431 protein-coding genes, 11 tRNA genes and 5 pseudogenes (2 of these 447 running past the window's edge) are annotated in these 458,546 nt (G+C 58.3%); 248 read left to right on the plus strand and 199 right to left on the minus strand.

The genetic code is table 11. The features are described from left to right. A protein-coding gene (gene purC, locus IMCC20628_RS07925; protein WP_047032371.1) for a phosphoribosylaminoimidazolesuccinocarboxamide synthase crosses the window boundary here: on the minus strand, positions 1-367 show its 5' portion. Its footprint begins 398 nt before the window's first position; 367 of the gene's 765 nt are visible here — the first part of the coding sequence; its start codon is at positions 365-367; the stop codon falls past the left edge of the window. 223 nt (positions 368-590) lie between these two features. On the opposite strand from purC, the gene IMCC20628_RS07930 reads away from it, so the two are divergent. Together IMCC20628_RS07930 and IMCC20628_RS07935 are read left to right on the plus strand one after the other, a co-directional pair. Next, a complete protein-coding gene (locus IMCC20628_RS07930) occupies positions 591-911 on the plus strand; it encodes a DUF1476 domain-containing protein (protein ID WP_047029777.1) in 321 nt (106 codons plus the stop codon). Between the two features lie 117 nt (positions 912-1,028). Further along, positions 1,029-1,790, plus strand: a complete 762-nt coding sequence (locus tag IMCC20628_RS07935) for an aldolase/citrate lyase family protein (RefSeq protein ID WP_047029778.1) — start codon at positions 1,029-1,031, stop codon at positions 1,788-1,790. Between the two features lie 16 nt (positions 1,791-1,806). On the opposite strand, the gene IMCC20628_RS07940 is transcribed toward IMCC20628_RS07935, so the two are convergent. The 6 genes from IMCC20628_RS07940 to IMCC20628_RS07965 form a co-directional block, all read right to left on the minus strand. After that, positions 1,807-2,364: an alpha/beta hydrolase gene (locus IMCC20628_RS07940; protein ID WP_047029779.1), complete on the minus strand. Its 558-nt coding sequence runs from the start codon at positions 2,362-2,364 to the stop codon at positions 1,807-1,809. A gap of 77 nt (positions 2,365-2,441) precedes the next feature. After that, entirely contained in the window at positions 2,442-2,675 is a 234-nt protein-coding gene (locus IMCC20628_RS07945; RefSeq protein ID WP_047029780.1) for a hypothetical protein, read from the minus strand. A gap of 149 nt (positions 2,676-2,824) precedes the next feature. Further along, positions 2,825-4,153: an adenylosuccinate lyase gene (gene purB, locus IMCC20628_RS07950; RefSeq protein ID WP_047029781.1), complete on the minus strand. Its 1,329-nt coding sequence runs from the start codon at positions 4,151-4,153 to the stop codon at positions 2,825-2,827. Between the two features lie 78 nt (positions 4,154-4,231). Beyond that, positions 4,232-4,816, minus strand: a complete 585-nt coding sequence (locus tag IMCC20628_RS07955; protein WP_047029782.1) for a hypothetical protein — start codon at positions 4,814-4,816, stop codon at positions 4,232-4,234. 146 nt (positions 4,817-4,962) lie between these two features. Beyond that, a complete protein-coding gene (locus IMCC20628_RS07960) occupies positions 4,963-5,973 on the minus strand; it encodes a P1 family peptidase (RefSeq protein ID WP_047029783.1) in 1,011 nt (336 codons plus the stop codon). Then, a complete protein-coding gene (locus IMCC20628_RS07965) occupies positions 5,970-7,028 on the minus strand; it encodes an ABC transporter substrate-binding protein (protein ID WP_197078414.1) in 1,059 nt (352 codons plus the stop codon). The genes IMCC20628_RS07960 and IMCC20628_RS07965 overlap by 4 nt, the downstream gene beginning before the upstream one ends. A gap of 244 nt (positions 7,029-7,272) precedes the next feature. Here IMCC20628_RS07965 and IMCC20628_RS07970 point away from each other — a divergent pair, with 244 nt between their 5' ends. From IMCC20628_RS07970 to IMCC20628_RS07980, 3 genes are read left to right on the plus strand one after another with little or no spacing between them, the layout of a single operon-like run. Continuing rightward, positions 7,273-7,767 carry a flavin reductase gene (locus IMCC20628_RS07970; RefSeq protein WP_343123254.1) on the plus strand — a complete coding sequence of 165 codons (495 nt, stop codon included), beginning with the start codon at positions 7,273-7,275 and terminating at the stop codon, positions 7,765-7,767. A gap of 44 nt (positions 7,768-7,811) precedes the next feature. Then, the gene (locus IMCC20628_RS07975) at positions 7,812-8,735 is read left to right on the plus strand and encodes a MoxR family ATPase (protein WP_047029785.1); all 924 of its coding nucleotides are present in this window, start codon (positions 7,812-7,814) and stop codon (positions 8,733-8,735) included. Further along, positions 8,735-9,961, plus strand: a complete 1,227-nt coding sequence (locus IMCC20628_RS07980; protein WP_047029786.1) for a VWA domain-containing protein — start codon at positions 8,735-8,737, stop codon at positions 9,959-9,961. The genes IMCC20628_RS07975 and IMCC20628_RS07980 overlap by 1 nt, the downstream gene beginning before the upstream one ends. Before the next feature lie 30 nt (positions 9,962-9,991). On the opposite strand, the gene IMCC20628_RS25775 is transcribed toward IMCC20628_RS07980, so the two are convergent. Next, the gene (locus IMCC20628_RS25775) at positions 9,992-10,120 is read right to left on the minus strand and encodes a hypothetical protein (protein WP_280949428.1); all 129 of its coding nucleotides are present in this window, start codon (positions 10,118-10,120) and stop codon (positions 9,992-9,994) included. Here IMCC20628_RS25775 and IMCC20628_RS07985 point away from each other — a divergent pair. Genes IMCC20628_RS07985 through IMCC20628_RS08000 form a run of 4 tightly spaced genes read left to right on the plus strand, consistent with a single transcriptional unit; the run spans position 10,119 to position 13,159 of the window. Beyond that, entirely contained in the window at positions 10,119-10,466 is a 348-nt protein-coding gene (locus tag IMCC20628_RS07985) for an XdhC family protein (protein WP_047029787.1), read from the plus strand. The genes IMCC20628_RS25775 and IMCC20628_RS07985 overlap by 2 nt on opposite strands. Next, complete coding sequence (locus IMCC20628_RS07990; RefSeq protein WP_082128059.1) at positions 10,466-11,203, plus strand: XdhC family protein; 738 nt, start codon at positions 10,466-10,468, stop codon at positions 11,201-11,203. Before IMCC20628_RS07985 ends, IMCC20628_RS07990 begins: the two co-directional genes overlap by 1 nt. Then, positions 11,200-12,849 carry a molybdopterin-binding/glycosyltransferase family 2 protein gene (locus IMCC20628_RS07995; RefSeq protein ID WP_047029788.1) on the plus strand — a complete coding sequence of 550 codons (1,650 nt, stop codon included), beginning with the start codon at positions 11,200-11,202 and terminating at the stop codon, positions 12,847-12,849. The genes IMCC20628_RS07990 and IMCC20628_RS07995 overlap by 4 nt, the downstream gene beginning before the upstream one ends. Continuing rightward, on the plus strand, positions 12,839-13,159 hold the full coding sequence (locus tag IMCC20628_RS08000) for a TfoX/Sxy family protein (protein ID WP_047029789.1): 321 nt from the start codon (positions 12,839-12,841) through the stop codon (positions 13,157-13,159). Before IMCC20628_RS07995 ends, IMCC20628_RS08000 begins: the two co-directional genes overlap by 11 nt. Positions 13,160-13,251: 92 nt before the next feature. On the opposite strand, the gene IMCC20628_RS08005 is transcribed toward IMCC20628_RS08000, so the two are convergent. Genes IMCC20628_RS08005 through IMCC20628_RS08015 form a run of 3 tightly spaced genes read right to left on the minus strand, consistent with a single transcriptional unit; the run spans position 13,252 to position 15,398 of the window. Continuing rightward, complete coding sequence (locus tag IMCC20628_RS08005; protein ID WP_047029790.1) at positions 13,252-14,262, minus strand: zinc-binding alcohol dehydrogenase family protein; 1,011 nt, start codon at positions 14,260-14,262, stop codon at positions 13,252-13,254. 10 nt (positions 14,263-14,272) lie between these two features. Beyond that, the gene (locus IMCC20628_RS08010; protein WP_047029791.1) at positions 14,273-15,085 is read right to left on the minus strand and encodes an SDR family NAD(P)-dependent oxidoreductase; all 813 of its coding nucleotides are present in this window, start codon (positions 15,083-15,085) and stop codon (positions 14,273-14,275) included. A gap of 22 nt (positions 15,086-15,107) precedes the next feature. Continuing rightward, on the minus strand, positions 15,108-15,398 hold the full coding sequence (locus IMCC20628_RS08015) for a putative quinol monooxygenase (protein ID WP_047029792.1): 291 nt from the start codon (positions 15,396-15,398) through the stop codon (positions 15,108-15,110). 98 nt (positions 15,399-15,496) lie between these two features. On the opposite strand from IMCC20628_RS08015, the gene IMCC20628_RS08020 reads away from it, so the two are divergent. Then, complete coding sequence (locus IMCC20628_RS08020) at positions 15,497-16,420, plus strand: LysR family transcriptional regulator (protein ID WP_047029793.1); 924 nt, start codon at positions 15,497-15,499, stop codon at positions 16,418-16,420. 95 nt (positions 16,421-16,515) lie between these two features. Here the strand turns inward: IMCC20628_RS08020 and IMCC20628_RS08025 are convergent, their stop codons facing one another. From IMCC20628_RS08025 to bcp, 4 genes are all read right to left on the minus strand, one after another. Next, positions 16,516-18,069, minus strand: coding sequence for a DEAD/DEAH box helicase (locus IMCC20628_RS08025; RefSeq protein ID WP_047029794.1), 1,554 nt, complete (start codon positions 18,067-18,069; stop codon positions 16,516-16,518). 308 nt (positions 18,070-18,377) lie between these two features. Next, a complete protein-coding gene (locus tag IMCC20628_RS08030) occupies positions 18,378-19,679 on the minus strand; it encodes a M23 family metallopeptidase (RefSeq protein ID WP_047029795.1) in 1,302 nt (433 codons plus the stop codon). Between the two features lie 109 nt (positions 19,680-19,788). Continuing rightward, a complete protein-coding gene (locus IMCC20628_RS08035; protein WP_047032374.1) occupies positions 19,789-20,562 on the minus strand; it encodes a ferritin-like domain-containing protein in 774 nt (257 codons plus the stop codon). Between the two features lie 91 nt (positions 20,563-20,653). Further along, a complete protein-coding gene (gene bcp / locus IMCC20628_RS08040; RefSeq protein WP_047029796.1) occupies positions 20,654-21,121 on the minus strand; it encodes a thioredoxin-dependent thiol peroxidase in 468 nt (155 codons plus the stop codon). Positions 21,122-21,386: 265 nt separating this feature from the next. Here bcp and IMCC20628_RS08045 point away from each other — a divergent pair, with 265 nt between their 5' ends. Beyond that, the gene (locus IMCC20628_RS08045) at positions 21,387-24,635 is read left to right on the plus strand and encodes a DUF3971 domain-containing protein (protein WP_197078415.1); all 3,249 of its coding nucleotides are present in this window, start codon (positions 21,387-21,389) and stop codon (positions 24,633-24,635) included. Between the two features lie 66 nt (positions 24,636-24,701). Here the strand turns inward: IMCC20628_RS08045 and tyrS are convergent, their stop codons facing one another. Further along, complete coding sequence (gene tyrS, locus IMCC20628_RS08050; RefSeq protein WP_047029798.1) at positions 24,702-25,955, minus strand: tyrosine--tRNA ligase; 1,254 nt, start codon at positions 25,953-25,955, stop codon at positions 24,702-24,704. Positions 25,956-26,169: 214 nt separating this feature from the next. On the opposite strand from tyrS, the gene IMCC20628_RS08055 reads away from it, so the two are divergent. Next, a complete protein-coding gene (locus IMCC20628_RS08055) occupies positions 26,170-27,306 on the plus strand; it encodes an anhydro-N-acetylmuramic acid kinase (protein ID WP_047029799.1) in 1,137 nt (378 codons plus the stop codon). Positions 27,307-27,318: 12 nt separating this feature from the next. Here the strand turns inward: IMCC20628_RS08055 and IMCC20628_RS08060 are convergent, their stop codons facing one another. After that, on the minus strand, positions 27,319-28,359 hold the full coding sequence (locus IMCC20628_RS08060; protein WP_047032375.1) for an AI-2E family transporter: 1,041 nt from the start codon (positions 28,357-28,359) through the stop codon (positions 27,319-27,321). Between the two features lie 273 nt (positions 28,360-28,632). Here IMCC20628_RS08060 and IMCC20628_RS08065 point away from each other — a divergent pair, with 273 nt between their 5' ends. From IMCC20628_RS08065 to IMCC20628_RS08075, 3 genes are all read left to right on the plus strand, one after another. Further along, entirely contained in the window at positions 28,633-28,908 is a 276-nt protein-coding gene (locus IMCC20628_RS08065) for a hypothetical protein (protein WP_047029800.1), read from the plus strand. A 9-nt stretch (positions 28,909-28,917) separates the two neighbouring features. Further along, on the plus strand, positions 28,918-29,391 hold the full coding sequence (locus tag IMCC20628_RS08070) for a hypothetical protein (RefSeq protein WP_047029801.1): 474 nt from the start codon (positions 28,918-28,920) through the stop codon (positions 29,389-29,391). A gap of 140 nt (positions 29,392-29,531) precedes the next feature. Beyond that, positions 29,532-29,768 (plus strand): hypothetical protein, encoded by a 237-nt coding sequence (locus IMCC20628_RS08075; protein ID WP_047029802.1) that lies wholly within the window; start codon positions 29,532-29,534, stop codon positions 29,766-29,768. A 576-nt stretch (positions 29,769-30,344) separates the two neighbouring features. On the opposite strand, the pseudogene IMCC20628_RS08080 reads toward IMCC20628_RS08075, so the two are convergent. Then, a pseudogene (locus IMCC20628_RS08080) lies at positions 30,345-31,194 on the minus strand (IS630 family transposase); the annotation flags it as partial. Further along, positions 31,167-32,210, minus strand: a complete 1,044-nt coding sequence (locus tag IMCC20628_RS08085) for an IS110 family transposase (protein ID WP_047029803.1) — start codon at positions 32,208-32,210, stop codon at positions 31,167-31,169. The gene IMCC20628_RS08085 and the pseudogene IMCC20628_RS08080, both read right to left, overlap by 28 nt. Positions 32,211-32,860: 650 nt before the next feature. On the opposite strand from IMCC20628_RS08085, the gene IMCC20628_RS24210 reads away from it, so the two are divergent. The 4 genes and pseudogenes from IMCC20628_RS24210 to IMCC20628_RS08105 all read left to right on the plus strand — a co-directional run bounded on the left by IMCC20628_RS24210 (position 32,861) and on the right by IMCC20628_RS08105 (position 38,682). Continuing rightward, on the plus strand, positions 32,861-36,976 hold the full coding sequence (locus IMCC20628_RS24210) for a S8 family serine peptidase (protein ID WP_052766350.1): 4,116 nt from the start codon (positions 32,861-32,863) through the stop codon (positions 36,974-36,976). Between the two features lie 50 nt (positions 36,977-37,026). After that, complete coding sequence (locus tag IMCC20628_RS08095) at positions 37,027-37,404, plus strand: helix-turn-helix domain-containing protein (protein WP_047029804.1); 378 nt, start codon at positions 37,027-37,029, stop codon at positions 37,402-37,404. Continuing rightward, a pseudogene (locus IMCC20628_RS25585) lies at positions 37,358-37,480 on the plus strand (IS630 family transposase); the annotation flags it as partial. The gene IMCC20628_RS08095 and the pseudogene IMCC20628_RS25585, both read left to right, overlap by 47 nt. A 69-nt stretch (positions 37,481-37,549) precedes the next feature. Further along, positions 37,550-38,682, plus strand: a protein-coding gene (locus IMCC20628_RS08105; RefSeq protein ID WP_156174440.1) for an IS3 family transposase whose coding sequence is annotated in 2 segments (ribosomal slippage) — positions 37,550-37,805 and positions 37,805-38,682 — 1,134 coding nt in all. Because the reading frame shifts where the segments join, the coding sequence is not laid out codon by codon here. Positions 38,683-38,783: 101 nt separating this feature from the next. Here the strand turns inward: IMCC20628_RS08105 and IMCC20628_RS08110 are convergent. Beyond that, a pseudogene (locus IMCC20628_RS08110) lies at positions 38,784-39,866 on the minus strand (IS5 family transposase). 444 nt (positions 39,867-40,310) lie between these two features. Then, positions 40,311-40,386, minus strand: a tRNA-Val gene (locus IMCC20628_RS08115). Between the two features lie 247 nt (positions 40,387-40,633). On the opposite strand from IMCC20628_RS08115, the gene IMCC20628_RS08120 reads away from it, so the two are divergent. The 25 genes from IMCC20628_RS08120 (at position 40,634) to IMCC20628_RS24215 (ending at position 66,114) form a co-directional block, all read left to right on the plus strand. Beyond that, positions 40,634-40,710 (plus strand) — tRNA-Asp (locus IMCC20628_RS08120). Positions 40,711-41,128: 418 nt separating this feature from the next. Continuing rightward, positions 41,129-41,494 (plus strand): NADH-quinone oxidoreductase subunit A, encoded by a 366-nt coding sequence (locus tag IMCC20628_RS08125; RefSeq protein ID WP_035520933.1) that lies wholly within the window; start codon positions 41,129-41,131, stop codon positions 41,492-41,494. Next, entirely contained in the window at positions 41,485-42,060 is a 576-nt protein-coding gene (locus IMCC20628_RS08130; RefSeq protein ID WP_047029807.1) for an NADH-quinone oxidoreductase subunit B, read from the plus strand. The genes IMCC20628_RS08125 and IMCC20628_RS08130 overlap by 10 nt, the downstream gene beginning before the upstream one ends. Positions 42,061-42,071: 11 nt before the next feature. Beyond that, the gene (locus IMCC20628_RS08135; RefSeq protein WP_047032377.1) at positions 42,072-42,674 is read left to right on the plus strand and encodes an NADH-quinone oxidoreductase subunit C; all 603 of its coding nucleotides are present in this window, start codon (positions 42,072-42,074) and stop codon (positions 42,672-42,674) included. A 10-nt stretch (positions 42,675-42,684) separates the two neighbouring features. Next, entirely contained in the window at positions 42,685-43,875 is a 1,191-nt protein-coding gene (locus IMCC20628_RS08140) for an NADH-quinone oxidoreductase subunit D (protein WP_047029808.1), read from the plus strand. Between the two features lie 100 nt (positions 43,876-43,975). Beyond that, positions 43,976-45,205, plus strand: coding sequence for an NADH-quinone oxidoreductase subunit E (locus tag IMCC20628_RS08145; RefSeq protein WP_047029809.1), 1,230 nt, complete (start codon positions 43,976-43,978; stop codon positions 45,203-45,205). Between the two features lie 9 nt (positions 45,206-45,214). Beyond that, positions 45,215-46,522, plus strand: coding sequence for an NADH-quinone oxidoreductase subunit NuoF (nuoF, locus tag IMCC20628_RS08150; protein WP_047032378.1), 1,308 nt, complete (start codon positions 45,215-45,217; stop codon positions 46,520-46,522). Positions 46,523-46,601: 79 nt separating this feature from the next. Then, on the plus strand, positions 46,602-47,486 hold the full coding sequence (locus tag IMCC20628_RS25590) for a hypothetical protein (RefSeq protein ID WP_052766351.1): 885 nt from the start codon (positions 46,602-46,604) through the stop codon (positions 47,484-47,486). A 106-nt stretch (positions 47,487-47,592) separates the two neighbouring features. Continuing rightward, positions 47,593-49,674 carry an NADH-quinone oxidoreductase subunit NuoG gene (nuoG, locus tag IMCC20628_RS08160; RefSeq protein WP_047029810.1) on the plus strand — a complete coding sequence of 694 codons (2,082 nt, stop codon included), beginning with the start codon at positions 47,593-47,595 and terminating at the stop codon, positions 49,672-49,674. Positions 49,675-49,688: 14 nt separating this feature from the next. Further along, positions 49,689-50,735, plus strand: coding sequence for an NADH-quinone oxidoreductase subunit NuoH (nuoH, locus tag IMCC20628_RS08165; protein WP_047029811.1), 1,047 nt, complete (start codon positions 49,689-49,691; stop codon positions 50,733-50,735). Positions 50,736-50,793: 58 nt separating this feature from the next. Further along, the gene (gene nuoI / locus IMCC20628_RS08170) at positions 50,794-51,279 is read left to right on the plus strand and encodes an NADH-quinone oxidoreductase subunit NuoI (RefSeq protein WP_197078416.1); all 486 of its coding nucleotides are present in this window, start codon (positions 50,794-50,796) and stop codon (positions 51,277-51,279) included. Between the two features lie 141 nt (positions 51,280-51,420). After that, positions 51,421-52,035 carry an NADH-quinone oxidoreductase subunit J gene (locus tag IMCC20628_RS08175; protein ID WP_047029813.1) on the plus strand — a complete coding sequence of 205 codons (615 nt, stop codon included), beginning with the start codon at positions 51,421-51,423 and terminating at the stop codon, positions 52,033-52,035. Between the two features lie 25 nt (positions 52,036-52,060). Then, positions 52,061-52,369, plus strand: a complete 309-nt coding sequence (gene nuoK / locus IMCC20628_RS08180) for an NADH-quinone oxidoreductase subunit NuoK (RefSeq protein WP_047029814.1) — start codon at positions 52,061-52,063, stop codon at positions 52,367-52,369. Positions 52,370-52,376: 7 nt separating this feature from the next. After that, positions 52,377-54,362, plus strand: a complete 1,986-nt coding sequence (gene nuoL, locus IMCC20628_RS08185) for an NADH-quinone oxidoreductase subunit L (protein WP_047029815.1) — start codon at positions 52,377-52,379, stop codon at positions 54,360-54,362. Beyond that, positions 54,362-55,873 (plus strand): NADH-quinone oxidoreductase subunit M, encoded by a 1,512-nt coding sequence (locus IMCC20628_RS08190; protein WP_047029816.1) that lies wholly within the window; start codon positions 54,362-54,364, stop codon positions 55,871-55,873. The genes nuoL and IMCC20628_RS08190 overlap by 1 nt, the downstream gene beginning before the upstream one ends. Positions 55,874-55,893: 20 nt before the next feature. Next, the gene (nuoN, locus tag IMCC20628_RS08195) at positions 55,894-57,336 is read left to right on the plus strand and encodes an NADH-quinone oxidoreductase subunit NuoN (protein WP_047029817.1); all 1,443 of its coding nucleotides are present in this window, start codon (positions 55,894-55,896) and stop codon (positions 57,334-57,336) included. Positions 57,337-57,354: 18 nt separating this feature from the next. Further along, on the plus strand, positions 57,355-58,095 hold the full coding sequence (locus tag IMCC20628_RS08200; protein WP_047029818.1) for a biotin--[acetyl-CoA-carboxylase] ligase: 741 nt from the start codon (positions 57,355-57,357) through the stop codon (positions 58,093-58,095). A gap of 27 nt (positions 58,096-58,122) precedes the next feature. Continuing rightward, the gene (locus IMCC20628_RS08205; protein WP_047029819.1) at positions 58,123-59,793 is read left to right on the plus strand and encodes a ribonuclease J; all 1,671 of its coding nucleotides are present in this window, start codon (positions 58,123-58,125) and stop codon (positions 59,791-59,793) included. Positions 59,794-59,803: 10 nt separating this feature from the next. Continuing rightward, positions 59,804-60,208, plus strand: a complete 405-nt coding sequence (gene mce / locus IMCC20628_RS08210; protein WP_047029820.1) for a methylmalonyl-CoA epimerase — start codon at positions 59,804-59,806, stop codon at positions 60,206-60,208. 61 nt (positions 60,209-60,269) lie between these two features. Continuing rightward, positions 60,270-60,551, plus strand: coding sequence for a DUF1467 family protein (locus IMCC20628_RS08215; RefSeq protein WP_047029821.1), 282 nt, complete (start codon positions 60,270-60,272; stop codon positions 60,549-60,551). 206 nt (positions 60,552-60,757) lie between these two features. Continuing rightward, positions 60,758-60,991, plus strand: coding sequence for a hypothetical protein (locus IMCC20628_RS08220; RefSeq protein WP_047029822.1), 234 nt, complete (start codon positions 60,758-60,760; stop codon positions 60,989-60,991). A 444-nt stretch (positions 60,992-61,435) separates the two neighbouring features. Next, positions 61,436-62,779 (plus strand): proline--tRNA ligase, encoded by a 1,344-nt coding sequence (proS, locus tag IMCC20628_RS08225; protein WP_047029823.1) that lies wholly within the window; start codon positions 61,436-61,438, stop codon positions 62,777-62,779. A 29-nt stretch (positions 62,780-62,808) separates the two neighbouring features. Next, the gene (locus IMCC20628_RS08230) at positions 62,809-64,110 is read left to right on the plus strand and encodes a lipoprotein-releasing ABC transporter permease subunit (protein WP_047029824.1); all 1,302 of its coding nucleotides are present in this window, start codon (positions 62,809-62,811) and stop codon (positions 64,108-64,110) included. A gap of 11 nt (positions 64,111-64,121) precedes the next feature. Further along, positions 64,122-64,826 carry an ABC transporter ATP-binding protein gene (locus IMCC20628_RS08235; RefSeq protein WP_047029825.1) on the plus strand — a complete coding sequence of 235 codons (705 nt, stop codon included), beginning with the start codon at positions 64,122-64,124 and terminating at the stop codon, positions 64,824-64,826. Between the two features lie 187 nt (positions 64,827-65,013). Continuing rightward, positions 65,014-66,114 carry a GGDEF domain-containing protein gene (locus IMCC20628_RS24215; RefSeq protein ID WP_197078417.1) on the plus strand — a complete coding sequence of 367 codons (1,101 nt, stop codon included), beginning with the start codon at positions 65,014-65,016 and terminating at the stop codon, positions 66,112-66,114. A 290-nt stretch (positions 66,115-66,404) separates the two neighbouring features. Here the strand turns inward: IMCC20628_RS24215 and IMCC20628_RS08245 are convergent, their stop codons facing one another. After that, complete coding sequence (locus IMCC20628_RS08245; protein ID WP_047029826.1) at positions 66,405-67,082, minus strand: alpha/beta hydrolase; 678 nt, start codon at positions 67,080-67,082, stop codon at positions 66,405-66,407. Positions 67,083-67,328: 246 nt separating this feature from the next. Between IMCC20628_RS08245 and IMCC20628_RS08250 the strand changes: the two genes are divergently transcribed. The 9 genes from IMCC20628_RS08250 (at position 67,329) to sufA (ending at position 75,008) form a co-directional block, all read left to right on the plus strand. After that, positions 67,329-68,501, plus strand: coding sequence for a cysteine desulfurase family protein (locus IMCC20628_RS08250; protein ID WP_047029827.1), 1,173 nt, complete (start codon positions 67,329-67,331; stop codon positions 68,499-68,501). A gap of 155 nt (positions 68,502-68,656) precedes the next feature. Beyond that, the gene (sufB, locus tag IMCC20628_RS08255) at positions 68,657-70,126 is read left to right on the plus strand and encodes a Fe-S cluster assembly protein SufB (RefSeq protein WP_047029828.1); all 1,470 of its coding nucleotides are present in this window, start codon (positions 68,657-68,659) and stop codon (positions 70,124-70,126) included. A gap of 117 nt (positions 70,127-70,243) precedes the next feature. Continuing rightward, positions 70,244-70,453 (plus strand): hypothetical protein, encoded by a 210-nt coding sequence (locus tag IMCC20628_RS08260; RefSeq protein ID WP_047029829.1) that lies wholly within the window; start codon positions 70,244-70,246, stop codon positions 70,451-70,453. A gap of 31 nt (positions 70,454-70,484) precedes the next feature. Next, positions 70,485-70,655 carry a hypothetical protein gene (locus tag IMCC20628_RS25055; protein ID WP_156174441.1) on the plus strand — a complete coding sequence of 57 codons (171 nt, stop codon included), beginning with the start codon at positions 70,485-70,487 and terminating at the stop codon, positions 70,653-70,655. A 68-nt stretch (positions 70,656-70,723) separates the two neighbouring features. Next, the gene (sufC, locus tag IMCC20628_RS08265; protein ID WP_047032381.1) at positions 70,724-71,479 is read left to right on the plus strand and encodes a Fe-S cluster assembly ATPase SufC; all 756 of its coding nucleotides are present in this window, start codon (positions 70,724-70,726) and stop codon (positions 71,477-71,479) included. Positions 71,480-71,522: 43 nt separating this feature from the next. Further along, positions 71,523-72,794, plus strand: a complete 1,272-nt coding sequence (gene sufD, locus IMCC20628_RS08270) for a Fe-S cluster assembly protein SufD (RefSeq protein WP_047029830.1) — start codon at positions 71,523-71,525, stop codon at positions 72,792-72,794. Beyond that, entirely contained in the window at positions 72,787-74,025 is a 1,239-nt protein-coding gene (locus IMCC20628_RS08275) for a cysteine desulfurase (protein WP_047029831.1), read from the plus strand. Before sufD ends, IMCC20628_RS08275 begins: the two co-directional genes overlap by 8 nt. Before the next feature lie 102 nt (positions 74,026-74,127). Continuing rightward, positions 74,128-74,508, plus strand: a complete 381-nt coding sequence (locus IMCC20628_RS08280; protein WP_047029832.1) for an SUF system Fe-S cluster assembly protein — start codon at positions 74,128-74,130, stop codon at positions 74,506-74,508. A gap of 110 nt (positions 74,509-74,618) precedes the next feature. Continuing rightward, the gene (gene sufA, locus IMCC20628_RS08285) at positions 74,619-75,008 is read left to right on the plus strand and encodes a Fe-S cluster assembly scaffold SufA (RefSeq protein ID WP_047029833.1); all 390 of its coding nucleotides are present in this window, start codon (positions 74,619-74,621) and stop codon (positions 75,006-75,008) included. A gap of 326 nt (positions 75,009-75,334) precedes the next feature. On the opposite strand, the gene IMCC20628_RS08290 is transcribed toward sufA, so the two are convergent. Further along, complete coding sequence (locus tag IMCC20628_RS08290; protein ID WP_047029834.1) at positions 75,335-77,890, minus strand: FAD-dependent oxidoreductase; 2,556 nt, start codon at positions 77,888-77,890, stop codon at positions 75,335-75,337. A gap of 188 nt (positions 77,891-78,078) precedes the next feature. Between IMCC20628_RS08290 and IMCC20628_RS08295 the strand changes: the two genes are divergently transcribed. From IMCC20628_RS08295 to IMCC20628_RS08330, 8 genes are all read left to right on the plus strand, one after another. After that, entirely contained in the window at positions 78,079-78,585 is a 507-nt protein-coding gene (locus IMCC20628_RS08295) for a DUF1993 domain-containing protein (protein WP_047029835.1), read from the plus strand. A gap of 120 nt (positions 78,586-78,705) precedes the next feature. Continuing rightward, positions 78,706-80,646 carry an autotransporter assembly complex family protein gene (locus tag IMCC20628_RS08300; RefSeq protein ID WP_245307939.1) on the plus strand — a complete coding sequence of 647 codons (1,941 nt, stop codon included), beginning with the start codon at positions 78,706-78,708 and terminating at the stop codon, positions 80,644-80,646. 1 nt (position 80,647) lies between these two features. Further along, positions 80,648-84,838: a translocation/assembly module TamB domain-containing protein gene (locus IMCC20628_RS08305; RefSeq protein WP_052766353.1), complete on the plus strand. Its 4,191-nt coding sequence runs from the start codon at positions 80,648-80,650 to the stop codon at positions 84,836-84,838. 140 nt (positions 84,839-84,978) lie between these two features. Beyond that, positions 84,979-85,428, plus strand: a complete 450-nt coding sequence (msrB, locus tag IMCC20628_RS08310) for a peptide-methionine (R)-S-oxide reductase MsrB (protein WP_047029836.1) — start codon at positions 84,979-84,981, stop codon at positions 85,426-85,428. After that, positions 85,429-85,935 (plus strand): peptide-methionine (S)-S-oxide reductase MsrA, encoded by a 507-nt coding sequence (gene msrA / locus IMCC20628_RS08315; protein WP_047029837.1) that lies wholly within the window; start codon positions 85,429-85,431, stop codon positions 85,933-85,935. A gap of 108 nt (positions 85,936-86,043) precedes the next feature. Then, complete coding sequence (locus tag IMCC20628_RS08320) at positions 86,044-86,541, plus strand: hypothetical protein (protein ID WP_047032384.1); 498 nt, start codon at positions 86,044-86,046, stop codon at positions 86,539-86,541. 52 nt (positions 86,542-86,593) lie between these two features. Then, complete coding sequence (locus IMCC20628_RS08325; protein WP_047029838.1) at positions 86,594-88,072, plus strand: YdiU family protein; 1,479 nt, start codon at positions 86,594-86,596, stop codon at positions 88,070-88,072. Between the two features lie 79 nt (positions 88,073-88,151). Beyond that, positions 88,152-89,360, plus strand: coding sequence for a cation:proton antiporter (locus IMCC20628_RS08330; protein ID WP_197078418.1), 1,209 nt, complete (start codon positions 88,152-88,154; stop codon positions 89,358-89,360). Positions 89,361-89,385: 25 nt separating this feature from the next. Here the strand turns inward: IMCC20628_RS08330 and IMCC20628_RS08335 are convergent, their stop codons facing one another. Next, positions 89,386-89,604, minus strand: a complete 219-nt coding sequence (locus tag IMCC20628_RS08335) for an alkylphosphonate utilization protein (protein ID WP_047029839.1) — start codon at positions 89,602-89,604, stop codon at positions 89,386-89,388. Between the two features lie 295 nt (positions 89,605-89,899). On the opposite strand from IMCC20628_RS08335, the gene IMCC20628_RS08340 reads away from it, so the two are divergent. Then, a complete protein-coding gene (locus IMCC20628_RS08340) occupies positions 89,900-90,274 on the plus strand; it encodes a DUF6481 family protein (protein WP_280949429.1) in 375 nt (124 codons plus the stop codon). A 227-nt stretch (positions 90,275-90,501) separates the two neighbouring features. Here IMCC20628_RS08340 and IMCC20628_RS08345 read toward each other — a convergent pair whose 3' ends face one another. Next, entirely contained in the window at positions 90,502-90,942 is a 441-nt protein-coding gene (locus IMCC20628_RS08345; protein ID WP_047029840.1) for a hypothetical protein, read from the minus strand. A gap of 554 nt (positions 90,943-91,496) precedes the next feature. Here IMCC20628_RS08345 and IMCC20628_RS08350 point away from each other — a divergent pair. Further along, on the plus strand, positions 91,497-91,784 hold the full coding sequence (locus IMCC20628_RS08350) for a GIY-YIG nuclease family protein (RefSeq protein ID WP_047032387.1): 288 nt from the start codon (positions 91,497-91,499) through the stop codon (positions 91,782-91,784). A 260-nt stretch (positions 91,785-92,044) separates the two neighbouring features. On the opposite strand, the gene IMCC20628_RS08355 is transcribed toward IMCC20628_RS08350, so the two are convergent. From IMCC20628_RS08355 to gpt, 8 genes are all read right to left on the minus strand, one after another. Then, entirely contained in the window at positions 92,045-92,467 is a 423-nt protein-coding gene (locus IMCC20628_RS08355; RefSeq protein WP_052766354.1) for a DUF4145 domain-containing protein, read from the minus strand. 106 nt (positions 92,468-92,573) lie between these two features. Further along, the gene (locus tag IMCC20628_RS08360) at positions 92,574-93,851 is read right to left on the minus strand and encodes an IS66 family transposase (RefSeq protein ID WP_047029489.1); all 1,278 of its coding nucleotides are present in this window, start codon (positions 93,849-93,851) and stop codon (positions 92,574-92,576) included. A 47-nt stretch (positions 93,852-93,898) separates the two neighbouring features. After that, positions 93,899-94,216 (minus strand): hypothetical protein, encoded by a 318-nt coding sequence (locus IMCC20628_RS25060; protein WP_156174443.1) that lies wholly within the window; start codon positions 94,214-94,216, stop codon positions 93,899-93,901. Positions 94,217-94,317: 101 nt separating this feature from the next. Next, positions 94,318-98,160, minus strand: a complete 3,843-nt coding sequence (locus IMCC20628_RS08365; protein ID WP_047029841.1) for a vitamin B12-dependent ribonucleotide reductase — start codon at positions 98,158-98,160, stop codon at positions 94,318-94,320. 619 nt (positions 98,161-98,779) lie between these two features. Next, positions 98,780-99,274, minus strand: a complete 495-nt coding sequence (locus IMCC20628_RS08370) for an NUDIX hydrolase (protein ID WP_052766355.1) — start codon at positions 99,272-99,274, stop codon at positions 98,780-98,782. Between the two features lie 206 nt (positions 99,275-99,480). Continuing rightward, the gene (locus IMCC20628_RS08375; RefSeq protein ID WP_047029842.1) at positions 99,481-101,196 is read right to left on the minus strand and encodes a methyl-accepting chemotaxis protein; all 1,716 of its coding nucleotides are present in this window, start codon (positions 101,194-101,196) and stop codon (positions 99,481-99,483) included. Beyond that, a complete protein-coding gene (locus IMCC20628_RS25395) occupies positions 101,193-101,540 on the minus strand; it encodes a hypothetical protein (protein WP_047029843.1) in 348 nt (115 codons plus the stop codon). Before IMCC20628_RS25395 ends, IMCC20628_RS08375 begins: the two co-directional genes overlap by 4 nt. A 267-nt stretch (positions 101,541-101,807) precedes the next feature. After that, positions 101,808-102,305 carry a xanthine phosphoribosyltransferase gene (gpt, locus tag IMCC20628_RS08385; RefSeq protein WP_047029844.1) on the minus strand — a complete coding sequence of 166 codons (498 nt, stop codon included), beginning with the start codon at positions 102,303-102,305 and terminating at the stop codon, positions 101,808-101,810. A 193-nt stretch (positions 102,306-102,498) separates the two neighbouring features. Between gpt and IMCC20628_RS08390 the strand changes: the two genes are divergently transcribed. Next, positions 102,499-103,095 (plus strand): LysE family translocator, encoded by a 597-nt coding sequence (locus IMCC20628_RS08390; protein ID WP_047029845.1) that lies wholly within the window; start codon positions 102,499-102,501, stop codon positions 103,093-103,095. A 40-nt stretch (positions 103,096-103,135) separates the two neighbouring features. On the opposite strand, the gene IMCC20628_RS08395 is transcribed toward IMCC20628_RS08390, so the two are convergent. Both IMCC20628_RS08395 and IMCC20628_RS08400 read right to left on the minus strand, forming a co-directional pair. Continuing rightward, positions 103,136-103,978: a universal stress protein gene (locus IMCC20628_RS08395; protein ID WP_047029846.1), complete on the minus strand. Its 843-nt coding sequence runs from the start codon at positions 103,976-103,978 to the stop codon at positions 103,136-103,138. Positions 103,979-104,060: 82 nt separating this feature from the next. Further along, the gene (locus IMCC20628_RS08400) at positions 104,061-104,828 is read right to left on the minus strand and encodes a competence/damage-inducible protein A (RefSeq protein WP_156174445.1); all 768 of its coding nucleotides are present in this window, start codon (positions 104,826-104,828) and stop codon (positions 104,061-104,063) included. Positions 104,829-105,021: 193 nt separating this feature from the next. Between IMCC20628_RS08400 and wrbA the strand changes: the two genes are divergently transcribed. Both wrbA and IMCC20628_RS08410 read left to right on the plus strand, forming a co-directional pair. After that, positions 105,022-105,621, plus strand: coding sequence for an NAD(P)H:quinone oxidoreductase (wrbA, locus tag IMCC20628_RS08405; protein WP_047029848.1), 600 nt, complete (start codon positions 105,022-105,024; stop codon positions 105,619-105,621). A 139-nt stretch (positions 105,622-105,760) separates the two neighbouring features. Continuing rightward, a tRNA-Leu gene (locus tag IMCC20628_RS08410) sits at positions 105,761-105,847 on the plus strand. A gap of 115 nt (positions 105,848-105,962) precedes the next feature. On the opposite strand, the gene IMCC20628_RS08415 is transcribed toward IMCC20628_RS08410, so the two are convergent. Further along, positions 105,963-106,562 (minus strand): RNA polymerase sigma factor, encoded by a 600-nt coding sequence (locus tag IMCC20628_RS08415; protein ID WP_047029849.1) that lies wholly within the window; start codon positions 106,560-106,562, stop codon positions 105,963-105,965. Further along, on the minus strand, positions 106,549-106,734 hold the full coding sequence (locus IMCC20628_RS08420; protein WP_047029850.1) for a NepR family anti-sigma factor: 186 nt from the start codon (positions 106,732-106,734) through the stop codon (positions 106,549-106,551). The genes IMCC20628_RS08415 and IMCC20628_RS08420 overlap by 14 nt, the downstream gene beginning before the upstream one ends. A gap of 139 nt (positions 106,735-106,873) precedes the next feature. On the opposite strand from IMCC20628_RS08420, the gene IMCC20628_RS08425 reads away from it, so the two are divergent. From IMCC20628_RS08425 to IMCC20628_RS08440, 4 genes are all read left to right on the plus strand, one after another. Beyond that, positions 106,874-107,686 (plus strand): response regulator, encoded by an 813-nt coding sequence (locus IMCC20628_RS08425; protein WP_047029851.1) that lies wholly within the window; start codon positions 106,874-106,876, stop codon positions 107,684-107,686. Positions 107,687-107,731: 45 nt separating this feature from the next. Further along, complete coding sequence (locus IMCC20628_RS24645; RefSeq protein ID WP_047029852.1) at positions 107,732-107,896, plus strand: DUF1328 domain-containing protein; 165 nt, start codon at positions 107,732-107,734, stop codon at positions 107,894-107,896. A gap of 100 nt (positions 107,897-107,996) precedes the next feature. Next, complete coding sequence (locus IMCC20628_RS08435) at positions 107,997-109,010, plus strand: PAS domain-containing sensor histidine kinase (RefSeq protein ID WP_047029853.1); 1,014 nt, start codon at positions 107,997-107,999, stop codon at positions 109,008-109,010. Positions 109,011-109,109: 99 nt separating this feature from the next. Next, positions 109,110-109,454 carry a hypothetical protein gene (locus IMCC20628_RS08440; protein ID WP_047029854.1) on the plus strand — a complete coding sequence of 115 codons (345 nt, stop codon included), beginning with the start codon at positions 109,110-109,112 and terminating at the stop codon, positions 109,452-109,454. Between the two features lie 48 nt (positions 109,455-109,502). On the opposite strand, the gene IMCC20628_RS08445 is transcribed toward IMCC20628_RS08440, so the two are convergent. Beyond that, on the minus strand, positions 109,503-110,753 hold the full coding sequence (locus IMCC20628_RS08445; RefSeq protein ID WP_197078419.1) for a DUF2254 domain-containing protein: 1,251 nt from the start codon (positions 110,751-110,753) through the stop codon (positions 109,503-109,505). A 238-nt stretch (positions 110,754-110,991) separates the two neighbouring features. Between IMCC20628_RS08445 and IMCC20628_RS08450 the strand changes: the two genes are divergently transcribed. The 8 genes from IMCC20628_RS08450 to IMCC20628_RS08485 all read left to right on the plus strand — a co-directional run bounded on the left by IMCC20628_RS08450 (position 110,992) and on the right by IMCC20628_RS08485 (position 117,432). After that, positions 110,992-111,189 carry a CsbD family protein gene (locus IMCC20628_RS08450; protein WP_047029856.1) on the plus strand — a complete coding sequence of 66 codons (198 nt, stop codon included), beginning with the start codon at positions 110,992-110,994 and terminating at the stop codon, positions 111,187-111,189. Positions 111,190-111,254: 65 nt separating this feature from the next. Then, positions 111,255-112,043, plus strand: a complete 789-nt coding sequence (locus IMCC20628_RS08455) for a Crp/Fnr family transcriptional regulator (RefSeq protein WP_047029857.1) — start codon at positions 111,255-111,257, stop codon at positions 112,041-112,043. 197 nt (positions 112,044-112,240) lie between these two features. Next, positions 112,241-113,929, plus strand: coding sequence for a CHASE domain-containing protein (locus IMCC20628_RS08460; protein ID WP_052766357.1), 1,689 nt, complete (start codon positions 112,241-112,243; stop codon positions 113,927-113,929). A 156-nt stretch (positions 113,930-114,085) separates the two neighbouring features. Then, complete coding sequence (locus IMCC20628_RS08465) at positions 114,086-115,198, plus strand: AI-2E family transporter (protein WP_052766358.1); 1,113 nt, start codon at positions 114,086-114,088, stop codon at positions 115,196-115,198. 122 nt (positions 115,199-115,320) lie between these two features. Then, positions 115,321-116,295 (plus strand): PRC-barrel domain-containing protein, encoded by a 975-nt coding sequence (locus IMCC20628_RS08470; protein WP_047029858.1) that lies wholly within the window; start codon positions 115,321-115,323, stop codon positions 116,293-116,295. A 136-nt stretch (positions 116,296-116,431) separates the two neighbouring features. Continuing rightward, a complete protein-coding gene (locus tag IMCC20628_RS08475) occupies positions 116,432-116,761 on the plus strand; it encodes a DUF883 family protein (protein WP_047029859.1) in 330 nt (109 codons plus the stop codon). 6 nt (positions 116,762-116,767) lie between these two features. Next, positions 116,768-117,181, plus strand: a complete 414-nt coding sequence (locus tag IMCC20628_RS08480; protein ID WP_047029860.1) for a hypothetical protein — start codon at positions 116,768-116,770, stop codon at positions 117,179-117,181. A 32-nt stretch (positions 117,182-117,213) separates the two neighbouring features. After that, complete coding sequence (locus IMCC20628_RS08485) at positions 117,214-117,432, plus strand: hypothetical protein (protein WP_047029861.1); 219 nt, start codon at positions 117,214-117,216, stop codon at positions 117,430-117,432. A gap of 48 nt (positions 117,433-117,480) precedes the next feature. Here the strand turns inward: IMCC20628_RS08485 and IMCC20628_RS08490 are convergent, their stop codons facing one another. Both IMCC20628_RS08490 and IMCC20628_RS08495 read right to left on the minus strand, forming a co-directional pair. After that, complete coding sequence (locus tag IMCC20628_RS08490) at positions 117,481-118,983, minus strand: methyl-accepting chemotaxis protein (RefSeq protein ID WP_082128068.1); 1,503 nt, start codon at positions 118,981-118,983, stop codon at positions 117,481-117,483. A gap of 87 nt (positions 118,984-119,070) precedes the next feature. Further along, entirely contained in the window at positions 119,071-120,525 is a 1,455-nt protein-coding gene (locus IMCC20628_RS08495) for a TrkH family potassium uptake protein (protein ID WP_047029862.1), read from the minus strand. A gap of 75 nt (positions 120,526-120,600) precedes the next feature. On the opposite strand from IMCC20628_RS08495, the gene ilvA reads away from it, so the two are divergent. Then, the gene (gene ilvA, locus IMCC20628_RS08500) at positions 120,601-121,875 is read left to right on the plus strand and encodes a threonine ammonia-lyase IlvA (protein ID WP_082128069.1); all 1,275 of its coding nucleotides are present in this window, start codon (positions 120,601-120,603) and stop codon (positions 121,873-121,875) included. Positions 121,876-121,899: 24 nt separating this feature from the next. On the opposite strand, the gene IMCC20628_RS25595 is transcribed toward ilvA, so the two are convergent. From IMCC20628_RS25595 to IMCC20628_RS08520, 5 genes are all read right to left on the minus strand, one after another. Continuing rightward, complete coding sequence (locus tag IMCC20628_RS25595; RefSeq protein WP_245307896.1) at positions 121,900-122,214, minus strand: hypothetical protein; 315 nt, start codon at positions 122,212-122,214, stop codon at positions 121,900-121,902. A 13-nt stretch (positions 122,215-122,227) separates the two neighbouring features. Then, a complete protein-coding gene (locus IMCC20628_RS25600; protein WP_245307897.1) occupies positions 122,228-122,857 on the minus strand; it encodes a hypothetical protein in 630 nt (209 codons plus the stop codon). Positions 122,858-123,028: 171 nt separating this feature from the next. After that, positions 123,029-123,346 carry a hypothetical protein gene (locus IMCC20628_RS08510; protein WP_047029863.1) on the minus strand — a complete coding sequence of 106 codons (318 nt, stop codon included), beginning with the start codon at positions 123,344-123,346 and terminating at the stop codon, positions 123,029-123,031. 176 nt (positions 123,347-123,522) lie between these two features. Continuing rightward, the gene (locus tag IMCC20628_RS08515; protein ID WP_047029864.1) at positions 123,523-123,828 is read right to left on the minus strand and encodes a PilZ domain-containing protein; all 306 of its coding nucleotides are present in this window, start codon (positions 123,826-123,828) and stop codon (positions 123,523-123,525) included. 212 nt (positions 123,829-124,040) lie between these two features. Further along, entirely contained in the window at positions 124,041-126,032 is a 1,992-nt protein-coding gene (locus IMCC20628_RS08520; RefSeq protein WP_082128070.1) for a bifunctional 2',3'-cyclic-nucleotide 2'-phosphodiesterase/3'-nucleotidase, read from the minus strand. Between the two features lie 240 nt (positions 126,033-126,272). On the opposite strand from IMCC20628_RS08520, the gene IMCC20628_RS08525 reads away from it, so the two are divergent. Then, a complete protein-coding gene (locus tag IMCC20628_RS08525; protein ID WP_047029865.1) occupies positions 126,273-126,569 on the plus strand; it encodes an HlyU family transcriptional regulator in 297 nt (98 codons plus the stop codon). A 122-nt stretch (positions 126,570-126,691) separates the two neighbouring features. Here the strand turns inward: IMCC20628_RS08525 and IMCC20628_RS08530 are convergent, their stop codons facing one another. After that, positions 126,692-127,060 carry a hypothetical protein gene (locus IMCC20628_RS08530; RefSeq protein WP_047029866.1) on the minus strand — a complete coding sequence of 123 codons (369 nt, stop codon included), beginning with the start codon at positions 127,058-127,060 and terminating at the stop codon, positions 126,692-126,694. A 340-nt stretch (positions 127,061-127,400) separates the two neighbouring features. On the opposite strand from IMCC20628_RS08530, the gene IMCC20628_RS08540 reads away from it, so the two are divergent. Continuing rightward, positions 127,401-127,766: a PRC-barrel domain-containing protein gene (locus tag IMCC20628_RS08540; RefSeq protein ID WP_047029868.1), complete on the plus strand. Its 366-nt coding sequence runs from the start codon at positions 127,401-127,403 to the stop codon at positions 127,764-127,766. Positions 127,767-127,877: 111 nt separating this feature from the next. Here IMCC20628_RS08540 and IMCC20628_RS08545 read toward each other — a convergent pair whose 3' ends face one another. Together IMCC20628_RS08545 and IMCC20628_RS08550 are read right to left on the minus strand one after the other, a co-directional pair. Beyond that, positions 127,878-128,621 carry a siderophore-interacting protein gene (locus IMCC20628_RS08545; protein WP_047029869.1) on the minus strand — a complete coding sequence of 248 codons (744 nt, stop codon included), beginning with the start codon at positions 128,619-128,621 and terminating at the stop codon, positions 127,878-127,880. A gap of 79 nt (positions 128,622-128,700) precedes the next feature. Continuing rightward, positions 128,701-129,165, minus strand: a complete 465-nt coding sequence (locus tag IMCC20628_RS08550; protein ID WP_047029870.1) for an Lrp/AsnC family transcriptional regulator — start codon at positions 129,163-129,165, stop codon at positions 128,701-128,703. A 166-nt stretch (positions 129,166-129,331) separates the two neighbouring features. Here IMCC20628_RS08550 and ald point away from each other — a divergent pair, with 166 nt between their 5' ends. Further along, on the plus strand, positions 129,332-130,450 hold the full coding sequence (ald, locus tag IMCC20628_RS08555) for an alanine dehydrogenase (RefSeq protein ID WP_047029871.1): 1,119 nt from the start codon (positions 129,332-129,334) through the stop codon (positions 130,448-130,450). Positions 130,451-130,533: 83 nt separating this feature from the next. Here ald and IMCC20628_RS08560 read toward each other — a convergent pair whose 3' ends face one another. The 6 genes from IMCC20628_RS08560 to IMCC20628_RS08585 form a co-directional block, all read right to left on the minus strand. After that, positions 130,534-131,022 carry a DUF1203 domain-containing protein gene (locus IMCC20628_RS08560; protein WP_047029872.1) on the minus strand — a complete coding sequence of 163 codons (489 nt, stop codon included), beginning with the start codon at positions 131,020-131,022 and terminating at the stop codon, positions 130,534-130,536. A gap of 67 nt (positions 131,023-131,089) precedes the next feature. Continuing rightward, positions 131,090-131,671, minus strand: coding sequence for a GNAT family N-acetyltransferase (locus IMCC20628_RS08565; protein WP_047029873.1), 582 nt, complete (start codon positions 131,669-131,671; stop codon positions 131,090-131,092). 1 nt (position 131,672) lies between these two features. Continuing rightward, positions 131,673-132,536: a 3-mercaptopyruvate sulfurtransferase gene (gene sseA / locus IMCC20628_RS08570; protein WP_047029874.1), complete on the minus strand. Its 864-nt coding sequence runs from the start codon at positions 132,534-132,536 to the stop codon at positions 131,673-131,675. A 215-nt stretch (positions 132,537-132,751) separates the two neighbouring features. Beyond that, positions 132,752-133,204: a hypothetical protein gene (locus tag IMCC20628_RS08575; RefSeq protein WP_047029875.1), complete on the minus strand. Its 453-nt coding sequence runs from the start codon at positions 133,202-133,204 to the stop codon at positions 132,752-132,754. A 202-nt stretch (positions 133,205-133,406) separates the two neighbouring features. After that, positions 133,407-134,132 carry an alanyl-tRNA editing protein gene (locus IMCC20628_RS08580; RefSeq protein ID WP_047029876.1) on the minus strand — a complete coding sequence of 242 codons (726 nt, stop codon included), beginning with the start codon at positions 134,130-134,132 and terminating at the stop codon, positions 133,407-133,409. 5 nt (positions 134,133-134,137) lie between these two features. Then, positions 134,138-135,175: a cysteine synthase A gene (locus tag IMCC20628_RS08585; RefSeq protein ID WP_047029877.1), complete on the minus strand. Its 1,038-nt coding sequence runs from the start codon at positions 135,173-135,175 to the stop codon at positions 134,138-134,140. Between the two features lie 265 nt (positions 135,176-135,440). Here IMCC20628_RS08585 and IMCC20628_RS08590 point away from each other — a divergent pair, with 265 nt between their 5' ends. Together IMCC20628_RS08590 and IMCC20628_RS08595 are read left to right on the plus strand one after the other, a co-directional pair. Next, positions 135,441-136,085, plus strand: a complete 645-nt coding sequence (locus tag IMCC20628_RS08590) for a ChrR family anti-sigma-E factor (RefSeq protein WP_047029878.1) — start codon at positions 135,441-135,443, stop codon at positions 136,083-136,085. Between the two features lie 82 nt (positions 136,086-136,167). Beyond that, positions 136,168-136,971, plus strand: coding sequence for an SDR family NAD(P)-dependent oxidoreductase (locus IMCC20628_RS08595; RefSeq protein WP_047029879.1), 804 nt, complete (start codon positions 136,168-136,170; stop codon positions 136,969-136,971). Between the two features lie 9 nt (positions 136,972-136,980). On the opposite strand, the gene IMCC20628_RS08600 is transcribed toward IMCC20628_RS08595, so the two are convergent. The 6 genes from IMCC20628_RS08600 to IMCC20628_RS08625 form a co-directional block, all read right to left on the minus strand. After that, the gene (locus IMCC20628_RS08600) at positions 136,981-138,324 is read right to left on the minus strand and encodes an MFS transporter (protein WP_245307898.1); all 1,344 of its coding nucleotides are present in this window, start codon (positions 138,322-138,324) and stop codon (positions 136,981-136,983) included. Positions 138,325-138,465: 141 nt separating this feature from the next. Beyond that, a complete protein-coding gene (locus IMCC20628_RS08605; RefSeq protein ID WP_047029880.1) occupies positions 138,466-139,716 on the minus strand; it encodes a cyclopropane-fatty-acyl-phospholipid synthase family protein in 1,251 nt (416 codons plus the stop codon). After that, positions 139,706-140,605, minus strand: a complete 900-nt coding sequence (locus tag IMCC20628_RS08610; RefSeq protein ID WP_047029881.1) for a DUF1365 domain-containing protein — start codon at positions 140,603-140,605, stop codon at positions 139,706-139,708. Before IMCC20628_RS08610 ends, IMCC20628_RS08605 begins: the two co-directional genes overlap by 11 nt. A 2-nt stretch (positions 140,606-140,607) precedes the next feature. Then, positions 140,608-141,948 (minus strand): FAD-dependent oxidoreductase, encoded by a 1,341-nt coding sequence (locus tag IMCC20628_RS08615; RefSeq protein ID WP_047029882.1) that lies wholly within the window; start codon positions 141,946-141,948, stop codon positions 140,608-140,610. Further along, a complete protein-coding gene (locus tag IMCC20628_RS08620) occupies positions 141,945-143,411 on the minus strand; it encodes a deoxyribodipyrimidine photo-lyase (RefSeq protein ID WP_047029883.1) in 1,467 nt (488 codons plus the stop codon). Before IMCC20628_RS08620 ends, IMCC20628_RS08615 begins: the two co-directional genes overlap by 4 nt. A gap of 179 nt (positions 143,412-143,590) precedes the next feature. Further along, a tRNA-Asn gene (locus IMCC20628_RS08625) sits at positions 143,591-143,665 on the minus strand. A gap of 159 nt (positions 143,666-143,824) precedes the next feature. Between IMCC20628_RS08625 and IMCC20628_RS08630 the strand changes: the two genes are divergently transcribed. Further along, positions 143,825-144,139, plus strand: a complete 315-nt coding sequence (locus IMCC20628_RS08630; protein WP_047029884.1) for a hypothetical protein — start codon at positions 143,825-143,827, stop codon at positions 144,137-144,139. 3 nt (positions 144,140-144,142) lie between these two features. On the opposite strand, the gene IMCC20628_RS08635 is transcribed toward IMCC20628_RS08630, so the two are convergent. Beyond that, positions 144,143-144,216 (minus strand) — tRNA-Cys (locus tag IMCC20628_RS08635). A gap of 211 nt (positions 144,217-144,427) precedes the next feature. Between IMCC20628_RS08635 and IMCC20628_RS08640 the strand changes: the two genes are divergently transcribed. The 7 genes from IMCC20628_RS08640 to IMCC20628_RS08670 all read left to right on the plus strand — a co-directional run bounded on the left by IMCC20628_RS08640 (position 144,428) and on the right by IMCC20628_RS08670 (position 155,083). Further along, positions 144,428-145,102, plus strand: a complete 675-nt coding sequence (locus IMCC20628_RS08640) for a protein-L-isoaspartate O-methyltransferase (RefSeq protein ID WP_047029885.1) — start codon at positions 144,428-144,430, stop codon at positions 145,100-145,102. Positions 145,103-145,301: 199 nt separating this feature from the next. Beyond that, entirely contained in the window at positions 145,302-146,636 is a 1,335-nt protein-coding gene (locus IMCC20628_RS08645) for a TolC family outer membrane protein (RefSeq protein WP_343123255.1), read from the plus strand. Positions 146,637-146,799: 163 nt separating this feature from the next. Beyond that, positions 146,800-147,567, plus strand: a complete 768-nt coding sequence (locus IMCC20628_RS08650; RefSeq protein WP_047029887.1) for a DUF2497 domain-containing protein — start codon at positions 146,800-146,802, stop codon at positions 147,565-147,567. A 359-nt stretch (positions 147,568-147,926) separates the two neighbouring features. After that, the gene (locus IMCC20628_RS08655) at positions 147,927-150,740 is read left to right on the plus strand and encodes a valine--tRNA ligase (protein WP_047029888.1); all 2,814 of its coding nucleotides are present in this window, start codon (positions 147,927-147,929) and stop codon (positions 150,738-150,740) included. Positions 150,741-151,057: 317 nt separating this feature from the next. Continuing rightward, the gene (locus IMCC20628_RS08660; RefSeq protein WP_047029889.1) at positions 151,058-152,278 is read left to right on the plus strand and encodes an OmpP1/FadL family transporter; all 1,221 of its coding nucleotides are present in this window, start codon (positions 151,058-151,060) and stop codon (positions 152,276-152,278) included. 296 nt (positions 152,279-152,574) lie between these two features. After that, positions 152,575-154,299 (plus strand): dihydroxy-acid dehydratase, encoded by a 1,725-nt coding sequence (gene ilvD / locus IMCC20628_RS08665; RefSeq protein ID WP_047029890.1) that lies wholly within the window; start codon positions 152,575-152,577, stop codon positions 154,297-154,299. Then, entirely contained in the window at positions 154,286-155,083 is a 798-nt protein-coding gene (locus IMCC20628_RS08670) for a tetratricopeptide repeat protein (protein ID WP_047029891.1), read from the plus strand. The genes ilvD and IMCC20628_RS08670 overlap by 14 nt, the downstream gene beginning before the upstream one ends. A gap of 412 nt (positions 155,084-155,495) precedes the next feature. Here the strand turns inward: IMCC20628_RS08670 and xth are convergent, their stop codons facing one another. Together xth and erpA are read right to left on the minus strand one after the other, a co-directional pair. Next, entirely contained in the window at positions 155,496-156,278 is a 783-nt protein-coding gene (xth, locus tag IMCC20628_RS08675) for an exodeoxyribonuclease III (protein ID WP_047029892.1), read from the minus strand. Between the two features lie 56 nt (positions 156,279-156,334). Next, a complete protein-coding gene (gene erpA, locus IMCC20628_RS08680) occupies positions 156,335-156,670 on the minus strand; it encodes an iron-sulfur cluster insertion protein ErpA (protein ID WP_047029893.1) in 336 nt (111 codons plus the stop codon). 138 nt (positions 156,671-156,808) lie between these two features. On the opposite strand from erpA, the gene IMCC20628_RS08685 reads away from it, so the two are divergent. The 14 genes from IMCC20628_RS08685 to IMCC20628_RS08750 all read left to right on the plus strand — a co-directional run bounded on the left by IMCC20628_RS08685 (position 156,809) and on the right by IMCC20628_RS08750 (position 173,705). Further along, a complete protein-coding gene (locus tag IMCC20628_RS08685; protein WP_047029894.1) occupies positions 156,809-158,014 on the plus strand; it encodes a deoxyguanosinetriphosphate triphosphohydrolase in 1,206 nt (401 codons plus the stop codon). A gap of 63 nt (positions 158,015-158,077) precedes the next feature. Beyond that, a complete protein-coding gene (argS, locus tag IMCC20628_RS08690) occupies positions 158,078-159,838 on the plus strand; it encodes an arginine--tRNA ligase (RefSeq protein WP_047029895.1) in 1,761 nt (586 codons plus the stop codon). 60 nt (positions 159,839-159,898) lie between these two features. After that, on the plus strand, positions 159,899-163,273 hold the full coding sequence (locus IMCC20628_RS24220; RefSeq protein ID WP_052766359.1) for an SPOR domain-containing protein: 3,375 nt from the start codon (positions 159,899-159,901) through the stop codon (positions 163,271-163,273). 120 nt (positions 163,274-163,393) lie between these two features. Then, positions 163,394-164,410, plus strand: coding sequence for a beta-N-acetylhexosaminidase (gene nagZ, locus IMCC20628_RS08700; protein ID WP_047029896.1), 1,017 nt, complete (start codon positions 163,394-163,396; stop codon positions 164,408-164,410). A gap of 87 nt (positions 164,411-164,497) precedes the next feature. Next, positions 164,498-165,298 (plus strand): ScpA family protein, encoded by an 801-nt coding sequence (locus IMCC20628_RS08705; protein WP_047029897.1) that lies wholly within the window; start codon positions 164,498-164,500, stop codon positions 165,296-165,298. Positions 165,299-165,366: 68 nt separating this feature from the next. After that, a complete protein-coding gene (scpB, locus tag IMCC20628_RS08710; protein ID WP_047032397.1) occupies positions 165,367-166,053 on the plus strand; it encodes an SMC-Scp complex subunit ScpB in 687 nt (228 codons plus the stop codon). 61 nt (positions 166,054-166,114) lie between these two features. Next, entirely contained in the window at positions 166,115-167,209 is a 1,095-nt protein-coding gene (locus IMCC20628_RS08715) for an ABC transporter ATP-binding protein (RefSeq protein ID WP_047029898.1), read from the plus strand. A 36-nt stretch (positions 167,210-167,245) separates the two neighbouring features. Beyond that, entirely contained in the window at positions 167,246-167,476 is a 231-nt protein-coding gene (locus tag IMCC20628_RS08720) for a twin-arginine translocase TatA/TatE family subunit (RefSeq protein WP_047029899.1), read from the plus strand. 41 nt (positions 167,477-167,517) lie between these two features. Then, entirely contained in the window at positions 167,518-168,222 is a 705-nt protein-coding gene (gene tatB, locus IMCC20628_RS25780) for a Sec-independent protein translocase protein TatB (protein WP_047029900.1), read from the plus strand. Next, a complete protein-coding gene (gene tatC, locus IMCC20628_RS08730; protein ID WP_047029901.1) occupies positions 168,219-169,061 on the plus strand; it encodes a twin-arginine translocase subunit TatC in 843 nt (280 codons plus the stop codon). Before tatB ends, tatC begins: the two co-directional genes overlap by 4 nt. 81 nt (positions 169,062-169,142) lie before the next feature. Continuing rightward, positions 169,143-170,426, plus strand: coding sequence for a serine--tRNA ligase (serS, locus tag IMCC20628_RS08735; RefSeq protein ID WP_047029902.1), 1,284 nt, complete (start codon positions 169,143-169,145; stop codon positions 170,424-170,426). A gap of 27 nt (positions 170,427-170,453) precedes the next feature. After that, the gene (surE, locus tag IMCC20628_RS08740; protein ID WP_047029903.1) at positions 170,454-171,212 is read left to right on the plus strand and encodes a 5'/3'-nucleotidase SurE; all 759 of its coding nucleotides are present in this window, start codon (positions 170,454-170,456) and stop codon (positions 171,210-171,212) included. A gap of 3 nt (positions 171,213-171,215) precedes the next feature. After that, positions 171,216-171,869 carry a protein-L-isoaspartate(D-aspartate) O-methyltransferase gene (locus tag IMCC20628_RS08745; RefSeq protein ID WP_047029904.1) on the plus strand — a complete coding sequence of 218 codons (654 nt, stop codon included), beginning with the start codon at positions 171,216-171,218 and terminating at the stop codon, positions 171,867-171,869. Between the two features lie 234 nt (positions 171,870-172,103). Next, positions 172,104-173,705 carry a peptidoglycan DD-metalloendopeptidase family protein gene (locus IMCC20628_RS08750; protein ID WP_197078421.1) on the plus strand — a complete coding sequence of 534 codons (1,602 nt, stop codon included), beginning with the start codon at positions 172,104-172,106 and terminating at the stop codon, positions 173,703-173,705. A gap of 86 nt (positions 173,706-173,791) precedes the next feature. Here IMCC20628_RS08750 and IMCC20628_RS08755 read toward each other — a convergent pair whose 3' ends face one another. Further along, positions 173,792-174,661, minus strand: a complete 870-nt coding sequence (locus IMCC20628_RS08755) for an ATP-binding protein (RefSeq protein ID WP_047029906.1) — start codon at positions 174,659-174,661, stop codon at positions 173,792-173,794. Between the two features lie 202 nt (positions 174,662-174,863). Here IMCC20628_RS08755 and yajC point away from each other — a divergent pair, with 202 nt between their 5' ends. From yajC to IMCC20628_RS08785, 6 genes are all read left to right on the plus strand, one after another. Then, on the plus strand, positions 174,864-175,193 hold the full coding sequence (gene yajC / locus IMCC20628_RS08760) for a preprotein translocase subunit YajC (RefSeq protein ID WP_047029907.1): 330 nt from the start codon (positions 174,864-174,866) through the stop codon (positions 175,191-175,193). Positions 175,194-175,288: 95 nt separating this feature from the next. Then, positions 175,289-177,859, plus strand: coding sequence for a protein translocase subunit SecDF (gene secDF / locus IMCC20628_RS08765; protein WP_047032398.1), 2,571 nt, complete (start codon positions 175,289-175,291; stop codon positions 177,857-177,859). Between the two features lie 3 nt (positions 177,860-177,862). Then, entirely contained in the window at positions 177,863-178,249 is a 387-nt protein-coding gene (locus tag IMCC20628_RS08770; protein WP_047029908.1) for an Mth938-like domain-containing protein, read from the plus strand. A 5-nt stretch (positions 178,250-178,254) separates the two neighbouring features. Then, complete coding sequence (locus tag IMCC20628_RS08775; RefSeq protein WP_047029909.1) at positions 178,255-179,130, plus strand: phytoene/squalene synthase family protein; 876 nt, start codon at positions 178,255-178,257, stop codon at positions 179,128-179,130. Positions 179,131-179,270: 140 nt separating this feature from the next. After that, positions 179,271-179,729, plus strand: coding sequence for a hypothetical protein (locus tag IMCC20628_RS08780; RefSeq protein WP_052766361.1), 459 nt, complete (start codon positions 179,271-179,273; stop codon positions 179,727-179,729). After that, positions 179,722-180,684, plus strand: coding sequence for a sterol desaturase family protein (locus IMCC20628_RS08785; protein ID WP_047029910.1), 963 nt, complete (start codon positions 179,722-179,724; stop codon positions 180,682-180,684). The genes IMCC20628_RS08780 and IMCC20628_RS08785 overlap by 8 nt, the downstream gene beginning before the upstream one ends. A gap of 93 nt (positions 180,685-180,777) precedes the next feature. On the opposite strand, the gene IMCC20628_RS08790 is transcribed toward IMCC20628_RS08785, so the two are convergent. From IMCC20628_RS08790 to IMCC20628_RS24660, 5 genes are all read right to left on the minus strand, one after another. After that, complete coding sequence (locus IMCC20628_RS08790; RefSeq protein WP_047029911.1) at positions 180,778-182,133, minus strand: pilus assembly protein TadG-related protein; 1,356 nt, start codon at positions 182,131-182,133, stop codon at positions 180,778-180,780. Positions 182,134-182,265: 132 nt separating this feature from the next. Then, positions 182,266-183,708, minus strand: coding sequence for a methylenetetrahydrofolate--tRNA-(uracil(54)-C(5))-methyltransferase (FADH(2)-oxidizing) TrmFO (trmFO, locus tag IMCC20628_RS08795; protein ID WP_047029912.1), 1,443 nt, complete (start codon positions 183,706-183,708; stop codon positions 182,266-182,268). Positions 183,709-183,817: 109 nt separating this feature from the next. Continuing rightward, positions 183,818-183,964, minus strand: a complete 147-nt coding sequence (locus tag IMCC20628_RS24650) for a DUF1127 domain-containing protein (RefSeq protein WP_082128071.1) — start codon at positions 183,962-183,964, stop codon at positions 183,818-183,820. Positions 183,965-184,261: 297 nt separating this feature from the next. Beyond that, positions 184,262-184,405 (minus strand): DUF1127 domain-containing protein, encoded by a 144-nt coding sequence (locus tag IMCC20628_RS24655; RefSeq protein WP_082128072.1) that lies wholly within the window; start codon positions 184,403-184,405, stop codon positions 184,262-184,264. Between the two features lie 406 nt (positions 184,406-184,811). Further along, the gene (locus IMCC20628_RS24660) at positions 184,812-184,952 is read right to left on the minus strand and encodes a DUF1127 domain-containing protein (RefSeq protein ID WP_082128073.1); all 141 of its coding nucleotides are present in this window, start codon (positions 184,950-184,952) and stop codon (positions 184,812-184,814) included. 285 nt (positions 184,953-185,237) lie between these two features. On the opposite strand from IMCC20628_RS24660, the gene IMCC20628_RS08800 reads away from it, so the two are divergent. From IMCC20628_RS08800 to IMCC20628_RS08810, 3 genes are all read left to right on the plus strand, one after another. Next, positions 185,238-186,350 (plus strand): DUF2157 domain-containing protein, encoded by a 1,113-nt coding sequence (locus tag IMCC20628_RS08800; protein WP_047029913.1) that lies wholly within the window; start codon positions 185,238-185,240, stop codon positions 186,348-186,350. Then, complete coding sequence (locus IMCC20628_RS08805) at positions 186,347-186,955, plus strand: GDYXXLXY domain-containing protein (RefSeq protein WP_047029914.1); 609 nt, start codon at positions 186,347-186,349, stop codon at positions 186,953-186,955. The genes IMCC20628_RS08800 and IMCC20628_RS08805 overlap by 4 nt, the downstream gene beginning before the upstream one ends. 192 nt (positions 186,956-187,147) lie before the next feature. Further along, positions 187,148-187,232: transfer RNA gene (locus tag IMCC20628_RS08810), tRNA-Leu, on the plus strand. Between the two features lie 281 nt (positions 187,233-187,513). Here IMCC20628_RS08810 and IMCC20628_RS08815 read toward each other — a convergent pair. The 6 genes and pseudogenes from IMCC20628_RS08815 to tssI (IMCC20628_RS08835) form a co-directional block, all read right to left on the minus strand. After that, a complete protein-coding gene (locus IMCC20628_RS08815; protein ID WP_047029915.1) occupies positions 187,514-188,308 on the minus strand; it encodes a hypothetical protein in 795 nt (264 codons plus the stop codon). A 72-nt stretch (positions 188,309-188,380) separates the two neighbouring features. Beyond that, entirely contained in the window at positions 188,381-189,232 is an 852-nt protein-coding gene (locus IMCC20628_RS25065; RefSeq protein WP_156174447.1) for a hypothetical protein, read from the minus strand. A gap of 1 nt (position 189,233) precedes the next feature. After that, positions 189,234-190,241, minus strand: coding sequence for a DUF4123 domain-containing protein (locus IMCC20628_RS08825; RefSeq protein ID WP_047029917.1), 1,008 nt, complete (start codon positions 190,239-190,241; stop codon positions 189,234-189,236). Then, positions 190,241-190,627 carry a PAAR domain-containing protein gene (locus IMCC20628_RS08830; RefSeq protein WP_082128074.1) on the minus strand — a complete coding sequence of 129 codons (387 nt, stop codon included), beginning with the start codon at positions 190,625-190,627 and terminating at the stop codon, positions 190,241-190,243. The genes IMCC20628_RS08825 and IMCC20628_RS08830 overlap by 1 nt, the downstream gene beginning before the upstream one ends. Positions 190,628-190,700: 73 nt before the next feature. Then, positions 190,701-191,888 (minus strand): type VI secretion system tip protein TssI/VgrG, encoded by a 1,188-nt coding sequence (gene tssI, locus IMCC20628_RS24225; protein WP_245307899.1) that lies wholly within the window; start codon positions 191,886-191,888, stop codon positions 190,701-190,703. Beyond that, a pseudogene (gene tssI / locus IMCC20628_RS08835) lies at positions 191,852-192,763 on the minus strand (type VI secretion system tip protein TssI/VgrG); the annotation flags it as partial. The pseudogene tssI (IMCC20628_RS08835) and the gene tssI (IMCC20628_RS24225), both read right to left, overlap by 37 nt. On the opposite strand from tssI (IMCC20628_RS08835), the gene IMCC20628_RS08840 reads away from it, so the two are divergent. After that, positions 192,750-193,598, plus strand: a complete 849-nt coding sequence (locus tag IMCC20628_RS08840) for an autotransporter-associated beta strand repeat-containing protein (RefSeq protein WP_245307900.1) — start codon at positions 192,750-192,752, stop codon at positions 193,596-193,598. The pseudogene tssI (IMCC20628_RS08835) and the gene IMCC20628_RS08840 overlap by 14 nt on opposite strands. Here the strand turns inward: IMCC20628_RS08840 and IMCC20628_RS08845 are convergent. After that, on the minus strand, positions 193,506-194,753 hold the full coding sequence (locus tag IMCC20628_RS08845; protein ID WP_047029227.1) for an IS256 family transposase: 1,248 nt from the start codon (positions 194,751-194,753) through the stop codon (positions 193,506-193,508). The two genes, IMCC20628_RS08840 and IMCC20628_RS08845, sit on opposite strands and share 93 nt — an antisense overlap. 136 nt (positions 194,754-194,889) lie before the next feature. Between IMCC20628_RS08845 and IMCC20628_RS08850 the strand changes: the two genes are divergently transcribed. The 3 genes from IMCC20628_RS08850 (at position 194,890) to tig (ending at position 200,195) form a co-directional block, all read left to right on the plus strand. Further along, positions 194,890-197,634, plus strand: a complete 2,745-nt coding sequence (locus IMCC20628_RS08850; RefSeq protein ID WP_047029919.1) for a hypothetical protein — start codon at positions 194,890-194,892, stop codon at positions 197,632-197,634. Between the two features lie 33 nt (positions 197,635-197,667). Further along, on the plus strand, positions 197,668-198,204 hold the full coding sequence (locus tag IMCC20628_RS08855) for an invasion associated locus B family protein (protein ID WP_047029920.1): 537 nt from the start codon (positions 197,668-197,670) through the stop codon (positions 198,202-198,204). A gap of 557 nt (positions 198,205-198,761) precedes the next feature. Continuing rightward, on the plus strand, positions 198,762-200,195 hold the full coding sequence (gene tig, locus IMCC20628_RS08860) for a trigger factor (protein ID WP_047029921.1): 1,434 nt from the start codon (positions 198,762-198,764) through the stop codon (positions 200,193-200,195). 81 nt (positions 200,196-200,276) lie between these two features. Here the strand turns inward: tig and IMCC20628_RS08865 are convergent, their stop codons facing one another. The 6 genes from IMCC20628_RS08865 to phaC all read right to left on the minus strand — a co-directional run bounded on the left by IMCC20628_RS08865 (position 200,277) and on the right by phaC (position 206,532). Beyond that, positions 200,277-201,380 (minus strand): amidoligase family protein, encoded by a 1,104-nt coding sequence (locus IMCC20628_RS08865; protein ID WP_047029922.1) that lies wholly within the window; start codon positions 201,378-201,380, stop codon positions 200,277-200,279. Between the two features lie 31 nt (positions 201,381-201,411). After that, positions 201,412-201,897 (minus strand): twin-arginine translocation signal domain-containing protein, encoded by a 486-nt coding sequence (locus tag IMCC20628_RS08870; RefSeq protein WP_156174449.1) that lies wholly within the window; start codon positions 201,895-201,897, stop codon positions 201,412-201,414. 268 nt (positions 201,898-202,165) lie between these two features. Then, complete coding sequence (gene radC, locus IMCC20628_RS08875) at positions 202,166-203,008, minus strand: DNA repair protein RadC (RefSeq protein WP_082128076.1); 843 nt, start codon at positions 203,006-203,008, stop codon at positions 202,166-202,168. Next, positions 203,005-203,832, minus strand: a complete 828-nt coding sequence (map, locus tag IMCC20628_RS08880; protein WP_047029924.1) for a type I methionyl aminopeptidase — start codon at positions 203,830-203,832, stop codon at positions 203,005-203,007. The genes radC and map overlap by 4 nt, the downstream gene beginning before the upstream one ends. 45 nt (positions 203,833-203,877) lie before the next feature. Continuing rightward, positions 203,878-204,600 (minus strand): DNA/RNA nuclease SfsA, encoded by a 723-nt coding sequence (gene sfsA / locus IMCC20628_RS08885; RefSeq protein WP_047029925.1) that lies wholly within the window; start codon positions 204,598-204,600, stop codon positions 203,878-203,880. 96 nt (positions 204,601-204,696) lie between these two features. Beyond that, the gene (phaC, locus tag IMCC20628_RS08890) at positions 204,697-206,532 is read right to left on the minus strand and encodes a class I poly(R)-hydroxyalkanoic acid synthase (RefSeq protein ID WP_047029926.1); all 1,836 of its coding nucleotides are present in this window, start codon (positions 206,530-206,532) and stop codon (positions 204,697-204,699) included. Between the two features lie 169 nt (positions 206,533-206,701). Between phaC and IMCC20628_RS08895 the strand changes: the two genes are divergently transcribed. From IMCC20628_RS08895 to recJ, 5 genes are all read left to right on the plus strand, one after another. Continuing rightward, entirely contained in the window at positions 206,702-207,226 is a 525-nt protein-coding gene (locus IMCC20628_RS08895; protein WP_047029927.1) for a hypothetical protein, read from the plus strand. Positions 207,227-207,305: 79 nt separating this feature from the next. Beyond that, on the plus strand, positions 207,306-208,526 hold the full coding sequence (locus tag IMCC20628_RS08900) for an LL-diaminopimelate aminotransferase (RefSeq protein WP_047029928.1): 1,221 nt from the start codon (positions 207,306-207,308) through the stop codon (positions 208,524-208,526). 100 nt (positions 208,527-208,626) lie between these two features. Further along, entirely contained in the window at positions 208,627-209,949 is a 1,323-nt protein-coding gene (locus IMCC20628_RS08905) for a homoserine dehydrogenase (protein ID WP_047029929.1), read from the plus strand. Between the two features lie 186 nt (positions 209,950-210,135). Beyond that, a complete protein-coding gene (gene glpX, locus IMCC20628_RS08910; RefSeq protein WP_047029930.1) occupies positions 210,136-211,122 on the plus strand; it encodes a class II fructose-bisphosphatase in 987 nt (328 codons plus the stop codon). Between the two features lie 142 nt (positions 211,123-211,264). Continuing rightward, on the plus strand, positions 211,265-213,067 hold the full coding sequence (gene recJ, locus IMCC20628_RS08915) for a single-stranded-DNA-specific exonuclease RecJ (protein WP_047029931.1): 1,803 nt from the start codon (positions 211,265-211,267) through the stop codon (positions 213,065-213,067). A gap of 116 nt (positions 213,068-213,183) precedes the next feature. Here the strand turns inward: recJ and IMCC20628_RS08920 are convergent. From IMCC20628_RS08920 to IMCC20628_RS08930, 3 genes are all read right to left on the minus strand, one after another. After that, positions 213,184-213,258, minus strand: a tRNA-Glu gene (locus tag IMCC20628_RS08920). Between the two features lie 158 nt (positions 213,259-213,416). Beyond that, positions 213,417-214,466, minus strand: coding sequence for a YcbK family protein (locus IMCC20628_RS24665; protein ID WP_245307901.1), 1,050 nt, complete (start codon positions 214,464-214,466; stop codon positions 213,417-213,419). 363 nt (positions 214,467-214,829) lie between these two features. Next, entirely contained in the window at positions 214,830-215,270 is a 441-nt protein-coding gene (locus IMCC20628_RS08930; protein WP_047029932.1) for a VOC family protein, read from the minus strand. Positions 215,271-215,458: 188 nt separating this feature from the next. Between IMCC20628_RS08930 and IMCC20628_RS08935 the strand changes: the two genes are divergently transcribed. From IMCC20628_RS08935 to IMCC20628_RS08950, 4 genes are all read left to right on the plus strand, one after another. Then, positions 215,459-216,034, plus strand: a complete 576-nt coding sequence (locus IMCC20628_RS08935) for a cold-shock protein (protein ID WP_047029933.1) — start codon at positions 215,459-215,461, stop codon at positions 216,032-216,034. Positions 216,035-216,040: 6 nt separating this feature from the next. Continuing rightward, positions 216,041-216,493 (plus strand): DUF192 domain-containing protein, encoded by a 453-nt coding sequence (locus IMCC20628_RS08940; RefSeq protein WP_047029934.1) that lies wholly within the window; start codon positions 216,041-216,043, stop codon positions 216,491-216,493. A gap of 81 nt (positions 216,494-216,574) precedes the next feature. After that, positions 216,575-216,651, plus strand: a tRNA-Pro gene (locus tag IMCC20628_RS08945). 553 nt (positions 216,652-217,204) lie between these two features. Then, positions 217,205-218,740, plus strand: a complete 1,536-nt coding sequence (locus IMCC20628_RS08950; protein WP_052766364.1) for an alkaline phosphatase family protein — start codon at positions 217,205-217,207, stop codon at positions 218,738-218,740. Here the strand turns inward: IMCC20628_RS08950 and IMCC20628_RS08955 are convergent. From IMCC20628_RS08955 to IMCC20628_RS08975, 5 genes are all read right to left on the minus strand, one after another. Beyond that, positions 218,732-219,787, minus strand: a complete 1,056-nt coding sequence (locus IMCC20628_RS08955) for an oligopeptide/dipeptide ABC transporter ATP-binding protein (RefSeq protein ID WP_280949438.1) — start codon at positions 219,785-219,787, stop codon at positions 218,732-218,734. The two genes, IMCC20628_RS08950 and IMCC20628_RS08955, sit on opposite strands and share 9 nt — an antisense overlap. After that, complete coding sequence (locus IMCC20628_RS08960) at positions 219,781-220,806, minus strand: ABC transporter ATP-binding protein (protein ID WP_047029937.1); 1,026 nt, start codon at positions 220,804-220,806, stop codon at positions 219,781-219,783. Before IMCC20628_RS08960 ends, IMCC20628_RS08955 begins: the two co-directional genes overlap by 7 nt. 10 nt (positions 220,807-220,816) lie before the next feature. Further along, positions 220,817-221,959 carry an ABC transporter permease gene (locus IMCC20628_RS08965; protein ID WP_245307902.1) on the minus strand — a complete coding sequence of 381 codons (1,143 nt, stop codon included), beginning with the start codon at positions 221,957-221,959 and terminating at the stop codon, positions 220,817-220,819. 1 nt (position 221,960) lies between these two features. Continuing rightward, a complete protein-coding gene (locus IMCC20628_RS08970) occupies positions 221,961-222,956 on the minus strand; it encodes an ABC transporter permease (RefSeq protein WP_047029938.1) in 996 nt (331 codons plus the stop codon). Between the two features lie 99 nt (positions 222,957-223,055). Continuing rightward, positions 223,056-225,071: an ABC transporter substrate-binding protein gene (locus IMCC20628_RS08975; RefSeq protein ID WP_082128078.1), complete on the minus strand. Its 2,016-nt coding sequence runs from the start codon at positions 225,069-225,071 to the stop codon at positions 223,056-223,058. Positions 225,072-225,350: 279 nt separating this feature from the next. On the opposite strand from IMCC20628_RS08975, the gene IMCC20628_RS08980 reads away from it, so the two are divergent. The 8 genes from IMCC20628_RS08980 to IMCC20628_RS25070 all read left to right on the plus strand — a co-directional run bounded on the left by IMCC20628_RS08980 (position 225,351) and on the right by IMCC20628_RS25070 (position 231,967). Next, a complete protein-coding gene (locus IMCC20628_RS08980; protein ID WP_047029939.1) occupies positions 225,351-226,142 on the plus strand; it encodes a DeoR/GlpR family DNA-binding transcription regulator in 792 nt (263 codons plus the stop codon). Between the two features lie 57 nt (positions 226,143-226,199). Continuing rightward, complete coding sequence (locus IMCC20628_RS08985; protein WP_245307903.1) at positions 226,200-227,612, plus strand: NAD(P)/FAD-dependent oxidoreductase; 1,413 nt, start codon at positions 226,200-226,202, stop codon at positions 227,610-227,612. Then, positions 227,599-228,846 (plus strand): FAD/NAD(P)-binding oxidoreductase, encoded by a 1,248-nt coding sequence (locus IMCC20628_RS08990; protein WP_245307904.1) that lies wholly within the window; start codon positions 227,599-227,601, stop codon positions 228,844-228,846. The genes IMCC20628_RS08985 and IMCC20628_RS08990 overlap by 14 nt, the downstream gene beginning before the upstream one ends. Continuing rightward, positions 228,843-230,270, plus strand: coding sequence for an FGGY family carbohydrate kinase (locus tag IMCC20628_RS08995; RefSeq protein WP_047029941.1), 1,428 nt, complete (start codon positions 228,843-228,845; stop codon positions 230,268-230,270). Before IMCC20628_RS08990 ends, IMCC20628_RS08995 begins: the two co-directional genes overlap by 4 nt. 438 nt (positions 230,271-230,708) lie before the next feature. Then, positions 230,709-231,014: an ETC complex I subunit gene (locus tag IMCC20628_RS09000; protein WP_047029942.1), complete on the plus strand. Its 306-nt coding sequence runs from the start codon at positions 230,709-230,711 to the stop codon at positions 231,012-231,014. A 34-nt stretch (positions 231,015-231,048) separates the two neighbouring features. After that, positions 231,049-231,125, plus strand: a tRNA-Arg gene (locus IMCC20628_RS09005). Between the two features lie 291 nt (positions 231,126-231,416). Beyond that, on the plus strand, positions 231,417-231,620 hold the full coding sequence (locus tag IMCC20628_RS09010) for a hypothetical protein (RefSeq protein WP_047029943.1): 204 nt from the start codon (positions 231,417-231,419) through the stop codon (positions 231,618-231,620). After that, on the plus strand, positions 231,617-231,967 hold the full coding sequence (locus tag IMCC20628_RS25070; protein ID WP_156174452.1) for a hypothetical protein: 351 nt from the start codon (positions 231,617-231,619) through the stop codon (positions 231,965-231,967). The genes IMCC20628_RS09010 and IMCC20628_RS25070 overlap by 4 nt, the downstream gene beginning before the upstream one ends. A gap of 13 nt (positions 231,968-231,980) precedes the next feature. On the opposite strand, the gene IMCC20628_RS25075 is transcribed toward IMCC20628_RS25070, so the two are convergent. Then, positions 231,981-232,181, minus strand: coding sequence for a hypothetical protein (locus IMCC20628_RS25075; RefSeq protein WP_156174453.1), 201 nt, complete (start codon positions 232,179-232,181; stop codon positions 231,981-231,983). A 1,060-nt stretch (positions 232,182-233,241) separates the two neighbouring features. Between IMCC20628_RS25075 and IMCC20628_RS09025 the strand changes: the two genes are divergently transcribed. From IMCC20628_RS09025 to IMCC20628_RS09035, 3 genes are all read left to right on the plus strand, one after another. Further along, the gene (locus IMCC20628_RS09025; RefSeq protein ID WP_047029005.1) at positions 233,242-234,519 is read left to right on the plus strand and encodes an IS66 family transposase; all 1,278 of its coding nucleotides are present in this window, start codon (positions 233,242-233,244) and stop codon (positions 234,517-234,519) included. A 47-nt stretch (positions 234,520-234,566) separates the two neighbouring features. Further along, a complete protein-coding gene (locus tag IMCC20628_RS09030; protein ID WP_047029946.1) occupies positions 234,567-236,078 on the plus strand; it encodes a restriction endonuclease in 1,512 nt (503 codons plus the stop codon). 92 nt (positions 236,079-236,170) lie between these two features. Then, positions 236,171-236,572 (plus strand): hypothetical protein, encoded by a 402-nt coding sequence (locus tag IMCC20628_RS09035; protein ID WP_047029947.1) that lies wholly within the window; start codon positions 236,171-236,173, stop codon positions 236,570-236,572. 648 nt (positions 236,573-237,220) lie between these two features. Here IMCC20628_RS09035 and IMCC20628_RS09040 read toward each other — a convergent pair. The 4 genes from IMCC20628_RS09040 to IMCC20628_RS09060 form a co-directional block, all read right to left on the minus strand. Next, positions 237,221-237,460, minus strand: a complete 240-nt coding sequence (locus IMCC20628_RS09040) for a hypothetical protein (protein WP_047029948.1) — start codon at positions 237,458-237,460, stop codon at positions 237,221-237,223. Positions 237,461-237,701: 241 nt separating this feature from the next. Beyond that, positions 237,702-238,007: a hypothetical protein gene (locus IMCC20628_RS09050; protein WP_047029950.1), complete on the minus strand. Its 306-nt coding sequence runs from the start codon at positions 238,005-238,007 to the stop codon at positions 237,702-237,704. Next, complete coding sequence (locus IMCC20628_RS09055; protein ID WP_047029951.1) at positions 238,001-239,062, minus strand: phage major capsid protein; 1,062 nt, start codon at positions 239,060-239,062, stop codon at positions 238,001-238,003. The genes IMCC20628_RS09050 and IMCC20628_RS09055 overlap by 7 nt, the downstream gene beginning before the upstream one ends. 46 nt (positions 239,063-239,108) lie before the next feature. Continuing rightward, positions 239,109-239,327, minus strand: coding sequence for a hypothetical protein (locus IMCC20628_RS09060; protein ID WP_047029952.1), 219 nt, complete (start codon positions 239,325-239,327; stop codon positions 239,109-239,111). Positions 239,328-239,446: 119 nt separating this feature from the next. Between IMCC20628_RS09060 and IMCC20628_RS09070 the strand changes: the two genes are divergently transcribed. Beyond that, positions 239,447-240,798 (plus strand): IS3 family transposase gene (locus IMCC20628_RS09070; RefSeq protein WP_156174385.1). Its coding sequence is split into 2 segments (ribosomal slippage): positions 239,447-239,783 and positions 239,783-240,798, totalling 1,353 coding nucleotides; the frame shifts between segments, so codons are not numbered across the junction. Positions 240,799-241,042: 244 nt separating this feature from the next. On the opposite strand, the gene IMCC20628_RS09075 is transcribed toward IMCC20628_RS09070, so the two are convergent. From IMCC20628_RS09075 to IMCC20628_RS09090, 3 genes are all read right to left on the minus strand, one after another. Further along, positions 241,043-241,555: a hypothetical protein gene (locus IMCC20628_RS09075; protein ID WP_047029953.1), complete on the minus strand. Its 513-nt coding sequence runs from the start codon at positions 241,553-241,555 to the stop codon at positions 241,043-241,045. Positions 241,556-241,889: 334 nt separating this feature from the next. After that, positions 241,890-242,081, minus strand: coding sequence for a hypothetical protein (locus IMCC20628_RS09085; protein ID WP_047029954.1), 192 nt, complete (start codon positions 242,079-242,081; stop codon positions 241,890-241,892). Continuing rightward, complete coding sequence (locus IMCC20628_RS09090; protein WP_245307905.1) at positions 242,081-242,302, minus strand: DNA-binding protein; 222 nt, start codon at positions 242,300-242,302, stop codon at positions 242,081-242,083. Before IMCC20628_RS09090 ends, IMCC20628_RS09085 begins: the two co-directional genes overlap by 1 nt. Positions 242,303-242,396: 94 nt before the next feature. Here IMCC20628_RS09090 and IMCC20628_RS09095 point away from each other — a divergent pair, with 94 nt between their 5' ends. Then, positions 242,397-243,674, plus strand: coding sequence for an IS66 family transposase (locus IMCC20628_RS09095; RefSeq protein ID WP_047029489.1), 1,278 nt, complete (start codon positions 242,397-242,399; stop codon positions 243,672-243,674). A gap of 91 nt (positions 243,675-243,765) precedes the next feature. Here IMCC20628_RS09095 and IMCC20628_RS09100 read toward each other — a convergent pair whose 3' ends face one another. Together IMCC20628_RS09100 and IMCC20628_RS09105 are read right to left on the minus strand one after the other, a co-directional pair. Next, positions 243,766-244,266 carry a hypothetical protein gene (locus tag IMCC20628_RS09100; protein WP_047029955.1) on the minus strand — a complete coding sequence of 167 codons (501 nt, stop codon included), beginning with the start codon at positions 244,264-244,266 and terminating at the stop codon, positions 243,766-243,768. Further along, complete coding sequence (locus tag IMCC20628_RS09105; protein ID WP_047029956.1) at positions 244,266-245,558, minus strand: site-specific integrase; 1,293 nt, start codon at positions 245,556-245,558, stop codon at positions 244,266-244,268. Before IMCC20628_RS09105 ends, IMCC20628_RS09100 begins: the two co-directional genes overlap by 1 nt. Positions 245,559-245,993: 435 nt before the next feature. Here IMCC20628_RS09105 and IMCC20628_RS09110 point away from each other — a divergent pair, with 435 nt between their 5' ends. Genes IMCC20628_RS09110 through IMCC20628_RS09120 form a run of 3 tightly spaced genes read left to right on the plus strand, consistent with a single transcriptional unit; the run spans position 245,994 to position 249,430 of the window. After that, on the plus strand, positions 245,994-246,677 hold the full coding sequence (locus tag IMCC20628_RS09110) for a LuxR C-terminal-related transcriptional regulator (RefSeq protein WP_197078423.1): 684 nt from the start codon (positions 245,994-245,996) through the stop codon (positions 246,675-246,677). 21 nt (positions 246,678-246,698) lie between these two features. Then, positions 246,699-247,130 (plus strand): response regulator, encoded by a 432-nt coding sequence (locus IMCC20628_RS09115; RefSeq protein ID WP_047029958.1) that lies wholly within the window; start codon positions 246,699-246,701, stop codon positions 247,128-247,130. Between the two features lie 38 nt (positions 247,131-247,168). Then, the gene (locus IMCC20628_RS09120) at positions 247,169-249,430 is read left to right on the plus strand and encodes a PAS domain S-box protein (protein ID WP_082128081.1); all 2,262 of its coding nucleotides are present in this window, start codon (positions 247,169-247,171) and stop codon (positions 249,428-249,430) included. Between the two features lie 50 nt (positions 249,431-249,480). Here IMCC20628_RS09120 and IMCC20628_RS09125 read toward each other — a convergent pair whose 3' ends face one another. After that, the gene (locus tag IMCC20628_RS09125) at positions 249,481-250,668 is read right to left on the minus strand and encodes a cystathionine beta-lyase (protein WP_047029960.1); all 1,188 of its coding nucleotides are present in this window, start codon (positions 250,666-250,668) and stop codon (positions 249,481-249,483) included. A 351-nt stretch (positions 250,669-251,019) separates the two neighbouring features. Between IMCC20628_RS09125 and IMCC20628_RS09130 the strand changes: the two genes are divergently transcribed. The 5 genes from IMCC20628_RS09130 (at position 251,020) to IMCC20628_RS09150 (ending at position 256,106) form a co-directional block, all read left to right on the plus strand. Beyond that, complete coding sequence (locus tag IMCC20628_RS09130; RefSeq protein WP_047032409.1) at positions 251,020-252,042, plus strand: amino acid ABC transporter substrate-binding protein; 1,023 nt, start codon at positions 251,020-251,022, stop codon at positions 252,040-252,042. Between the two features lie 143 nt (positions 252,043-252,185). Further along, a complete protein-coding gene (locus IMCC20628_RS09135; RefSeq protein ID WP_047029961.1) occupies positions 252,186-253,394 on the plus strand; it encodes an amino acid ABC transporter permease in 1,209 nt (402 codons plus the stop codon). Positions 253,395-253,397: 3 nt separating this feature from the next. Continuing rightward, entirely contained in the window at positions 253,398-254,531 is a 1,134-nt protein-coding gene (locus IMCC20628_RS09140) for an amino acid ABC transporter permease (RefSeq protein WP_047029962.1), read from the plus strand. A 15-nt stretch (positions 254,532-254,546) separates the two neighbouring features. Further along, positions 254,547-255,344 carry an amino acid ABC transporter ATP-binding protein gene (locus tag IMCC20628_RS09145; protein WP_047029963.1) on the plus strand — a complete coding sequence of 266 codons (798 nt, stop codon included), beginning with the start codon at positions 254,547-254,549 and terminating at the stop codon, positions 255,342-255,344. A 12-nt stretch (positions 255,345-255,356) separates the two neighbouring features. Then, the gene (locus tag IMCC20628_RS09150; protein ID WP_047029964.1) at positions 255,357-256,106 is read left to right on the plus strand and encodes a TIGR02117 family protein; all 750 of its coding nucleotides are present in this window, start codon (positions 255,357-255,359) and stop codon (positions 256,104-256,106) included. On the opposite strand, the gene IMCC20628_RS09155 is transcribed toward IMCC20628_RS09150, so the two are convergent. Further along, entirely contained in the window at positions 256,085-257,263 is a 1,179-nt protein-coding gene (locus IMCC20628_RS09155; RefSeq protein ID WP_047029965.1) for an FAD-dependent monooxygenase, read from the minus strand. The two genes, IMCC20628_RS09150 and IMCC20628_RS09155, sit on opposite strands and share 22 nt — an antisense overlap. A 37-nt stretch (positions 257,264-257,300) precedes the next feature. Then, on the minus strand, positions 257,301-257,546 hold the full coding sequence (locus IMCC20628_RS09160; protein WP_047029966.1) for a zinc-finger domain-containing protein: 246 nt from the start codon (positions 257,544-257,546) through the stop codon (positions 257,301-257,303). 178 nt (positions 257,547-257,724) lie between these two features. Here IMCC20628_RS09160 and IMCC20628_RS09165 point away from each other — a divergent pair, with 178 nt between their 5' ends. Together IMCC20628_RS09165 and IMCC20628_RS09170 are read left to right on the plus strand one after the other, a co-directional pair. Then, the gene (locus IMCC20628_RS09165; protein ID WP_047029967.1) at positions 257,725-258,519 is read left to right on the plus strand and encodes an alpha/beta hydrolase; all 795 of its coding nucleotides are present in this window, start codon (positions 257,725-257,727) and stop codon (positions 258,517-258,519) included. Then, on the plus strand, positions 258,516-259,406 hold the full coding sequence (locus IMCC20628_RS09170; RefSeq protein ID WP_082128082.1) for an alpha/beta hydrolase: 891 nt from the start codon (positions 258,516-258,518) through the stop codon (positions 259,404-259,406). Before IMCC20628_RS09165 ends, IMCC20628_RS09170 begins: the two co-directional genes overlap by 4 nt. A 57-nt stretch (positions 259,407-259,463) precedes the next feature. On the opposite strand, the gene IMCC20628_RS09175 is transcribed toward IMCC20628_RS09170, so the two are convergent. Next, positions 259,464-260,270, minus strand: a complete 807-nt coding sequence (locus IMCC20628_RS09175; RefSeq protein ID WP_047029968.1) for an enoyl-CoA hydratase-related protein — start codon at positions 260,268-260,270, stop codon at positions 259,464-259,466. Positions 260,271-260,442: 172 nt separating this feature from the next. Here IMCC20628_RS09175 and cysE point away from each other — a divergent pair, with 172 nt between their 5' ends. Then, entirely contained in the window at positions 260,443-261,267 is an 825-nt protein-coding gene (gene cysE, locus IMCC20628_RS09180) for a serine O-acetyltransferase (protein ID WP_047029969.1), read from the plus strand. A gap of 114 nt (positions 261,268-261,381) precedes the next feature. Next, positions 261,382-261,585 (plus strand): DUF3126 family protein, encoded by a 204-nt coding sequence (locus IMCC20628_RS09185; protein ID WP_047029970.1) that lies wholly within the window; start codon positions 261,382-261,384, stop codon positions 261,583-261,585. A 27-nt stretch (positions 261,586-261,612) separates the two neighbouring features. Here IMCC20628_RS09185 and IMCC20628_RS09190 read toward each other — a convergent pair whose 3' ends face one another. After that, on the minus strand, positions 261,613-262,284 hold the full coding sequence (locus IMCC20628_RS09190; RefSeq protein ID WP_156174456.1) for a hypothetical protein: 672 nt from the start codon (positions 262,282-262,284) through the stop codon (positions 261,613-261,615). 168 nt (positions 262,285-262,452) lie between these two features. Between IMCC20628_RS09190 and IMCC20628_RS09195 the strand changes: the two genes are divergently transcribed. Together IMCC20628_RS09195 and IMCC20628_RS09200 are read left to right on the plus strand one after the other, a co-directional pair. After that, entirely contained in the window at positions 262,453-262,788 is a 336-nt protein-coding gene (locus IMCC20628_RS09195) for a hypothetical protein (RefSeq protein WP_047029971.1), read from the plus strand. Positions 262,789-262,931: 143 nt separating this feature from the next. Further along, positions 262,932-263,459 carry a gamma carbonic anhydrase family protein gene (locus tag IMCC20628_RS09200; RefSeq protein WP_047029972.1) on the plus strand — a complete coding sequence of 176 codons (528 nt, stop codon included), beginning with the start codon at positions 262,932-262,934 and terminating at the stop codon, positions 263,457-263,459. Between the two features lie 178 nt (positions 263,460-263,637). Here the strand turns inward: IMCC20628_RS09200 and IMCC20628_RS09205 are convergent, their stop codons facing one another. From IMCC20628_RS09205 to IMCC20628_RS09215, 3 genes are all read right to left on the minus strand, one after another. Beyond that, positions 263,638-264,249, minus strand: a complete 612-nt coding sequence (locus tag IMCC20628_RS09205; protein ID WP_047029973.1) for a transglutaminase-like cysteine peptidase — start codon at positions 264,247-264,249, stop codon at positions 263,638-263,640. A gap of 442 nt (positions 264,250-264,691) precedes the next feature. Beyond that, positions 264,692-265,207 carry a PilZ domain-containing protein gene (locus IMCC20628_RS09210; RefSeq protein WP_082128084.1) on the minus strand — a complete coding sequence of 172 codons (516 nt, stop codon included), beginning with the start codon at positions 265,205-265,207 and terminating at the stop codon, positions 264,692-264,694. Between the two features lie 186 nt (positions 265,208-265,393). Beyond that, positions 265,394-266,023 (minus strand): PAS domain-containing protein, encoded by a 630-nt coding sequence (locus tag IMCC20628_RS09215; protein ID WP_047032412.1) that lies wholly within the window; start codon positions 266,021-266,023, stop codon positions 265,394-265,396. 350 nt (positions 266,024-266,373) lie between these two features. Between IMCC20628_RS09215 and IMCC20628_RS09220 the strand changes: the two genes are divergently transcribed. Both IMCC20628_RS09220 and IMCC20628_RS09225 read left to right on the plus strand, forming a co-directional pair. Then, positions 266,374-267,093, plus strand: a complete 720-nt coding sequence (locus IMCC20628_RS09220; protein ID WP_047029975.1) for a rhomboid family intramembrane serine protease — start codon at positions 266,374-266,376, stop codon at positions 267,091-267,093. Between the two features lie 195 nt (positions 267,094-267,288). Further along, a complete protein-coding gene (locus IMCC20628_RS09225) occupies positions 267,289-267,717 on the plus strand; it encodes a CBS domain-containing protein (protein ID WP_047029976.1) in 429 nt (142 codons plus the stop codon). A 33-nt stretch (positions 267,718-267,750) separates the two neighbouring features. On the opposite strand, the gene IMCC20628_RS09230 is transcribed toward IMCC20628_RS09225, so the two are convergent. From IMCC20628_RS09230 to folE, 3 genes are all read right to left on the minus strand, one after another. Beyond that, positions 267,751-268,740 carry a patatin-like phospholipase family protein gene (locus IMCC20628_RS09230; RefSeq protein WP_047029977.1) on the minus strand — a complete coding sequence of 330 codons (990 nt, stop codon included), beginning with the start codon at positions 268,738-268,740 and terminating at the stop codon, positions 267,751-267,753. Between the two features lie 113 nt (positions 268,741-268,853). Continuing rightward, entirely contained in the window at positions 268,854-269,303 is a 450-nt protein-coding gene (gene hisI, locus IMCC20628_RS09235) for a phosphoribosyl-AMP cyclohydrolase (protein WP_047029978.1), read from the minus strand. 27 nt (positions 269,304-269,330) lie between these two features. Next, complete coding sequence (gene folE / locus IMCC20628_RS09240) at positions 269,331-269,939, minus strand: GTP cyclohydrolase I FolE (protein WP_047029979.1); 609 nt, start codon at positions 269,937-269,939, stop codon at positions 269,331-269,333. Between the two features lie 327 nt (positions 269,940-270,266). On the opposite strand from folE, the gene IMCC20628_RS09245 reads away from it, so the two are divergent. The 5 genes from IMCC20628_RS09245 (at position 270,267) to thrS (ending at position 273,865) form a co-directional block, all read left to right on the plus strand. Next, complete coding sequence (locus tag IMCC20628_RS09245) at positions 270,267-270,716, plus strand: iron-sulfur cluster assembly scaffold protein (RefSeq protein WP_047029980.1); 450 nt, start codon at positions 270,267-270,269, stop codon at positions 270,714-270,716. A gap of 12 nt (positions 270,717-270,728) precedes the next feature. After that, positions 270,729-271,019 (plus strand): nucleotidyltransferase domain-containing protein, encoded by a 291-nt coding sequence (locus IMCC20628_RS09250; RefSeq protein ID WP_047029981.1) that lies wholly within the window; start codon positions 270,729-270,731, stop codon positions 271,017-271,019. Beyond that, the gene (locus tag IMCC20628_RS24230) at positions 271,016-271,381 is read left to right on the plus strand and encodes a DUF86 domain-containing protein (RefSeq protein ID WP_052766368.1); all 366 of its coding nucleotides are present in this window, start codon (positions 271,016-271,018) and stop codon (positions 271,379-271,381) included. The genes IMCC20628_RS09250 and IMCC20628_RS24230 overlap by 4 nt, the downstream gene beginning before the upstream one ends. Continuing rightward, positions 271,368-271,697, plus strand: coding sequence for a membrane protein insertion efficiency factor YidD (yidD, locus tag IMCC20628_RS09260; RefSeq protein ID WP_047029982.1), 330 nt, complete (start codon positions 271,368-271,370; stop codon positions 271,695-271,697). Before IMCC20628_RS24230 ends, yidD begins: the two co-directional genes overlap by 14 nt. Positions 271,698-271,858: 161 nt before the next feature. After that, positions 271,859-273,865 carry a threonine--tRNA ligase gene (thrS, locus tag IMCC20628_RS09265; RefSeq protein WP_047029983.1) on the plus strand — a complete coding sequence of 669 codons (2,007 nt, stop codon included), beginning with the start codon at positions 271,859-271,861 and terminating at the stop codon, positions 273,863-273,865. Between the two features lie 103 nt (positions 273,866-273,968). Here the strand turns inward: thrS and IMCC20628_RS09270 are convergent, their stop codons facing one another. Continuing rightward, a complete protein-coding gene (locus IMCC20628_RS09270) occupies positions 273,969-274,898 on the minus strand; it encodes a hypothetical protein (protein ID WP_245307906.1) in 930 nt (309 codons plus the stop codon). 91 nt (positions 274,899-274,989) lie between these two features. Between IMCC20628_RS09270 and IMCC20628_RS09275 the strand changes: the two genes are divergently transcribed. Beyond that, the gene (locus IMCC20628_RS09275; protein WP_156174457.1) at positions 274,990-275,583 is read left to right on the plus strand and encodes a nitroreductase; all 594 of its coding nucleotides are present in this window, start codon (positions 274,990-274,992) and stop codon (positions 275,581-275,583) included. Positions 275,584-275,588: 5 nt separating this feature from the next. Further along, positions 275,589-276,200 (plus strand): flavin reductase family protein, encoded by a 612-nt coding sequence (locus IMCC20628_RS09280; protein ID WP_047029984.1) that lies wholly within the window; start codon positions 275,589-275,591, stop codon positions 276,198-276,200. A 2-nt stretch (positions 276,201-276,202) separates the two neighbouring features. Here the strand turns inward: IMCC20628_RS09280 and IMCC20628_RS09285 are convergent, their stop codons facing one another. Together IMCC20628_RS09285 and IMCC20628_RS09290 are read right to left on the minus strand one after the other, a co-directional pair. Further along, positions 276,203-277,102 carry a CoA ester lyase gene (locus tag IMCC20628_RS09285; protein WP_047032416.1) on the minus strand — a complete coding sequence of 300 codons (900 nt, stop codon included), beginning with the start codon at positions 277,100-277,102 and terminating at the stop codon, positions 276,203-276,205. Continuing rightward, entirely contained in the window at positions 277,102-277,557 is a 456-nt protein-coding gene (locus IMCC20628_RS09290; RefSeq protein WP_047029985.1) for a MaoC family dehydratase, read from the minus strand. Before IMCC20628_RS09290 ends, IMCC20628_RS09285 begins: the two co-directional genes overlap by 1 nt. Positions 277,558-277,819: 262 nt before the next feature. Between IMCC20628_RS09290 and IMCC20628_RS09295 the strand changes: the two genes are divergently transcribed. Beyond that, positions 277,820-278,860, plus strand: a complete 1,041-nt coding sequence (locus IMCC20628_RS09295; protein ID WP_245307907.1) for a DUF2336 domain-containing protein — start codon at positions 277,820-277,822, stop codon at positions 278,858-278,860. 568 nt (positions 278,861-279,428) lie between these two features. Here IMCC20628_RS09295 and parE read toward each other — a convergent pair. After that, entirely contained in the window at positions 279,429-281,507 is a 2,079-nt protein-coding gene (parE, locus tag IMCC20628_RS09305; protein WP_047029988.1) for a DNA topoisomerase IV subunit B, read from the minus strand. Between the two features lie 142 nt (positions 281,508-281,649). On the opposite strand from parE, the gene IMCC20628_RS09310 reads away from it, so the two are divergent. The 6 genes from IMCC20628_RS09310 to IMCC20628_RS09335 all read left to right on the plus strand — a co-directional run bounded on the left by IMCC20628_RS09310 (position 281,650) and on the right by IMCC20628_RS09335 (position 287,943). Then, the gene (locus IMCC20628_RS09310) at positions 281,650-282,477 is read left to right on the plus strand and encodes a phospholipase (protein ID WP_052766610.1); all 828 of its coding nucleotides are present in this window, start codon (positions 281,650-281,652) and stop codon (positions 282,475-282,477) included. 134 nt (positions 282,478-282,611) lie between these two features. Beyond that, positions 282,612-283,058 carry a transporter gene (locus IMCC20628_RS09315; RefSeq protein WP_047029990.1) on the plus strand — a complete coding sequence of 149 codons (447 nt, stop codon included), beginning with the start codon at positions 282,612-282,614 and terminating at the stop codon, positions 283,056-283,058. Further along, on the plus strand, positions 283,055-284,068 hold the full coding sequence (locus IMCC20628_RS09320) for an NAD(P)-dependent oxidoreductase (protein WP_047029991.1): 1,014 nt from the start codon (positions 283,055-283,057) through the stop codon (positions 284,066-284,068). Before IMCC20628_RS09315 ends, IMCC20628_RS09320 begins: the two co-directional genes overlap by 4 nt. A 66-nt stretch (positions 284,069-284,134) precedes the next feature. Further along, entirely contained in the window at positions 284,135-285,565 is a 1,431-nt protein-coding gene (locus IMCC20628_RS09325) for an aspartate aminotransferase family protein (protein ID WP_047032417.1), read from the plus strand. A gap of 280 nt (positions 285,566-285,845) precedes the next feature. Further along, positions 285,846-286,883: a hypothetical protein gene (locus IMCC20628_RS09330; protein ID WP_047029992.1), complete on the plus strand. Its 1,038-nt coding sequence runs from the start codon at positions 285,846-285,848 to the stop codon at positions 286,881-286,883. Between the two features lie 16 nt (positions 286,884-286,899). Continuing rightward, complete coding sequence (locus tag IMCC20628_RS09335; RefSeq protein ID WP_245307908.1) at positions 286,900-287,943, plus strand: TAXI family TRAP transporter solute-binding subunit; 1,044 nt, start codon at positions 286,900-286,902, stop codon at positions 287,941-287,943. A 102-nt stretch (positions 287,944-288,045) separates the two neighbouring features. Here IMCC20628_RS09335 and glnA read toward each other — a convergent pair whose 3' ends face one another. Continuing rightward, the gene (glnA, locus tag IMCC20628_RS09340; RefSeq protein ID WP_047029993.1) at positions 288,046-289,455 is read right to left on the minus strand and encodes a type I glutamate--ammonia ligase; all 1,410 of its coding nucleotides are present in this window, start codon (positions 289,453-289,455) and stop codon (positions 288,046-288,048) included. 60 nt (positions 289,456-289,515) lie between these two features. Then, positions 289,516-289,854 carry a P-II family nitrogen regulator gene (locus IMCC20628_RS09345; RefSeq protein WP_047029994.1) on the minus strand — a complete coding sequence of 113 codons (339 nt, stop codon included), beginning with the start codon at positions 289,852-289,854 and terminating at the stop codon, positions 289,516-289,518. Between IMCC20628_RS09345 and IMCC20628_RS25085 the strand changes: the two genes are divergently transcribed. Further along, positions 289,853-290,095 carry a hypothetical protein gene (locus IMCC20628_RS25085; protein ID WP_156174460.1) on the plus strand — a complete coding sequence of 81 codons (243 nt, stop codon included), beginning with the start codon at positions 289,853-289,855 and terminating at the stop codon, positions 290,093-290,095. The two genes, IMCC20628_RS09345 and IMCC20628_RS25085, sit on opposite strands and share 2 nt — an antisense overlap. Before the next feature lie 281 nt (positions 290,096-290,376). On the opposite strand, the gene IMCC20628_RS09350 is transcribed toward IMCC20628_RS25085, so the two are convergent. Then, entirely contained in the window at positions 290,377-290,766 is a 390-nt protein-coding gene (locus IMCC20628_RS09350) for a hypothetical protein (RefSeq protein WP_156174461.1), read from the minus strand. 271 nt (positions 290,767-291,037) lie between these two features. On the opposite strand from IMCC20628_RS09350, the gene IMCC20628_RS09355 reads away from it, so the two are divergent. After that, complete coding sequence (locus tag IMCC20628_RS09355; RefSeq protein WP_047029996.1) at positions 291,038-292,504, plus strand: NAD(P)H-hydrate dehydratase; 1,467 nt, start codon at positions 291,038-291,040, stop codon at positions 292,502-292,504. Between the two features lie 15 nt (positions 292,505-292,519). Here IMCC20628_RS09355 and IMCC20628_RS09360 read toward each other — a convergent pair whose 3' ends face one another. Next, entirely contained in the window at positions 292,520-293,353 is an 834-nt protein-coding gene (locus IMCC20628_RS09360) for a helix-turn-helix transcriptional regulator (RefSeq protein ID WP_082128087.1), read from the minus strand. Between the two features lie 133 nt (positions 293,354-293,486). On the opposite strand from IMCC20628_RS09360, the gene IMCC20628_RS09365 reads away from it, so the two are divergent. Then, entirely contained in the window at positions 293,487-294,731 is a 1,245-nt protein-coding gene (locus tag IMCC20628_RS09365; protein ID WP_047032420.1) for an MFS transporter, read from the plus strand. A 48-nt stretch (positions 294,732-294,779) separates the two neighbouring features. Here IMCC20628_RS09365 and IMCC20628_RS09370 read toward each other — a convergent pair whose 3' ends face one another. The 4 genes from IMCC20628_RS09370 to uvrA all read right to left on the minus strand — a co-directional run bounded on the left by IMCC20628_RS09370 (position 294,780) and on the right by uvrA (position 300,246). Then, a complete protein-coding gene (locus IMCC20628_RS09370; RefSeq protein ID WP_047029997.1) occupies positions 294,780-295,550 on the minus strand; it encodes a glucose 1-dehydrogenase in 771 nt (256 codons plus the stop codon). 111 nt (positions 295,551-295,661) lie between these two features. Beyond that, the gene (locus tag IMCC20628_RS09375) at positions 295,662-296,462 is read right to left on the minus strand and encodes a DUF72 domain-containing protein (protein WP_047032421.1); all 801 of its coding nucleotides are present in this window, start codon (positions 296,460-296,462) and stop codon (positions 295,662-295,664) included. A 214-nt stretch (positions 296,463-296,676) separates the two neighbouring features. Then, complete coding sequence (locus IMCC20628_RS09380) at positions 296,677-297,162, minus strand: Hsp20/alpha crystallin family protein (protein ID WP_047029998.1); 486 nt, start codon at positions 297,160-297,162, stop codon at positions 296,677-296,679. Between the two features lie 165 nt (positions 297,163-297,327). Further along, positions 297,328-300,246: an excinuclease ABC subunit UvrA gene (uvrA, locus tag IMCC20628_RS09385; protein WP_047029999.1), complete on the minus strand. Its 2,919-nt coding sequence runs from the start codon at positions 300,244-300,246 to the stop codon at positions 297,328-297,330. A 403-nt stretch (positions 300,247-300,649) separates the two neighbouring features. On the opposite strand from uvrA, the gene IMCC20628_RS09390 reads away from it, so the two are divergent. The 5 genes from IMCC20628_RS09390 to IMCC20628_RS09410 all read left to right on the plus strand — a co-directional run bounded on the left by IMCC20628_RS09390 (position 300,650) and on the right by IMCC20628_RS09410 (position 302,926). After that, on the plus strand, positions 300,650-301,177 hold the full coding sequence (locus tag IMCC20628_RS09390; protein WP_047030000.1) for a single-stranded DNA-binding protein: 528 nt from the start codon (positions 300,650-300,652) through the stop codon (positions 301,175-301,177). Between the two features lie 62 nt (positions 301,178-301,239). Then, complete coding sequence (locus IMCC20628_RS09395) at positions 301,240-301,653, plus strand: cupin domain-containing protein (RefSeq protein WP_047030001.1); 414 nt, start codon at positions 301,240-301,242, stop codon at positions 301,651-301,653. A 47-nt stretch (positions 301,654-301,700) separates the two neighbouring features. Next, positions 301,701-301,964 (plus strand): hypothetical protein, encoded by a 264-nt coding sequence (locus IMCC20628_RS09400; RefSeq protein WP_047030002.1) that lies wholly within the window; start codon positions 301,701-301,703, stop codon positions 301,962-301,964. Positions 301,965-302,076: 112 nt separating this feature from the next. Continuing rightward, positions 302,077-302,436 carry a VOC family protein gene (locus IMCC20628_RS09405; protein WP_245307941.1) on the plus strand — a complete coding sequence of 120 codons (360 nt, stop codon included), beginning with the start codon at positions 302,077-302,079 and terminating at the stop codon, positions 302,434-302,436. Positions 302,437-302,530: 94 nt separating this feature from the next. After that, positions 302,531-302,926, plus strand: coding sequence for a hypothetical protein (locus IMCC20628_RS09410; RefSeq protein ID WP_197078424.1), 396 nt, complete (start codon positions 302,531-302,533; stop codon positions 302,924-302,926). Between the two features lie 163 nt (positions 302,927-303,089). Here IMCC20628_RS09410 and IMCC20628_RS09415 read toward each other — a convergent pair whose 3' ends face one another. Together IMCC20628_RS09415 and IMCC20628_RS09420 are read right to left on the minus strand one after the other, a co-directional pair. Continuing rightward, a complete protein-coding gene (locus IMCC20628_RS09415; RefSeq protein ID WP_047030003.1) occupies positions 303,090-303,392 on the minus strand; it encodes a DUF1905 domain-containing protein in 303 nt (100 codons plus the stop codon). An 11-nt stretch (positions 303,393-303,403) separates the two neighbouring features. Continuing rightward, positions 303,404-304,033, minus strand: a complete 630-nt coding sequence (locus tag IMCC20628_RS09420; RefSeq protein WP_047030004.1) for a MarC family protein — start codon at positions 304,031-304,033, stop codon at positions 303,404-303,406. A gap of 196 nt (positions 304,034-304,229) precedes the next feature. Between IMCC20628_RS09420 and gyrA the strand changes: the two genes are divergently transcribed. From gyrA to IMCC20628_RS09440, 4 genes are all read left to right on the plus strand, one after another. Beyond that, positions 304,230-307,085 (plus strand): DNA gyrase subunit A, encoded by a 2,856-nt coding sequence (gyrA, locus tag IMCC20628_RS09425; protein WP_047030005.1) that lies wholly within the window; start codon positions 304,230-304,232, stop codon positions 307,083-307,085. 201 nt (positions 307,086-307,286) lie between these two features. Then, a complete protein-coding gene (locus IMCC20628_RS09430; RefSeq protein ID WP_052766369.1) occupies positions 307,287-308,195 on the plus strand; it encodes an alpha/beta hydrolase in 909 nt (302 codons plus the stop codon). Positions 308,196-308,439: 244 nt separating this feature from the next. Further along, positions 308,440-309,144 (plus strand): YafY family protein, encoded by a 705-nt coding sequence (locus IMCC20628_RS09435; protein WP_047030006.1) that lies wholly within the window; start codon positions 308,440-308,442, stop codon positions 309,142-309,144. 92 nt (positions 309,145-309,236) lie between these two features. Next, on the plus strand, positions 309,237-309,605 hold the full coding sequence (locus IMCC20628_RS09440; protein ID WP_047030007.1) for a VOC family protein: 369 nt from the start codon (positions 309,237-309,239) through the stop codon (positions 309,603-309,605). Positions 309,606-309,691: 86 nt separating this feature from the next. On the opposite strand, the gene IMCC20628_RS25785 is transcribed toward IMCC20628_RS09440, so the two are convergent. Together IMCC20628_RS25785 and IMCC20628_RS09445 are read right to left on the minus strand one after the other, a co-directional pair. Continuing rightward, positions 309,692-309,817, minus strand: a complete 126-nt coding sequence (locus IMCC20628_RS25785) for a hypothetical protein (protein ID WP_280949430.1) — start codon at positions 309,815-309,817, stop codon at positions 309,692-309,694. Positions 309,818-309,958: 141 nt separating this feature from the next. Further along, positions 309,959-310,870 (minus strand): transglutaminase family protein, encoded by a 912-nt coding sequence (locus IMCC20628_RS09445; RefSeq protein ID WP_047030008.1) that lies wholly within the window; start codon positions 310,868-310,870, stop codon positions 309,959-309,961. 368 nt (positions 310,871-311,238) lie between these two features. Between IMCC20628_RS09445 and IMCC20628_RS09450 the strand changes: the two genes are divergently transcribed. The 8 genes from IMCC20628_RS09450 (at position 311,239) to tgt (ending at position 316,297) form a co-directional block, all read left to right on the plus strand. Further along, on the plus strand, positions 311,239-311,451 hold the full coding sequence (locus tag IMCC20628_RS09450) for a hypothetical protein (protein WP_047030009.1): 213 nt from the start codon (positions 311,239-311,241) through the stop codon (positions 311,449-311,451). Between the two features lie 125 nt (positions 311,452-311,576). Beyond that, positions 311,577-311,717, plus strand: a complete 141-nt coding sequence (locus tag IMCC20628_RS25400; protein ID WP_197078425.1) for a hypothetical protein — start codon at positions 311,577-311,579, stop codon at positions 311,715-311,717. A gap of 16 nt (positions 311,718-311,733) precedes the next feature. After that, positions 311,734-312,012 (plus strand): DUF1488 family protein, encoded by a 279-nt coding sequence (locus IMCC20628_RS09455; RefSeq protein WP_047030010.1) that lies wholly within the window; start codon positions 311,734-311,736, stop codon positions 312,010-312,012. 164 nt (positions 312,013-312,176) lie between these two features. Further along, positions 312,177-312,668, plus strand: a complete 492-nt coding sequence (gene coaD / locus IMCC20628_RS09460) for a pantetheine-phosphate adenylyltransferase (RefSeq protein ID WP_047030011.1) — start codon at positions 312,177-312,179, stop codon at positions 312,666-312,668. Between the two features lie 106 nt (positions 312,669-312,774). Beyond that, a complete protein-coding gene (locus IMCC20628_RS09465; RefSeq protein WP_245307909.1) occupies positions 312,775-313,461 on the plus strand; it encodes a peptidylprolyl isomerase in 687 nt (228 codons plus the stop codon). 38 nt (positions 313,462-313,499) lie between these two features. Further along, complete coding sequence (locus IMCC20628_RS09470; protein WP_047030012.1) at positions 313,500-314,015, plus strand: peptidylprolyl isomerase; 516 nt, start codon at positions 313,500-313,502, stop codon at positions 314,013-314,015. A gap of 72 nt (positions 314,016-314,087) precedes the next feature. After that, positions 314,088-315,164, plus strand: a complete 1,077-nt coding sequence (gene queA / locus IMCC20628_RS09475; RefSeq protein WP_047030013.1) for a tRNA preQ1(34) S-adenosylmethionine ribosyltransferase-isomerase QueA — start codon at positions 314,088-314,090, stop codon at positions 315,162-315,164. After that, positions 315,161-316,297, plus strand: a complete 1,137-nt coding sequence (tgt, locus tag IMCC20628_RS09480) for a tRNA guanosine(34) transglycosylase Tgt (RefSeq protein ID WP_047030014.1) — start codon at positions 315,161-315,163, stop codon at positions 316,295-316,297. The genes queA and tgt overlap by 4 nt, the downstream gene beginning before the upstream one ends. Before the next feature lie 275 nt (positions 316,298-316,572). Here the strand turns inward: tgt and IMCC20628_RS09485 are convergent, their stop codons facing one another. From IMCC20628_RS09485 to IMCC20628_RS09505, 4 genes are all read right to left on the minus strand, one after another. Next, a complete protein-coding gene (locus IMCC20628_RS09485) occupies positions 316,573-316,905 on the minus strand; it encodes a hypothetical protein (protein WP_047030015.1) in 333 nt (110 codons plus the stop codon). Positions 316,906-317,231: 326 nt separating this feature from the next. Then, positions 317,232-318,095 carry a hypothetical protein gene (locus IMCC20628_RS09490; RefSeq protein ID WP_156174462.1) on the minus strand — a complete coding sequence of 288 codons (864 nt, stop codon included), beginning with the start codon at positions 318,093-318,095 and terminating at the stop codon, positions 317,232-317,234. A gap of 186 nt (positions 318,096-318,281) precedes the next feature. Continuing rightward, positions 318,282-319,420, minus strand: a protein-coding gene (locus IMCC20628_RS09495; protein WP_156174386.1) for an IS3 family transposase whose coding sequence is annotated in 2 segments (ribosomal slippage) — positions 318,282-319,183 and positions 319,183-319,420 — 1,140 coding nt in all. Because the reading frame shifts where the segments join, the coding sequence is not laid out codon by codon here. A 56-nt stretch (positions 319,421-319,476) separates the two neighbouring features. Further along, positions 319,477-319,776 (minus strand): hypothetical protein, encoded by a 300-nt coding sequence (locus tag IMCC20628_RS09505; RefSeq protein ID WP_047030017.1) that lies wholly within the window; start codon positions 319,774-319,776, stop codon positions 319,477-319,479. A gap of 321 nt (positions 319,777-320,097) precedes the next feature. On the opposite strand from IMCC20628_RS09505, the gene IMCC20628_RS09510 reads away from it, so the two are divergent. Then, positions 320,098-320,340, plus strand: a complete 243-nt coding sequence (locus IMCC20628_RS09510; protein ID WP_047030018.1) for a hypothetical protein — start codon at positions 320,098-320,100, stop codon at positions 320,338-320,340. A 1,253-nt stretch (positions 320,341-321,593) separates the two neighbouring features. Here the strand turns inward: IMCC20628_RS09510 and greA are convergent. The 4 genes from greA to IMCC20628_RS09530 all read right to left on the minus strand — a co-directional run bounded on the left by greA (position 321,594) and on the right by IMCC20628_RS09530 (position 324,955). Further along, the gene (greA, locus tag IMCC20628_RS09515) at positions 321,594-322,076 is read right to left on the minus strand and encodes a transcription elongation factor GreA (protein WP_047030019.1); all 483 of its coding nucleotides are present in this window, start codon (positions 322,074-322,076) and stop codon (positions 321,594-321,596) included. A 175-nt stretch (positions 322,077-322,251) separates the two neighbouring features. Beyond that, positions 322,252-322,632, minus strand: a complete 381-nt coding sequence (locus IMCC20628_RS09520; RefSeq protein ID WP_047032425.1) for a DUF4864 domain-containing protein — start codon at positions 322,630-322,632, stop codon at positions 322,252-322,254. A 127-nt stretch (positions 322,633-322,759) separates the two neighbouring features. Further along, positions 322,760-323,725: an NADPH:quinone oxidoreductase family protein gene (locus IMCC20628_RS09525; RefSeq protein WP_047030020.1), complete on the minus strand. Its 966-nt coding sequence runs from the start codon at positions 323,723-323,725 to the stop codon at positions 322,760-322,762. A 3-nt stretch (positions 323,726-323,728) separates the two neighbouring features. Further along, complete coding sequence (locus IMCC20628_RS09530) at positions 323,729-324,955, minus strand: acyl-CoA dehydrogenase family protein (protein ID WP_047032426.1); 1,227 nt, start codon at positions 324,953-324,955, stop codon at positions 323,729-323,731. Positions 324,956-325,158: 203 nt separating this feature from the next. Between IMCC20628_RS09530 and IMCC20628_RS09535 the strand changes: the two genes are divergently transcribed. The 7 genes from IMCC20628_RS09535 to mmsB all read left to right on the plus strand — a co-directional run bounded on the left by IMCC20628_RS09535 (position 325,159) and on the right by mmsB (position 332,529). Then, a complete protein-coding gene (locus tag IMCC20628_RS09535) occupies positions 325,159-325,977 on the plus strand; it encodes an SDR family oxidoreductase (protein ID WP_047032427.1) in 819 nt (272 codons plus the stop codon). A gap of 1 nt (position 325,978) precedes the next feature. Continuing rightward, on the plus strand, positions 325,979-327,004 hold the full coding sequence (locus IMCC20628_RS09540) for a phosphotransferase family protein (RefSeq protein WP_047030021.1): 1,026 nt from the start codon (positions 325,979-325,981) through the stop codon (positions 327,002-327,004). A 2-nt stretch (positions 327,005-327,006) separates the two neighbouring features. Then, entirely contained in the window at positions 327,007-327,783 is a 777-nt protein-coding gene (locus tag IMCC20628_RS09545) for an SDR family oxidoreductase (protein WP_047030022.1), read from the plus strand. Positions 327,784-327,899: 116 nt separating this feature from the next. Further along, entirely contained in the window at positions 327,900-329,399 is a 1,500-nt protein-coding gene (locus tag IMCC20628_RS09550) for a CoA-acylating methylmalonate-semialdehyde dehydrogenase (RefSeq protein WP_047032428.1), read from the plus strand. Between the two features lie 45 nt (positions 329,400-329,444). Further along, entirely contained in the window at positions 329,445-330,593 is a 1,149-nt protein-coding gene (locus tag IMCC20628_RS09555) for an acyl-CoA dehydrogenase family protein (protein WP_047030023.1), read from the plus strand. Next, a complete protein-coding gene (locus IMCC20628_RS09560) occupies positions 330,590-331,612 on the plus strand; it encodes an enoyl-CoA hydratase/isomerase family protein (RefSeq protein ID WP_047030024.1) in 1,023 nt (340 codons plus the stop codon). The genes IMCC20628_RS09555 and IMCC20628_RS09560 overlap by 4 nt, the downstream gene beginning before the upstream one ends. 47 nt (positions 331,613-331,659) lie before the next feature. Then, complete coding sequence (gene mmsB, locus IMCC20628_RS09565) at positions 331,660-332,529, plus strand: 3-hydroxyisobutyrate dehydrogenase (RefSeq protein ID WP_047030025.1); 870 nt, start codon at positions 331,660-331,662, stop codon at positions 332,527-332,529. A gap of 158 nt (positions 332,530-332,687) precedes the next feature. On the opposite strand, the gene IMCC20628_RS09570 is transcribed toward mmsB, so the two are convergent. Further along, positions 332,688-333,263, minus strand: a complete 576-nt coding sequence (locus tag IMCC20628_RS09570) for a hypothetical protein (protein ID WP_052766371.1) — start codon at positions 333,261-333,263, stop codon at positions 332,688-332,690. Positions 333,264-333,682: 419 nt separating this feature from the next. Between IMCC20628_RS09570 and hmgA the strand changes: the two genes are divergently transcribed. The 6 genes from hmgA (at position 333,683) to maiA (ending at position 339,587) form a co-directional block, all read left to right on the plus strand. Continuing rightward, entirely contained in the window at positions 333,683-335,014 is a 1,332-nt protein-coding gene (gene hmgA, locus IMCC20628_RS09575; protein ID WP_082128089.1) for a homogentisate 1,2-dioxygenase, read from the plus strand. Between the two features lie 100 nt (positions 335,015-335,114). Next, the gene (locus tag IMCC20628_RS09580) at positions 335,115-336,125 is read left to right on the plus strand and encodes a fumarylacetoacetate hydrolase family protein (RefSeq protein ID WP_047030027.1); all 1,011 of its coding nucleotides are present in this window, start codon (positions 335,115-335,117) and stop codon (positions 336,123-336,125) included. 9 nt (positions 336,126-336,134) lie between these two features. Beyond that, entirely contained in the window at positions 336,135-337,085 is a 951-nt protein-coding gene (locus IMCC20628_RS09585) for an MBL fold metallo-hydrolase (RefSeq protein ID WP_047030028.1), read from the plus strand. Positions 337,086-337,135: 50 nt separating this feature from the next. Further along, positions 337,136-338,743 (plus strand): FAD-dependent oxidoreductase, encoded by a 1,608-nt coding sequence (locus tag IMCC20628_RS09590; RefSeq protein ID WP_047030029.1) that lies wholly within the window; start codon positions 337,136-337,138, stop codon positions 338,741-338,743. 3 nt (positions 338,744-338,746) lie between these two features. After that, a complete protein-coding gene (locus IMCC20628_RS09595; protein ID WP_047030030.1) occupies positions 338,747-338,941 on the plus strand; it encodes a DUF2783 domain-containing protein in 195 nt (64 codons plus the stop codon). A 10-nt stretch (positions 338,942-338,951) separates the two neighbouring features. After that, positions 338,952-339,587, plus strand: coding sequence for a maleylacetoacetate isomerase (gene maiA, locus IMCC20628_RS09600; protein ID WP_047030031.1), 636 nt, complete (start codon positions 338,952-338,954; stop codon positions 339,585-339,587). A gap of 6 nt (positions 339,588-339,593) precedes the next feature. Here maiA and IMCC20628_RS09605 read toward each other — a convergent pair whose 3' ends face one another. The 7 genes from IMCC20628_RS09605 to IMCC20628_RS09635 all read right to left on the minus strand — a co-directional run bounded on the left by IMCC20628_RS09605 (position 339,594) and on the right by IMCC20628_RS09635 (position 346,206). Next, positions 339,594-340,181: an NAD(P)H-dependent oxidoreductase gene (locus tag IMCC20628_RS09605; protein WP_047030032.1), complete on the minus strand. Its 588-nt coding sequence runs from the start codon at positions 340,179-340,181 to the stop codon at positions 339,594-339,596. Then, positions 340,181-340,762 (minus strand): NAD(P)H-dependent oxidoreductase, encoded by a 582-nt coding sequence (locus IMCC20628_RS09610; protein WP_047030033.1) that lies wholly within the window; start codon positions 340,760-340,762, stop codon positions 340,181-340,183. Before IMCC20628_RS09610 ends, IMCC20628_RS09605 begins: the two co-directional genes overlap by 1 nt. Positions 340,763-340,771: 9 nt before the next feature. Continuing rightward, positions 340,772-342,169, minus strand: coding sequence for an FAD-binding oxidoreductase (locus IMCC20628_RS09615; RefSeq protein WP_047030034.1), 1,398 nt, complete (start codon positions 342,167-342,169; stop codon positions 340,772-340,774). Positions 342,170-342,172: 3 nt separating this feature from the next. Next, positions 342,173-343,492: a cytosine deaminase gene (locus IMCC20628_RS09620; protein WP_047030035.1), complete on the minus strand. Its 1,320-nt coding sequence runs from the start codon at positions 343,490-343,492 to the stop codon at positions 342,173-342,175. Positions 343,493-343,495: 3 nt separating this feature from the next. Next, positions 343,496-344,350 (minus strand): ABC transporter permease, encoded by an 855-nt coding sequence (locus tag IMCC20628_RS09625; RefSeq protein ID WP_047032430.1) that lies wholly within the window; start codon positions 344,348-344,350, stop codon positions 343,496-343,498. Beyond that, positions 344,337-345,122: an ABC transporter ATP-binding protein gene (locus IMCC20628_RS09630; protein WP_047030036.1), complete on the minus strand. Its 786-nt coding sequence runs from the start codon at positions 345,120-345,122 to the stop codon at positions 344,337-344,339. The genes IMCC20628_RS09625 and IMCC20628_RS09630 overlap by 14 nt, the downstream gene beginning before the upstream one ends. A 73-nt stretch (positions 345,123-345,195) precedes the next feature. After that, complete coding sequence (locus tag IMCC20628_RS09635; RefSeq protein WP_156174657.1) at positions 345,196-346,206, minus strand: ABC transporter substrate-binding protein; 1,011 nt, start codon at positions 346,204-346,206, stop codon at positions 345,196-345,198. Positions 346,207-346,473: 267 nt separating this feature from the next. On the opposite strand from IMCC20628_RS09635, the gene IMCC20628_RS09640 reads away from it, so the two are divergent. Next, positions 346,474-346,860, plus strand: a complete 387-nt coding sequence (locus IMCC20628_RS09640) for a RidA family protein (protein WP_047030037.1) — start codon at positions 346,474-346,476, stop codon at positions 346,858-346,860. Between the two features lie 25 nt (positions 346,861-346,885). Continuing rightward, positions 346,886-347,680: a creatininase family protein gene (locus IMCC20628_RS09645; RefSeq protein ID WP_047030038.1), complete on the plus strand. Its 795-nt coding sequence runs from the start codon at positions 346,886-346,888 to the stop codon at positions 347,678-347,680. Between the two features lie 29 nt (positions 347,681-347,709). Here the strand turns inward: IMCC20628_RS09645 and IMCC20628_RS09650 are convergent, their stop codons facing one another. Further along, complete coding sequence (locus tag IMCC20628_RS09650; RefSeq protein ID WP_047030039.1) at positions 347,710-348,069, minus strand: hypothetical protein; 360 nt, start codon at positions 348,067-348,069, stop codon at positions 347,710-347,712. Positions 348,070-348,448: 379 nt separating this feature from the next. Then, positions 348,449-348,524: transfer RNA gene (locus IMCC20628_RS09655), tRNA-Lys, on the minus strand. A gap of 323 nt (positions 348,525-348,847) precedes the next feature. Here IMCC20628_RS09655 and IMCC20628_RS09660 point away from each other — a divergent pair. Continuing rightward, positions 348,848-349,591, plus strand: a complete 744-nt coding sequence (locus IMCC20628_RS09660) for a cytochrome c biogenesis protein CcdA (protein ID WP_047030040.1) — start codon at positions 348,848-348,850, stop codon at positions 349,589-349,591. Positions 349,592-349,619: 28 nt separating this feature from the next. Here the strand turns inward: IMCC20628_RS09660 and IMCC20628_RS09665 are convergent, their stop codons facing one another. Next, the gene (locus IMCC20628_RS09665) at positions 349,620-350,543 is read right to left on the minus strand and encodes a DMT family transporter (RefSeq protein WP_047030041.1); all 924 of its coding nucleotides are present in this window, start codon (positions 350,541-350,543) and stop codon (positions 349,620-349,622) included. A gap of 106 nt (positions 350,544-350,649) precedes the next feature. On the opposite strand from IMCC20628_RS09665, the gene glmU reads away from it, so the two are divergent. The 3 genes from glmU to IMCC20628_RS09680 all read left to right on the plus strand — a co-directional run bounded on the left by glmU (position 350,650) and on the right by IMCC20628_RS09680 (position 354,753). After that, positions 350,650-352,029 (plus strand): bifunctional UDP-N-acetylglucosamine diphosphorylase/glucosamine-1-phosphate N-acetyltransferase GlmU, encoded by a 1,380-nt coding sequence (gene glmU / locus IMCC20628_RS09670; protein WP_047030042.1) that lies wholly within the window; start codon positions 350,650-350,652, stop codon positions 352,027-352,029. 110 nt (positions 352,030-352,139) lie between these two features. Then, positions 352,140-353,969 carry a glutamine--fructose-6-phosphate transaminase (isomerizing) gene (glmS, locus tag IMCC20628_RS09675; protein WP_047030043.1) on the plus strand — a complete coding sequence of 610 codons (1,830 nt, stop codon included), beginning with the start codon at positions 352,140-352,142 and terminating at the stop codon, positions 353,967-353,969. A gap of 118 nt (positions 353,970-354,087) precedes the next feature. Next, a complete protein-coding gene (locus IMCC20628_RS09680) occupies positions 354,088-354,753 on the plus strand; it encodes a DUF502 domain-containing protein (RefSeq protein ID WP_047030044.1) in 666 nt (221 codons plus the stop codon). A gap of 39 nt (positions 354,754-354,792) precedes the next feature. On the opposite strand, the gene recG is transcribed toward IMCC20628_RS09680, so the two are convergent. Beyond that, entirely contained in the window at positions 354,793-356,910 is a 2,118-nt protein-coding gene (gene recG, locus IMCC20628_RS09685) for an ATP-dependent DNA helicase RecG (RefSeq protein ID WP_047030045.1), read from the minus strand. A 93-nt stretch (positions 356,911-357,003) separates the two neighbouring features. Between recG and IMCC20628_RS09690 the strand changes: the two genes are divergently transcribed. Continuing rightward, the gene (locus tag IMCC20628_RS09690; RefSeq protein WP_047030046.1) at positions 357,004-357,327 is read left to right on the plus strand and encodes a succinate dehydrogenase assembly factor 2; all 324 of its coding nucleotides are present in this window, start codon (positions 357,004-357,006) and stop codon (positions 357,325-357,327) included. Next, positions 357,324-360,830, plus strand: coding sequence for a transcription-repair coupling factor (gene mfd, locus IMCC20628_RS09695; protein ID WP_047030047.1), 3,507 nt, complete (start codon positions 357,324-357,326; stop codon positions 360,828-360,830). Before IMCC20628_RS09690 ends, mfd begins: the two co-directional genes overlap by 4 nt. A gap of 219 nt (positions 360,831-361,049) precedes the next feature. Here mfd and IMCC20628_RS09700 read toward each other — a convergent pair whose 3' ends face one another. The 3 genes from IMCC20628_RS09700 to IMCC20628_RS09710 all read right to left on the minus strand — a co-directional run bounded on the left by IMCC20628_RS09700 (position 361,050) and on the right by IMCC20628_RS09710 (position 362,250). After that, positions 361,050-361,346 (minus strand): hypothetical protein, encoded by a 297-nt coding sequence (locus IMCC20628_RS09700; protein ID WP_047030048.1) that lies wholly within the window; start codon positions 361,344-361,346, stop codon positions 361,050-361,052. A gap of 188 nt (positions 361,347-361,534) precedes the next feature. Beyond that, positions 361,535-361,834 carry a hypothetical protein gene (locus tag IMCC20628_RS09705; protein ID WP_047030049.1) on the minus strand — a complete coding sequence of 100 codons (300 nt, stop codon included), beginning with the start codon at positions 361,832-361,834 and terminating at the stop codon, positions 361,535-361,537. A gap of 95 nt (positions 361,835-361,929) precedes the next feature. Continuing rightward, on the minus strand, positions 361,930-362,250 hold the full coding sequence (locus tag IMCC20628_RS09710) for a hypothetical protein (protein WP_047030050.1): 321 nt from the start codon (positions 362,248-362,250) through the stop codon (positions 361,930-361,932). Positions 362,251-363,258: 1,008 nt separating this feature from the next. On the opposite strand from IMCC20628_RS09710, the gene hfq reads away from it, so the two are divergent. The 4 genes from hfq to IMCC20628_RS09730 all read left to right on the plus strand — a co-directional run bounded on the left by hfq (position 363,259) and on the right by IMCC20628_RS09730 (position 366,957). After that, complete coding sequence (hfq, locus tag IMCC20628_RS09715) at positions 363,259-363,507, plus strand: RNA chaperone Hfq (protein ID WP_047030051.1); 249 nt, start codon at positions 363,259-363,261, stop codon at positions 363,505-363,507. Further along, positions 363,482-364,897 (plus strand): GTPase HflX, encoded by a 1,416-nt coding sequence (gene hflX / locus IMCC20628_RS09720; RefSeq protein ID WP_082128090.1) that lies wholly within the window; start codon positions 363,482-363,484, stop codon positions 364,895-364,897. Before hfq ends, hflX begins: the two co-directional genes overlap by 26 nt. A gap of 168 nt (positions 364,898-365,065) precedes the next feature. Continuing rightward, positions 365,066-366,292 (plus strand): NnrS family protein, encoded by a 1,227-nt coding sequence (locus tag IMCC20628_RS09725; RefSeq protein ID WP_047030052.1) that lies wholly within the window; start codon positions 365,066-365,068, stop codon positions 366,290-366,292. Beyond that, complete coding sequence (locus IMCC20628_RS09730; protein WP_047030053.1) at positions 366,289-366,957, plus strand: NnrU family protein; 669 nt, start codon at positions 366,289-366,291, stop codon at positions 366,955-366,957. The genes IMCC20628_RS09725 and IMCC20628_RS09730 overlap by 4 nt, the downstream gene beginning before the upstream one ends. A gap of 39 nt (positions 366,958-366,996) precedes the next feature. On the opposite strand, the gene amyA is transcribed toward IMCC20628_RS09730, so the two are convergent. The 3 genes from amyA to IMCC20628_RS09745 all read right to left on the minus strand — a co-directional run bounded on the left by amyA (position 366,997) and on the right by IMCC20628_RS09745 (position 370,128). Then, the gene (gene amyA, locus IMCC20628_RS09735) at positions 366,997-368,484 is read right to left on the minus strand and encodes an alpha-amylase (RefSeq protein ID WP_047032433.1); all 1,488 of its coding nucleotides are present in this window, start codon (positions 368,482-368,484) and stop codon (positions 366,997-366,999) included. Positions 368,485-368,619: 135 nt separating this feature from the next. Next, positions 368,620-369,438: a nucleoside triphosphate pyrophosphohydrolase gene (mazG, locus tag IMCC20628_RS09740; protein ID WP_047030054.1), complete on the minus strand. Its 819-nt coding sequence runs from the start codon at positions 369,436-369,438 to the stop codon at positions 368,620-368,622. An 87-nt stretch (positions 369,439-369,525) separates the two neighbouring features. Further along, positions 369,526-370,128, minus strand: coding sequence for a nucleoside deaminase (locus IMCC20628_RS09745; RefSeq protein ID WP_047030055.1), 603 nt, complete (start codon positions 370,126-370,128; stop codon positions 369,526-369,528). 178 nt (positions 370,129-370,306) lie between these two features. Here IMCC20628_RS09745 and cysG point away from each other — a divergent pair, with 178 nt between their 5' ends. The 5 genes from cysG to IMCC20628_RS09770 are packed head-to-tail and all read left to right on the plus strand — an operon-like array spanning position 370,307 to position 374,628. Further along, complete coding sequence (gene cysG, locus IMCC20628_RS09750) at positions 370,307-371,752, plus strand: siroheme synthase CysG (RefSeq protein WP_047030056.1); 1,446 nt, start codon at positions 370,307-370,309, stop codon at positions 371,750-371,752. Positions 371,753-371,777: 25 nt separating this feature from the next. After that, entirely contained in the window at positions 371,778-372,086 is a 309-nt protein-coding gene (locus IMCC20628_RS09755) for a DUF2849 domain-containing protein (protein WP_156174663.1), read from the plus strand. A 10-nt stretch (positions 372,087-372,096) separates the two neighbouring features. Further along, entirely contained in the window at positions 372,097-373,767 is a 1,671-nt protein-coding gene (locus IMCC20628_RS09760; protein ID WP_047030058.1) for a nitrite/sulfite reductase, read from the plus strand. Positions 373,768-373,786: 19 nt separating this feature from the next. Further along, positions 373,787-374,278 (plus strand): DUF934 domain-containing protein, encoded by a 492-nt coding sequence (locus IMCC20628_RS09765; protein WP_047030059.1) that lies wholly within the window; start codon positions 373,787-373,789, stop codon positions 374,276-374,278. Positions 374,279-374,292: 14 nt separating this feature from the next. Continuing rightward, positions 374,293-374,628: a 2Fe-2S iron-sulfur cluster-binding protein gene (locus tag IMCC20628_RS09770; protein ID WP_047030060.1), complete on the plus strand. Its 336-nt coding sequence runs from the start codon at positions 374,293-374,295 to the stop codon at positions 374,626-374,628. A 146-nt stretch (positions 374,629-374,774) separates the two neighbouring features. Here the strand turns inward: IMCC20628_RS09770 and tmpT are convergent, their stop codons facing one another. The 9 genes from tmpT to IMCC20628_RS09810 form a co-directional block, all read right to left on the minus strand. After that, positions 374,775-375,410 carry a thiopurine S-methyltransferase gene (tmpT, locus tag IMCC20628_RS09775; protein WP_047030061.1) on the minus strand — a complete coding sequence of 212 codons (636 nt, stop codon included), beginning with the start codon at positions 375,408-375,410 and terminating at the stop codon, positions 374,775-374,777. Between the two features lie 11 nt (positions 375,411-375,421). Beyond that, positions 375,422-376,138 (minus strand): LrgB family protein, encoded by a 717-nt coding sequence (locus tag IMCC20628_RS09780; RefSeq protein WP_047030062.1) that lies wholly within the window; start codon positions 376,136-376,138, stop codon positions 375,422-375,424. Then, positions 376,131-376,499, minus strand: a complete 369-nt coding sequence (locus IMCC20628_RS09785) for a CidA/LrgA family protein (RefSeq protein ID WP_047032434.1) — start codon at positions 376,497-376,499, stop codon at positions 376,131-376,133. Before IMCC20628_RS09785 ends, IMCC20628_RS09780 begins: the two co-directional genes overlap by 8 nt. Before the next feature lie 75 nt (positions 376,500-376,574). Further along, positions 376,575-377,012, minus strand: a complete 438-nt coding sequence (locus IMCC20628_RS09790; RefSeq protein ID WP_047032435.1) for a YqaA family protein — start codon at positions 377,010-377,012, stop codon at positions 376,575-376,577. Between the two features lie 107 nt (positions 377,013-377,119). Beyond that, on the minus strand, positions 377,120-377,533 hold the full coding sequence (locus IMCC20628_RS09795; protein ID WP_047030063.1) for a GFA family protein: 414 nt from the start codon (positions 377,531-377,533) through the stop codon (positions 377,120-377,122). A gap of 81 nt (positions 377,534-377,614) precedes the next feature. Further along, positions 377,615-378,133, minus strand: coding sequence for a hypothetical protein (locus IMCC20628_RS09800; protein WP_245307910.1), 519 nt, complete (start codon positions 378,131-378,133; stop codon positions 377,615-377,617). Further along, a complete protein-coding gene (locus IMCC20628_RS25615) occupies positions 378,036-378,242 on the minus strand; it encodes an NAD(P)-binding domain-containing protein (RefSeq protein WP_245307911.1) in 207 nt (68 codons plus the stop codon). Before IMCC20628_RS25615 ends, IMCC20628_RS09800 begins: the two co-directional genes overlap by 98 nt. 4 nt (positions 378,243-378,246) lie before the next feature. Further along, entirely contained in the window at positions 378,247-378,714 is a 468-nt protein-coding gene (locus IMCC20628_RS09805; RefSeq protein ID WP_047030064.1) for an SRPBCC family protein, read from the minus strand. A 2-nt stretch (positions 378,715-378,716) separates the two neighbouring features. Further along, positions 378,717-379,079, minus strand: coding sequence for a metalloregulator ArsR/SmtB family transcription factor (locus IMCC20628_RS09810; protein ID WP_245307912.1), 363 nt, complete (start codon positions 379,077-379,079; stop codon positions 378,717-378,719). 203 nt (positions 379,080-379,282) lie between these two features. On the opposite strand from IMCC20628_RS09810, the gene IMCC20628_RS09815 reads away from it, so the two are divergent. Continuing rightward, positions 379,283-379,732: a MarR family winged helix-turn-helix transcriptional regulator gene (locus IMCC20628_RS09815; RefSeq protein WP_047030066.1), complete on the plus strand. Its 450-nt coding sequence runs from the start codon at positions 379,283-379,285 to the stop codon at positions 379,730-379,732. A 116-nt stretch (positions 379,733-379,848) separates the two neighbouring features. Then, on the plus strand, positions 379,849-380,763 hold the full coding sequence (locus IMCC20628_RS09820; RefSeq protein WP_047032436.1) for a DMT family transporter: 915 nt from the start codon (positions 379,849-379,851) through the stop codon (positions 380,761-380,763). Between the two features lie 29 nt (positions 380,764-380,792). On the opposite strand, the gene IMCC20628_RS09825 is transcribed toward IMCC20628_RS09820, so the two are convergent. Further along, positions 380,793-382,277 (minus strand): carboxypeptidase M32, encoded by a 1,485-nt coding sequence (locus IMCC20628_RS09825; RefSeq protein ID WP_047030067.1) that lies wholly within the window; start codon positions 382,275-382,277, stop codon positions 380,793-380,795. A 380-nt stretch (positions 382,278-382,657) separates the two neighbouring features. Here IMCC20628_RS09825 and IMCC20628_RS09830 point away from each other — a divergent pair, with 380 nt between their 5' ends. Further along, positions 382,658-383,746 carry a CaiB/BaiF CoA-transferase family protein gene (locus IMCC20628_RS09830; protein WP_047030068.1) on the plus strand — a complete coding sequence of 363 codons (1,089 nt, stop codon included), beginning with the start codon at positions 382,658-382,660 and terminating at the stop codon, positions 383,744-383,746. A 153-nt stretch (positions 383,747-383,899) separates the two neighbouring features. Here the strand turns inward: IMCC20628_RS09830 and IMCC20628_RS09835 are convergent, their stop codons facing one another. The 7 genes from IMCC20628_RS09835 to IMCC20628_RS09865 form a co-directional block, all read right to left on the minus strand. Beyond that, a complete protein-coding gene (locus IMCC20628_RS09835) occupies positions 383,900-385,714 on the minus strand; it encodes an EAL domain-containing protein (protein WP_047030069.1) in 1,815 nt (604 codons plus the stop codon). 193 nt (positions 385,715-385,907) lie between these two features. Then, positions 385,908-386,732, minus strand: coding sequence for an MBL fold metallo-hydrolase (locus IMCC20628_RS09840; protein WP_047030070.1), 825 nt, complete (start codon positions 386,730-386,732; stop codon positions 385,908-385,910). Beyond that, positions 386,729-387,511, minus strand: coding sequence for a TatD family hydrolase (locus IMCC20628_RS09845; protein ID WP_047030071.1), 783 nt, complete (start codon positions 387,509-387,511; stop codon positions 386,729-386,731). Before IMCC20628_RS09845 ends, IMCC20628_RS09840 begins: the two co-directional genes overlap by 4 nt. 5 nt (positions 387,512-387,516) lie before the next feature. Next, positions 387,517-389,061, minus strand: coding sequence for a methionine--tRNA ligase (gene metG, locus IMCC20628_RS09850; RefSeq protein ID WP_047032437.1), 1,545 nt, complete (start codon positions 389,059-389,061; stop codon positions 387,517-387,519). A gap of 107 nt (positions 389,062-389,168) precedes the next feature. Beyond that, the gene (locus IMCC20628_RS09855; protein ID WP_047030072.1) at positions 389,169-390,188 is read right to left on the minus strand and encodes a DNA polymerase III subunit delta'; all 1,020 of its coding nucleotides are present in this window, start codon (positions 390,186-390,188) and stop codon (positions 389,169-389,171) included. Further along, positions 390,185-390,895 (minus strand): dTMP kinase, encoded by a 711-nt coding sequence (gene tmk / locus IMCC20628_RS09860; RefSeq protein WP_047030073.1) that lies wholly within the window; start codon positions 390,893-390,895, stop codon positions 390,185-390,187. The genes IMCC20628_RS09855 and tmk overlap by 4 nt, the downstream gene beginning before the upstream one ends. A gap of 95 nt (positions 390,896-390,990) precedes the next feature. After that, positions 390,991-392,148: a D-alanyl-D-alanine carboxypeptidase family protein gene (locus IMCC20628_RS09865; RefSeq protein WP_156174465.1), complete on the minus strand. Its 1,158-nt coding sequence runs from the start codon at positions 392,146-392,148 to the stop codon at positions 390,991-390,993. On the opposite strand from IMCC20628_RS09865, the gene IMCC20628_RS25790 reads away from it, so the two are divergent. Then, complete coding sequence (locus IMCC20628_RS25790) at positions 392,142-392,270, plus strand: hypothetical protein (protein WP_280949431.1); 129 nt, start codon at positions 392,142-392,144, stop codon at positions 392,268-392,270. The genes IMCC20628_RS09865 and IMCC20628_RS25790 overlap by 7 nt on opposite strands. Before the next feature lie 38 nt (positions 392,271-392,308). On the opposite strand, the gene IMCC20628_RS09870 is transcribed toward IMCC20628_RS25790, so the two are convergent. Next, complete coding sequence (locus tag IMCC20628_RS09870; protein ID WP_052766373.1) at positions 392,309-393,313, minus strand: septal ring lytic transglycosylase RlpA family protein; 1,005 nt, start codon at positions 393,311-393,313, stop codon at positions 392,309-392,311. A 233-nt stretch (positions 393,314-393,546) separates the two neighbouring features. Continuing rightward, positions 393,547-393,942 (minus strand): hypothetical protein, encoded by a 396-nt coding sequence (locus IMCC20628_RS09875; protein ID WP_047030074.1) that lies wholly within the window; start codon positions 393,940-393,942, stop codon positions 393,547-393,549. Positions 393,943-394,349: 407 nt separating this feature from the next. Between IMCC20628_RS09875 and IMCC20628_RS09880 the strand changes: the two genes are divergently transcribed. Both IMCC20628_RS09880 and IMCC20628_RS09885 read left to right on the plus strand, forming a co-directional pair. After that, positions 394,350-394,439, plus strand: a tRNA-Ser gene (locus IMCC20628_RS09880). Positions 394,440-394,642: 203 nt separating this feature from the next. After that, on the plus strand, positions 394,643-395,713 hold the full coding sequence (locus IMCC20628_RS09885) for an IS66 family transposase (protein WP_197078426.1): 1,071 nt from the start codon (positions 394,643-394,645) through the stop codon (positions 395,711-395,713). 396 nt (positions 395,714-396,109) lie between these two features. Here the strand turns inward: IMCC20628_RS09885 and IMCC20628_RS24235 are convergent, their stop codons facing one another. From IMCC20628_RS24235 to IMCC20628_RS09930, 9 genes and pseudogenes are all read right to left on the minus strand, one after another. Then, positions 396,110-396,727 carry a calcium-binding protein gene (locus IMCC20628_RS24235; RefSeq protein ID WP_052766374.1) on the minus strand — a complete coding sequence of 206 codons (618 nt, stop codon included), beginning with the start codon at positions 396,725-396,727 and terminating at the stop codon, positions 396,110-396,112. Positions 396,728-396,848: 121 nt separating this feature from the next. Next, positions 396,849-397,055 (minus strand): annotated as a pseudogene (locus IMCC20628_RS25620) (hypothetical protein); the annotation flags it as partial. 17 nt (positions 397,056-397,072) lie between these two features. Then, entirely contained in the window at positions 397,073-397,852 is a 780-nt protein-coding gene (locus tag IMCC20628_RS09900) for a sulfite exporter TauE/SafE family protein (RefSeq protein WP_197078428.1), read from the minus strand. Between the two features lie 228 nt (positions 397,853-398,080). After that, positions 398,081-399,604, minus strand: coding sequence for a tripartite tricarboxylate transporter permease (locus IMCC20628_RS09905; protein ID WP_047030077.1), 1,524 nt, complete (start codon positions 399,602-399,604; stop codon positions 398,081-398,083). Positions 399,605-399,607: 3 nt separating this feature from the next. Further along, positions 399,608-400,129: a tripartite tricarboxylate transporter TctB family protein gene (locus IMCC20628_RS09910; RefSeq protein WP_047030078.1), complete on the minus strand. Its 522-nt coding sequence runs from the start codon at positions 400,127-400,129 to the stop codon at positions 399,608-399,610. 87 nt (positions 400,130-400,216) lie between these two features. Further along, positions 400,217-400,699 (minus strand): cupin domain-containing protein, encoded by a 483-nt coding sequence (locus IMCC20628_RS09915; protein ID WP_047030079.1) that lies wholly within the window; start codon positions 400,697-400,699, stop codon positions 400,217-400,219. 22 nt (positions 400,700-400,721) lie between these two features. Next, a complete protein-coding gene (locus tag IMCC20628_RS09920) occupies positions 400,722-401,624 on the minus strand; it encodes an alpha/beta hydrolase (RefSeq protein ID WP_047030080.1) in 903 nt (300 codons plus the stop codon). Between the two features lie 60 nt (positions 401,625-401,684). Beyond that, positions 401,685-402,581 (minus strand): glutathione S-transferase family protein, encoded by an 897-nt coding sequence (locus IMCC20628_RS09925; protein WP_082128092.1) that lies wholly within the window; start codon positions 402,579-402,581, stop codon positions 401,685-401,687. 146 nt (positions 402,582-402,727) lie between these two features. Beyond that, a complete protein-coding gene (locus IMCC20628_RS09930) occupies positions 402,728-403,729 on the minus strand; it encodes a tripartite tricarboxylate transporter substrate-binding protein (RefSeq protein WP_082128093.1) in 1,002 nt (333 codons plus the stop codon). Positions 403,730-403,824: 95 nt separating this feature from the next. Between IMCC20628_RS09930 and IMCC20628_RS09935 the strand changes: the two genes are divergently transcribed. Further along, positions 403,825-404,760 (plus strand): LysR substrate-binding domain-containing protein, encoded by a 936-nt coding sequence (locus IMCC20628_RS09935; RefSeq protein ID WP_047030082.1) that lies wholly within the window; start codon positions 403,825-403,827, stop codon positions 404,758-404,760. Between the two features lie 476 nt (positions 404,761-405,236). On the opposite strand, the gene IMCC20628_RS25410 is transcribed toward IMCC20628_RS09935, so the two are convergent. The 4 genes from IMCC20628_RS25410 to IMCC20628_RS09950 all read right to left on the minus strand — a co-directional run bounded on the left by IMCC20628_RS25410 (position 405,237) and on the right by IMCC20628_RS09950 (position 410,300). After that, the gene (locus IMCC20628_RS25410) at positions 405,237-406,799 is read right to left on the minus strand and encodes an efflux RND transporter permease subunit (protein ID WP_197078429.1); all 1,563 of its coding nucleotides are present in this window, start codon (positions 406,797-406,799) and stop codon (positions 405,237-405,239) included. After that, the gene (locus tag IMCC20628_RS25415) at positions 406,799-408,340 is read right to left on the minus strand and encodes an efflux RND transporter permease subunit (protein ID WP_197078430.1); all 1,542 of its coding nucleotides are present in this window, start codon (positions 408,338-408,340) and stop codon (positions 406,799-406,801) included. The genes IMCC20628_RS25410 and IMCC20628_RS25415 overlap by 1 nt, the downstream gene beginning before the upstream one ends. Continuing rightward, positions 408,337-409,572, minus strand: a complete 1,236-nt coding sequence (locus IMCC20628_RS09945) for an efflux RND transporter periplasmic adaptor subunit (protein ID WP_082128094.1) — start codon at positions 409,570-409,572, stop codon at positions 408,337-408,339. The genes IMCC20628_RS25415 and IMCC20628_RS09945 overlap by 4 nt, the downstream gene beginning before the upstream one ends. A 185-nt stretch (positions 409,573-409,757) precedes the next feature. After that, the gene (locus IMCC20628_RS09950) at positions 409,758-410,300 is read right to left on the minus strand and encodes a hypothetical protein (RefSeq protein WP_197078431.1); all 543 of its coding nucleotides are present in this window, start codon (positions 410,298-410,300) and stop codon (positions 409,758-409,760) included. Positions 410,301-410,542: 242 nt separating this feature from the next. Here IMCC20628_RS09950 and IMCC20628_RS09955 point away from each other — a divergent pair, with 242 nt between their 5' ends. Together IMCC20628_RS09955 and IMCC20628_RS09960 are read left to right on the plus strand one after the other, a co-directional pair. Beyond that, on the plus strand, positions 410,543-411,268 hold the full coding sequence (locus IMCC20628_RS09955; protein ID WP_047030083.1) for a response regulator transcription factor: 726 nt from the start codon (positions 410,543-410,545) through the stop codon (positions 411,266-411,268). After that, positions 411,268-412,629, plus strand: coding sequence for an ATP-binding protein (locus tag IMCC20628_RS09960; protein WP_052766377.1), 1,362 nt, complete (start codon positions 411,268-411,270; stop codon positions 412,627-412,629). Before IMCC20628_RS09955 ends, IMCC20628_RS09960 begins: the two co-directional genes overlap by 1 nt. A 298-nt stretch (positions 412,630-412,927) precedes the next feature. On the opposite strand, the gene IMCC20628_RS09965 is transcribed toward IMCC20628_RS09960, so the two are convergent. After that, on the minus strand, positions 412,928-413,710 hold the full coding sequence (locus IMCC20628_RS09965; protein ID WP_047030084.1) for a crotonase/enoyl-CoA hydratase family protein: 783 nt from the start codon (positions 413,708-413,710) through the stop codon (positions 412,928-412,930). Positions 413,711-413,856: 146 nt separating this feature from the next. Here IMCC20628_RS09965 and IMCC20628_RS09970 point away from each other — a divergent pair, with 146 nt between their 5' ends. The 8 genes from IMCC20628_RS09970 (at position 413,857) to IMCC20628_RS10005 (ending at position 424,370) form a co-directional block, all read left to right on the plus strand. Then, positions 413,857-415,065 (plus strand): thiolase family protein, encoded by a 1,209-nt coding sequence (locus IMCC20628_RS09970; RefSeq protein WP_047030085.1) that lies wholly within the window; start codon positions 413,857-413,859, stop codon positions 415,063-415,065. Beyond that, on the plus strand, positions 415,062-416,585 hold the full coding sequence (locus IMCC20628_RS09975; protein ID WP_052766379.1) for an AMP-binding protein: 1,524 nt from the start codon (positions 415,062-415,064) through the stop codon (positions 416,583-416,585). The genes IMCC20628_RS09970 and IMCC20628_RS09975 overlap by 4 nt, the downstream gene beginning before the upstream one ends. A gap of 9 nt (positions 416,586-416,594) precedes the next feature. After that, positions 416,595-417,587, plus strand: a complete 993-nt coding sequence (dctP, locus tag IMCC20628_RS09980; RefSeq protein ID WP_082128096.1) for a TRAP transporter substrate-binding protein DctP — start codon at positions 416,595-416,597, stop codon at positions 417,585-417,587. 9 nt (positions 417,588-417,596) lie between these two features. Further along, positions 417,597-418,112, plus strand: a complete 516-nt coding sequence (locus IMCC20628_RS09985; RefSeq protein ID WP_047030086.1) for a TRAP transporter small permease — start codon at positions 417,597-417,599, stop codon at positions 418,110-418,112. A gap of 5 nt (positions 418,113-418,117) precedes the next feature. Continuing rightward, complete coding sequence (locus tag IMCC20628_RS09990) at positions 418,118-419,428, plus strand: TRAP transporter large permease (RefSeq protein ID WP_047032447.1); 1,311 nt, start codon at positions 418,118-418,120, stop codon at positions 419,426-419,428. Between the two features lie 4 nt (positions 419,429-419,432). Next, positions 419,433-422,870 carry an indolepyruvate ferredoxin oxidoreductase family protein gene (locus IMCC20628_RS09995; protein ID WP_047030087.1) on the plus strand — a complete coding sequence of 1,146 codons (3,438 nt, stop codon included), beginning with the start codon at positions 419,433-419,435 and terminating at the stop codon, positions 422,868-422,870. Beyond that, positions 422,863-423,522, plus strand: a complete 660-nt coding sequence (locus tag IMCC20628_RS10000) for a TetR family transcriptional regulator (protein WP_047030088.1) — start codon at positions 422,863-422,865, stop codon at positions 423,520-423,522. The genes IMCC20628_RS09995 and IMCC20628_RS10000 overlap by 8 nt, the downstream gene beginning before the upstream one ends. An 80-nt stretch (positions 423,523-423,602) precedes the next feature. Next, positions 423,603-424,370 carry an SDR family NAD(P)-dependent oxidoreductase gene (locus IMCC20628_RS10005; protein ID WP_047030089.1) on the plus strand — a complete coding sequence of 256 codons (768 nt, stop codon included), beginning with the start codon at positions 423,603-423,605 and terminating at the stop codon, positions 424,368-424,370. 669 nt (positions 424,371-425,039) lie between these two features. Here IMCC20628_RS10005 and IMCC20628_RS10010 read toward each other — a convergent pair. Beyond that, positions 425,040-427,112, minus strand: coding sequence for a bifunctional aldolase/short-chain dehydrogenase (locus IMCC20628_RS10010; RefSeq protein ID WP_047030090.1), 2,073 nt, complete (start codon positions 427,110-427,112; stop codon positions 425,040-425,042). Positions 427,113-427,198: 86 nt separating this feature from the next. Here IMCC20628_RS10010 and IMCC20628_RS10015 point away from each other — a divergent pair, with 86 nt between their 5' ends. Continuing rightward, positions 427,199-428,170 carry a sugar-binding transcriptional regulator gene (locus IMCC20628_RS10015; protein WP_047030091.1) on the plus strand — a complete coding sequence of 324 codons (972 nt, stop codon included), beginning with the start codon at positions 427,199-427,201 and terminating at the stop codon, positions 428,168-428,170. Positions 428,171-428,303: 133 nt separating this feature from the next. On the opposite strand, the gene mtnA is transcribed toward IMCC20628_RS10015, so the two are convergent. From mtnA to ugpC, 4 genes are all read right to left on the minus strand, one after another. Next, entirely contained in the window at positions 428,304-429,407 is a 1,104-nt protein-coding gene (gene mtnA, locus IMCC20628_RS10020; RefSeq protein ID WP_047030092.1) for an S-methyl-5-thioribose-1-phosphate isomerase, read from the minus strand. Then, a complete protein-coding gene (gene mtnK, locus IMCC20628_RS10025) occupies positions 429,404-430,678 on the minus strand; it encodes an S-methyl-5-thioribose kinase (protein WP_047030093.1) in 1,275 nt (424 codons plus the stop codon). Before mtnK ends, mtnA begins: the two co-directional genes overlap by 4 nt. A gap of 246 nt (positions 430,679-430,924) precedes the next feature. After that, positions 430,925-431,860 (minus strand): nucleoside hydrolase, encoded by a 936-nt coding sequence (locus tag IMCC20628_RS10030; protein ID WP_047030094.1) that lies wholly within the window; start codon positions 431,858-431,860, stop codon positions 430,925-430,927. A 19-nt stretch (positions 431,861-431,879) separates the two neighbouring features. Further along, positions 431,880-432,971, minus strand: a complete 1,092-nt coding sequence (gene ugpC, locus IMCC20628_RS10035; RefSeq protein ID WP_047030095.1) for a sn-glycerol-3-phosphate ABC transporter ATP-binding protein UgpC — start codon at positions 432,969-432,971, stop codon at positions 431,880-431,882. 238 nt (positions 432,972-433,209) lie between these two features. Between ugpC and IMCC20628_RS10040 the strand changes: the two genes are divergently transcribed. The 3 genes from IMCC20628_RS10040 (at position 433,210) to IMCC20628_RS10050 (ending at position 436,261) form a co-directional block, all read left to right on the plus strand. Next, positions 433,210-434,490, plus strand: a complete 1,281-nt coding sequence (locus IMCC20628_RS10040) for a sugar ABC transporter substrate-binding protein (RefSeq protein WP_052766381.1) — start codon at positions 433,210-433,212, stop codon at positions 434,488-434,490. Positions 434,491-434,570: 80 nt separating this feature from the next. Continuing rightward, complete coding sequence (locus IMCC20628_RS10045; protein WP_156174468.1) at positions 434,571-435,431, plus strand: sugar ABC transporter permease; 861 nt, start codon at positions 434,571-434,573, stop codon at positions 435,429-435,431. Continuing rightward, entirely contained in the window at positions 435,428-436,261 is an 834-nt protein-coding gene (locus IMCC20628_RS10050) for a carbohydrate ABC transporter permease (RefSeq protein ID WP_047030097.1), read from the plus strand. Before IMCC20628_RS10045 ends, IMCC20628_RS10050 begins: the two co-directional genes overlap by 4 nt. Before the next feature lie 532 nt (positions 436,262-436,793). Here the strand turns inward: IMCC20628_RS10050 and IMCC20628_RS10060 are convergent. Further along, positions 436,794-437,426, minus strand: a complete 633-nt coding sequence (locus IMCC20628_RS10060) for a MarC family protein (RefSeq protein ID WP_047030099.1) — start codon at positions 437,424-437,426, stop codon at positions 436,794-436,796. A gap of 442 nt (positions 437,427-437,868) precedes the next feature. On the opposite strand from IMCC20628_RS10060, the gene IMCC20628_RS10070 reads away from it, so the two are divergent. Next, positions 437,869-439,220 (plus strand): IS3 family transposase gene (locus IMCC20628_RS10070; protein ID WP_156174385.1). Its coding sequence is split into 2 segments (ribosomal slippage): positions 437,869-438,205 and positions 438,205-439,220, totalling 1,353 coding nucleotides; the frame shifts between segments, so codons are not numbered across the junction. 73 nt (positions 439,221-439,293) lie between these two features. Continuing rightward, positions 439,294-440,757: a calcium-binding protein gene (locus tag IMCC20628_RS10075; RefSeq protein ID WP_047030100.1), complete on the plus strand. Its 1,464-nt coding sequence runs from the start codon at positions 439,294-439,296 to the stop codon at positions 440,755-440,757. Between the two features lie 466 nt (positions 440,758-441,223). On the opposite strand, the gene IMCC20628_RS10080 is transcribed toward IMCC20628_RS10075, so the two are convergent. The 4 genes from IMCC20628_RS10080 to IMCC20628_RS10095 all read right to left on the minus strand — a co-directional run bounded on the left by IMCC20628_RS10080 (position 441,224) and on the right by IMCC20628_RS10095 (position 451,753). After that, on the minus strand, positions 441,224-442,729 hold the full coding sequence (locus IMCC20628_RS10080; RefSeq protein ID WP_047030101.1) for an aldehyde dehydrogenase (NADP(+)): 1,506 nt from the start codon (positions 442,727-442,729) through the stop codon (positions 441,224-441,226). Positions 442,730-443,108: 379 nt separating this feature from the next. Next, positions 443,109-444,047 (minus strand): Gfo/Idh/MocA family oxidoreductase, encoded by a 939-nt coding sequence (locus IMCC20628_RS10085; RefSeq protein ID WP_047030102.1) that lies wholly within the window; start codon positions 444,045-444,047, stop codon positions 443,109-443,111. 147 nt (positions 444,048-444,194) lie between these two features. Beyond that, complete coding sequence (pbpC, locus tag IMCC20628_RS10090; RefSeq protein WP_047030103.1) at positions 444,195-446,303, minus strand: penicillin-binding protein 1C; 2,109 nt, start codon at positions 446,301-446,303, stop codon at positions 444,195-444,197. Continuing rightward, complete coding sequence (locus tag IMCC20628_RS10095; RefSeq protein WP_047032449.1) at positions 446,300-451,753, minus strand: alpha-2-macroglobulin family protein; 5,454 nt, start codon at positions 451,751-451,753, stop codon at positions 446,300-446,302. Before IMCC20628_RS10095 ends, pbpC begins: the two co-directional genes overlap by 4 nt. 393 nt (positions 451,754-452,146) lie before the next feature. On the opposite strand from IMCC20628_RS10095, the gene IMCC20628_RS10100 reads away from it, so the two are divergent. Continuing rightward, on the plus strand, positions 452,147-452,506 hold the full coding sequence (locus tag IMCC20628_RS10100) for a metalloregulator ArsR/SmtB family transcription factor (RefSeq protein ID WP_047030104.1): 360 nt from the start codon (positions 452,147-452,149) through the stop codon (positions 452,504-452,506). Positions 452,507-452,724: 218 nt separating this feature from the next. Here IMCC20628_RS10100 and hemA read toward each other — a convergent pair whose 3' ends face one another. Both hemA and IMCC20628_RS10110 read right to left on the minus strand, forming a co-directional pair. After that, entirely contained in the window at positions 452,725-453,942 is a 1,218-nt protein-coding gene (gene hemA, locus IMCC20628_RS10105) for a 5-aminolevulinate synthase (protein WP_047030105.1), read from the minus strand. 200 nt (positions 453,943-454,142) lie between these two features. Further along, entirely contained in the window at positions 454,143-455,519 is a 1,377-nt protein-coding gene (locus IMCC20628_RS10110) for a glutamine synthetase family protein (RefSeq protein WP_047030106.1), read from the minus strand. A 256-nt stretch (positions 455,520-455,775) separates the two neighbouring features. Here IMCC20628_RS10110 and IMCC20628_RS10115 point away from each other — a divergent pair, with 256 nt between their 5' ends. Both IMCC20628_RS10115 and IMCC20628_RS10120 read left to right on the plus strand, forming a co-directional pair. Then, positions 455,776-457,164: an aspartate aminotransferase family protein gene (locus IMCC20628_RS10115; RefSeq protein WP_047030107.1), complete on the plus strand. Its 1,389-nt coding sequence runs from the start codon at positions 455,776-455,778 to the stop codon at positions 457,162-457,164. Positions 457,165-457,271: 107 nt separating this feature from the next. Further along, on the plus strand, positions 457,272-458,387 hold the full coding sequence (locus IMCC20628_RS10120; protein WP_197078432.1) for an acyltransferase: 1,116 nt from the start codon (positions 457,272-457,274) through the stop codon (positions 458,385-458,387). 83 nt (positions 458,388-458,470) lie between these two features. Here the strand turns inward: IMCC20628_RS10120 and IMCC20628_RS10125 are convergent, their stop codons facing one another. Then, positions 458,471-458,546, minus strand: partial view of a BMP family ABC transporter substrate-binding protein gene (locus tag IMCC20628_RS10125; protein WP_047030108.1) — the end only. Its footprint extends 1,004 nt past the window's final position; only the last 76 of its 1,080 coding nucleotides appear in the window; the start codon falls outside the window, past its right edge; it ends in the stop codon at positions 458,471-458,473.

Here is a 458,546-nt window from a genome sequence, read left to right on the forward strand (position 1 = left end):
TGTAGTAGAATTCGATGATCGAGCGCGGCAGAACCGTGCCTTCCTCGATGCCGAGGCGCTTGGCCAGCGAGCCGGCGGCGATGTTGCGGACAACCACTTCAAGCGGGATGATCTCGACTTCCTTGATCAGCTGCTCGCGCATATTGATGCGCTTGATGAAGTGAGTCGGGATGCCGATGCGGTTGAGATGCGTGAATATGTACTCGGAGATGCGGTTGTTGAGCACGCCCTTGCCGTCAACCACATCGTGTTTCTTCTTGTTGAACGCCGTAGCGTCGTCCTTGAAGAACTGAATCAGTGTGCCGGGTTCAGGGCCTTCATACAAAATCTTGGCCTTGCCTTCATAGATACGGCGGCGACGGGTCATGAGCATCTCTGTCAGTTGAGCCGGCTGAAGCCGCGGCAACTCGGCATAGGGTCGATTTTGAGCCGTGCTTTAGCGGATTGTCCGGGCTTTCACAACGCCGTTGTCGGCAATGTCCCCGGAAATACACCGATGGATGCGGGTTTGCATTGCACTTTTGGCGGTCTTTTGTTTTATGGGGCAAACGCCCATAAAGGGATTATCGATTCACAGTCTGGAGCCAGCCATGAGCAACATGAAAGACCGCGAGAACGCATTCGAGAACAAGTTTGCTCACGATGCGGAACTGAAGTTCAAGGCGGAAGCCCGCCGCAACAAGCTTTTGGGGCTTTGGGCCGCAGAATTGCTGGGTAAAACCGGCGATGATACCGAGACCTATGCCAAGAGCGTGGTTATGGCCGATTTCGAAGAAGCCGGCGATGAAGACGTGTTCCGCAAGGTGCGTGGCGATTTCGACGCCGGCGGCGTCGACCAGTCCGACCATCAGCTACGCCGCAAAATGGACGAGTTGCTGGCTGTTGCTGTGGAACAGATCCAGGCCAGCTGATCCGGCCAGGCCTGATTCTCCTGAAACCGCCTGCGGCTTGCCGCGGGCGGTTTTTTGTTGGATTGAGGAGGCTGTGCGCCCGCTAGTGGCGAAGTGGTGATTCGGGAGGAGCCAACCATGCAACTGCGAAACGAAGCCGATCAGGACAAGATGCTGACCACCGCCTGGTCGACGTCAGCCTCGGCTGAAATAGCTGGGGCATTGGCCCGTTGTCCATTCGACACGGTTACCATCGACATGCAGCACGGTGCCCACAGTGAATCGACGGCATTTGATTCGGCCAAGGCCATCCTGGCCGCAGGCAAGCCTGCGATCCTGCGCATTCCGGTAGGCCGCAACGATCTGGCCAGCCGTGGGCTCGACATGGGGTTTGAGGCGGTCATTGCGCCGATGATCAACTCGGTCGCCGATGCCGACGCCTTTGCCAAGGCGATGAAGTATCCACCGATGGGAGAGCGTTCCTGGGGGCCGACAAAAGCCTTGCAACTGCACACGTCGCATACGCCGGAAAGCTATTTTGGCGCGGCCAACCGGAACACAATGGCGCTGGCGATGATCGAAACCCGGGAAGCGTTTGCAGCACTTGACGGAATTTTGGAAAACGACGGTATCGACGGCATTTTTGTCGGGCCGTCCGATCTGTCGATTTCCTGGTCCAATGGCGCCGGTGTCGACCCGCGCAATGCCGAACTCCAGGCCGTCATCGCCGAAATCGGCCGTCGCACCCGCGAAGCAGGCAAGTTTGCCGCGATCTTTGCGGTTGATCCGGCGGATGTGCCGGGATTTGCAAAAATGGGCTACCGGATGGCTGCGCTCAATACCGACCCCGGCATTTTCCATGCCGGCGCGGCGGTGATGCTCGACAAGGCGCGCGGCTGAACGCCAAGCCGGTTCGTCAGGTTGCCTGCAACCGCGAGAGGAAGTGGGCGAACACCATGATGCCCTCGGGCCAGGGGCCATGGCCTGATTTGGGATTGATGTGTCCAGCCTCACCGGCATCGATCAGCTCCGAGCCCCAGGCATTGGCCATGTCGCCGGCATGCTCATAGGATCCGAACGGGTCATTGCGGCTTGCCACCACGATCGACGGGAACGGCAACGGGTCACGGTTGTAGGGACCGAAGGTCATGAGGTGCTTCGGCCGGATGGTCGGATTGTCCACATCCGGGGGGGCAACCAGAAACGCACCGGCAATCTTGTTGGTGCATTGCGGCAGGGCCTGCAATGCCGTTGCAACGCCCAGGGAGTGGGCGATGACGACGACCGGTTTTGTGGCTTCGTTGACGGCCTCGGCAAAGCGGGCGGTCCAGTCTTCCCGGACCGGCTTTGCCCAGGAGTCCTGTTCAACGCGGCGCGCGGTTGATAGCCGCGCCTGCCAGCGCGTCTGCCAGTGGTCGGGCCCGGAATTGGTATATCCGGGAACAATCAGGATGTCGGATTCTGCAACTTTCATTGCATCGAGGTGGGTGAATGGGGCGCAAATGTCAACCGGTGGACTGGCTCATTGCTGGTGGCCAGACGCAAGACGGTTCACAGGCCCATTGCCGGGCTTGCGGTTACCTGGCTTGGCGGGGTGATCACAAAGGGCGCACCGCCATTGCTCAGCTTGCCGTCGCTGAACAGCAACAGCGCTGCAAGCGAGACGATGACGACAACGGCTGCGATCCAGAGGCTGATGCCGGTGGTGTTGGTCTCTTGCGGTTCATAGCCGTGTTCCCGGCGATCGTGGCGGTCTTGCTCGAAAACCGGCGGATATTTATGCATGGCGTCCTCCATGAGGTGGATTGAACGCCAGATTGGGCGGCAACCGCGGCGACATGGCGACGCAACCGCGGCGACACGGGGGCATTTTGATGCCCGCCGTTCACTTCAGGTGACAGATGGTAATCCGCAGGATTTCTGGAGCGCGGGTCTCAGCTCTCGCCAAACACGCGCTTGAAGATCACGTCGACATTCTTGGTGTGGTAGCCGAGATCGAAATTGTCGCGGATTTCGACTTCGGAGAGGTATTTGCGCACGTCTTCGTCGGCAAGAAGTTCGGTGAGGAAGTCGACGCTGGAATCGCCGGAGACCTGGTAGCTGTCCCAGACCTTCATGGCGTTGCGCTGGACCAGACGGTAGGCGTCCTCGCGCGACGAACCTGCCTGGGTCAGCGCCAGCAGGATGCGCTGGGAATGCACCAGGCCGCCGAGACGGTCCATGTTGCCCATCATCCGCTCCGGATAGATCATCAGCTTCTCGATGACGCCGGTGAGGCGGGCAAGCGCGAAGTCGAGCGTGACAGTGGTGTCCGGGCCGATCATGCGCTCGACGGAGGAGTGCGAGATATCGCGCTCATGCCACAGGGCGACGTTTTCCATCGCCGGTGTGACCGCCATGCGCACCAGACGCGACAGACCGGTGAGGTTTTCGGTCAGCACCGGGTTGCGCTTGTGCGGCATTGCCGACGAGCCCTTCTGGCCGGGCGAGAAATATTCTTCAGCTTCCAGCACCTCTGTGCGCTGCAAATGGCGGATCTCGGTGGCGACGCGCTCGATCGAGGAGGCGATAACGCCAAGCGTGGCGAAATACATCGCATGCCGGTCACGCGGGATCACCTGGGTCGAGACCGGTTCGGCGGTCAGGCCCATGGCCTTGGCGACATGTTCTTCAACGCGGGGATCGATATTGGCGAAGGTGCCGACGGCGCCGGAGATGGCGCAGGTGGCGATTTCGGCGCGTGCATTGATCAGGCGGGTGCGGCTGCGGTCGAATTCGGCATAGGCTTCGGCCATCTTCAGGCCGAAAGTGACCGGTTCTGCGTGGATGCCGTGGGAGCGGCCGATGCAGACAGTTTCCTTGTGCTCGAACGCCCGGCGCTTGATCGCGGCCAACAATTTGTCCATGTCGGCCAGCAGCAGGTCTGTCGCATTGACCAGTTGCACATTGAAACAGGTGTCGAGCACGTCGGACGAGGTCATGCCCTGGTGGACAAAACGCGCGTCGGGGCCGACGATTTCGGCCAGATGGGTCAGAAACGCGATCACGTCGTGTTTGGTGACAGCCTCGATCTCGTCGATACGGGCGACATCGAAGGTGGCGGCGTTGCCTTTTTCCCAAATGGTCTTGGCAGCTTCCTTGGGGATCACGCCCAGTTCGGCCAGTGCATCGCAGGCATGGGCCTCGATTTCGAACCAGATTCGGAACTTGGCTTCCGGTGACCAGATGTCGACCATATCAGGGCGGGAATAGCGCGGGATCATGGCAAGTTCCGTGGGTTTGTTGCGTTGCGCCGGGTCTAGATCATTTTGAATCGAAATCAAACGACAGATCGGCTTTGTCTAGGGGATAATGCGGCTTTTGAGCTGTTTTGATCGATCATGACGCCGTGCAAGCAAGAATGACGCTGCGAACAGGAACACCACTCCGAGCGGCAGATAGAGCCGCAGTCCCTGGACCGCGAACTGATAGAGCGCGGCACCGACGGTGAAAACCAGCTGGACCAGCCAGAGCTTTGTAAAGGGATCGCCGTGCCATTGCGCATAAAAATTTCGGTACAGGAAGGCAAACATCACCGAGGTGACGCCAATGGTGAAAACCGTCAGGCACAGGAAAGCTGCGGCGAAGGCCGCTTCCCTGGCACGGCCATAGGAAATGAAGCGGAAGCTGGCCAGACTCAGCGGCCAGGCCAGGGCGGCGCCACAAAATGCCAGCGCTGTCAGGCTCCAGTAATGATCGGTCAGGGCAGCTGTCGACAGCCAGAGCGAGGCCTGAGCCGAAAGCGCCATGGCAGCGCCCCAGCTGACCGCGCCGAGGACCGCGTCGCGCCAGGACATACGGGCTGCCTGCAGGCGGTCGCGCAGACTGGAGTTGTCGTTGGCCGGTCTCGGCGCCGGTCCCTTGTGCCGTTTGACGGGAGTTTTCATTCCAGGCGTCGGGTTTTGGTGTTCCGGCCAAGCGGTGCGGCACTCAAAAAGCGAATTATGTCGTGCGCGAATGGCATGGGAGCATCTCTGATCTGTTGGTAGAACCGGGTATCACTGCCGGACCGAACGGGCAACCTGAAGCCTGCTCAATCTTGTACCGTGGTCCATGCGGGCATCAGGTCGCGCGGATCCGGGGCGGCTGCATGGACGCCGCGGGCGATGGCCCGGCTCATGGTGGAGGCCGCCGCGGCGCAGAGATCGAGAAATGCATCCGGGGACGGTTTGCGGCCCGACGCCCCGGTGCCAAGAGCAAACACCAGGTCGCCGTCAAACGGAGTGTGGCTCGGCCATATCGCCCGGGCAAAGCCGGCATGTGCGGCGATTGCCAAGCGCTTGGCTTCGGCCTTGGTCAGTACCGCATCGGTGGCGATAACGGCGATCGTGGTGTTGGAGACGCCACGGGCGAGATTGCGGAATTTGATCCTGAGATCGGCGGCGTCAGCCGGGAAGGGCGCAGGCATGCCAAGTCCGCCGAATTCTGTCCCGGTCTCGAACGGTGCGGCCCAGAAATGGCGTGTGTCGCCAATGGTGACCGAGCCCATCGGATTGACCGCGACCAGCGCGCCGATGGAAATCCCGTCGGCGGTCAGCGCTGACGCCGAACCAAGGCCGCCCTTGAAGGTTGCCGTCAAGGCGCCAAAGCCCGCGCCTGCGGTTCCGATCTCGAAATCCTGGGCAGCCGCTGCTGCGGCCTGATAGCCAAGGTCGCGATAGGGTGGGTATTGCCCCCAATCCTTGTTGCCGCCATTGATCAGGTCGAACAGGATCGCCGCGGGAACGATCGGAATGCGGTGCGGGCCGACTTCGAAACCCATGCCCTGTTCGCGCATCCATGCCTGCGCTCCGCTGGCAGCATCAAGGCCGAAGGCTGAGCCGCCGGAGAGCACCAGACCGTTGACTGTCTCGACCGAGTTGTGCGGTTCAAGCAGATCGGTTTCACGGGTGCCGGGCGCGCCGCCAAGAACTTGCACGGCTGCGGTGGCGGGCGGATCGCAAACAATCGCGGTTACGCCGGAATTGAGATCCCGGTCGCTGGCATTGCCGACGCTGATGCCAGCCACATCGGTGATCAGGTTGCGCGGACCGATGCTGGTCATTGGTTTTCTCCGGCCAGCGCCGCCGCATCTTCGATGCTCAGTCGCCGGAAAGTACCATCATCGAGGAGGGCGAGCACGAAACCTGGCTCTCGGCGTTCGCCGTTTGGCTCGAATGTCACCGGCCCCAACGCCGTGGTAAAGGTTTTCTGGCTGAGCAGTTCGTACAGACCGGTTTCCCCGTAGGCCATGCGGTTAGCTGCTGCACCGATGATTTCAGCCGCCGCATAGGCGGGAATGCGCAATCCTTCGGCAATCATGTCCCGGCTCGCAAATGCGGCACGTGCAGCTTCATCCTCGGGGCCGGGAGTGGCTGCGGCAGCCAACACGGCAATGGTGCCATCGGGAATCGGGTATTCGGTCTCAGGCGCGTCAAGCGAATCACCGCCCATGAATTTGAGCGAAACGCTCTGATAATCGGCCTCGTAGGCGATCACTGCGAGGTCGGCGCGTTCGCCGCCGACAAAGACCCGGGTGACGCCAGCTGATTTGAGCCGGCGCATCAGGCTAGGCTGAGTTGTCTGGCCCGGCCGGTAATTGTCGACGAATGTTGGCTTGAGGCCACGGTTCTCTAGCTTTATGCGGATTGCCTCCACAAGCTCGCGACCGGAAATGGCGCCGTCTTCGATCAGGGCGAAAGGCTGGTCGGCCCAAAAACGGAAAATGGCGTCCGCAGCAATATCGGCCTCGGAGCCGGCGCGTGGGGCGAGACGAAAGAACTTCCAGCCCAATCGCGTCGCCTCTTCGGCGATGATATCGGCGCGAACGGTCAGGGTCATGACCGGAATGCCTTCCTTGGTCAGCAGCGGCAGCGCTGCGGCAAGGGTTTCGGTGCACAAGAAACCGACCACGATATCGACGCCGGCTTCGACCATTGCTGCAGCAGAATCCTTGCCGGACTGTTCGGTGCAGCCATCGTCGCCTTCGACAACATCTGCAAAAACTCCGGGATTATCAGCATTCCACACGGCGAACGCCTGACGGACATGGTCGCCGAGAAGTTTGAACTGGCCGGATTGCGGAATGACAATGCCGACATGCACTGTTTGCGCGTGCACGGGTGCTGCGGACAAAAGGAGCGTCAGGGCGAGGGCCAGACTGGAAAATGCATACCGGATCATCATGCCGGTTATTTAGACCGGCGGGAGGGGCTAGTCCAAGTGAAATCAGTCGCTGATGACCGCTGCGACGGGCCTGAACGAGAAAAAGTCGCCGGCGCGGGTTTCAAATTGCCATCCGCTCTTTATGTATGGTCTTCAGGACAGACCTATACCGGCCACGGTAGAACATTGAGGCGCATGCGTGTTGAAACGGCAAACCATAGACTCCCGGGACTATCGCAATGCGATGGCGCGGTACGCCGGGCATGTGCAAATTGCCACCACAGCGACTGATGGGGTGCGGCGGGGCGTGACGGTGACTGCGGCCTGTTCTGTTTCGGACAATCCGGGCACGCTGCTGGTCTGCCTCAATCATTCCCATCCGCACAATGAGCTGTTCATGCAATCGGGTGTGTTTGCACTCAACACGCTGATGCTGGAGCACCAGCCTTTGGCCGTGGCGTTTTCCGGTGTCGATCATCTCGATGTCGACGAGCGATTCGCCCTGGCTGAGTGGGATACGATCACCACCGGTGCGCCGGCGCTCGTTGGTGCCGCGACGGTGTTTGATTGCCGGCTGATCGAGACCAAGACGGTTGCTACACACAAGATTCTGATCGGCGAAGTCATTGGATTGCGGGTCGGCCCGCCCGGACCGGCGCTTTTGTATATGGACCGCGGGTACCATACTGTTTAGCTTTGCTCGGGCACAGTCCTGACCTTCTTGCTGACGGAGCCCTGATGTCGATTTCCAATCCGCTGCCGACCTCCATTGATGAAACACTCGCTCTGCTTTCGAGTCAGGACTATGTTGCCAGCAAGGCGCTGGCGACGGTGCTTTTCCTCAGCCTGAGGATGAAACGGCCGCTTTTTCTGGAAGGCGAGGCCGGTGTCGGGAAAACCGAAATTGCCAAAGTTCTTGCCAAGGCGCTGGACCGGCCGTTGATTCGGCTGCAATGCTATGAAGGGCTTGATGTTTCCTCGGCAGTGTATGAATGGAATTACCCAGCGCAGATGCTGGAAATCCGGCTGGCGGAAGCAACCGGTGAGGATGACCGTTCGGCAATCGAGCGCACCATTTTTTCGGAGAAACATCTGATCCGGCGCCCGGTGTTGCAGGCGCTTGACGGCACCGGTGGCCGTGCGCCGGTGTTCCTGATTGATGAGCTTGACCGGACCGATGAGGCGTTTGAGGCGTTCCTGCTGGAAATCCTGTCGGAATATCAGGTGACGATCCCGGAACTCGGCACCATCAAGGCGGAAGAGCCGCCGATCGTCATCATCACCACCAACCGTACCCGGGAAATCCATGATGCGCTGAAGCGGCGCTGCCTGTATCACTGGGTCGACTACCCGAGTGCCGATGTGGAATTGCAGATTGTCCGGCTCAAGGTGCCGGGCTGTCATGACGAACTGTCACGGCAGATTGTCACCTATGTGCAGAAACTCAGGCAGATGGATCTGTTCAAGAGCCCCGGCGTGGCGGAAACCATTGACTGGGCAACGGCGTTGACCGAGCTCGACCGGCTGGCGCTTGATCCAGAAACAGTGTCGGATACGCTCGGGACCCTGCTCAAATACCAGGACGACATCGCCCGCATCGAAGGCTCGGCAGGCCGCGAGCTGCTGGCTAAAGTGAAGGCCGAGCTGGCTCAGGGGCTCTGATGGTTCAAGCCGCACAACCGGTTGTCGCGGAAGCGGTCGATGGCCGCTTTGTCCACAATATTGTCTTTTTCGCGCGGGTGTTGCGCAAGGCGGGGCTGAAAGTCGGGCCGGCGGCGGTGCGCGATGCGGTCGAGGCGGTGCAGATCGCCGGTATCGGCGACCGCGAGGAATTTTACTGGATCCTGCATTCGGTTTTCGTCAAGCGGCGCGAGGATCATCAGGTCTTTGACCAGGCTTTCAGGCTCTACTGGCGCTCACGTGATCTGGTCGCCAAGATGATCGCCATGTTCTCGCCGGTGGCGATGGAGAACAAGGAGCGCGAAAAACTCAAGGCCGGGGAAACCCGGGTCAGCCAGGCGTTGTTTGAAGGCCATGAAAAGGACCGTCCACCCGAGGACAAGCCGATCATCGACATTGATGCGTGCGAGACCACCTCGGGCAATGAGGTGCTCCGGCAGCAAGATTTTGCCCAGATGAGCGCGGCGGAACTGGCTGAGGCGAAGCGGGCGATTGCCGGCCTGTCACTGCCGTTTGATCAAGTCGAGACACGGCGCTACAAGCCATCCTCGCAGCCGAAGCGGATTGATCCACGCGCCACCATGCGGGCTGCGATGCGAACCGGCGGCGATCTGATCCTGCCGAGATTCCGCAAACGCCGGAAGGTGCATCCGCCGCTGGTCATCATCGCCGATATTTCCGGCTCTATGAGCCAGTACACGCGGGTTTTTCTGCACTTCATGCATGTGATCAGCGAACAGCGACGCGGGGTTCACACCTTCCTGTTCGGCACGCGGCTGACCAACATCACCCGGCAGATGCGCAACAAGGACCCTGACGAGGCGGTGGATCAATGCACCGGTGCGGTCAAGGACTGGTCGGGCGGGACACGGATCGGCGAGGCGCTTCGGCTGTTCAACCGGCAATGGTCGCGCCGGGTGCTGGGGCAGGGCGCGGTGGTGATCCTGATCACCGACGGGCTGGAGCGCGATTCAATTGATGAGCTCAACACCGAGATCGACCGTCTGCACCGCTCCTGCCGGCGGCTGATCTGGCTCAATCCGTTGCTCAGGTTCGATGGTTTTGAGGCGCGGGCGCGCGGGGTGCGCACCATGCTCGCCCATGTCGATGAGTTTCGTGCGGTTCACAGCATCGAAGCCATGGCCGATCTTGTCGCAGCCCTTGGCGACAGCGATGCCACGAAAGCCGATCCGCGCCGCTATCTCTGACGCACCCCGCATTGTCCGGTTCATTCTGGTTCAGTTCGGTCCGTGTTTTTCCACATTTCTTCCCGGGGAAGCCGGGTTCTGCATTTGGTTGATGAACTGACTTGAAATCATCCCGGCGCGGTGGCCATACTGCTGATTGCAGTCGATGGAGGCAGGCATGACAACTCCGATTCCGGGACAGATTTCAGAAGTCCAACTCGATCCGCTGATGCTTGCGGAGCGCTGGATGCTGGATGGCCGCGAAGTTGCCGTGGCGACAGTGATCGAAACCTGGGGCTCGGCGCCTCGGCCGGTGGGTAGCCATTTGGTGATTGACGCCGACGGCAATTTCAGTGGCTCTGTGTCTGGCGGCTGTGTCGAGGGCGCAGTGCTTTCGGAAGCTGCCGACGTGATCGCCACTGGCGAACCCAGAATGCTCGAATTCGGTGTCGCCGACGAAACCGCCTGGCGAGTCGGGCTCTCCTGTGGCGGCAAGATCCAGGTCTATCTGGAACGGATCGGCTGATGGACCCGCATCTGCTCAGACAACTCAATGCAGCGCGGCGCGACCGGCAAGCGGCGATCATGCTGACTGACCTGGCCGACGGTCGCAATCGTCTGGTGATGAAGGGCGATGCGGTTGCGGGGGATTTGGGGGCAGCTATTGGCAAAGCCTTCCTGTCTGCCAAATCAGGCATCGTTGAAGCCGATGGCCAGCGTTTCTTCCTCAATGTGCATGTGCCATCGCCGCGGATGGTGATCATCGGCGCGGTGCATATTTCGCAAGCGCTGGCGCCGATGGCGCAGATGGCGGGTTTTGACGTGCGGGTGATTGATCCGCGCACCGCCTTTGCCACCGCTGAGCGGTTCTCGGATGTCGATATGGTTGCCGATTGGCCCGAAGATGCGCTGAAGGACCAACCCATTGATGCGTTCACGGCACTTGTGGCGGTGACCCATGATCCCAAGATCGACGACTGGCCGCTGACAAGTGCTTTGACCGCGGATTCGTTTTATGTCGGCGCGCTGGGCTCGCGCAAAACCCACGGGCGCCGGGTCGAGCGGCTCACGCAGGCTGGATTGAGCGAGCAGCAAATCGCCAGAATCGCAGCCCCTATCGGGCTTGATATCGGGGCGCAAAGCCCGGCCGAGATTGCGGTGGCGATCCTGGCGCAGGTGATTGCGGCGTTGCGCAGGCCGTCTGATTCTGCAGCCGCCCGGTCTTCGCCATCACCAACGGCCACGGGCAGTTCCGTGCGATGAAATTTGGTCCGGTCGCAATTGCGGAAGCCGAGGGCGCCGTGCTGGCGCATTCGCTGTCTGTTGGCACGTGGCGACTGAAAAAAGGTCATGTCCTCACCAATGCTGACGTGATGATGCTCAGTCAGGGTGGCGTCACCGACGTGATTGTGGCGCGGCTCAGCGATACCGATGTCGGGGAAGACGCGGCGGCGGAAATTCTGGCGCAAACTTTCTCCGGTGCGCATATCCGTGCCGCCAATGCCGCCACAGGACGGGTCAATCTGCATGCCACACGCGCCGGACTGTTCCGCGCCGAGCGGCTTTCGGTCGACCATTTCAATGCCATCGACCCGGCCATCACATTTGCCTGCCTTGCCGATCGTACATCGGTGCTGCCCGATGAAATGGTGGCGACCATCAAGATCATTCCGCTGGCGGTGCCGGGTGCTTCGCTCAGCGAAGCGAAAACCGCCATTGCGGTCCGCAAACTGGCCTATGTCGCGCCGTTCCGGGCCATGCGCGTCGGATTGATTGCCACGACATTGCCGACGCTGAAGACCACCGTCATGGACAAGACCCGGGAGTTGCTGCGCAGCCGGTTGGCATCAAGCGGCTCCAGGCTGGTCGAGGAAAGCCGGGTGGCGCACGAGACCGATGCCGTCGCCGCCGAAATTGTCCGGATGGCGGCGAATTATGAACTGGTCATCGTGTTCGGGGCCTCGGCGGTGACCGATTGTGACGACGTGATCCCGGCGGCAATCCGAAAGGCCGGCGGCGCGGTCGAACGGGTCGGCATGCCGGTCGATCCCGGCAATCTGCTGGTGCTCGGTTCCGCCGGCAATGCCCAGGTGATCGGCGCGCCCGGCTGTGCGCGCAGTCCCAAGGAAAACGGCTTTGACTGGGTGCTGGCGCGGGTTTTGGCCGAAGACACGCCATCGGCGCTTGACATCTCCCGCATGGGGGTGGGCGGATTGCTCAAGGAAATAGCCACACGGCCACAGCCACGGCAGCCGGTGGCAGGCATGGATGCAAACCATACCGGGATGTCTGTCGGCGTGGTGCTACTCGCGGCAGGCAAGGCCAGCCGCATGGGGGAGGCGGCCGGGCACAAGCTGCTGGCCGAATTTGACGGTGAACCGCTGATCCGCAGGATGGCGCGCACAGCACTGGCCTCCAATGCCAGCGCGACGGTCGTGGTCACCGGCCATCGGGGCAGCGAGATTGCCGCGAGCCTTTCGGGGCTGGCGCTGGATCTGGTGGGCAATCCTGATTTCGCATCAGGGATGGCGTCGTCGCTGAAGCTCGGGCTTGGCGCGCTTGCCGGGGACCTGTCGGGGGCGCTGGTTTTGCTGGGGGACATGCCGGCTCTGCGACCGGAGCATCTCGACCGTCTTGTCAGCGCCTTTGTCGAGAGCGACGGCACTGCGATTGTTCGTGCCTGTGACGGCGAGCGCCGCGGCAATCCGGTGATCCTGCCGCGCTCAGCCTTTAATGATGCAATGCAACTGTCCGGTGATGTCGGCGCTCGGCCGCTGATTGAAAGCGGCGCCTGGCCGGTGATCGATGTCGAGATCGGACCGGCGGCGCGGCTTGATGTCGACACGCCGGAAGCTGTGCGGCTGGCCGGCGGGGTCACCGAAAAGGAAGGGCAGCCGCATGGACAATGAGGCAATCCGCGAAATGTTTGACAGTCTCGGCGAAGTGACCATCAAGCGGATGTTTGGCGGCAAGGGGATTTATCACCAGGGCAAGATCCTGGCGCTGGAAATCAGCGCCGGCGATCTTCTGCTCAAGGCCGATGCGGAAAGCGCGCCGGAATTTGCGGAAGCCGGGGCCAGCCAGTGGGTCTATGACGGCAAGAACAAGCCGGTGGCGATGCCTTACTGGACGATCCCCGAGGCAGCGCTTGATGATCCGGACGAACTGGCCAAATGGGTGGCTCTTGCCTGGGCCGCGGCATTGCGGGCGAAAAAATAGCAATACTTATCACCAGACAGCAAAAAGCCTCCGGCACTGGAAAGTGCCGGAGGCTTTGACGCGGTCGGTTGAAGCCGATCGAATCGGCTTGATCAGAAACCTTCGACGACGACCTTGCCCTTGGCTGTGCCGGTTTCGATCAGCGCATGCGCCTTGCGCATGTTTTCTGCGTTGATCGGGCTCAGCACGGTGTCGAGCGTGGTGCGGATCCGGCCGGCGTCGATTTCGTCGGCGACATAGCTGAGCAAATTGTGCTGCTCGATCATGTCGGGTGTCTGGTGCATGGAGCGGGCGAACATGAACTCCCAATGCAGACTGGCGGCCTTCATCTTCATGCCACCCATCGGCATCGGCAGATCGGTGTCATCAATGGAGACGATGCCGCCCTGCGGACGGATCAGCTCAACCGCGGTCTCCCAATGGCGCATGTCGTTGAAGATGGCGATGTGATCGACATTGTGGATGCCGAGCGCACGGACCTGCGCCACCATGTCTTCGCGGTGATTGACCACATGATCGGCGCCAAGTTCGCGGACCCAGCTTTCGGTTTCCGGACGCGAGGCGGTGGCGATGACGACAAGTCCGGCGGCCTTGGCCAACTGGATACCGATCGAGCCAACGCCGCCGCCGGCGCCGATGATCAGAACCGACTGGCCCTTGTCGGCACCATCGCGGTTGATGTGAAGGCGGTCGAAGAAGGCTTCATAGGCGGTGATCGTGGTCAGCGGCAGGGCTGCGGCTTCGGCGAAGCTGAGGCTCTTCGGCTTGCGACCGACAATGCGTTCATCGACCAGGTGAAATTCCTGGTTGGTGCCCGAGCGGGTGATGTCGCCGGCGTAGTAGACTTCGTCGCCAGCTTTGAACAGCGCGACGTCCGGGCCGACGGATTCAACGATGCCGGAGGCGTCATAGCCTATAACGCGCGGAGTTTCCTCGACCGCATCCTTCGGGGCGCGGACCTTGGTGTCGACCGGGTTGACCGAGATGGCCTTCACGTTGACGAGGATGTCACGGTTCGAGGCAACCGGCTTGGGCAGATCGACATCGAGGAAGGATTTTGGATCATCGATCGGAAGGTAATGGGTAAGAGCGACGGCTTTCATCGGGGGCTTCCTATTCTTTTATGAGTTTGGAGAGAATCGTCTCGATCATGCGGACGACGTCTTCGGATTTGTGGGCGTCGAGCGCGTCGGGATGGGGCGAGGCAAACTTGCCTGAATCATTGTCGAAATACAGGCCGGAAGCCGCAGCGAACTCATCCGAGAGAGCGGCGCGGGAGAGAATCTGAGCACCAATGGCAAGATCGCCGCCTGCCACGCCAAAAGCTTCCTTGACCATCTTGCTGCCGAGCATGGATCCGGGATTGACCGCGACAACAATCGGGCCGCCATCCTTGAGTGACAATGCCATGGCGCGCGACCACATGGTCAGCGCCAGCTTGCTTTGCGCATAGGCGGCACCATCCGACAGCCGGGCCTTGCCGGAGAGGGCTTCGAGACTGACCGGAGACTGGGCGGCTGACGACAGGTTGATTACCCGTCCGGTTTCGCCCAGTAGCGGCAGAAGTCTTTGGGTCAGCAGGTGGGGAGCGATGGTGTTGACGGCGAAACGGACATCAAGCCCGTCTGCCGTGACGGTCTCCTGCGCCTTATAGACGCCGGCATTGTTGATCAGCACTTCGAGCCTGTCATGGTGCGCTGCCACAGCTGTTGCCAAGGCTTCGACATCGGCCAGGCGCGACAGATCAGCGACATAGGTTTCGATGCTCCCGCCCTTGCCAAGTGCCGCGAGCGCTGTTTCGGCGTGCGCCAGTTTTTCCGGGTTGCGCCCATGCAGCAGCACGGTGTGGCCGTCTGCGACCAGCAGCTTTGCTGTCTCCAGGCCGATGCCGTCGGTGGAACCGGTGATGAGGATTGTCTTCTGCATGGCGCTTCCTTGCTGTCGGCGGTCAGCCGATCTGGGTCATTTCGTTGAGCACGAATTCGGCGACGGCGCCGTCGGTAGCCTGCATATAGGCGGCCAGATGCGGGGCGTTCATGTGGGTCTGCCACAGTTCGCGCGATTCCCAGTTTTCATAGAACATGAAATGCGCCGGATTGTCGTTGTCCTGGTGCAGGACGTAATTGATGCAGCCGGCTTCAGCGCGGGTCACGGCGAGAAGCTTTTCGAGCTCCTTCTTGACCAGTTCGATCTTGTCGGGATTGGCCTTGATATTGGCGGCGATGGTCAGTTTGCTCATTGTGGTAACTCCTCAATTGGTGATGGCGGACATGTAGCTTCTTGCCTAATCCGAATAAACCGGCAATATGCGAATTGATAATCCGGATATTCCGCATAATGCTGCTCAACAACATTGCCCTGTTTCAAAAGATCGTCGAGAAGGGCAGCCTGTCTGGCGCCGGGCGCGAGCTGGGGTTGTCGCCGACCACTGTCTCCGAGCGGCTGTCCGCGCTGGAGGCGCATTACGGCATTGTGCTGCTCAATCGCACCACCCGTGCCATCAGCCTGACGGAGGAAGGCCGGACGCTGGTCGAGGGCGCCAAGCATGTGCTTGGCGAGATCGAGGATCTCGAAACCCGCATTCGCCACGGTGCGCAGACCCTGTCGGGCCTGATCCGCGTCAGCGCGCCCAGCGATCTTGGCCGCACCATCGTCTCCGACGAAATCAATCTGTTTCTTGCGCGACACCCGTCCATCTCGGTCGAGCTGCTGCTGTCAGATGGCTATATCGACATTGTCGGGCAGGGGTTTGACATGGCGGTTCGCTTTGGAGCGGTGACCGACAGTTCGCTGCGTGTGAGAAGCATGGGCGAATGGCGCCGGCTGGTGTGTGCAGCGCCCGCCTATCTACAAAAGCACGGCACGCCGCGGACGCCTGCCGACCTCAAGGATCACAATTGCCTGGTGATGCGGTTTGGCGTCAATCTCGACAATGTCTGGCGGCTCGGTCCACATGCGACGCAGCAGATTGTTACCGTCAAAGGTGACCGTGTGGCCAATGACAGTGCAATGGTGCGGCAGTGGGCTCTTGACGGTTACGGGATCATGTTCAGATCGGAACTGGATGTCGGGCCGGATATCAAGGCCGGTCGCCTGGTCGAGCTTCTGGCCGACTACGCGCCGATGCCAACGCCGATCCAGATGCTGTTTCCGCCGAGCCGGGCCCAGCCCCGACGGGTGCGTGCGCTGGCCGACCAACTGGCTGCAAGGCTACTGCGGGTGGAACCGGCCGATCGCGCTACGCCGGTGACCAAGTTTTAGTTCATCGCCCCGGCGATCCGGGGCCATAGTCATGAAAAAAGCCGCCGGCTGGGGTGCCGGCGGCCAATTCGTAAAGCGTATCCAGATGAGTTGGCTTAGCCGCCTATCATCATGAATGCGGGAATTTCATCACCAAATCCAACCGGTGTCGGCTCGCGGTCGTCATTGTCGCGACCACCTCGGCGGTTGCGATTGCGATTGCGGTCATCATTGGTATTGGCCGGTTCCTGGGCGCGCTGCGGTGCTGGACGCTCCTGGCGTTCCTGCCGTGGCTGGCGTTCTTCACGCTGCTCCTGGCGGGGCTGGCGCTCTTCGCGCGGCGCTTCCTTGGTAACGGCTTCGACGATTGCTGCGGGCTGCTGCACGGTTTCCATCACCGGCTCTGCCGCTTCAACAGGTGCAGGCTTTTCGTCCTGGTTGCGCTTTTCGCCACGACCGGAACGGCGCGCCGTTCCCTTGCTGTCGCTGCGGCGGCCGCGGCCGGGCTTTTCGTCGGCATCATCGGAAGACGACTGGATGGCGTCCTTGCCGTCAAGCCACTCGATGTCACGGTCGATCAGCTTGGTGATCGCGTCGACATATTTGGTGTCCTTGCGCGAAACCATGGTGAAGGCTGCGCCTGCGCGTCCGGCACGACCGGTGCGGCCGATGCGGTGGACATAGTCTTCGGCGTGGATCGGCACGTCGAAATTGAAGACGTGGCTCACTGCCGGAATATCAAGCCCGCGTGCGGCGACATCGGACGCAACAAGCAGCGTGATTTCGTTGTCCTTGAAGCCCTGCAACATGTTGGTGCGCGAGCGCTGATCCATATCGCCATGCAAGGCTCCGACGGAGAAACCGTGCTTTTCAAGCGACTTGTAGAGATCGGCCACATCTTTCTTGCGGTTGCAGAAGATAATGGCATTGGTCAGCTCGGTCTGAGTATTGATCAGATCGCGCAGGCGTTCGCGTTTCTCGAAGTCCTTGCTGCCGCAGGCGACAAGGCGCTGCTCGACGGTTGCCGCGGTGGAGGAGGGCGGAGCAACCTCGATGCGGGCCGGATTTTGCAGAAACTTGTCAGCCAGCTTCTGGATTTCCGGCGGCATGGTGGCCGAGAAAAACAGGGTCTGCCGGGTGAACGGAATGAATTTCACGATGCGTTCGATATCGGGAATGAACCCCATGTCGAGCATTCTGTCGGCTTCGTCGATTACCAGGATTTCCACGCCCGTCATCAGCAGCTTGCCGCGTTCGGTGTGGTCGAGCAAGCGTCCCGGTGTGGCGATCAGCACGTCGGCACCACGTTCCAGCTTGCGGTCCTGTTCGTCAAAAGAGACGCCACCGATCAGCAGAACGATATTAAGGCGATGATTCTTGCCGTATTTCTCGAAATTCTCATGTACCTGCGCAGCGAGTTCGCGCGTCGGTTCAAGGATCAGGGTGCGCGGCATGCGGGCCCTGGCGCGGCCTCGTTCCAGCATGGTCAGCATCGGCAGAACAAAGCCGGCGGTCTTGCCTGTTCCCGTCTGGGCGATGCCCAGAATGTCGCGCCTTTCGAGCGCAGGCGGTATGGCGCCTTCCTGAATAGGAGTTGGCGTCGTGTATCCAGCGTCAGTAACGGCGGACAGTACTTTTTGGCTCAAGCCAAGATCAGCAAAAGTGGTCAATTGGGGGCGTTATCCGTTTCGGAGTGTGCGGCTATGCGCGGGAGCGCGTTCAAGACGCGATCCCTGTGCGTTCCGAATAGTCGCTGCAGTGCATTAAGTCAAGAAAAAGCCCCGAGTGGGGCTGTATCGCCGCACGTGACGTTCAATGCGTGTGCTTGGAGCGTCAAGCAAGGTCGATGGGAGAGGTAAAGCAACTTCATCGCAATCAGCAATGTCGCAAGTCAGGTTGATCAACATCCCGGACTATCCGTAAGCCTGTCGATAGCGGGCTACGGTTCAGTTCATGGTTGTGGTCGCAAGCCGGTCTGTCAGCCCGATACCAGCAGCGCCTTGAGCTTCTTGGCGGTCTTGAGAAAGCGCATGGGATCGACTGCATTTCCGTTGCGGCGTACTTCATAATGCAGGTGCGGGCCGGTGGAGCGGCCTGTTGAGCCGGATTTACCGATGCGAGCGCCAAGTGCCACAACATCGCCCTCGTTGACCGTGACGCGGGAGAGGTGAGCGTAGCGGGTGGTGATGCCATTACCATGGTCGATTTCGACCATCTTGCCGTAACCGCCATTGCGACCGGCGTGAATGACCGTGCCTGACCCGGAACTGTAGACAGGGGTTCCCGATTTGACCCGGAAATCGATTCCGCCATGAAAGGCAAGCCGGCTGAGGAAGGGGTCGCGGCGATTGCCAAACTTCGATGTGATTTCAGCCCCCGGTGCGGGGATGGCGATCGGCAGCTTGCGGGCGTTGCGCCGGACGGTGTCGAGTCTGACCAGCGCCTGGTCCAGATCATCAAGTGTGGCTTCAAATGCGTTGGGATCGGTCGGCCGTACGAAAGGCCCGCCGACCGCGGTGTCTTCGAGATTAGGCATCGGCAGACCCGCTGCGGTGATGATGTCGTCGATCTCGGATGCGGTTTCAAAGGCGTCAACCGCAAGGCCTTGCATTTTCGCAATCTGCTCCTGCTCGATCGATTTGAGCGACAGGGTCACTGTCGAGAAAATCCGGTCCGCCCGCTCGCCGACCGATTCTGCATTCCTGTTGCCGTCAACAGCGGCGTAGGCGAGGGGATTGACGTGAAGTGCAGATGGCTCGGCGATGATCTGTGGTTGGCTCGCGAGCGCTGCCAGACGCTTGGTCTTGGGGGAGGTTACGGCAAGTGCGGCCTGCTTTTTGGGATTGGCGACCGGAATCGGAATCTGGTTTGGCGTGGCGCCGGCCCTGTCGAGCAGTGGTCCCAGCTTGCCATGGCGATTGTTCAGGGCATCCTGCCGGGCAATCAGTTCGGCCACTTTGTCTTCCATCAGTTGCTGATCCAGCAATTGCCGGCTGGTGACCCGGTCAACCTGGGACCGCAAGGCGGCAATCCGGTCTTCATAGGCGTGCTGCATGCGCGCCTGACGCGCCATCGAAGCACCAATCAGATCGTCCCGCAGCACCAGATAGGTTGTTGCTGCAAGGTAGCCGATGGCCATGACGCCGATGACCGACATGCAAAGTCCGACAATCCACGGGCGAATGGTCATATGCCTGATGGTATCGCCACTGGCGAAAATGATGGTGTGGGAACGTTTTGGCCGTTTGCCAAATACGCGGCTGTCCTGCCTCTGCGACACTCAGTAATCCTCGTCAGAACGGGTTGCCGTTAATGGTTGAGGAGGATTACACCCTGTTAAGGTTAATAAACGCTTGAACAATGGCCGACCGGGCGTCGATTCCTCTTGTTCAGGACATGTTTTGGCTGGTCAGCGCCCGGTAGAAGGTCGGCGTCAAGCCGGCTGCGGCGCGGGCAAGATCGTTGAATGGGGGTTTCAGGCCGCCGCGAAAATTGGCGCGCACCAGAAGCCTGAATGTCGCCGCCGCATCCTTGCCCTCACGTGCACAAATGAAACGGAACCATTTGGCGCCGATGGCAACGTGCTTCTTCTCGTCCTCGTAGATTATTTCCAGAACAGCGGCGCTTTCGTGATCGCCGACTTCGCGCATCTTGGTCAGCAAGGAGGGAGTGACATCAAGCCCCCTGGCTTCGAGAATAAGCGGCACGACCGCCAGCCGGGCTGTCAAATCATTTCGGGTGTCGTGGGCCGCCTGCCATAGCCCGTCATGGGCAGGCAGGTCGCCATAGTCGGCGCCAAGAGCTTGAAGCCGTCCGCGTACCAGATTGAAATGCTTGGCTTCTTCAAAAGCGACCTGCATCCATCCGTCGAAAAAGCTCTGCGGCATCGGGGCCGAGGCAAAGCGGGCGACAATATCGAGCGCCAGATCGACCGCATTGAGTTCGATGTGGGCGATCGCGTGCAGCAGCGCGATCCGTCCATGCGGCGTATGCAACGAGCGCCGCGCCACCTGGGTCGGAGGCACAAGATCCGGTTTGGCCGGTCGACCGGGCCGGATTGGCGCCAGCTTGTCTATTGGCGATCGCAAGGACAGCCGCCGTTCGTGCCATCGATTGGCGACATCCTGTGCGAGCGTGGTTTTGAGGTCCAGATCTTCGGCCATGATTGCCCGTGCCGCGCCATCGCGAAGCGAAAGTATGGGCTGGCTGCCGGTCACCAAATGCGAAATCCCAATGCCGGGGCGAGGGGGCCGATCAAACTGCCTTCACCGCTTCGAGCACGGCTTGTGCATGGCCTGGTACTTTGACCTTGCGCCAGATCTTTTCAATCTTGCCGTCGCGGTCAATGATGAATGTCGAGCGCTCGACGCCCATATATTTGCGGCCGTACATGCTCTTTTCCTTCCAGACGCCATAGGCTTCGAGCACCGACTTGTCTTCATCCGAGGCCAGAATGACGCCGAGTTGATGCTTGGCGACAAATTTGTCATGGGCTTTCACCGGGTCGGGAGACATGCCGACAACAACGGCGCCGGCGGCGGCAAATTCTTCAGCAAGGGCGGTGAAGTCAATGGCTTCGACGGTGCAGCCACTGGTGTCGTCCTTCGGGTAGAAATAGACAACGACAATCTTGCCCGCCAAACCGGCCAGTGACACGTTTCCGCCGCCATCGCGTGGCAGATCGAATTCAGGCGCTGTCATGCCTTCGGCAAGTTCGCTCATCTTGGAACCCTTTCATCGTTTTCGTTGGCTGTTTTTCAGGTGAACCTGTCTCAAGGGCATATATAAGCGCAAGAGCAACAGCCAGCAGAATCATCCCAATCAAAGAGATCACACCTTCACGCCCATGCCGGAACAACCGATAGACAAGGTTCAATTCAAAAAGCGCGACATTGTTTCGCTGCATGAGCTTCCGTCAGCCAACGCCGATGATTCCATTCTGGTGCGTGGCCATCACCCTCGCCGATGGGGTTGGGGATATGCGGCGATGGGTTGGGTGCTAGGCACCATTCTGGTGCTTGCGCTGATCGTGGGTGGATTGTTGGGGGCGCTCGAAGCCGGGCTTGCCGATGGTCTCATCAGAGACAGGGCGAGGGCTGCGCTGGCCCAGGCGGTCGGGCCGGAAAACCGGGCTGAGCTGACTTCCGCTGCCGTTCGCCTGACGCAGAGCGGGAAACTTGCACTTGTCGCCCGGGATGTGGTGATTGAACGCCGTGACGGTATGGCGGAAGTCAATCGTGTCGACCGGGTTGTCATAGCCCTTGATCCGCTGGCGCTTTTGACAGGCAAGATAACCGTCGCTTCCGTCGACATAACCGGTGTCGGGCTGTCCGCGCCTGAAGGCAAAGGCTTTAATCTTACCGATCTCGCCGGGTTTCGGGTCGATGGCACCGATGCGATGATTGAGCAAGTGTTCTCGATCTTGAACCGCGTCGCAGCCCAAGTCGACGCGGTGGAAGCCGGCTCTTTCCGGTTTTCCGACATCCGGATTTCCGGTGCCGGAGGACAGGTGGTGATTGAAAAGGCGGTGGTGAGCCGGATTGACGGGCGAAACTACGAGATTGAGGCCGCGATCACTCGGGAGAATCAGACCTTCACCGTTTCCGGGAAAGCAAGCGCCTCCCCCGATAAAACGCAGCTTTCCCGTATCACGGGCAGGATTGATGGGCTGGCCATCGATTTTCTGACCGAAGCCGCAAGCAACCGTCAAAATGGGGTGGCAACGCCGCTCGGAATCAGCTTCACGGCGGCCCGCGCGCTGCCGGGCAAGCAGGCGGCGCTTACCGTCAGGTTGAAGGCGTCTGACGGTACCATCACCATGGGCGGCGGAGAGGCGAGCTTGCAGGAAGCACGCGTCAATCTGGCTTACATGCCTGCGGCAAAGAAAATCGAGATCACGCCTTCCGTTATCCGGATCGGTGAAACGATTTTGCCCTTTACTGGTGGCTTGATTGATGCCGACAGGACCGACAAGATTCAAGGCAAGGGAATAGCGTTCGATTTCGTCATCAACAAAGGGCTCGCAGACCCGGGGGACTCCGACGAAGCTCCAATGGCGTTTGATGGCAAGGCGCTGGGGTGGTTTGACGCGGCAAACAGGCTTCTCGTGGCTGAGCAACTGACGGTGGCTACGCCTCAAGGCGACATGCTTGGGTCGGCCTCGTGGCGGTTTGTCGAGGGCATTTCGCCGGAAATCAACATGGTAGCGCAGGTGCCGCGTATGTCGACGGCCGCGGTCAAGCAGTTCTGGCCTTATTGGATGGGCAAAATGGCGCGCCAATGGGTGCTCAACAACCTCTATGGCGGCACTGTCAGCAATGGCCGGATTCAGCTTTCGGCACCGGCTGGTCACTACAAGCCCTTTGAAGATGTCGGGTTTGATGAAGATCAGCTGCAGATCGATTTCGACATCGCGCGGGCGCGGATGAATGTTGCAGGCGACATTCCGCCACTGCGCGACACGGCCGGACATATGCAGCTGCGCGGTTCAAAAGTCAGCTTCAACATAGAATCGGCGACGGCGTTTTTCCCCACCGGACGGACCGTTGATGTGGCCAATGCGGTGTTTTCAATTTCTGCGACGAATGAACAGCCATTGATGGCGGAATTGTCCATGTCGGTCAGCGGCAAAGCGGATGCGGTTGCCGAATTGATCACCTACCACCCGATCAACGTGCTTGATCAGATCGGGTTGAAACCTGAAGAACTCAGCGGCTCCATCTCGTCGACGGTGACTGCGCGCTTCGGGCTTGTTCCGGACCAGTCGCCTCCGCCGCCCGACTGGACCGCTGATCTGGAGATGGATGGCGTCGACATTGCCAAGCCTATCGAAGGCAGAATGCTGACGGAGTTGAACGGCCGGCTTTATGTGACGCCGGGCCGGGCGAACCTGACAGCTGACGCACTGGTGGACGGGGCGAAAATGACCCTCGATATCGTGCAGCCGGTGGGTGATTCCGTCATAGAGGCAGAGCGGAAACTGTCTGGAACGCTCACCCCCGAGGCGCGCGAACATCTGGCGCCCGGGACTGGCACATTGATATCCGGACCGGTCGGGTTTGTCATGGAAAACCAGGCCAATGGCAGTCAGAGCGTCTCGCTGGACCTCAAAACCGCAAAACTCACGGTTCCGGGGATCGGCTGGACGAAGGGAAAAGGCGTCGCCGCAACGTTGCAGTTCTCGATGCACACAGACGGCGACATCATCCGTCTTTCTGATCTGAAACTGTCGGGCAAGGGCTTTGGGGCATCCGGTGCGGTGTCACTTGATCAGGGACAAGTCGTGAGCGCGACATTTGATCATGTGGAACTTTCGTCGCGTGACAATTACCGCGTTGATATCACTGGCAAGGGCAATGGATACCAGATCAAGGTTAGCGGCAAGGCCATCGATGTTCGTCCGCTGATAGCACTGGTAAAATCCGTCGAGGCGGGCAGCCCGGTGGATCAATCTAACACCGCGCAAGTTGATCTGTCCGGCAGCGTCGACACTGTCCACGGATATTCCGATGAAGCATTCTCCAATGCAAGCTTCCGCTACAAGGGGCAGGGCAAGCGCATCGACCTGTTGGACTTCAAGGCGGTTACCAAAAGCGGACAGGCGTTGGTGATGGCGGTCATGCGCGACAAGGCCGGCGAATCGGTTGAGGTTACCAGCGGTGACGCCGGTGCGTTTGCCAGATTTGCCGGTGTTTACGCCCGCATCCGGGGTGGCCTTCTCAACGTCAGGCTCAAACGCGAAAGTGGCCCGCTGCGGCGCGGCGTTATCGACATCAGGAATTTTGAGGTGGTGGGCGAACCGCGATTGCAGTCGCTGGTGTCCACGCCGAGCAAGAAGGACGGCAAAAGCCTCAGTGATGCCGTCAAGGCCGATATCGACGTGTCGAAAGCTAGTTTTGAGGTTGCCAATGCCCGGGTCGTTTCAGGCAACGGAGAACTCAGTATCAGTGAAGGTGTCGTCCGTGGTCCGCAAATTGGCGCGTCGTTCCAGGGATTGGTCTACAACGCCAAGAGCGAAATCGATCTGACCGGCACCTTCATGCCGGCCTATGGGGTCAATCGCCTGTTTGGCGAGTTGCCGCTGATCGGCTTGCTGCTGGGCAATGGCCGGGACCGCGGTTTGATCGGCATTACCTTCAGGCTTGCTGGAAATACCGACTCTCCGCTGTTGCAGGTCAATCCGCTCTCGGTGATCGCGCCGGGGGTGTTCCGCTCGATCTTCGAGTTCAGGCCGTGATACAGAAAACCGCCGGAACAAGCTGTTCCGGCGGCGCTGTATATCGTCAATCGGTTCGGCTGCTGCCTATTGCGGACGAACGAGGACGTGTTTTTTCTTGCCCAGCGACAGCTTGATAACGCCGTCATCATTGAGATAGCCGGAATTGACCAAAGTCTTGTCGTCGCTGATAGCCACATCGTTGAGCTTGATCGCGCCGCCCTGCACGTGACGGCGGGCTTCGCCATTGGATCCGGCCAGACCAGCCTGAACGAACAGCGCCAGCAGACCGATGCCTGCGTCGAGATCGGCGGCCGCAACGGTGATGGATGGCAGATCAGTTGCGGTCTGGCCTTCCTCGAAAGTCTTGCGTGCAGTTTCGGAGGCCTGCTCGGCTGCGGCACGGCCATGCAGCATGGCGGTGATTTCGGTTGCCAGAACCTTCTTGGCTTCGTTGATCTCGGCACCACCCAATGCTTCAAGCTTGGCAATCTCGTCAAGCGGCATGGTGGTGTAGAGCTTTAGGAAGCGGCCGACATCGGCGTCTTCGCTGTTGCGCCAGTACTGCCAGAACTCGTAGGCGCCGAGCATGTCGGCGTTGAGCCAGATCGCGCCATTGGCGGACTTGCCCATCTTGGCACCCGATGAGGTGGTCAGCAGTGGTGACGTCAGCGCGTAGAGCTGCGGGCAATCCATCCGGTGACCAAGATCAATGCCATTGATGATGTTGCCCCACTGGTCGGACCCGCCCATCTGCAAGCGGCAGCCATAGCGCTTGTTGAGCTCGACGAAGTCGTAGGCCTGGAGGATCATGTAGTTGAATTCCAGGAACGACAGCGATTGCTCGCGGTCGAGCCGGGTCTTGACGGAATCAAACGCCAGCATCCGGTTGACTGAAAAATGCCGGCCGACATCGCGCAGGAATTCAACGTAATTGAGGCCCATCAGCCAGTCGGCATTGTTGGCCATCACCGCGTCCTGCGGGCCGTCGCCGAAGGTGAGGTAGTTGGAGAATACGCTCTTGATGCCGGCGATGTTTTCGTCGATCAGCTCGGGCGTCATCAGCTTGCGGGCTTCATCCTTGAACGAAGGGTCACCGATCATGCCGGTGCCGCCGCCCATCAGTGCGATCGGACGGTGGCCTGTCTTCTGCATCCAGTGCAGCATCATGATCTGAATCAGACCGCCGGCATGCAGGCTCGAGGCTGTGGGATCGAACCCGATATAGGCAGTGACGGTCTCGTTCCGGAACAAATCATCAAGGCCCGACTCGTCGGAGGCCTGGTGAATGAACCCGCGCTCGGAAAGGGTGCGCAGGAAATCGGACTTGAAGGCTGACATATCACTGTCCTTGCGGTTATCTCGGCTGTTCCGGAAACAAACGGGCGTCGACCGGTGTGTCGCGCCCGGGCGGGCCTTTAGCATTAGCGGCAGGCGCATTCAACTGAAGCCGCTTCTCCGCTGCTGACGAATACTATCGCGGCATGTAGGTTCTGACGCGAAACGAGGCTGATTCTCCCAGATCGGCCGGCTGATGCAACAAGGACGACGGGCGATGGCGACTGGCGGCGAACTCAAGCGGGCAATCGGGCTGATGAGCGGCACGTCAATGGACGGTATCGACCTGGCGATGCTCGAGACCGATGGCGACGGCAGTGTGCGGCGCGGCGCGTCTTCGTTCACGCCCTATGACGCCAAGTTTCGCAAACGGCTTGAGGCATCACTTGAGACCGCCAAGGCTATCGAGCACCGCAGCGACCGGCCGGGTGATCTGACTGAGCTGGAGGCTGACCTGACGGACCGGCATGCGGCTGCGGTTGAAGCCTTTCTGGCGCGGGAAGGCCTTGCTGCCACGGATGTAGATATCATCGGCTTTCATGGCCAGACAGTGCTGCACCGGCCGCTGAAGGCGCTGACGGTTCAACTTGGGGACGGCCAGCGCCTGGCGACACGGCTTGGCATTGATGTCGTTCATGATTTGCGCGCTCATGATATGACGCTGGGCGGGCAGGGCGCGCCACTGGTTCCGGCCTATCATCGCGCGCTGGCGGCAGGGTTGGCGAGTGAATGGGCGAACCAGACGCCGGTGGCTTTCGTCAATATCGGCGGCATATCCAACATTACCTATGTCGATCCCGAAGCGGAGTTGCTGGCCTTCGACAGCGGCCCCGGCAATACGCTGATTGACCAATGGGTGGCGCGCCATGCCGGCATTCCCTACGATTCCGGCGGTGCCATCGCATCGGAAGGCCGTGTGCTCTCGAAACTGGCCAATCGCTATCTGTCGCAGCCGTTCTTCACCGCCAAGGAACGCATTTCGCTCGATCGCAATGATTTTCAGGTGCCTAATGATGATGAAGCCGGGCTGGAAGATGGCGCGCGGACGCTTGCTTTCGTGACGGCTGCAGCAATTGCCAAGGCGCAAGCGCATTTTCCGGTCAAACCAAAACTGTGGATCCTGACCGGTGGCGGCCGGCACAACCGGATGATCGTCGAAGACCTGACGGTGGCAACCCGGCACACCGGGCGCGTGATTGTGGCGGAAGAGGCGGGGCTCAACGGTGATTCGATGGAAGCCGAGGCTTGGGCATGGCTGGCGGTAAGGTCGCTCAGGGGCTTGCCGCTGACCTATCCCGGCACCACAGGGGTCAAGGAACCCGCAACCGGCGGTGTTCTGGCCCGGGGGCGTTGATCTATGTCGCGTTCAAGTGTTTTCAGGTTCGTGGGCAAACAGCGACCATGCGGAAATGAACATGGCTGCGATCAGGGGGCCGACGATGAAACCGTTGATTCCGAACAGGGCCATGCCGCCGATTGTCGATATCAGCACCATGTAATCGGGCAATTTTGATTCCTTGCCGACCAGTGGAGGGCGCAACAGATTGTCGATCAGACCGATGATCAGCGTTCCGACAAGAATCAGGATCACACCTTTCAGCCAGGCGCCGCTGAATATCAGAACCAGGGCAGCCGGCCCCCAGATGAGAGCAGCGCCAACTGCAGGCAACATGGAAAAGAAGGTCATGACCACCCCCCACAGCAATGCCGCCTCGATCCCCAGCGCCCAGAATGTCACGCCACCGATTGTCCCCTGAATAACCGCGATAATGATGTTGCCTCTCACTGTCGCGTTGATGACTGATGTGAACTTCTCCAGAAACTGGCTGGAGTATTCATCGCTTAGCGGCATCGCTCTCTTGATTTTTGCAACCAAGCACTCTCCATCGCGGAACAGGAAGAAAAGCAAATACAGCATTATGCCGGAACCGATGAAAAAATTCAGCGTGGTCTCGCCGGCATTGACCAAGTGACCAGCCATCGACTGACTGGTCTGCAGGATTCCCTCGGAAAACTTGCCCTTCAAATCGGGAAAATTCCCCAGCTCGATGGGTGTCCATCGTTCGATGAAGCTCGGTAGAGCGCTTGTGAACTGCTCCACGCGACCACGCAGATTGAACTCCTCGCTGCTGACTTGCTGGTAGAGGCTCGTGCCTTCCTGCGCGATGGAAGCAAGGATGATCACCACAGGGACAATCACCAGACAGACGCACATGAGAACGTTCAGGAGAGCCGCAGCGCCCGGTCGGCCATTGAGACGACGAACAAGGTACTTCTGAACCGGATGGAAGATGATCGCCAGGATGATCGCCCACAAAATGGCGGTGTAAAACGGAAGAAGAAGCACGCAGAAAGCGACCGTTGTCAGCGCCAGCATCAAATAGAATCCGACGCGCTGAACTGATATATTGTGCGGTTCCATAGCGGGTCTTTCACAACGTGTAGCTGTTAATCAGGAGCAGGTTTCCTCCCTGTTGAACGGTTTTGTAGCCGAGCCAACAGGAATGTCCAAGCGACATCCTGTGCCCGCTCCAGCGGCCTGGGCCGCAACCGTCGTGCAGGCAATGGCAGGCAAACCTGTTCTTCGGTCAAATTTATTTGCGACGAAATGCGTTAGATCAATCCCGCGATGATGCGCCGGGCTATAATTCGATCTTGTGATGAGATTTAGGAATAGATCATGAAGCAGCCCAGCCTGAGGGAAGAAATTGCGGGTCTGAGGGCGGAAGTCGAGCAGCTGCGTCGCAGTTCCCCTCCGCCCGAGCCAAATCCCGACCCGGTGAATTCAGAACCTGATGACCAGATCGACGACGTCCCGAAACTGCTCGGCGAGCTTGGTGATCTGGTCCAGACCATGATTGACGAGGCCGAAGAGAGCTTCACCGAGCATCCAGTTGCCTCGGTTTCCGCCGCGCTTGCGCTCGGCATCGTCATCGGCCGTCTAACAGCAAAGTAGTGTGAAACCATGTCAGTCCATACAATCGTCCGGGTCTTGCGCCTTTATCTTCGTTCCGAATTGCTGGTCGGTGAAATCCGTCTGAAGGTGCAGGTGCGAAAACTCTCGCTCTTGTTCTTCGCGACGCTGATTGCTCTGATGGCGCTGGTTTTCCTCAATATCGCTGCCTACCAATGGTTGCTCGCCGGTTGGGGCGCGATCATGGCACCCTTAATCCTCGCCATTGCTAATATAGTTCTGGCAATCGCCCTCGTGCTCATTGCGGCCTTCACCAGACCCGGCCCGGATCTCGCCGCAGCCAGGGAACTGCGCGATCTGACATCGGCGACACTGGAAAGTGAGTTGAAGTCCAACCCGGCAACAGCAGCACTTGGCGGCATGGCGGGCATCAACGGGCTTAATGGGTGGGACAGTGCCAGATTTCTGGTGCCGATCATCTCCTCGATCATCCGCAGTCTGCGCCGGCGAAAGACGGGGTCGTGACACCTGTGCCGTTTCACAGACCTGCGCTGAGCTTTCCGGAGCCAGACTGCACAGCCTGATTCGTCACGACAACCGGCACGTAAGCAGCGCCGGTCCCAACTCCCAAGCAATCAATCACCCCTGAAACAAGGAATAATTCCATGCCTGATATCAACAAGATGACCGAAGAGCTGAAGCAAAACTATGACGAGATCAAGCTCAAGGTGCACCTGGGCTCGAAAGAGGCTCAAGACGAATGGACTGAACTCCAGGATCGCTGGAATCACTTCGAAAGCCAGGCCAACCTGAAAAAGAGCAAGGAAGATCTGGGCGATGCCTTCGAGATCCTCGGGTCGGAACTCAAGGACGCGTTCACCCGCATCCGCAAGGCACTCTGATAGAGCCAGCGCCAGGAGTGGTGCCTGTCGTCAAGGAAGGGCACCGCTGCAAACCCTGAGCTAAGCCCGATGAGCCGGGTCTCAAAACCAATGCGCGTCTTGGTGACGCGTATTCTGGTTCTACGTCCGTCATTGGATCAACCCGACACATCGAATTTCGTTGGTCAGGGTAGGGGGTGGACGAGGAAGCCCGCAAAACCGCAGTTTCTTCCACTGAAGTTCTCGCAGGTCCAAATGTCGTGGGAGCTCAAATGAATCGCGCCACGTCGATCGCATGGTCGAATTTAGCTACTGAATAATTTGAGAAAAATGGTGGGCGATGAGAGACTCGAATACTCAAAACTCTCAACTCTACTCGATCTATCCCATTGTTAAATAATGTAAAATAAAAAGTTATAATAAGCTAAATTGTGACATTGTGACGGCCGTATTTTTGTGACTTTTTATTTTCTGTATTGGCACGGCGATCGTCCCTTCTGACTGGTCACATGCGGTGATGTTACAGCAACCTCAAATCAAGTCAGCACCCTCTTTTGTGGTCGAGCCTTTGAACCTTGTCAATCAGTGGCAATTACCCTGAAGGTCGACGACGGAGTGGAAAATACCGCGTTTCAGGCGCCGCTTCGACAGCCTGGGGAAGAAGCCCTCTACCGCGTTGAGCCATGAGCATGAGGTCGGGGTGAAGTGGAAGGTGAAGCGCTCGTGGCGGCCGACCAAGGCCCTCACCTTAGGATGCTTGTGGGCGGCATAGTTGTCGAGGATGACGTGGACGGCTTTGTCGGCTGGCACCTGAGCGTTGATTGCATTTAGGAAGCGGATGAACTCCTGATGACGATGGCGCTGCATGTTGCGGCCGATGACGGTGCCGTCGAGCACGTTGAGGGCGGCAAACAGCGTGGTTGTGTCGTGCCGCTTGTAGTCGTGGGTCATGGTGCCCAGCCGGCCTTTCTTCATCGGCAGGCCGGGTTGGGTGCGGTCGAGCGCCTGGATCTGGCTCTTCTCATCGACCGACAGCACGATGGCGTGGGCTGGCGGATCGACATAGAGGCGGACGACGTCTAGCAGCTTGTCGACGAATTTCGGGTCGTTGGACGATTTGAACTGTCGCCACCGGTGAGGTGCGAGGCCATGCGCTTTCCAGATGCGCCTGACTGCACTGGCGCTGATGCCCGCGGCCTTCGCCGTCATATCGGCCGTCCAGTGCGTCGTCTCGCCTGGCGGATCGCCAAGCGTCAGCGCCACCACACGCTCGGCGACTTCGGGTTCGAGCCGCGCGATGCGCGATGCGCGACGGTCGCGTCTTGTCGCGCAAGAGGCCCTCGAGGCCCTCGACGCCCTCCATGGAGCAGCGCTCCTGCCGGCGCCACACGCAGGTCTTCGATTTGCCGGTCTGGCGCATTACCTCATCAGTCCCGACGCCATTGGCAAAGCCGCCTGATTGAATCTTTCGTTTTTCACCAGAACCGCCCATGCAATCCGGGCCATCTTGTTGGCCATCGCCACTGTGGCCACATTGCTGTTGCTCCTCTGCTTCAATCGGTCCACCCACAGCGCCAGCGGTGTTGTCCGGTCTTTGATGAGATGCAGAACCGTTCGCGCTCCATGGATAAAAAGCTTGCGAAGATAGGTGTTGCCACGTTTTGAGATACCAACCAGCTTCGCCTTGCCGCCTGTACTGATCTGACGCGGTACCAGGCCGAGCCACGCAGACAGGTCACGGCCTTTGGCAAAGGCCTGACCGTCGCCGATTGCTGCAACCAAAGCGCTGGCGGTCATCGGTCCGACACCGGGTATCTCTGTCAGCCTCTTCATCGCCGGATCAGACTGCGTCAATTCCTTGATCTCGGCATCAAAGGCGCCAATACGAACGTTCAATTTATCAAGTTCGTCTGTCATGTCCGATATCAGCGTACGCATTCGCGGGCTGATATCGATGTCGGGGTCGTCGAGCAAAGTGCGAACAGACCGCTGGAAACTGTGCCGGCCCTGCGCAATGCGAATGCCGCGTTCCATCAAGAAACCGCGCGCCTGATTGATCAAGGCGGTGCGCGCATGGATCAGTCGCTCCCGCATCCGGTGCAAAGCCTGCAGGTCCAGTTGTTCTGCCGACTTCACTGTCACAAAGCTCATCGTGGGTCGACTTGCCGTTTCGGCAATGGCCTCCGCATCCCGGTCATCTGTCTTGTGCACCTTCACATATGGCCGCACATAAAGCGGTGACATCAACCGCGGCTGATGACCAACCTCAAGGCAAAATCTGCCTACGTGGTGCGCGCCGCCGCATGCTTCCATTGCGACTATGCACGGCGGTATGGAAGCAAGGACTTCATGGAGCCGGTGGCGCTGCACCCGCTTGCGGTAGATTACCGCTCCACGTTCATCCAGCCCCGCAAGGCTGCAGCTGTTTTTGCCCAAATCAATGCCCAAAATCGAGATGTCCATGTCGTCCTCCTCATCAATCAAACACCGCACAATATCAGCGGCACGGGTCGAGGGGCAGTTCATCCCATTAGGTCAAGCAAAAAGTACCCATTTCGCTACTTCTAAAAGAAAATCGAACCGCCTCTCTGGACGAGTAGCGCCAGCTTTTTGCGGCATAAAATTCGATATAATTGGCAAGCAGAGAATAAATTACGTTAGTTTGCTAGTGCCCTACCATCAACTTTAAATTTGAATATGATATTTCTTTTTTGAAACACTTGTGTAGTGTCTGTGCATAATTACGCGAGCGGCAGGGGAGAAGCTTGTATTGTTTTTACGCGCTGTGATGTTTACACTCTCATTATGTTTGTCGTTGACAGCCTGTCAGGCGAGTGAGAATAGTATGGACTCAAAAAATGACTCAGAAACTTTGGCGGAAGTAATAGGAACGACGTCCGGACGTGGTGTCGTCTGTTTGACGCTGAGACTTCAGGATGGCGAGCTCATTACATTGCAAGGCAATACCACCTCGCTACGTGAACCGGGCGTGCGCGTGAGGCTAAGCGGTTCGTGGCAGGAAATTTCAAACTGCCAGCAGGGGCGCACCTTGTTCGTTGAAAGTGTTTCGAGAATTTAATATTATTGACGATACATGAAAAGGTTGGGACACGATGATGGTAAATGATCCGCTATATGGCGTTCAGTGGCATTTCTCGCTCCTCGGTAACATTGAGGCGATTTGGGAAGACTATAACGGGGCTGGAGTGAATGTTGGCGAATATGACGATGGGGTTGACTACAACCACGCCGATCTAGCCGGCAATTATGACGCAAGCCTTCATGTGGTTGATGACAACGGCAACGTCGTTGATCCTTTTCCTGCTCAGTCCGGTGACGCCCACGGCACGGCCTGTGCAGGCATCATTGGTGCCGTTGGTAATAATGGTGAAGGTGGAACCGGCGTCGCTTTCGGCACAACAATCACAGGCGTTAACATCTTTGATCCCAATAGCTATGGATTTGTAAATGGGAACTTTGACGAGTTCCTTGATGTTGTGAGCCAGGGCGACTCATTCGACATCATGTCAAATAGCTGGGGTTCAATGCCAGTCTTCAGTCAAAGTAGTAACCTCGCAAACCCATTGAGCGGCGATGCGCGTCTGCAAGCCGAATATGCTCAATTAGCAGCCAACGCGCGCGATGGTCTTGGAACCGTCATCGTTCAAGCTGCTGGTAATGATACGCTCGATTCAAACGGTGATGGAACAAATGCCAGCCGGTTTACGGCTACCATTGCCGCAGCGGACGAAAGTGGTAACGCGCAAGACTACACGAACTTTGGCCAAAGTATATTGGTTTCAGCACCGGCCGCTTCGGTAACGACCGACATAACAGGGTCTCCGGGCTATAATGACGGCGGCGGGGTTGATATTTTTGGCCGCCCAGATTTTGCTGACAGCGACTACACCGCAAATTTCGGGGGTACGTCTGCAGCCACACCGGTGGTTTCCGGTGTTGTCGCGTTGATGCTGGAGGCCAATGACCAACTCGGCTGGCGCGATGTGCAGAATATCCTTGCGGGGTCAGCCGTTGTGGCACCGAGTGCATATGACGCGCCTGGATCAGGTGTATTTGACCAAGGCTCTTGGTTTGAAAACGGCGCTGAAAACTGGAACGGCGGCGGCATGCACTTCAATGTGAGTTACGGCTATGGACTTGTTGACGCTTTCCAGGCCGTCCGAATGGCGGAAGTGTGGAGCTTGTTTGATGACGCCCAAACCAGTGCCAATGAGGAAATGGTAACCTCGTCCACTTACAACGCGCCCGGCGGCAACGCCGCGATACCTGAAGATGGCACCTCATTGACTTTCACAATGGATGTCTCATCGGATATCTCGGTCGAGCATGTCGGATTCTATCTTGAGTTTGATCATAGTTATCTTGGCGACTTGCAAATCACCATGACGTCGGCTGAAGGTACAGAAATCACGGTTTACGCCAGCAATTTCGCAACCGCAACTACCTTTGACGGCACATGGTACTTCGGTATCGATTCCCTGTTGGGCGAAAACGCTTTTGGCACTTGGACAGTGTCAATTGCAGATAACTTCTCCAGCGATAGTGGTTCCGTGCAGAGTGCCTATTTAGAGGTTTACGGGCAGACGATCGACACCGACGACGTATATCACTACACCCAAGAAGTCGCTGACTTGGTTATCGACGATGCGGGCCGAGCTGTTCTGGCAGACACAAATGGCGGTAATGACTGGATAAACGCGGCTGCGATCGGTGACGTGAACCTCGCCATTGATCTTTTGTCGAATGGCAATGGTTTCGGGCGGGACGAAAACGGTTTCACTTTTATTTCGATAGCAAGTGGCACCGTGATCGAAAATGTCGTCACCAGTGATGGCGATGACGACATCATGGGCAACGGCGCCAGCAACGAAATCCACGGCATGCGGGGCGATGACGAGATTTATGGTCTGGGTGGTCAGGATGATATTTTTGGTGGCGCCGGTAACGACCGCGTGTTTGACGGGCTCGGCGATGATACTGTGGAGCTTGGTTCGGGCAACGACTATGTGCGCGTTGGCGGCGGCCGTGACAGCTTCGACGGCGGGGCCGGCGTGGATTTCATTTCCTACTATGACTCCGCCAATGGCGTAACAGTTAATCTGCGCTTGGACACTGCTTCCGGATCATTGGCCAACCATGACACGGTTGTGAACTTCGAGGATGTTAGCGGCTCGCGCACCGGTAACGACGTCATCTATGGCACAACGGTTACCGATGATGAGGGTGGCGACAATTTCATTCGCACCTACGGGGGCAATGACCGCGTGTTTGACTACAGCGGTGATGACACGGTCGAGCTTGGCTCCGGCGATGACCATGTGCGCGTTGGCGGTGGCGAAGACAGCTTTGATGGTGGAACGGGTGTCGATTTCATTTCGTACTACGATTCATCCAACGGCGTAACGGTCAACTTGCGAACCGACACGGTTTCGGGTTCGTGGGCCGAGAATGACACGGTTGTGAACTTCGAGGATGTTAGCGGCTCGCGCACCGGTAACGACGTCATCTATGGCACAACGGTTACCGATGATGAGGGTGGCGACAATTTCATTCGCACCTACGGGGGCAATGACCGCGTGTTTGACTACAGCGGTGATGACACGGTCGAGCTTGGCTCCGGCGATGACCATGTGCGCGTTGGCGGTGGCGAAGACAGCTTTGATGGTGGAACGGGTGTCGATTTCATTTCGTACTACGATTCATCCAACGGCGTAACGGTCAACTTGCGAACCGACACGGTTTCGGGTTCGTGGGCCGAGAATGACACGGTTGTGAACTTCGAGGATGTTAGCGGCTCGCGCACCGGTAACGACGTCATCTATGGCACAACGGTTACCGATGATGAGGGTGGCGACAATTTCATTCGCACCTACGGGGGCAATGACCGCGTGTTTGACTACAGCGGTGATGACACGGTCGAGCTTGGCTCCGGCGATGACCATGTGCGCGTTGGCGGTGGCGAAGACAGCTTTGATGGTGGAACGGGTGTCGATTTCATTTCGTACTACGATTCATCCAACGGCGTAACGGTCAACTTGCGAACCGACACGGTTTCGGGTTCGTGGGCCGAGAATGACACGGTTGTGAACTTCGAGGATGTTAGCGGCTCGCGCACCGGTAACGACGTCATCTATGGCACAACGGTTACCGATGATGAGGGTGGCGACAATTTCATTCGCACCTACGGGGGCAATGACCGCGTGTTTGACTACAGCGGTGATGACACGGTCGAGCTTGGCTCCGGCGATGACCATGTGCGCGTTGGCGGTGGCGAAGACAGCTTTGATGGTGGAACGGGTGTCGATTTCATTTCGTACTACGATTCATCCAACGGCGTAACGGTCAACTTGCGAACCGACACGGTTTCGGGTTCGTGGGCCGAGAATGACACGGTCGTGAACTTCGAGGATGTTAGCGGCTCGCGCACCGGTAACGACGTCATCTATGGCACAACTGTCACAGATGACGAGGGTGGCGACAATTTCATTCGCACCTACGGGGGCAATGACCGCGTGTTTGACTACAGCGGTGATGACACGGTCGAGCTTGGCTCCGGCAATGACTATGTGCGCGTCGGCGGTGGCCGTGACAGTTTTGATGGTGGGGACGGTGTAGACTTTATCTCCTATTTCAGCTCGTCAGACGGTGTAAGGTTGGACCTTGCAGCCAACAGCGCTGCTTTGTCCTGGGCTCGAGATGATACCGTTATGAACTTCGAGGGTGCGTCCGGCTCAAGCAGGAGCAACGATGATCTGCGCGGCGATGAGTCGGAAAACGTGTTCCGCGGCAATGGTGGCGATGACCGCCTTCTGGGCCGTGATGGCAATGACCGGCTCTATGGCGGTGATGATGACGACCGCCTATTCGGAGGTTCGGGCTCAGATGAGCTGCACGGCGATGATGGCAATGACTTCCTTCACGGCGGCGGCGGCACAGGCGTTGACGATCTCTATGGCGGGTTGGGCAGTGACCAATTCCATTTTGACCGCGGCGACGGCGATGCAGTGGTGCATGATTTTGAGAACAACATCGATGTGTTTGAGTTCGACAATTTCCTAGGTGCAGCCACGGCATCCAATCAAGCCTTTTTCGACGCCTATGCAAGCCAGCAAGGTAGTGACGTGGTATTCGACTTCGGCGCAGACGGTACGCTCACTATTGCCGACACCACGCTCGGCCTGGTGCGCAGTGATTTTGATTTGGTGTAGGTGGCGGCGGCATCTGGATGAAGCTCCTGGTGATTTGCAGGGAGAAGATGATGACGAGGAGCCTGAACGCCGAGCTTCGTGGGAGTGTGATTGCAGCGATTGAAGATGGTGTTTCGACACGGGAGGCGTCGCGGCGCTTCCGGATCGGGATTTCGACGGCCGGGAGCTGGTATCGCCGCTACCGCGAGACCGGTGAGGTGGAGGCACGCAAGCAGGGTCAGCCCTCGCGTTCGAAACTCGACCCGCAGGTCGACTATATTGTCGGCCTCATTGAAGCGACGCCGGACATCACGCTTGCCGAGATCGGTGAACGACTTGTTGCGGAACGCGGTATGCGGGCGGCTCCATCGACGGTCTGGTTGCTTCTCGACCGCCGCGGCATCACGTTCAAAAAAGACGGCGCATGCCGCCGAACAGCAGCGTCCTGATGTCCTGCGCCGCCGCATAGCCTGGTTTGACGGCCAACTCGACCTCGACCCCGAGAAGTTGATCTTCATTGATGAGGTAATCCCCCCGCAAAATAACAGGCTTCAAAAGTAGAATTTTCTCGGCAATATGATCGAGGAGATTTCGATGAAGACGAGCAGATTTAGCGAACTACAAATTCTTGCAATCTTGCGCCAGGCGGAGGGCGGTGTGCCTATGTCCGAGCTATGCCGGGAACATGGGATGAGCTCGGCCTCATTTTACAAATGGCGGGCCAAGTATGGCGGCATGGATGCGTCTATGATCAGCCAAATGAAGGCTCTGGAAGACGAGAACCGCCGGCTGAAGAAAATGTATGCCGAGATGAGCATGCAGGCCGAGCTTCTGAAGGAGGCCCTTGGAAAAAAATGACGCGGCCATCTCAACGCCGGGAGATGGCCGGGAAGGCAGTGGCGTTGCGAGGGGTGAGCATTGCGCTTGCCTGCCGCAACTTCGATGTCAGCGGGACCTGCTATCGTTACAGGGCCAAGCTGAACGACGAGAACGAGCAGATCGCCGATCTCCTGATCGGGTTAACGAGGGCGAAAAAGACCTGGGGTTTTGGCCTCTGTTTCCTTTATCTGCGCAATGTCCAGGGCCATCGTTGGAACCACAAGCGTGTCTATCGCATCTACCGCGAACTGGAACTGAACCTGCGGATCAAGCCGCGCAAGCGTTTGAAGCGGGACAAGCCGGATGCACTGGCCGTCCCGGATCAGCCAAACTTGGTCTGGTCCATCATTGCCCGGCAGACAAGCGAAGCGCCGTCGAGAGGGGACTTCATGGCGGACCGTCTGGAGGATGGAAGGCAGTTCCGGCTGCTGAATGTCCTGGACGACTTCAACCGCGAAGGACTCGGCATCGAAGTGGATTTCTCGCTTCCCGCCGAGCGCGTCATCCGCAGTCTGAACCAGATCATCGAATGGCGCGGCAAACCATTCGCAATCCGTGTAGATAATGGGCCTGAATACGTCAGCGGCAAGCTGATGGAATGGGCTGAGAACCAGGGTATTGCCTTGAACCATATCCAGCCAGGAAAGCCGCAGCAGAATGCATATGTCGAGCGCTACAACCGCACAGTCCGGCATGAATGGCTTGACCAATACATCATCGAAAGCATCGAGGAGGCACAGGAGTTCGCCACGCAATGGCTATGGACCTATAACAATGAACGGCCCAATATGGGCATCGGCGGCATCACACCCGCACAGAAACTGAAAATAGCTGGACACCCGCATTAACCCGCTCTTTTTGCCCTGTTTTGGGTCAGCATTGCGCAAAGGCATGACTTTCTGCCCCACCGTTGCTCCGGCAGGGTCGCTTCATCCTTTCCTAGACGGATTCATAGCGCGATTTTAGCCCGTCGTTCGTGGAAGATCAGCCGATCAAAGTTGTAGGCGAGGTTTGCAAGCGTCAGTTTCGCCTCTGCCCGTGCGAGACCGATTGTGCGTATGAACAATCCAAAACGGTTCTTTTGGTGTGCGAACACATGCTCCACAACTGCACGGATTGATGACTTCTTCGCATTGGCGCGCGCGGTCGGTTTTGGCATCGGTTTGCCTGCTGGCTTTCGACGGTGGATTTGACTGGTGAGCATTTGGTCGGCCAGCCATTTCTCGTTCTTCTTTGACCGATAGGCCGAATCTGCCCAGACATTCGAGCCCGTGTTATCGGTGCTGACGACATGTTTGAGTTGCCGGCCATCCGCCTCAGTTGCTGACGTCACCGTACTCTCACGGATGAAGCCAAACTGCCTGTCGATTGAGATATGCGACTTGTAGCCAAATACCGGGATGGCGATCATCGGTAGCGGTGTTCCGTCTGGGCGGTAGCGAACCTTGCCACCTATTTTCAAGGTCCAGCGGGCGTCAACATCCTTCTGCGCCGCCTTGTTGGGCTCATCCTTCCAGATTTCCCCGGCCGACTTGCCAGCCTTGATCTCTGCCTTTTCATCCTCGGTGTTGCGCTGTTTGGGGGCTGGAACCAGCGTGGCATCAACAATTTGGCCGGACATTGGAATGTAGCCCTTCTTCTGCAGTTGCCAGTCGAAGGCTTTCATCACTCGTTTGAGCGTGCCGGTCTCGGTCAATTTGTTCCGGAAGAGGCGAATGGTGTTCTCGTCTGGTGTGGGGGCACCCAAATCGAAATCAAGAAACCGCATCTAGGAAAGTCGATCACGAATCATGAACTCCGTCCGGGCATCAGACAGATTGTGCTGAGCCTGCAGGATCAGAGCCTTGAACATCGACACGGGATCAAACGGGGGACGCCCACCCTTGGATCCATCGCTATAGCCAAGCCCTTCAACCAACCAGTCCCTGAAATATTCAAAATCCACTGTCGCATCCAGGACTTCAAGTGGGTCGCCATGCTCGCTCAGCTTCTCAAGATGTTCCGAAAGCCCAAAAAGTGACTGCTGTTTCATAAAATCACCCTCCCAGTTTCTGCCTGGCCAGAGTGAATCATAAAATGCGGAACAAGGGGAGGTTAATGCGGGTGTCCAGCTGCGTGAATTCTACCGCTGAGCCCCGTTAAAAACGGGGGGATTACCATCCAAATAGGATTCTCGATCTGTTTTGTGTTGAGGTGTCTCAGTTCCGGAAGATTCATTGTTTCGGGAGTAGGGGGCATGGCGGCGATTTTTGAAGTGGTCACCACCGAGTTGGATTTCCAGTTCTGCCCTTCCGTCAAGGTAAGGTCGTAGTGATTTGGGTACGACCACCCGGGCCGAATATCGACCGTTCCGTTCTTTCCAATGACGTAGTTTGCCTGCCATGCCGAAACCCGATTTTGTGACGCTATTTGTGACGTCACAATGGGGTAAATGCCCTGCAAGTCAACGACATTCAATCATTTCAAGGGGATGGTATGGTGGGCGATGAGAGACTCGAACTCCCGACATCCTCGGTGTAAACGAGGCGCTCTACCAACTGAGCTAATCGCCCCCAGTTCGGTGACGCGTCTTTAGGGGGTTCGCGACACTTCCGCAAGAAAAAAAACACATATCGTGAATATCAAAAACCGATCTGCCATGGCCATATAGGCGTTCACCGTCTCTCGGCGAGGCCAGGTTTTTGTGCAAGTTTGAACTTTGTCGAATTTCCTTTGCAACGACGCTTGACACCTCAGTGCGAACGCCGTAATTCACCGCTCACGGAACGGCGGTCACCCACTGTTTCGTCTGAAAAATGCGCGGGTGTAGCTCAGTTGGTTAGAGTGCCGGCCTGTCACGCCGGAGGTCGCGGGTTCGAGTCCCGTCACTCGCGCCATTTTTCAAATTTTTGTCCGTTTTGTAAACGGACCATTTCAAAGTCTTCCAAATAGACCAGACATTTGGCGCTCCGGCGCCGGATTGTCTCGTCTTGACGGTTCCTGCTCTCGTTCAAACAGTCTATACCAAATTTGCTTTCCTTTTTTGGGGTGAGTCTGGTCTGTGGCGATTCCTTTTGCAGGAGTCGGGATTTGGACTGCAGTTGTAAAAGTTTGCTGGAATTGCCGGTCTGGCAGACCTATGCAGCGTGAAAGCTAGTACTATGGCAGCAATTGCCCTGCATGCTCTTGCGCAGGGTGACAGGCTGCGCTAACCACGCCGCGTTGCAACATGATCAGCCGCGCGGGCGAGGGGCCTGCTCCACACCTTGGGTCAAGGCCGGAGCTTCGACTGTCGCGGATACAGGAACGGACGTCATGACGGAACTTCTGGGCGCTTATGTGCCAATTGCCATTTTCATCGGACTTGCGCTGGTCATCGGACTGGCACTGCTGATCGCGCCTTTCGCGATCGCCTACAAGAATCCTGATCCGGAAAAACTCTCGGCCTATGAATGCGGATTCAACGCATTTGATGATGCGCGCATGAAATTCGATGTGCGATTCTATCTGGTGTCGATCCTGTTCATCATCTTTGACCTCGAAGTCGCATTCCTGTTTCCCTGGGCGGTGTCGTTCGGCGATATCGGCTGGATGGGATTTTGGTCGATGATGGCGTTTCTCGGCGTGCTGACGATCGGCTTTGTCTATGAATGGAAAAAGGGAGCCCTCGAATGGGAGTGAGCAACGCACCAGTGGTGGCGCCTGCGCCCAAGGGCATCATTGATCCTTCGACCGGCAAGCCGGTGGGCAGCAACGATCCGTTTTTCGGCGAGATCAACAATGAACTGGCCGATAAGGGCTTTCTGGTCACCTCGACCGATGAGTTGATCAACTGGTCGCGCACCGGCTCGCTGATGTGGATGACCTTTGGTCTGGCCTGTTGCGCCGTCGAGATGATGCAGATGTCGATGCCGCGCTATGACGCCGAGCGTTTTGGGTTCGCACCGCGCGCCTCACCGCGTCAGTCGGACGTGATGATCGTCGCCGGCACGCTGACCAACAAGATGGCGCCGGCGCTGCGCAAGGTCTATGACCAGATGCCGGAGCCGCGCTACGTGATCTCGATGGGATCATGCGCCAATGGCGGCGGCTACTATCACTATTCCTACTCGGTGGTGCGCGGTTGCGACCGCGTGGTGCCGGTGGACATCTATGTTCCCGGTTGCCCGCCCACAGCCGAAGCCTTGCTGTACGGGGTAATGCTTCTGCAAAAGAAGATGCGCCGCACCGGCACGATCGAGCGCTAGGAGACCGGATGATGAGCCAGGCCCTCAAGGAACTTTCGGATTATCTCACAGAAGTCAAAGGCGAGCTGTTTGACACGACTGTCATTGCCTATGATGAACTGACCCTTGCCACGCAGCCGTCGAAGCTGATCGAGCTGATGACGTTCCTGCGCGACGATTCGCAGTGCCAGTTCGTCAGCTTTATTGATGTCTGCGGTGTTGACTGGCCAGGCCGGGCCGAGCGGTTCGACGTGGTCTATCATCTGCTGTCGCCGCGGCAGAATTTCCGGATCCGGGTCAAGATCATGACATCGGAAGATGTGGCTGTTCCGTCGCTGACGGCGGTTTATCCCGGTGCCGACTGGTTCGAGCGCGAAGCTTACGATCTTTTCGGTATCCTGTTTTCCGGGCATCCGGATTTGCGTCGCATCCTCACCGATTACGGTTTCGAGGGGCATCCGTTGCGCAAGGATTTCCCGCCGACGGGGTTTGTTGAAGTCCGCTATGACGATCAGGTCAAGCGGGTGGTTTACGAACCTGTGGAGCTCAAGCAGGAATTCCGCAATTTCGATTTTCTCTCCCCCTGGGAAGGCACCGACTACGTGCTGCCGGGCGATGAAAAAGCCAAGGGGTGAGGACGAGACCATGAACGAACACAACGTCCGCAACTTCAACATCAATTTCGGCCCTCAGCATCCGGCCGCACACGGCGTGCTGCGTCTGGTGCTGGAACTCGACGGCGAGATCGTCGAGCGCGTCGATCCGCATATCGGCCTGCTGCACCGCGGCACCGAAAAACTGATCGAGTCCAAGACCTATCTGCAGGCGATTCCCTATTTCGACCGGCTCGACTATGTCGCGCCGATGAACCAGGAGCATGCCTTCGCGCTGGCCATCGAGAAACTGACCGGCACGACGGTGCCAAAGCGCGGACAGCTGATCCGGGTGCTTTACTCCGAGATCGGCCGAATCCTTTCGCATCTTCTCAACATCACCACGCAGGCGCTCGACGTTGGCGCGTTGACGCCGCCGCTGTGGGGCTTTGAAGAGCGCGAAAAGCTGATGGTGTTTTACGAACGCGCCTGTGGCGCGCGGTTGCACGCGGCCTATTTCCGTCCCGGCGGCGTGCATCAGGACCTGCCGCATGAACTGGTCGAGGATATCGGCAAGTGGTGCGATCCGTTCCTGAAAACCTGTGATGACATCGAGACGCTGCTGACCGACAACCGCATCTTCAAGCAGCGCAATGTCGACATTGCCATCGTCACGCTTGATGACGCCTGGGCCTGGGGCTTTTCCGGCGTCATGGTCCGCGGTTCGGGCGCCGCCTGGGATCTGCGCCGGTCGCAGCCCTATGAGTGCTATTCGGAACTCGATTTCGACATTCCGATCGGCAAGAACGGCGATTGTTACGACCGCTATCTGATCCGCATGCAGGAAATGCGCGAATCGGTGAAGATCATGAAGCAATGTGTCGAGCAGTTGCTCGGCAAGGAGCGGGTCGGACCGGTGTCGGCCACCGACGGCAAGATCGTGCCGCCCAAGCGCGGCGAGATGAAGCGGTCGATGGAAGCGCTGATCCATCATTTCAAGCTTTACACCGAAGGTTACCGGGTGCCCGAAGGTGCGGTTTACGCCGCTGTCGAGGCGCCAAAGGGCGAGTTCGGGGTCTATCTGGTCTCTGATGGCTCCAACAAGCCTTACCGGTGCAAGATCAGAGCGCCGGGATACGCGCATTTGCAGGCGATGGATTTCATCTGCCGCGGCCATCAGTTGGCCGACGTGTCGGCTGCTCTGGGGTCTCTTGACATCGTGTTCGGCGAGGTCGACCGGTGATCAGTATTGCATCAGTCGCGGGTTCCCGCAGGGACGTTACACTGACCACGCCGCATTGCGGCGACGTCAACTAGGCCGGAAGAAAGACAAAGAGTTCACCATGTCCGTTCGTCGACTTGCCGAAGAGAGTGTCCAGCCAGCGGAATTCGCCTTCAACCGCGAATTTACCGCCCAGGCAAAGGTTTGGATCAAGAAATATCCCAAGGGTCGTGAGCAGTCGGCGGTGATTCCGCTCATGATGCTGGCTCAGGAGCAGGATGGATGGGTGACCAAGCGGGCGATCGAAAAGATCGCCGACATGCTCGGCATGCCCTATATCCGTGCGCTGGAAGTGGCGACATTCTACACCCAGTTCCAGCTCAAGCCTGTTGGCACGCGCGCTCATGTTCAGGTCTGTGGCACCACGCCGTGCATGCTGCGCGGCTCGGAAGCGCTGATGGATGTCTGCCGCTCGAAGATCCATGCGGAGCCACTGTCTCTCAATGAGTCGGGCACGCTGTCCTGGGAAGAAGTCGAATGCCAGGGCGCCTGCGTCAACGCGCCGATGGTGATGATCTTCAAGGATTCCTATGAGGATCTGTCACCGGAGCGGCTGGCCTATATCATTGACCGCTTCGAGGCAGGACGGCCTGAGGAAATCCGGCCCGGTCCACAGATTGACCGTGTCTATTCGGCACCGGCAAGCGGACTGACAAGCCTGACCGAGGAAATCAAGCCGGGCAAGAAGAGCGCTTCTAAGGCGTCTGCTTCTTCGGCCAAGTCTCCCGAGGCGACCAGGGCCGGACGTCCAGAAACTCCGGCAACCGAAACAGCCACCAAATCACCGGCTGAAGCGAAGGCCAATGTGAAGGCTGACGCGAAGTCTGCGGCAAAAGCTACGGCGGCGCCCGAAATGCGCGACGCCCGCAAGGTTCCTGCAGGCGCCAGAGCCACGGCCGACACCGCCGCCGCGCGCAAGCCGGTTGGCGGCACCAAGGCAATTCCGGCAGCGGCTCTGGCCGGCACAACAGCCAAGGCAGGCGCCAAATCGGCTAGCAAGCCGACACTCGAGGACAAGAATCGTCCCGCAGGGATCGCAAAGCCCGCCAGCCCGGACGATCTGAAGATGATTTCCGGCGTCGGCCCGAAGATCGAAGGCATTCTGCATTCGCTGGGAATCTACACTTTCGCGCAAGTGGCGGCGTGGAAAAAGGCCGAGCGCGAATGGGTTGACGGCTATCTAAGTTTCAAGGGCCGCATCGAGCGCGAAGACTGGCTCAACCAGGCCAAGGCGCTGGCCAAGGGCGGCGTGGCCGAATACGTCAAAGTCTTCGGCAAGAAGCCGCGATAGAGGTGAATGATGTTAGCTGACAAAGACCGGATTTTCACCAATATCTACGGCGTTTACGACAAGTCGCTGAAGGGTGCGATGGCGCGCGGCCATTGGGATGGAACCAAGGGCTTCCTGGAAAAGGGTCGCGACTGGATCATCAGCGAGATGAAGGCCTCTGGCCTGCGCGGACGCGGCGGAGCCGGGTTCCCGACCGGGCTGAAATGGTCGTTCATGCCGAAGGAAAGTGACGGACGTCCGCATTACCTCGTCATCAATGCCGATGAGTCGGAGCCGGGCACCTGCAAGGACCGCGACATCATGCGGCATGATCCGCATACGCTGATCGAAGGTTGTGTGATCGCCGGTTTCGCCATGGGGGCCTATGCCACCTACATCTATGTGCGTGGCGAATATATGCGGGAGCGCGAAGCGCTGCAGACCGCGATTGACGAATGCTATGACGCCGGGCTGCTGGGCAAGAATTCCAAGCTTGGCTACGACATGGACATCTATGTGCACCATGGCGCCGGTGCGTATATCTGTGGCGAGGAAACGGCACTTCTCGAAAGCCTTGAAGGCAAGAAGGGCCAGCCGCGGCTGAAGCCGCCATTCCCGGCCAACGTCGGGCTTTATGGCTGCCCGACGACGGTCAACAATGTTGAATCGATCGCGGTTGCACCAACCATCCTGCGTCGTGGCGGCGCCTGGTTCGCAGGCATCGGCCGGCCTAACAACACCGGCACCAAGCTGTTTTGCGTGTCTGGTCACGTCAATACGCCGTGCACCGTTGAAGAGGCGATGTCGATTCCGTTCCGCGAGTTGATCGAGACCCATTGCGGCGGCATTCGCGGCGGTTGGGACAATCTGCTTGCGGTGATTCCGGGCGGATCCTCGGTGCCGATGGTCCCGGGAGCTGATATCATCGACACGCCGATGGATTTTGACAGTTTGCGTGACCTCAAGTCCGGTCTGGGCACTGCGGCGGTGATCGTCATGGACAAGTCGACCGATGTGGTCAAAGCCATCTGGCGGTTGTCGGCATTCTACAAGCATGAGAGCTGCGGCCAGTGCACACCATGTCGCGAAGGCACCGGCTGGATGATGCGGGTGATGGAGCGCATGGTCAAAGGCAATGCGCAAAAACGCGAAATCGACATGCTGTTTGATGTTACAAAGCAGATTGAAGGCCATACCATCTGCGCGCTAGGCGACGCGGCAGCCTGGCCGATCCAGGGTTTGATCCGGCATTTCCGTCCAGAAATGGAAGCGCGGATTGATCAGTACACACGAAACGCCGTTCAAAGCCGCAATGTGCGGTTGGAAGCGGCAGAATAAGAGGCCCGCATTGCCGGGCCCTGCATGACAAGGAAACGTCACAAGGGAATTGAGCCAACAAACGACAAAGGAGAGACTGATGTCGATGTTTTCTTTTCCCACCGAGATGAACATGAGCGAGATGATGAAACCGATAAACCCCATGGCTGACTGGACGAAGACGGAAGACCTCGCGGTCTCGCCGCTGATGGTCTATCCGTTGGGTGCAGCAGCGGCTGCCACTGCCGTCGGTTTCGGCATCGCCGGTCAGATGGCTGGCCTGATGATGGGTGCCGTACAAGGCGCCCTGCAAAGTCAGAGCGCACTGATGGGCGCCCATCCGGACCTGAGCTGGATGATGCCCGGTCTGGCTGAAGATCTTGCGCCTGACGAGGACGCGGCCACGACTGTTGCTGACGTCAAGCCGGCGGCCAGAACGAAACAGGCTGATGTCGTCGAACTGAAGCCGGTGGCAAAATCAGCCCCGGCGGCTGCAAAGCCTGCTCCGGTGAAGGCCAAAGTGACCGCGGCAAAAGCGGTCAAGGCAAAGCCCGCGCCAGCAAAGGCAAAGGCCGTCAAGATTGACGCACCTGTTGCTGTTGCCAAGGACGCGGCAGCCGAGGTTGTCGAGCAGTTGAAATCGGATGCCGACGTTGTCGTCGCCATGGCCAAAGAACCGGCCTCTGTTTCCAAGGTAGCGCAACAGCAACCGGCAACCGTTCTGGCGCCTGAGGATTTTCGCAGGCCGTCCGAGATGGAAAAGCCGGAAACGCCGGATGATCTGAAAGTCATTTCCGGGGTTGGCCCGAAGCTCGAACAGGTGCTCAACGGGCTTGGTATCTGGACCTATGCGCAGATTGCCGGCTGGCAGCCGGAAGAAGTGGCCTGGGTTGAGGATTACCTGCAGTTCAAGGGCAGGATTGGCCGGGACGACTGGCTTTCGCAGGCCGGCGCGCTGGCAACAGGCGGCGCACCCGCCGAATAGACATTTAGACCGGGCGGTTTGACCGCCGCCCGGTCAGACACAATCAGGTCCCTGTCAGGGATGATACGCGGTCTTCTGGACCGTTCGCAAAGGTAGGACTGCTTGCATGGCCAAGATCAAGGTTGATGGAAACGAGATCGAAGTGCCGGACCACTACACGCTGTTGCAGGCGTGTGAGGAGGCCGGCGCTGAAGTGCCGCGGTTCTGTTTTCACGAACGGCTGTCGATTGCCGGCAATTGCCGCATGTGCCTGATCGAGGTCAAGGGCGGACCACCCAAGCCGACCGCGTCCTGTGCCATGGGCGTGCGCGATCTGCGACCCGGCCCGAATGGCGAGACGCCTGAAGTGTTCACCAACACGCCGATGGTCAAGAAGGCGCGCGAAGGGGTGATGGAGTTTCTGCTCATCAACCACCCGCTCGATTGCCCGATTTGCGACCAGGGCGGCGAATGCGACCTGCAGGACCAGGCCATGGCCTTCGGCATGGACAATTCCCGCTACGCGGAAAACAAGCGCGCGGTCGAAGACAAATATATCGGACCGTTGGTCAAGACGATCATGAACCGCTGCATTCACTGCACGCGCTGCGTTCGCTTCACCACCGAAGTGGCAGGCATTTCCGAGCTTGGCCTGATCGGCCGCGGCGAGGATGCCGAGATCACAACCTATCTTGAACATGCGATGAGCTCGGAATTGCAGGGCAACGTCATCGACCTTTGCCCGGTCGGTGCGCTGACCTCGCGTCCCTACGCCTTCCAGGCGCGTCCGTGGGAGCTCAACAAGACCGAATCCATTGATGTGATGGACGCTGTCGGCTCGGCGATCCGGGTGGATACCCGTGGACGCGAAGTGATGCGGGTGATGCCGTGCATCAACGAGCAGATCAACGAGGAATGGATTTCCGACAAGACCCGCTTCATATGGGACGGCTTGCGCACCCAGCGGCTGGATCGCCCCTATGTGCGGCGCAACGGCAAGCTGGAAGTGGCGTCCTGGGGTGAAGCCTTTGCCGCCATCGGCATGGCCGTGTCGGCCGCCGCGCCGGACCGCATCGGCGCGATTGCCGGCGATCTGGCGACGGTCGAGGAAATGTACGCGCTCAAAACGCTGATGGGATCGCTTGGCTCCGCCAACATCGATTGCCGTCAGGATGGCGCAGCCCTTGACCCGACACTGGGACGTGCCAGCTACATCTTCAATCCGACCATTGAAGGCATCGAGGATTGCGACGCGGTACTGATCATCGGCTCCAACCCGCGCCGCGAAGCTGCTATCCTCAACGCCCGGCTGCGCAAGCGCTGGCGGATGAGCGAATTGCCGATCGGCCTGATTGGCGAGCCGGCGGATCTGCGCTTTGGTCATGAATATCTCGGCGCCGGTCCGGAAACGCTCGCTGGGCTGGTCGACGGTTCGAACAAATTTGCCGCCAAATTGAAGCGCGCCAAAAAGCCGATGATAATCATCGGTCAGGGTGCTCTGGCGCGTGGCGATGGCGCGAGCGTTCTGGCCAATGCCGCAAAGCTCGCTGACGCTGTCGGCGCGGTGAAGGGCGATTGGAACGGTTTTGCTGTGCTGCACACGGCAGCCGCACGCGTCGGCGGTCTTGATCTCGGCCTGGTGCCGGGTGAGGGCGGGCTGAACGCGGCTGAGATGCTGACCGGCACCGATGTGCTGTTCCTGCTTGGCGCCGACGAGCTTGATTTCACCAGGAAGACCGCTGGCTTCACCGTCTATATCGGCACCCATGGCGACAATGGCGCCCATCATGCCGATGTGATTCTGCCGGCCGCGACCTATACGGAAAAATCCGGCACTTACGTCAATACCGAGGGCCGGGTGCAGATGACAAACCGCGCAGCTTTTGCTCCGGGCGAGGCGCGCGAAGACTGGGCGGTGCTCAGGGCGCTTTCGGATGTGCTGGGCAAGAAACTGCCCTATGATTCGCTGGTTGCCTTGCGTGTCGCGCTCTATGCCGAATATCCGCACTTTGCTGAAATCGATGCGATATCCACCGGTGATGGTGGCGCAATTGCCGCAATTGCGAAGAAACCGGGCAAGATGAACAAATCGGCGTTTGCTTCGACGGTCAAAGACTTCTATTTGACCAACCCGATCGCACGCGCTTCGGCGGTGATGGCTGAATGCTCGGCCTTGGCGAAGACCGCCAAGGCAGTGGCGGCGGAATAGGGGCGGGAAACATCATGGACGGTTTCATCTCAACTTATCTGTGGCCTGCAGCCATCATGCTGGGGCAGTCGCTGCTGCTGCTGGTCTCGCTGCTGATCTTTGTCGCTTACGTTCTCTACGCTGACCGCAAGATCTGGGCTGCCGTGCAGCTTCGCCGTGGACCCAACGTGGTTGGTCCGTGGGGACTGTTCCAGTCTTTTGCCGACCTTTTGAAGTTTGTTTTCAAGGAGCCGGTGATTCCGTCGGGCGCCAACAAGGGTGTGTTCCTGCTGGCGCCGCTGGTGGCGGTGACCCTGGCGCTTGCGACCTGGGCTGTGATTCCGGTCAGCGCCGGCTGGGTGATCGCCGATATCAATGTCGGCATCCTGTTCGTCTTCGCGATCTCTTCGCTTGAAGTCTACGGCATCATCATGGGGGGCTGGGCTTCGAACTCGAAATACCCTTTCCTCGGCGCGCTTCGATCCGCTGCGCAGATGGTGTCCTACGAGGTCTCGATCGGTTTCGTCATCGTTTCGGTTTTGCTCTGCGTGGGCTCGCTCAACCTGACCGACATCGTCATGGCGCAGTCAGACGGCATCGGCACGCGGATGGGCCTGCCCAATTCGCTGTTTGACTGGCACTGGTTCGTGCTGTTTCCGCTGTTCATCATCTTCTTCATCTCGGCACTGGCCGAAACCAACCGTCCGCCCTTCGATCTGCCCGAGGCAGAATCCGAACTGGTTGCGGGTTTCATGGTCGAATACGGCTCGACGCCATACATGATGTTCATGCTCGGCGAGTACACGGCCATCGTGCTGATGTGCGCGCTGACCACGATTCTGTTTCTGGGTGGATGGCTGCCGCCGCTTGATGTGTGGTTCCTCAATTGGGTGCCGGGCATCATCTGGTTCGTGCTCAAGGCCTGCATGGTGTTCTTCATGTTCGCCATGGTGAAGGCCTTTGTGCCGCGCTACCGCTATGACCAGTTGATGCGGCTTGGCTGGAAGGTGTTCCTGCCGCTGTCGCTCGGCATGCTGGTGATCGTGGCTTTCGTTCTCAAATTGACCGGAACAGCCCCATGATCCGTACCACAGTTTCAAACACCGGGCTGAACCAGCCACGCAAGAGCGGAGTCTGACCATGTTAGCTCAAGCCGCAAAATCGCTATTCCTGAAGGAGTTCGTAGGCGCGTTCTTCCTGTCGATGCGCTATTTCTTCGCGCCCAAGGCGACGCTGAACTACCCCAACGAAAAAGGGCCTGTCAGCCCGCGCTTTCGGGGTGAACATGCGCTCAGGCGCTATCCAAACGGCGAAGAGCGCTGCATTGCCTGCAAATTGTGCGAGGCAATCTGCCCGGCACAGGCGATCACCATCGAAGCCGGTCCGCGCCGCAACGACGGCACCCGCCGCACGGTTCGCTACGACATCGACATGGTGAAGTGCATCTATTGCGGCTTCTGCCAGGAAGCCTGTCCGGTCGACGCCATTGTCGAAGGGCCGAATTTCGAATTCGCGACCGAGACACGCGAAGAACTCTATTACGACAAGGACCGGTTGCTCGCCAATGGCGACCGCTGGGAACGGGAACTCGCTCGCAACATCGCGATCGACTCGCCCTACAGATAAGACACCGAAGCGGCGCACCAATGGGGGCGCGCCGTTTTGAAACCTACGCGGGGCAGGGGACGGCATCAGCCAATCCCGCCCTTATTCGGGCCAGGGACAGCGGTTCCTGTCACTCGAGAGAAAGACGAAAAGGCGCCGATCATGGGTCTGCAGGCTCTGTTTTTCTATTTGTTTGCCTTCGTGGCAGTGGCTTCCGCTTTCATGGTGATTGCGGCGCGCAATCCCGTGCATTCGGTTTTGTTCCTGATTTTGACCTTCTTCAACGCAGCCGGGTTGTTCCTGCTGACCGGCGCCGAATTCCTGGCAATGATCTTGCTGGTGGTCTATGTCGGCGCAGTGGCGGTGTTGTTCCTGTTCGTTGTCATGATGCTGGATGTGGATTTTGCCGAGATGAAGTCCGGAGCGCTTGAATATGCGCCGATGGGTGCGCTCGTCGGGATCATTCTGGCAGCAGAGTTGATCGTGGTTCTGGCCGGCAACACATTCAACCCGGCAGCAGCGGGCAGCGGGGCCAACCCGATACCGCCACTCAGCGAGCGTACCAACACCGAAGCGCTCGGTGACGTGCTCTACACGGATTTTATCTTCTATTTCCAGATCGCCGGACTGGTGCTTCTGGTGGCCATGATCGGCGCCATCGTGCTGACGCTCAGGCATAGGCAACATATCAAACGGCAAGACATCAACCAGCAGGTCGCCCGGACACCCGAAACCGCTATGGAAGTGGTCAAGGTCAAGCCCGGTCAGGGCATTTAACGCGGCGACGTGAAGGAACAAGCGTATGGAAATCGGACTCTCCCATTACCTGACTGTCAGCGCGATCCTGTTCACGCTCGGCATTTTCGGGATCTTCCTGAACCGAAAGAACGTGATCGTCATCCTGATGTCGATCGAGCTGATCCTGCTTGCCGTCAATTTGAACATGGTGGCCTTCTCGATGCATCTCAATGACATCGTCGGGCAGGTGTTCGCGCTGCTGATCCTCACGGTTGCCGCAGCCGAAGCGGCGATCGGTCTGGCCATTCTCGTCGTCTTCTACCGGAACCGCGGCTCCATTGCCGTGGAAGACGTCAACATGATGAAGGGCTGAGAGAGCCATGTACCAAGCTATCGTCTTTCTTCCTCTTCTCGGCGCCATCGTTGCCGGCTTCGGCGGCCGTGCCATCGGCGCCAAGGCCTCGGAATATGTCACGACATCGTTCCTGATCATCGCGGCGCTGCTGTCGTGGGTGTCCTTTTTCACCATCGCCATGGGCGATGGCGAGACGGTTCGCATCCCGATCATGCGCTGGATCGATTCAGGCGCGCTCAGCGTTGACTGGGCACTGCGCATCGATACGCTGACGGCGGTGATGCTGGTGGTGGTCAACACCGTGTCTTGCCTGGTTCATGTCTACTCTATCGGGTACATGCACAATGATCCGCACCGGCCGCGGTTCTTCGCCTATCTGTCGTTCTTCACCTTCGCCATGCTGATGCTGGTGACGTCGGACAATCTTTTGCAGATGTTCTTTGGCTGGGAAGGCGTCGGCGTGGCGTCCTATCTGCTGATCGGATTCTGGTACAAGAAGCCGTCCGCCAATGCCGCTGCAATGAAGGCGTTCATCGTCAACCGGGTAGGCGACTTCGGCTTCCTGCTTGGTATCTTCGGCCTGTTCGTGCTGTTCGGCTCGGCTTCGTTCGACACGATATTCGCCAGCGCCGCGGACTATCTTCCAGCGGAAGGCGCCGAGGCTGGCGATTCAGTCATTACGCTGTTCGGCATGCATCTGGACAAGGCGCACGCGCTGACCGGTATCTGCCTGCTGTTGTTCATGGGCGCCATGGGCAAGTCGGCGCAGTTCCTGCTGCACACCTGGTTGCCCGACGCGATGGAAGGCCCGACACCCGTGTCGGCGCTGATCCATGCCGCGACCATGGTGACTGCCGGTGTCTTTCTGGTGGCGCGCATGTCACCGATCTTCGAATTGTCGCCTGATGCACTGACCTTTGTCACCTGGATCGGTGCTATTACCGCCTTCTTTGCAGCCACCGTCGGTCTGGTACAGAACGACATCAAGCGGGTGATTGCCTATTCGACCTGTTCGCAGTTGGGCTACATGTTCGTGGCGCTCGGCATCGGCGCCTATGGCGGCGCCATCTTCCACCTGTTCACCCACGCCTTCTTCAAGGCGCTGTTGTTCCTTGGCGCCGGTTCGGTGATCCATGCCGTCTCCGACGAGCAGGACATGCGGCGCATGGGCGGTCTGCGCAAGAAGATCCCGATGACCTACTGGATGATGATCATCGGCACCATTGCGCTGACAGGTGTCGGCATTCCCGGCACATTGATCGGCACCGCCGGTTTCTTCTCCAAGGACATCATCATTGAATCCGCCTATGCGGCGCACGGTTCGGCAGCCGGGATTGCCTTTGGCCTGTTGGTGATTGCGGCGCTGTTTACCAGCTTCTATTCCTGGCGGCTGATCTTCATGACCTTCCACGGCAAGCCGCGGGCGTCCTCCGATGTGATGCATCACGCCCATGAATCACCGATGGTGATGCTGGTGCCGCTGTTCATCCTGGCCGCTGGCGCGCTGTTTGCCGGCGTGCTGTTCAAGGAGTTCTTCTTCGGTCATGAATATGCCGCGTTCTGGAAGGGCGCGCTGTTCACCGGCGCAGGCAACGAGATCCTCGAGGAATTCCACCACGTGCCGTTGTGGGTCAAGCTGAGCCCGTTCGTGGCCATGCTGCTCGGACTTGTGACAGCCTGGTACTTCTATATCCGCTCGCCCGAAACACCCAAGCGGCTGGCCGAGGATCATCGCGTCCTCTACCAGTTCCTGCTCAACAAGTGGTATTTCGACGAGCTCTACGACTTCCTCTTCGTCCGTCCTGCAAAACGGCTCAGCACCTTCCTGTGGAAGCAGGGCGATGTCCGCATCATTGACGGCTACGGCCCCAATGGTGTTGTCGCCCGGGCCCAGGACATTACCGGCTGGGTTGTCCGGCTGCAGACCGGATATCTTTACCACTACGCCTTCGTGATGCTGATCGGAATTGCAGCGCTTGTCACATGGATGATGCTCGGGAGTGCATTCTGATGACCGATTGGCCGCTATTGTCAGTTGTCACCTTCATACCGCTGATCTGTGTGTTGTTTTTGTTGCCGATCAAGGATGATACCGAGATCGGACGGCGCAACATCCGTCAGGTAGCACTTCTGGGGACGACCGCTACATTCGTGATGTCGCTGTTGATCTGGGCGAGTTTCGATGTCAGCGATCCTGGTTTCCAGATGGTGGAAGCCATCGATCTGCCTGGCTCGATGTTCTCCTACGCGATGGGCGTTGACGGCATTTCGATGCTGTTTGTCATCCTGACCACCTTCCTGATGCCATTGTGCATTCTGGCCAGCTGGAAATCTGTCGAGACCCGCGTGCGGGAATACATGATCGCCTTCCTGGTGCTCGAAACCATGATGATCGGCGTGTTCTGCGCCCTCGACATCGTGCTGTTTTATGTCTTCTTCGAAGCCGGACTCATTCCGATGTTCATCATCATCGGCGTCTGGGGCGGCAAACGCCGGGTCTATGCCAGCTTCAAGTTCTTCCTCTACACATTGGCCGGCTCGGTATTGATGCTGCTGGCGATCATGGCGATGTATTGGGACGCGGGCACGACCGATATCCGGGCGCTGCTGGCGCATGATTTCCCGGCGGAGATGCAAACCTGGCTATGGCTGGCGTTCTTTGCCTCGTTTGCGGTGAAGATGCCGATGTGGCCGGTGCATACCTGGTTGCCCGACGCCCACGTCGAGGCGCCGACAGCAGGCTCGGTGATCCTGGCGGGTGTGTTGTTGAAGCTTGGCGGCTACGGCTTCCTGCGCTTCTCGCTACCAATGTTCCCGCTGGCCTCGGCTGATTTCGCACCGTTCATCTTCACGCTGTCTGTCGTGGCGATCATCTACACCTCGCTGGTGGCGTTGATGCAGGAAGACATGAAGAAGCTGATCGCCTATTCGTCGGTGGCCCATATGGGCTTTGTGACCATGGGTATTTTCGCCGCCAACCAGCAGGGCGTGCAGGGCGCGATCTTCCAGATGCTGAGCCACGGGCTGATCTCCAGCGCGCTGTTTCTCTGTGTCGGCGTGATCTATGACCGGATGCACACCCGTGAGATTGCTGCCTATGGCGGACTGGTCAAGAACATGCCGAAATTTGCGGTGGTGTTCATGCTGTTCACCATGGCCAATGTCGGACTGCCCGGCACCTCAGGCTTCGTCGGTGAATTCCTGACGCTGATCGGCGTGTTCCAGGTCAACACCTGGGTGGCGCTGTTTGCCACCACCGGGGTGATCCTGTCGGCGGCCTATGCGTTGTGGCTGTACCGCCGGGTTGTCTTTGGCGCCCTGGAAAAGGAAAGCCTGAAGGCCATGCTCGACCTGTCGGGCCGCGAGAAGGTGATCCTGTATCCGCTCGTGGCGCTGACAATTCTCTTTGGTGTCTATCCGGCGCCAATCTTTGATGTGACGGCAGCTTCGGTTGACGCGCTGATCAACAACTACTCGGCTTCGCTGCAGGCAGCGCGCGATCTCGCGCTGTCGGTTAACTGAGCTACGGAGACTGCGGGACCATGACGCCAGAGATACTCACATCCAGCCTACAGCTTGCCGTACCCGAACTCATGCTGGCCGTTGGCGCCATGCTGCTTTTGATGGTTGGCGTGTTTTCCGGCGAAAAGTCGGTCACACTGGTCAACGGTCTGGCGGTGGCGTTGTTGATCATGTCAGGGCTGGTGCTGGTGCTGTTGACCGACAACGGCGAGGCCTTTAACGGCGCGTTCCTGTCCGATCCTTTCGCCCGCTTCATGAAGGTTCTGGCCTTGATCGGTTCGATCACCGCCATGGTGATGACCGTCGGGCACGCCAAGTCCGAGCGCATCGACAAATTCGAATTTCCGGTGCTGATCGTGCTGGCAACGCTCGGCATGCTGTTGATGATTTCGGCCAATGACCTGATGGCGCTCTATATGGGGCTCGAACTGCAGTCGCTGGCGCTTTACGTTGTTGCCGCAATCAACCGCGACAGCACCCGGTCGACCGAAGCAGGTCTCAAATATTTCGTGCTCGGCGCTTTGTCGTCCGGCATGCTGCTCTATGGCGCATCGCTGGTCTATGGCTATACCGGCCATACCGGCTTTGACGAGATCGCTGCAGCCATTGCCGACAGCGACCGCTCGCTCGGGCTGGTGTTCGGCCTGGTGTTCCTGCTGGCCGGCATCGCCTTCAAGATTTCGGCCGTGCCGTTCCACATGTGGACGCCCGACGTTTATGAAGGTGCGCCGACTCCGGTCACCGCGTTCTTCTCCGCTGCCCCCAAGATCGCGGCCATGGCGCTGTTCGTCCGCATCGTCATCGTGGCATTCGAGCCGATCACCGTCGATTGGCAGCAGATCGTGGTGTTCATTTCGATCGCCTCCATGGTGCTTGGCGCCTTTGCCGCGATTGGCCAGAAGAACATCAAGCGGCTGATGGCCTATTCCTCGATCGGTCACATGGGTTTTGCGCTGGTCGGGCTTGCTGCCGGCAGCCAGGCCGGTGTTCGCGGCGTGATCCTTTACATGCTGATCTACATGGTGATGACGCTGGGCACATTTGCCTGCATCCTGGCCATGCGGCGCAAGGAAGACGGTAATGTCGAGCAGATCGACGATCTGGCAGGTTTGTCGTCGACCAATCCGTTCATGGCGCTGATGCTGACCATCCTGATGTTCTCGCTTGCGGGCATTCCGCCGCTGGCAGGCTTCTTCGGCAAGTATTTTGTTTTTGTCGCAGCGATCGAAGCCAAGCTTTACGGGCTTGCCATCATCGGCGTGCTGGCATCGGTGGTCGGCGCCTATTACTACCTGCGGATCATCAAGATCATGTGGTTTGATGAACCGAACGGTTCCTTCGTGCCGGTGGCTGGTGAACTCAAGCTGGTGTTTGGTGTTTCAGGCCTGTTCGTGCTGTTTTATGTGGTGGTTTCCAATCCGCTGGGTCTGGCCGCAGACGTCGCCGCAAAGACGTTTTTCTAGAATGCGGCGGCTGGCCGCATGAAGACACTGGACTTCAGACACGTTGAACTGGGCGACGTTGCATCCACCAATGTGGAATGCATGGAGCGCGCTCGGGCTGGCGAGACGGGCGGCTTGTGGATTACCGCTGTGCGGCAGACCGGTGGTCGTGGCCGCAGGGGCCGTGTCTGGGTTTCAGAGCCTGGCAACCTGTACTCTTCGCTTCTGCTGATCGACCCGGCGCCATGGGAGCAGATGGCCAGTCTGCCGCTGGCTGTCACGCTTGCCGTGCATCAGGCGGTGGCAACGGTGCTTCCCGGCGGGGCTGCGGCTTTGCGGATCAAGTGGCCCAATGATCTATTGATTGAAGGCTGCAAGACAGCAGGCATCCTGATCGAAGCCGAGCAGTTGTCTGACGGCCGCAGGGCGGTTGTGATAGGGTGCGGTGTCAATATTGCGCACCGCCCGGATACGGGGCTTTACCCTGCGACATGTCTGGTCGAGCAAGGCAGTTCAACGACGCCGCAGGAGCTGTTTGCGCATCTGGTGGTTTCCATGAGCGAAGCGCTTGCTATATGGGATGAGGGACGCGGCCTTGCGCGCATCCGCGATGCGTGGCTTGAGCGCGCCGACGGCATCGGAAAGCCGGTGACAATAAATTTGCCAGACCACCAGATTCACGGTGTGTTTGACGGAATAGACGGCGAGGGCAGGCTGATGCTTGCACTGCCGGACGGACGAAAACAGATGATCGCCTCCGGCGACGTGTTTTTCTCCTGACCATGATGTGATTAGACAGGATAATTGATGACAAAAGACCAGGATCTCGTATTCGTACCCCTCGGTGGCGTTGGCGAAATAGGCATGAACCTCGCGCTATATGGCTACGGCTCGCCCAAACTGCGTGAATGGATCATGGTTGACTGCGGTGTCACCTTTCCGGGGCCGGAACTTCCCGGCGTCGATCTGGTGCTTCCGGACATCAAATTCGTCAAGAGCCTTGGCAAGCAGCTCAAGGGAATCATCATCACCCATGCGCATGAGGACCATTACGGCGCCCTGGCACAGCTGTGGCCAAGGCTCGACAATGTTCCGGTTTATGCGTCGGCTTTCACCCAGGGAATGCTTGAAGCCAAACGTGCCTATGAGCGGACCCGCGCTGAGGTTCCGATCAATCTGTTCAAGGCTGGCGAGCGCTTTACCGTCGGGCCGTTCGAGATTGAACCGGTCGCGGTCAACCACTCCATCCCGGAGCCGTTTTCGCTGGCGATCCGCACACCGCTGGGCAACCTCATTCACACAGGTGACTGGAAGATCGACTTGACGCCGTCACTCGGACCGCTGACCGATGAAAACCGGTTCCGGCAGTTGGGCGAGGAGGGCATCCTTGCCATGATGTGCGATTCCACCAACGCCATGCGCGAAGGTGTTTCCCCATCCGAGAAGGAAATCAGCGCCGGTTTGCGCGAGGTCATCGAACAGGCCGAAGGCCGTGTGGCGATCACCACATTCTCTTCCAATGTCGGCCGCATCCGCTCGATCGCCGAAGCTGCGCGCGACGCAGGTCGCGAAGTGCTGCTGCTCGGCAGTTCGATCAAGCGGGTGGTCAATGTCGCCACCGATCTCGGCATGATGGACGGAATTCCGGAATTCCTGGCCGAAGACGAATATGGCTATATTCCGCGTGACAAGGTTGTGGTCATTCTGACCGGCAGCCAGGGCGAGCCGCGTGCGGCGCTGGCCAAACTGTCGCGTGATGAGATGCGCAATGTGGCCCTCACATCCGGCGACACCGTGGTGTTTTCATCGCGTTCCATTCCCGGCAATGAAAAGGGCATCATCGATATCAAGAATGGCCTGATCGAGCAGGGCGTCAAGATTGTCACCGACGCTGACGCGCTGGTGCATGTCTCCGGCCACCCGCGCCGCACCGAACTGGTGCAGATGTACGAGTGGGTCAAGCCGAAGATCCTGGTTCCGGTACACGGCGAGGCAGCTCATCTGACTGCCCAGGCAGCACTTGCTCAGGCATCCGGGATTGCGCTCACGCCACGCGTCCGCAACGGCGATGTATTGCGTCTGGCGCCGGGCAAGCCGGAAGTCATTGGTCAGGCCCATCACGGCCGCATCTACAAGGATGGCCATCTGATTGGCGATTTCGACGAGATGGGTATTTCCGAGCGGCGCAAGCTGTCGTTCACCGGGCATGTCGCAGTCAATGTGCTGCTTGACCATCGTTCCGAGTTCCAGCGGGATCCGGTGGTTGTCGCCATCGGTCTGCCGGGCGTCGATGGCGAAGGCGACGAGATGGAAGACATTCTCTATGACGCGGTGCTGGGTGCGGTGGAAAGCATTCCGCGCGGTCGGCGCAAGGACACCGATGGCGTACGCGAGGCAATTCGCCGCTCTGTTCGCGCTGCGGCAAACGAGGTATGGGGCAAGAAGCCTATCGTGACAGTCTTCGTCAACAAGGTGTGAGGCAACGGGCATGCTTGGACGTCTGAACCATGTCGCCATTGCGGTGCCGGACCTTGCCGCGGCAAGTGCCCAGTACCGCACCATGCTTGGGGCCGAGGTGACAGAGCCTCAGGTTTTGCCCGAGCACGGGGTGACGGTGGTGTTCATTGTCTTGCCCAACACCAAGATCGAACTGCTCGAACCGCTGAGTGAGGATTCGCCGATCGCGGCGTTTCTGGCCAAGAACCCGTCGGGCGGCATGCATCATGTCTGCTACGAGGTAGACGACATTCTGGCCGCGCGCGACCGGCTCAAAAGTGAGGGCGCGCGCGTGCTCGGCGACGGTGAGCCCCGGCTTGGCGCACACAACAAGCCGGTGCTGTTCCTGCATCCCAAGGATTTCAACGGCACGCTGATTGAACTCGAGCAGGCCTGAAACAGAAGACGTAGCGTTTTGGCGGCCGCAACAATTCACATGCGCCACAAGGAAGATCATCATGGGTTTCGGAACCGGTTTTGCGATCTATTTCATCATCTGGTGGGTGGTGCTGTTCACTGTGTTGCCGTTCTCGGCGCGCAGCCAGGCCGATGAAGGTAATGTGACTTTGGGAACAACCCACAGCGCGCCGGCGAATTTCCACTTTGGCCCGATTTTCTGGCGCACCACCGCAATATCTGCGGCGGTGTTTGCCGTCTATTTGCTGATCACAGTGGTCGGCGGTTACACGCTCGATGATCTGATCGCGCTGTCGCCGGATTTCAAGTCTGCGGCCAACTGAGCCCTAATGCATGTCGTGTTCAAATGTATTCATTTGAACGATTACATTGATGCATAAATTCGAAGGGTTAAAGCGACCTTTGCGCATCCGGTTGAATGCGCGGCGCTGTAGGCTGACTGCAGCCTTTGCAGTCAACCACTTCATGGAACTTTGCCGTGCTTGCTCCGTTGGCTAAGCGAACAGCAACAGATCCATGGAGGTTTTCAATGTCCAATTCCGAAAATACATCAAAGCGTCTGAACGAAGCCGATCTGGCCCAGGACAAGATGGGCGACAATTCCCTGCAGGGTGACGATCAAGCCAATGTGCGCAATCAGCGCCACGCAGTTCCTGACGTCAAGCAGGACCCTGATGCCAGTGTCATCGAAAGTCTTGAAAAAATGGACAAGGACGTCCGTGCTGAACGAGAGTTGGGCAAGGGGGCGCGCAAGGACAAATGACGCGCAGCCAGCGGTCCTCAGGCAACGTCCGGAACTGATGGGCGTATGCCGAGCAACCGTTCAGAAAACAGGCAAAAAAAAACAAGGCATGAAGCCTTGTTGTAAAAGTATCGCGTGATCCATTTCCCGGTTACCCGGGGGCAGCGAACAAAGCGCGCCTGAGATCCAATCCTCCCAAGACTTTGACCGCGAAATGGGCGTTTCCCAATGAGAAATGCCTCTTTAGTGAGCTGTATTTACCGCAATCGAATGCGCTTGTCACCTGTTTTATCTCATTTTTAAGTCGCCCCCCTTGCACAAAAGCGTAAGCTCGCCATGTCAGGCCCACAACACATGCTTCCACGGGTTTTCTTTGCTGGGCGAAGCGGATAAGAACGCTTTGCACGTCAACCCTCAATTTGCCTGATTCAGCCCCCAAGGCTTATTGTTTAATCGGATTATCCCATGCGTCTGTCGAAGTATTTTCTGCCCATCCTGAAGGAAAACCCCAAGGATGCGGAAATTGTCTCCCACCGCCTGATGGCGCGTGCGGGCATGATCAAGCAGCAGTCTGCGGGGATTTATTCCTGGTTGCCGCTGGGCAAGCGGGTGCTCGACAAGGTCTGCAACATCGTGCGCGAAGAGCAGAACCGGGCAGGGGCCATCGAAATCTTGATGCCCACCGTGCAACCTGCCGACCTGTGGAAGGAAAGCGGACGCTACGACGATTACGGTCAGGAAATGCTGCGCATCAACGATCGCAATGATCGCGAGATGCTCTATGGGCCGACCAACGAGGAAATGGTCACCGATATTTTCCGCTCCTACGTCAAGTCCTACAAGGACCTGCCGCTCAATCTGTATCATATACAGTGGAAGTTCCGCGACGAACGCCGGCCCCGCTTTGGCGTCATGCGCGGTCGCGAATTCCTGATGAAGGACGCCTATTCCTTCGATCTCGATTACGAGGCCTCGCAGGCGGCTTACAACCGGATGTTCGTATCCTATTTGCGCACATTCGAACGCTGCGGGCTCAAGTCGATCCCGATGCGCGCAGACACCGGACCGATCGGCGGCAGCCTGAGCCATGAGTTCATCGTTCTGGCCGAAACCGGCGAAAGCCAGGTCTTCTGTCATCGCGATTTTGAAGATTTTGCCGTGCCTGGCGCAGACATGAATTATGATGATGCCGCCGCTGTCGCCGCCGTGGTCGACAAGTGGACGACGCCTTTTGCAGCCACTGACGAGATCATGGACAAGGAAGACTGGGCGCGCGAGGCATGGGATGGGCTCTCTGAAGAGTCCCGCGTATCTGCCCGCGGCATTGAAGTCGGCCATATCTTCCATTTTGGCACCAAATATTCCGAACCGATGAACGCTTATGTTCAGGGTCCCGATGGCAAGCAGCATTTCGTTTCGATGGGTTCTTACGGCATCGGTCCGTCGCGTTTGCTCGGCGCCATCATCGAGGCGTCACATGACGAAAACGGCATCATCTGGCCAGCAAGCGTTGCGCCGTTCGATGTCGGCCTGATCAACATGAAGCCTGGCGATGCGGGTTGCGATGCAGCCTGCGAAAAGATCGAGACCGCGCTCGAGACTGCCGGCCTTGATGTGCTTTACGATGACACCGACGAACGCGCCGGCGCAAAATTCGCCAGGGCCGATCTGATCGGCCTGCCGCTGCAGGTCATCGCCGGTCCGCGTTCGGTGGCAGAGGGCAACGTCGAGATCAAGGTGCGCGCTACGGGCGAACGTGAAACGATGTCGATCGACGAGGCCATCAACCGCCTCGCGCAAGCCCGCTAGCCGATAGTCCGCCCAAAGGGAATCCGCGCATGACCGATACGGACGTCGTCAACCTGCCCAGCACGCCATCACCGTCGGCGAAGCCGTTTTCGGCGTTCGAGCGGATGGTGGCATGGCGCTATCTGCGGTCGCGCCGCAAGGAAGCCTTCATTTCGGTGATTGCCGGTTTTTCCTTCGTCGGAATCATGCTCGGTGTGGCGACCCTGATCATCGTGATGGCGGTGATGAACGGGTTTCGCGGCGAGTTGATTACCCGTATTCTCGGTATCAACGGCCATATGATCGTGCAGCCGATTGACCGTCCACTGGATGATTATGAATCGCTGGCTGCACGGCTCAAGGCGGTCAAGGGCGTGACTATGGCGATCCCGCTGGTCGAAGGCCAGACGCTGGCTTCCGGCGTTGGCGGGGCAGGCACAGGGGCGCTGGTGCGCGGTATTCGCGCCGAAGATTTTCAGTCGATGAAAATCGTTTCAGACAATATCCGCTCGGGCGACATGCTCGGGTTCGTCGCCGGCGACGGCGTGGCGATCGGCTCGCGCATGGCGCAATCGCTGGGGCTCACCGCGGGGGACCGCATCACCCTTGTCGCGCCCGAGGGCGATGTGACGCCATTCGGCATGACGCCAAGGGTGAAAAGCTATGTGGTGTCGGCGATCTTCGAGGTCGGGATGTCGGAGTATGATTCGTCGATCATCTACATGCCGCTTGAGGAGGCGCAGCTCTATTTCAACTCCGAGGGGTTGGTGCAATCGATCGAGATCTTTGTCGATAAGCCCGATGAGATCGATACCATGCGGCCGCTGATCGAGGCTGCGGCAGAGCGGCAGATTTTCATCACCGATTGGCGGCAACGCAACCAGACCTTCTTTTCAGCGCTTCAGGTTGAGCGCAATGTGATGTTCATGATCCTGACGTTGATCATTCTGGTAGCGGCGCTGAATATCGTTTCCGGGCTGATCATGCTGGTCAAGGACAAGGGCCGTGACATTGCCATCCTGCGGACCATGGGGGCGACGTCGGGATCGGTGATGCGGATCTTCTTCATGACCGGTGCCGCGATCGGAGTCACCGGCACCATTGCAGGGTTTTTGTTGGGCGTGGTCGTTTGCCTCAATGTCGAGCGCATCCGCCAGTTTTTCTCCTGGCTTTCCGGCACCACGCTGTTCAATCCGGAACTGTATTTCCTGAGCCAGTTGCCTGCCGATATGGATTCGGGCGAAACCATCGTTGTGCTGGTCGTGGCGCTGGTTCTGTCTTTCATTGCCACCTTGATCCCGTCCTGGCGTGCTTCCAAGCTCGATCCGGTTCAGGCTCTGAGATATGAGTAACGGAGCGCGATATGAGTGACGGGGCGCGCAAAGGGAACCATCCGGTTCTCCAGATGGTCGATGTCGGACGCCATTTTCTGCAGGGCGATAATCAGATCTCCATCCTGAACGGGGCGAATTTCACCCTGGAAGCCGGCGAGACGGTGGCGCTTGTCGCCCCTTCGGGAACCGGCAAATCGACGCTGTTGCATCTTGCTGGTTTGCTGGAACGCCCGGACGAAGGCGATATCATCATTGATGGCGAGGCTTGCGGGCACTTGTCCGATGATCGCCGGACCGCAATCCGCCGGTCGGATATCGGCTTTGTCTATCAGTTCCACCATCTGCTGCCAGAATTCACGGCGCTTGAAAACATCATGATGCCGCAGCTGATCACCGGTCTTTCCAAGGCTGAAGCCAAGGTGCGCGCCGAGCAATTGCTCGACTATATGCGCATCGGCCATCGTGCCGGCCATCGTCCGTCAGAACTTTCGGGCGGCGAGCAGCAACGCGTCGCCATCGCCCGTGCGGTGGCCAATGCGCCACTGATCCTGTTTGCCGATGAACCGACAGGCAATCTTGATCCGGAAACCGCCGGCTATGTGTTTGAAGCGCTCGATGCGCTGGTGCGGGAATCAGGGCTTTCGGCGGTGATCGCCACCCACAACCACGATCTCGCCAGCCTGATGAACCGCCGCGTGACGCTGCAGGACGGCCTGGTGGTTGAGCTGGAGTAAGGACTGGCTGGTCAGGCCTGGGTGTATCGGGTCATGCATCAATTCTTGTACAAAGACTGCCAGTTGCACCATTTTTTGCTGTTCGAACTGACAAAATATTAAACATCCCCCTCCAAGATGTCGGATGCTACAGGACGTGAGGCCTGTGAATAAGGGGGGTGATGTGCGTTACAGAGAAACCGACGATGTGTTCAAGACGCTGGTATCGGAGCTTACCTCTACGATTTCCCCGACGACGATCATGGGTCTGACGATCCTTGCTATCGGCCTGTTTGCATACGACAGCCTCGGCGGCATGGAACTCATGCTGGCCACCATCAGCGGAAGCGTTGCCTCCCTTGCCAAGATTTTTGTTACGGTGGCCCATAGGCGCGCAAACGCGACGAAACGCGCAACCGTCGAAGGTGCCGCCCGCTGGGAGATGGCGCACGGACTGCTGACCTTCGTCGTCGCCGCCTCTGTCGGTTCGCTGGCAACTGCGGTATTCACCTATGACGATCTGTCAGTGCATATTTTCGCAACAGCGCTGATCTTTGGATATTCCGCCGGTGTGGCAATCCGGATATCAGTTCGGCCATTCATCGCCGCGACTGCGATCATGATTGCTGGGATACCAACGACAATTTCAGCCATGCTCTACGGCGATACCGCCCACTGGATATTGGCGACGCTGTTTGTGGCCTTCCTGGTGGCGGCGATGCAGAGCGTCTGGCATGTCTACGGGACGGCCACCCGGCAGATATGCCTGCGTCTGGAAATGCAGCATCAGGCACGCCACGATCCGTTGACGGGACTTCGCAATCGCACCGCGCTTGGCGAGGCGTTCATGACCCTTGGTCGCGCTGAAAATAGTCTGACCTGCGTGCATTGCTTCGACCTTGACGGCTTCAAGAGCGTCAATGACCGCTTTGGTCACGCAGTCGGGGATGAACTGTTGGCGAGTATAGGAAACAGGCTCAGGGAAAACCTGGACCAACCGAGTATCGCCGTGCGCGTTGGCGGCGATGAATTTGCCATTCTTCAACCAGATGTCAGGCATCCCGTTGAAGCTGACCTGTTAGCCAGAAACATCGTCAATGTTCTCAGCCTGCCGTATCTGATTGCCGGTGAAGATATCACCATTGGCATCAGCCTGGGGTACACGATGGCACTCTCCGGCTCTGCAAAACTTGAACATATGATGGCTATTGCGGATAAAGCCTCATACCGCGCGAAGCGGAACGGCGGCGGTATTGAGTGCGAATTTCCATCAAAACTGGATCTTGGGAAATCCTCTTTCGCCGCATGACCGCGGCTTTCGCACCATAATCTGTCAGCGACTCACAGGTGGGTCTTCTTAGATTTCATCAGCATTATCCGCTGCGAACGAAAGCGGATATTCTCCCCATGCCGACATTTCGGACTTTCGATCGCTGCGCGCCCAAAGATCGTTGCCCGCCCAAACTGGTCGCCGGGCAAGACGCAGCAGACTGGCATCATTGATGGATGGTCTTGAGCATTGGAACACCAATCCCCAAACGAAAAAGGCACGGCGGTTTTATCCGCCATGCCTTTGCAGTTCGCTTTGAGTGACGAGGCCTAGCGCAGGCGCTTGGCTGTTGTTTCGGGCACCAGTTCGCCGGCAAGGCGGCGATCAAGGTAATCTTCGCACTCGCTCATCAGTTCATCGACCTGGCCGGTGAAGAAGTGGTTGGCGCCGGGCATGGTCTTCTGGGTAATGAGAATACCCTTTTGCAGCTTGAGCTTTTCAACCAGGCCGTTGACGTCCTTTTCAGGTGCCACACGGTCGGCATCGCCATGGATGATCAGGCCCGATGACGGGCAGGGCGCCAGGAACGAGAAGTCATAAGTGTTGGGCTGTGGAGCAATCGAGAAGAAACCCTCTATTTCGGGTCGCCGCATCAGAAGTTGCATGCCGATCCAGGCGCCGAAGGAATAGCCGGCAACCCAGCAGCTTTTTGAATCCGGGTGCAGGCTCTGCACCCAATCGAGCGCGCCTGCTGCATCGGAGAGTTCGCCCGAGCCATGGTCGAAATCGCCCTGGCTGCGGCCGATCGAGCGGAAGTTGAACCGCAGGGTCGTGAATCCGCGCTGCTGGAACATGTAAAACAGCTGGTAGACGATCTGGTTGTTCATGGTGCCGCCGAATTGCGGATGCGGATGCAATATGATGGCGATCGGTGCGTTCTTTTCCTTGCCAGGCTGATAGCGGCCTTCGAGGCGTCCGGCAGGTCCATTGAAAATGACTTCAGGCATTGATACTCCATGCATGGGCTGGGTTCGCGCGGCCTGCCACTGGTTTTCATCAGACTGACAGGCGGTCGGATATCGCATCCGCGCCCTTGACGATGGCGGGACGGCTCCGTAGAACCTAGTTTAGAATCGTTCGAAACTGCAGCGGGTTCGCTGAAAGTTAATGTCTCTTACGGCATCGGACACCGAAAATTCAAGAAAAATGCGTCCAGCACTTCAGGACTGCAGGTTTAACAGGTTGAGGGTATCATGGCGGACGGGCGCCTCTATCTCGATTACAACGCAACCGCACCGCTTCTGGCGGCGGCTCGGGATGCGATGCATGACGCGATGGCGCTGCCTGGAAACCCGTCTTCAGTCCATGCGGAGGGTCGGCAGGCCCGTTCAGTGATATCGCGTGCCCGCGACGCTGTTGCCCGGCTTTGTCATGTTCCCGCCGCCCAAGTGACTTTTTGTTCCGGGGCGACTGAAGCTGCCAATCACGTGTTAACGCCGGATTTCCGCATGGGCCGTTCGGCCGTGCGGGTGTCGCGTTTGCTGGTGTCAGCGGTCGAGCATCCGGCCATTCTGGCTGGCGGCAGGTTTGCCGCCGATCAGGTGACGGTGCTGCCGGTTGATGCGGACGGACGTCTTGATCTGCAAGCGCTGGAAGCTGTCCTTGCCGGCCATGATCAATCCACCGGTCAGGCAATGCTCGGGCTGCAACTGGCCAACAATGAAACCGGCGTGATCCAGCCGGTGCGTGCTGCGGCAGACATTGTCAACGCCTATCAGGGCCTTCTGGTTGTTGACGCGGTGCAGGGCGCAGGCCGGCTTGCACTCTCTCCTGATGATCTGGGGGCAGATTTCCTGATCCTGTCGGGCCACAAGATTGGCGGGCCGAAGGGAATTGGCGCGCTGGTCAGCGCCGGCGAAACCTTGATGCCGGCACCATTGATCCGTGGCGGAGGCCAGGAAAAAGGTCATCGCGGCGGCACCGAAAACCTGGTCGGCATCGCCGGCTTTTGCGCTGCCGCAGAAAACGCAGTGCATGCGCTTGACGGCATTGCCGCTGTGGCGTCATTGCGCGATCGCATGGAAGCCGGAATGCGCGAACTGGCGCCGGATGTGATCCTGCATGGAACGAAGGCGGACAGGCTGGCCAATACCAGCTTCTTTTCGCTGCCGGGACTGAAAGCCGAGACAGCACAAATTGCCTTTGATATGGAAGGCGTCGCGGTGTCAGCCGGTGCGGCCTGCTCCTCGGGCAAGATCGGCGAGAGCCATGTGCTGGCAGCCATGGGCGCCGACGCCGATCTCGGCGCAATCCGGATCAGCCTGGGCCACGACAATACAATTGAAGACATCGAGACATTTCTTGATGTGTTCGGCACCATCAACGCCCGGCGGATTGCCCGTCAGGCAAAACAAGCCGCCGCGTGACCGGCTGACAAGAATTCCGTTCGCAAATGCGAGAAAATTTGCGAATGACATGGCGAAGACAGACGTCCCGCCTTACATAGTGATGAAGCCCGTACGGGCACATCATTCGACGTTAACAAGCTGCCGGCCTTGACCCGGCGAGATTGGAGAGCGCCATGCCTGCAGTGCAGGAGACCATCGATCAGGTCCGTGAAATTGACGTGGATCAGTACAAATATGGTTTTGAGACCGTTATCGAAAGCGATACGGCGCCCAAGGGACTGACCGAAGACACCATTCGGATGATCTCGGCCAAGAAGAACGAGCCGGAATGGATGCTGGAATGGCGTCTGGACGCGTTCAAGCGCTGGCTGACTATGGAAGAGCCCAGCTGGGCACGGGTCGATTATCCAAAGATCGACTTCCAGGACATTCACTATTACTCGGCGCCCAAGAGCACCGCTGGCCCGACCTCGATTGACGACGTCGATCCGGAACTGCTGCGGGTTTACGAAAAGCTCGGCATTCCGCTGCGCGAGCAGGAAATTCTGGCCGGCGTGCAGCAATCCAAGATCGCCGTTGATGCGGTGTTCGATTCGGTCTCGGTCGTCACCACCTTCAAGAAAGAGCTTTCGCAGGCCGGCGTGATCTTCATGTCGATCTCGGAAGCGATGCGCGAATATCCCGAACTGGTGCAGAAACATCTCGGTACCGTTGTTCCGGTCACCGACAATTACTACGCCACGCTCAACGCGGCGGTGTTTACCGATGGCTCGTTCGTCTATGTGCCAAAGGGTGTTCGTTGCCCGATGGAGCTGTCGACCTATTTCCGCATTAATGAGAAGAACACCGGCCAGTTTGAACGGACGTTGATCATCGCCGAAGAGGGCGCCTATGTGTCCTATCTCGAAGGCTGCACCGCACCGCAGCGCGATGAAAACCAGCTGCATGCGGCGGTGGTCGAACTGATTGCCATGGATGACGCCGAGATCAAGTACTCGACGGTTCAGAACTGGTATCCGGGCGACAAGGACGGCAAGGGCGGGATCTACAATTTCGTCACCAAGCGCGGCGATTGCCGTGGCAAGAACTCGAAGATCTCCTGGACCCAGGTCGAGACCGGATCGGCGATTACCTGGAAATACCCGTCCTGCATTCTGCGCGGCGATGGTTCGCGTGGCGAGTTCTACTCGATTGCGGTGTCGAACGGCTATCAGCAGATCGATTCCGGTACCAAGATGATCCATCTGGGCAAGAACACCTCGAGCCGGATCATCTCCAAGGGCATTTCCGCCGGGCATTCGTCCAACACCTATCGCGGCCAGGTTTCGGCCCACCGCAAGGCATCCAATGCACGCAATTTCACCCAGTGCGACAGCTTGCTGATCGGCAATGAGTGCGGTGCGCATACGGTGCCTTACATCGAGGCGAAGAACTCGACGGCGCAGTTCGAGCATGAAGCCACCACGTCGAAGATTTCCGAGGACCAGCTGTTTTACTGCCTGGCCCGCGGCATTCCCGAGGAAGAGGCGATCGCGCTGATCGTCAACGGCTTTGTCCGCGAAGTGATCCAGGAACTGCCGATGGAATTTGCGGTGGAAGCCCAGAAGCTGATCGGGATCAGTCTCGAAGGAAGTGTTGGCTGATGTTCTCTTCTCCCGTCATCCTCGGGCTTGTTCCGAGGATCTGGTGTCATCGCCAGTGAAGGCGGAGCGAATGGACTGGTTTGGAAGATTGCGGACGGGCAAAAAGGATTGTCGGTGATGGTGGCCAAGGAAACACAAACCGAAATGGACAAGCTCAAGACCCGGTATCGGGATCTTGGCGGGTCGATTGACGATCTTCTGGAAGCGATATCGCGCGGCTCAACCGGGTCAAGCGAGAAGATGCTGAGCACCGAATTGCATCGCGCACGGCTGGAGCTGGCTTCGATCGCGCGGCGTTTGCAGGGTCTGCAGAACGAGGACGACTGAGCCGGTTGGGTCTGGATCAACAGGGAACCTGATGATGAGCTTCGATGGAACTGTCATTGCCTGGTACGCCGTGATTTGCGGCATCCTTTCGGCGCTTGCTCCGAGTTTCGGTGGACGATTGGTTCGGGTGTCAGTTGGCGCCCTTGTCGGGATTGTGGCGGCCACCGTGCTGCCGCTGCTGCGAGGCCTGACGGGACTGTAAGATGAGCTCTGCCGCCCGAGTGCGCGTTGGCAGATATGAAATTTGAATTCGAGTTGGGAAACAACGAAATGCTAGAAATCAAGAACCTTCACGCCCGGATCGCCGAGGACGGCACAGAGATCATTCGCGGGCTCAATCTGACGGTCAAGGCCGGCGAAGTGGCGGCCATCATGGGCCCGAACGGATCGGGCAAATCCACCCTGTCCTACATTCTTGCAGGCCGGAAGGACTACGAAGTCACCGAAGGCGACATTCTGTACAATGGCGAGAGCATTCTGGAGCTTGACCCGTCCGAGCGCGCGGCCAAGGGCATTTTCCTGGCGTTCCAGTATCCGGTGGAAATTCCCGGAGTGGCGACCATGCAGTTCCTCAAGGTGGCGATGAACGAGCAGCGCAAGGCGCGCGGCGAGGAAGAATTGAAAACGCCCGATTTCATCAAGCTGGTCAAGGAAGCCGCAGCCAGCCTGCAGATCAATCCGGACATGCTCAAGCGCCCGCTCAATGTCGGCTTTTCCGGCGGCGAGAAAAAGCGCGCCGAAATTCTGCAGATGAAGCTTCTGGCGCCAAAGCTCTGCGTGCTGGATGAGACCGATTCCGGCCTCGACATCGACGCGCTGAAGATCGTCTCGGACGGCGTCAATGCTTTGCGTTCGCCAGACCGTGCAGTCATCGTGATTACCCACTATCAGCGCCTGCTTGAATACATCGTGCCCGACAGCGTGCACGTGCTGTATCAGGGCCAGGTGATCAAATCCGGGACCAAGGATCTGGCGCTCGATCTGGAAGCCAATGGCTACACCGGCATCATTGAAGCCGCCGCTTGAAGCGACGCTGAACGGACGGGCCGCAAGGCCAGGAGAGACAGGCATGGACATGCAGACAAAGCCGCCACGTACAGCAGCAGAACAGGCAATTCTGGACAGTTTCGCCAAGGTGACCGGCGATTTGCCCGGTGACGCGCCGGTGACAGCCGCCCGGGACAATTTGTTGGGTGCCGTTGCTGATGCGGGCCTTCCAACCCGGCGCGTCGAGAGCTGGCACTACACCGATTTGCGCAACTTGCTGCGGAGTGCGCTAGGCACGCCGACCGGCAGGGCCAAGCGGGTTGATCCGCTGCTGTGGGGCAGTGTGGTGTTGCCGATGGTTCAGGGCCAGGGCTCGGATGTATCGGCGCCCGAAGGCATGAAACTGACCCGGTTCAATGAACTTTTGTCTTCGGGCGAAGCAGCCAGCCTTCTTGCTGCGCGCGGCAATGATGACCTGATTGGTCAGCTCAACGGCGCCTTTGTCGGCGACGGCTACAGTTTCACCGTTGCCGAGGACGCTCAGATCGAAGAGATCATCGAGATCCAGTCGGTACAATCCGGCGGTCAGGCGCATAACCGGTTCGTGGCGAAATTTGGTGCCAAGTCCAAGGCGATGATCATCGAGCGGCATCTCGGCGACGAAGATGAAACCGGGTTGTCGAGTTCTATCTCTTCGCTGGACCTGGCCGACGGCGCCGAGGTGACGTGGATCATTCTGCAGGGACGGGGTGTGGACGACCAGCATCTGGCCCAGCTCACTGCCCGGCTTGGTGCCGATGCGACGTTGAAGGTCTATGTCATCAACGCCGGCGGCAAGCTGGTGCGGCAGGAACTGCATGTCGACGTGGCGGGCGAGAGCTCGCATTTCGATCTGCGCTGCGTCAACCTGCTGGCCGGTGACAGCCACACCGATGTGACGTTGACGCTTGGCCACACTGTGCCCAACACAACCTCGAAAGAGATAGTCCGAAATGTTGTGCTGGATCGCGCCCGTGGCGTGTTTCAGGGGCAGATCCGGGTGGCGAAGGAAGCGCAGAAAACCGATGCCCAGATGGCCTGCAACACGCTGCTCCTGTCCGACGACGGTGAGTTTGCGGCCAAGCCCGAGCTCGAGATTTTCGCCGACGACGTGATCTGCGGCCATGGCGCCACGGTGATCGATATCGATCACAATCACCTGTTTTATCTGATGGCGCGTGGCATCACCGAAAAGTCGGCGCGCGGTTTGCTGGTCAACGGTTTTGTGGATGAACTGATCGACGAGCTGGAAAACGAGGATCTGGTTACGTCGCTGGAAACCTTTGTCGAACAGTGGCTTATTGATCATGGCTGATGTTTTGAATCACGCATATGATGTGGAGGAGGTCCGCAAGGATTTCCCGATCCTGTCACGCACGGTCTATGACAAGCCGCTGGTTTATCTCGACAATGGCGCATCGGCGCAAAAACCGCAGGTGATGATTGACGCGGTCAGCCAGGCCTATTCGAATGAATATGCCAATGTGCACCGCGGCCTGCATTTTCTGTCCAATGCTGCAACCGATGCTTATGAGAACGCCCGCGAGATCGTAAAGCGTTTTCTCAATGCGCCATCGGTCGACAATGTGGTGTTCACCAAGTCGACCACCGAGGCGATCAATACCGTCGCCTATGGCTACGGCATGCCGCATATCGATGAGGGCGACGAAATCGTCGTTACCATCATGGAGCACCACTCCAACATCGTGCCGTGGCATTTCCTGCGCGAACGCCAGGGCGCAAAGATCGTCTGGGTAGGTGTCGATGATCAGGGCAATTTCGATCTTGATGATTTCCGCAAGGCGCTGACCGATCGTACCAAACTGGTCGCCATTACCCATATGTCGAATGTGCTTGGTACTGTGGTCGATGTGAAGGAAGTTTGCCGCATTGCGCATGAGCGCGGCGTCAAGGTGCTGGTTGATGGCAGCCAGGCGGCAGTTCACATGCCTGTCGATGTGCAGGATATCGATTGCGACTGGTATGTGATGACCGGCCACAAGCTCTACGGGCCGTCGGGCATCGGCGTGCTCTACGGCAAGACAGACGCACTTAAAGCCATGCAGCCGTTCATGGGCGGCGGCGAGATGATCGTCGACGTCAGCGAAGACAACGTCACCTATAATGATCCACCGCACCGGTTCGAGGCTGGCACGCCGCCGATCGTGCAGGCGATTGGTCTCGGTGTTTCGCTCGAGTACATGGAGAAGCTTGGACGCGCGCGCATTGCTGCGCATGAAGCCGATCTGGCGGCCTATGCGTCGGAGAAGTTGTCGGCGGTCAATGCGCTCAGGCTGATCGGCACGGCGCCGGGCAAGGGCGCGATTTTCGCGTTCGAGATCGAAGGCGTTCATGCGCATGATATCTCGATGCTGATCGATCGCTCCGGCGTGGCGGTGAGGGCGGGCACGCATTGCGCCCAGCCACTGCTCAAGCGCTTTGGTGCGACGTCGACTTGCCGGGCCTCGATGGGGCTGTACAATACCCGTGCGGAAATCGATGTGCTGGTTGAAGCACTCGACAAGGCAAGGGCGTTTTTCTCCTAGACCCCGTCTGAGCCAGACAGGTTCTAGATTTTCGTTTTCGTTTGTCTATTCGGGAAAACCGGTTTCCACTTTTCCCTGACAAACTTTCAAGGAGCAAAGCCAATGAGCGACGCACCCGAAACTGCAACGACCGAGCCAAACGAGGCGGTTGTCACCTCCGCGATCCCGCGCGACGAACTGGCGCGGCTGAGCGACGACATCATCTCGGCGTTGAAAACTGTCTATGATCCGGAGATTCCGTCCGACATCTACGAACTCGGCCTGATCTACAAGATCGACATCGAGGATGACCGGATGGTCAAGATCGCCATGACGCTGACAGCACCTGGCTGTCCGGTGGCAGGCGAAATGCCGGGCTGGGTCGAGAACGCAGTCAACACGGTAGAAGGCATCTCCGGCGTTGAAGTGTCGATGACGTTTGACCCGCCCTGGTCGCCGGACCGGATGAGCGAAGAAGCCCAGGTCGCTGTCGGCTGGTATTGACCGGTCTGCAGATGGATTGCCGGGCACCGCTTGTTAACATGATAGATCCACACTACATTGATGACAACGAAGCAGCGGATGTTTTGTCCGTTTGACTCGAGGAGACTGTGATGGGTTTTGCCGTAATGACATTGACTGCCGCCGCTGCAGAGCGCGTCAAGACGGTCATCAAAGCGTCTGACGATGCCACCGGCATCCGCGTCAGCATCAAGAAGGGTGGCTGCGCCGGGATGGAATATGCCATCGATCTGGCGCGCGAGGTCAATCCGAAGGACGACCGGATCGAGCGCGACGACGCGGTGGTCTTCGTTGCCCCGGAAGCCGTGCTTTATCTGCTTGGCACCGAGATGGATTACGAAGTTACCAAGCTGCGCTCGGGGTTTGTATTCAACAATCCCAACCAGACATCGGCCTGTGGCTGCGGCGAATCCGTCGAGCTCAAGCCTGCTGATCTTGCCAAGCTGGCTGAGGCCGGCAACCCGGTAGTGCGTGTCGATTAGGTTTTTTGGCTGTGACGGATTGATTTAGGCCGTTTGCATATTGAATCTCAAAACGCCCGCAAGTCTCTGACTGTGCGGGCGTTTTTGCGTTTGTCTGGCGTGCGAAGCGCATGCCGGCGGGATTTCCCTTCACCGTCATACCGGACACCGATCCGGTATCCAGCAGGGGAGCGTCCGCGAGCCTGGGGAATAATTCGTGCAACGAATGAACAAGTTTCTCACCGCGGGGACACGCGGTGGCTGGACCCCGGATCAAGTCCGGGGTGGCGGGAGTGGGAACGTCTTCCTTCCCCAGTCCGGTCGTGCTCAGTCGTGACCGGCCAGCGCTAGCTGCGCATCTTCTCGCCCATCGGATCGAACGGGGCTTCCAATGCGATGCGGGCCGGGCGGCGGATGCCTATGATTTCGATCTCGAACATGCCGGTGTCGCCGTTTGTCGCCAGTGCTGCGGGGATGTAGCCCTGCGCCATTGAGGAGCCAATAGTATGGGCATAGCCGCCCGACGTGATCCAGCCGACCACGCGCCAGTCGCCATCGCGCAGGGTGCCGCCTTCGGGCTTGGCAATCTCGGTGCCATCGGCATCGAAGCGCGGCGCGCCGTAGCCGTGCGGCTGTTCGACCGTGCCGTAGTCGGTGTCGCCAACCTTGGCCCAGACCGGTTCATCACCCATCACGTCGGCGTCGAGCGCATCGACCATGAAGGAGGCCCGCATCAGTTTTGGCCCGTCGGCATGTTCCTTTGCTGCTGCCTCACGGCCGATGAAATCGTTCTTCGACAGTTTGATGAAGCGATCCATCGCACCCTCATAGGGACCGTAGATTGGACGGAGTTCGCGGAACCAGGTCGGGAAGTTTTTCTCGAGCCGCATCGACAGCAGCGCCCGCATGCCGAAATCGGCGATGCCGAATTCTTCGCCTGCCGCCTTGATGGCGCGATAGACGGCCAACTCGTAGCACGGTTCCATCCAGATCTCGTAGCCGAGATCGCCGGTATAGGTGACGCGGTTAACCATGCAGGGCGCGCCGCCGACATCCATCTGGCGGAAATCCATGAATCGGAAACTCGCGTTGGAGACGTCGTCATCGGTCAGTTTGGCGAGCAGATCGCGGGCGCGGGGCCCGGCGATCGACAGGCCGACCAAAGTCAGGTCATAGCGGTGGATGCGGATCGTGCTTTCAGCGGGCAGGTGGGTGTTGAACCAGCGCATGTGATAGCGTTGCGCCGCTGACGAGCCCCAGACCATGAAGTCCTCGTCGGCCACCTTGGCGATGGTGAAGTCGCCGATCAGCTTGCCGAACTCATTGAGCATTGGCGTCAGCACGATGCGGCCGAGCTTGGGCATGGTGTTGGTCATCAGATGCGACAACCAGGCCTCGGAGCCCGGGCCGCTGACACGATATTTGGCGAAGTTGGCGATCTCGGTGACGCCGACGCGCTCGCGCACAGCACGGACTTCATTGCCGATGTGATTGAAATCATTGGAGCGGTGGAAGGACAGCACGTCGTGAGCTTCTTCCGCTGATGGTGCAAACCACAAAGGTGTTTCCAGTCCCCAGGTGTCGCCCATGACGGCGTGATTGTCGCGCACCATGGTGTCATAGAGCGGTGTGGTCTGCTGCGGCCGGGCGGCGGGCAGTTCCTCGTTCGGGAACGAGATCGAGAAGCGGCGGGAGTAGTTCTCGCGCACCTTGGCATTGGTGTAGCGCAGCGTCGCCCACTCGCCGTAGCGTGAGACATCCATGCCCCAGATATCGGCGCCCGGATCTCCATGGACCATCCAGTTCGATAGTGCGAGTCCAACACCGCCACCCTGGCTGAAGCCGGCCATCACCGCGCAGGCGGTCCAGTAATTGGTCAGGCCCGGGACCGGTCCCACAAGCGGGTTGCCATCGGGTGCAAAGGTGAAGGGGCCGTTGATGACCTGCTTGATGCCGACATTTTCCAGCGCCGGGAAATGCCTGAAGCCGACCTCCAGCGACGGCGCGATGCGGTCGAGATCGGGTGCGAGTAGTTCATGGCCGAAATCCCATGGCGTATCGATTGGCGACCAGGGCTTGCAGGCTTTCTCATATGTGCCGAGCAGAATACCGGAGCGCTCCTGGCGGGTGTAGATCTCGCCCTTGAAGTCAATGACGCCAACAAGTTCGCGGCCGGTCTTAGCGTTGAACTCAAGCACTTCGGGCATTTCCTCGGTGAGCAGATACATGTGCTCCATGGCCAGAAGCGGCAATTCAAGACCAACCATGCGGCCGACTTCGCGCGCCCACAGCCCGCCGGCATTGACCACGTGATCGGCCTTGACGGTGCCTTGCTCGGTGATGACGTTCCAGGTGCCGTCGGCCTCCTGCGTCAGCTCGATGACGCGGTTGCGCAGCACGATCTCCGCGCCAAGCTTTTGTGCGGCCTTGGCATAGGCATGGGTGGTGCCGGAGGGGTCGAGATGGCCTTCGACCGGATCCCACAGCGCGCCGACGAAATTGCTCTCGTCCATCAGCGGGAACATCGCCTTGGCTTCTGACGGGGTGATCAGTTCGGTTTCCATGCCGAGATAACGGCCCTTGGCGTGCACCAGGCGAAGGAAATCCATCCGCTCGGGGCTGTCGGCCATCATCACGCCGCCGGTCAAATGCAATCCGCAGGACTGGCCGGAGAGTTCTTCAAGCTCCTCATAGAGGCTGACGGAATAGGCCTGCAGCTTGGCGACGTTGGGGTCGCCGTTGAGCGTGTGAAAGCCGCCAGCCGCATGCCAGGACGATCCGGACGTCAGTTCCGAACGCTCGATCAGCATGACGTCAGTCCAGCCGGCCTTGGCCAGATGGTAAAGCACTGAACATCCGACGACGCCGCCGCCAATTACCACGGCTCTTGCATGCGATTTCATGACCCAACTCCCGGCTCGATTTTGGCGGCAGATTGCGAAATCGGATCCCGGCGCACAAGAGGGAAATGCGACATTGCGCAACAAAGAAGTTTTGCCCTGGGCGCGAATGCCGCTTGCTACCGGGCAGGGGACATTCCACATGCAGCGCGGTGGGAAAATGCTTTCCGCGCACTCAACCGGGGTTTCCAATGACAATTTCCATGTATTCCATGACCGTGCCGTTTTACGCAGGCATGCTGACAAACCTGGCCCACGTGCTGACAAAGGCCGAGGCCTGGGCAACCGAGCGCAAGATCGACCCGACGGTGCTGCTCAATGACCGTCTGGCCCCGGACATGTTGACGATGAAGCGCCAGGTTCAGATCGCCACTGATCATGCCAAGAGCGCGGCTGCGCGTCTGGGCGGAGTGGAAAATCCGTCATTTCCGGATACCGAGGAAACCTTCGCCGAATTGCACGCCCGCATTGCCAAAGTGCGCGACTTCGTTCTCAGCGTGCCGCAGGCAGGCTTTGACGGCGCGGAAGACCGTAACATCACGATCAAGGTCGGCCCCCAGGAAATGACGTTCCCGGGCGGCCAGTATCTTCAGGGCTATTCATTCCCGAATTTCTATTTTCACATGACGACCGCCTACGCGATCCTGCGTCACAATGGTGTGCCGCTCGGCAAAGGTGATTTTTTTGGCCGCGGCTGACAGGTGCCTGTCGACAAAACATGTTTTCGACATATGTCTGTTGTTATGGGTCTGTTGTGAGGACACCATTATACGCTAACAATGTTCAGCAACCGTTCACCATGGCATGCTAAACAGGTGATGATGAAACACGCGCGGACCAAAATCTCCGAAGCGCGCGGCCCGTTGTGGCCGCGCAGGCTTTCGGCTGTTCTGTGCTTCGGGATCGCCATCACCGTGTCTGCCGTGCCGGCTCAGGCCTTCGAGGTGTTTGGTCTGAAACTGTTTGAAGGCGATCAGGCCGACACGATCGAGGTGGTCGATCCGCTCTCCTACACGGTTTCAATCGAGGTGGCGGGCGCCGATCCTGATGCTGAGTTGCGTACCGAGCTGGAAGCCGCATCACAGCTGGTTCAAGGAGCGGACAGCCCCGTGTCGGGCTCGATCGGCCTGATCCAGCGCGCCAATGGCGATTTTGAGCAATTGATCGCAGCACTTTATGAAAACGCCCGTTATGCTGGCGAAGTGCGCATATTACTCGACGGCAAACCCTTGGCCGATCTGCCGCCGGATACCGACTTGCGCCGTTCAGGCCCGGTGCCGGTGCGCATTCTTGTCGATCCGGGCAAACAGTTCCGGTTCGGCGATGTCACCATACGCGATACTGATGGCGGCACCTATGCGGCCGCCGAGCAAGGTTTGACCACCGGTCAGTTGGCAAAATCAACCGTGATTCTCAACGCCGAGAAAGTCCTGGTTCGGGATCTCGAAAAAAACGGCCATCCGTTCGCCCAGATTACCGGTCGCGATGTGGTCGCTGACCATGCCCGAGGCGTTCTCGATATCTCGCTGCAGCTTGAGGCCGGGCCGATTGCGCCGTTTGGACAAACCTCAGTCGATGGCACGGAAAGCGTCAATTCCGATTTTGTCGCGCGGATGGCCGGAATTCCTGAAGGTGAGCAGTATGATCCGGCAGCCCTGACCGCCGCAGAAAAGCGCTTGCGCTCGCTCGAGGTGTTCTCGAGCGTCAACGTGCGCGGCAGTGACAGTCTTTCGGCTGATGGTACCGTACCGGTTCAGGTGACTGTGGCCGAGCGCAAGCACCGGTTCCTCGGCGCCGGCGCCACCTATTCGTCGACCGATGGCGGCGGGCTGGAGGCCTATTGGGGGCACAGAAACCTGTTTGGCCGGGCCGAGAAGCTCCGCATCGAAGCATCCGTGAGTAGTCTAGGTGAAACTACCGATGCCAAGGACATGGCCTGGCGCGGTGCGATGCTGTTTGAAAAGCCCGGCGTTATCGGACCGGCGTCGAAATTCACTGCCAAGCTCGAAGTCGAGCAGGAAAACCTTGATGCCTATCGCCGGTTCTCGGTCGAGGCTGCGGCAGGGGTGTCTTATGAGTTGACTCCGCAACAGACCGTGTCGGCAGGTGTTGACGTCGAATACGCCAAGCTGACTGACAGCTTCAATGTCGATCTCGAGACCATAACGGTGGCGCTGCCGCTCGAATATGTCCGCGACACACGCAACAACAAGCTCAACCCGACCACCGGCACGCGTTTGTCGCTGCTGGTCGAGCCGGCCTATGAAATCAATGGCGGGGCAACATTCGTCAAGCTTCGCGCCGAGGCTTCAGCCTATCGGGCGCTTGATGCGGAGAAGAAATTCGTGGTTGCCGGGCGGGTTGCCGCAGGGTCGATTTATGGCGCCGATCTCGCGTCAATACCTGCAAACCGACGGTTTTATGCCGGTGGCGGCGGCTCGGTGCGCGGTTACGGCTATCAGGATATCGGACCGCTTGATGCGAACGGTAGTCCGACCGGCGGGCGCTCGATGCTCGAAACATCGGCTGAGTTACGGATCGGAATCACTGACACAATCGGGGTCGTTCCATTCGTAGATGCCGGCCTCGTCAGCTCCAACGAAGATTTCTCAGGCGCGGAGTTCAAGGTTGGCGCGGGCGTCGGCTTGCGTTACCAGACGCCGTTCGGACCGCTGCGTGTCGACGTCGCGGTGCCGTTGAACAAGGGCGCAAACGATCCTGATTACGGGATTTATGCCGGGATCGGGCAGGCATTCTGACATGGCTGCCACGAAAAAATCCAGATCCCGTCCGGGTCCGATCCGGCGCGCGGTGCGCTGGTTTGCTATTGGCGTTCTGGTTCTTCTGGCCGGTGCATTGTTGGTGTTTGCCACCACACCGGGCGGCTGGCTGATCGCAGTAACATTGAACCGGCTCGGCTCGGGTCCGACGCAAAGCGTTGAAATCGACAGAATTGATGGGTTGCTGTCTGGCTCGACGCGAATTGGTTACGTGCTTTTGAGTGACGCCTCGGGCGAGGCTTGGTTGCTGATAAAAGGCATCCGGATCGACTGGTCACCGCTTGCGCTGTTGAGCGCCGGGCTGGCAATCGATGACATCACCATCGATGCGGTGGAACTGGCGCGACTGCCGGAGCCAGCCGACAGCCAGGCTGAAAGCGGCCCGCTCGTGTTGCCGCTGGCCTTCGACATCAAGCGATTTTCGGCACCTGACATTCTGCTGGGCGAGCCCGTTGCCGGGCGCGTGGCCCGGTTTGAAGCCAAAGGCAGCGCACGTGTGGACGGGGCGCTGTCTACGGTTCTGGCCGACTTGGTGGTCAAGCGGATCGACGGCGTTGGTGGAGAACTGACCCTGGACGCCGATTATCTCGAGGAAGAAGACCGGTTCAATGTTTCAGCCAAGCTGACGGAACCTGCGGGCGGGGTTTTGGCGCATCTGCTGCAATTGACCTCTGAAGATGCAATCAGCCTGACCGCGACATCGCAAGGCTCTCTGGCTGACTGGCGGCTGAACGCAGCCGGTACAATCAATGATGAGATCGTGGCGGAAGCCAACATGCAGATGGTGGCCGGTGAGGCGGGCGATGCGGTGTCGTTGCAGGCCAATGGCTCGTTTGACCGGTTCTTGCCGCCGTCAATCGGACAGCTTGTTTCGGGACGCAGCGATCTTGTGCTGGAAGGCCTGATCGAACCGGACAGGGCTGGCGCGGTTATCGACATTTTCACCTTTTCGTCCAACTCGCTCAACGCTGAAGGTCATGGCCGGGTGGCGCGGGAAGGCCAGGTTGACCTGACGGCTTCGGTGTCACCAAAGCCCGGCGCCGGTGATCTGCAATTTGGCGAGGACCAATCCCGCATCACCTTGGCGGTTCCTGCTGCGACCATCCGGGTGACAGGCAATGCGGAGGAAGCCGCGGTGCGGCTCGAAGCATCGACGGAAGCGGTTTCAGGCAGCGACTTTACCGCGGACAAAATCAACGCCGTTGTGGATTTAGGCCGGTTTTCGCTGGCGACGCGCAGCGGCACAGGCGCTGTCGACGTAAAGGTCGGCGCCATAGGCTCAGCCAATGAGATCCTGGCCCGTGCGGTGGCCGGTGGCGTTTCGCTCGCCGGAGATGTTGTGCTGGGCGAAGACGGATCGGTGTCCAGTGACAAGCTGCAGATCAAGTCGAGCGTGACCGACGTGGCGATAGAGGATGTGTCCTATGACAGTGCCGGCGGACTTGCTGCACGGCTTTCGGGAATGCTGCGCACGGCGGTGCTATCGGCAGAGGCGCCTAAGATGCTGGGCGACGCCCTGGAGTTTGCCGGTGAGGTAACGCGGGACGATGCCGGGGCGCTGACGGTGCGGGATTTTCAGGTTTCGAGCGAATTCGCCCAGGCATCGGGTGGCGTTGCGCTTGGCAGCGATGGAGACATTGCCGGCGACATTGCGGCCAGTCTTTCCAGCCTGACGGGTGTCAGCGAGGCCGTGTCGGGTGGTGTGAGCCTCACTGCAACCCTTTCGGGCCAAGCCTCTGCTCCCGCATTTGAAGCGACGTTGAATGGTGACGGACTAATGGTCCAGGGCCGTGACCTGTCCGATCTGGTGCTTGCCGCCAAGGGTGTGGCTGATCCTGCCTCTCCGCAGGCCGATGTGGAACTTTCGGGCACACTTGAAGGCCGGCCGATCAGCGGCAATGTCGTCTTGGCCCGGTCGGAAGGTGCTGTCCGGATTGATCCGCTGCGGCTTCAGGTCGCCGATAATCTGATTTCGGGAACGCTGGTCCTGGATGAAGCGTTCCGCCCAAAGGGCACGATCGATCTCGATCTCAAGGATATCGGTTCGTTGTCGGCGCTGGCCCTGCAGGCGGTTACCGGCAGTGGCGGCGGCACGATCAAGTTTGATGTGCGCGACGACATGTCGGTGGCTGACATCAAGCTTGGCTTTCCTGAACTTTCGGGCGACGGATTTTCGGTTCGCGATGCCAGTCTGAACGCCAGCATCGCCGATCTGATGGGTGCGCCGAAGCCGACCGGCTCGCTCGATGTCGCTTCGCTCAACGCAAGCGGCACCGATGTCTCTGGTCTCAAGGCAGAATTCTCCCAGTCAGACGGCTGGACCGTTGTTGACGGCAAGGCGCAGGCCGCCGGTCTGCCGGTGGCTCTGAAGGCAAGACTGCGCCAGGGCGACGCTGGACTTGAGCTCGAAGTCGAGAGCGGTCAAACCACTTTTAAGGGGCTTGCTGTCAACCTGACCGAACCGGCGCGGGTGGTGGTTGTCGACGGCGTTGCACAGGTTGAGCGCCTGGTGATTTCGCCGGGCGGCGGACAAGTGGCGGTGAGCGGGTCTGCCGGCAAGACACTGAACATCGACGTCGCGATTTCCGGTCTGCCGCTGACATCAGTCAACGCGGTGGCGCCGGGCGCGGGGCTATCCGGCGCGCTGTCGGGCAAGGTCAGTGTTCGCGGCACGGCGTCAGCGCCGGTGATCAGCTATGATCTCAATGCCAGTGATGTGCGGGCAGCGGCGGCATCATCTGTTGCCGATCTGCCATTGTCGGTGAATGCCAGCGGTGGCCTCAATGGCGGGCGGCTGAGTTTCGATGCGCGGGCCAATGGCAGCGGTCTGGCTTTCACCGCATCCGGCGGTCTGGACACCGGCGGCGCGCGCGCTTTGTCGGCAAAGATTAATGGCAGCGTACCGTTTGCGCTTCTCTCCAGAACCCTTGCCCAACAGGGAATGGGGTTGTCCGGCACGGCTGAGGCTAACATAAATATCGACGGTTCTGTGGGGGCACCGCAGATTGCCGGGTCGATCACCACAACGGGTGCGCGTCTGGTCGACGCACGTTCGGGCATCGCAATCGACAATCTGGCTGCAGATATCGGTTTGACGCCGGGACAAGCCACGATCCGGTCGCTTTCGGGTGAGTTGTCGTCAGGCGGTAAAATCAGCGGATCCGGGACCGTTTCGATCGACGCGGCTGCGAATTTCCCCGCTGATCTGAAGCTGAAAGTGGAGCGCGGGCGCTATGCCGACGGTCAGATGGTGGCGACGCAGTTTGACGCTGACCTCACGCTGACCGGTCCATTGACGGCACTGCCGCAGCTTGGCGGCACGGTGCGGCTGGACGAGACCACGATTACGGTTCCCGATACGCTTCCGAGTTCGATTGCAGGACTTGATGTGACTCACAAGAATGCTTCGGCGCAGGTTCAGTCGCAGGCCGAGCGCTTGTCCGGCGGCGACGACGGCAGTTCGTCGAGCGGGCTTGCACTTGATGTGCGGGTGCAGGCAAGCCGCATTTTCGTCCGGGGCAGGGGCATGGATGTGGAGCTGGGCGGCACGTTGCGGCTGAGTGGCAATATCGGCGCTCCGGTCGCAGCCGGCGGCTTTGATCTGACGCGCGGTCGGCTCAGTGTGCTGGGCAAGCGGCTTGATTTCACCAGCGGCAGCCTTGGCTTTGCCGGATCGGTGGTGCCGATCCTTGATTTCGCCGCGACAAGCCAGTCGGGAACCACCACGGTGACGGTACTGGTGACCGGGCGCGCCGATGCGCCGACGATCAGCTTTACCTCCAGCCCGGAATTGCCCGAAGATGAAATCCTGGCGCAGCTTGTTTTCGGACGGTCGATGAGCAGCCTGTCACCATTGCAGATTGCCCAGCTTGCCGAGGCGGCCGGTCAGTTGACTGGCGCCGTCAAGGGTGGTGGGCTGGTCGAGACATTGCGGCGGGCCACCGGCGTCGACGACATTGACGTGCGCACCGACGAGGAAACCGGTGACACCTCGCTCGGCGTCGGCAAGTATCTCAACGACCGGACCTATCTTGGACTTGAAAGCGGCGCCTCTGCCGGTTCCAGCAAGGCCCGGATTGATCTCGATATCGGCAAAGGCATCAAACTGCGTGGCGAAGCCGGTGCGGATGGTGAAACCAAGGGCGGCATCTTTTTCGAACGCGAATATTGACCGCCTTGGTAGGCCTCACTGAAAATTGACCGGTTGAGAAGCCGGTGTTGGACCGGTGACCGGTTCGGGTGATTGAAAACCGGGCCTTTATGACCCATTTCTGGTTCAGGCCGCAAAGCCTTCACGGAAGGAGCACCGCAATGACCAAGACATTCGCCAAGACAGAGGACGCCATTGCAAAGTTGACGCCCGAACAATTCCGGGTGACGCAGCAGAGTGGAACCGAACGTCCGTTTACGGGTGAGTACAACGACAACCATGCGGTCGGCATCTATGTCGACATCGTTTCGGGCGAGCCGTTGTTTGCCTCCTCGGACAAGTTCCAAAGTGGCTGTGGCTGGCCGAGCTTCACCAAACCGATCGAGCCCGCCCATGTGGCTGAAATTCGCGATGCCTCGCTCGGCATGGTGCGCATTGAAGTGCGCTCGCGCGACGGTGACAGCCATCTGGGGCATGTGTTCCCTGACGGGCCGCAGGATCGTGGCGGCTTGCGCTATTGCATCAATTCCGCGTCGTTGCGGTTCATCCCGAAAGCCGACATGGTGGATGAAGGCTATGGTGATTATGTTGACCAGGTGGAGGATATCTAGATGACTGAGCGCGCAGTACTTGCCGGCGGATGTTTCTGGGGCATGCAGGATCTGATCCGCAAGATGCCCGGTGTCGAAGATACCCGTGTCGGCTACACCGGTGGCGATGTGAAAAACGCCACCTACCGCGACCACGGTACCCATGCCGAAGCCATCGAAATCAGCTTCGATCCGAACCGGATCAGCTATCGTGAATTGCTGGAGTTCTTCTTCCAGATCCACGATCCGTCGACGCCCAACCGTCAGGGCAATGACCGCGGCACCGCCTATCGTTCGGCCATCTATTACACGGATGAGCAGCAGCGGCAGACAGCACTCGACACCATTGCCGATGTCGATGCGTCGGGGATTTGGCCGGGCAAGGTGGTGACTGAAGTCGAGCCAGTGGGCGACTTTTGGGAAGCCGAGCCCGAGCATCAAGATTATCTCGAACGGATCCCGCATGGTTACACCTGTCATTTCGTCCGGCCCGACTGGGTGCTGCCGAAACGCGACGCCGCCGAATAGCCGTTCGACAAATTGGCAAAGAGATGACCGCGGCGATTGGTAATCTCGCCGCGGTCACGTGGCTGACCGGGAAATGCCCAGCGCACCCGAATGCGGAAAGGACATGCCATGCAATTTGGGTCTTTGCACCGCACCGCACCGGAACTCCGGGTGCAACACTGGATAGACGGAAAGGGACAGGGTCGGCCGCCGCTCACTCTGAAGGAGTTGGGCGAGGGGATGAAAATCCTGTTCTGCTTTCAACACGCCTGTCCGGGCTGCCATTCACGCGGTTTCCCGGTGTTGCGCTATCTGCATCACCATCTTGCCGGCACCGGCGTTGGTTTTGCCGCAATCCAGACCGTGTTCGAGGACTTCAAGGACAACACCGTCGACAAGCTTGCGATCAACCAGCAACGCTATCATCTGGCCATTCCCTTCGGTCATGACGTGGCGCGGGAGGGCGAGACCTATCCGAGCTTCATGCAGGATTACCGCTCGGCAGGCACTCCGTGGTTCACCATCGTCGGTGCGGACAACAAGGTGATCTTTGCCGATTTCGGCCTCGATCCGCGCCGTTTCATCGAGGCGCTGGGACACGAGAGCGTGGCCTTCGACGCCGATTAAATCTCTGACGGCGACGCTTGCAGCACGCCGGACGCGACAAAGGAACACAGCAATGAGCATCGCAGCTTTTGATTTTGACAATTCCTACGCCCGCGATCTCGAGGGTTTTTATGTTCCCTGGAAGGGCGCCGAGGTTCCTGAACCCAAAATGATCCGGTTCAACCGGGAGCTCGCCACCCAGCTTGGGTTGGACGCAGACGCGCTCGATAGCGAGGCCGGGGCTGCAATCTTTGCTGGCCACACGGCGCCCGAAGGTGCGACGCCGTTGGCGATGGCCTATGCCGGGCACCAGTTTGGCGGCTTCTCGCCGCAGCTTGGCGATGGCCGTGCATTGCTGCTCGGAGAAGTCATTGCCACCGATGGCGCGCGCCGCGACATCCACCTCAAGGGTTCCGGCCGGACGCCGTTTTCACGCGGTGGCGACGGCAAAGCGGTGCTTGGCCCGGTACTGCGCGAATATATCATTGGCGAAGCGATGCATGCGCTCGGCGTACCGACGACTCGGGCCTTGGCGGCAGTGGCCACCGGCGAACAGATCATGCGCCAGGACGGGCCGGAACCGGGCGCTGTGCTGGCGCGGGTAGCGTCAAGCCATTTGCGCGTCGGCACCTTCCAGTTCTTTGCCGCGCGGGGCGAGACCGACCGGCTGAGGCAATTGGCCGATTATGCCATTGCCCGGCACTATCCCGAGCTTGCCGGCCAGCCTGACCGCTATCTCGGGCTTTTGAAGGCCGTGCGCGACCGGCAGGCGGCGCTGATTGCCAAATGGATGCTGCTTGGCTTCGTTCACGGGGTGATGAACACCGACAACATGACGATTTCCGGCGAGACCATCGATTACGGCCCCTGCGCCTTCATCGATGGCTATGACCCGGCGACCGTGTTTTCCTCGATCGACCGCAATGGCCGCTATGCCTATGGCAACCAGCCGAAGATCGCACAGTGGAACCTGGCGCGTCTGGCCGAAACCCTGCTCGATCTGATCAATCCGGATGACAGCGAGGATGCGGTGCGTCGGGCCGGTGAGGTGATCAACGGCTTTCCGCTCGCCTATGAGCGGGAATGGCTCATTGGCATGTGCGCCAAGCTGGGGCTGAGCCGTGAAGAGCCGGAAGACATGGAGCTTGCCACCGGGCTGCTGGCGGTGCTGGAAACCCAAAATGCCGATTTCACCCGGGTGTTCCGCAGCCTGTCCTCGGCGCTTGCAGGCAACGCCTCGGCAACCCGGGCGCTGCTTGCCAATCCGGCAGGGTTTGATGTCTGGCTGCCGTTGTGGCAGGCCCGACTTGGGCGCGAAGATGGATCGCTGGACGACCGGGCAGCGCGGATGGACCGGGTCAATCCGGTCTATAACCCGCGCAATCACATGGTCGAGGCCGCACTTGTCTCTGCCACCAAGGGCGATCTTGCGCCATTTGAACGGCTTGTCGAGGTACTGGCCGATCCGTTCACCGAGCGGAAGGGATTGGAAGTCTTTGCACTCGGCGCGCCGTCGGATTTTGGTGCGTACACAACCTATTGCGGCACCTGATGGCCGGTGCCGGCGCGACAGGGATGGCATAGCCCGCCCGTGCGGGCCATAATCGGCGGCATCCTCAACCGGAGCTGACATGATGAGCCAGGGCCTGCATCTCGATCTGGTCGCCCTGGCAATTCTTGCCGCTTTCATTGCCTATTCGCTGCTCAGCCGGGCGATCAACCGCTCGATCCTGACTCTGCCGATCATTTTCATGTGCCTGGGCTATGCCCTGTCCGAGCCGCTGCGCATGGCCGCACCGCCGCAGGTTCTGGACGAGGGCAAGCGGCTGCTGGCGGAAATCACCCTGGTGCTGGTGCTGTTTGCCGATGCGTCACATGTGCAATTCTCGCAACTGAAACAAAACTGGAAACTGCCGGCGCGGATGCTGGTGATCGGCCTGCCGCTGTCGATCCTGCTCGGCACGCTGGTGACCTTTCTGGTCAGTCCCGAAGGCGGCATCGCCATGGCGCTGCTGACCGCCGCGGTGCTGACGCCGACCGATGCGGCACTGGCGCAGGGCGTTGTCACCAATGCCAGCGTTCCCGACGAGTTGAGCGAAACCATCAATGTCGAGAGCGGGCTCAATGACGGGCTGGTGCTGCCCTTCGTGCTGCTCGGCGCCATCCTGGCATCTGCCGGGATGATGGAAGCCAAGACCGACGGGCTGGCGGCCAATGCGGTGACGCAGATCGTGCTCGGCCCGCTGGCAGGCATCGCCACCGGATGGGTGGTTGCGCGGCTGATGGACATGGCGCAATCGCGCCGGCTGATTGCTGCGGCTGCGGAAGGGGTGGTGTTTGTGGCAGCAAGCTTTGCCGCTTATGTGCTGGCCGAAGTGATTGGCGGCAACGGCTTTATCGCCGCCTTCGTTGCCGGGATGATCTTTGGCAACAGCTACCGCCACAATCTGCATTTTGTCCGGGAATTCATGGATGGGGCCGGGCAGATCCTGACCATGTCGTCATTTCTGGTGTTTGGAGCGCTGCTGTTGCCCGAAGGATTGGCCCATGCCTCGGTCAAGACCGTGGTGATCGCGGTGCTGTTTCTCACACTGGTGCGGGTGGGGGCGATCTGGCTGTCGCTGCTGGGTTCCGGATTGAAGACCCGGGAAAAGCTGTTTCTAGGCTGGTTCGGCCCGCGCGGACTGGCCTCGATCCTGTTCACGCTGGTGATCATGGACGAGTTCGATTTTCCCAACGAGGCCGAGCTTCTGGCCTGCGTCGCGATGACCGTGGCGCTGTCGATCCTCGCCCATGGCCTCAGTTCGACACCGCTCGCCAAATGGATCGGCAAGCGGTGAGTGACAGCTCAGCTGTCGGGATCATTCAGGCCTTTTTCAGAAATTCGGTGCGCAGTACCAGGCCCTTGATCTTTTCGACCCGGCATTCGACTTCGTCGGGATTGCCGGTGAGCCTGATGCCCTTGACCATGGTGCCGCGCTTGAGGGTGGAGGAGGTGCCCTTGACCTTGAGATCCTTGATCAGGGTGACATTGTCGCCGTCAGCCAGCACTGCGCCATTGGAATCCCGGGTTTCGTCGCTCATCTCGTGTGCCTTTCCTGTTGATAGGACAGCGGTCTAGCGCGTGGAAAAGATTCGGGGAAGGGTGTCAGGTCCGATTGCGGCGCTGGTGATGTTTCCCGATGGGGCGATTTCCGACCCCGCATGAGCGGCGGCGGTGGGGTTTGCGGCATCACCAAGCGGGCAATATGGAAATAGTCTGGGTCAAAACAGCCCGATGGGGTTGTATAAATGCCCCTGAAGCGGCAAATACCATATGTACCGCCTTTTCAGGCGGCTTGCCGCATTGGCACAACTCCCAACCAAGGACGAATTTCGTTTGAAAAAGCAAGTACGCACCACCTTCACCGACCGCCGTGAGGATGCCATGGAAGCCAAGAAAAAGCTTCTGGAGAAACTCAAGGCTGCGCCGAAGGCGGACGATCCCGAAGTTATCGCGCGACGCGCCGAACGCGAGGCTTTGGTCAAAGCGCGCGAAATCCGCCACGCCGAACGCGTGCGCCTGAAGATCGAAGAAGAAGAACGCCAGGCGGTGGTTGCCGCTGCCGAAGCGGAAGCCGCCTATGCGGCCGAACATGCGGAACGACTGGCCCGCGAGGCGGACGAAAAGGCACGCGCCGAGCGCGCCGTCGCCGATATGGCTGCCATGAAGGAAAAGCGCGACAAGCGCTATGCTGCGCGCAAAGCCAGGTAGTTTTCGCTGTGCCCGGCCTCCTGCCGGGCAAAAGCCGCGCTCGCGCGAATTGTTTCGGATTGCGCCCGCCCCCTCACCAACAAAATTTGCGACTTAGCCTGCGGCTAAGATCGCGACTTTGTGTCCTCTTCCACCAGGGGCGAGGAGAGAGCGACGAGCTTTCCGCGATTTGGCCTCTCCCCGTTGTGGAAGAGGAAGCAATTTCAGCATTTAGCGCAAGCTAAGCGCTAGAAATTGCAGGTGAGGGGAATGCCGAAATTCCCGATTCCCACCCCAACGACACGGCCAAAATCCGCGCGTGACATCGTCACCGACGGTGTGAGTTTTCGTGGCCCGGTGGCTGTCGGTGACAGGCCGGAATGCGGGGCGCGCGCGGCGTGCCCTGATGGAGACATGGGTTTGGCTTTTGGCCGCTCGCGCGGCGCCCCGCCGGTGTCGGACCCGATGCCTTCCGGGCGCCGGGTGGTTCCGGAATTGATCACGATCACACGTGGCGGACGGTCGTTATTGTTGGGCGGCCCGCGCCGCCGAACCCGTCCTTCCCGGATGCCTTCAGGCTTTACACCATAAAGCATGCGGGCCTGCCGGCCGCTGACACGGGTCAACGCGGTTTCCGGCACCGGCACGACGGTCTCTGGAGAGGTTCGCGCCGGGATGTCGATCAGCAATCCCTCCGGCCTGTGCGGTTCGGCTCCGCGCGGACCGGATCTGCCGACCTTCGCCGCTCCGGGGTCCGTGGTCCCGAAACATCCGATCTGGCGAAGGCGAGATGAGTGTCGCACGGGTGGGCGGCGTGGGGATAAGATTGGGGCGGATTTTGGGCAAGTGGCTGGAATTGCTGGCGATGGGGGTGGCGTTTTTGCACGGGGTGGTGCTTGCTGGTGCTTTATGATCCCCGATCACCGTCATGCCGGACCCCGATCCGGCATCCCGCGGCGAGCGTCCGCGAGCCGGGAGACGCTTTGGTGTCCGTGTGTCTGAAGGAGACTCTCACCGCGCCGACGCGCGGTGGCTGGATCGGGGCCCTAGGCCGGGATGACGGAGTGGTGTGGGATCACGGAATGGATCCTAGGGTCGTGGCCCTAGGGTGACGAAGTGAGCGGGGGGTGATCGCCTATGCATCATCTGCCCGGTGGTTTCGGCACAACCCAACCGTCGTCATCCTCGGCCACCGAGCCGAGGATCCATTCCGTGATGTCGCCAGTTGCGGTATCATCTGCCGATGACGGGGTATGTCTACATGCTCGCCAGCCGGAAGGGCGGGACGATCTATATCGGCGTGACCAATGATCTGGGGCGGCGAATTCCCGAGCATACGGCTGGGACCGGCTCGCGCTTCACCAGCCGTTACGGTGTGCGGCGGCTTGTCTGGTATGAAGAGCATTTTGACATTGGTGTTGCCATCCAGCGCGAAAAATCGCTCAAGCGCTGGCCGCGGCAGTGGAAGATCGATCTGATTGAAGAGACCAATCCGGACTGGTTTGAACTGTTTCGCGGCACCGGGTGGTGATGGGCCGGTGCTATTGGGATCGTGCCATGCGATGGGTCTTGCGGTGATGTGGTGCAGTCGGGATGGCAGCGATGAGGTGAGATTTCGCAAACGAGTTGAGATCACGGAATGGATCCTAGGGTCGGGGCCCTAGGATGACGAAGTGTGGGTGGCGTCTCGGCGCCATATGACTATAGTCCTGGCTCACTCTTCCCGTCGTCATCCTCGGCCTCCGAGCCGAGGATCCATTCAGAGATGGTGCAGCCTGTCTCTATCAGCAACTATTCGCCATCGCGTTTCTTCACTGCTTCGCGGGGGCCTTCAGGCAGCTTTTCAAACAGTTCGTCAATTTTCTTGGGTTGGGAAATCATAGCCGTCGTGATGACATCAATGAGCTTGAATAGCTCTAAGACTGTCTCATCATTGTCAGCAAAGTTGATTTCTCCTGGGTGTACGGCCCCGTTTCCAACAATGCGCACTATATCGAGCGCTTTTGTTATGCGGGGATCTAAGCCCTTCTTAACAAGAGACCCGATATCGTCATTGATGTTTTTACCTTTTTCGCCCAATTCAATACATAGTTGCTGCATTGCAAGTCGTAGCATCGCTGCGGCACAACGGGCTGATTTTGGGTAGACGTTTCGGGCTTCTTCGAGGAACGGTAAAACTGAATCCGGGCAATCTTCATTGAATCCAATTTCCATACTTGTTTCCGGAAAAAGAATTTTGTCGTAGAGCCAAATTGAAAATTTACTGCAATAATAGTAATTACCCACCCCTGAATTTATGATTTCGGGCCTTGATGTCGGCCTACGCCAAGACGGATGCGATAACCTGGAAGGGATTTGCGCCTTTAAGGCGGGCGGTATCGACGGTTGTGCGTACATCCGCCTCGGCTTGGGCGGCCCACATGGCGCGATATCCGTTTGTCACCTTTCGCTGAATGACCCATGGACGGAGCTTTCGCTCAGATGTGTTGTTGGTGACATCGACTTCTCCGGGATAGTCGCAAAACGTCAGCAGCTGATCGCGGGCCCGCCCGATCTTGGCCTGGAGCTTTTGGGCCAGGTCGCATGAAGTCGGGGCGCATAGAAGCCCGGCAAGCTGTTTATCGAATTTGCGCTTCTTGCTTGCGACGGTAGACGCAGCGAATGTGCTTATGGCTCTGGCGAAATCAAACACACGGCCAAACCAAAGCTGGAAGCGAAGAGGGAGATCATCCTCGCCATGTTCCAGCGCAAAGGCTGTATCACGCGCCAAATGTGCAAGGCAGGTTTGATGTCGATGGCCGTGAGATTGCTGGGCTGAATACCGATCAGATATCCATACCTCGGGGACATGGCCGCCCATGGTCTCGTGAACGACCCGTGCTGCACGGGAGTAATCGGGCTGGTGGACAACGGCATCCTTGCAATGAAAAACCCAGTGTTGGGCATTTGTGCCCTCAATACGCACACCGGTTTCGTCGCTGGCGACAACGCGGGCGGCTCGAAGGCTGGCCTTGGCGGCCTGTGCTGTGGCCTGGAAGCTCGGACGGGAGCGGGCAAACATGTTCATGATCGCGCCCTCGCTCGCATGGAGGCCGAAGATATCCATGAACACACCGCTCAGGCGTTCGTAAGACAATGCATGGAAACTCTTGAGGTAGATCGCCAGCGCGTGAATGCCTGGCCCGAACGGCGTTGCGGTTGCCACGGCAGGTGCGGTGGCTTTTGTCGTCGTGCCGCATTGCGAGCAATGACAGGAAAAACGCCGATGCCGGGTGACATGAGGACGGATCGCAGGAATATCGATCTCGTCATAGGCCCCGGCCAGCACCATCGTATCATCACCGGAAAACGCATGGCCGCATCTCTTGCAGGCGGTCGGTTCATGATCGCGAAACATGTCGGCAAAATCCGCCAGCACCCTATTGTGGGGTTCATGCCCGGGCTTGGCTCCACCCGGTCGTGAGTTGACGCGTTTCTCTTTCTTGTCCGTAGAGGGCGGCTTGGAAGACGTCCGAGAATCCTTGGCAGGCCGTTGGAGCCGAAGCACCATCTCGATCAATTCGTCCTTGCTCAGCTGCTGCAAATCAGTCCGATCCATATCATCATGGATTCAGACATTGTGGTGCATGGCAAGGGGGTGGGTAATTACCAATAATAGCATTTTGAGAAGGTAATATTATGTATTTTTCTATGGTTTTCCCATTGGTTGTCTTCAAATGTGATCGGTATTCTTTTTAATATGCCTGTGTAGTAATTTTTTAGTTTTCTCTTTTTCTCTTCGTCTTCTATGGATTTTTCGACTCTCTCCAAAACATCGTCAACTGGAACCCAGGGGTTATGACCTTTTGCACATTGATTTATACCTGAAAAATACCATGTTTGATGAGCAAGGGCGCCGCAGTTGGGGCACGAGAAAGCTTCTTTTCCAAGTGTTGGAATAATATATCCGCTCTTCACTTTCATATCCCCAATTCAAAACCCCGCAGTGAACCAAATCACCGCGGGGCTACCTTATCTCAGTTCAAGCAAGTGAAAAGCAGCGTTGCTACTTATCCCTGTATTCCTCAGCTGCACCCACTCGTGCTTCCACACGTGTCGCACTTCTCGCAGGTGCCGTTCCGGACCATGGTAAAGTTCTGGCACTCGGTGCACATGTTGCCGGTGTAACCCTGCATCAGCGATTTGGCGCGGCGGTCGGCGGCCTTGGCCTTGGCGTCGCGGGCAGCGTCGGCGGCGATGTCGGAGAACAGTTCGGTGGCGTCATTCTCGACCAGGTCGATTTCGGCGGCCAGCACCTCGGCGCGTTCCTCGTAATCGCGCTTGAAGGCGACGGCGGTGTCACCGCTGACGGCCTCCGGTTCGGATTTGACCGCCAGGTTTCCGGTGCCCTTGCCGGCGAAGGAGGCAGTGATCACCGAAGCGCCGGACGGCGTTGCCTTGGCGGGCGCAGCCTTGGCAGGGGCGGCTGCCTGGCCCTTGGGCTCGGCGGTGCCGACACTGCCGCCGACACTGGCGTTACCAGTGGCACTGGCGCTGTTGACGACTTTCAGCGATGCGCCGCGGGTCAGACCCTTGGAGAACGGCTGTGCCTTGCCCTCGGAAATGCCCTTGCCGAGCGCGGTGTTGCCGAAGTCGCTCGTGTCGACATGGGCCAGATCATGACGCGCCAGATAGGAGACGGCCAGCTCGCGGAAGATGTAGTCGAGGATCGAGGTGGCGTTCTTGATGGCGTCGTTGCCCTGAACGATGCCGGCCGGTTCGAACTTTGTGAAGGTGAAGGCCTCGACATATTCCTCGAGCGGCACGCCATATTGCAGGCCGAGCGAGATGGCGATGGCGAAATTGTTCATCATCGCCCGGAAGGCAGCGCCTTCCTTGTGCATGTCGATGAAGATCTCGCCGATACGGCCGTCGTCGAATTCGCCGGTGCGGAGATAGACCTTGTGGCCGCCGATGACGGCTTTCTGGGTGTAGCCCTTGCGGCGGTTGGGCAGCTTTTCGCGGTCGCGGTAGAGCCGGTCGACAACGCGCTCGACGATCTTTTCGGTGACAGTGACGGCCTGGGCGGCAGCCGGCATGGCGACCAGCGCCTCGATGGCGTCATCCTCGTCCTCATCATCCTCGATCAGCGAGGAATTGAGCGGCTGGGACAGTTTCGAGCCGTCGCGGTAGAGCGCGTTGGCCTTCAGTGCCAGTTTCCACGACAGCATATAGGCGTTCTTGCAATCATCGACGGTGGCGTCATTGGCCATGTTGATGGTTTTCGAGATGGCGCCGGAGATGAACGGCTGTGCTGCCGCCATCATGCGGATGTGGCTGTCGACCGACAGGTAGCGCTTGCCGACCTTGCCGCATGGATTGGCGCAATCAAACACCGGATAGTGCTCGAGCTTGAGGTGCGGAGCGCCTTCCAGCGTCATGGCGCCACAAACATGGATGTTGGCGGCTTCGATGTCCTTCTTGGCAAATCCGATGGCCGAGAGCATGTCGAAGGAGAAATCGTTCATCTGCTCGTCGGTGAGGCCGAGGACGTCCTTGCAGAACTGTTCGCCCAGCGTCCACTTGTTGAAGACGAACTTGATGTCGAAGGCAGCCTTGGTGGCGCCGTTGATGGTTTCAATCTGCGTGTCGGTAAAGCCCTTGGCCTTGAGCGAGCCGGGATTGATGGCAGGCGCCTGGTTGATGTTGCCGTGACCGATCGCATAGGCCTCGATCTCGGCCAGCTGGGCTTCGGAATAGCCGAGAGTCCGCAGTGCTTCTGGCACCGCGTTGTTGATGATCTTGAAGTAGCCGCCGCCGGCGAGCTTCTTGAACTTGACCAGCGCGAAATCGGGTTCGATGCCGGTGGTGTCGCAATCCATCACCAGACCGATGGTGCCGGTCGGTGCAATGACTGTGGCCTGTGCGTTGCGGTAGCCGTGCTTTTCACCCAGCGCAAGCGCCTTGTCCCAGGCAGCCGTGGCGTGGGTGATCAGGTCCTGGTCCGGGCATTCGTCATGGATCAGCGCGACGGGATTGACCGACAGGTTCTCGTAGCCGGTCGACTTGCCATGGGCCGCGAGGCGGTGATTGCGGATCACCCGCAGCATGTTCTTCTTGTTTTCCTTGTAGCCCGGGAAAGTGCCGATCTCGCCGGCCATTTCCGCCGATGTGGCATAGGCCACGCCGGTCATGATCGCTGTCAGCGCGCCGCAGATGGCGCGGCCTTCCTTGGAATCGTAAGGAATGCCGGTGGTCATCAGCAACCCGCCGATATTGGCGTAGCCGAGACCGAGCGTGCGGTACTTGTAGGAGCGTTCGGCGATCTGGTGGGAGGGAAACTGCGCCATCATCACCGAGACTTCGAGAACGATGGTCCAGAGCCGGACAGCGTGCTCGTAATCGGCAATGTCGATGCGCTTGGTGCCGGCGTCCTTGAACTGCAGCAGGTTGAGCGAGGCCAGGTTGCAGGCGGTGTCGTCGAGGAACATGTATTCCGAGCACGGGTTGGAGGCGCGGATCGGGCCTTCAGCCGGGCAGGTGTGCCAGTCGTTCATGGTGGTGTTGAAATGCAGGCCGGGATCGGCCGAGGCCCAGGCGGCATGGCCGATCTGTTCCCACAGGTCACGGGCCTTGAGCGTCTTCATCACCTTGCCGTCCTTGCGGGCAGTCAGGTTCCAGTCGCCGTCGGTTTCGACAGCCTGAAGGAAGTCGTCCTTGACCGAGACAGAGTTGTTGGAGTTCTGGCCCGATACCGTGAGGTAGGCTTCAGAATCCCAGTCGGTGTCATAGGTCTTGAATTCAATGTCGGTGTAGCCCTGGCGGGCAAACTGGATGACGCGCTTGACGTAGTTTTCAGGCACCTGGTTCTTCTTGGCAGCCTTGATCTCGCGCTTGAGAGCCGGGTTCTGCTTGGGGTCGAAGCAGGCGTCATTGTCGGCTTCGCAATTGATGCAGGCCTTCATGATGGCGGTGAGGTGGCCGGCAACGATTTTCGAGCCGGTGACCAGAGCTGCAACCTTCTGCTCTTCCTTGACCTTCCAGTTGATATAGGCCTCGATATCTGGGTGATCGGCATCGACCACAACCATCTTGGCGGCGCGGCGGGTGGTGCCGCCCGACTTGATGGCGCCGGCTGCGCGGTCGCCGATCTTGAGGAAGCTCATCAGGCCCGACGATTTGCCGCCGCCCGAGAGCTTTTCGCCTTCGCCGCGAAGATAGGAGAAGTTGGAACCGGTGCCGGAGCCATATTTGAACAGGCGGGCTTCACGCACCCACAGATCCATGATGCCGTTCTCGTTGACGAGATCGTCCTCGACCGACTGGATGAAGCAGGCATGCGGCTGCGGGTGCTCGTAGGAGGACTTTGATTTGGTCAGCTTGCCGGTGAAGGGGTCGACATAGAAGTGGCCCTGGCCGGGTCCGTCGATACCGTAGGCCCAGTGCAGGCCGGTGTTGAACCACTGTGGGCTGTTGGGCGCAACGCGCTGGGTGGCGAGCATGTAGGCCAGCTCGTCCATGAAGGCGCGGGCGTCATCTTCGGAGGTGAAGTAGCCGCCTTTCCAGCCCCAATAGGTCCAGGTGCCGGCGAGCCGGTCAAAGACCTGGCGGGCATCGGTTTCCGAGCCGTAACGCTCGTCCTCGGGCAGTTCGGCAAGGGCTGTTTCATCAGCCACCGAACGCCACAGCCAGGACGGCACCGAATTTTCTTCGACCTTCTTGAGACGCGCGGGAACGCCGGCCTTGCGGAAATATTTCTGGGCGAGGATGTCGGCTGCAACCTGGCTGAACTGGACCGGCACATCGATGTCGGCGAGACGGAACACGATCGAACCGTCCGGGTTCCGGATTTCACTGGTCGCCTTGCGGAATTCAATTTCTGCGTAGGCTGACTGGCCGTCTTTGGTGAACCGACGTTCGATGCGCATGGTAGTCCTCTTTATCAAATTCGAAGCCGGGCGCAGTCCTTGCGTCACGACAATAGCTTTTCCGCAGGCTGCGCACTCATTGCGCAGCCGGTTGTTCTACTCGGTCACATAGTGTGATTCCCGTGGTTGAGAATCCTGTATCTTGTGGTCAGGGTGGCTGCAAACACTAAATATAGTATTAACAGGTTCTTACTGCCAGCCCTATTTTTGCGTCCCAATGAGATTAATCCGGGATCAAAACGCAGTTTTCCGCTCCCTACGCATTTCCGCGCAGAGCCAGATGTCTTGAAACAAAATACTCAGGAATTGACTGGCCTCGAAACATTCCAGCCACGCCGCCGCCGCAACGTTTGTCCTATAAGCATCGACTCGGGTGGGTGCGTCAAGGGCTTGTCCGTGACGGATTTACGTCCACTATATCTTGTGGTTGCAGATTGTGGAAAACGAGGAAAAACCCTGTTTCTGCAACTCAGGCCATTGCTGATTGAGAAACCGCAGAATTGCGGGGCTGGAGACGAAGCGGCGGCTTTTGAACGGCCGGTGAATCGGTCAGAGCGGATTTTCGATCGACAAATTCCGGGTAAAATTTCGATGGAACGGTATCGGACTAAAAATTGCTTCAGGCGGCCTTGAGATACACGAACGCCTCGCGAATCACGTCCTTGAGGCCGTCTTCGCCAACAAGCCCGATCGCGACGGAGACCGGAAACCATTTGCGCCGCCGCTGGCCTCTTTCGGGCCAGATGTTGCCCTCTTCGAGAAGCCTGACCAGGTAGACATCGACATCGCAGATGGCATCGCCACGTCGCGGTCTCTGCTTGATATAGCGGTAATGTCCGACCGGCCCGCCGGGAAGGACCTTGCCGATGATGCCGGCTTCTTCCCAGGTCTCGCGGATTGCCGCAGTCGGGCCGTCTTCGCCCTTTTCGATCCAGCCCTTCGGGACGATCCATCGTCCGGTATCCCGGCTGGTGATCAGCAGAAGCTCGCGAGAATCGCCCGACCCACGAAAAACCGCAGCCGCGGCCTGCCGCTTCGGCTTTCCGCCAATGCGGTTTTCACCGGGATGCCTGAACAGATCAAGCAACCGTCTGATGCGGTCAAATGCGGTCATGTTTAGCGATTCGCCTCCTGTGACAGTCTTTGCACAAGATTATGACCAATTTGATGCATTTTCGCGCCGTGCGATGAACCGGATGCTTTCGGGTGGCTCAATGTGGTTGCTCGGTCATGTTTACCGCGAACACGCTTTGCCGTTCCGGTCGGCAGGGTAGTTGGGTCAAAACTCACCAATCTCAGTTTTTGCCGGACGGTGCCTGGTCAGAAGTCATCCCATCCCTGGTTCACGGCCAATGCTGTGCTGCCATGAGCACCGCGAACAAGGCGGCTGTGCCGTTCGGGCGTCGGCACCGGCTTGACTGCCGCAGACGGGGAGGGCGCAGGCCGGGTGTCTTTGGTGCTGTCGGGTCGGGCGATCTCACTGACGCTGAAGACCGCCAGTTTGGTGACCAGCCCGTCGGCATTGGCGGCCAGGCGATGGATCGACATGGTGGTATCGGACACAAGAGCGGTGTTTTGCTGCGTGGTCTTGTCCATGTTGACGACGGCTGAGTTTATTTCCGAAATGTCGTTTGCCTGATCCCGGGCGGAATCAACGATCTTGGAGATGTGGTCATTGATGGTCGTTACCTGGGTGCCAATCGAGCGAAGCGCCTGGCCGGTCTGGTTTACCAGCGTTACGCCGCGGCTGACCTGGGTGGAGGAGGTCTCGACCAGCGCATTGATTTCCTTGGCGGCACTTGCCGAACGCTGGGCCAGTTCACGCACTTCCTGGGCGACCACCGCGAAACCTCTTCCCGCATCGCCGGCGCGGGCTGCTTCGACACCGGCATTGAGTGCAAGAAGGTTGGTCTGAAATGCAATGCCGTCGATCACGCTGATGATCTGACCGATCTGGCGCGACGAATTCTCGATCTCGGTCATGGCATTTACGGCCTTCGACACGATTTCTTCGGACCCGGAGGCGCTTCTGGTCGCTGCATCGACAAGCTGACCGGCTTCGCCTGCCCGGGTGAAAGCGGTCTGGACATTGCCGGTGATCCGGCCAATCGCTGCTGCTGTCTGTTCAAGTGAGACAGCCTGCTGTTCGGTGCGCTGAGACATGTTTTCGGCATCGGCGCTGAGGTCATTTGATCCCTGGCGCATTTCCAGGGCAGAGCGGCTGAGGCCTGCGACCAGTTGGTCAAGCGATTCCATGGAGGAGTTGAAGTCGCCTCTGAGTTTGTCGAAAGAACCGTCAAAGCTGTCCGTGAGGCGGAAACGAAGGTCTCCCTGAGCCAGTTGGTGAAGTCCGCGACCGAGCGCCTCCATGGCTGTATGCAGGCGTTCATTGTCGTCTCTGCGCTCGGTTTCACGTCGCTTGGAATCGTCAAGGTTCTGTTGCTGAGCCAGTTCGGCCTTGCGCGACATTTCTGCGGCTTCGTCGGTGGCCAGGCGGGTTTCGTGGATCGCCTTGTCATTTTGGGCAAAGGCATTGGCGAGCGAATGGCCCAATGCCACCAGTGCGCCTGCCTCAACCACAAGAATCACGGCATGAAGTGCCACGCGGCTGAGATCGGCGGTGCCTGGAAATACCGCGGCGGGCAGCACATAAAACAAGACAAGATGATGGACAGCGGTAAACAGCGCGAATGCAAGTGTCGATCGCCAATTGACCCACGCGGCGCAGATTGCCAGGCTGGCAAAAAAGTACATGTGGATATCGATCTGCAGCGGCGATCCGGAAAAGGCGTAGACCAGCAATGCAACGCTGGCAGCGTGGGCAAGTGCGGTCGAGATCTGTGTGGCGGCGCCAATACGGTCATGCCACCAGGTCAGTGTCGCGGCAGTCGCAATGGCGCCGCCGCCGCCGAGAACGACGACAGGGTCGGCGTCCATACCCCACCAGTAACGAAGCGCCATCAGGCCGAGATTGATCCAGAGAAGCGAGACGATTGCAACAGCTGCCTGGCTGCGGAGCGTGATCATGTAGTTCATGTTGAAGGTGTGCTCCTGCACAGGAAGCTGAGGCTGCCGTCGAGAACCAGCATTGCGCCGGACTGGAACAACCGGAAGGCAAACCATGGTTGGTCAGATTGGGCGATGACGGCATAGGACTTGCCGGTGCCATTGAGGACTGATCCACCCGCGGCAGCAATCACCTCGAGGACACGGCCCGGTTCGCTCCAGGGCGGAACAAATACCACTGCCTTGCCCTGCCTTGGGGTGACCACGGCGGCTGTCAAAACAATGAGAATGACCGCGAGATTGAGGCCGACAATACGAAATTGCCGACCCGGGCTCGCCGATGGTTGTGTGGATGGCTGTATGAGCATGTTCATGGCGCCGGTCTGGATGGAAAAGTCTGATCCGCATCAGTGGCACGAAGTGGCATAAAGTAAGGTTAACGAGAATCTATAAAATTCCGAGAATATCGGCGCAAATCCCTTGTGCTTGCGGTTTGATTGCCAATCGCGAGGCCAATCGAAAGCAGATCAGGGGAGGTGTCGACCAGCGACAATCTGAGCAGCCGACCGTCCAGCCCGGTCCAGCTGTTTTAGCGTGGACCGGGTGGTCTCAGCAGTGCTGACGGATACCGGACTGCCGGTTCAGCCGCGGGAATCCTTGGCGATCGGCTCAACATAGGCAAAGCCCATGTCCCAGGGGAAATAGATCCAGGTGTCCTGACTGACTTCGGTGACAAAGGTGTCGACCAGCGGCCGGCCTTTTGGTTTGGCGTAGACGGTGGCGAAATGCGCTTTTGGCAGCATCGCCCGGACGATGGCTGCAGTCTTGCCGGTATCGGTCAGGTCATCGACGATGAGGACGCCTTCGCCTTCAGTCTCGAGAATATCGGCGTTGATCTCCTTGAGCACCTTCATGTCGCCCTGGTTGACGTAGTCATGATAGGACGCGACCGAGACGGTATCGATCCGCCGGATATCGAGTTCGCGGGAAATGATGGCCGCCGGAACCAGCCCGCCACGGGTGATGCAGACGATCGCGTTCCAGGCATGGCCGGTGCCGCTCAACCGCCAGGCAAGCGCCCGGGCATCGCGATGAAACTGGTCCCAGGAGACGGGAAAGGCTTTGTCTGGAAGGGACATGGCTGACTTCCTTGGGTTTGCGGGCGGCCCCATCGGCTGCTGTTTCAAACTTAAGCGCCGCAAATAGCCGGAATCCGGTGTCAAACGCAAGAGAGCACAAATCTGCGGATTGTGGCAGACCTGCTGGAATCGGGTGTCTCGTGGCGCGGGGACATGAAAACATGTTCAGGCCCCCATTCCGGAGATCGATGACATGACCCTGTTTCTCATCACCCTGCTGGCGTTCCTGCTGCCTCTGGCCTACAGCCCCGGACCCGGCAATCTGTTTTTTGCCGCGCTTGGCGCGCGCTTCGGTTTTGCCGCCACGCTTCCGGCCAATGCCGGTTATCATGTTGCGACACTTGTCGTTACAGCGCTCGCCGGTGCGGGACTGGTTTCGGTGATAGATCCGGATTCGCCGCTTTTCTCAGCTGTCAAAACAGCCGGGTCGTTTTATGTGCTGTGGCTGGCATGGAAGATGGCGCAAGCGGGCAAGGCGCCAGAGGATGTAGAGGACCGCAAGGCAGGTTTTTTCGATGGTGTGTCCTTGCTCATCCTCAACCCCAAGGCCTATGTGATCATTCTCCTGATGTTTTCACAGTTTTCGGGCTCTGGCCCGGCAGGCATGATCGAAAAGGTCGCGCTGATTACGCTGGTTTTCACCCTGAACAACTTGCTGGCCTTTGCCTTGTGGTCGCTGGCCGGCGATGGCCTGGGCCGGTTGTTTCGCAGTGAGACCGGAGCGCGACGGCTCAATCGGATCTTTGCCGCCGTGCTTGCCGGTGTGGCAGTGTGGATGATGCTTGGCTGAGGGGCGCGCGGCAATGGCATGCCGCGCGCGCGTTTGACGCTTATCGCGACATCAGCACCGGAACCGGCGAGTTTTCCAAGAAGGCGCGGGTGACGCCGCCAAACAACCATTCCCGCAGACGCTGGTGGGTGTAGGCACCCATGACAACCAGATCGGAATTGGTGGCGGCGACCTGGCTGGCTATGGCCTCGGCGGTTGACCCTGTTCCCTTGGAAACCGTGGTGATATTGACATGGATGCCGTGACGCGACAGGCAGCTGGCGATATCGGTGCCGGCAAGAGGCGCATCGATGTCAGGCAGTTTGTCGGGGTCGACGACAACGATGTTGACGGCCTCGGCGGCCTTGAGCAGGGGCAGGGCGTCCTGAGTGGCGCGGGCGGATTCACGCGATCCATCCCATGCGATGAGAATTCGCTTGATCGGTGAAGCGAGTTTGCCGTCTGACGGCAGGAACAGCACCGGACGTCCACCCTCAAACAACAGGGCTTCGACATTGGTTGCAATGTCTTCACCGGCGTCCCGGTTCGGCTGGCGTACGACCACCAGATCGGCGGTGCGGGCACTTGCCAGCGCCGAAATCGCACTGTCACCGCCGGGGGAGCGGACCGGTCGCCACTCATGTGACAGGCCTGCGAGATCGCATGCCTTGTCGAAGGCGTCGCCGACTTCGCGCATCCGGGTGTCGGCTTGCTCATACAGAGCGGCAATGGTGGCGGCATCCGGCACGTCGATGGGCGCGGAGAGGACAACAAACTGCGAAGGCTCGCCGTGGCAGCCAATCAGATGCACCTCCGTGCCGGCTGCGAAATCAGCTATCGCAGTGGTAACCGGAGTGACATCGGCCTGGGTTGCATAGACGGCGAGAATTGTATGGTAGGTCATAGTGTGCACTCCTTTGAAACGCCCGAACCGGCAATTGTCCAATGACAATGCTCTCTGCATCCTGAGCGCGCATTGATCCCAATCAAACCGCAGCAGCACCCATTTTCGATCCGACACTTGTCAGCATGGCCTCGACATCGCGTTTTGCCGCTGCAATTGCATCCTGGTTGCGGCTGCGGATGACGATCTCGGTGGAGAATTTTTTGCCGGAAAAGCGGGGATAGGAGCCGATATTGACGTCCGGGTGGGCCTTGGCGACAGCAGTCAGCGGGCCGCCGATGTCGCCCTCGCCATAGGGACAATCGACATTGTCGGAATAGACTTTTGCGCCGGATTTCAAGGTCGGCAAGACATTGTCGAGCATGGCCTGGAACACCGAAGGAACACCGGCCATGACATGGACATTGCCGATGATGAAGCCGGGCGCACGGCTGACCGGATTGTCGATATGGGTGGCTCCCACCGGCATGCGCGCCATGCGGCGGCGCGCTTCGGTGAATTCCATGCCGCGCTCGGCATAGTGCGCGCCAAGCAATTCGAGGGCTTTTGAATCGTGGGTGCAGGCGACCCCGAAGGCGCTAGCGACAGCGTCGGCGGTGATGTCGTCATGGGTCGGGCCGATGCCGCCCGAGGTGAAGACATAGTCGTAGCGGGACCGGAGCGCATTGAGCGCTTCGACGATGCGTGGCTGTTCGTCGGGGACGATGCGGACTTCCTCGAGATCGATGCCGGCGGCGGTCAGCAATTCGGCCAGATGACCGATGTTCTTGTCCTTGGTGCGGCCCGATAGCAATTCATCACCAATGGCGAGCGCCGCTGCGGTGACGGTCGGGGCAGGGGCTTGGCTCATGGTCATGGTCCTTTGTTGTGGTCATTTGAATAAACCGCTTTCCGGGTTCGGCGCAAGCAATGTCAGGAATTGGCAACCAGAGTGTTTTTGTGAACAATGCGTGCAGCATTTTCCGGGTTTCAGTGAACATCAAACTGCTTATGTGTCTGTCAGCATCCGCCGCTTTCGAGCGGCAAAATCAAAGGAGACGGACATGGCGAAAGTGCTGGTACTTTACTATTCGAGCTGGGGGCACATCGAGGCCATGGCGAAAGCGGCCGCTGAAGGCGCCAAGGCCGGTGGCGCAGAGGTCACACTCAAGCGGGTTCCGGAACTGGTTCCAGAAGCTGTTGCAAAGGCTTCGCATTACAAGATGGATCAGGACGCGCCGGTGGCCGATCCGGCTGAACTTGCAAATTATGACGGCATCATTTTTGCCACGCCGACCCGATATGGAATGATGGCGTCGCAGATGAAAAACTTCCTCGACCAGACCGGTGGTCTGTGGGCGTCGGGCGCGTTGATCGGCAAGGTGGGTTCGGTGATGACATCGTCGGCCACCCAGCATGGCGGTCAGGAATCCACCATTTTGAGCTTCCACACAGTGCTGCTGCATCATGGCATGCTGATTGCCGGCCTGCCTTATTCATTCGCCGGGCAGTCGGGCGTTGACGTGGTCAAGGGTGGATCGCCCTATGGCGCAACCACGATTGCCGATGGCGATGGATCGCGGCAGCCGTCTGACATCGAACTTGAGGGCGCCCGGGTCCAGGGCAAGCGGGTGGCGGAGATCGCTGCAAAGCTTGTCGCCTGACAGGTTTGCCTGCTGTTCAGCTTCGATCTGATCACAAAACGCCCCGTTGTTCATCACAACGGGGCGTTTTGATTATATGCCCAATCACCGCGTGGCTCTTGCCTGCGCGGCAATCGTCGGTTACCGAGTTTGTTGACGTGCGGACGTGGCGAAACTGGTAGACGCAAGGGACTTAAAATCCCTCGGCCGCAAGGCTATACGGGTTCGATTCCCGTCGTCCGCACCATCAGTTTTCGCGCGATGCGGCCGGTCCCCCATCGCGCGTGTTTTACTTTGTCTTGCCTAATGTCGGTATTGTGCTGAAGGGCATTGACGGAGATCGGCCCGGTTGAGGCCTATACCTACCTGCCAGGGAACGATTTGTTGACCAGAGGTGCCGAGGTGCTGTCGGGGCCGTAGTCGCTCTCGCCGCTGATGGTCAGCAGTTCCTGCAGTTTAACCCGGGCCCGGTTGACCCGGCTCTTGATGGTGCCAACGGCAACGCCAGCTATCTCGGCTGCTTCCTCATAGGAAAAGCCTGAGGCGCCGATCAGCACGATGGCTTCGCGTTGGTCATCGGGCAGCTGATCAAGCGCCTGCTTGAAATCGGCCATGTCCAGCTTGCCATATTGTTCGGGGTGAGTGGCGAGGTTGGCGGCGAAGACACCGTCCGGATCGGGCATTTCCCGGCCCTTGCGGCGCATCTGGCTGTAAAATTCGTTTCGCAGGATCGTGAACAGCCAAGCCCGCAGGTTGGTTCCGGGCTCAAAGCTTTCCTGCTTGCCCCAGGCCTTCATCACCGTTTCCTGAATCAGGTCGTCAGCACGGTCGTGGCGGCGGGCGAGCGAGAAGGCAAAAGCGCGCAGACTGGGGAGGGTGGCCAACATTTCCCGCCGGAATGAAAAGGATTCGGCCGCGTCAGCGGTGAGAGAGTCGGAGACACCCGTTTCAATTCGAGCCATTTTTGCCACCCGAACGTTCTGCCTGATCCAGCTGTTCCAGCAGGTCAAGGAGTTGATCGGGGATCGGCTCCTGTTCCACTGATTTGTAGTAGCGTTTCAACTGCGATGCGATCGCATCGGTTGTTCCGCGGTCGGCGGGATTCGCCCTGCCTTTGTTTGATTTGTCGATCATACCCACCCAGCTCTTTCAAAATGAACACATGCATGCAGAATGCGCGAGATAAAAAAAAGTTCCAAGCCTCCGGAACTTTTTTTTAGCCAGCGCGTTTTAGCAATGTTGCCACGTCCACGGGACAACCAAGAGGTCTAATATGTCGACACTTTCCATGCGCATTGCGCCGCACCTGCCTTATCTCCGTCGCTTCTCGCGCGCAGTCACCGGATCCCAGACATCCGGAGACGCTTTTGTCGCCGCCATGCTTGAGGCCTTGATTGCCGATCTCAGCATTTTTCCGAAATCCGGCAACGACCGCGTTGCGCTATACGGTCTGTATTCCAAACTCTTTGACAGCCTTTCGGTTCCGGTGCCCGAATATCCGACACCGTTTGGCTGGGAAAAGAAGGCTGCGGCGAATCTCGAGGCGGTTACGCCTGATGCGCGCAAGGCATTTCTGCTGATCGCGGTAGAGGGGTTCACGCCCGAGGAGACTGCCGAGATTCTCGGTGTGGACAAGGACGGAGTATCCGAACTGATCGACAAGGCCGCCAAGGAAATATCCGATCAGGTCGCCACCGACATCATGATCATCGAAGACGAACCGCTGATCGCCATGGATATCGAGGATATGGTTGAGGCACTCGGCCACCGCGTGACTGGAATTGCCCGGACCCATACCGAAGCAATGGAGCTGTACAACCGGACCAAGCCGAAAATGGTGCTGGCCGACATTCAACTGGCTGACGGAAGCTCCGGTATCGACGCGGTCAATGATATCCTGAAGAACGATACGCTGCCGGTGATCTTCATTACCGCTTTCCCGGAGCGCTTGTTGACAGGCGAGAAGCCGGAACCGGCGTTTTTGGTCACCAAGCCGTTCAACCCGGATATGGTCAAGGCGCTGATCAGCCAGGCGCTATTTTTCAACACCGCCACAGAAACGATGAAGCTGACCGGAACCAATTAGAAAACAGCGCGTTGGTGGAGCATCGAATGACAAAGGAGATTTTCGATGCTTTACTACGCTCTCGTATTTCTTGTCGTCGCCATCATCGCTGGCGTCCTTGGGTTCGGTGGAATTGCCGGCGCCTCGGCCGGCATCGCTCAATTTCTGTTCTTCCTTTTTCTGGCGTTTCTGGTCATTTCTCTGGTGCTGAATTTTGTCCGGAAGGTTTGACCGCCCGATTCGGGAACTGCAAAGTGACCGCGGGCGCTGGGCCAACTCCAGTGTCCGCTGCCGTCCGTTTCAGCAGCTTCATAAAGTCGATAAACATCCCATGACCCGCAATCCGTTAACAGATTCCGATCGGATGAGAATCAAGCTGGCGGGATTACGCAGCGCCGGCGTGTTCACGATGTACCAGGATGCGGATCTGGTGATACGTTTTGTTGCTAACTTCCCTTCAGATTGGCCAACCGAAATCGAGCTCGAGGGTCAGACGGACACCGCGCTTTTTGGTGACCAGGCTTCGAAAGTAGCCGCTGCCAAGCTTCGAGTGCTCGATGGCGGAGGCGCAAGCAAGCTTGAGGTGTTGCGCGACGTTGATCAGGATCCGCACTGGTTTCTTTTGAAAATGGTGCCGGATATCGATGCTAGCGGTGCCGTCATCGGCGTATTCACCACAATTCTGGATATCGATGACGTGAAGTACCGCGAAGCGGTGCTGAAGACGCTGTTGCGCGAATTGAACCATCGCTCGAAAAACTTGCTGGCAATTGTCCAGTCGATCGCCACACAAACCGCGCGGTCGTCGGACGACTTGCCGGGGTTCCTGTATTCCTTCCGCAACCGCATCCAGTCCATGGCCCAGTCGCAGGATCTGGTTACCGCATCTGACTGGCGCGGCGCGGAATTGTTCGCGCTGACCAAATCCCAACTGCAACCGCTGTTCGGAAAACTGCCGTCAGCGTTCAACATGGTGGGTGACGATGCTTACCTCGCACCCAATGCTGCCTTGCACCTCGGTCTGGCGCTACATGAGCTGGCCATCGATTCGCTGGCCAAGGGGGCACTCGGCCCGGCAGGCGGCGGCGTCGAACTCTCTGCCGAAGAGCGCACCAGTGATCAGCAAGAGCCGCAGCTGATTGTGACCTGGACGGAAACATTTGCCAGGCCGCTGAGTGAGCAGGACATTGGCTCATCGCAGAATAAGGGCTTTTCAAAAACAGTGCTCGGTCGGGTGGTGCCTCAGGCGTTATCGGCTGAGGTCCATCATGAGCTGGACAAGGATCGAATGATCTATCAACTGACAATTCCCGACAGCCAGTATGAGTTTCGGCTGAAACACTGACAGGTTCGCGTTAAGCTGCGGCATCAAAGTTGACACTTCCGCAAGCTTTCATGGAACTTGCGTGATGCCCGGGCGTTTATTCTCCAAAGGAGAAACGTCATGGAACACATCGCAGCCTTCATGTTGCTGATTGCCTGCAGCGACGATCGTCAGGCCTGTTCGGAACAGCCCGCACCAGCAGTGGCCTATGAGACTGTGCAGCAATGCGAGCTGGAGCTTTCGCCAGCGATCGCCTCGATCTCGCAGATCAAGGAAAAGTCCTTCGGCAAATGCGTCGAGGTTGATCCGGCGCTGTTTTACGAAGATGCCGAAATCGTTTGGGACGTCACGTCTGCCGGAGGCATCGAGGTGGCCGTCCAGCTGATCAATCCTGATATGGATATCAATGAGGTCGCACAGGCACCGCAGTCAGACAATCAGACTCCGGCCAGCCGGTTCAATTGATCATCTCTGTGCAATGGCGCGCGCAGGCTGCATTGAAATCAGCCTGCTTCAATCATCAACTGCGAAGTCCAGACGGCGGTGCAGGAAATCGAGATCAGAACTGAGCGGATCGCCCGCACTCGCTGTCTCAAGCAACACCTTGCCATGCGCAGCGATCAGTTTTCTGGCATCGGGACCGGCGACCGAGTAGAGCGAATTCAGCACCACGCCGAGATGGTCCAGCATCATGACGTTGCCTCTGGCGGCCTGACGAAGCGGGTGCAGTGACATGTTGAGCAGGTCGTTGAGCGACAGGCCGGGCACTTTCAACCGGGCCACCCCATCTTCGTCGCAACGCACATCTCCCCGCAGTCCTTCAGACACAGGTTTTACCAGCGCTGCCGCAATACGGTCGGCGCAGGCGATGGCGGTAAAGCTGTCATTGACGCCGGGCGATAGCGCGCGCAAAGCGATTTCCAGCAGAATACGAATTGAAAACCGTATGTCATCAACCGCCCCGCGATAGGGCTCGAGGCTGATCGCCCGGGACACAGAGCCGGAAGCCTTTTCCTTGTCCTCCGAGAACCCGGCCATGGCCAAGGTCTGTCCGGACAACACAAAATCACCTGGAGCCACCTGTACAGATATGTAGGTCTCGTGCTGTCGCGCCAGCTTGAGCAGAGCCGCTTCATCAATCAGTGTGACATATCCGGACCGCTCGGCCTTGATTGCCGTTTCCAGGCTCTCCTCCTTGAAGTCTTCGGTATCAGCACCGGTTTCAACCAGCAGCCTGTTGATCTGCCGTTCGAGTTGCTCCGAAATTGTCGCCACTTCGGCGTCAATCGTGACGCTTTGCGAGACGGAATGAACAAAGTGGATCACCTGCAGAACCGAGATTGCGGCCAGCAGGAAGGCCAGGGCGACCGACATTTCTGGCCGAAAGTCCGGTCCGGTGGCACGCAGGATCGAAAGCGAATAGAGAAACGTTCCACCAAGGAGCCCGGCGGTGATCTGATTGACTCGGTCGCGCGAAAACCGCTGCAGAAGCCGTGGTGCGATGTTGCCGGCTGCCAGCGTAAAAACCACCAGCATGATCGAATAAACCAGGCCCAGGGTGGTGATTGCGGCCGTCGCGATGGTTGCCAGCAGAGATCGCGCGGTGTCGGTTGATATGGCAAGCCAGAAGGGCAGGGGATCTCCGACAATCGGAAACCGCGCATCGAGCCATACGAGCGGTATTGCCAGTACCCAAAGACCAATGGCGATTGCGCCGGGAACGCCAAGCAATCCGTTCAGGGTGACGAGGGATTTCATTCTCATGGACGCATCTTTCAGATCAGCAGGCATTTCCCAGGGCGCTGCATTGCACGCTCTGATTAACAGGGATAGAGGAATGCTTCAAATGTCACAGTCGGTCGGCAAACCAGATGGCAATCGCGCGCCGTATTTCAAATAAGCCTGTAAACAGCGGAACCAAATTGAGCAATTGACGTTGATGAGGCGAGCCGACGGAAGATTGCCAACGGCTACCGAACAAACCGTCACAAGGAGTTTTGAGATGAACTGGGATATCGTTGAAGGCAAGTGGAAAGAATACAAGGGCAAGGCAAAGGCACAGTGGGGCGAACTCACCGATGACGACCTTGACGTTGTTGAAGGCCGCCGCGACGAATTGGCCGGCAAGATCCAGGCCCGTTATGGAAAGACACGCGACGAAGCCGAGCGCGAAATCGACAACTGGCTCGACGACAAGTAATCGCCTACCAAGAGAACCCCGGCAGCCTCCCTGCCGGGGTTCTTTTCTTTGCGAAAGAGATTGATATGACCGCCAAGAACCAAAGTGCGATTCCGGCCGATGCAAGTCCATTGGTTCGGCGTCTTGGGAAAGCGGTCTTGTTGACCTCGGAGGAGGTCGATTATCTCGAAACCATGCAGGTCAACCAGGCCGCGATCGCAAGGGGTGAGAGTTTTGTTCAGGACGGAGAGCCGTTGCGGGTCACGTTCCTGATCCGGCGCGGATGGGTGATCCGCTACAGGCTGACGCCCGCAGGACGCCGCCTGATAATCGGTGTGTCGTTGCCGGGCGATTTCATCGGCTTGCATGTCAATTTCAACCACACATCGATTTTCACCGCTGCAGCGCTGACCAACGTATCCCTGGCGTTGATCGACCCGGTTCGTATTCTCGAGATCCATCGGCGCTTTCCGGTTCTGGCGTCGGGGCTTGACTGGATGACCGTGCGCCATTCCAACATTCTTGCTGAACACAAGGTCTCGCTGGGCGCGCGCACCGCGGCGCAACGGATCTTGCACTTCCTGCTGGAGTTGTGGGTTCGTCTCGAGCAGGTCGGTCTGGCGACAGACAAAGGGTTTGAGCTTGAACTCACCCAGGAGCAAATCGGCGATTGCATGGGGTTGTCCACTGTTCACGTCAACCGCTCGCTCAGCCGCCTTACCAGGGACAAACTGATCCACAATGATAAGGGAATTATGACGTTCCCGCATTTGAGCCGCGCGATTGACTTCGCCGACTTTGATCAACGTTTTTTGATGGACTTTTCTGCCATTTCCGACGCCGGCACTTTGAAAGGCCGGACGGTGAGGAATTGATTTTCGGTTAACCTGGTTTATAGACGGACTTCTCGGCTCCGCTTAAGTGTGCCATTGATCTTCCGGCCAATATTTGCTGCTATTTCCTGGGCATGGGGGACATCTGGAGGCTCATTATTCCCGGTTATGTTCTCCCGCCCTTGGCCAATGAGGCACGACCGCTCCGGTGGATTGTGTCCGGTTATGTGAAGAAGAGTATGGGTTTGTTGTATCGACTGCAGCCAGCGTTGGTGTTTTTTGTTGTCGTGTTCGTGGGTCTGCTCACGGCAGCAGCATCCTGGTACACCATCGATCAGGCCAACCGGATGAGCTTTGCAGCGATGGCCGATCGCTCTGTGCAACGCTTGCGTGACCGCATCGACAATCACATATTGCTGATCAAATCCACCGAAGCACTGTTTGCCAGCCTTGGTGAAGTCCCCAGCGCCGAGCAATTCAAGACCTATGTCGGCCGGCTGCAGAAGACCGAACAATTCAGCGGTGTTCAGGGCATCGGTTTTGCGCGCTATGTGCGCACAGGACCGCAATCGGATGTGGCAATCTCCGCCGAACTTGCGCGCAATTATGACGTGGACCGGGCGCCTTGGCCCGAAACCAGCGAGGAAAACCGCACTCCCATCGTCCTTCTGGAACCGAAAACGGAGCGAAATGTAGCGGCTCTCGGCTATGACATGTATTCGGAACTCACACGCCGGGCTGCCATTCTGGCTGCGCTCACAGAACAGCGCTTGCGCGCCTCGGCCGCGGTGAAGCTGGTTCAGGAAAAGTCCGATGAGCCGCAAGCCGGATTCCTGATTTACATGCCGTTTTTCGCCAAAAACTCCGGTCGGCCTCTGGGCTTTGTCTATGCGCCGTTTCGCGTAACCAATCTTTTCGAATCCGCGTTCCGGCGCGTACCGGTTTCTCCTATTCACGTCACAGCGTGGGATGGTGAGCCTGCTACCTCCAGTCTGATCTACGAGTCGGATGGTCACCCCAGCAACCGGATTGGCGCGGACCACACGGTCGTGACGGCGATCGAAGTGGCGGGGCAAACCTGGACGCTCGAAATCCGCCCCTCTGAATTGTATCATTCTCCGGTCGACCAGACCCGATCGGTCATGCTGGCGATTGCCGCGTTTTTGCTCGCTGCCGCGCTGGCGACATCATCACGGTCGCAGCAAAGAGCCATCGAGGTTGGCGAAACGCTACGTCATGAAACCGAACGGGCGCTGACCGAGCGCGAGTTCCTGCTTCAGGAGATGAAGCATCGCATCAAGAACATGATTGCACGGGTACTGGCTATTTCGCGTCAGACAGCGCGGTCTTCCGAGACCTTGCCGGAATTCACGCAATCCTTTTCCGCACGGCTGCAAGCGATGGCTGCCTCACAGGATCTACTGGCGCGCACAGCCTGGCAGGGTGCGGATCTCAAGACGCTGCTCAGCCAGGAACTCAGGCAGATTTTCGGCGACGAGCTCGATGAAGACCATTTGTACGGTCCCGAAGTCGAACTGAACGAAACCGCAGCACAGGCCTTTGGTCTGGCCTTTCACGAGCTGGCCACCAATTCGCTAAAATATGGTTCGGCCCGCTTCAATTCAGGAAAACTCGAAGTGTCCTGGTCGGTGAAAAATGTCAGCGGCAGGCATCGCGAACTCGTCTTGAACTGGTCCGAACGCAGCGAAACTCCGTTGGAGCCGCAAGACCCCGATGCAGGTGGCCATAAGGGCGGGTTTGGAACACGACTGCTCGACGCCACCATGCGGATCGAACTGGGCGGATCGATATCCAGTTTGCCGCATGACCTCGGCATTGACGTCACCATCAAGGTGCCTTTCGACAAGGTGATATCAAACCCCAAACCGGCAAGGACTGCCAGGGAACGACGCAGCCGCAAAAGTTAGGCCGTTGTGACAGACAAGTTTTCCTGACAGCACACCTGGTATTCCAACCCGCTCGCAAAGCCGCGCATTCAGGCTGATGCGGGGCGACATGCATGCTGCATTCCCGGAACAATAGCCCCCGGCCGGCGTTGTTGTGTCTTTAAAGGGGAAGTCCGCATGAAACGACCGTATCGCATCGACCCGCCGGTGGTCCGCATCGATGCGCGCACAAACATGGATGCGAGCCTTCAGTCATTTGCGCATTTTGCGGTCATTGCCATTGGTGTGGTCGCGATCTTTGCGGCGCTTGACTACACCCAGTCGCTGCTTGCTCCCATTTCGCTCGCCGTTGTCACCGGCTTGATGGCGTCCCCAGTGGCCACGGCGCTTGAGCGCCGGTTGCCGACATCCCTGTCGGCGGCAATTGTTGTCTTGTTGTTTTTGGGGCTCATTGGCTCGGCGGTTGCGCTGTTTTCGATGCCGCTTTCACTCTGGACTGAAAAATTGCCGGAAATCTGGCGCGAACTGCAGCGCCATTTGCTCGACTGGCGCACGGTGTTCGATACGCTGGGCGGTGTGCAGGAGCAGATCCGCACCATTGCCGGCGGCAAGGCGGAGATGACGGTCGACATTCAGGACAGCTCGGCAATCGAGGAAATCGCGACCCTAGCTCCGGCCCTGGCAGCGCAGATCATTCTGTATCTGGCAAGCCTCTATTTTTTCGTGGCGACCCGGCACTCGATCCGTACCAGTGTGCTGTCGCTGTGTTTCAGTCGCCGTTCGCGACTGAGAACGGCCCGCATTTTCCGTGATGCCGAATGGTTCGTTTCCAGATATCTGCTGTCGATCTCGGTAATCAATGCAGGCCTTGGCCTGGCGACCGCTGCGGCCATGTGGCTGATTGGTGTACCGCAACCGTTCCTGTGGGGCATGCTGGCCTTCATTTTGAACTATGTCGTCTATATCGGCCCCGCTGTGATGGCCGGTATCCTGCTCGGAGTTGGTCTGGCGACCTGGAACGCACCGCCGGCGATTTTCTTTCCGATGGCAGCATACCTGACCCTCAACATGATAGAGGCGCAGTTCGTTACCCCGCAGGTCATCGGTCGGGCTGTCACGCTCAATCCTTTCTTTGTATTCTTGTCATTGGCGTTCTGGATCTGGCTCTGGGGTCCCGTCGGCGGCCTTCTGGCGGTGCCGTTCCTGCTCATGGGCTACGCCGTGATGCGCAATGCCGTTCCGATTGCCAGGGCATCAGAACACATCAGGCCGACCAATAAAAAAATGTGAGGTTTGTGGGAACCGAAAGAGGTGGACAGCGTTTCCAATCTGTCAACGCCGCCGAGCCAGCCCCGCGCTCTCACACACGGACCAGCCCGGCGAGCACCTTTCGATGCAAAGAGGAAATTATCATGTTTAAGATGCTTTTGGCCAGTACCGCCCTTACCGCCCTTGTGACCACGTCTGCTTTTGCAGCAAGCCACGCAGCAGCCACAGACACCAACGCAGCCACAACCACGACAGCAACCACAGATTCAGCCGATATGGCACAGTCTAATGTTGCCACGCACGGCAGCACGCTTGCCAGCGACATCATCGGTTCTGCCGTTTATGGGTCGTCTGCTGAAGATGCCGAGATGATTGGCGACGTAAACGACATCGTCATCAGCCCTGAAGGCGAAGTTGCCTCCGTTATTATCGGTGTCGGCGGCTTCTTGGGTATCGGCGAAAAGGATGTCGAACTCGAATTTGGCGCCATCGAATGGGCTGACCGCGACGGCGACCGTTGGCTGGTTGCCAACATGACCCGCGAACAGCTTGAAGCCGCTCCGGCTTTTGATCGCGCGACCATCTACACCGAAGCCCGCTCGGAATCAGAGCCAATGGCGACCACGGACAACATGGCTACCGCGCCTGCCGACCCGGCAGTAAACCCTGCGGTTCCTGCTGACCAGACAGCTGAAGCAACAACCTCGGAGCGGGTTGCCGAAGGCGAAAGCGCCGTGGCGGCTGCCGAAGAGAAGACCATGACGATTGATCGCATGTCGATGACGGCTGTGACCGCTGCCGACCTCAGTGCAGAAAACCTGATTGGCCGCACAGTCTATGGCGCCAATGATGAAAACATCGGCGAAATCGGCGACGTGCTGCTCAGCGCCGACAACAAGATCGACGGCTTCGTTCTCGATGTTGGCGGTTTCCTCGGAATGGGTGAAAAGGAAGTGGCTGTTTCGCCTGAAAACCTCGACATCCGCGCCGATGCTGATGGCGACCTGACTGTCTTCACGCCCTTCACCCAAGAGCAGCTTGAAGGTCAGCCGGAATATGACGAAGGCACCTGGGAAACGGACCGCGATTCCATGATCATGATCGCACCTGCTGGCTAAGCCAGACGGAATGCCAAAATTAAAAGGTCCGCCGGAGCAATCCGGCGGTCCTTTTGCATGAAAAAAACCGCAACTGGAGGGAACCGATGTGGGGGTGGCGCGTTGGTGCGGTGAACCCAATCAAAGGAGACTTTCCATGGCCTTAGGCAAATCCACACGCGACGACAAATCCAATCCGATGGTTGATGATATTGCGGAACGCACCGCCCGGATCAGGGAAGAACTGACAGCACTCGGCGAAGCACTTGCAGGTGCTGGTGCACTCAAGGCCGGCGTCGCCCGTGAAGCTGCGGAATCGCGCGTCGACGACATTCTTCGCAATGGCGAAAAGCTTGTCTCCGAGATGTCCGGCCAGTTCTCCAGCGCCGAAAAGAAGGTCAGCGCCAGCGTGCGGGACAATCCGCTGCAGGCGGTCGGCATCGCAGTTGCCGCCGGCTTCCTCACAGCCTTTCTGATGCGCCGGTAATCCGGCATGTTGTCCAATGTTCCCATCGCTACAATCGTCTCGGCTTTTGCCGGGGCGAAAGCGCGGCAGATCAAACGTGATGGCATGGTGCTTGCCTTTGTCGGCCTGATGACCTTGCTGGCAAGCGGAGCGCTCTTGGGGGCCTTCGCTGTGTATGTCGCGGAAACTCATGGAGCCTTTTATGGCCTGCTGTCTGCGGCCGGACTGGCGATAGTTCTGGGTCTTTTCGCGCTGGCCATACGGGCATGGTTGCGCATGAGAGCCAAACGGCGTCAGCGGATCGCAGTGACCAGCACCGCGTCCGCTTTCGCGATCTCTTCGGCCTCGAGTGCGATCGCCCAGAACAAGACAACCTCCATCATCGCGGGACTGGTCATAGGCCTGGCAGTCGGCGCGATAGCGCGGTCCGGCCGAAGCTGAACGCGAATGCCAGTTTAGAAGGAATCTATAACATGGAAGATCCAATCGATCCCATCAAGGTCCGTCAGGCACGACAGGGCAAACCGGTGCTGCTCATTCTGGTGGTCAGCATGGTGCTGGCGCTGGTGGCTGCCTGGGTGCTCTGGGGTGCTTTCAACGATGTGGAGGGCACCACCTATCTGCCGACCAACACAAGCACAGTTCCCGGTGTTGCGCATTACGAATTGTTGGACGGCTACAGGGTCGTCTGACTGTTCCCGGCGCTGATATCGCGCCAGGTTACATCCCGGGCAGGCGGCTCAAACGCTGATCTTGAAACCTATTCGCAAGCCGCCCCAATGTCTGCCATCGACAATGATGGGTGCGGAGAGATCCTTCATCAAGCTGAACACTCCGCCGCCCATATCCCGGCGGTAGGTCTGCAAGACAAAGGGTTTTCTGTTGCGCCCCGCTGCGAGCCCGGTGCGGTCGTCGAACATGCGGCGATTACGGCAATTTGCCGTGTTCCAGATCGGATCCGGACCTTGCGGTCGCGAGAACACGTGATTGTGGGTCGGCAAGTAACCGTTGCGATCAACCGCGGCACAAAATGTAACGCGCGGATCGAACTCCAGCATGGCTTCCTGGATCGGAGGCAACAGCCGGTCCGTATGTCGTGTGAAGCGTGTCATGTGCTGTTGCGGGTTTGTGCCCGGCAGTGGTTGATAGTCTTCATCGAACAGATCCGACATTGACAGAATGCCCGATTTGATCGTCTGCTCGAATATTGACGCCACTTCCGCGGCCTTGGCCATGCAGTGGCGGATGAGCGGCGTATCCTCGGTTTCAACGCCGCTTTGGGCGACTTCACCGATGACGTCTTCCGAAAATGACACCAGACGATCAATCTTGGTGCTGGCTGCGGTCAGCATTTCCGCGCTGTTGTGCACCTGCTTGTCGAGTTCCGAGACCTTGGCAAGGACGGTTGAACAGGCATGCGTGGTTTCCTCGACAGGAGCGCTGATGCGCTCGATTTCGGTGATCATTCCTGCGACGCTTTCACTGAAACCTGAAAATTTCTGCAACTCGGCTTCGATCTCGGTTGAGCGCCGAAACGCTGCGGTCGCCGCGGTCTCATTGTCGCTGTTCTGCTTTTGCATCTGATCGACAATTTCGCGCAGAGCCTGAAGCCGGGTCACCATGTCGCGAGATACGGTTCCGGTCTTGTCGGCCAGTTGCTTGACCGCGTCTGCAATGACCGCAAAGCCGCGGCCGGCGTCTCCGGCATTGGCTGCCATAATGCCGGCATTGACGGCAAGAATCTGGGTCTGGGTGGCAATCCCCTGAATGGCTTCGGAGAACGAATGGATTTCCGTGATCTGGGTCGAGACCGCATCGAGCACGCCGGTGGTTTCGGTGGCGTTGGTCGCCATCGACTTGATGTCGGACACGGCGTTGATGAGAATGCCGCTGACGCTTTGCGTGGTGGTTTCCAGGCCTTTGTGCGTCGACGTGGCCGCGACGATTGCGCCGTTCGAGGCCTCGGCAACGGTCTGGTTCGACCTGGCGATCATCGAGATGTCGCGGGTCAGCGAGTGCAGTTCCCCGGCCTGAAGCGACAGAGACCCCGACACATCGCCAATCATGCCGCTTGTGTCGGCAATATTGATCGACAATTCGCCGATCTGCGACCCGATCACGTTCATCGCCCGTTCGAGCTGAGCTTGATCCTGTGACGGCGACGTCAAGTCCTGTGTGTCTGGCGTTTCCTCATCGCGGAAATCTGTTGATTGGTCTCGATGTTTAACCTGCAATGCGTGCATTTTCTATTCTCCTCCACCCTGAGGAAGAAAAGCAGATCTAGGTTAACCACTGAATAATGACCGTTAATACATTGTCGCCAGCAGGCGCTATTCGCGCCAGAATGCGGGCAGCAGCAGCACCAGCACGGCCAGGATTTCCAAGCGGCCAAGCAGCATCAGAAAAACCAGGATCATTTTGGCGGGGTCGCCAAGCGAGCTGAAATTGCCGGCTGGTCCGATTACCGGTCCAATGCCCGGGCCGACATTGGCAAGTGCGGTAATCGAGCCGGAAATCGCGGTTTCAACGTCAAGGCCGGTGGCTGCCAGCGCGATTGACCCAAGCGCCCAGATGCCGACATAGGCGCAGACAAACAAGAACACCGTACGCTGCATGTCCGGCTCGACAGCCACCGATCCATAACGGACAGGGCGAACGCTGTTGGGATAGATCAATCGCATCAGACCGGCGCGGATGGAGCCGTAGATGATCACCAGCCGGTAGGCCTTGATGCCGCCAGCGGTCGAACCGGAGCATCCACCCAGGAAGGTGGCCATGAACAGGATCACCACCGCCAACGGCCCCCACTTTGTGTAATCGGTGCTGGCGAAGCCGGTCGTGGTGATGACGGAAACAACATTGAAGGCTGAGTGGGTGAGCGCCATGCCAAAGCTTTCATCCTGGCTCAGCCGCAAGCTCAGAGCGATGGTCAGCGACAGCACCACTACCAGCCCGGCATAGGCGTAGATTTGCGGATCGCGCAATGCATCGAGGCGTCCGCGCACAGCAAACAGGATCAGCACCGAAAAGGGCAGGCCGGCAATGGCCATGAAGATGGTTGCAGTCCAGACCAGGCCCGCGGACTGGAAGGCGCCGAAAGACGCATCATGGGTCGAGAACCCGCCGGTGGCCATGGTGGTCATGGCATGGTTGATGGCATCAAAGCCGCTCATGCCCAAGATCTTGTAGAGGATTGCGCAGGTCAGGGTCAGGCCGATGTAAATGGCAAAGAAGGCGCGCACGAACACGGCAAACCGCTCGAAAGGTTTTTCGGAGGTGTCGGAGGATTCCATCTTGAAGACGGTGAAGCCGCCGACCTTGAGGAACGGCAGTACCAGAAGTCCCAGCGCGACAATGCCGATTCCGCCAATCCATTGCAGCAGCGAACGCCACAACAACAATCCCGGTGGCGCCGAATCGAGCCCGGAGATCACGGTTGCACCGGTGGTGGTAACGGCTGACACGGATTCAAACAGAGCGTCGGCCATGTCGAGCCCGAGCGACGCCAGATAAAACGGAATGGCGCCGGTCACCGACAACACCACCCACAGGAGATTGACTAGCAAGAAGCCGAGGCGCCGCGAAAACGGTGCATTGGCACCGCGGGTTGCCGTAGCTGCGGCAAGACATACCGCACCGACCGAAAAGGATGAGACCGTAAACACTCGCCAGTCTGGATTGTCGAAATAGAAATCCACTGCTGCCGGCACCAGCATGGCCGCCGAGAGGTACAGTCCCGCCATGGATGCAATGAACACCGCGGATCGGATGGTCTGGGCGTGCAAGCCGTGTCCCTCTTGATTTCCCGATAAATCCGGTTCTGGTTGGCAACCGGCGGGTGGACGTGGCATAGACCGGCGATGAGCGAAAAACAATCACCAGATGCCTTCCGAGCCTGTGCCGACAGCGCACTTGACCACATGCGTACGCTGTTCGCAGCCACGCCGTTGCAACTCAACGATCATTTGTCGGCCAAATACGGCGCCCGCATCTGGCTCAAGCGGGAAGATCTGTCGCCGGTCCGGTCCTACAAGATCCGCGGCGCCTTCAATTTCATCCGCAAGGCGCTGGACGCCAATCCGGAGCAGGCGCTGTTCGTCTGCGCCTCGGCCGGCAATCATGCGCAGGGTTTTGCCTATGTCTGCAGGCACTTTTCACGCAAGGGCGTCATCTTCATGCCGGTGACAACGCCGCAGCAGAAGATCGACAAGACCCGGATCTTTGGCGGCGAGTTCATCGAGATCCGCTTGATCGGCGATTTTTTCGACGCCTGTTACGATGCGGCACGGGAATTCGAACGGGTGGAAGGCGCGCTGATGGCGCCGCCATTCGACCATGATGACATCATCGAGGGGCAGGCGACCGTTGGCGCCGAGATTGCCAGCCAGTTGCCCGAGGGCGAGACACCGGACCTGATCGTGCTGCCTGTGGGCGGCGGCGGGCTTTCGGCGGGCATGGCGCGCTATTATGAAGGGCTGGTCGACAATGACCGGTTCCTGCTGACCGAACCTGCTGGCGCACCCAGCCTGAAGCAAAGCCTTGAGGCTGGTCACCGGGTCAAGCTCACCAAGATCGACAATTTTGTCGATGGCGCGGCTGTGGCGGAAATCGGCGAGCGCAATTTCGAGATACTGAAGCGGTTCCGCCCGGATCAGGTGATGGTCGTGCCGGAGAATGCAATCTGCCTGACCATGACGACGATCCTGAACACCGAAGGCATTGTGTTGGAGCCAGCCGGTGCGTTGTCTACGACTGCGTTGGAAATGCTGGGACCGGAAGCTCTGGCTGGCAAGACCGTGGTGGCAGTGGTTTCGGGCGGTAATTTTGATTTCGAACGGTTGCCCGACGTCAAGGAACGGGCGATGCGCTATGCCGGAACCAAGAAATACTTCATTCTCCGCCTGGCGCAGCGGCCCGGCGCCCTGAGCGACTTTCTGGCCTTGCTGGGTCCGGAAGATGATATCGCCCGCTTCGAGTATCTGAAGAAATCGGCGCGCAATTTCGGTTCGATCCTGATCGGCATCGAAACCCGCCAGCCGGAGAATTTCGCGCATCTGATCGAGAAATTTGACCAGGCAGGGCTGAGCTATCAGGACATCACCGACAATGAGATCATTGCCAGTCTGATCATCTGAACCGTCATCCAGACCCGTTCATCTCTATAGTTTCGCGATCCAGGCCGCCGTCTGCTTGGCCAGGCGGTCCGTGGTGGATGGCGACAGCGCGTCTCCGGCGATGACATGATTGTTCGGATCATCGCTGTCAGTCACCTCGATAGTCTCTGATGGTCCGCCCCAGGCGGCGGCCCTTTTACTGGCCAGTTCGGCTTGAATGACCTGATCCTGCGGCGAATAGACAAACAGCGACGGGATAGAGATTTTTCTGACGTCAACCGCTTTGGCAAGATCCACAAGCATGGCCATCTGAAGCAGGGCGAGGCTTGGATACTCCGTGGTCCAGAATCTGGTGCGCATTTCATTCTTGGGCTCAAACGAGCGGCGTGGCCCAAGTATCAACCGCACCATCTTTTCGGCCCATGGCATGGTCAGCAAACTCGAACCGGCGGCCTGGACACCATAATTTGGTGAAATCTGCACCAGCCCAGCGACATCGCGCACCAATTCCGGTTGCGATGCGCCCCAGACGGCAAGCGATGCTCCGGTCGATGTCGCCCACGATGACAACGCGTTCACCCAGTCTGCGCCCGATCGCCATCGCCTCGGCGAAGTCATTGGCCCAGCCGTGAACACTGCCTTCGATCATGGCGTCGCCGCTGCGTCCGTGGCCCTTGAGGCGGACATAATAGAAATTTGCGCCGAGTTGCGCGGCGATGAGATCGGCGAACGGCCGGGTTTCTCCCGGGCTGGCCGAGAAGCCGTGGATATAGACGATGGCCAGCGGCGTGCGGGCTTTCGAGGCCGGATAGGCCCAGATGATCTGCCGCTCGTTGCCGGGCCGCAGATCGGTAACTTGCGCTTCGGATTGTGCCACATAGGCATTGAGATCTTCGGGCAGGGAGGCTTCATCGAATTCGATATTGGTGTCGGTCACCGGGCGTGGTCCCAGGGCGAAGGCAGCAACGCCGACAACAGTCAAAAGGCCAATGAAATACAACACTCTGCGTATCCTTGAAGCCCGCTTTGCCACGTCAGAAATCTCCCCTCAGGCCAGCATCGTTCGTCGATAGGCGAGTTGACCTTAGTCTAGTTTAGGGAAGGTTGGCGTGCAATGGTTATCGCGCCATCATGGAGATGGCCGCTCGATGGGTTTTGGGGTTTGTCGCAGATATCAAGCCGGCTGACGGTTGTCCTTGAACATCCGGTAATAGCTTTCGACTTTGGCGCGGTTGTTTGATGTCAGCACCAGTTCGGCACCGATGCGTGGCGGACGGTTCCAGCGGGCGGTTCCGATCAAAAGCCCCATTTCTTCGGTTTCGACAGTGATCTTGTCACCGGCGCCAACCGGGATGTCATTGTAGAGCATCAGGCAGATGCCGTGCTGGGAGAGATCAAGGACTGCGCCTGCAGTCTTCTGACCCATGCAGTCAATCCTTGCCGCCAAGCGTGTCTTGTCGCGATTGATGGCGCGCCCCTTAAATCCCTTCATGTGCAATTACTCCCTTGGCTAACAGGAAACCAGTGTGACAATCGGCGGTAAGCAAAACGCTAAAATAGGATCTGAAAATCGAACGCGGTTAAGGCGGGGTGAATCGTTGACAATGACGCGCGAGATTTTGGCATCAGTTTTGCCGCGCAACCGGGCTGGACCGGGCCGCGATGCGGTCAGTTGTGCCGGAGTTGTTTGAAGTAGCTGTCCACCTTGGCTTCGGTGTTGGACGAAAATTCCAGTTGTACTCCTACCCGGGACTGGTGGGCCCAGCGTACGGTGCCGCTCAGAAAGCCCATTTCCGCCGTGTCGAGGGTGATGGTGTTTCCAAAGGCGGCCGGGATATCGGCGGAGAGGTAGAGGCAAACGCCGAGTTTGGAGAGATCAAGCACCGAGCCGGCGGTTTTGTGCCCCTTGCAGTTGATCATCGCTCGCATGCGGGTTTTGTCGCGCTGCGCCGCGCGGCCTATGAAACCTTTCATGCTGTTTGCTCCTGTGAACCCGATGGAGCTCAAATCGTTTCACCTCAGCGTCATCAAAAGGCTAATGCGCCACCGAAATGATCATGTATTACTTTTAAGGGTGAAGTGGAGGGAGTTGCCGGGTTTGCGGGGCTGTTTTGAAGCGCGGTAAGGCCGATGTGAAACAATGGATCCCGGCGCCGGAAGGCCGGGATCCACACCTTCAGAATTGTTCAGAGGGTGATGCGGAACAGCGAAAAACCGTCCGCACCGTCGCCTGCGGGCTCGATTGAAACACCCTTGACGCCTGACGCGAAATCCTTGGCCCTGGGCCCGGTGGAGAACAGCGCGGTCGCACCTTCAACCGGAGCAAAACTCCAGTTGGCGTCAGCGGAGGGATTGATCGTTCCCTGTTCGACTATGTAGCGGACGATGACATCGCGGTTGGTGTCGGGGGCCTGGAAGACAACCTTGTCCGGACCGATGTCAGGGAACTTGCCGCCGCCGCCACCGCGGTAGTTGTTTGTGGCGACAACAAATTTCTGCTCAGGATCAACAGGTTGCCCATTGAAGCTGAGATTCTGAATCCGGCTGGAATCGGCGTTCTGCAGCTCTCCCTTGGACGTGTATTTGGCGGGTTGAGTAAGATCGACCTGGTAGGTGACACCGTCAATGACGTCGAAATTGTAGGACGGGAAATCACCGTTGATCAGTTCCACATCCTGAGCGCCGGGAGCTATCTGATTGAAAATGCCCGCCGACATTTCCAGCCACTCCTTGACCTGGGCACCGGTGATTACCACGGCCTGGACCGTGTTGGGGTAGAGATAGAGGTCGGCGACGTTCTTGATGGCGATGTCACCGGCGGGGACGTCAGTGTAGTAGTCGGCGCCGCCGCGTCCGCCGGCCTTGAAGGGTGCGGCTGCGGAGAGCACCGGCAGGTCCTTCCACTCGGTCTGCGACAGCATGTCGGTGATGTACCAGGTCTGTGCCTGACTGACGATCTGGACTGAAGGATCATCGGCGACCAGAGCGAAGTAGGAATGCAGCGGTGCCGATGTCTTGCCGACGGCGGTGCGCACATAGGCGAGTGCGGCGTCATGCTCAGCCTGGGCGGCTGCCAGGACTTCCGGTTTGTCAGCCACGAGTGCGACAACCTTCTTGTCGACGCGCTCGTAGATCGGCCGGGCTTCGGAGGTGTGATTGACGATCTTCCAGGCGTTGCCATCGCGTTCCAGCATCAAGTCGATGAGGCCGAGGTGCGATCCCCAGAACCCGCCCATGACGCCGGGCTTGCCGGAGATCGTGCCCTTGGCGTTGTCGACGCCGGCAAAACCGTCAAATTTCGGTCCCGGAAAATCAAGATGGCTGTGTCCGGTGACGATGGCGTCGATACCCGGAACGGCCGCAAGCGGCACGGATGCGTTTTCGAGATTTTCGGCCCAGTCTTGCTGGCCGATGCCGGAGTGGGACATGGCGATGACGATATCGGCGCCTTCCTCGCGCATTTGCGGCACCCAGGCTTCGGCGGCCTTGACGATGTCGCGGGTGGCAGCGTTGCCGGTCAGGTGACGGGCATCCCAGGTCATGATTTGCGGCGGGACAAAACCGATCAGCCCGATCTTGACCGGATGCTCGACGCCGGCGCCATCGGTGATCATGCGCTCGAGGATCATGTAGGGTTTGAGGAACAGATCGTCATCGCGTGGATTGGCAGCCAGCGTGCCCCTGGTCAGATTGGCGCAGACCATCGGGAAATTTGCCCCGGCTATAACGTTGAACATGAAGTCGAGGCCATAATTGAACTCGTGGTTGCCGAGCGTTCCGCCGTCATAGCCCAGCACATTCATGGCAGCGATGACCGGGTGCATGTCACCCGCCTTCATGCCGCGCTCATAGGCGATGTAATCGCCCATAGGGTTGCCCTGCAGGAAATCGCCATTGTCGACGAGGATCGAATTGCGGGCTTCAGAGCGGATCTGGTCGATGATCGAGGCGGTGCGGGCCAGCCCCATAGTGTCGTTGGGCTTGTCGCCGTAATAATCATAGGGGAAGACATGCACATGCAGGTCGGTGGTTTCCATGATCCGCAGATGCGCCTGATTGGCGTTGGCGCGGGCGGTGAACGGGTGGACCAGGGCGAGGGTTCCAGTTGCGGCAATGCCACCGAGCAGTGCGCGGCGCGAGATTGGATGCAGCATGTTGAGATCGCGTTGGTCTTTCATGGACTTTCTCCTCACTGTTGAACTAAAATGAACACCTTGCTGACCGTCTGAGCGGACTGTCTGGCGCGCTGACCGGAGTTTGGCGCTGATAACCTGTCCGTTGCTTGTGCCGGAAAGGCCTAATCGCCAAGTGTGATCCGCAGATGACGCTTGTGCAACTGAATTGATGAGAGACGTGGTGGCGTGTCACCCTGCGCGTGCGCCCCGTCAGATGACGATAATGAGCTTGAGGAAAATCAGATGGCCGGAATCCTGGACAGCATTCGCAACCTTTTCGGCGGAAATTCCGCTTCCAACCCGCCGCAGGCGGCGAATGAGCCGGACGTCTACAAGGATTTCCTGATCTATGCCGAACCGATCGCCGAGGGCGGCCAATGGCGGCTGGCAGGCCGTATCGTCAAAGGTGAGGGTGAGGCGGCGAGGGAGCACAAGCTGGTTCGCGCTGATGTTTTTTCCAACCGGGATGAGGTGGAGGCGGCGACACTGCGCAAGGCCCGGCAGGTGATTGACGAGCAGGGAGATGCCGTCTTCTCGTAGCCTGAACACGGCCTATCAGCAGGTTTGCTCGGAACGCTTCAACCAACGGGGCACAAGAATATGGCGCGGATTTCGAGATCCGCGCCATGAGACTGATCGGTGATCAGAGATGTCTCGGGTGATCAGTCGAAACTGACTTCGTCATCGCCGAGATAGACGTTGCTGGCCTCACAGATGTCGATCGTATGCGGCTCATCGAGCACTTCGGTGTCATCTTCACCCAACCAGCCTGCCTGGAAAACCTGGTCGCAGACACAGGTGTCGGCGGTGAATTCGGCGGTGGCCTTCTGACCTGGATCCATATCCTCACCGAGCCAGTTCGTACTCCAGTTGGCACCGTCGTCCGGGCTTGTGTAAAAGCTGACCAAGGTGTTGTCAGCGGCATCATTGTGGATAGTGAAGACGCATTCGGCGCCGGTTTGAGCCAGGGCTCCGGTCGCGGTGATGAATCCGGAGAAAAGCAGTGCTGCTGACAATTTGATGAGTTTCATGGGGTTCCCCCGGTTGTGATTATTATTCGTCCCGGCGGAGAGATTATCGCAAATTTTGCGGGCCGTCTGCAGTCGGGAAGTTGCGGATGACGGTGCTTTGCAATGAGGTCAATGGCACAGATTTGTCAAGCTCAACGCAGGGGGGCGAGGCAACCTCAATCAAGCTAATCCGGTTGGCGAGCTGCCCTGAAAATATCACAATCATTTTGGGAACGAGGCATCGGTTTCCGCGTTATCCGGACATGGTCGACGGCACTGGCAAACACCATGTGATTTGCCCTTGAAGTGTCGGCCAATGCAGAAAAATCCGACGGCTTTCGCCACCCTAAAGGAGTATCTCATGTCCACACTCACCAAGGAAAATTCCTCCGTGATCGGCAGCGACAAGGTTGCTGGCACCGAGGTCTATGATCGTTCCGGCCGGCACATCGGCTCCATCGAAAAACTGATGATCGAAAAGGTCGGCGGCAAAGTATCCTACGCGGTGCTGAGCTTCGGCGGTTTCTTCGGCATCGGCGACGATCACTATCCGCTGCCCTGGGAAAAGCTGCAGTATGACGAGGAACTTGGCGGTTACCGGGTTGACGTCACCAAGGAACAGGTCGAAGGCGCGCCGAAATATGATCGCGGTTCCGACTACGACTGGACCTTGTCCGCCCAGGAGCGGCTCTATGCCCATTACGGCCAGCCGCCCTATTGGCGCTAAGACAGCGTCCATGTGCGCAACGTGACGTGTTGAACGTCACGCGGCTTGGTACGGCAACAGGATCGACCGTCGAGAATCTCGGCGGTCGATCAGTTGTGCCAAGTTGATCCGTCATGCCAGCGCGGTGGCGTCCTCGCGTTTGGCGATCTTGTGATTGTCTTCGTTGCTGCCGTTTTTCCAGTAGCTGGAGATATAGAGGTTGCTGGTGTCCAGCCCGCGCTCGCTGCGGAAATAGTCTCGCAACTGCCGCATGGTCGAAAATTCGCAGGCCACCCAGACAGACGGATTTCCGGCTGACCAGTCAACGTTTCTGACACGGTTGACCAGCAAGTGGCTGTCATCGCCCGGATGAGGATTGACCACCCATTCAATGACGAAATTCGTGGGCTTGGCGATGTTCTGGATATCGGCTTCGTCCATGACCTCGATCACCGCCGTGCCGATGGCGGTATCGGGCAGCATTTCGATGTTGCCGGAGATTGCCGGAAGCGCGGTCATATCGCCGACCAGCAGATACCAATCGGCATCTTCATGGACCAGTTTGCGCGGCCCCGGTCCGCCCACCAGGATGGTGTCGCCGACTTGCGTGTTCAGCGCCCAGAACGTTGCCGGGCCGCAAATCTCATGCAGGGCAAAATCGACATCGATTTCATTAGTGCGGTGGTTGCGCACGGTGTAGGTGCGGACCACGTCTCTGCCGGTCTCTGCATCGGGCAAACGCAGCTTGATATAGGCGCTGGTCTGATCCTCGGGGAAACCGGCAAGTCCGGGACCGCCAAGAGTTATCCGCAACATGTTGGGCGTCAACTGGCTCTTGCCGGTGACTTCAAGTCTGCGGGGGTCGGGACGTGCCATGATCTAGTTCCTGATTTTCAAGTTTGGAGCGTATCTAGCAGATCACGCTGGAAATAACATGACAAAAATACTCACCTATTCAGCTCAAGCCGACATTCGGCCTGTCGATGATTTCGCGCAGCGCAAAGCTCGAGTTGATCTTGACCACATGGGGCAGGGCGGAGAGCCAGTCGCGATGGATCCGCTCATAGTCCTCGAGATCACGTGCCGCGACCCGCAGGATGTAGTCATATTCACCGCTCATCAGGTAACAGACCAGCACATTGGGGCAAAGCTTCACCGCGGCTTCGAATTCGGTCAGGGTCTTGGCGAATTGGCCGGAGAGCGAAATATGGACGATAGCTATCATTCGGTAGTCGAGTGCCTTTTGAGACAATCGGGCGTGATAGCCTTTGATGACGCCGGTTTTTTCCAGAATGTCGAGCCGTCGGGAACAGGCTGATGCCGACAGACCGACACGCTCGGCAAGGGCCGCGTTGGAGACCCGGCCCTGATTTTGAAGCACCTTCAAAATCTCGATATCGAGTGCGTCCAGCTTGTCCATGCGCAGAAAATCCGAAGATTGGTGTGATCTGCGCAATAATATTCGAAAAATGTGATCTGGACAAGCTTACTTCGCAAGGACCTTTCACGGTTGAAGTGTTTGACTGGGCTGCATTGAAACTCGATCTGGCGCCTGAGGCGCCGGTGATTGCTCGGAGGAAACGTCAATGCGTGTAGGCTGCCCCAAGGAAATCAAGAATCATGAGTATCGCGTCGGACTGACGCCGGGCGCAGTCCGCGAATATGTGGCGCATGGCCATGAGGTGATTGTCGAGACCAAGGCAGGCATGGGCATTGGCGCGGATGACGCGGCCTATCAGGCGGCCGGCGCCAAGATCGTCGGCAGCGCCAAGGAAATCTTCGAGCGTTCCGACATGGTGGTCAAGGTCAAGGAACCGCAGCCGTCCGAATGGGCGCAGTTGCGCGAAGGCCAGTTGCTCTACACCTATCTGCACCTGGCTCCGGATCCCGAGCAGACCAAGGGCCTGCTGGCTTCAGGCTGCACGGCAATCGCCTATGAGACGGTGACCGATGATCGCGGCGGCTTGCCATTGCTGGCGCCGATGTCGGAAGTCGCCGGACGACTGGCGATCCAGGCCGGCGCCACCTCGCTGCAGAAAGCCACCGGCGGACGCGGTATTCTGCTGGGCGGCGTGCCGGGTGTGCTGCCGGCCAAGATCACCGTCATTGGCGGCGGTGTGGTCGGGTTGAATGCGGCCAAGATGGCCGTTGGCCTGGGCGCGGATGTCACCATACTCGACCGCTCGTTGCCGCGGCTTCGCCAGCTCGACGACATTTTCAATGGCCGGGTCCATACCCGCTATTCGACCATTGAAGCGCTGGAAGAAGAAGTGTTCTCGGCTGATGTGGTGGTTGGCGCCGTGCTGATCCCGGGTGCTGCGGCACCCAAGCTTGTCACCCGCGAAATGCTGTCAGGCATGAAGAAGGGTTCGGTTATTGTCGATGTCGCCATCGACCAGGGCGGCTGCTTTGAAACCTCGCATGCCACCACCCATGCTGAGCCGACCTTTGAGGTCGACGGTGTGATCCATTATTGCGTCGCCAACATGCCCGGCGCGGTGCCGATCACCTCGGCGCATGCGCTCAACAACGCCACGCTTCATTATGGCCTGATGCTGGCCGACAAGGGCCTGAAGGCCATTGCCGAGGACCGGCATCTGCGCGCCGGTCTCAACGTCCACAAGGGTCGCATCACCAGCCGCCCGGTGGCCGATGCGCTCGGTTATGAGCTGGCCGATTTCGATCAGGCGCTCAAGGTCGCCTGAATTGACATCATATCGGTTTGAAAGCCTGTCTCATGGCCCGTCCGCATCCCGTCATGCGGGCGGGCCTTTTTGATCTGGGCCGGTCAATCAGCGGCGGCCAATTCGTCCGGCACAGCCCTGCAGTGATAGCAATTGTTGCGGGATGAGCGGATGTGAACCGCGGTGACCGCTGGCTGCTCAAGCAGCTCCGCGATGCGCGCCGGAATGGCTTCGAGTTTGATGACGCCGCCGGTTCCATAAACGATGCGTTCGTCGGCGTCATAGCCGCGCAGGATGTAGTCGGGGTTTTGCAGAAAGGCGGGCAGTTGATCTGTCCCGACAGGATCGGCAGTGCAGGCTTCGGCGTGAAGAAACACCGGGCCGGTTTCGGCATAGGCGTGGGTTGCGGTGAACGGACGCCAGGCGGCGATCAGATAGGGCTCGCCCTTGCCGACCAGCTTCATGCAGCAGCGGCACGGTATGCTAGCGCCATCGGAGATTTTGTATTCCGGCACGTTGCCGTTGCTGTCCGCACCACCGCTGCGCAGGTGCTTGGCGGTGGCGGTGTCCATGGGTTCAAATCTGATGTGCATGATTGTCCTCGCTTGCTCTGGTTGAGCTGCGAGTTAGGCTGGCGCTGCGCTTTTGCGCCACCCGATTTCAGCCGGCAGTTGGCATATCCGCCTTCACCATTGCCAGGATTTCAGCGTCGGCCAAGGGACGGACAATCGCCTGGTTCTGGCTGACCGGTTCAAATCCCATCTTTTGATAAAGCGGCAATGCTGCGGGGTGATCCAGCGTGTTGGTCGAGACCAGCACCCGTGCTGGCGTCGTCGACCAGGCGGTGGAAACAGCCTGGCCGAGCATCCATTCGCCAAGTCCACGGTTGCGCACATGGCTCATCAGACCGAAAAATGACAACTCGACTGTTGCGTCGTCGAGATCGCTCAGTTCAAAGAAGCCAGCAGGTGCACCATCGACGCTGAGCACGAAAATGCGGGTGGTCTTGGCATGGACGATCTTGGACAGATGCTCTTCGCTCATCCGCAAGCGGTTGACCCAATGCCATTCGCGGCCAACCTGCCAATGCAGATAACGGTAAAAATGCAGCGGGATGTCGGTGGCCTTCATCAGCGTCGCATGAAGATTGACCGGCAGCGGCGTGACCGCGCGCGGACGCCGGGTCATCTCGAGATGGGTGACAGTTGCCTTGAGCGATTTTGGTTTGGCGGATTTTGCCATCTCAAGCCTCTCCGGTGACAATTGGCGTGTCGCCGCGGCCGCCCCACTCAGACCAGGAGCCATCATAGAGCGTGTTGTCGCGATGACCGAGCGACTGCAAGGCCAGTGTGATCACAGCGGCGGTGACGCCCGATCCGCAGGTGGTGACGACCGGCTTTTGCAGATCCAGTCCGGATGATTCAAAAACCATGCGCAACTCGTTGAGCGATTTGAGTTTTCCACCCTCTGACAGAGCGTTGAACGGCACATTGCGGGCGCCGGGCATATGGCCCGAGCGCATGCCCTGACGCGGCTCAGGCTGGGCGCCGGTAAAGCGGCCGGCCCCTCGGGCATCGGCGATTTGCGCTGTGCCTGTCTCGACGATTGTCCGCATCTCATCAAAGCCCGATACGGCGCGGGCATTGAGTGCGGCCGTGAATTCAGCCGCGGCAGGTGTTGCCGGCTCGCCGGTTTCGACCGGCAGATTCTGGGCTTTCCAGTCGTCAAAGCCGCCATCGAGCACATAGGCCCTGGATGCACCGAAGATGCGCAGTAGCCACCAGACGCGGGGTGCGGTGAACATGCCCGGCCCGTCATAGACCACGATCGTATCGGTTTCCGACAGGCCAAGGGCACCGGCAGCGCGGGCAAAATCCTCTGGGCTGGCGATGGTGTGCGGCAAGTCCGATGCAGCGGCGACGATCTTGTCCTGATCGAAGAACACGGCGCCGGGGATGCGGCTGGTTTGGTAATCGGCCCGGCCGTCGCGGTTTTGCGCCGGCAGATACCACGACGCATCGACGATCTTGAGATCAGGCTGACCGAGCCGCTCCTGAAGCCAGTCGAATGAAACCACGAACGGGCTCTGGTCGGGCGGGACGGTCATGATGGTGTCCTTAGAATCAGGGGCAGGGCGACAAGCCAGCGTGGGCCGCAGCGCAATTTAAGCGATGGGGGCAGCCTACTGCAATGACCGATTGCGGGTTCTTCCCTGCTATTGAACCACAGCGGGGGTCTGTTCAGGTTTTTGCGATGCTGTAGCTCATTAAATTGATGCATGTACCTTGTCGTTCAAATGAATTCATTTGAACGCGACATGCATCAATACAGTGATGAGGGCTGATAGGTGTCGGCTTCATCAAACAGGATCGAGATGGACTCTGAGTCGGTATCTTCAACCGCCTCATCTTCATCGTCGGTCTCTTCCGTTTCCAGCAAGAGTAGTGCTGTTTCGCTCTCGTCGAGGGCTTCTGTCTGGTTCGCGGACGCACCAGCTGCGCCACTCTTTGGCGGGCCGCTACCCGGAGGGGGTGGCGGTGGCCGATCCGGGCGGGTTTCGTCGGTTTTTGCAGACTGTTCTGTGGCCAGGAATGCGTTGACGCGGTCCGATGTCGTGTTCGAGCGAGCCGCTGTTGCATCCACCTGACTGGAGGGGCGCGCAGCGTCTGTCTTGACCTGGGTCGATTTCGTGTCGTTGGTGACTGCCGGCGCCGACGGCATCATGCTCGGCACCAATGCGGAGACTGTGTAGGAATTACCCTGTATGGATGGCATCGGATAGCCTCGCGGTGATTGGCTGCTTGAAATATGACGGTTCCAAACAGGTTATGCTGACCAGCCATCACAGTTTGCACTGATGGCGCACCACCACCGTTAGAATGATTCTGTTAACGAATTCTCAATCCGGTGAGTAAGATTGGTCGGACCGGCGCGATTAGTGGCTGGTTTCCAAGGTCTTGCGTAACGGAGCCGTCGATCAGGCAGGCGCCGGTCCGAAGCGGATGCGGAAGCGGCGGTTTTCCTTGCCCTTTTTTTCGATCTTGCCGATGTGGATTTCGCCAACTTCAGCGGTTTCACCGACATGAGTGCCGCCGCAGGGTTGGCTGTCGATCGATGAATCCTCGCCGATGCAGACCAGACGGATGTCGCCCTGGCCACGCGGCGGGCGGACATTCTTGGACTTGATCAGATCGGGATTGGATTCCAGTTCAGTTTCGGAAATCCACCGGTTGAAGATCGGATGATTGGCCTGAACCAGTTCCATCAGCCTGGCCGTCACCTCGGCCTTGTCGATGGTTTCGGACATGTCGAAATCGATGCGGCTGTCGGTCTCGCTCACCGCAGCGCCGGTGATCGGGTAGGGGCAGACAACTGACAGCAAATGGCAGGCGGTGTGCATGCGCATCAGATTGTAGCGCCGGTCCCAGTCGATATGGAGCACGAGCTTTTCGCCAATCTCAGGTGTGGCCTGGCCGGGGGCCGGAACATGGATGATCTCGGCCTTGGTGTCGCCGGTCACGGTTCCGGCGATGACGATCTTGTCGCCATTGTCGCGCTCGAAAAAGCCGGTGTCGCCGGGTTGGCCGCCGGAAGTGGCGTAAAAACAGGTCTGGTCAAGCACGATCCCGCCATCCTCGCGCACGCCGGTGACGTTAGCCTCGACGGTGGAGAGATAGGCGTCTTCAAGAAACAGGGATGTCATGGAGCTCATTCGCTGATGTAGGGGACGGATATGTCGCTGTTGCGGGTCAGCCATTCCGGCACCGGCAAATCCTTCGACGCCAGGAACTCGGCATTGAACAGCTTGGACTGGTAGCGGTTGCCATAATCGCAAAGGATGGTGACGATGGTGTGCCCAGGTCCCATCTCGCGGGCCATGCGGATGGCGCCGGCGACATTGATGCCGGAAGAGCCGCCCAGGCAGAGACCTTCATGTTCCAGCAGGTCAAACACCAGCGGGATGGCTTCTGAATCGGGAATGTTGAACGACATGTCGGGCGTGAAGCCTTCCAGATTGGCGGTGATGCGGCCCTGGCCGATGCCTTCGGTGATCGATCCGCCGGAGGATTTCATCTCGCCGGTGGTGTAAAAACTGTAGAGCGCCGCGCCATCGGGGTCAGCAAGGCCGATCTTGACAGATTTCGAGAAGTCCCGAAGTCCCTCGGCAACGCCTGCCAGGGTGCCGCCGGATCCAACAGCGCAGATGAAGCCGTCGACCTTGCCGCCGGTGTCGCGCCAGATTTCCGGTGCCGTGGTTTTGACATGAGCCTGCCGGTTGGCGACATTGTCGAACTGATTGGCCCAGATGGCGCCATTGGGATCGGATTTGGCAATCTGTTCGGCGAGCCGGCCCGACAGCCGCACATAATTGTTGGGGTTGCGGTAAGGCGCTGCCGGGACCTCGACCAGTTCTGCGCCCATCAGGCGCAGTGCGTCCTTCTTCTCCTGGCTCTGGGTTTCCGGGATGACGATGACGGTCTTGTAGCCGAGCGCGCGGGCGACGAGGGCAAGTCCGATACCGGTGTTGCCGGCGGTTCCTTCGACAATCGTGCCGCCCGGGCGCAGCAGGCCTTTTGATTCGGCGTCGCGTATGATTTCCAGCGCCGCCCGGTCCTTGACCGACTGGCCCGGATTGAGAAACTCGGCCTTGCCAAGAATGGTGCAGCCGGTGGCTTCCGAGGCGGCCTTGAGGCGAATGAGCGGTGTGTTGCCGATGGCGTCGAGAACGGAGTCGAGAGCTGGCATGGAATTTCCTGTACTGGCTGCGAGAGCGCGCGGTTTAAGACTAGGCAGCCAGTTCTGGCTTCTCAAGAGGGTTGATGCAAGAAAACCGCTGTTGCCGATCGTGCCATATGCGGGAATATTTGCCTTGGAACGGCAAAAATGGGAAATGGCATGGACTGGTGATCCAGATTGCGCGGCACAGCGTAACACGTGGCACAAGGACAAGACATAGCAGACGTCCTCGCCTGAGGCGGGGCGGACGCTGGAATAGGGAAGCTGCCAACGCATGGTGCGTGAACATATTGATACGATCGACGCGCTGCTTGCGCGCTACGTTGCAGGAACGTTACCGACACCGGCGCGGGTGCTGGTCGAGGCACATCTGCAGCTCAAGCCCAGAAGTCTCGTCAAGGTGCGCAATCTCGAAGCAATGGCCGGGCTTGAGCTCATGCAGATCGAGCCCGAACCGCTTGATGATCGCGCGGCCATGCTTGCGGCAGTGCTGGGATCGGCCCTGCCTGACAGCATTGCACCGGTGCTGGCTGATGAAGCGCGGGTTTTCCCGAAGGCGCTGTATGATTTTGTCGGCTTTGACGCCGGCGATGTGCCCTGGCGGACAAAGCTGCCGGGCTTCAAGGAATATGACCTCGGCGATATCGAGGGATGCCATGTCAATCTGTTCTGGATCAAGCCGGGCCGCACGGTTCCCGCCCACACCCATGAGGGCAGTGAATTGTCGCTGGTGCTGGAAGGCGCGTTCAGCGACGGGCGCGGTCATTACGGGCGCGGAGACATTTCTGTCGCCGATGATTCGGTTGATCACCGGCCGCATGCCGATACCGGCGGACCCTGCATCGGTTTTGCGGTGGTGGATGCGCCGCTGAAGCTGACCGGCTCCTTCCGGCAGCTGATTGGCGACATCATCGGCTGAAACCCGATAATTTTCGAGGTATTGAACCAAAGTGCCGTTCGGAACGTAATCAGTTCCGGACGGTTTTTTATTGGAGACACGCATGAGCAGCTACACCGCGAAACCATCGGACGGATCAGCCTGGGTGACCGGTGCATCCAGCGGCATCGGCCGGGACCTGGCGCTCAAACTGGCGCGCGAGGGCTACACGGTTTACGCAACCGCGCGCAGCGAAGATGCGTTGCTGGAGCTTGCCGAGGTGTCAGGCGGGCTGAAGGGCGAAATCCGTGCCGCAGCTGCCGATGTGACAGACCAGCAGGCGATGGCGGAGCTTGCCGGGCGGATCGATGCCGATGGCGGCGGCCTGGCGCTGGCGGTGTTCAATGCCGGGGTCTATCTGCCTGTTTATGGCGAAACGCTCAAGGTGGCTGATTTCGACAAGAGTTTTGCGGTCAATCTGTCGGGCGTGGTCAACGGGCTGGTTCCGGCTGTGGCCAGGATGAAGGCGCGCGGACGTGGCCAGATTGCCGTTGTCTCCTCGGTCACCGGCTATGGCGGCATGCCGACAAGTGCGGCCTATGGCGCGACCAAGGCGGCTCTGATCAATATGGCCGAAAGCCTGAAATTCGATCTCGACAAGTTCGGGGTGCGGATCCAGGTGATCAATCCGGGATTTGTCGACACGCCGGCAACGGCGGACAATGCATTCACCATGCCGGCCTTGCTGCAGCCCGAGGACGCCGCGCGGCGCATTGCCGAGGGGCTGAAATCAACCTCTTTTGAAATCACATTCCCGCGCCGCTTCACCTATGTGCTCAAGGCACTGCAGCTTCTGCCTTATCCGGCCTATTTCGCATTGATGAATGCAGCCACAGGCTGGAAGAAACGGCCGCTTGAGACCGAATGAGCCGGGCATTCAGTCAGCTTCGATCCGACCCCGAAGGGATTTTTGCGCCGCTTCATCGAGCGGGAAATTCCACATGATGGCGATGCTGACGAGTTTTGCGGCGATCGGAACCCAGGCATAGGCGACGGCCAGCGCCGTCAGGCCAATTCCTGATTCGCTGCTTGAGGCCGGATCAAAGCCGAATCCGGCCAGGACCGGAAACACGATGCCGACGCCGCCGGCGAGCGAGAGTTTGGTGGCAAGGCTCCAGGCGGCAAAATAGGTTCCCGAGCGTTGCTCGCCCGAGGCTGCGGTGTCGACATCGATGACATCGGCCTGAATGGCGGGCGGAAGTGCCAGATCAAACCCCAGCAACAGGCCGGTGACAGCGCAGATGGCGGCAAAGGCGATCAGGCTGCCTTCGGGCAATAGAGGCGCTGGCGCAAAGGCCACACACGCGGCGAGCATGCCGTAACACCAGGCCCGGTGTTTGCCGACCCGGCGTGCTGCCCAGGTGGCGAGCGGCACCCCGGCGATGGCGCAGAGAAAATAGAAAAACAGCAAGGGACCGCGGGCATCGGGAAGGCCGAGCCGGGCAGAGACGAAATATAGAAACAGCGTCGCCGGTATGCCGTTGGCCAATCCGTTGAGGAAAAAGGCGGCGATCAGCCGGAGAAATGGCCGGTTGCGGGCAAGATGCGCCAGGCCCGTTCTCAGATTGACCCGGGTGTGTGAATGTTCCACCGGTTCGGGCGTGAAGACAATCGCCACGGTGCCGAACAGCGGCAAGGCAATCAGAATGACCAGCCCGAGCGCTGCCAGGCCGTGCACGCCGGTGGCCTGGTCAAAGCCGATGGCAAAGGGCAGGGCGATGGCGATCAGGGTTCCGACCAGCGTCAGCCCCTCGCGCCAGCCGGTGATCCGCGAGCGGCCGTGGTAATCGGTCGCCAGTTCCGCGCCCCAGGCCGAAAACGGGATCAGCGCCGCTGTGTAGCCAAGCGACAGCATCAGGCCCCAGACCACCAGCCAGGCGGTTGTCACATCCACAGGCGGCCAGAACAGCATGAAGGCGGCAATCGCCGTCAGCGGCAGGCTGATGGCAAACAGCGACCGTCGACGGCCGAAGCGGGGCCGGAACCGGTCGGCAGCCCAGCCGATCAGCGGATCGTTGACGGCGTCGAAGATCCTGACCAGCAACAGCGCAAAGCCGACCGACGCAAGCGAAAGCCCCAGCGTCTCGGTGTAAAATGTCGGAACAAGCACATAGAGCGGCAGGGTTAGAGCCGCCAGCGGAATGGCCGGCAACGCATAGGCGATGATCTGGCGCAGGGCGAGGGGCCGCCGGTCAGGTGCGATATCAGAGCTTGCGGCCAATTTGCTATCCAGGGTTTGGCCGAAACCCTGCGATTGGGATCTCTGCAGGTTCAGCAATTTCCCTGAATACGTCTCAGGCTTGCAAATGGTTCACCCCGCCCGAGATTTGCTCAGGCGAGTGTACCCAAATATGCCTTCCGATCAGCTGTAAACCACCTGTCGGACATTGATGTGGCCGAAGCGGAAGCCTGCCTCGCAATAATACATGTAGAACTCCCACAGCCGCTTGAAGCGGGCGTCAAAACCCATCGGCTGGATCTCGTCCCATTTATCCCAGAATCGTTGCCGCCACTCGGCCAGCGTGCGGCCGTAGTCGGGACCGAAGGCGCGGTGGCCAACCTGCTGGAGGCCTGCGGATTCGCCCAGCGATATCAGGTGGTTCTCCGTCGGCAACATGCCGCCGGGAAACACATAACGCTGGATGAAATCCGGATTGGCGCGATAGGTCTTGTAGGCCGAGGGTACGATGGTGATGATCTGGAGCCCAGCCTTGCCACCGGGCTTGAGGCATTGCCGCACCTTGGCAAAATAGGTCGACCAATATTTCTCGCCCACCGCTTCGAACATCTCGATCGAGACAACGCTGTCATACTGGCCGGTCTCGTCGCGGTAGTCCTGAAAGCGGAAGTCGACCTTGTCGGACAGGCCGGCTTTTTCAATGCGCTCGCGGGCGAATGCCAACTGCTCGTTGGAGATGGTCAGTCCGGTGACGCGGCAGCCGATTTCGCGCGCAGCGTATTCGGCAAACCCGCCCCATCCGCAACCGATCTCGAGCACGTGATCGCCGGGTTTGATGCCAGCAGCCTGGGCTAGCGCCCGGTATTTGGCTGTTTGCGCGCTGGCCAGATCATTGGCGCCATCGGCATAGAGCGCCGAGGAATAGGTCATCGTTTCATCGAGCCATTTGGAATAGAACGCGTTGCCGAGATCGTAATGGGCTGAGATGTTCTTTTTGGCCTGGGTGCGCGAATTTGACCTGAGCCAGTGACGGATCAGTTCCACCACGCGGGCAATGCCGCGAGCGCCGCCGGCGAGCTTGTCGCCGACTTCCATGTTGACCAGAAACAATTCGAGGAACCCGGTGACGTCGGGGCTTTCCCAATCGCCGTCCATATAGGATTCGGCGACGCCGATGGTGCCGCCGGTCAGGGCCCGGTGGGCCAGGTTCCAGTTGTGCAGGATCAATGTCGCCTCGGGGCCTTCCGAATGGCCCTCGACGCGTACGGTTCGCCCATCCGGCATGCGGATCGACAATTTGCCGTGGCCCATGTGCAAGAGCCCGCGCAGCATCATCTTGGCCTTGGCAGGCAATCCGCGCAGATAGGCCGAAATGTTGTCGGCTGACAATCTCTCAGGGGTGGTTTGTTCATTCCAGGTGGCTTCAGTCTTCATAAGCGCAGCCTCCTCCATCTCGCCATTTGTCGGGACGTCGCGGCGTTGCCACCTGACGATCGAACTTTCCCTGATCGCGAAAGCTCGCAGCTGGGGGCGGCGCCGGACGCGGCACTAGACGCATCCCCTTGAACCACAGTTTCAGCGCTTCATAGTGGATGCCGCCGACAATCTTCCACGTCAAAAGCGGAATCTGCAAGAGGCAAGCCAAAATTGACACCGTACACAGTGTTTTACGGGCGCCGCTATAGGTCGCGGAAAGCAACGGTCCGGTATGGTCGGTTTCGAGAATGCGCCAGCGCAAATGCTCTGCGGGAACGTTCATGCGGAAGTGGTATTCCATGTTCATTTTGATGAAGGGCGAAACATAGAAAAGCTTGGAGCGGCTCTGGCGGATGCCTGCGGCGGAAACCTCGCCGGGTTCGACCTTGCAGACATAGGTGTGGCTTTCGCCAAAGGTGTTGCGGACCTGATAGACCAGCGCCAGAATCTCACCGTTGCCATCATAGGCATAGTAGACCGACAGCGGATTGAAGACCTGACCGAAAACGCGCGGGTAACACGCCAGTTCGATCCGTGCTGCGCGCTGGTCGAGGCCGGCTTCGTGCAGCAGCGCGTCGATATGGGCGCGCAGATTGGTATTTGTCGTGCCGCGCAAGTGATCGGCTTCATGAAACGACATCAGGTTGGCGCTGTTGACTGAAAACAGTGGTGACAGCCGGTCGGCCTCGTCGAGCCGGTCAAGGTCGACCAGCAGCGAATAGACCTTGTAGGCAAAGCGGTGACCGACCGGCTTCATCCGCTGATGCATCACCTCGCCGACATAAAGACATGCGGGCGCTTTGGCGTTTGTATCAATCTGGACCGGGTGCTTGAGCGGGGCGGTCATGCTCAGGCAGCCAGGGCGGGTTGAGCAGCGGGAGCGGCGCGCCAAGGCACTGTGGCGCCAAGAGCTTCGGCAGCGGCGAGACCGGAGCTCAAGCCATCCTCGTGGAAGCCATAGCCGGTCCATGCGCCGGCAAAATAGGTGTTGTGATCGCCCTGGATTGCCTTCAACCGGGCCTGGACATCCATGGCGTCGGCGCCAAACTGCGGATGGTCGAAACTGTAATCACCGAACACAAGCTCCGGACGGGGGTCGCGGTCCGGATTGAGGGTGACGAACAGCGGCCTGGATGGATCGATGCCCTGCAGCCGGTTCATCCAGTAGGAAACTGCGACATTGGCGTCGCTTCGCTGATCTGAAGAGCGCAGGTAGTTCCACGACGCCCAGACCTTCTTGCGCTTTGGCATCAACCGCTCGTCGCGGTGCAGCATCACCCGGTTTGGGCCGTAGGGGATGGCGGTCAGGATATCCTGCTCCTGGGGTGTTGGCCGGTCGAGGATCTTCAGCGCCTGGTCGGTGTGGCAGGCAAAAATCACCCGATCATAGGTTTCTGTATGACCGGTGGTGTCCAGAATATCGACGCAGTGCTGTGTGCGGCGCACCGAAACGACACCGGTGTCGAGCCTGATGCGGTCGCCCAAAGGCGCGAGCAGCTTGGTCAGGTAATTGCGGCTTCCGCCGGTCACCGTGCGCCAGGTCGGGCGTTCGGCATAGATCAGCCGGTGATTTTCGAAGAAATTGACAAAATAGGTCGCCGGGAATTCCAGCATCCGCTTGGCTGGTGTTGACCAGATCGCCGCCGCCATAGGAACCAGGTAGTTGTTCATGAAGCCCGGTGAAAAACCGCGCCAGTTGAGATAATCGCCAATGGAACGCGCGGTGAGGTGGCCCTCGGCGCGATCGCGAAGACAAATCTTGTTGAACCGGAGGATCTCGCGCAGCATCAGCAGGAAGGACGGGCGCAGCAGGTTGCGCTTTTGCGCAAACAGCGTCGACAGGGTGTCGCCACCCCATTCCAGCTTGCCGTGATCCAGCGACAGCGCAAAGCTCATGTCGCTATCATGGGTGTTGACGCCCAGATGGGCAAACAGCGCGGTGAGATTGGGATAGTTCAGCTCATTGTAGACGATGAAGCCGGTGTCGACCGCAATCGCTGCGCCGTCATAATCAATATCAACGGTGGCCGTGTGGCCGCCAGCGCGTTTGCTCGCTTCGTAAACGGTGACATCGTGCAAACCGTGCAGCGCCCAGGCGGCGGAGGCTCCGGAAATGCCCGAACCGATCACGGCGATTTTCAAACGCTTGGGTCCGGCTTTGACAGTGTGTGGGGGCAAATGGAGGGTCATGCGGCATCCTTGATGCTTTGGTAGGACGCGAGCGCACGCTGGCGCGCTGCCTGATGGTCGACAATGGGGTGTGGATAGGTCTCGCCGAGGCGAATGCCGTCTGCCAGCAGCACATCTTCTGGCGCTGTCCAGGGCTTGTGGATGAATTTGTCGGGAAGTTCAGCGAGTTCAGGAACGAATTCACGCACATAGGCGCCCTCGGTATCGAATTTGTCGCCCTGCAGAATCGGATTGAAGATCCGGTAATAGGGCGATGCATCGGCGCCGGAGCCAGCGACCCATTGCCAGCTTGCGGCATTGGAGGCGGGATCGGCGTCGACCAGCGTGTCCCAGAACCAGGCCTCGCCCTCGCGCCAGTCGATCATCAGGTGCTTGATCAGAAACGAGGCGACGATCATGCGGACGCGGTTGTGCATCCAGCCGGTTTGCCAGAGCTGGCGCATGCCGGCGTCTACCACCGGATAACCGGTCAGCCCTTTTTGCCAGGCAGACAGGCTGTCGGCATTGGTGACCCAGGGGAACGCGTCAAATTTCGGATTGTGGTTGCTGACAGGCAGGCCGGGATTGTTGACCAGCAAATGCCAGGAGAACTCGCGCCAGGCGATTTCCTTGCGGAACCTCGACCGGTCTTCGTTGGAGGCATCATTGTCGGTCTGGCTCAGGGCCTGGAAAATCTGCGCCGGAGTGATTTCGCCGCTGGCAAGATGCGCCGAAAGACCTGAGGTGGCGGCCACGCCAGGAATGTCGCGGCGTTCGGCATAGCCGCGCAGCCGGTTTTCGAGAAATTCGGTCAGGCGGTCATGGGCGCCGTCCTCGCCAGGTGTCCAGACGTCAGCGATGCCGCCGGACCAGTCGGGCTTGGTCGGCAGCAGTTGCCAGTCGTCGAGCGATTCGGACTCCAGTTTGGCGCCGCCGTTCGAAGCTGTAAGCGATTGCGGTGCGGGCAGGGGCATCGGCGGGCTGTTTTCAAGATCTGATTCAAGCGCCCGCCAGAAGGGGCTGTAAACCTTGTAATAAGTGCCTGCGCCGGTGCGCAGCCGGGTCGGTTCATGCAGAAGCTGGCCGGAGAAACTCTCGGTTTCGATTCCGTTGTTGTGGAGATGGATTTTCAGTGCGGAATCAGCATTTTGGTGCGCCGGATCATAGCGCCTGTTCCAATAGACCGCGGATGCGCCGGTTGCCTTGACCAATTCCGGAATAATGTCGACAGGGTCGCCGCTGACCAGGTGCAGCGGTGCGCCGAGGTGTTCGAGCTTCTCGGTCAGGCGTGACAGGGAATGATGCAGCCACCAGCGCCGCGCCGCGCCGAGTGAGCGGGCAGGGGAACCTGCCTCGCGGATGAATACCGGAATGACGGCTGCGTGTCGGCTTGCAGCGACCAGAGCGGCGTTGTCCTGGGTCCGCAGATCATTGCGGAACCAGACGATGGCAGTCGTCGACAAGGAATTTGAGTCGTGTTCCATCTTGATAGATAATTTCCGATTGGGCGAACATCGCCGTGCCTGCTGAACCTGTCATACGGTTCAACGGAAAAATCGGATCAAAGGTTTCACGAAAGACTGCTGATATTTACGCGGTTGCGGCCAATGGTGAGAAGAGCAAAAAAAACCGCGACCCGAAAAGGCTGCGGTTTTTTGTAATTTGGCTCCCCGGGCCGGATTCGAACCAGCGACCGATCGATTAACAGTCGATTGCTCTACCACTGAGCTACCGGGGACCACCGCGTTAAGCAGCGTGGGGGGCCTATACCAAATGCCCCTCTGATTTGCCAAGCTGTTTTTGCAGAAAAAGCGACTATCTTGTTCTGGTGCGGCTGAAATCCCATCTCAAGGGTTTGAAAAACGCACCACAAGCGCATCAATCAGGCACAGTCATCATGTCGAAGTACCGCTTTTTCGAATTCAATGCCGCCCGCGGCGATGTCCGTTTCGGCGCCCGGAATTTTCGGCTGCCGCGTCGTGCGTCAACGCGCATCGCACTGGGCGCAGGCCTCGTTGCAGGCGGAACCCTAGGGTTTCTGCCGATTCTGGGGTTCTGGATGATTCCACTGGGACTGCTGGTGCTGTCGCAGGATCTGCCGTCTGTACGCCGCTGGCGCCGACAATTCGTCGTGCGGACGGAACGTCGCCGCGCGCGGCGACCAGCCAGCGGTGCCGCGAAGGCGAGAGAAAACAATGAATCTGGTGATTGAGTTTGGAGGCCTCGCCCGGAATCGAACCGGGGTGCAAGGATTTGCAGTCCTCTGCGTAACCACTCCGCCACGAGGCCTCTGGCCGATCAATGACCGGACGGCTGGCAAATAGACGGAGAATCAAACCGGCGCAAGGGGCATGTGGGCGGTTAGGTCCGCTTTCTGCAGCCCCCAGAGCATCGTTCGGCTGAAAACAGTGAATTCGAACCCGCCTGGGCATGGTTCGGCTTGAAACTCCCGGTGCGGCGCTTTAATGAAACCCCAGACGAGATGCACCGGAGAGACCAAATGGGCACCGACTATCAAGACGCGCGCCAGAAGATGGTGGATAACCAGATCCGCACAACGGACGTGACATCACATTCGGTGTTGAAAGCGTTTTTGACGGTTGCGCGCGAGGATTTTCTTCCCACGCCCCTGAAGCCGCTGGCTTATATCGACTCCGACCTGCAGATTTCAACGGGTGGCGAAGACGGTATAGCGCGATTTGTCATGGAACCGTCGCCGCTGGCCAAGATGCTGCAACTGGCTGAGATCACCCGTGATCATGTGGTGCTTCAGATCGGATCCGGCGTCGGCTATTCGGCGGCATTGTTGTCTTTGCTGGCCGGGTCGGTCGTTGCGGTTGAATGTGATGCGGCGCTGGCCGAGGCCTCCAGCACGAAACTCAGCGACAACGGCTATGACAATGTTGCAGTGGTGACCGGTGAGCTTGAAATGGGTTACGCCAGCGAAGGTCCCTATGACAGGATCTTCTTCAATGGCGCCGTTGAAATGATTCCTGACGTTCTTTTCGATCAATTGCGCGAGGGCGGCAGACTGGTCGTTGCGGTCGGAACCGGACTGGCGGCACAGGCCTATGTCTTCGTCAAGGATGGCGGCATCGTATCGGGCCGGCCTGCATTCAACATATCTGTCAAACCGTTACCTGGGTTTCGCAAGACCGCGGAATTCGTATTCTAAGGGTCGCCAGGCTATAATTCAGGGGATGCAGCTAATTGCCGCGCTGTTGCGCGTCGGCAACGTGGCTGGGTTTATTGGCCGATGCCTGACTTGTTTGATTGCGTCTGGCTCCGCTAGCCATCATATATTGTTCTTACACCATGATCGTGTCCTGCGCTCATTTGGAACATTTGTTTCGCGCATGTTGGAGTATGTACTCGTGTCGTTTGTCAAAAAATCCTTCGTTTGCGTTGCCGTCGTTTCGATGATGGCCTTGGTTCCCCAGCCAGTTTCAGCCGAAACGATCTATCAGGCCATGGCCAAGGCGTATGAGAATAACCCTGATCTCAACGCGGCGCGTGCCGGTTTGCGAGCGACTGATGAAGGTGTGGCAATTGCGAAGTCCGGATATCGCCCCTATGTCGTTGCTGAAGCGACGGCAACGTCTTCCAACACCGAAAATTACACGACGAATTCCGCCAGCATTGGCGTCTCGATAACCCAAACCCTGTTTGACGGATTTCAGACCCGTAACATTGTGCGCGCTGCCGAAGCCGCAGTTTTCGCTGGCCGGGAAAATCTGCGCGGGACTGAAATAGATATCCTTCTTGCCACGGTTCAAGCCTACGCCAACGTTAATCGAGACAACCAGATCGTTGTCTACCGCAAGCAGAACATTGCATTCCTGCAGGAGCAGTTTTCTGCTGCGCGTGCCCGGTTCGACGTCGGTGAGAGCACCCGGACTGACGTGAGCCTGGCGGAAGCCGAGCTTGCAGGCGCAAAGGCGAGCCTGACTGCAGCCGTTGCCCAGGCGAAATCCAGTGCTGCGGTTTACGCGCAGATTGTCGGTTCCGTGCCGAAAGGCCTCAAGTCGGTTCCGTTGCCACAGAAACTGCTTCCCGGTACTCTTGATAAGGCGGTGGCACAGGGGACGGCGGAGCATCCGACTGTTCTGGCAGCACTCTTCGGGGTTGATGCGGCCGGTTACCAGGTCAAGGAGCGTGAAGGAGCGTTTCTTCCGGGGGTTAAAGTTGTTGGCTCGGTCTACGAGGCCGATGGCGGGATCACCACTGGCCAGGTTCAGGCCAAGGTGACGGTCCCGCTCTATCAGGGCGGTTTTGCTTCCGCGACGGTGCGGGAAGCCAAGGAACAGTTAGGTCAGAAACGCATTCTGGTTGATTCGGCGCGCCGCGCGATTGAACAGTCGGTGGTGTCTTCCTGGACGCAGATGGAAGCCGCGATCGCGACCATTAGCGCCAACAAGGCTCAGCTTTCGGCCGCAAATCTTGCCTTGAATGGCGTGGTTGAAGAGCGTCGTGTTGGTCAGCGGACCACGCTTGATGTGCTCAATGCCCAGCAAACCGTGCTCACCGCCAAGGAAGCGATTTCCCAATCCGAGCGCAACGCCATCGTGGCCAGCTACTCTGTGATTGCTTCGACCGGAAAGCTGACCATTGACCGGTTGGGTCTGCATGTCGCCAATTACCAGCCTGAAATTCACTACGAGGCGACAAAGGACCGTTGGTACGGCCTTCGCACAGTAGACGGACGCTAAATACGCGTTCACGTCGTGCCGCTCGCCGCTACAGCATGAATTCCTGTGCATGACTACACAACCTTGAGGCTGCGTGATTCTCAAGCCGCTGGCAATGCCGTAGGCTTGTCAGGTGATTCGCCGGTTGGCATGAGCCTGGCGACGAGAGTAATGGAGCGTAATCATGGGTCAGGCAGGCGTACAGCGCGAACCGTCAATGGAAGAGATTCTGGCTTCCATCCGAAGGATCATTGAAAACAATGAGCCGGAGGAAGGCGAGAACCCGACCAGATTTGATGATACGGGCACATTCGAGGATGCGGGCGATCAGCGTTCTGATGACGATTTGACTTCGGATCACGCTGCCACTGAAACTGCGAGCCCGCCTGCGGCCGCTGGTAATGAAACTGATTTCGAACCCGTCTCGTTGGCCGATGTTGCTGCCCGTGCGCGGCTCGCCGTGCAAGCTCCCGAAGCTGAGGACGCGGCTGCTGATACAGAAGCAGATACTGATACAGAAATGGAAGAAACCGGGTCCTTGCCGGACGACTTGACCGAGATGGATGATGCGGCTGCCGAAGAACTTCGCGCCGCGCTGACATCCGACGAGCCGGTGGAAGCGCCCGTTCTGAAGATGATGGTTTCGGCATCCCTTGAGCAGGAGGAGCCGAAAGAAAAGCCAGATGTGAACCGGTCCGAACCGGTTGCAGCCACACATCAGCCTGAAGGCGCTGGCCAACTTGTTTCCCTGCAGACCGGGGAAAAGGTCGCTGCGTCCTTTGGCGAACTTGATGCCGCGATAGCTGCAGGGCAACGCCGCTCGTTTGACGAGATTGCCGAAGAGATGCTGCGTCCGATGCTGACCCAGTGGCTCGATGACAACCTGCCAACGCTTGTCGAGCGGCTGGTGCGCGAAGAAATCGAGCGTGTGTCGCGCGGAAACCGCGGCTAATTACCATTCGTCCCAACAGGACGTTGGTGTCGCAGCAGGCGAGTCGTCTGCTGCGCACTGTTTTGTCGTTTCAGGCGCTGCCACGGTGGGATGAGTCCCGTTTCACGGACGTGAATATGAGAAAAGGCTGGCGCAGTTCGGGAGCTGGCATGGAACTGATGCCGATTTGGCGACGTTATTGATCTAGAACAATGATATGGGTTGGGGCCGGTCTACACTTCGGTGTGGAAAGGATGCACTGCCTTATCCGGGCTTGTGCGCCGCTCTCCGGCGGTGTCGGGTTCGGGTCGTGTTGACTCCACCATTTCGTTCCGGTTTATGCCAATCCTGTCCCTTCAGATGCAAACGGTTATCCGATAATGCTTGAAAAATCCTATGACTCCGCGGCCATCGAGCCAAAAATTGTGACACGCTGGGCCGAGGCGAATGCATTCGCCGCTGGCGCTGGAGCACAGCCCGGGCGGGATTCGTTTTGCATCGTGATTCCGCCACCCAACGTGACCGGCTCACTGCACATGGGCCATGCGCTCAACAACACGCTGCAGGATATCCTGGTGCGGTATCATCGCATGCTTGGAGAAAATGTTCTGTGGCAGCCAGGAATGGATCATGCCGGCATTGCGACCCAGATGGTGGTCGAACGGCAGTTGGCCGAACAGCAGATCGATCGCCGCGAAATCGGACGCGAGGCATTTGTCGAGAAGATCTGGGAATGGAAAGAGAAGTCCGGTGGGACGATCTTCAACCAGCTCAAGCGGCTTGGTGCGTCATGCGACTGGTCACGCGAGCGCTTCACCATGGACGAAGGGCTTTCGCATGCCGTGTTGGAAGTCTTTGTCAGTCTCTACAAGGAAGGCCTGATCTACAAGGACAAGCGCCTGGTCAACTGGGATCCGAAGCTGCTGACCGCGATTTCCGACCTCGAGGTCGAGCAGATCGAGGTGCAGGGAAACCTCTGGCATTTCCGCTATCCGCTGGCCGATGACGTAACCTATGAGCATCCGGTGTCCTATGACGAGGAGACCGAGACCTATACCTATGAGACCCGCGACTACATCATTGTTGCCACCACACGGCCCGAAACCATGCTTGGTGACACGGCTGTAGCGGTCAACCCGGATGATGTCCGCTACAAGGATCTGATCGGCAAAGAAGTTGTTCTGCCGCTGGTCGGTCGCCGTATTGCTATTGTTGGCGACGACTACGCGGATGAGACAGCCGGTTCGGGCGCCGTGAAGATAACGCCTGCGCATGACTTCAATGATTTCGAAGTTGGCAAACGCCATCACCTTAGAGCCATCAACCTGTTGACCACCGATGGCCGGATGACGCTCAAGGACAATGAAGACTTCCTCGAAGATCTCAAGGTTGAAGGCAAGCTGATTGAGGTGATGGAGGAACTCGACGGTATGGACCGCTTTGCCGCGCGCAAGGAAGTCGTTGCCAAGATGGAGGAACTCGGCCTTCTCGACCAGGTCGAGGCGCACACCCACACAGTTCCGCATGGCGACCGCAGCGGTGTGCCGATCGAGCCTTTCCTGACAGACCAATGGTATGTCAATGCCGCTGAAATGGCCAAGCCGGCGATTGAAAGCGTGCGCGAAGGCCGGACCAATTTCGTGCCGAAGAACTGGGACAAGACCTATTTCGAGTGGATGGAGAACATCCAGCCGTGGTGCATTTCCCGGCAATTGTGGTGGGGACACCAGATACCGGCCTGGTACGGTCCCGATGGTCAGGTCTTTGTTGAAAAAGACGAGGAAACCGCACTTGATGCGGCGATCCAGCACTATCTTGCCCATGAAGGTCCATGGAAAGCCTGGGTTGAGGAAAAGCTCGAGAACTTCAAGCCCGGTGAAATCCTGACCCGCGACGAAGATGTGCTCGACACATGGTTTTCCTCGGCACTGTGGCCGTTCTCGACGCTTGGCTGGCCTGACAAGACGCCCGAGCTTGAAATCTACTACCCGACCAGTGTGCTGGTGACCGGCTTTGACATCATCTTTTTCTGGGTCGCCCGGATGATGATGATGGGCCTGCATTTCATGAAGGAAGAGCCGTTTCATACGGTCTATGTGCATGCGCTGGTGCGCGACATGCATGGTGCCAAGATGTCCAAATCCAAGGGCAATGTGATTGATCCGCTGGACTTGATCGACGAGTACGGTGCCGATGCGCTGCGCTTTACGCTGGCCATCATGGCAGCCCAGGGCAGGGATGTGAAACTCGATCCTTCGCGCATTGCCGGATACCGCAATTTCGGCACCAAGCTGTGGAACGCCACGCGGTTTGCCGACATGAACGGTGCGGTGCTCGATCCGGCTTTTGATCCGGCCAGCGCCAAGCTGACGATCAACCGCTGGATTCTCACCGAACTGACCCGGACTTCGAACGAGGTGAAAGCGGCGATTGAGGCCTACAAGTTCAATGAGGCGTCAAGCGCGCTGTACCGGTTTGTCTGGAATCAGGTCTGTGATTGGTATCTGGAATTGCTCAAGCCGGTATTCAACGGCGAAGACGAGGCCGCCAAGGCCGAAGCCCGTGCCTGTGCCGCCCATGTGCTGAGCGAGGCGGTGAAATTGCTGCATCCGTTCATGCCGTTCATGACCGAAGAGCTATGGGAACATCTGGCGGGACCGGACGCCGGGCTTGCTTGCCATGCAGCCTGGCCGGAGCCGGTGTTTGAAGACGAGGCGGCGGCCGCCGAAATCAACTGGCTGATTGATCTGGTTTCCGGATTGCGATCAGTCCGGGCGGAAATGAATGTGCCGGCAGCAGCCAAGTCGCAGCTGGTGATGGTGGGAACCAGCACGATGACCGGTGAGCGGCTGGTGCGGCATGAACCGGCGATCCGGCAATTGGCGCGGGTGACTGACGTTGTGCTGGAAAACGCGGTTCCGAGCGGGTCGGCGCAGATCGTCGTCGGCGAGGCGACAGCTTGCCTGCCGCTCGGCGAGCTAATTGATCTGTCAGCAGAAAAAGCCCGTCTGGAAAAGGCCTTGTCGAAACTCGGTGATGACATCGACAAGATCGAGCGCAAGCTGGCGAACGAGAAATTTGTCGCCAATGCCAAACCGGAAATTGTGCTGGCGGAACGCGACAAACTTGCTGACCTGCTGGGCCAGAAAGACAAGATCGCGCAAGCCATCGACCGCGTCAGCCAAACCGGCTGACGCGCCTGACGGGCGTGTTTTTTGCATGAATTGCAGAACGAGGCCGGGAATAGGGCAATCCGCACAAAATCATGGCAATTGTGACCGAATTGCAACAAAATCGTGGTGACCGTCGGTTTGGGGCGGATTTGAACGGTTGAAGGCTCTGTTGGGCGCCGAATTTCAATAGTTTGGATCAAATACTCGCCATTTTGGACGGTTTCGGGTGCTGGTCGCGGATTGCGTGCATGCAGGGGGCGTTGGGTGCTGTTTACAAACACCCCAAATGCATTACCTAATCTAGGCAATCGTAAGCTTTTAAGTCCTGGAGGGGATTCATGATTCGCGGTACTTTGAAAACGTTTGTTGCTTTAATGGCAACCACTGTGGCGCTTGCTTCGGCAGCACAGGCAGGCGGATTGGAGCGAGGCGGCTATAACGTCGATTTGCTTTTTGATACGTCGCGTTTTGCTACTGAGGCCACCGCGACCTATGTGATGCCGCAGCGCGACCTCAATAACGTTGTTGATGTTGATGCAACGGATGGTACCCCGGTTGGTCCGGCCAACGGAGTGCGCGAAACCGAATCTTACTGGGTGCCGCGCCTTGGCGCGAAAGTCGGTATCGGTGCACATGTGGATTGCATGGCCGACTACAGCCAGCCCTATGGTGCGCATTCAAAACCAGGTACCAACTGGGCGGGTGCAAACTCGAACACGGAGACGGACATCGGAAGCGACGGCTTTGCAGCAACTTGCTCTGTGAAGTTCCAGGCAGGCAAGGGCCAGCTCAGGGTCATTGGCGGTGTTTCACACTTGGAGATCAGCGGTTTTAAGGAACGTCTGACTGCGGTGATTCCCGCTGCATTTGGCACCGGCATTGGTCGGGTGAATCTGGAAGATTCAGGCATCGGTTGGCGTACAGGCATAGCATATGAAATCCCGGAAATAGCTTTTAGAGCCAGCGCAGTCTATTATTCCGAAGTGCAACTGAATAGCATCTCCGGAGTGCTTGATCTCACTCAGAACCCCTTCGCACCGGCCCCGTTCGGTGGTGCAGTGACCCCGATTTTTGGTGCGGCGACAATGCCGCAGGTCGTTGAGATCAAGGTACAGTCAGGCATCGCTCCCGGCTGGCTCGCCTTCGGATCGGTCAAGTGGGTCGATTGGAGTGTGCTTCAGTCAATCGCGCTTTGTCCGACATTTACCGCTGCGTTTGGATGTTCCTCAGGGGCTCCGAACGAGGTCACGTCGCTCGATCTCTATTATCGTGACGGTTGGACGGTTACGGGCGGTGTTGGCCACAAGTTCAATGATAATCTTTCTGGCCTTGTTGCCCTGACCTGGGACCGTGGCACCGCGACTACTACTGGAACTCAGTCTGACACATGGACGGTTGCTGCTGGTGGTGCCTTCACACCGAACGAGAATGTTGAAATCCGGCTCGGTGGAGCGCTTGGTGTCCTGACTTCTGGTTCATCTTCGGATGCTCGGATCACGTACAATTATGGCTCAGACTTGGTGGCCGCCATCTCAGGTGCCGTCAAGGTCAAGTTCTGATCAACCCGTCCAGTATAGCAACAATTCAACCCCGCCCTTGTGGCGGGGTTTTTGCATTCTGCAGGCCATTTTTGGTTCGACCGAATTCATTGGAAAGATTGACGCGTTTCGCTGCCGAATGCCAGAGATCACGCAATGTGACGATTTCGCAACACATTATGTGAAATCATCTGCTATGCAATTGCGGGGGCATATTGTGCCCATTTCCCGCCACAAACGAGGCGCAGGGCAGGGCATCAGTTAGGCCCCCTGCGGCTCGGTTTGAATAAAATGACCAAGACGCATTTGAGGATCATATGACCGCCAGCGCTTTCGATAAGTCCAAGCTTCCAAGCCGCTACACAACGGTAGGACCCGCGCGCGCGCCGCACCGGTCCTACCTGTATGCCATGGGACTTTCGGCCGAAGAAATAGCTCAGCCGCTGGTTGGTGTTGCGTCATGCTGGAATGAAGCTGCGCCGTGCAATATCTCGCTGATGCGCCAGGCGCAGGTGGTCAAGAAGGGCGTTGCTGCTGCAAAAGGCACGCCGCGCGAATTCTGCACCATTACCGTGACGGACGGCATCGCCATGGGGCATCAGGGCATGAAATCATCCCTGGTCAGCCGCGATGTGATTGCTGATTCGGTCGAGTTGACCATGCGCGGTCACTGCTATGACGCCATTGTCGGGCTCGCAGGCTGCGACAAATCCCTGCCGGGCATGATGATGGCCATGGTCCGACTCAACGTGCCTTCGATCTTCATCTATGGCGGCTCAATCCTTCCAGGCAGTTACCGCGGCCGCCAGATCACAGTTCAGGACGTGTTCGAGGCGGTTGGCCAGCACTCGGTCGGCGATATTTCGGACGAGGATCTTCTAGAGATCGAACAGGCGGCGTGTCCTTCTGCAGGTTCGTGCGGCGCCCAGTTCACCGCCAACACCATGGCGACAGTGGCTGAGGCCATCGGACTGGCATTGCCCTATTCCTGCGGCGCGCCTGCGCCTTACGAAATGCGGGACAAGTTCAGCTATGCCGCTGGCGAGAAGGTGATGGAGCTGATCGCCAAGCAGATTCGGCCGCGCGATATCGTCACCCTGAAGGCGTTGGAAAACGCTGCCGCTGTGGTTTCAGCCACCGGCGGGTCGACAAATGCGGCGCTGCACCTGCCGGCAATCGCGCATGAATGCGGTATCGAATTTGACCTGTTTGACGTCGCCAAGATTTTCGAACGCACCCCTTACATTGCCAATCTGAAACCGGGCGGCAAATATGTCGCCAAGGACATGTTCGAGGCTGGCGGCATTCCGGTGTTGATGAAGACCATGCTCGATCACGGCTACCTTCATGGCGATTGCATGACCGTGACAGGCCGTACTTTGGCCGAAAACATGGAGCATGTTCGCTGGAATGACGAACAGGATGTTGTGCACCCGGCCAACAAGCCGATCACCGTGTCTGGCGGTGTTGTCGGGCTGAAAGGCAATCTTGCCGAAGATGGTGCGATCGTGAAAGTGGCCGGCATGACCCGGCTGAAGTTCATCGGTCCGGCACGCTGTTTTGATTCGGAAGAGGAATGCTTCGCGGCGGTTAACAAGCGTGATTACAAGGAAGGCGAGGTCCTGGTGATCCGCTACGAGGGCCCCAAGGGCGGCCCCGGGATGCGCGAAATGTTGTCGACCACTGCGGCCATCTATGGCCAAGGCATGGGCGACAAGGTTGCATTGATCACCGACGGCCGGTTCTCCGGCGCAACGCGCGGGTTTTGTATCGGCCATGTCGGGCCGGAAGCAGCTGAAGGCGGGCCAATCGGCTTGCTTCAGGATGGCGACATCATCGAGATTGATGCTGTCGATGGTATTTTGAATGTGCAACTGTCCGATGAGGAACTGGCTGCACGCAGGAAAAACTGGACAGCGCGGGAGACCGACTATGCGTCGGGTGCGCTGTGGAAATACGCCCAGACGGTGGGATCGGCGCGACATGGCGCAGTAACCCACCCTGGCGGAGCGAAAGAAAAGCACGTCTATGCAGACATCTAGCCGTACCCGAACCAAGCTTTTTTGTGCTGTCCTCACCGCTGCCATCGGCATTGGCGGACCGGCGCTGGCGCTCGATCCAAATGCTGGCGTGACCAGCGAGTCGGGTCCGTTTGACCTGTTCAAATTCGGCTTTTCGGCCTACAAGAAGGGCCGCAAGGACGAGGCTGTCGAAGCCTATAAATACGCCGCCGACAAAGGCCATCCCGGCGCGCGCTGGGCGCTCGCCAATATGTATGCCTATGGCGATGGCGTGGTCGAAAACGACTACGAAGCCTTCAAGATCTATGATGATATCGCCCGTCAGGGTGTTGAGCCGGGCTCGCAGGATACCGGCTATTTCGTCAATGCGTTGTTGTCGCTGGCGACCTATTACCAGAAAGGCATTCCCGGAAGCCCGGTCAAGGCCAATCTGGGTGCTGCGCGGCAGCTCTATTTTCAGGCGGCGTCTGCGTTCGGCATCCCCGAAGCGCAGTACCGGCTGGGTCGGATGATCCTTGAAGGCGAGGGCGGCGCCAACGATATCCAGCAGGCCAAGAAATGGCTGAACCGGGCCCGCGTCAGCGGTCATCCGGCAGCATCTGCCGTGCTTGGCAATGTGGTGTTCGAAGAGGGGCAGGTTGTCCGCGGGCTTGCTTTCATGACCACGGCTCTCGAGCGGTCGGCGCCGTCTGACAAGCCATGGATCCAGTCGTTGCAGGAGCGGGCGTTTTTGTTGTCGGGCGAGGCGGATCGGCGTACAGCCGTGGCGCTGGCACAGGACATGCTGGCCAAGGGCCTGAATTGATCAGGCAGCCTTTAGCGCTTTCAATGATTTAAAAATTGGACACCGGCCAGTTCAGCCTGGAACCAATGATGCTGTGGTTGCTGGCGTGGGCGACATTTGCGCCACCGGGCAGCCGTCCGAGATCTTCTTCCAGCTGGTGTTGTTGAGATTGCGCTCGCAGCGCGCCATATAGCGCTGGGATGAGCCGATCTGCAGGCAAACAACGCCACCTTGCTTGATGCGTTTGCCATTGCCGAGACATTCTCAATCCTGCCCGGCGAATGCAGGGGGCGTGTAAAATCCGAGCATTGCCAGAGAACAAATGCCCAATGCAATTCTCAATGATCGCGCATGTTTCATGACAATATTGTGCGCTTCTTGCCGCAGATTGGCAAGTTTTGCAGCCGTTCAGGCCAATGAGCAGGTAAGCTGTTCAGACGGCAAGAGAAATTGCCACCGGGACGTGATCGGATGGTTTTTCCCAGCCGCGAACGTATTTTTCGACATCAGCCGATTTGAGAAGAATTGCCGCTTCCGGTGAGAGCATCAAATGGTCGATGCGGATGCCATTGTTCTTGGGCCAGGCGCCGGCCTGATAGTCCCAGAACGTATAGGTTTCCGGTTGGTCGTTGACCGAGCGCAGCGCATCGGTGAAACCGAGGTTTTCCAGCCTTCTGAAGGCCATTCTGGTTTCGGGACGAAACAGCGCGTCGCCTTCCCAGACTTTCGGATCGTGGCAGTCGACCGGCTCGGGAATGACGTTGTAATCGCCTGCCAGCACCAATGGCTCTTCAAGCGCCAGACGGTCGGCAGCAAAGGCGTGAAGCCTCTCCATCCAGGCAAGCTTGTAGGGGAACTTGGGGGTGTCGACGGGGTTGCCGTTGGGCAGATATAGCGACACTACCCGCAGCACGCCGCCGTCGACGGAGAACACCGCCTCGATGAAGCGTGCCTGTTCGTCGCTGTCGTCACGCGGAAGCCCGCGATTGACCTCGTCAGGGCTTTGCTTGGACAGGATCGCAACGCCGTTGAAGCCTTTTTGGCCATGGGTTTCAACATGATAGCCCATTGCTTCGATTTCCAGCCGGAGGAATCCCTCATCAACCGACTTGATTTCCTGCAGGCAGACGATATCCGGATCGCTCTCCTTGAGCCAGGCCAGCAGGTTCTCGATCCGGGCCTTGATGCCGTTGATGTTCCAGGTAACGATTTTCAAGAGGGAAATCCTTCAACGACACGGGAGCAGTCTGACGCGGGGCAGGTAACCGGTGATCAGACCGAGAAACTTGTCCCGCAGCCGCATGAAGCGACCGCATTCGGATTCTTGATCTGAAAGGCCTGGCCCATCAGATTGTCGACGAAATCGATTTCAGAGCCGGCCATATAGACCAACGAGATCTGGTCGATGAGAACCCGGGCTTCGTCTCTCTCGAGCACTATGTCATCCGCGTCGGGCTGATCGGCAAGATCGAACTTGTAGGAAAAGCCGGAGCAGCCGCCGCCTTCGACGGAAACCCGAAGCGCGGACTTGCCAGCCTCGGTCGCAACAATTTCCTTGATCCGGCGGGCAGCCGATTCAGACAGGGTAACAGATGGGGATTCAGGCACGTGACCTCCTTGCCGGGGTCAAGGTCCGGCAGAGACATGTTTCAAATCAGTCTCTCTATAGGTATGAAGGCGGTGGCCCGACGTCAATGCTTGGATAGGCCGAGCAGGAACATGGTTGGGCCTGTTGACGGGATTGGCATGGAATTCGACGTAACAAAGCTGGGTTTTGGAACCGGGGAACATGCGCCATGGGCTGCTGACCCCTGGGCCAGCCGCGGGCGGCTGTTTGCGGAGCCCACAAGTCCGACCCGGTCGGAGTTTCAGCGCGACCGCGACCGGATCATCCACACCACCGCGTTCCGGCGGCTCAAGCACAAGACCCAGGTCTTCGTCGCCCATGAAGGCGACCACTATCGTACCCGGCTGACCCACACCATCGAAGTGGCACAGATCGCACGGGCGCTTGCACGCGCGCTCAAGCTTGATGAGGATCTGGCCGAGGGTGTGGCGCTTGTGCATGATTTTGGCCACACGCCCTTCGGTCATACTGGCGAAGAGGCGCTGGCCGAGTTGCTGGCTGACGCCGGGGGATTTGATCACAACGCCCAGTCGCTGCGCATCGTCACCAAACTGGAACAACGCTACGCGGAATTCGACGGGCTCAATCTTTCCTGGGAAATGCTGGAAGGTCTGGTCAAACACAACGGACCATTGATCGTCGAGGGCGGCCAACCTGTCCCTGGACCCATTCTTGATTACAATAAGAGTCATGATTTGTGGCTTGCGACTCATGCGAGCCTGGAAGCCCAGGCGGCAGCGATCGCTGATGACATTGCCTATAACACCCATGACATCGACGACGGATTGCGCTCTGGTCTGATCACGCTGGAGATGCTGGAGGAACTGCCACTGCTGGCACGGCTGATGGCAGAGGTGCGCAATCGATATCCGGGCCTTGAGGAGCCGCGCTTCATTCATGAAATCATGCGACGGCAAATTACCGAGATGGTTGAGGATGTGATTGGCGTGGCGCAATCCAACATCATCGCGGTCAAACCGCAATCGGCCGATGATGTTCGCCATGCGGGGCTGACGATGGCGGTTTTTTCTGATGAGTTCGTCGCGGCCGACCGTGACATCAAGACGTTTCTGTACAAGCATCTCTACCGTCATCCCGATGTGATGCGGGTGCGGGCGCATGCTACGCGGATTGTCCGGGATCTTTTCGCGGCCTTCATGTCTGATCCTTCGACCATGGGAGAAAAGCATGAATATGCAGGGATCGAGGACCTGCCGGACAGACTGCGGGCGCAAGGGGTGAGGGACTACCTTGCCGGGATGACCGACACCTATGCGATCGCCGCACACCGGCGTTTGTTTGACGATACACCTGAATTGAGATAGGCAGCGGTCAACCGGCGCGAGCGCCTGTTTCACCCCGCTTTTCCGCCATATCGGACTGATGCCATGAATGTGTTCAAGGACTTCGAATTCAGAATCAAGCAAGCTGTTAAAGCCCTTGATGTCTTTAAGGAAAAAGGCGGCGAAACCGGTTTTGAGCGAATGACTGTGGAGCCGCCACGCGATCCGGCCCACGGCGAGATGTCGACCAATGCCGCCATGGTTCTGGCCAAGCCGCTGGGAATGAACCCGCGGGCGCTTGCCGAACTGATCGCAGCACAGTTTGGTGATGATGCCGATGTTGCCGAGACCACGGTGGCCGGTCCCGGTTTTCTGAATTTCCGCCTGACCCCAAGTTTCTGGCACCGTCTTTTGTCGACCGTTGTGCGCGAGGGCGCTGATTTTGGCCGCTCTGCGACCGGTGCCGACCGCAAGGTCAATGTCGAATATGTCTCCGCAAACCCGACCGGGCCGATGCATGTCGGCCATTGCCGGGGTGCCGTGGTTGGCGACGCGCTCGCCAATCTGATGAGCTATGCCGGCTACCAGGTGACCAAGGAATACTACATCAATGATGCGGGTTCGCAGATCGATGTGCTGTCGAAATCGGCTTTTCTGAGATACCGCGAAGCGCTGGGCGATGACATCGGCGACATTCCCGCCGGGCTTTATCCGGGCGATTATCTGGTGCCGGTCGGCAAGGCGCTGGCTGCAGAGTTCGGCGACAGGTTGCGGCATATGCCGGAAGAAGAACGGATGCCGCTCATCAAGGAGCGCACGATTGACGCGATGATGGCGATGATCCGGGCCGACCTGAAGGCGCTCAATGTCGAGCATGACGTGTTCTTTTCCGAACGCAGTCTGCATGCCGATGGCGAGCGCGCCATTCGTCACGCCATCAATGACCTGACCTTCAAGGGCCATGTCTACAAGGGCAAGCTGCCGCCGCCGAAGGGCCAACTGCCCGAGGACTGGGAAGACCGCGAGCAGACGCTGTTCCGGTCTACCGATGTCGGCGACGATATCGACCGTCCGTTGATCAAGTCGGATGGCAGCTACACCTATTTTGCCGCAGATGTGGCCTATTTCCGCGACAAGTTCGAACGCGGCTTTACAGAGATGATCTATGTGCTTGGCGCCGACCATGGCGGCTATATCAAGCGGCTTGAGGCTGTCGCCAAGGCCGTGTCGGGAGGCGAGGCGAAACTGACGGTGCTTTTGTGCCAGATGGTCAAGATCTATCGCAACGGCGAACCGGTCGCGATGTCCAAGCGTTCGGGAGACTTCATCACGCTCAGGGATGTGGTTGATGAGGTGGGTGTCGATTCGGTTCGCTTCATGATGCTTTACCGGAAGAGCTCGGAATCGCTGGATTTCGACTTTGCCAAGGTGACCGAGCAGTCCAAGGACAATCCGGTGTTCTACGTGCAGTATGCCCATGCGCGTTGCTCTTCGGTGCTGCGGCAGGGGCTGGAGACATTTCCCGATCTGGATTTGTCACCCGAAGCATTGGCCTCGGCAGATCTGTCAGATCTGGCGCATGAGAGCGAGTTGGCGCTGATCACCAAGCTCGGCGAATATCCGCGAATGATCGAAGCTGCAGCCTTGGGGCAGGAGCCGCACAGGGTGGCTTTTTACCTCTACGAACTGGCCGGTTTGCTTCATTCACACTGGAACAAAGGCCGTGATGAGCCAGGTTTGCGGTTTGTTAACGATAAAAACCGACAATCCACAATTGCCAGGTTGGGTCTGGTGTACGCCGTCGCATCGGTTTTGAAGTCAGGTCTCACCATTACGGGAACTGACGCACCGGAAGAAATGCGCTAGACGTCACCTTTTCCCCACATTGCTCTGGCAGAAATTTGTGCGAGAGTATGTGAGTGATGCATGGTTGATCTATTGGATAACAACACCCGGTCCCCGAATCCGGATGCCGAAATCGATGATCCCTTGGCCGAGCTTGCCCGGATCATTGGCTATGAGCGGCCTGCCCCGTCAGCGAAAACGACTGATAAAGAGCCTGACTCTGGTGAACTGGATCTGGAGGCGGAATTGATGCGGGAGCTTGACGTCCCGCAGCCCGTGGAAGCCGACGATCCGGACAACCTTGCCGATCAGACCGCACCCGACGAGTCAGTTGCGAGTCAGGAATCGGTGCAAGCCGATGAGCCTGCCGCTGAAGATCCTTGGGATGAAGTTGACGATGATCTTGAGCTGGTTCTGGATGATTCCGAGATTTTGGAACCCGAGACGGAATCCGCAGCAGACGAAGAAGATGTTGCTTCGGATGTGGGCCCGGCTGCAGGTCCGGAAACCGCACAAGCCGCTGAGTATGCGCCGGACTCCCGTGATGTTGAAAATGACAATGATAATTTGTCTGACTGGGACTTTTCAGAATCTCTGGACTCTGAACCGTTATCTGACACGGTCTCTGAACCAGACGAGATTGAGTTTGTTTTCGATGTTGACCCGGATCTGACTTCAGAAGAGCTGAATTCGTTCGACGATGATCTGGCCGATACCCGGGATATACCCGGGCTTGACACCGATCAGGATGAGGCGGAGCGCGAGGATGCAAATGAATCCGCGCCGGCTGGGCAGACTCGCGATAAACCGGGAGAGGTGATCGCTGCTGATTTCGCGGCAGGTTGTCCAGTCGTGATCCCCGATCATTCCGAAGATGATGTTTTCGCCGACATGGTCCGGTTTGATGTGCCTGCACGTGAGAACACTGTGCCGCCACTGCTGTTCAGACCGGCAACAGACACGGAAATGGACGAAGTTGCCAATGAAGAACCGTTGAATGATGTGTCTGCATTTGAAGGTGGTTTCAGTGGTGATCTCGACGGTTCTGATGCGGACCTGATCGATAATGAACCCGGCTTTGAGGCCGAGTCTGCTGCTGTCGATACCGATGAGCCTGCCTCGAGCGAAAATTCCAGCGAACCGGCTTTGGATTTCGAGGCCTATCTGTCCACCGAGCTTGACGTGTTTGAGCATGAAGTCGCCATGAGCGACGCCGACGCTGCCGCTGATCAGGACGAAGACGTCGCTCCACAGCAAGACCGCAGCGCGATTGATGCCGAAGCTGGTGAGGGCGAATGGACAGCTGACGATCTGGATGATCACTCATCGGTTTTTGATGAAGCGGCCGAGGAACTGCTGGCCGACATCGCTTATGATGACACCATTCTTGAAGCGGACAACGCCTCGGATGATGTTACGGAAACCTGGTCAGTGGACAGCATTGAGGATGGCGTCGCCGAGGAACTCGATGAGGAACTGGAAAATATGTATGATCTTCCAGTCACCCGCGCGGAACCAATTGGTGAAAGTGTCGACGAGACGGACGAGTTCGAACTCGATATTGAGCAAGTTCTGGCTGAAACTCTTGTTGAAAGAGAAGCTCCGTCGGTCGTTCGGGCTCAGACGTCGCCAGACACGCCTGTATCCGATGACGTGGATGAAATGGATGACTGGCAACTCGATGATGTGGTGGCCGAATCGGCGGTTGAACGTGACGAAATTTCTGACGCATTTCTCGACTTCGGGCAGATCGCAGACACCGATACATCTGATGCAGATGTCGCCTCCGAGCCCGAGGATCGCTCAAACGCCAGCAACGCTGCCATCATCGCTCCCGAGATCGCCGGTGAACCGCAGCAGTCTGACTGGCTCTCCGGTTTCGAAACGTCTGACCCCACGGCCCGTTCTGACGATGACGACTATTATTTCGATGCAAATCTGATTTCCGAACCAGGGGACACCCTTGAAGCGGTCACCGACATTGATGTGCCCGAGCTTATTCATGATGAGCCGCTGTCGGTTGATCCGGACTATGACAGCGAAATCGATCGGGAATTTGCCGATATCGTCGATCGGCATGAACCGGAACCGGAGGCGGGGGCCGCCGCCGCGGTTACCGGTGACCTTGGCTTTGTCGAGGGATGGAGTCGCAGCACTTCATCATCACGCGGAAATGAACTTTCTTCGGAATATATCGAGTTGGAGCGTGAACTCGGCGTTGATCATGATTCTGCGGCCCGCATCCACGGCGCCCCCGTTCATGAAGACAGCGTGCTGACCCAGGACGAAATTTTGTACGACGAGGCCAACCGCGAGGCTGGCTCTCGGGGGCCTGTGTTGGCGCTCGTGGTTCTTGGTCTGGCTCTACTTGCCGGAGCGGGTGCGCTGGGCTGGAGCATGTGGTCGGACGACCAAACGACAGCTGACGGTGGACCGCGGATCATCCGCGCGGATACAGACCCGGTAAAGGTTCTTCCCGAAAATCCTGGCGGAGTTACAGTCCCCAACCAGGACAAGGCGGTTTACGATCGCGTCGCTGGCGGCGACGGCGCTCCGACAGGCCAGCCGACGCTGGTCAATTCGGCTGAAGAGCCGGTGGATGTCGTTCAACGCACACTTGATCCAGAAATTTTGCCACTGGAAGGCCGTGGCGACATTTCCACCAAGTCCGAAGACCGTCTGCTTGCCAACGGGGCAGAGACGGAAGCGGGCGCCAATGTCCCAACTCCTCCGGTGGTGTCGCCGCGCAAGGTGCGCACCATGATCGTCAAACCTGATGGTTCCATTGTCGCCCGTGAGGATCCCGAGCCACAGCCGTTGGCCACGGAAACCGCTGCTGTTGAGGCGGAGCAGACGATCGTCGATACGCCAGAGCCCAAGGTTCCGACGATGCAGGTGTTGCAACCCGATGCGGTTGTTGCAGAAGTCCCCGCGACAGAGCCATCAGCGGCCGCGTTATCTGCGACTGCCGGCGAAGAAATTGCAAACACATCGATCGCCCCGGTGCGTGTGGTTACGACACAGCAGATCCGTCCGGTGTCCAATGCGCCGGTTCCGCAGGGCCGGCCCGCAGACCAGCCGGTCAACGTGGTTGGTACGGTCACGCAGGGTGGCAATGTTGCCGCTGCACCTGAAGCAACACCTGCGACGGCGCCGGCTCAGCCGCAGCAAGTGGCTGCCGCCCCGGCAGCTGCAGCGCCTGCGGCCAATCCAGGCGGCTACTATATGCAGATTGCCTCGCAACCGAGTGCCGAGGGCGCACAGGCTTCCTGGAACACACTTTCCAAACGCTACAACTCGGTGCTTGGCGGCTTGAGTGTCGACATCCAGCGGGCTGATATCACGGGCAAGGGCGTGTTTCACCGGGTCAGGGTTCCAGCAGGAACCAAAGATCAGGCCAACGCCTTGTGCAGCCGCTACAAGTCAGCCGGGGGCAGTTGCTTCGTGTCGCGCTAACAGTCGATCATCACGGTTTTGGGTTTGAGGGGTGCGCTGCGAGGTGCGCCCCTTTTCATGTCCGATAAGCTGATCACTGCGAAGCATGTCAAATGCGAATCTATCGGCTAACATTGGTTTATGAGCGAATCAAAAGCAGTCATTTTCGGGTGCGCCGGGCCCGAGTTATCCTCCGACGAAGCCGCATTCTTTGCTGAGACCAGGCCATGGGGCTTCATCCTTTTTGGCCGGAATATCATCAGTATGAGCCAGGTCGCCGATCTGACTTCCAGCCTTCGCGACAGCGTCGGGCGCCCGGATGCGCCAGTGCTGATTGATCAGGAAGGCGGGCGGGTTCAGCGATTCAAGCCGCCTCTGGTTCCGCAATATCCATCGGGTGCGGATCTCGGCGCGTTGTATCTCGCCAATCCGGAGGCCGGCTTGCGGGCCACATGGATCATGTCGCGACTGCACGCGTTCGATCTGTTTCCTTTGGGAATAAGCGTTGATTGCCTGCCTGTGCTTGATGTGCCTTCGCCCGGTGGACATGAAGTGATCGGCAGGCGGGCTTACGGGATCACACCCGAGGTGGTGGAGGCGCTGGGGCGCGCTGCGTGCGAAGGCCTCAAAGCCGGCGGCATGTTGCCGGTGATCAAGCATATTCCCGGCCATGGCCGCGCCGGGGCTGACACGCACCATGAACTGCCGCATGTCGATGCGTCACGGGCAGAATTGTCGGCGCGTGATTTTATTCCGTTCAAGGCGCTTCGCTCCGAGGCGATGGCGATGTCAGCGCATGTGGTGTTCACGGACATCGATCCGGATCATCCAGCAACTACATCGCGCCGCGTGGTAGAGGATGTTATTCGCTCTGAAATCGGTTTTGACGGGCTTTTGATGTCGGATGACGTGTCGATGAATGCGCTTTCTGGGGATTTCGCAACGAGAACTGGTGCAATTTTTGCCGCAGGGTGCGATGTCACATTGCACTGCAATGGAAACAGGGCGGAAATGGAGGCGGTGGCCTCGATGACGCCTGTGCTCTCGGCAGACAGCTTGCGGCGTGCGCAAAACGTCATGACGGCGTTTCTTGCGCCCGATGCAAGCGACGAAGCCGCATTGCGGGATGAATTCGAGGGGCTGATGGCAGCCTCCTAACCTTCGGGCTGAAAGGCGGCAACGGTGAGCAACGGCAACCGGAATAACGGTGGAACGCCCGGCAGGTCGCCGAAAGGCGCCACACCCATGGATGCCGTTTGGGACAATGCCAATGCCGAACGTGCACTGAGTGATCCGTCGCTGGTCATCGACGTCGAGGGTTTTGAAGGGCCGCTGGATCTGCTGCTGCATCTGGCGCGCACCCAGAAGGTGGATCTGGCGCATATCTCGGTTCTCGCGCTGGCCGAGCAATATCTGATGTTTGTCGAGAAGGCGCGCGGATTGCGGCTTGAACTGGCGGCGGATTATCTGGTGATGGCAGCGTGGCTGGCCTATCTCAAATCCAGGCTGTTGATCCCGCAAAGCAACAAGGGCGACGAACCCAGCGGCGAGGAAATGGCAGCGGCACTGGCATTCCGGCTCAAGCGGCTTGAAGCCATGCGGGAAGCGGCGACGCGGCTGGTCAATCGCAACCGTCTGGGCCGCGACGTGTTTGCGCGCGGCGAGCCCGAGCCGATGGTGATCGACAAGACCTCAAGCTTCGATGCGACACTTTATGACCTGCTGACCGCCTACGCTGCCCAGAGGCAGCGCCAGACGCTGTCCCAGGTGACGATCGCCCGGCGTCGGGTCTGGTCACTCAGCGATGCCCGCGTCATCCTGTTCCGCCTGATTGGCGAGTTCAAGGACTGGACAGCGCTGGATCAATTCCTGATCCGATACATGTCCGATCCGGAAGAACGCACGACAGCGATTGCCAGTTCGTTCGCGGCCAGCCTGGAAATGGTGCGGGAAGGGCGGCTTGAAATCCGTCAGGACGGTGCATTCCAACCGATCTTCATGCGACGGCCCCCACAGGCTGTTGTCAGCGCAGGGAGCAAGCCATGACAATGGATCCTGGTCACGGAGCGGCGGTTGCCTATACCGGCGATGCTGAGCAGGCAGAGGATGATGCGATGGGAACAGAGGCACTTGATGCGCTGCGGGAACGCGCCTTGCACGAAGCCGAACGCATTGCAGAAGCCTTGATCTTTGCCTCGAGCGGACCGGTTTCGGAAAACCTGATCGCGGGTAGATTGCCTGATGGCGCGCCTGTCGGCGTGGTTCTGGCGCGACTCGCCGAGAGTTATGCCCATCGCGGGGTCAATCTGGTTCGGGTCGAGGACGCATGGGCGTTCCGTACTGCCGCCGACCTGGGGTTTTTGATCCGGAGCGAGGAAACCGAAATCAAGAAGCTCTCGCGCGCCAGCCTCGAAGTGTTGTCGTCGATTGCCTATCACCAGCCGGTTACCCGCGCCGAGATCGAGGACGTGCGTGGCGTGGCGACCTCGAAAGGCACGCTCGATGTGCTTATGGAGACCGGTTGGGTTCGGATGCGCGGCCGTCGTCGCTCGCCGGGAAGACCGGTTACCTATGGCACTACGCCGGCTTTTCTTGATCATTTCGGACTTGAGGATCTTCGCGATCTGCCGGGAATGGAAGAGCTGAAGGGAGCCGGTCTGCTGTCTGGACGGGTTCCGTCGAATTTCCATCCACCGGTTCCGCCAGCCAATGATGACCTCACCGAGGACGAGGATCCGATCACGCAAATGGATCTTGAAGAGCTTGGTCTCTTGACTCCGATGGGAGAAGCAGAGGACTAAGCCTGCGGTTCGGGTTTCAATCCGGACCGGTGTACTGGTTAAAGCAAGGGTCTCGGCCACCGTGAAACAGCAGACAAGAACGGCGATCGCGCGCAGGACGGCAGGTGTGACCTTTGCCGCGCGTCTGGCGTTTGAGGATGTTCACCATGCCTATGGTGATCTGCCAACGCTGCGCGGCGTCACCCTGGCCGCCGAACCGGGAGAGGTATTGTGCCTGCTCGGTCCATCGGGTTCGGGCAAAACCACCTTGCTCAGAATCGCTGCCGGGATCGAGCCGCTGGGAAGTGGGCGGCTGTTGCTCAATGACCGCGAAATTGCCGGACCAACACGCAATCTGCCGCCCGAACGCCGCGGCATCGGCCTGATGTTTCAGGATTTCGCGCTGTTTCCGCATTTGACCATCCTCGACAATGTCCGGTTTGGATTGACGGCTCTGTCCAAGGCCGACGCCAAGCGCGAGGCCATGGCGGCGCTCGACCGGGTCGGGATGATTCATTACGCCGACAATTATCCGCATGCGCTTTCAGGTGGCGAGCAACAGCGCGTGGCTCTGGCCCGGGCGCTGGCGCCGCGCCCGGCGGTGCTGTTGATGGATGAACCGTTTTCAGGTCTTGATTCGCGGCTCAAGGACAGTGTTCGTGCCGAAACCCTGGCGATCCTGCGTGAAGCCCGCGCGACGGCGATCGTGGTGACCCATGATGCCGAGGAAGCCATGCGCATGGGCGACAGGATTGCCTTGCTGCGCGATGGCGCGCTGGAACAGGTTGGAACCGGTGAAGACCTCTATCACAGACCGGTCAATCTGTTCGCCGCCGGCTTCTTCTCTGAAATCAATGTGTTTGAAAGCACGGTTTCGGGAGAAATGGCGCAAACACCGGTCGGTCCGGTGCGGGCAAAGGGTTTTTCTGATGGCGCAGACGTCTCGATTGCAATAAGGCTTCCCGGCGTAGAAATCACGGAGACGCCTTGCGGCGTTTCGGCACGGGTTGTGGCGCGCAGATTCCTCGGGGTTGAGGAACTGGTGACATTAGTGGTTGCAGGCGGCGAAAGTCCTATTGACGCGCGCATTCGCGCTGGCCAATTAAGGACGGGGGTCCGCGATGTTTCAGTCACTGTCAACGCGCGTGACATTTTGGTGTTTGAAAGAAACGGATAAACACCCTAAATCAGGGTAGGTATACAGGAGAGTATCATGGGTTCATTCAGCGTTTGGCATTGGCTTATCGTTCTGGTCGTCGTTCTGCTTCTTTTCGGTCGCGGCAAGATTCCGGAATTGATGGGCGACGTCGCCAAGGGAATCAAGAGCTTCAAGAAGGGCATGGGCGACGATGACGCCACGCCAGAGACCAAGACTGTCGAGAGCAAGACTGTTGATGCTACGACTGTCGACAACAAGGCCGAAGAAGCCAAGGATCGCGGCTGACACCCCAATCCCGTTGCCCTGACGGGTGAGGAGACGCCTGAATGTTCGACATAGGTTGGCCAGAGCTTCTGGTCGTTGCCATAGTGCTCATCATCGTGGTTGGTCCCAAGGACCTTCCACCGATGCTGCGCGCCTTCGGGCGAACCACCAAGAAACTCAAGTCGATGGCAAACGAGTTTCGTGGCCAGTTCGATGATGCGCTGCGTGAAGCTGAACTTGGCGATGTCAAAAAGACATTCGATGAAGCCAAGAAGCTCAATCCGATGCAGAGCATTCGCGATGCCGTAAATCCGCTCAAGGATACGGCGAAAGATATCCGCTCGGATCTCGAGAAATCGGTGAAAGCGCCAACTGCAGACGTTGCCGATAAGCCGAAGGTGGATATCCCGACACCGGCGATGAAGCTTGGCGATGGTCCTCCGGAGATCAAATCCGCCGAACCGGCTCCGGTCAAAACCGCAACTGCGGGCAAGGCTGAGCCGCAAACAGCGGCTGCAGCCAAACCGGCTGGATCGGTGCGCAAGCCCGGTGAAAAGGCAGTAGCGCAGGCACCCGTCAAAGCATCGGCAAATGCCAAGCCGGCCGCAGTGAAAACGGCAGCGAAGCCCAAGTCGGTTGCGACCAAGACAGGCGCAGCTTCCACTCCGGCAGCCAAGGCAAAGCCTGCCTCTGCCACCAAGACAGCGACGCCGGCCAAGGCCGCGCCGCGCGCCAGGAAACCCAAGCAAGGCGAGGGCCAGGCGTGACCGACGATATCGAAGACAAGCCGCAGCCGCTGCTTTCGCACCTGATGGAATTGCGCAATCGCTTGATGTGGGCAATCGGCGCATTCTTTCTCGCATTCCTGCTTTGTTTCGCCTTCGCCAAACCGTTGTTCAACCTTCTGGTGCAGCCTTTCACCTGGGCGGTGGACTGGGCCGGAATGGGCGATCGCAAGATCGAGTTGATCTACACCGCGCCGCAGGAATTTTTCTTCACCCAGATCAAGATCGGCATGTTCGGCGGCCTTGTGCTGGCTTTCCCGATGATTGCGGCGCAGCTCTACAAGTTCGTGGCGCCGGGGCTCTACAAGAATGAACGTGGGGCTTTCCTTCCATTCCTGGTCGCCTCGCCATTGCTGTTCCTGATGGGCGCAGCGCTGGTCTACTTTTTCTTCACGCCGATGGTGATGTGGTTCTTCCTGTCGATGGAGCAGTCCGGGGGCGCCGGTGAAGCCTCGATCACGCTGTTGCCGAAGGTTTCGGAATATCTGAGCCTGATCATGACGCTGATCTTCGCTTTTGGTCTGGTGTTTCAGTTGCCGGTCGTCACCACGCTTCTTGCGCGGGTGGGGCTGGTCACAAGCCAGGGTCTGAAAGACAAGCGCAAATATGCGATTGTTGCCGCCTTCATCGCTGCCGCAATCCTGACACCGCCCGATCCGGTCTCCCAGATCGGGCTTGCGCTGCCAACCATCCTTCTTTACGAGATTGCCATCTATTGCGCCCGCCTCGTGGAGCGTCAGCGCGCTGCGAGAGCGGCGTCGGCGGAAGCTGACGAAGAAAAAACTTCGTCTACTGACACCGATCCCGAAGGGGAAGCCTGAGCTTCGGTTTGGAAATCGCACCGTGCCGCCTGACGGCACGGTTGTGGGGTTGGCGCTGCCATTCGACCACCGGGACCAGCCATGCTTGACATTAAATGGATACGAGAAAATCCTGCGGCTCTTGACGCGGCTTTGGCCAAGCGCGGTGCAGAGGCTCAGTCACAAAGCCTGATCGTGCTTGATGAGGCGCGCCGCAACCATGTGAGCGCGCTTCAGGCGTTGCAGGAACGCCGCAACCTTGCCTCCAAGGAAATCGGCAAGGCAATGGCCACCAAGGATCAGGCCAAGGCAGACGCGCTCAAGGCCGAAGTCGCCACCATCAAGGACGAGCTTCAGGCGGGCGAAGCCAAGGAACGCGAGCTTGATGAGGCGCTCAAGCATGCCTTGTCGGTGCTACCGAACATCCCTCTCGATGAAGTGCCGGTCGGCGCCGATGAGAGCGAGAATGTCGAAGTGCGCAAGGTTGGCGACAAGCCGGATCTCGGATTCAAGCCCAAGGAACATTACGAGCTCGGTGAAGCGCTGGGCCTGATGGATTTCGAACGGGCGGCGAAAATGTCCGGCGCTCGGTTCACCATCCTCACCGGCGCGCTTGCGCGGCTTGAGAGGGCGCTGGGCCAGTTCATGCTCGACCTGCACACCAGCGAGCACGGCTATACCGAAGTCAATCCGCCGCTGATGGTGAATGATGCCGCGGCTTATGGAACCGACAAGCTGCCCAAATTTGGCGACGATCTGTTTCGCACCACCGACGGGCGCTGGCTGATTCCGACTGCGGAAGTGCCGCTGACCTATATGGCGGCAGGCGAGATCATTGCCGAGGAAGAGCTGCCAAAACGCTATGTGGCGCAGACCGCCTGTTTTCGCTCGGAAGCCGGGTCTGCGGGCCGTGACACGCGTGGCATGCTGCGCCAGCACCAGTTCATCAAGGTGGAACTGGTGTCGGTGACAACACCTGAAACATCGATTGCCGAACACGAGCGCATGACGGCAAGCGCCGAAGCAGTACTCGAACGGCTGGGTTTGCCGTTCCGGACGATTGTGCTGTGCACCGGCGACATGGGCTTTGGCGCGCAGAAAACCTATGACATCGAGGTCTGGATGCCGGGGCAGGACGCCTATCGAGAGATTTCGTCCTGTTCGGTGTGCGGTGACTTTCAGGGCAGGCGGATGAATGCGCGTTGCCGCAAGGCTGGAGACAAGGCCACTCGCTTTGTCCATACGCTCAACGGTTCGGGTGTTGCGGTTGGCCGAGCCCTGATTGCGGTGATGGAAAACTATCAGAACGCCGATGGCTCGATCACCGTGCCCGATGCGCTTCAGCCCTATATGGGCGGACTGAAGAAAATCGAGAAAGCAGCCTGAACCAAGCGTCATCAGAGGAAATTGGCAATGCGCATACTCATCACCAATGACGACGGCATTCATGCCGAGGGACTTGAGGTGCTTGAGCGCATCGCACGGACGCTGTCAGACGATGTCTGGATCGTGTCACCAGAAACTGATCAGAGCGGTCTTGCGCATTCGCTGACCTTGTCGGAACCGTTGCGGCTTCGCGAAGTTCGCGAAAAGACCTTTGCGCTGCGCGGAACGCCGACCGATTGCGTGATCATGGCGATCAAGCGCCTGATGGACCCGGCGCCGGATCTGGTCTTGTCCGGTGTCAATTCCGGCCAGAATGTCGCCGATGACGTGACCTATTCCGGCACAGTGGCGGGCGCCATGGAAGGTACATTGCTGGGCATCCGGTCGATTGCCATCAGTCAGGCTTACACGTTCAAGGATGGCAGGATCATGCCGTGGGATGTGGTTGAGAGCCTGGCGCCGGCGCTGCTCAAGAAGCTGATCAAAATCGATCTGCCGGCGGGTACGCTGCTCAACCTCAATTTTCCGAATTGCCCAGTTGATGAAGTCAAGGGCGTGGTGGTGACTGATCAGGGGCAACTGACCCACGGATTGTCGATCGAGGAACGCGAAGACGGGCGCGGATTTCCCTATTTCTGGCTTAAGTTTGGCCGCCGCGATTTCTCGCCGGAGGCCAACAGCGACATCAAGGCGATCTCGAATGGCTATGTTTCGGTCACGCCGCTGAAGCTGGACCTGACCAATCATCAGGTCCAGGAGCAAATCTCCAGTGCCCTGGAAGTTTGAGCGATGAATGTTCGGCTGCTGGAAAAAGAAGGATTTGCCGGGTTGTTCCTGCGGCTGCGGGCCGAAGGCATCGCCGACAAGGCACTTCTGACCGCGCTTGAACAGACGCCGCGCACGCTGTTCGTTTCGGCGGCCTATGCGGATGCAGCTTATCAGGACCGGATGTTGCCGACAGATTGCGGTGGCTTTGCCGAAAGCGCTGATCTGGTTGCTCGTCTGCTTTCTGCGCTGGCGATAGAACCCGGTCACCGGGTTCTCGACATCGGGACCGGCAGCGGATTCATGGCCGCAGTTGCCGCACGTCTTGCCGAACGGGTGCTGACAGTGGATCGCTACAAGACCCTTGTCCAGCTTGCCCAGCAGCGTTTCGCTCACCTCGGACTGGGCAATGTAATGGCGCGCCAGGCTGACGGTACCAAAGGCATGAGCGGCGAGGGGAACTTTGATCGAATCATCGCAACCGGCGCTTTCGAGGGAATGCCGCGTCAATTTGTTGACCAGTTGGCGTCGGGTGGAGTCATGCTTGCGCCAATATTGATGGAGAATGGCCGGACACAGATGGCGCGGTTGACGAAAATCGGAAGCCGGTTTGAACGCGAAGACCTGTTTGAGGTTCCCTATCGGGCTTTGACCCCCGGTGTTGCAGCCGCTTTGTGATCCGTCCAGGGCCACAAATTACATGGATTTTCTTCGTCTTAACTGATGAGTAACACTAACGCGCTTTAATCATCTCAGTTGGTTTTGCGTTGATTGGGTAGTGTTATGCGTCTCAGACAATCTGTCGTCCCCTGTGCTTCTGTGTCCCGTTTGCTCGGTGTCGCTCTTTTGGCGGGGTCTGCTGCGGCTTGCAGTTCGGATGCGAGTCGCTTTGCTTATCAAAATACGGATCAGTTGCTGACGGCTTCAATTCCGTCACCATCTTCAGATTCGCTGGCGCCGATGGGTGGTGTTGGCAATCCGGTGCCGCCCGGCGGGCTCTCCGGTGCATATCCGCAGTCTGGCTCGCAGCAGGCCTTCCCGCAGGCGCAGTCTTCGGTCTCCCAGGCTTTCCCGGGCGATTACCGCAGCCAGCCGCAGACGGGTTATGACGCGACTTCCACAGGATCCATTCCTGGTTCCGTGGCACGGTCGGTTTCCTCCTCCTCGAACCTGCTTCCTTCGGCTGCAGGCGTTGCACGTCAGGCATTGCCAACGCAGCAATCTGTTCAGACGCAGCCAGTGGCTGTGGCTTCGCGGGCACTTGAACCAATGGTTCAGCCAGCGCTTGCCGCACCAAGCCAGCCAGCGCAGCAAGCCTTCCCGGAACGGCCCGCACAGGTTTCCTCGATTGCGCCGGTGAACCCGGCCTATGTCAACAAGAGCGATCCCGTTCTGGCTCCTGATCCGATTGTCACCGGCTCAGCGCCGCAAGCGGCTGGTTGGACGACGACAGGTGGAACCCGGATCACGCTTGGCCCTGATGAGACCATCTACAATCTCTCCAAGCGGTATGGCGTTCCTGCCAGCGAGATCATGAAAGCCAACGGCATTAGCGACCCCTCCAAGGTTGCGTCCGGCCGGCAATTGCTGATCCCGGTTTATGTCTATTCACGGCAAGCACCGGTTTCTGCGCCGGACAACAATCCGAAGACGCGGTCCGCCAAGTCAAGCGCTGGCCTTCAGGGTGAGGCGAGCCAGAACAACATTCCGCTTCCGGCTCCTTCGCCGCAACGCGATGCCGCTGTGCTTCCCAATGCGCCTGTGCTGCGGAACCCGAAGACCGAATCCGTGTCGAATACCGGAGTGACTGCGAGCGCTGCCAATCCCAAGGCATCCAATTCGGCCACCGGCAACTACACGGTCAAGGGCGGCGATACTCTGAGCCGGATTGCCCGCGCCCATGGAGTTGGCGTCGACGCGCTCAAATCCGCCAATGGTCTGACCGGATCAAATATCCGCATAGGTCAATCGCTTGCGATTCCGGCTGCAGGTGCCGAAACTCCTGACAATGTGTCGACGGCGTCAATCCCGACCGAGGCTGCGCCGAAATCCTACACGCCGCCGGTCAAAACCGCAGGCGACGGCGTTGCTGCCAAAACCAATGCTGATGTTGCATCCATTGCACCGGCAGCGAGTGGTATTGGCAAATTCCGCTGGCCCGCACGCGGTCAGGTGATTACCGGCTTCGCCAAGAGCGAGAACGGCAAGCGCAATGACGGTATTGATATTTCGATGCCTGCCGGAACCCCGGTCAAGGCTGCGGAGAATGGTGTGGTCATCTATTCCGGCGACGGCCTGAAGGAATACGGTAAAACCATTCTGATCCGGCACGATGACGGCCTGGTGACGGTCTACGCTCATGCACAGAGCCTCAATGTCAACCGGGGCGACAAGGTGATCCGCGGTCAGGTGGTCGCTAGCTCCGGCATGAGTGGTGTAGCCAAGACGCCGCGTCTGCACTTCGAGGTTCGCAAGAACGCCTCGCCGGTGGACCCGACTGCCTATCTTGAATAAACGCCCTCCAGGCGAAAGTGAAAAAGGCCGGCGTCTGCAACGCCGGCCTTTTTCGTTTGAGTGGCGGTTGGTGTGTGGTCGGAATGCTAGAGGGTTTTTCCCGAACGGCCTGCCAGATCCTGGATGAACTGCCAGGCGACGCGGCCGGATCTGGCGCCCCGGGTTGTTGACCATTCCAGCGCCTCGGCGCGCAAATTATCGGGCTGATCATCAAGCCCGTAATGAGCCGCGTATCCCGAAATCATATCCAGATACTCATCCTGGCTGCATTTGTGGAAGCCGAGCCAAAGGCCGAATCGATCAGACAGCGACACCTTCTCTTCAACAGCCTCACTTGGATTGATCGCGGTGGAGCGTTCGTTTTCGATCATGTCGCGCGGCAGCAAGTGGCGGCGATTGGAGGTGGCATAAAGCAGGACATTGTCGGGGCGGCCCTCAATGCCGCCGTCGAGCGCCGCCTTGAGAGACTTGTAGGCAGTGTCGTCATGATCGAATGATAGATCGTCGCAAAACAGGATGAAGCGTGCTGGTACGGGTCTGAGAATACTCATAAGCGCGGGCAGGGAGTTGATGTCTTCGCGGTGGATCTCGACCAGCTTTAGCGGTGCCACCAGTCCGGCTTCTGCAGAAAGCGTGGCATGAACTGATTTGACCAGCGAAGACTTGCCCATGCCGCGCGCGCCCCATAGCAGAACGTTGTTGGCTGCATGACCGAGTGCAAAGCGGCGGGTGTTGTCGACCAGAATGTCACGAACATGATCGACCCCCTTGATCAGGGCAATGTCGATCCGGTTGGGTTTTTTGACAGGGGCGAGGTGAAGGGCTTCCGCGTCCCAGACAAAGCACTCTGCGGCATCAAAATCCTGAGATGCGGGGGGCGTGGGCGCCAGTGATTCCACAGCCTTTGACAGACGGGCGAGTTCGGCGAGGATTTGGCGGGCGATTTCATCTTGCATGCGTAGGTCCGGGGTCTGGTTGGCTTGCCGACATGGCGTCAGAAGCGGGTAGCATGAGCTGATGATGCAGAAAAGCTGTTTTGACTGGCAATTCGGGGCTCCGGACCCATGTTTGCGTTGCATTCGGCTATCTTGCCACTATATTCCGCTCGACTGTTGGGGGCGCTTCAAAGCCCCCAAGCTTATTCTCAAGGAGTTTTTCATGTTTGTGACCCCGGCACATGCCCAGTCCCTAATGGGCGGCGGCGGCAGCGAGATCTTGATGTCGATCCTGCCATTCCTTCTGATCTTCGTGATCATGTATTTCCTCATCATTCGCCCGCAGCGCACGCAAATGAAAAAGCGTGAAGAAATGCTCAAGAATGTTCGTCGCGGCGACCAGGTTGTCACCGGTGGCGGCATCTTGGGCAAGGTCACCAAAGTGATCGATGATGCCGAACTGGAAGTCGAAATTGCTGATGGCGTCAAGATCAAGTTGATCCGCAGCCTGATTGCCGATGTGCGCGCCAAGGGCGAGCCCGTCAAGGAATAGCCGCAAATTCCGGGCAGGGAACCAACCTGTCCGGATTGCGCCGGCGCCTGAATTTCTCACCCTATTTCGTTCCCATGGGACGAACCGAGAGCAACATGCTTTATTTCTCCCGTTGGAAAACAACCCTGATCTGGCTAGCGGTTCTCGCCGGCGTGGTGTTCGCCTTTCCGAACCTTCTCAATCAGCAACAAGCTGACAATCTGCCCGATTGGGTTCCGTCCAAGAAGATGACGCTGGGCCTCGACTTGCAGGGCGGCTCCTACATGCTGCTTCAGGTCGAACGACAGGACATCATCAAGGACCGGTTGACGACAACTGTTGATGATGTGCGTCGGATTTTGCGTGAAACGGGCATTGGGTATACCGGCCTGTCAGGGACTGGCCAGATGGTTCAGGTCCGGATTCGCGACGTTGCTCGTGTCGAGGAAGCCAAAACCGCTCTTGCCGAGCTTGAACTGCCTGTAAACTCAGGCCTGTTTGGCGGCGGCACGGTGTCCGAAGCCACCATTGAAGAGACCCAGCCAGGGCAATTGCGGATATTGCTGTCAGATGATGGCATCAGCTACCGCGTGTCTTCTGCCGTGGCGCAGTCCATCGAAGTGGTGCGCAAGCGTATTGATGAACTGGGAACCACCGAACCGCTGATTCAGCGCCAGGGTGCGGATCGAATTCTGGTTCAGGTTCCAGGACTTGAAGACCCGGAGCGTCTAAAAAGCCTGCTCAACCAGACCGCCAAACTGGCATTCCGGTTGGTTGACAGCTCGATGCCGGTGCAGGAAGCCATTCAAGGCCGTCCTCCGGCAAATTCCGACATTCTCTATTCCACTGATGATCCGCCGGTTCCGTACCTGATTCAGCGCTCGGTGCTGGTCTCGGGCGAAAACCTCGTCGATGCGCAGGCAGGCTATGACCAGCGCACCAATGAGCCGATTGTCAGCTTCCGGTTCGATTCCAAGGGCGGCCAGCGTTTTGGCCAGGCCACGACTCAGAATGTCGGCTTGCCGTTCGCCATCGTGCTGGATGACCAAGTGATATCGGCGCCGGTGATCCGCGAGCCGATCCTGGGCGGAACAGGCCAGATTTCTGGCAATTTCGATGTTCAGAGCGCCAACGATCTGGCTATTCTGTTGCGTGCGGGCGCCTTGCCGGCAACGCTGACTGTTATTGAAGAACGCACGGTCGGTCCCGGCCTTGGCGCCGACTCGATCGCTGCCGGCGAGATTGCCGGTATCATCGGTGCGATTCTGGTTCTGGCGTTCATGTTTGTTGCCTATGGCATGCTTGGCTTCCTCGCCAATCTGGCATTGATTGCCAACGTGACCATGATCATCGCGCTTCTGACCATGTTGGGAGCGACGCTGACATTGCCAGGCATTGCCGGCATCGTGCTGACTGTCGGTATGGCGGTCGATTCCAACGTGCTGATCTATGAGCGCATACGTGAAGAGCACAGGGCAGGGCGGTCGCTAATCCAGGCTATTGATGCAGGCTTCTCCAAAGCCTTCGCCACCATCCTCGATGCCAACGTCACCACATTGATTGCGGCTGTGATCCTGTTCTATCTCGGCACCGGTCCGGTGCGGGGCTTTGCCATCACGCTGGCGATCGGCATCGTGACGACCGTGTTCACCGCGTTTACCTTCACCCGCTGGCTGGTGGCGGAATGGGTACGTCGCAGACGTCCCAAGGCGATGCCGAAGGGTGCGCTGGATGCAATTGTCCGGGACTTCACCTTCCGCTTCATGAAAGTCCGCCGCTATACCTTTGTGGCGTCGGCGGCGCTGTCGCTGGCCTCGATGGCGCTGTTTGCGACCATCAACATGAACTATGGCATCGATTTCAAAGGCGGATCGATGATCGAGGTTCAAGCCAAGCAAGGCAACGCCGATGTCGGCGATATCCGAGCCCGGCTGGGTGAGCTCAATCTGGGCGATATCCAGGCGCAGGAGTTCGGTTCACCGCGTGAAGTCCTGATTCGCATGCAGGCGCAGGGTGGCGGCGAAAATGCCGAGCAGACCGTCATCACTCTGGTCCGTGCAGAGCTTGAGGGCGATTACGATATCCGCCGGGTGGAAGTGGTTGGCCCGACAGTCTCTGGTGAACTGGCACAGGCCGGCACCATCGCCGTCATTGCCTCCTTGCTGGCGATCCTGGTCTACATCTGGTTCCGGTTCGAATGGCAGTTTGCCTTGGGTGCAATCATCGCAACGGTGCATGACGTGGTGCTGACCATTGGCATTTTCGTGGTGTCCGGCATCGAGTTCAACCTGTCGAGTATCGCGGCGGTGCTGACAATTGTCGGCTACTCGCTCAACGATACCGTGGTGGTTTACGACCGCGTGCGTGAAAACCTCAGGCGATACAAGAAGATGCCGCTGACCAGCCTGCTCGACACGTCAATCAACCAGATGTTGCCGCGCACGATTCTCACATCGGTGACAACGCTTCTGGCGCTGCTGGCATTGTTCATCTTTGGCGGTGAAGTCATCCGTTCGTTCACCTTCGCCATGATCTTCGGCGTGGTGGTTGGCACCTACTCGTCAATCTTTATCGCGGCACCAGTGCTGATCCTGTTCAAACTTCGGGCCGACAATTTCCGTGTTGGGCTGGATGCAGAGACGGAAGGTGAAGCGATACCTGAGAGCTCTGAGAAAAGCAGGGCGTGAGACATGGCGCGCGGCATTGAAATACGCGAAGCGCATTTCCCTGGCCGCGCGCCAATAGAAGCCTACGGCAATGGCGGATTCCGGTTCGCCGACATGTCACATCGCGGATCGATCCTCTGCCTGCCTTCAGGCATATACGGGTGGGATGTGACTGAGGGGCAGCCGCTTGATGTTTCCTTGTTCGACAAGGTGCTGGCGGAGACCCGGGATATCGAGTTCCTTTTGGTTGGGACCGGCATGTCAATCCAGTTCTTACCCGCTGACCTCAAAACTGCGTTGCGCGCAGCCAATGTTTCCTCAGATCCTATGAGCACCGGCGCTGCTGTGCGTACCTACAATGTGATGCTGGCCGAATCGCGTGCGGTCGCAGCCGCGCTGATTGCTGTGTAAGCGGTATGAGCAAGGCTAGTTCATCGGGCGCGCCTCTATCTGGTTCACGCGAGCAATTGCTGGCGGCGTTGCGCGAGTTCGATATCGACCGCTATCTTGCGCTGCTGCTGATGCCCGAAGCGCCGCAGGGCGACATTGCTGCATTGTTCCTGTTCAATGCCGAGATCGCCGCAATCCGCGACAAGATCCGGGAGCCTCTTCCCGGCGAAATCCGGCTGCAATGGTGGAGTGACGTGCTGGCCGGTGAGCGACGGGCGGAGGCGGTGGCGCATCCGGTTGCTGCAGCGTTGCTGGAGTTGATTCACCGCAGCAACATGCCTGTAGCGCCGCTGATCGCCATGTGCGAGGCGAGGGTGTTTGATCTTTATGATGATCCGATGCCGGATCGGTCCAGCTATGAGGGCTATGCCGGCGAAACCGCGTCGACGATCCTGCAGATGTCAGCATTTCTGCTCGATTCGGAAGCCTCAGCCAGCACCGCTACCGCCAGCGGCCACGCCGGTGTGGCGCAGGCCGTGGCGGGGCATTTGATGCTGCTACCGATGTCGCGCAGCCGGGGGCAACTGTTTCTGCCGGGCGATCTGCTGGCCGCCACGGGGCTTGATCGCAAAGGGTTTCTATCAGGTGACAACAGGGCAGCTATCTCCAATGCCGTGCGGGCTTTTGCCGGCTTTGGGCGAGAGCATCTGACCAAGGCGCGTGCAGCGCTTGATGATTTGCCGGTCTCGGTGTTTCCGGCCTATCTGCCTGTGGTATTGGTGGAAGCTGTACTGCGGCGCGCCGAGGCAATGGGCGCTGATTGTCTCGACACGCCGATACGCACACCGCAATGGCGGCGGCAGTGGCAATTGTGGCGGGCTATCCGGCGTGGCCGGGTCTGATTTACCCGATTTCATCCTGACTGCAGATGCTTGCATAACGTCGGCGTGCGGATTTATCTTCCTGTCTTGCGCAACAATTGCCTGCGCGGCATAGTCGAAGTGGTTGACGCGGCCGAAAGCCACGTCAGGTGGAGAAACGCATGAGCCTTGGAGTGTTGATCGTAATCGTGGCCATCGGGGTGACGCTGGTGATCGGGGCTGTTCACTATTCTGGTGAATCGCGCGAGAAAGACACGCGCGATCATGGCGAGTCGATTCTGGAATTTGCCAGCGCCTATCCCGACGAAGCCATCCGTTCAGTCACCTTGACCAAGGATGGAAAAGCCAGCTTTCTGCGCCTGGCGGATGGCAAGACCGGTTTTCTGCAGGCCATGGGTCGCCACTTTGTCGCGAGACTTATCTTGCCGGGTGCGGTGACCGTTGAGCCGCTTGAGGACCAACCCGGGCTTCGGGTTCTCTTCCACGAGTCCACCCTCATGGGCGGTGATTTCGTGTTCGACACCACGGAGGAAGCTGCTGAAGTTTCGCTTTGGCTTTTCAACAGCTTTGCCCAAGCCAATCCGCAAATCGATGATTCGGGCGAGGGCGACGATGCCTGACCTGAAGGACTTCCCTGATGTGACGCAGATGGCGATCCCGTTTTTCGTCATTGCGATCCTGCTTGAACTGCTTGTCATTCGCGTGCTCAGGCGGCGTGGCGACTATGAGACCCGCGATACGACAACGTCGCTGTTGATGGGGGTTGGCAATGTGGTCGCCGGTCTGCTGCTTGGGTTCGTCGCTTTCGGCGTGCTGATGTGGGTCTGGGAGTTCCGAATCTATGATTTCGGTACATCCTGGTGGGCCGTCGCGCTGTGCTTCATTCTCGATGATCTGCGCTATTACTGGTACCACCGCATCGCGCACCGGTGCCGCTGGGTCTGGGCCGAGCACGTCAACCATCACTCCTCGCAGCACTATAATTTGTCGACGGCGTTGCGGCAGAGCTGGACCGGCACGTTCACCGGCATGTTCATCCTGCGGATTCCGCTGGCCCTGATCGGCTTTCACCCGGTGCTTCTGCTTTTCGTCGGTGGGCTCAATCTGGTCTATCAGTTCTGGATCCACACCGAAGCCATCGGCAAGATGTGGAAACCGATAGAACTGATCTTCAACACGCCGTCGCATCACCGGGTGCATCACGCCACCAATCCGCGCTATCTCGATTCGAACTATGCCGGCACATTGATCATCTGGGACCGGATGTTTGGCAGTTTCGTGCCGGAACTTGATGCGGACATGCCGCGCTACGGCATCGTCAAGAACATCGGCACCTTCAATCCGTTCAAGGTCGCGTTTCACGAGTGGATCGACATGTTCCGTGATGCGTTCCAGCCGGGCCTGACGGTTGCCGAGCGACTGGCCTATCTGTTTGCGCCACCTGGCTGGAGTCACGACGGGTCGCGCAAGAATTCCGCAGCACTGAAGGCGGATTATGTGGCGCAGAACCCCGAAGCAGCCGGAATGCCGGGTTTGCCCGGGTCGGAACTGCCCGCAGGCAACCACCGCAGTTGAGGCTATCGCAAAGCAGGCGTGATCGGGTTCTTGACGGTCTTTGATTTGCCTTACCCGACACTTTTGAGATGGCAACGCAGTCCCGGTTTGACCCTACATGGTCAGCCGGATCGACAGGATCTCGTTGGCGATGCCCTTGAAAGCGAGGCCAAGTTTGGCGGAGTCGCTGATGGCGATTGCGTTTTTCGGGTTGGATGCGCAACTCACCAACCCTTCTCGCGTGCTTGCGTTGGGCACGTCGACGCCGACGGTGAAAATTTCGATGCTTTCGAGCTTGGCATTGTTGCAGGCCTTTATCATGAGCTGGTCAGCATAAGTGCCGTCCCGGCCGTTGTGATACGGATAGCTCGGCGACAAAGTGTTGGAGCCATCGGTCATCACAATCATGAACTTCCGGACATCCTTGGAATAGGCTTCGCCCTCGGTGAAAGGAACCTGTGGCGACAGCACCCGCCAGCCCCACATGACGCCAGCCGGAATATAGGTTTCGTTCTGGGCCACCATCGACTTGATCGAATTGCGGACGGCAGTGAAATCGTCGGTGAGCGTCAGCAACGGAGCGCTGCAGTTCTGGTTCATCAGGCCAGGAATGCGCCGGTCAGGCCGCGTGTCGTTAATGTCGAATGGCGCATCCCGCGAGCCGACGCAGCCTCTCCAGGTGACATTTGAGGTGCTGTCCCAGCAGACCGTTTCCTCCGGACCGTAGGTGTAACTGCTGCAGACCTCCCGGCTTCCCGTCGTGGGCACACCGTCGTTCATGCCGCTGGTGGTTTCCCGGTAACAGCCTGACTTGGAAATGAGCGGCTTGGTCTTGCGGCAGACATTCTTGGTCGTTGAAGAATCAGGATCAACCTGCAGCCAGCTCTGGTTCCGGTATTGGGTTCCTACATTGACGTAACGCGAGAACGGAACCACGGCGATCTTAACGTCAAGGTCAGCCACGCCCTCGAAGGTCTTGATCAACTCATTGGCCGCCAATTTGAGGTCAGTGAGCTTTTTGCCGACCATGGAATAGGTGTTGTCGAGCACCAGGGCGATCTCGATCGTCTGACCACCTGGGCGCTGCGCCTGGGCGTTGACGCCAACCTTGAGTACATCGAGATTGAAAATCCGCGCAAAGGTGCTCGGCAGCTTGCCGGTGACCGACATCGTGACCTGACCATCGGCAGTAACGGCGAAACCGTTGATGTCGACAGTGTTGCGCATGTCTTCGTCGACATTGCCCAACAAGGCCTTTTCGGCCACCACGCGCATCTCTGCTTCGGTCTTCATTCCAGAGGCAGCGGCGGCGAGCACGGCTGCATCGACGGCATTCTGGATCGAGGCCCGGTGACTGGCAGCGTTGACATAATCCACCGCCATTGCAGCGGCACCGAACAATGGAACACTCAGCAACGCGGCAATCATGCCGAAATTTCCGGAACGGTTGGTGGCGAAGGATTTCAACATGACATTCTCCCAGCAGTCGGTGCAATTGAAACAATGACGTCGGAAAGGACGCCGTCAGATGCAACGAAGGGGAAAGTAACGCGAAGCGGTTAGAAAACTTTAAAAATGATCGCCCAAATACCGTCTATCTCGCTATTTGGGTGATTCTGCCTGCTCTACAGGATTTGTCGACAGCCATTGTTCAAAGCTGACAAGCGCCCGACGGGCCATCGCCTGTTTCTTGGCCTTGGCCTTGTCCTTGCCACGGAAACGGCCGCCACCTTCCGGGCGGACGATTGTACCGGGGTCGAGCGGCGGAAACAGGCCGAAATTGACGTTCATTGGCTGGAATGAGCGCTTTCCTGGCTCATCATCGCTCAGGATATGGCCACCGGTGATGTGGTTGAGCAGCGCACCAAACGCGCTTGTGAGCGGCGGTGGAGCCAGTTGCTCGCCCAAACGCTCGGCTGCGGCAAAGCGTCCGGCGAGAAGTCCCATCGCCGCACTTTCAACATAGCCTTCACATCCGGTGATCTGACCGGCAAAGCGCAGTCCAGGCCGGCTCTTGAGCTGCAGGGTCCCATCAAGCAGCAGAGGCGAATTGAGATAGGTGTTGCGGTGCAGTCCGCCAAGACGGGCGAATTCGGCGTTCTGCAGCCCGGGAATCATCCGGATGATGTCGGCCTGAGCGCCGTATTTCAGTTTTGTCTGAAATCCGACCATATTGTAGAGCGTGCCCAGAGCGTTGTCCTGGCGCAGCTGCACAACAGCATAGGCCTTGATGTCGGGTTGATGCGTGTTGGTCAGTCCCATCGGCTTCATCGGACCATGACGCGGTGTCTCGCGGCCGCGTTCGGCCATGATCTCGATCGGCAGGCAGCCATCGAAATAGGGCGTACCTTCCCATTCCTTGAAGCCGGTCGTGTCGCCGGCGATCAAGGCATCGATGAAAGCATCGTACTGGTCTTTGTCCATGGGGCAGTTGATATAGTCCTTGCCGGTGCCGCCGGGGCCGACCTTGTCATAGCGCGACTGAAACCAGCACACCGACATATCAATCGATTCGGTGTGGATGATCGGTGCGATGGCATCGAAGAACGCCAGGGCATCCTGGCCTGTCTCGTTGCGGATAGCCTCGGCGAGACCGGGAGCGGTCAGCGGGCCTGTGGCGATGATGGTCTGGTCCCAATCGGCAGGTGGCAGACCGGAAACTTCTTCACGGGCAATGGTGATCAGCGGTTCGGCTTCGATCGCGTCAGTGACGGCCTGTGCAAAGCCTTCGCGGTCAACCGCCAGCGCCCCGCCGGCAGGAACCTGATTCTTGTCAGCGCAGGACATGATCAGCGAGCCGGCCAAGCGCATTTCGGCGTGAATGACACCGACGGCATTGTTCTCTGCGTCATCGGAGCGGAACGAGTTGGAGCAGACAAGCTCGGCGAGACTGTCGGTCTTGTGGGCTTCGGTGCCGCGCACCGGGCGCATCTCATGCAGAATGACGGGCAGGCCACGACGGGCAATCTGCCAGGCGGCTTCCGAACCGGCGAGGCCGCCGCCGATAATATGGATAGGAGAAGTGGGAGAGCTGGTCTTGATCATGGCGTCCGTTTATCACGGGCGTGATCCCGCCTCAACGAGGTTTGTGCTGCCGTTCAAACGAAAACGGCGTCCATAAGGACGCCGTAACGAACGGTCAGTTCAAATGCGATTAGCGGGTACGAAGGCCGCGAGCCACATTGTCGATGTCGAAACGGCTCAAGCCGATGTCGGCGAGGGTTTCGTTGGAAAGGTTGGAAAGTTCCTGGGCGGTCTGGCGCGATTTCATCCAGCTGCGTGCGCGTGTGAGAATTCTCATAGTCTTGTCCTCGGGTAGGCCCGTTGCGGGCGATCAATCTGATGCCCTTCATATAGGCGTTTGCCGCAGAATTGTGCAGAGCAATATTCACAGCCCTGTTATGCGTTGGCAGAATGGCTGGTTAATGAGCTGTTCAGTTTTGTTTCGTGCCTAAAAACTGGGCAACCAAGTCAACTCCCGCTTGGGTCAACTGGGCAATGCTGGTGGCCGCAAAACAGTGCATAAACGGAAACAGCGCCCTGTCTCCAGGGCGCCGTTTTAAATGACCGGACAAAACCCGGTCAGACGTTCTTGATCTTAGTTGGCCGGACGACGGGCAACGAAGGGAATGTCACCGCGGGAGATGCCGAGGTCGTTGAGTTCGCGTTCGGACATGCGGCCGAGTTCATTGACCGTGTTGCGGTAGTCGCGCCAGTCTTTGTAAGCTTTACGGAAGTTCATGGTCTTGGTCCTTTCAAGTTGACGTTGATGTTTCAACGCCGTGTTTCATAATCTCAATATAGGGATGCCGAGAGAATTGTGCAGTGCAATAAATTGCAAAGGAGCCATGCAAAATCTGCAACTCACCTGATTAACATGTTGTTAATAAAGGTTAAGCAGGCGCCCGATGCAGAGTTTGAGGCCGAGTGCGAGTGCTGTAATCTGCAAGGTAGGTCGGGAGGCTTCTGGCAATCTGTGGTTTTTGCAGTGAGGGTGCTGAGCCTTGCCCAAAAAAATAACGCCCACCGGGGGAGGAGGATCCGGTGGGCGTCATTTTGGGAGACTGATGCTCGGGAGGAGGATGAACACCAGTCACATCGAAGCGGCTATTTGGGAGGAGGAGGTGCCGCTCCGAATTCTTGAATTTCTACAAGGCGCGCCGGGCGGCGAATGGAATATCGCCCCGTGACATGCCGATGTCGCTCAACTCGCGTTCTGAAAGCCTGTTCAGCTCGACGCATGTTTCGCGGTATTTCCGCCAGCTGGCGTAGGAGCGGATCAATTTCATGGATACTCTCCCTCTGTCCTGCTGTTGTCCGGTTGACCACCGTGGCCTTCCGATGTTTTGAATATAGGGCATCTAATCGATTTGTGCAGTGCAATATGCTCATATAAGCCATTCTCGTTTTGCATAGCTCAAGGGGTGCTGGGCGCATTTTGCCTCAAAGCTGTGCAAGACCGGCATATTGATGAGGCGGAATGCCAATTTTGCGACCATTGTCCGGCTTGCTGCATGATGTAGTCTGCAGTCCGGTATCTTCAAGGCCGGACTCTTCAAGGAAAGAATCGCCTGATGTTTCGCAGTTATTTGTCGCGTGAGATTGACCAGTGGACCAGGAGCGGGCTTTTACAGCCCGGCCAGGCTGAAGCGCTTTTGAAAGATCATGACCGCCGCCATACCGGGTTCAGTCTTTCGAGCGTGTTGGCTGTTCTTGCTGCGGTGCTGTTTGGCGCGGCGGTGATCGCGCTGATCGCAGCCAATTGGGAAGCCATCCCCCGGCCAATGCGGGTGGCGATGATTGTTGTCCTGATTTCCGCCGGCCTCGCCATTGCAGCTGTCGCGTTGCGGCGCAGCGCCCGATGGATATCCGAGGCAGCGCTAGTCTTCACGCTGTTGAGTTATGGCGCCGGGATCGCGCTGGTCGGGCAGATGTACCATCTCAGCGGCGATGATGCCGCCTTCATGCTGGCCTGGACCATTGGCGCGCTGGTGGTGTCGGTCGCCTTCGCCTCGGGTGTGGCGGCAATCAGCGCCGGCGTGCTGGGGCTTGGTTATCTGCTGGCCGAAACTGCTGTGTTCGGGGCACGCTCGACCGATGTGCTGGATATTTCCGGATATACGACAGTTCTTGCGGTAGCGCTGGCCGTTGGCGTCGCCGCATGGCGATCTCGGTCAAGAGTCGCCGGGCATTTGTGCGCATGGCTGTTTCTGGCCTGGATGCTGTGGGTTGTTGATGAGGCCACGGATTTCGATCCGGGCTATTTTTTCGCCGCGATTGGCGCCGTGGCGTTTGCAGTGGGGTCCCTGCTGCCGACCCTGCCTGGCGGCTTGGTAATGCGGCACGGAGTTTTGTCGGCCTATGGCGCCGTGCTGTTATTGTCGGGGCTGGGCTTGATTCAGATCGATTTCGTCAATCCCGGCCTTGCTGCCGAAATTGCATTTGCTGCGTTGATCCTGCTGGCCAGCATCGCCATCCTCGCTGTCGCCGGAGGCGAGAACCGGCTGATCAGGCGGTTTGCCTATTTCGCCTTTGCCTGCGAGACCGTCTATGTGGTGGGGGAAACGCTGGGCACCCTGCTTGGCAGTTCCGGCTTTCTGTTCCTCGGCGGATTGGTGCTGGCGATCATCGCATTCGCGGTGATGAAGATTGAAAAACGGTTCAAGGCCGGGGAGGGCCGGTCATGATGCATTTTGCTCAACTGCTGCGCCGGGAGCTCAACCCGGTGATTGCGGCAATTGTCTCTGCCGTGGTGCTGATCGGCACGCTGGGCGTTATGATCCAGGGCCGGGCGGCGATCCTGCAGAATGGCGCTGAAATCATTCTCAAGACCAGCCCGGTGGATCCGCGCGATTTGATGCGCGGCGACTATGTCAGGCTCGCCTATGAAGATATTTCTGTCGTTGACGGTTCATTGTTCAAGGGCGACTGGCCCGAAAAGACCGGTTTTGCGCCGGTGTGGCTGACACTTGAAACAGGTGAAGACGGGCTGGCTGTGCCGACCGCCGTCACCCATGAGAAGCCTGAGCCCGCAAACCCAAAGGCGGTGTATCTTAAAAGCAAACCGGTTGAGTTGTCCGGGGCCGAGCGATCAAGTGCAAAGAATGTCAGCGTGTCGCTACGCTTCGGCATCGAGCGTTATTATGTACCAGAAGGCGAGGGGCTGGAGATCGAAGCCGCCCGCAATGCGCAGCGCACCACGGTTGCTGTGCGCGTCTCCAAGGATGGCGAAGCGCAGATCGCGCGTCTGATGATCGACGGCGAGCCGCTTTACCAGGAGCCGCTATACTGAGACAAACCGGCGATGTGCACCCCGTCGCTTGCCCAGCATCCGCTGTGCACTGATGGCGTTTTTCACTTTCGCACACGCATTGTCCAAAACCTTGGGCCGAAGCCTGATTTTCACTTTGACCGCCGCCAAACGGGTGCTATAGACCGCCGAGTTCAGAGCCGCCGCATGCATGTGGCGACAAGGCTCTTCAGTGCGGGTGTGGCGGAATTGGTAGACGCACTTGGTTTAGGTCCAAGCGCCGAGAGGCTTGGGGGTTCGAGTCCCTTCACCCGCACCAGATCCATATTTTTCATGGTTGAGCCAACAGAATACGCTTCGTTTTTCTGATCTGCTCCCTGAAGATTCCTCGAATTGACGTTAGTCTGTCTCCTTCAGTAGGAACAGTCTAGCGTCAATTCGAGGAATCTTCAGGGAGCAGGTCAGGGGGCGATATCGTAGATACACGGTGGGCGAGTTATGGTGAATTGCCCTAGTTCAGTCCGATAGGCGGCTAGTGCGGTCGCGACCTGAGAGTAGGTTTGGACAGCCCGCAAGGTGCAAAACTCGGGTGCTGAGAATTTACTGTCCCGATGGAATCTTCCACTTTGAAGACTCTCGGCTTTGTCGTTCTTCGCGTGCCGTCGGGACCATACCAGCCTCTTGCGGCGTCCAGTCGGGGTCTTGGATCCACAGTCTCAAGGGAACCGGCTTTTTTACATCGCCATTGACGAATATGCGGCGGGGGTAAATGAGATCACTATAACTCGGAGCCACCTCTCCGGTATCTATTGTGATTTGCAATAGGTAAGAACGCGTTGCTTCGGCCGATTTGTGGAAAGGATTGAAATTGAGAATGAAACTTTCCTGCTTTGGGGCAAGACCATAATCCCGGAGATTCATCTGTAGAATGTTTCCACCCGCTGATGACATTTCCGCGAAAAGACTTTTCCCGGACAAATCGAAATCCTCCGGCGTCGATGGAATATTGAGAGGAGGATTGACCTGCCAGCCCTTATGCTTGAGTGTCGCCACGAGCGCTTCTGTGTAGTCGCGAATTTCGTTTAGAGGGAGGGGTTGTGCAAACGGTCGAATAGCGAAACCGTTTACCCGTCCAGCTTCTTGTGTGATTTGCAGGGTACGTCCGGGCGGCAGTTCGAAACTGAAGTTACCTTCAAGATAGTGAAGCTCGATCCAGTTGTCATCGAAGAGGATCGGCATTCTGTCCGTCAACTTATCCGCATCAATTTTATAACCCTGCTCAACACGTGGTCCAATCGACAATTGATTTCGCTCAATGAATTCCTTCAAGGTCATTTGCATGCCGATCTCGATCACTCTCGGCTTGCCTAGTGCAGGATCGTTGCGCCTAAACATGAAATTTACTCCAAGTAATATGGCCAGAGTAATCGGAATGATGATTGATAGTGATCTTATCATGACCTAAAATTACCATGACCAGCCTTGTTGAGTAGAAAGTTTGTCCATCAACGCGTTGTAGTACCCGACACGATCATCGGGGTTCGAAATGGACCCAACGAACGGAACTTTGTCTGTGTCGCCGCAATCTGTAGAGACGGGAATGTCAAACAGGTTGCTTCCGGTGAACGGCTTCTGAATCACATTTGCGACTGACATTTCGGTGAATGTACCTTTATAGTCATCGTACACGTTCTGAACAACATCTCGCTGCTCGTAATCGGCCATCAAATCTGACGCTTGGCGCAAATTGCCGTTCTCCAGACTTTCAAATGACTTGCTGATCTTATTTGGGATTTTTTTGCCCGTAGCGGCATAGCATTTTTTCATGTCTTCATATCCATAACGTGCCTGATATGCGGCCATTGGATAAATGTCGCTGAATATTGCTTTGTTGGCATCTCCCAGTGCTCTGTACATATTTTTTGTGAATGACATGCCCGTCGAAGAGTCCAATGAGTCTTTTATGGATGGAAAGTAACTTCGAATTTTGGCCACTTCCTTCATAGCGCATCCTCCTTGTGAGGAGACTACCGAAGCGAGATTTATCCAGCGGTTGTCTGAGGCTTCTCTGGAGAGATCTGTATAGGCTGCTGTGATCAGTTTATTCCTCTCAATAGGGTCAGATTCGGATGATATTTGGGTAGCTTCTTTCTGAATTTGTTCAATTTTATTCGCGCACTCAGAATTTTCCGCGGAATCACAAGTGGTACATGGATTTGCCGCAGAGCCAGGAACAGACCCTTTGTCGGCCCCGGTTTCGGCGGCCTTCATACTTGCTGCGTCTATGCCACTTATCGGCATGTCATTAGAAAATGCCATCTTACGACATCTCTAACTGCTCAATAATTTCACGCGTCATATCATGAACCCGTTCGTTAGCGGGAAGCGAGAGTTGGTTACCGGTGAAGTGCCGTCTGAAAACTGGATTGCTGTGTATGCGCCCCTTGCTGATTGCTTGCAAGAAGCACCATTTCCGAAATGCGGACTCTTCCGTTACTCCAAATTTTTTTGCCTCGATTATCCAATTTTTTGTGTTGCTGTGAAAATCTGTATTGCTCATTCCAGTAATATAGTTGCTCGCATATTGACGCAGATATTTTCCGGTTCTTTGGGATAGCCAGTTGAGCCGTAGTTCTTCTATCTGCCGATATTCCACTCGCTCGATCCTAAACCATCCCCGCGGTTTCTCCGGTAAAAATTGGGGGCGCGGGAAACTTGCTAGGTTGCCTTGGTCGACAACGATATAGTTCGCATCCCCGAACAGGCGCGAGACCAGTGCGGCGTCCAGTAGCGGCAGGAGCATTGCCATGACGCTCGGGTCGCCGTGTCGGAAGATCACGAGTTCGTAGCGTTGAGGTCCGGCAGGCGGTGGGCCGTGATCGCCATGGTCGCGCGCGCCGTTTTTTTCGCCGGCTGCGTCAAGGGTACCTGCGCTGTCTTCCTCTTCGTCGGGCATATCGGGGGCAACGTTCTCTTCGGGAATCTCAACCACATTCAACCGCCGCAAATGCCGATAGATCTCGTCGGTCGTGCCATCCCCCCGTTCCGGCCAGACCCACCAGACGATTGCCGGCTTGCCGTCCGCCAGTGCAATCAGCTTGCGGGCCGAGCCGCGGGTGGGCAGTTCCACCAGGTGGGGACCTGCGATTTCGGTGTCGGGTGAAGGGTCTTTTTCATCGAGATAAAGCGGATGAAACGGCAGGCCCACCTCGTTCAGCAAATCCTGCAGATTGTCGAAATGGGCGGCGTCGACCACAGCGTAGCGGCGGCCTTCGATCCCGTCGAGAATTTTAATCAGTTCTTCGGTGGTGTCAGCGCCCGGCATCATCAGCCTTTGACAAAGGGCGAGCCGGAGCTTGCCGCCTGTTTGAGGCAGGGTTTGGAGACTTTCGCAAATCCCGGCCCACCCCCACGATCCCCAATCAGCACATTCATCATCCCGGAGACGATTACTCCGCCATGGATGGTCTTGTCGCCCATACGGGCGGCAGGCAGATTATTGAACAGTACCGTCGCCGAGCCTTGGACGATCACATCGGTGGGGCCGACGCAGAGCGCCTTGTCGGTGACGCGGGCGGCGGGGAGGTTACCGATGAGAATATTGGTCGCGCAGCTTGGCAGGATCGGGCCGCCGACATGCGGCACCGGTGGCGTGCCCGGCGTCACCATCGGGCAGGTGTGCATGTCGCTCAGGCGTGCTGCCGGTTTACCCATTTTGCCCTCCGTCTTCTTGTGGTGTGCCGGTCAGCCCAATACAGGCCGTTGCCGCGCCGGGGTGCCGTTCGGGTCATTTCTCCGATGACCTCGGATAGCGTTTGGCGTGTGGGCCTGAGTATTTCTTCGGCCGCGGCACGTTCTTCTTGCTGACCGAACTGCCGCGCGACGGGGCGCCGCCGCAATTGATCCGCACCAGCGTTCCCTCGATCTGGATGCCGGCCGGGCTGATCTTGATGAAATTGCCGCCGACTGACAGGCAGATGCTGACGCCGGCGTCGATCACGACATTGGTTCCGGCGTCGATAAAATAGCTTTGGCCGACATCGACATGGCCCTTGCTGCCGATTTTGCACAGCATGTCGGAGCCGACCTCGTGCTGCAGGTTGCTGCCCACGTCGACCAGCCGGTCGCCACCGACCGTGAGATTTTCGGCGCCACCAATAGTGCGTGTCTGCGAGCCGCCAATGGTTTCGTCGCGCGAACCTCCGACCTCCTCGCGGTGGTCACCGCCGACGGTCATGTCCTTGTCTTTGTCGATCTTCTGCGAATTGGATTTTGCGACGTGAAAATCGCGGTTGCCGCCCACATCCCAGGTCTCGTCGTCCAAAATAATGCTGTTGAGATATTTCTGGCCGTGCAGGAAGATTTCTTCCTCGCCGGACTCGTCCTCGAAGCGGAACTCGTTGTAGCCGGCGGCCTTGTGCGAATCAGATTTGAAGGTGGATCGGGTCTTGAACTGGGGCAGGGTGTAGGGTGGCATGTTTTCGGCGTTGTAGACGCAGCCGGTGACCAGCGGCCGGTCCGGATCGCCCTCGAGAAACTCGACCATGACTTCCATGCCGATGCGCGGGATGATCATCCCGCCCCATTGCTTGCTGGCCCAGTTCTGCGCCACGCGGCAGCGCATCGACTGGTCATCTTCCCGGTCCCAGTGGAACCGCACCAGGATGCGGCCATACTCGTCGCAATCGATTTCCTCGCCTTCCTTGCCCACCACCTTGGCGGTCTGCGGCCCATGCACCAGCGGACGCGGCGTTATCTGCATCGGCCGGAAATCCACCTCGCTTTCGAGGAATTCATACTGGCCTTCGTAGCTGTCCTCACCGGTCGAGCCGGCGCCTGTGCGGTATTGCTGGGATATGAAGCTGTGCTGGCAGCGCAGTACAACGTATTCGGTGTTGTAGGTTGGGAACGGGTAACCGGTGAGTTCGACCAGACTGCCGGGAAAAGGGTGACGCAATTGCCTGACGCCATGCATCTTTTGTCGAGGGCTGCCTCCGATTCCATCCTGATCTGCGCCACGGTCTTGCCTGCGCCCTGATCAAGATGACGGCCAGGGTAATCATAGATTTCCTTGTCAGCGTGCTCGTAGGTGGCCGTTCCGTCGTGGACACCCTCCATCTTGGCTGAGGGGGTTTTGAAATTGTAGTCCCGTACGGATACCTTGCCGGAGGTGAAGCGCCTCTCGGGAATGAAATGATGGATGCATTCGCTGGCGCGGCGGTCCTGTCCGGCCAGCGGCAGATAGGGGCGGGATCCGCCAGGCGCCGCCTCGCACTGGCTGGTGTTGTCGAACATGACAAGTTTGTGCGAGCCGTCCTGGTGGGTGAAAAACCAGCTGATGCCGTTTTCTTCCATCAGCCGGCAGACAAAGGCCATATCGGTTTCGCGGTACTGCACACAATATTCGATCGGCTGAAACGCGGCAGCAGTGCGGTCGTCAAATTCGGCCAGGGCGCCATGGCGTCCCAAGACTTCGGAGATGATGTCGGTGACGGTTTTTTCGTGAAAAATGAAACAATCGGCGCGGTGCGATAACAGCCAGAGCCAGGGCCGCAGAACCAGTCGGTAGCAATGGAAATGGTCACGGACGCCAAGCCACTGGGTCTCGGTCAGAATTCCATCGAACTTGCGCTCGCCGCCGGATGTGCCGTGAATGGTCAGAGTGACGTTCTTGCCGATGGCGTTGTCGAAATCCAGATCGCCTTGCATGCTCAAGGCTTCTATCCGATACTCGAAAAGTTCACTCACGCCTTCCGAGCCATCAAACCGGGACAACGCCAGCACGTCCTTGCCAAATGGCGTTTCGAGAACGCCGGCGCGTTTGTCCTGTTTAAGCGTGATAGCGTTCATCAACCCCTCCGCGACCAGTGGCGGTCATGGCCGACACAGTTCGGTGATCTCGGGTGCCGGTGTCGGCATCGGCATCGACAAAGTTGGAACTGGTACGGTGACGCTGACCGGCGTCAATACCTATACCGGTACGACAACGGTGAGCGCCGGAACCTTTGCGCTGACAGGTGTAGGCGCGCTTGCCTCGACCGATATCGACATCAGCAATGGCGGCACACTCCAGACCGACGGCAGTGCTTTGGCGGACGGCTCCGACATCGACATTGCCGCCGGGGGAACGCTTGACATTGATGGCTCTGAAAACCTTGGTGCCACCTCGACGCTGGACCTCAATGGCGCCGGTGCTCTGGTTGACATTGCGGCGGGCCAGACCCTTTCCGTCGGCACAATCACGACGGCAGACGGCTCGACTGTCACGATCAACGCCGGCGCCACGCTGGCGGGGCTTGGCAACACCATCAACAATGGCGGCGTCATGAATGTCGCCGACACCGGATCGGTCACCGATGCCGGTGCCATCAACAACCTGGTCACGGGCGTTTACAACTTCGCCGGTGCGGCGACCTTTGATTCAGATTCGGACAATGCCGGTGCAGAGCAGATCACCAATGACGGTCAGATCAATCTGAATGGCAACAACACCCAGATCGTCAATATCGGCCCGAACGGCAACAATGATCTGCTCAACCAGAACGCTGGTCAGGTCGAGTTATTGTCAAATCTGGTGTTTGAGGCTTGTCGGTCATGCGGCGATCTGGTGGGGGTTTGTAGCTTCAATTCCGTCTTTGAACGTGACGCCTGTGATGACTTTGGCCAGGTAATCAAAGCCGCGTAGTTTTCGCCAGTTTTGCTCGGCGCATTGCCCCAGCTTGAACATCATGTGCAGCATGCCTTCGCGGGTCAGGCAGCCCTTTGAACGCTTGGTGCGATGCCGGATCGTGGCAAACGCAGATTCAATTGGGTTGCTGGTGCGGATGCTCTGCCAATGCTGGGCGGGGAAGTCGAAGAATGCCATGAGCTCTTCGCGATCTTTTTGCAGGCACAGCGCTGCCTTGGGATACTTTGGCTCATAGGTTTTGATGAACAAATCGAATGCCTTGTTCGCATCGTCTTTGGTCTCAGCCTGCCAGATATCGTGGATCGCGGCCTTGGCCTTTGGCTGAGACAGCTTGGGCAGGCAGTTGAGCACGTTCATCGTTTTGTGCTGCCAACATCGCTGCTGGCGGGTCTCGGGGTATACTTCCTCCAGCGCCGCCCAGAACCCCATGGCTCCGTCTCCAATCGCCAGCTTGGGGGCATTCATTCCTCGGCTGTTCAGGCTCAACAGAACCTCGCGCCAACTCTGCGTGGACTCGCGCACCCCGTCCTCAATGGCCAGGAACCGCTTTTTGCCACGGGCCGTAACGCCAACAATCACAAGGGCGCACAGCTTGTCGTTCTCGCCCCGAAGCCCGCTATGGACGCCGTCAGCCCAGATATAGACGATTGGCTCGTCATCGAACGCAGCGTCTCTCCAACCGTCGTACTCCTTTGCCCAATCACGCTTGAGCCGCGACACAGTATTCGCCGATAAGCCAGCGGCATCAGGGCCCAGAAGAACCTTGAGGGCAGCGCCCATTTCGCCGCTGGAAACACCTTTGAGATAAAGCCATGGCAAGGCCGCTTCCAACGTTCTGGTTCTGCGCACATAGGGTGGCACCAGGGCAGATCGAAATGTCACCGGTGTGCCGTCCTTGGATCGAACCTTTGGAATGCGCACGTTCACGGGGCCAATGCCGGTCTGTACTGGCCGAGCCGGATGATGCCCATTACGAACAACAGCTGCGTGACCTGCCTCAGTGCGCAAGTCGGCAAATTGCGCCAGATAACTGACAAGCTCTGCCTCGACTGCTGTCGCGATCAATTGCTGGGCTCCCGTTCTCAACAAATCCGTCAGCGTGTCCGTCATCCCGTCTCGACGCGCAAAATCAACAATGTTAGTCGTCTCCATGGTGGCGTATCTCCTTTGGTTGGGCTGCTGTCTCGCAACAACAAATCAACCAGATACGCCGCCAACCTTCAAACCGCCCAAACACCAGATTCAGTCATAGCTCGGTCAGGTCAACGTCAATGCCGGCCGTCTCGATGTGGCCGGCACGCTGACCAATTCGTCGCCAGGCGCGGCCGTTGGCGGTGTTGGCGGTGTCGACATTGCAGCGGGCGGTATCCTGACAACGACTGCGCTGGCAAACAATGCCGGCGGCGAGGTCACCAATGCCGGCACGATCGATGGCGATCTGAGCAATGCCGGCACGACGACGAACTCCGGATCGGTCACCGGCACGCTGATGGTATCGGGCGGTTTGTTTGACCAGAACACCGGCGGTTCGGTTGCCGGAGCTACGACGATCACCGGCGGCACCGTGACCAATGCGGGCACTCTGGCCGCAGTGGACAACCAGGCTTCGTTCACCAATGAGGCCGGTGGCGTGGCTGGCGCTGTGACCAACAGCGGCACCGGCTCTAACGCTGGCACGATTGCCTCGCTGGCCAATAGCGGCACCTTCAGTAACACTGCGACGATCAGTGGCGATGCCTCCAATACGGCCGGCACGACGACGAACACCGGATCGGTGGGCGGTACGCTCACGGTCTCGGGCGGTTTGTTTGACCAGAACACCGGCGGCTCGGTTGCCGGAGCTACGACGATCACCGGCGGCACCGTGACCAATGCGGGCACTCTGGCCGCAGTGGACAATCAGGCTTCGTTCACCAATGAGGCCGGTGGCGTGGCTGGCGCTGTGACCAACAGCGGCACCGGCTCTAACGCCGGCACGATTGCCTCGCTGGCCAATAGCGGCACCTTCAGTAACACTGCGACGATCAGTGGCGATGCCTCCAATACGGCCGGCACGACGACGAACACCGGATCGGTGGGCGGTACGCTCACGGTCTCGGGCGGTTTGTTTGACCAGAACACCGGCGGTTCGGTTGCCGGAGCCACGACGATCACCGGCGGCACCGTGACCAATGCGGGCACTCTGGCGTCAGTAAACAACCAGGCTTCGTTCACCAACGAGGCCGGAGGCACGGCGGGCGCTGTGACCAACAGCGGCACCGGCTCGAACGCCGGCACGATTGCCAGCGTTTCGAACGCCAACATTTTCGCCAATATGAACAACATAACCGGTGTCTTCACCCAGAGCGCCGGCACGATGACCAATACCGGCACGATCGGCGGTCTTGCCACCGTTGATGGCGGGACGTTCGACAATAATGGCGGAACGCTCAATGGTGGCCTCACCAACAACGCGATCTTCAACTCCAACGGCGGCACTCTGATCGGGACAGTCAACCCGATCATCAACAATGCCACTTTCAATCAGGCAGGCACGACCGCAGCCACCGGAGTCTTCAACAATACGGGGACGTTCAACATGAACGGCAGCGCGTTGAACGGCTTCTCTGCCTTCAACAACACCGGCACCGTCAACGCGCTCGGCGCCTCGACACTTGGTGGTCCGGTGAACAACACCGGCGGCACGGTTTCGCTGCTCGATGGCGCGACCGACGATGTTCTGACCGTCAACGGCAATGTGACGAATGGCGGCGGCGGCACCTACAATTTCGATCTGGCGCTGACCAATGCGGCGACCGGCCTGGTCGACACCATGGTCATCGACGGTTCGCTGGCCGGAACGATCGATGTCAACTTCACACCAATCGTTGTCTCCAGCCGCGACACCCCTGGCGACACGACCGTGATCACGACGACGGGCAACGGCGGCAGCAACATTGGAACAGTGACCGGATTGGTGAGCGGCCCGTTCGTCCAGTACAACCTTGTTGACAGCGGCAATAATTACGTCATCCGGACAACACTCAATCTGGGGACATTGGGCGGCCTGGTTGGCAGTCTCAGTTCGGTTCAGAACATCGTGAACTCGGCGATCAACCGCCCGACCAGCGCTTTCGTAGCAACGCCGATCGGTGTTGAGCCTGACACCTGTTCGCCAGGCGTCTATGGCCGCATGACCGCTGGAACATCGACTGCGACCTCGACCACTTCGAGCCCGCTTTCTGCATCCGCGAGCACCGAAGTTGATGTCAATTATGGCGGCTTCCAGGGTGGTGCGGATTGGGGCTGCTTCAATATCGGCGGCGATGGCGCATCGGTCAATCTGGGTGTTCTCGGCGGTGTCAGTCTCGGCACGGCCAATCAGAACCAGAACCTCATCACCTCGAGCAACCGCTTCACGTCACGGAACATCGGAGCTTACGCCACCTATTCCAAGGGTCGTTTTTTCGCAGATATCCAGACGATGTTCGACTGGACCCGGTTCGAGATCAACTCGATGGCAAACGGTCAGGTGTTCGTACAGGATGACTCGTTCGACACCCGCCGCTTCACCGTCAGCGGTTCGATGGGGTATGCCTTCTCGTTCGACGATGTGTCCGTGGTGCCAACGACCGGGTTCAGTTACTCGCGGACTTCGGCAGACAATGTCACCATTGATGCCTCACCGGGTGGTACATTGCAGTTTGATGATGTTGAAAACATTATCGGATTTGCAAGCTTGACCGTGGCTAAAACCTATATCCTGCCAAATGAAACATCGGCATTGCAGCCTTTCGTCACGGCCAGCATCTACAATGATTTCGGCGAGGATCCGTCCGTCAATTACATTGCGCCAAGTCTTGCTGTAACGCCGACTTCGACAACCAATTTCGGGACCTATGGCGAATTTTCGGCCGGTGTGAACTATCGCAATATTCTTGACGCCGAAAACGGCAGTTTGCGTGAGGTCAGTGCCAGTATCCGTGGCGATGTCACATTCAACGAGAACCTCCTGGGCGGCCGCATCACGGCTAACCTGAGACTGCAGTTCTAACATCGCACAGATGCGTGGTGGAGTTTGGGCGATATGTTGAACGGCGTAGTGTCGGCTGTGGTGATTGCGCTCTGCATGATCACCAGCGGGAATTCATTCGCCCAATCGGAGACGCAGAAGGGGCCGCGCGCGCAAACTGCGGACGCTCTGCCTGCGTGGATTGTATCCTGCAGCAATGCCAACAGCGCCGGCGCTTTCAACTGCACGATGGAACAGACCCTGTTTGTGTCTTCCTCCGGGCAACGTCTGTTGGCCATGAAGCTCGTACGGAATCCGTCTGACAGGGCGCAGGTCGTTGCCACCCTGTCGCTTCCCCATGGCATCTTGCTGGATGAGGGCGCGACTTTCTGGGTGGATGATGGCGCGAAATCGGTGGCAACCATTTCTCACGCCGACGCGTCGGGGAGTTACGCGACTTTCCAGCTTGAACCGAAACTTGCCGATGCTCTGCGCAGGGGCAAGGTGTTCAATATTTCGGCGAAATCGCTTGATGGCGAGGATTTTGTCTTCGGATTGTCACTGGTTGGATTCTCTGCGGTCTACGACATCCTGATGGGCGCCAAGCCTTGATACTGGTCGCGTCGCGCAAAACTGCACCGCGGTTTGGCGATAACGACATTGAAAACCCGAGAACGACGGCGCAGCTCCAGGATGCTGAATGATTGGGCGCGCATCTATGGCTCGGTTTGGCTGGATCGTCGCCAGTCGGTATGTCGCTTAGGCTTGCCATTTGGCGCAAAATCGCATAGTTGCGGGGCAGGTCGGTGAGGCTTGGTTTCACCGGAGCATATGTTTGCGGAAAATGGGACACAATCGGACCATCAGATTGGAACCCACAACGCTGAATGCGAAGACTGCAAATGCGGAAAGAGCAAAGTCAGTCAGTGGGTTGACGTCAGAGATGGCGTAAATGTTTGACCCACTTGACGAGATCTAGCCGCTCCAGTTTGTCGTCCGGTCCGGCCGCCGCTTGGCGCAGGAGGGCAGGGCGAGCACGAGAAAGTGTCCGGCCGGTTGATCCCGGTTTGGAACTTATTTTGAAGAATGCCACAAGCGACGCCGGATAACCGGCCCAGTCGCGGGGCCAACCCGAACGGTCGCAGTCGCGAGGAAATGAAGGTTTGAACATGCAGGTTACCGAAACGCTGGCCGAAGGGCTGAAGCGCGAATTGAAGGTTGTCGTTCCCGCTCAGGATATGGCGTCACAGCTCAATGAGAAGCTGGCTGAAGCCAAGGGAAAAATGCAGATCAAAGGCTTTCGCCCGGGCAAAGTGCCGATCTCGCACATCAAGAAGGTCTATGGCCGTTCGATGATGGCGCAGATGGTCAATGACATGATCCAGGAAAAGCCAACCTCGATTCTTGCCGAGCGTGGAGAAAGGGCTGCAACCCAGCCGGAAATCTCCATGACCGAGGACGAGAAAGAAGCTGATCTAATTCTCAGCGGCGCAGCCGACTTCGAATTCACCATGGTCTACGAAGTCATTCCGGCTTTTGATGTAGCGGATTTTTCCAGCTTCAAGGTCGTGCGCGAGATTGTTGACGTACCGGCGGAAGAAGTTGAGGAGCAGGTGCTCCGTGTTGCTGAAAACAGCCGCACCTATGAGCCGAAGACCGGCAAGGCTGCCGATGGCGACAAGGTGACTGTTGATTACCTCGGAAAGATCGATGGCGAAGCTTTTGAAGGCGGCGCCGATCAGGATGCCGAACTGGTTATCGGTTCCAACCGCTTCATTCCCGGCTTTGAAGAGCAGTTGATTGGCGTCAAGGCCGGCGACGAGACTGTCATCAAGGTGACGTTCCCGGCTGATTACCAGGCTGCCCATCTGGCCGGCAAGGAAGCTGCCTTCGACATTACCGTCAAGGCGGTTGCGGCTCCGGGCGCACTCGAAATCAATGACGAAACGGCCAAGACACTGGGTCTCGATTCTGCTGAAAAGCTGCGCGAAGTCGTTCGCTCGCAGATCGAAAGCCAGTATGGCCAGGCCACCCGTCAGAAGCTGAAGCGCCAGATTCTCGACCAGCTCGACGAAGCACACAAGTTCGAATCGCCTTCCAAGCTGGTGGATGCCGAGTTTGAAAGCATCTGGCGCCAGATCAACCAGGAACTGAGCGACAACGGCAAGACGTTTGAAGACGAAGACACCACGGAAGAAGCTGCGCGCGAGGAATATCGCACATTGGCCGAGCGCCGGGTTCGTCTTGGTCTGGTTCTGTCCAAGGTCGGCGAAGAAGCCGGCATTCAGGTCAGCGATGAAGAACTGCAGCGGTCGCTGTTTGAGCAGGTCCGCAAGTTCCCGGGCCAGGAACAGGAAATCTACGAATATTTCCAGAAGACTCCTGGCGCCGTCGCTTCGCTGCGGGCTCCGATCTTTGAAGAAAAGACCATTGATCACCTGATGACCGTCATTGACGTGACGGACAAGACAGTGACCAAGGAAGAGCTGATGGCTGACGACGAAGCGGAAGCTTCGGAGAAGAAGCCGGCTGCAAAGAAAAAGGCGCCTGCCAAGAAGAAGGCCGCCAAGAAGGACGAAGCTGCAGCAACCGACGCCGAATAAGCGGACTGCGTAGCAACAGACGAAAAAGCCGCCTTTCGAGGCGGCTTTTTTATGGGGAGCTCGCTGTGCCGGGGCCTGCGTTCAATTGCTTGTGGCCGTCCGACCACGCCAATACTGCTTTGCAGCCGGATCAATCTGCATTTTTTTAATGAGTTGTCCGAGCGTAGCTGTTGCGATGTCGGGCCACTTTACAGATGGCTCGAGCGCAATCCTCAACAAACCTTCCAGCAGGATTGTTGAATTCACGATACTCTCAATATCGGTCTCCACCGGCAGGATGCGAACTTCAAACGTGTGCTTCTCATCCGTTGGATAGATCATGTTCATCAGGTTGAAATCGACATATTTCGTCAGTTTCAATTGCCGAAGCCTTGTGCGGGCGTCTGTCCAGTTCATATCCGCAAAGGCCGGGCTGGTCACCATCGCCAACAGGTCGTCAGGCCATTTGCCCAGGCGAGTGCAGCGCGGGTTGGTGCCAAACAACTGCTTTAGCTGATCGCCGAAGCGATCAAAGATCACCACGAGTTTGGCGAAGGCCTGTGGCGTGCACAGAGGTGCGGCGTCAAAGTGAACATGCAGTGCCGCTTCAGAAGGGATTGTAAACCCCATTGCGAATGCAGGCTCCAGCAGGGCTGCCAGCCGCTGCGCATGATTCTCGCTGATCGGTGGCGTGATGATTTCGCAAGGCCGCTCCCGTTCGCTGGGAAGCTGCGAAGCCATAGCAATGGGAGCGCCCGTGCTGTCGGCCAAACGAACCATTCCGTTGTCGAAGTGCTGCAGACGGGCGCCGAAAAGAGCCGCGATGGGCTCAAGGACAGCGCCGACCGTTGATGCAGGATCGGCATGGCGTTTGATCAATCGGATCAACCGGGCGTCGTCGCCGACTATGCGAAACCAGCCCGGTTTGGGTGCCGCCTGCTTGTCGAGATCGGCCTGGATCGTCATGTCGTCGGCGCAGCGGGCGATCAGCTTGCCGTCCGCATCAAGCGCGTCGTAGCCAAGGGTCAGGTTCTCGAAGACCTGTACGCCTTCGAGGTCTATGAGTTCGGCCTGCGGAACGAAAACGGGGGCAATCGAGCCCCCGTCGGTGCCCTGCGCCAGACGCAAGGCAAGATCTTTTCTACTGAGCCCTGCAGGGGCTAGCAATTCGATCTCGTAGCCAGTTTTCCAGTGAATCACTGGCATAGCAAAGCCGCTGGACTTCGCTTTGTTTGTTCTATCGCGCCTTTGCCAACTCGCCGAGCACCCAGCCGTTGCCGCCGCCTTCTACGTTGAGGATGATCTTCATCTTGGCGTCATACGGGGTCATGTTCTGATTCCATTCCTTGTTCCAGTAACTGGCAAGGCTGGCGGCGTCGTCATAGCTGTAGGGTGGATTGTCTGCGTCTTCGAATTCGCAGGATTGGCCTGATTGGGAAAACATTTGGGCGGCGGCCCGGATTTTCTGGTCGAGGGCGCGTGTCTGGCGATTGAGAATCATCTGACCGGCAGAGACTTTGGCGTCCCAGATATTGTTGCCGCCCGTCGATCCTGACCAGAAATGTGCCAGCACCTTGGCGTCGCAATAGGTATATTTCTGCCCGACATAAAATGTGGCAGCAGGTTCCTGGGCCAAAGCAGAAGACGGAAGCAATGCCGCTCCTACAACCGTGGCTGCTCCAGTCATTACGTCACGCCGTGAGATGTCGGTTTTCTTAGTCATGTATTGCAACCCCAGATTATTTTCTCAAAAAAATACATTTTATCAATCGACTTCAAGAGAGCGCCAAATATGCAGCATAACCCTTTAAATCTAATGGAAAAATCTAATGTAATTCTGCTGGGGTCGCAAGGTTATTTCGACATGGCCGGTCATTATCGCGCAGAAAATGATCCGAGCCGGCTACGGCGCCGACTTACCGTTGCATCCCGCCCGTGTCGGGCAATAGTCTTCAGCTTATCGTTTCACGTGTTTCTGCCACCAACAGATTCTATATCAGCTTCAGACCCTTGAGGCTGGCGTGACCGTCCTTGCCGATGATGATGTGGTCATGCACGGTGATCCCGAGCGGTTTGGCCGTGTCGATGATGAGCTTGGTCATCTCGATGTCGGCGCGCGACGGGGTCGGATCTCCAGATGGGTGGTTGTGGACCAGAATGATCGCTGTGGCTGAAAGTTCGAGCGCGCGCTTGACCACTTCGCGTGGATAGACCGGGGTGTGGTCGACCGTTCCTGTCTGCTGTATTTCGTCGGCAATGAGGGTGTTCTTCTTGTCCAGGAACAGCACCCGGAATTGTTCGCGTGCTTCGAAGGCCATGGCTGCGCGGCAATATTCGATCACGGCGGACCAGGACGCCAGAACCTGCCGATCCTTGAGTTCGCCCTTGAGCATCCGGTGCGCGATCGCGGCTACCAGCTTGAGATCGGTGGCGACGCTGTCGCCAACCCCCTTGATCTCGGTCAGCAGGTGGGTCGGGGCGCCAAGCACCTCGGGGAGGGAGCCGAACCGGGCAAGAAGCGCCTTGGCGATCGGCTTGGTGTCGCGGCGCGGGATCAGGCGGAACAGCAGCAGTTCGAGCAGTTCATAATCGGCGAGCGCCCGGTCGCCGCTGTCGCGAAACCGCAAACGCAAGCGGTCGCGATGGCCGTGATAGTGCTCCTCGGAGCCTGCCGGATTTGCAGAGGCGTCAACCGCAAGCCCTTTGGGTTTGCCCTGCCTGGTTTCGGCGAAATAGCTGCGCTCGTCTTCCGGCGCGGATACCGGACCTTCATCATTGATGCCGCCGTGATCCGGTCCGTTGTCGTTTCGGTCCGGGGGGCGGCGTGATGTCATGCGGGCAGACCGGGCCGGTCCAGTCCGGCCGGCGACAGGGTGAAGATCTCGCAGCCATCCTCGGTGACACCGATTGTATGTTCGTACTGGGCAGTCAGTGACCGATCCCGTGTCACCGCAGTCCAGCCATCAGACAGCACTTTGACATGCGGGCGGCCCAGATTGATCATCGGCTCAATGGTGAAGATCATTCCGGGGCGCATTTCAGGGCCTTCGTCCGGGCGGCCGTAATGCAGGATGTTGGGCGCATCGTGAAACAGTTTTCCGACGCCATGGCCGCAAAAATCGCGCACCACCGAGCAGCGCTCGGCTTCGGCGAATCGCTGGATGGCGTCACCGATGGCGCCGATGCGGGCGCCCGGCTTGACCGCCTGGATGCCGAGCATCAGCGTCGCATGGGTGATCTCCATCAGCCGCTCGGCAGAACGCTTGATCTCGCCGACGGGATACATGCGGCTGGAATCACCGTGCCAGCCGTCAAGCACATAGGTGACGTCGATATTGACAATTTCACCTTCTCGCAGTGGCTTGTCATTGGGGATGCCATGGCAGACGACATGGTTGATCGAGGTGCAGCAGGATTTGGTGTAGCCGCGGTAATTCAGCGTCGCGGGCAGGGCGCCATTGTCCATGCCGAATTCAAACACGAACCGGTCGATCTCGTTGGTGGTCACGCCGGGAACAACCCGGGACACGAGTTCATCCAGACAACGGGCTGTGATCTGGCTTGCCTTGCGCATGCCTTCAAAGCCATCCGGGCCATAAAGCCGGATCTGGCCGGTGTTTTTCATCGGGGCCGATGCAGCGTCGATATAGGTAACCATGGCAGGCTCGCTTTGTCTTGTCCCGGCCGGCGCGGCGGCGGGGTTTCATGTTACGCTGTTTAAACCGGATTCTTCAACGGGGACCAGCGATTCAGCTTGTATTTGCTCAGATGTGATCTTGCATCGCAAGGCGCAAGCTTCAACCCCGCGTTTCATGGCGCGATCAAACGCCACGGCATAAGCGGGGTCAAACTCACTGCAGATGCTGAAACGCTCCACATCGGACCGCTGGATCAGATAGACCATGATGGCACGATGACCGGCGTCGGCCATGTCGCCGAGTTCTTCGAGATGCTTTGCACCGCGACTGGTGGGGCTGTCGGGAAATTCCGCCAAACCGGCGCTCCTGCAAAAATGCACATTCTTGACCTCGACATAGGCGCGTCCCAAGTCAGCATCTTGCAGGAGGATGTCGATACGGGAATTGACGCCATATTTGACTTCGCGCCTGAGTTCGCCATAGCGGTCGAGTGAACCGATCAGTCCCTCACTGATCGCGTCCTCGGCCAAGCGGTTGGGTCGTCCGGTGTTGATCCCGACCAGGGTGCCATCGGCTTCCACCAGTTCCAGTGCGTGGGCATATTTGCGCGTGCCGCCGGAATGCGTCGTCAGGTAGCACCTCGATCCCGGTGTTGTCAGTCCGCGCATGGATCCGGTGTTGGGACAGGATCCGGTGATCACTTCGCCGTTTTCCAGCTCGGCATCGAACAGAAAGCGTTTGTAACGACGGATAAGAGTCGCGGGGATCAGCGGCGGATCAAACTTCATGCGGCGGGCGAATAGCAGGCTTTGCCAGGACCTGCAAACACCATTGGCCCACGTTTTGATTGACTGCAGGTTTCAACGTCGCAAGTGCGTTTGCTGTCAAACCTGTGCGCGGACATAGGAGCCCGGTGCATCCTCGATGGGAGTGAGTTTGCCACCGCCTGGCTGGCGCGCTGGCACCTCTTCGGATGAGTTGGAGCGGATCCACTCAAGCCAATGTGGCCACCAGGAGCCCGGCGTCTCCTTGGCGCCGGCCACCCAGTCGTCGAATTCGGCATTCTTTGGGCCATCGGACCAGAACTGGTACTTGCCTGCTTCCGGTGGATTGACCACACCGGCAATATGGCCTGACCCGGCCATCACATAAGTGACGGCACCACCCATCAGTTTGCCGCCGATATAGGCAGACCGGGCAGGGGCGATGTGGTCTTCCTTGGCCGCGAGATTGTAGACCGGGATCTTGATGTCTGCGAGATCAAGGGTCTTGCCAGCCAGCTTCATCCGGCCTTCGGAGAGATTGTTCTCGAGGTAGCAATTGCGCAGATAAAACGAATGGTTGGCGGCCGGCATCCGCGTCGCGTCAGAATTCCAGTAGAGCAGGTCAAAGGGCATCGGATCCTTGCCCTTGAGATAGTTGTTGACGACATAGGGCCAGATCAGATCGGAGGCGCGCAGCATGTTGAAGGCGGTCGCCATCTTGGAGCCGTCGAGATAGCCGTTTTTCTCCATCGAAGACTCAATCGAGGCAATCTGGCTCTCGTCGACAAACACCTTCAGATCGCCTGCATAGGTGAAATCCGTCTGGGTGGTGAAGAATGTGGCGGCCGCGATCCGCGTGTCTTTTTCCTGCGCGTGAAGTGCCAGCGTCGCGGCAAGCAATGTCCCGCCGACGCAATATCCAATGGCGCTCACTTCCCGCTCGCCTGTGGCTTGCTCGATGGTGTCGAGTGCAAAGGAAATGCCTTCACGCGAATAGGATTCCCAATCCTTGTTGGCATGACGTTTGTCCGGATTGACCCAAGAGATCACGAAAACCGTCTGCCCCTGTTCGACCGCCCATTTGATGAAGGACTTTTTCGGATTGAGATCAAGGATATAGAACTTGTTGATCCAAGGCGGAACGATCAATAGCGGCCGTTTGAGCACGGATTCTGTCTTCGGATCGTATTGAATGATCTGGCAGACATCATCCTGCGCAATCACCTTGCCCGGCGAGACCGCGATGTTTTCACCCACAGTGAATTTTGACGAATCGGACTGGCGCAGCTTGAGCTCACCCTTGCCGGCGGCGATATCCTCGGCCAGCATGTGCATGCCCCGGACTAGGTTCTCCCCGTTGGAAGCGACCATCTCCTTGTAGAGTTCGGGGTTGGTGGCGATGAAATTTGCGGGTGAGAGGGCCGAGGTGATCTGGCTCATGTAAAAGGCCGCCTTGTGGCGGGTGTGCTCATCAAGCCCCTCGCTGTCGGCGACAAGCTTGTTGGCCCAGTCGGAAGTTATGAAATAGGCATTCTTCAGGAATTCGAAGAACGGATTGTCGTCCCAATCCGGATCGGAAAAGCGCTTGCCACGAGGTTTTGGCGGCGGCGTGGTGTCTTCGCCAGAGATGCGTTTGACGGATTGGCTCCACATGTCGAAATAACCGGTGAGCAACGAGGTCTGCGCTTCGATGGCCCGCTTCGGATCAGACAGCCAGTATTCGCCAACCTTGGAAAAGGTCTTGACCATGTCGGTCACCGGTTCGGACATGGTGTCGGCAACTTCCCCCTTTTCCCGCGGCTCAACCCACGCGGTCGCCGCTTTGCCCAATTCCTCGAGCATCCGCGCAATATTGCGGGCGAAGGCTTCGGGATCCTTGACGACATAGGCTTCGGCTGGTGAAGATTCGCTGTCGGTTTTGGTTTCCGATGTCGGGTTTTTGCCTTTGTCCGCCATGTTTGCGCCTCCTGTCGACATCCAGAGCTTGCCTCCGGTCTGTCTTCTGCCTTAAATCGGCTTGGTTGTGGTGCTCGTTTGCCATGACAAGCTATAGTTCTTTCTTGATACGGACTTTTTTTGTCTATGTCATGACCACCCTTTGGTGGAGACCGGAAAATACGTGATCATGATCTCGAATGCTCGCCTCGCGGTTCTCACGCTTGCAATGCTTGTTACGGCTGGATGCCAAACGGCCTCGCTGGAAGATGCCGCGCCCAAGACCGCCCCCGCCAACAGTCTGCAAGTTGGCGCTGCTGCGCCTGCCGGCTCCGAGATCGTGGTGGCGACTGGTGCAGCGCAAAGCGAAGCGCCAGCGCCTGATACAGCGCCGGCGCCAACCGTCATACGTCGCAACCCCGGCATTACCTCGATTGTTCCGATCGAAAAGACTGCCCCGGTGGAAAACAAGGAATTTGTCGCCACGGGCGCAAACCGGACCGGTCAGTATCCGTCGTTAGGCCGGCTTCCGAGCACTGCCAATGCACAGCTGTCGGATGCGGAGAAAACAGCGGCCGAGGCGGAAATGGCCGAGCTGTTGCGCAGCCGGGCAGCGACGCCTGATGCGCGGGCGCAATACGAATCCCGGCTACGGGAACTTCGGGCGCTTGCGGCGAGTCATGGCAGCGATACGCAGCAGGAAATCGAGAATTAAACCTTGCGTTTGAACCGGTTTGGACGCAAACCCGTGAAATCAGGCCGCGCGCCGGCAGCCCACAATCCTGGGGAATTCCATGGAAGAATTTCACAAAGTCCGCAGACTTCCGCCTTATGTGTTTGAACAGGTCAACCGGCTGAAAGCGTCGGCGCGGGCAGGCGGGGCCGATATCATCGATCTTGGCATGGGCAATCCGGATCTCCCTACTCCACCTGCTATTGTCGACAAATTGTGTGAAGCGGTCAGAGATCCACGCACCCACCGATATTCGACGTCAAAGGGTATTCCCGGACTCAGGCGGGCTCAGGCCGGCTATTACCAGAGGCGCTTCGGCGTCAAGCTTGATCCCGAGACGCAGATTGTCGCCACGCTTGGCTCCAAAGAGGGCTTTGCCAACATGGCTCAGGCAATCACCGCGCCTGGCGACGTGATCCTTTGCCCCAATCCGACCTACCCGATCCACGCCTTCGGCTTTATCATGTCAGGCGGCGTCATCCGCTCGCTGGATGTGGTGCCGGATGACAGCTTTTTCTCGGCATTGGAACGTTCCGTCAGGCATTCGATTCCGAAGCCGCTGGCGCTCATTCTCAATTACCCGTCCAATCCGACGAGCTATGTGGCTACACTTGATTTCTACAAGGACGTCGTCGCCTTCGCCAGGAAACACGATATCATCGTGCTGTCCGATCTGGCCTATGCGGAGATCTATTTTGACGGTTCACCGCCGCCATCGGTTCTGCAGGTCCCGGGCGCCATGGATATCTGTGTCGAGTTCACCTCGATGTCGAAAACGTTTTCAATGCCGGGCTGGCGGATGGGGTTTGCCGTCGGCAATGAACGGCTGATTTCGGCGTTGACCCGGGTGAAATCCTACCTCGATTATGGTGCCTTTACACCGATCCAGGTTGCAGCCACTGCAGCACTGAATGGCGACGGTGCCGACATTGCCGAAGTCCGCTCGATATACAAGCGACGCCGTGACGTGCTGGTCGACAGTTTCGGCAAAGCCGGCTGGGATGTACCGCCGCCGCCGGCAACCATGTTTGCCTGGGTTCCTATTCCCGAACAATTCAAGCATCTCGGTTCGCTGGAGTTTTCCAAACTGCTGGTGGAGAAGGCTGATGTGGCGGTCGCGCCCGGTATCGGCTTTGGTGAATATGGCGATGAGCATGTTCGTATAGCACTGGTGGAAAATGAGCACCGGATCCGCCAGGCTGCCCGAAACATCAAGCGCTTCTTCGCGACCGAGACCGGCGGCGGCAGTGACAACGTGGTGCCATTGTCCGCCCGGCGTTGACCGACAGTCTGTCCATCGGTAAACCCGCCCTTGCATTTCTTCGGTCCGCGCCACCAGCGCGGACTATTCCGACACGACGCCAGACAAGTGGATTGTAATCATGACTGATGCCCTCAAAATCGGCATTGCAGGACTTGGAACCGTAGGCGCGGCGCTGTTTCGCGCCATCACCACCCGGCACAATCTGCTGACCGAAATTTGCGGACGTGAAATCCTGATCACCGCAGTCAGCGCGCGCGATCGCAGCCGCGACCGCGGCCTCAATCTGGACGGGGTGACCTGGTTCGACGACCCGGTGGTGATGGCACGCGACGCTGATATTGATGTGCTGGTTGAATTGATCGGCGGGGACGCTGATCCCGCGCATGCGGCGGCGATTGCGGCACTGACCGCAGGCCGCCATCTGGTCACAGCCAACAAGGCCCTACTTGCCAAGCATGGTGTCGAATTGGCGCGCCTGGCTGAAGCAAACGGCGTGCTTTTGAATTTCGAGGCCGCTGTCGCGGGCGGAATTCCTGTGATCAAGGCGATGCGGGAATCGCTGACCGGCAATTCGGTCACGCGAATCTACGGGATCCTGAACGGCACCTGCAATTACATCCTGACCCGGATGCAGCGTGACAATCTCGGTTTTGCGGAATGCCTCGCTGAAGCCCAGCGACTGGGTTACGCCGAAGCCGATCCGACATTTGATATTGAAGGCTACGATACCGCGCACAAGCTGTCGATCCTCACCAGCCTGGCATTTGGCACGCAGATTGCGGTCGATGAGGTTTACATCGAAGGCATCACCAATATTTCGATTGATGACATTCATGCCGCCGATGAACTGGGATACCGGATCAAGCTGCTCGGCGTCGCGCAGCGAACCGCGACCGGCATTGAGCAACGTGTTCATCCGACCATGGTGCCCAAAAGCTCGATGATCGCTCAGGTCGAGGGAGTCACCAATGCCGTGACGATCGAGGCGGATATTCTGGGTGAATTGATGCTGTCGGGCCCTGGCGCCGGCGGTGACGCTACCGCTTCTGCCGTGCTGGGTGACATTGCCGATATTGCCAAGAGCCGGCCCGGCCATCAGCATGCCCCGGCGCTTGGGCGTCCTGCCGACAAGCTTGAGCCTTACACGCGGGCGCAAATCCAGAGTCATGAAGGCGGTTACTTCATCTCGCTCAAGGTTGATGACCGGGCTGGTGTGTTTGCCTCGATTGCCACAATGATGGCGAAGAACGACATTTCGCTGGAATCCATCGTTCAGCGTGCCCGCCCGGCCGGATCCGAAGCCGCGGCGCAGACCGTCATTCTGGTCACCCATGCAACGACGGAGTCAAAAGTTCGCTCCGCTGTGGATGGCATCAAGACCGAGGGCTATCTCTCCGGTGAACCTCAGGTCATCCGTATCGAGCGCACCCGCGAAAGCTGAGGATCCGGTCCTGGTGCTGCAGAACCAGTAAGAAGGCCTTGCAGTCATGTTCGAACTTCAATCGATTTAGTGCTGGATTAGGTCAAAATCCTGAAAAACAACGGCTTTTTGAACGGGTTTTGGATTGCCTTGCCAGGTTTTTCCGCTGTATGAGCGGCCAAACCACATCGTTTGGGGAATTAGACCATGGCAGGCACACCGAAAGAGATAAGCGGACTGGACCGGATTCTGACGCTGGAAATCGCCCGGGTAACCGAGCGCGCTGCCGTGGCTGCCGCCCGGCTACGTGGACGTGGCGATGAGATGGCAGCCGACCAGGTTGCCGTTGACGCCATGCGCCAGGAACTCAACCGCTTGCCGATCGATGGCACGGTGGTGATTGGCGAAGGCGAACGTGACGAAGCGCCAATGCTTTATATCGGTGAAGAGGTGGGCACCCGCGACGGCGCCAAGGTTGATATCGCGCTTGACCCGCTTGAGGGCACCACGATTTGCGCCAAGAACCTGCCTAATTCGCTGGCGGTGATTGCGATCGCGGAAAAGGGCAGCCTGCTCTATGCGCCGGACGTCTATATGGAAAAGGTCGCGATCGGGCCTGGTTACCCGGCCAATACGGTTTCTCTCGAAGCAACGCCGACCGAAAACATCCACGCCGTGGCGCGCGCCAAGGGCGTGCCGGTGAACGAGGTGACGGCCTGCATTCTCGACAGACCAAGGCATGCGCGGTTGATCGAGGAAGTCCGCGCCACAGGCGCTGCGATCCGGCTGATCGGCGACGGCGACGTGGCCGGCGTGATTCATACGACCGACCCCGAAGAAACCGGCATTGATATCTATATCGGTATCGGTGGCGCGCCTGAAGGTGTGCTGGCCGCCGCAGCGCTGCGCTGCATCGGCGGGCAAATGCAGGGCCGGTTGCAGCTCAACTCCGAAGAGAAAATCGCCCGTGCGGCCAATATGGGCATTTCTGACCCGCGCCGGATTTACACCATGGAAGACATGGCGCGCGGCGACGTGCTGTTTGCCGCCACCGGCGTCACCGACGGCAATCTGTTGCAGGGGGTGAGGTTCACGCCGGACGCGATCATCACCCACACCATCGTCATGCGTTCGTCATCGCGCACGGTGCGGGAAATCAAGGCCCGGCATCAGGATCTCACCAAGTTCGACTGAGCCCTTCGCTCGACGATCGTGTGAGACCGGCATTGGTGCCGTGAGCACAGGCATTCTTTGCCGCGCCGGTTCGTTTGCGCTAAGAGCATTGTCTTCGGCGCAGCCATAGGGGCCAGGCGCCTGATGGCAGGTTGGTTTCTTGATGGCAGGCAGCAGTAGCGCAACTGAGCGGGCGTTTCTCGGGGTCGAGCAATCGCTGACCGGCCAGAAATGGGTTGCCCGCCTCGATATCACCGGCGAGAACAAGGCGATCTCGATCGCCCAGACCACCGGTCTGCCTGATGTCATTGCGCGGGTGCTTGCCGGCCGCGATGTTGCCATGGGCGACGCGGTGGCTTTCCTCGATCCGACCATCAAATCGCTTATGCCTGATCCCTCCAAGCTGACCGATTGCGATGCGGCGGCAGAGCGGATCGGCAAAGCCATTGCCAGCGGCGAACGCGTGGCGATCTTTGGCGACTACGATGTCGACGGCGCAACCTCATCTGCATTGATGCAGCGATTCCTGCGCCATTTCGGCGTGGTCAGCGAAATCTACATTCCCGACCGGATATTCGAAGGCTACGGGCCGAACCCGACAGCTATCGGTGAACTGATCGACCGCGGTGCCGGTTTGATCATCACCGTCGATTGCGGCTCGACCAGCCATGAATCACTCGAGGAAGCCGCCAGACGCGGAATCGACGTGGTGGTGATCGATCACCATCAGGTGGCAAGCGAACTGCCTGTGGCCTGTGCGCTGGTCAATCCCAACAGGGAGGACGATCTGTCGGGGCTTGGCCATCTGTGCGCCTGTGGCGTGGTGTTCATGGTGCTGGTGGGCACCATGCGGCTGTTGCGCAAGAAGGGCGATACGCGGGCAGGGACGTTTGATCTGCTTGGCTGCCTTGATCTGGTCGCCCTGGGCACTGTTTGCGACGTGGTGCCGCTCAAGGGGCTCAACAGGGCGTTTGTGGTCAAGGGACTGCTGGCGGCGCGGGCGATGAACAATGTCGGCCTGGCAGCGCTCTGCCAGCGCGCTGGTGTCAATGGTCCTATCTCACCTTATCATCTCGGATATCTGATTGGCCCGCGCATCAATGCCGGCGGGCGAATCGGGGACGCTGCGCTGGGCAGCCGTCTGTTGACGCTCGATGATCCTGCCGAAGCTGAAGTGATTGCCGAGAAGCTGGAACTGCTCAACAAGGAACGCCAGGCAATTGAAGCGGCGATGCTCGAAGAGGCAGATGCGGAAGCCGCGGTCGAAATGGCCAGCGGCGACGGCCCGGCCATCATCGTCACAGAGCGCAAGGGATGGCATCCCGGCGTGGTCGGCCTGCTGGCCTCGCGCCTGAAGGAACGTTATCGCCGACCGGCTTTCGCCATAGCATTTGACGGCAATGGCAAGGGAACCGGGTCAGGCCGGTCGGTGCCGGGTCTGGATATCGGTCGTCTGGTGCGCAAGGCGGTCGAAACCGGACTGCTGCTCAAAGGCGGCGGACATGCCATGGCGGCAGGTCTGACGGTGGAAGCAAACCGTCTGGGCGAGTTGCGGGCGTTCTTTGAAGAGAACGCCGCAGCGACTGTGGCTGGCCTGACTGCATCGCACCGGCTCAAGCTGGATGGTGCAATCTCGGCGTCCGGCGCAACGCTCGATCTGGTCGACATGATCGAGCGCGCCGGACCCTATGGCGCCGGCCATCCGCAGCCGGTGTTTGCGGTGCCTGCACATATCTTGAGTGATGTCCGCGTAGTCGGCCAGAATCATCTCAAGGTGACTTTGTCGGGTGCGGATGGCGGACGGCTTAATGGAATTGCCTTTCGCGCGGCTGACACCGAAATGGGGGCCGCTCTGCTGGCAGGCCGAGGAATGCCGTTTCATTTTGCGGGTTCGATATCAGCGGACCATTGGCAAGGTGTGCGGCGGGTTCAGATCCGGCTGATCGACGCTGCGCAAGCCCGCTGACTGCGGAACGTCCTGATCCGGTACGCGCTCGAAACCGGGCGTGGCGAAGCCATCTGCGGGCAGAAACAAAACTGAAATTTCGGGTGAGGGAATCAAGCGAAGTGCTTGAAAGATTGTGGTACGCCCTAGGGGAGTCGAACCCCTCTTTCCAGAATGAAAATCTGGCGTCCTAACCGATAGACGAAGGGCGCGTACAATGTGGCCGTCTTATAGTCAGCCCGCTTTGCGACCGCAAGCGGATAATTGATGTCTCCGGTAAAAAAATGTCTTCGAAATTTGGTTTGTTTTCAGGACAGGCAAATATGCGGTGCGGTTGACCGCAAACCGGCGTCGAAATGGCGGTTTTGCGCTACTTGCGGCGGCGACAGCGCCAATTCCAATCACGCGTGTTGCCAATATCGATGTGAACCGATTCTGTATGGCAGTAGGTGCCGACGCCGCCACGACCGGGCATTGTGCGAAGGTATTTGGCCAATTGCCATTTCGACACGCCTTCAACCTGGATGTCGGCCGCCTCGCAGGAGGTGTGGCGCGATCCGGAGGCTCCGCCGACTCGGCGATTGTGTTTTGGGCTGCGATAGCCGGAGGTGACCACCACCGGACGCTTGTAATGGCCCTCGATCGTTTTCAAGACGCGCACAAGCTGCGGTTTGAAACAGCCGGCATCAACCTTGTCGGTCTGCAGGTGCAGGCCGTTGGGCGCAAGCCGGGCCAGGCCTGCTGCGGATGCCAATTGTATGTTGCCGGACGATGAGGTGTTGTTTGACCCCACCCCCATCATATCAGAAAGGCGGACGCCCGGGAGTGAGCCGGTGCTGCCGTTGGACGCCACGACAACCTGGGAAGCTTTTGGCGAAACCAGCCGTTTCTTGGTTCCTGCGGGCGCACTTTTTGCGGATTTCGGTTGCGACGCAAACAGACGCGCAAAAATCGACTGCTTCTTCGGTGGCGCAACCACGGCCAGTTCCTGGACTTGCGGCTGGGCTTCGGTCTGGTCCGGCTGGGGTGCAGCAACACTCTCGGTCGGTGTGGCTTGTGCCGCTTGTTCCAGCTCAGGTGTTGCGGTCTGCGGGACCGGAATCTGGGTAACGACCGGAGCAGTGCTGTAGAGATTAGCTGTTGTCCGGACCGGCTGATTCTGGGTGATGCCCTGGTTGACGGCATCAATACCGGTGCTGGCCATCACCAATGGCTCTGCGCCAGTGGTATCCGTCTGCTCTGCAACGGGTTGGCGCGCGCTTGCATCGGCAGCGTTTGGGGAGGGGATTGGAAGTGGCAAGTCGCTGGATGTTGCAGTTTCGGCGGCCGTAGCCATCTGCAGGGCGTCGGCCTGGTCGGCGGGCGAGCTTTCGGTCATCATCGTCGGAGTGCCGGGAGCAAAGCCCTGGCTGGCAAACATTGCCGGATCACCGGCGGATACGCACCCGCTCAGGGCGACGACGGCTCCCGTCATCAAAAATGCGTTGATGCTGAGGCCACGCCTGACTGCTTTGTTCGCGTCCGTCTGCAATCTCTGAGGTCCCCGATCTCTTGCAATGGCAGACCCGAGGGCCTTGAAAGATGCCTACCCATTTGCAACGTTTTTGTAAACGAACAAAGCCGATTTCTCGACCGGACAATTGAGCGCTAACGGCAAAAGCATGCGATGCGTCGCAAATGCGGCGAAAGCATGACCCTAACCAATAGCTTAACTGCTGATCTTTGCGCGAAGCTTGCCGCGCAAAGATTTGTCTGAGATGCCAATCAGGGCCCGACTGTCAGTTCACCAGGCGCCGGTGTTGCCCATCGATTTCCAGGGTTCGGCCGGATCGAGCCGATCACCTTCTTGCAGCAGTTCGATCGAGATTCCGTCCGGAGACCTGACAAATGCCATGCGTCCGTCGCGTGGGGGCCGGTTGATGGTGACGCCATTGTCCATCAGCGACTGGCAAAGTTCATAGATATTGTCGACAGAATAGGCGAGGTGGCCAAAATTGCGGCCACCGGGATACTCTTCTGGGTCCCAATTATAGGTCAGTTCCAACAATGGTGCCTGTTCGGACGACGCCCGTTTCTCGTCGCCGGGTGCGGCGAGAAAGATCAGTGTGAACCGTCCCGCGTCGTTTTCGATCCGGCGCGTCTCCACAAGTCCCATTTTGTTGCAATAAAAATCCAGTGATGCCTCGACATCGGTGACCCGGACCATCGTGTGCAGATAACGCATTGGCTTACCCCATGATTCTTGAAGCGACCTACGATAGGCACAATTGTGTCCGAGGCAATGCCGACACAATAGAAGTGGATGGATCAACAAGTTTTGCAGCAGAGCTTGCACTGCCCGCGCAATACAATGTTAATGTTTTGTCAAGAATCACTTCATTTCTTTGTGGCGCGTATTGGAGAGGGATCCGGATGGGGGAAAGTTCCTCAGACAAGAATCAGGTGGAGGCAGAATCCCATGCTGACGCGGTAGATCTCATCGAGATCACCGGAACCATCAAATGGTTCGACGTCGCCAAGGGTTTTGGGTTCATCATTCCTGACAATGGCATGGAAGATGTGCTGCTGCATGTCACCTGTCTGCGCCGTGACGGCTACCAGACCGTGCTTGAAGGAACCCGCATCGTCTGCGAGATCCAGAAACGTGAACGCGGTTATCAGGCGTTTCGAATCCTTTCCATGGACACCTCAACTGCCGTTCACCCGTCGCAATTGCCGCCGGTGCGGACCCATGTCCAGGTCACGCCTTCAAGCGGCCTCGAGCGCGCGATCGTCAAGTGGTTCAATCGCACCAAAGGTTTTGGTTTTCTGACCCGGGGCGAGGGGACAGAGGACATCTTCATTCATATGGAGACGCTGAGGCGCTATGGTTTGGCTGAATTGCGGCCAGGACAAGTGGTGCTGGTGCGATTCGGCGATGGCGAAAAAGGTTTGATGGCGGCAGAAATCCATCCGGATATCGATTCGCCAGTGCCGAACTCGCACTGAACCGCCATGCGCTGCTTTCGGAACATTCTTGCACTCGTTTTCACCTTCATGTTCAGCGCAGCAGCGTTTGCCGCGCCTGTTGATCCGGAGCGACTGGTCATTGAGACTGAGACCGGCTCGGTCTCGTTTGCCGTGGAACTGGCTTTGACGCCGGAAGAACGTAGCATCGGCCTGATGTATCGGCCAAGCATGGGCGCCAAACACGGCATGCTGTTCCGGTTCGACCAAACCCGCCCAGTGATGATGTGGATGAAGAACACGCCGTTGGCGCTGGATATGCTGTTTCTTGATGATTCGGGCACCATCGTCGGCATTGCGCCTGACACGGTTCCTTTTTCGGAAGATATTATCTCCTCGCCTGGACATGTGCGTTATGTGCTTGAATTGAATGCAGGCACGGCCCGGAGGCACGGCATTCTGGTCGGCGACAGGGCCCGTCATCGGGCGATAGGCAAATGAATTGCATAAAGAATCTCCTGTGGGACGAATAAAGGTTGCGGGGTATACCGTTCCGGTGTATCCGGATCACGCCTTAGGTAACGGAGCGTAGCGCAGCCTGGTAGCGCATCTGGTTTGGGACCAGAGGGTCGCAGGTTCGAATCCTGCCGCTCCGACCATTTCTTCCCTTTCGATTTAAGGGGTGAAAACAAGGCCTGACGGATGGTTGCAAAGTTGCCGCCAATGATATGCCAGAAACATTGATGGTAAAAACCGAAAACGCCCGCTGTAAGATGCGGGCGTTTTGGTTTTTCGGGTTCTCCGCCTGGATGAGCATATCTCCGTGCCTTCATCCAGTCTGGCGCTGGCCCAAGAGCGGTTCGAGGATCAATTCAGTACGTGGCAGGACTTGCCGGGTCTCCGTCTCGGGATGCCCGGTCTGAAGCGTTTCATCTCTGGATGGAAGCCTGTCTGGACCTTGGCCAAGGGCTGATTGCCGTGCTCGCCCTGACGCGGGATTCCTCTGCCAGCCGACCGCATCAAGTCGGCAATGCGACTTGCCATTATTTGCGGCACAAGCCGGGTTGGCAGTCGCCGATATGACAAACCGGCTTGGTTCCAGAAGGCCGCCTGATTTCTTCGATTGCGCTATGGCAAATCGGCCAGATTGGTGTTTAGTGTTGTGAACATTAGCCAAAAATCACACTATTCAGAATTGAAAAGGCACATCATTTGAACATTCTTTTCATCACCGCAGATCAATGGCGCGGCGATTGCATTTCCGCTTTGGGCCATCCCCTAGTCAAGACGCCCAACATTGACCGGCTGGCTGCTGATGGTGTGATTTTCAAGAATAATTTCGGCCAGGCGGTGCCTTGTGGTCCGGCGCGGGCAAGTTTGTACACGGGCATGTATCTGCACAATCACGGCTCCGTGCTGAACGGAACGCCACTGGATGCGCGCCACACAAATCTGGCGTTGGAAGCCCGAAAAAAGGGGTATGAACCGGCGCTTTTTGGCTACACCGATGTCAGCCTCGACCCACGGTCCCAGGAGATTGTCGATGGCTATGAGGGCGTGTTGCCGGGCATGGATCCGATTTGCAAGCTGCTCAGTGATGCAGCCCCGTGGCTCGATGACCTGAAGCAAAAAGGCTACGACGTCTCCGGCGGAGTTGACGCGGTGATGTCGCCTCAAAAGGATTACCCGGGCGCAGAAAGCAAGGGCAAGACATATGCCGCGCCGGTCTATTCAGCCGAGGACAGCAACACTGCGTATCTGGTTGATGAGGCGATCAAATACATCGCCGCACAGGGAGACGAAAAGTGGTTTGCACATGTGTCCTTCCTGGCGCCACACCCGCCGTTCATCGCGCCTGAGCCCTATAACAGCATGTATGATGAACACGACATGCCGATGCCGGTGCGTCGAGCGACGATGAAGGACGAGATCGCCCAGCATCCCTGGCTTGAGCATTACGTTACCAATCAACGCGGAACAGCTTTGACGGTCGGCTCGGAATCAAGTGACAATCTCGGCCTGTCTGATCAGGAGCTCCGTCAGGTCAAGGCCACCTATTTTGGCATGATTTCAGAAGTTGATGCGCAAGTCGGGCGGCTGATTGAGCATCTCAAGGCTGCCGGAACCTATGACAACACGCTTGTGATCTTCACTTCAGACCATGGCGAAAACCTTGGTGATCATTGGGCCTTTGCCAAATACACCTATTTCGATCAGTCGTTCCACGTTCCGCTGGTCATCCGTGACCCGTCTTCAATAGCGGACAAAGCCCGTGGGAGCGTTGTCGAGCTGCCGACGGAAAGCATCGACATCATGCCGACCCTTCTCGACGTTCTGGGACTTGACGTTCCAGCCCAATGTGACGGCAGGTCGTTGCTGCCATTTTGCAGAGGAGGGCAGCCCGCTGACTGGCGGGAAGAGGCGCATATGGAGTTTGATATCCGCAGCCCCTATGACGGCAAAGGCAAGCCGCCACTGGGACTGGAAATGAAGCAATGTCTGGCCACGATTGTCCGGGGGCCGCGCTACAAATACATTCATTTCGCGACGCTGCCACCGCTTCTGTTTGATCTGAAAGTAGATCCGAACGAATTCGAAAACCTCGCAGAAAACCCCAAATATCACGGCGTCATGCTTGAATTTGCTTCAAAAATGTTGCGCTGGCGGGTGGAGCACAACGCGCCGGCCCTGACTGATTATCACCTCAAGAGCGATGGTGCTGTCGAGCAGGGCATGAGATCAAGATAGGACTTTGTCCTCTGAAGTTTCTGTCCTGTTCTTGCCGTGTTCGAGCGCGCCCTTGAGCGTCAATTCTTCGGCATGAAGACAGGCGACAAAGTGGCCTTTCTTGATTTCTCGCAGAGGCGGTACCTGGGTCTGGCAAGCCTGTGTGGCGTATTGACAGCGCGTATGAAAGCGGCATCCCGCCGGCGGATTTGTCGGGCTTGGGCGCTCACCTGTCAAAAACACCGGTTTCATCACCTGTGACGGGTCGGCTTCGGGAATCGCCGACATCAGGGCTTCGGTATAGGGATGCTGGGGCGCGTAATAGAGGTCTTCTGTGGCGGCAATCTCGACAACTTGCCCCAGATACATCACGGCAACCCGGTCACAGGCATAGGCGACGGCTGCGAGGTCGTGCGCGATGAACAAATAGGTCAGGTTCAACTGTACCTGCAGATCCTTGAGCAGGTTGAGAATTTGAGCCTGAATCGAGACATCGAGCGCCGACACGGCCTCATCACAGACGATAAACTCGGGATGCAGGACCAGGGCACGGGCGATGGCAATGCGTTGCCTCTGGCCGCCGCTGAAGGCGTGGGGAAAACGGCTCAGATGATGGATGTTGAGGCCGCATCGACCCGCCATGTCGACAACCCGGTCATTGAGGTCTTTTCCCTTGGCAAGCTTGTTGGCGATCAATGGTTCGCTGATGATGTCGCGCACGGTCATGCGGGGGTTGAGCGAGGCGTAAGGGTCCTGGAAGATCATTTGCATGTTGCGCCAGACCTCCCTCAAGCCGCGGCGGTTGAGTCCCATGATATCAATGCTCTTGCCGTCCTGCTCATAGACGATCTCGCCGCTGCTTGGCTCAAGCGCCCGCAAAATGGCTCGGCCAAGGGTTGTTTTGCCAGATCCGCTTTCGCCGACCAGGCCGAGGGTTTCTCCGCGCTCGATATCAAAGCTCACTCCGTCTACGGCCTTCACAAAACTGTGCTGCCGACCGAGGAAATCCTTGTCACCAACCGGAAAGTGGACTTTGACATCGGTAATTCTGAGAAGCCGGCTCATGATGCAGTCTCCACATCCGCAGCTTCATGAAGGAAACAGTGAACTTCATGCTGAGGGGATATCACGCTTGAACTTGGGACCTGAGTGTCGCACCGCCCGGGAATGAAGGACTCGCATCTGGGGTGAAAAGCACAACCGCCGGGGCGCTCGAACAGGCTTGGAACGGAGCCTGCAATCGATGTCAGCTTGCGCCTGTCGCGCAGATCACCGAGCCGCGGAATGGCGCTGAGAAGGCTGACTGTATAGGGATGCTGCGGATTGTCGAAGATCTCTTTGACAGGGCCTTTCTCGGCAATCTTGCCCATATACATGATGGCGACTTCATCGGCGATCTGGGCGACGACCCCGAGGTCATGGGTGATGAAAATCATCGCCATGCCGGACTCGTCCTTGAGGCTGCGCATGATCTCGAGGATCTGGGCCTGAATGGTCACATCAAGAGCCGTGGTTGGTTCGTCGGCAATGAGCACCGACGGATTGCAGGCCAGCGCCTTGGCGATCATTGCCCGTTGCCGCATCCCGCCGGAGAAAGAGTGCGGGTACTGGTCCACGGCCCGTTCCGGATCGGGAATTCCCACCTTGTCGAGCAGTTCGATGACCCGTGCCCGAGTCTCTGCCTTTGACAGCTTGAGATGAAGCCGGATGACTTCGCCGATCTGGTCGCCAATCTTGTGGATCAGGGAAAACGAACTCATCGGCTCCTGAAAGATCATCGACATCTGGTTGCCGCGAATGTTGCGGATTTCCTTGCCGTCCTTGGAAAGCCGCACGATGTTGATCGGCGTTTGATCCGCACTCGGGCGAAAGTTGATTTCGCCGGAGCTGATTCTCAGTTCCCGTGGCAACAGGCGCAGCAGGGATTGTGAGGTGATGCTTTTTCCACAGCCGGATTCACCGACCAGCGCCAGCACTTTTCCAGCCGACAGTTCAAAATCAATCCCCTGAACAACGGGAATATCGTCCCCGTCAAAATCGAGGGTGACATGGAGATCCCGGACTTCGAGCAGTACATCGCTTTTCATGCTCAAAACCCTATTTGGAGTACGGGTCGGCAGCGTCACGCATGCCATCACCGACGAAGTTAAAGGCGAGAACCGCGACAACGATGAACAACCCCGGTATCAGCAGCCATGGCATGTGCGATATGGCGCGGACGTTTTGCGCCGAATAGAGCAGCACACCCCAGCTTTCTGCCGGTTCGCGCAGACCCAGGCCAAGGAAACTCAGAGAGGTTTCTGCAAGAAGAATTTCGGGGAATGCGATGGTCACGTCGACGATCATGTAGCTCATGAATGACGGCAAGAGATGGCGCAGGATGATGCGCGCGTCGGTACAGCCTGATAATCGGGCCGCGACGGTAAAATCTTCTTCGCGCAGCGCCAGCAGTTTGCTGCGGACCGTTCGCGCCAGATGTGTCCAGCCGACCATGGCAAGGATGACGGTAATTGCCACATAGACCTGCAAGGAACTCCAGTCCCTGGGCAGGGCAGCACTTAAAGCAAGCCAGAGTGGCAGGGTGGGAATCGAGCGAATGAATTCGATAAGGCGCATGATCAGATTATCGACTATGCCGCCGAAATATCCCGCGACACCGCCGATGATCGCTCCAAGAATGAAGGCGAATGTGACGCCGACCAGCCCGACCGAAAGAGAAATCCTGGTGGCGTAGAGGGTGCGTGAAAACACGTCCCGGCCAAGGGTGTCGGTGCCAAACAGATGGACAAACCCATCCCCGGCGCCAAAAAGGTGCCGATCGGTTTCAAACAATCCCCAGAACCGGTAAGTGCTGCCTTTGACAAAAAACTCGATAGGCCAGCGGGTCGTTTCATCGACAACAGATATCTTTCGAAGGGTTTCCGGATCATTCTTTGTGGTGCGGGCATAGACAAAGGGACGCGGATGAAAGTTCCACTCCGCATCGAAGAAGTGAATGCCCATCGGCGGGCTGGCCAGATATTGATTGTTGCGATCGGAAGGGACGACCGGGCTGAGAATCTCGGCAAACACCGCTGACAAGACCAGCAGCGACAGCATGACCATACCAACCAGGGCCATGTGGTGTTTCTTGAACTTCCACCACATCAGTTGCCACTGGGTCGCCATTTCCGGGCGACGGCTGCGCTTTTTGCGTTTTGGCGCTGCCACATCGGCAGGCATTTTTACGGATGCATTCATCTTAGGAATTCCCCTGCATTCGGATGCGTGGATCCACAAGGATCAACAGGATGTCGGAGATGAATGTTCCGATGATCGTGAAAGCGCAGAATATCAAAACCATGCCGCCGGCGAGGTACATATCCTGGTTGAGCAGCGACTGGAGGAACAGCGGGCCGGTGTCTGGCAGCGACATCACAACGCCGACAATGGGTGCGCCTGAAATCACGAAAGTCAGCCGCCAGCCGATAGTTGCCACAATTGGATTGAGCGCCATCCTGACCGGATATTTCAGCAGCAAGCGCATCGGGGAAAGCCCGCCGGCGCGCGCGGCCATGACATACATCTTGTCGAGTTCGTCGAGCGTCGAGGCTCGCACGGTGCGGATCAGGTAAGCCGTGCCTGAGGTACCAAGTACGATGACCGGGATCCACAAATGCTCCATGAGATTGACCACGCGGCCCCAACTCCACGGCGCGTCCTGGTATTCTGGCGAGAACAGCCCGCCAACACTCTGGCCGAAATACTTTTGGCCCAAGAACATGAGAATGAGCGCGAGCAGGAAATTCGGGGTCGCGAGCCCGACATAGCCAACGGTGGAGAAAACATGATCGGTGAGGGAATATTGTCGGACCGCTGAATAGATGCCTATGGGAATGGCGACCACGTACATGAAAACGAGTGTCGAGAATGCCAATGCCAGTGTCAGCGGAAGCCGTTCTCCAATGACGTCGGCCACCGGGCGTCTCCACTCCCAGGAATATCCCATATCTCCTTCAGTGACGATTTTGGTGACCCATGTGCCGTACTGGATATACCAGGGCCGATCCAAGCCCAACTGATGGCGCATGTCATCGAGTTCCTGAACGGTGACCGGAGCGCCGGCCTGCTGCCGCTTGTTGGCATAGGAATCGGCGAAATCACCTGGCGGGAGCTGGATGAGCACGAAAGCAACCATGGAAACGGCCGCCATCGTCAAAATCATATAGATGAAACGGCCTACAACGAATCTTATCATCAAACGTTCCCAGCTACCGCTCTAAAGAGCGCCGTCGTCATTGAACCGCGTTTAAAAAAATGGCCGGAGGCAGCGCTGCCTCCGGCCTTTTGATCTGCCCTATTTAAAGGACCACTGGTCCGCACGGTATGGGTAGTCGTAGCCATAATTGAAGTGGCTGACGTTCCACGCCTCGGGAATGTTGGTCAGTTTGTTTGACACAACAAGCGGCCGGGGAAGGGCGCCCATGGTTCCGATGATCACCATGTTCTCAAGGTTGATCTTGACCATTTCAGTGCCGATTTCCAGGTAACGGTCGCTGCCAGGAAGAACGGTCTTCCATACGTCGGCCAGTTCGAAAAGACGCTTGGCCCATGCTGGCGGCTCTTCGCCCGATGCGCCGTCTGTGGCAACCCAATCCCGCCAAGGAACACCAACCAACGGTCCAATGTCGCTGTAGGGCGGGATGTAGACGTCGATCTGACTGATCATCGTCGGCTCGTATGGGACGTCCCATTCCATGTTGATGTCGGAGGTGCTCGCAGTGGCTTTCTCGCGCATCAACTGGGTGGTGACTTCCTTGACGGTGACATTGATGCCGACCTTTTTCCAATAGTCAGATACAAGGGTCGCAAACTCGGAAGAGTTGTGCTGCGCCGTGTATTCCCACAGCAGGGTGAAAGGCTTGCCGTCGGGTCCGGTTCGGATGCCATCAGTCCCCATTTCCATGCCCATTTCATCAAGCAGGGCACCAGCAGCAGCAGGGTCGTGTTCGATCAGATAGTTGCGATCTTCATCGGTGACGAATGGCACACCGATTGGCACTGCCTGTTCCGGCTTGCCGAGGCCAAACCATAGGACTTCATTGAGTTCATTGCGGTCGATCGCCAAGGACATGGCTTTGCGGAAGCGCACGTCGCTGTAAACCGCCCGAAGGCTTGGATCCATGATCGTCTGATTGAAAACGATATAGGGTCCGTAGGCTCCGGATGGACGATGAACTACATAGTCGCCCTTGGCTTCGCCTTCCTTGATGACAGGAAAGTTGCCCAGCGACAGCGTCTGGGTCTTGACGTCGACTTCACCGTTCAGTGTGGAAAGAATGAACAGTTCCTGGTCGAGGAAACGCTCATGCTGGCGGTCGATGTAGGGCAGTTGCTGACCGGATGAATCAACCTTGAAATAATACGGATTGGCAACGTACTGACGACGCTGCGTATCGGTTTCAAGCTCGATGACGTGGCTTTCCAGTGTGGGACGCGTCAGGGCATGCGCCGTGATGTTTTCTGCGTCCTTCCACTTGTGCCAGATCAGGCCAAACTGCTGAACCCAGCCTTCTGCGCCTGCTGCCTTGGCTTCTTCATCAGCCTTGGGATTATATTTGAGCAGATAGGGCATATAGTGGTGTTTTGGCGCATAGGCGGCAAAGTAGGAGCCACCTGTCGCCAGGAAGTGCAGCAGACCCGGATAGGGCGCCGCGAAATCGAAGCGGAATGTCTCGGTGTCGACTTTTGTCACTTCAACCGGCTCACCACCGACCATCCAGACAGACGGAACGGTGGGGTGAAGGTCTTTGTTCTTGATGATGTCGTCGATATAGAAAACGACATCGTCAGCGGTAAACGGGGTTCCGTCAGACCATTTGTGTCCCTTGCGCAAGGAGATGGTGATGGAACTGAAATCATCGTTCCATTCCCATGACTTGGCGACATTTGGAACGATTGTCTGGAGATCGTCGCTGATCCGCACCAGATTGACCTGGCGCCAGCTCAGAATTTCCGATGTTCCGGACTCCAGAGCCTTGGACAAGCCACGCAGCATACCGCCATATTTACCGCATTCATTGTACGGCAAATACACCAGTGCGTCTTCTGGAACGCGCTTGTCCACGGACGGAAGCGCGCCGGATTTGACCTGGTCGGCGAAGAGCGGATTGTCCGTAAGAACAAGCTTGTCGCCGGTCTGCCTTTGATAGTCAGACAGATCGAGCTGTTCGGGGTACACGGTTGTTATGCCCTGGGGATCGGCAACTGTCGGACACTCGCCGGCACTTGCTCCCCCTGTGGAAACCAGCAAAGCGGCCCCAAGTGCTAGAGCAGACAAAGCGCTGCTCGCTGACATTTTCTTATCTATCATACGGATAATCCTTCCCAAGAAAGTTGAAATTTTTTGCTAAGTATATGTGATATAAAGATAAATTAGGCACACTAGGGCAACTTGCCAGCACGCTAACATGTTCCTTAATGATCGTCTATGACGGTTTTATAATATATTTATGACGTTTAGTGATTTTTATTGATTGCAAGCATTGACACAATGCAACTATTGACGATTATCCTGGCTGTGAATTATGACCATGCGTGCCACGGCATTCGTGATGTTTTGCTTTCTGTTCCGCGTGGAGTGAGGACATCAATGAGGTCGCGAGAACGAAACCCGATCACCAGACGGCATGCGCTTCGAAAAGAGATTGCCCTGCGCGGAGCTGTGTCTGTCGCTGAATTGTCCAGCCTGCTCAATGCCTCTCCGGCGACGATCCGCAGGGATTTGAAGGCGCTGGATGAGGAAGGCGTGCTCAGCAAAGGATATGGCGGCGCATCGATCAGGCCGCTTCGGCCCGCTGAAGAGGCTCTTGCAGTCCGCCAGCGCAAATTCGTCTCGGAAAAGCAGGCGATAGCCAAAGCTGCCGTCGGGCTGATCAAATCAGGAGATACGGTCTTTCTGAATGATGGCTCGACCATACTGGAACTGGCGCGCGAAATCGCCTTGACCGATCTTGAAATCTTTATCGCGACTCCGGCCGTCAATATCGCCGAAATACTCGCCAAGAATTCCAACATTACCGTGTGTCTGCTGGGAGGGTTGCTGCGCCAGACGTCTCTGGCAACAGGCGGTCATTTCGCCATTTCGATCGTCAATCAGATCAATGCGGATCTGGCATTTTTATCCTGTGATGCATTCAGTCTCACCGATGGAATGTGTTTCACGCACCCGGATGACGCCGCGGTCGCCGCCAGAATGTCGGTCAAGGCTACCCGGACAATCGGATTGGTTCATATCGCCAAAATCGATTGGAAAGCGCGCATTTCCAGTGTGCCGGTTGATGCGATCGACACCCTCATCACCGAAGCACAGCACCCGGAACTGGAAAGCAGGCTTTTGCAGGCAAATGTCGAAATGATCGTCGCAGGTTTCAAGGCGGAATGACGGCTCGATCCGGACTTCAACAGACAGATGTGACGCCTTATTGTGAACCGAGATGACATGAACCCCCAGAAATCGATACCAATGCCAAACGAGATCCACGACGTCATTGTCATCGGCGCAGGCGTTGTCGGATGCGCCATGGCGCGGCGTTTTGCGCTGGAGGGTGCAAAGGTTGTCGTTGTCGAAAAAGCCGGCGACATTCTTGATGGCGCCAGCAAGGGCAACAGCGCCATTCTGCATACCGGATTTGACGAGGTCACTGGCAGCATCGAGCATCAATGTGTCACGGCCGGCTATCAGGAATTCATGGACATCCATGAAAAACTGAACCTGCCGGTTCTCAAGACCGGCGCCCTGGTCATTGCCTGGTCATCAGAACAAGCCGATCGCCTTGAGGGGCTCCAGGACAAATCAATCGCAAATGGCGTGACCAGCGTAAAACGTCTCACTTCGAAGCAGATTTCCGAACGAGAGCCGCATCTGTCGGAGGCCCAGTCAGGCGGCATTCAAATTCCGACGGAGTATGTCATTGATCCCTGGACAACGCCTTACAGCTATTTGCTGCAAGCCATGGCCCATGGCGCAAAGCTTTCCCGGAATACAGAGGTGCTCGCAGGAGAATTTGACGGAGACCACTGGCGGCTTGAAACGTCAGCCGGGCCACTGATCGCCGTGACCGTTATCAATTGCGCCGGATTGTACGGGGACCGGATTGACGCCGCCCTGATCCAGAAGTCGGATTTCGACATTCGCCCGCGGAAGGGACAATTTCTGGTTTACGACAAGGCGGCAAGCAAGCTTGTCAATTCGATCATCCTGCCGGTCCCGACGAAGACCACCAAGGGTGTTGTCGTCTGCAGAACCGTTTTTGGCAATCTGCTGGTTGGGCCGACTGCTGACGAACAGGAAAGCCGAGATGACACGTCGGTCGACACGGCGTCGCTGAATTTCCTTCGCAAGACCGGCGAGGGAATCGTCCCGGCTCTCGCCAATTATGCAGTGACAGCGACATATGCGGGCATTCGCCCGGCGACCCAGAACCAGGACTACTGCATCAGGCCGTATCCGGACAAAAACTACATCAGCGTCGGTGGCATTCGCTCCACCGGCCTAAGCGGAGCGCTCGGCATCGCAACATACGTCTTCAAACACTATGCCGGCATGGGCAACAGCCATATGCCGGTTGAAAATCCCGCGTGGCCAGCCCCGATACAAATTTCAGAGCAGTCCGATCGAGACTGGGCAAAGCCGGGCAATGGCGGCATCATCTGCCATTGTGAACTTGTCACTAGGCGCGAAGTCGAAGCGGCGTTGTCAGGCCCCTTGGCCGCATCCTGTTTGGCAGCGCTCAAACGCAGAACACGCGTTACCATGGGGCGGTGCCAGGGGTTTTACTGCAGCGGACATCTCAGCAAGATCACAGCTGGACACTTTGACCAGCCCATCGGGGTGCAAGATGATGCAGAATAGCTCTCTGCCCAAGACCTGCGACGTCGTGATTGTCGGCGCCGGGCCCTCGGGCCTTGCCGCGGCTACCGAGCTCAAGTCGCTTGGCGTTGCGTCAGTCGTTGTGATCGAACGCGAATCCCAGGCAGGCGGTGTCCCGAGGCACTGCGGGCATCCGCCTTACGGTCTGCGGGAATTCAAGCGGCTTATGACAGGGCCGGTTTACGCTGCTGCCTTGGCAGAACGGGCGCAAGGCTGCGGCGTCGAAATCCATACCGATACGACTGTGGTCAAAATCCATGAGGGCGGACGGCTGACCCTGTCGACACCTGACGGGATCACCGAGATAACGGCAAGGCGGGTGGTGCTGAGCACCGGCGTCCGGGAAACCCCGTGCGCGCCGCGCTTTGTATCCGCTCAGCGGCCCCTGGGCATTTCCACCACCGGCGCTCTTCAGGCGATGGTCTATCTCAACGATACGATCCCCTTCAAACGCCCGGTCATTGTTGGCAGCGAACTTGTTTCATTTTCCTCTCTGCTGACATGCCGCAAGGCAGACATCAAACCTGTCGCCATGATCGAAGCTGGCAGCCGGGTGACGGCGCATTCGGTTTTCAGATATGCACCGATGATGTTTGGTGTGCCGTTGCGGTTGAACACAAGCCTTGTGGAAATTCACGGCAAGACCCGCGTCACTGGTGTGCGGCTGACGACACCGGATGGAACGATTGAGGATTTGGACTGTGACGGCGTGCTGTTTACCGGACAGTTCACACCTGAAGCCAGTCTGATGCGAATGGGACATCTGGAGATGGATCTGGCCAGCGGCGGGCCGGTTGTTGATCAAAACGGCCAATGTTCCGACCCTTGCTACTTTGCTGTCGGAAATCTGCTGCATCCGGTTGAAACCGCAGGCTGGTGCTGGAACGAAGGCAAGCAGATGGCAGGCCACATCATCAAGAGCCTGGCGCAGGAGACACAACGCGGCACAGATCTCAAAGTGGTCTTGAAAAGCGCCCGGCTGAAATACATCACACCGCAAACTATCACGCCCTTCGCCCAAGATGCCGGCGTTCATCACTTTCAACTGCGCTTTCGCCAGGCGGCTGAAGGCGAGTTGTCGCTGCGCCATAATGGCAAGACGCTGTGGTCCAGCAAGCGCAGTTTCAGGCCTGAGCGCCGCGTGTTGATACCACTGCCAGGTTTGCCAAGCAGCGCTGAACCTGTCGAAGTGCATTTTTCGGAAAAACTTAAATGACTGTCCTTGCCATTGATCAGGGAACCACAAGCACCCGCGGCATGGTGCTTGATGATCGCGGAACCGCGCGAATTGTCAGGGTGATCGAGCACAAGCAATTCTATCCCGAGCCTGGCTGGGTGGAACATGACCCGGAGGAATTGATCCAAAACATCCGCAGTTGCATTGAAGCCTGCACCGACATCTCTGCAATCGGCATTGCCAATCAGGGCGAAAGCTGTCTGGCCTGGGATGCAGACACGGGGGAAGCCATTTCGCCGGTTATTGTCTGGCAGGACAATCGCACGCATCTGGCAATTGAAGAGCTGAAGGCCAACGGGGCGCAATCGTTGGTTCAGGACCGGACCGGATTGCCACTGAGTGCCTATTTCTCGGCCTCCAAACTTGCGTGGATTGTCCAGAATATTCCGCAAGCCAAGGAATTGCTTAAAAAGGGCCGGCTGCGGCTGGGCACGACAGACGCGTTCTTTCTGGATCGGCTTGGCGGGACGTTCGTTACCGATATAACCACGGCATCGAGAACCTGCTTGATGAACCTGGAGACCGGGCAATGGGACCCGGAATTGTGCGCGGTGTTCGGCGTGCCGATACAAGCCCTGCCGCAAATCGTTCCGACAACCGGAGATTTCGGCACGGTGGAATCCCACGGAAAGAGGATCCCTATTACTGCCAGTATCGTTGATCAGCAGGCCTCGCTCTACGGCCATGGCTGTGCCGAAGGCGGAGATGCCAAAATCACATTCGGCACGGGCGCATTTGCGTTGATGGTGACCGGAGATGAATGCCTGCGCGCGCCGGGGCAGGGGCTGTTGCCAACCATTGCCTGGCATCTTGATGGCGCGGCTCCGGTCTATGCCTTGGAGGGTGGAGTGCATTGCGCCGGCTCGGCCTTGAACTGGGCAAGGTCCCTCGGGTTGTTCAGTGATTTCTCAGAGCTGAATCACTTCGATGCGGCGCCAGCAATAACACGCAAGCTGGTCTTTGTTCCGGCATTGACCGGGCTTGCGTGCCCGCATTGGGACACAAGTGCTGCAGGACTATGGATCGGGCTGTCTCTGGACACAACGCCGCGTGATATGGTTCAGGCGGTGATCGAGGGTATCGCTTTGCGCGTCGCCGAAGTGGTCAGCGCACTGAATGACTATGCACCAGTCAGCAGCCCCCTGTCGATTGATGGCGGCATGGCGTCTAATCCCTATTTCTGCCAATTTCTGTCGACCGTGTTGCAACGGGACGTGCAGGTCCCCGAACTCGGTGAACTGACTGCCTATGGCACCGCGATGCTGGCCAAGGGAGGTCAGCGCGCGGCTTTGAACCAACAGGTGGCGTGCGGTAAAGACAGCTTCTACCGACCCGCCTTGATTACGGATGACTATCAAGAGAAATTCAGCGATGCCGTCAATCGCTCAAAAGGATGGTCTTAGAAATCCGCGCGGCGCAGAGCGCTGTGTCGGCCCGTCGGCAGCTTAGCAAACCATAGACAAGGTAATCAGATGCTAGCGCATATATAGACACCCGGAAGTTCTGCGGATTTTTGAAAAGGAAGCGTCCCAAAGGCGGCGCCCTGAAGAGGTGAAAGCTGCTTGACTTTAAACGGACGTCCGGGCATTGCTCTGGCGTTCTCATTTGAAGCCACGCCACTGGATTAGCGGGTTTTGACGGGAACGGTCGGGCATGTACACAAGGTATCGGGCAGCAGAAAGCCATTGCTTTGCAAGGTGTCGGTGGTTGGGGGCCAGAGGGTCTCAGGTTGAAACCCTGCCACTCTGACTGTTTTCTGTGTCCACCAATTTGGGCGCACCACATCGAGGCGCCGCAATCTGCTTTTTGAAGCAGAGGTTTGCATGAAAGGGAATTGGGGCATGACTGCGAAAATCTATCGTCCCGCGAAGACGGCCATGCAATCTGGCACAGCCAAGACCCAGGATTGGGTTCTTGAATTTGAGCCGGAGCAGCCCCGCACGATTGACCCGATCATGGGCTACACCTCCTCAGGCGACATGAAGAGCCAGATTCACATGTCTTTCGAGACTCGTGAATTGGCCGTGGCCTATGCCACGCGCAACGGCATTCCGTTCCGGGTCATCGAGCCGAAGGAAAGCAAACGCCGGCGGATGGCCTATGCTGACAATTTCCGCTTTGATCGCCGTATGCCCTGGACACATTGAAATTCCCGTAGTTTTTCTCGGGCACAACGAGACCGGCCCCTTAGCTCAGCTGGATAGAGCACCGGCCTTCTAAGCCGACGGTCGCAGGTTCGAATCCTGCAGGGGTCGCCATCAACTCTTTGAAAATATTAAAATATTTCAGGCGATGCTTATCGCCGACCTGTCTCATTTCGATTCGTGTCAGCACCATGTCAGAATGCGCGGCTAACTGACTAGGCCGAATAGCACATTGCAAATTTCAGGAATTGAGATCATTCTAGGCGCACTCGCCGGACCTTGCAGGGTCCAGCGAGCACTTGCCGCCACAAGCCATAGCAGGGCTCATGATGACCGATTCCCCAGATATCACGAATCCGAATTGCGTTGCTCCGCCTTGGCTTAATTTTTCCATGGGAGAAAGCTATGAATTCGAATTGCAATGAAACCGTCGCGGCTCATATTGAAGCAATGACCGCGTGTGGCGCACCTTATCAGGTCATGGGTCCGGGGCTTTGCCAGCGGCTAATCGATGTCAATTGGGACGCATATAGGAGAGCAAAAACCAGCGCTGAAACCACCGGAATTACAACGCGTGATGTTTTTGTTGCACTCGGCGGTGAAGCATGACCAGCGTTGTATCCTTTGTGCCGTCGCATGGCGGCAAAAGCTACTGGCCGGAATTCGTCCTATTCGAAGATAGAAAGCGCCGACAATGGGCTGTGATCGAGCGAGAGCCAGACGGAACCGAAACCGCTTTTCAGGTTTATCGAGGGCGCAAGTCAGAAGCAGCTTACATGGCAAATATGTATACTCGTCTTGAAGCGATGCGGCAAAAGGATCTCGCTTCTTTAGCGCGTGATCCACTCGGGCAGACACTGCTTGCAATGACGCCGGATCAGCGACGAGACCAGATACGGATGCTGACAGCGGTCCAGCGTTTGGTTTCTCCCGATTATTCGGATGAAAGAGCATGACGCGGCTCGCCATTCATATCCTGTTGATCGCGTTCAAACTCAGGTGTTGGCGGCTAAAGCGCAAGTTGGGATATTGATCACAGCCAACGCTAACGCCTATTTCCTCGGCCACCTTGCGGGCTGTGCCCTTCTGCTGCTGCGGAGGCTTTTTGTACCCAATTTCAGGTGCAGCATTTTGCGTCACCTGATTTTCGACCTCGGCAGCTTCGATCAATTCCGCGTACCGCCTGATATGCTGGTAAACTTGACAATCTAGGTCATGTTCTGAATTGCGGATGTGGTTTGTTTAGAGGGGCGTCGGATGTGCGATCCGGGCCTGAGGAGATTTGACCCTTCCCCCCCGGCCCATACGCACCGGCGCTTGCCTTACAGGGTTGAATCAGCGAGACACATGCAGGGGCGAACGTTTGGAGAACTATCGCCCGTGCAAGACCAGAACCAGCCTGTCATCCTATCGACCTTTGCCGACCTGCTACGGCACGGCTACAAGCTCTCCGGCTATTGTCCCGAGTGTGGGGTTCATCGAGACATTGACCTAACCCAATGCCCGCCAACGCGCCGATATGTCGGTGCTCGTCTCCGGTGCCGCGATTGTGGCACAACCGCTGCAATCACCCTCAGTCAGATTAAGATTGGCAATGACAGCCATTCGCCCGCGTTGGATAAATGGCGATCAAGGTGAGGTTGTAGCGTTTGGCTTGAATTGTCACCTTGTTTGATCCCGCCACCTGCCAATGTAAGCTGGTCAATTGCGGCCCAAACCTGCCGTTCATGAACTTTGCGGCGAAAAGCCGCTTCGAACCCATAGCGGGTGTCATCTTTGGACACCAGAAGAAGACCAATGAGCTAGTGGGTGTATTCCGGCGGCAGTTGAATGGACCTGAAGCGCAAAGCGATCTTGAATTTCGGCTATGGGTTCCATGCGAACCGAGCTGTACGGTTGTAGTTCATTTTCGATACCGGTCTCTTGATTTCAAAACGGGCTGATGCAACCGTATCGGTTGCAACATGATGGCGAGGCGGCGCATTGGGAAATATTTCATATCAATCGACAAATCTGCACAACGTTCAAGCAGGAGAACTACGCGCCAAATTTAGCGCGGCGGGTGACCGAATACTCCGGTATTACATAGATTTTCGTCACGTTGTTCTTGATCTGCATAAAGAGTTGAGCGCCCCTGAGATTTCGATCTTACAGAATAAGGTCGATACACTGATGGCTCGTAATTACCCACCCCCTTGCCATGCACCACAATGTCTGAATCCATGATGATATGGATCGGACTGATTTGCAGCAGCTGAGCAAGGACGAATTGATCGAGATGGTGCTTCGGCTCCAACGGCCTGCCAAGGATTCTCGGACGTCTTCCAAGCCGCCCTCTACGGACAAGAAAGAGAAACGCGTCAACTCACGACCGGGTGGAGCCAAGCCCGGGCATGAACCCCACAATAGGGTGCTGGCGGATTTTGCCGACATGTTTCGCGATCATGAACCGACCGCCTGCAAGAGATGCGGCCATGCGTTTTCCGGTGATGATACGATGGTGCTGGCCGGGGCCTATGACGAGATCGATATTCCTGCGATCCGTCCTCATGTCACCCGGCATCGGCGTTTTTCCTGTCATTGCCCGCAATGCGGCACGACGACAAAAGCCACCGCACCTGCCGTGGCAACCGCAACGCCGTTCGGGCCAGGCATTCACGCGCTGGCGATCTACCTCAAGAGTTTCCATGCATTGTCTTACGAACGCCTGAGCGGTGTGTTCATGGATATCTTCGGCCTCCATGCGAGCGAGGGCGCGATCATGAACATGTTTGCCCGCTCCCGTCCGAGCTTCCAGGCCACAGCACAGGCCGCCAAGGCCAGCCTTCGAGCCGCCCGCGTTGTCGCCAGCGACGAAACCGGTGTGCGTATTGAGGGCACAAATGCCCAACACTGGGTTTTTCATTGCAAGGATGCCGTTGTCCACCAGCCCGATTACTCCCGTGCAGCACGGGTCGTTCACGAGACCATGGGCGGCCATGTCCCCGAGGTATGGATATCTGATCGGTATTCAGCCCAGCAATCTCACGGCCATCGACATCAAACCTGCCTTGCACATTTGGCGCGTGATACAGCCTTTGCGCTGGAACATGGCGAGGATGATCTCCCTCTTCGCTTCCAGCTTTGGTTTGGCCGTGTGTTTGATTTCGCCAGAGCCATAAGCACATTCGCTGCGTCTACCGTCGCAAGCAAGAAGCGCAAATTCGATAAACAGCTTGCCGGGCTTCTATGCGCCCCGACTTCATGCGACCTGGCCCAAAAGCTCCAGGCCAAGATCGGGCGGGCCCGCGATCAGCTGCTGACGTTTTGCGACTATCCCGGAGAAGTCGATGTCACCAACAACACATCTGAGCGAAAGCTCCGTCCATGGGTCATTCAGCGAAAGGTGACAAACGGATATCGCGCCATGTGGGCCGCCCAAGCCGAAGCGAACATACGCACGACAGTCGATACCGCACGCCTCAAAGGCGCAAACCCCTTCCAGGTCATCGCATCCGTCCTGGCATAGGCCGGTAGAAGAACCGGAAATCACGAATTCAGGGGTGGGTAATTACGATGGCTCAGTGGGACAAAAAGTACGAAGCGTATCTAAGCAAGGAAGAGGCGGCATCGGGCAAGGAACTTGCTGATCAAATGAGTACGAATGCGGAGTTCCGGCGTGATCGGTTGGAAAATACATTGCGCCAGACGCTTTCAGTTGACGACACGGTTGATTGGAACATTCTAAAAGACAACTCCAAGTTTGAGCGCGAGAAGTATCCGAGGCAGCCCAAAGAAGAAAGGGTTACGCTGACCCCGCCACCACCTCTCAAAATCAGTTTCTTTCAGGTTCTTTTTGGGCAACGTGGAAAACTACAAGCGCAGTACGATGCTCAAGTTGCCAATTACGCTCGCGAAGTAGAGCGGGTGAAATCAGCGAATGCGAAAACACATGCCGAATGGGTCGCAGCGCGTGACCAATGGAACGCCGATCAGGATGAGAAAGCCCGCATTTTTGCTGAGGTACAAGAAGCCGAGAACGGAAAGGTCGATGCGCTCAAGTCCGCTTGGCAAAACGGTCAACCCGAAGCCGTTGAGGAACATGCTTCTATTGTTCTTGAAGCCTCTGATCACGATGAAGCGGTGCCGAAGCAATGGGAAATTCAGTACAACCCGGAAACCAAGCTACTTGTTGTCGAGTACATGCTTCCTGCGCCTGAGGATTTGCCGATAACGAAATCGGTGCGGTACGTGTCGTCAACGGGAGAGTTGAATGAAACAAACATAAGCGAACGTGATCGCAAGGCGCTTTACGACAATCTCTGCTATCAGATTTGCCTGAGAACGATCCATGAATTGCTCGAAGCTGATAGCTCTGGCAACATTGAAAACATCGCATTCAACGGTTGGGCCGATACCATTGATCGTGCGACTGGTCAGCAAGTCACTGCTACTATCCTTTCAGTCATGACAAACAAAGGTGAGTTCCTGCAAATCAACCTTGGGCAGGTGGACCCCAGGGCTTGCTTCAAATCCTTGAAAGGCGTCTCAGCGGCTTCGCTTGTTGGGCTGACGCCGATTGCGCCAGTCATCGAACTTGAGAAAACGGACAAACGATTCGTGGAGGCGAGAGCCTCCCAGGTCGCTACCGATGGAACGACGAATTTGGCGGCAATGGACTGGGAGGAATTTGAGCATCTTGTCAGGGAACTCTTCGAGAAAGAATTTGCTTCAAGAGGTGGTGAGGTGAAAGTCACCCGGTCAAGCAGCGATGGCGGCGTTGACGCGGTTGCCTTCGATCCTGATCCAATCACCGGGGGCAAGATCGTCATTCAAGCCAAACGGTACACCCGCACTGTCGGGGTCGCTGCTGTACGCGATCTATTTGGAACAACTATGAATGAGGGAGCGAGTAAGGGCATTCTTGTAACGACGGCTGACTACGGGCCTGATGCATACAAATTCGCATCCGATAAGCCGATCACTCTGATGACCGGTTCCCATCTTCTGCATCTTTTGGAGAAACACGGTTTCAAGGCCAAGATCGACATCAAGGCGGCAAGGGCTGAAATGGGAATGGGTTCATAGCCCAAGACTCAACGAAACTGGCAACTGTCTAGGTTTGTCACTGGAAGTCGAAAGAAATTGATTAAGCAACTCAGGCGCGCGGAGAAAGTTAATTGACCGTATCATTAGAAGTTTCCCAGATAATACGATCTAAAGCAGCGACAGAATGGCCTGACGACTTTGAGATGCAGCGCCACGTTATTGAAGAGCAGACCGAAGCTGCCGAGAAAATGTTTCTTTATCAGCAGAATTTGGACACGACAAACAAGATTGTTGACACCTGTTTGCGCAAGTCTCTTTCGGAGTGGCCCGATGACTTTTCGATGCAATTACATGTCCTTGAGGGACAGATTGATGCTGCTACAAATTTTTTTGGTTATGAGAACCCAAAGGTAAATCCTGAGGTTCTTGAAGGTATCAAGACCAAGGCGTTTTCGGAGTGGCCTGATGACTATGAGATGATGTTGCACGTCTTGATTGAACAGGTTGCTGCTTGGGAACAGTTGTACGGCTGAAGGCCATATGCCTACCCAAGCTGGACTGATGACTTTCAAGCAAGCTTTCCAACCTTCTCAACCAAGCTCTGCACCCGCAATTACTAGCTAGGCTGACCTTCGTTCAGACCGCAGCGAAAGTCCGCTCCGCGCAAACCGGCACTGATGCACACATCTCGGACGTAGTTGGTCAATTGTTGAATGTGGAGAGGGCAGTCCCGCTCAGCAACCATTCAACTTTTATCAGTGAAAACCTTTTTTGTTACGGTTTAGCTTTGTAAAGGGGGGCGGTCGGATGAGCAGCGAATGGGTCCAGACTTTTGACGGTCCCCCCCGTGGCTACAATCCGGGTCCACCCGTCTCGCGTAGTGCCAAGCACAAGCTGCCTATCGGTGCCGTTGCGTTCGTTTGTTCGTTCCCATGAAGACTTTGCCCCATGGTGCTCTGCACATAGGCTTTGGAGATTGTCAGGGTCGCGCTGCAAAGAGCGGTCGCCGCGTGGCCGCGTGATGTGGTCAACCTGTTCCGCAACTCGGACTTCGCCGAGCGCCTGGCAGAACCTGCACAATGGTTCGCGCCTTATCTGGCGTGGCCTTAGACGTTCCCGCCATTCGCGCGACTGGATAAATCGCCGGTCGGGATCGTCTGCCCTGTAGCGGTCGGCATAAGTCATTGAGGCACACCCGCTGCCAAGTCTTCAAGGTGCTTATCGAGCATCCCCCGCAACCGTGTCAGATCGGCCACCGCCTCGGATGCGCCCGACTCCGCGCGGATGGCTTCGAATGCGGTCCATGCCAGCATCCGGTGAGGTGCTGCGCCGGTATATCCAAGGTCGCGAAGATCAAGCACCGCAAGGTCAATGATGTCGTGCGCGTGTTCGCTGCGCTCTTGGTCTGGAGTGGCGGTCATTTCGTTTTCCTTGAATTGGTGCGGAGCGCCCGGCGAGCATCGGACGCCCCGCTTGTTGCCGTGCGACTCTCAGCGCCCAGCATGTTCTTCCCACCTCTTGCCCTCATCGGATTTCAGCCAATCGGCCATCGTACGCTTGCAAAGCTCTATGGCCTCGTGCGCATCACATCCCGCAAGCACGGCCAAATCACCGGTTGCCTGCACCTTAGCGATTAGATCCGCTGGCAACTTCACGCGCCGTTCATCCATGGTGCGGCCTCGTCTTCGCCCTTACTCGCTTGCGCGGCTTCTCGTTTCTTGTTTCAAGCGCCTTGATCCGATCCTCTAACCCGTCGATCAAACCACTGTTCAAAACACCATAACCCGCAAGCTGGAGCATTAAGATATTGGCGACTTGGCGAACGTCACGCGGTGCCGGTAGCGCCTTGATGTCAGCGTCCACTTTTTTGGCAACGTCCAGCCAACCGGCCAACCTTTGTTCGCGCGTCTTGCGCCCGGATGTGGTCATAAGCGCATTCTCGTTTGTCTTGCGGATAGTGGTCACCATGTCAGACCTGACACCCATGCAACGGCATTCGCGCGGCGCGGTGCAAAGGCAACATCGCCAATGAGCCGGAAAGCCAGCGCCGATGTTTGGTAATAGGACCGGACCGGGTCAGCGGTCGTCGGATCGTCTGAGACAATTTCCGCAGGTTCATCGGATTCGTGGAGCGTAGCGTATTCGGACACATCAACTTCAAAATCGTCGCCGACTCCATGCGCCCATGACAGCGGATCAATTGCGATCATGTCGCCATCCGCGACGGCCAATGAAGGCAGGAAAATGTTTTCCCGGTTGATGTCCGGAGCCTTGATGCGAATACGCGCGGCCCGCTTTGGTGACACCACAAAAACGACGCTGCCGGAACCGGACGGTGCAACAACATCTGTCAGCGCGATAAGGTCGGATTCCAGCGCCTCACGGTCACCCCCGGCATAACCGGCGAGTGCATCCAGCCCGGCGAGCATTCCGGCATGTGTCTTACTGTCAGCCCCATCGGCGCTGAAAAATGCCCCGTCGAGAGTTGCGGCTGCATCTTCGCGCATGAGTGTGCGAATAACTGTATCGCCGCCCGCGCGTTTAGCAACGTCGCGGCTTATTCCGACAATGAAGCCAAATTTCTTTGGAGTAAGCAAACAATCATCGGACAGCGTATAAGCCCGTGCCGGGATCGGATCGCTTTCGCCGACCCAACTGACCTCGGTCGATGGCGCACCTTCTCGCGTTGGAAGCTTCAGAGTAGCGGCCCGGTTCAGCGGGACATTCAATCCGCTTCCCATGATGCGCGCCGCCGCCGACAGCGGTGCCAGCCCTGCCAGGAATTCGCCGAAAAGGTTCTGTGATAATTCCGCCGCATAGCCGGAACCGCTAACCATTCCAACCGGAGCCGCGCCCCGGTCAATGATGGCATTGACGGTCTTGTCATCGGCAAATACGGCCTTGGAAATATCCGTGCGCCGGTTGCGGTCGGGACTGATTGCCCCGCGCGACAATGCGAAAAGCGCCTTCTCGATGTTAGTCGAACGCGGTTGCCGGTCTGGCAGTGATATAAGAGCTTTCAAGTTTTTTGTCTCCGATTTTATCATGAGACGATTTTAGCCGATTGCGTCACGTCTCGATGTCGCGCGCGACACCTATCTGGAGCCTTTCGACCAGCTTGCGCGTTGCTTCTGATAGCGCTTTTGAATCATCGGCTAGGTTCGGATCAATGGTGCCCGCCGCTTCTGTCTTGAGCGCCAAATCAACCTCATCAGTCCAAAAGCTTATGAAGACCATCCCGGCCCGTTTCTTTTCGCGTTCACGCTTCTTGCGAGTTGCCCCTGTCATGCCCCTGCACCCCGCCTGTCTCGACTTGTGAGATTGTCTGACGTCAGCGCCCGTGGGACAGATTTGAGGATTTGAACAACGGAGGATTTCTGGTTCATCTTACCGATTGGGAGATCGAGATGAGACAGAAGCCTGAAACATCGAAGAACGCAGCTGACAAGCTGGTCAAGAACATCCGCCGCAAGACCCGCCAGACCTATTCAGCGGAGGAAAAAATCCGTATCGTTTTGGCGGGTTTGCGTGGAGAGGAAAGCATCTCGGTGCTGTGCCGCCGCGAAGGTATCGCCGAAAGCCTGTATTACAGCTGGTCGAAGGAGTTCCTGGAAGCAGGCAAGCGCCGGCTCTCGGGTGACACAGCACGGCAAGCGACGTCGCCGGAAGTAAAGGACCTTCGCTCTGAAGCCTTGGCGTTGAAGGAATGCGTCGCCGATCTGACCCTGGAGAACCGCCTGCTCAAAAAAAGCATGACAGGTGCTGGGGAGGACGAGGCATGAGATACCCTGCGACCGAGAAGCTTGAGATCATTCGCACGGTCGAAGGATCGCACCTGCCAACCAAGCAGACCCTCGATATGCTGGGCATACCGCGCACCACTTTTTACAGATGGTATGATCTTTACCTCGACGGTGGGGTTGTTGCCTTGGATGATCGGTCTCCACGGCCGAAGTCGGTCTGGAACCGTATCCCCCAAGACCGGCGTGATGACCTGATTGAGTTCGCGCTGGAACACGAGGCGCTGACGACCCGGGAGCTGGCAGTCAAATACACTGATGAGAAGCGGTATTTTGTCTCTGAATCATCGGCTTATCGTATCCTGAAGGAAGCCGATTTAATCACCGCACCGGCCTATGTGGTGATCAAGGCAGCCAATGAGTTCAAAGACAAAACTATCGCCATCAATGAGATGTGGCAGACCGACTTCACCTACTTCAAGATCATCGGGTGGGGCTGGTATTACCTCAGCACGATCCTGGACGATTACAGCCGCTACATCATCGCCTGGAAGCTTTGCACAAACATGCGGGCCGAGGACGTGACAGACACCATTGAACTGGCGCTTCAGGCATCGGGCTGCGACCAGGCCGTCGTGCGCCACAAACCGCGCCTGCTCAGCGATAACGGGTCATGTTACATCTCTGGCGATTTGGCTGAATGGCTGGAGGACAAGAAGATGGATCACGTTCGTGGAGCCCCGTTCCACCCGCAAACCCAGGGAAAGATCGAGCGATGGCATCAGACGATGAAGAACCGGGTCCTGCTGGAAAATTACTATCTGCCAGGCGATCTTGAACGCCAGATCGAGGCCTTCGTCGACTACTATAACAACAGGCGCTACCACGAGAGCTTGAAGAACGTCACACCCGCCGACGTCTACTTTGGGCGCGACAAAGCCATCTTGAGAGAAAGGAAAGAGATCAAGAAGCTGACAATCCGCCAACGTCGCTTGCACCATCAAAAACAAGCGGCATAATCAGTCACACAAACGAACCAGAGCCTCCAATACTCAAGCCGCTCTGATGTCCCATTTTATCTGACGACGGACATTGTGAGATGTCGAAGGGGATTACCGGTCCGAATACTTCCTTCCTCCAGAGCGCGCGAAGCGCCCTTGGTCTTGGTCTCTGTTTCTGTCTCTGTTTCTGTCTCTGTACGCATACCGTACGAGACAGTATCGATACGGTAAAATACCGTATGCATAGGGTTTTGAGATCCGGTCATCGCCCGGCCCCACTCATAAAACGAGTATAAAGCAGCGCACCGCTTCCGAACGTTTGCCCAGTTTTGAATTTGTCCATTTCCTTTCTCGCTGCCGTTTCTTCCGCCTTCTCGATGATGCCATGCTCAACCGGCTCGAACTCCGCCAGGCAATCCATCCGCAACCGCTCGCTGGGGATAGCCTCAATCCGAATTCGCGTTCCTTGGGCGTGTTTCGGATTCATGGGCGGATTGTGTTTGAACCACCGGGCAATCCGCACAAACGATGTTGCAGTGTCGTAGTCGATCAGGCCCGCAGCGATTAGGGCTTCCCGCATCGGCTCGTATTCCTCCGGTGAGAGGTCCAGATCTGCACATGCGTAAAGGTCCGGCAGGTGAAAACACCCCGCACTGTCAACATGGCTGCATGTGATGTAGTAGAGATAAACCAGACGCTCCCCCTCAGAGAGCGCCCGGAACCGTGCCGACTGCCAAACAGACGGACTGACTTTAGAGAATGTGCGCCGGGACATTTACATGCCCTCACTTCTAAGCCGGGCATGTTCCCGCCTATGGTGCAGCCTGCATAAATGCTGCCCCGTCAAAGGTTGGTCGTACTTGTCCGGGAAATGGTGAAACTCGGTCTTAGGGTCGCCGCAAACCTCACACGGCTTGCGCGTCACAAGGCCCCGATCTAATGCAGATTGAAAGGCCCGATGCGCCCACCTGGCCAGCGGGTTCCGATCACTCCAGTTCGGTTTCTCTTGCCCGGTCTCACCGCTCTTGCTATTGTCCATCTCGGACTTGCTGCCAAGCTTTCCGAGAACATTACCGCCGATCCTCGCCAAAGGGTCGGCGGTTTCCATTTCAGAGTTTCGCATTCTGCGCCCCCCTGATTTTTCCGGCCATTGCAGCCGCCTCGCAAGCTTCCGCAACTGTTAGCGGAAACCTCTTGCGGATCGCCGGGATAACCGGCCCCTCGAATTGTTCATGTGGCGTGGTCGCCAGCCAATGCGCGGCAAGCGTAACGGCTTCGGACGGATCTAGATCATGCTGCATTACGCCACCTCTGACGTGGAGCGGCGAGGTGTCGAAAGTTTCGCCTCAGCCCAAGCGGAAAGCGCGTCTTCCGTGTAAACCGCCTTGTTGCCGAAAATCTGGTAGACTGGCCCGCCGCCATGGACCGCCCATTTTCCCAGTGTTGCCGGTGAAACCTTGAGACCCTGTTCTGTAAGCCGTCGTGCGGCTTCCTTTCGGTCAAAGAAAGTTGGCATATTCATCTGATTTCCTTCGCCAGTTGTAGTTAGCAAGGAAAAGATGCAGGTAATTACCCACCCCCTTGCCATGCACCACAATGTCTGAATCCATGATGATATGGATCGGACTGATTTGCAGCAGCTGAGCAAGGACGAATTGATCGAGATGGTGCTTCGGCTCCAACGGCCTGCCAAGGATTCTCGGACGTCTTCCAAGCCGCCCTCTACGGACAAGAAAGAGAAACGCGTCAACTCACGACCGGGTGGAGCCAAGCCCGGGCATGAACCCCACAATAGGGTGCTGGCGGATTTTGCCGACATGTTTCGCGATCATGAACCGACCGCCTGCAAGAGATGCGGCCATGCGTTTTCCGGTGATGATACGATGGTGCTGGCCGGGGCCTATGACGAGATCGATATTCCTGCGATCCGTCCTCATGTCACCCGGCATCGGCGTTTTTCCTGTCATTGCTCGCAATGCGGCACGACGACAAAAGCCACCGCACCTGCCGTGGCAACCGCAACGCCGTTCGGGCCAGGCATTCACGCGCTGGCGATCTACCTCAAGAGTTTCCATGCATTGTCTTACGAACGCCTGAGCGGTGTGTTCATGGATATCTTCGGCCTCCATGCGAGCGAGGGCGCGATCATGAACATGTTTGCCCGCTCCCGTCCGAGCTTCCAGGCCACAGCACAGGCCGCCAAGGCCAGCCTTCGAGCCGCCCGCGTTGTCGCCAGCGACGAAACCGGTGTGCGTATTGAGGGCACAAATGCCCAACACTGGGTTTTTCATTGCAAGGATGCCGTTGTCCACCAGCCCGATTACTCCCGTGCAGCACGGGTCGTTCACGAGACCATGGGCGGCCATGTCCCCGAGGTATGGATATCTGATCGGTATTCAGCCCAGCAATCTCACGGCCATCGACATCAAACCTGCCTTGCACATTTGGCGCGTGATACAGCCTTTGCGCTGGAACATGGCGAGGATGATCTCCCTCTTCGCTTCCAGCTTTGGTTTGGCCGTGTGTTTGATTTCGCCAGAGCCATAAGCACATTCGCTGCGTCTACCGTCGCAAGCAAGAAGCGCAAATTCGATAAACAGCTTGCCGGGCTTCTATGCGCCCCGACTTCATGCGACCTGGCCCAAAAGCTCCAGGCCAAGATCGGGCGGGCCCGCGATCAGCTGCTGACGTTTTGCGACTATCCCGGAGAAGTCGATGTCACCAACAACACATCTGAGCGAAAGCTCCGTCCATGGGTCATTCAGAGAAAGGTGACAAACGGATATCGCGCCATGTGGGCCGCCCAAGCCGAGGCGGATGTACGCACAACCGTCGATACCGCCCGCCTTAAAGGCGCAAATCCCTTCCAGGTTATCGCATCCGTCTTGGCGTAGGCCGACATCAAGGCCCGAAATCATAAATTCAGGGGTGGGTAATTACAGATGCAGGGTAATTTGCGCGTGGTCGCGCGTAATTAATTCTCGGTTATTTCTTTACGCGTTTCCCATGCAGCCGGGCGACATAGTTCACGCGGTTTTCTAATTCAGCGTGATGTACGCCGCCGCGCTCTTGAATGAGTTCGCGAGCCACTGTTTTGCGATGCTTCCCTGTCGCTTCCATTCGAGCAGTCATTTCATCGAACAAGGCCTCCTCAGCAACGAGCATTCCGCCTTTCGGCCTGCCGCGCCGTTTCAAAGGATCTGGGAGATATCGCCAGAATAATGAAGCTTCACGTGGAGTTTTATCTGAAATTGCAGTTTCCCAAATTTTTGACTTTGGGTTTTCAGGATCATCTCTTGTGGCCCGATACCTCTTCATAATTTCATTGGTTTCTTGCCAGTCGATGCCCCGACTCGCCTCGATCATTTCAGCCGCATTTGCTTTCATCTGCGCCTTAAAACGTTCAAACCCGTTAGCTTGGTTCTTCATGCGGTCCCTAAAATTGTGATTATTGTGCCGCAATTCTGGTTTTGGCTTATCGTCCATCAAGAACCACCTTTTATAGGCACCACATGGCCCGAGTATGCTGCCTGTACAGACGGTAAGTCCATTCCGGCGAGCACCACAGAAGCCGCTTTCTCAGCAACCGCTTGCCTCGCGTCAGTGGCCCAATGCACATATTTCGCAGAGGTAGTGATGCTGCGATGCCCGAGTGCCGTCATTATCTCGGAAGCCTGAGCGCCTGCCATTGCCATATGGCTAGCGAGTGAATGCCGAAGTCCGTGCAAGCCGATGCCTTCTGGAAGTTTGGCTTCCTCGCGAACCTTTGCCCAGACCTTCGATAGCGAAACCGGCCCGTCTCCCTTTGCAGGTTGAAAAACGAAGTCGCTAGCCTCGCAACTAGGCTGTCTCGCTATGATGGCCTGCGCAGCGGCAGGAAGGCCTATCACGCGCGGTTTGCCCGTTTTCCGGCCTGTCTTGTGTCCGGATGGCGGCAGCGTTACAAGGCCCGCTTTGAGGTCAACGTGCTGCCAGATCATGCCCGTGATTTCACCACGTCGCGCGCCAGTCAATGCAATGATGCGGATCGCGTCCGCCACCGGTTGTCGAATTCGCTTTTCGTTTTCCATCCGGTCGAGGGTCTGGAACAGGCGACCATATGCCGTCGCATCGTCAAGAATCACGTCGCGGGTTCCATCGGTGCCGGTTCTGACATCGGCCACCGGATTCGCTTTCACCATGCGCTCACGTACCGCCCATTGAAGCGTCGAACGTAAAAGCCGTACAGATTTGCGGGCAGCTCCTTCTCCACCCGTCACGCGGGCAAGTCCGCGCGGCCCCATTTTTTCCCGCATAGCTGTTTTCCCGTCGCGGATTGCAGCAAATGCCTTTTCGACATCGCCGGGTCGTAACGTGTCAACATGGTTGCGGCCCAGTAGCGGCTTCAAATGACGTACAATGCGGCCTTTGTCTGTAGCGCGTGTCCTGTCCGTTTTTGCTGCGAAAGCGTCGGAGTCGAGATAAGCGTCTAGTACGTCGCCAACAGTCACTGCTTGCAATCGTTCGCGCTTCTCTGCCAGCGGGTCACGACCTTCCTTTACAGCGCGGCGCATGGCGTCCGCTTTATCACGCGCCTCATCCGGCGTTATTGAGCCGTGCTTGCCAATTGTGGCCCGCCGTTCGCGTCCTTCCGGTGTCCGATACTGGTATATGTAGCTCTTAACGCCAGATGGCAGGACCAAAAGCCCGAAGCCTTTGATCTGATCATCCCATATATAAAAACGTCGGCCAGGATCAGCTTGAGCCGCGTCTACTGTTCGCTTAGTGATTTTTGGCATTTTACGCCCCTCGATTTTGCTGACACAATCAGTCGTGTCAGCGCCATGTCAGCAAAAAGCGGTAAACAAGGGTAATCGCTTTCATTGACCATCGGCGTATAATTATGACTGTAAGCCTTGCAATGCAAGGGTTTTGCAATCGAAAGTCACAGTTATGTCAGTAAGGGTAGGGGGTGTAGCACCGGCCTTCTAAGCCGACGGTCGCAGGTTCGAATCCTGCAGGGGTCGCCATTTTTCCAAGGGCTGTACCGGACACAAGCACGTTATTTTCTCCGAAGAAATATCGTCGATGGATTCCAAACCATAGTTCGGGTAACTTCGGCTTTGTACCGAACTAAATAGCGTGAACGGCGAGATGTAAGGTCGGGTGGAATTGAATTGCCTTCAAGTGTTATGTCTACAAATTACTGCTGATTCGAAAGAGACCCTATGCTGATGCTGGATTCTGCCATACATCTTGGTCCTGATTTGGAACTTGCCGTCAATCGGATGGATTTCTTCAGGTTGTTCAAATATGTGGCCAGCAAGAACGGGTGTGAATATTTCGGTCTCGCCGAGATCCCGTCTGATGATCAGCCCGTCAATCTCCAGCACACCCATTCCTTGCATAATTTTCCCGATTCATGGTTTGACAAAGGTGCAGGCAAGACGCTGGAATGTGGTGATCCGGTCATTCAGCATCTGAAGCGATCCACTGCGCCCAGTGTTCTGGATTTGCGGGAGGCTCCTTGCGGTCTTGTCGAACTGAGCGGCACGGAAGCGGCAATCGTCATTCCACTGCACACTGCAATCGGAAAACGCTTCGGACTGGCCATGCTCGGCGGTATGGAGCAGCCAAAGAGTGAGAAACTGGCGTTGATCGCGCTTGACGCCAGCCTGATTTTTCAACGTTATTTCGGAGTGATCCTGTCGCTCGATTCCATCAGCGGTCTCAATGACCGGGAAATCCAGATTGTGTCCTGGACATCTGAAGGCAAGACTTCCGTCGAGATTGCCATCATTCTCGGATTGTCCGAACACACGATCAATTCCTATATTGCCACGGTCATGCGAAAGTTGCATGTGGTCAACCGTGCTCAAATGGTAGCATCCGCATTGCGAAGCGGCCTGATCAGCTAAATCAACGGGAGAAAGCCGCCGATGAATTCGGAACAGACAAGCCCGAAGCTGAGAATTTTGCTGATCGACGATGATCCGGCGGAATTCACCTTGCTGAAACGAAAGCTTGCCAAGGCAGAGGGCGCAGACATCCAGCTCGATTATGTCGATGGCATCTCGGAAGCGGTGGATTGCGTCAAGGCCGGTGGCGTTGACATGGTGTTTCTTGACAATCGCCTGGTGCCGAACAATGATTTCCGCGAAACCGCGCCGCTATTGCGCGGGGCAGGCTATGTCGGGCCGATCGGGATCATCTCGTCCGATTTGAGCGGCAGTTATTTCGAGCGTTTCCAAGAGTTTGGCGTTGATTTCCGGATTGGCAAGGATGAAATCGACGGGACTGCGATTTCCTTCATCATCGCTGAATATACCCGCGACCAACTGTCGGAAAACTGCGCCGAAGATTTCCTGTGAGACTAGTGCCCGTTTGCTTAATTGGCTGGTGATCTGAGATGGCGATCTCAACAGAGAACCTGCTGAGGGCGATGTATGATTCCTTGGCGGATCCGGTGATCATTGGTGACAACAATAGAAAGATAATTGCAGCCAACGCTGCTGCAGCAACGACGTTCGGCTATACGATCGACGAAATCCTGCAGATGAACCCATCTGATTTTTACGCCTCGACCGAGGAGTTCGAAAAAATCGGCAAGGAAATGTATCCGCTGACAAAAGAGTCAGGGCGGGTTCATCAACGGGTCAATTTCCGGCGCAAGGATGGCAGCATCTTTCCCGGCGAACTTTCCTTCAGCCAGGTCCTTGCAGAGGATGGCCAGCCAGAGGGCATGGTCGGCATCATTCGTGACCTCACGGAAATTCTTGCGGCACAGGAAGAGCGTCTACGGGCTGAAAAGATACTCAAGACGGCGCTGGCTTCGATACCCGAAGGATTTGTTGTTTACGATGAGAAGGACCGCCTGGTCCTGTGCAACGATGCCTATCGCGAGCTCTACCCGCTGGCCGCACCCGCCATGCAGGAAGGGGTGACATTTGAAGCGATAGTCCGGCACGGGCTGGCACATGGTCAGTATCCGGAAGCGGGCACAACCGCAGAGTCACAAGAGGCATGGATCAAAGAAAGGCTGGAACGGCATTTCAGCCCGACTTCGCAGTTCGTCCAGCAGATCACGCCGGACAAGTGGCTGCAGATTGACGAAATTGTCACCGAGGAAAATTACCGGGTCGGGATTCGCACCGATGTGAGCGCGCTTACCCGCATAAAGACCGAAGCGGAACGGTTGGGGTCAATTATCGAGGGCGTCGGGCAGGAAGTGTTTCTGGTCAGACTGGCTGATCGCAAATTCATTTACGCGAACAAAGCCGCGTGTGACAATCTGCAGTACAGCATGGAGGAGTTGCGCGAACTCGATCCGCAGATGGTCAACGTGGATTCGAATACCAATGAGTTGGCCCAAAAGGCCGCCGCGATCATATCGGGAGAAGCCAAGCTGCTGCTGGCGGATACGCGGCTCAGGCGCAAGGATGGAACCACCTATGTCTGCAGAGTGCGGATGGAACGTATGGACAACGCTTCCGAGCCGGTGATCCTGGCGCTGGGTGAGGACATCACCGAACGTCTCGAGCTCGAGCGGGAGATGGAGCGCAAGCGGCATGAGTTCGAAGCCCTGGTTCGAAGCTTGCCCGACATGATCACGCGCTCAGCCCCCGATACGACGTTGAGATACGTCAACGAGCATTATGCCGGGTTCATTGGCCGCAACGCCGACGAGATGGTGGGGCGCAAATTCATCGAATTCATTCCCGAAGACATACGGCAGAACGTGTGGTCGCACCTCTCCGCACTGACGCCGGAAAAGCCGATCGATTCCTACGAGCGGGCGATGAATGATCATAACGGTCAGCGGCACTGGTTCATATGGACCAACCAGATGACGTTCAGGGACGGCAAGGCGGTGGAATTGGTTTCCGTTGGCCGCGATATTACCGAAAGCTACAAGGCGAAGGAGCGAATCGCGCGTCAAACCCGCGAATTGGCCCAGCGTAACGACGCACTGGAGCAATTTGCCGGGATCGTTTCACATGACCTGAAAGCACCGTTACGGCAAATCCGGCTGTTCTCCGAGATGATGGCGGAAGATGTGGCAGCAGGAAAAATGGATGAGCTGGCGGAATACTCAACGCATATTTCCGAACGCGGAAAGGCCATGGAACAGATGATTTCCAGTCTTCTGGAATATTCCCAACTGGCCTACCAGGCAATCAAGCCGAAAACTTTCAGATTGTCCGAAGCGGTCGGTTCGGCGTGGAACAACCTTGCCGTCAACGCCATCGAAACCGGGGCTCGCCTGACAGGAAATGTCGAAGCCGAAGTCCACGCGGATTTGCACCTTCTGATCCAGTTGTTTCAAAATCTATTCGCCAATTCGATGAAATACCGGGGCGAGACAACAGCTCCGCACATCCGTGTCGAAGTCACCAACACCAAAGCGCTCACGTCGATCGTGGTGGAAGACAACGGGATCGGAATTGACCCGAAATATGCAGAGCATGTTTTTGGCGTGTTTCAGCGGTTGCATCGCGATGAACGGCAATACACCGGTTCAGGCATCGGCTTGTCGCTGTGCCGAAGAATCGCCGAGAGCCATGGCGGCAAAATTGTTCTCGACCCGAACTACAAGGGCGGCGCCAGATTTGTCATAACGCTTCCCAACGTCCGCAATACACCCGGCGAGAGCGCAGGGCCGGCGCAATAGCTCACGGCCCTGTGCATGGCGGATTCAAATCAACTGACTTGACCGGTTTCTCAAGCGGCTTTTGCCGCGGCCAGTCCACGTTCAATATCCACCATCAGATCCTCGACATCCTCCAGACCGATCTGGAGGCGGATAACCGGGCCCTGCTTGGGCGGCATGGCAATGGTCCGGTCGGAAAGATTGGCATGCACCGCCAGGCTTTCATAACCACCCCAGGAATAGCCAAGCCCAAATATCTCAAGCGCATCGAGAAAGGCGTGTGCCTTGACCTGATGATGCTCCGGATTGGCGACGTCGAGAACGATCGAGAAGATACCGCTGGATCCGCAGAAGTCACGCTTCCACAGAGCGTGGCCCGGAAAACTTTCAAGCGCCGGGTGCAGAACTCTTGCGACGCCCGGCATTTCTTCGAGCGCCCGGGCGATGGCCAGTGTGCTTTGCTGGTGGCGGGCGAGGCGGATGCCCATGGTGCGCAGGCCGCGCAAGGTCATGTAGGCGTCGTCCGGTGCGGCACAAATTCCCAGCATGGAGAAGGTTTTGGTCAATGCCGGCCAGGCACGCTTGTTGGCTGAGACCGTGCCGATCAGGATGTCGGAATGGCCTGCGGGGTACTTCGTTGCAGCATGTATCGAGAGATCAACGCCATGATCCAGCGGCTTGAAATACAATGGCGTCGCCCATGTGTTGTCCATCGAGACGAGCGCGCCATGGGCGTGAGCGACTTCGGCGATGGCCGGAATATCCTGCATCTCGAACGTGTTGGAGCCCGGCGCCTCGGTGTGGACCAGTTTGGTGTTTGGCCGCATCAGGCTTTCGATATCAGAGCCGATCATCGGATCATAATAGGTTGTCTCGACGCCGAATTTCGCCAACATGTCGTCGCAGAATCTGCGGGTCGGGCCGTAAACGGAATCGACCGCCAGAAGGTGATCGCCGGCGCTCAAGGCTGAAAGGAATGGCACTGTAATCGCTGCCAACCCGGATGGAACCGCGATGGTGCCTTCCGATCCCTCAAGTTCGTCAATCGCGGAGTTGAGCGCGTCTGTTGTCGGAGTACCATGCGTGCCGTAGGTGTATTTCTGGTCGCGCGACACCATGGTGGCGGCGTCCGGGAACAGCACGGTTGAAGCGTGCACGACTGGCGGGTTTACAAAACCAAAGAAATCACGCGGCTTGTTGCCGGAATGGGCCAGACGAGTGTTTATGCCTTTTGGGGTCGGTTTTTGGGTTGTGCTCATCTGGAATCCGTTCGATTGGCTGCGCGTGTGATCGTGTTGAATGTGCCAACGGCATATCGCGAGTTGTTCTCATCCACAAGCATGGCCGCAGATCATTTGGCCAGGTGCCGTCAATGCGGAGAGGTCATGAAAGATTGAGCGGATTTTGACATGCTGGAGGGCGTTTTCACCCCGCGAGGCGCACCAAATAAGGGGACTTAGCAGTTTTCGGTTGTTGAAGGCTTGACGGTCAAATGATTTCGGCATGGTATATGGCAGTGCAAAATGGCCGAGGTAGAGGTAGACGATTTTTGGCCTCGGCTGCTTTACGCACCCCAGAACAAGGCAACAGAAAAAAAAGGGTTGTATCAAATGAACAATAAAATTTTGTCAGCTGTCATTGGCGGCGTAGCCGTTGTTGGCATGGGAGCCTCCGCGGCATCCGCCACAACGCTTGAAGACGTCAAGGCGAAGGGATTCGTCCAGTGCGGCGTTTCGACCGGCCTCGCCGGTTTCTCGGCACCAAACGATGCAGGTGACTGGTCGGGTATGGACGTTGACTTGTGCCGTGGCGTTGCCGCTGCAGTCTTCGGCGATGCGACCGCTGTAAAGTACAGCCCGCTGTCGGCCAAGGAACGCTTCACAGCGCTTCAGTCCGGCGAGATTGACGTGCTGTCGCGCAACACAACCTGGACCATGAGCCGTGATACCCAGTTGGGTCTCAACTTTGCCGGCGTCAACTACTATGACGGTCAGGGCTTCATGGTTCGCAAGTCGCTCGGTGTGAATTCGGCGCTGCAGCTTTCGGGCGCATCGGTCTGCGTGCAGACAGGCACGACCACCGAACTCAACCTGACCGATTACTTCAAGGCCAACGGCATGACCTACAATCCGGTCGTGTTCGAAAAGCTGGAAGAAGTGAATGCGGCTTACGACGCCAACCGTTGCGACGTCTACACCACCGACCAGTCGGGCCTGTATTCGATCCGTCTCGGCCTGTCGGCTCCGGACGAACACATGGTTCTGCCAGAAGTGATTTCCAAAGAGCCGCTCGGTCCCGTGGTTCGCCAGGGCGACGATCAGTGGTTCTCGATCGTCAAGTGGGTTCACTTTGCAATGGTCAACGCTGAAGAAATGGGCGTCACCTCGGCCAATGCTGATGAGATGCTCGGTTCGACAGACCCGAACGTCATGCGTCTTCTCGGCAAGGAAGGCACATTCGGCGATTCCATCGGTGTCAGCAATGACTGGGCCTACAATGTGATCAAGCAGGTCGGCAACTACGGCGAAGTGTTTGAACGCAACGTCGGTGCATCAACCCCGCTTGCAATCGGTCGTGGCGTCAATGCGCTGTGGTCGAAGGGCGGCCTGCAGTACGCACCGCCGCTCCGTTAAGGACTGGCAAGTATCAGGCGGGCTCCCTTTGGAGCCCGCCTTTCTCCGGCCTTGTGAGAAGGGCCGTATAGCCTGACGCAACGACGACAGGTTAAATTAACGATTCGGCCACAAGGTCCGGACGAATAGAGTTGGGGACAGGTATGGCTGATCAAGCAGGCGTCTCAACGGACGCTGGTGATTCCGGTCGCGTATCATTGATGAATGATCCCAAGGCACGCGGCCTTGTATTCCAGGCTTTGCTGATCATCGCCGTTATCGCGATGGTTTATTCCGGTATTTCAAATGCCGTCGACAATCTGGCGCGAGCAGGGATCGCTTCCGGATTTGGTTTTTTCAGCGAACGGGCTGGCTTCGATGTCGGTCAGTCGTTTATTCCCTACACCAATGACAGCACCTATCTGCGGGCCTTTTTTGTAGGTTTGCTCAACACCTTGGTCGTTGCGGTCATCGGCATTTTCTTTGCGACAACAATCGGTTTCATTGTTGGTCTTGCCAGGCTGTCGAAAAACTACCTGGTGCAGAAATTTGCCACGGTCTATGTGGAAACACTGCGCAATATCCCGCTGCTGCTGCAGTTGCTGTTCTGGTACAAGGCTGTGCTTTCGATCCTGCCTTCGCCGCGAGAGTCTGCCCAGGAAGCGGGCGTCGAAATCGCCTTCAGCATCAATAATCGTGGAATGTATCTTCCGCGACTGGTCCCGGAAGATGGGTCTTCATTGATTTTCTATGCTGCAGCGCTGGCGCTGGTTGCCTGGTTCGTCATTGGCCGATGGGCCAAGAAAAGGCAGATGGACACAGGCAAGCAATTTCCGGTTTTCCTCACCGGCCTTGGGGTTTTCATTGTCTTGCCATTGCTTGCATTCCTGATCTCCGGCAGGCCGGTTTCCATTGAATATGCAAGCCTGCAAGGTTTCAACATGGTGGGCGGATGGGTCATTCAGCCTGAATTCATGGCGCTGTTGCTGGGCTTGTCGCTGTACACGGCATCGTTTATCGCCGAAATTGTCCGGGCCGGAATTCTTGCCGTGTCGCACGGTCAGACCGAGGCTGCGTTTGCGCTGGGAATACGGCCCAACCTGACAAGCCGTCTGGTCATCGTGCCACAGGCCATGCGGGTGATCATTCCGCCTCTGACCAGCCAGTTCCTCAATCTGACGAAGAATTCGTCGCTGGCGGTGGCAATCGGCTATCCGGATCTGGTGTCGATCTTCGGCGGTACGGTGCTCAACCAGACCGGTCAGGCGGTGGAGGTGATCTCGATCACCATGCTGGTCTACCTCACGCTGTCGCTTTTGACGTCAGCCTTTATGAACTGGTTTAACTCCAGTGTTGCATTGGTGGAGCGCTGAGCCATGGACAACAACTCAAAATCAATCGCTTATGTGCGCACACAGGAAAGCCCGACACTGGCGCCACCAATCTCGACCGGTGGTGTGGTGGGCTGGCTCAGGGAAAACCTGTTTGCAACGCCACGTGACACGGTGCTGACGATCGTCACTATCCTGTTCCTGATTTGGCTCATTCCCCCGATCATCAACTGGGCGTTTATCAGTGCCGTCTGGTCCGGTGAAAGCCGGGAAGACTGTATTGCTCGGGGGACCGGAGCCTGCTGGGCCTTCGTCGAGGCCAAGTTCGGACAGTTCATCTACGGGCGTTATCCGGTGGAAGAGCGCTGGAGGGTCAATTTGTCCGGCTTGCTGCTGATCGCGGGTCTGATACCGATTGCCATTCCATCGATCCGATACAAGCGCGAGAATGCGCTGTATCTGCTCGTCGTGTTCCCAATCCTCGCCTTCATTCTGCTGACAGGCCAGTTCGGCCTGGAACCAGTCGACACGCCACTCTGGGGTGGTCTGCTGGTGACGCTGGTGGTGGCAATCGTGGGGATCGTGGTTTCCTTCCCGCTCGGCATTCTGCTGGCGCTTGGTCGGAGATCGGAAATGCCGATCGTCAAGATGTTCTGCATTATCTTCATCGAGTTCTGGCGCGGTGTGCCACTGATCACGGTGCTGTTCATGTCGTCGGTGATGCTGCCCTTGTTTCTTCCCGACGGGGTCAGCTTCGACAAGCTGCTGCGTGCGCTCATCGGTGTGGCGTTGTTCTCATCGGCTTACATGGCCGAGGTGATCCGCGGCGGGCTGCAGGCGATTCCAAAAGGTCAGTACGAAGCGGCAAATGCGATGGCCTTGACCTTCTGGCAGGGCACGCGGCTGGTAACCATGCCGCAGGCGCTGACATTGGTCATTCCAGGCATCGTCAACACCTTCATCGGCCTGTTCAAAGACACCAGTCTGGTGCTCATCATCGGTCTGTTCGATCTGCTCGGCATCGTCCAGCAGAACATGAATGACCCTAACTGGATATCACCCGCAACGCCGGCGACAGGCTTTGTCTTCGCGGCGTTGGTTTTCTTCATCTTCTGCTTCAGCATGTCGCGCTATTCCGCTTATATGGAACGGCGGCTCGACACTGGCCACAAACGATAAAAAGGGAACATAACCATGGCTGACAACAATGCAGCGGTTAAAGAAGGCGCCGGCCCATCGAAAATGACGGTGTCGGAGACTGATGTAGCCATTGAGCTCATCGGCATGAACAAGTGGTACGGCGATTTTCACGTTCTCCGCGACATCAACCTGAAAGTCATGCGCGGCGAGCGGATCGTCATCGCCGGGCCTTCCGGCTCAGGCAAGTCGACGATGATCCGGTGCATCAACCGTCTCGAAGAGCACCAGAAGGGCAAAATCATTGTCGATGGCATCGAACTGACCAACGATCTCAAGAAGATCGATGAGGTCCGTCGTGAAGTCGGCATGGTGTTCCAGCACTTCAATCTGTTTCCGCATCTGACCATCCTCGAAAACTGCACGCTGGCGCCGATCTGGGTGCGCAAGATGCCGAAGAAGAAGGCCGAAGAAATTGCCATGCACTACCTGGAGCGGGTCAAGATCCCCGAACAGGCCAACAAATACCCCGGTCAGTTGTCGGGCGGTCAGCAGCAGCGTGTGGCGATTGCCCGTTCGCTATGCATGAACCCGCGCATCATGCTGTTTGATGAGCCGACATCGGCGCTCGATCCGGAAATGATCAAGGAAGTGCTCGACACAATGGTCGGGCTGGCCGAGGAAGGCATGACCATGCTGTGCGTCACTCACGAAATGGGTTTTGCGCGTCAGGTGGCCAACCGGGTGATCTTCATGGACCAGGGCCAGATCGTCGAGCAGAATGCGCCGGACGAGTTCTTCGATAATCCGCAGCATGAACGGACAAAACTGTTCCTGAGCCAGATTCTGCATTAGGAATCACCGACCTTGGCTTTCGGGGCTGGCAGTTTCTGGTCCCATAGCTTTCGTTACGCTTTTGGCGCGCTGCTGAGTGTTGTAATATGTATTGGCCTCGGGACTCTGGTTCCGAGGCCCTTTTTTGATCCTCATCCGGCGCTGGCTGCGGTTTCGCAACCGGTCGTTCCCACCCGCACAGTCTTGATTCTGTCGAGCGCCATTCATACCGATCTGGCTCTGCCCGCGAGCCCGGATGTCGTGGCTCGGTTTTCCTTCATGGCTGCCGACGGGTTGGATCCCGCGCAGTCAGGTGTCGAGTACATTGTCGCCGGGTGGGGCGGGCGCAGCTTCTATGTCGAAACGCCGACCTGGTCAGACCTCAAGCCTGGCCCGGTCTTGAAGGCGCTGAGCCTCGATCACTCAGTCATGCACATGGGGCTTGCAGGCGCGATTGATCGGGCGCACCCATCCGTCAGCACGATCGAACTTGATGAAGCGTCATATCAGCGCCTCATGAAATCGTTGCTCGCCAGTTTCTCCGTTGACGCCGATGGTTTGCCGGTGGTCGTTGCTGGCGCGCGATATGGCGACTACGACAGGTTCTACGAGGCGGAAGGTTGGTTCAATGCGTTTATCGGCTGCAATGTCTGGACTGCACGAATGCTGCGGCAAGCGGGGCTGACCACGGGCTGGTGGACGCCATTGCCCGGGTTGCTCACTGCGAGCATGAATCTGCACAATTCTTCAAGCCGCTTTACCTATGATCCGGCGGCGCGATAGCCATAGAGCCAGTCCAGGTCGGCGGCGAGGCTTTCGGGCGTTTTGAGCGCCAGCACAGCGTCGCGCGCCAGCCGGATCGGTCCTTTGGCATGATAGGCAAATTGATTGAAAGCTGCGCGCTGCCGGGCCCGGCCGATGCGGATCCTTCGCCGGGTTTCATAGCCCGAAATCGCTTGGGCCAAGGCGTCATCCGTCAGGCCTTCGCAAACTTGCGCCAGCTCAAAGCCGTCTTCGATAGCCATGGCAGCGCCCTGGGCCGCAAAAGGCGTCATGGCGTGGGCGGCATCGCCGATCAGCACAATTCCGGCATCGTTGCTCCAACGGCCGTCCGGAACTTCAAACAGCGGCCAGCAGGTCATTTGCGGCGCCGTTTTTAAAATTGCCACGACATCGGGATGCCAATGACCAAAGGCACGCAACAATTGGGTGCGATCTGTGGGGTTTTCGCGCTTGGCCCAATCCGGTCCGGGATCCTTGCCCCTGGTGATCGCCACCATGTTGATCGCAGTGCCATGCTCCAGCGGATAGGCCACCAAATGGGTCTGCGGGCCCAGAAATGCGGTAACGTTTCCCGGATTGAGAATCGCCTGCGCGGCACTGGCCGATACTTTGAAGCGCCACGCAACCTGACCGGAAAATTTTGGATGTTTGGCGCCTGGCACTAGGTGCCGGGTTTGCGACCAGACGCCGTCCGCGCCTATGACCAAGTGCGGCCGAGGCTGGCCAAGGCGCTCATGCAGTGTTTTGATATCACCGGCTTCAACGTGTTGATCCAGATGCAGCCGGCAGCGCGGATCGGCGCGGACCGCGTCCAGCAGCAGAGCCTGAAGTTCAGCCCGGTGCATGACGCCATAGGGCGCACCCCAACGGTTGGCAGCAAAGTTACCGCAGGGAACATGGGTAATTTCGCGAAGTGAGTTGCCTGATACCAAGGCGATGTCGTCGGGACAGGTCATGATCTCGGCCAGACGCTCCCCGAGACCGAGCGCGATCAGGATACGGCTGGCATTGGGAGAAATCTGCAATCCGGCGCCGACTTCGCTGAGTGTCGGCGCCTGTTCGACAATATCGACCTCATGACCAATTTGGGCAAAGGCGAGGGCGGTTGCCAGTCCGGCCATGCCGGCTCCGACAATCAAGATGTTGTGAGCCGCCATTGCGCCCTCCCGGGTCAGAGGCTTGCCGAACTCGGTCTCAGGCGGGTTGATGATCCCATGAACATCCGGCCGGAACGGTCTCTGCCGAGCTTAGCGCCGGATTGTACCGGTAGAGAGTAGAGCAATAGGGGCAGACTTTTTCACTGTCGGCGCCCATGTCGAGATACACATGCGGATGGTCGAAGGGCGGGTTTGCACCCACGCACATGAATTCCTTCACGCCGATTTCGACCGCAGCGTGGCCTGCATCATTCTGGTAATGCGGAATCTTGTGGTCAGCCATGCATATCTCCGTCGCGGCGAACTTGATTTGGCCGGACCATATACGCTGACTTGCCAAATGTGTAGCGGGTTTTTGGTCTCTTTCCGGTCAGCTGCGGCAGTCCATCGTGGATTCAGCGACAGGCGACATTTGCAAGATCAACTGATTGAGCTAGTTAGGGTGCGAAAAGGGACATCACATGAATCTGGATCGCTTGCAGGCCGGCCGCTACACCTCCGGGAATGTTGACATTACATGGTATGAAGCCGGAAACCCCGAGGGTGTTCCGGTTCTGCTTGTTCATGGTTTTGCATCCACCGCGCATGTCAATTGGGTGTTTCCAGGCTGGTTCAAGACGCTGGATGAAGCCGGTTACTGGGTGATCGCGCTCGACAACCGCGGCCATGGCGAGTCCGACAAGCCGCATGATCCGGAAGCTTATCATCCCGAGATGATGGCGGCTGATGCGTCCGGTTTGCTCGATTCGCTCAACATCAGCTCAGCCCATGTCATCGGTTATTCCATGGGTGCGCGGATTTCGGCGTTCCTCTCCATCGCCCGGCCTGATCTGGTCCGCTCAGTGGTGTTTGGCGGCCTCGGAATGGGTATGGTTGACGGGGTTGGCGACTGGGACCCGATCGCCGATGCGCTGCTGGCCGCGTCCATCGAGGATGTCAGCGACGAACGCGGCAGAATGTTTCGCGCCTTTGCCGATCAGACCAAGAGCGACAGGCTGGCGCTGGCTGCCTGCATCCGCACTTCCCGGACACTGGTGAACCCGGAAGATCTGGCGCAACTGCCGATGCCGGCGCTTGTCGGTGTCGGCACCCGGGATGACATCGCCGGCTCGGCTGAAGGGCTGACCCAACTCATCCCGCGGTCCCGCGCGCTCGACATTCCCAACCGCGACCACATGCTCGCAGTCGGCGACAAGGTGTTCAAGGCAGCAACGCTTGAGTTCTTTGCCGATGTGGATGCCGGTGATTTTCAGTGAGTGATATCAAGTCTCTGGTGGAATTTGAGGGCGCGTCAGGCAACCGGCTTGTCGCCGACAGGCACGAGCCGAAAGGCTCCAATCACGGCAATCCGGTGCTGTTGTTGCATGGCGGCGGTCAGACCCGTCATGCCTGGGGCGGTGCGGCGCGGCGGATCGCCGATGCCGGTCACACGGCATTCACGGTCGATCAGCGCGGCCACGGCGACAGCGCCTGGCTGGACGACCAGGCCTATGCGGTTAGCGATTACGCTGCTGATGCTGTTGCGCTTTGCCGCACTATTACCGAACAAACCGGCAAGGCGCCGGTGCTGGTCGGCGCTTCGCTTGGCGGATTATCCGGGCTGATGGCTGCGCATCTGGGCGGGCAGGGCTTGCTCGCCGGTCTGATTCTGGTCGACATCACGCCACATATGGACCCCGATGGCATCAGCCGCATTCAGGGTTTCATGTCGGAGCGGATGCGCGAAGGATTTGCAACGCTGGAAGAGGCAGCCGCCGCGATCGCCGCCTATCTGCCGCACCGGCCGCAGCCACGCTCGCTGGCCGGGCTGGCGAAGAACCTGCGCATCGGCACTGATGGACGATATCGCTGGCATTGGGACCCGGCATTCATCGACGGACCGCGCACCATAAACACCGGCGGCGAAGCGGTACAGGACGGGCTGATCGCAGCGGCGCGAGGATTGGCCATTCCGGTGTTGCTGGTCCGTGGTCAGCAATCCGAACTGGTCACCGAAGAGGGTGTGGTCGCATTTTTCGGCATGGTTCCGCATGCCGATTTTGTCGATGTGTCGGGGGCAGGGCACATGGTGGCCGGTGACCGCAATGATGCCTTCAATGATGCTGTGCTGGGGTTTCTGGACCAGCTTGAGGGCCGCGCCTGAACTCTGTTCCTGCATGCCGTTGCCGCGAAACCACACAGCACCTTTTCACACCATGCGCTATTTTCCAGAAAAAGCCGCGCGGCGCTTCTCCATAAAGGCGCACCGGCCCTCGGCATAATCCAGACTTTCGAAGGTTCGGGCGCCGAGTGCCTCGGCCTGTTCGAAATCCTGTTGCAATCGGCTAGCCTGAGCCGAAATCGCCGCTTTTGATGCGCGCACCGATAATGGAGCCGCTTCGGCAATATCCGAAGCGAGCTGGAACACTTCCATCTCAAGCTGACCAGGTCCGGACAGGGTCAGCAGGCAGCCGCTGGCCAGGGCTTGGCTGGCGGACATCTCGCGCGCGGAGAACAGCGCCCAGCGGGCCTTTTGATCGCCGAGCGCACGCACCAGATCCTGAACGGCATCAATCGGATAGGCCAACCCAAGCCGGGCTGCGGGAATGGCAAATCGTGCTGTCTCGTCGGCAAGCCTGATGTCAGCGGCGGCAGCAATGCCAAATCCGCCGCCAAAGCATATGCCGCGAACAGCGGCAATCACCGGAACAGGGCAGGTCCGGATAGCTGCGAAGGCATCGGAATTGCCCTTCTCATAGATGCGCGCAGTGCTGCCGTCTTTTCGCAGCGTTTCGAACTCGCCAATATCGGCGCCGGCAGAGAAATCCTTGCCGCCTGCGCCTTCGATGATGACAACGCGGGCATGGTTCATACTTGCCAGCCAGTCGAGCGCGCCGGGTATGGCTCGCCACATGGCGTCGGTCAAAGCGTTGAGTTTTTCCGGCCGGTTGATGATCATTCGGCCAATGCCGTCACCGCCGATGGCCGTGGTGATCGCGCCGCCGGCAAAGGAATAATTTACGTCCATTTCAACTGCCCATTTGTTTTTTTGCCGTTGTGTCTTATCTTTGAGTGCACGTCGCGTTCAAAATCGATGCTCTGGATGGCGATGTTTGTGCATGGTTTCAAAGTGGTACCGCGTTGTTAGCGCGTTTGACATAACCGATATGCAGTCGAAACAAACTGGCCCGGAGGCGGCAATGGCAACGAATATAGGTGTGCGGGCGGGCGAGTCGCTCAAGACCATCGACCCGATCTGGGATTCGATCCGCATCGAAGCCGAACGCTCGATCGCTCAGGATCCGCTACTGGCGGCGTTCCTCTATTCGACCGTGCTCAACCAGCCGTCGCTGGAAGCAGCCGTCATTCACCGCATCTGCGAGCGCCTCGACCACCAGGATCTGCAGGCCAATCTGTTGCGCCAGACCTTCCTCGAGATGGCCGATGACTGGCCGCAGTGGGGATCGGTGCTGCGCGTCGATATTCAGGCGGTTTATGACCGTGATCCCGCCTGCACCCGGTTCCTCCAGCCGGTGCTCTATTTCAAGGGTTTTCATGCGATCCAGACCCACCGTCTGGCGCATTGGCTGTGGAACCGCGGACGTGTCGATCTGGCGCTCTATCTGCAGAGCCGGTCGTCGGAAATTTTCCAGACCGACATTCATCCGGCCGCAAAATTCGGCAAGGGTTTGTTTCTCGATCACGCAACCGGTCTTGTTGTCGGCATGACCGCGACGATTGGTGACAATGTCTCGATTCTCCAGGGCGTCACTCTTGGTGGCACCGGCAAGGAAACCGGCGACCGCCATCCCAAGATCGGAAATGGTGTTCTTGTCGGTGCAGGCGCGAAAGTACTCGGCAACATAGAGATCGGCCATTGCAGCCGCATTGCTGCCGGTTCGGTGGTCTTGAAACCCGTACCGCCTAATTCCACGGTGGCCGGCGTTCCTGCGCGCGTTGTCGGGACGGCTGGTTGCGAGGAGCCATCGCGCGCCATGGATCAGATGCTCAATTCACCCAGTTAGGGCAGTCTTCTGTCAATCAAGCTGAGATTGTCATCGTAAAACCCGAGCGCGGGTTTGATTTAGGTGGCCGTCCATGCCAAAAGCCCGACACATCCAATTGCCCAGGAGAGCACCGTGAAACCGGAAGAAATTGCCAAGCTTGACGCCTATTTGAAGCGCATTTTCAATGACAAGGTCATGATCAAGGCGCGGCACAAGAAGGACGATTCGGCGGAAGTTTATCTCGGAGACGAATTTCTCGGCATCATTTTCCGCGACGACGAGGACGGAGAACTGTCGTTCAATTTCTCGATGGCCATACTCGACATCGATCTCTAGTCGATCCGCACGCACGAGCGCTGATCGCTATTTGATCAGCGCTGCCTCCAGCCGTTGGCGGATATCGTCTTCGATCTCCCGCCAGTGCGGCAACAGATCTATCGAAAAACGATAGGTTACGGACAGATCCTTGCCGATCGAAATGTCGCGCTGGCAACCGGTCCTTGTGTTGAAATCCATTTCCGATGCCGCCTCTTCGACGAGGCAACGAATGGTGTAGGGGCGTTCGCTTGTGGTGCGCTCCACATACATAAGTTCATTGGCGTAGCCAGCGCCAGATTTCAGCCTGTACGAATTGAGGCCATTGGGCCCGGCAACCGGCAGGCCATCAGTCAGCCTCTTGTAAATCGGGGTGTAGCGGCCAGACATGTCGCGCGACATCGTCGCTTGTGCAACTCGGACAAAGACAAGTCCGTCGGCGGAAGCAGTCTGGCTGAAGATGCTGCGGCTGGCCTCACTGTACCCGTTCATTCCGGGCCAGGCAAAATAGGCGTCAACGGCGGCTTGAACACCCGATACCCGTTGATTCTCAAAACGGATCACATTGGCCGGCAGCCGGAGCACGTCATTTCCGATGACGATTTCATGCATGGTCAGGTCGGCTGTGTTGCCCGCACGCGATATGTTTCTGCCAATGATATGACCGGCCACCGTGATTGCCATGGTGATCAGGCACATGACGGCCACGACAGCAGTCATTTTCCAGACAAACCTGGGTGACAGCAGCGGAGTGTGCTTGAGAGAGTCAGTGGTGTCGGACATTGCCAGCCAGTCGGGAGTTTGTGCCAAATTGGAACGTGCGGCCGTGGCACGGCCTTTGCAGGGAGTCTTGACGAGTTTCAATTCTGAACCCTAGATGGTTAATCAATGATTTACGCACTCGATATCCTCACTGCAGTCTTCGCCATGGCGACAGGTTTTGCCACGTCGTGGATAGTTCTGGAGATCGTCCGGTTTGCCGGATGGCGTGAACCTACGGATGACGCGGCATCAGCCGGTTCGGTGCGGATCGGGTTGGAAGTGGCTCTCACTGCAGTGATCGGACCGCGGCTGCTTCTGGTCAACGGTTTCAACAACTGGCGGCGTGGCTCGGTTACCATGCCGCTCTATGCCGTCCTGGCCCTGGTCGCTGGCGGTTGGTCGATGTGTTCGGGCGTGGTGGTTCTGCAATTGGCATTCGCGAGCGGCTATTTTTTGGCCTGATGATTGTCACTGCCGCTGAAGGCGGGCTGCGGAATTCGCCTGAACAGGCCGGTTGAGATGTTTCTTTTGCGGAAATTGAACTCTACAAACCGACAGAGCCATGCGTATGGCATCAAGCTACGGGAACAGGGAGAGAATTCGGAATGGCGATTTACAGTCTTGATGACAAGGAGCCGGTGCTTCCGGAGGGATTTTATTTTGTCGCCGAAAGCGCGCAGGTCATTGGCCATGTCATTCTGGGTGAGGGGGCAGGCATCTGGTTTGGCGCGGTCCTGCGCGGCGACAATGAACCGATCAGCGTCGGAGAAGGTTCAAACATTCAGGAAAATTGCGTTCTGCACACCGATATGGGCTTTCCGCTTACCATCGGCAAAGGCTGCACCATTGGCCACACGGCAATCCTGCACGGATGCACGATTGGCGACAACTCTCTGGTGGGTATGGGAGCAACAGTCCTCAATGGCGCTACAATCGGCAAGAACTGCCTGATTGGCGCCGGCGCGCTGATCACCGAGGGCAAGGTGATTCCGGACAATTCTCTTGTTGTCGGCTCTCCCGCCCGGGTGATCCGGACGCTGGATGCTGACGCTGAAGCCAGGTTGAGATTGTCGGCCAGCCACTACGTTGATAACGCGAAGCGTTTTGCTGCGGGCCTGAAACGAATGAGTTGAAACAAAGGAGCCGACCCCAGGGGACTTTGGGGTCGGCTCAAGGCCTTGGTCGTTGCGGGGAAGCATGGGGACTCGACCGAGGCCAACCCTGAACCGATCGCATGGCTGCGATCGGTTCGTTATTCAGACGGTCCGGACAGCCCCCGCGGCTTGTAGGTCCGGCTGCGTCATATCTGGACTAGTATTTCACAGCACCGACATTGGTCGCCGAACCTGGTCCAAGCTTGGTCCATCGTGCTGCGTGTTCAGATGACTGGCGCTTGACAAAGGTGTAGCCGGTTTCCGACCAAAGGCGGACTTCACCGCGCATGTTGTCGAGAATGTAATCGCCGTAGTCGGTTCGAACCGTTAGCACGGCATGACCGTCGCCATTGGGCTGCAGGACCACCGTGATCAGTAGATCGCTCGGCGAAAACCCTTTTTCGATCAGCATGTGGCGCTTGAGCAGGACATAGTCTTCGCAGTCACCCACGGTTCGCGGATAGGACCACAGCTCTTCGACGCCATAAATGTTCAGGTCGGTGTCGGGCTTGATACCCTGGTTGATCCTGGTGTTGATTTCCAGCATCTGAGCCCATCGCTCGCGAGTCAGTGCCATTGCGCCCCGGTCCTGTCCGAGCGAACCGCATTCAGCCGGATAGCTCTTGCAGAATTCGAAATGACCGATCGGCGGATTGGTCTTGCCGGTTGGAACCAGGTTTGTGGGCGCTGCGACGGCTGCGGTTGAAAAGGCAACTGCGAGACCGCAGGCTGCGACAAAATTTCCGATTGCGTGAATGTGTCTGTTCATTGTTTTGCTTCCCCGTTATGAGGCAACAATGACATCCGTTATTTGAGATCGCGCAAATAATACCAGTAAAACTAAGCGTCTAATTGAGATTAATACTTCTAAATGGAAACACAATAAGTAATAAAACTAGAATAAAATACACATGGATCCGGTCATGCTTTGACAACCATATCTGGCCGGGAGCTGGTGCCAATGGTTTTTCTCGCCAAGGTGCCGGGGGTAAAACCCGACGAGGTTGGAGCGTTCGAAATGAACCATTAAGGGTCAACCGAATTTCGTTCAGGATTGGAAGCAGAAGCTCGGCGCCGCATGAAGCTGCGCAGCATGCAGCATACGCCAATTTGGGCATGGCGGGACCGGATTGGATGGGATCTGGCTTGAAGGCACAAAAAAACCGGCTGTCAGAAGCCGGTTTCATCTTACTTGCATTTGATAGGATCAGTCAGGACAGCTGATTGATCGCATCTTCCGGCTGGATGGTCATGAACTCCATGGCGATGCCTTCCTGGAAATGGCGTACGACACGGCCACGCATGTTTCCCAGAATGACCATTGTGCCAAAAGCCGGGCGGACGTCGATTTCGATAGCAGCACCTGAGACGGAAAGATCGATGATCCGGCAAGGGTAGCGGCGGCCATCATCAAGCTTGATTTCTGAAGTCGGATTGCTTGGTGCAACACGCTCGTGACGGCGGTCTTCCGGCAGGCCAAGTTCGTGCTTGTTGGCAAGCCAGGTCAGCTGGGCGGACAGCTTGTCGCGTTTCCGGTCAGTCGCATTGATGGCGATCGTGAAAGAGCGGAACCCGGTCTCTGTCACCTTGCCCTCAACGCGGCCAATATAATCAAGGTAGGAGACGATCCGTTCGCCGACTTCGGGACGAACGTTGCTGGAAATGATGGCGTCGAACGGAGACATGGTGTCAACGACGCAGTCATGCTCTGAATGATCAGCGCGCATGAAACGGCCTTGGACCGAGATCGTTACACGGTTGTATTGCCTTTCGACAGCCTCGGTCGGAGCGTGATGGAGTGATGCGGAGTTAGCGGTCAATTTGGGAGCCTTGCCGATTCCGGAGTAATTATTGTTGCCTCACCTTATTCCAGCCACTCTTAACAAGAGGTAAGCATTCGAACGTACGGCCGATTAATCCTGACGCCCGCCGTCAAGTACAATCAAGTGCGCCACTTTTCTTTGCTTTTCAGTGCGGCTGGGTGAATGGACACCGGCTGCGGCGGACGGGAGCCTGATTTCGGGCCGATTGGCCAGAAAGACCGGATCGCGCGATTGATCAATAAAACGGATGCCGGTCGTGGAAAAACCGATCAGTGGATCATGACCGATCCAGTATGGCGGATCGAAGACGGACAGAAGGCCAATCAAACGGTCATACTGGCCGCTGGGACCGGTGAGCGGAAGCAGCAGCATTTCGGCCTTGATAATCCGTGCTTCGGTGCTCAGGCAATCAAGCGTCAAAACAGCCGGCGTGGCACGGGATACCACCGATGCCCCGGTACGGTCGGCATTGCGGATGCCGTCATCGAGCCAGAGTGACCCGAAAGTGCGTCCCTTGAGTTCGCGGCCATAGAGGGCGCACAAGGCGGTGCCCGCAAGCCTGAAGTTGAGCTCATTGCCGGCTCCCAGGTCGCAAATGAACACATGAGGAAGCAATGTGCGAATATCGGCTGGTTCGATGTCGGTTCGGTTTGGTGCTGGGCGGTTACCGCGTTTGGACGTCCAGTACTCAAACAGTTCGAGGTTGTTCTTGTGTCTCATATCAACGCCATCCGGTTGGCCGGTTGCATGAATCCCGCTCCAGATTGCGCCATTCTGGCACATTCCGGAGCGGCGATCCGGGGTTGACGTTATCCATGCGAGAACCATGCCACCGCGCCGGCATTAAGGTTAATTTTCGGTATCGATTGCGGTGGGGCAGATGACGTGACACCTTGGGCCATCACTTCATGAAGGGAATGTCCTTCAGCACAATTTTGGACGAGGGGACTCGACCAGCCGTCCGCTTCATGCGGGCGGCTTTTTTTTGCCTTGTCGGCTGTTGCCAGCAGGCAGTGCGGGCTCTACTCGTCGTTCCATATCTACGATTGCCGGAAGGAAGTGCCTGCGCCATGACCGAAGGACCTGACACGACAGCACCCGGAGCGACGCAGCCAGGGCATGAGCCGATTTTCAACATTCCGAACGTAGTGTTGGCAATGTTGCTGGCGATGCTGGCGCTTCAGGTCGCCATTGATTCTGTATTGCCGCAGAAAGCGGTGCTGGAAATCTATCTGCAAGGTGCATTCATTTCTCAACGCTATGCCGAAAGCCCCACAGGGCAGGGCGGTGCCTATTTCTGGTCACCCATAACCTATTCGCTGCTGCATGGCGGCTATGCCCATCTGGCGCTCAATTCATTCTGGCTTGCGGCTTTTGGTTCGGTCGTTGCCCGTCGCATTGGCTGGGTACGGTTTTTGATTTTCTGGGTGCTTTCGGCCCTGGCTTCGGCAGCGCTGTTTCTGGCCTTTCACTGGGGCGATCAGAACATCATGGTCGGTGCCTCTGGCGTGGTCTCGGCGCTGATGGGCGCTGCATCGCGCTTCGCCTTTGGCGGCGGCGGGTTCCGGCGCGACCAGGCCCATCTCAATCGCCGGCTGAGCATCGGTCAATCGCTGCGCAACCGCATGGTTTTCGGCTTTTTGGTGGTCTGGTTCGGCATCAACATGCTGGCGGCCGTCGGCTTTTCTTTCGGCATGGCCGATACGGCGATTGCCTGGGAAGCCCATGTCGGCGGTTTTCTGTTCGGATTTCTTGCATTTGCGCTGTTTGATCCGATGCAGCGGGACTGACCGAAACATCTGTCGTAATTTTGGGGTTTTGAACGCAACCGGTTTTCTGCCGGGGTATCGGCGCCTGCGTGTTTCACTGAAGCAGGGTGCCAGACCAATGGGTTGCAAACCGGGGGCTTCCGGCGCACGATACAGATAGTATGTGCGGCATGAATCAATACGGGCGCACTCGACAATCCTGCGGAGGAGGACTGCATGACTGTTAAACAGATACTTGATCAAAAGGGCCGTAACGTTGTCACCGTCACCCCGTCCATGGGTACGGAAGAGGCTGTTCGGTTCTTGTCTGACAACAAGATCGGCGCGGTGGTCGTAACCGACACCAACGGCAAGATCGTCGGAATTCTCTCGGAGCGCGATATTGTCCGTGCCGTGGCTACCAAGGGCGGCGATGCATTGTCGGCGCCGATTTCCGCAATCATGACCTCAAAGGTCACGACCTGCGGCGAATCACATTCCATCAACCAGGTCATGGAATTGATGACAAATGGCCGGTTCCGGCATTTGCCGGTCGAGGAAGATGGCAAGTTGATCGGACTGATTTCGATCGGCGACGTCGTGCGCCGGCGTATCGAGGATGTCGAGCGCGAGGCCGAGGACATCAAGGCCTATATCGCGAGTTAGGCCAGACCGGCGTTTGGATGATTTGCCGCCGCGTCAGAGCGGCGTCAAGGTCGCCTGCATCCGGGTGATTTCACCGAGTTTGTTGACGGTTTCCTGGTAGCCCCGGTCGATGGCTTCGCTGGCGCGGTGAAACTCGGACAAGCCGATATCTGCCAATCTCGGGTGCAATGAAAGATCTGGCGGGTCACCAGCCAAACGGGCGCGTGAGATCCGGTCCTGAATGATGTTGAAGGCCTGCACCATGACGGCAGTCATGCCGAGGCGGCTTTCACGTGGTTTCTTGTGTGGTTTGCCGCCGGTATCTTCGGCAACTGGTTCGCTGGCGGTGTGCTTGACCACTGCGGAACGGCCATAAAGATCGTAGTGAAGATTGACTGCGACCACCAATGGCTGTTCGTGGGCACGACAGACCGAAACAGGAACCGGGTTGACCAGGGCACCGTCGAGAAGCGTGCGATTGTTGCAACGGACCGGCTCAAAAATTCCGGGCAGAGCGTAGGACGCGCGAATGCCGGTGATCAATGATCCCTTCGATATCCAGACCTCATGGCCGGTGTTGAGTTCGGCGGCAACAGCGACGAAGGTTCGGTCGAGATCTTCGATATTGACGCCGACAAGATGCTCCTGCATCCGGTCGTTGAGCCTCATGCCGCCAAACAGTCCGCCACCACCGATGGCAAAATCCAGGAGGCCGGCAATCCGCCGCATGGTCAGGCTGCGGGCAAAGGCTTCGAGTTCATCCAGCCGTCCGGCCAGGTAACAGCCGCCGACAAGAGCGCCGATGGATGTCCCGGCGATCATCGAAACCTCGACGCCAGCTTCGTCGAGCGCTCGCAGAACGCCGATATGGGCCCATCCGCGCGCAGCGCCACCGCCCAGGGCGAGAGCGATACGAGGCTTTTGCGGTGCAATGTGGTTCATGGTGCCAAGTGTCGGAGTCAAGGGAGGCGGTGTCACAGGAATTGTACTGGCCGAAGTTGCCATGGAAGGCTCAATGGGTCTGTTCATGTTCCAGTTCAGCATGCCTGCTTTCCTTTCGGCCGAACATTTCTCCTGCGTGCATAACGGATGACATCAGTGTTGGGTTTCAATTTGATGAAGAAAAGCAAAGATTGTCCCAAATCGGGACGAATTGGCTAATGTTCTTTATACACCGTCGAAGGGTCAAACAGAGGGCTGGAAACGGTTTCAAGCTGCGGCTCACCGTCCTTGGTGACAACTTTCCGGTAAAAACACGACCGGCGGCCGGTGTGGCAGGTCGCATCAACACCGCCGACACGGACCTTGAGCAACACTGCGTCCTGGTCGCAATCGACGCGGATTTCCTCGACCATTTGCACATTTCCCGAGGTCTCGCCCTTTTTCCAAAGGTTTTGGCGCGACCGGCTCCAATAGTGGGCGATGCCGGTCTCGATCGTCAGCCTCAGGGCTTCGTCATTCATGTGCGCCAGCATCAGCACCGCATTGTCGCGGCTGTCGGTGACCACTGCGGTGATCAAGCCGTTGACGTCAAAACGCGGCGCCAGCACCGAGCCTTCCTCAAGTTCGGATTTCGCGTCAGTTGGGGTTTTCGGCGTGCCGGTCATGGGACCCTCCTGCAACGGAGTTCAACCTCAACCCCGGATCAATGTGATGAAGCGGACCTGTTCGTGCGGGTCCTGTTTGAATGCGCCTGTAAAGGTCGTGGTGATGGTTGTCGAGCCTTGCTTCTTGATGCCGCGCATCGCCATGCACATATGCTCGGCCTCGATCATAACCGCGACACCTCGTGGCTGCAGGGTTTCATCAATCGAATGGGCCACTTGGGCGGTCATGGTTTCCTGGGTTTGCAGCCTGCGCCCGAAAATCTCGACCGCGCGGGCAATTTTCGACAGGCCAAGCACCTTGCCGTCGGGCAGATAGGCGACATGCGCCTTGCCGATGATCGGCACCATGTGGTGCTCGCAATGGGAGAAGAACGGGATGTCCTTGATCAGGACGATGTCGTCGTAGCCGGCGACTTCCTCGAAGGTGCGGCCGAGTTCTTCCTCAGCGTCGAGATCGTAGCCCGAAAACAGCTCCTTGTAGGCTTTGACGACGCGCTTGGGTGTATCAAGCAGGCCCTCGCGGGTGATGTCGTCGCCGGTCCAGCGCAGCAGCGTGCGCACGGCTTCTTCGGCTTCGGCCTCGGTTGGCCGGTTGTCTTTGCCCTTGTCGGACATCTTGTTCACGATAGCATCCATTGACGTGGTCTCCGCGGGGGATCTGCATCCCTTTACGTTGCTCGCATTCGATCGGACCACGCGGACAAGACATTTTGCGGGGGTATCCCCAACATGTCCGGCGGGCTCCGGGGCTTTTGGGGATCCCCCCTCCGGCACGGTTTCCCTCAGCGCACAGCAAACAGGTTTTGCCGAACGCCTTGAACACACTATATAGTGTTTCTGAAGCGCGCGTCGAGATGCGATACCGTCACCTCTTGCCGCAAGCCGTATGCCAATGCCAAATGCAGGGGCCAAATGCAGGGCCCCTGATCATGGGGCCCGAATGATGGGAAGAGGTCCGACCTGATGATCGATGATGTCTACAACGCAAAAATCCTGGATTTCGCCGGCAATATTCCACGCATAGGCACGCTTGAGGATGCGGATGCGGAAGCCTCGGCGCATTCCAAATTATGCGGCTCCAAGGTCAAGGTCTGGCTGAAGATGGATGGCGACCTGGTCGCCGATTTCGCCCATGACGTCAAAGCCTGCGCACTCGGCCAGGCCTCGTCCTCGATCATGGCGCGCAACATCATCGGCGCAAGTGCTGCTGAATTGCGCGAAGTGCGCGAGACCATGCGCAAGATGTTGAAGGAAAATGGTCCGGCGCCTGAAGGTCGGTTTGCCGACCTCAAATTCCTCGAGCCGGTGCGCGACTACCGGGCGCGGCACGCCTCGACGCTGCTGACTTTTGATGCGGTCAATGACTGCCTCGACCAGATCGAAGCGCGCCGGGCCGAGGAAGACGCGGCTTGAAGGAGGACTGACATGCGTCCATCTGAGGTTCTTGAGAGACATCGCAGCGATGCGAGGGCGATAATCGCGCGTTATCCGCTAGAATATCCGCGAATTTTCGGTTCGACAGCACGCGGCAGCGACGCTGAAGGCAGTGACGTTGACATATTGGTACGCCTTTCGGGAAATCTAAGTTATTTCGATCTGTCCGCTTTGGAACGCGAATTGGCGACACTGATGGGCGTTAAAGTCGATGTGCGCACAGAGGGGGAATTTTCGGCTGAGATGCTTGAACGCATTTCGCGCGATTTTGTGGCGCTATGATCGACGATCCTTATCTGGCTGACATGATGAAAAGCATGTTGGCCTGGTGTGAAAAGGCAGAGACAATTGCTTCGTATCAGCAATTGGATAGCTTTCGAGTGGATGAGATACGTCAGCTCGCACTGGCGAAGGTGGTCGAGCAGATTGGCGAAACCGCGGGTCGGATGTTGGAGCGTTGGCCAGACTGGGTCAAAGCAAATCAACAGCTTCGACTTATAGATGCCTATGCAATGCGGAACCGGCTTGTTCATGGTTATGATCGAATAGATCTGGAAATTCTCTTTTACACTGCCCGTGAGACTGTGCCTCAATTGGCCGCCCAGCTCAGAACTATTCTTGGCGGTTTTGATGACAAGTCGTAATTTTTCCGGCCGCTGGCGCAAAACGCCGGGCCGGCTTCTTGGCACAGGGCTGGTGCGTTTCTACCAGCTCAGCCTGTCTGGTTTCATCGGTAATTCCTGCCGGCATTTGCCGACCTGCTCCGAATATGCCTTTGAGGCGATCGCCAGGCATGGATTGTGGAAGGGCGGCTGGCTGGCTTTGTTCCGGGTCGGCCGCTGCGGTCCGGGCGGAACCCACGGCATCGACAATGTGCCCGAAACGCTCGATGGGCGGCTGGTCTGGTGGGCGCCGTGGCGGTTTGCCGCTGTGAGACACCGTTGTGGCCGTGGAAAATAGGCATATCTGCTTATCAATTCTCCGTTTTGCCGATGAGATTTTGGCCAATCAAAGTGCTGATACTTGATGCACTTCACCAAATCGCGTAAATGCCGCGGTGCACACATCACATACTCAACCACCCGCGTTCGTTGGCGGGACTGGATCAAGGAGAGACTGCCATGGCTTCCGCCGTATCCCTCACATTTCCCGATGGCTCCAAACGCGAATATCCAGCCGGTACGACTGGTCGCGAGGTCGCTGAATCAATTTCCAAATCGCTTGCCAAGAAGGCGGTGGCGATCGCGCTCGACGGTGAGCTTGCCGATCTGAGCGACCCGGTCCGCGATGGCGCGCTGGAAATTGTCACCCGCACCGATCCGCGCGCGCTTGAACTGATCCGGCACGACGCCGCCCATGTGATGGCTGAAGCCGTGCAGGAGCTTTTTCCCGGTACGCAGGTCACCATCGGTCCGGTGATCGAAAACGGGTTCTATTACGATTTTGCCCGCAACGCGCCGTTCACACCGGAAGACCTGCCGGTGATCGAGAAAAAGATGAAAGAAATCATCGCCCGCAACAAGCCCTTCACCAAGGAGGTCTGGTCGCGCGAGGAAGCCGAGCGCGTGTTCAAGGACAAGGGCGAGGCCTACAAGGTCGAACTGATTGAAACGATCAAGTCGGGCGAAGATCTGAAGATCTACCGCCAGGGCGACTGGTTCGACATGTGCCGTGGTCCGCATATGGCATCGACCGGGCAGATCGGCACCGCCTTCAAACTCATGAAGGTCGCTGGCGCCTACTGGCGCGGCGATTCCAACAACACCATGCTGACCCGTATTTACGGCACGGCCTGGGCTGATCAGGCTGAGCTTGATGCCTATCTGCACATGCTAGAAGAAGCCGAGAAGCGCGACCACCGCCGCCTGGGCCGTGAAATGGATCTGTTCCATTTCCAGGAAGAGGGGCCGGGCGTCGTCTTCTGGCATTCCAAGGGTTGGCGCATGTTCCAGAACCTGGTTGCCTATATGCGCCGCCGTCTGGATCGTGACTATGAAGAGGTCAACGCGCCGCAGATCCTCGACAAGAGCCTGTGGGAAACCTCCGGTCACTGGGGCTGGTATCAGGAGAACATGTTTGCGGTGAAATCCGCCCATGCCTTCACCCATCCCGAGGACGAGACTGCCGACAACCGGATTTTTGCGCTCAAGCCAATGAACTGCCCGGGCCACGTGCAGCTCTTCAAGCATGGTCTGAAATCCTATCGCGATCTGCCTGTCCGGCTGGCCGAATTTGGCAATGTGCACCGCTATGAGCCTTCGGGCGCGCTGCACGGGCTGATGCGGGTGCGTGCGTTCACGCAGGATGATGCGCATGTGTTCTGCACCGAGGAGCAGCTTGAGGCGGAATGCCTGAAGATCAATGATCTGATGATGTCGGTCTATCGCGACTTTGGCTTTGAAGAAGTGGTGGTCAAGCTTGCCACCCGGCCGGAAAAGCGCGTTGGCACCGACGTGATGTGGGATCATGCCGAGGACATTCTGCGCAAAGTTCTCGAAAAAATGGCGGCCGAATCAGGCGGACGCATCAAGACCGGCATCAATGAAGGCGAGGGGACGTTCTACGGACCCAAGTTCGAATACACCTTGCGGGATGCGATTGGCCGCGAGTGGCAATGCGGCACGACGCAGGTTGATTTCAATCTGCCCGAGCGCTTCGGAGCTTTCTATATCGGATCGGATTCGGAGAAGAAGCAGCCGGTGATGGTTCACCGCGCGATCTGTGGATCACTTGAGCGGTTCCTGGGCATTCTGATCGAAAGCCATGCCGGGCACATGCCGCTGTGGTTTGCGCCGCTGCAGGTTGTCGTGGCGACGATCACATCAGAGGCCGATGATTACGGTGCGACGGTGGCGCAAAAGCTGCGTGATGCGGGGCTGCAGGTCGACACCGACTTCCGCAACGAGAAGATCAACTACAAGGTCCGCGAACATTCGCTGGCCAAGGTTCCGGTGATGCTGGTTTGCGGCATGCGCGAAGCCGAAGAGCAGACGGTCAACATCCGCCGGCTTGGAAGCCGTGATCAGGTTCCAATGACACTTGTCGATGCGATTGACAAATTGGTCGAGGAAGCAACGCCTCCGGATCTTCTGCGCAAGGAAGCCGAAAAGGCTGCTCGGTCAGCATAGCCCTTCTGCGGCGCGGCGTATTCTAGTACGTCGCGCCGTTTGCTATCTGCGGCATGTTACGATGCTGTGTGAACGTCTCGGCGTGTCAGAACGTCGGCTGGCTCTAATTGAGCAGCACTTCCACATCGGAATTCTGTCCCGCGACAACAGTGAATTCGCGCTGAAGCACCTTGGTCTTGTTGCGGGCGATCGCCGTATATTCGCCTTCGGCCAACACGATTGTCGGGAAGGCGCCAACGCTTTCCGATACCACGTCACCGCCCGAGGTCAGGATTGACCAGGCAGTATCGGCGATGGCTTCGCCTCCGGCTTCCGCGACCAGTTTGAGCGTTAGTTGGGCGGCACGGTGCTGGATGATGGCTTCGGTCATCTTGCCGGCCTCGACGCGAATGTCGGACCTTATCACCGCGTTGACTGCGCCATATTCCGAGACAATATGGTAGGTTCCGGCATTGAGCCGCACAATGGTGTCCGGTTTGACGTCTTCGACCACCAGTTGCTGTTCTCCATCAATGCCTTCACCGGCTTTGTAGATGTTGAACCGCAACTGGCTCGTGGGAATGCGCGCATCAATCCCTGACACGGCATTCAGCACCAGTCCGCCTGCCTCGAGCACCATGCGCTGCTTTTCCATCGGGCCGTCTTTCGGCACGGTGAGTTTCTTGGTGACCCCGGCTCGGCCAAAAGCCACGTGCATGAAATATTCGCCCGGTTCGAACTCAAACTGAGCCGAACCGCCTTCGGATGTGGCAAGAAGCGGTAACTTGCCGTCAGGTCCTGGTATGGGATGGAATATCCGCCAGGTCAGTCCGTATTTGAGCGGTGCGCCGGTTTCAGTCAGAGCCGCTTCAACCTGCACGGTTCTGCCATGCGCGGCTGCGGCACCGGCTGCATCAGCGGGCGCGTACTGGTTCAAGCCCGGCATGTTCAACTTCGGCCCGGCTTCATTGCCAAACGCATCCTGTGCCTGGGCAAGCTGAGCCGTATGCACAAGAGCGAGGGTACTGAGTAGAATGGTCGACAGTCTGTTCATGCGGTCCGGTCCGGTTGACTTCCGGGATGTGAGTGGGGCACTTGAACCCCAAAGCCATGGCGAATTCATGGCCAAACCCTGATTAACCTGAATGCACGAGGAAGACATGCCGGTCAATGCTGCCCTGAAGACCTATCTTGAAACCCGTCGTTCGGTTCCGGCGTTCCAGATGAGCGAACCGGGCCCGTCGCGGGCCGAAATCGAGGACATGCTCAGGCTTGCCCGCCGGGTTCCCGATCACGGCAAACTCGCGCCATGGCGGTTTGTTGTCTACGCAGGCGCCGAGCGCGAGCGGATTTCGCTGGAACTGGCCAAAGTCGCGATGTCAAACAAGCCGGATATGGATGACGAGATGATCGCGGTCGAGAAGACCCGGCTGACGCGTGCACCAGTGGTGATCGCGGTGATTTCGCGTGCGGCACCGCATGTCAAAATCCCCGAATGGGAACAGGTTCTCAGCGCCGGTGCTGTGTGCCTTAATCTGGTCATGGCGGCAAATGCACTGGGATATGCCGCCAACTGGCTGTCGGAGTGGTTCGCCTTTGATGAAAGCGTTTATCCGCTGCTCGGCGTCGCGGACGGCGAACGGGTGGCCGGCTTCATTCATATAGGTACACCGCAGATACAGACCGTCGAACGTCCCCGGCCAGAACTTGCTGACATCGTCACCTTCGCCGGGGAATAAACGCAGTGTTTTATAAGACCCAAGACAATCAGCACGGTCTTCCGCATGATCCGTTCAAGGCCATCGTCGCGCCCCGGCCGATCGGCTGGATCGGAAGCCGGGGACGTGACGGCTCGGTTAATCTGGCGCCGTATTCCTATTTCAATGCGATTTCCGATCGTCCCAAACTGGTGATGTTCTCCTCCGTCGGGCGCAAGGATACAGTGCGCAATATCGAGGAAACGAGGGTGTTCACCACCAGCATGGTGAGCAGGCACCTGGCGGAGAAAATGAACCTGTCATCTGCCAGCGTGCCCTATGGCGAGAGCGAGTTCGCCTTCGCTGATCTGACCATGGCTGAGGGGCGCATTGTGGATGCGCCATTTGTGTCTGAAGCCTATGCCGCACTGGAATGCCAGGTAACGGACATATTCGAGGCCAAGGGTCTCGACGGCGTACTGAGCGCAAATATTGTGGTTATAGGTCAGGTGATGGGCATCCATATTGATGAAGCCGCGCTTGTCGACGGCATGCTCGACATGTCGATCGCTGCTCCGTTGGGTCGTCTGGGCTATTTGGACTATGCCGATGCGTCCCGCACATTCCAGATGAATCGACCGGCCTCGACCAAGGCCTGAGTCTAGCTCAGATCGGGCAGGGCATCAGGATCCAGTCCTGCCCTCCGCGCCACCCGTTCGGCCTGGCGCAGATGTGGCTTGTCGATCATCTTGCCATCAAGCGAGAGAACCCCGGCATCCGGTCCGGCAGCCGAAAATAGCGCGAGGATTCGGACCGCCCGTTCGACATCCTCAGACGGTGGGGTGAACGCGGCATTGATGATGCTGACCTGATCGGGATGAATTGCCATCTTGCCGGAAAATCCGTCGCGCACCGCAGCCCGGCATTCGGCATCAAGTCCGCCCATGTCGCGGAAATCGGTGAAAACCGTGTCGATGGCGTCAACGCCCGCATTGGCCGCAGCCAGGATTGTCAGGCTGCGCGCCAGGCGGAACACGTCGGTGTAGCTGCCATTGTCATTCTTGTTGGATGATGCGCCGATGTCTGCCGCCAGATCCTCCGCACCCCAGGTCAAGGCTGAAAGCCGAACAGATTTGTTAGAGAAAGATGCGGCGGCAAGCATGCCGGTGGCGGTTTCGGTCATCAAGGCATGAATGAGCACCTGCCCGGCGGGCAGACCTGAGGCAGCCTCCTCAACGCTGATGCGGGCGTCCAGATCCTGGATGTCGGCGCCGGAACTGGCTTTGGGCAGCAGGATGGCATCGGGCGAGGCGCGGACGACTGCGGTCAGATCATCACCAGTCAAGCCGGTGTCGAGCGCATTGACGCGCACGATCAATCGAGGCGCTTGGGCACTTCTTTCGGTGTTCTGCAGAAACGACGCCACGATCTGACGGGCCTCGGCCTTTCGCGATTGTGCGACCGAATCCTCAAGGTCGAGAATCAGCGCGTCGGCACCACAGTCGATCGCCTTGCGCATCTTGCGCTCTGAATCGCCGGGAACGAACAGCAGTGATCTCATCATGGCGCCGGCCTTTTGCGCATCATCGCCTGACGGACGCAGCGGGCCACCAGTTTGTCATGTTGATTGAATGCCTGATGCTCCATTTCAACAATGCCGCGATCCGGTTTGGATTTTGATTCGCGCACAGAGACTATTCGGGTCTCCACCCGGACCGTATCGCCGTGAAATAAAGGATTGGGGAACGTCACATCGGTCATGCCGAGATTGGCGATGGTGGTGCCCACGGTCGTATCGTTGACCGAAATGCCGATCATCAATCCAAGCGTGAACAGCGAGTTGACCAGAGGCTGGCCGAACTCGGTGGTTTTACAGAATTCATAGTCGATATGCAGCGGCTGCGGATTGAGCGTCATGTTGGAAAACAACATGTTGTCCATCTCGGTGACCGTGCGCCTGAGGGTGTGGGAAATCACCACGCCGGGTTCGAATTCCTCGAGATACATGCCGCGCATTTTGTCCTCCGCACTCGTTGCCTTGGTCATTGATGCCGTGTTCGCTGCCGTGACGCAAGGCCGGGAAAAATCAACGCCGAGGCGTTAACAAGCATGGTGAACCGAACGTAAACCTTTTGGCCCTAGCATCTTGTCATTGGTATCGAGTGGGGTCTGCGTAGAGATGATTGTAAAGTCCTTTTTGAAATGGTCGGAAACCGCGAACACAAGCGAACGGTGTCGCGCCACTGCGGCCTTGACCCGCGCATACGGTTACGGCGCAATGGATATGTCCGAACGCCAGGCCGCGGAGGCAGCGCTGGCACTGCTGTTGGAAGACCCTTCACCGAAAGTCCGTCTTGCGCTCGCCGAGGGCCTTGCCTGTGTGGACCATGCGCCGCGCGGCATCATCCTGGGACTGGCGGGCGACCAGATCGAAGTCGCGGGCCGAATCATTGCCTTGTCGCCGGTGCTTGCTGACAATGATCTGATTGAAATTGTTGCCAGCGGCCGGTCTTCAATGCAGCAGTTTGTCGCCTTCCGGCGGCCATTGTCGGTTTCGGTTGCTGCGGCCTTGGCAGAAGTCGGCGAGGCTGAAGCCGTTGCCGACATGCTCGACAATCCGCACGTCTCGATCGCCCGCATATCGCTGCGCCGCATTGCCGAGCGATTTGGGGATGCAGCGGAAATCCGCGGGCGGCTGTTCGATCGTGCTGACCTGCCTTGCGATGTCCGCCAGGCGCTGGTGGAACGGCTCGGCATCGCGCTGGCGGGGTCCGATTTTGTCCGTTCCGCAATTGGCGGCAGCCGTGGTCGCAAGGTCACCGAGGAAGCCTGCATGAGTGCGACGCTGAAGATGGCCGAAACCGTGATGTCGGATGAAATTCCTGCACTTGTTGAGCATCTGCGGATGTCGGGTCGTCTGACGCCGGCGTTTCTGATCCACGCGCTGTGCACCGGCAATGTCGATTTCTTCGCAGCCGCAGTCGTCTCCCTGTCAGGGATGAATGACGGACGGGTGCGGGGCATTCTGATTGATGGACGCGAGGCAGCCATGCGGGCGCTGTACAGGTCAATCGGCCTTGCACGGGATCTGGCTCCGGTGTTCGTTACCGCAACGCTGATCTGGCGCGCCGCATCGCGCAATCACACCAGCATCGATACCGGCCGGGTGACCACCGAATTGATGCGACGCCACGCAGCCGACGCAGCACGCGACCCGGCGGTTGCTGAACTGCTTCGACTGGTCGAAAACCTGCACATGAACTGGGGGCGCCAGGCCTCACGCGATTACGCCCACGCCTTGGCTGCGGAAGCTGCCTGAGTTCAAACCGGGTTTATCGGGACGTGCAACTCCAGGCCAGCACCTGGCAGCCATTGGTATATCGGGAGCATTTCCGTCTTGCTGCCCTTTCGGCAGCCTGCCTCGTTGCGCCCGGTTCGCTGCCCCAGCCGTTCGACCCGATTGCAACCGCTCCACAGCCGTTCCGGAACCAGACGGCTACTTGGCAGCCGCTAGTCCTGGAACGGCATTCACGCATAGCCCCATTCTCGGCCTCGCGGCGTGACTGCCTGTCATAGACAAAACCGTATCCGCCGGTGGCTTTCGAAAACGCGATTGCGCCGAAATTGTCCGCAGCTGCCGCCACGCCGGTCGTCATAAAGGCGAGAACCGCGACGGTCGTGATTCTCTTGAAGAAGATGAATGCTATCTGGACCATGTTCCACTGCTTTCCAATTGCGCTCCATGGCTGCAAATCAAAATTCGGCAAGGGTGGATTGGAGCGATTAGAGGCAACACCCGTGGCCCTGGCAATCTGACACAATGGTTGTGAAATCATAGAGCTAAGAGCAACGGGCAGGATATTTTTCACCTGCCGCGAGACATCAGGTCAAATGTCGAGATTGTCGGCGAAGGCGGCGTGTTCCTGAATGAAGCGGAAGCGGGCGTCCGCCTTGGTTCCCATCAGGTTGTCGACCGATTCCCGGGTTGATTCAGGGTCGCTCGCATCAATCGCCACCTTCAGCAGGGTCCGCTTCGACGGGTCCATGGTGGTTTCCTTGAGCTGCGAGGCCATCATTTCACCAAGCCCCTTGAACCGGTTGATCTCGACCTTGCCGCGACCGGTAAATTCGGTTTCGAGCAATTCCACCCTGTGTGCGTCATCGCGGGCATAGAGTGATTTGGCTCCTTGCGTCAGCTTATAAAGCGGCGGAACGGCGAGATAGAGATGTCCATTACGGATCAGCTCGGGCATTTCCTGGTAGAAGAAGGTGATCAGCAGCGAAGCAATATGCGCGCCGTCGACATCGGCATCGGTCATTATGATGATGCGTTCGTAGCGAAGATCTTCCTCGCGGTATTTCGATCGCGTGCCGCTGCCAAGCGCCTGCACCAGATCGGCGATTTGCTGGTTTGCGCCCAGTTTCTCGCGGCCGGCGCTGGCGACATTGAGGATCTTGCCGCGCAGCGGCAGGATCGCCTGATTGGCGCGGTTGCGCGCCTGCTTTGCCGAGCCGCCGGCGGAATCGCCCTCGACGATGAACAGTTCAGCCCCCGCTGCGGTGGTCTGGCTGCAATCGGAGAGTTTGCCGGGAAGCCGCAGTTTGCGCACGGCAGTCTTGCGGTTGACTTCCTTCTCCTTGCGCCGCCGCACCCGTTCATCGGCGCGGTCGATCACCCATTCGAGCAATTTGTCAGCTTCACCCGGCGAGTCCGCCAGAAAATGGTCGAAAGGATCACGCAGTGCATTTTCCACAAGCCGCTGAGCTTCGGCAGACGCGAGCTTGTCCTTGGTCTGCCCGACAAACTCAGGCTCTCGGACAAACACCGACAGCATGCCGATCGACGAAATCATCACATCATCGGTGGTGATTGCCGCTGCGCGCTTGTTGCCGGTCAGTTCGGCATAGGCTTTCAGACCCTTGGTCAGGGCAATTCTAAGACCTGCTTCATGGGTGCCGCCGTCGGGGGTCGGGATGGTGTTGCAGTAGGAACTGATTGAAGCGTCACCGCCATACCAGGTCACCGCCCATTCCATCGACCCGTGACCGCCGGTCCGTTCGGTCTTGCCTGCGAAAATGTCGCGGGTAACCCGATAGTCCTTGCCGAGCGAGGCTTCGAGGTAATCCTTGAGGCCTCCGGGGAAGTGAAACACTGCCTTTTCCGGCGTTTCGGTGCCCTCGACCAGCGAGGGCGCACAGGACCAGCGTATTTCGACGCCGCCGAACAGATAGGCCTTGGAGCGTGCCATGCGGCAAAGCCGGCCGGGGTCGAACCGCGCAGCGGCGCCAAAAATTTCCGGATCGGGATGAAAGCGGACTTTTGTGCCGCGCCGGTTGTGAATGTCGCCCAGATCTTCGAGGCCGCCCTGGGGGATGCCGCGTGAAAAGGTCTGGCGGTAGAGTTTCTTGTTGCGAGCGATCTCGACAACCAGATCATCCGACAGCGCGTTGACGACCGAGACGCCGACACCATGCAGGCCGCCGGAGGTTTCATAGACCTTGCTGTCAAACTTGCCGCCAGCATGCAGCACCGTCAGGATGACTTCGAGCGTGGATTTGCCGGGAAATTTCGGATGGTTCTCCACCGGAATGCCGCGGCCATTGTCGGTGACCGAGAGATAGCCTTCGGCGTCCAGTTCGACCTCGATGAAAGTGGCGTGACCAGCCACGGCCTCGTCCATGGAGTTGTCGATGACCTCGGCAAACAGGTGGTGCAGGGCGCGCTCGTCAGTGCCGCCAATATACATGCCCGGCCTGCGGCGCACGGGCTCGAGACCTTCAAGCACCTCGATTGTCGAGGCATCGTACTCATCGCCACTGGCCGGCGCTCCCTTGCCGGAAGCCGGCGTCCGCGCCGGTTTGGCGGCAGTCGCAGGTGCCTGTTTGGGGGAATTGTTTTCCGCCTGTGGCGCCGGGTTTGCAGCCGGTGTACTCACCTTGGAAAAAAGATCGTTGGAATCGTCCATATTGCCGTGATGCCTGATGTAAATTGGGGAAACGAATCACCCGGAGTGTGCCAGAATCCATCCCTTCAAGCGACTGTGTATCATTTGGTTTGCAGCTTTGCGCGGCGTTCATCCCCGGCTGAGTGCGATTATGCTCGGCTGCATGATGTCGGCCTGTGTGATCTCACCGGCCATTTCTCTTGAACTCAAAGGCCACAAGGACAAACTGTTTGCCTATCCGGGAATTCTGTCGATCACCGAGGATAGTTCCTTCATGGTGGTCAATTACGACAAGCAGCGTGATATCCACCGCCGCGACGTGGAGCCTGAACGCCGCGTGCGGTCAAACTATGTGTCATCCGGCGTCAAACGCCAAAGCCGTCTTGCTTTGCATGAGGTGGGTGGCAGGGCGATTGAAACCGGGGTTACGGGTGACTACTCGACTGCGCGGTTTGCGGTGATCTTTGTGCATGGCCGGGGCGGTGACCAGCGGCTCGGCATGAATGACTACACTTTTGGCGGCAATTTCAATCGGCTCAAGAACCTTATGGTCGTTAATGGCGGCGCCTATCTGGCGCCTACGGTGACGAGCTTTGATGATCAGGGCGCGAGCGACATCAAGGCGCTCGTTGTTGCCGGCAAGGCGCCGGTGGTGTTGGCCTGCGCCTCGATGGGTGCGTTCATCTGCTCGAAACTCGCCAATGATCCCGCTGTGGTTTCAAGACTCGCCGGCATGGTTCTGCTCGGCGGAGCGCCGGACATGGGACTTGTGAAAAGCCAGGCGGTGAAGGCAGGTTTGCCGATCATGTTCACCCATGGCAGTCTTGATACTGTCTATGACTGGAAAGACCAGAAGGCAGTATTCGATGCCGTGCGCAAGACTGCGATAGGCTATCGGGCGCGGTTTGTACTGTTTGACACCGGCTCGCACGGAACGCCGATGCGGATGACCGACTGGAAGCAGACGCTCGAGTTCCTGTTGAGCCGCTGAATCGGTTTTTGCTGCACGTCCATTCCGTTTCGATTCGGGATTGGTTTCAATTTAATAAAAAATTGACTGCATGAATAAACCGGTTGTTTGGGAAATAAGATTACAAGCGGTCCGATCCCAATTCGGAGCCGGACATGAAATACATCGTCTTCATTCTCTTTACAGTGGCTACCAATGCAGCGGCACAACTGATGCTCAAGCAGGGAATGTTGTCACTTGGACCGGTCAGTTTTACCGCCGACACGATGATTGCGCGGATTTTCCAGATTTTGTTCAACCCTTGGGTCTTTGCCGGACTGGCGACCTTCGTCATTTCGATGGCTTCGCATTTGTATGTGCTGTCCAAGGTTGAGCTTTCCTTCGCCTATCCGTTCCTGAGCCTGGCTTATGTCGCGGTGGCGGTATTCGCCTACTTCCTGTTTAGCGAAGACCTCAACAGCTGGCGTATCGCCGGTATCGGCTTCATCTGCATCGGAACGGTTCTCATCGCCCAGTCGGGCCGAGAGACTCATGCCGTCGATGCGCAGGACACAGCCCAGTCCACCCAGATCAATGTAGCAGCAAGAGAGATTTCGGGATGAAACATGTCATTTTTGGAGGCGACGGCTTTGTTGGTCGCCATCTCGCACAGACCCTGCTCGCCCAAGGCGAAGACGTGGTGGTCGCAGATATCGTCAACGACAATCGGTCGTTCTACAAGGGTGCGACGATCGTAAGCTGCGATGTCACCAACCCGGACGCGGTTGCGCGGGTTCCTGTTGCCGCCGACGACATGGTCTACAATCTGTCTGCCAAGATGCTCTCGCCGCTGCAGGTTCGCGCCAAGCGTCACGATTTCTTCTATCCGGTCAATTACCACGGCACCAAGAACATCATCGAAGCCATGGATAAAGCCGGGGCCAACCGGCTGGTGCATTTCACCACCGACATGATCTACGGTCATACGCTGACGTTTCCGATGACCGAGGAACACGCGGTCGCTCCACTCGGCGAATACGGTCAGTCGAAACTCGACACCGAGGTTCTGGCTGCTGACTGGCGGGCCCGCGGCATGTCGATTTCGCTGTTTCGCCCCCGATTGATCATCGGCCCGGGCCGGCTTGGAATTTTGGAAAAGCTCTTCAAGCTGATTGACGCCAACCTGCCGGTTCCGATGATCGGATCGGGCAAGAATCCCTACCAGTTCATCTCGGTGTTTGATTGCGCTGAGGCTGCCCGGATGGCCTGGAAGGCCGGCGTGCCGAACGAGGCCTACAATCTCGGCTCGATCAATCCGCCACCGGTTCGCAAGCTGTTGGGCGATCTGGTCAAGCATGCAGGGTCGAAATCATTCCTGATCCCGACACCGGGCTGGGCGGTCAAGCGCACGCTCGACCTGTTTGACCTGATCAACATGCCGATCATGGATCCGGAACAGTATCTCATCGCTGACGAAAACTGCGTGCTCGACGTCTCCAAGGGCGAGCGCCAGCTCGGCTGGGTGCCGCAGTACCGCGACGAAGACATGCTGATTGCCGCCTACGACGAATATCGTGCTCAAAAAGTGCGGGGTGGGTCGTCCGCCACTGCCCAGGTCGCACCGGCCGAATGAAACTGTTTCTAGGGAGCCAGAACAATGCTTGATACACCCACACGCGTCACAGTGGAAGCGCCGCCGATGTCCACCACCGAACCTGAATTTGGCCAGACTGAACGCCCCGATTTGCTCAGCGTTGCCGACGCAAAGGCGATGTCGCTGACCGAGATGACCAACCTGTTCAAGGATCATATCAATCCTGGCCAGTTGCATTTCATGAAGCTTCTGGGCTTCCACAAGGTCAAGATCGAATCTGCCTCGGGCATGTACTACACCGATCAGAACGGCCGCAAGATTCTCGATTTCTTCGGTGGCTTCGGGTCGCTGGCGTTTGGCCACAACCATCCGCGCATCATTGCCGCCAGAAAAGAGTTTCAGGACGAAGACCGGCATGAAATCGCCATTGCCTTCATGAGCCAGTATGCCTCTGCGCTGGCCAAAAACCTGGCGGCGATCGCTCCGGGCGATCTCGATATGGTGTTCCTTGGCTCTTCCGGCTCGGAAGCCATGGAAGCGGCGATCAAGGTTGCCGAACGCGCCGCTGGTCCGAAACGGCCGAAAATCGTCTATGCCGAGAATTCATTCCACGGCAAGACCAAGGGCGTGCTGTCGCTGACTGACTCCGAATTGTACCGCGGAGAGTTTGCGCTGACCGGCAACACAATCAAGGTTCCGTTCGGCGACATCGAGGCGATCCGCCTGGCGTTTGAATCCGATCCCGAAATCGGCGTCATCGTGCTGGAAACCATCCAGGGCGGCGGCGGCATCATCGAAGCCCCGGTCGAGTTCTGGCTGGAATTGCGCGCGCTCTGCGATGAGTATGGCGTGTTGTGGATTGCCGACGAAGTTCAGTGCGGCATGGGCCGATCAGGCAAATTCTTTGCCTTTGAACATGCCGGTGTTCAGCCGGATGTCACGGCGCTCGCCAAATCGCTCGGTGCCGGAAAGACCGCCATGGCGGCGATGATTGCGTCACGCAAGGTTTACATGAAGGCCTATGGAACGCCGAAAACCGCGATGATCCACGCCCAGGCCACCTTTGGCGGTATCGGTGAGGCTTGCGTCACGGCCATCGAGGGGCTCAACGTGATGTATGACGAGGATCTGCTCGGCAATACCGAAGAGGTTGGCGGCTATCTCATCGAGCGTCTGAATGGTTTGAAAGACAAATACCCGCAGATCATCAAGGATGTGCGCGGCCGTGGCTTCATGGTCGGGCTCGAGTTCCAGGATTTCAGTCAGACACTTCCGGCCTTGCTGCGACCGATGGTCGGGCTGCTCGATGACAAGCTGAAAGGCTCGCTGTCAGGCTTTGTCGGTGCCGAACTGTTGCGCGATCATGATGTGCTGGTGGCGTTCACCGAATATAATCGCAACGTCATCCGGCTTGAACCACCGCTGATCTGCGGCCGTGAACATGTTGATGCCTTCATCACGGCGCTGGACGCCGTGCTGGGCCGCGGCATCGTCCGCATCGTGCGCGATTTCATCGGCAGCCAGACCAAGAAGTAGTCTTCAGACGATCAATCTTGGTTTTGACGGATACGAGACGGGGTGGGCACATGGCCCGCCCCGTTTTAATATGCATCTGGAAAATCGGCTTGGTGATGAGCATATGGGGTAGGGGGCAAGTCGCTGGCTTGCTTGTGTGACTGCCGGTTTCGCGTTACCCCTTTTGCAGTCCGTTCTGCGTCATTTCACGATTGGGTAACGGGGGTTTTTGTGCCCGTCGTTGGCAGGGTCAGAATGGTTTTGCGGGCAACAGCCTCGGCACTGTCTGAAAGGTGATGGTTTGACCAATCAATGGGGCAGGGACAGCAGTTTCCAATCCGGCAGCAGGCGCCGGGGTGGGGCTCTGACTGTCATCGCCATGATCGTCTGCCTCGTGCTTGGCGCTGCCGGCGGCTATGCCGCATTCCGGTTTCTGCCGTCCTACAGCAGCACTGCGCACGATGAGGCACGTGCCGCTGCTGTCAGCGCGAACGACGCCCTTGCCGCAGCCCGCAAAGATCTTGATGAAGCTCGTTCCATTCAGCAATCCGACAGGGCGCAGCTAGAGGCGTTGCAAGCAACTATCGCCCGGCAGGCCGCCGATCTCGATGCGATGACGGAAAGACTGGCGGCGGTCTCGAGCCAGGCACGATCGCCGGAGGATCAGTCTTCAGTCGTCGAAGCCCTGAGCCGCGAGCGCGATCGGCTGACTGGGGAAAACGAGAGCCTCAAGCGAGATTTGGCGGCACTCCAAACTGAACGAGACGCTGGAAAGCAGTCTACGACAGTCGCCGAGGCGCGCCTTGAGGCTGAACTGGCCCGCCTGCGCGATGAAGTCGTGCCGGAGTTGACGGCGGAGCGGGACCGGCTGAACCGCAAGACCCTGATGATGCTGGCCGATCAGACCAATCTCAAGGCGCAAGCCAAGGCAGCTGCCGATGCGAGGGCCGAGGATGCCAAGCGCATTGCCGAGCTCAAAACCCGGCTTGCAGATGCCGAGGGTGAGCTGACGGCCTCGCAGGAGGTGCTGGATGCGCTCAAGCTCGAAAGCCGCGCTGGCCAGGAGTCTGAGAGTGTAACGGACAGCAATGCGGCCAAAGCGGCAACGCAACCCGACGCAGTGGAAAAGCCGGCACTCGACACGCGCAAGCCGGATGCCGTGGCGCAAGCCTTGCGCACAGCGCCGGGGCTTGAAACATTGTCTCAAGCCGACTTGCAGAGATTGACGGATACACTGATTGCCGGTGAATGCGTGACAACTGCGCTGAAATCCGTATTTGACCGCGTGCCGATCCTGACATTGCGCAATCTGATCCGTGATTTGAACAGCGACTGCTGATGAGAGGAAAAAGCCCTTGAGACCCTTTGCCACCCTGCTTCGAAAGCTGTTCCTGGCTGCCGGCGCGTTGACGCTCGTGGCCGGCGCAAGCCAGTCGGCCGAATTCGAGCGCAACATCATGACCGGCGGCCCGACCGGCACCTATATCCGCATCGGCAAGGACATTGCAGCCCTTGGCGCCGAATGCGGGCTGACGCTGAATGTGATCGAAAGCGCCGGGTCTCTGGAAAACTTCATCGGCGTTCGCAACCGGCGCAACACCCAGTTTGGCATCGTCCAGAGTGACTTGCTGGAATATCTCAAGACCTTCGAGGCCAATGACCCGGAAGTCCAGGACGCGGTGCGCGGCGTGCGCATCATGTTCCCGCTCTACAATGAGGAAGTTCATGTGCTGGCCCGCACCGGCATCGCCAGCCTCAAGGATCTCGAAGGCAAGAAGGTCGCCGTCGGGGTCAAGGACAGCGGCACGTTTCTGACCGCCTCGTTGATCCTCGATATTTTGCAGGTGGAAGCGGCAGAGCGGGTGCCGCTCAATCCGGACCAGGCTCTGCCGAAGCTGCAGGCGGGCGAAATTGATGCCCTTTTTTATGTCGCCGGCGCACCGGCGTCACTGTTCGCCAATGCCGACATCGATCCGGTAAAATTCCATCTGCTACCGATCACCGAGGCGCCGCTGCTTGCCACCTATACCAAGGCAAGCGTGCCTGCGGGTACCTACAGCTTCCAGTCCGATCCGGTCGACCTGGTGGCCGTCAAAGCGGTGCTGATGACCTATGACTACGATCCGAACAAGAATGCCTATCATCGTCAGAGCTGCACGACGGTCTCGGATTTCTCCAGCCTGGTTCTCAACGGCATGGACACATTGCGCGAGACCGGTCACCCGAAATGGAAAACGGTGGATTTGTCAGCGCTGCCGCCGGGCTGGCAGGTTGGCTCCTGCGTCAAGGCCGGCATGGCGCTGGATTATGCACCCAAATGCACCAAGGTGACCGAGGCTGCACCCGCTGACAGCAATGAGGAGTATCTCAATCTTCTCAAACAGCGGCTGAAAAACTGATCGCAAGCTGTCGATAGATATGAAAAAACCGGCGAAACCCATCTGGGTTCGCCGGTTTTTTTATTGCGTTCCGAGCCGCTGAAGCGACCCGGCTTGATCCGGTTAGACCGAGTAGTACATGTCGAATTCGACAGGGTGCGGGGTCATTTCGAACCGCATGACTTCCACCATTTTCAGTTCGATGAAAGCATCGATCTGGTCGTCGTCGAACACGCCGCCGGCGGTGAGGAACTTGCGATCCTTGTCGAGGCATTCAAGCGCTTCACGCAGCGAACCGGCAACGGTCGGGATCTTCTTGAGCTCCTTGGCCGGCAGGTCGTAAAGGTCCTTGTCCATAGGCTTGCCAGGATGGATCTTGTTCTTGATGCCGTCGATGCCAGCCATCAGCATGGCTGCGAAACACAGATATGGGTTCGCAGTCGGGTCGCTGAAGCGGACTTCAACGCGCTTGGACTTCGGCGAGGAGCCGAACGGAATGCGGCAGGAGGCCGAACGGTTGCGAGCCGAGTAGGCCAGCAGAACCGGTGCTTCGTAACCAGGGACCAGACGCTTGTAGGAGTTGGTCGACGGGTTGGAGAAGGCGTTGATGGCCTTGGCGTGCTTGATGATACCGCCGATGTAGAACAGGCAGTTTTCCGACAGGCCGGCATATTCGTCGCCGGCGAAGGTTGGCTTGCCGCCCTTCCAGATCGACTGGTGCACGTGCATGCCCGAGCCGTTGTCGCCGAAGACCGGTTTTGGCATGAAGGTTGCTGTCTTGCCGTAGGCATGTGCGACCTGATGGACGCCATACTTGTAGATCTGGGTCTTGTCGGCCATGCGGGTCAAAGTATCAAAGACCATGCACAATTCGTGCTGGGCGGACGCCACTTCGTGGTGATGCTTTTCAACGACCAGGCCCATTTCGGCGAGGACGGTGAGCATTTCCGAGCGCATGTCCTGGCAGCTGTCGACCGGAGGAACCGGGAAATAACCGCCCTTGACGCGCGGACGGTGGCCCATGTTGCCGGTCTCGTAGTCGGTGTCGTCGTTGGACGGCAGTTCCGACGAATCGAGCTTGAAACCGGTGTTGTACGGATCAGCCTTGTACTTGACATCGTCGAAGATGAAGAATTCGGGCTCAGGACCGATATAGACCGTATCGCCGAGGCCGGACGCCTGCAGATAGGCTTCAGCCTTCTTGGCGGTGGTGCGCGGGTCGCGGCTGTAGGCTTCGCCGGTGATCGGATCGAGAATGTCGCAGAAAATCACCATGGTCGACTGTGCGAAGAACGGGTCCATGTGCGCCGTTGTCGTGTCGGGCATCAGCACCATGTCGGACTCGTTGATGGCTTTCCAACCGCCAATCGAGGAGCCGTCAAACATGACGCCATCAGCGAACATGTCTTCGTCGACGCAGGAGACGTCCATGGTTACATGGTGCATCTTGCCCTTCGGGTCGGTGAAGCGCAGGTCGACAAATTTGACGTCGTTATCCTTGATTTGCTTGAGGAGTTCTGTGGCAGTCGTCATGTGCGAAATTCCCTGTTTAATAAAGACGATGGGTGCGCGGCGGTCCGCCGAACACAGTGGTTAGATGGCGTCATTGCCTGTTTCACCGGTACGAATGCGGATGACTTCTTCGACGTTGGAAACAAAAATCTTGCCATCGCCGATACGGCCGGTCTGGGCCGCATTGCGGATCGCGTCGATTGCTGCTTCAGCGGTCTCGTCTGCAAGAACGATCTCGACTTTGACCTTCGGCAGAAAATCGACCACATACTCCGCTCCGCGATAGAGTTCGGTATGGCCTTTCTGGCGGCCGAAGCCCTTGGCTTCGGTGACCGTGATGCCCTGGAGGCCAACTTCTTGAAGAGCTTCCTTCACTTCATCAAGCTTGAACGGCTTGATGATCGCTTCGATCTTTTTCATGAAAACCAATTCTCCGCTCTGTCCTGTGAAAGCAGGCATCAAGGCGAACGCCAGAAACCCACTCGCCTGTATCAAAGCACACACCGTGCCACATTATTTGAAAATAGTCGCTTCCGATCAAAAAACTTCGTTCAGCGGCTGGAATGGGCAGGAAAACAGGAGGAATTTCATTGATCATGCGGCTCCGGGACAAAATCTGGTCCGTTTTAGGCGTTTGTCCGAGATCCATCAAAAACAGTGATGATTTTTTGTGCGCCATAAGCTGCACGATAAATAGGCAGTATGCATAAATACTCGTCAATCATCAGGCGAATGCGGCACCCGCGGTCCTGGGGGGAGCTCAGCGTCGCAAAAGGCATTGATCGGGTTGCATGCCGCGAGCGCTTTCTCATGGATTCCAATCCCCATTTCTCGCTGTTGTCGCGTTATCCGGTGCGCCCTGCGACTGCGCGATGATGCGCACGGTGTCGCCATCGGCTCGCGCCGCGCCCGGCGCTTCAACGTAGCCAGGAGCACCAGCTATCAGTTCGGGTTTTGGACCCAGAGGCCGCATTTAAATTCCAGCCCGAAAACGCCCTTGTAGGACGATGTGCTGACGCGTTCATAGCCATCGCGCTGCAGCCGTTTGTCGACCGCCTTGAACCCAGTTCCCCAGGCCCAATGCCACCGCATGTTCTTGTTTTTGATTTTCCTGGATGTGACCCGCACCTGCGGGCCGGAACTTCCTCCCGGATCGGTCCTGCAGACCAGTCCGGTCGGCATCTGCCCCGTGCGCTCGAGATTGGCCATGTGCTGTCGAAGCTTTGTCACGCTCAACCAGCCAGTTTGCGCCGCCAGTCCAGATTCCGTCGCGCCGACCATCATGATGGTGCCCAACAGCACCATTCCGCATTTTCCGATATGTGTTTTCATTGTCTTCCCCTATTAGTTTTTTACCCGATATCCCCAGTTGGGTTAGCTTGCAGAGCTGATTTTCGCAAATTGACCGTCGTTTTTCAAAATTTGCGAACCTTTAGCGCGGCGCCTGTCTGATTTGCCGGTTGTCGAAGTCCCGGGCGATTTCGTGCTTGTGGCTTCGCCCTGAGGTTCGGGCTGTTGCGCTGGGCCGCCTTAGTGTCATGTGAACGCGCCTCGTTTCACCGTGATCTTGACCGCCATATCCGGCCCGTGCCACGAACATGGAATGGCTATCAATGACACTTTACTGGTGACACCTGCCGCGATGGCGGGAATTGACAAGGCGGCAATCGACAGTGGCCTGGACGGTTTCGCCCTGATGCAGGCTGCCGGGGCTCACGTTGCGGCGGTGTTGCTGTCGCGATTTCCGGAGGTTTTGCGCGCGGTGGTGTTGTGCGGGCCGGGCAACAATGGCGGCGACGGCCATGTGGCCGCTGCGGCCTTGATGCGCTCCGGCGTCGACGTCGTCCGCTATGGACAGGAGCCAAGATCCGGCGGCGATGCGGCGCGTGCGTTCGACGCATGTCCGGGATCGATGCAGCCGCTCGACGCCTGGCAGCCGCAGACCGGCGATGTGATCATCGATGCGCTGTTTGGCGCCGGCCTCGACCGGCCGGTTGGCGCCGATGTTGCCGCGGTGATCGAGCGGGCGGGCGCGGCATGTACACCGGTGATTGCCGTCGATCTGCCTTCGGGGCTGTCAGGCCGCACCGGCGTGCCGACCGGCGCCTGTTTTTTGGCTCAGGACACTGTGACCTTTGCCGCTCTCAAACCCGGCCACCTGCTGATGCCGGGCAGGGAATTCTGTGGCCGGATGCATCTCGGTGACATCGGCATTCCTGCGCGGCTGATCCGCAGCGAGGATCCAATCTGGCGCAATCATCCCGGCCTTTACCGTGAGGCTTTGCCCACGGCGTCCTTTTCCCAGCACAAATACAGCCGCGGGCATTTGGGCGTGTTTTCCGGCCCGCTGATTTCCGGTGGCGCTGCACGGCTGTCGGCGATGGCTGGGCTGAAATCTGGCGCTGGGCTGGCGACGCTGGCGACACCGCCGAGTGCGGTCTTGCTGCAGGCGACGCATCTGACTGCGATCATGCAGCGGGCGATCAAGGACGAGGCTGACCTGACTGACTGGCTTAATGACAAGCGGATTTCAGGCTTTGTGATTGGTCCGGGATTTGGTGATCTTGGCAAGGCGCGGGGCTTCACGCGATTGCTGGCTGAGACCGGGCGTCCTGTGGTGCTGGACGCTGACGGGCTCACTGCCTTCGCTGAAGATCAGAACGAATTGCGGATTCTTTTCAAAGGGGAATCAAGGCTTGTTGTGACGCCGCATGAAGGCGAGTTTCGCCGCTTGTTCCCAGATCTGACTGATGACATGACGCTGTCGAAGATCGATCGTGCCCGACTGGCGGCAAGCGAGCTCAATGCCGTTGTTGTCTACAAGGGCGCCGATACGGTGATTGCAGCACCGGACGGACGCTGCGCCGTCAACGCCGATGCGCCACTCTGGCTGGCCACCGCCGGGTCAGGCGATGTGCTGGGTGGCCTGATCGGAGGATTGCTGGCCCAGGGCATGCCTCCATTCGAGGCGGCGTGCGCCGGTGTGGCGATGCATGGTGAGGCCGGAAACCGGGCCGGTGCGAACATGACGGCAGAGGACCTGGTGCTGGAAATCGGCAGGCCGGCTTGAACCCCAACTGATGGCTCAATTGACGGCTTGGGCACGCAGATAGGTTTTGGGCGGCGTACCCATGACGCGGCAGAACATGGTGGTGAAGGCCGGCACGCTGTCGTAGCCCAGATCCAGCGCCACAGCCGTCACGGTCTCGCCGGCAGAGAGCCGTGGCAACGCTGCCATCAGGCAGGCCTGCTGCCGCCAGGTCGACAGGCTCAGCCCGGTCTCGGCGCGAAACACGCGGGTGAAGCTGCGCCGGCTCATTCCTGCTGCATCGGCCCAATGATCGATCTTCAGATGTGCCGTTGGCTGAACCAGGTACTCGCGACACAATTGCGCCAGCCGCTTTTGTGACGGAAACGGCAAGCCAAGCGGGCGTTGCGGCAATTGCAGAATTTCATGCAGCAGGGCGCCGAGAATAAAGCCGGCGCGTGGTGTGGCGGCATCGGAGCGCAGCCGTATGGCCTCGGCGATGAGACACCGCATCAGCGGCGTCAGGCCGGTGACGTGGAGATGCGCCGGCAATCCGGCGATCGCGTCCGGCAGCACGTAGACCGAATGCATGTCAACGCGGCCGATGGTGTCGACCGCATGGCGCACGCCGGCGGGAATCCACAAAGCGTGGCCCGGCGGAACCATCCAGCGGCCGGCCCGCGTGGTCACGGTGACGACACCGACACTGGGATGCAGCAATTGCGCCCGGCCATGCTCGTGTTCGGCGACATGCTCGTCATCATCGTAGAAATGCGAATAGGCCACGGCCGGTTCGACAGCCGCCTCGACGGCGGCAAGGCGAAGTGCCCGTTGATCCGTGGTTTCGATCGGTCGATCAAGGCTGGTCTCGGCTGTGAGTTCAAAGGTCATCGCACTGGCCCAGTTGCGTAAGATATAGACCAGAGCACGAAAGCGGGACGCTATCAAGCTGTGTATCACTTGCTTGCAGGTCGGATTTGACGACCGGAGGCACGCCTGCGGGAGGGAATGACAGATGGATGGAATGCCAAAAGCTGCAGCAGCGGCCCCACCGCCTGCGGATGTGAACTCCGCGGCCGTTGCGCCCGCACAAACTCCGGCAGCCACGACAGCGACCTTCTCGATCGTTGTGGCACTCAGCGTCTGTCACTTTCTCAATGACACGATGCAATCGGTGCTGGCGGCAATCTATCCGATCCTGAAGGCCAACTACGCTTTGAGCTTTGCCCAGATCGGCATGCTGACCTTTGCATTTCAGGTCACTGCGTCGCTGTTGCAGCCGGCGATCGGTGCCTACACCGACAAGCGCCCGCTCGGTTATGCGCTGCCGGTCGGCATGGGATTTTCGCTGGTCGGTCTGCTGCTGCTGGCGTCCGCCGGGTTTTACGGCTTGCTGCTTGCGGCGGCGGCTCTGGTCGGGTTTGGTTCGGCTGTGTTTCACCCGGAATCCTCGCGCATCGCCCGTCTGGCATCGGGCGGACGCCACGGCACGGCGCAGTCGGTGTTTCAGGTCGGCGGAAATGTCGGCACCGCCAGTGGTCCGCTGTTGGCTGCTTTCATCATTGTGCCAAACGGTCAGGCCTCGGTCGCCTGGTTCGGCCTTGCTGCCCTTTGCGCCATGGTGATCCTGACCTGGGTCAGCCGCTGGTATGGCGCCTTCCGCCGTGCTTCGGCCGGACGTCCTGCGGCCAGCAAGGTCCTGGCCCACAGCCGCCGGCGGGTCATTGTCGCGCTTGTCGTGCTGGCGCTGCTGGTGTTCACCAAGAACGTCTATGTCGCCAGCTTCTCCAGTTTCTACACCTTCTACACCATCGAACGCTTTGACGTTTCGGTGCAGGATGCACAATTGCTGCTTTTCCTGTTTTTGGGCGCCATGGCGGCAGGTACGCTGATTGGCGGACCTATCGGCGACCGGATCGGCGCCAAGGCGGTGATCTGGGTGTCGATCCTCGGCATCTTGCCGTTCACGCTGATGCTGCCCTATGCCGATCTGTTCTGGACAGCGGTGCTGACCGTGATCATCGGCGTGGTGCTGGCATCGGCGTTTCCGGCCATCGTGGTGTTTGCGCAGGAACTGGTGCCGGGCCGCGTGGGTCTGATTGCCGGCGTGTTCTTCGGATTTGCCTTCGGCATGGGAGGCATTTCAGCCGCCGTGCTGGGGCAGGTCGCCGACATCAAGGGCATCGTCTATGTCTACCAGATCTGCGCCTTCCTGCCGTTCCTCGGATTGCTGACGATCTTTTTGCCGAGAGAAACGCGCACGATCTAGAAAGCTGCGGAGCCACTGCCTTGCCGCCATGGCTCCGTAAGTCCGTTTCTATTGTGCGACGTAGCCGCCATCGACCGGAATGATGGCGCCGAGCATGAACGATGCCTCGGGCGAAGACAGCCAGACAATCAGGTTGGCCACTTCCTGCGGCGTTCCGATACGGCCGAGCGGGTGCAGCGGATCCATCATCTGGGCGCTGCTCTGGGCGCCGGCTGTCGCCTGATCGGCCAGTGAATCCAGCATTCTGGTGTCGATGCCGCCCGGGCAGACTGCATTGGCCCGAATGCCCGCCTTGCCATATTCGAGTGCTGCATTCTTGGTCATGCCGATCACCGCGTGTTTTGAAGCGACATAGGGCGACAGACCGGGGAAGCCGATCAGACCGGCGATGGAAGCCAGATTGACGATGGTGCCACCACCGGCTTGCAGCATGTGGCGGATTTCAGCCTGCATGCAAAGATAAGTGCCCTTGGCATTGATGCTCATGATGGCATCGTAATTGGCTTCCGCCTGATCGGCGAAGGGGGCAATGGTGCCTTCGATGCCGGCGTTGTTGACCGCACAGTCAAGCCGTCCGTACTGGTCGACGACACCGGCCACCAGCGCCGCCACATCGGCGGCTTTGGACACATCGGCGCGCTGGAACATGGCGGTGCCGCCTGCCTGGTGGATCATCGAGACGGTTTCCTCACCGCCTTCCACATGAATGTCGGAAACCACCACATTGGCACCCTCGGCGGCAAATTTCAGCGCCGTGGCGCGACCGATGCCGGCTCCTGATCCGGTGACAAGGGCGGTTTTTCCTGAAAATAATCCCATTTCGCTCTCCCGTGAAAGTGTGAAGGCTACGGGATCAACGGTACGCGCAGTCGCGCGGCTCCGCCTTGATGCCAATCAACCGAATAGGGAATTTTGGTCCGGCTGCGCCAGTCAGACCCGCTGCTGCAAGGCCATCGCACCGGCCGGCGCATTGACCTTGCCGCCGGTGATGAAGAAGGCGAAGACGTCGCGCGGCTGCTTTTCGACGCTGCGGCCGGCAGCGATCAGGGGCAGGTCGGACGGAGCGCCGCCTCCCGCATAGGTCTTCAGTCGTTTCGCCCACAGATCAATGTCGTCCGGCGGATAGCAGGTCGCGATATCATCGCTGCCGCGCTGCAATCGGGCATAGACGAAATCCGACGTCACATCGGCCAGCATCGGATAGCTCTCGTGATCGGCGCAGACCGCCGCCACATTGTGCTTGGCCAGCAGTTCGATGAATTCCGGCGTGCAAAAACTTTCGTGCCGGGCTTCGACGACATGGCGCAGCGCGATGCCGTCCTGCTTTTCAGGCAACAGCGCCAGAAAGGCCGCAAAATCATCAGGCTTGAATTTCTTCGTCGGCATGAACTGCCACAGGATCGGACCGAGCCGGTCGCCGAGTTCGGTAATGCCCTGGGTGAGAAACTTGGTGATCGAAGGCTCGGACTCCGCCAAAACCTTGCGATTGGTGCAGTAGCGGCTGGCTTTGAGCGAGAAGACAAAACCATCCGGCACATCGGCTGCCCATTTGGCAAATGTCGCAGGCTTCTGGCTGCCATAATAGGTGCCGTTGACCTCAATCGCCCTCAACTGCGATCCGGCATACTGCAAATGCTTCGTCTTGGGCATTTTTGCCGGGTAGAAACTCTCGTTCCAGGCATCAAACACCCAGCCGCCGATGCCGGCGCGGATTGTTGCGTGTGTGGTCAAGAATGCCTCCCTTGCTGGCAGAAACTGCTCTGCCGCCGTGGTGATACATGATGGCAGCGCCAGGTTCATACTAGCCATATTCGGCTCCGGGCATCCACCCGTTTTCCGTCGTCCAATTTTGTGCGCTGCTTGTCGAACAATCCTAGGGCCGGTCGGATCAAGAGGGAGGGGGGTAGATCCGGCCGGCCGTTACCGCAACTCGCGGTAAATCTGGTCAGGTGTCGATCTTGATCTTGCGACCCTTGGTGTCCTGCCCGGGTATCTTGGGCATGACTACATTGAGAACGCCGTTTTCAAATTTCGCATCGATCGCGTCCTGATCGACCCGGTTGGGCACAGGAAACGAACGGTAAAACGAGCCGTAATTGCGTTCAACGACAATGCTGTCGTCATCTTTTGATTCATGCGAGACGGTTTTCTCGCCCTTCAGCGTCAGCATGCCGTCGGCAACGGTCAGATCGACGTCGTCTTCCGACATTCCCGGAAGTTCAGCGGTCAGAGTAATCGCCTTGTCGTTTTCGGTGATGTCGATGGCCGGGCGGACAGCGCCAGCCGTCATCAGTGACGGGAAACCGGCTTTTACCGCTGCCGTCGGGGTGTCTCCAAAGAACCGCTCCATCATGTTGTCCATCTCCTTGCGGAAGTCGTCGAATACGCCGGATGACCGCTTCGCGGGGAGGTTTTGCTTTGTGTCTGCCATAATATTTTCCTTTCTATCCCGGTTGCATCGGGACGAGGCGAATATGCCAGCAACCGGGCGAAGGAAATTGACCAAAATCAAAATGCAAAAATCTGGAACCAACAGAAACCGCCGGGCTGAAACGCGGGCTTTTGCCCGTACAAACCCGGCAAGGTGACGCTGGCTTTACTCCGCAGCCTCCACCCGTCTCCCCGGCTTGCGCTCGAGCAATTCCTTGAGGAAATGGCCGGTGTAGCTGCGTTCCACCTTGACGATGTCCTCGGGTGTGCCTTCGGCAACGATCTCGCCGCCGCCATCGCCGCCTTCGGGGCCAAGGTCGATGACCCAGTCGGCGGTCTTGATGACTTCGAGATTGTGCTCGATGACGACGACCGAATTGCCCTGATCGACAAGTTCATGCAGCACTTCCAAAAGCTTGGCGACATCGTGGAAATGCAGGCCGGTGGTCGGCTCGTCGAGAATATAGAGCGTGCGGCCGGTCGAGCGCTTTGACAGCTCCTTGGCCAGCTTGACCCGCTGCGCCTCGCCACCCGAGAGCGTGTTGGCCTGCTGGCCGACCTTGATATAGCCCAGCCCCACGCCTTCAAGCGCCTTGAGCTTGTCGCGCACGGCGGGGACGGCGGCAAAGAACTCGACGCCTTCCTCCACCGTCATGTCGAGCACGTCGGCGATCGACTTCTGCTTGAAGGTGACGTCGAGCGTCTCGCGATTGTAGCGCTTGCCGTGACAGACGTCGCAGGTGACATAGACATCGGGCAGAAAGTGCATCTCGATCTTGATGACACCATCGCCCTGACAGGCTTCGCAGCGGCCGCCCTTGACGTTGAAGGAGAAGCGGCCCGGCTGATAGCCGCGTACCTTGGATTCAGGCAGCCCGGCAAACCAGTCGCGGATCGGGGTGAAGGCGCCGGTATAGGTAGCCGGGTTGGAGCGCGGCGTGCGGCCAATCGGCGACTGGTCGATGTCGATCACCTTGTCGATATGCTCGAAGCCATCAATCCGGTCGTGATCTGCGGGGTTTTCGCGTGATCCCATCACCCGGCGGGCCGCGGCCTTGTAGAGCGTTTCGATCAGGAAGGTCGACTTGCCGCCGCCCGACACGCCGGTCACCGCGGTGAACACGCCAAGCGGGATCGAGGCGGTGACGTTCTTGAGATTGTTGCCGCGGGCGCCGACGACGGTCAGCTGCTTTTTCTTCAAAGCCTTGCGGCGCGCAGTCGGCACCATCACCTCGAGCTCGCCCGAAAGATATTTGCCGGTGATCGAGCGCGGATTGGCCATGATGTCGCCGGGCGACCCCTTGGCGATTATCTCGCCGCCGTGAATGCCGGCGTAAGGCCCGATATCGACCACGTAATCGGCGGTCAGGATGGCGTCCTCGTCATGCTCGACGACGATCACCGTGTTGCCGATGTCGCGCAGATGCTTCAGCGTTTCGAGCAGCCGTGCGTTGTCGCGCTGATGCAGGCCGATCGACGGCTCGTCGAGCACGTAGAGCACGCCGGTCAGTCCTGAACCGATCTGCGAGGCCAGCCGGATCCGCTGGCTTTCGCCACCTGACAGCGAGCCGGAATTGCGCGATAGCGTCAGATAGTCGAGCCCGACATCATTGAGGAACTTCAGCCGGTCGCGAATCTCCTTGAGAATGCGGACGGCGATGTGGTTCTGCTGCTCATTGAGCCTGGCCGGCAGATCGGCAAACCACTCACCCGCCACACGGATCGAGAGTTCGGTGACCTGGCCAATATGGCAGCCATCGATCTTGACGGCGCGGGCCTCGGGTTTGAGCCTGTAGCCGTCGCAGGCCGGGCAGGGGGCGGCCGACATGTAGCGTTCGATCTCTTCGCGGGCCCAGGCACTGTCGGTTTCCTTCCAGCGCCGCTCGAGATTGGGAATGATGCCCTCGAAGGTTTTCGATGTCGTGTAGGAGCGCAAACCATCATCATATTTGAAAGCGACCTTCTCCTCGGTGCCACGCAGGATTGCGGCCTGGCCCTTGGCCGGCAGGTCGTCCCAGCGGTCGCTCATCTTGAAGCCGAAATGCTTGCCCAGCGCCTCGAGCGTCTGGGTGTAATAGGGCGAGCTGGATTTGGCCCAGGGTGCAACGGCACCACCACGCAGGGTCAGATTGCCCTCGGGGATGATCAGCGCGTCGTCGATCTTCTTCTGGGTGCCGAGCCCGTCGCAGGTCGGACAGGCGCCGTGCGGATTGTTGAACGAAAACAGCCGCGGTTCGATCTCGGAAATGGTGAAGCCGGATACCGGGCAGGCGAATTTCTCCGAAAACAGCATCCGTTCATGGGTTTCGTTTTTGGATTTGTTGGCCGAGCCGCCTGCGGTCTCGTTTTCTGGCAGGGGCTTGTCGGCAAATTCGGCAATCGCCAGCCCGTCGGCGAGCCGCAGGCAGGTTTCGAGACTGTCGGCCAGCCGCGCGGAGATGTCGGGCCGCACCACGATGCGGTCAACGACGATGTCGATGTCGTGCTTGTATTTCTTGTCGAGCGTCGGTGCGTCGGCGATCTCGTAATACTGGCCGTCAATCTTGACCCGCTGGTAGCCCTTTTTCATGAATTCGGCGAGTTCCTTGCGGTACTCGCCCTTGCGGCCACGCACAACCGGCGCAAGAATGTAAAGCCGCGTGCCTTCTTCCATTTCCAGAACCCGGTCGACCATCTGGCTGATGGTCTGGCTTTCAATCGGCAGACCGGTGGCCGGCGAATAGGGCACGCCGACGCGGGCAAACAGCAGCCGCATGTAGTCATAGATTTCGGTGACGGTACCGACGGTGGAGCGCGGGTTGCGGCTGGTGGTCTTCTGCTCGATGGAAATCGCCGGCGACAGCCCGTCAATCTGGTCAACATCGGGTTTCTGCATCATCTCGAGGAATTGCCGCGCATAGGCTGACAGGCTCTCGACATAGCGCCGCTGGCCCTCGGCATAGATGGTGTCGAAGGCGAGCGAGGATTTGCCCGATCCCGACAGCCCGGTCATCACGATCAGGCTGTTGCGCGGCAGGTCAATATCGATATTCTTCAGATTGTGCTCGCGGGCTCCGCGAATGGTGATTGATTTCAATTCCGTCATGATGCCGCCGATTTGCCGTGGAGCATCCGCTGCGTTCTGCTGAACGCGCCGGGATGCTCATCTCCATAAGCCTCGCAGGTTCGATTTCCCCGTGGGGTATCCGATCGCATCCCGCAAAAACACTGCCCCTCAGCAACTCCACAGTTCAGACATGGTTCCGGGGGCAAACCAGATCCATACATAAGCACCTCTCCCGCAATGTCGAGATGCGTTGCCATATGTTGCAGGTGTTACTGCCGAATCTCTTGACAGAAACTGACACAGACACTAGAACAAATAAAGAACAAAAAAGGCCTGTGGATTGTCGGCGCCCGGCTGACGGGTGGATGGCTGATCCTGTAAGGTGCAGACAGATTTATCGGGGCGGCGGAGAGCCGCCTGAAGTGTTGGAAGGTGAAACATCATGGCGGGAAGCGTCAACAAAGTCATTCTGATTGGCAATCTGGGCGCTGATCCGGATATCAAGCGGACTCAGGATGGCCGGCCGATTGCCAATCTGTCGATCGCCACGTCGGACAGCTGGCGCGACAAGAATACCGGCGAACGGCGCGAAAAGACCGAATGGCACCGGGTTGTCATTTTCAATGAAGGTCTGTGCAAGATCGCCGAGAATTACCTGAAAAAGGGCTCCAAGGTCTATATCGAGGGCCAGTTGCAGACCCGCAAATGGACCGACCAGTCCGGCCAGGACAAATATTCAACCGAAGTGGTGTTGCAGGGCTTCAACGGCAACCTGACCATGCTCGACGGCCGCAGCGAAGGCGGCGGTGGTTCTGGTGGCGGCGTCAGCCGCGGCGGTGATTTTGGCGGCGGCTCGTCATCGGGCGGTGACCGCGGCGGATCTGGCGGCGGCAATCAGTCGGGCGGCGGATTTGGCGGCGGCGCCGGTGGCGGATCCTCCCGCGATCTCGACGACGACATTCCGTTCTGAGGATATCCGGCAGGCAGCGACAGGCATGACAGCTGCAGCCACACCATCGGGAGTGGTGACACATGGCATCAGAGACTGATGTTCTGGAACTTGGTCCGGGGGAAGGGCGCGCCTATTCCCTCGACCGCATGCGGGCGGTGTTCAAGGCCGACCACGACGAGAGTAGCAGCCGCTATGCGATCTCCGAATGGTGGCTGGAACCGCATTGCTCGGGGCCAGGTGCACATCTGCACGAGGCCAACGAGGAAATATTCTATGTGCTGGAGGGCACAGCCTCACTTCTTGTCGGTGATGAGTGGAGGTCTCTGCCGAAGGGCAGCTTTCTGCGCATCCCCGCCGGGGTCATGCATGATTTCGAAAACCGCAGCGATGCTCCGGTCGGGCTTTTGAACATGTTCATGCCCGGCGGTTTCGAACAGGCGATGCCGGACATCGTCAAATGGTTCGAGAACAATCCGCAGGGGTTCGCAGGCTAGCCGTTGACCGGCGGAACGGCACCGGTTCTGAACTGAGGGGGCTGAGGATGGATGACAAGCCTGGACAACATCCAGGGCAGGCGCCGGTGTCGCGGTGGCGGATCATTCTGGCTGCCGTCCTCGATTTTTGCACCGCGTTCTTTGGATTCGGCTATCTGGTCGGGTTGGTGTCCGGCGAAGCAACCTATGGCGGGTTCCAATTGAGCGGGTTTTCAGCGCTGGTGGCGGTTGGACTGATCGTGGTCTATTTCTGGATTGGCAGCAAATATTTCGGCGGAACCGTCTGGCAGTGGATTCTCAAGGCGCGCTGACATTGTCAGCGATCCGGTTATGATTTGAATTATGCCCTGCGGGGCGCGGGAGAAGACATTGCGTCAATCCATCACCCACGTAGCCCTTGTCGTTCGCGACTATGACTAAGCCATCGGTTTTTATTGCGGCGTTCTCGACTTTGAACTGCTGGAAGACACCTATCAGCCCGAACAGGACAAGCGCTGGGTCGTGGTACGTCCAAAAGGCGGGCAGGGCGCATCGATGGTGCTGGCCCGCGCCTCCAAGCCCGAACAGGAACCGTTTGTCGGCAACCAGACCGGCGGCCGGGTGTTTCTGTTCCTCAATACCGATGATTTCGCCCGCGATCACCAGCGCCTGAAAGCTGCCGGGGTTGAGTTCGTGCGTGAGCCACAGACCCATGATTACGGCACCGTGGCAGTGTTTCGCGATATTTACGGCAATCTGTGGGACCTGTTGCAATTGACCGCGGGCCATCCCGCAGCCAGCTGAGGTTCAGTATTGTGACAGGCTAGACTGCTTGATCCGTCTCGCGGCCACGCAATTGTGATTGGTCTGTGGCCGAAAACCTTGAAACAATCACAGCATGTTTGCAAAACCATCCATCTTCGCCGCCCTTTCCATCGTCTTGCTGGTGCTGGCCGGCAATCTGTTGGACATGCCATCAGCCCGTGCCGGCGCAGCCGATGTGGAAGCCGCAACCTATGCAAAGGCTGCCGACGGCACCTACCGGTTCGATGTCACCGTGCGCCATGCCGACGACGGTTGGGAGCATTATGCCGACATATGGCAGGTGATCGGCCCGGACGGCGCTGTTCTGGGCGAGCGGGTGTTGTTGCATCCGCATGATAATGAGCAGCCATTTACCCGCAGCCAGTCCGGCATCGTCATTCCGGCTGAAACAGGTCGTGTAACCATCCGCGCCCATGACAAGATGCATGGCTGGGGCGGCAAGGAACTGACTGTCGAGCTGGAAAACTAAAGCGTGTTCCGAAAAGTGGGAACCGGTTTTCGGAAAAAACACGCGCCAAAACAAAAACCTCAAGCACACTGCATGAATACGATTGAATGCAACGTGCTTTAGAGCATTATCCTTTTAATCGAACGATACTCTGCCTTTGCAGCATCTGCCGGCCGGTGAGGCTTCAACCGATCTTCAAGTCGACGCTGACACTGTCACCTTCGCGGATGGCCTGTGCCCGTCGCACATCGGCTTTCACCGGCAGAAAGTAGCAGCCTGACGCCTTGTCCGGAAACAGCGAGGTATTCCACCGGCTTTTCCTCACCGTGGCGCGCACCCGGATGGAACCGAATCCCCTGGTCTTGCCGGCCATGAACCGGATCTGTTGTGAAATCTCGAGTGGCACGGTGAGAAAATACCACGACGCCTGTGCAGCACCGGAGCGCCAAAGCTCGGCCTTGAAGCTGTACTCCTGATCCGGATCCATCGCGACGTCCTTCAGGCGCCCAGAAACGCCTGCTTGATGCCGTCGACGACGAACTGCACCGAAAGCGCGGCCAGCACCACGCCGAGCAGACGGGTGAGGATGGTGCGGCCGGTGTCACCGAGGAAATGGTCGATCCGGTCGGCAATCACCAGAAAGGCAAACAGCACCAGCGAGGCGACGATGATGACGCCGATCAGCCCGGCGCGCTCCACCGGCTGATAAAACGAGCCCGCGAGCAGGATGACTGCCGAAATCGCTCCGGGACCGGCAATCAGCGGGATTGCCAGCGGAAACACTGCCACATTGGAGATATGGTCTTTGGTGATCGCCCGCTCGGCGCTCTTTTCCTGGCGTTCGTGACGCTTTTCAAAGATCATCTCGAAAGCAATCCAGAACAGCAGCAAGCCGCCGGCGATGCGGAAGGCGCCAAGCGAAATACCGAGCACGCTCAGAATGCTGGCACCGGCTATGGCGAAAACCGCCAGGATTGCCGCTGCTGTCACGGTGCCGCGCATGGCCACCTGCATGCGCTGGCTGCGTGTCATGCCGGTGGTCAGGCCGAGAAAGATCGCCGCAAGGCCGGGCGGATCGAACATCACGATGATGGTGACGAAGGCATTTATGATCAGTTCGACATTCATGACATCCCCCGCGGGCCCGGTGAAAAGGCCGTTTGTAAGGACTTACGACACCATGGGCCCATTCGGAACCCCTATTGGAGGCCGCAACGGTGGAGAAAGTGACCTGAACCGGTTAAACAGGGCGGGAAAATTAGCGACAGCGGTGGCTTTGGGCTATAAGACCCGGAATGATTCCATCCAATAGTCGTGGACCGCTTTGACAGACCAGAAAACACCCGCCGGACCGATTACGCCAGGCATTCAGCCGGTTTCGATTGTCGAGGAAATGCAGCGCTCATATCTCGATTACGCCATGAGCGTGATCGTCAGCCGTGCGCTGCCCGATGTGCGCGACGGGCTCAAGCCCGTGCATCGCCGGATCCTCTACGCAATGCATGAGGGCGGCTACCACTGGAACCGCAAATATGTGAAATCGTCCCGCATCGTCGGTGACGTGATGGGTAAATATCACCCGCACGGCGACCAGTCGATTTATGACGCCATGGTGCGCATGGCGCAGCATTGGTCGATGAGCGCCATGCTGGTTGACGGGCAGGGCAACTTTGGCTCGATCGATGGCGATCCGCCTGCCGCGATGCGCTACACCGAATCGCGTCTGGCCAAGCTGTCGCACGAGATGCTCGAGGACATCGACAAGGATACCGTCGATTTCCAGGAAACCTACGACGCCTCGGGTCGCGAACCGAAGGTTGTGCCGGCACGATTCCCCAATCTGCTGGTCAATGGCGCGGGCGGCATCGCCGTCGGCATGGCCACCAACATTCCGCCGCACAATCTGGTCGAAGTGATCAATGGCTGCATGGCCATCATGGACAATCCGGCCATCGACCTCATTGAACTCATGAGCATCATTCCCGGTCCGGATTTCCCGACCTCGGGCATCATTCTAGGCCAGGCCGGCATCCGCCAGGCATTCGAGACCGGCCGTGGGTCGGTGATGATGCGCGGCAAGGTTCATGTCGAACCGATGCGCAATGACCGTGAAGCCATCATCATCACCGAAGTTCCCTATCAGGTGAACAAGGCGACGATGATCGAGAAAATGGCCGAACTGGTGCGCGACAAGCGCATCGAGGGCATTTCCGATCTGCGCGACGAATCCGACCGCCAGGGCTACCGGGTGGTGATCGAGCTCAAGCGCGACGTTGTCGCCGACGTGATCATCAACCAGCTTTACCGCTACACGCCGCTGCAGTCCTCCTTCGGCGTCAACATGGTGGCGCTCAACGGCGGCAAGCCGGAGCTGATGAACCTGATCGACATGCTGAAGGCCTTTGTCGCCTTCCGCGAGGATGTGATAACCCGGCGGACCAAGTACCTGCTGCGCAAGGCGCGTGAGCGGGCGCATGTGTTGGTGGGTCTCGCCATTGCGGTCGCCAATATCGATGAAGTCATTGCGTTGATCCGCAAGGCGCCGGATCCTGCCACCGCGCGCGAACAGTTGATGACCCGGCGCTGGCCGGCCCGGGAAGTGGAACCGCTGATCCTTCTGATCGACGATCCGCGTCACCGCATTAACGAGGAAGACGGCACCTACAATCTTTCCGAGGAACAGGCCCGCGCCATTCTCGAATTGCGTCTGGCCCGACTGACCGCGCTTGGACGCGATGAGATCGGCGACGAACTCGGCAAGATCGGCGATGAAATCAAGGATTTCCTCGAAATCCTCGCCTCCCGTGTCCGGGTTCAGCAGATCGTCAAGGACGAACTGATTGCCGTGCGCGATGAATTCGGCGTACCGCGCCGCACCGTGATCACCGAAGGTGGCGCGGACATGGACGACGAAGACCTGATTGCCCGCGAGGACATGGTGGTCACCGTCAGCCACGCCGGCTACATCAAGCGGGTGCCGCTCGCCACCTACCGGGCGCAGCGTCGCGGCGGCAAGGGCCGTTCCGGCATGGCCACCCGCGACGAGGATTTCGTCACACGGCTGTTTGTCGCCAACACCCATACGCCGGTGCTGTTCTTCTCCTCGCGCGGCATTGTCTACAAGGAAAAGGTCTGGCGCCTGCCGATCGGTACGCCAACCTCGAAGGGCAAGGCGCTGATCAACATGCTGCCTCTGGAAAAGGGCGAGCGGATCACCTCGATCATGCCATTGCCCGAGGACGAATCGAGCTGGGCCAATCTCGACGTGATGTTCGCCACCACGCGCGGCACCGTGCGGCGCAACAAGTTGTCGGACTTCATCCAGGTCAACCGCAATGGCAAGATCGCCATGAAGCTCGACGATGAGAATGACTCCATTCTCAATGTCGAGACCTGCAATGAATTCGACGACGTGTTGCTGACCACGGCTCTCGGGCAGTGCATCCGCTTCCGGGTCGATGACGTGCGCGTCTTTGCCGGACGCAACTCGATCGGCGTGCGCGGCATGAATCTCGGCACCGACGATCACATCATCTCGATGACCATCGTGCATCATGTTGATGCCGAAGCCGCTGAACGCGCAGCCTTCCTCAAGCGCGCCATGGCCGAACGCCGGGCAGAACTCGGCGACGACGCAGAAGAAGTGGTTCTGGTCGGAGAAGAAGCCGAGGAAATCGGCGAACTCTCCAATGACCGCTACGAGGAACTGAAAGCCCGCGAGCAGTTCATCCTGACGGTCAGCGAAAAGGGTTATGGCAAGCGCTCATCAACCTATGAGTTCCGCATCTCGGGCCGTGGCGGCAAGGGCATCCGCGCCACCGACACTTCCAAGACCAATGAAATCGGTCCGCTGATCGCCGCCTTCCCGGTCGAGCAGGGCGACCAGATCATGATGGTGTCGGATGGCGGCCAGGTGATCCGGGTTCCGGTCGGCGGCATCCGCCTGGCCGGCCGCGCCACCAAGGGCGTCACCATCTTCTCCACCGCCAAGGACGAACGCGTCGTCTCCGTCGACCGCATCAGCGAGCCGGAAGCCGATGAAGAGCTTTTGGAAGAGGGCGTTGAGGGTGTAGCGGCAGTTGATGGAACCGTGGCTCCGGACGCTGATCCTGCTACACCTGACGCTGACGACACCCAGGCGCCTGACGCCGGCTCAGATGGCGAAGAGCCACAGACCTGATCCGTCTGATTGATCGGCCCAACGGGTCAACAAAAGTGAATCAGCCGGGGAGAAATCCCCGGCTTTTTCGCGCAGTACCACGAGAAACTGCTTTCCGGATTTTCCGAGCGTTGGCTTGTGTGAGTTGACTAACATCAATGCTGAAGAATTAGTTTCAATTGTACTCTAGCTAGTATTAAGGTCTGAGGTGTTATCGTTGAAATGTCGGTATCTCGCCGTAGCTTTGTTGTAGGTGCTGCAACCACGTTTGGTGCCGCGTTGTTTGGCGGCGGATACGCGATCGGATCCTATGGAGAGGCTTTAGCCGCAGCGCACGCGCGGATCGCGCAGAAAAGCAGCCTGCTGAGAACATATTATGGGGACCTCGAGTATGCCATCGAAGGTCACGGTGAGCCGTTTATGATGGTTCACGGAACTGGTGGGGGCTTCGATCAGGGGTTGCGTTTTGCCCGAGGATTGATTTCCAACGGATTTGAAGTGATCGCACCATCACGTTTCGGCTATCTACGCAGCGACTTTCCATCCAACCCGTCACCCCAGAACCAAGCAGATGCATTTGTCGAACTGTTGGATGAGTTGGGCATTGACAAGATCCCGATTGCTGGCGGTTCGGCCGGGGCTATTCCGGCAGCACACTTTGCGCTCCGCCATCCTAGCCGTTGTTCGCATCTGATCCTCATAGTCCCCGCAATGAACTTGAGTGATCGCGACCCAGTCGAATTTACCCAGTTCCAGCAGTTCCTGATTGGAAAAATGTTGTCGTCGGATCGTTGGTTCTGGGCCGTTCAAAGACTGGCGCCTAACCAGTTGATAGGCACGTTGCTGGCGACAGATCCCGCCCTTTTGACATCCGTATCCGCTTCAGAGCGTGAAAGGGCGTATCTGGTGCTCAATGAACTGATTCCAATAAGTGGACGCACTCAAGGGATGGCGAATGATGGCAAGATAGCGGGTAGCCCAACGGACATCGATTTTTCGCAGATTGTAACGCCGACATTGATCATTTCTGCCGAAGATGACCGGTTCGGGACTGCACAGACCTCGCGTATTATTACTGAAAGAATCCCTTCCTCGAAGCTTGTCATGTTTCCAACCGGCGGGCACCTTTGACTTGGGCATGATGAAAATCTGTCCAACGAAGTGGCAGATTTCGTTGGACACCTTAGCGATTGATCAAATTAACTCGATGGCCACGTCTCATGACAATTCAATCCAGGAATTTTCCAATTCCGGTTGTACCGCTTGGTCGCTTTGAAAGCATAGGGCTCATCAGCACCGATCTTTCCCCTCCTGCCACATTCTGGCAGCATAACCTGCTACACTCTCCCGTCGCCATCCCACCCCGGAGCCAATATTGTCCCGCGCTGCCCGTCTTCTCGATCTCTTGCAAGTCTTCCGGCGCTACAAGCGGCCGGTCAGTGGCGCGTCGCTGGCCGAAGAGCTCGGCGTGTCGCTGCGCACCATCTATCGCGACATCGAGACGCTGAAATCGCAAGGGGCGGCGATTGACGGGGAGGCGGGGGTCGGTTTCGTGCTCAAGCCCGGTTTCATGCTGCCGCCGCTGATGTTTACCGAGGACGAGATCGAGGCGTTGGTGCTGGGCTCGCGATGGGTCGCCGAGCAGGCCGACCAGCCGCTTGGGGCTGCGGCGCGCAATGCCTTGGTCAAGATCGCCGCCGTGCTGCCCGATGATCTCAAGGCCGGGCTGGATGAATCCACTTTGCTGGTGGTTCCCGGCCCGCCACTTGCCGCCGGCGAGAGCGAATTGCCACGCATTCGCGATGCCATTCGCCGCCAGCGCAAGCTGTCCATTTCCTATGCCGACGTCAATGGCGCCTGCAGTGAACGCACCATCTGGCCGATCGCGCTGGCGTTTTTCGACCGTGCCAGGGTGGTGGTGTCCTGGTGTGAATTGCGCAATGATTTCCGGCATTTCCGGGCCGACAGGATTGTCGGGCTGACCGTGCAGCCTGCTGCCTATCCGCAACGCCGCGCCGTGTTGATGAAACAATGGCAGGCCAAGGAGGGGCTGCATCTGCGCTCCCGGTCGAGTGACTAGTCATGCTTACTACTGACATTATTTGGCAGTAGTAAATTGTAATCTTCGTGGTGTCGAAAGACGAACAAACTCACGAACTCACGGAGATCAAAATGTTGACTTTCAATTTCGTGCTGCTGCATGTCGCCGATCCGGTCGCCAGCGTCAGCTTCTATTCCGGGCTGCTCGGAAAGCCGGCGATTGAATCGGAGCCGCAATTTGCCATGCTGCCACTGAGCGACACTGTGATGCTCGGCCTCTGGCTTGCCAGCGATGCCGATCCCTCGAGAACCGGAAAGCCCGGCGCCAGCGAGATCTCGTTTGATACAGCTGACCTGCCGGCGCTGCAAAAGCTCCACGACGACTGGCGCGCCAGGGGGCTGCCGATCCTGGTCGAGCCGGTGCAGATGCCGTTCGGCCACACTTTTGTTGCGGCTGATCCCGACGGGCACCGCATTCGCGTGGTGGCGAGCAATTCCTGAATTAGGTCATAGGTTTGAATGAAAATGGCCCGGCCCGTGGAGTTGTCCATGGACCGGGCCTAATGGCGGGTGCGGCGTGGCGCGTGTCAGCGACGCCGTTCCCAGATCGGATCATTTGCCTTGTGGGGCAGCTCCTTGCGGAGCGCGCCAAGCACGAGGCCGCTGAAAAGCATGACAATCATCAAGGCAAGCAGTGCCAAAGCTACGGTCATCACGGTGTCCTCCTTCGCATCTCAGTTTGATGCCGACACCATGACAAAAGCTGAATGAACCCAACCTAAATGAAATCATCCCTAACTTTTTGCTAAAGCCGATCTGGCGCATCATGGGTCGAAGAATGCCGCTTTCAGCCGTCAGAACAGGTGAACAGCACCAGGGACCGCCAGACCGAAATCCGGACCGCTGGCGCGCGGCGGCGGCAGGGTTGCGAACATCGCATGCACGTCCTCGTCGCTGGTTCCGTCTTCGAGCTGGGTGGTCCAGACCCGGAACGAGCTCAGTTGATAGGTGCCGAACGAGGTGATCATCGCCACATCGGAGGCGTCCGAGCCGCGCACCATCAGGATGCGGCCAATGCGCGGCGCATTGTAGCGCGCGTCGACCGTGTGCCAGCTGCCGCCGAGAAAGACCTCGAACCAGGCGCAGAAATCATCAAAGCCGGTATCAGGCACACCGATGTCGCCGAGATAACCGCTGACGTAGCGCGCCGGAATGTTCATGGCCCGGCACAGGCTGACGCCCAGATGGGCAAAGTCGCGACAGACGCCGGATTTTTCCTCCAGCACATCGCGCGCCGTCTTGTCGGGGCGACCGAACTTGTAGCCGAAGGTCACATGGTTATGGACGAAGGTGCAGATCGCCTGCACACGCGGCCAGCCTTCCTGGGTATTGCCGAAATTGGCCCAAGCAAAATTCCCCAGGCTGTCGGAATCGCAATAGCGGCTTGCCCCGAGGAAATCGAGGGTGTCGCTGGGCAGATCCTCGATCCGGTGCTGGATGGCGAAGGTCGGAAAGATATCCGGCACGCCGCTGACTTCGGCAACGCAATCGGACCAGAAGGTGGTGCGGCCCTGGTCGGCGACCGCGCGGGAGATGCGGTTGCCATAGTGGTCCACATAGACCGAGATCGGGGTCATGCTGGTGGTCCGGACATAATCAGCACCGATCAGCCGTCCGTTGAATTCCGTATGTGTCGACAGGGCCAGCAACATCGGCACCGGCGCCGGACAATCAACCATTATTTCGAAACCAAACCTGATGAGCATGTCGACACCTTATGTAAAGAAACTCTGAAACGGGTTCACAGTCACTTGGTTCCCACGCCAATGCCGTCAATCTTCTGATCAAGGCGGGCACATGCATTATGACACGAAGGAGAAGACTTCGCCCTGTTCTTTTTCTGCGGTGCACAATTTTTCAATTGCAACACGCTGAAGTGGAGCCTGTTCCCGAAGTTTCGCCTTTGATTCACCTCAATAGGGGAGTATGGTGGGGTCATGTTAAGTCAGGCGTGACGTAGGTGTGTTCATTGCGGGCTCACGATCACCTCACTTGCATCTCGACCTTGATTTGGAAAATACCGCACTGTGCGCGCCTGCGCTGCGCCGGGCGGCGACAGTATTGGATTGCATGAATGGCCAAGAACATTTTCACCAAGGGACAACAGGTCTCGCTGCAGTCGCGCGTCGGGTTGTCACCGCGGACGCCGGACGAATTCACCGTGCTGATGCGGCTGCCCGACAATGGCGGCAAGCCGCAATACCGGATCCGCAATGAAGAGCAGGGTCACGAACGGGTGGAACAGGGCAGCAATCTGGAACTGATCGAGACCGCCCAGAGCGAATAGATCTGCTCAAGCGTCGGCTTGTCGAAAATGCTGCGCGTGAGCGCTGAAAGACCGCGAATTTGCGCATCATCCTTTGCTTGAACCGATTCCGGTTCAAAGGATTTCGCGCCAGAACAGGAAATGTCATGGCCAAGGGTCAAATGAAATCGAACAAGGAAGTTCGCAAGCCGAAGAAAGACAAGGCTGCAGCATCCTCCGCATCTGCGCCGGGTTCGGCAGTCAAGCAGCTGGAAACCAATCCGTTCCAGAAAAAAACCAAGAAGTGAGCCGTCGCTTGATCGCATGGTCGCGAGCCATGCGATGATCGGGTTTCCGAACTCCATGCGCAGTTTTGACGAAGACGCGGGGATCATCCGCTTCTCCGGCTATGATGGCGTCAAGGAAATCCGCTTCGTGCTGGAGGCGCCTGCGCTTGAGCAGTTTGCCAAACTGGACCGCTCGCCGGACACCGATTATCTCGGCGCCTTCGACAGCTTCCGCGAGCAGATCGACGCCGCCGCTGTGCGGGCCTACAAGCGCACCGGCAAGCCGGTCATCCGCCTGACCATCGCGGATTTTTAAGAGCGCGATCCGGTGTGATCATCCTGAAAAAGCCATGACGCATCGACATTTGCTTGCCGGTCGCGTTTTTGCAGTTTCTGATCTTGCCTTGATGTGCTTCGATTGGCATGACAAAAGGCCGGACCAAAGGCCCGTTCACAGGCCCTATCAAAGGGAAGACTTCGATGCGCATCGCGTTCTATCCTGGGTCATTCGACCCCATGACCAACGGTCATATCGACGTGCTGGAGCAGTCGCTGGCGCTGTGCGACGAACTGGTGATCGGCATCGGCGTGCATCCGGGAAAAACCCCGATGTTCTCCTTTGACGAGCGCGTCAGCATGATCGATCATGTGGTCCGCTCTCAGTTTTCTGAACGTGCCCAATCGGTTAGTGTCGTTTCTTTCCAGGGACTGGTAGTGGAGGCGGCGCGAACCGCAGGTGCCAGCGTGCTGGTGCGCGGGCTGCGTGATGGCACCGATCTCGACTATGAAATGCAGATGGCCGGCATGAACCGGGCCATGGCGCCCGATGTCACCACTGTATTTGCGCCGGCCTACCCGGAATCCCGCCACATCACCGCCACGCTTGTGCGGCAAATCGCCAAGATGGGTGGCGATGTCACGCCATTTGTTCCGGTTGTGGTGCAAAAGGCGCTGGCCGCGCGGATCTCGTAAGCCCATTTCACGTCGTCGCAGCGTTGCCAAGCCTGCGGCGGTATGTCAAACGATTGCCGCCGGGATCAAATCAATGGCCGGACGGCGCTATTTCTCTGGAGTTTGCATGCGACTTTCACGTCTTTTCTCAGCCAGCCTGCTTGTCCTTGGATTGGCGCTGACAGCTTGCGATTCAAACGTCGGGATGCAAGCCGACACCTCAAAAACTGAAGATGCGGTCATCAAGCCGGTGGTTGAAGCCGAACCTTCGGCCACCACACAGGAAACCGCCAAGGAAGATGCCAAGCCCGCCAATGCGGCCGAGCAGCTGACCATCACACTGAAAACCGGCGATGTGGTTATCGAACTCGCCGACGATGTCGCGCCGCAGCACGCCGCCCGGCTCAAGGCGCTGGCCGATGCGGGTGAATACGACAATGTCGCGTTTCACCGGGTGATCGACGGCTTCATGGCCCAGACCGGCGACGTTCAGTTCGGCGACATGGAAGACGGCTTTGTGGCGCAGCGCGCCGGCACCGGCGGATCGTCCAATCCCGATCTCAAGGCCGAATTCTCCGACGTGTCGTTTGACCGCGGCGTTGTCGGCATGGCGCGGTCGCAAAGCCCGGATTCAGCCAATTCGCAATTCTTCATCATGCTGGCGCCCGGAACCTTCCTCAACGGTCAGTACACCGTGGTGGGCAAGGTTGTCGAAGGCATGGAGCATGTCGACAAGATCAAGCTCGGCGACGCCGACAACAATGGTTCGGTGACCGATCCGGATCGCATGATCAAGGTCCGCACCGGCGGCTGACGCACTATTATTCAAAGACAACAACCAAGGAGACGACCATGGCGGAGATCAAGGATCCCGAAAACACCCTCATCATGGAAACCACCAAGGGACAGGTGACCATTGAATTGCTTCCCGACCTGGCTCCCGGCCATGTAGCGCGGATCAAGGAACTGGCCCGCGAAGGCGCCTATGACGGCGTGGTGTTTCACCGCGTCATCGAAGGCTTCATGGCGCAGACCGGTGACGTCAAGTTCGGCAAGTCCGGCGGCAAGGATTTCAACCCCGGCCGTGCCGGCATGGGCGGCTCCGACAAGCCCGACCTGAAGGCTGAATTTTCCAACATGAACCATGGCCGCGGCACCTGCTCGATGGCGCGCTCGCAGGATCCGAACTCGGCCAACTCGCAGTTCTTCATCGTCTTTGACGACGCCGGCTTCCTCAACCGTCAGTACACGGTCTGGGGCCAGGTGACGTCCGGCATGGACAATGTCGACAAGATCAAGCGCGGCGAGCCGGTTCAGGATCCCGACAAGATCGTCTCGGTCAAGGTTGCTGCCGACATCAAGGCTTAAGTCACTGATACGCGCGGGATTTCTTCGGCTTCAGGCCATATGGATCCCGCGCGTTTTTTATGAGGCGCAACGATGCGCGTAGACCTTTTCGATTTCGAGCTTCCCGACGAGCGCATCGCGCTGCGCCCGGCAAACCCGCGCGACAGCGCCCGGTTGCTGCGCGTCGGTGCCGATGGCACGCTGGCTGACCTCAGCGTCGGTGATCTGGCCGACCTGCTCGAACCCGGCGATGCGCTGGTGTTCAACGACACCAAGGTGATCCCGGCACAGCTCGAAGGGTTTCGCACCCGCGGTGAAAACCTGCAGCGCATCTCGGCCACGCTGCACATGCGCTCAGGCCCTGACCGCTGGAAAGCCTTCGTCCGTCCCGGCAAGCGCATCAAAGAGGGCGACCGGCTGTCGTTCGGTGGCGACGGCGCTGTCTGCCTGACCGGCGTTCTTGACGCCACTGCGGGGAAACGCGGCGAGGGCGGCGAACTTGAGCTGATCTTTGATCTTAGCGGCCCGGCGCTGGATGAGGCGATCATGGCCACCGGCCACATTCCGCTGCCGCCCTATATTGCATCCAAGCGCGGCGAGGACGATCAGGACCGGCTCGACTACCAGACAATCTATGCTCGCGAAGATGGCGCCGTTGCGGCCCCCACGGCCGGGCTGCATTTCACCGACGCGCTGTTTGCCAAGCTCGATGCCCGCGGCATCTCCCGGCATTTCGTCACCCTGCATGTCGGCGCCGGCACGTTCTTGCCGGTCAAGGTCGACGACACCGCGGAACATCTGATGCATTCGGAAATCGGCCATGTCAGCGCCGAGACCGCTGCGGCACTCAACGCGGTGCATGCGCGTGGCGGACGGGTTGTCTCCGTCGGCACCACCTCGCTGCGGTTGCTCGAAAGCGCCACCGAAGCGGACGGCACCATCAAGGCCTGGTCCGGCCCGACCGACATCTTCATCACGCCCGGCTACAGGTTCCGCGCCGTCGACATCCTGATGACCAATTTCCATCTGCCGCGCTCGACCCTGTTCATGCTAGTCTCGGCCTTCTCGGGTTTTGAGACCATGCATGGCGCCTACCGCCATGCCATTGATAACAATTACCGTTTCTATTCCTATGGCGATTCCAGCCTGTTGTTCCGGAGCGATCTTTGACCACTGATACTTTCCAGTTCAAGCTCAAGGCCACCGACGGCAAGGCGCGGCGCGGCGAAATCACCATGCCACGCGGAGCCATCCGCACACCGGCGTTCATGCCGGTCGGCACCGGCGGCACGGTCAAGGCCATGTATATGGATCAGGTCAGCGATCTGGGCGCCGACATCATCCTGGGAAACACCTATCACCTGATGCTGCGTCCCGGCGCCGAACGGGTGGCCAAGCTCGGTGGCCTGCACGAGTTCGCCCGCTGGCAAAAGCCGATCCTGACCGATTCCGGCGGGTTCCAGGTGATGTCGCTGTCGGCGCTGCGCAAGATCAACGAGCACGGCGTCACCTTCCAGTCGCATATCGACGGCTCGCGCCACGAGATGAGCCCGGAACGCTCGATCGAAATCCAGGGTCTGCTTGATTCCGACATCCAGATGCAGCTCGATGAATGCGTCCGGCTACCGGCCAGCGAGACCGAGATCGAGCGCGCCATGGAAATGTCGCTGCGCTGGGCCGAGCGTTGCAAGACCGCCTTTGGTGACCAGCCCGGCAAGGCGATGTTCGGCATTGTCCAGGGCGGCGATATCCCGAAACTGCGCGAGCGTTCCGCACAGGGCCTGTCAGGTCTCGACCTCAAGGGCTATGCGGTCGGCGGTCTGGCTGTGGGCGAGCCGCAGGAGGTGATGCTCGACATGCTCGATGTCACCTGTCCGCTGCTGCCTTCTGACAAACCGCGCTACCTGATGGGTGTCGGCACGCCCGACGACATGCTCAAATCCGTCGGCCGCGGCATCGACATGTTCGATTGCGTGATGCCGACCCGCGCCGGCCGCCACGGCCTGGCCTTCACCCGCCACGGCAAGATCAACATCAAGAACGCCCGCCACGCCGACGACCACCGGCCGCTGGACGAGCAAAGCTCATGCCCGGCGGCGCGTGACTATTCCCGCGCCTATCTGCATCATCTGGTCCGCTCGAACGAGATTCTGGGCATGATGCTGATCACCTGGAACAATCTCAGCTACTACCAGGACCTGACGGCCGGCATTCGCGGATCAATCGAAGCACAGCGGTTTGAAGATTTTGCCGCCGAGACCCAAGCCACCTGGGCACGCGGCGACATCGCGCCGCTGGGGTAGGGGGCTGATTGCCAACCTCTGTCCTGCCGGTGCACCTCAAGATCCCATTTTCTGGTTGGCGCCTTCACATTCCCCGTCATCCCGGCCCCGCCCAAATCACCAAGCTGCGTAAGTCCCCCGCACTCCCCGTCATGCCGGACACCGATCCGGCATCCAGCGACCCGGCCTCTGCCGGGTCAAAAGAGTCTTTCAGCCCAAGGGCTTGGGCTGAAGGGATACCGGATCGGTGTCCGGTATGACGGCATTAAATCAACTGCCTAACCCCAACACCACCCTCAGACAGCATCCAGCGTTTTCTCGCAATGCGACGGGCCACCCTTCGGATCGACGCGGTCGGAGACGGCGCTGATGGTCTTGATCGAATAATCCTTGTTGACCGTCAGCTGGACAACGCAAGGCCGCCCGCTGCCATAGCCGCCGCGCCAGGTATAAAGCGTCGTGCCGCCGGGGCCTGCCGTGTCGGAAACCTGAGGTCCGAAGGCCGCAAAGAAAGCGCCTGCCGACTTGCCGTTCCAGCGCGCCTGCAGCGGGTTTGACGATACTGATGCGGTTGTACAGGCCGAAAGCACAACGGCAACAATGGACAGGATTGCAAGACGGGATTTCATGGTCGACTTTTCCTTGGGTGGTGCAGGGTGGGATGCGGCGATTGGCACTGCGATCCGTCATAGCGGATTCGGGGGGAAGGGAAAATGGGGTGCGCGAGGTGGTTGGGTTGGCGAGGTGGTTTCGTCGGCCGTGCAATTGAATTGCTGAAACTTGGGTTTCTATAATCGATGGAGCAAGGAAGTATCTTGAGCGGAGATCTGAAACCTGAAAGTCCGCTCACGGCCCAAAGCCGACCTTGGGTATCTGCGGAACTAACGGCGGTTAAGAGCTCTACTTAACCACAGAGCGAACACGCATTTTCGCTAAAGTTCAGCCGCTCTTTCGCCTATGTTAATGCAGACCGGGCATTTTCGATGGGTTCTTGCTTTATGTTGACACCCTCCAATCCGTGAGATTCCAATAGCGCTGCCACCCCTGCACACTTGCTCTCATCTTGCGCAGCCAACGCTGCCAAGAACTCTCTGTAACCATGGCTACCCGGCAGATCATTTCGCCCGGCAGCGACTTCCGCAAAAATTAGATCAAGGTCACGTTCTGAAAACCAGCTGGCATACTTTATTGCAAATCGGCTAGCGTAATTATTGGCTTCGTCCCAAGTTTTGGCGGAACTATATAGCTTTGCGGCGGCAGTCGCCATTTCCGGCGGAATTTGATCGATCACATCCCCGAAGTCTTCAGCCTTCAGCTGCAAAATTGCTGCTTCGGCATCATCTCTTAACCACCCAATGAACAGTGCCTTTTGCACAACTCGCGCCCTTTTAGCTCCTTTGCTAGGTGCCACCAGCCACTTTCTGACAATTGGGCGGCCAGGCTCGTAAACCTTCTCGCCCACCTCAGCCAATCTGATAGCAAGAGAGCATCCTAGCTCAACCGGCCATTCCTCAGTGTGCATTAGAAGCTTGTTTACATTTAGAATAAGACGTGGAAGCGCTTCTTTGCGATGAAGCTCTACAATCGCCAATAGAGCAACAAGTGCGGCGGCCTTAGTGTGTAGTGGACTGTTCGAATCTGGCCACCCAAAGCAAATAAGGTCCACAAAGCCCATAATCAACGGAGCCCGAGCGCTCTGAAGCTCCGAGCCTTTTAGCCGCGCTACTGCGTCAGGAATCTCTGTCGGGAAATATGGAGACAAAACAAGCGCCTGAAGGCTCTCGAGTGCAGCCTTTCCTTGTTTCGGTGGTTGGGTCAAAACAAGCGCCAACGCGTTTCGAATGTGAAGGCGGGCCGACTCGGCCGAAGGTGTGAACGGCAATGAGTTCTTTAGGAAGGTCGGATGCGCGCATCGATTTCTGTCTGTTCGCAATCTTTCTAACTCATCGAATTCATTACGACCGAAGAAATCAAATTTGTCAGGAAATGAATAGCCCCGAGTTTTCTAGACACCCTCTGTCTTCGTTCTCTGCTGCCGTTCGAACTCGACGGGTGACAGCATCCCGTTCCTCACATGCTTGCGCGTGGGATTGTAGAACATCTCGATGTAGTCGAACACATCCTGCCTCGCTTCGGTTCGGGTTTTGTAAGTCCGTCGTCGTATCCGCTCGCGCTTGAGCAAGTTGAAGAAGCTCTCGGCAACAGCGTTGTCGTGACAGTTGCCGCGCCGGCTCATTGAGTGCTCAAGATTATGGGCGCGCAGAAACGCAGCCCAGTCCATGCTGGTGAACTGCGAGCCCTGGTCCGAATGGATCAGCACCCTGTTCTTCGGCTTCCTTCGCCAAACGGCCATGAGCAATGCTTGCAGGACAACATCCGTTGTCTGGCGGCTTTGCATCGACCAGCCGACGACACGGCGGGAGTAGAGATCGATAACGACGGCGAGGTAGGCGAAACCTTCTTGAGTACGGATGTAGGTGATGTCAGTGACCCAGGCCCTGTCTGGCACGTCCACGTCGAACTGCCGGTCTAGCGTGTTGTCCACCACCAATGACGGTTTGCCGCCGTAGCTGCCCGGCCTACGCTTGTAACCGATCTGCGCTGTGATGCCCGCCAGTGTGGCCAGACGTGCAACGCGGTTCGGACAGCACGTTTCGCCCTGATCCAGCAGATCATCGTGGAGCTTGCGATAGCCATAAACCTTGCCGCTGTCCTTCCATGCTTTGTGGATGAGCTCGGTCTGGCGCACGTCTTCGCGAGCCCGTTTGCTCAACGGGTGCTTCAGCCAGGCATAGAAGCCGCTAGGTTGGATGCGCAGACACCGGCACATCGCCCGCACAGAGAACAGCGGGCGATGCTCGGCCACGAACGCGTATCTCACTTTGCATCCCTGGCGAAATACGCGGTGGCTTTTTTTAGGATGTCGCGCTCCTCGATGACCCTGGTCAGTTCGCGTTTCAGCCGTCTGATCTCGGCATCTTTGTCGTCGCCGCCCGATGGCTGTGAGAACCTCTTCTTCCACGCGTAGAGCGAATGCGGGCTGACGCCCAGCCGCTGTGAAACCTCCGCAACTGGATAACCGCGCTCAACGATCTGATGAACAGCATCGCGTTTAAAATCGTCACTGAATTTGGCTGTGCTCATGATGGCCTCCTTGCCTCAAATTTAGGGAAGAAGGCGTCTACAAATCTAGGGGCTATTCAAAACGTCTCAAGAAGCCCCCGTTCGAACTCAAGCAGACCACTGATCGCTTGGTGATTATTCCGGTCGTTTTGATCCTGCAGTTTTTCTAACCGCTCGACGGCTTGCTTCGCTTCTCCATCACCTGAAGCCGCCAGCATCCTAAGTTTCTGAATTAAATCAAAGCATACAGCGACATAAGCGGCAACGATTGCTGCTCGGAAAGCTCCGCCCTGATAGCAATTAATGGCCTCCCTTATCTGTGCACGCGCGGTTTCATCCACACATTCGGTGGCAAGTTCATCCAGACTCGCAAGCATACCTGCCTCCATTGAAAAAATTGTGAGGGTTGCATACTACCCCAACGAAAATCTGGCAATTCAGCCAACGAAGCAGCACGTCAAACGGCTGCTATCAGCGATGCAAGAAGAAGGGAATATTGCTTCTTTGGGGAGGTTGGGTAGAGAACATGGACGCACCGCCGAAGGCAACTTGGTCCGCATGGGCCGTCGCTAATTCACGCCGCAGCGAATGGCAGCTTCCCGCCCTTTTCGTCCAAAATGAAGTCTGTGGCGAAAGTCCGATTGCAGACATTTCAAAAAACTTAGCCTACGCTGCGAAAAGCAAATCGGGATGCGACTATGAGCCAGTTACCAAAATTGATTGTTGTTCAGGCCTTTGACCTGGACGAAGAGGGCACTCCTCAACCCGCTGAAGATCCGGTGCAGTTCGAATCTGAGGATAGGGCCAGGCGGCATGCTGTCGCGATGGAGAGCAAGCACGCCGGTGTTATCGCATGGTCGCGTGAAGCCAATCCTGCATTGGGTGATTACGGGGAGCCGACGATTATCTATCAGGCAGGTGAGGTGAGAGAGCTGGATTAGTCCCGAAGAAGCCCGGCTCGTCGTAGCGCTTGATTGGCAACCGCGGGCTGATGGCATCCTCGGCCCGTTGCCAAGGGTGATCACGGTGGAAGCGGCGTTGTGTGCTTCCTGGGACATCGCATTCAGGATGCAGCCGAGGCCGATTATTCACTGGGTTCTCGGGCAAAATGAACAGCTCTGTTTCACGCCGCAAGGGTGGAGACAGGGTTCCACGCACGTTGGCAGGCGATCAGTGCTGTGAAGGCGCTGCGCTTTCTCCCTCTACTCTTGTGGGAGAGGCTTCGGAACGGTGGCCGAAGGCCGGAAATCAATGAAATTGATTTCAGGGAACGAAGGCCTGAGCGCGACGTCGCGCGAAGGCTTGCAATGGTCTTGGCGCGCAGCGCCAAGTCATAGATTTTTCAGGTGAGGGGGAAATTTCAGGTGCTGTACTCGACGCCTTCTCTCTGGCGAAATCCCTCCGTCGTCATCCCAGGGCCCCGACCCTGGGATCCATTCCGTAATCTCTCCATACAGTTGGCACGTGGAAGCATCACGGAATGGATCCTCGGCTCGGGGGCCGAGGATGACGAAAATCGTGATGGCCGCATAAAAATCACCCCGACTTCATCCCCACCCTCCACCCCGATGCCATAATCCTTGCGCTCCCGCTGCCGGATGGACCGCGAACGTGTTGGACCAGGCGGGAGGAAGGCCTTTCGGGTTTGCCGTAACGTGCGGCAAGGCTTGAAAGGAGGCGGTGACCAGCGTGGCTCCGTCGGCGGGCCTGCAACTCCTTGCGGACAGCAGGTTCAGTCGGCCACCGTGACGACCTCGGGTTCCGTGCCGGCCTTCGGGCAGGTTTTGGGATCAGACAGCGGACCGGGCCTGTGGCGGATCTTGCCCCCGTCATGCATGTCGCGTTCGGGTGGTTTCACTCGAACGATAACGTACATGCATAACTTGTGATGGGGATAAGGTCCGTGCCGGAAACCACGCCAAAAGCTTCCACCGTCGTCCCTGTCCGGGCTGGCGGTCTGGCGAAAGCCGGAACAACCCCGCGTCGGGCCAAAAACCCTCAAGCGGGGCAAGCGAAGTGGTTGTTGCCTGTCGGATGCGGACATCATCCGGCGTTATTCGGGCCGCGCGCGTGCTGCGCCACCGATTTTTACTTATCCAGAGGCAAAGCCCGCGTGCGGCCCTCCGGAATGCCAGTCAGAGATCACAACCCGGCGATTTTGTCGCGCGGGCGCGCTTTTCCATGTGCTGCCACATCACGAGATTGAAATCACCTCGAGATCCTGTTCATTGACCTCGACCACGTCACCCACCGCCTTGCCCATCAGCGCGCGCGCCACCGGCGAGGCGAACGAGATGGTGCCGTTCTTGGGGTCGGCTTCGTCCTCGCCGACAATGCGGTAGCTCTGGGCCGGGTGGTCGTCGCGGGTGTAGGTCACGGTGGAGCCGAAGGCGATCACATCATGAGACTCCGGATCGGGCAACATTTGTGCGGAGCGGACGCGCTCGGTAAAATAGCGCGCATCGCGCAACGGACCCGCCTGCTGGCGGCGGCGCTCGTTGACATCCTCGATCGTATTGGCCGCCTCGAACGCCGCGCGCGCTTCATCCAGCTGCGCCTGCATCTGCTTCAAACCGGATAGCGTCACCAGATTGGGATGGGCGGAAACGGGCCGGTCGGGCAGCAATGTTTCGGCTGCGGTTTCGGAACTTTCTTCCTTGGTAAAGGCTACGCTCAATGCAATTCTCCGTATCAGTTTTCCCGGTCTGCACTTCGGATTGATACGCGGGCCGGGAGAACCGAGCATAGGTTGAATTCCGGCCGTCTGGCAATGCCGGCCTGTGGGCGCACAACGAGGCGGAGCCTGCTTGGTTCCTGAATGGGTGCAACACCACAGACGAACCACCAAATCATCAGGTTTGCGGGGCTGCAGCCTTGATCATCTGAACGCCATTGATCTTGAAGCTTCCATCGGGTTGGCGCTCGAGAGAATAAAGCGCGGTCCAGTCCTGACCGCCCGGACCCTGGATGATGACCTCTTGCACGATACTGGTCCCGTCGGCTGCAGCCTTGGAGCGGCCAAACGCGAAATTGCCCGGCCGGTAGACCGGTTGATAACCGCGCTTGACCATATCGAAGAACCGGCTCTCATCGGGGTAGAGCTGCTTGATCGCCGGTGCGGCATAGGAATAGGCCGTGGTTGCGTCATCGCTTAAAAACGCATCAATCTGGCTCTCGATAATGATGCGGGCATCCGCCGCGTCATCGGCGCGCGCTAAGGTCGGCATCAGCATCAGCGCACTGAGCAATGCCGCCGGCGCGGAAATCGTGTGGAACAGGTTTTTCATCATCAGCCTCCATCTTGCAAAAGATAGGACGCAAACAACGAAAGGAAAGTTTCATCAAGCCGCGCGCGCCGCTTCAGGGTATCAGAATGGTCTTGCCGATGGCGCCGCGGTCGAGAATGCGCTTCAGCGCCGTTGCGGCCTTGGCCAAAGGCTGGCGTTCATCAATGCGCGGCTTGATCAGGCCGGTGGAATGCCAGGCGAAGAGTTCGCGGTTGTTGGCGGCATAGACTGACGGTTCCTTGGCGACGAAGGAGCCCCAGAACACGCCAATCAGCGAATATTCCTTCAGCAGCACCAGATTGACCGGCAGTTTCGGGATTTCACCTGAAGCAAAACCAACCACCAACAACCGGCCATTGCGGGCCATGGCGCGAGCCGCGACATCAAAACCGGCGCCGCCGACCGGGTCAAAGGCAACATCGACGCCGCGACCGGGGAAGGACTTCAACGCCTCCTTCAAGCCTTCATAGGGCAGGGCGACATCGGCACCGGCCTCAAGGCAGGCGGTCTGCTTTTCCGCCGTGGACGCCACCGCTATGACATGGGCGCCGATGGCCTTGCCGATGGAAACAGCTGCCAGCCCGGTCGAGCCGGCGGCACCCAGCACCAGCAGCGTTTCGCCGGGCTTCAGATTGGCCCGCTGCCTCAACCCGTGGTGCGCGGTACCCCAGGCGCACATCAGCGCGCAGGCATCCTCGTACGCCATGGTGTCGGGAAGCGGGAACACGCGGTTAGCCGGCGCCAGCACTTTTTCGGCATAGCCGCCTAAATCCAGCAAGGTGACGACACGATCGCCCGGCTTGACGTGGATGACCTTGTTGCCGGTCGCCTCGACCACACCGGCCGCTTCCATGCCCGGCACGAACGGCGTCTCGGGCTTCATCTGGTAGAGGCCCTGAACCAGCAATTCGTCGGGATAGTTGACGCCGATGGCTTCCGATCTGATCACAACCTCGTCCGGGCCTGGCTCAGGGTCGGGCAGGTCGCGATATTCCAGATTGGAGACTGGTCCATACGCAGGGCAAACAATCGCTTTCATGGATCAGACCTTTTCCTGGGTGTAACGCTTGAGCTCATGACGCGCCACCTGGCGGCGATGCACGGCATCGGGACCATCGGCCATCCGCAACGTGCGTAATTGCGTCCACATCCGCGCCAGTGGCGTGTCCTGTGATATGCCCTGGCCACCGAACATCTGCACTGCTTCATCGGTGACTTTCAGCGCCACCCGCGGCGCAACCACCTTGATCTGGCTGATCCATGGTGCTGCGGCACGGGCATCGCCCTGATCCATCATCCAGGCGGCCTTGAGGCACAGAAGCCGCGCCTGTTCGATCTCCATGCGGCATTCGGCAATGATGTCGTAATTGGCGCCGAGCTGGGCGAGCTTCTTGCCGAAGGCCTCGCGGTCGAGCGACCGTTTGCACATCAGTTCAAGCGCCATTTCAGCCTGGCCGATGGCGCGCATGCAATGGTGGATCCGTCCCGGTCCAAGCCGGCCCTGGGCGATTTCAAAGCCCTTGCCTTCGCCAACCAGCAAATTGCTGACCGGCACCCGGACATCGGTGAAGCGGAGATGGAAATGGCCATGCGGTGCGTCGTCCTGGCCATAGACCTGCATTGGTCGCAGTTTTTCGATACCCGCGGTATCGGCCGGCACCAGAATTGTTGAATGCCGGGCATGTTTGGGCGTGTCGTCGTCACCGGTGCGAACCATGACGATATAGATTTTGCAGCGCGGATCGCCGGCCCCCGAAGCCCACCATTTCTCGCCATTGAGCACATAGTGATCACCATCACGAACGCTGGACATCGAAACATTGGTGGCGTCTGACGAGGCCACATCGGGCTCGGTCATCAGATAGGCCGAGCGGATGTCGCCATTGAGCAGCGGTTCAAGCCACTGCTTCTTGTGCTCAGGCGTGGAGTAGCGGTCGAGCACTTCCATGTTGCCGGTGTCGGGTGCCGAGCAGTTGAAGGTTTCGGCGCCCAAATGCGCCTTGCCCATTTCTTCGGCGAGATAGGCGTATTCGACTGTAGTCAGCCCGTCGTCAGCCTGGGTGTGCCACAGGTTCCACAACCCGCGCGCCTTGGCCTTGGCTTTCAGGCCCTCGAGAATTTCGGTCTGACGGGCGGTATAGCTCCAGCGGTCGCCTTGCGCACCGACTTCAGCGAGAAACTCGTCGTCCAGTGGCATGATCTCGTTGCGCACCATATCCCGCACGGCTTCCAGAATAGGCTGCAAATGAGCTGTCACACCCAAATCCATCTTGCTTGCGTCTGTCAAAGCACTCTCCCGCATCTCGTGTGGTATGGTATTCGCAGCATTCTCCGAATCTTCCCTTTACGCACACGTCAATTGTTTGTCATGCTAGCGGTCACCGGTTCGGGCGGCAATTGTCCGAGGGCAATTCATCCGGAATTCAGCTCCGGACGCATGTCATGGATCACCAGCGGGCAAAGGATACAGAAATGAGCTATGTGGAAGACCTGTTTTCGGTGAACGGCAAGATCGCGCTGGTGACCGGCGGCGCGACTGGAATTGGCAGGATGATCGCCACAGGACTTGTGCAGGCCGGCGCCCGGGTTTTGATCGCCTCACGCAAGGGCGAAGACTGCGTCAAGGCAGCCGAAGAGCTCAACAATCTAGGCGGAACCGGATCGGCGGAGGGATTTGCCGGTGATGTCGGGACTGCCGAGGGCGTCACGGCCCTGGTTGAAGCGGTCAGGTCGCGGACCGACAAACTGCATATTCTGGTCAACAATGCCGGCGTCACCTGGGGCGCGGATTATGCCGGTTTTCCCCATGCTGCCTGGGCCAAGGTGATGTCGGTCAATGTCGCGGGCCTGTTCACGCTGACGCGGGATCTGACGCCCTTGTTGCTCGCTGCCGCCAGCGATACGGACCCGGCGCGGGTGATCAATCTCGGATCGATCATGGGCACCCAGCCTGCAGCCGATGGCGCCTATTCCTATTCGGCGTCTAAAGCTGCGGTGCATCATCTGACCAAAATTCTTGCCGAAGAGCTTGCAACCCAGCGCGTCACCGTCAACGCCTTTGCGCCGGGACCATTTCAAAGCCGGATGACCGCCTTTGCCACGACAAGCGATGAGCAGGTCGACAAGGTTGGCGCCGGCGTTCCGCTGGGCCGTATTGGCGCTCCCGACGATGTGGCGGGCGCCACGATTTATCTGTGCAGCCGTGCCGGAGCCTATGTCACCGGCGCAATCCTACCCATCGATGGCGGATTGTCTGTGCAACACGCCATCCGTCTGTTCAAGGATGCCTGAGATGGAAGCCGAACCCTTTGACATGGAAGCTCTGGCGGACGAGTTGCACGAACTCGTGCCGGGATTTTCCGGTCTGCATGCGATTGAAAAATTCAACACCGGACAATCCAATCCGACCTACCGGGTGGAAGCCGATAGCGGGCGCTATGTGTTGCGCGCCAAGCCGCCGGGAACGCTTCTGAAATCCGCGCATCAGGTGGACCGCGAATACCGGGTGATGCAGGCTTTGGCCGGCAATGATGTGCCGGTGCCCAAGGTTTATGGACTGTCTGAAGAGCATAGCGCGATCGGCCGGATGTATTTCGTCATGGAACTGGTGGAGGGACGGATTTTCTGGGATCCGGCATTGCCGGAAGTCAGCAAGGAGGAGAGGGCGGCGATCTATGACGGCATGAATGATGTTCTGGCGCGGCTGCACCGGGTTGATCCGGAAGCAGCCGGACTGGCGGATTATGGCCGCTCGGGCAACTATTTCGCCCGGCAGATCCGGCGCTGGAGCGAACAGTATCTGGCCACCAAGACCGATGACTTGCCGGATATGGACCGGCTGATGGATTGGCTTTGGGAAAACCTGCCCGATGATGACGGACTGGTGACGGTGGTTCATGGAGACTTCCGGCTCGACAACATGATTTTTTCTGCACACGGCGAGAGGGTTCTGGCGCTGATCGACTGGGAACTTTCGACCCTGGGTCACCCGCTGGCCGACCTTTCCTACCAGTGCATGCAGTGGCGGCTGCCACATGCCAGCGGATTCAGGGGCCTGGGCGGGCTCAATCTGCCCGAACTCGGGATTCCGAACGAAGCAGATTACATCGCGCTCTATTCCGAGCGGAGCGGCATTGCCGTCGACAACTGGACGTTCTGTCTGGCGTTTTCATTTTTCAAGCTGGCTGCAATCTTGCAGGGCGTCTACAAGCGCTCGCTCGACGGCAATGCGTCCAATCCGGAGCGCGCCAACGAGATTGGCAAGGCGGTGCCGTTGCTGGCGCTGATGGCCAATGAGGTCATTTCCGGAAAGGCTTGAGAATGGCGAATTTTGAAGGTCGGGTGGTGATACTGACCGGCGCCACCGGCGGCTTCGGCCGAGCTGCAGCGCGCTTCTTCACCGACGCCGGCGCCAGCTTGGTGCTGAGTGATCTTGCAGCGGAAACTCTGGAAGATCTGGCGGGTGAACTGGGTGGCGACACGGTTGTCGTGGCCGGAGACATAACTGATCCGGACTTGTCCGAACGGCTGGTTCAAACAGCTTTGTCACGATTCGGACGTCTCGATGTGGCGGTCAACAATGCCGGGATTGCCCATGACATGACGCCATTGCCGAAAACGCCGCTCAAGGTGGCGCGGCAGATCATTGATGTGGATCTGATGGGCGTGTTCTACGCCATGCGGGCGCAACTGCCGGTTCTGGAAAAGCGTTTTCGCGACACCGGCGAATCCGGAGCCATCGTCAACGTCGCTTCCGTCGCCGGTGTGGTCGCGGCACCAATGCTGTCGGTGTATGCTGCGGCAAAGCATGGTGTGGTGGGACTGACCAAATCAGCTGCGATTGAATATGCACGCCGCGGCGTGCGGGTGAACGCATTGTGCCCGTCATTCGCGCGGACGCCGATGGTCACCGGATTTCTTGAACAGGCTGGACGTAGCCACGATGAGGCCGAAGCTGCTTTGGTGCGATCTATTCCCATGGGCCGGTTGGCCGAAGTGGACGAGGTGATCGCCGGTCTGGCATTTCTGGCCGATCCCGCGTCGAGTTTTATCACCGGGCAGACGCTGCAGATTGATGGCGGATTGTCGGCGGCATAACGGGCCACGTATTTCTGGGCTACAGTTTACGCACATCGGTTGAGCGATCTGGCGGATTGAACTTCAAGATCAGTAGGCGCACAGTTGCGACACCATAATTATCCGGAGGCATGACCATGCAAGAACTCACTCACTTTATCGGCGGCAAGCACGTCAAGGGCACATCTGGCCGTTTTGCCGATGTGATGAACCCGGCCACGGGCGAAGTTCAGGCACGGGTTCCGCTGGCCTCGAATGAGGAAATGGCTCAAGCAGTGGCAGTGGCCGCCAAGGCGCAAATCGGCTGGGGCGCGACCAACCCGCAGAAACGCGCCCGGGTGATGATGAAGTTTGTCGAACTGCTGCACCGTGACATGGACAAGCTTGCAGAAGCGCTGTCGCGTGAACACGGCAAGACAATCCCCGATGCCAAGGGCGACGTGATGCGCGGTCTTGAAGTGGCCGAGTTCTCGTTTGGCGCGCCGCATCTGCTGAAGGGCGAATTCACCGAGGGCGCTGGTCCCGGTATCGACATGTACTCGATCCGCCAGCCGCTGGGCGTGGTCGCCGGCATCACGCCGTTCAACTTCCCGGCGATGATCCCGATGTGGAAATTCTGCCCGGCGATTGCTGCGGGCAACGCTTTCATCCTCAAGCCTTCCGAGCGTGATCCGTCCGTGCCGATCATGCTGGCCGAGCTGATGAGCGAAGCGGGCTTGCCGGACGGCATTCTCAACGTCGTCAATGGCGACAAGGAAGCGGTCGATGCGATCCTCGACCATCCGGAAATCATGGCCATCGGTTTTGTCGGCTCGACGCCGATCGCGCAATATATCTATGCCCGAGGCTGCGCCAACGGCAAGCGCGTCCAGTGCTTTGGCGGCGCCAAGAACCACATGATCATCATGCCTGATGCTGATCTGGATCAGGCAGTGGACGCGCTGATCGGTGCGGGCTACGGCGCGGCAGGCGAACGCTGCATGGCGATTTCGGTTGCTGTTCCGGTGGGGCAGGAGACGGCAGACCGGCTGATCGAAAAGCTGACACCACGCGTCGAAGCCCTGAAGATCGGGCCCTACACTGCCGGCAATGATGTCGATTTCGGACCGCTGGTAACCCGCGAAGCCCGCGACCGCGTTCTCGGACTGGTCAACTCCGGAGTGGAGCAGGGCGCCAAGCTGGTGGTCGACGGCCGTGACTTCAAGCTTCAGGGCTACGAGAACGGCAACTTCATGGGCGGCTGCCTGTTCGATAATGTCACCCGCGACATGGACATCTACACCCAGGAAATCTTTGGGCCGGTTCTGTCGGTGGTGCGTGCGCCGAACTATGAGGAAGCGCTGCGTTATCCGATGGAACACGAATATGGCAACGGCACCGCGATCTACACCCGCGATGGCGACGCGGCGCGTGATTTTGCCAGCCGGATCAATATCGGCATGGTCGGCATCAATGTGCCGATCCCTGTGCCGCTGGCCTACCACACCTTCGGCGGATGGAAGAAATCCGGCTTCGGTGATCTCAACCAGCATGGTCCGGATTCTTTCCGGTTCTACACGCGCACCAAGACGGTGACCGCGCGCTGGCCTTCCGGTATCAAGGACGGTGCCGACTTCAACATCCCGACGATGGGCTGAAGACACGGCGGCGACATCAATTCAGAGACGGGGAGGTTAATAGCCATGGACTTTGAACTGAACGAGGAACAACAGGCGATTTTCGACATGGCGCGCGAGTTTGGCGCCGAGAAGATTGCCCCTTTCGCCGCCAAGTGGGAAAAGCAAGAAGCCATCCCGCGCGAGGTGCTTGAAGAAGCAGCCGCGCTCGGGCTGGCCTCGATCTACGTGCCGGAAAGCGATGGCGGCTCGGGTCTGAGCCGCCTCGATGCGACGCTTGTGTTCGAGGCATTGTCGATAGCCTGTCCGTCGGTCGCCTCGTTCATCTCGATCCACAACATGTGCACCTGGATGATCGCGACATACGGATCAGACGAGATGAAGGCGCGGTTGCTGCCCGATCTCGTCACCATGAACAAGATCGCATCCTATTGCCTGACCGAGCCAGGTTCGGGTTCCGACGCCTCGGCGCTGAGGACCCGCGCTGACCGGACCAATGAAGGCTATAAGCTCAACGGCACCAAGGCGTTCATCTCGGGTGGCGGTTTTTCCGACCTCTATCTGGTGATGACCCGCACCGGTGCGGATGGCCCCAAGGGTATCTCGGCTGTTGTCGTCGAGAACGGCACGGCCGGACTTTCCTTCGGTGCGCCGGAAGACAAGATGGGCTGGCGCTCGCAGCCGACATCAGAAGTGCAGTTTGATGATTGCGTCATTCCGGCAGAGAATCTGCTCGGCGAGGAAGGTGCGGGTTTCCGCTACGCCATGAGCGGGCTTGATGGCGGACGGCTCAACATTGCCGCGTCGGCGCTTGGCGGCGCGCAATCGGCACTCGACAAGACGCTGACCTATATGGGCGAGCGGCAAGCCTTCGGCAAATCCATCGACCAGTTTCAGGCGTTGCAGTTCCGGCTTGCCGACATGGAAACCGAAATGCAGGCGGCGCGGATTTTCCTGCGCCAGGCAGCGAGCAAGCTCGACCGCAAGACGCCCGACGCGACCAAATATTGCGCCATGGCCAAACGCTTTGTCACCGACACCGCCTTCAAGGTTGCCAATGACGCGCTGCAACTGCATGGCGGTTACGGCTATCTGGCCGATTATGGCGTGGAAAAGATCGTCCGCGATCTGCGGGTGCACCAGATCCTGGAAGGCACCAACGAGATCATGCGGGTGATCATTTCACGCGCACTGCTTTCGGAGCGTGCCGCATGAGCATCCGCATTCGCAAGATCGGGCGTATCGGCCAGATCACGCTGCAGCGACCCGAAGCGCTCAATGCCGTGACCTATGACATGGTGCTGGCGATCGAAGCAGCCCTTGATGGCTGGCGCGACGATGAGCGCGTGGCTTGCGTGCTGATTGATGCGGGAGGACACAAAGCATTCTCAGCCGGTGGTGATCTGCAGTTCATGTATGACACGGCGTCGAAAGGTGATTTCGAGCCCGGCCGGACATTCTGGCGCGACGAATACCGGCTCAATGCCAAGATCGCGGCCTACCCGAAGCCCTATATCGCGCTCTGCCAGGGCTTCACCATGGGCGGCGGCGTTGGCGTCTCGCTGCATGGCTCGCACCGGGTGGTGGGCGAGAGCTCGAAAATCGCCATGCCTGAATGCGCGGTGGGGTTGGTTCCCGATGTCGGCGGAACGTTGTTGCTGGCGCGCGCGCCGGGGCGGCTGGGTGAATATCTCGGTATCACCGGCTACAGGATGAACGCGTCTGACGCGATTCTGGCCGGCTTTGCAGACTATTTCATCCCCGAGGCAGAATGGTCCAGCTTGACCGAAACGTTGATTGAGACCGGAGACTGGTCTGTAGTGGCGGCGCTGGCGCGGGATCCCGAAGACGGCCCGTTGATGGGGTTGCGCGCGCAAGTGGATGCGCATTTTGGCAAGGACAGTCTCGCAGATATTCTGGCCTCGCTTCCCGGTGATGACTGGGGTGTGGCAACAGCCAAGTCGATTCGCGCCGGTTCGCCGCTGTCGACAAATTGCACTATCGAACTGGTGCGCCGGGCGCGTGAAAGCAACTATATCCAGGCGGCGCTGCAACAGGAATACCGCTTCACCTCGCGCAGTGCGTCCGAAGGTGATTTCGTCGAGGGCATTCGCGCAGCCATCATCGACAAGGACAGAAATCCGCGCTGGCGTCATGCAAGTGTCGATGACGTGACGGCTGAGACGGTGGCGGCGATGCTGTCCGAGCCGCCAGGCGGCGACATAGGATTCTAGCGCGGCTGTTGCCGCCAGACATGTGATTAATCGATAGGGAGGTCGCTATGAAAATCGGATTTATCGGACTGGGTAATATGGGTGCGCCGATGGCTGCCAATCTGCTCAAGGCCGGGCATGAAGTCACGGGCTTCGATGTCGCCGGCGTTACCGTCGAAGGTCTAGCCAATGCGGGCTCGGCGGCAGACGCTGCGGCCGGCAAGGATGCCGTGATTACCATGCTGCCCAATGGCGAGATCCTGCGGTCGGTCTATGCCGAGATCGTACCCGCCGGAGAGGCGGGTGCGGTATTCATCGATTGCTCGACGGTTGACGTCGACAGCGCCAAAGCAGCGCACGAGATGGCAAAATCGGCCGGGCTACTTTCGGTCGATGCGCCGGTTTCGGGTGGCATCGGCGGAGCTGCTGCCGGCACTTTGACCTTCATGGCTGGCGGGTCCGCGGACTCTTTTGCCAAGGCAATGCCTCTGTTTGAGGTGATGGGTGGCAAGACTGTGCATTGCGGCGAGGCGGGTGCCGGGCAATCGGCCAAGATCTGCAACAACATGATTCTCGGCATCTCGATGATCGGCGTCTGCGAAGCCTTTGCGCTGGCCGACAAGCTCGGCCTCGACCGCCAGAGCCTGTTCGACGTGGTCTCGACCTCGTCCGGATCCTGCTGGTCGGTCAACGCCTATTGCCCGGCGCCCGGCATCGGCCCGAAAAGCCCGGCCGACAATGACTACAAGCCCGGATTTGCCAGCGACCTCATGCTCAAGGATCTCAGACTTAGCCAGCAGGCTGCCGAAAGTGTCGATGCCGCCACCCCGATGGGCGCGCATGCCACCGAAATCTATGCCGACTTTGTTGCCGGAGACGGCAAGGGTATGGATTTCTCCGCGATGCTGCCGCATCTGATGGGCAAGGGCCGCGCGTAGAGCCGGTTCGCCGGTTCTCGACCGCGCATGCTGGCCTTCGCATGCGTCAGGCATCCAGTCTTGCGCCGGACAGTTTCATACGTGATTGCAGAAGTCTGCTGATATGGCGCTGATCCATTCTGAAATGGAGAAACCAGGCCCTACCAGCGCGACAAGCATCAGTTGATGATCTCGACATTGATGTAGGTGAGCCTGCCTCTGCGGCCATAGATCTCGACATAGATTTGGGCGCCGCCGCTGAGCAAAGCTTGGGTGGTGCTGTTGTCGAAGTCGGCATTGCGGAGCAGGGCTTCCATGGTCGCGCGGTTGTCGGCGCTGGCAAAGAACGGATCATCCTCGTCGCCGGGCTGGCTGATGCGGTATTGGTGGAAATTGGCCCGGTCCTGGCGCAGCACCTGCCAGGGCTCGGTCAGTTTCTTGCCGGCGGTGTTGTAAAGATCGTCGACATCGATCATAGCGGAGTAGGTGCCGACAATCTCGTCATTGTCGTCGGCCGGATTGCCGGTCTGATCGGCATAGAACTCGCGATCCATCTCGATCTGGGACTGAATGTCGCCGACACATGCGTCGGGTAGCAACTGCCAGTTTTCTTCGGTTTCAAAGCAAGGGCCGAGATTCTGGCCCTCACAGATTTTCGATGCAAGTTCGTAACAGAGATCGCTCTGGGCCCTGGCCGGAGCAAGGGTGACGGCAAGCGCAAGTATGGCGAGAGCTGAAAACCGGGTGATCAACATGGGGAACCGTGGTGTTGGAGTGGGGACGCAGCTGCTGGACGGCTAGGATGAACGCCGCGGGAATGCCGGTGGCGAATGCGTCAGCTGATTTGGCCGTGACCGCCTGGTCAGCGAACATGTATCGCTTGAGGTTTGTGCCCGTGGGTGCGTTCACATCATATCCGCAGATGAAACAAGTTGCACTCGGGTTTGTTACCTCTGATTGAAATGGTTTAAAATGAAGCACGGCAGGGCGTTTATTCGAATGTAACTTCAATCCCGCTGAATGTTCTTGCGCTCAATTGGTGATTGATCCGAGATTATAGAAATCCCTCATATCCCCGCACCAACAGGGCCTGGGAGAATTTTGCGCGAAGGTTGATAGTTACATTTACAACTGATCAGATGGGCTCATGTTTGAACAGCCATCGGAGTGCCCAATGACGCATGCTTATATGCCGGGTTTTGGAAATGATTTTGAAACCGAAAGCCTGCCTGGCGCATTGCCGCAGGGTCAGAATTCGCCGCAGCGCTGTGCTTACGGGCTCTATGCCGAACAGCTCTCCGGTTCGCCATTCACCGCGCCGCGCGGCACCAATGAGCGGTCCTGGCTCTACCGGATTCGCCCCAGCGTGCGTCACACCACCGATTTTCGGGTGATTGACCGGCCGGTATGGAAGTCTGCGCCGCATCAGGTCTCCGACGTTCTCTCGCTCGGCCAACGGCGCTGGGATCCGACACCCTATCCTGACGGAGCCGTGCATTTTCTCGATGCCCTCCACACGGTCACCACGGCAGGTGACGTCGTCGGGCAGGTCGGAATGGGAACTCATGTCTACGCGCTGACGGCGGACATGGACGATGACTATTTCTTCAATGCCGATGGCGAAATGATGATCGTGCCACAGGAAGGTGCGCTGAGCATTTTCACCGAGATGGGCATTATCGACGTTGCACCGCTGGAAATTGCCGTGCTGCCGCGCGGCATGATGTTCAAGGTCAAGCGTGGCGAAGGCGTCGAGCGGGCGCGCGGCTATGTCTGCGAAAATTACGGCGCCAAATTCACCCTGCCGGAACGCGGCCCGATTGGCGCCAATTGCCTGGCCAATCCGCGTGACTTCAAGACCCCGGTCGCAGCCTTTGAGGACAAGGAGACCACCTGTCTGGTCCATATCAAATGGTGCGGTGCATTTCATGTTACCGCGATTGGTCATTCACCGCTCGATGTGGTTGCCTGGCACGGCAATTACGCGCCCTACAAATATGATCTACGGACCTTCTCACCGGTTGGCGCGATCGGTTTTGACCATCCCGATCCGTCGATCTTCACCGTTCTGACGGCGCCATCGGGCGAGGCGGGCACGGCCAACATCGATTTCGTGATCTTCCCGCCGCGCTGGCTGGTGGCCGAGCACTCGTTTCGCCCGCCCTGGTACCATCGCAATATCATGAGCGAATTCATGGGTTTGATCGAAGGACAGTATGACGCCAAGGAGGAAGGTTTTCTGCCCGGCGGCATGAGCCTGCACAACATGATGATGCCGCATGGCCCCGATCATGACGCCTTCGAAAAGGCCTCGACGGTGGAGCTGAAACCGGTCAAACTGACCGATACGATGGCCTTCATGTTTGAAACCCGTTTCCCACAGATGGTGACCCGCTACGCCGCGGAGCTCGAAACCTTGCAGACCGGCTACGTCAATTGCTGGGAAGGCCTCGAGCGGAAATTTGACGGCACGCCGGAAACCGGTGGCTGGTCGGGGGCCAAGTGAGCCATCCTCAGGTCATGACCGGCTGCAATCGACCGCCCAATTTGGGCAGAGATCGGCCGGACTTGCCTTTGACACGCACCAAACCACAAAGGAAAACCGCATGAAACTTGCCACACTCCGTGATGGAAGCCGTGATGGCCGTCTGGTCGTCGTCTCGCGCGATCTGACCCGCGCCTCCGGCGTGCCGCACATTGCGCGCACGCTTCAGGCAGCGCTGGATGACTGGAAACATGTCGCGCCGCGGCTTCAGGATGTGGCCGATATGCTGGAAACCGGGGCGGAGCCGACCGAACGGTTTCACGAGCGCGAAGCGCTGTCGCCCTTGCCACGGGCCTATCAGTGGGCCGACGGCTCAGCCTATGTCAATCACGTCGAGCTGGTGCGCAAGGCGCGCGGCGCCGAGATGCCGGAAAGTTTCTGGGAAGTTCCGCTGATGTATCAGGGCGGATCCGACACGTTTCTGGCCCCGCGCGGTCCAATCCGGATGGCGGATGAAGCCTGGGGCATCGATTGCGAAGGCGAAGTGGCGGTGATTGTCGGCGACGTGCCGATGGGTGCGGACATAGAGACCTGCCGTGCGGCTATCGAACTGGTGATGCTGGTCAATGATGTGAGCCTGCGCGGCTTGATCCCGGCGGAACTGGCCAAGGGGTTCGGCTTCTTCCAGTCGAAGCCGTCCACCGCATTCTCGCCGGTAGCGGTCACGCCAGATGATCTGGGTGACGCCTGGGATGGCGGCAAGCTGCATCTGACCCTTGATGTCGATCTCAATGGCGAAGCTTTCGGGCGTGCCAATGCCGGTGTCGACATGACCTTCGATTTCCCGCAGCTGATCGCGCATGCGGCCAAGACCCGCGCACTCTGCGCCGGCACCATCATCGGCTCGGGCACGGTGTCCAACAAGGGGCCGGGCGGTGATCCGGGCAAGCCGGTGGGCGAAGGCGGCGCTGGCTATTCCTGCATTGCCGAGATCCGGACGATCGAAACAATCGCCACTGGCAAGCCAGTCACCCCGTTCATGAAATTCGGCGACACCGTTCGCATCGACATGAAGAACGCCAATGGCCATTCTATCTTTGGCGCCATCGAGCAAACCGTTGAAAAATATTAGGAACCACTGATGAGCAAGAAATTCGCATCCGCCGGCGACATGGCGGAAAAACAGATCTCGTTCACCGAGATCGGGCGTGACCTGTGGGCATTCACCGCCGAGGGCGATCCCAATTCCGGCGTCATCATCGGGGATGACAGCGTCATGGTGATCGAGGCGCAGGCAACCCCGCGGCTAGCCAACAAGGTGATCGAAAAGATCCGGTCCGTGACCGACAAGCCGATCACCCATCTGGTGCTGACCCATTACCACGCGGTGCGGGTGCTGGGCGCATCGGCCTATAAAGCCCCCACCGTGATCATGGGCGATGTCGCTGGTGCCATGGTTGCCGAACGCGGCCAGGAAGACTGGGACAGTGAATTCCAGCGGTTTCCGCGGCTGTTTCAGGGCCATGAGAGCATTCCCGGCCTGACCTGGCCGACCACCACATTCTCCGAGCGGATGACGGTCTATCTCGGCAAGCGCCGGGTCGACCTGATGCATCTTGGCCGCGCCCACACCGCCGGCGACATCGTTGCCTGGGTGCCGGACGAGGAAGTCATGTTCACCGGCGATATCGTCGAATATCACTCTGCGTGCTATTGCGGCGATGGTCACTATGAGGACTGGGACGACACGCTGGATCTGATCAGCTCGTTCAATCCGCAGTCGATCGGGCCAGGCCGCGGCGATGCGCTGATCGGACCGGAAATGGTAGAGGCGGCGATCGACAGTACCCGCGATTTCGTCGAGTCGACCTACCGGCCCGTTGCCAAGGTTGTGGCCCGCGGCGGCACCTTGAAGGAAGCCTGGGACGCGGTGCGGGCCGAATGTGATCCGAAGTTCAAGGATTACGCCATCTACGAACACTGCCTGCCGTTCAACGTCGCCCGCGCCTATGACGAGGCCCGCGGCATCGACACGCCACGGATCTGGACAGCGGAACGCGACGCCGAAATGTGGGCACAGCTGCAAGGCTGAGTGCATTTTGGGGGCGGTTGTTGCCGCCCCTTCGATGTCCGGGAGGTGTCATGGGCAAGATTTTTGAGGTTCCGCTGTATCCCTATCAACGATCAGCCGATCAGGATGCTGCCACGCCGGTGCGCTATCCGGTGGTGGTGGTCGGCGCCGGACCTGTAGGGCTGGCGCTGGCGATTGATCTGGCGATGCAGGATGTTGCGGTCGTTGTGCTCGACGAGAACGACAAGGTCAGCTGGGGATCTCGCGCCATTTGCTTCGCCAAGCGGCCGCTCGAGATCCTCGACCGGCTCGGCTGTGGCGACCCGATGGTCAACAAGGGCGTGATCTGGAATCTCGGAAAGGTCTATTTCGACGAACGCCAGGTGTTCGGATTCAACCTGCTGCCCGAGCAAGGCCACAAGCGCCCGGCCTTCATCAATCTGCAGCAATATTACCTCGAGCAGTTTCTGGTCGAGCGGGTCAGGCAGTTGCAGGCCGAAGGCAAGCCGATCGAACTGCGCGGCGCCAACAAGGTGCTCGACGTCAAGCAGGACGAGACCGGCGCGCAATTGACCGTCGGCACGCCGGAGGGACCTTACCAGCTTGAGGCAGACTGGGTGGTCGCCTGCGATGGCGCAGCATCGCCGATCCGGACGCTGCTGGGGCTCGATTTCACCGGACGGGTGTTTGAGGACAATTTTCTGATCGCCGATGTGGTGATGGAAGCCAAGTTTCCCACCGAACGCTGGTTCTGGTTCGACCCGCCGTTCAATCGCGGCCAGTCGGCGCTGCTGCACAAGCAGCCCGACAATGTCTGGCGCATCGACTTCCAGCTTGGCTGGGACATTGACCGCGACGCGGAACTCAAGCCGGAAAACATAGACCGCCGCCTAAGGGCGATGCTCGGCGACGAGATCAGCTATGAGCTGGAGTGGAGTTCGATCTACACCTTCCAGTGCCGCCGCATGGACCGGTTCCGCGAGGGCCGGGTGGTGTTTGCCGGCGACTCGGCGCATCAGGTGTCGCCCTTCGGCGCCCGCGGCGCCAATTCCGGCCTGCAGGACACCGACAATCTGGCCTGGAAACTTAAGCTGGTCCTCGATGGTAAGTCACCGTTTACGCTTATCGACAGTTATGATCTCGAACGTGTCCATGGCGCGGATGAAAACATTCTCAATTCCTCGCGCTCGACCGATTTCATCACACCAAAATCCGAGATCAGCCGGATCTTTCGCGATGCGGTGCTGGATCTGTCCGAGCGTTATGAGGCGACACGGCCGATGGTCAATTCGGGGCGATTGTCGGTGCCGTGCACCTATGACAGCTCGCCGCTCAATGGCCCGGATTGCGCATTGATGCCGGAGCGCACCCGTCCGGGCTCGCCGATGGTGGATGCGCCGGTCCCCGGCGGTTGGCTGCTCGATCAACTGGGAAGCCGGTTCCAACTGTTGACCATCAATGCGGATGCGCCGGAACGGATCGAGGTCGAAGGTGTGACGGTTAAGCGGCTGGCGCTGTCGCTTGCTGATGATGCCGATAGCTATCTCACACCGCGATATCTCGGAGACGCGGGTTCTGCGATCTATCTGGTGCGGCCAGACCAGCATGTTGCGGCACGCTGGGACCATTTTGACGAGACGGCTGTGAAAAAGGCGCTGCTCACAGCGATCGGGAGATAATCCATGGCAGAGCTGAATACCAAGGCCAATATCCCGGCGCCGGATGATTTTTATGCCGAATTGCTGGCGATTCACGATGGTCTGAGCAAGGCGGATAGCGATGCGCTCAATGCGCGGCTGGTCCTGCTGCTGGCCAATCACATCGGCGACCGTGAAGTGCTGTCGCAGGCCCTGCGCGCCGCCGTACTGAAAGAGTAAGGATCATCTGATGGACAAGCCGGTTCTCTATGACTATTGGCGCTCGTCGGCGAGCTACCGGGTGCGGATCGCGCTCAATCTGGCTGGCATCGACTACACGCCGGTTGTCGTCAATCTGCTCAAGGGCGAGCACAAGGCCGCTGACAATCTCGAGCGCAATCCGCAAGGGCTGGTGCCGTCACTGGAGATAGACGGGCTGATGCTGACCCAGTCGCTGGCCATCATCGAATATCTGGTAGAGACCCGCGGCGTGTCATTGCTCCCAGACGAGGCCGCCGATCGGGCCCGGGTGAGGGCGCTGGCGCATGCCATCGCCATGGATATCCATCCGGTCTGCAATCTGTCGGTGGTGGGGCACGTGCTTGAACTGACCGGTGGCGGCGACGCGGTGCGCCAAGCATGGATGCAGCGCTTCATCAGCCAGGGATTGGCCGCCTTCGAGGCGCTGCTTGACCACCCGACGTCAGGAAGCTTCTGCCACGGTGATGGGCCCGGCCTCGCCGATATCTGCCTGATTCCGCAGATCTACAATGCCGAGCGCTGGGGCGCGGATATCTCAGGGTTCAAACGCATTCAGGCAGTCCGGGCTGCTTGCGATCAGATCCCGGGCTTTGCCAGGGCGCATCCTGACAACAATAATTTTTGATCAATATCAAAGCCTTGTGAGGCGTTTTTCAATTCGAGTCAGAAATTTGGCGCGGCTTTCCGGTGTCGATTTGTCCATCAGATAATGCGCCATGAACAGGCGGCGGCAGCGCTTGCCGCAAAGGGCGCGCATGCCGCGCAGGATTGTGCGCTTGCCGGGATGGGCAACAACATAGGACCACCAGCGCGGCGCGCCACAGGTGGTGATCACGCCCAGGAGATTTATATGGGTCATCAGCGGTTCGATCGGGCCGGGGCCGTCAGGGATCCGGAACGTCAGCTCCGGCGTCCAGACCCGGTCGAGCCAGCCCTTCAGCATGGCCGGCATGCCATACCACCAGGTCGGGTAGACGAACAGCAATCCCTCCGCCGCCTGCAACCGTTCGGCATGGTTTGGGAACGGGTGATCAGCCAGTTTCATTTCATTGTAATGGCGGCGTTCGTCGGCCGGCATCACCGGATCGAAGCCTTCGGCATAGAGATCAAGAAGATCAACCTCATGACCGGCTTTGGCGAGAGCCTGCACGACCGTATCGCGGATGCTGGCGCAAAAGCTTTCGGGCACCGGGTGGCAATAGACCAGAAGAATACGCATTACAGCTTGTCCAGTGCGGTTTGCACACGCGCCATGAAGGCGTGCCGCGTCTTGTCGGTGGAAAGGTTCATTTCGTAGTGGGCGAGATAACTGACAGACGCGCCGGGTCTGACGGTTGCGCGCAACATGCGGTTGGCGATCTTGCGCGGCGGATCGCCCATCAGCCAGGAGCGAAAACGCGAACCTCCGTAAGAGGTCACGACGACAATTTTGCCGATATTGCGCAAGGTCGGCTGGACCTTGCCATTGACCAGACCGAACGAAACACCGGGAAGAAACACCCGGTCAAACCAACCCTTTAGGATTGCCGGGAAGCCGTAGTTCCACACCGGATAGACCAGCACCAGGGCTTCTGCCTTGAGCAGACGGTCGACATAGGCTTCAACCGGCTTCCGGTTGGCATCAAGGTCATGATAATTCAGCCGTTCTGCTTCGCTCATGACCGGATTGAAGCCGTCCTGGTAGAGATCGATGACATCGACCTCGTGGCCGGCTTTGGGCAGCTGCTCAACGGTCATGCGGAACAGGCCCGCGTTGAAGCTTGACGCAACCGGGTGCGCGTGGACGACGAGAATACGCATCTTATTGCCTCAACTTGCCTGCTTCAAACCCTTGAACAACCAGGTTTTTCCCGAACCGAAATCATAATCCGGATCGTCCCAGGCGATCATCTTACCGGGATTGAGCAGGCCCTTGGGATCGGCTTGGCGCTTGAAGGCCAGCTGGATCTCGTCGGTCTGCTTCATGCCACCTTCTTCGAGCGTGTAGCGGTGCGGATTGAACACCGGGCAGCCATGGGCATTGTGCAGATCGATGATCTCGTCGAGTCGCTCTTCGGTCGAATAACGGATCAGCGGCAGGCCGAAACAGGTGATGTCGCCATCGAAACGGACAAATTCGAGATGCGATATCAGCTCGCCGGGGAACATCCTGTCCATCTTCGAGGTGAGCTCAAGCTGGTTAGGAAACGGGTACAGCGTCTGCAGATAGGTCCAGGCCGGATCGACCCGCAGCGCCCGCAAGGTGGTGTGGTTCCAGGCCAGCTCGAACACCGGCGGCAGGCCCTTGAGCTCGCCTGCAGTTGTGGCGTCGAAGACGATCTCGCCGCTGTGCCGGGCGGTGAACGCCTTGAAGGCGTCATGGCTGTGCGGCGCCACCATGACCAGAACCACGCTCTGGCCTTCCGTAAGGAACTTCTGATGGCGCTTGAAATAGTCAAACGGGCAGGGGGCCGCGACGACAGAGATCAGCTTTGTGAGAATGCCGTCCTGGCGGGCCAGCGCATTGGCATAGACGGTCGCCTCGTCGAAGCTGTCAAAGCCGACAATGGCGTCGACCCAGTCATAGGCCGGCGCCAGCGGCATTTCGATTTCGGTAATGATGCCGTTGGTGCCGTAGGCGTGAGTGACCTTGTGAAGGTCCTCGCCGGTGAGTTCGAGCACTTGCGGCTCTTCTTCCATGGTGACAACGCGCAGGCGGATGACGTTGCCGAAATCGCGTAATCCGCCCCAGGAGATCGATCCGACCCCGCCAGAACCGCCGGCGATGAAGCCTCCGATGGTTGCCGTATGGGCGGTGGAGGGATGCATGCGCAGTTCCTGCCCGGAATCTGCGTGGGCGGCCTTGTCGAGATCGGAACAGATAACTCCGGGACCGCAGATCACGCGGCCAAGGGATATCTGTTTGATCTCATTGAGATCGGCAAGGCTCAGAACCACGCCGCCCGACAAGGGCATGGCCTGACCGTAATTGCCGGTTCCTGTGCCGCGCGGGGTGACCGGCACGTCATGGCGATAGCAGGCCTTGAGAACCTGGATCAGCTCTGCTTCGGTCTTGGGAGAGACCACCAGTTCGCCGGTGACATGATCAAGCTGGCGCTTGAGCACCGGCGAATACCAGTAAAAGTCGCGGCTTTTCTGCTGAATGATCTTGTCATTCTGCTCGATCCGGATTCCATCCAGATCGGCAATCAGTGCGGTCATGTCCATTGTTCAACGCTCCATCAAATCATCAAGGACCTGGTAGTCAGGGACAGTCGCGTCAATGAGCTTTCCATCGCGGATAAGTGTTCGGCGGCTTTCAGGGCGGGACAGAAGTTCAGTCAGGCTTCTACCCCGAAACAACACCAGATCGGCTTTGCCGCCCGGTGTGAGGCTGCCCGCGTCTGCCATTCCCATGGCGCGGGCAGGATTATTGGCAATTGTGGCCGGCCATTCGCCGACCGGATGGTCAAAATGCAGGATCCGTGTGGCTTCGCGGTAGACCTCGAGCACATCGAGATCGCCATAGGCATAGAACGGATCGCGGGTGTTGTCGGATGAGACACATACATTGATGCCGCGCGCTGCCATTTCGTGCAGCAGCGTGACACCGCGCCAGCGTGGCGTGGTTGCATCCGCACGGCGGTCCTGCAGATACATGTTGCACATCGGCAGCGACACCACAGACAGGCCTGCGCGGGCGACCTTGTCGAGTGTTGCCTTGATGGTGTCATCGGGTTGGCGGGCGAGCGAGCAGCAATGGCCGACAAGGATCCTGCCTTCGAAACCATGACGCAAAGCGGCGTCGGCGATCCGGTCGAGCGAGATGGCCTCGACGTCGTCGGTTTCATCGGCATGAAAATCCAGATCAAGACCCAGATCGATGGCCTTGCGGAACATGCGATCGAGCAAGGCATCAAGATCGGGCACCATATAGGTGACTGCGCCGAGGACGCCGCGATGGCGCGCGACGATGTCGGCCAGCCGGTTGAACCAGGCCTCGTCGCGGGCGGTGTCAATGCCGAACAGGCAGGCGGCCTGAAGCTCGATCCGGCCTTTCCAGCGCTCGCGAACGGTTTCGAACACCGGCCAGGAGATATCTTCCTGCGGCGGCAGTGAATCGAGATGGGTGCGCAGCGCCTTGGTGCCATGGGCATAGGCACAGCTGAGCGAAAACTCCATGCGGCGCTCGACATCCTCGGCCGTCCAGCGAGCTGCGCGGTCTTCGCCAACGGCCGTCAACGCACCGGGAAAACTGCCATCCGGATTGGGCTTGCGCCCCCAGATGTGGCCCTTGTCGATATGGGTGTGGCAATCGACAAAGGCCGGAAAGGCAATGGCTCCGCGGCAGTCGATGCCGGCGTCATCCACGGGTTGGGCAGTGTAGCCGCCAATGGCGATGATGTTTCCGCCAGCGACATCGATCCTGGTCAGGGCGAATCCATCGGCATCAAACACCAGCCCTTCGACGCCTGAGACGTGGGACCGGTGCAGCCTCAGATTGGCGAGCGAGTAGACCCCAGACGTGGGCAGGGTGATGGTCGCCGACATCGCTTACTGCTCCTGCTTGAGCGCGCTCTCGTGCCAGCGATGCAGCACGAGATGGGATATCCACGACAGGGTGAGAAAGATCACGATCCCGGTCGCGGAAATCAGGATCAGGGCAGCAAACAGCCGTGGTGCATTGAGCCGGTAACCGGCTTCGATGATGCGCGAGGCTAGGCCGGAGGACTGGCCGGCAGTACCGGCAACGAATTCGGCAACCACGGCGCCAATCAACGCCAGACCGCCGGCGATTTTCAGTCCGCCAAGAAAATAGGGCATCGCCGCGGGCAGCCGGAGGTGCCACAGCGTCTGCCAGCGGGTGGCGCCATTGAGCTTGAAATAGTCGATCAGATTGCGGTCGACCGAATTGAGGCCGAGCGTGGTGTTGGACAGGATCGGGAAGAAGGCAACAATCCAGGCGCAGAGCAGCAGCTTTGTGGTCTGGTCATCGACATAGATGTTGATCAGCGGGAAGATCGCCACGATCGGCGTCACCTGCAGCACAATGGCAAAGGGAAACAGGCTCATCTCGATCCAGCGTGACTGGGTAAACAGCACCGACAGCCCGACGCCGCCAAATACTGCGAGCGCCAGCGACAGAACGGTAATCCGCAAGGTGACCATCAGCGAGGAAAACAACAGGCCCGCATCTTCGATCAGTGTGTCGAGCACCACACCAGGGCGCGGCAGGATGTATTTCGGGATTTCGTTCCAGACACAGATCCGATCCCAGAGGATGATGGCAGCGGCCATGATGATCAGCGGCAGCAACCAGCGGCCGGTGCGTTCGAGCCGGCGGCTGCGTTCGCGGCGGGCTTCCTCGGCGTCGATCACCAGCGGACGCGTGGTTTCAATGGACGACATCGGCATCCTCCATTCCCATGGCGCGCGAGAGCGTATCGGATGTATTGCGGCACAGTTCTGCGTAATGTGCCGAGGTTCTGAATTCTGCATCGCGCGGGTAGGGCGCATCAATCGTGAGTTCTTCGAAAACACGGCCCGGATGGGCGGACATGACGGTGATGCGGTTGGACAAGAACACGCTTTCAAACACCGAATGCGTCACGAACAGCACGGTGAAGCGGCGTTCCTGCCAAAGTTCCAGAAGATCGTTGTTGAGTTTGAACCGGGTGATTTCATCCAGCGCCGCGAATGGCTCGTCCATCAGCAGGATGCGCGGCTTAGTGACCAGTCCGCGGGCGATGGAGACACGCATTTTCATGCCTCCGGAGAGTTCCCGCGGCACGGCATCCTCGAAACCGGTCAGATGCACCCGTTCGAGCACTTCAGCGATTTGCGGCTCGGCCTCTTTCCGCGATACGCCGCGCAGCCGCAAGGGCATCCAGACATTGTCATAGACGCTGGCCCAGGGCAGCAGTGTCGGTTCCTGGAACACAAACCCGATGTCATTCTGGCTGAGCGACGGCCCACGCCAGTCAACCACGCCCGAGGTTGGCTGAGACAGGCCGGCAATGATCCTGAGCGCTGTCGACTTGCCGCAACCGGACGGGCCGAGCAGGCTCATGAAGTCACCTTCGTTGATCGTCAGGTTGACCTGATCAAGCGCGGTGACACCGGAGGCAAAGGTTTTGCCGATGGATTGCAGGATGAGAAAGGGATGGTTCCGTGCGGGCATGAATGTCCAGAATGTGGGCTGTCGGCAGGAAAGCGACCCGCCCGGATACGAGTGATCCGGGCGGGGGCTTGCATTACTTTTTCAGATCAAGGCCAACGCCATTATTGACGTAGTCGAGCGTGTAGGAGGCCTTGATGTCGATGCCGTCCTTGACCACACCAGCCTTGACCATGTTGGCGTAGAAGCTCTCCATTCGCGCGTCGGTCATGGCGCCGATGCCCATGGTTTCGGTGTCGCCGGAATCGACGATGCCGTATTGCTTGAGCTTGTCGATCGAGAACGCGATCTGCTCATCGGTCATGTCCGGATTGTCTTTCTGGATCAGGGCGTTGGCGGCTGAATTATCGCCATAGAGGTAGGTGTACCAGCCCTTGATCGAACCCTCTACGAAGCATTTGATGGCTTCGGGCTTGTTGTCGATGGTGGCCTGCATCACCTCGATGGTGGTCGAGTAGGTGTCGAAACCATGGTCGGCGACCAGGAACAGGTTCGGAACAAAGCCGTCCTCACGTTCAACCGCGAACGGTTCGGAGGTGATGTAGCCCTGCTGTGCCGATTTCGGGTTGGCGATGAAAGGCGCCGGATTGAATGTGTAGGGCACCCGCTTGGACGCATCAAAACCGTACTCGGTTATCATGTATTGATAATAGCTCTGGAAACCGGCATCGCCCAAAATGAACTGTTCGGCATTCTTCAGCTCTTCCCAGGTGTCGAGACCCTGACCGGGATGGGTCATGATAACTTGCGGTTCCTTCTGGAAGGAGGCTGCGACAACCTTGACCGGGATCTCCTGCTCGACCGCAGAGAACGCTTCAAGCATGTTGCCGCCCATGTGAAACTCGATTTTGCCGGCCAGCAGCAATGCGCGGTTGTTCACCTGGGGGCCGCCCTGGGCGATTGTAACATCAAGGCCGCAGGCGGCATAGGTGCCATCGGCAACGGACTGATAAAAGCCGCCATGTTCGGGCTGCGCCAGCCAATTGGTGCCAAAAGTGACAGAGTCAGCGGCAGAAGCCTGCACGCCAAAAGCCAATACGACCGACATCGCGGCGGAAGATCGAAGAAGAAGCGACATATACACCATCCCTTTGTTTTGAGTGGGTTTCACACGGAATCCCGTAATTCGGACACCAGTTCTGCCTAGCAAGCGGCGTGCCATGAGGTCCGAAACCATGTCTGCCGGGTAAACAATTCCGGCCGCGCCTGATCACCTGGCAGGCCTGCTTTCCCAATAAGCAAACTGCCCAAATTATCACCTGCAATTGGCGATACTTGATCAGAGTGACCCATTCCAAGCCGGTTTGGAATAGACTAAGAAAACAATCTCGATCCCGTTCCTAAGGGCTTTGACATGAAATACCACACACCAGATAGCATCCGGGCGCCGTTTGCCCGCTACAGCCATGGCGTCGAAGTGCCGCCCGGCCACCGCCTGTTGTTTTGTTCCGGACAGTTGGCGATCACCAAGGATGACTCCATTCCGGAAACCGCAGAAGCGCAAACGCAGCTTTGTTTCGACAACATTGCGGCGGTGCTGGAGACAGCGGGGATGGGTTTGGCCGATATTGTCCGGATCAACGCCTATGTCACGGATCGGGCTCATTTGCCGGGCTACATGAAGGTGCGGGACGCGGTGTTCCAGGCCCCGCCACCGGCATCGACGCTGATGATTGTCTCGGGTTTTGCGCGCGAAGTGTTCAAGGTCGAGATTGAAGTCATCGCTGCGGCGCCTGAATAAGTGAGCCGGACAAGGGAGAATGAAGATGAAACGGAAAATCTGGTGGGGTGATTTCACCACACGCGAGTTTGACGGGCTCGACCCGGATTCCACAATTGCGGTGCTCCCGGTGGCAGCGATCGAACAGCACGGTCCGCATCTTCCGGTATCCACCGACACCTCCATCATGCAAGGCATGCTCGAAACGGTGATCGCCACCGTGCCCGACGATCTCGATATTCGAATTCTGCCAATCCAGTGCGTCGGCAAATCCAATGAACATCAACATGCGCCCGGCACGCTGACCATTCCTGCCACCACGTTGATCGAGCATTGGGTTGAGCTTGGTCATTCGATTGCCCGCGCCGGCATCCGCAAGGTGGTGCTGGTCAGCTCCCATGGCGGAAACGAAGAGGTGATGGGCATTGTCGCGCGCGAATTGCGGGTGCGGGCGCGAATGCTGGCGGTCAAAACCTCCTGGATGCGATTCGGGATGCCTGCGGGGCTGTATAGCGAGACGGAAACTTCCTACGGAATTCACGGCGGCGATGTCGAGACATCGCTGATGCTGCATTTCCGGCCCGAGCTTGTGGCAATGGATAAAGCCGAGAATTTCGTTTCTGCGGTGACCCGCGCGGAAAAGGAATTCGATCTGCTGCGCCATACCGGGCCGCATGCATTCGCCTGGATCGCAAGTGATCTCAATTCATCAGGTGCGGTCGGAGAGGCAGCTTTGGCAAGAGCCGATAAGGGCGAAGCGACCGCACGGCATCAGGCGGATGGCTTTGTCAATCTGATGAGGGATCTGCGCGCCGCCAAACTTGACGACTGGCTGGCCTGATACCGTTGCGCCTGAGGGCCCGGCCTGGGTCAGGTCTTGGCAATGGTCTTGATGCGCGCAACCTTGTCGACGATGTCCGCAGGCAGAAGCGTACTGAATTTGATGTTCAGGGTGAATTTGCCCTGGTTTTTGACCAATCCATGCACCTTTGATCCGAACCCCGGTATGATGATGTAGACATCCTCAACCTTGTAGGGAAGGTAATCCGAGGTGATCAGGCAACCGTCTTCGCAGATATTGACCATCCACGACGGTACGGCAATGCGCTCTTCTGCGTTGCGTTTGCGGACATGCACGATTACCGGACAATTGGTGTCGCGACGTGCGTAAACCCTGTTGGGGCTCCTGTTTTCGCCCAACTGGGTGAGCGCATGTTTTTTCGGCTGCATGGTTTGTCCTCACAAAGCCGCGGAATTACCTGATCCAGTCTTCGCATAGTCATGCTAATGAACGGTTTACACCAAAGACGGCTTTTTACCCGGCGTCGCTTGGGGCTGGATTGCCACAATCCGTCAGCTTGACCTGTCTGGGCAGAGAGATGGGAAGCTCTTCACGGGATGGGCTGCGCGGGGTGCGGCGCAGACAATGCCAAAATTGGTCAGTCCCTGATGGCGAAGGCATTCCGGTCTCCCCCTTAAACAGTGTGCTTCAATCTGGCGGATTTTTAGGTGGTGCGTGGTCTTGCTGCTTTGACTTGATCAACCACCAACAGCGCGTATTGCCCACACCGGTTGTCGATAAACATCTACTTATTTCACCGGTTTTTAGTGGTGAGCGCGCGGGGGTTCGAACCCCGGACCTACTGATTAAAAGTCAGTTGCTCTACCAGCTGAGCTACGCGCTCCCATGCCTTTTCGACGCACTTGCGTGACAGGCCCGAGTGGCGCGGAACATAGGGAGGCATCTGCCCATGGTCAACCGCAAAACCATCGTTGTGATGCGGTTTTTTCCAAGCGCTTTCCGGACGGTCCATAACTGTTTGGCGAGCCGGTTCCAGAGAGCCGGACAAGCGACCTTGCCGCTGGCATGGACTCGGGCGGTCAGATCACGTTTTGCATTTCAAATCGTGACTGGCGTTGCGGCAGATGGGCAGCTAGACATGCAGGCAAAACAGCGATGACCGGTACGGGTTACTCGCAATTCTGACATCAAAGGAATCCCGGTTTCGTGATGATTGCTGATATACCGTTTCTCACCGTTCTGCTGGCAGGCGCCTTGTCGTTCCTGTCACCTTGTGTGCTGCCGCTGGTGCCGCCGTATCTTTGCTACATGGCAGGCGTTTCGGTGGAAGACTTTCGCGGCGGTACAGCCAAAGCGTCCGACACACGGCGTGCCGTGTTTTTCGCATCACTTTTTTTCACGCTCGGTTTTGCCACTGTTTTCGTGGCGCTTGGCGCAGGCGCCTCGAGCATTGGCGGCGTGCTTCGTCAGCATATGGATCTGCTGGCCAAGCTCGGCGGTGTGGTTATCATTTTGATGGGGCTGCATTTTCTAGGCCTGTTCCGGATCGGCCTGCTGTCCCGCGAAGCACGCTTTGCCGGCGGCGGCAAACCCGCCACCTTGTCGGGGGCCTATCTGATGGGCCTGGCCTTTGCCTTTGGCTGGACTCCATGCATCGGACCAGTCCTCGGCGCGGTTCTGGGGGTGGCGGCGGCGCGCGAGACCCTGAGTTCAGGCGCGCTGTTGCTGGCTGCCTATTCGCTGGGGCTGGCGGTGCCGTTCTGGATAGCGGCGCTGTTTTCCGAACGGTTCATGCGCTTCACCCAGCGGTTCAGCAAGCATCTCGGTACCGTGGAGAAACTGACCGGCGCACTGCTGGTGCTGACCGGGATCCTGTTCCTGACCGGCGGCATGGCAACGATGGCCTATTGGCTGCTCGAAACCTTTCCGGCGCTGGGCAGTATAGGCTGATCAGCCTGAATTTGACTGCGATACGAGATTAGCGACGGCGTCTGGCTGCCAGCAACAGTCCACCCAGCACGGTGACGATGCCGATGGCGTGATGTTTCTCGAATGGCTCACCCAGAACCAGCACGGCCAGACCGACGCCATAGGGCGGCAGCAGATACATGAATACGCTGGCGGTCGAGGCACCGAGCCGCGCCACGCCATACTGGTAGCCGGAAAACGCCAGCAGCGATGAAAACACTACAATCCCGGCAATGCCGCCCCAGGCGGTCCATGTTTGCGGCATCAACCCACCCGAAAGCCATTCCCAAAGCGCAAACGGCGCCAGCAGAATTGCGCCGGCGAGCGTGACAACGGCAAACAGGGCAGGTCCCGGAATCGCGGCGGTGCGAGGTCCCTTGAGCAGGACCGAATAGCCCGCCCATGACAGGGCGGCGAAAATGAACAACAGATCGCCGCGATTGAACGAGGAATGGACGATCGTGGTGAGGTCGCCCTTCAGCACGATGATCGCAACGCCCAGAAAGCCCAACACAATACCTGCTATTTCACGCCAGCTTGTCGGACGGCCAAAAAACAGCCGCTCAAGAATGATCACCATCAGCGGCGACGTGGTGTAAATCAGTGTGCCGTTGGTGGCGGAGGTAAATTGCAGGGCATAATAAACGCCGGCGCCGCAGATCCACATGCCCAGAAAACCCAGCAACAACCAGTGGATTGGTGAGGTGGTGACGTAGGTTCTAACTTTGGGCCGCGCCATCCACAGAAACGGGAAAAGCACCAGCGCGGCGGCTGTCCAGCGTAGGAAAGCGAGCGTGAACGGTGCCACTTCGGATATGGTATATCGCCCGAAAATCAGGTTCGTAGAAAAGAACAACGGCGTCAGAATCATCACCGTTACAGGCACGAACCGGGCGAGGCCGGTTGTTTTGGCCGTTGAATTGTCAGGAGTCATGAGGCTTCCATATCTGGGCAGGATGTGTATCAAAGGGCCACATTCCGGGTCAGGTGCTATAGCCTCCTGCATCGGTAAACAAGCGATTCGACAAAGAGGTGATTGAATGGCGCGAACATGTCTGGCAGTTGTGCTTGCAGCGGGCGACGCGACACGGATGAAATCGTCCAAGTCCAAGGTGTTGCACACGGTGGGCAATCTTTCGCTGATCGCCCATGTGACCAGGGCTGCCGCAGTGGCGGGTGTCGACAAACTGGCGCTGGTGGTCGGCCGCGATGCCGAGCTTGTCACCGACGCCGCCAAGGCCGGGCTTGAAATTCCAGTCGCCCCTGTCGTCCAGACTGAACGCAAGGGCACCGGCCATGCGGTCTTGATGGCGCGGGACGTCATCCGCGAAGGATTTGACGATGTTGTCGTGCTCTATGGCGATGCGCCGCTGATCAATCCCGAGAGCCTCACGGCTGCGATCGGTGAACGTTCACAGGGCGCGGACGTGGTGGTGCTGGGCTTTCGCGCCGCCGATCCCACCGGCTATGGCCGGTTGATCGTGCAGGACGGTGAGCTCCTCGCCATCCGCGAGCACAAGGAAGCCAGCGAAGATGAACGGGCCATCGATTTCTGCAATGGTGGCGTGATTACGTTTTCGGGGCCTGAGGCGGTAAACCTGCTCGAGGCCATCAGCAACGACAATGCCAAGGGCGAATACTACCTCACCGATATTGTCGAAATTGCCCGCGCCCGCGGCCTCAAATGCGTCGCCATCGAAGCGCCGGAAGAAGACATGATGGGGTGCAACACCCGTGCAGAACTGGCCGAAATCGAACAGGTCTGGCAAGCACGCGCCCGGCATGCGGCCATGCTGTCTGGCGTCAGCATGATTGATCCGTCCAGCGTGTTTTTGTCCTTTGATACCGAATTGGGCAACGATGTCGTGATCGAACCCAATGTCTGGTTCGGCCCAGGCGTCCGGGTCGGCGCAGGCGCTGTCATCCACGCGTTTTGCCATCTCGAAGGCGCCGATATCGGGCCGGGAGCGATGATCGGACCCTTTGCGCGGCTGCGTCCAGGCACCGAACTGGGCGAAAAGGCCAAGGTCGGAAATTTCTGCGAAATCAAGAAAGCCAGGATCAGCGCCGGAGCCAAGGTCAACCATCTGAGTTATATCGGTGACGCCAATATCGGAAAAGCTGCCAATATTGGCGCAGGCACGATCACCTGTAATTATGACGGCCAGAACAAGCATCTGACCGAAATCGGGGCGGGGGCCTTCATCGGGTCAAACTCGTCTCTGGTGGCCCCGATCAGGATCGGCGATGGCGCCTTTGTCGGATCAGGCAGTGTTGTCACCATGGATGTTCCCGATGATGCCCTGGCGATCGCCCGGGCACGGCAGGAAACCAAACCAGGCAGGGCAACGCGGCTGAGGGAAAAGATTGCCGCCATAAAGGCGATGAAAAACAAGGCGCGAAAAGAGCCGTCCCAATAGACCGGTTACGCGGTGTCACTAAAATTGAGCGAGCGGAAAGCATCAGGGCACTGGCCTAAACAGGCGTTGCTGCGTATGAGCTTTGACAACACACATAGCAGGAGAAGTCCATGTGCGGCATAGTCGGAATTGTTGGCAGACAACGTCAGGTGGCGCCGTTACTGGTGGACGCACTCAAACGGCTTGAATATCGCGGCTATGATTCCGCCGGTGTCGCAACCATCCATGATGGCCATCTCGAACGCCGCCGCGCCGAGGGCAAGCTTGCCAATCTCGACCGCAAGCTCGGGGAAGAGCCGCTGGCTGGCCTGATCGGCATCGGCCACACCCGCTGGGCAACCCATGGCGCGCCCACCGAAAGCAATGCGCACCCGCATTTCTGCGACGGCGTTGCCGTGGTTCACAACGGCATCATCGAGAACTTTGCGCCGTTGCGCAGTGAGCTCATCGCCAAGGGTGCGGAATTTCACAGCCAGACCGACACCGAAGTGGTAGCGCAACTGCTGGCAGCCTATCGCAAACAGGGCATGGCGCCGCGCGAGGCCATGCAGAAGGCGTTGTCGCAGCTTGAAGGCGCTTACGCGCTGGCGGTGCTGTTTGAAGACCAGCCGGACATGATCCTTGGTGCACGTTCGGGGCCGCCACTGGCGGTGGGGCACGGATCGGACGAAATGTTCCTCGGATCGGACGCCATCGCGCTGGCGCCATTTACCGATGAAATCACCTATCTCAACGATGGAGACTGGGTGGTGATTACCCATGACCATCTGGAAATCTACGATCAGTCCGGACAACAGGTGGAGCGTAAGAGCCAGATTTCGCTCGGCACGGCCTATGTGGTCGACAAGGGCAATCACCGGCATTTCATGGAAAAGGAAATCTATGAACAGCCGGAAGTGGTCTCGCATACGCTCAGCCACTACATCGATTTTGCCGAAGGCCGGGTCAAGCTTGATGCAGCCCAGATTGATTTTGCCAATCTTGACCGGTTGGCGATGTCCGCCTGCGGAACAGCGTTTTACGCCGGACTTGTCGGCAAATACTGGTTCGAGCGCTTTGCCCGCCTGCCGGTCGAAATCGATGTAGCCTCGGAATTTCGCTACCGGGAAATGCCGTTGCCGGGCAAGATGGCTGCGCTGTTCATCACACAATCGGGCGAAACTGCCGACACATTGGCATCGCTGCGCTATTGCAAAGACCACAAGCTGACCATCGGCGCGATCGTGAATGTGCGCGAATCGACGATTGCACGGGAATCCGATGCGGTTTTCCCGACACTCGCAGGTCCGGAAATCGGTGTGGCGTCAACAAAGGCGTTCACCTGTCAGCTTTCGGTGCTTGCAGCGCTGGCAATGATTGCCGGACGGGCGCGCGGAACTTTGTCGGCCGAAGACGAGATCAGGATGGTGCAGTCGCTGGTCGAGGCGCCGCGGCTGTTTAACGAAGTGCTCAAATCGATCCAGCCGCAGATCGAGACATTGTCCCGGGAGTTGTCGCGGTTCAAGGATGTGCTTTATCTGGGACGCGGAACCAGCTTTCCGCTGGCGCTCGAAGGCGCGCTCAAGCTCAAGGAAATTTCCTATATCCATGCCGAGGGCTATGCCGCGGGTGAACTCAAGCATGGTCCGATTGCGCTGATCGACGAGAACATGCCGGTGATCGTCATCGCACCGCATGACCGGCATTTCGAAAAGACCGTTTCCAATATGCAGGAAGTGGCGGCGCGCGGCGGTCAGATCATCCTGATCACCGATGAAAAGGGTGCCGCTGCCACAACGCTCGACACCATGGCCACCATTGTTCTGCCCGTGGTAGACGAAATTGTCACGCCGCTGCTCTATGCCCTGCCGGTTCAGTTGATTGCCTATCATACGGCGGTGTTTATGGGCACCGATGTCGATCAGCCGCGCAATCTCGCCAAATCAGTCACGGTTGAATAGGTCGCCTGCGGCCCTGACGCTCCTATCGTTCACAAGGCGCTTGTTTTGCCGGGTGGACGATCCCTATATAGTGATGCAGTGCAACACGGCGCGTGATCAGCCAAAGGCAAGATGAACCATGACTGACAAGCAAAAGCGGCCAGCCGCAAGATTGCGGCTGCGGAACTATTTTCTGACCGGCCTGATCATTGTGGCGCCAATCGCCATCACCGCCTATCTGACCTGGTCATTCATTCTCTGGGTTGATGGCTGGGTAAAGCCTTATATTCCGCAGGCTTACAATCCTGACCACTATCTGCCGTTCGCCGTTCCCGGGTTCGGGTTGCTGACGGCCTTGTTCGTGATCACCATGATCGGCTTCCTGACCGCCAACCTGGTCGGCAGGACCATCGTCTCGTTCGGCGAATCCCTGCTCGACCGGATGCCGCTGGTGCGCAGCCTCTACAAGGGTCTCAAGCAGATTTTCCAGACGGTGCTGGCCGAACAGAGCAGCTCGTTCAAGCAGGCTGGCCTGATTCAGTATCCGCGTCTGGGGCTGTGGTCGATTGTTTTCATTGCCACCGACACCAGGGGCGAAGTCGATCACCGGCTGCCCGGCGAGGATTCGATATCGGTGTTTTTGCCGACAACGCCCAATCCGACCTCCGGATTTTTGCTGTTCGTGCCGCGCAAGGACATCATCATTCTGGACATGAGTGTCGAGGAAGCAGCCAAGATGGTAATTTCCGCTGGACTGGTGTCGCCGAACTTCCCGAAAACGCTGCCGATCAAGTCCAAGGCCTGAACATTTGGCCGAGACTTTTGGCTCGGTCAACTGACGGCATCATCCGGCTCGAAGGAACCGGATCGCCTCATCGCGCCGCATCAGATAAAGTAGCATTCGCAATGCCTCGCCTCGAGGTTGGGATAGCGCCGGATCGCTGTCGAGCACGTTGCGGGCGTCGGTCCGGGCGATCTCGAGCAAATCGCCATGAACAGCCAGGTCGGCCAACCGAAAGCCCGGCAAACCCGATTGACGTGTGCCGAGCACTTCGCCTTCTCCACGCAGCTTGAGATCCTCTTCGGCAATCCGGAATCCGTCCTCGGTTTCGCGCAGCACAGCCAGTCGTGCGCCTGCGGTTTCGCCCAGCGGACCGTGATAAAGCAGGATGCAACTTGAGGCGCCGTCGCCACGTCCAACCCGGCCGCGCAACTGGTGCAATTGAGCAAGACCAAACCGTTCGGCATGTTCGATCACCATGATGGTGGCGTCGGGCACGTCAACGCCGACCTCGATCACGGTCGTTGCGACGAGCAGGCGGGTCTGGCCGCTCTTGAAGGCGGTCATCGCCTGATCTTTTTCATCCGACGTCATGCGGCCGTGGACAAGCGACACGAACGGGGCAAGGGCGGGCCCGAACGCCTTGGAAAGGATGGCATGGCGGCTTTCCACCGACATCAAGTCACTCTCTTCGGAATCCTCGACCAGCGGGCAGATCCAGTAGGCCTTCTTGCCGTCGCTGACCGCGGTCTTGAGCCGCTCGATGATCTCGCCCAGCCGATCGTCGGGAATGGTGACTGTCGCAATCGGTTGCCGGCCCGCGGGTTTTTCCGTCAGTTTCGAGACATCCATGTCGCCGAAGGCTGCCAGCACCAGAGTTCGCGGAATCGGCGTCGCCGTCATCACCAGCATGTGCGGCGCGGTTCCCTTGGCGGTCAAACGCAAGCGCTGGTGAACGCCGAACCGGTGCTGCTCGTCCACCACTGCCAATGTCAAATTGGCATAGACCACCGTTTCCTGGAACAATGCGTGGGTGCCGATGACAATCTGCGCAGATCCTGATTCGATCCGTTCGAGCAGATCGGCACGGTCACGGCCCTTGGCGCGCGAGGTCAGTACCACGACCTCAATGCCTGCAGATTCGGCCATCTTGCTGATGGTGGCGTAGTGTTGCCGCGCTAGGATTTCAGTTGGCGCCATCAGTACCGCCTGACCGCCGGCTTCGACCGCATCGGCCATGGCCAGCATCGCAACCGCGGTCTTGCCCGAGCCGACATCGCCCTGCAGCAAGCGCAGCATGCGGTCGGATCCGGCCATGTCGGTGAGAATTTCGGAAACTGATTTTTGCTGGCTGGCAGTCAGCGAGAAGGGCAGGGCCTGCAGGATTGTCTGCCGCAATTTGCCTTCGGCGAGCACCGGCTGGCCCGGCAGTTTGCGCAGGGTCTGGCGAACCAGCGCCAGCGACAATTGTCCCGCCAGCAGTTCGTCATAGGCGAGCCGCCGCCGCACCGGCGTCTGCGGTTCAATGTCATGCGCCGAATCGGGGTGATGCAACTGCCGGACCGCATCGGCGAATGTCGGAAACTTGTCCCGGGTGACCAGATGCGGATCGGCCCATTCCGGCAGATCCGGCAAAAGCTCGAGTGCGGCTTCAATCGAGCGCCGCAATATCTTTGGCGAGAGACCGGCGGTCAATGGATAGACCGGCTCGATCAGCGGGAAGCTGGCAATGTCGGCCTCGGCGATGATGTGATCCGGGTGAACCATCGACGGCCGGCCATTGAACCATTCGACCTTGCCGCTGATCAGAACGGTGTCGCCCACAGGCAGCAGTTTTTCGAGCCAGGCCTGCTTGGAATGAAAGAAGGTTAGCGCCATTTCACCAGTTTCATCATGCACATAGACCCGGTAGGGCGCAGATTTTCGGCCTGGCGGTGATGGCTGGTGACGGTCGACCCGGACCTTGAGCGTGGCGATGACGCCTTCAGCTGCGAAAGCGATTTCCGACATTTTCGTGCGATCGATGAGCCCATGCGGCGGCAACAACACCAGATCAAGCGCACGGGTATCCTCGGGTCCGTCTCTGCCGGTGACGCGCGCCAGCGCTTCGGCCAGCTTGGGGCCGATTCCAGGCAGGCTTTCGACGGTTTTGAACAGGGGATCGAGCTCGAGCGGACGCATGGTTCCAGATGAACTGCAAAAATGCCTGAAACGCAAGGCTGACATTTGCGCGGCGACAGGATATGGAAACCATCCAACCGATAAAGGCTCATCATGACCGGAACAACTCGTTCAAGCGCTGACCTTGATCCGCGCCGCCGCCGCATTCTGGTGCGGGCCTGGCGCCGTGGCATTCGCGAGATGGACCTGGTGATCGGCGGATTTGCCGATGCGGAAATCGGCACTCTCGATGACGCGGAACTCGATCAGCTGGAATTGCTGATGGACGAGGAAGACGCCGACATCTTCCGCTGGGTGACGGGTGAGGCTGAAACACCGGAACGGTTCCGCACCGCGGTGTTTGACCGGATGCGGGCCTATGTGCCTGATTTCGAATCCCCGGCGGTAGGTCCGGAAAGTCAGGCAAAGCGATCATGAAGCCAGTCATTCCGGCCGCATTGGTTGCCGAAGCCCGAACGCCTGTCACCTTGTCGGGCGTTCCGCAAGGCATGGAAGCCCTGGCGCTGGCCGAACTGGCACGGGCTGCCGGTCCGCTGGCCTATATCATTTCCGACGGCCAGCGCATGGCCGATCTCGAGCAGAACCTGGCGTTCTTCGCACCCGACATTCCGGTGATGAGCCTGCCGGGCTGGGATTGCCTTCCCTATGACCGCGTGTCGCCGGGCGCCGACATCTCGGCGCGGCGGCTGGCGGCACTGTCGTCGCTGGTGCAGTTTCCGGACAATCCGCATCCGGCCATCGTGCTGGTCACCGTCAATGCGATATTGCAGCGCGTGCCACCCAAATCGGTGGTGTCGGCGCTGGGCTTTTCGGCCAAGTCGGGCAACCGGCTGAAGATGGAGGACCTGGCGGGCCGTCTCGCCCAGCATGGCTTTGAACGGGTCGATACGGTGCGCGAAGTCGGCGAGTTCGCCGTGCGCGGCGGTATTCTCGATGTGTTCGTTCCCGGTGCCGATGAACCGGTGCGGCTGGATTTCTTTGGCGACACGCTGGAAAGCGTACGCCATTTCGATCCGGCCTCGCAGCGCACCACCTCGCAGGCCAAGGAATTGTCGCTCAACGCCATGAGCGAAGTGACGCTTTCACCGGAGACGGTCAGCCGGTTCCGCACCAATTACCTCGCCCGCTTTGGGGCTGCGACGCGCGATGATGCGCTGTATGTCGCCATCAGCGAGGGGCGCCGCTATCCCGGCATGGAGCACTGGCTGCCGCTGTTTCACGACGAGATGGAAACAGTGTTCGACTATCTCTCAGGTTTCCGTATCGCCGGCGACCACATGCTGACGGAGGCCGCCAGCGAACGCCGCGCGCAGATCGTCGATCACCATGGCGCGCGCGTTGCGGCGCAATCGATCGAAAAGGGCAAGAGCGTCCACGCCACGCCCTACAAGGCGATCGAGCCGGACCTGCTCTATCTCGACATGGCCGAATTGCAGGCTGAACTTGATGCGCGCAACGCCATCCGGCTGACGCCGTTTCATGAACCCGAAAATGCCGCGCGCCGGGTGATCGAGATCGACACCGTTACCGGCCCGCGATGGGCTGCGGATGCCGAGGCCGACAAATCCGCCGAGAGCGGCCGGGTCAATCTGTTCGAAAAACTGGTCGCCCATGTCGGCACCAAGCGCGGCGAGGGCCGCAAGGTCCTGATCACCGCCTGGACTGAGGGCTCGCTTGACCGGCTGCTGCAGGTCACCAGTGAGCACGGGCTCGAGCGGGTTGTACGGATCAACCAGCACTCTGATCTCGACAAGCTGAAACCGGGGGAGGCGGCGGCTGCCGTGCTTGCCATCGAAGGCGGTTTCGAGATCGACGATCTGGTGGTGATCGGCGAGCAGGACGTGCTCGGTGACCGGCTGGTCCGCCGCTCCAAACGCAAGCGCCGCGGCGCCAATTACATTGCCGAAGTCTCGGGCCTCGACGAAGGCAGTTACGTGGTTCACGCCGAACACGGCATCGGCCAGTTCATAGGCTTGCGTACCATTGAAGCCGCAGGTGCACCGCATGCCTGCCTGGAACTGCATTATGCAGGCGAGGCGAAACTGTTCCTGCCGGTTGAAAACATCGAGCTTCTGACCCGTTACGGCTCCGACAGCGCCGAGGTGCAGCTGGATCGGCTCGGTGGCGTCGCCTGGCAGTCGCGTAAGGCCAAGCTGAAGAAACGGCTGCTCGACATGGCGGCAGGCCTGATCCGCATTGCCGCAGAACGGCACATGCGCTCGGCAACAGTGCTCGACGCGCCGGAAGGGCTCTATGACGAGTTTTCCGCCCGCTTCCCCTATGACGAGACCGAAGACCAGATGGCGGCGATCGACAAGGTGCGTGAAGATCTCGCTGCCGGGCAGCCGATGGACCGGCTGATCTGCGGCGATGTCGGCTTCGGCAAGACCGAGGTGGCGCTCAGAGCCGCCTTCATCGCAGGCATGAACGGTGTGCAGGTTGCCGTCGTGGTGCCGACAACGCTGTTGGCGCGGCAGCATTTCAAGACCTTTACCGAACGCTTGCGCGGTTACCCGGTGCGCATAGCCCAGGCCTCACGCCTGGTCGGCGCCAAGGAACTGGCTCTGACCAAGGCCGAACTGTCATCCGGCAAGACCGACATCGTCATCGGCACCCATGCGCTGCTCGGCTCATCGATCCAGTTTGCCAATCTGGGGCTGCTGATCATCGACGAGGAGCAGCATTTCGGCGTCAAGCACAAGGAACGGCTCAAGGACCTCAAGAGCGACGTGCATGTGCTTACGTTGTCGGCAACCCCGATCCCGCGCACCTTGCAACTGGCCATGACCGGGGTGCGGGAACTGTCACTGATCACCACGGCGCCTGCCGACCGGATGGCGGTGCGCACCTTCATTTCGCCGTTCGATCCGGTGACCATTCGCGAAACCCTGATGCGCGAACATTATCGCGGCGGCCAGAGTTTTTATGTCTGCCCGCGCGTCTCCGATCTCGAAGACATTGCCGCTTTCCTGCGCGCCGACGTGCCGGAACTGAAATTCGCCATTGCGCACGGACAGATGAGCGCCGGCGTGCTCGATGACATCATGAACGCGTTTTACGATGGCCAGTACGACGTGCTGCTGTCGACAACAATCGTTGAATCGGGCCTCGATGTGCCGACCGCCAACACGCTGATCGTCCATCGCGCCGACATGTTCGGTCTGGCCCAGCTCTATCAGCTGCGCGGCCGGGTCGGACGTTCCAAGGTCCGCGCCTTCGCGCTGTTCACCTTGCCGGTCAACAAGACATTGACGGCCACTGCCGACAAGCGGCTCAAGGTGCTGCAATCGCTTGACACGCTGGGCGCCGGGTTCCAGCTGGCAAGCCACGATCTCGACATTCGCGGCGCCGGCAATCTGCTTGGCGAGGAACAATCCGGCCATATCAAGGAGGTCGGGTTTGAGCTCTATCAGCACATGCTGGAAGAGGCCGTGGCCGAGGTGCGGGGCGAAGACGAGGTGATCGATACCGGCTGGTCGCCTCAGATCACCGTCGGCACGCCGGTGATGATCCCGGAAGCCTATGTGCCGGACCTGCATTTGCGGCTCGGGCTGTACCGCCGGCTCGGCGATATTACCGATGTTGCCGATATCGACGGTTTTGGCGCCGAGATGATCGACCGCTTTGGTCCGCTGCCGATCGAGGTTCAGCATCTGTTGAAGATCGTCTTCATCAAGGCGTTGTGCCGCAAGGCCAATGTCGAGAAACTTGACGCCGGCCCCAAGGGCGTGGTGGTGCAGTTCCGCCACAAGGAATTCTCCAATCCGGCAGCGCTGGTGGGCTATATTTCCAAGCAGGGCTCACTGGCCAAGATCCGGCCGGATCAGAGCGTCGTCTTCATCCGTGACCTGCCGACACCTGAAAAGCGTCTGACCGGCGCCGCGGTGGTGATGACCCAGTTGGCCGAACTCGCCGGCTGATCCATCAGCGACTGCCAAGACGCGAAAAGCCCCGACCTTGCGGACGGGGCTTTTGCGCGACTGCCGGGCGCCAGACGGAGTGACGGCGCCGATGGCTATCGCGGGGGGCCTTGAAGCTCTGGGCCAGCGGGGGAGGGCTGGCTTGGCCTAAAGACCTTGGGGTAGACCAGAGCGAAGCTACCGGGTGGAGGGAAACCGGCGCCAATCGCTTGACTGGTCTTAGTTGTAGCGCGGCGAACCGTCGTTGCCGGCGCGGTCATAGGTGACCTGCTCGTTGGATGCTTCACCGACAGAAGCGGTTGCTGTGTAGTCGATGCCGCCCTGTGGGGCTTCAAAGCTTGGCGAACCGTCATTGCCGGCACGGTCATAGCTGACCAGGTCGTTGGACACGCCAACTGCGTAGTTGACTGAACCCTGTGCGGCAGGAACGTCATAGGCGTCCATGGCGGTGGAAGCGGCAAATGCGCCGGTCGAAGTTGCGAGTGTCAGGCCGAGTGCGATAATGAGCTTGTTCATAATAGAGGTCCTTTGAATGAATGCGTGTCTTGGGAGGACAGCGTCTGTTTCTGTGTCGTTCGGGGTGACAATGGCCGGGCCCGAGAAAGGTTCCGGGAGATCCATTGTGCCGCGTTCACGGCTGCGTGATTGGCGGAGAGGGGTGCAGGACCGGCCGGGAGGAGACCGGCCCCGCAATCAGGCAAGTCTTAGCGCGCGAAGTGCGGCGAACCGTCGTTTCCGGCGCGGTCATAGATGACCTGATCGTTGGACACGTCTCCGATCGAAGCCGTCGCGGTGTAATCGATGTTGCCCTGCGGAGCCACGAATGTTGGCGAGCCGTCATTGCCGGCGCGGTCATAGCTGACCAGTTCGTTGCTAACGCCGACAGCGTAGTGTGCGGTGCCCTGTGCGGCAGGCAGGTCATAGGCGTCCATGGCGGTGGAAGCGGCAAATGCGCCGGTCGACGTTGCGAGGGTGAGGCCGAGTGCGATGATGAGCTTGTTCATGATGGTGATCCTTTGATGGGATGAAATGTGATGTTGTGATCGGGTGGGGTGCAGGACCGGCCGGGAGGAAAGCCGGCCCCGCAATCAGGCAAGTCTTAGCGAACAAACGTCGGCGAGCCGTCATTATCGGCGCGGTTGTAGGTGACCTGCTCGTTGGAGACGCCGCCGCCGATCGATGCGGTTGCTGTGTAGTCAACGTTGCCCTGCGGAGCTACGAATGTTGGCGAGCCGTCATTGCCTGCACGGTTGTAGACGATCTGGTCGTTTGCGACGTCGCCGACCGAAGCCGTTGCAGTGTAATCAATGGTCGAAGTGCTCGGAGCTTGCGGCACAAATGCGTCGAGTGCGGAGGAATCGGCGAATGCGCCGGTGGCTGTTGCGAGTGTCAGGCCGAGGGCGATGATGAGCTTGTTCATGGTGTTTTTCCTTTAATATGTTTGCGTCGTCTGCGATTTGGTTTGGAGCGTGCGGTCCGTAGTTTTGTTTCGTTCGGGCCGCGCCGTTCCGATGACCTGAAGATGGGCCTGGCGCAGATGACTTGCCAGCCACATGGATGTGAACAGAGCGTGCGGGGAATGTGAGCCGAGACGCTCATGGCTTCCCCAATACTACAGATGTATCTTTTATTTCAGATAGTTGGCTCGATATGACGAGCGTGACAAGCGCTCCATTGTCAACCGCAGGCGTCCGCAGCGTTCACAGACAGGAAACCATAATTCCGACGAAAACCCCGGAATTCCGGCATTTGGTCACCGAAGTTTTTTCGGGCCCCTTCCGGGCCAATGCTGCATTGCGTGATGGAAACAGGACCCGTTCTCACGCCCAATCACGCATCACGTGATCACCGCTTACCGGAAGTGATGAAAATGCGGCCCAAATCAGCACTTCACTGTGCTTGTCAGATCCGAACCGATAGCGGAATTGAATGCTGCAGGGCCTTAAGCGCATTTCATCTGCCGAAGTGAGCTTCGCCAGATTGACTCGAAAATGTCGGAAACGCCAAGGGCCGGGCAGTTTGTCCGGCATTAACCAACCCGCTCCGAGCCCTAACCCGGTATGGACTTCATCAAACCGCAGGATCTTGTCCGAGCGCGGTCCTGGTGCGAATGGACAGCTGACCAAAGGTTACAGCCAGGTGGCCGCAGCCCGTCTCGATTGGGTGGCGCGCCAAAACAAGTGTTTACAAAACACCATAACAATGATTTTCTGCGGCTTGTTCGGGCGAGATAATTTCTGTCAGCGGTGAATTCTAACAAATCTGCCTGTCAGACTGTTTTGGGGTGTTCGGAACTTGACGTTACGGAAGGCTGGTAGGGCCGAGGTTTCCTTTGAGTTTGCAAAGAAGCCAATTGTCATCAAGTCCGAATGAATGCGGTAACGTCCTGCAATTGTGCAGGCAATAAAAAGACGGATGAATAAGCGCAATGGCGGAACGTTCACAAAATCTGCAGGACCTATTTCTCAACACGGTTCGGAAACAGAAAATCTCGCTGACGATCTTCTTGATCAACGGAGTGAAGTTGACCGGTGTGGTCACCTCATTTGATAATTTCTGCGTCCTGCTGAGGCGCGATGGTCATTCGCAGCTTGTCTACAAGCATGCGATTTCCACGATCATGCCGAGTCAACCGGTTCAAATGTTTGAAAATGAGGACGCCGCAACCGGCGCCTGACAGGACAACGCACATAGAAACTGTAGATAGCACCGGAAATTTCACCGACGCGGACAGCAAGTCCGGCGTCACCAGCGCAATTGTGCTCATCCCGACCCTGCGCACCCGCAACGCGGCTCCGGGCAGCGGCGAGGTGGTCAAACGCCCCGATACCCACCGCATGGAGGAAGCGATCGGCCTTGCCGGCGCGATCGATCTCAAGGTGGCCGAAGCACTGATCATCCCGGTTTCCACGCCGCGGCCGTCGACACTGTTCGGCAAGGGCAAGATGCTCGAGATCCTGGCGTTGATCGAATCTTCCGGCGCCGATCTGGTGATCGTTGATCACCCGCTCACCCCGGTGCAGCAGCGCAATCTGGAAGAGCAATGGAAGCTCAAGGTGATTGACCGCACCGGACTGATTCTGGAAATTTTTGGCCGCCGCGCCTCCACCAAGGAAGGCGTGCTGCAGGTCGAACTCGCCCACCTCAATTACCAGAAGGGCCGCTTGGTCCGCAGCTGGACCCACCTTGAACGCCAGCGCGGTGGCGGTGGCTTCATGGGCGGTCCCGGTGAAACCCAGATCGAGGCCGACCGGCGGCAATTGCAGGAGCGCATCATCAAGCTCGAACGCGAGCTCGATCAGGTCCGCCGCACCCGCCAATTGCACCGGGCCAAGCGCAAGAAGGTGCCGCACCCGATCGTGGCGCTGGTCGGCTACACCAACGCCGGCAAGTCGACGCTGTTCAACCGGCTGACCGGCGCCGAGGTGCTGGCCGAGGACATGCTGTTTGCCACACTGGACCCGACGCTGAGACGGATGAAGCTGCCGCATGGCAAGATGGTGATCCTGTCCGACACTGTGGGCTTCATTTCCAGCCTTCCGACCCATCTGGTTGCGGCTTTCCGGGCGACGCTCGAGGAAGTCATCGAAGCCGACCTGATCCTGCATGTGCGCGACATGGCCGATCCGGACCGGTCAGCCCAGGCCAAGGATGTCGAGGCCATTTTGAAAAGTCTTGGCGTCGGCGAGGTTGCCGAACAGAAACTGGTCGAGGTCTGGAACAAGATCGACCTGCTGCCCGAGGATGCTGCAGCCGATCTCAAGGTCAGGGCGGAGAACTCTGAAAACGCCATTGCGGTCTCCTCAATTACCGGCGAGGGAATCGACGTGCTGCTGACGCGTATCGAGTCGGTCATTTCGGGCAAGCTGGTATCGCGGAAGATCAATATCGCCCCCGATCAGATGACGCTGGTTCCGTGGATCTATCAGCGTGGCCGGGTCAGTGGCCGCGAGGACATGGAAGACGGCTCGGTGCTGATCGAGGCGGAATTCACCGGCGCTGATTCCGATGAGCTTGACCGCCGTATGGGCAACGGTCCGAAACCGGATGACGATTTTCTAGAGTAACTTGACGCTGGCTATCGCTCCATTCTGACGCTTTCTGATCCGACTCCTTAAACAGGTATTTACAATACCAGTTTAAGGAGCTATTCGAACAGACAGCCTCAAACCGGACCTCCGGCTTGGGCAAAAGCTTCGTTCGTATCCGTTCGGGAGCGCCTCGGGAGAAGAGTGATGAGCACAACTGCCGCACGCATGCGGGACTGGCGCGGTCCGGCAATTCTGAGTTTCGGCTTCCGGCCTTTCTTTCTTTTCGGGTCTGCCTGGGCAGGCCTGGCGATGGTCCTCTGGGTGATGATGCTGTCGGGCAATGACCCGTTGCGCACCGCCTTTGATCCTGTGGCCTGGCACGCCCATGAATTGCTGTTTGGCTATCTCGGCGCGGTAATTGCAGGATTTCTGCTCACTGCTGTGCCCAACTGGACCGGCAGCCTGCCGGTCACCGGATGGCCACTGGCCGGACTTGTGGCGCTGTGGCTGGCAGGACGCGCCGCGGTGGCGATCTCGGCACTTCTGCCACCCTATGTGGCCATGGCTGTCGATCTGGCCTTTCCTATTGCTTTGGCGGGATTTTTGGCGCGTGAGATCATCACCGGCAAGAACTGGAAAAACCTGCCGGTTCTGGCCTTGCTCACCCTCTGGACTCTGGCCAATGCGGCCTATCACCAGCAGGCGCTGGCGGACGGACTGCCGGCTTTCGGCGCCGGTCTGCGCCTGGGGCTTGCTGCGGCTGTCATGCTGATCACCCTGATTGGGGGTCGGATCGTGCCGTCATTCACGCGCAACTGGCTTTCCGCACAGCATGCGACACGATTGCCTGCCCCCTATGGCCAGACTGACACATCCGTCGTGCTGGTGACGGCTCTGGCGCTCGCCTCCTGGGTGATTACGCCGGACCACAGATTGGCAGCGACCCTGTGTTTCATCGCCGGGCTGGCGCAGACATGGAGGTTGATCCGCTGGCAGGGCTGGCAAGCGACAAGCGAGGCTCTGGTCTGGGTGCTGCATGTTGGCTATGGCTTCGTGCCTCTGGGCTTTTTTGCGATTGCCGGGAGCGGTTTCCTGCCAATCAGCGGGGCTGCGACGCAGCATGTCTGGATGGCCGGCGCCGTCGGTCTGATGACCCTGGCGGTGATGACGAGGGCAAGCCTCGGGCACGCCGGACGGCCATTGCGCGCCACACCGGCGATCACCGCGCTGTATCTGGCGATGATCCTCTCGGTGGGCGCCCGTTTCCTGGCAGGCGCCATGCCGGGTCAGGACTGGCTGTTGCATCTGGCGGCCGGGGCCTGGGTTTTTGCGTTCGGCGGTTTCGCTGTTGTCTATTTTCCGATTTTGACCAAACCAAAAGCCGCAAAGCGCAAGGTCTCGGTTGGTATCAATCCGGAAACGCCAAAATGAGCGGCTGGGGCGAACTCATCGCCGCATTTTGTGTGTTTCTGCTGTCGCATTCCGTGCCGATCCGTCAGCCGGTCAAGCCGATGATCGTCGCTCGGATTGGCAGGACAGGATTCACTTTCCTCTATTCGGCCCTGTCCGTTGTGGTGCTGGTCTGGCTGATCATCGCTGCTGGCCGGGCGCCCTATGTCGAGCTGTGGCCGCGCCTGCCGTGGCAAAAGCACGTGACCCTGGCTGCGATGGCGGCGGTGTGCCTGATCGTGGCGATGGCTGCGTTCCGGCCCAATCCGTTCTCCTTCGGTGGTTGGCGCGATGAACGGTTCAATCCCTCAGCACCCGGGATCGCCGGTTGGCTGCGTCATCCGTACCTTGCGGCTCTCACCTTGTGGGCGGCAGGCCACAACGTGCCCAATGGCGACCTTGCCCATGCACTGCTGTTTGGCGGCTTCGCCCTATTTGCGCTTTTGGGCATGCGGTTGATCGACCGGCGCCGCAGGCGGGAGATGGGGCCGGAGACGTGGCTCAATCTCCTGCAGGCGGCAAAGGCGGGACGCAGCCTGGTGCCGGATGCCAGCACGATTGTCCGGCTGCTGGCGGCGCTGGCGCTTCTCGCAGCGCTCATCAGCCTGCACCCGCTGATCATCGGGCTTGAGGCGGTGAGCTGGTAGCGGCACCAGCTTTCAGCCACATCACCGCGGGTGGGCGCCTCAAAACAGCTCGCTGCGTACCCAGACGCTGACGCTGCCGCCATTGACCGGAAATTCGCCCCGGCCTTCGCCATCGGTTGTCACTTCGTCCTCGCGGTGGCCGAGAAAATCCCGAAATTTCTGGCCCGATTGATCCGGCCCCAGATCGAATGATTTCGAACTCTCCGGACCGTTGCTCATAACAACGACGCAGCCCGGTTGGTCGTCCGTGCCATGGCGGACAAAGCCGATGCAATCGGGGTCGTCGAACACATCGGTTTGCGGACCATTGGCAAAACGCTGCCGCGCCGTGACCAGCGCCGGAAGACATGCGATGGCCGGCATGTCGATTTCGTGATCTTCGCCGTCGCCACCCTTGTCGGTGTAATTTGCACCATAAAGATCAGGATAGAAAACGCACGGCAGGCCCTGCTCGCGCAGCAGGATGAGCGTATAGGCGATGGGTTTGAACCAGGGATCGACCGCAGCTTCCAGCGATTGCAGCGGCTGGGTATCGTGATTGTCGACCAGAGTGACCGCATGATCGGGCACTTCAGCTGCTAGCGAACCATCGAAAATTGTCCGCATGTCGAATTCGCCGCCCTCGCGTGCCGCATCGTGAAAGCGCTGGTGCAGGCCGACGTCAAACAGCATCAATTGCTGGTCAACCAGATCCAGATAGGCTTTCAGCGCCTCGGCGTCCGGATGCCAGTATTCCGCGACCACCAACAGGTTCGGGTCGACTTTTTCGCGCATATGGCCAATCCAGTCGCGGAAAAACCATGCCGGGATATGCTTGGCGGCATCGAGCCGGAAGCCGTTGACGGGCACCTGCTCGGCCAGCCATCGGCCCCAGAACTTCAATTCCTCATAGACAGCCATGTTGCGGAATTCGACGTCGGTTCCCATCAGGTAGTCATAATTGCCATTCTCCTGATCGACCTCGGTGTTCCATTCGCCGTCGCCATATTCGGTCACCAGCTTGAAGATCCCATCCTCGTCAGGGTCCTCGATATGGTCGACGCCACTGAAACAGCGCGCATCCCAGACAAATTGCGAGTATTTTCCGGCGCGCCCTGGAAAGGTGAAGCGGGTATAGGCCAAAGCGTCGAATTCCGTGTCGTCGATTTTTGTGCGGTCATCAGGATCGACACGGCGGACGCGGACGCGCTCCTTCTCGTCGGCGCCCATCTTGTGATTGAAGACAACATCGTGAATGACGCCGATCCCGGCATCCGTGAGCGCATGGGTGGCGCGCTCAAGCGCATTCCGGTCGCCATATTTTGTCGCCACCGTGCCCTTCTGGTCAAACTCGCCCAGATCAAACAGGTCGTAGGTGTCGTAACCGACTGAATAGCCGCCGGCGGCACCCTTGTAGGCAGGCGGCAGCCACACGTCGGTGATCCCCATTTCGGCCAGATCGCCGGCCTTTTCGGTGACCTCGTTCCACAGGCCTCCGCCGTCGGGACTGTACCAATGAAAGAACTGCAGAAGAGTGCGGCCGGCCATGTAACCCTCGAAGTGCTTGAGAAAGACCTGCTGCAACGGACGAGGTGGCAAATGGTTGCCTGGGAAAACAAATACTCCCATCAAGCCGGGGGCGCGGTACCCGGCATGCAGCGGCCCAAACCAGCAAACGGCGGTTCAGGCCGTTTTCGCCGCCTGCCACAGCGCTTCCATTTCGGCCAGCGTCGCGTCGTCGGGAGTCTTGCCGAGCTTGGCCAGGCCTTTTTCCACAAAAGCAAAGCGGGTGCGGAATTTGGTGTTGGTGGCGCGCAGCGCGTTCTCGGGGTCGGCCTTCAGGTGCCGCGCCAGATTGGCGACGGCAAAGATCACATCGCCGAGTTCCTGTGTCGCCTTTTCCGTCTCACCGCTGGCGATCTCGGCGCGCAGTTCGGCAATCTCTTCCTCGATCTTGTCGAGCACCGGGCCAGCCGCGCCCCAGTCAAAGCCGACCTGCGAGGCTGCCTGCTGAAGTTTGAGCGCTTCCATCAACGCGGGCAGGGCGCGCGGCACGGTGGTCAGTTGTCCGGGCGTCTCTGTCTCCGGCAGTCCGCGGGCGGCGCGGCGTTTCGCCCGTTCACGCTTTTCCTCGGCCTTGATCTCGGCCCATTGCGTCTTGACCTTATCGGGCGTGTCGGCCTCGGACCGCTCGAACACATGCGGATGCCGGCGGATCATCTTGCGGGTGATGGCCTCGACCACGTCTTCAAAGGAAAACAGCTTCTCTTCCTCGGCCATGCGGGCGTGAAACACCACCTGCAGCAACAGATCGCCCAGCTCGTCGCACAGGTCTTCGGGATCATTGCGCTCGATCGCGTCGGCGACTTCGTAGGCCTCCTCGATCGTGTAGGGCTTGATGGTGGAGAAATCCTGCTTGATGTCCCACGGGCACCCGGTATCGGGATGCCGCAGCGCCGCCATGATTTCGATGAGGCCGGAAATGTCGCGTGATGGTTTCATCAGATAATGATACCCGAGCCGTGCGACGCCCGCGACTGTTCAGCCCCGGGCGCCCATATTGTCCACAACTCAGTCACGGTGCGCCACTCAGTTCAAGGGAATGACGTTGTCATCCTTGCTCGACTGGTAGGCGTTGGACAGATCGGCATAGCGGGCGCGGATGCGTTGCGCCTGATCGAGCAGTGGCTGTGCCTGGTCATCGGGCAGCGAGGCGATGATGCCGAAGATGCCGCGGCCGTGCCAGAAGGCGTTGTCGTGATTGTAGCCGCCCGGCTCCAGACCGAAGACTTCCTTGAGCATCTTGAGGTCATGCGGAATGGAAAAGCTGTCACGCGAATCCTGATGGCTGAAGAAATAGAAGAAATTGTCAAAGCCTGCCCAGGCAATGGCCGACATGCACATGGTGCAGGGTTCATGGGTCGACAGGAAAATCATGTCCTTGGTGGATTCATTCCTTGAAATCGGGCTCTCATAAAAACATTTCAGAAGATGAACTTCGCCATGCCAGAGCGGATTTTCCATCTCGTTGTTGGTCTGCGCCATGACCAGCGAAAGGTCGGATTTGCGCATCAGCGCGCCGCCAAAAATCTTGTTGCCCCTGGCCACGCCTTGTTCGGTCATCGGCAAGATGTCTTGTTCCATCACGTCGAGCAATCTGCCCACCAGTTCCGCGTTTTCGGTGATCTCCATAAAAAATGTCCGTTTTTGTCGTCTTACCGCATGAGCCTGAAGCGTCGCGGTTACCCATTCTCCATAACCGGCTTTCCGAGGTAAAAGAATATCCAGTTCAGCCAAACGGCACATGTTTGTTCCTTCATTTGTTTCGTCATTATCCTGAAAATGGCTCCAACTCAGGAGTTTGACGGATATGGCGACGCAAACAGCGCAATTGACGACATTCCCCGCCTTCATGCGGGTCGACGCCCGCAAGGTAGCAATCTTCGGCAATGGCGCGGAAGCTGCAGCCAAGGCGCGGCTGCTTGCCAATACCTCGGCCGATATTTCCGTCTATGCCGACTCGCCGGAAGCCGAGCTGATCGACAGCCTGTCGCGGCTGGCAATCTCCCCGATCCGGCAGGCCTATGAGGCCGCACAGATGGATGGTTCAACACTTGTATTTGCCGCCACCGGTGACGCGGCGCAGGATCGCGCCATCGTCATGGCCGCACGCGAGCGTCGGATGCCGGCCAATGCCGTCGATCAGCCTGATTATTGCGATTTTCTGACTCCGGCGCTGGTCAACCGCGCACCAGTGGCGATTGCAATTGGAACCGAGGGCGCAGGCCCGGTTCTGGCGCAGATGATCCGCGCCCGCATCGACCAGATGCTGTCGCCATCGCTCGGAACGCTGGCGCGGCTTGCATCGGATTACCGTGTTGCCGTTGACCGGCTTTTGCCGCGTGGCGTAGCGCGGCGGGTGTTCTGGCGGCGGTTTTTCGAGGCTGATGTCGCCACCCATGTCGACAATGGTGATGTGTCGCTGGCGCGACGCGCCGCCACCCGTATGCTGCGCGGTCGTGAACCCGTGCCGGGCCATATCTGGCTGGTCGGCGCAGGCCCTGGCGCCGAGGATCTGCTGACGCTTCGCGCCCAGCGGGCCATGATGGAAGCCGATGCGATTGTCTATGACGCGCTGGTGCCGGAAACGGTTGTGGCGCTTGGCCGCCGTGATGCCGAGCGCTTTGCCGTCGGCAAACGCAAGGGTTGCCATTCCAAAAGCCAGAACGAGATCAATGATCTGCTGGTTCGTCTCGGCCGCGAAGGCAAGCGTGTGGTGCGGCTCAAATCCGGCGACCCGCTGATTTTCGGACGTGCAGGCGAAGAAATGGCAGCATTGCGGGACGCCGAAATCTCGTTCGAGATTGTCCCTGGCATCACTTCGGCATTTGCCGCTGCTGCAGATTTCGAACTGCCGCTGACCCTGCGCGGCGTGGCCTCGTCACTGGTGTTTACCACCGGCCATGATCTCACTGGCGCGGCACTGCCCGATTGGGCCCGACTGGCCGTCTCCGGCGCGACGCTCTGCGTTTATATGGGGCGCACTGTTGCAGCCAGTGTTGCCGCGCGGCTGATTGACGCCGGACTGCCGGCTGACATGACCGTGGCAATCGTCGAAAACGCCTCGCGTGGCGATCGTCGCCTGTTTCATGGCACGCTCGCCGATCTGCCCGCACTTGAAAGCCGCACCGAACTTGCCGGACCGGTGATGGTGGTGATCGGCGATGCCGTTGCAGGCGCCAATTTCGAGCATTCCACACCGATTGCAGCCGGACAGCACCATGGTGCCACCGCCGCCCAAACCCAAGCCGCCTGAGGAAACATCCATGAAAACCGCCCCGATCAAAACCAAGGTTCTCACCGCAAATCGTCTCACCGATGGCATTTCAGTCTGGCTCGGCGCCAATGGCGAATGGGTGTTTTCGCTGAAAGACGCCTACCTCGCCCGCCACGAGGAAGCCGTGGTCGCCATCACGGCAGCCGGTGACCAGGCGCTGGCCGACAATCGCGTGGTCGATGTCAATGTCATCGATATCGAGGAGACTCCAAGCGGGCCGCGTCCGTTCAGGCTGCGCGAACGCATCCGTGCAGACGGACCGACCATTGATTACGCGCCGGCGTCCGCCGTGCGCGCTTCCGTCGCCGCTTAAGGACTTTGTGATGTACCGCTACGATGAATTTGACCATGCCTTTGTGGCCGCACGTGTCGACCAGTTCCGCGATCAGGTCGAGCGCCGGATGTCCGGTGACATTACGGAAGATGCGTTCAAGCCCTTGCGGCTGATGAACGGCGTCTATCTGCAACTGCATGCCTATATGCTGCGTGTCGCCGTGCCCTATGGCACGCTCAATTCGCGGCAGATGCACAAGCTCGCCCACATCGCCCGCACCTATGACTGCGGCTATGGCCATTTCACCACGCGGCAGAACATTCAGTACAACTGGCCCTCATTGTCCGACATTCCGGCCATTCTCGAGGAACTGGCAAGCGTCGAGATGCATGCGATCCAGACCTCGGGCAATTGCATCCGCAATGTCACTGCTGATCATTTTGCCGGTGCGGCCGCGGACGAGGTTGCCGACCCGAGGCCCTATGCAGAGATCCTCAGGCAATGGTCATCGGTGCATCCGGAGTTCTCATTCCTGCCGCGCAAGTTCAAGATCGCGGTGACCGCAGCCGAGCGCGATCGGGCGGCAATTCAGACCCATGACATCGGCCTGCAGCTTAAAAAGGACGATCAGGGACGGCTCGGCTTCGCTGTCTGGATCGGTGGCGGGCAGGGGCGCACGCCTCTATTGGCCAAGAAGATCAAGGACTTCCTGCCGGAAGCTGATCTGTTATCTTATACCACTGCGATCATGCGGGTCTACAATCTGCACGGCCGCCGCGACAACAAATACAAGGCGCGGATCAAGATCCTGGTGCATGAAACCGGGGTGGAGAAACTGACCGCCGAGATCGACGCCGAGTGGGCGCATCTCAAGGATGGCGTGCTGAAGCTTCCTGATTCCGACATTGCTGCGATCAATGCCTATTTCGAGCGGCCGAAGCTTGCTCCCCGCGCCGAAGGCTGGGGCGAACTGGCCGCATGGAAGAAGTCCGATCCCGGATTTGCGGACTGGATCGGCCGCAATGTCGCGCCGCACCAGCATCCCGACTACGCCATGGTGACGATTTCACTCAAACCCATTGGCGGCATTCCAGGTGATGCGACAGCCGAGCAGATGGATTCGGTGGCGCGTCTGGCCGAGGAGTTCGGCCATGACGAAATCCGGGTGACGCACGAGCAAAATCTGGTGCTGCCGCATATAGCGCTCGCCGATCTCGAGCCCTTGTACAGGGCGCTTCTGGCAGACGGGCTGGCCACCGCCAATGCCGGCCTGATCACCGACATCATCGCCTGCCCGGGACTGGACTATTGCGCGCTTGCCAATGCCCGCTCGATTCCGGTGGCGCAGGAGATTTCCAACCGCTTCGCCGACCCCGTCCGGCAGGCTGACATCGGCGATCTCAAGATCAAGATTTCGGGTTGCATCAATGCCTGCGGACATCACCATGTCGGCCATATCGGAGTCCTGGGCGTTGAAAAGAAGGGCGAGGAACTCTACCAGATCTCGCTTGGCGGGTCCGCCGACGAGAATGCCTCGATCGGTCAGATTACCGGCCGCGGTTTCGGTCCTGACCAGATTACCGACGCCATAGAGACCATCGTCGAAACCTATCTCGCCCATCGATCCGGTGCAGATGAGCCGTTCATCGATTGCTACCGCCGCATTGGCGCTGCTCCCTTCAAAACAGCGCTGTATGGCGGCGAAGCCGAGGCGGCTTGAGACAGACCCGGAGACTGAGATGACTGTCATTTGGACACAGAACGGGATTGTTGAAAATGATCCCTGGCTTGCATCGGACAATGAGGAGGCGCCAAAGTTTCTATCGCTGACCGAAGCGCTGGAGCATGCCCAGGACAATGCACCGTTCGGTGTAGTGCTGCAGCCTGCCGAAGACGTGCGTGAACTGGCGCCGGTGCTTGACCGGTTGGCGATCATCGCGCTGACCTTTCCGGCGTTCGCTGATGGCCGGGCTTTTTCGCAGGCCATGCTGCTGAGGGAACGACTTGGATACAATGGCGAATTGCGCGCAGCCGGCACTGTGTTGCTGGATCAGGTTCCGTTGATGCTGCGAACCGGTTTTGACAGTTTCGAGGTCACCCATGCACCAACGATTGCCCGACTGATCGAGAAGCGGTTGCCGGGCATTGATCTGCATTATCAGCCGTCAGCGGACCAGACCGTCGCCGGACAAAGCTACAGCTGGCGCCGTACGGCCACATTGAACGGCTGAACGGGGAGCCCACCATGCATATTCATGTCACCGATCAAACTGGAACCCGCCACACGCTTGAAGCACTGGAAGGGTTCCGGGTGATGGAGATCATTCGAGACTGGGGTCTCGACATCAAGGCCGAATGCGGTGGCGCCTGCGCCTGCGCCACCTGCCATGTCCATGTCTCAGACGACTGGACCGACAGGCTCTACCCGATCGAGGCTGAAGAGGAAGACATGCTCGACCAGGCTTTTGACGTGCGCGACAACTCGCGGCTGTCTTGCCAGTTGTTGATGTCCGAGGAGCTGGACGGCCTCGAAGTGACCCTGGCACCGGGCACGGAAACCGGAGACCGCGCCGCGGCCTGAGGCCATTGTGCATGCCCTGTGACATTGCTTTGCGCGGATTGTGGAGGCAGATCAAGGCATCGATGTTCAGATACTGCTCGATAGAGAGACTCGGTCAACGCCGCTTTACAGTGCGTAATCAGACGTATTCAAGCCCAAATTTTCGATCACAATGTGCGCAGCAACCAGACGCGCTCCCTGACATCATGGCCCTTGAACCCGCCGGCCACACCATCCGTGGCCAAGGTTGAAATGTCGTATCGGTCGCCGTAGCGCTGGATGACTTCGTCGCTCGGGATGGAAAACGGTGGTCCGTCCAGTTGTGATTGGTCGTACTCGAAGGTGATCAGCAACTGCGGAGCATTTCCGGTGATATCGGCAATGTGCGGCGCGTAAGCCATGCGCATGTGTTCGGGCAGGGCGACAAGAGCCGCCCGGTCAAAGACGGCGTCGACAGCTCCGAGCACGGTCGCGGTAAGATCGAAAATATCGCCGACGAATATGTCGATGCTGTCCGCGCTGTAGTGTGTCAGCTTCCCCAGATCTGAAATGGCCGGTTCAACGCCAAGGTCTTCAAACAATTGCTCAATTGCTAGTTCGCTGAGTTCCGCGCCGGCAACCCGGTGGCCTTGGGAGAGCAGCCAGGCGATGTCGAGAGTCTTGCCGCACAGCGGAACAAAGATACGACCGTTTTCCGGCACCGCCAGAGCCGGAAAATGCGTGACCAGCAGCGGGTTGGGTTCTCTTTCATGAAAGCCGATGCGGCCGCTTTCCCAGCGGTCATGCCAAAAGCTGTGTTCCATCTTTGGTCCTCTCAGAAAAACAGCCGCCACAGGATCGGCAGCAGAATGGCTGTGGCCAGCGCGTTCAATCCCATGGCAAGGCCTGAGAAGGCACCGGCCAGCTCGTTGACCTGAAGTGCGCGCGCCGTGCCAATGCCGTGGCTGGCGGTGCCGAGCGCCAGTCCGCGGGCGCGCCAGTCCTTCACGCCGATCAGCGTAAGCAGCGGCGGGCCAAGGACCGCGCCCATGATGCCGGTCAGGATCACCAGCACAGCCGTCAGCGACGGCAACCCGCCCAGTTGCTCGGTGATGCCCATGGCGACAGGTGCGGTGACTGATTTCGGGGCCAGCGACATCAGCGTCTCACGGCTTGCGCCGAGAAGCCAGCCGAGGCCGACCGCCGTGCCGATGGCTGTGAGCGAGCCGCACAACAGGCTGGTGATCAGCGCCAGCGCCGAACGCCGCACCCGGTCAAACTGCCGGAAGAGTGGGATCGCCAGCGCCACGGTTGCGGGGCCGAGCAGGAAATGCACGAATTGCGCACCCTCAAAATAGGTCTCGTAAGTCGTGCCGCTCAGGGTCAACAGGCCGACAACGACGATCACAGCCGTCAGCACCGGATTGAGGAAGGGCTTGTGGCCGGAACGGTCGTAGAGCCACGTGCCAGCCTGGAACGCAGCAAGCGTCAACGTCAGGAACAGCAGCGGACTGGCGCTGAGATAGACCCAGACTTCCGAGATGTCAGCCATTGGGCGTGTCTCCGTCCTCAGCCGCACTGGCGCGGGCAAGCCGGCTCATCACCAGTCCGGTCACGGCGATGGTGGCCAGCGTCGAGCCGACCAGTGCCACCGAGATCGGCAGCCAATCCTGCCCGAGCAGACCAAAATGGGCCATCACCCCGACACCGGCCGGCACGAACAAAAGTGCGAGATTTTTCAGCAAGCTGTCGGCGACGGCGCCGATCTCTTCGGGCACCCCGCCCTTGATGGCGAGCAGGGCGAACAGGATCACCATGCCGGCGACCGGGCCGGGAACCGGCAACCCCAAGAACCGGGTGATCAGTTCGCCGGCCAACTGGCAGCTGAGAATGAGGGTGAGGGCTGTAAGCATGAGCGGCAACCTGTCAAACAAGAGACGTCGGGCAGGTGAGATAGTGTCAGATTCCCGGGTCTCACCCCAGCCTCTTTATGACAGTGCCCCGATGCCGGCTGCAAGCACGGCGTAGCGCCCGATCTTGCCGATCGAGACCAGCAGCAAAAACCGCCATAATGGCTCACGCATGATGCCTGCCACCAGTGTGAGCGGATCGCCGATGATCGGAACCCAGGCAAGCAGCAGCGACCAGTAGCCGAAGCGCTGGTACTGCTGTTGCGCGCGGGCCAGTTGCGCCTCTCCGGCCGGGAACCATTTCCGGTCGCGAAACCGCTCGACGCCGCGGCCGATCAGCCAGTTGAGGACAGATCCCAGGATATTGCCGAGGCTTGCCACGGCAATCAGCGCCACCACCGGCTGGCCGCCGGCCAGGATCAGACCGGTCAGGACGCTCTCGGATTGCGCAGGAACCAGCGTGGCTGCCAGAAAGGCAGCAAGAAACAGGCTGGCATAAGCGAGAAGGTCGATCATGTCGGGCGGGCCTTTGTCTGACGGGCGCGGCAATGCCGCGCCGGTCCTGCCTACAGCTCCGTGCCTATGAAGGGAACCCGATTGCCCTCATGTGATCCCGCCGGGTTCTATCCGCGCATACGCTCGAAAGCTGTCAAGGCTGGATCAATGGTGTCCCATGCATGGCCGCGAACGGCGTAGGTAAGCGCCTGCGGGTGGAACTGGCCGGGGTCATCAAGGCTGGTGGCTGGAACCGTAAACAGCTCCGGCATGGCGACAAAGGTCAGATAGGCCGGTGTCCCGCAGGTCGGGCAGAAGGCATGGACCTTCTCGTTGCCGCTGTCACCCGAGACTCGCCAGGTGCTGGCCTCACCCTTCACCGTCACATCGGCGCGGCTGGGAAAGGTGAGGTAGGAGCCATGCCCGGTGCCGCTTCGCTTCTGGCAATCGCGGCATTGGCAGTGGTTCTGAAAGATCGGCTCACTGCTGGTCTGATAACGGATCGCGCCGCAAGCGCATCCGCCGCTATAGGTCTTGTTCATGATCAGTCTCCTCTGGTCGGTGTTGAAAATCTGAACCCGGGAAAAGTGGCGCGATGCCAAGGCCGGACAGGGGGCGCGCAGTCACATCCGAGGCTCAGAGCGGATTGAGCGACGGTTCAGGGCAATCACTCGGGCATGCACGCCGGCATAGGCAGGCTTGTCGGCAAACAGCGCCATGTAATTTTCCCGCCAAAGCGTGTCGAGGATGGTCTCGGCCCTGCCATTGATGGCAGTCTGAAGCCCCTGGCGCGTCTTTGCCGTGTCATAGTCGCTGCAATAGGCAGGTGTTGACGGTTGTTGACGCCAGGAAGCTTCCAGCCTGCCGCCATCAACAGGATCAAGCCCGGTCTCATTGACCAGATCCATGACGATCTGCTTGCCCCGGGCGTCATCGCAAGCAACGGGGAGAGCCAGCCGGTTCGGGGCACCTTGGGGTCTTCCCAGTTCGGCAAGGGCGTGAAACATGATGCTGTTGAACGCCTTGAAGATCGGACGCCCGAGTTCACCTGAGACCCAAACACTTTCCGGTATACCGGCATCGATGTCCCCGATGCGGGGATCGCGTATATCGAGGTAATAATTGGCGGTGTCGATGATCACCACATCCTGGGCCACGCGAATTGGCGACCCGGACGCTGTGTCCGTTGCTGCTCCATTTTGTGACCAGGGTGCCGCCGATCTCGCCGATGCCGATGATCCCGATCTTCACGGCCTCAGCCCTCGATTTTCGGCTTAGCAAAGACGTCGATCGGCGTGCCGGTCTCCAGGTATGATTTGAGGCTCGACAGCACCACCGGCCAGCCCTTGGAGATACCGTTGGCCATGCCGCTTCCGGCTTCAAGCTCGTCATGACTGACGGTCAGACGGACCATAGTCTCATATTCGACGATCTCGAAGGTCACCCGGCTGTGAGCCCGCGGTTCGGAGGCCTGCGAAGCATTGGCCCAGCTGATGACGAGGCGTGACGGTGGAGAAGTTTCGATGACTTCGCCGACGAGTTCGACCGTGCGCTCATCATTGGCTCGGACATGTTCCCATCTCGATCCGGGCTTCCAGTCCGACACATTCTCGTGGCCCCAGTAGCGGCTTGCGATTTCGGGTCGGGTGATGGCCTCGAACACCTTTTCAGGCGTCGAACGGATGTAGGTCACATAGACAAAGCTGGTTTTCTCTTTACTCATGGTCACTCTCCTTCAAGTTCCTGTTTGAGATCGTGCAGCAGGCTCAGCCGCTGCTGTTCGAATTTGCGCACCCAGCGCTCGTAGACTTCATGCAGCGGCACCGGGTTGATGAAATGCAGCTTCTCCCGGCCGCGCTTGACCGTGCTCACCAGGTTGGCGTCCTCCAGCATCCCCAGATGCTGCGTCGCGGATTGCCGGGCCATGTCGAGGCCCTCACACAGCTCGCTCAGCGTCTGCCCGTTCTTCTCGCAAAGAAGGTCGAGCAGCAATCTGCGGGTCGGATCACCCAGCGCCTTGAATACCTTGTCCGTGTCGTTCGTCGGTTTTGTTGTCATAGCGGATAATATGCAGGTAAATACCTGCATGTCAAGTTGAGGAGTCCACCGAGGCAGAAGCCTTTTACCAGAGGCCTGAATCCACACAGGAAGACCTTGGCATACAGCCTGACGCCGTCCCAAAATTCACAATAATTTCATACGAATGGAAGGGTAGGGCATCGTTCATTTAATGGTATAAATAGCACGCTATGCAGTATAGCATAGCGTGCTATTTACTGTTATAAGGAGAAATGACATTCAATAAATCCCGCTCGGCCGGCGTTCTGGCCAATGAATTGGCGCGCCTCTACACAGCCGAGTTGCAAACACGAATTGCTCCCTACGGCCTGTCGCCGGCGCAGTTTCTTGTCCTGAGCGAATTGTGGAGCGAGGATGGACAGACCCAGCGTAACCTGACCGAGCGGCTTGGCGTTGAACAGGCAACGATGGCCAACACGCTGGCACGTATGCAGAGGGATCACCTGATCGAGCGAAAGCCGCATCCCGATGACGGGCGCTCGCAGCTTGTCTGCCTGACCGACGCGGCGCGTGCGCTTGAGGCGTCTGCCACTGCCGCAGCGGTGCAGGTCAACGATCGTGTGCTTGAGGGGCTGCCGCTGGCTGAACGGGAGTTGTTCTTGAGCATGCTGGGGCGTGTGGTCACAGGAATGCGGGGGCGGGATGCCATTTCGCCGCTGTAATCGCCTGCTCTTGCGTCATCAAAGGGTTTCCCAACGGGTTTAATCGGAGTAGGCACGCGATGTGCCTGTTTTCGGCGCGTGTTTCCTCCTTTTTTTGCCAACCGGGACCAATCATCATGGATAATATGCGCGGCATTTTGCTGATGGTTCTCGGAATGGTGGGATTCGCCGCCGAGGACATGTTCATCAAGCTGGCCGCATCGGGCTTGCCGGTGGGGCAGATATTGGTGGTTCTCGGATTTCTCGGCGCACTGGTCTTTGCCATCTATGCCCGTCTCGCTGGCACCAGCGTGTTTTCAAAAGGCTTTTTCCACCCGGCGGTGCTGCTGCGAAATCTCAGTGAAATGCTTGGCGGCCTGTGTTTTGTCACCGCATTGACGCTGATTCCGCTGGCGACGCTGACCACGATTTTGCAGGCGACGCCGCTGCTGGTCACCATGGGTGCGGCATTGATCCTGGGCGAGGCTGTAGGCTGGCGCCGCTGGACCGCCATTCTGGTCGGCTTTGGTGGCGTATTGCTGGTCATTCGTCCGGGGCTTGAAGGATTTGAACCGGAAGTGCTGTGGGCCGTGGCGGGCGTTATCGGCCTGGCGACGCGTGATCTGGCCAGCCGCAAGGTTCCTAAAGCCATATCCTCGCTGCAACTTGCTGCCTGGGGTTTCTTTGCCGTTGGCGTGTCGGGCGCCGTACTGCTGGCCATCACTGGCGGCGCCGAAATGCCGACACTGCGTGAAGGCAGCTATCTCACCGGCGCGCTGGTGGTTGGCGTGGGCGCCTATTGGGCGCTGACCGAGGCCACCCGCATTGGCGAGATCGGTGTGGTGACGCCGTTCCGCTATGTGCGGCTGGTATTTTCCACCATCATCGGCATTCTGGTGTTTGCCGAATTCCCGGATTTCTACACCCTCGTCGGCGCCTGCATCATCATCGCCACAGGGATCTACACCATCATGCGCGAACGCACGCGCCGCCGCCAGGAAGCCGCAAAAGCAAGGGTCTCCGCCGCCGCTCCGGGCGAAGCCATGCTGTAAGGGCAGGGCTCGCAGGAGCCCTGCGGCGGCTATTTTCCGTAGCGCGCTTTCAGGTGGGCGATGAAATGGGCCGGATTGAGCGCTTCGCCGGTGGCGTTGCGCAGGATCTCCGGCGTCGAGGCGGTTGACGCCTTTGACCAGATATTGTCACGCCGCCAGGCATTGACCTGATCGAAATCACCGACCGCAATCTGCTTATCGACGTCCGGATTGGTCTTCAGGATCGCCGCCCATTGCTGCGCAGCCATCAGCGCGCCCAGCGTATAGGACGGGAAATAGCCGAACGAGCCCGACGGCCAGTGCACGTCCTGCATCGGGCCGTTTTTCGGGTCGTCGAGTGTGGCGATGCCGAGCGAGGCCTGCATCCTGGCGTCCCAGGCCTCCGGAAGATCCTTGACCTCAAGCCGGCCCGACAGCAGATCCTGCTCGAGTTCATAGCGCAGGATCACATGCAGCGGGTAGGTGACTTCGTCGGCGTCGACCCGGATCTTGCCGCGGTTGACCTGGTGTACATGAGGCAGGATATCCTCCATGGTCCAGGATTCCTTCAGATGCGCGTCGACCAGCGGCAGCGCGAAACGCCAGAAGGCAGGATTGCGGCCGATCTGCTTTTCGACAAACAGGCTCTGGCTTTCATGGATCGACATGCCGCGCGCCTTGCCCGACGGCCAATGGCTCCATTGCTTTGGCAGGTTCTGCTCATATAGCCCGTGGCCTGTTTCGTGCAGAATGCCCATCAGCGCCGACAGGAACTCGTCGGTGCGATAGCGTGTCGTCATTCGCACGTCGCTCGGCACCCCGCCGCAGAACGGATGATCCGATACCGACAGGCTGCCGTGGTTCATGTCGAACCCGACGGCCTGCATCATTGCAAGCCCGAGCGCCTTCTGCCGCTCCACCGGATAATCACCCGACAGCGCCTTGAGCGGCCGCTTGGCGAGCTTTTCTTCCTGAACCGAGAGAGCCTCGGGCACGAAGTCCACCAGGAACGTCTTGAGTTCAGAGAATACCGGGTTGATGGCGGCAGTCCGGTTGCCGGGGTCAAATTGCTCCATCAGCGCATCATAGGGCTCAAGGCCAAGCACCTCGGCGCGCATCGCGGCTTCCTCGCGCATCATCGCGACGACGTCCGCAAGCGCCGGCTGGAAAACGTCCCAGTCGCCACCGGGCCGTGCCTTGCGCCACAATTGCTCCGACTTCATGCTGGTCCGCATTTTGCGCTCGACGAAATCCGAGGGCAGGCAGGTCATGTTGATGTAGCTGCGCTCAAGCTCGCCGATGGCAATTTTCTGTTCTGCGCTGAGGTCTTCGGCCTCGGCGGCATCCAGCCAGTCGCGCACCTGCGGATCAGTGGCCTGACGATGATACATGCCAGACAATGTCGCCATCGCTTCAGCGCGGCTCTCGCCACCGCCTGGCGCCATGTTGGTTGCTTCATCTGTTCCCAGAATGGACAGCGCATGGTCGAGCGCGCTCAGAGCGCGGCAATGTTCATCAAGCTTGGCAAAGGACATGCGGGGGAACTCCGGAGGATTGGGACTGTGATGCGAGATAGGACAACCGCTCATTGCTCGCAAGGGCAAAGCAGCGGCTGGGATGAAAGCAACCGCGCGGGCGCATGATTGAGCGTACCCCTCTGCAGCAAAACAAAGATCGCATAAGATGGATTATGGAACTACGAGGTATGAAACCGTTGATATGTCTGACATCGCCTCAGCCTTGAGAATCACAAGAAAATCATGGGCATGCATGCGTTTTCCACCACCATGCGCGAGATTGGCTGACCGATTGACCGATGGCAAGTGTGTGTGGGACGAGAATGTGATTAAGTCCATTGGAAATAACTACACCAGATGGATTGCCACCAGCTTGGCGCGAGACAGATGAGGACTTCATGCTTGAAGGATTGCGGATCATAGAAATCGAAGGCCTTGGCCCGGCGCCGTTCGCCTGCATGATGCTGGCCGATCTCGGCGCGGACGTCATCGTGGTTCATCGCAAGAACGGCCGTCCGGCGCCGGGTATGCCGGAACGCTCGCTGATCGATCGCGGCAAACGTTCGATCGAGCTGGATTTGAAATCGGCGGACGATGTGGCGACGCTTAAGGCGCTTGTGCGTCGGTCAGAGGCGCTGGTCGAAGGATTTCGGCCCGGTGTCATGGAACGGCTTGGCCTGGGACCGGACGATCTGTCCGCGATCAACCCCGACCTTGTTTATGGCCGCATGACCGGTTGGGGCCAGAGCGGACCGCGCGCGCAGACTGCCGGTCATGATCTCAATTATGCCTCGGTCTCCGGTGCTGCCTGGTACGCCAGCAATCCGGGCGAAACGCCATTTACGCCGCCAACGCTGGTCGGCGATATTGGTGGTGGTGCGCTGTACCTGGTGGCAGGTATTCTGGCTGGCGTGATGGCAGCACGTGCCGGGCGTGGCGGCACGGTGGTTGATGCGGCCATTGTCGATGGATCAGCGCATATGATGAACCTGTTGATGGCGCTGGCGCAAACTGGCGGTCTGTCGATGACGCGCGGCCAGAGCATGCTGGATGGTCCGCATTGGAGCCGCTGCTATGTCTGTGCGGATGCTGGCTATATCTCTGTACAATGTTTTGAGCCGAAATTTTATGCAGAATTTCTCTCGCGTCTCGGGCTCGGTGATGATCCCGTTTTTGCCTCGCAATTTGATGCGGCTGCATGGCCACGACAAACGGCACTGATGGCGGGGATCTTTGCCAAACAGCCGCGCGCCCATTGGGAAGCTCTGTTTGCCGGCTCGGATGCATGCGTGGCCCCTACCCTTAATCCGCTTGAATCCGCCCTTGAGCCACACATGGCGGCACGCGGTGTCTGGCAAGATGTCGATGGCGTGCTTCAGGCTGCACCGGCGCCGCGGTTTTCCACCCGGCAGCAGACCGGTCTACGCGTTATCCCGGCGCGCGGTGAACACACCGATACTGTTCGGGATTGGCTGGAAACGGACTGAACCCTGAAAGCGCTCACCTCGTTGAATTGGCGCCATTTGATCCAATTCAGCCATAAGTTTGAGGGCAGGCCGGTACACAGGGGCACTTTGACCCCTGCCCTTGTCGGCTGGAATGTGCGTTTTCTGGCATGAGTGTTGCCGCAGCACGGATGATCAGGCGTGGCGCTTGCCTTTAGACGCGCTATCCTGCTTTTGCCCGCGCCTTTGCAGCAGGATTGTCATCTCATTCACAGGCAGCGCCTTCGAATAGAGATATCCTTGTCCAAGTACGCACCCCCGTTCCACCAGCAGATCAGCTTGCGCCAGGGTTTCGATGCCTTCCGCAATCACGCGGATGCCCAGCCGCTTGGCGATATGGAGAATACCTTCGACAATGCCGGTGCCGACGTCCTCAGGACCCAGACGGTCAACAAAGGACTTGTCGATCTTGATGATATCGACAGGAACAGTAATCAGGTGGGTCAGCGATGCGAAACCGGTGCCAAAATCGTCGAGAGCGACCTTGAACCCTGCATTGCGAAGTTCGCCGATCTCATCTGCAACTCTGTGATCTCTTCCTCCGAGATAAACCGACTCTGTCACTTCCAGAATCACGTGATGAAGCGGAACATTTTCCAGTGCGAACGCGGTTTCGAAGATTTCCTGGAGGTCAGTGCCTCTGAAATCAGCGGCCGACAGGTTGATGCCGACATGTTGAAAGGGGATGCCCAGCCGGAGCCAGTTGCCCACATCGCTACTGATGCATTTGATCATGTTCCGCGTCAGGTTTGCCGCGACCTGGGCATCCTTGGTGGCCTCGTGAAATTGTGCCGCCGGGACGATTGTTCCGTCACTCAAGCGCATGCGCGCCAAGGCTTCAACGCCAACCACTTCCCCGGTATCGATGCGAACGATCGGTTGATACCAGGCTTCGATCCGGTCTTCTTTCAATGCCAGAGCGACATTCTTGATAGCTTCCGACCGCCTCGATATCGCAGACGCAATCCCTGCATCATAAAACGCAAAGCTCCCCCGGTTCACTTCCTTGGCATTGTAGAGAGCTATATCCGCATGATGATGGATATCGGCAACAGAACAGACTTGATCGGACCGGGCGATGCCGATTGTGGCAGTTGGCAGGATTGTGTGCCCCCCACACACCGCTGGCTGGCCGGTCCTGGCAACGATCTGTTTGACGATCTTCTCGATCTGCGTCCGGTCGTGTTTGTCGAGAAGAACCGCAAATTCGTCGCCTCCCAGGCGATAGGCCAGCGAGGGGGCGACTGCGCTTTGCAATCGTGACGCAACTGTCGAGATCAAGTCGTCACCGGCGGCATGTCCGAATGTGTCATTGACGGACTTGAGATTGTCGACGTCGACAAGGAGCAGCGACCAATCATCCGTCGGTCCATACGTCTTCACAGTCTCACCGAATTTTCCGCGGTTTGGCAGGCCTGTCATCGCATCGGTAAAGGCGAGGCGGCGATGCTCTTGCAATCGCTCGTGACACTCAAGTGCAATCATGCAGAGAGGCAGGCAGCCCACAACAATGTTCTGCTCCAGCTGAGTTGGTCCCCTGGGCTCGCGAAAATACAGTGCAAGTGTGCCAAGTACGGTTCCCTTGCTGCCAAAGATCGGACTGGAACAACAGGCTGGCAGCCCGAAGGACAAAGCCAGGTCCTTGTAGGATGCCCAGCGCGGATCGTTCTCGATGTCTGTGACATCGACACTATCCTGCAGAAATGCCGCCGTTCCGCAGGAGCCTACCGAGGGGCCGATGGAAAGATTGTCGAGCGCGGCCGAATATTGCTCCGGGAGACTTGGTGCGGCGCAGGGATGCAGCAGACCATTGTCATCGAGGGTCAGGATCGAGGCATAGCAGCCGGGCAACAGCAGTTCGACCTCGCGGCAGAGACGCGTCAACATCATGCCAAGTTCGTCGCCTTGCGCGACCATTTTGAGAATGGTGTTTTGCAGTCCGACCAGCATGCAAACCTCCTTGAGCGAAAGAAGCATTTAAGCCGGTCTACGTTGAAAACTGCTTAAAAAAGTGGATCCGATTACTTGGAAAGCGCAACATCAGGGCCAAAATATAACTGGTAACAATTGACTGGACTGCCGTATTTGCCGGTAATCACCTGCGGTTTAACCGACCGGATGACGTGGCAACCGGTGGTTTCACTCAATCATTCAGCTCAAATTCGATTGTCAGGCCGTCATAGGCCGGCTCGACCCGGTCCGGAGTTTCTGCGAGCACGGTATCGTAATCAAGTGGCACATGCATATGGGTCAGGATCGCCCGCTTCGGATTGAGCTTCTCGATCCACCACAATGCCTGATCAATCGACAGATGGCTCGGATGCGGTTTGTATTGCAACGAGTCGATGATCAGCACATCGAGATTCTGAAGCTTCTCGACGGTCGGGCGCGGAAAATCGCTGACATCGCAGCAATAGGCCAGATCGCCAATGCGGAACCCCAGAGACCGGATTGACCCATGCGCCTGATCCAGCGGCTGCACCTTGATTGTACCGCCTGCTCCGGTCACCCGGATTGGCTCATCCAGCGAGGTGATCAGGGTCGGCCTGGTGATCGGCGGGTATTCGCTGCCCGGCGGTGTTTCCAGAACATAGCCGAACCCGGCACGGATGCGGGCCATGGTCTCGGGGTCGGCATGGATCGGAATCCGCGTGCGCTGCGACAGCGCAAAGCTGCGCAGATCGTCAATTCCATGCACATGATCAGCGTGGGAATGCGTGTAGAGCACCGCATCGATGTTGCGCACCCGGCTTGCGAGCATCTGGGTGCGAAAATCCGGTCCGGTGTCGACCACAATGGTGGTTTCACCACCATCGGCTCCAATCTGCCGGATCAGAAGCGCTGCGCGACTGCGGCGGTTTTTCGGGTTGTCCGGATCGCAATTGCCCCAGTCGCCATTGACCCGCGGCACCCCCGGTGACGAAGCGCAGCCCAAAATGGTGAATTGCAAACGAACCAGACCGGTCACAGCGATGGCATCTTCGAAAAGCAGCGAAAAGCGTTCTCGGTCGTAATCTTGGCCATCTCCTCGTAGGAGACGCCTTTGACTTCGGCCAGAACTTCCGCCGTGTTGACCACGTAGGATGGCTCGTTGCGCTTGCCGCGCCAGCGTTTGGGCGCAAGGTATGGCGCATCGGTTTCAACCAGCAGACGGTCCATCGGCACGGTTTTGGCGATGTCGCGCAGCTCGGTAGATTTCGGAAACGTCAGGATGCCCGAGAAGGAAACGTATCCACCAAGCGCCACCCCGGTATCTGCCAGCGCTTGCCCTGCCGAAAAGCAATGCAGAATGAAAGGGAAGGCCCCCTTCCCTGTTTCTTCGGTCAGGATGGCGGCCATGTCTTCGTCGGCGCTGCGGCTGTGGATCACCAGCGGCAGTTGCGTGCGCCGTGCCGCTTCAATGTGACGCCTGAAACCGGTCTTCTGGTCCTCGGGCTTCTGTGTGTCATAGAAATAGTCCAGACCACATTCGCCGATCGCCACCACTTTTGCATTGGCTTCGGCCAGACGCACCAGATCATCTGCCGTCACATCGAGCTCTTCATCGGCATTGTTGGGATGGGTGCCGACAGAGCAGAAAACGCTCGGATAGCGTTCGGTCAGCGCCAGAAGTGTGTCGAGTTTCCTGACCCGGGTCGAGATTGTCACCATCTGCTTGACGCCCGCGGTGTGTGCGCGATCAACCAGTTGGTCGCGTTCGGCATCGAAATCGGCAAAATCGAGATGGCAATGGCTGTCGATCAACATTCGGCTCACGCCTCCTCAGGCGCGACATAGCGCGGGAAGATCGGCGTGGGCTTGTCGATCGGTGTGCCGGCTGCAAGCCGCCCGACCTCACCAAGGGCCTTGAAATCGCGCTTGTCAGCCGGTGCGGCGACCAGATCGAGCAGCTTGCCTGCAGATTCCGGCATGAACGGCAGCAACAGGATCGAAATCTGGCGCACGGTTTCCGCCGTGACATAGAGCACGGTTTCCATCCGCGCCGGATCGGTCTTTTTCAGCGCCCAGGGCTCATGACTGGCAAAATAGCGGTCGCCATCGGCGACGACGTCGATGATCGAGGCCAAGGCTTTGTGGATCTGGAAATTCGCCATATCGGCGCGCACGCTTGCAATCACCGTGTCTATGGTGCTCAAAAGCGCCCTGTCGTCGTCGGTCAAGGGACCGCAGGCTGGCATCTTGCCATCGCAGTTCTTGTTGATCATCGACAAGGACCGACTGGCGAGATTGCCAATGCCATTGGCGAGATCGGAATTGATCCGCGTGGCAATCGTTTCAGGGCTGTAGCTGCCATCCTGCCCGAACGGCACTTCGCGCATGAAGAAATACCGAACCTGATCAAGCCCGTAGGCCTCGATCAAGGCGAACGGATCGACGACATTGCCGATCGACTTCGACATCTTCTCGCCCTTGACCAGCAAGAAACCGTGCGCGAACACTTTTGCCGGAAGCTCCAGTCCGGCCGACATCAGGAAGGCCGGCCAATAGACGGCGTGGAAGCGGACAATGTCCTTGCCGATCATGTGGACAGCAGGCCAGTAGTTCCACTTGTCTGAAGCCTCGTCAGGGAAGCCGCAGGCCGTGATGTAGTTGGTCAGCGCGTCAACCCAGACATACATGACATGCTTGTCATTGCCCGGTACCGGAACGCCCCAGTCAAATGTCGTGCGCGAAATCGACAGGTCTCTCAGGCCGGTTTTGACGAAGCTTGCCACTTCATTGCGCCGTTCTGCCGGCGCCACGAAATCCGGGTTTTTCTCGAACAGTTCCAGCAGCTTGTCTTCATAGGCCGACAGCCGGAAATAATAGCTTTCTTCCTCCACCCATTCGACGGGTGAGCCAAGCGGTTCGCGGCGAACACCATCTTCACCAAGTGTGGTTTCAGCCTCGTCGAAATAGGCTTCCTGCCGCACGGAATACCAGCCGCCATAATTGCCCAGATAGATATCGCCATTGGCTTCCATCCGGCGCCACAATTCCTGCACGGAAAGCTTGTGACGCTCTTCGGTGGTGCGGATGAAATCATCATTGGAGCAGTTGAGCTGAACCAGCATGTCGCGGAACACGGCTGAGTTCTTGTCCGCGAGCTCAATGGGCTCGATGCCTTCCTTCTCGGCGGTCTGCTGCATCTTCTGGCCGTGTTCGTCGGTGCCCGAAAGAAAGAACACATCCTTGCCGTCCAGCCGCTGGAACCGCGCAACAACATCCGTTGCGATCGCCGTGTAGGCATGGCCGATATGCGGCACCCCGTTGGGATAGAAGATCGGTGTGGTGATGTAATAGCGTTCGGTGTTCATGGTCGCCTTCAGATGCAATGTCTTTACGAGGATCCGCATGCTGATCCGCATTTGTCGTCGTCATAAGCGATAATGCCGTCTGATGCCATGCCCCTGTGCGCTGTGATCTACCCGAAAAACAGCGAAAACACGTGCAGCACCGTCTGCTTGCGGTCGAGATTGTAAGCCGCAGCCGTGGCAAAATGCTCAACCAGCACGGTTGAAAGATTTGCCAGCCGGTCGGCTTCCGCCAAATCGCCAGATACGCCGGCCTGACTGGCCATGACCCGAACCCGGTCGACAGCCAGTTCGGTGAAGAAATGGTAGGCCACGTCGCGGTCTCGAGCGGCCAGCGTTTCGGCCAGCTTGTATATCGGCTCGCGGTTGTCGAGGCTGCCACGTTCGAGAATGTCGACGAAAGCCTCGGCAATGTCGACGCCGCCATAATTTCTCAGCATCAACGCCCGCGCCACACTGCCTTCGCTCAACTGGATGATCGAATCGGTTTCGCCAGGCGCGGCGCCAAGATGGCCAAGCGCAAGGTCCAGATCCGGCGCCGAAAGCGGCTGCAACCTGAGTGACAGGCAGCGCGAGCGGATGGTCGGCAAAAGCCGCCCCGGTGTATGCGACAACACCAGGAATAGGGCGCGCTTTGGCGGCTCTTCGAGGATCTTGAGAATGGCATTGGCGGCGTTGCGGTTGAGATCGTCAGCCGGATCTATGATGGCGATCCGCCAGTTTCCGGTTCCCGATGTCTGGCCAAAAAATTTGGACGAGCGGCGCACCTCGTCGACTGTGATGACGGATTTGACCTTGCCGGTCTTCTCGTCCACCGGACGGGCCAGATGCAGCACATTGTGGGAGGCGCCGCTGGCGATCTGACGGCCAACCGCATCATCGGGATCAGGGTCAGCAATATGTTCGGGGGCGGCGAGCGGATCGGGATAGGTCAGCACATGGTGGGCGAAGCGGTAGGCCAGTGTTGCCTTGCCGATCCCTTCCGCGCCTTCGATCAGAATCGCATGGTGCATCCGCCCGGACCGGTAAGCATTGGCCAGAAACGTCTGGGCAGGGTCATGGCCGAAAAGCGCCGTGTTGCGTTCAGGCGGTATGGCGCCCTCCAGCAAACCCGGTTGCGCATCTTTCATATCTTTCGATCCTGCGCCGGCGCGCCGGTCTCGCTGGTATCGAGCACGGGCTCAACAGCGGCCAGGATCGCAAGCGCCACTCCATCCTGCGATCGGCTGGCATCAATCAGTTTGCAGCGGTCCGGCTCTTTCTGGGTCAATTCAAGAAAAGCCTCGCGGCGTTTTTCGTGGGTCGACAGTTCCTCTTTTTCGAAACGGTCGGGGACTGCGTCCTTGTTCTCGCGCGCCTTGGCGCGGCGCAAACCGGTTTCGGCCGGCAAATCCAGCACCAGCGTCAGGTCGGGCGTCATGCCATTGATGGCAATACGTTCGAGATTGCGGATGAATTGCGGCTCGAGATTGCCTGTCACCCCCTGATAGACCCGGCTTGAATCCATAAACCGGTCGCAAAGAACGATGGTCCCCTGATCAACTGCAGGACGGATCACCTCTTCGACATGATCGCTGCGCGCGGCGGCAAACAGCATGGCCTCCATGCGAACGCCGAATTCTTCCGCCGCACCGGACAGCAGTACATGCCGCACGGCCTCTGCGCCGAGCGAACCGCCGGGTTCACGCGTGACCAGCACATCATGCCCGCGGCGGCGCAGCATATCGGCCAGCCGATGGATCTGGGTCGACTTGCCGACCCCCTCCCCGCCTTCAAAGGTTATGAAGCGCCCTGTGCTTTTCGTCACGTTCTGCTTTCCCGGCCATTTGACGCGCATTGAGCGCCCGAAGCCTGTTGATGAATCTCCCCGGCATAACCGGATCGTTCGTGTCTAGAGCATTTTGGTTTGGAAATGAACGCTTGCAAGGCCAGTTATAGCCAGAATTGCGCGAGTTCGAGCAGTGCGTCGAGCGCTTGTGTATGCAAGGGGCCCTTGTCAACAGCTTCGGTGACGTAGAGAGGTGTTTCCTGGGACAGCGTGTCGCCGATATAGACCTTCAGGACGCCCACTTCTGCTCCCGCTTCAAGAGGCGCGCGCAACGGCCAGCGATAGGTGATTCGCGCTGACAACCGGTCCGGATTGGTGATCGGCATGAAGATGTCGATACCGCCCTTTGCCTTCACAATCGCCTTGCCCACCCCGCCATAGACACTGAGTTCGCCAATGGTTTCATCCTTGGCAAACAGGGTTTTGCGTTCGAACGCACGGATGCCCCACTCCAGCATCTTGCGTGATTCCTCGGCGCGCTCCCGTTCACTGGCCATTCCGCCCATGGCCAAAAACAGCCGCCGCCCTTCGCGGTTGATCGACGCAACGATGCCGTAGCCGGATTCCTCCGTAAAACCGGTCTTCAACCCGTCGACGCCGATATCAAGCCGCAACAGCGGATTGCGATTGCGCTGCAATATCTTGTTCCAGGTGAAGTCTGTTTGCGAATAATAGCGGTAGAACTCCGGATAGGTCGACTGGATGTGACGGGCCAGCGTGACCAGATCCTTCATCGTGACTTTGGAGTCCGGATGCGGCAAACCGCTCGAATTGCCAAACACCGACCGGGTCAAGCCGATGTCGCGAGCGCGTTCCGTCATCAGCCGGGCGAAATTGTCTTCAGATCCGGCCATGCCTTCGGCGATGATGATGCAGCCATCATTGGCCGATTGCACAATCACACCTTGAATCAGGTCAACCAGGGGAATGGATGACTTGAGCTCGGCAAACATCGTCGAGGTGCGCGATGCCGCCCCCCCGGTCCTCCAGGCGTTTTCGGAGACCTGAAATGTGTCATCAAGGGTCAGCCGGCCGGTGTGAATGGCATTGAACACCACTTCCATGGTCATCAACTTGGCAAGGGAGGCTGGCGGCACCAGATCATTTTCATTCTTGGCGAACAGCACCGTGCCGGTATCAGCGTCGATCAGATAGGCCTGTTCAGCCCGCGTTTCAAAAAGCTGTGCCTGCACCGGCGCTGCTAACCCGCAGACCAGCAGCGTCAAGGCAACCAACAGGCGGGCAAGGACCAACCGTGACATTGAAGCCATCCATCGACGGAGAAATTCGTATTTGCGCCAAACTAGCAATCAAGCCGGATGGGATCAATGCCTTGAGAGAATTGAACAATGGCGTTGTCGAAGATGGCTCTGGTCAGGAGTGAGACTGGCATGACCAAAATGCCGGCGGCTACGGGAACTTTCAGCGCTGTTGTGCTGGCGTCCCGAGTACCACGTCAAACCGACGCTGCGATGCAACCACACGCCCGCCCCAAAATGCCATGCCGACATCGCGCAGATCTGTTGGCTGGTCGATTGCCGCCAGCGGGGTCTCGAACGAAGGTCGATCAATCAGCACCGGACCGATGGAGGGCAGTGCAAAACCGGTTGGAATATCCGAAACAGACCCGAATGCCATGCTCGCCACACCGGGCTGGAACGCGGTCGCAGCCCCGACAGCGGCCGGAGGCACCCTCCCCTGCGATCCTGCATTTACGCCAGGCAATGCCGAATCCACAGAGTTCATTGCCATCATAACGCCGGTTGCGATGACGCCGCCTGCAGGTGCGTCGGAACCGCCAGGCCGGTAGCTTGCCATCAGATAGCGCGTATCATCGCCCTCGACCGGCGCTCGTCCCACATATTCAACCCGGACTGCGGCTACGCCCTCCTGTTTCATATCAAGCAGTTCGGCCGCCTGACTGGACACGTCGACAATGCGCCCGTGCGCAAAGGGCCCCCGGTCATTGATCCGGATGACGACCGAATTACCGTTCTTTTTATTGGTAACACGCGCATAACTCGGCAGCGGAAATGTCGGATGCGCTCCTGACAAATGGAACTGGTCATAAATCTCGCCGTTGGCGGTCAACCGGCCATGAAAGTTGGGACCATACCAGGAGGCGAGGCCTGCCTTGTCGTAATTTTCGTCTTCCTTCGGCGTGTACCACTTGCCCCGAACCCGGTAAGGCTTGCCAACCATTGCGCGGCCGCCACCCTTCTTCGGACGTTTGGCCGTGCTCATGCGCGGGCTGGCGGCGACGCCATACTCCGTGACCGAAAACTTGGTTTTGGTATTGATGTGCGACGGCGAAGACTTCGACTTCGAGTTTGACGTCGAACCACACCCGGCGACGCCAAGCGCGAGAAGTGCGAGCACGGAAATACGGGCTGCAACGCGCAGCCCTGCCCCGGTCTGATAGATCAATTTGTGTCCCACATCGCTACTCGATACTCTGGCTGTCGCCAATGTGGCCTGGCAGTAAGTCCCCTGCAAAGCCGTCCCCTTCGATCAATGCGTCCGATGTCCTAATCGGAAGTTTAGATCGCCCGGCAAAATGGCAAAATTGCGTTGAGTGCCAACTTCATATGGCCAATGCGGTCAACATGGTCAACAAAACATGAAGACTGAGGGCTTTCTTCCATCAAACGCGCGGTATTCTAGCCATCGATGCGCGCCTTGCCACGACGGCCATCATCGCGGATCCAGTTCAGCGTTTGCTCGCCGGTCTTTTCGATTCGGAAACAGGTGGCTTTGCCGCCATACCAGGTCGGCCACTGCTGGCACAGATTTTCGCCTTTCACCCACCAGCGGCCATTTTCAGTCGGCGCCAGGAACTTTCCCAGGCCGAGCGATGTACCATCACCGGTGACAATTCCGGACCTCTTGTAGTTGAGCGGAAACTCGCCGCTGAAGGGCGTGGCCAGATAGACCAACTTGCCGTTGACAAAGCGCTTGAGCTCGGAGCCCGTCAACCATTCGGCGCTCAACGCTGCCGGAGCAAGAGCGACGGCCAGCAAGGCGCCAAGACCGAGTGATTTCATTTTGTGCGACATGACCACCTCCATGTGTATTGTCTGTGAAGCAATACGCAGGTGGAGGCATATTGGTTTCATTGCCGGCTCGTATTTCGTCTCCGCGTCGACATCCCAGCGGGAACAGGCCCCGGTTCGCGCCTTGCCCGGGCAGAGCAATTTCGCTGCCGCCCACCCTTCCCCTGCACCTGACAATACCCATCACCGGGTAATCGGTTAGCCGGCAGCTCAGCCAGACGTGGCTCAAACCATATCCAAAGGTACAGCCGCGGTTGCGTCTTGATAACCAAACCAGCTGACGCTTCATGTCGAAACCAGTTGACGCCACGCGCGATGCAGAGATAAAAGCGCGCCAACCGCATTGAGGCAACACGTTGCCAGAACCGTCAAGTCAGACGGGGATGGATTGATTTGGCCCCGATACCCCCGGAGGGGTGGCCGAGCGGTTTAAGGCACCGGTCTTGAAAACCGGCGTGCGGGAGACCGTACCGTGGGTTCGAATCCCACCCCCTCCGCCACAACCATTTGAATTATCTTATCAAAATCAGTTGACGGCTCTTCGGAGCTTTTGGAGTTGCCTGCAACATTGTCAACATGAGCTGCAACAATGCTGCGACTTCAGAACTGTTGCAGAATGGCTAATTCACTGTTGCAGGCGACCTGGAGAGTTTTCCATCCCCTTGCATCGCGGCGAGTGTGTTGTTTGAAGATTTTGCAGTTTTTGTCTGACGACGGACACGCCTGCAAGAGATGCGGCCATGCGTTTTCCGGTGATGATACGATGGTGCTGGCCGGGGCCTATGACGAGATCGATATTCCTGCGATCCGTCCTCATGTCACCCGGCATCGGCGTTTTTCCTGTCATTGCCCGCAATGCGGCACGACGACAAAAGCCACCGCACCTGCCGTGGCAACCGCAACGCCGTTCGGGCCAGGCATTCACGCGCTGGCGATCTACCTCAAGAGTTTCCATGCATTGTCTTACGAACGCCTGAGCGGTGTGTTCATGGATATCTTCGGCCTCCATGCGAGCGAGGGCGCGATCATGAACATGTTTGCCCGCTCCCGTCCGAGCTTCCAGGCCACAGCACAGGCCGCCAAGGCCAGCCTTCGAGCCGCCCGCGTTGTCGCCAGCGACGAAACCGGTGTGCGTATTGAGGGCACAAATGCCCAACACTGGGTTTTTCATTGCAAGGATGCCGTTGTCCACCAGCCCGATTACTCCCGTGCAGCACGGGTCGTTCACGAGACCATGGGCGGCCATGTCCCCGAGGTATGGATATCTGATCGGTATTCAGCCCAGCAATCTCACGGCCATCGACATCAAACCTGCCTTGCACATTTGGCGCGTGATACAGCCTTTGCGCTGGAACATGGCGAGGATGATCTCCCTCTTCGCTTCCAGCTTTGGTTTGGCCGTGTGTTTGATTTCGCCAGAGCCATAAGCACATTCGCTGCGTCTACCGTCGCAAGCAAGAAGCGCAAATTCGATAAACAGCTTGCCGGGCTTCTATGCGCCCCGACTTCATGCGACCTGGCCCAAAAGCTCCAGGCCAAGATCGGGCGGGCCCGCGATCAGCTGCTGACGTTTTGCGACTATCCCGGAGAAGTCGATGTCACCAACAACACATCTGAGCGAAAGCTCCGTCCATGGGTCATTCAGAGAAAGGTGACAAACGGATATCGCGCCATGTGGGCCGCCCAAGCCGAGGCGGATGTACGCACAACCGTCGATACCGCCCGCCTTAAAGGCGCAAATCCCTTCCAGGTTATCGCATCCGTCTTGGCGTAGGCCGACATCAAGGCCCGAAATCATAAATTCAGGGGTGGGTAATTACCTTCACGTCACCAAAGGGCAGTGGTCACAAGACCGATCCAAATCCAAGACCTGCATATGAATGAATCCAACCACGTTGTTCGTGCTGCCGCGGGCAGACCGGATCCTGACCGGACCTGTGCCGCAACGGCTGCGGTTGATCAGGTGCAAGCTTGGCGGTTGTTGGTCGCAAGATGGAAAATTCTGTCGATACCGGATGCCCGGCCCGGATCAACCGTCCGGAGACAGGATAGATCGTGGATATAGTCGGCTCTGCCGAAAAATGACGAACCAGATGCCATCGGCTTCGCCGGCAAAACGATCGCGGCTTGTCCGCGCTGCAAACGCGCATTTCAAAAAGCCGTCCAAAAATCACAGGTAATAGAACCCGTCATCGAAGCCGAGGAATTCGATGTTGGTCAGTGTGTCGGTGCCGTCACCGCTGCCGGCGCCGATCCACTCGACGGTGGTGACGTCGCCGACGGTGGTGATGTTGAAATCGCTCTGGTTGCCTGAGAAGAAGGCGTAGTCGTTCGGGTCGGTGCCGCCGTCTATGGTATCGTTACCGCGTCCTCCGGTCAGCAGATCGCGCCCGAGCCCGCCCTGGATGATGTCATCGCCGGAGCCGCCATTGATGGTGTCGCTGCCGGCCCGGCCGAGGATCGTATTGGGACCGGAATTGCCGGTGATGTCGTCGTCGTCAGACGTTGCGAAAATGTTTTCGATCCCGGTGAAGGTCGTCACCTGCGTGCCGTCGCCAAGTCGGGCATAGCCTGCTGAGCCACGAATGGTCAGACCCTCTCCATATCCGCTGAACGAAATCGTGTCGCTGCCAAGCCCGCCATGGAACTCGTCAACGCCGCCGCGGGTGTAGAAGATGTCGGAAAAACTGCCACCACGCGCTACTTCTTTTCTGCTTGTCCCCAAAAGGGCGAGGCTGTTGCGCGGGCCGATGACACTCGATATCTTTGAAATCGACACTGTGGACATTGCTAGTCGCCGTCTTCAATTCGGCTGTGCCGTTGTCAAGATCGACGCGCCATTTCGAGTTGCTGCCCGACAGGTCGAGGGTATCGAAACCTGCACCGCCATAATAGTCATCGATGCCACCGCCACCGATCAACATGTCGTCGCCACCGCCACCGTCGAGATCATTGCGGTAAGCCGTGCCTGTGATGGTGTCATTGCCGTTCGAGCCGATGACATTTTCAATGGAAGTGAGTGTCTCAGTGGTGAACCCCGAGAGGGTCGTCGCGGTTCCGGCACAAATTCCGAAAAGTGGACATCCCCTGGCAGGACTAGAATAAGATCGGAACATATCCGCAACATATTCATCTATTGGACCGCGCCACGGAGCATCAAACCCACTGACCCAAAAATCATGAATATCCTGTAGGCCCGGAAAAAAATATCGTTGGAGAGGCGTTGCGCGATGGTTCGACCGATCTGAATGAACAAGACAGCAACAGGGAGCAAGATTAGCGCTTCAAGCGCAATATCCCAGTTTAAAAAATCGGCCCAGACAAGCAGTAGCATCCGCCACGCCAACATAGCAGTAACTATGAGGATTATCGTGCCCCTGAGCGCCAGTCGTTCCGTGATGACAGTATGGAGATAAACAGAAAGAAATATCATTGCTCCGGCCCCCACGAGTCCCGAAAGCAGACCAGCGATCAGCGCAGCAGCGCCACTAAAGAAATTTTGTCTCGCCTTGACGAACGGAAGCACTCGCTTTTGCCAGGCTGCGCCCTCTGCAAGAAGAATTAGCAATAACAAAAACCCGACGGTGAACTGCAATGCAGCAGGTTCGAGGAGCCGAAACATAAGGACGCCGACGATCACCGCCGGTATTATAAAAAGTATCATCCGTCCAGCCAGACAATGATTGCCGTACTTCAAACCATCCGGCACGAGAACGACCTGAGACGCAAGATTGACGAGGCCGGCCAGAATAATTGCTTGGTGCGGTGGCATCACGAAAGACCCCATGAGGATCATTGGCAGAATTGCTCCGTAACCAAAAACGCCTTTGATAACGAATGCCAGCGCGTAGGCGGCCAATAATAGCGCCAACTGCCAAAACGACAGACCTTCGAATATAATCGCGCCAAACATGTTCATCGTCGAGACAGAGCAGATGGAATCGACAATCCTTCCACTGATTTACGATCCAGCCTTTGGCACGGCAAAAACAGGCAGAATTCCTTTGTCATAAAACCAACACCGCTAAACATACAGGCGAGCAATTTGAGACATTGATTTGCAGTATCCTTTTCCCGGGAGTGAAAGCGAGCGACCTTGGGAAATTAATATTTGAACCTTATTCAGATCGCTCGCTTCGCTTTATTCGTTGGCATCGTCCAATAGTATTTTTCTCTGTTGCCTCCTCTCACGAAGTATCGGAAGCAAAATTGAGGCAACAAGCGCCACCCACAGGACATTCGCGACATTCGATGAGAAAAGGACCATCGGGTCGCCCTGTGAAAGCCGCAAGGAGCGCATGAGATACTGTTCGAAAAGAGGACCAAGAATAATCCCGATGAGGATCGCGGTGACGTGATACCCCGTTTTGCGTGCGAGGAACCCGAGAATCCCAAACACCAGCGCCAGAACCATATCAAACTGGAACCCCCTGGGGGCGAAGGCACCTACTGTTGTAAACCCGATAATCATGGGTGCGAGAAAATAGGTCGGCACCAAAGTTACCCGGGCCATGTAGCGCGCCAATGGTACAACGAGCACGATCATGAACAGGTAGGCCACGAACATCGATATGAAGACGCCATAGGCCATTTCCGGTCGCTCGGTGAAAATCCTGGGCCCCAAAGTGATGCCCTGATACTGCAAAACGACCATCATGATTGCTGCTGTTGCTCCGCCAGGAACACCGATTGCCAAAAGTGGGACCAAGGTGCCCGAAGTGACACCGTTATTGGCGGCCTCCGGTGCAATGACGCCCTCCGGTACGCCGGTTCCAAACAGGCTGGGTGTCTTGGAAAACGCGCGCGCTTGCTGGTAAGCGACAAATGCAGCGATGCTTGCTCCGGCACCTGGCACAATTCCGATCACAAGACCGATTATGGAAGTCCAGACCATCAGCCATGAGTACCGGAAGGAGTCCCGGACATAAAACCAGGTTTCCGACCAAGGCGAATAACGCGCCTTCTGAACGCCATCTTTTGAAAGGATCGAATTGTTCTCGATCATGACGAACGCTTCGGAGATTGCGAAAAGGCCAATCAGGGCAGGTACAAGCGGGACACCATCATAGAGCTCGATGAACCCGAATGTCGCTCGAGGCGTGGAATAGATTTGGTCGGTGCCAATCGCCCCGATCATAAGTCCGAGAAAGCCTGCAAACAGTCCCTTCAACATGTCCTGCGCGGCAACTGTCGCAATCAGAACGATGCCGAACAGCATGATCACGACCATCTCAACACTATGGAGAACATAACCCACCTTCGCAAAGAAGGGTAGAAACGCGATGACAAGTGCTGTTCCGATTAGGCCTCCGACGACCGAGGCGACGAAGCAGAGGATCAGCGCATGCTGCGCTTCGCCCTTCTTTGACATTGGATAGCCATCAAGCGTCGTAGCCGCTGCTCCTCCTGTTCCTGGTATGTTTATGAGGATGGCCGGTATCCCGTTGCCCAGTTGGCTCGCGGAGTAAAGCGCCATCATGAAAATCAGCGAGACCTCCGGGTCCATGGCCAGCGTAAGCGGCAGCAGGATGATAATTGTATTGGCCGAACTGAATCCCGGTACCGCGCCGACGACGGTTCCGATCAGGACGGCAGGGATGATGATCCACCAATACGAGAAAGCTCGTAAGACAAGTTCGACGAAAAGTGCAGGGTCCCATGCCATGGGTCAGCTCTGAAACAGCATGGCGGCAACCCGTTCAAACGGACCGTGTGGAAAACGAGCCCCAACCAGCACGATGAACAGCAGGTACCCTCCGAGCGACATTCCAGTCGCTATAGCCAGAGCAATCTTTATCTTGCCTGGTCCAGCCAGCATGATCACCGTCGAGACAACGAAGATAAAAAGACTTATTGTGAAGCCAAGATAATTCATCGAATAGACGAAGCCACAGGTCAGCAATGCAAGCCCGATCCGTCTCATCAGGACGCCGGTGGTTTCTCCGAACAGGTCGCCGAAGGTGAGCGCGGCCAATCCGTTTCGGTATTCCCGAACGAAGCGTAGACCGAGAAGGACGCTGACGAGCACCAATGCGGTCATCAGACTGATGCCCAAGGACGACGCCTGCCAAGGCAACCCCCAGACCGTCGACACATAGTAGGCACCAAAACAGAGTCCCGCGACCGGGATGATCAGGTCTGCGCCAAGCGAAATTTCCTTTTCGTGAGCGTCAGATGAGAGGTTTGCCATCACGTTTCTCCTGCCCGGACTCTATTAACTGCATGAAGAAGGGCTGTTTTCTTCGTGCGTCTTGATATGAATGGGTATTCCGGACACTCAACCAAACGCCGCAAGCTTGCCGCCCGCCTCGGCACTCACCGGTTCTGCGGCAACCAACACAAAGAAAATGCGGCACGGCTCGGGGCCTCGATTTACCCAGTTGTGGACGGTGCCCCGTTGGACGAGAGCATCGCCGGCGGATAGCGTCACAACGACACCATCGTCCAGTTCCATGTCTATCGATCCGGACATCACCACAGCGTAGTCTACCGAGTCAGTTCGATGCAGACGGCCGGCCACGCCCGCCTGATACTCCACGACCCGAAAAACCGTTCCGTTGGGATCCGTCGTCCCAATCTCCCGCTTGGCTGCGTCGGACTGTCCGGCATTGTCCGACGGAAAGCGATCCGTCGTCCAAAGCACCGCGGACTTATGACCTGGACGCCGTGAAATCACCGTGTCGGACAGATCGTCGAACTTGACGATAGCCTTTCCGTTTTCATCGTGCCCTGTAACAACCCGCCTGATATTCAGTTCCATGGTTCAGTTCCCTTTGATGCACTCATGACTTAATGCCGGTCGCATCCCGGTCTGGCTGAGGATTTTCGATAGCAAAGCATCCGGTCTCAATTCGGTTGACGAAGGCACCGAATATCTTCGCCATCTTTGGCTCGACCGATCGCCATTCCCCGCGATCCCACTCTTCAAGCAGAGCATCGTCTGCACGATAGGATACGATGTCCTCATGCAATTCGGCTTTGGGCAGCAGCCCAGTGACCCGTCTTGCAGTCATCGGGGAATGGACCTTGTCGTTGCCGGCCAGAATGCATGCTGGGACCGCGAGTTGCCGGATTTGTTCCTCCGTCGCACCGATGACAGGCAGAGACGCGGCGCGAACAAATTCGGCTTGCCAGCGTTGCATCGTTGCGATGAAGTCCTCGGGTTTCATGGCCATCAGTTTTTCGCGGTTGCCTTCGCGACGTGAAATTGGCTCCAAGAAGTGCGGCGACGAACACACGGCCGCCATCCCGTTCTTTGCGACCTCAACCGGATCACCGTAATATTTTTTCGCGAGTTTGTCCGATGCATGCACGCCTCCGGTGACACGCCACAGAAGCAAACCCCGGACGGAGTCAGGATGGCGAAGGGCCAGCGTGATGGCCACGCGCGCACCGGACGAAGAGCCTCCGACATAAAAACTGTCTTCTTTCAGCTGATGCACCAGAGTCAGAAGATCCTCGGCCCAGACCACGTGCTCTGACTCGCCATCAATCGAGATCTCTGAAGCCCCGGTATTCCGGCGATCGTGCAAGAGAACCCGGCAGCCCGACTTGGCGATACTCTCGGCCAGGTTCACGAGTTCATCATGAGGGCGCCTTTCCCCTGGCATCAGCGCGACAATCGGGCCAGCATCACCGATAATGCGATAGTTGATCTCATTCCCCCTGACGGTCATCGCATTCATCGAGCCTCTCCCAGTCTTCTGAACGTCACACGCAACCAAGCCTGGGCCGCATTATTAAATTCATGCATTTAGGGCAGCCTCGGAAAAATCGTCCAGCGGCGACCAAACGCGCGCAGAAAGTCGAACCGCCGGATCGTTCGGTTTGCTGCCGATGGTTTCCAGAGCCTCGCGAAACCTCTTCCAGGTGACGCCGCCTTCTTCGGTATTCGGGTCCTGGCGTTTTCGTGTCCGAGCCTGGTGCCTGGTGAAGACTTTGTCGAAGGCCGGGCGTGCCTTCATTGTTTCGTACCAGATACTTACCTGAGGGTACTCGTTGGTCCACAAGCCTTCGCAGCCCAGAATCCAAAGCCGGTGCACATAGGGCAACAAGGCGGCATCAGCCAGAGAGTATTTCGAGCCAGCCAGGAAAGGTCCATGTTCAAGCGCAGCGCCGATATCCTTGACCATTGTTTCGAGGAATCCACATGCTCTACGCCCTTCATCCGAGGACAAGCCCAGCAATACCGAACGCTTTCGTTGCTCGCGCCGGATGGGTTCCGGGATGCCATCGAATGAATTCAGTCTCGCCTTCCCCACGTCGTTGAGGTCTCCGTTCGCGTCGCGGGCGATTTCGGAAAACGAAAGAAATGCAATCGCATCATGGTACTTGTCGTCAAGGTCCTTCATCAGAAGATCCATCCGCATCGCCTCAACGGGATTGTTCGGCGTAAGTGACGGTTCGGGAAAGCGTCGATCCAGGTATCTCATGATGACGCTGGACTCCACAAACACCATGCCCTCATGCAGGACGGTCGGGATCATGCCGTCCCGGTTGAGCTTAAAGTAGTCTTCTGACAGATTCTCGTGCTTCCAAACATTTACCTCTGTCTCTCGGACCTCTTGTCCCTTTTCCAGGGCAGTCAGGTGTACTTTGCAACAACAGGTGGAACCAGGACCTCCAAGTATCTCGATTGTCATTGGCAGAAATCCTTTGCAAAGTTGAGCGCAACGTCCCTTCCGGAACGAACTATCAAACGCGGTCACTGGCAGATAGAAAGCGGGTTGGGTGCGATCGCGCGAGCCGGCAGGACTGGCGCGATTGCTACTGTTTTACGGGTCGTTCCTCACCCGGCTGAAAGAAGACTCTTGTATCGGTTAGCCAGTCCGACAAGATTGTCGGCAAACTCCATGGTTTCTTCCTGGCCCGCAACATAGATCAACTCGCGCGGCACCCCTGTCGCCGCCACGGCGTCAGCATAGGCAGGGTCTGTTGCGGTTTTCTGGATCGCGGACTTCAAAATTTCAAAGCGGTCGGGATAATCCTCGATTGCCTTGGTATGAATTGCCCAGGACCGGCCGCTCTTGAGAGGCGGAATTTTACTTCCGAAAACGTCATTAACCAGTGGAGCGCTCGTGATGTCCGGAATGGGATTAACATTGTCGAAAATCCCAAGGATTGTCGCCTTGTCCGCGACGCTGAGGATCGTCGAAAGACCCATTGCGGCGCACGGGACTTCACCGGTGACAACCGCCATCGCGGTCGGTCCCCCGCCACCGTACGGAATCAAGTTGAACTCGGCTCCGGTGGCCTCGCCGAGTGCCAGCATCCCAATTGAAGATGTGTGCGGCAGGCGCGGCACCGCGATATTCATGGGCTCCTGTTGTGCCTTTTTCACAAGATCTTCCAGCGTCGCGATGCCGGAATCCGGCGTCGAGAAAATAGCCATCGGTTCAGACATTATCTGCTGGAAGAACGTGATGTCGCGACCGATCTGGATGTGTGGCGCCTGCAGTGTCAGGACAATGACTTCGGCGCCCATGAAAGAGACAATCAAGTTGTGACAATCAGGCTCGCGGTTGTTCATGTAGAATTCGTAGCCCACCTGCCCTGAGGCACCTGGGTAGAAGCCGAACTCAAAATTCGTATCGAGATGCGTCTTCAGAATTTCAGTGAACAACCGCGCGTCTCGGTCGGATCCGCCTCCCTCGCCGGTCGGCACCGTAATATTGATGTTTCGGCTAGGAAAAGTGTCAGACCGAGCGCCAGTCACACCCAGCGAAGTTGCAAAAGGAGCACAAAAGGCACTCCCGATAAACTCTCTCCTCGTCGGCTTCCTCAAAGTCATCTTGTTTCTCCTCCCTCATTTCGTAGCGGAAAGCTTGCCTTCACCGATATTCCAAGTCAAAGATATTATCTTCTTATAATATTCCAGGAGGGAATATGGGTTTTGCGATACTTCAGCTGCGTTCGTTCGTGACCACCGTTCGATCCGGATTTCATGTATCGAAGGCGGCTGAGCAGTTGAACACTTCTCAATCGGTCGTCAGCAAACATCTGAAATCCATAGAGGAAGCTTTGGGCAAAACGCTTTTTGCAAGATCGGGGAAACGCCTGACCGGGCTTACAACCGAAGGCGAGAAAATATTTCCGTTTGCCGAAAGAATTTTGCGCGATCACGAATCCATCCGTCGTATCAGCGTGGAAGCCGTCGAGACGAGACGGGAGACATTGTCGGTCGCAACCACTCCAACCATGGCGCGCTACTTTATTGCAGAGACAGTACAAGCCTTCACCAAATCCTACCCCGACGTCGACCTCTATGTGCGCGTCCTGAGTTCCGACAAGGTTGTCGAGGTGGTTCAGTCCATACAGTGCGATCTTGCGGTAGTGCCTGCGGGGATAATCCTGCCACCTGAGTTGAGAGTTACAGATCTTGAGTCTTGGTCGCGAATTCTGATCGGGTTACCGGATTGCCCGCTGTTCCAAATGCCCGAGCTGACCTTGGAGGCAATTTCAACAGTGCCGATTGTTTCCTTTGAAACACCGACCTTTTCAATGCGTGATGTCTTCGATCAGAAAGGCATTCTTCCTCGTATCGCAATTACGGCCTCTAATCCGGATGTCATGAAGGCATATTCGGCACTGGGCCTGGGTGTCTCAGTCGTTGCAAAACCCACATTTGACCCGGTTCGTGATGCACCCTTGGTCAGCAGAGATGTTGCTGACCTTTTTCCAGACGTCAAGATTATCGCGCTTGATCGAACAGACTGCTATCAAACCAGAGCTCACAACAATTTCCTGCAACAGCTCAAACATTCAGCAAACCTACGCCGCAATGTTTTCTCGGCGACCGAAAACGAGACCGGCGGCGGCTGAAGTGGTTCCACCATTTGTTGCCGCTGTCCCCTCACATTTCAGAAGCGGACGGACTCCTTCCGTGCCCTAAACGAGCCGGGCGGGAATGCGCCCCCATTTCGGTCATTGGCATAGCTCACATTTTTACGGAAAGAGGACATTGCTGGCGACGGCGCCAGAGGTCAATGTTTCAGAAGTTGGGACGTTCATCTCGGAGGCTATCTCGTCGAAAGGCAGGAAATCCACTAATCGCTGCATTTGCATCAGTGTTGCCGCTTCAAGGTCACAGAATGCTCGCTGCGTTTGCTCCAGAGGCGGCTCTCAATTGCGGTAAGCGGAGAACCCTGCGCTGACCGAAATCTGTTGATGCGGGATCAGAAATGGTGCCCTTGACGACTACTGGCAGAAGTTTTAGCCACCGATATGATCGTGCCCGATACACCTCCATTGGTTGCGACCCATGATCTGTTTTTCCGAATGAATTTGCCGTACACGGATCAAACCATGCTTTCGTAAGCTTCGGCCTCCGAGGCTGTGGCGTTTTCACGTCTCAGGCGTCGGGATGCCATGCCGGGTTCGGCACCCCAGACTGCAATCCAGCGGTAGAACACCGGCGTCAGAAAAAGCGTGAAAACGGTTGCAAATCCCAGTCCACCAACGATGACCCAGCCGACCGCGATCCGCGCCTCGGCACCCGCACCTGATGTCAGGATCAGCGGCAACCCGCCAAACACGGTCGACAACATGGTCATCATCACCGGCCTTATGCGCAGCCGCAACGCATCGCGGATCGCGCTGTCTATGTCCTGTCCCGCCTCGCGCAGCTGGTTCGCGAATTCGACAATCAGGATACCGTTCTTGGCCATCACCCCAATCAGCATGACCAGCCCGATCTGGCTGTAGTAGTTCAACGACCCGCCGCTGAGCGAAATCGCCATCAACGCAGCCGCAAGACCAAACGGCACCGTCAGCATGATGACGACGGCGCTGGCAATGCTCTCAAACTGCGCGGCCAGCACCAGGAACACAACCACGAAGGCCACGCCAAACACCATGTACATGCCTGCCTGACTGTCCGACAGCGACGCCGCCTCGCCTGTAAAGGTAACCCCCATGCCGCCGGGCAGTGTCTCCGCAGAAATCTCGTTCAGCCGTGTCATGGCATCGCCGAGATCGACACCCTGGCCGAGATTGGCCTGGACCGACACAGCCAGCGATCCGCCCTGGCGCTCGATTTGGGATTGGCTGACCACCGGCTCAAGCGTCGCGGCAGCCGACAGCGGGATATAGGCGCCATCAGGCAGACGCAGAAAGATGGATTCGAGGTCGGAAGGATCATTGATCGGAGGGCCACCCGGCACCACGTTGACGTCGATTTCTGTATCGTCCTTAAAAACGGTGACAGCCACTTTTCCCTGCACCATCGAGCTGATGGTTTGGGTGATTTCGGCTTCGCTCAGCCCGAACATGCCTGCCACAACGCCGTTCACCCGCACCTCGTACTGGGCCTGAACATTGTCGCTGGACAGTTGCGGATTGAGGAACATGCTGTCTTCAGCCATTGCCGCGACCAGCACATCAGCCGCATCAGTCATGGCGGTGACATCGGTGCCGGTCACCGCGAACTGCAGTCCCCTTCCCGCACCGCGTATGTTGAGACTGTTGGTCGAGCGCGCACTGACCTGAACCCCGGGGACCTTGGACAACTCACCGCTGAACTCGGCGATGATATCCTGTTGGCTCCGGTCGCGGTCATTCCAGTCGAGGAGCCGCACGATGATGAAGGCACTGGTGCCACCACCGACGCCGATGATGCTTTGCACCGCAGTCACCTCACCGCTTTCACGGTAAGGGGTCAGAATGTCCTCGACCATGGCAACTTGGCCATCGAGATATTCAGGCGTGGTGTCGGGAGCGCCACGCGCCTGCACCAGGAAAAAGCCGCGATCCTCGTTGGGCGTGATGGAAGAAGACAGGGTAGCCGCCGAGCCGGCAGCAATAATGGCAAAGCCGCACGCAACGGCAATCACGATCAGCGGCGCGCGAATGGCCCGATCCATCACGAAGTCGAACGCGCGGGACAGCCGGTCCGGCCCGGCTTTGCCCCTGCCCGGCCGGGATCGAGAAACGCAGCCATCACCGGCGCCAGCGTCAAGGCAGAAATCGATGACAGGGTAACAGCGAAGGCCAGAACGAAACCAAATTCACTGAACACGCCTCCTGCCTGACCGGGCAAGAACGAGATCGGAATAAAGACGGCAGCCAGCGTCGCTGTCGTCGAAATCACGGCAAAGAACACCTCGTTGGTGCCGGCGGCAGCGGCGGCGAAGGCCCCCATGCCCTGCTGGCGCTTTCGCACGATGTTCTCGATGACGACGATCGTGTCATCGACGACCATGCCCGTGGCCAGAACCAGCGCCAGCAGGCTGATGGTGTTGACCGAAAACCCAGTCAGCCAGATTGCCGCGACGGTGCCCACCAGGGCAACGGGAATTGTCACCGCAGGGATCAGTGTTGCACTGGCAGAGCGCAGGAATGCGAAAATCACGGCGACTACGATCACGGCCGCCAGACCGATGGATTTGACCACCTCATCGATTGACCCTTCGATGAACACGCCATCATCGGAGGTGATGACGATGTCCACCCCGTCGGGCAATTCCTTGCGCAGTTCTTCGACGGCAGCGCTCACCGCCTTGGAAATTTCTAGAGTGTTGCCGACCGATTGACGGCTGATATCCAGCCCGATGGCGGACTGGCCATTGACGCGGGCAAATACATCGCTGTCCTCAGGAACCAGCTGGACAAAGGCGATGTCTGAGACACGGGTGGTGACGTTGATCGGCACCTGGCCAACGCTGTCGGCAGTCACTTCGGCATTACCGACACGCAAGGCGATGGTTTGGGATGTTGCCTCAAGTGAGCCCAGCGGAGTGTCGTCACGCAACGCCAGCAGCGCGGTCGAAACATCGGAAACCGTCAGCCCGCGATTGAGCAGCGAGGGAATGTCGAGCGTAACGCGGAATTCATTGCCCCGGTTGCCGCGAACCGAAACCTCGGCAATGCCGTCGATAACCGAGAGCCGGTCATAGATCACCCCCTCGGCCAGGGTGGTCAGTTCGTCGAATGTGGCATCGCCCAGCACGGCCAGGCGAATGATCGCGTCGGCGTTGCTGTCACTCTTCGAGACCACCGGATTTTCGATATTATCGGGCAGTGCCCGCTGCGTTGATGACACGATCTCGCGCGCCTCGTTTGCGGCGATATCAACGTCGGTCCCTTCCGAAAGATCGATGGTGATCCGGCTTTCGCCAGTGCTGGAGCTCGATTCGATATAGGATACGCCATCAAGCGCACTCAGCGCATCCTCCAGAACCTGCGTTACTTCCTGGTCAACAGTGCCGGGAACGGCACCTTCATAGGTGGTGCGGATCGAAAGCACCGGCTGATCGACATCCGGCATCTCGCGCACATCCACCGAGACAAGCGCTGCCAGACCAGCAATCAGGATCAGCAGATTGATGACAACACCGAAAATCGGGCGGGCAACGAAAAGGTCAGCCACGCCTGACTTGCGGCCTTGCGGCTTTTCCCCGCTCATATAGGCTTCTCCGTCGAGATGGGCTGTTGCGGTTCGGCCTGACCAAGCTTCAGTTCAGAGCGCGCCGGCCCAGTATCCTGTTTGCTACCATCCGGATCGCCATCAGCGCCGTTTGCCGCTACAATGAGAGAGCCGGCCCGCAGTTTCTGCGCCCCCTCGGTTACCACCATCGCACCCGGGACAATGTCCGCTTCAATCCACACCTGGTCGTCACGGCGATACAGGATGGCGGCTGCCACCTGTTCGGCAACTCCGTTGTTATCAATCCAGACGCTCGATCCGCTGCGCGACCAGGTTATCGCGGTTGAAGGCAACACCGACAATGGCTCGCTCTCGTGGACAATGCGCACGGCAAAACTCATTCCCGGCCACAGCCGCGCGTCGGAATTGTCAATCCGCGCATGAACTGCAACGCTGCGTGTGACACTGTCGATGCGGCTGTCGAAGGATACGATCTCTCCTTCGAACACTTGACCGGTATAGGTCGGGGTACTTGTCAGGACCTTCTGGCCCTTTTCCAGCAGACCGACCGAGCGTTCAGGCAGTTCAAACACCACCAGCAAAGCCTCGGCATCGTCGATGGTCACAATGGAACTACCGGCAGACAAGGTGTCCCCGATCTCGACATCGCTCAAACCCAGCTTGCCTGAAATCGGGGCCTTGATGGTACGGTCATCCAATGCCACTCGGGCAAGGCCGAAATTCGCCTCGGCCAGCCGCTGCGCAACACGCGCTTCGGCAAGGGCAACATCGGTTATCGAAGAATTTCCGGATGCGAGCAGCCGCTCGTAGCGCAACACCTTGTCACGGGCCTGTTCAAGTTCGGCCTGGGCGATTTCGAGATTGTACATTTCGGTGCGGGCATCGAGTTGCACCAGCACGTCGCCGGCCGACACTTCCTTGTTGGCGGAAAGGTTGGTCTCGATCACATCGCACGAAACATTGGAAATCACGCTGGCACTGCGCACTGCGTCGGCGCTGCCAACCGCGCGCAAGATGTCTTCATAGGGCTGCATTTGCAGCGGGGTCAGAACCACCGTTGTCGTATTCGCACCACGTGGCCCGCCAGCGCGACCTGCCGGTGACGTACTCTTGTCGGCCCTGCCTTCCCGCTGTCCGCCTGCGGTCTGGGTTTCCGACGAAACTCCGAGAGATGCGGGAACGCCGAATGCAATGAAATATGCTCCGGCAAGTATCGCCGCCGAGACAATCAATGTGACAAGCCTGCGCATCTATAAATTCCTAATCTGTTCATCATCATCGCTGTGTGTGGTCTTGCGGCGCAAAGATATGTCGTGATCGAAATAATGGTGCCTGGGCGCCGCGGCAACGGGGAGAGCCAGCAGACCGACTACGTAGTCTGTCTTTGGTCACAACAGAGTGAGGCGAGGGCTTGAATGCCCTCGCCATGTCAACGTCAGCCGCGACGGTCGCCACGGCGCTCACCATCGCGGCCATGTCCCTTGCGGTCACCTCCGCGCCGGTCGCCACGGTCCAGCTTGCCGTCGTCATTGCGGTCCATCCGCTCGACAACATTGCCGAACTTCTCGTCCATTTCGGCCTGTGTCACCATGCCGTCACCATCTTCATCGAGACGCTGGAAGGCATCGACCATCTTGTTGCGTACCATCTGAAGATAGATCGTTTCGAATTCGGCGATCGAGATATTGCCATCACCCGAGGCATCAGCCTCGCTCACCAGTGCCGAGCGGAACGCATCGATTTCAGCCTGGGTGACAGCGCCGTCGCCGTCTGCGTCAACCTTCTGAAGGATCTGGTGCATCATCCCGCGACCGCCGCGTTTTCCGTGCTTGCCACCATGACCGCGGAAATCAACGTTCATGACCTTGGGTGCCTGCACTTCTGTGTCCATCGCGGTTTGTGCGCTGGCGACCGTGTAACCGGACACAACGGCCATGATTGCCACAAGGCCGACGGGGAGGAGTTTGGAGTTGTTCATGTCGTATCCTTTCGAGATTTCCATGAGGCGTGCATCGCCCTGGTGAAACAGACTTAGGGGCTATTGCGCCGAAAAGTGTGTCAGCGCCAATGCCGCTTTGTCGTCATTTGTCGCAAGGCATCTGGCTGATACATCTTGCGACAAATCAACCGCAAAACGGCCTGTTCGCTGGTTGATTGTCCCGGGGAAAAGAATGCTACTAAGGGAAATATGGACGCCGAGCGCGACCAAGGAGAGACCTCATGACAGACCCGATCGCACCGCAAATCCTGATCGTTGACGATGCCCGCGACATTCGCGAGCCGCTCGGTCAGTATCTGCGCAAACAGGGATTCCGGACACGGCTTGCGGCACATGCCAGCGAGGCGCGCGAAATCCTGGCGGAAGCTTCCATCCATCTGGTCGTGCTTGACATCATGATGCCCGGTGAGGACGGGTTGAGCCTGTGCCTGTGCCGGTGGCTGGTCGCGCACAACGGTCCGCCCGTATTGCTGTTGACCGCCATGGCGGACGAAACCGACCGCATCGTCGGCCTCGAACTGGGCGCTGACGATTACCTGATCAAACCCTTCAACCCGCGCGAACTGCTGGCGCGGGCACGGGCGGTTCTGCGCCGTGCACCGCCGGAAGCAGCGCCGCCTCCCAGCAGTAAGCGCCGGTTCGCTGACTGGACCCACGATCCGGACGTCATGAAACTTGCCCATGAAGACGGCCGGAGCATCGACCTGACCACCGCCGAAAACCGGCTTCTCGCCATTTTTCTCGATCAGCCGCGCACCGTGCTGACCCGCGCCACGCTGCTTGACCTGACCGCCGGGCGCGAAGCCAAAGCCTATGACCGCGCCATCGACAACCAGATCAGCCGATTGCGCCGAAAAGTCGAAGACGACCCGAAAAATCCGCGGCTGCTGGTGACCGAATGGGGCGGTGGATACCGGTTGGTTGCAAATGTGACCGAGGCAGGCTGATGAACCGTCTCAAACACCTGCTGCCGGATTCTCTTGCGGGCCGGCTCGTCTTCCTGCTGGCGATCGCCATTATTGCCGCCAACATCATCGCGCTCGCCGTGCTGGCGTTTCAGCAGCAGAGTTTCGATCAGCAGGCCCGGGAGGAACGCGAAATCGAACGTATCGCAGCACTGATTCCTGCGATGGAAGCAGTCAACGCCCAGCTTCGGCAGGTGATTGCACGGGATGCTTCAACACGCTTTGCCCGCGTCCGTGTGGAAGATGCCCCGTTACTGACCGAGACCGCGACAGGCACACGGTCCAGGTACATCGCATCCCAGCTCGCCGAAACCCTGGGCCGACAGGATGTGATCGTGGCAATCATCGACCGGCCGCTTCCGCCCGGTGCGGATCGCAACGGCGCCACCCATACAGATCAGGTGATTGCCATCACCATTCCGCTGAGCGCACGAAACGGGCAGCCCGAATGGCTCAATGTCGTCACCAACGGTGCACCGTCACGCGCCGGCCGCATCGACAGCAGACCATTCCTGACCGTGCTTTCCCTGTCGCTGCTTTCGGTGCTTGGCGTGGCAATCGTCCTCGCCCGCCACCTGACCCAGCCACTCAGCCAGCTATCGCAGGCAGCCGAGGCAGCAGGACGCGGCGACCGCACTGCGCGGGTGCCCGAAGAAGGAGCACGGGAAATGCGTCAAGCTGCGCGGGCGTTTAATGCAATGCAGGCAGAAATCTCGCAATTCGACGCCGAACGCATGCGGATGCTCGCCGCCGTCGGCCACGACCTGCGCACCCCGATGACCAGCCTGCGCATCCGTGCAGAGATGGTTGATGATGATGAGCTGCGCGATGCGATGGTCCGCACGCTTGAAGAGATGACAGTTATGGCCGACGGCCTTATCAGCTACGCAAGAGACGGTCAGGATGCCGAAGCGATGGCGCCGCTCGATCTCGCCCGCTTGCTCAGGCAGCTTTGCGAGGATCGCGGAGCGACCTGCAATGTCACTGAAAATGTCCAGATAACAGGCCGTCGCGTCAGCCTCGGCCGGGCTATTGGCAATCTTCTCGATAACGCCTTGCGGTACGGCGATGAGGCAAGGATGACGCTTGCACAAGACAAAAAGCACGCCATCGTCACCATCGAGGACAACGGTCCCGGCATTCCGCCCGACCGCCTGAACGAGATGTTCCAGCCCTTCACCCGCGGCGACGACAGCCGCAGCCTGGAGACAGGCGGTGCCGGTCTGGGTCTCTCTATCTCACGAACAATCATCGTCGCGCATGGCGGGCAAGTCACACTCGAAAACCGTGCTGACGGAGGACTACGTGCGACAGTGGCTTTGCCGTTGGCCAATCGGACATGATGCAGATGAGAGATTGACGAACGCCGGACGCTGATCTTGATCGATCATGTGAATCGCAAAATGTTCCATCAATCTGCAGCCCGCCAACATACGTTTTTTATGAACCTTTCTCGCTTCCATCAAAGCCCAACTTAGTTCTTCTAAATTATTCTACGATATCGTAAAATATCTTGGCGTTCGCGCCATCTGCTGATCCGGCTGAATCTACGTTCGAGCTCAAAAGAAACGCAGTCGGTGTCGGTGGTTTTGCCAAAATTTGACCGTTAACCGGCAGCATTCGGAAACGACACCAAACCACTTAGCGTTTGGTGCGAGGCTTATTGAAAAATGCGTTTATGCGTTCAAGCGCCTCGGGGCTGGTCTGGGTCAAGGCGGCAGCCAGAGATTCTGTGAAAAGCCCGCCAGCCGGCGGCATTTCGGCGATCTGGGTGAGGGCCAGAAGGATCATCCTGTTTGAAAGCGGAGCATTGGTTGCGACTTCCCTGGCGAATTCAAATGCATCTTCGCTCGATCGTCCCGGGGCAGACACTCTCTGACAAAGCCCTATGGCGTTGGCCTCGCGGCAATCGACTTCCCGGCCAGACAACATCAGCTCGATCAAGCGGCTCGTACCGATCAGGCGGCCTACCCTGACGGACGCTCCCCCGCCGACAAAGATGCCTCGGCGTCCTTCAGGCAGGCAGAACACCGCCTCTGGATCGGCAAACCGGACATGCGCGGCGGTGGCCAACTCCAATCCGGCGCCGATGACATACCCCTTGAGGGCGCAAACCACTGGGATTCGGCTATCAATGATAGCCTGGGTTGCCCTGTGCCAGTGAGATGAGATGTCCATTACCTGTTCGGGGGAGCGGCTCTTGTGCTCAGAGAGATCAAGTCCAGCGCTGAAATGATCGCCCTCTGCCTCGATCAATACAGCTTTCCAGGCAGGAGGAGGAGAGGCAAAAACCTTTCCGATGACGGTAATCATTTCTTCGTTCATCGCATTGCGTTTCTCAGGACGGCTCAATGTGATGACGCCAACCTCTCCCTTGGTTTCAATGCCGATCAGGGAAGAGTGGGGAAAGCTGGAATGGTTCACTTTTTCACACTTGTTTTTATCGCGGTTGATTCCGCGTGTTGAAGATATTGGAACTCAGGAACTTTTGAAAAGTTCGCGAGTCCCTGCTTGACAAGTCACCGAGCCTGTGGCCAATTTTACGCTACTGTAAAAGAAGGCGTGTTGTGATGCAAGATGTTGAAATTCCCTACGGTGCATATTGGTCGAGCCCTTTTGCGCGATGGCAGGGTGCTCTTGCCAACCATCACAGCCTGATACTGGCGGCTGAGGTGGCCAAACGGGAGCTCATGAAGCGCCGTATTGACGCTGCCGCAATAGAGTTTGGTGTTTTGGGAATGACTGTCCCGCAACGTGGCAGTTTCTACGGACTGCCATGGCTCATGGGAATGATCGGCGCGGAAGGCGTGGCCGGCCCCACGATCAGCCAGGCCTGTGCGACCGGTGCGCGAGTTCTTGCCGTCGGCAATGATGAAATAGCAGCCCAACGTTCGCAATGCGCTTTGGTGATTGCGGCAGATCGCGTGTCGAACGGGCCGCATATTGTGTATCCGCGGCCGGATGCGGCCGGTGGCGCGGGTGAGTACGAGAACTGGATCCTCGACAATTTCGGAGCGGACCCGTTCGCGGGGTGCGCCATGATACAGACGGCGGAGAATGTGGCCAACCGGTTTGGCATCTCGAAGGAAGAGCAGCATGAATTGGTACTCATGCGTTATGCGCAATATCAGGATGCTCTCAAGGATGACCGCGCATTTCAAAAGCGGTACATGACCTTGCCTTTTGAAGTGCCAGGGCGGAGCCGGAAAAAGGCCCCGGTCATTCTGGACGGGGACGAGGGCATTTATCCCACATCCGCAGAAAAGATGGCTGCGCTGTCGCCGGTTATCGAAGGCGGCACCGTCACATTTGCCGCACAAACTCATCCGGCCGATGGAAACGCGGCAATCCTTCTGACAACGCCGGAAAAGGCTATTGAGCTGTCTTCAGATGCCGGCATTAGGATCTCGATCATAGCATTTGGACAAAGTCGGGAGGAAAAGGGTTTCATGCCCTCTGCTCCGATTGGTGCCACCAGAGCCGCGCTTGAAGCTTCTGGCCTCGACATTGGGGATATCTCCGTCATCAAGTCCCACAACCCTTTTGCGGTCAATGACCTTGCGTTTGCCAAGGCATTTGGCATCGATGTTGGTTCAATGAACAACTACGGGTGCTCACTTGTTTGGGGTCACCCCCAGGCCCCGACCGGGATCCGTTCCATCGTTGAAATGATTGAAGAGCTTGTGATCAAGGGTGGCGGTTACGGACTGTTCCAGGGGTGTGCGGCCGGCGACAGCGCCATGGCGGTGATCCTCAAGGTGGAGGACCGGTCCCAATGACCCAGATGCCAGAAATCTTTCCATCTGTTGTCCACATGCTGGCGGAATCCGCTCGACTCCATCCGGAAAGGGAAGCCATCGTCTGCGATGACGAACGTCTCGATTACGCTCAGTATGCGGGGGCGGTGGCGCAGTTTGCCTCCGAGCTCATCGGGCACGGGGCCCAAGGTGGACGTGTAGCTATCATCATGCCGAACTCCGCGGATTTTGCGATTGCGCTTTTCGCAGGGCTGGCAGCAGGAGCGCAGACGTCGGCCTTGAATCCGCTTTACACCGAATACGAGCTTGGCGAGATACTGGAAGATTGCCGACCGGATGTGGTGCTCGCCGCTCCGGAGGTGATGGACAAGATTTCCAATATTGTGGAAAAACTCGGTTTGCGTCCGGCGATTGCAATCGGGCTCGGAGCAAGGCGACTGACAACCGCTTCCCGTGACATGGCGCCTGGCCTGCCCTTGCCGGACCCAGATTCACTGGGGATTCTGCAGTACACAGGAGGGACCACCGGCAAGCCCAAAGGTGTCGAAATTTCCCACCGCGCAACTGCGATGAACATCTCGCAGCGACAAATGCTTGTGCCGATTACCCGGGACGACCGCCTTCTGGTGATGACGCCGCTCTATCACGTCTATGCAAGTTCAATGGGTCTGTTTTCCGCCGCCTATGCCGCAGCTCCACTCGTTATCTTGCCCCGCTACACCACGGAAATCGCATTGCAGACAATCGGGCGCGAGGGCATCACCTTTTTTGCCGGCAGTCCGACCATTTATCACGGGCTGCTTGCGGATCCACGCATGACGACGACCGATTTTTCCCGACTGAGCCTCTGCTTTTCAGGAGCTTCGGCACTTCCTTCCGAAACTCTTGCAGAGTGGGAACGGCAGACCGGATCTGTCATCTGCGAGGCCTTTGGTCAGACCGAGACAGGTCCCGTTATTGCTGCAAACCCGCGAGACGGCCTGCGCAAAGCTGGTTCCGTCGGGTTGATTCTGCCGCAAACAGAGGTCGAGATCGTCGATGCTCAGGATGGAGAGACTGTTCTGCCCGCAGGAGAAATCGGCGAAATACGTGCACGCGGACCTCAGATGATGCGCGGTTATCGCAATCGTCCCGAAGAGACCGCACAGACGCTGCGCGATGGCTGGGTATACACCGGCGACATCGGCTTCCTTGATACAGATGGATATCTGAACATCAGGGACCGCAAGAAGGACATGGTCATTGTGAGCGGCTTCAATGTCTACCCACGGGAGATTGAAGAAGCCTTGTACGGGGTGTCAGGTGTGCTCGAGGCAGCGGTTATCGGTGTCCCTCACCCGCACAAGGGGGAAGTGCTCCACGCACAGATTGTTGCGCCCGGTCTCTCAACCCAGTCCGTCATGGAGCAGCTCGCACAGCGGCTGACCCGATACAAATTGCCAGCCAGTGTCGAGATCGTCGAGGCGCTTCCGAAGACGCCAATCGGCAAGGTCGACAAGGTTGCCTTGCGCGAAGCAGCGCAAGCAAACGGAAAATCTTAGAGCCTGAAAATGGGAAAGGACCCACGCATGAATACTTTTAAAGCAATGTTGTGTGCAGTTGCCGGAATGACTGTCCTGATGCCTGGAAGCGCTTCAGCAGAGACAGTTTTGCGGGTAGGAACGTTTCTTCCACCACAAGGCGTTTGGCACGGACCGCTCGAACACTTTATTGAAACCGTCAACGCCAAGGGTTCCGACATCAAACTCGAGCTTGTTGCGGACCCCTCATCGGTCAGCCCTTTTCAGCTCGGTGACGCCGTCTCCGGCGGCGTGGTCGACATCGCCTATCTCTCGGGCGCCTTCTATACCAATCTGGTCCCTGAGGCTGACGCCAACAAGCTGTTCAACATTCCGGTCGCCGAACTTCGCGAGAACGGTGCGATGGATGTTCTCGATCAGATCCACCGCCAAAAGATGGGCGCCGTGTTCCTCGGAAAACTCGGTGATGGAATCAAGTATCATATCTACACCGACAAGGAGAGCAGTGAACCGCGCTTTGAAGGCTGGAATATGAGAGGCACTCCCTTGTATCGGCCATTCATGGAATCTCTGGGTGTCAACGTCATCCAGATGCAGGGGTCTGAAGTCTATTCTGCGATGGAAGGAGGCGTTGTCGATGGCTACGCTTGGCCTTTGTGGGGCATCAAGGATCTTGGACTGCTCGAAGTCACGAAATATCGGGTTGAGCCCGGCTTTTACAATGCCGAAATCAGTGTTCTGTTCAATGAGAACAGCTGGAATGGTCTGAGCGAAGATCAGCAGAAGATGATGCAAGACGCCACGATCGAAACCGAGCAGTGGTTTATCGATTACCGCAACAAGATCGACGATGAACAGCGGAGCATCCAGGACGAAGCCGGGATTCAACCGGTGACGTTTTCGGAAGAAGACAGCAAGGCGTTTGTCACGGCGGCAGACAAGGCCGGATGGGACGTGGTCCTGAAAAACTCACCGGAAAATGGTGAGCGGATCAAGGAACTCACGTACCAGGATAACCAGTAAGCTCTCGCGATGATAAAACTGATCGACAGCGCCATGGGGCGCATCTGCGATGCCTTCGGGTTCGCCGCCAGCCTGGTGATTGCGTTTCTGGCGCTGTCGGTCGGTGCAGAGGTTGTTGTACGCAACCTCGGCCTTCCCGCTTTTGGCTGGACGCTGGAAATGTGTGAATATGGCCTGCTTCTGGTCAGCTTCCTGGGGGCGCCTTGGGTGCTTCGCCGTCACGACCACATAAGCGTCGATGTGCTTGTCCGTCATGTCTCGCCTCGCACTCGCCTTCGTATGCTGACCGTCGCCGACATGTTTGCAGCTTTGACCTGTGCCGTCCTGGCCTATTACGCGACCCAGGCCGCGCTGGATGCATATGCGAAGGGCTCACTTCTCTTCAAGTACCTGGTCGTGCCCCAGTGGATCGTGCTTTCGGTCCTTCCCTTGGGGATGAGCTTGCTGGTCATCGAGTTCCTTCTGCGTATCTACCGCCGCGGTTCGGAGACCGCCAACACAAATTCTGAGGTAGAAATCACATGAGCGGAATGGGTTGGGAAGTCATGCTCTCTCTGATGGGCGGTCTGCTGGTCGTCCTCATGGGAATTGGGGTGCCGGTAGCTTTCGCATTTCTCGCGCTTAATCTTGCAGGTGCGTATCTAATCCTAGGTGGTGAGTCAGGCCTGCGCCTGCTCGCGTTGAGCACCACCGAAGCCGTGACTTCATTTTCACTTGTGCCCATCCCGCTTTTCATCCTTATGGGCGAGATACTTCTCCATACCGGTTTGGCGACCCGAGCGATCCACGCAATCGAGCGCTTGATTGCCGGCGTTCCCGGTCGTCTGTCGCTGGTGGCTGTGGTCAGTGGAGGTGTTTTCGCCTCGTTGTCAGGATCCAGCATCGCCAACACTGCGGTCTTGGGCAGGGTGCTTCTGCCCGAAATGCTGCGTCTCGGCTATCACCCGCTTCTCAGCATCGGGCCCATTCTTGCCATCGGCGGGGTTGCCATGCTGATCCCGCCCTCAGCACTTGCAGTCCTTTTCGGAAGCCTTGCAGGGATCTCGATCTCAAAGCTTCTTCTCGCAGGCATTGTACCGGGCATCATACTGGCCGCACTCTTCTTCATTTTCATTGTTGCCGTGTCGCGCCTCCGGCCAGATCTGGCGCCTGCACAACCAGAAGAGACCGAACCGTTTCGCGCCCGGTGGCGTCCATTCCTGATTTACGTTTTGCCGTTGATGATCATCGTCATCGTCGTGGTTGGCAGTATCCTGAGCGGCATTGCGACTCCAACTGAATCCGCCGCACTGGGCAGCATCGCCACGGTTCTGGTCGCTGCCTGCTACCGCTCGTTAAGCTGGAAGGTTATCAGCAAGGCGCTGTCGGGCACCGCAGCAACCACCGCCACCATCTTTATCATCATCAGTGGTTCCATCGCATTCTCTCAGATTCTTTCGTTTTCCGGCACGACCAGACAGCTCGTGGCAGTCGTGACCTCAATGGATATTGAGATCGGAACGCTGGTACTTATGATGCTGCTGGTTGCATTGTTGCTGGGGATGTTGATGGACCAGATCAGCATCATGCTGATAACGCTGCCGTTCTTCATGCCCCTGATAAATCTCGGAGGTGTTGATCCGATATGGTTCGGCGTGATGATGCTGATTGCACTTGAGGTCGGGCTTATCACGCCACCCTTTGGGCTTCTCCTTTTCATCATGCAATCAGTTGCACCAGAGGGTGTGACAATGCGTCAGATCCTGAGCAGCATCACGCCTTACATCGGCATCGAGATTTTCGGACTGTTCTTGATCTTCGCCTTTCCCGCCCTTGCACTTTGGCTCCCAGGATTTATGTAATTTCATGCTCACAGTTCCCCAATCGCACCCCCTCTCCCCCATCGAAGAACGCTTTACACTGGAGTCGGGAAAGGTTCATCTGACCGGCACCCAGGCGCTGGTCCGTGTTCTGGTTGATCAGCGCCGCCGGGACATTGCTGCCGGAGTTCAAACCGGGGGTTTCGTTTCAGGCTATCGCGGCTCACCCCTTGGTGGCCTTGATCATCAGTTGTGGCGTTCGGCGAAGCTGCTTGAAGAACACAATATCGTCTTCGAGCCAGGTTTGAACGAGGACCTCGCCGCGACGGCTGTGTGGGGATCACAACTTACGGCTTTGAACGCTGACCGTACCGTTGAGGGTGTGATTGGTCTTTGGTACGGCAAGGGGCCCGGGCTCGACCGCTCGATGGATGCGCTCAAACATGGCAATTCGGCTGGTTCAAGCCGGTGGGGCGGGGTGCTTGCAATTGCCGGCGATGACCACGGCGCGTCTTCATCAACACTGGCGCACCAGTCTGATCACGGGTTCATTGCGGCACAGATGCCTGTCATCGCACCGGCAACGGTGGCGGAGATCTATCGCTTTGGTCTGCTCGGATATGCCCTGTCGAGATATTCCGGTCTCTGGGTCGGAATGACTGCACTGACCGAGGTGGTGGAAGGATCCGCTTCGGTCGATATCTCGCCCGGTGCCATATCCCTCCCGGAACTTGATGAACCCGGAAGCCTGCACATTCGTTGGCCGGACCCGCCTGCGGCGATGGAAGCTCGCCTCATTGGCGAAAGAATGCAGGCCGTGGCAAGATTTGCTGGAACCGGAGTGTTCGACCAGGTGGTTTGTCGAAGTGATCGTCCCTGGCTCGGGATAGTCGCTCCCGGCAAAGCCGCGCTCGACGTCGTTGACGCTTTGAGAATCCTGGGGCTGTCGCTCGATGAGGCCGCCAGTCTTGGAGTGAGCATCTACAAGCCTGGTCTCGTTTGGCCACTCGCCCAACCCGGGCTACGCGATTTTTCGGACGGCCATTCAACGTTGCTCGTTATCGAAGAGAAGCGTCCCGTGGTGGAGGACCAGATTGCACGTATTTTCTATGGCCAGACGTCCGCTCCCACCCTGATCGGGAAGCATGACGAGCAAGGCCGAAACCTTGTTCCGGAAACGGGGGTTCTGGATACAGCATTCCTGGCGAAGTTGCTCGGTGAACGGATTCTGGAGCAACGCCCGGACCTTGAGAAATTAAGGAACCGCGTTGCATCACTCCGGACTTCTCTGAGCTCAAGGCCGGCTCCAGCTGCGCCTGAAAGGCCACCTTACTTTTGTGCCGGTTGTCCTCACAATACCTCGACGAAAGTCCCCGACGGCAGCAAAGCCATGGCAGGCATCGGCTGTCATGGAATGGCCAGCTGGCTTCCTGACCGCCAGATAGAGTCCATGACCCACATGGGCGGTGAAGGAATGCACTGGATCGGGCAGCAACGGTTCACGACAGAGAAGCACCGCTTCCAGAATCTTGGAGATGGAACCTATGCTCATTCGGCATCGCTGAACATCAGGGCAGCCGTTGCTGCCGCCTCAAACATCACGTTCAAGCTACTCTACAATGATGCGGTGGCAATGACCGGCGGCCAGCCGGTTGAAGGCGGGCTGACGCCTCAGCAAATGGTCAGCCAGGTTGTGGCAGAAGGCGTCAAGAAGGTGGTTCTGGTCACCGATGATGTGGACCGCTATCGCGATCGCAACGGCTTGCCGCCTCAAGTTGAGGTGCTTGATCGCAGTGAAATGGATCGCGTCCAGCGCGAATTGAGGGAAATCGAAGGCGTCACGGTCCTTCTTTACGAGCAGACTTGTGCGACGGAGCTGCGCAGACGGCGCAAACGTGGAGAAGCCAAGCGTCCGGATCTCCGCGTGGTCATTGATGAGAGGGTTTGTGAGGGATGCGGTGATTGCCATACGCAATCGGGCTGCATTGCAATCGAGCCCCTTGAAACGGCTCTCGGTCGGAAGCGTCAGATCAACCAGTCCTCATGTAATCTGGATACTTCCTGCCTCAAGGGATTTTGCCCGAGTTTTGTGACTGTGAGCGGCGCGACTGGAACGAAGAAGAAGAAAGTTGCCTCTCCATCGTCCTCAAATTCGATCGAACTTGAGGAGCCGATGATCAAAGCTCCGACAGACCCATACAACATCATGCTTCCCGGAGTTGGGGGGACAGGCATTGTTACCATTTCGCAGATCCTTGCGATGGCAGCGCATCTTGAGGGCCTGAGCGCGACTTCGCTGGACATGGCGGGTCTCGCGCAGAAGAATGGCGCAGTGACAAGCCATGTTCGGATATCGCAAAACGAGCACTTCGCTGCCGCGAAGATCCCCGCAGAGAGCACCGATCTCCTGATCGCCACGGATTTGGTCGTGGCTGAGGCACCAGCGGTCCGGACAACACTTTCGCCCGCCCGAACACACATCATCGCCAATTCGGATGTCATGCCGACACTTTCCTTCGTTTTTGACGGCAATGCCGGGGCCAATGGCGGCGAGCGGATCGATCGGTTAAGAGCACTCGCGTTCGACCTGCGGGACATCCCTGCAGAAGGCATCGCTGTTGATCTGTTCGGGGATGGCATTGCCAAGAACATGATCATGCTGGGATATGCTTGGCAGTGTGGCCTGATCCCGCTGCAACGGCAGAGCATCGAACGCGCTATAGAACTCAACGGTGCCGCAGTGGCGATGAACAAGGAGGCGTTCGACGCCGGGCGCCGGCTCGCGTCCCCTGCCCAGGGGTCCAAACCGGTGGCAAAGCCGAAAGCTCTGCCGCAGCTTGATGAAACGGCAATGGTTGAGCAACTCACGTCCTATCAGGGCAGCCAATGGGCAAATCGTTTCAAGAAATCGCTCGAACCACTTCGTGTGTCCGAGAGCCAATCTGGTGGCGATGGCAGTCTCACATCGACCGCAGCGCGCTCGTTGCTGAAACTGATGACCTACAAGGATGAATACGAAGTGGCGCGGCTGCATTCCGATGGCCAATTGGACCGGCGACTGCAAAGCATGTTTGATGGCGATATGAATGTAACCTATCATCTGGCGCCACCATTTCTCTCACGGATAGATCCGGCGACAGGTCGGCCGCGAAAGATTGCGTTTGGATCGTGGATCCGTCCCTTGTTTTCCGGTCTTGCCAAGGCAAGATTCCTCCGCGGAACATTGCTGGATCCGTTTGGCTATGCGGCAGAGCGACGCGAAGAACGGGCTTTGATTTCCGAGTTCGAAACAATCATAAGTGACATGAGCAAGAAACTGGCTTCAGAAGATCTGGCGGTTGTGAAACGGGTTCTCGAATTGCCGCTTGAAATCAGAGGTTTTGGCCCCGTCAAGCAAGAAGCAATTTCAAAATACCGCAGCGAGTTGGTCCGATTGTCGGCTTCGGTTTCAAACGATGAAGCAAAGAATTTGATCGATGGGTAAGCAGCCTGCAGTCAAGATCCCGCGAACGAACAGAAAAAACTCGGCACGTCGCGAACTGATTGTGCGCCGAGCGGCAGAGCTGTTCGATGAAAGGGGCGTTACACACACGTCCATCGAGGAAATCGCCAGCGCCATTGGCGTTACAAGAGAGGCCATTTACTACTATTTTTCGGACAAGCTCGATATCCTTTTGGAGATCATCTACCCGGAAAGCGTGTCTCTTGACGCAGGTCTTCAGCGGATCATGGCGCTTGAGATCAGCGTCCGCGAGAAGCTTGTTCTGGCGATTGAAAACCACCTTCACCGGTTCAATCCCAACTATCTGGAGATGGTCCTGAGTGTTCGGCGGCTCGGGCGCCTGAAGGCTGATACCCGCGTGGTTCCGCTGCTCAACATATGGCGGCGATATCAGCGCAGCTGGATCGATCTTGTCGCAGACGGCCAGGAACGCGGGGAACTCCCCGAACATCTTGATCCGAAGGTTGTCGCTTATGCCCTGCTCGGCATGTGCAACTCTCCATCGACCTGGTTCAGACCAAGCGCCAATCTCTCGATTGACGATCTGGCTGCGACCTTCGTTGAGCTGATCCTCAATGGCGTGCTTCTGCGCGACCCGGCGGCAAAGGCAGAGGCCGCTCCACACAACGAATAGACACAAAATATTTCAATCCGGAGCACGGCCCCTTTCGGGTGCAGGTCTCAGGTTGAAGCCTTTATCCGAAAGGGAAACAAATGGATATCTCGGCTCATGTTGCCTTTGTAACAGGTGGTGGAAGCGGCCTTGGTGCCGCCACGGCGCGCTACCTTTCCAAGGCAGGTGCAATCGTTGCTGTCGTTGATAGGGACAAGAAGGCAGCCGAAGCGGTTGCAAGCGATTGTGGCGGACTGGCCGTCGTTGCCGATGTAACAGACCGGGCATCCGTGCAGAGCGCATTTGACACTGTTTGCCACGATCTCGGCAGCGCGCCGCGGATAGTTGTCAATTGTGCGGGCATCGGCAATGCCGCGAGAATCGTCGACAGGGACGGGAACCTTTCCCTCGATTTGTTCGAACGCATTATTCGTGTCAATCTGCTCGGCACATACACCGTTCTGAGTTTTGCGGCCCGCGCCATGGCCAAGTTGCCTACCCTGAACGAAGACGGAGAACGCGGCGTCATCATCAACACCGCGTCCGTTGCCTGGCAGGACGGGCAGATCGGCCAGACGGCCTATGCTGCTTCAAAAGGCGGTATCGCATCGCTGACGCTTCCAGCTGCACGCGAGCTGGCGCGGGATGGAATTCGTGTGGCGACCATTGCACCAGGGTTGTTTGAAACAGCCATGACTGAAGGTTTGCGTGACGACATCCGCGCCGCCCTTGCCAGCAACATTCCGTTTCCCCAACGCCTTGGCCACCCCGAAGAATATGCACGCGCTGTTGAATCGATCGTGTGCAACCCGATGATCAATGGCACAATCATTCGTCTTGATGGCGCGGTCCGTCTGACACCTCGCTGACCCGATCGACCTGGTTCGTTGCGCGATGTTTCGCCGGTTTGTAGTGTATTGTGCCACCGTAACATTTGCACGTGGACCTGATTAGCTGCGGAGAATGACCGTAGTCGTGCGCTAAGTTGACAGCATTGAAAGCACGGGCCAATGGCGGCGTGGGGAGGAACCGCTGGCCCCAGGAGCTTAATCGGACGCCTTGGACGAACCCTTTGGAGATTGATCAGCCCGCGTCGAATGACAGCTAGCACTATTCCTAACGCTAAATGCTGTCATTACGCTCCCGGCCCCAAACGAGCCGGCCGGGAATGCGCCCCAAAGCGGTCATTTACGCCGTGGGCGAGTACACCTTGAAGCCGAAATTGTATCGGCAGGATTTACGTCGTCTTCACGCCAAGAGCGGTATTGGGCACAAGAAGGCGGCAGGCCGACTTGGGAGACCTGCAAGCAGGCAACATGTCGACATACCATTGACTGTCCATTCGACTATGACTTGCACTTCAACATTCCCGACCCCACCCTAAAAAACACCGGGGAAGCTTGAGTTTCCAAATATCACAGCAATCGCCGTTGGCACCAAACAGGTCCGTGGGGCAGATCAATTCCCCTACGCTAGGCGACCGCCTTGCCCCGCTCAAGACTTTGTTCTGACAATACCCGGCTGGAATGTTTCGGGTGCTACCGTAAGGCAGCTTCGATGTTGCCTCCATCCACGGTGATGACATGAGCGGTCGTGCGCTCAGATTGCGCAAGTGCTAAAAATGCGTCGGCGACATGACGGGCTTCGACCTCGGCCTTTAGCAGATTGCCCGCCATGTAATCGGACGTGCAGACCCCCCTCGCCTCGGCGCGGGACTTGATGAAATCATCGGTCAACAGGCCGGAACGGATCCTGTCCGCGTTGACGCCGTTGACCCGGATGCCGGCCTCGCCAAGCTCCAGCGCCAGTTGCCGGACCAGGAAGAAGGTGGCAGCCTTGGGAAGCCCGTAGGCGCCAAATCCCTTGCCCGGATTGACCGCCTGCTTGGAAACGTTGAACAGCATCTGCCCGCCATGATCCTGTGCCAAAAACACCTTTGCCGCAGCCCGCGCCATGGTCAGGTGGGAAAAGAAATTGAGCTCGAAACTTGAGCGCAGTATCTCCTCGTCGAGATCCAGCAGCATGCCCTGGATGGCCGCGCCTGCGTTTGAGACCAACACATCGAGACCGCCGAAGCGCTGGACGATTTCACCGACCACCTGGTCTGCAGCGCCCTTCGCGGTGAGATCTGCAACAACCGCAAGACAGTTCGGCCCGATCGAAGCCGCGGCAGTCTTGCAGGCCTCGGCGTTGAAATCGATCAGCGCGATTGCCGCGCCTTCCCGGGCGAAGGCCTTTGCTGTGGCAAGCCCAATGGCGCCGGCACCGCCGGTCACGGCGACAATCTGTCCGGCAAACGGCTTTGCCGCGGCCTTTGACAGCTTGGCCTGTTCGAGCGACCAGTATTCCATATCAAACAGATCATCCGGCCCGATGGGGTGGAAGCCGCCGACCGCTTCGCCCTGGCTCATCACCTCGACGGTCTGCTCGGCGATATCGGCAGCCGCCGATGCCGCGGCCGCGTCTTTGCCGATGCCGGCAATGCCGACGCCTTCGATCCAGGCCACGCAAGGGTGCGGCTCAAGCATGACCTTGCCGCCGCCCACTCTTTTGAGTTGGGTATCGAAAACCGCCCGGTAGGCCTTTGCAAATTCCTCGACCCTTGCTTCGATGCCGGTGCGCCCCTTGGCGAAGTCATCCTTGCTCAGAACCAGCATGCGGCCCTTGGTGCGGATCACGTGATCCGGTGAGGCGGTGCCGCGTTGCGCCAGATCATCAAGATCGCTGCGATCGAGAAAGGCCTTGATTGCCTCACCGCACCTTATGTCCAACACCGCAGGGCGTGGCGCAGCATTGTGATGTGAACCACGCAGGCGTCCGACGGCACCGCGCAGGATCGGAAGGACAGAGGTCGCTGAAGCCGGATCGGCAATCGAGCGGTTCCGGTTGACTGTTCCTTCGAACCTTCGGCCATTGCTCCGGTTGGCAAGCCACTCCTCGACCATGTTGGTGTGCTCGATCACACGGTCGTAACTTTCTTTGGCCGTCGCGCCAAATGTGAAGTGCCCATGCTTGAGCAGGATCAACCCCTCGCAATCGGGATTGGCGTCAAACACTTCGGCTGCCTTTTTAGCCAGCGCAAAACCGGGCATGATGTAAGGCACAACCGCCAACCGGTCGCCAAAGATTTCGCGGATCGCCGTTTTGGCTTCGGGAAGGTTTGCCAGCACCAGAAAGGCCGTCGCATGGGTGTGATCAACAAATGTGTGCGGCAGAAAAGCATGCAGCAAAGCTTCCACCGACGGGTTGGGCGCACCCGAATCAATCAGGTTGGAGCGCTGCATGTTGACCATGTCCTCGTCGGACAGGGCGTCGAGCTTGCGCATCTCGAGCAACGGTTCCAGCCGCACGCCCGGCAAGCCTGGAGCTTCGAGAGTATCGAGATCCCAACCGCTGCCCTTGACGTGCAGCACCGGCTGGCTGATGCCAAACAGGTCGTCACGCTGGGTTTTAACCGAGGTGTTGCCGCCGCCGTGCATGACCAGATCCGAATCTGCGCCGATCAGCCTCGAGGAATAGACCCGAAGCGCCAAAGTCTGATCCGCCGGGAGGTTGCCCGCTGCGCGAACCCGCTCATTCGCTTCCTTGTCATTCCATCTGTTTTGACGCATTACCGACTCCTGCCTATGTGAACCAAGGCCATTTGACAAAAGTCACGCCTTATTGTCAAATGTATATATAGCAGCGATGGATTAAAATGGCCCAAAACCCGACGAGGCGCTCCACCAAACAAATCAGCGGCGAAGACATCGTCGTCGAAACCGCGTGGCTTTACTACCATGACGGGCTCAACCAGAGCGACATCGCCACCCGGCTGATGGTGTCGCGCGCAACTGTGGTCAATTACCTGCAGGAAGCGCGCGAGCGCGGATATATTCACACAAAATTGTCGCCTGAAGCGTTCACAACTCACCGCGCGGCGTTGAAACTGTGCGAGCGTTTCGACCTTAAGGCGGCCTATATCCTGCCCGATGGAACAGGCGGTCCGGATGATCACGCCAGCCGCATCACCCGCGGCGCGGCAGACTGGCTGCCAAGCCTGCTCGAACCTGGCGACCGCCTTGGCATCGCCTGGGGTAAAACCGTCTACGATGTTGCCGAACAGCTCGAGCAGACAACCATCCCCGATCTTACGGTGCTGCAGCTTGTCGGCTCAATGGCCACTCCATACGGTTTTTCCGCCGATGTCTGCTCGTCCAACATGGCGCGGAAATTTTCGGCCACCTGCATCAACCTGCATGTCCCGGCAATTCTCAGCAGCGCAAAGATCGCCGCCACATTGCGCGCGGAAACCCTGATTGCCCAACAGTTTGAAGCCGTTAGCAATTGCAACAAGACGCTGTTTGCGGTCGGTTCCTGTAATCCTGACAGCCACATCGTTTCAAGTGGTCTGGCGACACTGGACGAGCTCGACCAATACAAGGCGATGGGAGCGGTCGGGGTGCTGTGCGGGCGCTTCATCAACGCCGATGGCGATCCGGTGAGCGGCCCGCTGGACGATCGGATGATGGGGGTAGAGCTAGAAAAACTCCGTGATCGCGATGCCGGCATTCTGGTTTCAATCAGTGAAGACCGCGCCGGTCCGACTGTAGCTGCGCTCAAAGGAGGTTATGCCACCCATGTGGTGACCGATCAGCGTTCCGCCAACGCCATGATGAACCTCGCCTGACACCCCTCCCCGGTATGATGTGATTCGAAGTGTCGGCTAAATGCTGCACACCCGTTGATCCATTCGGGTGTCACCAGTTCATATCAACGGCAAGCCGTCGCGCCCAATCCTGCCGGTTTGAGCGCGACCTGCCTCAAGCCGCGTTGCGGCGTTCGGGGAAAAGCCCCAGCAACCCTTCACGTGACGCCTTGGCGACGCCCCGCTCGGTGATCAATCCGGTCACCAACCGCGCCGGCGTGACATCAAAGGCGGGATTACCCCCGGGCGTCCCATCGGGCGAAATCTGCACAGAGGTGACACTTCCGTCTTCAAGTTGCCCGAACACATGCGTGACCTCACGGCCATCGCGCTGCTCGATCGGAATTTCGCGCACGCCATCATTGACCTTCCAGTCAATGGTGCTGGAAGGCAACGCCACATAGAACGGCACGTTGTTATCATGTGCAGCCAGCGCCTTGAGATAAGTGCCGATCTTGTTGCAGACATCACCCAGAGCCGTGGTCCGGTCAGTGCCGACGATCACCATGTCGACTTCGCCGTGCTGCATCAGGTGTCCGCCGGCATTGTCGACGATCAGATGGTGCGGAATGCCGTGGCGGTTCATTTCCCAGCTGGTCAGCTGTGCGCCCTGGTTGCGCGGCCGTGTCTCATCGACCCAGACATGGATCGGGATGTCCGCCTCGACCGCATGGTACATCGGCGAGGTCGCCGTGCCCCAGTCCACGGTCGCAAGCCAACCGGCGTTGCAGTGGGTGAGAATGTTGACCGGTTCACCAGGCTTCTTGGTGGCAGCGACCTGCCGGATCAGCTCCAGACCGTGAACACCGATTAGCCGGTTGGTCTCGACATCTGCATCGCTGATCTCTTCTGCCTTGCGGAAAGCCGCCGCGGCACGCTCGCTCTTAGGCAGCGGCGACAGCACCTGCCTCATCTCGTCGAGTGCCCAGCGCAAATTGATCGCTGTCGGTCGGGTTTCGTGCAATTGCTCCCAGGCGGCATCCAGTGCTGTGTCGGAAGCATCGCGCTGCATCTCGACAGCAATGCCATAGGCCGCAGTTGCGCCGATCAGGGGCGCGCCTCGCACCCACATGTCACGGATCGCGGTGGCGAACTCATCGAGTGTATTGATCTCGACAACGTGGAATTCATGCGGCAGCCAGCGCTGGTCGATGATCTTGACCCGACCGGTCTCGCCGTCGAACCAGATCGACCGGTAATGTGTATCGCCAACCTTCATGCCAGTCCCTCGGTTTCAGCCTGTCGCGCCGCGGCGATCACCGCGTCCATGCCCGTCAGACGATTTCTGTTCATCACCAGCATTTGCCCGAGCTTCAGGCATTTCGCTTCGCATTTCGCCTTGAGATCCTCGTCCTCGATGGTGTCGAGTTCGGCGACGTGTGCCAGGCCCAGAATGCGGCGGTGCATCTCGATGCCGGCAAAGCCGAGCAGGTCGCGGAAAATCTCGCCGAGCAGCTGCTGGGCAGCGCTTTCCGAGGCATAAACCTGCCCCTGATCTTCATACAGCACCTTGGGATAGAGGATCCCGGTACGCTCGGTTCGCCACAGCAGCAGGAACTCGGCACAGAATACCGACCATGTCTCTTCGATCACCTCGAGGATCCAATTCTGGAATTCGTGGCATACATCAGCATCGGAAATATGCGCGGGCATTGCGTGATAAGCCATCAGGTAATTGCCGATCAGCATGCCGATGTCGAAGCCGAACGGGCCATAGAAAGCAAACTCGGGGTCAATGATGCGGGACTCAGTTTCCGTAACCATGATCGAACCGGCATGCAGATCGCCATGGCACATGGTTTCGCCGCGCGAGGTGAAGGCGCGTTTCATGTGCTGGACCTCCACCTTCAACGCTTCATCACGGCGCAGGTCTGCAACGATGCCATCGAGTTGCGGCGTGGTATGCCGGTTCATCTCCGCATCGTAATAGGGGTCGGTGAACACCAGAGTTTCGGTGATGTCACACAGTTCGACATTGCCGGCAAACAACGCCGCGTCAGCTTTCTTTTCGCCAGCCTTCATGGACAAATCCGACCCACGAAACGCGGTACGTGCAGCAAACTGTCCCAAGGTCCGGCCAAGGCCCGCAACCTTGCGCCCTTCCATGGTTTGCTGACGAAGGATGATATGCGGATACAGCCGCTCCATGATGATCAGCGCCTGGCTTTCATCAAAGTGCAAAATCCGGGGAACGCTGCCCGGATCCCGCGCCTCCTGGCGGATTAATGCATGGTATTCGAAGAATGCCCGTTTCAGCGGCAGAGGCCAGCTGTCACCCACCAGGCGCACATAAGGCAACGCCTGTTTGACAATGACGCTGCCGGCATCGCCTTCCACGATGAAAACCAGGTTAAGGTTGCCGTCGCCCACTTCCCGGACGGTCCAGGCATCGGCATTGCTGCCGACAGCCTGCTTCATGACATCGAGCGCACTCAGGCGCTGACCCAGCGTTTCCGGCGATAAAGCTTTGTAGTTGTTGCTCAAAACCATCCTCCAAAATGACAGCCCAAGCTGCGTATTGCCTTAACTTAGTGTCCGCCAAAAACAATTGTCAATAGGTGCTGACAAATGTCATATGTATTGTTTTCCATGATGTCCGATGCTTTTAAACCGTTGACGATCACCCTGCTTCACCGATGTACCCCTCATATGGGCATCAGTGCATACTTGGCTGGCAGGAAACCCATTCTAGCCAATGCAACGTGCCCATTGAGATCGAAGCTTTTGAAGGTTTGCTCACTTGGTTTCAGCGAACTGGCGAAGCTTGGAGAAGAAATCCCTCAGGATCGCATCTCGGTCGACATAACGCACATAACGCATGGCGTGACGGGAGGAATCAGTTTCCCATCCGATGGTGTCGGTGAGGATCGGAGTCGGAACGATGATGCTTGGCGTCCATTCAGGCTCCAGCAGCCAGGCCACTGCCGCCATGTCCCAGATTTCCTTGGACCAGCCGAAATGATCTGTTGAATATTCCTTGAAGCGCTGCGCCAGGAACGCACCGATCGCACCATACGGTTCGACTTCCTTTTCGATTTCCGGAACATTGCTGATCAGGTGTGACGTCACACCCATTGCCGGGACCAACACGACCGGAACACCGCAATCAAACAGAACCTGGGCACCGCCGATATCCTGCTTGAGGTTGAATTCCGCATTCTTCTTGAACGAGCGTGGCCAGTCGAGTGCGTTGCCGCCAAGCCAGATCACCACCACACGGTCGATGATATCGGGTGCCTTGAGAAGCGCCGAGGCGACATTGCTGATCGCTCCGATGGCAATGATGTAAAGCGGATCTTCCGGCGTCCCGGCGCGGGCCCGTTCGATCATATGATCAACGGCTGCGGCCTCGCGCGGCTTTTTCTCGAAGCCAACATATTCGGTCACGCCACGATAGACCAGACCATCAGCAGCCACATCAATGCGTTCGAGCAGGCGATGAATTTCGTCGTAGCTCATCTCCATGCCCTGGCCGGGCGAATCAGCACGAGCATTGAGGAATGGCGCCGCGTAGATCGCCTCGACATCGAACCGGTCGCGCGACAGCATCATCTGGACAACGGCGAACTGGTCGTCAATCTCGTTGTAGGTATCAGTATCAAGAACCACCCGCACCTTGCCTGTTGGCGGTGTCAGCAATGCCAGGCGTCGTTCGTTGTCCAGCGTCGTCATCAGTCTTCTCCTCAATGCTTCAAGAATGGGCGGCGCCATTGACCCGCTGAGCGCTGTCTCGGTCAAAAAGGTGCAGGCTCAGGGGATTGAACGAAACCTGAACCAACTCACCAAGCTTGTAGGTGGCGATCCGGTTGACCACCGCGCGAATGATCTTACCCGCGACCTCGACGATCAGCTCGGTTTGTGCACCGGTAATCTCGGTCTGGACAATTTTCGCCTGCGTTCCCGGCCCATCGCTGGAAACAGACAGATGTTCTGGGCGAATGCCGACGCTGAGCGCCATTCCCGATCGCGCCCCTGAGGCGGGAACCGTGACCTCCGGCCAGCCGCCGCTGATCTCGATGGTGGCGTTCTCGCCATCGATTGCCGTGCAGGTTCCGTCGATGATGTTCATCTCCGGCGTGCCAATGAAGCCGGCAACAAACAGGTTCTGGGGCTGTCTGTACAGTGACACCGGGTCGCCGATCTGTTCGATGCGCCCTTCCCGCAGCACAGCGACGCGGTCGGCCAATGTCATCGCCTCGATCTGGTCGTGGGTGACATAGACAGAAGTGCGGCGCATGGCCTGGTGGAACTGCTTGATCTCAGTGCGCATCTGCACCCGCAATTTTGCATCAAGATTGGACAGAGGTTCGTCGAATAGGAACACGGATGGTTCGCGCACCATGGCGCGACCCATGGCGACGCGTTGACGCTGACCACCTGAAAGTTGCCCAGGCCGACGGTCGAGAAGTGATTCGATGTCGAGCATTCGCGCGGCCTCGGCTACCCTGCGGCTGATCTCATCCTTGCTAATGCCGGAGAGCCGGAGATTGAGATTGATGTTGTCGCGGACGCTCATATGCGGATAAAGAGCATAGTTCTGGAACACCATGGCGATGTTGCGCGCTTTGGGATCCATCTCGTTTACGACTTGGCCGTTGATCAGAATTTCGCCCCCGGATATCTCCTCCAGCCCGGCAATCATCCTGAGGATTGTCGATTTTCCGCAACCCGAGGGGCCAACCAAAACGACAAACTCACCATCGCGGATGTCGAGATCAACACCGTGAACCACCGGATGCGAGCCATAGTCTTTACGCAGAGCACGAAGTTGTACGCCACCCATGTCCGATTACCTCCTCAAATCCTCAGTCGGCTAATCCGGTTACAATGCACAGCGTGACGCAACCATCGACTGACCGAACTGTCCTATCCTGCGATACAATTTTTACATTAGTCAAGGGTGGTGGCAAATGTATATTTTGCGTTGACAAAGGCTCCCCTTGCTGTCTAGCCTCTGTTACCCGAACGTTCATCTCCGATTTGGATGGCGCGTTCAACGGTGCAAACGGGAGGATCCAGAAATGCAGTTCAATATAATTCGACGCGGTGTGTGTGCAATTGCCGTTGCGGCCCTTGCAAGCGGCGGCTTTGTCTCCGCCGCCATGGCGCAATCAGTCACAGTGAATTTTCTTTCGGCGCAGAACGACGACGTGTTCCAGCCGGTGATCGACGCTTTCGAAGCGGCCAACCCGGACATCGACGTGGTCCACCAGACCGTACCTTTTGATGAGCTCAACACAGCGATTGAAACCCGTGTTGCGCGCGGAGACGGTACGATCGACATCTATGCAGCCGATACCCCGCGGATCCCGGCCTTCGCCTCTCGCGGCTATCTCCTCAACCTCGACGATACCAAGGACGAGATCACCGCAGCTGTACCGAGCGCGGTCGAACTGGAACTGGTCAGTCATCGCGGTTCGGTCTGGGCCTATCCAATGTGGACCTCGACCCAGTTGATGTATTTCAATCGCGATCTGCTGAAGGCTGCGAATCTGGATATGCCTGATGGCGGCACCTCGGCGCGCATGACCTGGGAACAGGTGACGGAAAATGCCAATGCGGCAAAGGATGCCGGTGCGGAATGGGGCATGATGTTCCAGCAGGTGGATCGGTACTACCAATTGCAAGCCCTGTTTGAATCATCAGGTGCGGGTAATGGTCTTACCGGCGACGATCTGCTTGAGCCGGACATGAACGGCGACAAGTGGGTGGAAACCGCACAATGGTATGCCGACATCTTTGAAAACGGCCTTGCGCCGCGTGGTGTCTCTCCCAGCCAGACGGACGATCTGTTCGCTCGCGGCAAGGTCGCTTATTATGTCGCCGGTCCGTGGGCCATTGCCGCCTTCAACGCTGCCGAAGGCCTTGATTACGGCGTTGCTCCGCACCCTTATTTCGAAGGTGGAAAGCAGGTTACACCGACCGGCGCTTGGGCTCTGGGCATCAATCCTCACGCTGACAATCTCGAGGCGGCGAAGAAATTTGCCGAATTCGTGACCCTGACAGCGGAAGGCTCGTTCCTGACGACCAAGAACTTCCCGTTGATTCCTGTCAATTCGGGTGGTTTTGAGAAATACGGCGTGGCCATTGGTGAGATGACCCCGAAGATTGGGCCGGCGCTGGACATCATGGCTCATGAAGGCATGGAAACGGCTGTCGCCCGCCCGCGCACAGTCGGATTCGTCGCCTTCGAAACCGAGATGAACCGCATGTTTTCCGATGTTCGCAATGGAGCGGATGTGAAACAGGCACTGGACGACACCCAATCGCGCCTCTCAGGTCTGCTGCCGCGCCAGCGTTGATCATTGAAGCCCCGGCCCGCACCTGAGAAAACCGGTGCGGGCCGGCATTGCGTAAAGCTGGCGATCTCGAGGAGACGCGTGTGACCCGTTCCAGAAAAATGATGATTCTGCTCATGTTTCTCGGTCCGACTCTGGCCGCCGTGATTGTGTTGCGTCTCTGGCCGGCATCCATGGCGATGCTGGAATCGCTTTATGCGCCGCGCGCTCAGACGATGAGCTTCGAGAATTACACCTACATTTTCGGTGACCCGCTGTTTCAAAAGAGCATCATGGTCACACTGATCTATTCAATCATTGTCAATCCGTTGCAGATCGCCATCGCGCTGGCGCTGGCGCTGCTGTTAAACGTCTCTATCCCGCTGATCGGCCTGTGGCGGACATTGATATTGCTGCCGGTCGCCATTCCGCAAAGTGTGTCGGCGGTGGTCTGGGGCATCGGACTGCGTCCCGACGGACCAGTCAACGGGCTGCTGGTCGCGCTCGGACTTGGCGAGCAACGCTTCCTGACCTCGCCCGATCAGGCTCTTGGCTCGATCATCCTGATCGTCAGCTGGATCGGCATCGGTTACTGGATGACCTTCTTGTTGGCCGGCTTGCAGGACATTCCCAAATCTCTTTATGAGGCAATTCGCATCGACGGTGCCAATCGCTGGCAGCAATTCCGCTATATCACGTTGCCGCAATTGCGTCGCACACTGACCTTCGTGCTGGTCGCCAACACAGTCTCAAATTTTCTGGTGTTTGCACCAGTCCAAATCCTGACCCAGGGTGGCCCGCAGGGCACCACCAATCTGATCATGAACGACATCTATACCCGCGGCTTTGTATGGGGCGACGCCAGCAGCGCATCGGCGGCAACGGTTGTCCTCGTCAGCCTGGTGCTGCTGGTCGTACTGATGCAATTCCGCCTGATGCGCGCACCAGAGGACAAAGCGGCATGACCATCCGACCCGGACGCCTTTTCAGAACCGCCTGCATCATACTGGTCTCGCTTCTGTTCTTCCTGCCGGTGTGGTGGGTTGCTGTCAGCGCATTGCGGCCGCAAGAGGAGATATTCAAATACCTCTCGCCGCTGAGCCCGTGGACATTGTGGCCGCGTGACGCAAGCCTGACCTACATGATCGAACTCTGGCAGGGCCCTTTCGCCACCGCGATCCTCAACTCGATCTACATCACCGTGGTGACGCTGGTGATTGGATTGCTGATTTCGGCGATGGCCGGGTTTGCGCTGGCAGTGATGAATTTCCGCTTTCGCGAAACCATCTTCTTCGTGATCGTTGTCAGCTTTCTGATCCCGTTTGACGCGATCGCGCTGCCGCTGTTCGGCATCCTCAACAAGGGTGGTCTTCAAAACACCTATACGGGCCTGATCCTGCCCGGTATCGGCAACGGGCTGGCCGTGTTCTTGTTTCGGCAGTTCTTCATGGGCATTCCCAAGGAAATCCGCGAAGCAGCACAGATCGACGGTATGGGCTGGTTCGGCATCTTCTGGCGGATCTATCTGCCGCTGTCGCGTCCGGCGATCATCAGCGCCGGGTTGATCCTGTTCGTGTTCCAGTGGCAGGCCTATCTCTGGCCTCTGATCATCGCTCCGGCGCCCGAATACAAGGTGGCGGCCATCGCCATCGCGCAGTTTGCTGACTTGTATGGTGTGAATTACAGCCTCATTTTTTCCGCAGCATTCTTTATCTCGTTGATACCGATGCTGGTTCTGGTTGTCTTCCAACGCTACTTCACCGCTTCTGTTGCCTCCTCATCGAGTAAAGGGTGATCACCTATGAATTTGTGAGGCCTGGCTCGGATTGTCTGAACAGATTCAGTGGAGTTTGCCTCGCTTCTGGTAGGGGTTTCATGCGGCCTTTCGGGTTAGGTTTAGTCGGGGTGCAACATCGTTTGGCGTCAAGTTTCCGAGCGATGCATATGGCCCGCGTCAGAGCAACGAATGTCGATCGACAAGAATTTGCAGCGAAGCTCTAAACTCGCAAGCTGACGCAATTCATTCAATACCATGACGCGTTTGAATTTGAAGTTTTCTGGCTGTAGTGGTGACGCTCCTGGTTGAGGCTGATGCGTGAGCAGAAACGAATTTCGGTAGACGTCTCATACGCCGGAACCGCAGCATCGCCCGCTCCCTTCTTCTTTACGGTTGGTGCGAACTCTGATCTGCGCCGTCAGAAGCGCGAGGACCTACAGCATATTCTGTTTTCTTTACTGCTTCTCGTCATCACGGGCGGTACGATCTGGATTATCGGCAATCTTAGCATGCGGATATAGGTCGTGCTCAAGGCTGGGCACGCCTGCTTTCAGGCGAGACCCGGAAGAACAGCCTTCGTCCCGACCATGATCATCTCCACAGCGATCGCCAACAGGATCATGCCCATAAGACGCGACATGATCACCCGCATCGTGTCGCTGAGGGCTTTGCCGAAAAAGGCCGCAAAAAAGAACACGACAAACAGCATTGCCAGAATGCCGCCGACGATCCCGCCGATGGCGATCAGGTCTTCAAATCCCTTGGCGTGTCCAGTGTAGATGATCAGCGTTGCGATGGTTCCCGGACCGACGATCATTGGAAACGTAATGGGATAGAAGGCAAGTCCGGACAGTTCCTGCATGTGGTCCTGCTCTTTTTCAGTACCATGATGCGAGGAAACGCTATTACCGTTCAACATCGTCCAGGCGATATGTGCCAGCACCACGCCACCGGCGATGCGAAACTGATCGACACTAATGCCGAAAAAATCAATGATCTGTTGGCCTGCGAAAAGAATTACCACGCACATGGCGGCAGAGAAAAGTGCAACTTTCGCAGCCAGCTCGCGCTGTTGAGTCACCGTAAAACCTGCCGTGAGCGCCAGAAACATCGGCAGGTTTACAAAAGGATTCATGATTGCAAAGAATGCCCCAAAGGCTTTCGTCAGTTCAGCGTAGTCCATGTCGGCTCCTTGCCTCATATTTTTTTCGGCCCTGGCTTGTCTTCCCCATCAGGCGCTCCCCGATTATGGGCCAAAAGGAGGAGGAATTTTTCCAGGGCAAGAGCTCATCACAATGGAAATGCCGATGAGCTGCTCTCAGTTGAAATCGGCAGAGTGTTGCCGATCGCGCAATGAGCAGCGGATCCCGTATAGCCTCTACGTCATACCAGATCGTTAGCAAACCACTTTGCTTCTGGGCTCGGCTGCGAACTGGCCGGTTTCCGGTTTGCAAGGCGGCAACGTCCAGCGAGCCTCCAACGCCGGTCTGCTCGACAAACGATCCCTCCCTATTCCTGGCTGTGACCAGCAAATGGGGGCTGTCTGACGTCAGCGCCCGTGGGACAGATTTGAGGATTTGAACAACGGAGGATTTCTGGTTCATCTTACCGATTGGGAGATCGAGATGAGACAGAAGCCTGAAACATCGAAGAACGCAGCTGACAAGCTGGTCAAGAACATCCGCCGCAAGACCCGCCAGACCTATTCAGCGGAGGAAAAAATCCGTATCGTTTTGGCGGGTTTGCGTGGAGAGGAAAGCATCTCGGTGCTGTGCCGCCGCGAAGGTATCGCCGAAAGCCTGTATTACAGCTGGTCGAAGGAGTTCCTGGAAGCAGGCAAGCGCCGGCTCTCGGGTGACACAGCACGGCAAGCGACGTCGCCGGAAGTAAAGGACCTTCGCTCTGAAGCCTTGGCGTTGAAGGAATGCGTCGCCGATCTGACCCTGGAGAACCGCCTGCTCAAAAAAAGCATGACAGGTGCTGGGGAGGACGAGGCATGAGATACCCTGCGACCGAGAAGCTTGAGATCATTCGCACGGTCGAAGGATCGCACCTGCCAACCAAGCAGACCCTCGATATGCTGGGCATACCGCGCACCACTTTTTACAGATGGTATGATCTTTACCTCGACGGTGGGGTTGTTGCCTTGGATGATCGGTCTCCACGGCCGAAGTCGGTCTGGAACCGTATCCCCCAAGACCGGCGTGATGACCTGATTGAGTTCGCGCTGGAACACGAGGCGCTGACGACCCGGGAGCTGGCAGTCAAATACACTGATGAGAAGCGGTATTTTGTCTCTGAATCATCGGCTTATCGTATCCTGAAGGAAGCCGATTTAATCACCGCACCGGCCTATGTGGTGATCAAGGCAGCCAATGAGTTCAAAGACAAAACTATCGCCATCAATGAGATGTGGCAGACCGACTTCACCTACTTCAAGATCATCGGGTGGGGCTGGTATTACCTCAGCACGATCCTGGACGATTACAGCCGCTACATCATCGCCTGGAAGCTTTGCACAAACATGCGGGCCGAGGACGTGACAGACACCATTGAACTGGCGCTTCAGGCATCGGGCTGCGACCAGGCCGTCGTGCGCCACAAACCGCGCCTGCTCAGCGATAACGGGTCATGTTACATCTCTGGCGATTTGGCTGAATGGCTGGAGGACAAGAAGATGGATCACGTTCGTGGAGCCCCGTTCCACCCGCAAACCCAGGGAAAGATCGAGCGATGGCATCAGACGATGAAGAACCGGGTCCTGCTGGAAAATTACTATCTGCCAGGCGATCTTGAACGCCAGATCGAGGCCTTCGTCGACTACTATAACAACAGGCGCTACCACGAGAGCTTGAAGAACGTCACACCCGCCGACGTCTACTTTGGGCGCGACAAAGCCATCTTGAGAGAAAGGAAAGAGATCAAGAAGCTGACAATCCGCCAACGTCGCTTGCACCATCAAAAACAAGCGGCATAATCAGTCACACAAACGAACCAGAGCCTCCAATACTCAAGCCGCTCTGATGTCCCATTTTATCTGACGACGGACAATGCTGATCGGCGGCGCCGGGATCGACAGCTATGATGGCGGGACGGGAAGTGACACAGTCAACTTCATTGGATCGGCTGGGTGGGATATAGATCTCGCCGCCGGAACCGCCACGACTCTGTCTGGAGGTACTACCGAGACGCTCACCTCGATAGAGAACGTCATCGGATCAGACGGAAACGACACGATCCGGGGCACCACCACTGCGAATGATCTCAATGGTGGTGGCGGCGATGATTTGCTGATTGGTGGCTACGGAATCGACGCTCACGACGGCGGTGCAGGCAGCGATACTGTTCGGTTCAGTGGCAATGTAGGGTGGACCGTTGACCTCGGCGCAGGAACGGCAAGCGTCGGCTCTATTGTTGAGTCCCTGACCAGCATCGAGAATGTCATCGGCTCGGCTGGTGGCGATCACATCACCGGTACGTCGGGTGCCAACCGCCTTATCGGGTCCAGCGGCGACGACATGCTGATCGGCGGCGCCGGGATCGACAGCTATGATGGCGGGACAGGCTCTGACACGGTTAGCTTCATCGGGGCGGCGGGCTGGATGATTGATCTGGATGCAGGAACCGCCACGACGCTCTCGGGCGGGACCACAGAGACGATCACCGCCATCGAAAACGTCATCGGCTCGGGCGGCAATGACACGATCCGGGGGACTGCATATTCAAATAGTCTTGATGGCGGCAACGGCGACGATATACTGATCGGCGGCGGCGGGGTGGATGATTTTTACGGTGGCGCGGGCTTTGACACAGTCGACCTGTCGGGCAGCAATTCGAAATGGAGGGTGGACCTTGCCAATGAGGAGGCCACACTGACCACGGCCTCGGGGACGAACTACTCTGTCGATTTCACCAGCATCGAAAATGTTATCGGGCCCCGTAACAGCGTAACCCTGCTTGGGACAACCGGAAACGAAGAAGCCAGCGGCGGAAATTTTGCCGATGTCTTCTATACACGCGGCGGTGTTGACGAGTTCCATGGCGGACTTGGCGATGACACCTTGTCATTCAGTGGTTATGGCGAGGGACTGACCATTCGCAGTTCATCCGGGTATGCCCGGCTCGGTGACGGTACCGAGGTGACGAACTTCACCGGGATGGAAAACATATTCGCGACGTCTTTCGACGATGATATTTCCGGTACAGCGGGCGCAAACAAGATCCTTGGCCGTTCAGGCGCCGACCGGATCAACGGCGGCTCCGGCGACGATGACATTCAAGGCGGCCTCGGGCGGGACTTGTTGACCGGAGGACGCGGCAACGACCGCATCGACGGCGGCAGCGATACCAACGATTATGCTTTCTTCAGCGGCAACCAGAACCAGTATAACATCTCCACTTCGGCTGACGGTGTAACCACTGTCGAATGGATCGGTCCCGGCAGCGGCGATGGCACTGACACGCTCACGGGCATCGAGTTCCTGGGCTTTGATGACGGGTTCTTCTATCTGTGAGGCTTGACCGTTCGGTGAACAGACTTTCCGGGGACAACATAACTACGTCGTTCGGACACGTCCGCGCTGGATGCAAATCAGCGAGACAGCCCCGGCGCAATACGCCGTGGGTATTTGGCCAAGCGATATTTGCAGTCAAGGACAACTCGGATGTTACGGTATGTGGTCAAGCAACCTGTCCTGAACGGACATGAACACCTTTTGAGCGCAGGATGAGCCCGTCAAGCAGGCGCAAACAGCACACGCAACTCGACCGGATACGGCTTGCCCATGACGGTCCTCCTTCCGTCGGCAGTGTGAATCACAGATCAAGAAGCCTGGGAATCCTGTACCTGAAAAGCTGCAACGTGATTTAAAGGGTGTCAGCGCGAAGTTGATGGTCGAGCCGCTGTCTGAATGATTTGAGGCAGCGGGGGTAGTGAGAGCCACGGCGACTGAAGTCACCGTGGCTGGTCATTTGTTGGCGCTATCGCAGATCGGCTGGCAACAGGGCTTCGGGCAGATTCTGGTAGCATACCGGACGCAGGAACCTGCGGATCGAGAGCGTGCCCACCGACGTCGCACCGAAATTGGTCGATGCCGGATAGGGTCCGCCATGCACCATTGCATCGGCCACCTCAACGCCTGTCGGGAAGCCATTGGCCAAGACCCGGCCTGCCTTGCGCTCGAGGATCGGCATCAGCGCCCGGCCCTGTTCGATGTCGCCGTCGTCCATATGAAGTGTGCAGGTAAGCTGGCCGGACAGGCTCTTGGCCACAGCAACCATCTCGTCAAAATCGGCAACGCGCACGACAAGACCAAGCGGTCCGAAGACTTCCTCGCCGAGCACTTCATTGTCGAGCCAGTCCTTGCCGGTGGTGGCGAAGAGATAAGGCGTGGCGTTGCGCAGGTCGCAGGTCGAGGTCAGCAGTTCCTGCACACCGCTGGCGGCAGCAACCCGGTCGCGGCCCGAGCGGTAGGCTTTTGCGATGCCATCGGTCAGCATGGTCTGTGCGCCGACTGATCCAAGCGCAGCCGTCGAAGCTTCGACAAAGGCGTCGGCTTCGGGGCTGTCAATGATGACTGAAATACCGGGATTGGTGCAAAACTGCCCTGCTCCCATACTAAGCGATCCGGCCCAGCCCTTGCCGATGGCTTCGCCGCGCGCCTTGACGGCCTGCGGCAGCAGGAACATCGGGTTGACCGACCCAAGTTCGCCAAAGAACGGGATCGGATCCGGGCGCTGGGCGCAGAGGTCGAACAAGGCGCGTCCGCCCCCCAGTGAACCGGTGAAGCCAACGGCCTTGATCAGCGGATGCTGAACCAGGCTTTGACCGGTTTCGCGGGTGCCGCCCTGGATCAGCGAAAAGATGCCCGGGTGCATGCCCAGCTTCCTGATTGCCGCATCGATGGCCTGGGCAACGATTTCACCGGTGCCGGGATGGGCGGAATGGCCCTTGACCACAACCGGGCAGCCTGCGGCCAGTGCTGCTGCGGTGTCGCCGCCAGCAGTCGAAAAGGCCAGCGGGAAATTCGAGGCGCCAAACACGGCAACCGGGCCGATCGGACGTTCGATCATGCGCAGGTCTGGACGTGGCAGGGGTGCGCGATCGGGCAATGCTTCATCATGGCGGCGATCCAGATAGTCGCCCTTTTCGATGTGGCTGGCAAACAGCCGCAACTGGCCGGTGGTGCGGCCGCGCTCGCCATTCAGGCGCGCTTCCGGCAATCCCGACTCCTGCGTGCCGATGACTGTGAGTTCAGCACCGCGGGCTTCGATTTCGTCAGCAATGGCATTGAGCAGCGCTGCACGTTCGGCGCGGGTCGAATAGCCAAAGCTCCAGAATGCTTCTTCCGCAGCCTTTGCCGCTGCGTCGACATGGGCGGGCGTGCCGACCGAGTATTCATGGGCGTCGCCATGCGCCGGTTCGGACGAGAACTTGGCGTCTCCATCAACCCAATCGCCAGCAATCAGATGTTTTCCGGTAATCATGTTTGGTATTCCCACTTGGTAATCTGGTTTCAGACGGTTCAGCCGAGCTGTCTATAAGCCTCATTCCAGGGCAATGACATCAAGATCGCCCGCAAGCTGCAACAGGCGGCTTCTGGCGGTCCGACATCGGCTTTAACGGGTGACGCACCATTTCGATGGCGATCACCCCTCCCTCCCTGAAAACCACTTTTGCGGCCCGAAGTCCACACTGCGGTTCTGATGAATGATCAAAGGCAGACATTTTTGCCTCTGCGCCAGTGCTGCAAGCATATCGTCCGCAATCGGGCATTCAATCTTGAAGCGTTTGTCCGAGCAGGGGCGACACTGGACAAGATGGCTTGCTCGTTGACCTGACTGCGTGGCGCAGTGGGCTAACAAATCACTCGATAAACGGTTCGACTGTCACCCGCTTGCCCATGAGAAATGCATCGGCAACATGGGTCAATGGCGCCAGATCCATATCGATGGCCGCGTCCCGCACCAGCTTGGCCATTTTGGCGTAAAGCCGCGGATACTCGCCGACCAGTTGATTGCCGTCCGTGGCAGTGTTTTGCTTGCGTCCGTCGATCGTCAGCGTGGCACCGCCTTCCGACAGCACCAGCCTGCCCTGGTCGGTCTCGATCTCGATGTTCCAGAACTGATCGCCTTGCTTGCGAAAATCGAATTCGGCGCTCACTTGCGCGCCATGCGGATGCGCGAATGTCATATTGGCGGCAATCGGTGTCTGGCAATTTTCCGGAACCAGCAGTTCCGACGACAAGACGTGGATCGGATCGGCGAGAATTTCCGTGACGATGGACAGCGCATTGCTGCCCGGATCAAACACCCCAAGCCCACCTGCCTGCCAGATCCAGGTCTGGCCGGGATGCCATTTGCGCACATCCTCTTTCCAGATCACCTCAAGACGCCGCAGGGTCTTGCCTGAGACCCAGTATTTGGCGGTGGCGACCATGGCGGCTTCGCGGGAATGCCAGGTCGCATAGATGGAGACGCCGGCTGTGCGGGCCATGGCTTCAAGCGCATGGCATTCCGACAGCGTCGCGCCGGGCGGTTTTTCCAGCATCACATGGCGTCCGGCGGCAATCGCGGCTTTGGCATATTCAAACCGCGGCACCGGCGGCATGCACAACGACACCACGCCGATATCGGGCCGGGCGTCGAGCATCTCTGCAAAATCATCGTATGCTTCGATGCCATCGACAGTGCCATGCCGGGAAACGGTCGCCGCCAACTCCCATTCCGGTGACGCGGTGATGGCCGGAACATGCTGGTCGCGGGCGATTTTGCCAATGCCGGCAAGGGCGATCTTGGTTGACATCAATGCGGGTCCTTTCCAAAGGGGAATCACGGAAGCCGATGGCCTGATCACTACGCCGTTTGGCGCAAAATCAACGTTGAGCAGCAGAGCGGTTGAATGACCTGGTTTTTGCGGCCATGAGCGCAGTAGCTGAACCGACCAGCGACCTCAGTTTGTATCAATGAAAACGCTGACGCTTGCTGCACGACCTTCGCCGTCCATCACCGTCAGCGTTGAGGCGCCGGCGCTGTCAGGCATCCAGTTCAGCACACGTCGGCGCGTCGGTTTTGGCAAGGGCTCGCCATTGGCAATCAGCCGGTAAGGAGCTGCGCCGCCCTGCAGCTTGATCACCAGCGGCCTTAACAACCCCGAACTGGTTGAACCCAACGCCACCCGAGCTCCCTGCGGCGGATAGACAATCCGCGGTGGCAACGACCCATCCGCAACGGTACTGACGGCCTGATCACGCGCCTTGTATTTCCTCAGCGCGAAGGGCAATTCGGCGTGGGATTGCGCGATCATTCCCGGCGGCGCTGCCGGGAACTTGACCTGGTCACGCCCGGTCCGGGCGAAGCCCTCGAACAGCAGAGGCGCGGCACTGGCAATGCCCGACAGGCCGGGAACAGGCGAGGCGTCGGCGCGCCCGACCCAGACGCCGAGCACATAGCGTCCGTCGAAGCCAACTGCCCATGCGTCGCGGTAGCCATAGGATGTGCCGGTCTTGTAGGCGATTGCGATGCGCGGCGCGCCCTGCGGCGCTCCGACGCCTGTCAAAATATCGGCAACGCGCCAACTTGCTTGCGGCTCCATCACCGGATGTTCGAACGGTGGCTTTAGTTCGACGACAGAGCCGTCGCGCAACACCCGTGCGGTGCCGTTGTTGACGAACGCGGTATAAAGCTGAACCAGATCGCGCAGGCTCACCCCTGCCCCGCCAAGACCGATCGCCAGCCCCGGCGCGCCGCCGGGTGGCAATTCCAGCTCTGTTCCGCCTCGCCGCAGCCGCGCCAGCAACCGTTGCGGTCCGACAGCTTCGAGAAGCCGCACCGCAGGTACATTGAGCGAATATTGCAGCGCCTGCCTTATGCTGACCTCGCCCATATAGTCGCGGTCGAAATTGCGCGGCCGGTAGCCGGCAAAATCCGCAGGCGTGTCATCAATCATCGTCTCGGGTGCAATCAGCGCGTCCTCGAATGCAAGGCCGTAGATAAAGGGCTTGAGCGTTGATCCGGGCGACCGCACGGCACGGGTCATGTCGATGGCGCCGGAGCGCTGGGCATCAAGATGGCCGGTCGACCCGATCGAGGCGAGAATGTCGCCGGTTCGGCCATCAGCCAGCACCATGGCCAGCGACTGCTTTGGCCCCAACCGGGCCGCAGTGTCCGTCGCCAGTTGTTCGAGCCGGTTCTGGATGCCTCCGTCGAGTGTCAAGCGGATCGTTCGTGCATCGGGTTGCATGCGCAGCGCCAGATCGGCGGTATGGGCAGCCAGATCCGGCATCTCCAGCCGCCGTGACGGCACCAGCGCCGCTGAAGCCCGGTCTATTTCACTGGCGGGAATCAGCCCGGCATCGCGCATGCGGGCGAGCACCCGGTCGCGCGCCAGCCTTGCCTGCTCGTGCTGCCGGTCCGGTCGCCGCGATTCAGGCGATTGCGGCAAGGCCACAAGCAGTGCCGACTGCGCCAAGGTGAGTTTCTTCGGTTCCCGACCAAACCAGGCAAGGCTCGCAGCCCTCACGCCCTCGAGGTTGCCGCCATAGGGCGCCAACGTCAGATAGAGAGCGAGAATCTCGTCCTTGTTCATGCGCCGTTCGATCTGCAGCGCCCGAACCGCCTGTCTGAGCTTGGCTTGTAGCGAGCGTTCGGCCCTTGGCTCAATCAGCCGCGCCAGCTGCATGGTGATGGTCGAACCGCCCGAAACAATCCGTCCATTGGACACCAATTGCCATGCAGCGCGCGCCAGCGCCACCGGATCGACGCCCCGATGCGAGCGGAAGCGGTGATCCTCATAGGCGATCAGCATCTTGATGTAATCCGGATCGATCTGGTCGAGCCTCACCGGCAAGCGCCAGACGTCACTGTCCGTGGTGTAGGCGCGCAGCAAGCCATTGTCGCGGTCAAGTACTTCGCGGGACACCTGTCCGGCAACCTCAAGCGGTGGCGGATAGGCCTGGTCGCCACGATCCAGTGCAAACAGCGCCAGCCCGGTGATCACAGCCAACAGCACTGCACCGGCCGCTGCCAGACGCCAGGAGCCGGTGCGGCGTGGTTTGCTCATGGCTGGCCGAGCACCTCCAGAACGCCGGTGGCGGTGCGGGCGGCGAGTTCGGGACGGTACATGTCCTCGACCACGGCGGCCGGCTGCGCGTAGATGCCGGGTGTGGTGGCGCGTACCACGTAGGCCGCGACAAAGTCACGGTTTGATGATCCGGTCCGGTCGAAGGCCGCCATGAAGCGGTCAGTGCGAAATTCCGCATGGCTGGCCGAGGTCTCACCCAGCCACGGGAAGTTGCCGAGTTCGGCACTGCCGACCAGACGCGGATTGTCGATTGCAAAGCCGGCCGGCAGCAGGTCGGTTACAATGACGCGCGATGGCCAGGCATTTATCTCCCGCATTTGCAGCACGACCAGAAAGCGCTCGTTCTGATTGACCGAGGAGATCGATGCCGGTTGGCCATCCAGCGTGTAATAGCTCCGATTGATCGAAAAGCCGTTGCCACCGGCGCTTAAGGGTTGTGCGGGGGCCGCGATGGTGGTCACCACCGCATCGACCGGATCAGGCCCCTGATTGACGATGGTTACAGGATTGGCGCCAATCTCTTCGCCGCTCATCCGCACATCATAGGCACCCGCATAGACACGGCCATTGACGTTGACGGATATTGACCGGTTGCCCTCGGTGATCGCCCGCGCCGCAAGCACCATCCAGGCGTCTTCCTGGGTGGAAGTCGAAGTCCGCGCCGATTTGGCGTCACTGACAAAACGGATCAACTCCGGCACAACGCCCGGCGTGGGCGTGGATTCTGCCGCAAGCGCCAGCATCGCCGCGCCATCACGAAGTGCTGATCCATAATCATTGCGCCCGCCGACCAGTCTGGCCGTCGACTGGGCATGCGTGAATGCCGAGCGGAAACTTTCCTCCGCCCGTTGTGGATCGCCGTAAAGCGACAGGGCCGCACCGATCTGGGCGCGGGCCAGTGGTTGAGCGAATTCATCGATCTGGCTGTCGGAATAATACCGCAAATCCGTAACCGCAGCCTTACGATTGCGCGCCAGCACATAGAGCGCATAGGCAATAGAACTGCCATCGGACCCAACATCGGTCGTGTAGGACAACGTATTTTGCAGGTTGTCGAGCGCCAGACGGCTGGCCACCGGCGGAACCGAGAAACCTTTTTCGGCGGCACGGGTGAGGAAGTCGGTAACATAGGCATCAAGCCACAGATCGCCCGAACCCGGCCCCCAGAGGCCGAAGCTGCCCGATGCCGACTGATAGGCGACAAGCCGGGTGATCGCGCCCTCGATCCGTTCACGAATGGCGTCGGCATCGTCACCGCCGCCACTTTCGCCAAGATCGCTCAAATACAGCAGCGGCAAGGCCCTGCTGGTGGTCTGCTCGGCGCAGCCATAGGGATAGCGGTCAAGCGCCATCAACAGCGAAGCCACGTCGAAGGCGGCGTTGCGGGTGACGCCGACGGTCACCGATGCACCGTCAAGCAGGCTATCGGCCAGCAATTCGCCGTCAATCCGAAGCGTTCCGCCATTGCCGGCAAGGCTGATGATCCGCTTTGTGGTCACTGGCATCGCAGCCGGTCGGACCATCACTATTTCTTCGCGGTCAAGTGCCAACCCGTCTGGGCCGGTCAGCGCGATGGTGATGGTGTCCGATCCGCTTGCAAGCCCCTCCAGAGGCATGACAAGGCTGCTACGGGCGCCGCTGCGCAGCGTGAAATCCTGTCGCATTCCATCGCCGCTGCTGACGCGCCCGGACGCGGTGAACAGTTCGAGCCCGTAGGTTCCGGCCGGGCCATCGGTATTGGCCAGTTCCACCAGGATTTGCGACCGGTCACCCGGCGCCAGGAACTGCGGCAGGCTGGCGGTGATGACCACCGGATCGCGCACAATGACGTCCTTGGTCGCGTGTCCGACCCCGCGGCTGCTCCAGGCAACCACATTGACCCGGACCGTGCCGTTAAACTGCGGCATGTCGAACGTCACGCTGGCATTTCCATCGGCATCGACCTGAACCGGGCCTTCGAAAAACGCCACCAGTTTTTCACGCGATGGACTGCCTTCCGAGCGCATCATCGGCCCGTCACCGCCCGAGCGCACCCGGCCGGTCACCCCGGCGGAGCCGTCGATAAGACGGCCATAGATATCGCGAATTTCGAGCCCCAGCGCACGCTGGCCAAAATACCAGTCTTCCGGGTTCGCCACTGTGTGGCGGGTCAGGTTGAGAATGCCGACATCGACAGCCGAAACGGTCACAAAGGCGGCCTCACCTGCGGGCAAACCGGCCAGCGTGACCGGAACCGTAAACTCCGTGCGCGGCTTGGTCTGTTCCGGCAGATCGAGCGTCACCGACAATTGCCGGTCGCCCGGATCGACACTGAGCCATTTCACCCCGATGGCGCGCATCGGCAGGCGCGATTCTTCATCTCCGGGCCGGTAGAGCGTGGCGGTCACATAGGCACCCGCGCCCCAGTCGTCGGTGACCGGCAATGCGATTGTGGCGCCATCTTCACCGACGGCTGCAGTGACCGTGGTGATCAACCGTTCAGACCCGACCGTGATCAGCGCCTGGCCGGCAAAGCGTGGCGAAATCCGCAATTGCGCCGTCTCGCCAACGCTGTAGCGGTCCTTGTCGAGTGCGATCTCAAGGCCGTCCGGTGTTTCCGTCGATTTGGCTTCTACATGCCAGCCGGCATCAAACAGCACGCTGGCTTCCGCGCCATCGGCGCTGGCGACGTCAAGCCGGTAGCGGCCCCAGTCGACATTGGCAGCAATGCTCGCTGCGGATTCGGCTGCAATATCAATGTCGCCATCGGCGATTTCAGTGGTGAAATCCACCACTTCGTAGTTCCACGAATTGCCCTGACGGTACCACTGATAATTCCGCTCGATGCGCACCAGCGACCATGTCGACCCGGGCATGGCGATGCGCGAACCCTGGGCGTCAATGGCAATCACCTGGAACGCGGCCTCGCTGCTTTCAGCCACCTGTCCGTCATCAAATTGCGGATTGATGCCGATACGCGGTCCGTCAGCGGCGACCTTGAGTTCGACTGTGCGTTCCACGGCGCGGCCGCCGCCTTCGGAAGCACGGATGGTCACATCGGCCTTGAGAAACTGCGTTGTGACCGGCAGTTGCCCCAGATCGATGTCGACGACCGACTCCCCTGATGGATCAAGCGGCGACAGCGTGTCGAGTTGAATGCGTGAATTTTCGAATTCCTCGTCGGCAAGCCCGAACTCATAGCCCTGGTAGGATGCAAGTGACCGGGTCCGGCTCAGCACGATCTCGCCTTCGGTGGACAGCCCGCCTGCGGGTGCACCGTAAAGATACCGGCCCTTCACCGCGATTTGAGCCGGCGCATCCGGGCTCACCACAGCATCGCCGGCATCCAGTTCAATCTCGATCCGGTCAGGCTGAAAATCTTCGACCAGGAACGAGACCTCGGCAATCGCCGGACGCTTCGGATCGGTGTGTAGAGCCGCCCGCCAGGCGCCCTGCATGGCATTTTCAGGAAGATCAATCGCCAGTGCGTGCCCGCCAAGAGTTGCTCCGTCCGAAACAACCCGGCGATCCTCGACCCCGTCGGGCCGCTGCACGATGACAGTCAGCGGCAGATTGGCCAGAGCTTCGGTCTTGCTGTCCCTGGCTAACGCCGCGAGATGAACGGTTTCACCCGCACGGTAGATGCCGCGCTCGGTCCATGCCATGACGTCGACGCCGCCGGGTGAAGCCCGGCCGGCCACGCCGCGATCGGAGAGGTCAAAGCCGCTGCGGGTCAGGTCGAGAAAGACAAAGTCGCCTTCCGGCCCCTTGGCCAGAAGCGCAGCAGGCGCCAGGCCGGATTGACCGCGGATCAAGCCGGGCTGGAAGGTGGCGCGGCCATCGGCATCGGTGACAGCTTCGCCCAGCACCTCGTTGTTGCGCGCAAGCAGCGTCAGCTTGACTGATCCAAGAGGTTCGGCTGAATCAAGCGAGCGCAGGAACACCGAGAGGCCGTCATCTCCTGCGAAAGTCGTCACCCCGATATCGGAAATCACGAACCACTGCGTAGCGCGGGAATCCCAGTGCTCGCTCTTGTCGCCCAGCGGCACGGCGGTCAGCACATAAACACCCGGTTCGCGTTCGGGCAACACTGTTTCAACCGGGATGCTGGTGATCACTTCGCGATTGGAGACGCTGGCAATATCGATTGCCCCTTCCCAGACTGCGGAGCCGACATCCTGCAAAATATTTTCTATCGCATAGCTGTCCAGCTGGTTGAGGAAATCCGAACCGCTGATGATCCGGGACAACGCCCGGTCGCCGACACGAAACAATTTCAGCTCCGCTGACGGCGCATTGATGGTGACAAGCGGAATGCCCAGCCGGGATTTGGCGGGAAGCACGAAATTGGAGCCGGTAAAGCGAGCTGCCGGCGACCGGTCGCGCACGTAAAGCGACAGCTCCACCGGCGCTTCGAGTGTTTCATCGACCGCTGACGGCAGTCCCTGACGCAACACCAGCCGGTAGCGCTGGCCATGCTCAAGCCCGTTGACACAGATCTGGCGGTCGTCGGTTTCAATGGCGACACCACTGGCGCCGTCGATGCTGACAAACCGGGAGTAATCCTGGCCTTTGACAAGATTTTCCGAAAACTGGACGCAGACGCGCGGCGTTTCACTGTCGGCGTCGACGGAATTGTCGACCACCCGAAAGCCGTAATTGGCCCGCAATTCGGCATAGGTGGAGCGCAATGCAGGCACTTCGCGCAGTTCAAGACTTGCCCGGTATGCCGAGATCGCCGGACGCCAGTTTCCGACGCCTTCAAATGCTTCCCCCAGTGCAGCAAGGGAATTAGCACGCGCCGAAACGGTCCGCGATGTCTTGTAGGCATTGATCGCCGCAGAAACGGCCACCGAGCGCAGGCTCTGGGTCAGTTTGGAATCCTGCGGCGCATAGGCGGACGCGGCTCTTGAAAGTTCAGCCCAGGTCGAGCTCTGCTCCGGATCGGCGGCCACGGCGATGGCGAAATTACGAACAGCGCCTTCCCTGTCGCCAGCGGCAATGGAGGCTTCGGCCAGGCGCAGAAGCATTGTCGCACGCTGGCCGGATGAGCTGTCGCGGGCGACGATGCGATCCCGGTAGGTCCGCGCCGCGTCAAGCAGAGACGCCGGCACAAAGGCAAGGTCCGGCGCTGCACCAAGATCAGTTTCGGCTGCACCGGTGACAACCCTGCCCGCCACCGCGCCTGTAAAGGAATTCAGCGTGTCGTAATCGGATTTAAGAAAGCACCACCCGGCCTTGACGTTGTAAGTGAAGGCTTTGCATTGCCGGTCACCCAGACAGATGGTCTCGCATTCCTCCAGTGCAATCCCCTGGACAGTCCGAAGATCATATCCGAAATAATCCGCATCCTGCGTGGTTTCGATGCGGCGAGAGCCCTCCTGGGCCATCACTGGCGCCGACAAACCAATGGCGCAGACGAGTAGCAAGATCCGGTGAATGGCAGACATGAAACCTCCCGAGCCCGACATCAGGCGGGCAATTTCAATTCTTCCTGCCCAGCGGCGCGCTCTTTGGCGGCGCGGCCAACCAGGCACTTGAATTTCAAAGCAAGACTAGGGCCGGAATGCGGCCATGGGCAAGGATTTTCGGCTCGGGCCCGCATGATTGCCGTAACAATGACCAAGCGCGGTCAAAAAAATGGCTCGGCATATTGCCGGACCTGATAAAAGTCAGGTAGGTTTGGTTATTCACAATGCTCTATGCGCTGTTGCGAGTCGTCGCATTGCATCTGTCTGTGAGGTCTTTATCGCGGCAACGCAACACGACCCTTTTACGGATGTCTGAAACATCCTATATGAGTCCTGGACACCTTATAAAACAAAGTTGACCGAGTAAAACATATGGCACTCCCTCATATCAAGACCGACATGAATGCGGAAGAACTCAATGTGCTGCTGACCCAGGCACGCAAGGCTAGTGATCTGCTCAAGTCGTTGAGCCATGAAACACGGCTGATGATTTTGTGCATTTTGGCCGAAGGCGAGAAATCCGTCTCCGAACTCGAGGAAATACTGGCAATGCCCCAAGCTGCGGTGTCGCAGCAATTGGCGCGTCTGCGTCTCGACGGCCTGGTCGACACGAGACGGGAAGGACGGATGATCTACTATTCGATCCTCAATCACGAAGTCTCATCGGTGATCGGTACGCTTTACACGCTGTTTTGCGCTCCTGTCCGCGACGGAGCTGATCAGCCAATGTGAAACGGCGTAACACCGCCGGCATCCATTTACATACGCGCTGTAACTCTTTGAATTGATGCATGGACCTTATCTTTCAAGTGCATCCATTTGAACGCGACATGCATCAGGCGCTCCCGACGATTTGAAATCAAAGACTCTGGACCAATAATAAACCCGATCGAGTTGCCCCGATCAGGTTCATGATCTCGTCTGCCATTGTATGGACCCGAATTTCGGGATCAGGCGACCGCGCGCGCCAATGCGCACTGCGACCACAACTCGCTCAAGGCCCCGGCAAGATGCTGGATGTCACCGTCGGAGTGCATCGGTGTCGGCGTGATGCGCAGGCGCTCAGTCTTGACCGGCACCGTTGGATAGTTGATCGGCTGCACATAGATCCCGTGCTGGTCCATCAGGACATCGGAAATCCACTTGCATTTCGAGGCATTGCCGACCAGCACCGGAACGATGTGGCTGGGATTGGGCATGTGCGGAATGCCACGGACGTCCAGCGCCCGGCGCACCTTCGCCACTGCGTCCTGATGCCTGCGGCGCTCTAGCTGGCTCGCCTTGAGGTGGCGGATCGAAGCTGCTGCACCGGCGGCAAGCGACGGCGGCAAGGCGGTGGTGAAAATGAAGCCCGACGCAAAGCTGCGGATGAAATCACACAGGGCGCGCGTACCGGTAATGTAACCACCCATGACGCCAAAGGCCTTGCCAAGCGTGCCCTCGATCACGGTCAGGCGATCCATGATACCTTCGCGTTCGGCAATGCCGCCGCCGCGCGGACCGTACATGCCAACGGCGTGGACTTCGTCGAGATAGGTCATGGCGCCAAATTCATCGGCCACGTCGCAAAGAGCACTGATAGGCGCGATGTCGCCATCCATCGAATAGACGCTTTCGAAAGCAACCATCTTGGGTGCTGCCGGATCGTCCAGCGCCATCAACCGGCGCAGGTCTTCGGGATCATTGTGCTTGAACACGCGTTTTTCGCAGCGCGAGTGGCGAATGCCTTCGATCATCGAGGCGTGATTGAGAGCATCGGAATAAACGATAATGCCAGGGATCTTGCTGGCCAGAGTGCCAAGTGCTGCCCAGTTGGACACATAGCCCGACGTAAAAATAAGGGCGTCTTCCTTGCCATGCAAATCGGCAAGTTCGTTCTCCAGAACCACATGATAGTGATTCGTGCCAGAAATATTGCGGGTCCCGCCAGCGCCGGCGCCGCAGCGCTTGATGGCTTCCTGCATCGCGCCTGTAACCAGCGGATTCTGGCCCATGCCAAGATAATCATTGGAACACCAGACCGTCACATCCTGTGTCGATCCATCAGCGCGATACCGCGTGGCCCGCGGGAATCCGCCTGAGTGGCGCTCTATATCGGCAAAAACCCGGTAATTGCCTGCTTCACGAAGGCCCCCCAGCTTTTCCTCGAAAAATGCTTCAAAATCCATGGCATTAACCCTATATGTCGCTTCCAACATGCAAAACATCAACCTGTCCGTCAACCCGAAAAACAGATTTTCGATTCTGGCATATGGTCGCACGACCTGCCGGACACTTGCCTTGTCCTATGTCAAATCGTCGTAGCGGTTTATGCGCTCCAGTCCGTTGATTGATCCACCAGCGGACCGGAGCGCCTATTCGGTCGAACTCAGAGATAGGTCGATCGTTCCAAAGGTGTGATTTCGTTGTCGAATGCCTTGAGTTCCTCTCGCTTGATATCGGCGAAAATCTTCTGCAATTCCGTCCCGAACAAGCGGCTGACGAAGTCAGACTGCTCGAAATCCTCGATGGCGTCATCCATGTCGTCGGACAATTGCGGCAGCGGCACATTATAGGCGTTGCCCTCCACCGCCGGTGGCGGCATGATTCCGTTCTCGATGCCTTCCAGCATTCCGCCCAGCACACCGGCCAGCACAAAATAGGGATTGGCGTCAGCACCGGACATCCGGTGCTCAAGCCGCCGCGCCTTGTCCTCTGAGGCAGGAACCCGGACCACGACCGAACGGTTGTTACGTCCCCAGGCAATCCGGGTTGGCGCATAGGAACCGGGCTGCAGACGGCGGTAGCCGTTGAAACCGGGTATATAGAGCAGCAGCGTATCCTTGAGCGTCGCCAACAGCCCTGCGGCTGCATGTTGAAGCAGAACGTCGCCTGCCTCTCCGGCGAAGATGTTGTCTCCGTTTGCATCGAGAACGCTGGCATGGACATGCATACCGTTGCCCGGCCATTCGAGAAACGGCTTGGCCATGAAGGTGGCGCGGAGTCCGAACTTGTGCGCGCATTCGGTGATCACCCGGCGCAACAGCACAGTGTCATCGGCGGCCGCCATTGCATCGTCGCGATGCTTGAGGTTGACCTCGAACTGGCCAGGTGCGGCTTCCTTGATGATTGTGTCTATCGGCAAACCCTGGGCCACCGCGGCTGCGCGAATTTCGGCAAACAGGTCACTCTGGCCGCGCAATTCGGACAGCGAATACATTTGCTGCTGTTCGGGGCCTGGTCCGAGATCCTTGCCCATGCGGCCGGACCGCTGGAACACCGCCGGGTCAACCAGATAGAACTCAAGCTCAAACGCGGTCACCGGCCGCAGGCCTTTGGCCGTGAACCGGTCGACAATGCCTTGCAGCACATGCCGGGGATCGTATGTGCAGGGCTCGCCGGTTTCGGTATACATCGACATCAGCACTTGGGCAGAGGGGCGCGGCGCCCAGGGTGCCACGTTGATTCTCCCGGGAATTGCACGGCAATAGCCATCGGTATCGCCGGTCTCGATATGAATGCCGGTTGATTCGACCTCCCTGCCCCAAATATCCAGCCCGAAGATCGACAGCGGCATGTTGATGCCCGGACTGCCGGCCTTGTTCAATGCTTCGGTCGGGCCCCATTTTCCGCGCATCACGCCGTTGATGTCCGGGATCAGGAAATCAACCGATTCGATGTCGGGATTTTCGGCAAGAAATTGTGCCGCCTCATCATTATTGGGAAGAATTGCGGGTTCGTTTTCCGTTCTGGCGCTCTCGCGCATAATGTCACCATGCCCCTTCAGGACTTTTGTTTGCCGCCGTGCTGCGCCAACCACGTTCAATCAGACGCGTAACGGATGCAGTACCACTTTGAAGCAATGCATTGTAGGTTGCCGTTCAAATGAATTCATTCGAACGGCGGATGCAGTCGCCGGATGTCGCGGTGCTTGTCCGCGTCGAAAAATTGTGCACACACTCAAATAAAGGTCAAACTGATTTCCTAGAGACCTATCTCACAATTCAATCAGGAAAAAAACAATGCGCGTCAATGTGTCTTCTCACGATCTCAAGGTTTCCGATCACAAACACCACCTTCACCCGTTCACGGACCACGGAGCTTTGGGCATTGACGAACGTCGGGTCATCTCGCGTGCAGACGGCGTCTGGCTGTGGGACACGGATGGCAACCGCATGCTTGATGGAATGGCCGGATTGTGGTGCGTCAATGTCGGCCATGGCCGCCAGGAGATCGTCGAGGCTGTCCGCTCCCAGATGAGCGAATTGTCCTATTACAACACCTTCTTCAAGACCACGCACCCGCCGGTGATCGAACTGTCGGAATTGCTGGCTGGTATCGCGCCCGACCACATCAACATGGTGCTTTATTCCGGCTCCGGTTCGGAAGCCAACGACACGAATTTGCGCCTGGTACGCACCTATTGGGCGCTGCAGGGCCAGCCATCCAAGAAGGTGGTGATCAGCCGCAAGAACGCCTATCACGGCTCCACCATGGCCGGCGCCTCGCTTGGCGGGATGGGCGCCATGCACAGCCAGGGCGGCCTGCCGATACCGGATATTCATCACATCGCCCAGCCCTACTGGTTCGGCGAAGGCATGATGACCGACATGAGCGAAGACGAGTTCGGCATCTGGGCGGCACGTGAACTCGAGCGCGCCATCGAGGAAATCGGCGAAGAGAATGTTGCCGCCTTCATCGCCGAGCCGATCCAGGGCGCCGGCGGCGTCATCGTCCCGCCCGCCACCTACTGGCCCGAGGTCAAGCGCATCCTTGAAAGCCGCGACATCCTGTTCATCGCCGACGAAGTGATCTGCGGTTTCGGACGTACAGGCGAATGGTTTGGTTCCGGCTTCTATGACATGAAGCCTGACCTGATGACGATCGCCAAGGGCCTCACATCCGGCTATCTGCCGATGGGTGGCGTGCTGGTATCCGACGAGATCGCCGAAGTCCTGCACCGAGACGGCGTCGAATTCTTCCATGGCTACACCTATGCCGGCCACCCGGCCTGCTGCGCGGCGGCCATCGCCAATATCAACATCATCAAGCGGGAAGGTCTGATCGAGCGCGTTCGCGACCATATCGGACCCTATTTCCAGCAGCGCTGGAAGGCGCTGGAGGAACATCCGCTGGTCGGCCAGGCCCGCGGCGTCGGCATGTTCGGGGCGCTGGAATTGGTGCCTGACGAGAACGACCTGAAGAAGCGCTTCGGCAATGTCGGCAAGGTCGGAACCATCACCCGCGATCATTCCTTCGCCAATGGACTGGTAATGCGCGCGGTGAGCGATTCACTAATCATCTCGCCGCCGCTGACCATCACCGAAGAAGAGGTCGATCACCTGATCGCTACCGCCAAAAAGACACTCGACGAAGCCTGGGACGACATCCGCAAGCAGGGTCTTGCCTGATACGGGAATGAGCCGAATTTATCCTTTACGCTTAAGCTTAACGCCGGGTTATCAAGCCCGGCGTTGGTGTTTGCGCTATGATCTTGTCATCTGCGAAGGAGATCATCGTGCGCACCACTCAACCCAGCCCCCTGGCAGCAAACAGATATCAGCGGAACGGCCTGCTGGACATGTTGCGCTTCGCCGCCGCGTTGATGTTGGTGATCTATCACTTCCTGTATCGCGGTGCTCGCGAGGGCGGTTACCTGGATCATTCCTTTGGCGCCGCCGGCGATTCAGTCGCGCTTGGCTATCTGGGCGTCAATCTGTTCTTCATGATCTCCGGATTTGTGATCATCTGGTCGGCAACAGGGCGTGACTGGTACGGATTTTCCATAAGCCGTCTGGCGCGGCTTTACCCCGCCCACCTGGCGGCGATGACAGTCACGTTTCTGGCGATGACATGGTGGGCCGAAGCGCCCTTCACCACCAATGCGTTGCAATGGCTAGCCAATCTGACCATGGTGGCGCCGATCTTCGGGGCTTCGTTCATGGATGGGGCATACTGGTCGATCGTCATTGAATTGATCTTTTACGCCTGGGTGGTCATCGGGTTGTTCACCGGGGTATTGCCACGCCATACCGACGTGGCGGTAGCCGTCTGGTTGGCGCTGGTCGTCGCCAACAACATGATCATCGGGTCGCGCCCGATCGAGCTGATGTTCCTGACCGAATACGGAGCCTATTTTGCCCTTGGCGCCATGGTCTGGCGGATATCTTCATTGGGCGGCAGCCGATTGCGCCTGTTCCTGGCCGGGCTGGCGCTGGTCATGACCTTCCACACTGCCGAGGTACAGCGGCTCGATGTCATTGCCCGGCTTGACGAAGCCTCTACGGCACTGACGGTGGCTTTGGCAAATGCCGGCATCGTCATCCTGTTTGTGCTGGCGGCGACACTGGGCCGCCATGTCAAAGCCGGACCCTGGGCTCTCGCGCTGGGCGGCATCAGCTATCCACTTTACCTGGTTCACCAGAATGCCGGCTACATCCTGATCAACGTCAGTGCGCCGGCAGTCGGCAAATGGGCGGCGTTTGCACTCGCGATTGCAATGTCACTGACTGTAAGCTGGTGGATTTACCGCCACGTCGAGCCAACTGGACGCCGGATCATTCGCGGGCTGTTTTCCCCCGCTGCACGTTTCCTGCCCCGCACCATGACGCAATACCCCGCGCCGGCCGAATAGCGGCTGCAAGAAGACGGGGCAAAAAGAAGGGGCGGCCAATGCAGCCGCCCCCGTTTTCTTGATTCCAAGGTGCCAAACCTGGCTTACTTGGCCAGTTGGTCGTCAATTCCCTTGACGTAGAAGTTCATACCGGAAAGCTCACCGTCTTCGGCGACAACG

It is taken from the genome of Hoeflea sp. IMCC20628 (assembly GCF_001011155.1).
Classification (GTDB): Bacteria; Pseudomonadota; Alphaproteobacteria; order Rhizobiales; family Rhizobiaceae; genus Hoeflea.

Bases quoted from the DNA above. Each gene is read 5' to 3' on its own strand.
- IMCC20628_RS08805 (WP_047029914.1), top strand. From the start codon at position 186,347: ATGATGCATTTTGCTCAACTGCTGCGCCGGGAGCTCAACCCGGTGATT.
- IMCC20628_RS08200 (WP_047029818.1), top strand. From the start codon at position 57,355: ATGAAGACACTGGACTTCAGACACGTTGAACTGGGCGACGTTGCATCC.
- IMCC20628_RS09220 (WP_047029975.1), top strand. From the start codon at position 266,374: ATGACCGAAGGACCTGACACGACAGCACCCGGAGCGACGCAGCCAGGG.
- IMCC20628_RS10075 (WP_047030100.1), top strand. From the start codon at position 439,294: ATGCTGATCGGCGGCGCCGGGATCGACAGCTATGATGGCGGGACGGGA.
- IMCC20628_RS08970 (WP_047029938.1), bottom strand. From the start codon at position 222,956: ATGATAAGATTCGTTGTAGGCCGTTTCATCTATATGATTTTGACGATG.
- IMCC20628_RS09540 (WP_047030021.1), top strand. From the start codon at position 325,979: ATGGAAGCCGAACCCTTTGACATGGAAGCTCTGGCGGACGAGTTGCAC.
- IMCC20628_RS07955 (WP_047029782.1), bottom strand. From the start codon at position 4,816: ATGAAAACTCCCGTCAAACGGCACAAGGGACCGGCGCCGAGACCGGCC.
- sufD (WP_047029830.1), top strand. From the start codon at position 71,523: ATGGACATGCAGACAAAGCCGCCACGTACAGCAGCAGAACAGGCAATT.
- IMCC20628_RS08425 (WP_047029851.1), top strand. From the start codon at position 106,874: ATGTCGACACTTTCCATGCGCATTGCGCCGCACCTGCCTTATCTCCGT.
- IMCC20628_RS09390 (WP_047030000.1), top strand. From the start codon at position 300,650: ATGGCGGGAAGCGTCAACAAAGTCATTCTGATTGGCAATCTGGGCGCT.
- IMCC20628_RS08015 (WP_047029792.1), bottom strand. From the start codon at position 15,398: ATGAGCAAACTGACCATCGCCGCCAATATCAAGGCCAATCCCGACAAG.
- mazG (WP_047030054.1), bottom strand. From the start codon at position 369,438: ATGAAACCATCACGCGACATTTCCGGCCTCATCGAAATCATGGCGGCG.
- IMCC20628_RS09230 (WP_047029977.1), bottom strand. From the start codon at position 268,740: ATGCTGAACTGGAACATGAACAGACCCATTGAGCCTTCCATGGCAACT.
- IMCC20628_RS08360 (WP_047029489.1), bottom strand. From the start codon at position 93,851: ATGGATCGGACTGATTTGCAGCAGCTGAGCAAGGACGAATTGATCGAG.
- IMCC20628_RS09270 (WP_245307906.1), bottom strand. From the start codon at position 274,898: ATGAACAGACTGTCGACCATTCTACTCAGTACCCTCGCTCTTGTGCAT.
- IMCC20628_RS08580 (WP_047029876.1), bottom strand. From the start codon at position 134,132: ATGACATCCCTGTTTCTTGAAGACGCCTATCTCTCCACCGTCGAGGCT.
- hflX (WP_082128090.1), top strand. From the start codon at position 363,482: ATGAGGACGCCGCAACCGGCGCCTGACAGGACAACGCACATAGAAACT.
- IMCC20628_RS09510 (WP_047030018.1), top strand. From the start codon at position 320,098: ATGAGCCAGTTACCAAAATTGATTGTTGTTCAGGCCTTTGACCTGGAC.
- IMCC20628_RS09060 (WP_047029952.1), bottom strand. From the start codon at position 239,327: ATGACAGGGGCAACTCGCAAGAAGCGTGAACGCGAAAAGAAACGGGCC.
- IMCC20628_RS08305 (WP_052766353.1), top strand. From the start codon at position 80,648: ATGGCTGCCACGAAAAAATCCAGATCCCGTCCGGGTCCGATCCGGCGC.
- phaC (WP_047029926.1), bottom strand. From the start codon at position 206,532: ATGGCGGACAAAGGCAAAAACCCGACATCGGAAACCAAAACCGACAGC.
- IMCC20628_RS07940 (WP_047029779.1), bottom strand. From the start codon at position 2,364: ATGAAAGTTGCAGAATCCGACATCCTGATTGTTCCCGGATATACCAAT.
- IMCC20628_RS08005 (WP_047029790.1), bottom strand. From the start codon at position 14,262: ATGAAAGCCGTCGCTCTTACCCATTACCTTCCGATCGATGATCCAAAA.
- IMCC20628_RS08610 (WP_047029881.1), bottom strand. From the start codon at position 140,605: ATGACCGCCCCGCTCAAGCACCCGGTCCAGATTGATACAAACGCCAAA.
- IMCC20628_RS25410 (WP_197078429.1), bottom strand. From the start codon at position 406,799: ATGGATCGGGCCATTCGCGCGCCGCTGATCGTGATTGCCGTTGCGTGC.
- IMCC20628_RS09100 (WP_047029955.1), bottom strand. From the start codon at position 244,266: ATGGACGATAAGCCAAAACCAGAATTGCGGCACAATAATCACAATTTT.
- IMCC20628_RS09690 (WP_047030046.1), top strand. From the start codon at position 357,004: ATGACCGGAACAACTCGTTCAAGCGCTGACCTTGATCCGCGCCGCCGC.
- IMCC20628_RS09620 (WP_047030035.1), bottom strand. From the start codon at position 343,492: ATGTCGGCGACCATCACCCTGCCCACGTCTGGGGTCTACTCGCTCGCC.
- metG (WP_047032437.1), bottom strand. From the start codon at position 389,061: ATGAACACCGAACGCTATTACATCACCACACCGATCTTCTATCCCAAC.
- yidD (WP_047029982.1), top strand. From the start codon at position 271,368: ATGACAAGTCGTAATTTTTCCGGCCGCTGGCGCAAAACGCCGGGCCGG.
- IMCC20628_RS08540 (WP_047029868.1), top strand. From the start codon at position 127,401: ATGTCCACACTCACCAAGGAAAATTCCTCCGTGATCGGCAGCGACAAG.
- IMCC20628_RS09935 (WP_047030082.1), top strand. From the start codon at position 403,825: ATGGGTTTTGCGATACTTCAGCTGCGTTCGTTCGTGACCACCGTTCGA.
- pbpC (WP_047030103.1), bottom strand. From the start codon at position 446,303: ATGAGCAAACCACGCCGCACCGGCTCCTGGCGTCTGGCAGCGGCCGGT.
- IMCC20628_RS09550 (WP_047032428.1), top strand. From the start codon at position 327,900: ATGCAAGAACTCACTCACTTTATCGGCGGCAAGCACGTCAAGGGCACA.
- IMCC20628_RS10060 (WP_047030099.1), bottom strand. From the start codon at position 437,426: ATGGACTACGCTGAACTGACGAAAGCCTTTGGGGCATTCTTTGCAATC.
- IMCC20628_RS09830 (WP_047030068.1), top strand. From the start codon at position 382,658: ATGCTTGAAGGATTGCGGATCATAGAAATCGAAGGCCTTGGCCCGGCG.
- ald (WP_047029871.1), top strand. From the start codon at position 129,332: ATGCGTGTAGGCTGCCCCAAGGAAATCAAGAATCATGAGTATCGCGTC.
- msrB (WP_047029836.1), top strand. From the start codon at position 84,979: ATGACCAAGACATTCGCCAAGACAGAGGACGCCATTGCAAAGTTGACG.
- IMCC20628_RS24650 (WP_082128071.1), bottom strand. From the start codon at position 183,964: ATGAGAATTCTCACACGCGCACGCAGCTGGATGAAATCGCGCCAGACC.
- IMCC20628_RS09865 (WP_156174465.1), bottom strand. From the start codon at position 392,148: ATGTCACGGTTGGTCCTTGCCCGCCTGTTGGTTGCCTTGACGCTGCTG.
- IMCC20628_RS08655 (WP_047029888.1), top strand. From the start codon at position 147,927: ATGCTTGAAAAATCCTATGACTCCGCGGCCATCGAGCCAAAAATTGTG.
- IMCC20628_RS09580 (WP_047030027.1), top strand. From the start codon at position 335,115: ATGAAACTTGCCACACTCCGTGATGGAAGCCGTGATGGCCGTCTGGTC.
- IMCC20628_RS24220 (WP_052766359.1), top strand. From the start codon at position 159,899: ATGGTTGATCTATTGGATAACAACACCCGGTCCCCGAATCCGGATGCC.
- gpt (WP_047029844.1), bottom strand. From the start codon at position 102,305: ATGTCCCTTCCAGACAAAGCCTTTCCCGTCTCCTGGGACCAGTTTCAT.
- IMCC20628_RS08035 (WP_047032374.1), bottom strand. From the start codon at position 20,562: ATGGCCGAAGATCTGGACCTCAAAACCACGCTCGCACAGGATGTCGCC.
- recG (WP_047030045.1), bottom strand. From the start codon at position 356,910: ATGCGTCCGCTCGAGCTCGATCCCCTGTTCAAAACCGTCGAAAGCCTG.
- IMCC20628_RS09225 (WP_047029976.1), top strand. From the start codon at position 267,289: ATGACTGTTAAACAGATACTTGATCAAAAGGGCCGTAACGTTGTCACC.
- proS (WP_047029823.1), top strand. From the start codon at position 61,436: ATGCGTCTGTCGAAGTATTTTCTGCCCATCCTGAAGGAAAACCCCAAG.
- IMCC20628_RS08435 (WP_047029853.1), top strand. From the start codon at position 107,997: ATGACCCGCAATCCGTTAACAGATTCCGATCGGATGAGAATCAAGCTG.
- IMCC20628_RS09845 (WP_047030071.1), bottom strand. From the start codon at position 387,511: ATGTTGATCGACAGCCATTGCCATCTCGATTTTGCCGATTTCGATGCC.
- IMCC20628_RS09420 (WP_047030004.1), bottom strand. From the start codon at position 304,033: ATGAATGTCGAACTGATCATAAATGCCTTCGTCACCATCATCGTGATG.
- nuoG (WP_047029810.1), top strand. From the start codon at position 47,593: ATGGCCAAGATCAAGGTTGATGGAAACGAGATCGAAGTGCCGGACCAC.
- IMCC20628_RS09430 (WP_052766369.1), top strand. From the start codon at position 307,287: ATGTCGGTATCTCGCCGTAGCTTTGTTGTAGGTGCTGCAACCACGTTT.
- IMCC20628_RS08215 (WP_047029821.1), top strand. From the start codon at position 60,270: ATGGGTTTCGGAACCGGTTTTGCGATCTATTTCATCATCTGGTGGGTG.
- IMCC20628_RS08250 (WP_047029827.1), top strand. From the start codon at position 67,329: ATGGCGGACGGGCGCCTCTATCTCGATTACAACGCAACCGCACCGCTT.
- IMCC20628_RS09010 (WP_047029943.1), top strand. From the start codon at position 231,417: ATGAATTCGAATTGCAATGAAACCGTCGCGGCTCATATTGAAGCAATG.
- IMCC20628_RS08355 (WP_052766354.1), bottom strand. From the start codon at position 92,467: ATGGAAATTGGATTCAATGAAGATTGCCCGGATTCAGTTTTACCGTTC.
- IMCC20628_RS09650 (WP_047030039.1), bottom strand. From the start codon at position 348,069: ATGCAGCCGAAAAAACATGCGCTCACCCAGTTGGGCGAAAACAGGAGC.
- IMCC20628_RS25595 (WP_245307896.1), bottom strand. From the start codon at position 122,214: ATGCGCACCAGATTCTGGACCACGGAGTATCCAAGCCTCGCCCTGCTT.
- trmFO (WP_047029912.1), bottom strand. From the start codon at position 183,708: ATGATCAAGACCAGCTCTCCCACTTCTCCTATCCATATTATCGGCGGC.
- IMCC20628_RS25395 (WP_047029843.1), bottom strand. From the start codon at position 101,540: ATGAACATGCTCATACAGCCATCCACACAACCATCGGCGAGCCCGGGT.
- IMCC20628_RS09680 (WP_047030044.1), top strand. From the start codon at position 354,088: ATGACTGACAAGCAAAAGCGGCCAGCCGCAAGATTGCGGCTGCGGAAC.
- IMCC20628_RS10050 (WP_047030097.1), top strand. From the start codon at position 435,428: ATGACCATCCGACCCGGACGCCTTTTCAGAACCGCCTGCATCATACTG.
- IMCC20628_RS08365 (WP_047029841.1), bottom strand. From the start codon at position 98,160: ATGCGCATCGAACGTCGGTTCACCAAAGACGGCCAGTCAGCCTACGCA.
- IMCC20628_RS09120 (WP_082128081.1), top strand. From the start codon at position 247,169: ATGGCGATCTCAACAGAGAACCTGCTGAGGGCGATGTATGATTCCTTG.
- IMCC20628_RS08140 (WP_047029808.1), top strand. From the start codon at position 42,685: ATGAACGAACACAACGTCCGCAACTTCAACATCAATTTCGGCCCTCAG.
- IMCC20628_RS09040 (WP_047029948.1), bottom strand. From the start codon at position 237,460: ATGACCGCCACTCCAGACCAAGAGCGCAGCGAACACGCGCACGACATC.
- IMCC20628_RS09520 (WP_047032425.1), bottom strand. From the start codon at position 322,632: ATGCTGATGCCGACCTTAGCGCGCGCCGATGACGCGGCGGATGCCCGC.
- IMCC20628_RS08605 (WP_047029880.1), bottom strand. From the start codon at position 139,716: ATGAAGACTGAAGCCACCTGGAATGAACAAACCACCCCTGAGAGATTG.
- IMCC20628_RS09135 (WP_047029961.1), top strand. From the start codon at position 252,186: ATGGCTGATCAAGCAGGCGTCTCAACGGACGCTGGTGATTCCGGTCGC.
- IMCC20628_RS09985 (WP_047030086.1), top strand. From the start codon at position 417,597: ATGATAAAACTGATCGACAGCGCCATGGGGCGCATCTGCGATGCCTTC.
- IMCC20628_RS08520 (WP_082128070.1), bottom strand. From the start codon at position 126,032: ATGAAAGACCAACGCGATCTCAACATGCTGCATCCAATCTCGCGCCGC.
- IMCC20628_RS07985 (WP_047029787.1), top strand. From the start codon at position 10,119: ATGACAACTCCGATTCCGGGACAGATTTCAGAAGTCCAACTCGATCCG.
- IMCC20628_RS09855 (WP_047030072.1), bottom strand. From the start codon at position 390,188: ATGAAAGATGCGCAACCGGGTTTGCTGGAGGGCGCCATACCGCCTGAA.
- IMCC20628_RS07945 (WP_047029780.1), bottom strand. From the start codon at position 2,675: ATGCATAAATATCCGCCGGTTTTCGAGCAAGACCGCCACGATCGCCGG.
- mmsB (WP_047030025.1), top strand. From the start codon at position 331,660: ATGAAAATCGGATTTATCGGACTGGGTAATATGGGTGCGCCGATGGCT.
- IMCC20628_RS09535 (WP_047032427.1), top strand. From the start codon at position 325,159: ATGAGCTATGTGGAAGACCTGTTTTCGGTGAACGGCAAGATCGCGCTG.
- IMCC20628_RS09365 (WP_047032420.1), top strand. From the start codon at position 293,487: ATGCCAAAAGCTGCAGCAGCGGCCCCACCGCCTGCGGATGTGAACTCC.
- IMCC20628_RS08260 (WP_047029829.1), top strand. From the start codon at position 70,244: ATGGTGGCCAAGGAAACACAAACCGAAATGGACAAGCTCAAGACCCGG.
- IMCC20628_RS24665 (WP_245307901.1), bottom strand. From the start codon at position 214,466: ATGTTTGCCAGCCAGGGCTTTGCTCCCGGCACTCCGACGATGATGACC.
- IMCC20628_RS08390 (WP_047029845.1), top strand. From the start codon at position 102,499: ATGACCCTGTTTCTCATCACCCTGCTGGCGTTCCTGCTGCCTCTGGCC.
- IMCC20628_RS09545 (WP_047030022.1), top strand. From the start codon at position 327,007: ATGGCGAATTTTGAAGGTCGGGTGGTGATACTGACCGGCGCCACCGGC.
- IMCC20628_RS08870 (WP_156174449.1), bottom strand. From the start codon at position 201,897: ATGACTAAGAAAACCGACATCTCACGGCGTGACGTAATGACTGGAGCA.
- IMCC20628_RS09970 (WP_047030085.1), top strand. From the start codon at position 413,857: ATGCAAGATGTTGAAATTCCCTACGGTGCATATTGGTCGAGCCCTTTT.
- IMCC20628_RS08000 (WP_047029789.1), top strand. From the start codon at position 12,839: ATGGACAATGAGGCAATCCGCGAAATGTTTGACAGTCTCGGCGAAGTG.
- IMCC20628_RS10110 (WP_047030106.1), bottom strand. From the start codon at position 455,519: ATGCGCGAGAGCGCCAGAACGGAAAACGAACCCGCAATTCTTCCCAAT.
- IMCC20628_RS08280 (WP_047029832.1), top strand. From the start codon at position 74,128: ATGAGCGACGCACCCGAAACTGCAACGACCGAGCCAAACGAGGCGGTT.
- IMCC20628_RS10040 (WP_052766381.1), top strand. From the start codon at position 433,210: ATGCAGTTCAATATAATTCGACGCGGTGTGTGTGCAATTGCCGTTGCG.
- IMCC20628_RS08785 (WP_047029910.1), top strand. From the start codon at position 179,722: ATGCCTGACCTGAAGGACTTCCCTGATGTGACGCAGATGGCGATCCCG.
- IMCC20628_RS09995 (WP_047030087.1), top strand. From the start codon at position 419,433: ATGCTCACAGTTCCCCAATCGCACCCCCTCTCCCCCATCGAAGAACGC.
- IMCC20628_RS08630 (WP_047029884.1), top strand. From the start codon at position 143,825: ATGTCGAAGTACCGCTTTTTCGAATTCAATGCCGCCCGCGGCGATGTC.
- IMCC20628_RS09955 (WP_047030083.1), top strand. From the start codon at position 410,543: ATGACAGACCCGATCGCACCGCAAATCCTGATCGTTGACGATGCCCGC.
- IMCC20628_RS08995 (WP_047029941.1), top strand. From the start codon at position 228,843: ATGACTGTCCTTGCCATTGATCAGGGAACCACAAGCACCCGCGGCATG.
- IMCC20628_RS08190 (WP_047029816.1), top strand. From the start codon at position 54,362: ATGACCGATTGGCCGCTATTGTCAGTTGTCACCTTCATACCGCTGATC.
- IMCC20628_RS09915 (WP_047030079.1), bottom strand. From the start codon at position 400,699: ATGGAACTGAATATCAGGCGGGTTGTTACAGGGCACGATGAAAACGGA.
- IMCC20628_RS08415 (WP_047029849.1), bottom strand. From the start codon at position 106,562: ATGGCTCGAATTGAAACGGGTGTCTCCGACTCTCTCACCGCTGACGCG.
- tatB (WP_047029900.1), top strand. From the start codon at position 167,518: ATGTTCGACATAGGTTGGCCAGAGCTTCTGGTCGTTGCCATAGTGCTC.
- IMCC20628_RS08865 (WP_047029922.1), bottom strand. From the start codon at position 201,380: ATGCCAGTGATTCACTGGAAAACTGGCTACGAGATCGAATTGCTAGCC.
- IMCC20628_RS09560 (WP_047030024.1), top strand. From the start codon at position 330,590: ATGAGCATCCGCATTCGCAAGATCGGGCGTATCGGCCAGATCACGCTG.
- sseA (WP_047029874.1), bottom strand. From the start codon at position 132,536: ATGACCGTCCCGCCCGACCAGAGCCCGTTCGTGGTTTCATTCGACTGG.
- IMCC20628_RS24230 (WP_052766368.1), top strand. From the start codon at position 271,016: ATGATCGACGATCCTTATCTGGCTGACATGATGAAAAGCATGTTGGCC.
- queA (WP_047030013.1), top strand. From the start codon at position 314,088: ATGCGCGTAGACCTTTTCGATTTCGAGCTTCCCGACGAGCGCATCGCG.
- IMCC20628_RS08775 (WP_047029909.1), top strand. From the start codon at position 178,255: ATGAGCAAGGCTAGTTCATCGGGCGCGCCTCTATCTGGTTCACGCGAG.
- IMCC20628_RS09820 (WP_047032436.1), top strand. From the start codon at position 379,849: ATGGATAATATGCGCGGCATTTTGCTGATGGTTCTCGGAATGGTGGGA.
- IMCC20628_RS08245 (WP_047029826.1), bottom strand. From the start codon at position 67,082: ATGCCTGAAGTCATTTTCAATGGACCTGCCGGACGCCTCGAAGGCCGC.
- IMCC20628_RS08205 (WP_047029819.1), top strand. From the start codon at position 58,123: ATGACAAAAGACCAGGATCTCGTATTCGTACCCCTCGGTGGCGTTGGC.
- IMCC20628_RS09700 (WP_047030048.1), bottom strand. From the start codon at position 361,346: ATGAACAAGCTCATTATCGCACTCGGCCTGACACTCGCAACTTCGACC.
- IMCC20628_RS09910 (WP_047030078.1), bottom strand. From the start codon at position 400,129: ATGGCAAACCTCTCATCTGACGCTCACGAAAAGGAAATTTCGCTTGGC.
- IMCC20628_RS25085 (WP_156174460.1), top strand. From the start codon at position 289,853: ATGAAAACCAATTCTCCGCTCTGTCCTGTGAAAGCAGGCATCAAGGCG.
- IMCC20628_RS09090 (WP_245307905.1), bottom strand. From the start codon at position 242,302: ATGAATATGCCAACTTTCTTTGACCGAAAGGAAGCCGCACGACGGCTT.
- IMCC20628_RS08575 (WP_047029875.1), bottom strand. From the start codon at position 133,204: ATGCCATCCATACAGGGTAATTCCTACACAGTCTCCGCATTGGTGCCG.
- IMCC20628_RS08230 (WP_047029824.1), top strand. From the start codon at position 62,809: ATGACCGATACGGACGTCGTCAACCTGCCCAGCACGCCATCACCGTCG.
- IMCC20628_RS09210 (WP_082128084.1), bottom strand. From the start codon at position 265,207: ATGCGCGCTGATCATTCAGAGCATGACTGCGTCGTTGACACCATGTCT.
- IMCC20628_RS10030 (WP_047030094.1), bottom strand. From the start codon at position 431,860: ATGACGACGCTGGACAACGAACGACGCCTGGCATTGCTGACACCGCCA.
- hisI (WP_047029978.1), bottom strand. From the start codon at position 269,303: ATGACCGGCACGCCGAAAACCCCAACTGACGCGAAATCCGAACTTGAG.
- IMCC20628_RS09345 (WP_047029994.1), bottom strand. From the start codon at position 289,854: ATGAAAAAGATCGAAGCGATCATCAAGCCGTTCAAGCTTGATGAAGTG.
- IMCC20628_RS25590 (WP_052766351.1), top strand. From the start codon at position 46,602: ATGTCGATGTTTTCTTTTCCCACCGAGATGAACATGAGCGAGATGATG.
- IMCC20628_RS08990 (WP_245307904.1), top strand. From the start codon at position 227,599: ATGATGCAGAATAGCTCTCTGCCCAAGACCTGCGACGTCGTGATTGTC.
- IMCC20628_RS08135 (WP_047032377.1), top strand. From the start codon at position 42,072: ATGAGCCAGGCCCTCAAGGAACTTTCGGATTATCTCACAGAAGTCAAA.
- hfq (WP_047030051.1), top strand. From the start codon at position 363,259: ATGGCGGAACGTTCACAAAATCTGCAGGACCTATTTCTCAACACGGTT.
- IMCC20628_RS09410 (WP_197078424.1), top strand. From the start codon at position 302,531: ATGTTTGCAAAACCATCCATCTTCGCCGCCCTTTCCATCGTCTTGCTG.
- IMCC20628_RS09665 (WP_047030041.1), bottom strand. From the start codon at position 350,543: ATGACTCCTGACAATTCAACGGCCAAAACAACCGGCCTCGCCCGGTTC.
- IMCC20628_RS09900 (WP_197078428.1), bottom strand. From the start codon at position 397,852: ATGTTTGGCGCGATTATATTCGAAGGTCTGTCGTTTTGGCAGTTGGCG.
- map (WP_047029924.1), bottom strand. From the start codon at position 203,832: ATGGTTACCTATATCGACGCTGCATCGGCCCCGATGAAAAACACCGGC.
- tyrS (WP_047029798.1), bottom strand. From the start codon at position 25,955: ATGTCAGCCTTCAAGTCCGATTTCCTGCGCACCCTTTCCGAGCGCGGG.
- IMCC20628_RS08660 (WP_047029889.1), top strand. From the start codon at position 151,058: ATGATTCGCGGTACTTTGAAAACGTTTGTTGCTTTAATGGCAACCACT.
- IMCC20628_RS10085 (WP_047030102.1), bottom strand. From the start codon at position 444,047: ATGTCAACCAAGATCGCCCTTGCCGGCATTGGCAAAATCGCCCGCGAC.
- IMCC20628_RS09075 (WP_047029953.1), bottom strand. From the start codon at position 241,555: ATGTCCCGGCGCACATTCTCTAAAGTCAGTCCGTCTGTTTGGCAGTCG.
- IMCC20628_RS25055 (WP_156174441.1), top strand. From the start codon at position 70,485: ATGATGAGCTTCGATGGAACTGTCATTGCCTGGTACGCCGTGATTTGC.
- IMCC20628_RS08350 (WP_047032387.1), top strand. From the start codon at position 91,497: ATGACGGGGTATGTCTACATGCTCGCCAGCCGGAAGGGCGGGACGATC.
- IMCC20628_RS09250 (WP_047029981.1), top strand. From the start codon at position 270,729: ATGCGTCCATCTGAGGTTCTTGAGAGACATCGCAGCGATGCGAGGGCG.
- yajC (WP_047029907.1), top strand. From the start codon at position 174,864: ATGTTTGTGACCCCGGCACATGCCCAGTCCCTAATGGGCGGCGGCGGC.
- IMCC20628_RS09455 (WP_047030010.1), top strand. From the start codon at position 311,734: ATGGTCGCGAGCCATGCGATGATCGGGTTTCCGAACTCCATGCGCAGT.
- IMCC20628_RS09795 (WP_047030063.1), bottom strand. From the start codon at position 377,533: ATGAACAAGACCTATAGCGGCGGATGCGCTTGCGGCGCGATCCGTTAT.
- IMCC20628_RS09645 (WP_047030038.1), top strand. From the start codon at position 346,886: ATGAAACGGAAAATCTGGTGGGGTGATTTCACCACACGCGAGTTTGAC.
- IMCC20628_RS08650 (WP_047029887.1), top strand. From the start codon at position 146,800: ATGGGTCAGGCAGGCGTACAGCGCGAACCGTCAATGGAAGAGATTCTG.
- IMCC20628_RS08290 (WP_047029834.1), bottom strand. From the start codon at position 77,890: ATGAAATCGCATGCAAGAGCCGTGGTAATTGGCGGCGGCGTCGTCGGA.
- IMCC20628_RS25415 (WP_197078430.1), bottom strand. From the start codon at position 408,340: ATGAGCGGGGAAAAGCCGCAAGGCCGCAAGTCAGGCGTGGCTGACCTT.
- sufA (WP_047029833.1), top strand. From the start codon at position 74,619: ATGGGTTTTGCCGTAATGACATTGACTGCCGCCGCTGCAGAGCGCGTC.
- surE (WP_047029903.1), top strand. From the start codon at position 170,454: ATGCGCATACTCATCACCAATGACGACGGCATTCATGCCGAGGGACTT.
- IMCC20628_RS09780 (WP_047030062.1), bottom strand. From the start codon at position 376,138: ATGGCTGACATCTCGGAAGTCTGGGTCTATCTCAGCGCCAGTCCGCTG.
- mce (WP_047029820.1), top strand. From the start codon at position 59,804: ATGCTTGGACGTCTGAACCATGTCGCCATTGCGGTGCCGGACCTTGCC.
- glmS (WP_047030043.1), top strand. From the start codon at position 352,140: ATGTGCGGCATAGTCGGAATTGTTGGCAGACAACGTCAGGTGGCGCCG.
- IMCC20628_RS08335 (WP_047029839.1), bottom strand. From the start codon at position 89,604: ATGAGCGACGAAACCCGGGATTCCAATGGCGCAGTGCTGGCTGACGGC.
- recJ (WP_047029931.1), top strand. From the start codon at position 211,265: ATGGCAGGCAGCAGTAGCGCAACTGAGCGGGCGTTTCTCGGGGTCGAG.
- IMCC20628_RS09760 (WP_047030058.1), top strand. From the start codon at position 372,097: ATGTACCGCTACGATGAATTTGACCATGCCTTTGTGGCCGCACGTGTC.
- IMCC20628_RS08220 (WP_047029822.1), top strand. From the start codon at position 60,758: ATGTCCAATTCCGAAAATACATCAAAGCGTCTGAACGAAGCCGATCTG.
- IMCC20628_RS08070 (WP_047029801.1), top strand. From the start codon at position 28,918: ATGTCAGTCCATACAATCGTCCGGGTCTTGCGCCTTTATCTTCGTTCC.
- IMCC20628_RS08770 (WP_047029908.1), top strand. From the start codon at position 177,863: ATGGCGCGCGGCATTGAAATACGCGAAGCGCATTTCCCTGGCCGCGCG.
- msrA (WP_047029837.1), top strand. From the start codon at position 85,429: ATGACTGAGCGCGCAGTACTTGCCGGCGGATGTTTCTGGGGCATGCAG.
- IMCC20628_RS09785 (WP_047032434.1), bottom strand. From the start codon at position 376,499: ATGCTTACAGCCCTCACCCTCATTCTCAGCTGCCAGTTGGCCGGCGAA.
- tssI (WP_245307899.1), bottom strand. From the start codon at position 191,888: ATGCATGGCGTCAGGCAATTGCGTCACCCTTTTCCCGGCAGTCTGGTC.
- IMCC20628_RS09875 (WP_047030074.1), bottom strand. From the start codon at position 393,942: ATGTCGCACAAAATGAAATCACTCGGTCTTGGCGCCTTGCTGGCCGTC.
- IMCC20628_RS09770 (WP_047030060.1), top strand. From the start codon at position 374,293: ATGCATATTCATGTCACCGATCAAACTGGAACCCGCCACACGCTTGAA.
- IMCC20628_RS08450 (WP_047029856.1), top strand. From the start codon at position 110,992: ATGAACTGGGATATCGTTGAAGGCAAGTGGAAAGAATACAAGGGCAAG.
- sufB (WP_047029828.1), top strand. From the start codon at position 68,657: ATGCCTGCAGTGCAGGAGACCATCGATCAGGTCCGTGAAATTGACGTG.
- IMCC20628_RS09175 (WP_047029968.1), bottom strand. From the start codon at position 260,270: ATGGACGTAAATTATTCCTTTGCCGGCGGCGCGATCACCACGGCCATC.
- IMCC20628_RS09320 (WP_047029991.1), top strand. From the start codon at position 283,055: ATGAAACATGTCATTTTTGGAGGCGACGGCTTTGTTGGTCGCCATCTC.
- IMCC20628_RS08475 (WP_047029859.1), top strand. From the start codon at position 116,432: ATGGCCTTAGGCAAATCCACACGCGACGACAAATCCAATCCGATGGTT.
- IMCC20628_RS08490 (WP_082128068.1), bottom strand. From the start codon at position 118,983: ATGCACGCATTGCAGGTTAAACATCGAGACCAATCAACAGATTTCCGC.
- IMCC20628_RS08275 (WP_047029831.1), top strand. From the start codon at position 72,787: ATGGCTGATGTTTTGAATCACGCATATGATGTGGAGGAGGTCCGCAAG.
- IMCC20628_RS09790 (WP_047032435.1), bottom strand. From the start codon at position 377,012: ATGATCGACCTTCTCGCTTATGCCAGCCTGTTTCTTGCTGCCTTTCTG.
- IMCC20628_RS08125 (WP_035520933.1), top strand. From the start codon at position 41,129: ATGACGGAACTTCTGGGCGCTTATGTGCCAATTGCCATTTTCATCGGA.
- IMCC20628_RS09705 (WP_047030049.1), bottom strand. From the start codon at position 361,834: ATGAACAAGCTCATCATCGCACTCGGCCTCACCCTCGCAACGTCGACC.
- tmk (WP_047030073.1), bottom strand. From the start codon at position 390,895: ATGCGCGTCAAATGGCCGGGAAAGCAGAACGTGACGAAAAGCACAGGG.
- IMCC20628_RS24645 (WP_047029852.1), top strand. From the start codon at position 107,732: ATGCTTTACTACGCTCTCGTATTTCTTGTCGTCGCCATCATCGCTGGC.
- IMCC20628_RS08465 (WP_052766358.1), top strand. From the start codon at position 114,086: ATGAAACGACCGTATCGCATCGACCCGCCGGTGGTCCGCATCGATGCG.
- IMCC20628_RS09415 (WP_047030003.1), bottom strand. From the start codon at position 303,392: ATGGATCCGGATCAGGAGTACAGCTTCAAGGCCGAGCTTTGGCGCTCC.
- IMCC20628_RS09615 (WP_047030034.1), bottom strand. From the start codon at position 342,169: ATGGACATGACCGCACTGATTGCCGATCTGGATGGAATCCGGATCGAG.
- IMCC20628_RS09635 (WP_156174657.1), bottom strand. From the start codon at position 346,206: ATGGTGTATATGTCGCTTCTTCTTCGATCTTCCGCCGCGATGTCGGTC.
- IMCC20628_RS24210 (WP_052766350.1), top strand. From the start codon at position 32,861: ATGATGGTAAATGATCCGCTATATGGCGTTCAGTGGCATTTCTCGCTC.
- mtnA (WP_047030092.1), bottom strand. From the start codon at position 429,407: ATGAAGGTTGGCGATACACATTACCGGTCGATCTGGTTCGACGGCGAG.
- IMCC20628_RS09290 (WP_047029985.1), bottom strand. From the start codon at position 277,557: ATGCGCGGCATGTATCTCGAGGAATTCGAACCCGGCGTGGTGATTTCC.
- serS (WP_047029902.1), top strand. From the start codon at position 169,143: ATGCTTGACATTAAATGGATACGAGAAAATCCTGCGGCTCTTGACGCG.
- sfsA (WP_047029925.1), bottom strand. From the start codon at position 204,600: ATGAAGTTTGATCCGCCGCTGATCCCCGCGACTCTTATCCGTCGTTAC.
- tig (WP_047029921.1), top strand. From the start codon at position 198,762: ATGCAGGTTACCGAAACGCTGGCCGAAGGGCTGAAGCGCGAATTGAAG.
- IMCC20628_RS08845 (WP_047029227.1), bottom strand. From the start codon at position 194,753: ATGGAGACGACTAACATTGTTGATTTTGCGCGTCGAGACGGGATGACG.
- IMCC20628_RS08300 (WP_245307939.1), top strand. From the start codon at position 78,706: ATGATGAAACACGCGCGGACCAAAATCTCCGAAGCGCGCGGCCCGTTG.
- IMCC20628_RS08745 (WP_047029904.1), top strand. From the start codon at position 171,216: ATGAATGTTCGGCTGCTGGAAAAAGAAGGATTTGCCGGGTTGTTCCTG.
- IMCC20628_RS09640 (WP_047030037.1), top strand. From the start codon at position 346,474: ATGAAATACCACACACCAGATAGCATCCGGGCGCCGTTTGCCCGCTAC.
- nuoF (WP_047032378.1), top strand. From the start codon at position 45,215: ATGTTAGCTGACAAAGACCGGATTTTCACCAATATCTACGGCGTTTAC.
- IMCC20628_RS08480 (WP_047029860.1), top strand. From the start codon at position 116,768: ATGTTGTCCAATGTTCCCATCGCTACAATCGTCTCGGCTTTTGCCGGG.
- dctP (WP_082128096.1), top strand. From the start codon at position 416,595: ATGGGAAAGGACCCACGCATGAATACTTTTAAAGCAATGTTGTGTGCA.
- IMCC20628_RS09155 (WP_047029965.1), bottom strand. From the start codon at position 257,263: ATGGCGGCTCACAACATCTTGATTGTCGGAGCCGGCATGGCCGGACTG.
- IMCC20628_RS09925 (WP_082128092.1), bottom strand. From the start codon at position 402,581: ATGACAATCGAGATACTTGGAGGTCCTGGTTCCACCTGTTGTTGCAAA.
- IMCC20628_RS09360 (WP_082128087.1), bottom strand. From the start codon at position 293,353: ATGACCTTTGAACTCACAGCCGAGACCAGCCTTGATCGACCGATCGAA.
- IMCC20628_RS09050 (WP_047029950.1), bottom strand. From the start codon at position 238,007: ATGGTGACCACTATCCGCAAGACAAACGAGAATGCGCTTATGACCACA.
- IMCC20628_RS08515 (WP_047029864.1), bottom strand. From the start codon at position 123,828: ATGAAAGGTTTCATAGGCCGCGCGGCGCAGCGCGACAAAACCCGCATG.
- IMCC20628_RS09350 (WP_156174461.1), bottom strand. From the start codon at position 290,766: ATGAAAACACATATCGGAAAATGCGGAATGGTGCTGTTGGGCACCATC.
- IMCC20628_RS08895 (WP_047029927.1), top strand. From the start codon at position 206,702: ATGATCTCGAATGCTCGCCTCGCGGTTCTCACGCTTGCAATGCTTGTT.
- IMCC20628_RS08020 (WP_047029793.1), top strand. From the start codon at position 15,497: ATGCTGCTCAACAACATTGCCCTGTTTCAAAAGATCGTCGAGAAGGGC.
- IMCC20628_RS09165 (WP_047029967.1), top strand. From the start codon at position 257,725: ATGAATCTGGATCGCTTGCAGGCCGGCCGCTACACCTCCGGGAATGTT.
- IMCC20628_RS07980 (WP_047029786.1), top strand. From the start codon at position 8,735: ATGGTTCAAGCCGCACAACCGGTTGTCGCGGAAGCGGTCGATGGCCGC.
- IMCC20628_RS24660 (WP_082128073.1), bottom strand. From the start codon at position 184,952: ATGAAATTGATCCGCTCCTACGCCAGCTGGCGGAAATACCGCGAAACA.
- IMCC20628_RS10000 (WP_047030088.1), top strand. From the start codon at position 422,863: ATGGGTAAGCAGCCTGCAGTCAAGATCCCGCGAACGAACAGAAAAAAC.
- uvrA (WP_047029999.1), bottom strand. From the start codon at position 300,246: ATGACGGAATTGAAATCAATCACCATTCGCGGAGCCCGCGAGCACAAT.
- IMCC20628_RS09450 (WP_047030009.1), top strand. From the start codon at position 311,239: ATGGCCAAGAACATTTTCACCAAGGGACAACAGGTCTCGCTGCAGTCG.
- folE (WP_047029979.1), bottom strand. From the start codon at position 269,939: ATGGATGCTATCGTGAACAAGATGTCCGACAAGGGCAAAGACAACCGG.
- IMCC20628_RS08930 (WP_047029932.1), bottom strand. From the start codon at position 215,270: ATGCGTTATCTGCACACGATGGTCCGGGTCACCGATGTCGAGGCATCA.
- IMCC20628_RS08010 (WP_047029791.1), bottom strand. From the start codon at position 15,085: ATGCAGAAGACAATCCTCATCACCGGTTCCACCGACGGCATCGGCCTG.
- IMCC20628_RS09555 (WP_047030023.1), top strand. From the start codon at position 329,445: ATGGACTTTGAACTGAACGAGGAACAACAGGCGATTTTCGACATGGCG.
- IMCC20628_RS09445 (WP_047030008.1), bottom strand. From the start codon at position 310,870: ATGCTCATCAGGTTTGGTTTCGAAATAATGGTTGATTGTCCGGCGCCG.
- IMCC20628_RS09950 (WP_197078431.1), bottom strand. From the start codon at position 410,300: ATGAACAACTCCAAACTCCTCCCCGTCGGCCTTGTGGCAATCATGGCC.
- IMCC20628_RS08975 (WP_082128078.1), bottom strand. From the start codon at position 225,071: ATGATAGATAAGAAAATGTCAGCGAGCAGCGCTTTGTCTGCTCTAGCA.
- IMCC20628_RS09945 (WP_082128094.1), bottom strand. From the start codon at position 409,572: ATGCGCAGGCTTGTCACATTGATTGTCTCGGCGGCGATACTTGCCGGA.
- IMCC20628_RS25065 (WP_156174447.1), bottom strand. From the start codon at position 189,232: ATGGCATTTTCTAATGACATGCCGATAAGTGGCATAGACGCAGCAAGT.
- IMCC20628_RS08065 (WP_047029800.1), top strand. From the start codon at position 28,633: ATGAAGCAGCCCAGCCTGAGGGAAGAAATTGCGGGTCTGAGGGCGGAA.
- IMCC20628_RS08145 (WP_047029809.1), top strand. From the start codon at position 43,976: ATGTCCGTTCGTCGACTTGCCGAAGAGAGTGTCCAGCCAGCGGAATTC.
- IMCC20628_RS09505 (WP_047030017.1), bottom strand. From the start codon at position 319,776: ATGCTTGCGAGTCTGGATGAACTTGCCACCGAATGTGTGGATGAAACC.
- IMCC20628_RS08510 (WP_047029863.1), bottom strand. From the start codon at position 123,346: ATGAAGGGATTTAAGGGGCGCGCCATCAATCGCGACAAGACACGCTTG.
- IMCC20628_RS09400 (WP_047030002.1), top strand. From the start codon at position 301,701: ATGGATGACAAGCCTGGACAACATCCAGGGCAGGCGCCGGTGTCGCGG.
- IMCC20628_RS09325 (WP_047032417.1), top strand. From the start codon at position 284,135: ATGTCCACCACCGAACCTGAATTTGGCCAGACTGAACGCCCCGATTTG.
- IMCC20628_RS24235 (WP_052766374.1), bottom strand. From the start codon at position 396,727: ATGTCCACAGTGTCGATTTCAAAGATATCGAGTGTCATCGGCCCGCGC.
- radC (WP_082128076.1), bottom strand. From the start codon at position 203,008: ATGACATCACGCCGCCCCCCGGACCGAAACGACAACGGACCGGATCAC.
- IMCC20628_RS09130 (WP_047032409.1), top strand. From the start codon at position 251,020: ATGAACAATAAAATTTTGTCAGCTGTCATTGGCGGCGTAGCCGTTGTT.
- IMCC20628_RS09000 (WP_047029942.1), top strand. From the start codon at position 230,709: ATGACTGCGAAAATCTATCGTCCCGCGAAGACGGCCATGCAATCTGGC.
- IMCC20628_RS09590 (WP_047030029.1), top strand. From the start codon at position 337,136: ATGGGCAAGATTTTTGAGGTTCCGCTGTATCCCTATCAACGATCAGCC.
- IMCC20628_RS08825 (WP_047029917.1), bottom strand. From the start codon at position 190,241: ATGATGCCGGGCGCTGACACCACCGAAGAACTGATTAAAATTCTCGAC.
- IMCC20628_RS08460 (WP_052766357.1), top strand. From the start codon at position 112,241: ATGGGTTTGTTGTATCGACTGCAGCCAGCGTTGGTGTTTTTTGTTGTC.
- IMCC20628_RS10005 (WP_047030089.1), top strand. From the start codon at position 423,603: ATGGATATCTCGGCTCATGTTGCCTTTGTAACAGGTGGTGGAAGCGGC.
- IMCC20628_RS08130 (WP_047029807.1), top strand. From the start codon at position 41,485: ATGGGAGTGAGCAACGCACCAGTGGTGGCGCCTGCGCCCAAGGGCATC.
- IMCC20628_RS09190 (WP_156174456.1), bottom strand. From the start codon at position 262,284: ATGACTGCTGTCGTGGCCGTCATGTGCCTGATCACCATGGCAATCACG.
- IMCC20628_RS08330 (WP_197078418.1), top strand. From the start codon at position 88,152: ATGATGAGCCAGGGCCTGCATCTCGATCTGGTCGCCCTGGCAATTCTT.
- IMCC20628_RS08545 (WP_047029869.1), bottom strand. From the start codon at position 128,621: ATGGCACGTCCCGACCCCCGCAGACTTGAAGTCACCGGCAAGAGCCAG.
- IMCC20628_RS09275 (WP_156174457.1), top strand. From the start codon at position 274,990: ATGCACGAGGAAGACATGCCGGTCAATGCTGCCCTGAAGACCTATCTT.
- IMCC20628_RS09465 (WP_245307909.1), top strand. From the start codon at position 312,775: ATGCGACTTTCACGTCTTTTCTCAGCCAGCCTGCTTGTCCTTGGATTG.
- IMCC20628_RS25400 (WP_197078425.1), top strand. From the start codon at position 311,577: ATGGCCAAGGGTCAAATGAAATCGAACAAGGAAGTTCGCAAGCCGAAG.
- IMCC20628_RS08445 (WP_197078419.1), bottom strand. From the start codon at position 110,753: ATGAGAATGAAATCCCTCGTCACCCTGAACGGATTGCTTGGCGTTCCC.
- IMCC20628_RS09725 (WP_047030052.1), top strand. From the start codon at position 365,066: ATGAGCACAACTGCCGCACGCATGCGGGACTGGCGCGGTCCGGCAATT.
- IMCC20628_RS09285 (WP_047032416.1), bottom strand. From the start codon at position 277,102: ATGAGATCACTGCTGTTCGTTCCCGGCGATTCAGAGCGCAAGATGCGC.
- IMCC20628_RS09595 (WP_047030030.1), top strand. From the start codon at position 338,747: ATGGCAGAGCTGAATACCAAGGCCAATATCCCGGCGCCGGATGATTTT.
- IMCC20628_RS09140 (WP_047029962.1), top strand. From the start codon at position 253,398: ATGGACAACAACTCAAAATCAATCGCTTATGTGCGCACACAGGAAAGC.
- argS (WP_047029895.1), top strand. From the start codon at position 158,078: ATGAATGTGTTCAAGGACTTCGAATTCAGAATCAAGCAAGCTGTTAAA.
- secDF (WP_047032398.1), top strand. From the start codon at position 175,289: ATGCTTTATTTCTCCCGTTGGAAAACAACCCTGATCTGGCTAGCGGTT.
- IMCC20628_RS09530 (WP_047032426.1), bottom strand. From the start codon at position 324,955: ATGGATTTGGGTGTGACAGCTCATTTGCAGCCTATTCTGGAAGCCGTG.
- IMCC20628_RS08370 (WP_052766355.1), bottom strand. From the start codon at position 99,274: ATGACCGCATTTGACCGCATCAGACGGTTGCTTGATCTGTTCAGGCAT.
- IMCC20628_RS09355 (WP_047029996.1), top strand. From the start codon at position 291,038: ATGGCTATCAATGACACTTTACTGGTGACACCTGCCGCGATGGCGGGA.
- IMCC20628_RS09200 (WP_047029972.1), top strand. From the start codon at position 262,932: ATGGCGATTTACAGTCTTGATGACAAGGAGCCGGTGCTTCCGGAGGGA.
- IMCC20628_RS08470 (WP_047029858.1), top strand. From the start codon at position 115,321: ATGTTTAAGATGCTTTTGGCCAGTACCGCCCTTACCGCCCTTGTGACC.
- IMCC20628_RS08440 (WP_047029854.1), top strand. From the start codon at position 109,110: ATGGAACACATCGCAGCCTTCATGTTGCTGATTGCCTGCAGCGACGAT.
- IMCC20628_RS08670 (WP_047029891.1), top strand. From the start codon at position 154,286: ATGCAGACATCTAGCCGTACCCGAACCAAGCTTTTTTGTGCTGTCCTC.
- IMCC20628_RS09805 (WP_047030064.1), bottom strand. From the start codon at position 378,714: ATGAGTAAAGAGAAAACCAGCTTTGTCTATGTGACCTACATCCGTTCG.
- IMCC20628_RS09815 (WP_047030066.1), top strand. From the start codon at position 379,283: ATGACATTCAATAAATCCCGCTCGGCCGGCGTTCTGGCCAATGAATTG.
- IMCC20628_RS09825 (WP_047030067.1), bottom strand. From the start codon at position 382,277: ATGTCCTTTGCCAAGCTTGATGAACATTGCCGCGCTCTGAGCGCGCTC.
- IMCC20628_RS09440 (WP_047030007.1), top strand. From the start codon at position 309,237: ATGTTGACTTTCAATTTCGTGCTGCTGCATGTCGCCGATCCGGTCGCC.
- IMCC20628_RS09570 (WP_052766371.1), bottom strand. From the start codon at position 333,263: ATGTTGATCACCCGGTTTTCAGCTCTCGCCATACTTGCGCTTGCCGTC.
- IMCC20628_RS09630 (WP_047030036.1), bottom strand. From the start codon at position 345,122: ATGCCCGCACGGAACCATCCCTTTCTCATCCTGCAATCCATCGGCAAA.
- IMCC20628_RS07995 (WP_047029788.1), top strand. From the start codon at position 11,200: ATGAAATTTGGTCCGGTCGCAATTGCGGAAGCCGAGGGCGCCGTGCTG.
- IMCC20628_RS08790 (WP_047029911.1), bottom strand. From the start codon at position 182,133: ATGTTGAAATCCTTCGCCACCAACCGTTCCGGAAATTTCGGCATGATT.
- IMCC20628_RS08905 (WP_047029929.1), top strand. From the start codon at position 208,627: ATGACTGATGCCCTCAAAATCGGCATTGCAGGACTTGGAACCGTAGGC.
- IMCC20628_RS09920 (WP_047030080.1), bottom strand. From the start codon at position 401,624: ATGAATGCGATGACCGTCAGGGGGAATGAGATCAACTATCGCATTATC.
- IMCC20628_RS09605 (WP_047030032.1), bottom strand. From the start codon at position 340,181: ATGCGTATTCTTCTGGTCTATTGCCACCCGGTGCCCGAAAGCTTTTGC.
- IMCC20628_RS25070 (WP_156174452.1), top strand. From the start codon at position 231,617: ATGACCAGCGTTGTATCCTTTGTGCCGTCGCATGGCGGCAAAAGCTAC.
- IMCC20628_RS09990 (WP_047032447.1), top strand. From the start codon at position 418,118: ATGGGTTGGGAAGTCATGCTCTCTCTGATGGGCGGTCTGCTGGTCGTC.
- IMCC20628_RS08965 (WP_245307902.1), bottom strand. From the start codon at position 221,959: ATGAATGCATCCGTAAAAATGCCTGCCGATGTGGCAGCGCCAAAACGC.
- IMCC20628_RS08175 (WP_047029813.1), top strand. From the start codon at position 51,421: ATGGGTCTGCAGGCTCTGTTTTTCTATTTGTTTGCCTTCGTGGCAGTG.
- IMCC20628_RS08095 (WP_047029804.1), top strand. From the start codon at position 37,027: ATGACGAGGAGCCTGAACGCCGAGCTTCGTGGGAGTGTGATTGCAGCG.
- sufC (WP_047032381.1), top strand. From the start codon at position 70,724: ATGCTAGAAATCAAGAACCTTCACGCCCGGATCGCCGAGGACGGCACA.
- ugpC (WP_047030095.1), bottom strand. From the start codon at position 432,971: ATGGGTGGCGTACAACTTCGTGCTCTGCGTAAAGACTATGGCTCGCAT.
- IMCC20628_RS08620 (WP_047029883.1), bottom strand. From the start codon at position 143,411: ATGGAACACGACTCAAATTCCTTGTCGACGACTGCCATCGTCTGGTTC.
- IMCC20628_RS09295 (WP_245307907.1), top strand. From the start codon at position 277,820: ATGGATATGTCCGAACGCCAGGCCGCGGAGGCAGCGCTGGCACTGCTG.
- nuoH (WP_047029811.1), top strand. From the start codon at position 49,689: ATGGACGGTTTCATCTCAACTTATCTGTGGCCTGCAGCCATCATGCTG.
- IMCC20628_RS08325 (WP_047029838.1), top strand. From the start codon at position 86,594: ATGAGCATCGCAGCTTTTGATTTTGACAATTCCTACGCCCGCGATCTC.
- IMCC20628_RS09245 (WP_047029980.1), top strand. From the start codon at position 270,267: ATGATCGATGATGTCTACAACGCAAAAATCCTGGATTTCGCCGGCAAT.
- mfd (WP_047030047.1), top strand. From the start codon at position 357,324: ATGAAGCCAGTCATTCCGGCCGCATTGGTTGCCGAAGCCCGAACGCCT.
- IMCC20628_RS09125 (WP_047029960.1), bottom strand. From the start codon at position 250,668: ATGAGCACAACCCAAAAACCGACCCCAAAAGGCATAAACACTCGTCTG.
- IMCC20628_RS09095 (WP_047029489.1), top strand. From the start codon at position 242,397: ATGGATCGGACTGATTTGCAGCAGCTGAGCAAGGACGAATTGATCGAG.
- purB (WP_047029781.1), bottom strand. From the start codon at position 4,153: ATGATCCCGCGCTATTCCCGCCCTGATATGGTCGACATCTGGTCACCG.
- IMCC20628_RS09765 (WP_047030059.1), top strand. From the start codon at position 373,787: ATGACTGTCATTTGGACACAGAACGGGATTGTTGAAAATGATCCCTGG.
- IMCC20628_RS09370 (WP_047029997.1), bottom strand. From the start codon at position 295,550: ATGGGATTATTTTCAGGAAAAACCGCCCTTGTCACCGGATCAGGAGCC.
- IMCC20628_RS08590 (WP_047029878.1), top strand. From the start codon at position 135,441: ATGGTGCGTGAACATATTGATACGATCGACGCGCTGCTTGCGCGCTAC.
- IMCC20628_RS10095 (WP_047032449.1), bottom strand. From the start codon at position 451,753: ATGTCTGCCATTCACCGGATCTTGCTACTCGTCTGCGCCATTGGTTTG.
- IMCC20628_RS09810 (WP_245307912.1), bottom strand. From the start codon at position 379,079: ATGCAGGTATTTACCTGCATATTATCCGCTATGACAACAAAACCGACG.
- IMCC20628_RS09110 (WP_197078423.1), top strand. From the start codon at position 245,994: ATGCTGGATTCTGCCATACATCTTGGTCCTGATTTGGAACTTGCCGTC.
- IMCC20628_RS08595 (WP_047029879.1), top strand. From the start codon at position 136,168: ATGAGCAGCTACACCGCGAAACCATCGGACGGATCAGCCTGGGTGACC.
- IMCC20628_RS10115 (WP_047030107.1), top strand. From the start codon at position 455,776: ATGCGCGTCAATGTGTCTTCTCACGATCTCAAGGTTTCCGATCACAAA.
- IMCC20628_RS08685 (WP_047029894.1), top strand. From the start codon at position 156,809: ATGGAATTCGACGTAACAAAGCTGGGTTTTGGAACCGGGGAACATGCG.
- IMCC20628_RS08640 (WP_047029885.1), top strand. From the start codon at position 144,428: ATGGGCACCGACTATCAAGACGCGCGCCAGAAGATGGTGGATAACCAG.
- IMCC20628_RS09525 (WP_047030020.1), bottom strand. From the start codon at position 323,725: ATGAAAGCGATTGTTTGCCCTGCGTATGGACCAGTCTCCAATCTGGAA.
- IMCC20628_RS08550 (WP_047029870.1), bottom strand. From the start codon at position 129,165: ATGGACAAGCTGGACGCACTCGATATCGAGATTTTGAAGGTGCTTCAA.
- IMCC20628_RS09710 (WP_047030050.1), bottom strand. From the start codon at position 362,250: ATGAACAAGCTCATCATCGCCCTCGGCCTGACACTCGCAACAGCCACC.
- nuoN (WP_047029817.1), top strand. From the start codon at position 55,894: ATGACGCCAGAGATACTCACATCCAGCCTACAGCTTGCCGTACCCGAA.
- IMCC20628_RS08615 (WP_047029882.1), bottom strand. From the start codon at position 141,948: ATGACCCTCCATTTGCCCCCACACACTGTCAAAGCCGGACCCAAGCGT.
- IMCC20628_RS08755 (WP_047029906.1), bottom strand. From the start codon at position 174,661: ATGCAAGATGAAATCGCCCGCCAAATCCTCGCCGAACTCGCCCGTCTG.
- IMCC20628_RS09905 (WP_047030077.1), bottom strand. From the start codon at position 399,604: ATGGCATGGGACCCTGCACTTTTCGTCGAACTTGTCTTACGAGCTTTC.
- tmpT (WP_047030061.1), bottom strand. From the start codon at position 375,410: ATGGAACACAGCTTTTGGCATGACCGCTGGGAAAGCGGCCGCATCGGC.
- IMCC20628_RS08045 (WP_197078415.1), top strand. From the start codon at position 21,387: ATGGGTTGGGTGCTAGGCACCATTCTGGTGCTTGCGCTGATCGTGGGT.
- IMCC20628_RS08295 (WP_047029835.1), top strand. From the start codon at position 78,079: ATGACAATTTCCATGTATTCCATGACCGTGCCGTTTTACGCAGGCATG.
- nuoI (WP_197078416.1), top strand. From the start codon at position 50,794: ATGTTAGCTCAAGCCGCAAAATCGCTATTCCTGAAGGAGTTCGTAGGC.
- IMCC20628_RS08235 (WP_047029825.1), top strand. From the start codon at position 64,122: ATGAGTGACGGGGCGCGCAAAGGGAACCATCCGGTTCTCCAGATGGTC.
- IMCC20628_RS08780 (WP_052766361.1), top strand. From the start codon at position 179,271: ATGAGCCTTGGAGTGTTGATCGTAATCGTGGCCATCGGGGTGACGCTG.
- IMCC20628_RS09205 (WP_047029973.1), bottom strand. From the start codon at position 264,249: ATGAACAGACACATTCACGCAATCGGAAATTTTGTCGCAGCCTGCGGT.
- IMCC20628_RS08485 (WP_047029861.1), top strand. From the start codon at position 117,214: ATGGAAGATCCAATCGATCCCATCAAGGTCCGTCAGGCACGACAGGGC.
- IMCC20628_RS08830 (WP_082128074.1), bottom strand. From the start codon at position 190,627: ATGGGTAAACCGGCAGCACGCCTGAGCGACATGCACACCTGCCCGATG.
- IMCC20628_RS08900 (WP_047029928.1), top strand. From the start codon at position 207,306: ATGGAAGAATTTCACAAAGTCCGCAGACTTCCGCCTTATGTGTTTGAA.
- glmU (WP_047030042.1), top strand. From the start codon at position 350,650: ATGGCGCGAACATGTCTGGCAGTTGTGCTTGCAGCGGGCGACGCGACA.
- IMCC20628_RS09380 (WP_047029998.1), bottom strand. From the start codon at position 297,162: ATGGCAGACACAAAGCAAAACCTCCCCGCGAAGCGGTCATCCGGCGTA.
- mtnK (WP_047030093.1), bottom strand. From the start codon at position 430,678: ATGGTTTTGAGCAACAACTACAAAGCTTTATCGCCGGAAACGCTGGGT.
- IMCC20628_RS08420 (WP_047029850.1), bottom strand. From the start codon at position 106,734: ATGATCGACAAATCAAACAAAGGCAGGGCGAATCCCGCCGACCGCGGA.
- IMCC20628_RS09310 (WP_052766610.1), top strand. From the start codon at position 281,650: ATGATGTCGGCCTGTGTGATCTCACCGGCCATTTCTCTTGAACTCAAA.
- IMCC20628_RS09930 (WP_082128093.1), bottom strand. From the start codon at position 403,729: ATGACTTTGAGGAAGCCGACGAGGAGAGAGTTTATCGGGAGTGCCTTT.
- IMCC20628_RS08855 (WP_047029920.1), top strand. From the start codon at position 197,668: ATGTTGAACGGCGTAGTGTCGGCTGTGGTGATTGCGCTCTGCATGATC.
- nuoK (WP_047029814.1), top strand. From the start codon at position 52,061: ATGGAAATCGGACTCTCCCATTACCTGACTGTCAGCGCGATCCTGTTC.
- IMCC20628_RS08800 (WP_047029913.1), top strand. From the start codon at position 185,238: ATGTTTCGCAGTTATTTGTCGCGTGAGATTGACCAGTGGACCAGGAGC.
- IMCC20628_RS08585 (WP_047029877.1), bottom strand. From the start codon at position 135,175: ATGCCAGCTCTCGACTCCGTTCTCGACGCCATCGGCAACACACCGCTC.
- IMCC20628_RS09745 (WP_047030055.1), bottom strand. From the start codon at position 370,128: ATGGAGATCACCGAAAACGCGGAACTGGTGGGCAGATTGCTCGACGTG.
- IMCC20628_RS08400 (WP_156174445.1), bottom strand. From the start codon at position 104,828: ATGAGCCAAGCCCCTGCCCCGACCGTCACCGCAGCGGCGCTCGCCATT.
- IMCC20628_RS08940 (WP_047029934.1), top strand. From the start codon at position 216,041: ATGCGCTGCTTTCGGAACATTCTTGCACTCGTTTTCACCTTCATGTTC.
- IMCC20628_RS09025 (WP_047029005.1), top strand. From the start codon at position 233,242: ATGGATCGGACTGATTTGCAGCAGCTGAGCAAGGACGAATTGATCGAG.
- scpB (WP_047032397.1), top strand. From the start codon at position 165,367: ATGGGAACAGAGGCACTTGATGCGCTGCGGGAACGCGCCTTGCACGAA.
- IMCC20628_RS08815 (WP_047029915.1), bottom strand. From the start codon at position 188,308: ATGTTTAGGCGCAACGATCCTGCACTAGGCAAGCCGAGAGTGATCGAG.
- IMCC20628_RS09610 (WP_047030033.1), bottom strand. From the start codon at position 340,762: ATGCGTATTCTCGTCGTCCACGCGCACCCGGTTGCGTCAAGCTTCAAC.
- IMCC20628_RS08565 (WP_047029873.1), bottom strand. From the start codon at position 131,671: ATGGCAAAATCCGCCAAACCAAAATCGCTCAAGGCAACTGTCACCCAT.
- IMCC20628_RS08980 (WP_047029939.1), top strand. From the start codon at position 225,351: ATGAGGTCGCGAGAACGAAACCCGATCACCAGACGGCATGCGCTTCGA.
- IMCC20628_RS09105 (WP_047029956.1), bottom strand. From the start codon at position 245,558: ATGCCAAAAATCACTAAGCGAACAGTAGACGCGGCTCAAGCTGATCCT.
- IMCC20628_RS09145 (WP_047029963.1), top strand. From the start codon at position 254,547: ATGGCTGACAACAATGCAGCGGTTAAAGAAGGCGCCGGCCCATCGAAA.
- IMCC20628_RS10015 (WP_047030091.1), top strand. From the start codon at position 427,199: ATGGCCCAAAACCCGACGAGGCGCTCCACCAAACAAATCAGCGGCGAA.
- IMCC20628_RS07960 (WP_047029783.1), bottom strand. From the start codon at position 5,973: ATGACCAGCATCGGTCCGCGCAACCTGATCACCGATGTGGCTGGCATC.
- IMCC20628_RS10100 (WP_047030104.1), top strand. From the start codon at position 452,147: ATGGCACTCCCTCATATCAAGACCGACATGAATGCGGAAGAACTCAAT.
- IMCC20628_RS08455 (WP_047029857.1), top strand. From the start codon at position 111,255: ATGACCGCCAAGAACCAAAGTGCGATTCCGGCCGATGCAAGTCCATTG.
- IMCC20628_RS08395 (WP_047029846.1), bottom strand. From the start codon at position 103,978: ATGACCTACCATACAATTCTCGCCGTCTATGCAACCCAGGCCGATGTC.
- IMCC20628_RS08985 (WP_245307903.1), top strand. From the start codon at position 226,200: ATGAACCCCCAGAAATCGATACCAATGCCAAACGAGATCCACGACGTC.
- IMCC20628_RS08530 (WP_047029866.1), bottom strand. From the start codon at position 127,060: ATGAAACTCATCAAATTGTCAGCAGCACTGCTTTTCTCCGGATTCATC.
- IMCC20628_RS09960 (WP_052766377.1), top strand. From the start codon at position 411,268: ATGAACCGTCTCAAACACCTGCTGCCGGATTCTCTTGCGGGCCGGCTC.
- ilvA (WP_082128069.1), top strand. From the start codon at position 120,601: ATGAGCGAAAAACAATCACCAGATGCCTTCCGAGCCTGTGCCGACAGC.
- IMCC20628_RS07930 (WP_047029777.1), top strand. From the start codon at position 591: ATGAGCAACATGAAAGACCGCGAGAACGCATTCGAGAACAAGTTTGCT.
- wrbA (WP_047029848.1), top strand. From the start codon at position 105,022: ATGGCGAAAGTGCTGGTACTTTACTATTCGAGCTGGGGGCACATCGAG.
- nuoL (WP_047029815.1), top strand. From the start codon at position 52,377: ATGTACCAAGCTATCGTCTTTCTTCCTCTTCTCGGCGCCATCGTTGCC.
- IMCC20628_RS09395 (WP_047030001.1), top strand. From the start codon at position 301,240: ATGGCATCAGAGACTGATGTTCTGGAACTTGGTCCGGGGGAAGGGCGC.
- parE (WP_047029988.1), bottom strand. From the start codon at position 281,507: ATGGACGATTCCAACGATCTTTTTTCCAAGGTGAGTACACCGGCTGCA.
- IMCC20628_RS08705 (WP_047029897.1), top strand. From the start codon at position 164,498: ATGGATGCCGTTTGGGACAATGCCAATGCCGAACGTGCACTGAGTGAT.
- IMCC20628_RS09115 (WP_047029958.1), top strand. From the start codon at position 246,699: ATGAATTCGGAACAGACAAGCCCGAAGCTGAGAATTTTGCTGATCGAC.
- IMCC20628_RS08055 (WP_047029799.1), top strand. From the start codon at position 26,170: ATGGCGACTGGCGGCGAACTCAAGCGGGCAATCGGGCTGATGAGCGGC.
- IMCC20628_RS07935 (WP_047029778.1), top strand. From the start codon at position 1,029: ATGCAACTGCGAAACGAAGCCGATCAGGACAAGATGCTGACCACCGCC.
- cysG (WP_047030056.1), top strand. From the start codon at position 370,307: ATGGCGACGCAAACAGCGCAATTGACGACATTCCCCGCCTTCATGCGG.
- IMCC20628_RS10010 (WP_047030090.1), bottom strand. From the start codon at position 427,112: ATGCGTCAAAACAGATGGAATGACAAGGAAGCGAATGAGCGGGTTCGC.
- ilvD (WP_047029890.1), top strand. From the start codon at position 152,575: ATGACCGCCAGCGCTTTCGATAAGTCCAAGCTTCCAAGCCGCTACACA.
- IMCC20628_RS09625 (WP_047032430.1), bottom strand. From the start codon at position 344,350: ATGTCGTCCATTGAAACCACGCGTCCGCTGGTGATCGACGCCGAGGAA.
- IMCC20628_RS08525 (WP_047029865.1), top strand. From the start codon at position 126,273: ATGGCCGGAATCCTGGACAGCATTCGCAACCTTTTCGGCGGAAATTCC.
- nagZ (WP_047029896.1), top strand. From the start codon at position 163,394: ATGAGCGAATCAAAAGCAGTCATTTTCGGGTGCGCCGGGCCCGAGTTA.
- IMCC20628_RS09485 (WP_047030015.1), bottom strand. From the start codon at position 316,905: ATGAAATCCCGTCTTGCAATCCTGTCCATTGTTGCCGTTGTGCTTTCG.
- coaD (WP_047030011.1), top strand. From the start codon at position 312,177: ATGCGCATCGCGTTCTATCCTGGGTCATTCGACCCCATGACCAACGGT.
- IMCC20628_RS09470 (WP_047030012.1), top strand. From the start codon at position 313,500: ATGGCGGAGATCAAGGATCCCGAAAACACCCTCATCATGGAAACCACC.
- IMCC20628_RS08560 (WP_047029872.1), bottom strand. From the start codon at position 131,022: ATGCACATCAGATTTGAACCCATGGACACCGCCACCGCCAAGCACCTG.
- IMCC20628_RS08935 (WP_047029933.1), top strand. From the start codon at position 215,459: ATGGGGGAAAGTTCCTCAGACAAGAATCAGGTGGAGGCAGAATCCCAT.
- IMCC20628_RS24655 (WP_082128072.1), bottom strand. From the start codon at position 184,405: ATGAACTTCCGTAAAGCTTACAAAGACTGGCGCGACTACCGCAACACG.
- IMCC20628_RS09315 (WP_047029990.1), top strand. From the start codon at position 282,612: ATGAAATACATCGTCTTCATTCTCTTTACAGTGGCTACCAATGCAGCG.
- glpX (WP_047029930.1), top strand. From the start codon at position 210,136: ATGGCAGGCACACCGAAAGAGATAAGCGGACTGGACCGGATTCTGACG.
- IMCC20628_RS10080 (WP_047030101.1), bottom strand. From the start codon at position 442,729: ATGATTACCGGAAAACATCTGATTGCTGGCGATTGGGTTGATGGAGAC.
- hemA (WP_047030105.1), bottom strand. From the start codon at position 453,942: ATGGATTTTGAAGCATTTTTCGAGGAAAAGCTGGGGGGCCTTCGTGAA.
- hmgA (WP_082128089.1), top strand. From the start codon at position 333,683: ATGACGCATGCTTATATGCCGGGTTTTGGAAATGATTTTGAAACCGAA.
- IMCC20628_RS08720 (WP_047029899.1), top strand. From the start codon at position 167,246: ATGGGTTCATTCAGCGTTTGGCATTGGCTTATCGTTCTGGTCGTCGTT.
- IMCC20628_RS25775 (WP_280949428.1), bottom strand. From the start codon at position 10,120: ATGCCTGCCTCCATCGACTGCAATCAGCAGTATGGCCACCGCGCCGGG.
- cysE (WP_047029969.1), top strand. From the start codon at position 260,443: ATGGCAACGAATATAGGTGTGCGGGCGGGCGAGTCGCTCAAGACCATC.
- IMCC20628_RS09585 (WP_047030028.1), top strand. From the start codon at position 336,135: ATGAGCAAGAAATTCGCATCCGCCGGCGACATGGCGGAAAAACAGATC.
- IMCC20628_RS09975 (WP_052766379.1), top strand. From the start codon at position 415,062: ATGACCCAGATGCCAGAAATCTTTCCATCTGTTGTCCACATGCTGGCG.
- IMCC20628_RS09730 (WP_047030053.1), top strand. From the start codon at position 366,289: ATGAGCGGCTGGGGCGAACTCATCGCCGCATTTTGTGTGTTTCTGCTG.
- IMCC20628_RS09030 (WP_047029946.1), top strand. From the start codon at position 234,567: ATGGCTCAGTGGGACAAAAAGTACGAAGCGTATCTAAGCAAGGAAGAG.
- IMCC20628_RS09195 (WP_047029971.1), top strand. From the start codon at position 262,453: ATGATTTACGCACTCGATATCCTCACTGCAGTCTTCGCCATGGCGACA.
- IMCC20628_RS09085 (WP_047029954.1), bottom strand. From the start codon at position 242,081: ATGCAGCATGATCTAGATCCGTCCGAAGCCGTTACGCTTGCCGCGCAT.
- maiA (WP_047030031.1), top strand. From the start codon at position 338,952: ATGGACAAGCCGGTTCTCTATGACTATTGGCGCTCGTCGGCGAGCTAC.
- IMCC20628_RS09835 (WP_047030069.1), bottom strand. From the start codon at position 385,714: ATGCTGGTCGGACTGCAAAACACCATTCTCAAAATGGTCGCGCAAGGC.
- IMCC20628_RS08320 (WP_047032384.1), top strand. From the start codon at position 86,044: ATGCAATTTGGGTCTTTGCACCGCACCGCACCGGAACTCCGGGTGCAA.
- thrS (WP_047029983.1), top strand. From the start codon at position 271,859: ATGGCTTCCGCCGTATCCCTCACATTTCCCGATGGCTCCAAACGCGAA.
- IMCC20628_RS07990 (WP_082128059.1), top strand. From the start codon at position 10,466: ATGGACCCGCATCTGCTCAGACAACTCAATGCAGCGCGGCGCGACCGG.
- bcp (WP_047029796.1), bottom strand. From the start codon at position 21,121: ATGAGCGAACTTGCCGAAGGCATGACAGCGCCTGAATTCGATCTGCCA.
- amyA (WP_047032433.1), bottom strand. From the start codon at position 368,484: ATGGCCGGCCGCACTCTTCTGCAGTTCTTTCATTGGTACAGTCCCGAC.
- IMCC20628_RS09215 (WP_047032412.1), bottom strand. From the start codon at position 266,023: ATGAGACACAAGAACAACCTCGAACTGTTTGAGTACTGGACGTCCAAA.
- IMCC20628_RS25785 (WP_280949430.1), bottom strand. From the start codon at position 309,817: ATGACCGTAGCTTTGGCACTGCTTGCCTTGATGATTGTCATGCTTTTC.
- IMCC20628_RS25060 (WP_156174443.1), bottom strand. From the start codon at position 94,216: ATGAAAGTGAAGAGCGGATATATTATTCCAACACTTGGAAAAGAAGCT.
- IMCC20628_RS08085 (WP_047029803.1), bottom strand. From the start codon at position 32,210: ATGGACATCTCGATTTTGGGCATTGATTTGGGCAAAAACAGCTGCAGC.
- IMCC20628_RS08075 (WP_047029802.1), top strand. From the start codon at position 29,532: ATGCCTGATATCAACAAGATGACCGAAGAGCTGAAGCAAAACTATGAC.
- glnA (WP_047029993.1), bottom strand. From the start codon at position 289,455: ATGACGACTGCCACAGAACTCCTCAAGCAAATCAAGGATAACGACGTC.
- IMCC20628_RS08960 (WP_047029937.1), bottom strand. From the start codon at position 220,806: ATGAAAAGCGATGTACTGCTCGAAGTCCGGGATCTCCATGTCACCCTC.
- IMCC20628_RS09160 (WP_047029966.1), bottom strand. From the start codon at position 257,546: ATGGCTGACCACAAGATTCCGCATTACCAGAATGATGCAGGCCACGCT.
- IMCC20628_RS07975 (WP_047029785.1), top strand. From the start codon at position 7,812: ATGTCGATTTCCAATCCGCTGCCGACCTCCATTGATGAAACACTCGCT.
- IMCC20628_RS08375 (WP_047029842.1), bottom strand. From the start codon at position 101,196: ATGAACTACATGATCACGCTCCGCAGCCAGGCAGCTGTTGCAATCGTC.